Source organism: Ornithinimicrobium sufpigmenti (genome assembly GCF_004322775.1).
Classification (GTDB): Bacteria; Actinomycetota; Actinomycetes; order Actinomycetales; family Dermatophilaceae; genus Ornithinicoccus; species Ornithinicoccus sufpigmenti.
Window position 1 is genome coordinate 2,050,002 of the sequence record NZ_CP036403.1, and the last position, 456,745, is coordinate 2,506,746.

General features: G+C 71.5%; 414 protein-coding genes, 4 tRNA genes, 3 rRNA genes, 4 pseudogenes and 2 riboswitches (1 of these 427 running past the window's edge). Of the genes and pseudogenes, 188 read left to right on the forward strand and 237 right to left on the reverse strand.

Annotated elements, in window-relative coordinates:
- Positions 1–203 carry the start of an FUSC family protein gene (locus ESZ52_RS09310; RefSeq protein ID WP_238154577.1) on the reverse strand. It extends 1,159 nt beyond the left edge of the window, so the window shows 203 of its 1,362 coding nt (coding positions 1–203); the start codon lies at positions 201–203; the stop codon falls past the left edge of the window.
- A 99-nt stretch (positions 204–302) separates the two neighbouring features.
- Here ESZ52_RS09310 and ESZ52_RS09315 point away from each other — a divergent pair, with 99 nt between their 5' ends.
- From ESZ52_RS09315 to ESZ52_RS09350, 8 genes are all read left to right on the forward strand, one after another.
- Positions 303–866 (forward strand): SRPBCC family protein, encoded by a 564-nt coding sequence (locus tag ESZ52_RS09315; RefSeq protein WP_238154576.1) that lies wholly within the window; start codon positions 303–305, stop codon positions 864–866.
- A 292-nt stretch (positions 867–1,158) separates the two neighbouring features.
- On the forward strand, positions 1,159–2,427 hold the full coding sequence (locus ESZ52_RS09320; protein ID WP_131104699.1) for an alpha-hydroxy acid oxidase: 1,269 nt from the start codon (positions 1,159–1,161) through the stop codon (positions 2,425–2,427).
- 5 nt (positions 2,428–2,432) lie between these two features.
- Entirely contained in the window at positions 2,433–3,611 is a 1,179-nt protein-coding gene (locus ESZ52_RS09325) for an ABC transporter substrate-binding protein (RefSeq protein ID WP_131106532.1), read from the forward strand.
- Position 3,612: 1 nt separating this feature from the next.
- The gene (locus ESZ52_RS09330; protein ID WP_131104700.1) at positions 3,613–4,488 is read left to right on the forward strand and encodes a branched-chain amino acid ABC transporter permease; all 876 of its coding nucleotides are present in this window, start codon (positions 3,613–3,615) and stop codon (positions 4,486–4,488) included.
- A gap of 1 nt (position 4,489) precedes the next feature.
- Positions 4,490–6,181: a branched-chain amino acid ABC transporter ATP-binding protein/permease gene (locus tag ESZ52_RS09335; RefSeq protein ID WP_131104701.1), complete on the forward strand. Its 1,692-nt coding sequence runs from the start codon at positions 4,490–4,492 to the stop codon at positions 6,179–6,181.
- Entirely contained in the window at positions 6,178–6,921 is a 744-nt protein-coding gene (locus ESZ52_RS09340) for an ABC transporter ATP-binding protein (RefSeq protein ID WP_131104702.1), read from the forward strand. Before ESZ52_RS09335 ends, ESZ52_RS09340 begins: the two co-directional genes overlap by 4 nt.
- A gap of 99 nt (positions 6,922–7,020) precedes the next feature.
- Positions 7,021–7,443, forward strand: a complete 423-nt coding sequence (locus tag ESZ52_RS09345) for a ChaB family protein (RefSeq protein WP_131104703.1) — start codon at positions 7,021–7,023, stop codon at positions 7,441–7,443.
- A gap of 77 nt (positions 7,444–7,520) precedes the next feature.
- Complete coding sequence (locus tag ESZ52_RS09350) at positions 7,521–8,015, forward strand: hypothetical protein (RefSeq protein ID WP_131104704.1); 495 nt, start codon at positions 7,521–7,523, stop codon at positions 8,013–8,015.
- A 24-nt stretch (positions 8,016–8,039) separates the two neighbouring features.
- Here ESZ52_RS09350 and ESZ52_RS09355 read toward each other — a convergent pair whose 3' ends face one another.
- Positions 8,040–9,071, reverse strand: coding sequence for a TerC/Alx family metal homeostasis membrane protein (locus tag ESZ52_RS09355; protein WP_131104705.1), 1,032 nt, complete (start codon positions 9,069–9,071; stop codon positions 8,040–8,042).
- 232 nt (positions 9,072–9,303) lie between these two features.
- On the opposite strand from ESZ52_RS09355, the gene ESZ52_RS09360 reads away from it, so the two are divergent.
- From ESZ52_RS09360 to ESZ52_RS09380, 5 genes are all read left to right on the forward strand, one after another.
- A complete protein-coding gene (locus ESZ52_RS09360) occupies positions 9,304–10,068 on the forward strand; it encodes an SDR family NAD(P)-dependent oxidoreductase (protein ID WP_131104706.1) in 765 nt (254 codons plus the stop codon).
- On the forward strand, positions 10,069–11,382 hold the full coding sequence (locus ESZ52_RS09365; RefSeq protein WP_131104707.1) for a flavin-containing monooxygenase: 1,314 nt from the start codon (positions 10,069–10,071) through the stop codon (positions 11,380–11,382).
- Positions 11,379–12,323: a bile acid:sodium symporter family protein gene (locus ESZ52_RS09370; protein ID WP_131104708.1), complete on the forward strand. Its 945-nt coding sequence runs from the start codon at positions 11,379–11,381 to the stop codon at positions 12,321–12,323. Before ESZ52_RS09365 ends, ESZ52_RS09370 begins: the two co-directional genes overlap by 4 nt.
- A complete protein-coding gene (locus ESZ52_RS09375) occupies positions 12,320–13,270 on the forward strand; it encodes an NAD-dependent epimerase/dehydratase family protein (protein ID WP_131104709.1) in 951 nt (316 codons plus the stop codon). Before ESZ52_RS09370 ends, ESZ52_RS09375 begins: the two co-directional genes overlap by 4 nt.
- Positions 13,271–13,472: 202 nt before the next feature.
- Complete coding sequence (locus tag ESZ52_RS09380) at positions 13,473–15,125, forward strand: FAD-binding protein (protein WP_131104710.1); 1,653 nt, start codon at positions 13,473–13,475, stop codon at positions 15,123–15,125.
- A gap of 4 nt (positions 15,126–15,129) precedes the next feature.
- Here ESZ52_RS09380 and ESZ52_RS09385 read toward each other — a convergent pair whose 3' ends face one another.
- Positions 15,130–15,759 carry a TetR/AcrR family transcriptional regulator gene (locus tag ESZ52_RS09385; protein ID WP_131104711.1) on the reverse strand — a complete coding sequence of 210 codons (630 nt, stop codon included), beginning with the start codon at positions 15,757–15,759 and terminating at the stop codon, positions 15,130–15,132.
- A gap of 57 nt (positions 15,760–15,816) precedes the next feature.
- Here ESZ52_RS09385 and ESZ52_RS09390 point away from each other — a divergent pair, with 57 nt between their 5' ends.
- The 10 genes from ESZ52_RS09390 (at position 15,817) to ESZ52_RS09435 (ending at position 29,986) form a co-directional block, all read left to right on the forward strand.
- Positions 15,817–17,154: an HNH endonuclease signature motif containing protein gene (locus ESZ52_RS09390; protein ID WP_131104712.1), complete on the forward strand. Its 1,338-nt coding sequence runs from the start codon at positions 15,817–15,819 to the stop codon at positions 17,152–17,154.
- 106 nt (positions 17,155–17,260) lie between these two features.
- Positions 17,261–18,589, forward strand: coding sequence for a M20 family metallopeptidase (locus tag ESZ52_RS09395; RefSeq protein ID WP_131104713.1), 1,329 nt, complete (start codon positions 17,261–17,263; stop codon positions 18,587–18,589).
- Positions 18,590–18,679: 90 nt separating this feature from the next.
- Positions 18,680–20,245 (forward strand): AbgT family transporter, encoded by a 1,566-nt coding sequence (locus ESZ52_RS09400; protein WP_131104714.1) that lies wholly within the window; start codon positions 18,680–18,682, stop codon positions 20,243–20,245.
- A gap of 8 nt (positions 20,246–20,253) precedes the next feature.
- On the forward strand, positions 20,254–21,225 hold the full coding sequence (locus tag ESZ52_RS09405; protein ID WP_131104715.1) for an ATP-grasp domain-containing protein: 972 nt from the start codon (positions 20,254–20,256) through the stop codon (positions 21,223–21,225).
- A 100-nt stretch (positions 21,226–21,325) separates the two neighbouring features.
- Entirely contained in the window at positions 21,326–22,021 is a 696-nt protein-coding gene (locus ESZ52_RS09410) for a maleylpyruvate isomerase family mycothiol-dependent enzyme (RefSeq protein ID WP_181010011.1), read from the forward strand.
- A gap of 254 nt (positions 22,022–22,275) precedes the next feature.
- Positions 22,276–24,144, forward strand: coding sequence for an ABC transporter substrate-binding protein (locus ESZ52_RS09415; protein WP_181010010.1), 1,869 nt, complete (start codon positions 22,276–22,278; stop codon positions 24,142–24,144).
- Positions 24,141–25,808, forward strand: coding sequence for a DUF885 domain-containing protein (locus ESZ52_RS09420; RefSeq protein ID WP_238154575.1), 1,668 nt, complete (start codon positions 24,141–24,143; stop codon positions 25,806–25,808). The genes ESZ52_RS09415 and ESZ52_RS09420 overlap by 4 nt, the downstream gene beginning before the upstream one ends.
- Positions 25,801–27,438 (forward strand): DUF885 domain-containing protein, encoded by a 1,638-nt coding sequence (locus tag ESZ52_RS09425; RefSeq protein WP_131104717.1) that lies wholly within the window; start codon positions 25,801–25,803, stop codon positions 27,436–27,438. Before ESZ52_RS09420 ends, ESZ52_RS09425 begins: the two co-directional genes overlap by 8 nt.
- On the forward strand, positions 27,435–28,685 hold the full coding sequence (locus tag ESZ52_RS09430) for a metal-dependent hydrolase family protein (RefSeq protein ID WP_131104718.1): 1,251 nt from the start codon (positions 27,435–27,437) through the stop codon (positions 28,683–28,685). The genes ESZ52_RS09425 and ESZ52_RS09430 overlap by 4 nt, the downstream gene beginning before the upstream one ends.
- Positions 28,682–29,986 carry a pyridoxal phosphate-dependent aminotransferase gene (locus tag ESZ52_RS09435; RefSeq protein ID WP_202865438.1) on the forward strand — a complete coding sequence of 435 codons (1,305 nt, stop codon included), beginning with the start codon at positions 28,682–28,684 and terminating at the stop codon, positions 29,984–29,986. Before ESZ52_RS09430 ends, ESZ52_RS09435 begins: the two co-directional genes overlap by 4 nt.
- A 5-nt stretch (positions 29,987–29,991) precedes the next feature.
- On the opposite strand, the gene ESZ52_RS09440 is transcribed toward ESZ52_RS09435, so the two are convergent.
- Entirely contained in the window at positions 29,992–30,531 is a 540-nt protein-coding gene (locus tag ESZ52_RS09440) for a helix-turn-helix domain-containing protein (protein ID WP_131104719.1), read from the reverse strand.
- A 339-nt stretch (positions 30,532–30,870) separates the two neighbouring features.
- Between ESZ52_RS09440 and ESZ52_RS09445 the strand changes: the two genes are divergently transcribed.
- The 4 genes from ESZ52_RS09445 (at position 30,871) to ESZ52_RS09460 (ending at position 35,957) form a co-directional block, all read left to right on the forward strand.
- A complete protein-coding gene (locus ESZ52_RS09445; RefSeq protein ID WP_131104720.1) occupies positions 30,871–32,550 on the forward strand; it encodes a ribonuclease J in 1,680 nt (559 codons plus the stop codon).
- A gap of 10 nt (positions 32,551–32,560) precedes the next feature.
- Complete coding sequence (locus tag ESZ52_RS09450; RefSeq protein ID WP_425600045.1) at positions 32,561–32,962, forward strand: 2-polyprenylphenol hydroxylase; 402 nt, start codon at positions 32,561–32,563, stop codon at positions 32,960–32,962.
- Positions 32,963–33,077: 115 nt separating this feature from the next.
- A complete protein-coding gene (locus ESZ52_RS09455; RefSeq protein ID WP_131104721.1) occupies positions 33,078–34,691 on the forward strand; it encodes a LuxR C-terminal-related transcriptional regulator in 1,614 nt (537 codons plus the stop codon).
- A gap of 120 nt (positions 34,692–34,811) precedes the next feature.
- Entirely contained in the window at positions 34,812–35,957 is a 1,146-nt protein-coding gene (locus ESZ52_RS09460; protein WP_131104722.1) for a class I SAM-dependent methyltransferase, read from the forward strand.
- On the opposite strand, the gene ESZ52_RS09465 is transcribed toward ESZ52_RS09460, so the two are convergent.
- Positions 35,939–36,373: a DoxX family protein gene (locus ESZ52_RS09465; protein WP_131104723.1), complete on the reverse strand. Its 435-nt coding sequence runs from the start codon at positions 36,371–36,373 to the stop codon at positions 35,939–35,941. The genes ESZ52_RS09460 and ESZ52_RS09465 overlap by 19 nt on opposite strands.
- Before the next feature lie 64 nt (positions 36,374–36,437).
- Here ESZ52_RS09465 and ESZ52_RS09470 point away from each other — a divergent pair, with 64 nt between their 5' ends.
- From ESZ52_RS09470 to ESZ52_RS09480, 3 genes are read left to right on the forward strand one after another with little or no spacing between them, the layout of a single operon-like run.
- Entirely contained in the window at positions 36,438–36,674 is a 237-nt protein-coding gene (locus ESZ52_RS09470; RefSeq protein ID WP_131104724.1) for a hypothetical protein, read from the forward strand.
- A gap of 14 nt (positions 36,675–36,688) precedes the next feature.
- Entirely contained in the window at positions 36,689–37,171 is a 483-nt protein-coding gene (locus tag ESZ52_RS09475) for a metallophosphoesterase family protein (RefSeq protein ID WP_238154574.1), read from the forward strand.
- Between the two features lie 53 nt (positions 37,172–37,224).
- On the forward strand, positions 37,225–37,896 hold the full coding sequence (locus ESZ52_RS09480) for an SHOCT domain-containing protein (protein WP_131104726.1): 672 nt from the start codon (positions 37,225–37,227) through the stop codon (positions 37,894–37,896).
- Between the two features lie 60 nt (positions 37,897–37,956).
- Here the strand turns inward: ESZ52_RS09480 and ESZ52_RS09485 are convergent, their stop codons facing one another.
- On the reverse strand, positions 37,957–38,403 hold the full coding sequence (locus ESZ52_RS09485) for a hypothetical protein (protein ID WP_131104727.1): 447 nt from the start codon (positions 38,401–38,403) through the stop codon (positions 37,957–37,959).
- Between the two features lie 220 nt (positions 38,404–38,623).
- On the opposite strand from ESZ52_RS09485, the gene ESZ52_RS09490 reads away from it, so the two are divergent.
- The 4 genes from ESZ52_RS09490 to ESZ52_RS09505 all read left to right on the forward strand — a co-directional run bounded on the left by ESZ52_RS09490 (position 38,624) and on the right by ESZ52_RS09505 (position 44,398).
- Positions 38,624–42,484, forward strand: a complete 3,861-nt coding sequence (locus tag ESZ52_RS09490; RefSeq protein WP_131104728.1) for an nSTAND1 domain-containing NTPase — start codon at positions 38,624–38,626, stop codon at positions 42,482–42,484.
- A gap of 127 nt (positions 42,485–42,611) precedes the next feature.
- Entirely contained in the window at positions 42,612–42,815 is a 204-nt protein-coding gene (locus ESZ52_RS09495; protein WP_131104729.1) for a hypothetical protein, read from the forward strand.
- A gap of 357 nt (positions 42,816–43,172) precedes the next feature.
- Positions 43,173–43,514, forward strand: a complete 342-nt coding sequence (locus tag ESZ52_RS09500; RefSeq protein ID WP_131104730.1) for a WhiB family transcriptional regulator — start codon at positions 43,173–43,175, stop codon at positions 43,512–43,514.
- Positions 43,511–44,398 carry a glycosyltransferase family 2 protein gene (locus tag ESZ52_RS09505; RefSeq protein WP_131104731.1) on the forward strand — a complete coding sequence of 296 codons (888 nt, stop codon included), beginning with the start codon at positions 43,511–43,513 and terminating at the stop codon, positions 44,396–44,398. Before ESZ52_RS09500 ends, ESZ52_RS09505 begins: the two co-directional genes overlap by 4 nt.
- A gap of 96 nt (positions 44,399–44,494) precedes the next feature.
- Here ESZ52_RS09505 and ESZ52_RS09510 read toward each other — a convergent pair whose 3' ends face one another.
- The gene (locus tag ESZ52_RS09510) at positions 44,495–44,698 is read right to left on the reverse strand and encodes a hypothetical protein (protein WP_131104732.1); all 204 of its coding nucleotides are present in this window, start codon (positions 44,696–44,698) and stop codon (positions 44,495–44,497) included.
- Positions 44,699–44,799: 101 nt separating this feature from the next.
- Between ESZ52_RS09510 and ESZ52_RS09515 the strand changes: the two genes are divergently transcribed.
- Together ESZ52_RS09515 and galK are read left to right on the forward strand one after the other, a co-directional pair.
- Complete coding sequence (locus ESZ52_RS09515; RefSeq protein WP_131104733.1) at positions 44,800–46,968, forward strand: alpha-galactosidase; 2,169 nt, start codon at positions 44,800–44,802, stop codon at positions 46,966–46,968.
- On the forward strand, positions 46,965–48,263 hold the full coding sequence (gene galK / locus ESZ52_RS09520) for a galactokinase (RefSeq protein WP_131104734.1): 1,299 nt from the start codon (positions 46,965–46,967) through the stop codon (positions 48,261–48,263). Before ESZ52_RS09515 ends, galK begins: the two co-directional genes overlap by 4 nt.
- 307 nt (positions 48,264–48,570) lie before the next feature.
- Here the strand turns inward: galK and ESZ52_RS09525 are convergent, their stop codons facing one another.
- Entirely contained in the window at positions 48,571–49,779 is a 1,209-nt protein-coding gene (locus ESZ52_RS09525) for an acetate/propionate family kinase (RefSeq protein WP_131104735.1), read from the reverse strand.
- A gap of 2 nt (positions 49,780–49,781) precedes the next feature.
- Complete coding sequence (gene pta / locus ESZ52_RS09530; protein ID WP_131104736.1) at positions 49,782–51,896, reverse strand: phosphate acetyltransferase; 2,115 nt, start codon at positions 51,894–51,896, stop codon at positions 49,782–49,784.
- Between the two features lie 34 nt (positions 51,897–51,930).
- On the opposite strand from pta, the gene ESZ52_RS09535 reads away from it, so the two are divergent.
- Complete coding sequence (locus tag ESZ52_RS09535; RefSeq protein WP_131104737.1) at positions 51,931–52,881, forward strand: aminotransferase class IV; 951 nt, start codon at positions 51,931–51,933, stop codon at positions 52,879–52,881.
- A gap of 121 nt (positions 52,882–53,002) precedes the next feature.
- A tRNA-Val gene (locus tag ESZ52_RS09540) sits at positions 53,003–53,076 on the forward strand.
- Here ESZ52_RS09540 and ESZ52_RS09545 read toward each other — a convergent pair.
- Entirely contained in the window at positions 53,036–54,730 is a 1,695-nt protein-coding gene (locus tag ESZ52_RS09545) for a recombinase family protein (RefSeq protein WP_131106537.1), read from the reverse strand. The genes ESZ52_RS09540 and ESZ52_RS09545 overlap by 41 nt on opposite strands.
- A 396-nt stretch (positions 54,731–55,126) precedes the next feature.
- Between ESZ52_RS09545 and ESZ52_RS09550 the strand changes: the two genes are divergently transcribed.
- Positions 55,127–55,828 (forward strand): hypothetical protein, encoded by a 702-nt coding sequence (locus ESZ52_RS09550; protein WP_131104738.1) that lies wholly within the window; start codon positions 55,127–55,129, stop codon positions 55,826–55,828.
- 76 nt (positions 55,829–55,904) lie between these two features.
- Here ESZ52_RS09550 and ESZ52_RS09555 read toward each other — a convergent pair whose 3' ends face one another.
- From ESZ52_RS09555 to ESZ52_RS09565, 3 genes are all read right to left on the reverse strand, one after another.
- Entirely contained in the window at positions 55,905–56,708 is an 804-nt protein-coding gene (locus ESZ52_RS09555; protein ID WP_131104739.1) for an aminoglycoside 6-adenylyltransferase, read from the reverse strand.
- A gap of 123 nt (positions 56,709–56,831) precedes the next feature.
- A complete protein-coding gene (locus ESZ52_RS09560) occupies positions 56,832–57,248 on the reverse strand; it encodes a hypothetical protein (protein WP_131104740.1) in 417 nt (138 codons plus the stop codon).
- A gap of 283 nt (positions 57,249–57,531) precedes the next feature.
- Positions 57,532–58,338: an APH(3'') family aminoglycoside O-phosphotransferase gene (locus tag ESZ52_RS09565; protein ID WP_202865315.1), complete on the reverse strand. Its 807-nt coding sequence runs from the start codon at positions 58,336–58,338 to the stop codon at positions 57,532–57,534.
- 298 nt (positions 58,339–58,636) lie between these two features.
- Between ESZ52_RS09565 and mobF the strand changes: the two genes are divergently transcribed.
- Positions 58,637–62,092 (forward strand): MobF family relaxase, encoded by a 3,456-nt coding sequence (mobF, locus tag ESZ52_RS09570; protein WP_131106539.1) that lies wholly within the window; start codon positions 58,637–58,639, stop codon positions 62,090–62,092.
- Between the two features lie 152 nt (positions 62,093–62,244).
- Here mobF and ESZ52_RS19470 read toward each other — a convergent pair whose 3' ends face one another.
- The 6 genes from ESZ52_RS19470 to ESZ52_RS09600 all read right to left on the reverse strand — a co-directional run bounded on the left by ESZ52_RS19470 (position 62,245) and on the right by ESZ52_RS09600 (position 68,503).
- A complete protein-coding gene (locus ESZ52_RS19470; protein WP_202865316.1) occupies positions 62,245–62,811 on the reverse strand; it encodes a DUF5710 domain-containing protein in 567 nt (188 codons plus the stop codon).
- A 293-nt stretch (positions 62,812–63,104) separates the two neighbouring features.
- On the reverse strand, positions 63,105–64,016 hold the full coding sequence (locus ESZ52_RS09580) for a helix-turn-helix domain-containing protein (protein ID WP_181010009.1): 912 nt from the start codon (positions 64,014–64,016) through the stop codon (positions 63,105–63,107).
- 81 nt (positions 64,017–64,097) lie between these two features.
- A complete protein-coding gene (locus tag ESZ52_RS09585) occupies positions 64,098–65,690 on the reverse strand; it encodes an MFS transporter (RefSeq protein ID WP_131104741.1) in 1,593 nt (530 codons plus the stop codon).
- A gap of 50 nt (positions 65,691–65,740) precedes the next feature.
- Positions 65,741–66,325 carry an NADPH-dependent FMN reductase gene (locus ESZ52_RS09590; RefSeq protein ID WP_337590162.1) on the reverse strand — a complete coding sequence of 195 codons (585 nt, stop codon included), beginning with the start codon at positions 66,323–66,325 and terminating at the stop codon, positions 65,741–65,743.
- Between the two features lie 204 nt (positions 66,326–66,529).
- Entirely contained in the window at positions 66,530–67,231 is a 702-nt protein-coding gene (locus tag ESZ52_RS09595) for a TetR/AcrR family transcriptional regulator (protein WP_131104743.1), read from the reverse strand.
- A 489-nt stretch (positions 67,232–67,720) separates the two neighbouring features.
- A complete protein-coding gene (locus ESZ52_RS09600; RefSeq protein ID WP_131104744.1) occupies positions 67,721–68,503 on the reverse strand; it encodes a hypothetical protein in 783 nt (260 codons plus the stop codon).
- Positions 68,504–68,726: 223 nt separating this feature from the next.
- Here ESZ52_RS09600 and ESZ52_RS09605 point away from each other — a divergent pair, with 223 nt between their 5' ends.
- Positions 68,727–69,074, forward strand: coding sequence for a TraR/DksA family transcriptional regulator (locus ESZ52_RS09605; RefSeq protein WP_238154573.1), 348 nt, complete (start codon positions 68,727–68,729; stop codon positions 69,072–69,074).
- A gap of 126 nt (positions 69,075–69,200) precedes the next feature.
- Positions 69,201–69,725 carry a CarD family transcriptional regulator gene (locus ESZ52_RS09610; RefSeq protein ID WP_181010008.1) on the forward strand — a complete coding sequence of 175 codons (525 nt, stop codon included), beginning with the start codon at positions 69,201–69,203 and terminating at the stop codon, positions 69,723–69,725.
- A 40-nt stretch (positions 69,726–69,765) separates the two neighbouring features.
- Here the strand turns inward: ESZ52_RS09610 and ESZ52_RS09615 are convergent, their stop codons facing one another.
- Positions 69,766–70,377: a hypothetical protein gene (locus ESZ52_RS09615; protein ID WP_131104747.1), complete on the reverse strand. Its 612-nt coding sequence runs from the start codon at positions 70,375–70,377 to the stop codon at positions 69,766–69,768.
- A 293-nt stretch (positions 70,378–70,670) separates the two neighbouring features.
- On the opposite strand from ESZ52_RS09615, the gene ESZ52_RS09620 reads away from it, so the two are divergent.
- Positions 70,671–71,261, forward strand: coding sequence for a hemerythrin domain-containing protein (locus ESZ52_RS09620; protein WP_131104748.1), 591 nt, complete (start codon positions 70,671–70,673; stop codon positions 71,259–71,261).
- 9 nt (positions 71,262–71,270) lie between these two features.
- Here the strand turns inward: ESZ52_RS09620 and glf are convergent, their stop codons facing one another.
- A complete protein-coding gene (gene glf, locus ESZ52_RS09625) occupies positions 71,271–72,458 on the reverse strand; it encodes a UDP-galactopyranose mutase (protein ID WP_238160618.1) in 1,188 nt (395 codons plus the stop codon).
- A gap of 38 nt (positions 72,459–72,496) precedes the next feature.
- On the reverse strand, positions 72,497–75,172 hold the full coding sequence (locus tag ESZ52_RS09630) for a glycosyltransferase (protein WP_181010007.1): 2,676 nt from the start codon (positions 75,170–75,172) through the stop codon (positions 72,497–72,499).
- Between the two features lie 316 nt (positions 75,173–75,488).
- Here ESZ52_RS09630 and ESZ52_RS09635 point away from each other — a divergent pair, with 316 nt between their 5' ends.
- Positions 75,489–76,874, forward strand: a complete 1,386-nt coding sequence (locus ESZ52_RS09635) for an MFS transporter (RefSeq protein WP_131104750.1) — start codon at positions 75,489–75,491, stop codon at positions 76,872–76,874.
- Here the strand turns inward: ESZ52_RS09635 and ESZ52_RS09640 are convergent.
- Positions 76,871–77,422, reverse strand: coding sequence for an NUDIX domain-containing protein (locus ESZ52_RS09640; RefSeq protein WP_131104751.1), 552 nt, complete (start codon positions 77,420–77,422; stop codon positions 76,871–76,873). The genes ESZ52_RS09635 and ESZ52_RS09640 overlap by 4 nt on opposite strands.
- Positions 77,423–77,559: 137 nt before the next feature.
- On the opposite strand from ESZ52_RS09640, the gene thrS reads away from it, so the two are divergent.
- Together thrS and ESZ52_RS09650 are read left to right on the forward strand one after the other, a co-directional pair.
- Positions 77,560–79,500 carry a threonine--tRNA ligase gene (gene thrS, locus ESZ52_RS09645; RefSeq protein ID WP_425600005.1) on the forward strand — a complete coding sequence of 647 codons (1,941 nt, stop codon included), beginning with the start codon at positions 77,560–77,562 and terminating at the stop codon, positions 79,498–79,500.
- Between the two features lie 41 nt (positions 79,501–79,541).
- The gene (locus ESZ52_RS09650; RefSeq protein ID WP_131104753.1) at positions 79,542–80,051 is read left to right on the forward strand and encodes a GNAT family N-acetyltransferase; all 510 of its coding nucleotides are present in this window, start codon (positions 79,542–79,544) and stop codon (positions 80,049–80,051) included.
- A gap of 3 nt (positions 80,052–80,054) precedes the next feature.
- Here ESZ52_RS09650 and ESZ52_RS09655 read toward each other — a convergent pair whose 3' ends face one another.
- Entirely contained in the window at positions 80,055–80,543 is a 489-nt protein-coding gene (locus ESZ52_RS09655) for a nitroreductase family deazaflavin-dependent oxidoreductase (RefSeq protein WP_131104754.1), read from the reverse strand.
- A gap of 150 nt (positions 80,544–80,693) precedes the next feature.
- Between ESZ52_RS09655 and ESZ52_RS09660 the strand changes: the two genes are divergently transcribed.
- Positions 80,694–81,260, forward strand: a complete 567-nt coding sequence (locus ESZ52_RS09660; RefSeq protein WP_131104755.1) for an HIT family protein — start codon at positions 80,694–80,696, stop codon at positions 81,258–81,260.
- Here the strand turns inward: ESZ52_RS09660 and ESZ52_RS09665 are convergent.
- Positions 81,221–81,946: a response regulator transcription factor gene (locus ESZ52_RS09665; protein WP_181010006.1), complete on the reverse strand. Its 726-nt coding sequence runs from the start codon at positions 81,944–81,946 to the stop codon at positions 81,221–81,223. The genes ESZ52_RS09660 and ESZ52_RS09665 overlap by 40 nt on opposite strands.
- Before the next feature lie 255 nt (positions 81,947–82,201).
- Between ESZ52_RS09665 and ESZ52_RS09670 the strand changes: the two genes are divergently transcribed.
- The 12 genes from ESZ52_RS09670 (at position 82,202) to ESZ52_RS09725 (ending at position 95,091) form a co-directional block, all read left to right on the forward strand.
- A complete protein-coding gene (locus ESZ52_RS09670) occupies positions 82,202–82,939 on the forward strand; it encodes an ANTAR domain-containing protein (RefSeq protein ID WP_131104757.1) in 738 nt (245 codons plus the stop codon).
- 189 nt (positions 82,940–83,128) lie between these two features.
- Complete coding sequence (pdxS, locus tag ESZ52_RS09675) at positions 83,129–84,052, forward strand: pyridoxal 5'-phosphate synthase lyase subunit PdxS (protein ID WP_131104758.1); 924 nt, start codon at positions 83,129–83,131, stop codon at positions 84,050–84,052.
- Positions 84,053–84,078: 26 nt separating this feature from the next.
- Positions 84,079–84,705 (forward strand): pyridoxal 5'-phosphate synthase glutaminase subunit PdxT, encoded by a 627-nt coding sequence (pdxT, locus tag ESZ52_RS09680; protein ID WP_131106542.1) that lies wholly within the window; start codon positions 84,079–84,081, stop codon positions 84,703–84,705.
- Between the two features lie 162 nt (positions 84,706–84,867).
- Entirely contained in the window at positions 84,868–85,635 is a 768-nt protein-coding gene (locus ESZ52_RS09685) for a YebC/PmpR family DNA-binding transcriptional regulator (protein WP_131104759.1), read from the forward strand.
- A 149-nt stretch (positions 85,636–85,784) separates the two neighbouring features.
- Positions 85,785–86,459, forward strand: coding sequence for a crossover junction endodeoxyribonuclease RuvC (ruvC, locus tag ESZ52_RS09690; protein ID WP_131104760.1), 675 nt, complete (start codon positions 85,785–85,787; stop codon positions 86,457–86,459).
- Positions 86,456–87,067, forward strand: coding sequence for a Holliday junction branch migration protein RuvA (gene ruvA / locus ESZ52_RS09695; RefSeq protein ID WP_131104761.1), 612 nt, complete (start codon positions 86,456–86,458; stop codon positions 87,065–87,067). The genes ruvC and ruvA overlap by 4 nt, the downstream gene beginning before the upstream one ends.
- Positions 87,064–88,251, forward strand: a complete 1,188-nt coding sequence (gene ruvB / locus ESZ52_RS09700; protein ID WP_425600006.1) for a Holliday junction branch migration DNA helicase RuvB — start codon at positions 87,064–87,066, stop codon at positions 88,249–88,251. The genes ruvA and ruvB overlap by 4 nt, the downstream gene beginning before the upstream one ends.
- 220 nt (positions 88,252–88,471) lie before the next feature.
- Complete coding sequence (locus ESZ52_RS09705) at positions 88,472–88,825, forward strand: preprotein translocase subunit YajC (RefSeq protein ID WP_131104762.1); 354 nt, start codon at positions 88,472–88,474, stop codon at positions 88,823–88,825.
- Positions 88,822–90,879, forward strand: a complete 2,058-nt coding sequence (gene secD / locus ESZ52_RS09710; RefSeq protein WP_131104763.1) for a protein translocase subunit SecD — start codon at positions 88,822–88,824, stop codon at positions 90,877–90,879. Before ESZ52_RS09705 ends, secD begins: the two co-directional genes overlap by 4 nt.
- Positions 90,879–92,078: a protein translocase subunit SecF gene (secF, locus tag ESZ52_RS09715; RefSeq protein WP_131104764.1), complete on the forward strand. Its 1,200-nt coding sequence runs from the start codon at positions 90,879–90,881 to the stop codon at positions 92,076–92,078. Before secD ends, secF begins: the two co-directional genes overlap by 1 nt.
- Positions 92,078–92,638: an adenine phosphoribosyltransferase gene (locus ESZ52_RS09720; RefSeq protein WP_131104765.1), complete on the forward strand. Its 561-nt coding sequence runs from the start codon at positions 92,078–92,080 to the stop codon at positions 92,636–92,638. Before secF ends, ESZ52_RS09720 begins: the two co-directional genes overlap by 1 nt.
- Positions 92,639–92,757: 119 nt before the next feature.
- The gene (locus ESZ52_RS09725; protein ID WP_131104766.1) at positions 92,758–95,091 is read left to right on the forward strand and encodes a RelA/SpoT family protein; all 2,334 of its coding nucleotides are present in this window, start codon (positions 92,758–92,760) and stop codon (positions 95,089–95,091) included.
- 148 nt (positions 95,092–95,239) lie between these two features.
- On the opposite strand, the gene ESZ52_RS09730 is transcribed toward ESZ52_RS09725, so the two are convergent.
- Both ESZ52_RS09730 and ESZ52_RS09735 read right to left on the reverse strand, forming a co-directional pair.
- Positions 95,240–96,610, reverse strand: a complete 1,371-nt coding sequence (locus ESZ52_RS09730) for a M18 family aminopeptidase (protein ID WP_131104767.1) — start codon at positions 96,608–96,610, stop codon at positions 95,240–95,242.
- On the reverse strand, positions 96,610–98,349 hold the full coding sequence (locus ESZ52_RS09735) for a DUF349 domain-containing protein (RefSeq protein ID WP_238154572.1): 1,740 nt from the start codon (positions 98,347–98,349) through the stop codon (positions 96,610–96,612). Before ESZ52_RS09735 ends, ESZ52_RS09730 begins: the two co-directional genes overlap by 1 nt.
- Positions 98,350–98,480: 131 nt before the next feature.
- Between ESZ52_RS09735 and ESZ52_RS09740 the strand changes: the two genes are divergently transcribed.
- The 3 genes from ESZ52_RS09740 to hisS all read left to right on the forward strand — a co-directional run bounded on the left by ESZ52_RS09740 (position 98,481) and on the right by hisS (position 101,823).
- Positions 98,481–99,179 carry an MBL fold metallo-hydrolase gene (locus ESZ52_RS09740; protein WP_131104768.1) on the forward strand — a complete coding sequence of 233 codons (699 nt, stop codon included), beginning with the start codon at positions 98,481–98,483 and terminating at the stop codon, positions 99,177–99,179.
- A 107-nt stretch (positions 99,180–99,286) separates the two neighbouring features.
- The gene (locus ESZ52_RS09745; protein WP_131104769.1) at positions 99,287–100,309 is read left to right on the forward strand and encodes a 1-aminocyclopropane-1-carboxylate deaminase; all 1,023 of its coding nucleotides are present in this window, start codon (positions 99,287–99,289) and stop codon (positions 100,307–100,309) included.
- Positions 100,310–100,392: 83 nt separating this feature from the next.
- Positions 100,393–101,823 (forward strand): histidine--tRNA ligase, encoded by a 1,431-nt coding sequence (hisS, locus tag ESZ52_RS09750; RefSeq protein WP_131104770.1) that lies wholly within the window; start codon positions 100,393–100,395, stop codon positions 101,821–101,823.
- Between the two features lie 13 nt (positions 101,824–101,836).
- On the opposite strand, the gene ESZ52_RS09755 is transcribed toward hisS, so the two are convergent.
- Positions 101,837–102,568: a peptidylprolyl isomerase gene (locus ESZ52_RS09755; RefSeq protein ID WP_238154571.1), complete on the reverse strand. Its 732-nt coding sequence runs from the start codon at positions 102,566–102,568 to the stop codon at positions 101,837–101,839.
- 126 nt (positions 102,569–102,694) lie between these two features.
- Here ESZ52_RS09755 and ESZ52_RS09760 point away from each other — a divergent pair, with 126 nt between their 5' ends.
- From ESZ52_RS09760 to ESZ52_RS09810, 11 genes are all read left to right on the forward strand, one after another.
- Positions 102,695–103,033: a YerC/YecD family TrpR-related protein gene (locus ESZ52_RS09760; RefSeq protein WP_131104771.1), complete on the forward strand. Its 339-nt coding sequence runs from the start codon at positions 102,695–102,697 to the stop codon at positions 103,031–103,033.
- 104 nt (positions 103,034–103,137) lie between these two features.
- The gene (gene hisG, locus ESZ52_RS09765; RefSeq protein WP_131104772.1) at positions 103,138–104,043 is read left to right on the forward strand and encodes an ATP phosphoribosyltransferase; all 906 of its coding nucleotides are present in this window, start codon (positions 103,138–103,140) and stop codon (positions 104,041–104,043) included.
- Positions 104,040–105,380, forward strand: a complete 1,341-nt coding sequence (gene hisD, locus ESZ52_RS09770; protein ID WP_131104773.1) for a histidinol dehydrogenase — start codon at positions 104,040–104,042, stop codon at positions 105,378–105,380. The genes hisG and hisD overlap by 4 nt, the downstream gene beginning before the upstream one ends.
- Positions 105,377–106,552, forward strand: coding sequence for a histidinol-phosphate transaminase (gene hisC / locus ESZ52_RS09775; RefSeq protein ID WP_131104774.1), 1,176 nt, complete (start codon positions 105,377–105,379; stop codon positions 106,550–106,552). The genes hisD and hisC overlap by 4 nt, the downstream gene beginning before the upstream one ends.
- Complete coding sequence (gene hisB / locus ESZ52_RS09780; RefSeq protein WP_131104775.1) at positions 106,549–107,649, forward strand: bifunctional histidinol-phosphatase/imidazoleglycerol-phosphate dehydratase HisB; 1,101 nt, start codon at positions 106,549–106,551, stop codon at positions 107,647–107,649. Before hisC ends, hisB begins: the two co-directional genes overlap by 4 nt.
- Positions 107,646–108,257: an imidazole glycerol phosphate synthase subunit HisH gene (hisH, locus tag ESZ52_RS09785; RefSeq protein WP_131104776.1), complete on the forward strand. Its 612-nt coding sequence runs from the start codon at positions 107,646–107,648 to the stop codon at positions 108,255–108,257. The genes hisB and hisH overlap by 4 nt, the downstream gene beginning before the upstream one ends.
- Positions 108,258–108,289: 32 nt before the next feature.
- On the forward strand, positions 108,290–109,045 hold the full coding sequence (gene hisA / locus ESZ52_RS09790) for a 1-(5-phosphoribosyl)-5-[(5-phosphoribosylamino)methylideneamino]imidazole-4-carboxamide isomerase (protein ID WP_238154570.1): 756 nt from the start codon (positions 108,290–108,292) through the stop codon (positions 109,043–109,045).
- Complete coding sequence (gene hisF / locus ESZ52_RS09795; protein WP_131104778.1) at positions 109,042–109,833, forward strand: imidazole glycerol phosphate synthase subunit HisF; 792 nt, start codon at positions 109,042–109,044, stop codon at positions 109,831–109,833. The genes hisA and hisF overlap by 4 nt, the downstream gene beginning before the upstream one ends.
- Positions 109,830–110,474 carry a bifunctional phosphoribosyl-AMP cyclohydrolase/phosphoribosyl-ATP diphosphatase HisIE gene (gene hisIE, locus ESZ52_RS09800; protein WP_131104779.1) on the forward strand — a complete coding sequence of 215 codons (645 nt, stop codon included), beginning with the start codon at positions 109,830–109,832 and terminating at the stop codon, positions 110,472–110,474. Before hisF ends, hisIE begins: the two co-directional genes overlap by 4 nt.
- A 72-nt stretch (positions 110,475–110,546) precedes the next feature.
- Positions 110,547–110,804, forward strand: a complete 258-nt coding sequence (locus ESZ52_RS09805; RefSeq protein ID WP_131104780.1) for a hypothetical protein — start codon at positions 110,547–110,549, stop codon at positions 110,802–110,804.
- Positions 110,801–111,841 carry a Clp protease N-terminal domain-containing protein gene (locus tag ESZ52_RS09810; protein ID WP_131104781.1) on the forward strand — a complete coding sequence of 347 codons (1,041 nt, stop codon included), beginning with the start codon at positions 110,801–110,803 and terminating at the stop codon, positions 111,839–111,841. The genes ESZ52_RS09805 and ESZ52_RS09810 overlap by 4 nt, the downstream gene beginning before the upstream one ends.
- A 102-nt stretch (positions 111,842–111,943) precedes the next feature.
- Here ESZ52_RS09810 and ESZ52_RS09815 read toward each other — a convergent pair whose 3' ends face one another.
- The 3 genes from ESZ52_RS09815 to ESZ52_RS09820 all read right to left on the reverse strand — a co-directional run bounded on the left by ESZ52_RS09815 (position 111,944) and on the right by ESZ52_RS09820 (position 113,649).
- A complete protein-coding gene (locus ESZ52_RS09815; protein ID WP_131104782.1) occupies positions 111,944–112,771 on the reverse strand; it encodes an MBL fold metallo-hydrolase in 828 nt (275 codons plus the stop codon).
- Between the two features lie 8 nt (positions 112,772–112,779).
- Positions 112,780–112,932 (reverse strand): hypothetical protein, encoded by a 153-nt coding sequence (locus ESZ52_RS19280; protein ID WP_181010005.1) that lies wholly within the window; start codon positions 112,930–112,932, stop codon positions 112,780–112,782.
- 72 nt (positions 112,933–113,004) lie between these two features.
- A complete protein-coding gene (locus ESZ52_RS09820) occupies positions 113,005–113,649 on the reverse strand; it encodes a hypothetical protein (RefSeq protein ID WP_131104783.1) in 645 nt (214 codons plus the stop codon).
- A gap of 100 nt (positions 113,650–113,749) precedes the next feature.
- On the opposite strand from ESZ52_RS09820, the gene xerD reads away from it, so the two are divergent.
- From xerD to ESZ52_RS09950, 26 genes are all read left to right on the forward strand, one after another.
- On the forward strand, positions 113,750–114,697 hold the full coding sequence (gene xerD / locus ESZ52_RS09825) for a site-specific tyrosine recombinase XerD (RefSeq protein WP_131104784.1): 948 nt from the start codon (positions 113,750–113,752) through the stop codon (positions 114,695–114,697).
- A gap of 130 nt (positions 114,698–114,827) precedes the next feature.
- Entirely contained in the window at positions 114,828–115,724 is an 897-nt protein-coding gene (locus ESZ52_RS09830) for a ParA family protein (RefSeq protein ID WP_131104785.1), read from the forward strand.
- A gap of 8 nt (positions 115,725–115,732) precedes the next feature.
- Entirely contained in the window at positions 115,733–116,584 is an 852-nt protein-coding gene (locus ESZ52_RS09835) for a segregation and condensation protein A (protein WP_131104786.1), read from the forward strand.
- Positions 116,585–116,609: 25 nt separating this feature from the next.
- On the forward strand, positions 116,610–117,266 hold the full coding sequence (scpB, locus tag ESZ52_RS09840) for an SMC-Scp complex subunit ScpB (protein WP_425600007.1): 657 nt from the start codon (positions 116,610–116,612) through the stop codon (positions 117,264–117,266).
- A gap of 248 nt (positions 117,267–117,514) precedes the next feature.
- Complete coding sequence (locus ESZ52_RS09845) at positions 117,515–118,249, forward strand: pseudouridine synthase (RefSeq protein ID WP_337590163.1); 735 nt, start codon at positions 117,515–117,517, stop codon at positions 118,247–118,249.
- Between the two features lie 38 nt (positions 118,250–118,287).
- Positions 118,288–119,088: a (d)CMP kinase gene (gene cmk / locus ESZ52_RS09850; RefSeq protein ID WP_131104788.1), complete on the forward strand. Its 801-nt coding sequence runs from the start codon at positions 118,288–118,290 to the stop codon at positions 119,086–119,088.
- Complete coding sequence (locus ESZ52_RS09855; RefSeq protein ID WP_131104789.1) at positions 119,085–119,945, forward strand: sulfurtransferase; 861 nt, start codon at positions 119,085–119,087, stop codon at positions 119,943–119,945. Before cmk ends, ESZ52_RS09855 begins: the two co-directional genes overlap by 4 nt.
- Before the next feature lie 2 nt (positions 119,946–119,947).
- Positions 119,948–120,433 carry a SufE family protein gene (locus tag ESZ52_RS09860; protein ID WP_131104790.1) on the forward strand — a complete coding sequence of 162 codons (486 nt, stop codon included), beginning with the start codon at positions 119,948–119,950 and terminating at the stop codon, positions 120,431–120,433.
- Positions 120,434–120,437: 4 nt separating this feature from the next.
- Complete coding sequence (der, locus tag ESZ52_RS09865) at positions 120,438–122,009, forward strand: ribosome biogenesis GTPase Der (protein WP_131104791.1); 1,572 nt, start codon at positions 120,438–120,440, stop codon at positions 122,007–122,009.
- A 56-nt stretch (positions 122,010–122,065) separates the two neighbouring features.
- Positions 122,066–122,139 (forward strand) — tRNA-Pro (locus ESZ52_RS09870).
- Positions 122,140–122,294: 155 nt separating this feature from the next.
- Positions 122,295–122,927 carry a CDP-alcohol phosphatidyltransferase family protein gene (locus ESZ52_RS09875; RefSeq protein WP_131104792.1) on the forward strand — a complete coding sequence of 211 codons (633 nt, stop codon included), beginning with the start codon at positions 122,295–122,297 and terminating at the stop codon, positions 122,925–122,927.
- The gene (locus tag ESZ52_RS09880; protein ID WP_131104793.1) at positions 122,924–123,934 is read left to right on the forward strand and encodes a DUF881 domain-containing protein; all 1,011 of its coding nucleotides are present in this window, start codon (positions 122,924–122,926) and stop codon (positions 123,932–123,934) included. The genes ESZ52_RS09875 and ESZ52_RS09880 overlap by 4 nt, the downstream gene beginning before the upstream one ends.
- A complete protein-coding gene (locus ESZ52_RS09885; protein WP_131104794.1) occupies positions 123,931–124,263 on the forward strand; it encodes a small basic family protein in 333 nt (110 codons plus the stop codon). The genes ESZ52_RS09880 and ESZ52_RS09885 overlap by 4 nt, the downstream gene beginning before the upstream one ends.
- A complete protein-coding gene (locus ESZ52_RS09890) occupies positions 124,263–125,054 on the forward strand; it encodes a DUF881 domain-containing protein (protein ID WP_131104795.1) in 792 nt (263 codons plus the stop codon). The genes ESZ52_RS09885 and ESZ52_RS09890 overlap by 1 nt, the downstream gene beginning before the upstream one ends.
- 89 nt (positions 125,055–125,143) lie before the next feature.
- Positions 125,144–125,533, forward strand: a complete 390-nt coding sequence (gene gcvH / locus ESZ52_RS09895; RefSeq protein ID WP_131104796.1) for a glycine cleavage system protein GcvH — start codon at positions 125,144–125,146, stop codon at positions 125,531–125,533.
- Between the two features lie 116 nt (positions 125,534–125,649).
- A complete protein-coding gene (locus ESZ52_RS09900) occupies positions 125,650–126,105 on the forward strand; it encodes an FHA domain-containing protein (RefSeq protein WP_131104797.1) in 456 nt (151 codons plus the stop codon).
- Entirely contained in the window at positions 126,102–126,896 is a 795-nt protein-coding gene (gene ftsR, locus ESZ52_RS09905; protein ID WP_131104798.1) for a transcriptional regulator FtsR, read from the forward strand. Before ESZ52_RS09900 ends, ftsR begins: the two co-directional genes overlap by 4 nt.
- A gap of 60 nt (positions 126,897–126,956) precedes the next feature.
- Positions 126,957–127,439 carry a bifunctional nuclease family protein gene (locus ESZ52_RS09910; protein WP_131104799.1) on the forward strand — a complete coding sequence of 161 codons (483 nt, stop codon included), beginning with the start codon at positions 126,957–126,959 and terminating at the stop codon, positions 127,437–127,439.
- Positions 127,440–127,533: 94 nt separating this feature from the next.
- Entirely contained in the window at positions 127,534–128,127 is a 594-nt protein-coding gene (locus ESZ52_RS09915; protein WP_131104800.1) for a MerR family transcriptional regulator, read from the forward strand.
- A 159-nt stretch (positions 128,128–128,286) separates the two neighbouring features.
- Positions 128,287–128,384: riboswitch (glycine riboswitch) on the forward strand.
- Between the two features lie 108 nt (positions 128,385–128,492).
- A complete protein-coding gene (gene gcvP / locus ESZ52_RS09920) occupies positions 128,493–131,444 on the forward strand; it encodes an aminomethyl-transferring glycine dehydrogenase (protein WP_131104801.1) in 2,952 nt (983 codons plus the stop codon).
- A gap of 140 nt (positions 131,445–131,584) precedes the next feature.
- On the forward strand, positions 131,585–133,114 hold the full coding sequence (locus ESZ52_RS09925) for a glutamate-cysteine ligase family protein (RefSeq protein WP_131104802.1): 1,530 nt from the start codon (positions 131,585–131,587) through the stop codon (positions 133,112–133,114).
- Positions 133,095–133,529: an OsmC family protein gene (locus tag ESZ52_RS09930; protein ID WP_238154568.1), complete on the forward strand. Its 435-nt coding sequence runs from the start codon at positions 133,095–133,097 to the stop codon at positions 133,527–133,529. The genes ESZ52_RS09925 and ESZ52_RS09930 overlap by 20 nt, the downstream gene beginning before the upstream one ends.
- Positions 133,530–133,543: 14 nt before the next feature.
- A complete protein-coding gene (locus ESZ52_RS09935) occupies positions 133,544–134,827 on the forward strand; it encodes an APC family permease (protein ID WP_131104803.1) in 1,284 nt (427 codons plus the stop codon).
- Positions 134,824–135,810 (forward strand): GNAT family N-acetyltransferase, encoded by a 987-nt coding sequence (locus ESZ52_RS09940; protein WP_131104804.1) that lies wholly within the window; start codon positions 134,824–134,826, stop codon positions 135,808–135,810. The genes ESZ52_RS09935 and ESZ52_RS09940 overlap by 4 nt, the downstream gene beginning before the upstream one ends.
- Positions 135,807–136,607, forward strand: a complete 801-nt coding sequence (locus tag ESZ52_RS09945; RefSeq protein ID WP_131104805.1) for an alpha/beta fold hydrolase — start codon at positions 135,807–135,809, stop codon at positions 136,605–136,607. Before ESZ52_RS09940 ends, ESZ52_RS09945 begins: the two co-directional genes overlap by 4 nt.
- An 88-nt stretch (positions 136,608–136,695) precedes the next feature.
- A complete protein-coding gene (locus tag ESZ52_RS09950; protein ID WP_131104806.1) occupies positions 136,696–137,316 on the forward strand; it encodes an L-threonylcarbamoyladenylate synthase in 621 nt (206 codons plus the stop codon).
- Between the two features lie 3 nt (positions 137,317–137,319).
- Here ESZ52_RS09950 and ESZ52_RS09955 read toward each other — a convergent pair whose 3' ends face one another.
- The 6 genes from ESZ52_RS09955 to ESZ52_RS19900 form a co-directional block, all read right to left on the reverse strand.
- Positions 137,320–137,658 carry a hypothetical protein gene (locus ESZ52_RS09955; protein WP_131104807.1) on the reverse strand — a complete coding sequence of 113 codons (339 nt, stop codon included), beginning with the start codon at positions 137,656–137,658 and terminating at the stop codon, positions 137,320–137,322.
- Between the two features lie 137 nt (positions 137,659–137,795).
- Positions 137,796–138,932: a methyltransferase domain-containing protein gene (locus ESZ52_RS09960; protein ID WP_131104808.1), complete on the reverse strand. Its 1,137-nt coding sequence runs from the start codon at positions 138,930–138,932 to the stop codon at positions 137,796–137,798.
- Positions 138,933–138,997: 65 nt separating this feature from the next.
- A complete protein-coding gene (locus ESZ52_RS09965; protein WP_131104809.1) occupies positions 138,998–139,576 on the reverse strand; it encodes a DoxX family protein in 579 nt (192 codons plus the stop codon).
- Complete coding sequence (locus ESZ52_RS09970) at positions 139,573–140,001, reverse strand: HIT family protein (RefSeq protein ID WP_131104810.1); 429 nt, start codon at positions 139,999–140,001, stop codon at positions 139,573–139,575. Before ESZ52_RS09970 ends, ESZ52_RS09965 begins: the two co-directional genes overlap by 4 nt.
- A 46-nt stretch (positions 140,002–140,047) precedes the next feature.
- Positions 140,048–140,545, reverse strand: coding sequence for a DUF4342 domain-containing protein (locus ESZ52_RS09975; RefSeq protein ID WP_181010004.1), 498 nt, complete (start codon positions 140,543–140,545; stop codon positions 140,048–140,050).
- A 55-nt stretch (positions 140,546–140,600) separates the two neighbouring features.
- Positions 140,601–142,169, reverse strand: coding sequence for an aspartate:alanine exchanger family transporter (locus ESZ52_RS19900; protein ID WP_131104812.1), 1,569 nt, complete (start codon positions 142,167–142,169; stop codon positions 140,601–140,603).
- Positions 142,170–142,363: 194 nt separating this feature from the next.
- Between ESZ52_RS19900 and ESZ52_RS09985 the strand changes: the two genes are divergently transcribed.
- The 4 genes from ESZ52_RS09985 to ESZ52_RS10000 all read left to right on the forward strand — a co-directional run bounded on the left by ESZ52_RS09985 (position 142,364) and on the right by ESZ52_RS10000 (position 145,574).
- Positions 142,364–143,140, forward strand: a complete 777-nt coding sequence (locus tag ESZ52_RS09985; protein ID WP_131104813.1) for a hypothetical protein — start codon at positions 142,364–142,366, stop codon at positions 143,138–143,140.
- Between the two features lie 147 nt (positions 143,141–143,287).
- The gene (locus ESZ52_RS09990; protein WP_131104814.1) at positions 143,288–144,436 is read left to right on the forward strand and encodes a zinc-dependent alcohol dehydrogenase; all 1,149 of its coding nucleotides are present in this window, start codon (positions 143,288–143,290) and stop codon (positions 144,434–144,436) included.
- Complete coding sequence (locus ESZ52_RS09995) at positions 144,433–145,032, forward strand: hypothetical protein (RefSeq protein ID WP_425600008.1); 600 nt, start codon at positions 144,433–144,435, stop codon at positions 145,030–145,032. The genes ESZ52_RS09990 and ESZ52_RS09995 overlap by 4 nt, the downstream gene beginning before the upstream one ends.
- Positions 145,029–145,574 (forward strand): DUF1360 domain-containing protein, encoded by a 546-nt coding sequence (locus ESZ52_RS10000; protein ID WP_131104815.1) that lies wholly within the window; start codon positions 145,029–145,031, stop codon positions 145,572–145,574. The genes ESZ52_RS09995 and ESZ52_RS10000 overlap by 4 nt, the downstream gene beginning before the upstream one ends.
- On the opposite strand, the gene ESZ52_RS10005 is transcribed toward ESZ52_RS10000, so the two are convergent.
- On the reverse strand, positions 145,535–146,266 hold the full coding sequence (locus ESZ52_RS10005) for an esterase/lipase family protein (protein WP_131104816.1): 732 nt from the start codon (positions 146,264–146,266) through the stop codon (positions 145,535–145,537). The genes ESZ52_RS10000 and ESZ52_RS10005 overlap by 40 nt on opposite strands.
- A gap of 40 nt (positions 146,267–146,306) precedes the next feature.
- The gene (locus ESZ52_RS10010) at positions 146,307–147,077 is read right to left on the reverse strand and encodes an alpha/beta fold hydrolase (protein WP_131104817.1); all 771 of its coding nucleotides are present in this window, start codon (positions 147,075–147,077) and stop codon (positions 146,307–146,309) included.
- Positions 147,078–147,194: 117 nt separating this feature from the next.
- Here ESZ52_RS10010 and ESZ52_RS10015 point away from each other — a divergent pair, with 117 nt between their 5' ends.
- From ESZ52_RS10015 to ESZ52_RS10035, 5 genes are all read left to right on the forward strand, one after another.
- Positions 147,195–149,318 (forward strand): cytidylate kinase family protein, encoded by a 2,124-nt coding sequence (locus tag ESZ52_RS10015; protein ID WP_181010003.1) that lies wholly within the window; start codon positions 147,195–147,197, stop codon positions 149,316–149,318.
- 39 nt (positions 149,319–149,357) lie between these two features.
- The gene (locus ESZ52_RS10020; protein WP_131104818.1) at positions 149,358–150,086 is read left to right on the forward strand and encodes an ankyrin repeat domain-containing protein; all 729 of its coding nucleotides are present in this window, start codon (positions 149,358–149,360) and stop codon (positions 150,084–150,086) included.
- Between the two features lies 1 nt (position 150,087).
- A complete protein-coding gene (locus tag ESZ52_RS10025) occupies positions 150,088–150,849 on the forward strand; it encodes an ankyrin repeat domain-containing protein (RefSeq protein WP_131104819.1) in 762 nt (253 codons plus the stop codon).
- A 122-nt stretch (positions 150,850–150,971) separates the two neighbouring features.
- Complete coding sequence (locus tag ESZ52_RS10030; protein ID WP_131104820.1) at positions 150,972–151,382, forward strand: cupin domain-containing protein; 411 nt, start codon at positions 150,972–150,974, stop codon at positions 151,380–151,382.
- A gap of 57 nt (positions 151,383–151,439) precedes the next feature.
- Complete coding sequence (locus tag ESZ52_RS10035) at positions 151,440–153,041, forward strand: flotillin family protein (RefSeq protein WP_131104821.1); 1,602 nt, start codon at positions 151,440–151,442, stop codon at positions 153,039–153,041.
- A 55-nt stretch (positions 153,042–153,096) separates the two neighbouring features.
- Here ESZ52_RS10035 and ESZ52_RS10040 read toward each other — a convergent pair whose 3' ends face one another.
- From ESZ52_RS10040 to ESZ52_RS10050, 3 genes are read right to left on the reverse strand one after another with little or no spacing between them, the layout of a single operon-like run.
- A complete protein-coding gene (locus ESZ52_RS10040; protein WP_131104822.1) occupies positions 153,097–153,675 on the reverse strand; it encodes a TIGR03086 family metal-binding protein in 579 nt (192 codons plus the stop codon).
- A gap of 2 nt (positions 153,676–153,677) precedes the next feature.
- Positions 153,678–154,184, reverse strand: a complete 507-nt coding sequence (locus tag ESZ52_RS10045; protein ID WP_131104823.1) for an SRPBCC domain-containing protein — start codon at positions 154,182–154,184, stop codon at positions 153,678–153,680.
- On the reverse strand, positions 154,181–154,534 hold the full coding sequence (locus ESZ52_RS10050) for an ArsR/SmtB family transcription factor (protein WP_131104824.1): 354 nt from the start codon (positions 154,532–154,534) through the stop codon (positions 154,181–154,183). The genes ESZ52_RS10045 and ESZ52_RS10050 overlap by 4 nt, the downstream gene beginning before the upstream one ends.
- 213 nt (positions 154,535–154,747) lie before the next feature.
- Here ESZ52_RS10050 and cynS point away from each other — a divergent pair, with 213 nt between their 5' ends.
- Positions 154,748–155,191, forward strand: coding sequence for a cyanase (cynS, locus tag ESZ52_RS10055; protein ID WP_202865317.1), 444 nt, complete (start codon positions 154,748–154,750; stop codon positions 155,189–155,191).
- 64 nt (positions 155,192–155,255) lie between these two features.
- Entirely contained in the window at positions 155,256–156,083 is an 828-nt protein-coding gene (locus ESZ52_RS10060; RefSeq protein WP_131104825.1) for a TrmH family RNA methyltransferase, read from the forward strand.
- A gap of 147 nt (positions 156,084–156,230) precedes the next feature.
- Here ESZ52_RS10060 and ESZ52_RS10065 read toward each other — a convergent pair whose 3' ends face one another.
- Genes ESZ52_RS10065 through ESZ52_RS10075 form a run of 3 tightly spaced genes read right to left on the reverse strand, consistent with a single transcriptional unit; the run spans position 156,231 to position 158,792 of the window.
- Positions 156,231–157,076, reverse strand: a complete 846-nt coding sequence (locus ESZ52_RS10065; RefSeq protein WP_131104826.1) for a MetQ/NlpA family ABC transporter substrate-binding protein — start codon at positions 157,074–157,076, stop codon at positions 156,231–156,233.
- A 25-nt stretch (positions 157,077–157,101) separates the two neighbouring features.
- On the reverse strand, positions 157,102–157,770 hold the full coding sequence (locus ESZ52_RS10070; RefSeq protein WP_131104827.1) for a methionine ABC transporter permease: 669 nt from the start codon (positions 157,768–157,770) through the stop codon (positions 157,102–157,104).
- Positions 157,770–158,792, reverse strand: a complete 1,023-nt coding sequence (locus ESZ52_RS10075) for a methionine ABC transporter ATP-binding protein (RefSeq protein WP_131104828.1) — start codon at positions 158,790–158,792, stop codon at positions 157,770–157,772. Before ESZ52_RS10075 ends, ESZ52_RS10070 begins: the two co-directional genes overlap by 1 nt.
- Positions 158,793–159,472: 680 nt before the next feature.
- On the opposite strand from ESZ52_RS10075, the gene ESZ52_RS10080 reads away from it, so the two are divergent.
- Entirely contained in the window at positions 159,473–159,934 is a 462-nt protein-coding gene (locus tag ESZ52_RS10080; protein WP_337590165.1) for a dihydrofolate reductase family protein, read from the forward strand.
- A 46-nt stretch (positions 159,935–159,980) separates the two neighbouring features.
- Here the strand turns inward: ESZ52_RS10080 and ESZ52_RS10085 are convergent, their stop codons facing one another.
- Positions 159,981–160,466, reverse strand: a complete 486-nt coding sequence (locus ESZ52_RS10085; RefSeq protein WP_238154567.1) for an HIT family protein — start codon at positions 160,464–160,466, stop codon at positions 159,981–159,983.
- Between the two features lie 50 nt (positions 160,467–160,516).
- Between ESZ52_RS10085 and ESZ52_RS10090 the strand changes: the two genes are divergently transcribed.
- The 6 genes from ESZ52_RS10090 (at position 160,517) to ESZ52_RS10115 (ending at position 166,615) form a co-directional block, all read left to right on the forward strand.
- Entirely contained in the window at positions 160,517–161,407 is an 891-nt protein-coding gene (locus ESZ52_RS10090) for an alpha/beta hydrolase (protein WP_181010002.1), read from the forward strand.
- A gap of 37 nt (positions 161,408–161,444) precedes the next feature.
- Positions 161,445–162,269, forward strand: a complete 825-nt coding sequence (locus tag ESZ52_RS10095; protein WP_131104830.1) for an aldo/keto reductase — start codon at positions 161,445–161,447, stop codon at positions 162,267–162,269.
- 96 nt (positions 162,270–162,365) lie between these two features.
- The gene (locus ESZ52_RS10100) at positions 162,366–162,761 is read left to right on the forward strand and encodes a single-stranded DNA-binding protein (protein WP_131104831.1); all 396 of its coding nucleotides are present in this window, start codon (positions 162,366–162,368) and stop codon (positions 162,759–162,761) included.
- Between the two features lie 61 nt (positions 162,762–162,822).
- Complete coding sequence (locus ESZ52_RS10105) at positions 162,823–163,965, forward strand: YihY/virulence factor BrkB family protein (protein WP_131104832.1); 1,143 nt, start codon at positions 162,823–162,825, stop codon at positions 163,963–163,965.
- Complete coding sequence (locus ESZ52_RS10110; RefSeq protein WP_131104833.1) at positions 163,962–164,804, forward strand: D-hexose-6-phosphate mutarotase; 843 nt, start codon at positions 163,962–163,964, stop codon at positions 164,802–164,804. Before ESZ52_RS10105 ends, ESZ52_RS10110 begins: the two co-directional genes overlap by 4 nt.
- Positions 164,805–164,908: 104 nt before the next feature.
- Positions 164,909–166,615, forward strand: a complete 1,707-nt coding sequence (locus ESZ52_RS10115) for an AI-2E family transporter (RefSeq protein WP_238154566.1) — start codon at positions 164,909–164,911, stop codon at positions 166,613–166,615.
- A gap of 98 nt (positions 166,616–166,713) precedes the next feature.
- On the opposite strand, the gene ESZ52_RS10120 is transcribed toward ESZ52_RS10115, so the two are convergent.
- From ESZ52_RS10120 to kdd, 9 genes are all read right to left on the reverse strand, one after another.
- The gene (locus ESZ52_RS10120) at positions 166,714–166,896 is read right to left on the reverse strand and encodes a CsbD family protein (protein WP_131104834.1); all 183 of its coding nucleotides are present in this window, start codon (positions 166,894–166,896) and stop codon (positions 166,714–166,716) included.
- Between the two features lie 140 nt (positions 166,897–167,036).
- Positions 167,037–167,396 (reverse strand): RNA polymerase-binding protein RbpA, encoded by a 360-nt coding sequence (locus tag ESZ52_RS10125; RefSeq protein WP_131104835.1) that lies wholly within the window; start codon positions 167,394–167,396, stop codon positions 167,037–167,039.
- A 251-nt stretch (positions 167,397–167,647) separates the two neighbouring features.
- Entirely contained in the window at positions 167,648–168,199 is a 552-nt protein-coding gene (locus tag ESZ52_RS10130) for an FxsA family protein (protein ID WP_131104836.1), read from the reverse strand.
- On the reverse strand, positions 168,196–169,023 hold the full coding sequence (locus tag ESZ52_RS10135) for a polyprenol monophosphomannose synthase (RefSeq protein WP_131104837.1): 828 nt from the start codon (positions 169,021–169,023) through the stop codon (positions 168,196–168,198). The genes ESZ52_RS10130 and ESZ52_RS10135 overlap by 4 nt, the downstream gene beginning before the upstream one ends.
- A 16-nt stretch (positions 169,024–169,039) precedes the next feature.
- Positions 169,040–170,548 carry an apolipoprotein N-acyltransferase gene (lnt, locus tag ESZ52_RS10140; RefSeq protein WP_131104838.1) on the reverse strand — a complete coding sequence of 503 codons (1,509 nt, stop codon included), beginning with the start codon at positions 170,546–170,548 and terminating at the stop codon, positions 169,040–169,042.
- Between the two features lie 342 nt (positions 170,549–170,890).
- On the reverse strand, positions 170,891–171,307 hold the full coding sequence (gene kal / locus ESZ52_RS10145; protein WP_131104839.1) for a 3-aminobutyryl-CoA ammonia lyase: 417 nt from the start codon (positions 171,305–171,307) through the stop codon (positions 170,891–170,893).
- Entirely contained in the window at positions 171,304–172,134 is an 831-nt protein-coding gene (gene kamE / locus ESZ52_RS10150) for a lysine 5,6-aminomutase subunit beta (protein WP_202865318.1), read from the reverse strand. The genes kal and kamE overlap by 4 nt, the downstream gene beginning before the upstream one ends.
- Positions 172,131–173,786 carry a lysine 5,6-aminomutase subunit alpha gene (kamD, locus tag ESZ52_RS10155; RefSeq protein ID WP_131104840.1) on the reverse strand — a complete coding sequence of 552 codons (1,656 nt, stop codon included), beginning with the start codon at positions 173,784–173,786 and terminating at the stop codon, positions 172,131–172,133. The genes kamE and kamD overlap by 4 nt, the downstream gene beginning before the upstream one ends.
- A gap of 2 nt (positions 173,787–173,788) precedes the next feature.
- Complete coding sequence (kdd, locus tag ESZ52_RS10160) at positions 173,789–174,886, reverse strand: L-erythro-3,5-diaminohexanoate dehydrogenase (protein WP_131104841.1); 1,098 nt, start codon at positions 174,884–174,886, stop codon at positions 173,789–173,791.
- An 82-nt stretch (positions 174,887–174,968) separates the two neighbouring features.
- Between kdd and ESZ52_RS10165 the strand changes: the two genes are divergently transcribed.
- Positions 174,969–176,441: a KamA family radical SAM protein gene (locus tag ESZ52_RS10165; RefSeq protein ID WP_131104842.1), complete on the forward strand. Its 1,473-nt coding sequence runs from the start codon at positions 174,969–174,971 to the stop codon at positions 176,439–176,441.
- Positions 176,442–176,448: 7 nt separating this feature from the next.
- Here the strand turns inward: ESZ52_RS10165 and ybaK are convergent, their stop codons facing one another.
- Complete coding sequence (gene ybaK / locus ESZ52_RS10170) at positions 176,449–176,946, reverse strand: Cys-tRNA(Pro) deacylase (protein WP_131104843.1); 498 nt, start codon at positions 176,944–176,946, stop codon at positions 176,449–176,451.
- Positions 176,947–177,109: 163 nt separating this feature from the next.
- On the opposite strand from ybaK, the gene ESZ52_RS10175 reads away from it, so the two are divergent.
- A complete protein-coding gene (locus ESZ52_RS10175; RefSeq protein ID WP_131104844.1) occupies positions 177,110–178,189 on the forward strand; it encodes a S66 family peptidase in 1,080 nt (359 codons plus the stop codon).
- 107 nt (positions 178,190–178,296) lie between these two features.
- On the opposite strand, the gene ESZ52_RS10180 is transcribed toward ESZ52_RS10175, so the two are convergent.
- Both ESZ52_RS10180 and ESZ52_RS10185 read right to left on the reverse strand, forming a co-directional pair.
- Positions 178,297–178,767, reverse strand: a complete 471-nt coding sequence (locus ESZ52_RS10180) for an Lrp/AsnC family transcriptional regulator (protein ID WP_131104845.1) — start codon at positions 178,765–178,767, stop codon at positions 178,297–178,299.
- 9 nt (positions 178,768–178,776) lie between these two features.
- Entirely contained in the window at positions 178,777–179,181 is a 405-nt protein-coding gene (locus ESZ52_RS10185) for a hypothetical protein (protein ID WP_131104846.1), read from the reverse strand.
- A gap of 37 nt (positions 179,182–179,218) precedes the next feature.
- On the opposite strand from ESZ52_RS10185, the gene ESZ52_RS10190 reads away from it, so the two are divergent.
- Both ESZ52_RS10190 and ESZ52_RS10195 read left to right on the forward strand, forming a co-directional pair.
- On the forward strand, positions 179,219–180,160 hold the full coding sequence (locus ESZ52_RS10190; RefSeq protein WP_131104847.1) for a 5'-3' exonuclease: 942 nt from the start codon (positions 179,219–179,221) through the stop codon (positions 180,158–180,160).
- Between the two features lie 86 nt (positions 180,161–180,246).
- Positions 180,247–180,795, forward strand: a complete 549-nt coding sequence (locus ESZ52_RS10195) for a PH domain-containing protein (RefSeq protein WP_131104848.1) — start codon at positions 180,247–180,249, stop codon at positions 180,793–180,795.
- Here the strand turns inward: ESZ52_RS10195 and ESZ52_RS10200 are convergent.
- From ESZ52_RS10200 to ESZ52_RS10230, 7 genes are all read right to left on the reverse strand, one after another.
- A complete protein-coding gene (locus tag ESZ52_RS10200) occupies positions 180,778–181,422 on the reverse strand; it encodes a phosphatase PAP2 family protein (RefSeq protein ID WP_131104849.1) in 645 nt (214 codons plus the stop codon). The genes ESZ52_RS10195 and ESZ52_RS10200 overlap by 18 nt on opposite strands.
- Before the next feature lie 97 nt (positions 181,423–181,519).
- Positions 181,520–184,546: a DEAD/DEAH box helicase gene (locus ESZ52_RS10205; RefSeq protein ID WP_131104850.1), complete on the reverse strand. Its 3,027-nt coding sequence runs from the start codon at positions 184,544–184,546 to the stop codon at positions 181,520–181,522.
- A 9-nt stretch (positions 184,547–184,555) separates the two neighbouring features.
- Complete coding sequence (locus ESZ52_RS10210) at positions 184,556–185,452, reverse strand: diacylglycerol/lipid kinase family protein (RefSeq protein WP_131104851.1); 897 nt, start codon at positions 185,450–185,452, stop codon at positions 184,556–184,558.
- Complete coding sequence (tatC, locus tag ESZ52_RS10215) at positions 185,449–186,234, reverse strand: twin-arginine translocase subunit TatC (RefSeq protein ID WP_131104852.1); 786 nt, start codon at positions 186,232–186,234, stop codon at positions 185,449–185,451. Before tatC ends, ESZ52_RS10210 begins: the two co-directional genes overlap by 4 nt.
- 96 nt (positions 186,235–186,330) lie before the next feature.
- On the reverse strand, positions 186,331–186,654 hold the full coding sequence (tatA, locus tag ESZ52_RS10220; protein ID WP_131104853.1) for a Sec-independent protein translocase subunit TatA: 324 nt from the start codon (positions 186,652–186,654) through the stop codon (positions 186,331–186,333).
- 76 nt (positions 186,655–186,730) lie between these two features.
- Entirely contained in the window at positions 186,731–187,708 is a 978-nt protein-coding gene (locus tag ESZ52_RS10225) for a helix-turn-helix transcriptional regulator (protein WP_131104854.1), read from the reverse strand.
- Positions 187,708–188,808, reverse strand: coding sequence for a helix-turn-helix transcriptional regulator (locus tag ESZ52_RS10230; protein WP_131104855.1), 1,101 nt, complete (start codon positions 188,806–188,808; stop codon positions 187,708–187,710). Before ESZ52_RS10230 ends, ESZ52_RS10225 begins: the two co-directional genes overlap by 1 nt.
- 33 nt (positions 188,809–188,841) lie before the next feature.
- On the opposite strand from ESZ52_RS10230, the gene ESZ52_RS10235 reads away from it, so the two are divergent.
- Positions 188,842–190,134 (forward strand): DUF3866 family protein, encoded by a 1,293-nt coding sequence (locus tag ESZ52_RS10235; protein ID WP_131104856.1) that lies wholly within the window; start codon positions 188,842–188,844, stop codon positions 190,132–190,134.
- A gap of 104 nt (positions 190,135–190,238) precedes the next feature.
- Positions 190,239–191,177, forward strand: coding sequence for a glutaminase A (gene glsA / locus ESZ52_RS10240; protein WP_131104857.1), 939 nt, complete (start codon positions 190,239–190,241; stop codon positions 191,175–191,177).
- A 110-nt stretch (positions 191,178–191,287) separates the two neighbouring features.
- Here glsA and ESZ52_RS10245 read toward each other — a convergent pair whose 3' ends face one another.
- The 7 genes from ESZ52_RS10245 to ESZ52_RS10275 form a co-directional block, all read right to left on the reverse strand.
- Entirely contained in the window at positions 191,288–191,686 is a 399-nt protein-coding gene (locus ESZ52_RS10245) for an FKBP-type peptidyl-prolyl cis-trans isomerase (protein ID WP_131104858.1), read from the reverse strand.
- Positions 191,687–191,738: 52 nt separating this feature from the next.
- Entirely contained in the window at positions 191,739–192,770 is a 1,032-nt protein-coding gene (locus ESZ52_RS10250; RefSeq protein ID WP_131104859.1) for an FKBP-type peptidyl-prolyl cis-trans isomerase, read from the reverse strand.
- Between the two features lie 130 nt (positions 192,771–192,900).
- Positions 192,901–194,298, reverse strand: coding sequence for a Pup--protein ligase (gene pafA, locus ESZ52_RS10255; protein WP_131104860.1), 1,398 nt, complete (start codon positions 194,296–194,298; stop codon positions 192,901–192,903).
- A gap of 6 nt (positions 194,299–194,304) precedes the next feature.
- Complete coding sequence (locus tag ESZ52_RS10260; RefSeq protein ID WP_131104861.1) at positions 194,305–194,505, reverse strand: ubiquitin-like protein Pup; 201 nt, start codon at positions 194,503–194,505, stop codon at positions 194,305–194,307.
- Between the two features lie 51 nt (positions 194,506–194,556).
- Positions 194,557–196,182, reverse strand: coding sequence for a depupylase/deamidase Dop (gene dop / locus ESZ52_RS10265; protein WP_131104862.1), 1,626 nt, complete (start codon positions 196,180–196,182; stop codon positions 194,557–194,559).
- Positions 196,179–196,718, reverse strand: coding sequence for a TetR/AcrR family transcriptional regulator (locus tag ESZ52_RS10270; RefSeq protein WP_181010000.1), 540 nt, complete (start codon positions 196,716–196,718; stop codon positions 196,179–196,181). Before ESZ52_RS10270 ends, dop begins: the two co-directional genes overlap by 4 nt.
- Positions 196,708–198,837, reverse strand: a complete 2,130-nt coding sequence (locus ESZ52_RS10275) for an MFS transporter (RefSeq protein ID WP_131104864.1) — start codon at positions 198,835–198,837, stop codon at positions 196,708–196,710. Before ESZ52_RS10275 ends, ESZ52_RS10270 begins: the two co-directional genes overlap by 11 nt.
- Before the next feature lie 34 nt (positions 198,838–198,871).
- Here ESZ52_RS10275 and ESZ52_RS10280 point away from each other — a divergent pair, with 34 nt between their 5' ends.
- Positions 198,872–199,276 carry a DUF3054 domain-containing protein gene (locus tag ESZ52_RS10280; RefSeq protein ID WP_238154565.1) on the forward strand — a complete coding sequence of 135 codons (405 nt, stop codon included), beginning with the start codon at positions 198,872–198,874 and terminating at the stop codon, positions 199,274–199,276.
- A complete protein-coding gene (locus ESZ52_RS10285) occupies positions 199,273–199,809 on the forward strand; it encodes a small multi-drug export protein (protein WP_131104866.1) in 537 nt (178 codons plus the stop codon). The genes ESZ52_RS10280 and ESZ52_RS10285 overlap by 4 nt, the downstream gene beginning before the upstream one ends.
- A 140-nt stretch (positions 199,810–199,949) precedes the next feature.
- On the opposite strand, the gene arc is transcribed toward ESZ52_RS10285, so the two are convergent.
- Entirely contained in the window at positions 199,950–201,626 is a 1,677-nt protein-coding gene (gene arc, locus ESZ52_RS10290; protein WP_425600009.1) for a proteasome ATPase, read from the reverse strand.
- A gap of 36 nt (positions 201,627–201,662) precedes the next feature.
- Between arc and ESZ52_RS19285 the strand changes: the two genes are divergently transcribed.
- Positions 201,663–202,211 carry a hypothetical protein gene (locus ESZ52_RS19285; protein ID WP_181010016.1) on the forward strand — a complete coding sequence of 183 codons (549 nt, stop codon included), beginning with the start codon at positions 201,663–201,665 and terminating at the stop codon, positions 202,209–202,211.
- 95 nt (positions 202,212–202,306) lie between these two features.
- Here the strand turns inward: ESZ52_RS19285 and ESZ52_RS10300 are convergent, their stop codons facing one another.
- The 3 genes from ESZ52_RS10300 to ESZ52_RS10310 all read right to left on the reverse strand — a co-directional run bounded on the left by ESZ52_RS10300 (position 202,307) and on the right by ESZ52_RS10310 (position 207,554).
- Positions 202,307–205,126, reverse strand: a complete 2,820-nt coding sequence (locus ESZ52_RS10300; RefSeq protein WP_202865319.1) for a M36 family metallopeptidase — start codon at positions 205,124–205,126, stop codon at positions 202,307–202,309.
- A gap of 187 nt (positions 205,127–205,313) precedes the next feature.
- Positions 205,314–206,411 carry a tRNA (adenine-N1)-methyltransferase gene (locus ESZ52_RS10305; protein ID WP_131104868.1) on the reverse strand — a complete coding sequence of 366 codons (1,098 nt, stop codon included), beginning with the start codon at positions 206,409–206,411 and terminating at the stop codon, positions 205,314–205,316.
- Between the two features lie 9 nt (positions 206,412–206,420).
- Positions 206,421–207,554 carry a site-2 protease family protein gene (locus ESZ52_RS10310; RefSeq protein WP_131104869.1) on the reverse strand — a complete coding sequence of 378 codons (1,134 nt, stop codon included), beginning with the start codon at positions 207,552–207,554 and terminating at the stop codon, positions 206,421–206,423.
- A 68-nt stretch (positions 207,555–207,622) separates the two neighbouring features.
- Here ESZ52_RS10310 and ESZ52_RS10315 point away from each other — a divergent pair, with 68 nt between their 5' ends.
- On the forward strand, positions 207,623–208,516 hold the full coding sequence (locus ESZ52_RS10315) for a RecB family exonuclease (protein ID WP_131104870.1): 894 nt from the start codon (positions 207,623–207,625) through the stop codon (positions 208,514–208,516).
- A 58-nt stretch (positions 208,517–208,574) separates the two neighbouring features.
- Here ESZ52_RS10315 and ESZ52_RS10320 read toward each other — a convergent pair whose 3' ends face one another.
- Positions 208,575–209,429, reverse strand: a complete 855-nt coding sequence (locus tag ESZ52_RS10320) for a PAC2 family protein (protein ID WP_131104871.1) — start codon at positions 209,427–209,429, stop codon at positions 208,575–208,577.
- A gap of 178 nt (positions 209,430–209,607) precedes the next feature.
- On the opposite strand from ESZ52_RS10320, the gene ESZ52_RS10325 reads away from it, so the two are divergent.
- Entirely contained in the window at positions 209,608–210,324 is a 717-nt protein-coding gene (locus ESZ52_RS10325; RefSeq protein WP_238154564.1) for an HAD family hydrolase, read from the forward strand.
- On the opposite strand, the gene mshC is transcribed toward ESZ52_RS10325, so the two are convergent.
- From mshC to ESZ52_RS10365, 7 genes are all read right to left on the reverse strand, one after another.
- Positions 210,314–211,597: a cysteine--1-D-myo-inosityl 2-amino-2-deoxy-alpha-D-glucopyranoside ligase gene (mshC, locus tag ESZ52_RS10330; protein WP_131104872.1), complete on the reverse strand. Its 1,284-nt coding sequence runs from the start codon at positions 211,595–211,597 to the stop codon at positions 210,314–210,316. The genes ESZ52_RS10325 and mshC overlap by 11 nt on opposite strands.
- Positions 211,598–211,644: 47 nt before the next feature.
- A complete protein-coding gene (locus ESZ52_RS10335) occupies positions 211,645–213,714 on the reverse strand; it encodes an HNH endonuclease signature motif containing protein (protein ID WP_131104873.1) in 2,070 nt (689 codons plus the stop codon).
- A 253-nt stretch (positions 213,715–213,967) separates the two neighbouring features.
- The gene (locus ESZ52_RS10340; RefSeq protein ID WP_202865320.1) at positions 213,968–214,831 is read right to left on the reverse strand and encodes an SCO1664 family protein; all 864 of its coding nucleotides are present in this window, start codon (positions 214,829–214,831) and stop codon (positions 213,968–213,970) included.
- Positions 214,832–214,835: 4 nt separating this feature from the next.
- The gene (locus tag ESZ52_RS10345) at positions 214,836–215,393 is read right to left on the reverse strand and encodes a DUF3090 domain-containing protein (protein WP_131104874.1); all 558 of its coding nucleotides are present in this window, start codon (positions 215,391–215,393) and stop codon (positions 214,836–214,838) included.
- 28 nt (positions 215,394–215,421) lie between these two features.
- Positions 215,422–216,222 carry an MSMEG_4193 family putative phosphomutase gene (locus ESZ52_RS10350; RefSeq protein ID WP_131104875.1) on the reverse strand — a complete coding sequence of 267 codons (801 nt, stop codon included), beginning with the start codon at positions 216,220–216,222 and terminating at the stop codon, positions 215,422–215,424.
- On the reverse strand, positions 216,222–217,265 hold the full coding sequence (locus tag ESZ52_RS10355; RefSeq protein WP_131104876.1) for an LLM class F420-dependent oxidoreductase: 1,044 nt from the start codon (positions 217,263–217,265) through the stop codon (positions 216,222–216,224). Before ESZ52_RS10355 ends, ESZ52_RS10350 begins: the two co-directional genes overlap by 1 nt.
- A 3-nt stretch (positions 217,266–217,268) precedes the next feature.
- Entirely contained in the window at positions 217,269–217,700 is a 432-nt protein-coding gene (locus tag ESZ52_RS10365) for a hypothetical protein (RefSeq protein WP_181009999.1), read from the reverse strand.
- 200 nt (positions 217,701–217,900) lie between these two features.
- On the opposite strand from ESZ52_RS10365, the gene ESZ52_RS10370 reads away from it, so the two are divergent.
- Positions 217,901–218,086, forward strand: coding sequence for a DUF5703 family protein (locus ESZ52_RS10370; protein WP_131104877.1), 186 nt, complete (start codon positions 217,901–217,903; stop codon positions 218,084–218,086).
- A gap of 46 nt (positions 218,087–218,132) precedes the next feature.
- On the opposite strand, the gene ESZ52_RS10375 is transcribed toward ESZ52_RS10370, so the two are convergent.
- From ESZ52_RS10375 to ESZ52_RS10425, 11 genes are all read right to left on the reverse strand, one after another.
- A complete protein-coding gene (locus tag ESZ52_RS10375) occupies positions 218,133–219,482 on the reverse strand; it encodes a M20/M25/M40 family metallo-hydrolase (protein ID WP_131104878.1) in 1,350 nt (449 codons plus the stop codon).
- Positions 219,483–219,596: 114 nt separating this feature from the next.
- Complete coding sequence (locus ESZ52_RS10380; RefSeq protein ID WP_131104879.1) at positions 219,597–220,037, reverse strand: SRPBCC family protein; 441 nt, start codon at positions 220,035–220,037, stop codon at positions 219,597–219,599.
- Positions 220,038–220,041: 4 nt separating this feature from the next.
- Positions 220,042–220,902, reverse strand: a complete 861-nt coding sequence (locus ESZ52_RS10385) for an FAD binding domain-containing protein (protein WP_131104880.1) — start codon at positions 220,900–220,902, stop codon at positions 220,042–220,044.
- Entirely contained in the window at positions 220,899–223,418 is a 2,520-nt protein-coding gene (locus ESZ52_RS10390) for a xanthine dehydrogenase family protein molybdopterin-binding subunit (RefSeq protein WP_131106557.1), read from the reverse strand. Before ESZ52_RS10390 ends, ESZ52_RS10385 begins: the two co-directional genes overlap by 4 nt.
- Positions 223,419–223,468: 50 nt before the next feature.
- Positions 223,469–223,966 (reverse strand): (2Fe-2S)-binding protein, encoded by a 498-nt coding sequence (locus ESZ52_RS10395; RefSeq protein ID WP_131104881.1) that lies wholly within the window; start codon positions 223,964–223,966, stop codon positions 223,469–223,471.
- 135 nt (positions 223,967–224,101) lie between these two features.
- Positions 224,102–224,281 carry a hypothetical protein gene (locus ESZ52_RS10400; RefSeq protein ID WP_131104882.1) on the reverse strand — a complete coding sequence of 60 codons (180 nt, stop codon included), beginning with the start codon at positions 224,279–224,281 and terminating at the stop codon, positions 224,102–224,104.
- Positions 224,278–224,709 carry a hypothetical protein gene (locus ESZ52_RS10405; protein ID WP_131104883.1) on the reverse strand — a complete coding sequence of 144 codons (432 nt, stop codon included), beginning with the start codon at positions 224,707–224,709 and terminating at the stop codon, positions 224,278–224,280. Before ESZ52_RS10405 ends, ESZ52_RS10400 begins: the two co-directional genes overlap by 4 nt.
- Positions 224,706–225,041 (reverse strand): hypothetical protein, encoded by a 336-nt coding sequence (locus ESZ52_RS10410; RefSeq protein ID WP_131104884.1) that lies wholly within the window; start codon positions 225,039–225,041, stop codon positions 224,706–224,708. Before ESZ52_RS10410 ends, ESZ52_RS10405 begins: the two co-directional genes overlap by 4 nt.
- Positions 225,038–225,901, reverse strand: coding sequence for a slipin family protein (locus tag ESZ52_RS10415; protein ID WP_131104885.1), 864 nt, complete (start codon positions 225,899–225,901; stop codon positions 225,038–225,040). Before ESZ52_RS10415 ends, ESZ52_RS10410 begins: the two co-directional genes overlap by 4 nt.
- Entirely contained in the window at positions 225,894–226,652 is a 759-nt protein-coding gene (locus ESZ52_RS10420; protein ID WP_238154563.1) for a hypothetical protein, read from the reverse strand. The genes ESZ52_RS10415 and ESZ52_RS10420 overlap by 8 nt, the downstream gene beginning before the upstream one ends.
- Before the next feature lie 8 nt (positions 226,653–226,660).
- Entirely contained in the window at positions 226,661–229,090 is a 2,430-nt protein-coding gene (locus tag ESZ52_RS10425) for a nitric-oxide reductase large subunit (protein ID WP_131104886.1), read from the reverse strand.
- Between the two features lie 262 nt (positions 229,091–229,352).
- Between ESZ52_RS10425 and ESZ52_RS10430 the strand changes: the two genes are divergently transcribed.
- On the forward strand, positions 229,353–229,733 hold the full coding sequence (locus ESZ52_RS10430) for a hypothetical protein (RefSeq protein WP_131104887.1): 381 nt from the start codon (positions 229,353–229,355) through the stop codon (positions 229,731–229,733).
- Positions 229,734–229,781: 48 nt separating this feature from the next.
- On the opposite strand, the gene ESZ52_RS10435 is transcribed toward ESZ52_RS10430, so the two are convergent.
- The 4 genes from ESZ52_RS10435 to ESZ52_RS19290 all read right to left on the reverse strand — a co-directional run bounded on the left by ESZ52_RS10435 (position 229,782) and on the right by ESZ52_RS19290 (position 233,263).
- A complete protein-coding gene (locus ESZ52_RS10435) occupies positions 229,782–230,918 on the reverse strand; it encodes an XdhC family protein (protein WP_131104888.1) in 1,137 nt (378 codons plus the stop codon).
- 5 nt (positions 230,919–230,923) lie between these two features.
- Positions 230,924–232,132: a vWA domain-containing protein gene (locus ESZ52_RS10440; protein WP_131104889.1), complete on the reverse strand. Its 1,209-nt coding sequence runs from the start codon at positions 232,130–232,132 to the stop codon at positions 230,924–230,926.
- A gap of 10 nt (positions 232,133–232,142) precedes the next feature.
- Positions 232,143–233,051 carry an AAA family ATPase gene (locus tag ESZ52_RS10445; protein ID WP_131104890.1) on the reverse strand — a complete coding sequence of 303 codons (909 nt, stop codon included), beginning with the start codon at positions 233,049–233,051 and terminating at the stop codon, positions 232,143–232,145.
- A gap of 68 nt (positions 233,052–233,119) precedes the next feature.
- A complete protein-coding gene (locus ESZ52_RS19290) occupies positions 233,120–233,263 on the reverse strand; it encodes a hypothetical protein (protein ID WP_181009998.1) in 144 nt (47 codons plus the stop codon).
- A 135-nt stretch (positions 233,264–233,398) separates the two neighbouring features.
- Here ESZ52_RS19290 and ESZ52_RS10450 point away from each other — a divergent pair, with 135 nt between their 5' ends.
- Complete coding sequence (locus ESZ52_RS10450) at positions 233,399–233,758, forward strand: GntR family transcriptional regulator (protein WP_238154562.1); 360 nt, start codon at positions 233,399–233,401, stop codon at positions 233,756–233,758.
- Positions 233,759–233,774: 16 nt separating this feature from the next.
- On the opposite strand, the gene ESZ52_RS10455 is transcribed toward ESZ52_RS10450, so the two are convergent.
- Entirely contained in the window at positions 233,775–234,452 is a 678-nt protein-coding gene (locus tag ESZ52_RS10455; protein ID WP_238154561.1) for a nucleotidyltransferase family protein, read from the reverse strand.
- A 42-nt stretch (positions 234,453–234,494) separates the two neighbouring features.
- Here ESZ52_RS10455 and ESZ52_RS10460 point away from each other — a divergent pair, with 42 nt between their 5' ends.
- The 3 genes from ESZ52_RS10460 (at position 234,495) to ESZ52_RS10470 (ending at position 236,477) form a co-directional block, all read left to right on the forward strand.
- Positions 234,495–234,863: a pyridoxamine 5'-phosphate oxidase family protein gene (locus ESZ52_RS10460; protein WP_131104892.1), complete on the forward strand. Its 369-nt coding sequence runs from the start codon at positions 234,495–234,497 to the stop codon at positions 234,861–234,863.
- Complete coding sequence (locus ESZ52_RS10465) at positions 234,860–235,255, forward strand: pentapeptide repeat-containing protein (RefSeq protein WP_131104893.1); 396 nt, start codon at positions 234,860–234,862, stop codon at positions 235,253–235,255. The genes ESZ52_RS10460 and ESZ52_RS10465 overlap by 4 nt, the downstream gene beginning before the upstream one ends.
- Positions 235,256–235,394: 139 nt before the next feature.
- A complete protein-coding gene (locus ESZ52_RS10470; protein ID WP_131104894.1) occupies positions 235,395–236,477 on the forward strand; it encodes an SGNH/GDSL hydrolase family protein in 1,083 nt (360 codons plus the stop codon).
- 9 nt (positions 236,478–236,486) lie between these two features.
- Here ESZ52_RS10470 and ESZ52_RS10475 read toward each other — a convergent pair whose 3' ends face one another.
- Positions 236,487–237,500: a lactonase family protein gene (locus tag ESZ52_RS10475; RefSeq protein ID WP_238154560.1), complete on the reverse strand. Its 1,014-nt coding sequence runs from the start codon at positions 237,498–237,500 to the stop codon at positions 236,487–236,489.
- Between the two features lie 131 nt (positions 237,501–237,631).
- Between ESZ52_RS10475 and ESZ52_RS10480 the strand changes: the two genes are divergently transcribed.
- From ESZ52_RS10480 to ESZ52_RS10510, 8 genes are all read left to right on the forward strand, one after another.
- On the forward strand, positions 237,632–238,828 hold the full coding sequence (locus tag ESZ52_RS10480) for an FUSC family protein (RefSeq protein ID WP_131104895.1): 1,197 nt from the start codon (positions 237,632–237,634) through the stop codon (positions 238,826–238,828).
- Positions 238,829–238,956: 128 nt separating this feature from the next.
- A complete protein-coding gene (locus ESZ52_RS10485; RefSeq protein ID WP_131104896.1) occupies positions 238,957–239,742 on the forward strand; it encodes a hemerythrin domain-containing protein in 786 nt (261 codons plus the stop codon).
- Between the two features lie 10 nt (positions 239,743–239,752).
- Positions 239,753–240,742 (forward strand): glycoside hydrolase family 43 protein, encoded by a 990-nt coding sequence (locus ESZ52_RS10490; RefSeq protein WP_238154559.1) that lies wholly within the window; start codon positions 239,753–239,755, stop codon positions 240,740–240,742.
- A gap of 152 nt (positions 240,743–240,894) precedes the next feature.
- Complete coding sequence (locus ESZ52_RS19295) at positions 240,895–241,068, forward strand: hypothetical protein (protein WP_181009997.1); 174 nt, start codon at positions 240,895–240,897, stop codon at positions 241,066–241,068.
- On the forward strand, positions 241,028–242,251 hold the full coding sequence (locus tag ESZ52_RS10495; protein WP_131104898.1) for an ABC transporter substrate-binding protein: 1,224 nt from the start codon (positions 241,028–241,030) through the stop codon (positions 242,249–242,251). The genes ESZ52_RS19295 and ESZ52_RS10495 overlap by 41 nt, the downstream gene beginning before the upstream one ends.
- Before the next feature lies 1 nt (position 242,252).
- On the forward strand, positions 242,253–243,212 hold the full coding sequence (locus ESZ52_RS10500) for a carbohydrate ABC transporter permease (protein ID WP_131104899.1): 960 nt from the start codon (positions 242,253–242,255) through the stop codon (positions 243,210–243,212).
- A gap of 1 nt (position 243,213) precedes the next feature.
- Positions 243,214–244,137 (forward strand): carbohydrate ABC transporter permease, encoded by a 924-nt coding sequence (locus tag ESZ52_RS10505; protein ID WP_131104900.1) that lies wholly within the window; start codon positions 243,214–243,216, stop codon positions 244,135–244,137.
- Position 244,138: 1 nt separating this feature from the next.
- The gene (locus ESZ52_RS10510; RefSeq protein ID WP_238154558.1) at positions 244,139–245,185 is read left to right on the forward strand and encodes a glycoside hydrolase family 43 protein; all 1,047 of its coding nucleotides are present in this window, start codon (positions 244,139–244,141) and stop codon (positions 245,183–245,185) included.
- A gap of 12 nt (positions 245,186–245,197) precedes the next feature.
- On the opposite strand, the gene ESZ52_RS10515 is transcribed toward ESZ52_RS10510, so the two are convergent.
- From ESZ52_RS10515 to ESZ52_RS10525, 3 genes are read right to left on the reverse strand one after another with little or no spacing between them, the layout of a single operon-like run.
- Positions 245,198–246,580 carry a glucose-6-phosphate dehydrogenase gene (locus tag ESZ52_RS10515; RefSeq protein ID WP_131104901.1) on the reverse strand — a complete coding sequence of 461 codons (1,383 nt, stop codon included), beginning with the start codon at positions 246,578–246,580 and terminating at the stop codon, positions 245,198–245,200.
- Positions 246,577–247,446 carry an LLM class flavin-dependent oxidoreductase gene (locus ESZ52_RS10520; RefSeq protein WP_181009996.1) on the reverse strand — a complete coding sequence of 290 codons (870 nt, stop codon included), beginning with the start codon at positions 247,444–247,446 and terminating at the stop codon, positions 246,577–246,579. The genes ESZ52_RS10515 and ESZ52_RS10520 overlap by 4 nt, the downstream gene beginning before the upstream one ends.
- Positions 247,447–247,504: 58 nt before the next feature.
- Positions 247,505–247,942, reverse strand: a complete 438-nt coding sequence (locus ESZ52_RS10525) for a methyltransferase domain-containing protein (RefSeq protein ID WP_131104903.1) — start codon at positions 247,940–247,942, stop codon at positions 247,505–247,507.
- A 315-nt stretch (positions 247,943–248,257) separates the two neighbouring features.
- On the opposite strand from ESZ52_RS10525, the gene ESZ52_RS10530 reads away from it, so the two are divergent.
- Both ESZ52_RS10530 and ESZ52_RS10535 read left to right on the forward strand, forming a co-directional pair.
- The gene (locus tag ESZ52_RS10530; protein ID WP_131104904.1) at positions 248,258–250,390 is read left to right on the forward strand and encodes a DEAD/DEAH box helicase; all 2,133 of its coding nucleotides are present in this window, start codon (positions 248,258–248,260) and stop codon (positions 250,388–250,390) included.
- A gap of 219 nt (positions 250,391–250,609) precedes the next feature.
- The gene (locus ESZ52_RS10535; protein ID WP_202865321.1) at positions 250,610–252,292 is read left to right on the forward strand and encodes an ABC-F family ATP-binding cassette domain-containing protein; all 1,683 of its coding nucleotides are present in this window, start codon (positions 250,610–250,612) and stop codon (positions 252,290–252,292) included.
- 28 nt (positions 252,293–252,320) lie between these two features.
- Here ESZ52_RS10535 and ESZ52_RS19905 read toward each other — a convergent pair whose 3' ends face one another.
- Positions 252,321–252,443 carry a hypothetical protein gene (locus ESZ52_RS19905; RefSeq protein WP_272948378.1) on the reverse strand — a complete coding sequence of 41 codons (123 nt, stop codon included), beginning with the start codon at positions 252,441–252,443 and terminating at the stop codon, positions 252,321–252,323.
- 384 nt (positions 252,444–252,827) lie between these two features.
- On the opposite strand from ESZ52_RS19905, the gene ESZ52_RS20125 reads away from it, so the two are divergent.
- The gene (locus tag ESZ52_RS20125; protein WP_425600010.1) at positions 252,828–253,172 is read left to right on the forward strand and encodes a CBU_0592 family membrane protein; all 345 of its coding nucleotides are present in this window, start codon (positions 252,828–252,830) and stop codon (positions 253,170–253,172) included.
- A 67-nt stretch (positions 253,173–253,239) separates the two neighbouring features.
- Here the strand turns inward: ESZ52_RS20125 and ESZ52_RS10545 are convergent, their stop codons facing one another.
- On the reverse strand, positions 253,240–254,496 hold the full coding sequence (locus tag ESZ52_RS10545) for a serine hydrolase domain-containing protein (RefSeq protein ID WP_131104905.1): 1,257 nt from the start codon (positions 254,494–254,496) through the stop codon (positions 253,240–253,242).
- A gap of 107 nt (positions 254,497–254,603) precedes the next feature.
- Complete coding sequence (locus tag ESZ52_RS10550; protein ID WP_131104906.1) at positions 254,604–255,566, reverse strand: L-lactate dehydrogenase; 963 nt, start codon at positions 255,564–255,566, stop codon at positions 254,604–254,606.
- Positions 255,567–255,885: 319 nt separating this feature from the next.
- Between ESZ52_RS10550 and ESZ52_RS10555 the strand changes: the two genes are divergently transcribed.
- The gene (locus ESZ52_RS10555; RefSeq protein ID WP_238154556.1) at positions 255,886–261,033 is read left to right on the forward strand and encodes a cell wall-binding repeat-containing protein; all 5,148 of its coding nucleotides are present in this window, start codon (positions 255,886–255,888) and stop codon (positions 261,031–261,033) included.
- Positions 261,034–261,144: 111 nt separating this feature from the next.
- Here ESZ52_RS10555 and ESZ52_RS10560 read toward each other — a convergent pair whose 3' ends face one another.
- The 3 genes and pseudogenes from ESZ52_RS10560 to ESZ52_RS10570 all read right to left on the reverse strand — a co-directional run bounded on the left by ESZ52_RS10560 (position 261,145) and on the right by ESZ52_RS10570 (position 265,231).
- Positions 261,145–261,819, reverse strand: coding sequence for an FMN-dependent NADH-azoreductase (locus tag ESZ52_RS10560; RefSeq protein WP_131104908.1), 675 nt, complete (start codon positions 261,817–261,819; stop codon positions 261,145–261,147).
- 302 nt (positions 261,820–262,121) lie between these two features.
- Positions 262,122–263,203, reverse strand: a pseudogene (locus ESZ52_RS10565) (IS256 family transposase).
- 625 nt (positions 263,204–263,828) lie between these two features.
- Positions 263,829–265,231 (reverse strand): annotated as a pseudogene (locus ESZ52_RS10570) (IS3 family transposase).
- 641 nt (positions 265,232–265,872) lie between these two features.
- Here ESZ52_RS10570 and ESZ52_RS10580 point away from each other — a divergent pair.
- The 4 genes from ESZ52_RS10580 to ESZ52_RS10595 all read left to right on the forward strand — a co-directional run bounded on the left by ESZ52_RS10580 (position 265,873) and on the right by ESZ52_RS10595 (position 267,102).
- A complete protein-coding gene (locus ESZ52_RS10580) occupies positions 265,873–266,112 on the forward strand; it encodes a type II toxin-antitoxin system RelE/ParE family toxin (RefSeq protein ID WP_337590199.1) in 240 nt (79 codons plus the stop codon).
- Positions 266,102–266,398, forward strand: a complete 297-nt coding sequence (locus ESZ52_RS10585) for an addiction module antidote protein (RefSeq protein ID WP_131104910.1) — start codon at positions 266,102–266,104, stop codon at positions 266,396–266,398. The genes ESZ52_RS10580 and ESZ52_RS10585 overlap by 11 nt, the downstream gene beginning before the upstream one ends.
- 66 nt (positions 266,399–266,464) lie before the next feature.
- The gene (locus tag ESZ52_RS10590) at positions 266,465–266,785 is read left to right on the forward strand and encodes a nucleotidyltransferase family protein (RefSeq protein WP_131104911.1); all 321 of its coding nucleotides are present in this window, start codon (positions 266,465–266,467) and stop codon (positions 266,783–266,785) included.
- The gene (locus tag ESZ52_RS10595) at positions 266,782–267,102 is read left to right on the forward strand and encodes a HepT-like ribonuclease domain-containing protein (RefSeq protein ID WP_131104912.1); all 321 of its coding nucleotides are present in this window, start codon (positions 266,782–266,784) and stop codon (positions 267,100–267,102) included. The genes ESZ52_RS10590 and ESZ52_RS10595 overlap by 4 nt, the downstream gene beginning before the upstream one ends.
- A gap of 42 nt (positions 267,103–267,144) precedes the next feature.
- Here ESZ52_RS10595 and ESZ52_RS10600 read toward each other — a convergent pair whose 3' ends face one another.
- From ESZ52_RS10600 to ESZ52_RS10625, 5 genes are all read right to left on the reverse strand, one after another.
- A complete protein-coding gene (locus ESZ52_RS10600) occupies positions 267,145–267,492 on the reverse strand; it encodes a type II toxin-antitoxin system PemK/MazF family toxin (RefSeq protein ID WP_131104913.1) in 348 nt (115 codons plus the stop codon).
- Positions 267,479–267,709 (reverse strand): ribbon-helix-helix domain-containing protein, encoded by a 231-nt coding sequence (locus ESZ52_RS10605; RefSeq protein WP_131104914.1) that lies wholly within the window; start codon positions 267,707–267,709, stop codon positions 267,479–267,481. Before ESZ52_RS10605 ends, ESZ52_RS10600 begins: the two co-directional genes overlap by 14 nt.
- A gap of 224 nt (positions 267,710–267,933) precedes the next feature.
- A complete protein-coding gene (locus ESZ52_RS10615) occupies positions 267,934–269,007 on the reverse strand; it encodes an IS630 family transposase (protein WP_131103283.1) in 1,074 nt (357 codons plus the stop codon).
- Between the two features lie 27 nt (positions 269,008–269,034).
- Entirely contained in the window at positions 269,035–269,307 is a 273-nt protein-coding gene (locus ESZ52_RS10620; RefSeq protein ID WP_238154589.1) for a PIN domain-containing protein, read from the reverse strand.
- On the reverse strand, positions 269,304–269,552 hold the full coding sequence (locus tag ESZ52_RS10625) for a type II toxin-antitoxin system Phd/YefM family antitoxin (protein ID WP_131104915.1): 249 nt from the start codon (positions 269,550–269,552) through the stop codon (positions 269,304–269,306). The genes ESZ52_RS10620 and ESZ52_RS10625 overlap by 4 nt, the downstream gene beginning before the upstream one ends.
- A gap of 296 nt (positions 269,553–269,848) precedes the next feature.
- Here ESZ52_RS10625 and ESZ52_RS10630 point away from each other — a divergent pair, with 296 nt between their 5' ends.
- Positions 269,849–270,862, forward strand: a complete 1,014-nt coding sequence (locus ESZ52_RS10630; protein ID WP_131104916.1) for a DMT family transporter — start codon at positions 269,849–269,851, stop codon at positions 270,860–270,862.
- Between the two features lie 176 nt (positions 270,863–271,038).
- Here ESZ52_RS10630 and ESZ52_RS10635 read toward each other — a convergent pair whose 3' ends face one another.
- The 4 genes from ESZ52_RS10635 to ESZ52_RS10655 all read right to left on the reverse strand — a co-directional run bounded on the left by ESZ52_RS10635 (position 271,039) and on the right by ESZ52_RS10655 (position 273,720).
- A complete protein-coding gene (locus ESZ52_RS10635) occupies positions 271,039–271,971 on the reverse strand; it encodes an NADP-dependent oxidoreductase (protein ID WP_131104917.1) in 933 nt (310 codons plus the stop codon).
- A gap of 584 nt (positions 271,972–272,555) precedes the next feature.
- On the reverse strand, positions 272,556–272,915 hold the full coding sequence (locus tag ESZ52_RS10640; RefSeq protein ID WP_131104918.1) for a type II toxin-antitoxin system death-on-curing family toxin: 360 nt from the start codon (positions 272,913–272,915) through the stop codon (positions 272,556–272,558).
- A 3-nt stretch (positions 272,916–272,918) separates the two neighbouring features.
- A complete protein-coding gene (locus ESZ52_RS19910; protein WP_256842280.1) occupies positions 272,919–273,053 on the reverse strand; it encodes a hypothetical protein in 135 nt (44 codons plus the stop codon).
- A 337-nt stretch (positions 273,054–273,390) separates the two neighbouring features.
- Positions 273,391–273,720: a VOC family protein gene (locus tag ESZ52_RS10655; protein ID WP_131104919.1), complete on the reverse strand. Its 330-nt coding sequence runs from the start codon at positions 273,718–273,720 to the stop codon at positions 273,391–273,393.
- Between the two features lie 1,151 nt (positions 273,721–274,871).
- Between ESZ52_RS10655 and ESZ52_RS10660 the strand changes: the two genes are divergently transcribed.
- Together ESZ52_RS10660 and ESZ52_RS10665 are read left to right on the forward strand one after the other, a co-directional pair.
- Positions 274,872–275,807 (forward strand): glycoside hydrolase family 15, encoded by a 936-nt coding sequence (locus tag ESZ52_RS10660; protein ID WP_131104920.1) that lies wholly within the window; start codon positions 274,872–274,874, stop codon positions 275,805–275,807.
- Between the two features lie 410 nt (positions 275,808–276,217).
- Positions 276,218–277,300 (forward strand): GNAT family N-acetyltransferase, encoded by a 1,083-nt coding sequence (locus ESZ52_RS10665; RefSeq protein ID WP_131104921.1) that lies wholly within the window; start codon positions 276,218–276,220, stop codon positions 277,298–277,300.
- 610 nt (positions 277,301–277,910) lie between these two features.
- Here ESZ52_RS10665 and ESZ52_RS10670 read toward each other — a convergent pair.
- Both ESZ52_RS10670 and ESZ52_RS10675 read right to left on the reverse strand, forming a co-directional pair.
- Positions 277,911–277,997, reverse strand: a tRNA-Leu gene (locus ESZ52_RS10670).
- 56 nt (positions 277,998–278,053) lie between these two features.
- Entirely contained in the window at positions 278,054–279,439 is a 1,386-nt protein-coding gene (locus ESZ52_RS10675) for a DNA polymerase IV (RefSeq protein WP_131104922.1), read from the reverse strand.
- 103 nt (positions 279,440–279,542) lie between these two features.
- Between ESZ52_RS10675 and ESZ52_RS10680 the strand changes: the two genes are divergently transcribed.
- Both ESZ52_RS10680 and ESZ52_RS10685 read left to right on the forward strand, forming a co-directional pair.
- Positions 279,543–280,073: a YbhB/YbcL family Raf kinase inhibitor-like protein gene (locus tag ESZ52_RS10680; RefSeq protein ID WP_131104923.1), complete on the forward strand. Its 531-nt coding sequence runs from the start codon at positions 279,543–279,545 to the stop codon at positions 280,071–280,073.
- Positions 280,070–280,606 (forward strand): YbaK/EbsC family protein, encoded by a 537-nt coding sequence (locus tag ESZ52_RS10685; protein ID WP_238154590.1) that lies wholly within the window; start codon positions 280,070–280,072, stop codon positions 280,604–280,606. The genes ESZ52_RS10680 and ESZ52_RS10685 overlap by 4 nt, the downstream gene beginning before the upstream one ends.
- Positions 280,607–280,612: 6 nt before the next feature.
- Here the strand turns inward: ESZ52_RS10685 and ESZ52_RS10690 are convergent, their stop codons facing one another.
- Genes ESZ52_RS10690 through ESZ52_RS10700 form a run of 3 tightly spaced genes read right to left on the reverse strand, consistent with a single transcriptional unit; the run spans position 280,613 to position 283,034 of the window.
- Complete coding sequence (locus ESZ52_RS10690; protein ID WP_131104924.1) at positions 280,613–281,467, reverse strand: TrmH family RNA methyltransferase; 855 nt, start codon at positions 281,465–281,467, stop codon at positions 280,613–280,615.
- Positions 281,467–282,231 (reverse strand): sulfite exporter TauE/SafE family protein, encoded by a 765-nt coding sequence (locus ESZ52_RS10695; protein ID WP_131104925.1) that lies wholly within the window; start codon positions 282,229–282,231, stop codon positions 281,467–281,469. The genes ESZ52_RS10690 and ESZ52_RS10695 overlap by 1 nt, the downstream gene beginning before the upstream one ends.
- Positions 282,228–283,034, reverse strand: coding sequence for an ABC transporter ATP-binding protein (locus ESZ52_RS10700; protein ID WP_131104926.1), 807 nt, complete (start codon positions 283,032–283,034; stop codon positions 282,228–282,230). The genes ESZ52_RS10695 and ESZ52_RS10700 overlap by 4 nt, the downstream gene beginning before the upstream one ends.
- 83 nt (positions 283,035–283,117) lie before the next feature.
- Here ESZ52_RS10700 and ESZ52_RS10705 point away from each other — a divergent pair, with 83 nt between their 5' ends.
- A complete protein-coding gene (locus ESZ52_RS10705) occupies positions 283,118–283,882 on the forward strand; it encodes a hypothetical protein (RefSeq protein WP_131104927.1) in 765 nt (254 codons plus the stop codon).
- A gap of 27 nt (positions 283,883–283,909) precedes the next feature.
- Here the strand turns inward: ESZ52_RS10705 and ESZ52_RS10710 are convergent, their stop codons facing one another.
- Positions 283,910–285,238 carry a short-chain fatty acid transporter gene (locus tag ESZ52_RS10710; RefSeq protein WP_131106566.1) on the reverse strand — a complete coding sequence of 443 codons (1,329 nt, stop codon included), beginning with the start codon at positions 285,236–285,238 and terminating at the stop codon, positions 283,910–283,912.
- Between the two features lie 150 nt (positions 285,239–285,388).
- Entirely contained in the window at positions 285,389–286,621 is a 1,233-nt protein-coding gene (gene glgA / locus ESZ52_RS10715) for a glycogen synthase (RefSeq protein ID WP_131104928.1), read from the reverse strand.
- A 76-nt stretch (positions 286,622–286,697) separates the two neighbouring features.
- On the opposite strand from glgA, the gene glgC reads away from it, so the two are divergent.
- On the forward strand, positions 286,698–287,954 hold the full coding sequence (glgC, locus tag ESZ52_RS10720) for a glucose-1-phosphate adenylyltransferase (protein ID WP_131104929.1): 1,257 nt from the start codon (positions 286,698–286,700) through the stop codon (positions 287,952–287,954).
- Between the two features lie 51 nt (positions 287,955–288,005).
- Here glgC and fabI read toward each other — a convergent pair whose 3' ends face one another.
- Together fabI and fabG are read right to left on the reverse strand one after the other, a co-directional pair.
- A complete protein-coding gene (gene fabI, locus ESZ52_RS10725) occupies positions 288,006–288,761 on the reverse strand; it encodes an enoyl-ACP reductase FabI (RefSeq protein WP_131104930.1) in 756 nt (251 codons plus the stop codon).
- A gap of 24 nt (positions 288,762–288,785) precedes the next feature.
- Positions 288,786–289,517 (reverse strand): beta-ketoacyl-ACP reductase, encoded by a 732-nt coding sequence (gene fabG / locus ESZ52_RS10730; RefSeq protein ID WP_131104931.1) that lies wholly within the window; start codon positions 289,515–289,517, stop codon positions 288,786–288,788.
- A 28-nt stretch (positions 289,518–289,545) separates the two neighbouring features.
- Here fabG and ESZ52_RS10735 point away from each other — a divergent pair, with 28 nt between their 5' ends.
- The 4 genes from ESZ52_RS10735 (at position 289,546) to ESZ52_RS10750 (ending at position 292,061) form a co-directional block, all read left to right on the forward strand.
- A complete protein-coding gene (locus ESZ52_RS10735) occupies positions 289,546–290,079 on the forward strand; it encodes a DUF3099 domain-containing protein (protein ID WP_131104932.1) in 534 nt (177 codons plus the stop codon).
- The gene (locus ESZ52_RS10740) at positions 290,076–290,300 is read left to right on the forward strand and encodes a hypothetical protein (protein ID WP_131104933.1); all 225 of its coding nucleotides are present in this window, start codon (positions 290,076–290,078) and stop codon (positions 290,298–290,300) included. The genes ESZ52_RS10735 and ESZ52_RS10740 overlap by 4 nt, the downstream gene beginning before the upstream one ends.
- Before the next feature lie 2 nt (positions 290,301–290,302).
- Positions 290,303–291,109 carry an SURF1 family cytochrome oxidase biogenesis protein gene (locus ESZ52_RS10745; protein ID WP_131104934.1) on the forward strand — a complete coding sequence of 269 codons (807 nt, stop codon included), beginning with the start codon at positions 290,303–290,305 and terminating at the stop codon, positions 291,107–291,109.
- 184 nt (positions 291,110–291,293) lie between these two features.
- Positions 291,294–292,061: an SDR family oxidoreductase gene (locus ESZ52_RS10750; RefSeq protein ID WP_131104935.1), complete on the forward strand. Its 768-nt coding sequence runs from the start codon at positions 291,294–291,296 to the stop codon at positions 292,059–292,061.
- A 67-nt stretch (positions 292,062–292,128) separates the two neighbouring features.
- Here ESZ52_RS10750 and ESZ52_RS10755 read toward each other — a convergent pair whose 3' ends face one another.
- A complete protein-coding gene (locus ESZ52_RS10755) occupies positions 292,129–294,012 on the reverse strand; it encodes an ABC transporter ATP-binding protein (RefSeq protein ID WP_131104936.1) in 1,884 nt (627 codons plus the stop codon).
- Between the two features lie 22 nt (positions 294,013–294,034).
- Entirely contained in the window at positions 294,035–295,633 is a 1,599-nt protein-coding gene (locus ESZ52_RS10760) for an ABC-F family ATP-binding cassette domain-containing protein (protein WP_131104937.1), read from the reverse strand.
- A 199-nt stretch (positions 295,634–295,832) separates the two neighbouring features.
- Between ESZ52_RS10760 and ESZ52_RS19720 the strand changes: the two genes are divergently transcribed.
- The 4 genes from ESZ52_RS19720 (at position 295,833) to ESZ52_RS10775 (ending at position 300,327) form a co-directional block, all read left to right on the forward strand.
- A complete protein-coding gene (locus ESZ52_RS19720) occupies positions 295,833–295,976 on the forward strand; it encodes a hypothetical protein (RefSeq protein ID WP_238154591.1) in 144 nt (47 codons plus the stop codon).
- Positions 295,934–296,734 carry a KPN_02809 family neutral zinc metallopeptidase gene (gene ypfJ / locus ESZ52_RS10765; protein WP_238154592.1) on the forward strand — a complete coding sequence of 267 codons (801 nt, stop codon included), beginning with the start codon at positions 295,934–295,936 and terminating at the stop codon, positions 296,732–296,734. Before ESZ52_RS19720 ends, ypfJ begins: the two co-directional genes overlap by 43 nt.
- A 214-nt stretch (positions 296,735–296,948) precedes the next feature.
- Positions 296,949–298,388, forward strand: a complete 1,440-nt coding sequence (locus tag ESZ52_RS10770; protein ID WP_425600011.1) for a dicarboxylate/amino acid:cation symporter — start codon at positions 296,949–296,951, stop codon at positions 298,386–298,388.
- 772 nt (positions 298,389–299,160) lie between these two features.
- Positions 299,161–300,327 carry a hypothetical protein gene (locus tag ESZ52_RS10775; protein WP_131104940.1) on the forward strand — a complete coding sequence of 389 codons (1,167 nt, stop codon included), beginning with the start codon at positions 299,161–299,163 and terminating at the stop codon, positions 300,325–300,327.
- A gap of 34 nt (positions 300,328–300,361) precedes the next feature.
- Here ESZ52_RS10775 and ESZ52_RS10780 read toward each other — a convergent pair whose 3' ends face one another.
- From ESZ52_RS10780 to ESZ52_RS10830, 11 genes are all read right to left on the reverse strand, one after another.
- A complete protein-coding gene (locus tag ESZ52_RS10780; RefSeq protein ID WP_131104941.1) occupies positions 300,362–301,069 on the reverse strand; it encodes an acVLRF1 family peptidyl-tRNA hydrolase in 708 nt (235 codons plus the stop codon).
- 60 nt (positions 301,070–301,129) lie between these two features.
- The gene (locus ESZ52_RS10785) at positions 301,130–301,453 is read right to left on the reverse strand and encodes a metal-sulfur cluster assembly factor (protein WP_131104942.1); all 324 of its coding nucleotides are present in this window, start codon (positions 301,451–301,453) and stop codon (positions 301,130–301,132) included.
- 43 nt (positions 301,454–301,496) lie between these two features.
- Positions 301,497–301,997 (reverse strand): Fe-S cluster assembly sulfur transfer protein SufU, encoded by a 501-nt coding sequence (gene sufU / locus ESZ52_RS10790; protein WP_131104943.1) that lies wholly within the window; start codon positions 301,995–301,997, stop codon positions 301,497–301,499.
- Entirely contained in the window at positions 301,997–303,349 is a 1,353-nt protein-coding gene (locus tag ESZ52_RS10795) for a SufS family cysteine desulfurase (RefSeq protein WP_131104944.1), read from the reverse strand. Before ESZ52_RS10795 ends, sufU begins: the two co-directional genes overlap by 1 nt.
- Before the next feature lie 79 nt (positions 303,350–303,428).
- Complete coding sequence (sufC, locus tag ESZ52_RS10800; protein ID WP_131104945.1) at positions 303,429–304,187, reverse strand: Fe-S cluster assembly ATPase SufC; 759 nt, start codon at positions 304,185–304,187, stop codon at positions 303,429–303,431.
- 48 nt (positions 304,188–304,235) lie between these two features.
- Complete coding sequence (locus ESZ52_RS10805; protein WP_131104946.1) at positions 304,236–304,559, reverse strand: non-heme iron oxygenase ferredoxin subunit; 324 nt, start codon at positions 304,557–304,559, stop codon at positions 304,236–304,238.
- Entirely contained in the window at positions 304,556–305,791 is a 1,236-nt protein-coding gene (gene sufD / locus ESZ52_RS10810) for a Fe-S cluster assembly protein SufD (protein ID WP_131104947.1), read from the reverse strand. Before sufD ends, ESZ52_RS10805 begins: the two co-directional genes overlap by 4 nt.
- Positions 305,791–307,212 (reverse strand): Fe-S cluster assembly protein SufB, encoded by a 1,422-nt coding sequence (gene sufB / locus ESZ52_RS10815; protein ID WP_131104948.1) that lies wholly within the window; start codon positions 307,210–307,212, stop codon positions 305,791–305,793. The genes sufD and sufB overlap by 1 nt, the downstream gene beginning before the upstream one ends.
- Position 307,213: 1 nt before the next feature.
- The gene (locus tag ESZ52_RS10820) at positions 307,214–308,038 is read right to left on the reverse strand and encodes a helix-turn-helix transcriptional regulator (protein ID WP_238154593.1); all 825 of its coding nucleotides are present in this window, start codon (positions 308,036–308,038) and stop codon (positions 307,214–307,216) included.
- Between the two features lie 40 nt (positions 308,039–308,078).
- Positions 308,079–308,840, reverse strand: a complete 762-nt coding sequence (locus ESZ52_RS10825; RefSeq protein ID WP_238154594.1) for an ABC transporter permease — start codon at positions 308,838–308,840, stop codon at positions 308,079–308,081.
- Positions 308,837–309,583: an ABC transporter ATP-binding protein gene (locus ESZ52_RS10830; protein WP_238154608.1), complete on the reverse strand. Its 747-nt coding sequence runs from the start codon at positions 309,581–309,583 to the stop codon at positions 308,837–308,839. The genes ESZ52_RS10825 and ESZ52_RS10830 overlap by 4 nt, the downstream gene beginning before the upstream one ends.
- An 82-nt stretch (positions 309,584–309,665) precedes the next feature.
- On the opposite strand from ESZ52_RS10830, the gene ESZ52_RS10835 reads away from it, so the two are divergent.
- Complete coding sequence (locus ESZ52_RS10835) at positions 309,666–310,550, forward strand: alpha/beta hydrolase (protein WP_131104951.1); 885 nt, start codon at positions 309,666–309,668, stop codon at positions 310,548–310,550.
- A 13-nt stretch (positions 310,551–310,563) separates the two neighbouring features.
- On the opposite strand, the gene ESZ52_RS10840 is transcribed toward ESZ52_RS10835, so the two are convergent.
- The gene (locus ESZ52_RS10840; RefSeq protein WP_238154595.1) at positions 310,564–311,589 is read right to left on the reverse strand and encodes a COX15/CtaA family protein; all 1,026 of its coding nucleotides are present in this window, start codon (positions 311,587–311,589) and stop codon (positions 310,564–310,566) included.
- Between the two features lie 5 nt (positions 311,590–311,594).
- Entirely contained in the window at positions 311,595–312,569 is a 975-nt protein-coding gene (locus ESZ52_RS10845) for a heme o synthase (RefSeq protein ID WP_131104952.1), read from the reverse strand.
- A 224-nt stretch (positions 312,570–312,793) separates the two neighbouring features.
- On the opposite strand from ESZ52_RS10845, the gene ESZ52_RS10850 reads away from it, so the two are divergent.
- From ESZ52_RS10850 to ESZ52_RS10870, 5 genes are all read left to right on the forward strand, one after another.
- Positions 312,794–315,094, forward strand: coding sequence for a transketolase family protein (locus ESZ52_RS10850; RefSeq protein WP_238154596.1), 2,301 nt, complete (start codon positions 312,794–312,796; stop codon positions 315,092–315,094).
- Between the two features lie 89 nt (positions 315,095–315,183).
- Positions 315,184–316,392, forward strand: a complete 1,209-nt coding sequence (gene tal / locus ESZ52_RS10855) for a transaldolase (RefSeq protein ID WP_131104954.1) — start codon at positions 315,184–315,186, stop codon at positions 316,390–316,392.
- Positions 316,389–318,029 (forward strand): glucose-6-phosphate isomerase, encoded by a 1,641-nt coding sequence (locus ESZ52_RS10860; protein ID WP_131104955.1) that lies wholly within the window; start codon positions 316,389–316,391, stop codon positions 318,027–318,029. The genes tal and ESZ52_RS10860 overlap by 4 nt, the downstream gene beginning before the upstream one ends.
- Positions 318,026–319,567, forward strand: a complete 1,542-nt coding sequence (zwf, locus tag ESZ52_RS10865; protein ID WP_238154597.1) for a glucose-6-phosphate dehydrogenase — start codon at positions 318,026–318,028, stop codon at positions 319,565–319,567. The genes ESZ52_RS10860 and zwf overlap by 4 nt, the downstream gene beginning before the upstream one ends.
- Complete coding sequence (locus tag ESZ52_RS10870; protein ID WP_131104957.1) at positions 319,564–320,532, forward strand: glucose-6-phosphate dehydrogenase assembly protein OpcA; 969 nt, start codon at positions 319,564–319,566, stop codon at positions 320,530–320,532. The genes zwf and ESZ52_RS10870 overlap by 4 nt, the downstream gene beginning before the upstream one ends.
- Positions 320,533–320,638: 106 nt before the next feature.
- On the opposite strand, the gene ESZ52_RS10875 is transcribed toward ESZ52_RS10870, so the two are convergent.
- The 12 genes from ESZ52_RS10875 to ESZ52_RS19305 all read right to left on the reverse strand — a co-directional run bounded on the left by ESZ52_RS10875 (position 320,639) and on the right by ESZ52_RS19305 (position 333,465).
- On the reverse strand, positions 320,639–321,001 hold the full coding sequence (locus tag ESZ52_RS10875; RefSeq protein ID WP_131104958.1) for an RNA polymerase-binding protein RbpA: 363 nt from the start codon (positions 320,999–321,001) through the stop codon (positions 320,639–320,641).
- A gap of 162 nt (positions 321,002–321,163) precedes the next feature.
- Positions 321,164–321,406 (reverse strand): preprotein translocase subunit SecG, encoded by a 243-nt coding sequence (secG, locus tag ESZ52_RS10880; RefSeq protein WP_131106569.1) that lies wholly within the window; start codon positions 321,404–321,406, stop codon positions 321,164–321,166.
- A gap of 148 nt (positions 321,407–321,554) precedes the next feature.
- Positions 321,555–322,379 carry a triose-phosphate isomerase gene (gene tpiA, locus ESZ52_RS10885; RefSeq protein WP_131104959.1) on the reverse strand — a complete coding sequence of 275 codons (825 nt, stop codon included), beginning with the start codon at positions 322,377–322,379 and terminating at the stop codon, positions 321,555–321,557.
- On the reverse strand, positions 322,379–323,596 hold the full coding sequence (locus tag ESZ52_RS10890) for a phosphoglycerate kinase (RefSeq protein WP_131104960.1): 1,218 nt from the start codon (positions 323,594–323,596) through the stop codon (positions 322,379–322,381). The genes tpiA and ESZ52_RS10890 overlap by 1 nt, the downstream gene beginning before the upstream one ends.
- 4 nt (positions 323,597–323,600) lie before the next feature.
- Complete coding sequence (gap, locus tag ESZ52_RS10895) at positions 323,601–324,605, reverse strand: type I glyceraldehyde-3-phosphate dehydrogenase (RefSeq protein WP_131104961.1); 1,005 nt, start codon at positions 324,603–324,605, stop codon at positions 323,601–323,603.
- 300 nt (positions 324,606–324,905) lie between these two features.
- Positions 324,906–325,886 carry a DNA-binding protein WhiA gene (gene whiA, locus ESZ52_RS10900; RefSeq protein ID WP_131104962.1) on the reverse strand — a complete coding sequence of 327 codons (981 nt, stop codon included), beginning with the start codon at positions 325,884–325,886 and terminating at the stop codon, positions 324,906–324,908.
- Between the two features lie 92 nt (positions 325,887–325,978).
- Entirely contained in the window at positions 325,979–326,956 is a 978-nt protein-coding gene (locus ESZ52_RS10905) for a gluconeogenesis factor YvcK family protein (RefSeq protein ID WP_181010025.1), read from the reverse strand.
- The gene (gene rapZ / locus ESZ52_RS10910) at positions 326,953–327,885 is read right to left on the reverse strand and encodes an RNase adapter RapZ (protein WP_202865323.1); all 933 of its coding nucleotides are present in this window, start codon (positions 327,883–327,885) and stop codon (positions 326,953–326,955) included. Before rapZ ends, ESZ52_RS10905 begins: the two co-directional genes overlap by 4 nt.
- A 53-nt stretch (positions 327,886–327,938) precedes the next feature.
- The gene (gene uvrC / locus ESZ52_RS10915; RefSeq protein ID WP_131104964.1) at positions 327,939–329,849 is read right to left on the reverse strand and encodes an excinuclease ABC subunit UvrC; all 1,911 of its coding nucleotides are present in this window, start codon (positions 329,847–329,849) and stop codon (positions 327,939–327,941) included.
- Positions 329,842–330,279, reverse strand: a complete 438-nt coding sequence (locus tag ESZ52_RS10920; protein ID WP_131104965.1) for a QcrA and Rieske domain-containing protein — start codon at positions 330,277–330,279, stop codon at positions 329,842–329,844. Before ESZ52_RS10920 ends, uvrC begins: the two co-directional genes overlap by 8 nt.
- A complete protein-coding gene (gene uvrA, locus ESZ52_RS10925; RefSeq protein WP_425600012.1) occupies positions 330,276–333,266 on the reverse strand; it encodes an excinuclease ABC subunit UvrA in 2,991 nt (996 codons plus the stop codon). Before uvrA ends, ESZ52_RS10920 begins: the two co-directional genes overlap by 4 nt.
- 55 nt (positions 333,267–333,321) lie before the next feature.
- Positions 333,322–333,465: a hypothetical protein gene (locus ESZ52_RS19305; RefSeq protein WP_181010017.1), complete on the reverse strand. Its 144-nt coding sequence runs from the start codon at positions 333,463–333,465 to the stop codon at positions 333,322–333,324.
- Between the two features lie 173 nt (positions 333,466–333,638).
- On the opposite strand from ESZ52_RS19305, the gene gltB reads away from it, so the two are divergent.
- Genes gltB through ESZ52_RS10945 form a run of 4 tightly spaced genes read left to right on the forward strand, consistent with a single transcriptional unit; the run spans position 333,639 to position 341,349 of the window.
- A complete protein-coding gene (gene gltB / locus ESZ52_RS10930) occupies positions 333,639–338,243 on the forward strand; it encodes a glutamate synthase large subunit (RefSeq protein ID WP_131104966.1) in 4,605 nt (1,534 codons plus the stop codon).
- Complete coding sequence (locus tag ESZ52_RS10935; RefSeq protein ID WP_131104967.1) at positions 338,236–339,696, forward strand: glutamate synthase subunit beta; 1,461 nt, start codon at positions 338,236–338,238, stop codon at positions 339,694–339,696. The genes gltB and ESZ52_RS10935 overlap by 8 nt, the downstream gene beginning before the upstream one ends.
- 49 nt (positions 339,697–339,745) lie before the next feature.
- Complete coding sequence (locus ESZ52_RS10940; protein ID WP_131104968.1) at positions 339,746–340,429, forward strand: MBL fold metallo-hydrolase; 684 nt, start codon at positions 339,746–339,748, stop codon at positions 340,427–340,429.
- A 38-nt stretch (positions 340,430–340,467) separates the two neighbouring features.
- Positions 340,468–341,349: an EamA family transporter gene (locus tag ESZ52_RS10945; protein ID WP_238154598.1), complete on the forward strand. Its 882-nt coding sequence runs from the start codon at positions 340,468–340,470 to the stop codon at positions 341,347–341,349.
- 61 nt (positions 341,350–341,410) lie between these two features.
- On the opposite strand, the gene uvrB is transcribed toward ESZ52_RS10945, so the two are convergent.
- From uvrB to rpsA, 3 genes are all read right to left on the reverse strand, one after another.
- A complete protein-coding gene (uvrB, locus tag ESZ52_RS10950) occupies positions 341,411–343,516 on the reverse strand; it encodes an excinuclease ABC subunit UvrB (RefSeq protein ID WP_131104969.1) in 2,106 nt (701 codons plus the stop codon).
- Positions 343,517–343,607: 91 nt separating this feature from the next.
- Positions 343,608–346,181 carry an aminopeptidase N gene (gene pepN / locus ESZ52_RS10955; protein WP_181010018.1) on the reverse strand — a complete coding sequence of 858 codons (2,574 nt, stop codon included), beginning with the start codon at positions 346,179–346,181 and terminating at the stop codon, positions 343,608–343,610.
- A gap of 102 nt (positions 346,182–346,283) precedes the next feature.
- Positions 346,284–347,738 carry a 30S ribosomal protein S1 gene (rpsA, locus tag ESZ52_RS10960; protein ID WP_131104971.1) on the reverse strand — a complete coding sequence of 485 codons (1,455 nt, stop codon included), beginning with the start codon at positions 347,736–347,738 and terminating at the stop codon, positions 346,284–346,286.
- 283 nt (positions 347,739–348,021) lie between these two features.
- Between rpsA and ESZ52_RS10965 the strand changes: the two genes are divergently transcribed.
- The 5 genes from ESZ52_RS10965 to ESZ52_RS10985 all read left to right on the forward strand — a co-directional run bounded on the left by ESZ52_RS10965 (position 348,022) and on the right by ESZ52_RS10985 (position 353,149).
- Positions 348,022–348,873, forward strand: coding sequence for a class I SAM-dependent methyltransferase (locus tag ESZ52_RS10965; protein ID WP_238154599.1), 852 nt, complete (start codon positions 348,022–348,024; stop codon positions 348,871–348,873).
- A gap of 222 nt (positions 348,874–349,095) precedes the next feature.
- On the forward strand, positions 349,096–350,355 hold the full coding sequence (locus tag ESZ52_RS10970; RefSeq protein ID WP_181010019.1) for a branched-chain amino acid ABC transporter permease: 1,260 nt from the start codon (positions 349,096–349,098) through the stop codon (positions 350,353–350,355).
- 13 nt (positions 350,356–350,368) lie between these two features.
- A complete protein-coding gene (locus tag ESZ52_RS10975) occupies positions 350,369–351,346 on the forward strand; it encodes a branched-chain amino acid ABC transporter permease (protein ID WP_131104973.1) in 978 nt (325 codons plus the stop codon).
- Positions 351,347–351,497: 151 nt separating this feature from the next.
- Complete coding sequence (locus ESZ52_RS10980) at positions 351,498–352,367, forward strand: ABC transporter ATP-binding protein (protein WP_131106574.1); 870 nt, start codon at positions 351,498–351,500, stop codon at positions 352,365–352,367.
- A 59-nt stretch (positions 352,368–352,426) separates the two neighbouring features.
- Positions 352,427–353,149: an ABC transporter ATP-binding protein gene (locus ESZ52_RS10985; protein WP_238154610.1), complete on the forward strand. Its 723-nt coding sequence runs from the start codon at positions 352,427–352,429 to the stop codon at positions 353,147–353,149.
- A 120-nt stretch (positions 353,150–353,269) separates the two neighbouring features.
- On the opposite strand, the gene ESZ52_RS10990 is transcribed toward ESZ52_RS10985, so the two are convergent.
- Together ESZ52_RS10990 and polA are read right to left on the reverse strand one after the other, a co-directional pair.
- A complete protein-coding gene (locus ESZ52_RS10990; protein WP_238154600.1) occupies positions 353,270–354,538 on the reverse strand; it encodes an ABC transporter substrate-binding protein in 1,269 nt (422 codons plus the stop codon).
- Positions 354,539–354,792: 254 nt separating this feature from the next.
- Positions 354,793–357,509 (reverse strand): annotated as a pseudogene (gene polA / locus ESZ52_RS10995) (DNA polymerase I).
- A 19-nt stretch (positions 357,510–357,528) separates the two neighbouring features.
- Between polA and ESZ52_RS11000 the strand changes: the two are divergent.
- On the forward strand, positions 357,529–357,966 hold the full coding sequence (locus tag ESZ52_RS11000) for a hotdog fold thioesterase (RefSeq protein ID WP_131104976.1): 438 nt from the start codon (positions 357,529–357,531) through the stop codon (positions 357,964–357,966).
- Between the two features lie 59 nt (positions 357,967–358,025).
- On the opposite strand, the gene ESZ52_RS11005 is transcribed toward ESZ52_RS11000, so the two are convergent.
- The 12 genes from ESZ52_RS11005 to ESZ52_RS11060 form a co-directional block, all read right to left on the reverse strand.
- On the reverse strand, positions 358,026–358,799 hold the full coding sequence (locus ESZ52_RS11005; RefSeq protein WP_131104977.1) for a DUF554 domain-containing protein: 774 nt from the start codon (positions 358,797–358,799) through the stop codon (positions 358,026–358,028).
- A gap of 184 nt (positions 358,800–358,983) precedes the next feature.
- A complete protein-coding gene (locus ESZ52_RS11010) occupies positions 358,984–359,640 on the reverse strand; it encodes an ANTAR domain-containing response regulator (protein WP_425600052.1) in 657 nt (218 codons plus the stop codon).
- 164 nt (positions 359,641–359,804) lie between these two features.
- Positions 359,805–359,887: transfer RNA gene (locus ESZ52_RS11015), tRNA-Leu, on the reverse strand.
- Between the two features lie 93 nt (positions 359,888–359,980).
- Positions 359,981–361,444 carry a pyruvate kinase gene (gene pyk / locus ESZ52_RS11020; protein ID WP_131104978.1) on the reverse strand — a complete coding sequence of 488 codons (1,464 nt, stop codon included), beginning with the start codon at positions 361,442–361,444 and terminating at the stop codon, positions 359,981–359,983.
- Positions 361,445–361,518: 74 nt separating this feature from the next.
- The gene (locus tag ESZ52_RS11025; protein WP_131104979.1) at positions 361,519–362,250 is read right to left on the reverse strand and encodes a DsbA family protein; all 732 of its coding nucleotides are present in this window, start codon (positions 362,248–362,250) and stop codon (positions 361,519–361,521) included.
- A gap of 7 nt (positions 362,251–362,257) precedes the next feature.
- A complete protein-coding gene (locus ESZ52_RS11030; protein ID WP_238154601.1) occupies positions 362,258–362,836 on the reverse strand; it encodes a MauE/DoxX family redox-associated membrane protein in 579 nt (192 codons plus the stop codon).
- On the reverse strand, positions 362,833–363,618 hold the full coding sequence (gene trpA / locus ESZ52_RS11035; RefSeq protein ID WP_131104980.1) for a tryptophan synthase subunit alpha: 786 nt from the start codon (positions 363,616–363,618) through the stop codon (positions 362,833–362,835). The genes ESZ52_RS11030 and trpA overlap by 4 nt, the downstream gene beginning before the upstream one ends.
- Positions 363,615–364,892: a tryptophan synthase subunit beta gene (gene trpB, locus ESZ52_RS11040; protein WP_131104981.1), complete on the reverse strand. Its 1,278-nt coding sequence runs from the start codon at positions 364,890–364,892 to the stop codon at positions 363,615–363,617. Before trpB ends, trpA begins: the two co-directional genes overlap by 4 nt.
- Positions 364,889–365,725, reverse strand: a complete 837-nt coding sequence (trpC, locus tag ESZ52_RS11045; protein ID WP_202865324.1) for an indole-3-glycerol phosphate synthase TrpC — start codon at positions 365,723–365,725, stop codon at positions 364,889–364,891. Before trpC ends, trpB begins: the two co-directional genes overlap by 4 nt.
- Before the next feature lie 55 nt (positions 365,726–365,780).
- Complete coding sequence (locus ESZ52_RS11050; RefSeq protein ID WP_131104982.1) at positions 365,781–366,068, reverse strand: HGxxPAAW family protein; 288 nt, start codon at positions 366,066–366,068, stop codon at positions 365,781–365,783.
- Between the two features lie 66 nt (positions 366,069–366,134).
- Entirely contained in the window at positions 366,135–367,937 is a 1,803-nt protein-coding gene (locus ESZ52_RS11055; protein ID WP_131104983.1) for an ABC transporter ATP-binding protein, read from the reverse strand.
- Positions 367,934–369,766 (reverse strand): ABC transporter ATP-binding protein, encoded by a 1,833-nt coding sequence (locus ESZ52_RS11060; RefSeq protein ID WP_181010020.1) that lies wholly within the window; start codon positions 369,764–369,766, stop codon positions 367,934–367,936. The genes ESZ52_RS11055 and ESZ52_RS11060 overlap by 4 nt, the downstream gene beginning before the upstream one ends.
- A gap of 310 nt (positions 369,767–370,076) precedes the next feature.
- Between ESZ52_RS11060 and ESZ52_RS11065 the strand changes: the two genes are divergently transcribed.
- Positions 370,077–370,718 (forward strand): TIGR03085 family metal-binding protein, encoded by a 642-nt coding sequence (locus ESZ52_RS11065; protein WP_131104984.1) that lies wholly within the window; start codon positions 370,077–370,079, stop codon positions 370,716–370,718.
- Between the two features lie 71 nt (positions 370,719–370,789).
- On the opposite strand, the gene ESZ52_RS11070 is transcribed toward ESZ52_RS11065, so the two are convergent.
- The 23 genes and pseudogenes from ESZ52_RS11070 to pyrR form a co-directional block, all read right to left on the reverse strand.
- Positions 370,790–371,323: a PH domain-containing protein gene (locus ESZ52_RS11070; RefSeq protein WP_131104985.1), complete on the reverse strand. Its 534-nt coding sequence runs from the start codon at positions 371,321–371,323 to the stop codon at positions 370,790–370,792.
- A 37-nt stretch (positions 371,324–371,360) separates the two neighbouring features.
- The gene (locus ESZ52_RS11075; RefSeq protein WP_131104986.1) at positions 371,361–372,089 is read right to left on the reverse strand and encodes a nicotinamide mononucleotide transporter family protein; all 729 of its coding nucleotides are present in this window, start codon (positions 372,087–372,089) and stop codon (positions 371,361–371,363) included.
- A 160-nt stretch (positions 372,090–372,249) separates the two neighbouring features.
- A riboswitch (FMN riboswitch) is annotated at positions 372,250–372,378 on the reverse strand.
- Positions 372,379–372,459: 81 nt separating this feature from the next.
- On the reverse strand, positions 372,460–373,131 hold the full coding sequence (gene rpe, locus ESZ52_RS11080) for a ribulose-phosphate 3-epimerase (protein WP_131104987.1): 672 nt from the start codon (positions 373,129–373,131) through the stop codon (positions 372,460–372,462).
- A gap of 78 nt (positions 373,132–373,209) precedes the next feature.
- Complete coding sequence (locus ESZ52_RS11085; RefSeq protein ID WP_131104988.1) at positions 373,210–374,775, reverse strand: RsmB/NOP family class I SAM-dependent RNA methyltransferase; 1,566 nt, start codon at positions 374,773–374,775, stop codon at positions 373,210–373,212.
- The gene (fmt, locus tag ESZ52_RS11090; protein WP_131104989.1) at positions 374,768–375,718 is read right to left on the reverse strand and encodes a methionyl-tRNA formyltransferase; all 951 of its coding nucleotides are present in this window, start codon (positions 375,716–375,718) and stop codon (positions 374,768–374,770) included. Before fmt ends, ESZ52_RS11085 begins: the two co-directional genes overlap by 8 nt.
- Before the next feature lie 160 nt (positions 375,719–375,878).
- Positions 375,879–377,726 (reverse strand): ABC transporter ATP-binding protein, encoded by a 1,848-nt coding sequence (locus tag ESZ52_RS11095; RefSeq protein WP_131104990.1) that lies wholly within the window; start codon positions 377,724–377,726, stop codon positions 375,879–375,881.
- Positions 377,726–378,820: an ABC transporter permease gene (locus ESZ52_RS11100; RefSeq protein ID WP_238154602.1), complete on the reverse strand. Its 1,095-nt coding sequence runs from the start codon at positions 378,818–378,820 to the stop codon at positions 377,726–377,728. The genes ESZ52_RS11095 and ESZ52_RS11100 overlap by 1 nt, the downstream gene beginning before the upstream one ends.
- A 76-nt stretch (positions 378,821–378,896) precedes the next feature.
- A complete protein-coding gene (locus tag ESZ52_RS11105; RefSeq protein ID WP_131104991.1) occupies positions 378,897–380,429 on the reverse strand; it encodes an ABC transporter permease in 1,533 nt (510 codons plus the stop codon).
- Between the two features lie 271 nt (positions 380,430–380,700).
- Positions 380,701–382,596: an ABC transporter substrate-binding protein gene (locus tag ESZ52_RS11110; RefSeq protein WP_131104992.1), complete on the reverse strand. Its 1,896-nt coding sequence runs from the start codon at positions 382,594–382,596 to the stop codon at positions 380,701–380,703.
- Between the two features lie 209 nt (positions 382,597–382,805).
- Positions 382,806–384,965: a primosomal protein N' family DNA-binding protein gene (locus tag ESZ52_RS11115; RefSeq protein ID WP_181010022.1), complete on the reverse strand. Its 2,160-nt coding sequence runs from the start codon at positions 384,963–384,965 to the stop codon at positions 382,806–382,808.
- A gap of 10 nt (positions 384,966–384,975) precedes the next feature.
- Positions 384,976–386,190 (reverse strand): methionine adenosyltransferase, encoded by a 1,215-nt coding sequence (metK, locus tag ESZ52_RS11120; RefSeq protein ID WP_131104993.1) that lies wholly within the window; start codon positions 386,188–386,190, stop codon positions 384,976–384,978.
- Positions 386,191–386,342: 152 nt separating this feature from the next.
- On the reverse strand, positions 386,343–387,617 hold the full coding sequence (gene coaBC / locus ESZ52_RS11125; protein WP_131104994.1) for a bifunctional phosphopantothenoylcysteine decarboxylase/phosphopantothenate--cysteine ligase CoaBC: 1,275 nt from the start codon (positions 387,615–387,617) through the stop codon (positions 386,343–386,345).
- 26 nt (positions 387,618–387,643) lie between these two features.
- A complete protein-coding gene (gene rpoZ, locus ESZ52_RS11130; protein WP_131104995.1) occupies positions 387,644–387,913 on the reverse strand; it encodes a DNA-directed RNA polymerase subunit omega in 270 nt (89 codons plus the stop codon).
- A 12-nt stretch (positions 387,914–387,925) separates the two neighbouring features.
- Positions 387,926–388,510, reverse strand: coding sequence for a guanylate kinase (gmk, locus tag ESZ52_RS11135; protein ID WP_131106581.1), 585 nt, complete (start codon positions 388,508–388,510; stop codon positions 387,926–387,928).
- Positions 388,507–388,824, reverse strand: coding sequence for an integration host factor, actinobacterial type (mihF, locus tag ESZ52_RS11140; RefSeq protein WP_131104996.1), 318 nt, complete (start codon positions 388,822–388,824; stop codon positions 388,507–388,509). Before mihF ends, gmk begins: the two co-directional genes overlap by 4 nt.
- A 129-nt stretch (positions 388,825–388,953) precedes the next feature.
- The gene (gene pyrF, locus ESZ52_RS11145; protein ID WP_131104997.1) at positions 388,954–389,817 is read right to left on the reverse strand and encodes an orotidine-5'-phosphate decarboxylase; all 864 of its coding nucleotides are present in this window, start codon (positions 389,815–389,817) and stop codon (positions 388,954–388,956) included.
- Complete coding sequence (locus ESZ52_RS11150) at positions 389,814–390,605, reverse strand: hypothetical protein (RefSeq protein ID WP_131104998.1); 792 nt, start codon at positions 390,603–390,605, stop codon at positions 389,814–389,816. The genes pyrF and ESZ52_RS11150 overlap by 4 nt, the downstream gene beginning before the upstream one ends.
- The gene (locus ESZ52_RS11155; protein ID WP_131104999.1) at positions 390,592–391,449 is read right to left on the reverse strand and encodes an iron-sulfur cluster-binding protein; all 858 of its coding nucleotides are present in this window, start codon (positions 391,447–391,449) and stop codon (positions 390,592–390,594) included. The genes ESZ52_RS11150 and ESZ52_RS11155 overlap by 14 nt, the downstream gene beginning before the upstream one ends.
- A 13-nt stretch (positions 391,450–391,462) precedes the next feature.
- A complete protein-coding gene (gene carB / locus ESZ52_RS11160) occupies positions 391,463–394,894 on the reverse strand; it encodes a carbamoyl-phosphate synthase large subunit (protein ID WP_131105000.1) in 3,432 nt (1,143 codons plus the stop codon).
- A pseudogene (gene carA, locus ESZ52_RS11165) lies at positions 394,881–396,040 on the reverse strand (glutamine-hydrolyzing carbamoyl-phosphate synthase small subunit). Before carA ends, carB begins: the two are co-directional and overlap by 14 nt.
- Positions 396,041–396,144: 104 nt before the next feature.
- A complete protein-coding gene (locus ESZ52_RS11170) occupies positions 396,145–397,482 on the reverse strand; it encodes a dihydroorotase (protein ID WP_238154603.1) in 1,338 nt (445 codons plus the stop codon).
- On the reverse strand, positions 397,479–398,411 hold the full coding sequence (locus ESZ52_RS11175) for an aspartate carbamoyltransferase catalytic subunit (RefSeq protein ID WP_131106583.1): 933 nt from the start codon (positions 398,409–398,411) through the stop codon (positions 397,479–397,481). Before ESZ52_RS11175 ends, ESZ52_RS11170 begins: the two co-directional genes overlap by 4 nt.
- Positions 398,408–398,959 carry a bifunctional pyr operon transcriptional regulator/uracil phosphoribosyltransferase PyrR gene (pyrR, locus tag ESZ52_RS11180; RefSeq protein ID WP_131105001.1) on the reverse strand — a complete coding sequence of 184 codons (552 nt, stop codon included), beginning with the start codon at positions 398,957–398,959 and terminating at the stop codon, positions 398,408–398,410. The genes ESZ52_RS11175 and pyrR overlap by 4 nt, the downstream gene beginning before the upstream one ends.
- A gap of 122 nt (positions 398,960–399,081) precedes the next feature.
- On the opposite strand from pyrR, the gene ESZ52_RS11185 reads away from it, so the two are divergent.
- Entirely contained in the window at positions 399,082–400,758 is a 1,677-nt protein-coding gene (locus ESZ52_RS11185; RefSeq protein ID WP_181010023.1) for a SulP family inorganic anion transporter, read from the forward strand.
- 42 nt (positions 400,759–400,800) lie between these two features.
- Here the strand turns inward: ESZ52_RS11185 and nusB are convergent, their stop codons facing one another.
- Complete coding sequence (nusB, locus tag ESZ52_RS11190) at positions 400,801–401,214, reverse strand: transcription antitermination factor NusB (RefSeq protein WP_131105003.1); 414 nt, start codon at positions 401,212–401,214, stop codon at positions 400,801–400,803.
- A gap of 1 nt (position 401,215) precedes the next feature.
- On the reverse strand, positions 401,216–401,776 hold the full coding sequence (gene efp / locus ESZ52_RS11195; protein ID WP_131105004.1) for an elongation factor P: 561 nt from the start codon (positions 401,774–401,776) through the stop codon (positions 401,216–401,218).
- A 143-nt stretch (positions 401,777–401,919) separates the two neighbouring features.
- On the opposite strand from efp, the gene ESZ52_RS11200 reads away from it, so the two are divergent.
- Positions 401,920–403,575, forward strand: a complete 1,656-nt coding sequence (locus ESZ52_RS11200) for an FMN-binding glutamate synthase family protein (protein ID WP_131105005.1) — start codon at positions 401,920–401,922, stop codon at positions 403,573–403,575.
- Between the two features lie 100 nt (positions 403,576–403,675).
- Here the strand turns inward: ESZ52_RS11200 and aroB are convergent, their stop codons facing one another.
- The 9 genes from aroB to ESZ52_RS11245 are packed head-to-tail and all read right to left on the reverse strand — an operon-like array spanning position 403,676 to position 413,474.
- Complete coding sequence (gene aroB, locus ESZ52_RS11205; RefSeq protein WP_131105006.1) at positions 403,676–404,764, reverse strand: 3-dehydroquinate synthase; 1,089 nt, start codon at positions 404,762–404,764, stop codon at positions 403,676–403,678.
- Positions 404,761–405,321, reverse strand: coding sequence for a shikimate kinase (locus ESZ52_RS11210; protein WP_131105007.1), 561 nt, complete (start codon positions 405,319–405,321; stop codon positions 404,761–404,763). The genes aroB and ESZ52_RS11210 overlap by 4 nt, the downstream gene beginning before the upstream one ends.
- Positions 405,318–406,580 carry a chorismate synthase gene (gene aroC, locus ESZ52_RS11215; RefSeq protein ID WP_131105008.1) on the reverse strand — a complete coding sequence of 421 codons (1,263 nt, stop codon included), beginning with the start codon at positions 406,578–406,580 and terminating at the stop codon, positions 405,318–405,320. Before aroC ends, ESZ52_RS11210 begins: the two co-directional genes overlap by 4 nt.
- Before the next feature lie 25 nt (positions 406,581–406,605).
- The gene (locus ESZ52_RS11220; protein ID WP_131105009.1) at positions 406,606–407,331 is read right to left on the reverse strand and encodes a prepilin peptidase; all 726 of its coding nucleotides are present in this window, start codon (positions 407,329–407,331) and stop codon (positions 406,606–406,608) included.
- Positions 407,328–408,248 (reverse strand): shikimate dehydrogenase, encoded by a 921-nt coding sequence (locus ESZ52_RS11225; RefSeq protein WP_337590166.1) that lies wholly within the window; start codon positions 408,246–408,248, stop codon positions 407,328–407,330. Before ESZ52_RS11225 ends, ESZ52_RS11220 begins: the two co-directional genes overlap by 4 nt.
- A complete protein-coding gene (gene mltG / locus ESZ52_RS11230) occupies positions 408,209–409,471 on the reverse strand; it encodes an endolytic transglycosylase MltG (RefSeq protein WP_131105010.1) in 1,263 nt (420 codons plus the stop codon). The genes ESZ52_RS11225 and mltG overlap by 40 nt, the downstream gene beginning before the upstream one ends.
- Complete coding sequence (gene ruvX, locus ESZ52_RS11235; protein WP_238154604.1) at positions 409,468–410,007, reverse strand: Holliday junction resolvase RuvX; 540 nt, start codon at positions 410,005–410,007, stop codon at positions 409,468–409,470. Before ruvX ends, mltG begins: the two co-directional genes overlap by 4 nt.
- Entirely contained in the window at positions 410,004–412,727 is a 2,724-nt protein-coding gene (alaS, locus tag ESZ52_RS11240) for an alanine--tRNA ligase (protein ID WP_131105011.1), read from the reverse strand. The genes ruvX and alaS overlap by 4 nt, the downstream gene beginning before the upstream one ends.
- A gap of 36 nt (positions 412,728–412,763) precedes the next feature.
- Complete coding sequence (locus tag ESZ52_RS11245; protein ID WP_131105012.1) at positions 412,764–413,474, reverse strand: DUF305 domain-containing protein; 711 nt, start codon at positions 413,472–413,474, stop codon at positions 412,764–412,766.
- 337 nt (positions 413,475–413,811) lie between these two features.
- On the opposite strand from ESZ52_RS11245, the gene ESZ52_RS11250 reads away from it, so the two are divergent.
- Together ESZ52_RS11250 and ESZ52_RS11255 are read left to right on the forward strand one after the other, a co-directional pair.
- Positions 413,812–415,638, forward strand: a complete 1,827-nt coding sequence (locus tag ESZ52_RS11250; RefSeq protein WP_131105013.1) for an LVIVD repeat-containing protein — start codon at positions 413,812–413,814, stop codon at positions 415,636–415,638.
- Between the two features lie 274 nt (positions 415,639–415,912).
- On the forward strand, positions 415,913–417,760 hold the full coding sequence (locus ESZ52_RS11255; protein ID WP_181010024.1) for an LVIVD repeat-containing protein: 1,848 nt from the start codon (positions 415,913–415,915) through the stop codon (positions 417,758–417,760).
- Between the two features lie 89 nt (positions 417,761–417,849).
- Here the strand turns inward: ESZ52_RS11255 and ESZ52_RS11260 are convergent, their stop codons facing one another.
- The gene (locus tag ESZ52_RS11260; protein ID WP_131105014.1) at positions 417,850–419,220 is read right to left on the reverse strand and encodes a replication-associated recombination protein A; all 1,371 of its coding nucleotides are present in this window, start codon (positions 419,218–419,220) and stop codon (positions 417,850–417,852) included.
- Positions 419,221–419,299: 79 nt separating this feature from the next.
- Between ESZ52_RS11260 and ESZ52_RS11265 the strand changes: the two genes are divergently transcribed.
- A complete protein-coding gene (locus ESZ52_RS11265) occupies positions 419,300–420,139 on the forward strand; it encodes a GNAT family N-acetyltransferase (protein WP_131105015.1) in 840 nt (279 codons plus the stop codon).
- Between the two features lie 130 nt (positions 420,140–420,269).
- Here the strand turns inward: ESZ52_RS11265 and aspS are convergent, their stop codons facing one another.
- From aspS to pheS, 25 genes are all read right to left on the reverse strand, one after another.
- Positions 420,270–422,096, reverse strand: a complete 1,827-nt coding sequence (gene aspS / locus ESZ52_RS11270; protein ID WP_131105016.1) for an aspartate--tRNA ligase — start codon at positions 422,094–422,096, stop codon at positions 420,270–420,272.
- Positions 422,097–422,569: 473 nt separating this feature from the next.
- Positions 422,570–423,190 (reverse strand): NUDIX domain-containing protein, encoded by a 621-nt coding sequence (locus tag ESZ52_RS11275; protein ID WP_131105017.1) that lies wholly within the window; start codon positions 423,188–423,190, stop codon positions 422,570–422,572.
- A gap of 206 nt (positions 423,191–423,396) precedes the next feature.
- Positions 423,397–425,091, reverse strand: coding sequence for a CTP synthase (gene pyrG / locus ESZ52_RS11280; RefSeq protein ID WP_131105018.1), 1,695 nt, complete (start codon positions 425,089–425,091; stop codon positions 423,397–423,399).
- 16 nt (positions 425,092–425,107) lie between these two features.
- The gene (locus ESZ52_RS11285) at positions 425,108–426,379 is read right to left on the reverse strand and encodes a glycosyltransferase family 4 protein (RefSeq protein WP_202865327.1); all 1,272 of its coding nucleotides are present in this window, start codon (positions 426,377–426,379) and stop codon (positions 425,108–425,110) included.
- 11 nt (positions 426,380–426,390) lie between these two features.
- Positions 426,391–428,109, reverse strand: a complete 1,719-nt coding sequence (gene murJ / locus ESZ52_RS19480) for a murein biosynthesis integral membrane protein MurJ (protein WP_131105020.1) — start codon at positions 428,107–428,109, stop codon at positions 426,391–426,393.
- Positions 428,106–428,927 (reverse strand): hypothetical protein, encoded by an 822-nt coding sequence (locus ESZ52_RS11295; RefSeq protein ID WP_131105021.1) that lies wholly within the window; start codon positions 428,925–428,927, stop codon positions 428,106–428,108. The genes murJ and ESZ52_RS11295 overlap by 4 nt, the downstream gene beginning before the upstream one ends.
- Positions 428,924–430,144: a copper transporter gene (locus ESZ52_RS11300; protein ID WP_131105022.1), complete on the reverse strand. Its 1,221-nt coding sequence runs from the start codon at positions 430,142–430,144 to the stop codon at positions 428,924–428,926. The genes ESZ52_RS11295 and ESZ52_RS11300 overlap by 4 nt, the downstream gene beginning before the upstream one ends.
- 4 nt (positions 430,145–430,148) lie before the next feature.
- Positions 430,149–431,324, reverse strand: coding sequence for a putative cytokinetic ring protein SteA (gene steA / locus ESZ52_RS11305; protein ID WP_131105023.1), 1,176 nt, complete (start codon positions 431,322–431,324; stop codon positions 430,149–430,151).
- A complete protein-coding gene (recN, locus tag ESZ52_RS11310; protein ID WP_131105024.1) occupies positions 431,321–433,102 on the reverse strand; it encodes a DNA repair protein RecN in 1,782 nt (593 codons plus the stop codon). The genes steA and recN overlap by 4 nt, the downstream gene beginning before the upstream one ends.
- Positions 433,099–434,064: an NAD kinase gene (locus ESZ52_RS11315; RefSeq protein WP_202865328.1), complete on the reverse strand. Its 966-nt coding sequence runs from the start codon at positions 434,062–434,064 to the stop codon at positions 433,099–433,101. The genes recN and ESZ52_RS11315 overlap by 4 nt, the downstream gene beginning before the upstream one ends.
- Positions 434,061–434,951: a TlyA family RNA methyltransferase gene (locus ESZ52_RS11320; protein ID WP_337590167.1), complete on the reverse strand. Its 891-nt coding sequence runs from the start codon at positions 434,949–434,951 to the stop codon at positions 434,061–434,063. Before ESZ52_RS11320 ends, ESZ52_RS11315 begins: the two co-directional genes overlap by 4 nt.
- Positions 434,948–435,139, reverse strand: coding sequence for a hypothetical protein (locus ESZ52_RS11325; RefSeq protein WP_131105026.1), 192 nt, complete (start codon positions 435,137–435,139; stop codon positions 434,948–434,950). Before ESZ52_RS11325 ends, ESZ52_RS11320 begins: the two co-directional genes overlap by 4 nt.
- A complete protein-coding gene (locus ESZ52_RS11330) occupies positions 435,136–435,972 on the reverse strand; it encodes an HAD-IIA family hydrolase (protein ID WP_272948380.1) in 837 nt (278 codons plus the stop codon). Before ESZ52_RS11330 ends, ESZ52_RS11325 begins: the two co-directional genes overlap by 4 nt.
- On the reverse strand, positions 435,969–437,021 hold the full coding sequence (locus tag ESZ52_RS19725) for a tetratricopeptide repeat protein (RefSeq protein WP_238154607.1): 1,053 nt from the start codon (positions 437,019–437,021) through the stop codon (positions 435,969–435,971). Before ESZ52_RS19725 ends, ESZ52_RS11330 begins: the two co-directional genes overlap by 4 nt.
- A 106-nt stretch (positions 437,022–437,127) precedes the next feature.
- Positions 437,128–437,244, reverse strand: a 5S ribosomal RNA gene (gene rrf, locus ESZ52_RS11340).
- 141 nt (positions 437,245–437,385) lie between these two features.
- Positions 437,386–440,521: ribosomal RNA gene (locus ESZ52_RS11345) — 23S ribosomal RNA — on the reverse strand.
- A 424-nt stretch (positions 440,522–440,945) separates the two neighbouring features.
- Positions 440,946–442,469 (reverse strand): 16S ribosomal RNA (locus ESZ52_RS11350).
- The 16S, 23S and 5S rRNA genes sit together here, the layout of an rRNA operon.
- Positions 442,470–442,889: 420 nt before the next feature.
- Entirely contained in the window at positions 442,890–444,152 is a 1,263-nt protein-coding gene (tyrS, locus tag ESZ52_RS11355) for a tyrosine--tRNA ligase (protein WP_131105027.1), read from the reverse strand.
- Complete coding sequence (locus tag ESZ52_RS11360; RefSeq protein ID WP_131105028.1) at positions 444,149–444,823, reverse strand: DNA-3-methyladenine glycosylase; 675 nt, start codon at positions 444,821–444,823, stop codon at positions 444,149–444,151. The genes tyrS and ESZ52_RS11360 overlap by 4 nt, the downstream gene beginning before the upstream one ends.
- A 1-nt stretch (position 444,824) precedes the next feature.
- Positions 444,825–446,246 (reverse strand): argininosuccinate lyase, encoded by a 1,422-nt coding sequence (argH, locus tag ESZ52_RS11365; RefSeq protein WP_131105029.1) that lies wholly within the window; start codon positions 446,244–446,246, stop codon positions 444,825–444,827.
- Positions 446,247–446,288: 42 nt separating this feature from the next.
- Entirely contained in the window at positions 446,289–446,810 is a 522-nt protein-coding gene (locus ESZ52_RS11370) for an arginine repressor (protein ID WP_238154545.1), read from the reverse strand.
- A gap of 120 nt (positions 446,811–446,930) precedes the next feature.
- Complete coding sequence (locus ESZ52_RS11375) at positions 446,931–447,845, reverse strand: aminoglycoside phosphotransferase family protein (RefSeq protein WP_131105030.1); 915 nt, start codon at positions 447,843–447,845, stop codon at positions 446,931–446,933.
- 5 nt (positions 447,846–447,850) lie between these two features.
- The gene (locus tag ESZ52_RS11380; protein WP_131105031.1) at positions 447,851–448,648 is read right to left on the reverse strand and encodes an SDR family NAD(P)-dependent oxidoreductase; all 798 of its coding nucleotides are present in this window, start codon (positions 448,646–448,648) and stop codon (positions 447,851–447,853) included.
- 43 nt (positions 448,649–448,691) lie between these two features.
- Positions 448,692–451,295, reverse strand: a complete 2,604-nt coding sequence (pheT, locus tag ESZ52_RS11385) for a phenylalanine--tRNA ligase subunit beta (RefSeq protein ID WP_131105032.1) — start codon at positions 451,293–451,295, stop codon at positions 448,692–448,694.
- Entirely contained in the window at positions 451,295–452,395 is a 1,101-nt protein-coding gene (gene pheS / locus ESZ52_RS11390; protein WP_131105033.1) for a phenylalanine--tRNA ligase subunit alpha, read from the reverse strand. The genes pheT and pheS overlap by 1 nt, the downstream gene beginning before the upstream one ends.
- A gap of 72 nt (positions 452,396–452,467) precedes the next feature.
- Here pheS and ESZ52_RS11395 point away from each other — a divergent pair, with 72 nt between their 5' ends.
- Positions 452,468–453,403 carry a DUF368 domain-containing protein gene (locus ESZ52_RS11395; RefSeq protein WP_131105034.1) on the forward strand — a complete coding sequence of 312 codons (936 nt, stop codon included), beginning with the start codon at positions 452,468–452,470 and terminating at the stop codon, positions 453,401–453,403.
- Positions 453,404–453,465: 62 nt separating this feature from the next.
- Here ESZ52_RS11395 and ESZ52_RS11400 read toward each other — a convergent pair whose 3' ends face one another.
- The 5 genes from ESZ52_RS11400 to ESZ52_RS11420 form a co-directional block, all read right to left on the reverse strand.
- The gene (locus ESZ52_RS11400) at positions 453,466–454,278 is read right to left on the reverse strand and encodes a TrmH family RNA methyltransferase (RefSeq protein WP_131105035.1); all 813 of its coding nucleotides are present in this window, start codon (positions 454,276–454,278) and stop codon (positions 453,466–453,468) included.
- A gap of 52 nt (positions 454,279–454,330) precedes the next feature.
- Complete coding sequence (gene rplT / locus ESZ52_RS11405) at positions 454,331–454,720, reverse strand: 50S ribosomal protein L20 (protein ID WP_131105036.1); 390 nt, start codon at positions 454,718–454,720, stop codon at positions 454,331–454,333.
- 67 nt (positions 454,721–454,787) lie between these two features.
- A complete protein-coding gene (gene rpmI / locus ESZ52_RS11410; RefSeq protein WP_131105037.1) occupies positions 454,788–454,982 on the reverse strand; it encodes a 50S ribosomal protein L35 in 195 nt (64 codons plus the stop codon).
- 83 nt (positions 454,983–455,065) lie between these two features.
- The gene (infC, locus tag ESZ52_RS11415) at positions 455,066–455,767 is read right to left on the reverse strand and encodes a translation initiation factor IF-3 (protein WP_131106591.1); all 702 of its coding nucleotides are present in this window, start codon (positions 455,765–455,767) and stop codon (positions 455,066–455,068) included.
- Positions 455,768–456,055: 288 nt separating this feature from the next.
- The gene (locus ESZ52_RS11420; protein WP_181009991.1) at positions 456,056–456,745 is read right to left on the reverse strand and encodes a winged helix-turn-helix domain-containing protein; all 690 of its coding nucleotides are present in this window, start codon (positions 456,743–456,745) and stop codon (positions 456,056–456,058) included.

Sequence of the window (456,745 nt, forward strand, 5' to 3'; positions counted from 1 at the left end):
GCGGTGAGCGCGCCCGTCAGGTCGATCGGTCCGTCGACCAGCCACACCGTCAGCAGGTAGGCCACGACAGCGGCGGTCGTCAGCCGGGCCGCCCACACCAGCAGCGGCCCCACCGGCTGAGGCAGCAACCAGGACGGCGCCACCCGCCTCAGGGCGGGACCGAACCGGCGCAGCGACATGCGCGCACGAGCAGACTCGGGCATAGGACCTCCCGACGCAGGCCGGAGACTGCCAGCGTACAAGCCGGTGTTGATCCGGCGTGGTGACTCGAGGTGCCCCTTTGTCATAGTGAACGTGTGGATGTGCCTGTTCGCATCGCCGACCAGGGCAGAGAAGGCCTGCCGTGGGTGTGGCGGGCCGCGCCTGACGAGGTGAGCGCACGCTACGGGTGCGACGCGGGTATGCAGCCGCGCGACGACCGGCTGGTGCGCGCCATCACCATCCAGGCCGAGCCTGAGGTCGTGTTCGCCTGGCTGGGAAACCTGCGCGTCGCGCCCTACTCCTACGACTGGTTGGACAATCTCGGACGGCGGTCACCTCGGCAGCTCCGCGCCGACCTCGGTCCGCTGCGGCCCGGTCAACGGGTGATGTACATCTTCGAGGTCGAAGGGGTCGAGCAGGGCCGGAGCGTCACGATCCGAGCTCGCCCCGGCCTGGGACGCCGGATCTTCGGGGATGTCCGGGTCACGTATGCGGTGGCTGCAGGGGAGCCCGGCTGTGGAAGTCGTCTCGTGGCGGTGCTGAGGTTCCGGGCGACGGGAGGTACCGCGGACGCCGTGCGTCGTCGGCTGCTGGCGTGGGGTGACCTGCTGATGATGCGCAAGCAGCTGCGGACGCTCCGCGATCTGGCGCAGGCGCACCCCTGAGGCAGGTCACCGCACAAGCGCGCGCCCGGTCGGTGCAGAACGTGCGCCCGGTCGGTGCAGAACGTGCGCCCGGTCGGTGCAGAACGTGTTCCCGGTCGGGGGAGCGGCGGGGCGCTGGGTGAATGCAGGGGCAGGGCGTCCTGATAGGTATGCTCGATCACGCATGGGCATCCGGCGAGCCATGGTGAGAAAGATCTCGTTCGGCGAGCCGCCACGTCTCCGGACGCCCGTGGATTAGCGTCTGACCCGGCCCGCCCGGTGGGGCCACGCCCGAAACCGATGGAGGTGTCTGATGCCGCTGCGTCGCCGTGTCCCGACGTGGACCGAGCTGCGACCGCTGGTGCGGCTGGAGCGACCGTCGCTGTCCGCCGAGGCGCGGCTGGGTCGCGCGTCGACCATCGAGGACCTGCGGACGAAGGCGAAGCGCCGGACCCCGAGGTCCGTCTTCGACTACGTCGACGGCGCCGCCGAGTCCGAGCTGTCGATGCTGCGGGCCCGGGACGCCTTCGACGCGGTCGAGTTCCGGCCCCGCGTCCTGCGCGACGTGGCCCACGTCGACGCCAGCATGGACCTGCTGGGGGTGACGGGCCCCATACCGCTGATCCTGTCGCCCACCGGGTTCACCCGGATGATGCACCACGAGGGGGAGTGGGCGGTCGGTCGCGCCGCGGCGCGGGCCGGGATCCCCTACACCCTCTCCACCATGGGCACCGTCTCGGTCGAAGACCTCGCAGCCGACGTGCCGGGCCTGCAGCGGTGGTTCCAGCTCTACCTGTGGCAGGACCGCGAGGCCTCCACGGCCCTGATCCGCCGCGCCGCCGCGGCCGGCTTCGAGACGCTCGTGCTCACCGTCGACACGGCGGTCGGAGGGCAGCGGCTGCGCGACGTCCGCAACGGGCTGACCGTCCCGCCGGCGCTCACGCCGCGCACCGTGGCCGGCATGGCCCGCCACCCGCGTTGGTGGGCCAATGTGCTGACCAGCGAAGCCATCGAGTTCGCGTCGCTGCGCTCGTCCTCGGGAACGGTCGCGGACCTGGTGGACCGGATGTTCGACCCCACCCTGCAGCTGCAGGACCTCGCCTGGCTGCGGGAGGAGTGGGCCGGACGCATCGTCGTCAAGGGCATCCAGCACCCGCAGGACGCCCGCGAGCTGGTCGACCTCGGCGTCGACGGCATCATCGTCTCCAACCACGGCGGACGTCAGCTGGACCGCGCCGCCGCCCCGCTGGAGCTGCTCCCCGAGGTCGTCGACGAAGTGGGCGGCCAGGTGCCGGTCCTCCTCGACGGCGGCGTGATGAACGGCGCGGACATCGTCGCGGCCGTCGCGCTCGGGGCCGACGCGGTGATGGCCGGCCGCGCCTACCTCTATGGCCTCATGGCCGGAGGAGAGGCCGGCGTCGACCGCGCCCTGGAGATCCTCGTCAGCCAGGTCCACCGCACCCTGCGGCTGCTCGGCGCCCGCCGGCTCGCCGACGTCCGCGGCTCCGGCCAGGTCCGGCTCCGCCACAGCACGACCCCCGCCATCACGGCATACCAGGCACACCAAGGAGAAACCCTGTGAAGACCATGAAGAACGCGACCAAGGCCCTGGCCCTGACCGGCGTGCTCGCCCTGACGCTGACCGCCTGCGGCGACGACAGCGGCTCGGGCAGCGGCGGCGGCGACGGCGACGGTGCCCTCGCCGGCGAGGGCACCGGTGCCGACTGCACCATCGAGCAGCCCGTCCCCGTGGGAGCCGCGCTCTCCCTCACCGGCGCGGCCGCGTCCTACGGCGAGTCCCAGCAGAAGGGCCTGGAGCTGGCGGCCGAGGAGCTCGACGAGGTCGGCGGGGTCACCTACGAGCTGACCATCGAGGACGACCAGACCGACGCCCGCCAGGGCATCTCCGTCTTCGAGACCCTGGCCGAGGACAGCAGCATCATCATCGGCCCCACGCTGTCCAACACCGCCTTCCAGGCCCAGCCGGTCGCCCAGGAGGCCTCCGTGCCGGTCATGGCGATCTCCAACACCGCCGCCGGCATCACCGAGCAGGGCGACTACATCTTCCGCAACGCGCTCACCGAGGAGCAGGTCATCCCGCAGACCGTGCGCGCGGCCGTGGAGGCCTACGACCTGGAGAAGGTCGTGGTCATGTACTCCAACGACGACGCCTTCACCGAGGACGGCTACAAGGTCTTCGCGGCGACCCTGGAGGAGGACGGCATCGAGGTCGCCGAGACGCTGACCTTCTCCAAGGCCGACACCGACTTTCGCGCGCTGCTCACCGAGGCCGCCAACGCCGAGCCGGACGCGATCATGGTCTCCGGCCTCATCGAGGCCGCGATCCCGCTGGTCACCCAGGCGCGCGAGCTCGGCCTGGACGTGCCGATCGTCGGTGGCAACGGCTTCAACAACCCGCAGCTGATGGCCGAGGCCGGCGAGGCCGCGGAGGGCGTCGTCGTGGGTGCGGCGTGGAACTCCGCCTCCGAGGGCGAGCTCAACAACGCCTTCAAGGCCGACTTCGAGGAGAAGTACGGCCACGCCCCCGACCAGTTCGCCGCGCAGGCCCATGCCGCGATGCACATCATCGACGAGGCCGTCCGCGTCAACTGCTCCGGCGAGCGCGACGACATCAAGGACGGGCTGGGCCAGATCAACGAGCTCGACACCGTGCTGGGCACCATCACGATCAACTCCGACCGTGACGCCGAGCACGAGGCCGTGGTCCAGGTGATCGAGGACGGCCAGTTCGCGGTCCTGGACTGACATGCAACAGATCCTCAACGGCGTCTTCCTCGGCTCGATCTACGCCCTCTTCGCCATCGGCTTCACGCTGGTCTTCGGCATCCTGGACCGGCTGAACCTGGCGCACCCCGCCGTCTTCGCCGTGGCGGCCTTCGTGGGCATCGAGCTCGTCGTCTCCGGTGGGCTGTCCATCTGGGCCGCCCTGCCGCTGGCGGCGATCCTGGGCGCGCTGCTGGGGCTGGTCATCGAGCGGGTGGCGTTCCGACCCCTCAAGGGAAGACCCGACGCCCACTTCGGTGGGCTCATCGCCTCGATCGGGTTAGCCGGGATGTTCGGGGCACTCCTGTTGTGGAGATACGGCCCCGACACCCGGCGCTTCCCGCCGGACACCTTCCCGAGCACCTCCTTCGACGTCTTCGGGGCACGGGTGAGCCTGCTGCAGGTGGTGATCCTCGCCGTGGCCATCGTGCTGATGGTCGGGCTGACCTGGCTGGTCGCGAAGTCGCGCCTGGGTCGGGCGATGCGCGCCATCGCGGAGAACCCCGAGGCGGCCACCGTGCTCGGGGTCAACGTCGACCGGATCACCCAGGTCACCTTCGCGCTGTCCTCCGCGCTGGGCGCGGTGGCCGGCGTGATGTTCGCGATGTACGTCAACTCCGCACAGCTGGAGATGGGCACGGCCATCGAGCTCAAGGGTCTGGCGGTCATGATCGTGGGCGGTATGGGGTCTCTCCCGGGCGCCCTGGTCGGTGGCCTGATCCTGGGGCTGAGCGAGGTCTTCGCGATCGCCTACATCGGCGCCAGCTGGCGGGACATGGCGGCGTTCGCGCTGATCTTCCTGCTGCTGGTGGTCCGTCCGCAGGGTCTGTTCGGCAAGAAGCGCGTGAGGGAGGTCTGAGATGTTCACCGAGTCAGTACTGGTCTTCATCGCGCTGAACGCCATCCTGGCCGCATCCTTCTACGCGGTCCTCGTCGCCGGGCAGCTGTCCCTGGGACAGGCCGGGTTCGCGGCGGTCGGCGGGTTCGGTGCGGCATACCTCACGCCGAGCCCCAACGACATCGGCGACCTGCCGGCGCTCCTGCTGGCCATCCTCATCGGCATGTCGTTGGGTGCCGCCGCGGCGCTGATCCTGGGTCTGCCGACGATGCACCTGCGCGGGGTCTTCCTCGCGATCGCCACCCTCGGCTTCGCCGAGGCCGTGCGCATCACGCTCATCAACCTGGAGTGGACCGGCGGCGCCAGCGGCATGACGGTGCCCAAGGTCGTCACCCCGCTCATCGCCTGGGTCTGCTGTGCGCTGGTGCTCTACTGGTTCTGGCGGCAGGGGCCGAGCAGCTACGGCCGGGCGCTGTCCGCCATCCGTGAGGACGAGCTGGCCGCACGGGCCATGGGCATCGACGTCGGCCGGCACCGGCTGAGCGCCTTCATCACCGCCGGTGCGGTCGCCGGGCTGTTCGGCGTGCTCTGGGCCTACTACGTGCGCCTGCTGGCTCCGGAGGACTTTGACTTCAGCGCCGCCATCGACGGCCTGGTCACGGCGGTCGTGGGTGGGTCGACGGTGTGGATCGGACCGCTGCTCGGCAGCGGCTTCCTGACCATCATCCCCGAGCTCCAGCGGGAGATCGGGATGGACGCGAACTGGATCCGTCCGTTCATCGCCAGCCTGATGCTGCTGGTGGTCATCATCTTCCTGCCCGGCGGCCTGGGCTCCCTCCTGCCTCGTTTCAAGGTGAGGTCGAAGGCCCTGGGACAGGCGGACGGCAGCGTGCTCGACAGCAGCGCCGCCGGTCTGCAGACCCGCACCCACCCCGCCCCGGGCGAGCCCGTGGTGCAGGTGAAGGGCGGAGGCAAGGACTACGGCGGTGTGCACGCGGTGCGCGGGGTCGACCTCACCATCAGCTCTGGCGAGATCGTCGGTCTCATCGGCCCCAACGGTGCCGGCAAGACCACGCTGGTCAACATGCTCAGCGGCCTCACCCCCGCGAGCAGCGGCGACTTCACCGTGCTCGGCGTGGACCCCAACAAGGCCCCGGTGCACAAGGTGGCGCAGGCCGGGGTGAGCCGCACCTTCCAGCACTCCAAGCTCTTCCCGCGCCTGTCGGTGCTGGAGAACGTGCTGGTCGGCGCGCACTCGGTGAGCCGGCCCACCTTCCTGCGGCGGCTGGTGTGGCTGCCCGGTGCCCGGCGGGACGAGGCGGCAGCCGTGCAGCACGCGGCGAACTGCCTGGCCCGCGTCGGCCTGGCCGACAAGGCCCAGGACGACGCAGGGTCGCTGTCCTACGGTGATCAGCGTCGCCTGGAGATCGGCCGAGCCCTCGCCGCGGACCCGTCGCTGCTGATCCTGGACGAGCCGGCCGCGGGCATGAACCACGTCGAGGCCGACGCGCTGTCCGACCTGATCGGCTCGCTGGCCCGGCAGGGTCTGACGATCCTGCTGATCGAGCACAACGTCGGCATGGTGCTGAAGACCTGTGACCGGGTCGTCGTGCTGGACTTCGGCCAGGTCATCGCGACCGGGACGCCGGAGGAGATCGCCAACAACGAAGCGGTCATCGAGGTCTACCTGGGCGCCGCGGAGGAGGCCAAGTGAGCGAGCACATCCTGCAGGTCGAGGACCTGACGGTCAGCTACGGCAAGGTACGGGCCGTCCGCGGGGTCAGCTTCACCGTCCCCCGCGGTGGCCTGGTCACGCTCGTCGGTGCCAACGGCGCCGGCAAGAGCTCGATCATCAACGCCGTCAGCGGCGTCGTGAAGCCGGCGCAGGGCAAGATCACCTTCGACGGCGAGGACGTCACGCGGACGCCGGCCCACAAGCTGGTCGGCCGCGGGCTGGTGCAGGTGCCCGAGGGGCGGCAGATCCTGGCCTCCCTCAGCATCGAGGAGAACCTGCAGCTGGCGGCGTGGCACACCAAGGGCGAGCGGATCGACGAGGTGTTCGAGCGCTTCCCGGTGCTGGCCGACCGGCGCGGCCTGCCGGCCGGCAGCCTGTCCGGTGGCGAGCAGCAGATGCTCGCGATCGGCCGCGCCCTGGTCGCCGAGCCGTCGCTGATGCTGCTGGACGAGCCGTCCATGGGCCTGGCGCCCAAGGTCGTCGACGAGGTCTTCCGGGTGATCGCGGAGATCCGCGCCAGCGGCACCAGCGTCCTGCTCGTGGAGCAGAACGCCCGCCGCGCCCTGCGAGCCGCCGACCACGGCTACGTCCTGTCCACCGGTGAGATCGTCCAGTCCGGCCCCGCCAAGGAGCTGCTGGAGGACCAGGGGATCGTCTCGGCGTACCTCGGGATCGAGACGGACCAGCCCGGCGCGGCGAGCGCCGAGAAAGGCCAGTAGCCCCCCGACCGGCGACACGTTCTGCCCCCGACCGGCGACACGGTTCGCCGCGACAGCCCGCCCTGCGTCGGGGGCACACTGGGTGCGGAGGTGGTCACCGTGCCCAAGACGAACAAGGGCGGCGAGCCCAGGCAGGACGAGCTGCCGAGCACCCTGCAGCGGTCTTCCCAGAAGACGCAACGAACGTTCACCAAGACCTACGACTCCGCGATGGAGTCCTACGGCGACGAGGAGCGGGCGCAGCGCACGGCCTACGCCTCGCTGAAGCACTCCTACGAGAGGGTCGGCGACCACTGGGAGCGCAAGGAGGAGCAGGGCCCCTCCGATCCCCAGGCCGAGGGTGGCTACGACACCGACCGGGAGACCGCCGGCGGGGTCGACGCCAACGCCTCGAAGAAGCACCTCTACGAGATCGCCCGACGGCTCGAGGTGCCGGGATGCTCCACGATGGACAAGGACGAGCTCGTCGAGGCGATCCAGAAGGCCAACGACCGCGCGACGCGCCAGGCACGTCAGGACTGACCGCGTCGGCGTGACGCGAGGCGCGCGGACCGGTGTCCTCGTACTGAGGCGGCGCAGCGTCGTGACATCCTGAGCCGGTGACGAATCTCGACGGTACCGACATCTACTTCGGCGAGCGGCTGCTGGCGCAGCGCTCCGTCCTCTGGAAGCTGCTGTGCAGCTCGTGGGTGCTGCTGGTCGGGGTCGGGTTCGTGCTGCTGTCCACGCTGGGCTGGGTGCTGGGTGCTGTGCTCTCGCGGTCGAAGAAGATGTGGGTCTTCACCGTGATGTGGGGCGTCCTCTACGGGTTCGCCACCTACGCCATGGAGTACCTCAACGACGGGACGGACCTCGGCGTCGTCATCTTCCTCGTCATCTGGGTCGGCAGCATCGCGCACGCGGCATACCTGTCCCGCAGCGTGCTGCGGGCCCGCGCCGTCGCCCTGTCCCGGGACCAGGGATGGCGGAACGCGGCGGCTGAGACGGCTGAGACATCCAGGCCGGCGACGCCGCCCGCTCCGCCGCAGCCCGAGATGCCGACCATCCCGTTGCCGGACGGGGTCTCGCCCCAGCGCCGCAACCTGCGCGACTGACCGGGACCACCATCCAGCCCGCCGTTACAGCGGCCGGTTCAGGTCGTCCTGGTCGACCTCGCCCGCCAGCGTCATCCGCTTCGCGTCACGCTTCTCGGCCCACAGGCTGAGCACCGCGGTCATCACCAGGATGACCACGATGACGATGAGCGAGGTCGTGGTCGGGATGCCGGGGACCTCGGGCCACACGGTGTGCGCCCAGTGCAGGACCAGCTTGACGGCGATGAAGGCCAGGATCAGCGCCAGGCCGTAGCCGAGGTAGCGCAGCTTGCTCAGGGCGCCCTGGAGGACGAAGTAGAGCGCACGCAGACCCAGCAGGGCGAAGGCGTTGGTGATGAAGACCAGGTAGGGGTCGCCGGTGATGCCGTAGACCGCCGGGACCGAGTCGATCGCGAAGACGATGTCGGTGCCCAGGATGGCCAGGGCCACCAGGCCGAGCGGGGTGAGGGCACGGCGACCCTGCTGCCTGACGGTGAGCTTGGTGCCCTCGTACTCATCGGTGACCGGCCACAGCTTCTTGGCCCACTTGACCGCCTTGAGCTCCTGGACATCCACCTCGTGGTCGTCACTGAGGGCGTCCTTCAGCACACCCCACGCCGTGATCAGCAGGATGATGCCGAAGATCAGGAAGATGACCGAGAACCGCGCGATCAGGACCGCGCCGACCGCGATGAAGATCGTGCGCAGCACCAGCGCGCCGATGATCCCGATGAGCAGCACCCGCTGCTGCAGGGCACGGGGCACGGCGAAGGCCGACAGGATCAGGATGAACACGAAGAGGTTGTCGACCGACAACGACTTCTCGACCAGGTACCCCGTGTAGTACTGCAGCCCGATCTCCGAGCCGTGCGCGTTCCATACCCACAGACCGAAGGTCAGGGGGAGGGCGATGTAGAAGACCGACCAGCCGATCGCCTCCTTCATCTCCACCGCGTGCGGGCGGCGGGTGATGATGAAGTCGAGGGCGAGGAGCACCAGGATCCCGATCACCGTGATGACCCACAGCTGCAGGTCGGCGATCGTGTGGAGCACCTGGTTCTCAGGGGTGGTGGCCATGGGCGGCATCATGATGAGCGGACCTCGCATCCGTTGCGGCGGTGCGAGGTCTCCTTCACCCCAGGTGGGGCGCGCGCCGAGCGTGACATCTGGACACGCGCATTGACCGGCAGCGACTTGGCGAAGTACTCCCCTCGAAGCCCTGAATATATGGAGGGTTCTCCGACACGTCAATTCAGGTCGGTATGGCGTGCGCCCCGCCCGGTGCGGCGTGGGCTAGCCTGCCGTCACCGTGACGAAGACGACACACCACCCTGCCGGGCTGCGCGACGCCGTCGTGCTGGTGACCGGCGCTGCCGGCAGCATCGGCACCGCCCTGCGCCGCGTCCTCGCCGGCGAGGGCGCGGTGGTCGTCGGGGTGGACCTGTCTGCCGATCCGGGCGCCGGGATCCTTGCCTGTGACATCACCGACGAGGCCCAGGTCCGCGCCGTCGTCGAGCAGGTCGTCGCCGAGCACGGGCGGCTGGACGTGCTGGTCAACAACGCCGGCATCTCCGCCATCGGCACCATCGACGACCACGGCGTCGGCACCCACCGCACCGTGATGGAGGTCAACTACCTCGGCGCTCTGACGTGCATCCTCGCGGCCCTGCCGCACCTGCGCGCCAGCCGGGGGAGCGTGGTCACGCTCGGCTCGGTGGCCGGCTTCGCCCCCGTGGTCGGCCGCCCGGCCTACGTCGCCGCCAAGCACGCCGTCACCGGGCTGATGGAGGCGCTGCGTCCCGAGCTGGCGCCCGATGGCGTCCACGTCGGCATGGTCCATCCCACCTTCGTCACGAGCCGGCTCGTCACCACCGAGGGCAGTCAGGTCCGGTCGGAGACCGGTGCCCAGGTCACGCCCGAGGACGTCGCCGCCGCAGTGGTCGACGTCGTGCGGCACCGGCGCGACCGCGCGCTGGTGGGGCGCACGGCATACCTCGCCTGGCACGCCTCCCGCCTGGCGCCGCGCACCTATGCCCGCCTGATGACCCGCCGCCTGCGACAGGAGACCCCGTAGATGAGCCAGCCGACCTACGCCGTCATCGGCGCCGGCCCCTCCGGGCTGGCGGCGGCGCGCAACCTGCAACGCTACGGGCTGCCGTGGACCGGCTACGAGCTGCACAGCGACGTCGGCGGGCTGTGGGACATCGACGCCCCGCGCAGCACGGTCTACGAGTCGGCGCACCTCATCTCCTCCCGGACGACCACCGAGTTCACCGAGCACCCGATGCCGCCGGGCACCCCGGACTACCCCTCGCACCGGCACCTGCTGGCCTACTTCCGCTCCTTCGCCGACCGCTTCGGGCTGCGGGAGGGCTACCGCTTCGGCGCCGAGGTGACCTCGGTGGAGCCGGTCGGCCAACGGTGGGTGGTGCGCTGGACGGACGCGGAGGGTATGCACCGGGAGACCGAGCACGCCGGTGTCATCGTGGCCAACGGGACCCTGTCCGAGCCGCACGTGCCGCAGCTGCGAGGGCATTTCGACGGCGAGGCCATCCACACGGCCTTCTACAAGCACCCGCGCGTCCTCGCCGGGAAGAGGGTGCTGGTCATCGGGGCCGGCAACTCCGGGTGCGACGTGGTCGTCGACGCCGTGCACCACGCGGAGAGCGTCGACATCTCGGTGCGGCGCGGCTACCACTTCGTCCCGAAGTACGTCTTTGGCCGCCCGGCCGACACCCTCAACCAGGGGCGCCCGCTGCCGGCGCGGGTCAAGCAGGCGATGGACACCCGGTTGCTGCGGATGTTCACCGGCGACCCAACACGGTTCGGCTTCCCCGAGCCCGACCACAAGCTCTACGAGTCGCACCCGATCGTCAACAGCCTCATCCTGCACCACCTGGGCCACGGCGACACCCGCGTGCGACCCGACATCGAGCGGCTCGACGGGGCCGGGGTCGTCTTCCGCGACGGGTCCCGGCACGAGTACGACCTGCTCGTCCTGGCCACCGGCTACCGGCTGCACTACCCCTTCCTCGACCGTTCGCTGCTGTCCTGGCCGGAGGGCGGGGGCGCACCGGATCTCTACCTGCAGATCTTCAGCCCCGCCGCCGAGGGCCTGTATGTCGTGGGCATGGTGGAGGCGGCCGGGATCGGCTGGCAGGGGCGCTACGAGCAGGCCGAGCTGGTGGCGGCATACCTCGCCGCGAGGACGCGCCGGCCCGAGGACGCCGCGGTGCTGCGCGAACGGGTCGCCGACCGTGACCAGTGGCCGGACCTCAGCGGCGGCTTCGACTACCTGCGGCTGGACCGGATGGCCTACTACGTCAACAAGGACGCCTACCGTCGCGCCGTGCGGAGCGCGATCGCCGACCTGGGGGTGCGGGCGTGACCGACGTCGACCAGATCCGGATCGCCTTCGACGAGGGCTCGCTGACCACCCTGCGGATCGTGCTGGCGCTGATCCTGCTCGGGGTGGCGCTGGACACCCGCGTCTCGGACTTCACGCGGGCGCTGCGGCGGCCGTGGGCGATCATCGTGGTCGTCATCGCCCAGTTCCTGGTGCTGCCCGGGATCACCCTGCTGCTGACCCTGGCGCTCGACCTGCGCGGGTCGCTGGCCCTGGGCCTGATCCTGGTCGCCTGCTGCCCACCGGGCAACGTCTCCAACATCCTGACCCACCGGGCGGGCGGGGACGTGGCGATGTCGGTGTCGATGACGGCGGTCGGCAACGTGCTGGCGATCTTCCTGATGCCGCTCAACCTGGCCTTCTGGGGCTCTCTGCACCCGACGGGCAGCGAGCTGCTGCGGGACATCTCGCTGGACCCGGTGGAGATGCTCGGCGAGATCCTGATGGTCATCGGGCTGCCGTTCGTGGTCGGGATCTCTCTGGCGCACCGGTTCCCGACGTTCGCCGAGCGGGCGCGGAAGGTCGTCGGGCCGGTCGCGGTGGTCGGCCTGGGCGGCATCATCGTCGTGGGTGTGGCCAACAACTGGGCCTTGTTCACCGCCTACATCGGGCTGGTCGTCGTTGCCGTCTTCGTCCATGACGCGTTGGCCCTGCTGCTCGGGTATGTCATCGGCCGGACCGCCCGGTTGCCGCAGGCGTCGGTCAAGGCGTCGACCTTCGAGGTGGGCATCCGCAATAGCGGCCTGGGGCTGCTGCTGGTCTTCGCCTTCTTCGACGGGTTGGGCGGGATGGCGCTCGTGGCGGCGTGGTGGGGGATCTGGGACATGATCGCCGGCCTGGCCGTGGCCATGGTCTGGCGGCGCCGGACCGGCGTCAGCCCGCTGGAGGATCCGCGCCCGGTGGCAGTGGGAGAGAACGCGTGAAGATCCTGGTCACCGGCGGGTCCGGCTTCCTCGGCTCCTCCGTCGTTCCCGGTCTGGTGCGGGACGGGCACGAGGTCGTCAGCACCGATGTGCGCGAGCCGGGCGAGCCGGGCGCGGCCACCATCGGAGCGCTGCATGTGCCGATGGACGTGCGCGAACCGCATACGGTCGACCAGGTCGTCGGCGAGTACCGCCCGGAGGTGGTGGTCCACCTGGCCAGCATCGTCACGCCCGGCAAGGGCTCGGACCGAGCGCTGGAGCGGGCCGTCGACGTGGACGGCACGCGGCACGTGCTCGACGCGTGCCGGGCGCACGGGGTGCGGCGGATCGTGGTGTCCTCCAGCGGCGCGGCCTACGGCTACCACGCCGACAACCCCGTGCCGCTGACCGAGTGCGACCCGCTGCGGGGCAACGTCGAGTTCGCCTACGCCGACCACAAACGGCAGGTGGAGGAGATGCTGGCCGCCGAGCGGCTGCGCACGCCGGAGCTGGAGCAGGTGGTGCTGCGCATCGGCACGATCCTGGGGGAGCGGGTCGACAACCAGATCACCCGGCTGTGGGCCGGACGGTTCATCCTCCGGCTGGCGGGGGCGGAGTCGCCGTTCGTGCTGGTGTGGGACAAGGACGTGGTCCGGGTCGTGGTGGCAGCGGTGACCTCGACGGTGACCGGGGTGTTCAACGTCGCGGGGGCAGGAACGGTGACGGTGCCCGAGATCGCGCGGGCACTCGGGAAGCGGACGCTCGTCGTGCCCGAGCCCGTCCTGCGCGCTGCCCTGGCCGTGGGAAAGCGTGCCCGGCTGACCGCCTACAGGCCGGAGCAGACCGTCTTCCTCGCCCACCGGCCTGTGCTCGATGCCTCCCGCCTGCGTGAGCTGGGGGTCGAGGTGCTGCCGACGCGCGAGGTGCTGCGCCGGTATGCCGCGGCCCAGGCCGGGCGCACCCCCTGACCGACCGGGCGCACGGTTGTCACCGACCGGGCGCACCGTTGTCACCGACCGGGCGCACGCTTCGCGCCGGACTCGGGACAGTCCTCGGCGCCTCGCTGCCCAGGAACCCTCGAGCTGCTGCATACCCCGTGCAAAGAAGGGCGCCGAGCGCTACGCTGGGATAACCGGACAATATTGTCCGCAACGAGGAGTGAGGATGCAGATGAGCACGTCAGAGCACACCTACGACGTCGTCGTCGTCGGTTCGGGGTCGGCAGCGTTCGCCGCCGCGATCGGGGCACGCGAACAGGGGTTGACCGCGCTCATGCTGGAGAGCACCGACAAGTGGGGCGGGAGCTCCGCCATGTCCGGCGGCGGTCAGTGGCTGCCGAACAACCCGTTGCTGCAACGGGCCGGCGCCGGCGACTCCCGGGAGGAGGCGCTGACCTACCTCGAGGCCACGGTGGGCGACGAGGGCCGGGCGACGTCGCGTGCCCGCAAGGAGGCGTTCGTCGACGGCGTCGCCGACTGGGTGCAGACCACCGAGCGGTATGGCGTGAAGTGGGCCCGTGGCGCGGACTACCCCGACTACTACCCCGAGCTGCCCGGCGGGAAGATCGGCCGCTCGATCGAGATCGTGCCGCCGGACACCAAGAAGATCGGTGACTGGTGGGCCACCTGCCGCGCGATGATGCCGTTGCCGATCATGACCGACGACGTCTGGCAGATCACCCGCGCCTGGTCCACCCCGGGTGGGGTGCACCGCGGTGCCCGCGTCGTCGGGCGGATCGCCGGCGGCGTCGTGCGGGGCAAGCGTCTGGTCGGCATCGGTGCCGGTCTGATGGCCGCGCTGCTCGACGTGGCGGTGCAGCAGCTGGGCGCCGAGCTGTGGCTGGAGAGCCCGGTCACCGGACTGATCGAGGAGGACGGCCGGATCACCGGCGTGCGGGTGCGCAAGGACGGCCAGGACCTCACGGTCCACGCACGGAGCGGCGTGGTCCTCGCGGCCGGCGGCTTCGACCACAACGTCGAGATGCGCAAGGAGCGCCACGGCATCGAGGGCGACCCGTCCGGCGCGCCCGGCAACCTGGGCCAGGTGCACCGGATGGCCGTTCAGCACGGCGCCGCCCTGGAGCTCATGGACGACGCCTGGTGGGGCGCCTCGATCGCCGGCGTCGGCGACGGGGACCCCGCATTCCTGGTGGGTGAGCGCTCCCTGCCCTACATGATGATCGTGGACGGGCAGGGACGCCGGTTCGCCAACGAGGCCGAGTCCTACGTCGACCTCGGACACCACATGCTCGAGCACGACCCGCACGGCACCTACTGGATGGTCTCCGACGTCCGGCACGCCCGCCGCTACCTTCGCTCCTACGCGATGGACCCGCGCAAGAACAAGGAGATGAAGGAGGCTGGTCTGCTGGTCAAGGCGAACACCCTGGCCGAGCTGGCTGCCGGCACGGGCATGGACCCTGACGTGTTCAGGGCGACCGTCCAGCGGTTCAACGGGTTCGCGCGGGCGGGCGTCGACGGCGACTTCGGCAAGGGCAACTCCGCCTACGACCGCTACTACGGGGACCCGACGGTGCGCCCGAACCCCTGCCTGGGACCCGTGGAGAAGGGCCCCTTCACGGCATACCGCGTCGTCATCGGCGACCTCGGCACCAAGGGTGGCGTGGTGACTGACGAGCACGCGCGGGCGCTGCGGGAGGACGGGTCGGTCATCGAGGGCCTGTATGCCGCAGGCAACGTCAGCGCGTCGGTGATGGGCCGGACGTACCCCGGGCCGGGCTCGACGATCGGCCCGGCCGTCGTGTTCGGCCTGATCGCGGCGCGGCACATGGGTGCGGCGCAGATCCAGAGCAGGGCAGCGTGACTCTTTAGCGGCTCGAGCCGGGCGCGCCGCCCGGCTCGGGCCGTGGCGTCGATGACCGGTCTGCGCTGAGGCCTTGGGTGAGCTCGAGTCCGCCGCCCACCAGCGCCAGGGCCCGGTAAGCCAGTTCCTGCCTGGTCCTCCGGTCCCCGGCGCGGTGTGCGGCGCCGTGCACCATGGCCAGGGTGAGCAGCGCGTCGTCCAGCGTGAGGCCACGGCTGAGGAGGCCGGCTTCCTGGGCGCGGGCGAAGGGCTCGGTGAGCAGCGTGGCCAGCTCCTGCTCGGGCTGACGACCGGCCAGCTCACCGCGAGGGCCGAGCACGGCGTCCAGGAAGCCGACCGACTCCACCAGCGAGTCGACGACGTGCCGCCACAGCACCCCGAAGGCTTCCGGCCCCTGCAGCTCCTCGGTCATCTCGACAAGGGTGTCCATCGTGCTGGCGACGACGGCCTCCGCAAGCGCCTCCCGTGAGGGAAAGTGGCGGTACAGCGTGCCCTGCCCCACCCCGGCATCCTTGGCGACCGCCGAGAGCGGCACCTCGTAGCCCTCGCGGAAGAAGAGCCGGCGGGCCGACTCGATCAGCGCGGCCCGGTTCCCGGCTGCTGCCGCGGGGCCTCGGTTGGGGGCGGGGGTCATCGGCTGATCGTAGTTGGGCAGGAGGGTCTGTCAGACCCTGGTCATACATTCGTTCGTATGGAGCAGGCGTGGGGCGGTGAGGTCCTCCGGACGAGCAGGGAGCAGCTCGTCCGGGAGGGCTACGTGCTGACCGTCGGTGTGCCCGGGGAGCGGGTGGCCAGGACGCTCCGGCAGACCGGGCGGGAGGCGATCGGCGCCGACCTCGCCGCCCAGGACGCGCCCCGCCTGCAGGACACCGAGGTCCGGTCCGGGTTGCGGCTGGTCGCCACAGCATCCGCCGCCCTGGTGCGGGCGCGGGTGCGGCTGGCCTGCGAGGTTCGGCAGCGCGGGTTGCACTCGGCCGAGGGGCTGACCCTCCGCGACTGGCTGGTGCTGGCCTGCCCGGACCTGGACCCGGCCACCGTGGCCAACCTCGTCCGCGTGGCGCAGGCCGCAGCCGAGCCGGTGCACGCGCCGCTGCTTGACGGGGTGCTGGCCGGGGGGATCTCACTGCCGCGGGCGGCGAACATCCACCGGGCACTGGCCCGGATCCGCAAGGCGATCTCGGCGGAGGAGTACGGCCTGGCGGTCGAGCTGCTGACCACGGCGGGCCGCAACCCGCTCTTCGACGAGCAGGACATCGCGCGCATCATCGAGGAGCTGCTGCGGAGGTGCCTGCCGGAGGACGAGCACGAGAAGCGCAACAAGGCCCGCCGTGAACTACGGGACGTGCACGAGTCGTCCCTGGCGGACGGGACTGTGCAGCGCATCATCGTCACCTTCGGCGACGACGCCGACTACCAGGCTGTCCGCGCGATCCTCATGTCTCCGCTGGCCGCACCCGCCACCGCGGACGAGGTCGAAGCCACCGGCGAGGAGGACAGTCGCACGCCCGGCCAGCGCCGCTACGACGCGTTCATGACCGTCCTGCGCCGTGGTGTGGCCGGGACCGAAGGTCAGCCCACGACCGCCAAGGCCAAGCTCATCGTCACGATCGACTTCGAGACGCTGCGCCGGAAGCTGTCCGAGGGCGGTGGACAGTTGCCCGGTGCTGGCGCCATCCTCGACCGGACGACGGTCAGCGCCGGGTCGGTCCGGCGGCTGGCCTGCGACGCCGACATCATCCCCATGGTCCTCGGTGGCCCCTCGGAGATCCTGGACCAAGGCCGGGCCAAGCGCCTCGTCACTCCAGCGCAGCGGATGCGGCTGTCCGTCCGGGACAAGGGCTGCAGCATCCCGGGCTGTACCATCCCCGCGACCTGGTGCGACGCTCATCACGTCATCCCCTGGGCCCGGGGCGGACGGTCCGACCTGTCCAACTACGCCCTGCTGTGCGCCCGGCACCACACCTGGGTCCACGAGCACGAGCACACCGCCACCGTCGACGACCATGGCGTGACCTGGCATCTGCGATGACCCCGTCCCGCACCCGGCCCACGTGGGGTCGGGTCGCTGGCCTGCGTGGCGGCATCGGGAGCGACCGATTTATAAGATCGCGTTGGGATCACTTATGGTGCCCGTGATGGACGATCAGCTGAAGCCAAGCCGTGCGTACCTGGACCACCTCGCGGCGGAGACGACCGCCCGGATGGAGTCGGTGACGCCCCAGACGAGCACGTTCACCGGTGCCGCCCCGGCCCTCTCCGAGCGGCTCGAGCACCTGGTGGAAGGACTGCGCGAGGACCTCGTCGACATCGTGCGCACCCTGCACGCCGACCCGGAGACCGCCTTCGAGGAGCACCGCAGCGTCGAGACCCTCGCCCGGGTCCTACGTCTGCACGGAGCCGAGGTGAGCATCGGCACGGCCGATGTGCCGACGGCCTTCCGGGCCGAGGTGGGCAACCCGGAGGGGCCGACGATCGCGGTCCTGAGCGAGTACGACGCCCTGCCCGAGGTCGGCCACGCCTGCGGCCACAACGTCATCGCGGCCACCGGGGTCGGCGCCTTCCTCGGTCTCGCGGCCCTGCTGCGCGAGCAGCCGGAGGCCTTTCCCGGCAGGGTCGTGCTCCTCGGCACCCCGGCGGAGGAGGGGCACTCCGGCAAGGAGCTGATGGCCCGCGGCGGCGCCTTCGACGACATCGACGCGGCGATCATGGTGCACCCCTACGGCTACGACGTGGCCGACCAGGTGTGGCTCGGGCGACGGCTGCTGACCTGGACCTTCCACGGCGTCCCCGCCCACGCGTCTGCCCAGCCGTTCATGGGCCGCAACGCCCTGGACGCCGCGTCCTTGGCCTACCAGGCCGTGGGGCTGCTCCGCCAGCAGCTCCCGCCAGTCGACCGGGTCCACGCGGTCATCACCAGCGGCGGCACCCGGCCCAGCGTGATCACCGAGCAGGCGGAGGTCCGCCTCTACGCCCGCTCCAAGTACCCCGACACGCTCAAGGACCTCAGCAGGCGCCTGGACGACATCGCCCGCGGTGCCGCGCTGATGACCGGCACCCGTGTCGACGTCGACTGGGACGAGCACGCCCCGTCCCTGCCGGTGCGTACCAACGGCGCACTCACCGAGCGTTGGGTCGAGGCGCAGCGTCGGCGCGGGCGGGACCCGCTGCCCGGCGGCACCGTCTCGGAGACGATCGCGGCCTCGACGGACTTCGGCAACGTCAGCTACCGCATCCCCGGCATCCACCCGCTGATCAAGATCGCGCCGCCCGAGGTGGCCCTGCACACGCGCGGGTTCGCCGAGGCGGCCGCGAGCGAGGCGGCCAGAGACGCCGCGGTCGACGGAGCGGTCGGGCTCGCGCTCACGGCCCTCGACTACCTGTGCGACGCCGAGCTGCGGACGGCCGTCCACGAGAACTTCGAGCGCGCCGGCGGCGCCACCGACGTCGAGCACTACTTCGACTAGGCCCATCCGGCACCACACCGACCCACCTGCTCCACCGGCCCGCGCGGGCCGCATACCCGTCCCTGCCCCACGTGCCGAGAGGCCTGCACCATGACTGCCACCACCGTCAAGACGACGCGGGCCGACCGCATCCTCAACGGGATCGAGCGGGCCGGCAACAAGCTGCCGAACCCGTTCATGCTCTTCCTCTACCTCTTCCTCATCACCGCGGTGGGGTCGAGCATCCTGGCCTGGATGGACGTCAGCGTCCAGATCCCCGGCGCCGACGAGCCCACGCAGATGCGCGGCTTCTTCACCGGCGAGGGACTGGCCTGGTTCACCGAGAACCTCGGCCCCAACTACCTCGGCTTCCCGCCGCTGGTCACCGTGCTGCCGATCATCCTGGCCGTCGGCGTGGCGGAGAAGTCCGGGCTGCTGGCCGCGTTGATCCGCAAGACCTTCGGCTCCTCGCCGCGGTGGGCGCTGCCGTATGCCGTGGGCGTGGTCGGGGTGCTCGGCTCGATCATGTCCGACGCGGCCTTCGTCGTCATCCCGCCGCTGGCCGCGCTGGTCTTCGCCGCGGCGGGTCGGCATCCCGTGGCTGGGCTCCTCGGTGGGTTCGCGGCCGCCGGCGCCGGCTACTCGACCACGATGCTCGTGACCTCCCTCGACGCGCTCTTCGCGGGCATCACCACCGCGGTCACCGCCACCTTGCCCAACCCCGGTGACCCGGTCCACCCGCTGTCGAACTACTTTTTCAACGTCGCCTCGGCCGCCGTCCTGATGTTCCTCGCGGGTCTGCTCATCGACAAGGTCCTCGAGCCCCGGCTGATCCGCCAGAACGTGCCCCGGGAGCAGTTCTCCGAGGACGACGACACCACCTTCTCGCCGGTGCCCGACGCTGACCTGACCTCCGTGGAGCGTCGGGGCCTGGTCCTGGCCGGGATCTCCGCGCTCGTCGTCGCTGCTGTCATCCTGGCGGGGATCTTCTGGCCGGACTCGCCGTGGCGCAACGAGGAGGGCGCGTTCCTGCCGAGGTCGCCGCTGCTGAGCTCGATCGTCTTCATCGTCTTCGCGATGTTCATCGTGCCGGGGCTGGTCTACGGCCGGGTGGTGGGCGTGCTGAAGAACAGCGAGGACATGCCGCGGATGATGGGCGATGCGATCAAGGACATGATGTCCTTCCTCGTCCTGGCCTTCGTGCTCGGCCAGTTCATCGCGCTGTTCAACTGGTCCGGCATCGGGTCCTGGATCGCCGTCGGGGGCGCAGAGACCCTGCAGTCCATCGGCCTGACCGGGTATGGCGCGATCTTCGGCTTCGTGGTGCTGGCCTCACTGCTCAACCTGTTCATCATCTCGGGCTCGTCGCTGTGGACGCTCATGGCGGCGGTCTTCGTGCCGATGTTCGCGCTGATCGGCTACGAGCCCGGCTTCATCCAGGGCGCCTTCCGCGTCGGCGACTCCGCCACGCAGATCCTGACCCCGCTCAACCCCTACATCATCGTGCTGCTCGCCATGCTGCGCCGCTACGAGCCGAACGCCGGCCTCGGGACGATCATCGCCCGGATGCTGCCGTTCTCCATCGTCTTCTGGCTGGCCTGGTTCGCGGTGCTGTCCGCGTTCTTCTTCCTCGACCTGCCCATGGGTCCGGGGAACGGCATCTTCCTGGAAGGGTGATTTTGACCATGACCACCACACCCACGATCTACGCCCTGCACGAGAACCCTGAGTGGTTCCCGCCCTTCGCCAAGGCCTTCGAGGCCGAGGGCGTCCACGTCGAGGAGTGGCTGCTCACCGACGGCGTGCTCGACCTCGACGAGGCCCCGCCGGAGGGCGTCTTCTGGTCGCGGATCAGCGCCTCGGCGCACACCCGTGACCACCACCTGTCCAAGGACTACACCCGCGCGGTCCTGTCCTGGCTGGAGGCCCACGGCCGCCGCACGGTCAACGGCCGGCGGGTGCTGGAGCTGGAGATGAGCAAGGTCGACCAGCTCACCCGGCTGCGGACGGCCGGGATCGAGACCCCTCGCACCGTCGCCGCGATCGGCCGGCAGAACGTGGTCGAGGCGGCCCGCGCCATACCCGCCCCGTTCGTCACCAAGCACAACCAGGGCGGCAAGGGTCTGGGCGTGCGCCGCTTCGACAGCCACGACGAGCTGGCCGAGTATGTCGCTTCCGAGGAGTTCGAGGAGCCCCAGGACGGCATCACGCTGATCCAGGAGTTCATCGTGGCCGCGAGCCCGAGGATCACCAGGGTCGAGATCGTCGGTGGCGAGTTCCTCTACGCCATCGACGCGGACACCGCCCGCGGCGGCTTCCAGCTGTGCCCGGCCGACGCGTGCGAGATCGACCCCACGACCGGCCAGCCGATCATGCCGCCCGGCGCGACCCTGGCACCCGAGATCGGGCAGCAGCTGTTCTCGCTGCGCGAGGGCTTCGACGACCCGATCATCGACAAGTACCTCGCCTTCGCGAAGGCCAACGGCATCGAGGTCTGCGGCATCGAGTTCATCGAGACGCAGGACGGCCGGCTGCTGACCTACGACGTCAACACCAACACCAACTACAACTCCGCTGTCGAGGAGGTCGCCCCGCGGTCGGCTCCCCGCGAGCTGGCCCGCTACCTGCGCTCGATCGCTGAGGGGCTGTCGGCATAACCGATGCACGGGCCCGGCTGGTGTCGCTCGTCCCCCTGTTTCGACGGCATACCTGGTCCACCTGCGCGAGGTATGCCGTCGACCCGACAGAATGCGTGCCATGACCAACCGCGCCGCTGAGAACCTGACCCTGCTCGACGCCGAGACCCAGCGCCTGCTGGAGACCTGCGCCCAGCTGACGCACGCCGACCGCCCGAGCCTGTGCGAGGGCTGGAGCGTCGCGCACGTGCTGACCCACGTGGCCCGCAACGCCGACGGGCTGGTCAACATGGTGCTCACGGCCGTCGACGGCCAGGAGCGGGCCGTGTACGCCTCGAACGAGAGCCGGGACGCCGACATCGAGGAGGGCGCGCGCCGCCCGCTGCCGGAGATCGTCGCCGACGTCGAGGAGAGCGCGGCCCGGTTCCGCGAGCAGGCGCAGGTGCTGACCGGGCCGGCCGGTGACAGTCTCGTGAAGACCCGCACCGGCAACACGGTCGCCGGCCACCAGGTGGTCGCCATGCGGCTGCTGGAGGTGGTCTTCCACCACGTCGACCTCGAGGCCGGCTACACCTTCGACGACGCCGACCCCGGGTGGGTGGCCCGCACGCTGCGGCGCGGGGTGAGCCAGTGGCAGGCGACCGGCGACGCGCCGGCGCTCACGCTCCGCCCGGAGGGTATGCCGTCCCTCGAGCTGGGCGGCGGCGGCCCCGAGGTGCAGGGCACCGCCGGGCAGCTGCTGCTCTGGCTCGCCCGGGGCGACGCCGGGGGCCTGTCCTCCGCCGGGGACCTGCCGCAGCCGCCGCCCTGGGGCTGACGCGCCGGGGGTCGGCAAACGCCACAGCTGGCGACCAGCGGATCCGCTGGCGCGCGGCCATCAGGACGCGCCTCGAATTTCTGTGTCGCCATGGGGATGCTCGGTCTGCGGCTCGGGACAATCGCCGTGCTCCTCAAGCCTGGCTGGACCGGCTGCCACGGATCCGAGGTTGTGCAGTTACACTGCACATCCTCTGTCCTACCCGAGCCGCTGTGCACGTCACCTGCTGCTCGCGATCACCTGAGGAGCACGACATGAAGATCAGACGCGCCACGATGGCCGTGGTTACCGCTGGAGCCCTCGTCCTCACCGGCTGCACGTCGGACGCTGAGCCCGCGGACGACACCGCAGGGAACCAGCCGGCCGGCAGCGGCGACAGCGACGGCGGAGCAAGCGCCTCCGAAGCCCCGGCGGATCCCAGTGGCGACGACAGTGCCGCGACGCCGGAGACCACCGGCAAGGCCGACCTCGGCGAGGTGGTCACCGTCGACGACGTCGTCTCCTTCTCGGCGGGCTCGGAGCAGTACAACGCCTACAACGGCAACATGGCCGGCACCAACTCCACCTACAACGCCGTGGTCAACAACCAGCTCTTCGGTGGCTTCTGGCACTGGGGGACCGACGGGACGGTCTACCCCAACGAGTGGTTCGGCAGCTACGAGGTCGTGTCCGAGGAACCCCTGACGATCGAGTACACCATCTCCGACGAGGCTGTCTGGTCCGACGGGGTCCCGGTCACGGCCAACGACTACCTCTTGGAGTGGGCGACGACCAACCCCGAGAAGCTGGGCGGGGCGGAGGCGCTCGGCTTCGACCCGGTGTCCGACAGCTTCGGACGCTATGTGCCGGAAGGGCCGGAGGCAGAGGTCGACGGCAAGACCTTCTCGGTCGTCTACCCGGAGCCCTACCCGGACTGGGAGCTGGTCGTCTCCACGGCGCTGCCCTCGCACGTCGTCGCGGAGCAGTCGGGTCTGGAGCCGGCGGAGCTGGCTCAGGCCATCCTCGACGGCGACGGGGAGACCGTCGCCGGGGTGGCCGACTTCTGGAACACCGGCTGGGTGTTCGAGAACTACGAGCTCCCCGACGCGGCGCTCGTCCCCTCCAGCGGTCCCTACACCTTGGACGGAGCGAGCTGGATCTCCGGCCAGTCCCTGACCCTGGTGCCGAACGACTCCTTCTACGGTCCTGCGCCTGCGACCCACGACCTGTCCTTCGTGTTCGCTGCGCCCGAGACCCACGTCCAGGCGCTGGCCAACGGGGACATCAACGTCATCGAGCCGCAGGCCACGGTGGACACCATCGCCCAGCTCGAGGGTCTGCCCGACGTCGCCATGCAGACCGGCGACTCGCTGACCTGGGAGCACCTGGACTACAACTTCCAGGAGGGCAGCGTCTTCGCCGACGACGCCGGTGGTCTCGCCGCGCGGGAAGCTTTCGCGCTCTGCGTGCCGCGGCAGCAGATCGTCGAGACACTGATCCAGCCCATCAACCCGGACGCTCAGGTGATGAACCTGCGCGAGGTCTTCCCCTTCCAGCCGCACTACGACGAGGTGCTCTCCGCCGCCTACGACGGACGATACGACCAGGTCGACATCGAGGGCGCGAAGAGCAAGCTGGCCGAGGCGGAACTGGACGCACCGGTCGACATCCGGATCGGCTACTCCGCCCCCAACCAGCGTCGTACCGAGCAGGTGGCCGCGATCAAGGCCTCCTGTGACGAGGCCGGGTTCAACGTGATCGACGCCGGGGATGCCCGTTTCTTCGAGACCGGTGGCCCCCTGGAGGCCGGCGACTGGGAGGTCGCGCTCTTCGCCTGGGCGGGTTCCGGACAGGTCGCCTCCGGCCAGGCCATCTACTCCACCGGCGGTGGTCAGAACATGGGCGGCTACTCCAACGAGATCGTCGACGAGGCGTGGAACACGCTGGCCACCTCGGCGGACCCGGAGGTGCACCGCGAGCAGGTCGAGATCATCGAACGCGAGCTCTGGGACACCCTCTACGGTCTGCCCATCTTCGCCCACCCGGATGTGACCGGCTACGACAGCACCCTGCAGAACGTGCGCACCACCGCCGTCCAGACCGGGGTGTCGTGGAACGCCGAGCAGTGGGTCCGCGCTCAGTGACGGCCACGCCTCACGCCATCCCCAATCTGGGCCGGCCCGGACGGGTTGCAGACTCCTACGTGCACGGGCTGGCCCTGCTGGACCCGGGGGCTGCTCAGGTGACCGGACGCGAAAGCGTCCGGCCCTGGGCGGCCCTCGGGCCGCGGGCCGTGGCGGACCGTGCCGCACTGACCGCAAGCACCCTCGCTGAGGTCGACAGGCCCTCCGAGGAGCCGACGACTCGGGCCGGCGCGGTCCTGCGGCTCGCGCTGAGCGAGCGCCTGCGCAGTGATCTCGCCCTGCACGACAGCGGCTTCACGCCTGGGTTGGTCGCGCCGCTGGCGTCCCCGGCGCACGCGGTGATGATGGGCCTGGAGTCCGCACCGTCGGAGCAGCGCGTCGAGGGCCTGACGCGGGTCCCGGTAGCCCTCCGGGACTACGCGGAGCAGCTGGAGGAGACGGCGGCCCGGGGGTATGTCGTGCCTGCCCGCCAGTCCCGTACGCTCGCCGCCCAGGTCCGGCGGTGGGCCGACCCCGAGGGCGACGACCGCCTCGGGGCACTGTTGAGCGATGCGGGGAGCGGCCCCGACCGGCCGGAGGCCGCCACGGCCCTGGCCGACGCGCGCGCGGCCTGTCGCGCGCTGGCGACCTGGCTGGAGGAGGTCCACGCACCCCGTGGGGCCACGGCCGACGCCGTGGGTCGGGACCTCTACGGGATCACCTCCCGCGCCTTCCTCGGCACGAGCGTCGACCTGGACGAGACCTACGCCTACGGCTGGGACCGGCTGCGAGAGCTCACCGCGCAGGCGCAGACCCTGGCTGCCGAGCTGGGCGCGGACAGCCTCGACGAGGCCGCTGCCCAGCTCGACGCCGACCCCACGGGCCGGGTAGCGGTGGGCCCTGACCTCGTGGACTGGGTCGAGACGCGGATGACCCAGGCAGCGACCCGGCTCCAGGGCAGCGTCTTCGACATCCCGGCCGGTTCACGCTGTGGCGCGGTGCTCGCTGCCCCCGGATCGGGCTCGATCTACTACTCCCCACCGGACCCGGCCGGGACCCGTCCCGGACGTGTGGTCTGGTCTACACCGACCGGCGCCATGGACGTGCCGGTCTGGCGCGAGGTCAGCACCGTCCACCACGAGGGGCTGCCGGGCCACCATCTGCAGCACGTGGTGACGATGAGCACCGAGTCGCTGCATCCGTGGCAGCGCTACCTGTGCCATGTGCACGGGTATGCGGAGGGCTGGGCGCACTACACGGAGGGCCGGGCCGCCGACTGGGGCCTGATCCAGCACCCTGGCGAGCAGCTGGGCGTCGTCCTGGCCCAGCGCTGGCGGGCCGCCCGCATCGTGATCGACATGGGCCTGCATCTGGGTTACCCGATCCCGAGCGGCAATGACTTCACGCAGGCCACCCGGTGGACCCGTGAGGTGGGCGTCGAGGTGCTGATGCAGGCCGCCGGCTGCGATGCGGAGACCGCCCGTTTCGAGGTGGTCCGCTACCTGGGCTGGCCCGGGCAGGCCCTGGCCTTCTCGATGGGCGCACGCCTGTGGGAGCAGGCCCGCGAGGTCGCGATGCGGCGCGGCACCCTCGACGAGCGCTCCTTCCACAGGCAGGCGCTGGCGCTGGGCCCGATGGGTATGGCGCCCCTGCAGACGACCCTGGAGGACCTGGCCCATGCATGAGCTCGCTGCCGCCCTGGTGGCGGCCGACCCCGTCACCGCACGCGAGGTGGGCGCTCTCGACCCCGCCACAGGTGCGCCCTGGCTCTCGCTGCCCACGACGGACCCGGCGCACCACGCCGAGATGGAGCGGCTCCTCACGACCTGGCGAGCACCGGTCTCGGCAGCCGTCGGGAGCCGTGCGTGGCTGGAGGAGCACTGCATCCAGGCCGAGGTTGCGGTCCGCCTGCACGAGGTGCGGGTGGCGCGGCCCTGGGCACGCGCGCCCTACTGGTATGCGGAGGCCCTCGGCGGTGCGCTCACCGCCGTGGACCCCGACCGCCTGGGCCAACCGGAGTACGCGCAGGCATACCTGACCCTCCTCGAGGAGGCCGTCACCTTCCTCGCCGCCGGCCAGGAAGCTCTCGTGGCCGCAGAGGTCCCCCGTCGCTGGGCGGCGATGGCGGTGCCTGCCGTCCAGGGTCTGACCGCCCTGGTCGAGCAGGATCTCGGCCTGCTGTCTGCGTCGCTCCCGGAGCATCTGGTCCCCGACGTCGACCGACGGCGGCAGCAGCTGGCGGCAGAGATCGCGCGTTTCGCCGAACGGTGCCGTGACCTGGCGGAGTCCGGGGAGGGACAGTGGGCCATCGGCGAGGAGAACTTCGACGGGCTGCTCCGCGACTACCACCGCCTGGGTCTGACCGCGGACGAGGTCTGGGAGTACGGCTGGCGCTGCGTCGATGACGCGGAGGAGCGGTTGGTCACCCTGGCCGGCGAGCTCGACCCGGCCCGCACCTGGACCGAGCAGATCGATGAGCTCAAGGACGAACGGACGCCAGCCGCGGAGTTCGTCACGTCGTACCGGCGGGAGACCGTAGAGACCGAGCGGATCACCCGGGAGCACGACCTGCTGACCATCCCGCCCGATCAGGACTGCGTCGTCGCGCCGTTGCCGGAGTTCCGCCGGGCCGGCCTGCCGCTGGGTGAGATGCGGACGGTCCCGCCGTATGCGGAGCAGCTCACCAGTTTCTTCCTCATCACGGAGGCCGACGCACAGGCGTCGCCGGAGCGGCTCCGCGGGCACGAGCGCGACAACTGCCCGACCTTCATCCGTTCGATCGTGGGGCACGAGACCTACCCCGGCCACCACATCCAGTCGGTGCACCACGTACTGGGCACCGCCGAGGACTCCTTCCGGCGGTTCTTCCGCACCCCGCTCTTCGTCGAGGGGTGGGGGTTGTACGTCGAGGACATCCTGGAGGAGACCGTCTTCGGCGCGAGCGCCCAGGCCCTCTTCGCGGGGCGCAACCGGCTCTGGCGCTCGCTGCGGCTCGTCATCGACACGGGCCTGCACACCGGCCGTCTCACGCACGCCGAGGCCGTCACGCTGCTGATGGAGCGCACCGGCATGGACCGGCACATGGCCCAGGGCGAGGTCGACCGCTACACCCGCCATGACAACCCCACCTACCCCTCGACCTACGTCCTGGGGCGTGATGAGCTGCACCGCCTGCGCGCACGACTGGAGGACCGGTTCCCCAGTCTGGGCCGGTTCCACGACGCCGTCCTGGCGCACGGGTCACCACCGGTGACCCTGCTGGAGCCGGTCCTGCTCAACGAACACCGCGCATCGTCGTCCAAGGAGCACCCGTGAACAGCCCGCCTGATCCCCTCCTCCTCAGCGGTGTCACCGTGGTGGACCCGGTCGCTGGGGACCGCGAGGACGCCTCGATCCTCATCGGGACCGATGGTCGGGTCGCTGCTGTCGGCGACCGCGACGAGGTGCTGGCCCGGACGGGAGCCACCGGGTTCCGGGAGGCGCGGACCACGGGGTATGTCGTCCCTGGTCTGGTCAACATGCACGTCCACCTGGGTCTTGCCCTGCCGGGCCCGATGTCCGAAGCGGTCGACGCGGCACGTGATGCGCAGGTCGTGCTGTTGATGGCTGACGCGGCAGCGCGCACCCTGCAGTGCGGGGTGACCACGGTGCGCCTGGTCGGGGAGCGCAACTACCTCGACATGGACCTGCGCGCAGCCATCCAACGCGGCACCGTTCCCGGGCCGCGGATCTTCACGGCCGGCCATGCCCTCTGCTGCACCGGAGGTCACGGCTGGGACGCCGACGGGTTGGAGGCCGACGGTCCCGACGGCTTCGTGCGGGCCACCCGCCTGCAGATCCGGGCAGGGGCGGATGTGATCAAGGTCTGCGTCTCCGGCGGCATCGCCGGGGAGCACGAGGCGATCGACACACCGCAGCTCACCGCGGCTGAGCTGCGGGCCGTGATCGAGACCGCGCACGCCTGGGGCAAGCAGGTGACGGCGCACGCCTCGTCCTCGGCCACGGTGCGGCAGGCGGTGGAGCTGGGCCTGGACGGGGTGGAGCACGGTTACCACCTCGACGAGGAGACGGTTGCGCTGATGGCCGAGCACGGCACCTGGTACGTACCGACCATCACGGTGAGCCGGTGCAAGGAGTTCTTCGAGGCCAGCCAGGTGCCCGACTGGATGATGCAGCGCGCGCTCGCGGCGGGCCCGGACCACTGGGCCACCCTGCAGCGCGCCATCCGGGCCGGTGTGCGCATCGTGATGGGGTCGGACATGCCGCCCTACGCCCCCTTCGACGGGACCAGCGCCACCGTCCGGGAGATGGAGTTCATGCAGGAGGCCGGCATGAGTGCCGGCGAGGTGCTGGCTGCCGCGACGAGCCGGGCGGCGCAGTGGCTGGGGGCCGGGGACCTCGGCACCCTGGGCGCCGGTGCACAGGCGGACCTGCTCCTCCTGCGCGATGACCCCCGTAGGGACATCAGCGCCCTGCGGAGCCTGCGGGCGGTGGTCCAGGGCGGCCTCGTCGTGCGTGATGATCACCACGACCTGGCCCCGTGGGCGAGGGCCATCGCGTGAGCGCGGACCAGGGCCGCGCGTCCGGCGTCGGGAGTGCGGAAGCAGCGGCCGCCACCTCTGACGACGCCCGTGACGGCCTCACCGCCGGCCGCCTTCTGAACGACCGGTTCGCGCCCATGCAGGGAGGCCTGTTCGCCGACGTGACCAAGGCCGATGTCGGGGACGGTGTCGCCCGTCTGCAGGACCAGGGCTACCGGATCCTGTCGTGGGCCGACCCGTGGTTCCCGGACCCAGCACTCGCTCCGGGCGTGCGGAAGGTGCTCCAGGACTCCGTCGACGCCCCCGGCACGGCGCACTACACCCTGCCCATCGGCGGGCTCGCCCTGCGGGAGGCGGTCGCGCAGAAGTGTCTGCGGACCAACGGGCTCGAGCTGGACCCCCGCCGTCACGTCCTGATCACCCCCGGCTCCGACTCCGGCCTCTACTTCGCCATGGCTGCCGTGCTCGACGCCGGCGACGAGGTCCTGGTGCCGGACCCGTCCTATCCGTCGAACGCCGTCAACTGCCGCCTGCTCGGAGCGGTGCCGGTGCTGGTCCCCATGGCGGCCTCCGACGGCTGGCAGCTAGACGTGGAGGCGATGCGGGCGGCGATCACCCCCCGCACCCGCATGGTCGTGCTGACGCATCCGAACAACCCGACGGGGACAGTGCTGCGCCGGGACCGGTTGGAGGCCCTGCGCGACCTCATCGTCGAGCACGACCTCGTGCTCGTCTGTGACCAGGCCTTCGAGGACTTCATCTACGACGACGTGGAGATGGTCACCCCCGCGTCGCTGCCTGGCCTGTGGGAGCGCACGCTCACCGTCTTCTCCCTCTCCAAGGGCCATGGCCTCAGCGGCATGCGGGTCGGGTATGTCGTGGGACCGGACACCATGATGGATGCGCTCTACGGCTCTGCCGTCAACGTGGTCGGCGCGACGAACACGATCGCTCAGGCGGCGGCGGTGGCCGCCCTGTCAGACACTGCCGACCTGGACGCCCGCTGGGCCGATTTCGAGGCGCGTCGGCATGACGTGCAGCGGATCCTGGGGGAGGTCCCCGGCGTGCGGGTGGAGAGGCCGGAGAGCGGGTTCCTGTCCTGGATCGAGGTGCGCGACCTGGGCACGGGGGACGAGGTCGCCGCGCACCTGCTCCGCGATGCCCAGACGTCGGTGAACTCTGGGGCTCCCTATGGCCCGTCGGGGGAAGGGCATCTGCGTCTGGTGCACGGTTGCTACCGCGACCCGGCGCAGATGGCGCAGGCACTGGAGGCCGTTGCGGCCTCCTTGACCCGGTTGGCGGCGCAGAAGGGGGTCAGCTGAACGGGTCAGGGCGTGGGAGGGGTGACCGACAAGATGAACTCGGTCCGCTCCGGGCCAACGTTGAGGTAGCGGTGCGGGGTGAGCGAGTTGATCGTGATCGCCTGCCCGGCGGTCAGCACGTAGCGATCCTCGCCCACCTCGGCCGTCACGTCGCCGGTGAGGACGTAGACGCACTCGACCGCGTCGTGTCCACGCGGCTTCGCGCTGGTGGACTGACCCGGCAGGAGAGTCCCGTGCAGCACCTCGAGGCGACCGTTGCCGTGGGTGACCCGCTCGTAGTGGGTCTGGCCGTGACCGGATCGAAGCCGCATCCGCTCTCCCGGCCGGGTGATGTGGGGGGCATCGACATCGGGGCCGTCCTGGAAGAGCGTGGTGATCGACTGTCCGAAGTAGTCGGCCAGCAGCCTCATGGACTTCAGGCTCGGCTCGGTGACCCCCCTCTCGATCTGGCTGAGGAGCGTGGCCGAGAGGCCGGTGGCCGAGCCGAGCGTCCGCAAGGACACGCCGCGCGAGGTGCGCAGCTCTTTCAGACGTGACCCGATCATGCTGGTCGAGCATACTGACAGCGCCGAGGGCACCAACCGTCGGCAAGGCGGCCTGTCCTCGCGGTCCTGGGTCATGGTCGGCGTGGCCGCGCTGGCCCTCGTGGCGCTGCCTCGACAGGGGGACGCTCGCGTCGCGGTTGGACGGCGTGGAGGCAGCCCGAGGTCGCCGACGGCCCGGCCAGATGGCTTTGCCGTGTGTTGACCGCATACCGTGGTCCTCAACACCCGGACCACGCCCACGCCACCTCGCTGCAGGTCTCAGCCACCAGCGCGCCCGCCGTGGCCCGTCCGGGCACCACAGACGACAACCTGTTTGATCACTTCTACCTGAGGAGTTTCATGAGTCATCCCGAGCTGAAGGCGCCGCCTGCGCTGCCCCGCAACGGTCTGAGGGTCGTCGCCCTCGGCGGCCTGGGGGAGGTCGGCCGCAACATGGCGGTGCTGGAGCACCGCGGCAAGCTGCTCATCATCGACTGCGGGGTGCTCTTCCCCGAGGAGCACCAGCCGGGCGTGGACGTCATCCTGCCCGACTTCTCCTTCCTGCGGGGGCGCTGGCAGGACGTGGTGGGGGTCGTGCTGACGCACGGGCACGAGGACCACATCGGCGCGGTGCCCTACCTGCTCAAGGAGCGCGGCGACATCCCCGTCATCGGCAGCCGGCTGACCCTGGCCTTCATCGAGGCCAAGCTCAAGGAGCACCGGATCAAGCCCAAGACGCGGCAGGTCAAGGAAGGGGACCGGTTGCCGCTGGGGCCGTTCGACTGCGAGTTCGTCGCGGTCAACCACTCGATCCCCGACGGGCTGGCCGTCTTCGTCCGCACCGCGGCCGGCACCGTGCTGCACACCGGCGACTTCAAGATGGACCAGTTCCCGCTGGACGACCGGATCACCGACCTGCGCGCCTTCGCCCGGCTGGGGGAGGAGGGGGTCGACCTGTTCATGACCGACTCCACCAACGCCGAGGTGCCCGGCTTCACGATCGGCGAGAAGGACCTGGCGCCCGCGATCGACACCGTCTTCCGGACGGCGCCGGGGCGCATCGTGGTCTCCAGCTTCGCCAGCCACGTACACCGCATCCAGCAGGTGCTGGACGCCGCCGTCGCGCACAAGCGCAAGGTCGCCTTCGTCGGCCGGTCGATGGTGCGCAACATGGGGATCGCGCAGGAGCTGGGCTACCTCAAGGTGCCCAAGGGCCTCGTCGTCGAGGCGCGCGACCTGGACAGGCTGGCCCCGCATCAGGTCACGCTGGTCTGCACGGGGTCGCAGGGAGAGCCGATGGCGGCCCTGTCCCGGATGGCCAACCGCGACCACCAGATCACCATCGGCGAGGGCGACACCGTCCTGCTGGCCAGCTCGCTGATCCCCGGCAACGAGAACGCCGTCTCCCGCATCATCAACGGCCTGACCAGGTGGGGCGCGAAGGTCGTGCACCAGGGCAACGCGAAGGTGCACGTCTCCGGGCACGCCAGCGCCGGTGAGCTGGTCTACTGCTACAACATCGTCCAGCCGCGCAACGTCATGCCGGTCCACGGGGAGTGGCGCCACCTGCGCGCCAACGCCGACCTGGCGATCGCCACCGGCATCGACCCCGAGCGGGTCGTGGTGGTCGACGACGGCGTGGTGGTCGACCTCGTCGACGGCAAGATCAAGGTCACGGGCAAGGTGCGGGCCGGCTACGTCTACGTCTCCGCCGGCACCGTCGGCGACGTCACCGAGGAGTCGCTGCGCGACCGGGTGACGCTCAGCCAGGAGGGCACGGTCACCGTGGTCGCCCTGGTCGACGCCGACACGGGCAAGCTCACCGAGCAGCCGGACTTCCTGGCCCGTGGGCTGGGCACCGCCGAGACGCTCTTCGACGGCGCCGTCCCGGCGATCGAGAGCGCCCTGGCCGAGGCCGCCGCCCAGGGGGTGAGCGATCCGCAGGAGCTGGAGAAGCGGATCGGGCGGGCGGTCACCCGCTGGGCCGGCCGCAAGCACCGCCGCAACCCGCTGGTCGTGCCGGTCGTGATCGAGGCCTGAGAGGTATGTCGTGACGCCGGCGCCCGACGCGAGGCACTCGGCCGACCTGGCTGGCTCGGCCGACGCGAGCGGCTCGACCGAGCAGGGGGGCTCGGTCGACCCGGTCGACGACGAACGGTGGCTGGTCGTCGACGGGCGGCGCTGGCGTCGCCAGGACCCGGCCCTGCCGGAGGACGTCGCGCGGCGTCTGCTGTCCCACCTGGGACGCGGTCGCTCGGGCGTGCGTGCATTGCGCGCGGCCGGTGAGGACGCAGCACCGGCCCGCCGTCGCGTCGACCTGGCAAAGCACGGGCTCGGCGAGCGCGGGACGCCGTGGTGGGAGCAGTCGCCGGCGGAGCGGCGCGCTCGCTGGGCAGACGCACTGCAGGTGCTGGACGGACTCGACCCGCCGGACGACAAGCCGCGGGACTAGGGGATCCGTCCGCTCTGGCTTCCGCCCTCTGCCGGCGTTCGATCGAGCGGCAAGCGTTCTACCGCAGCCGACCCATCCGACCCATGGCGAGCGTCCCGTCTGGCATGGTGGACAGGTGAGCGAGGTCCCGGAGCTCCGGGCGGCGCACGAGGCGATGGCGCGCCGCGACTGGACGGCTGCCCGCGCGCTCTTCCGTCGGGCGGGGAACCTGTCCGACGTGGACCTGGCTGCCTTGGCGGACGCCTGCTGGTGGCTGGGGGAGATGGACGAGTATGCCGCTGCCAGCGCAGACCTGCACCGGCGGCTGCTCTCAGCCGGCGCCACGGCATACGCGGCAAGCGTGGCCTTCAAGCTGGGCTACACCGAGATGGTGCGAGGGCACGCGGAGGCTGGGTTCGGCTGGGCCGCCCGGGCACGGCGACTGTTCGAGGAGGCCCCGGAGGCCCCGGAACGGGGTTTCGTCCTGGCGGTCGACGCGCAGCTGGCGCTCCAGGCCGGTGATCTCGACACGGCGAGGTCGCTGGCCGACCAGGTCCTCGAGCTGGGCGAGCGGGCTGAGGACGCCACTCTGCAAGCGCTGGGCCGTCTGCTGTGCGGGACCGTCGACGTGCGGCAGGGGCAGACGAAGCAGGGCCTGCGCGAGCTGGACGAGGCGATGCTGTCCGTGCTCGCCGGCGGGGTCGTCCCGGAGTGGGCCGGCGCGGTGCTCTGCAGCGCGATCGACGTGTGCCACATCCTGGTGGACCTGTCGCGGGCGGAGCGGTGGGTGACGCTCACCGAGCGCTGGTGCGAGGGTCACGCCACGGTGCTGTTCACCGGGGTATGCCGTGTCCACCGGGCCGAGCTCCTCCTGCAGCAGGGTGCCTGGGCGCGAGCTGAGCAGGAGGTCCGGGACGCGGTCGCCGCGCTGGCCGGACTGGACGTGAGGGTGGAGGCCGCGGCCCACTACTGTCTGGCCGAGCTGTGCCGGCTGCAGGGCGATCTCGACGGGGCCGAGGGCGCCTACCGCCGCGCCCATCAGCTCGGTCGAGACCCGCTGCCTGGGCTGGCGCTGCTCCAGCTGGACCGCGGACGCGTCAGCGTCGCAGGTTCCGTCCTCGACGCGGCCCTCGCCACCTCGCACGACCCGCTCGCTCGAGCACCGCTGCTCGCGGCCCGGGTCGAGGTGAACCTGGCGGCACAGGACCCAGGCGGTGCCGGGCCCCACCTCCGGGAGCTGACCACGATCGCCGAGAACCACCTGAGCCCAGGGTGGCTGGCCGAGGCCGCCCGGCTGAAGGGTGCGGCGCTGCTCGCCGGCGACCGGCCCGCCGAGGCGGTCGGCCTCCTACGCACGGCACTCGTGCGGTGGCAGGAGATGGCTGTGCCCTATCGCGCGGCGCAGGTGCGGTTCGACCTGGCGCGGGCCTACGAGGCGCTCGGCGACCACGACACCGCGCGCCGCGAGCACGAGGAAGGCGTGACCGTCCTCGGGCGGCTGGGCGCGAGGGCGAACGTGCTGGGGGCCGGGGGCGGCGCCCGGGCCGGTGCCTTGCTCGACGGGCTGACCCCGCGCGAGCTGGAGGTCCTCAGGGAGGTCGCCGGGGGCCGGACGAACCGGGAGGTCGCGCGATCGCTGTACATCAGCGAGCGGACGGTGGCGCGGCACCTGGCGAACATCTACCTCAAGACCGAGGTCTCGACGCGCACCGCCGCCGTGGCCTGGGCCAGGGGGCACGGGCTGGTCTGAGGCCTGACACTCGGGCCGGCACACTGCATACCGACTGCATGATTCGACCGATGTGCGTCCGGGGACCGGTCCCTAGCGTTGATGGTGTCCGCCACGACGCGAGAAGGAAGGACCGGACCGATGAACACCCAGACCACGACGCCACCGAGTAGCGCGACCCCACCGAGCAGCACGAGCCACCCGAGCAGCACCACCCATCAGACCGCCGGGCCGGACCCGGCGCGGGTCCAGGAGTTCGCCGCCGGGTTGCTCGGCACCCTGACGGCCGGCTCGACGGCCCTGATGGTCAGCATCGGCCACCGGACCGGCCTGTTCGACAGCCTGGCCGGGCTCCCGCCGTCGACCAGCGCCCAGCTCGCTGCCGCGGCCGGACTGCACGAGCGCTACGTGCGGGAGTGGCTGGGTGCGATGACGACGGCTCGGGTCGTCGTGCATGACCCGGTCGACGACAGCTACCGGCTGCCGGTCGAGCATGCCGCCGTCCTCACCCGGGCGGCCGGCGCGAACAACCTGGCGTCCGTCATGCGCTTCCTGCCCCTGCTGGCGCAGGTCGAGGACGAGGTCGTGCGCTGCTTCGAGGCGGGCGGCGGCGTGCCGTACGCGAGCTACCGCCAGTTCCACGACGTCATGGCCGAGCAGAGCGCCCAGACCAACGACCAGGCCCTCATCGGCCGCATCCTGCCGCTGGTGCCCGGGCTGCGCGAACGGCTCGAAGCCGGCGCGCGGGTCGCGGACATCGGTTGCGGGCAGGGTCACGCGGTCAACCTCCTCGCCCGGGCGTTCCCGGCGAGCGAGCTCGTGGGCTACGACTTCTCCGCGGACGCCGTCGCGGTCGCCCGCGCCGAGGCACGGGAGTGGGGCCTGACGAACGCCAGGTTCGAGGTCCGCGACGTCACGAGCCTGGACGGGGCCGGGACCTTCGAGCTGATCACGGCCTTCGACGCGATCCACGACCAGGCGCACCCCGCGACCGTCCTGGAGCAGGTCGCCGCGCACCTCGTCGACGACGGGGTCTTCCTCATGGTCGACATGCACGCCGCCAGCAACGTCGACGCCAACCTCGACCTGCCCTGGGCTCCGTACCTCTACACCGTCTCCACGATGCACTGCATGACCGTCTCGTTGTCGCTCGGTGGTGACGGTCTGGGGACCGCCTGGGGCACCGAGCTGGCGCTGCAGATGCTCGCAGAGGCCGGGTTCGGCGACGTGCGGGTCGAGCGGCTGCCGGAGGACTTCATCAACAGCTACTACGTGGCAACGAAGTGAGAAGGGCCCCGGCCTCTGCCTCGGCCGCGACGGCGGCTCAGCCACCCGCCGCCGTAGAGGGCCCACAGCACCAGCAAGGGCTGGAAGAACAACCGGACCAGCCGCTTGCGGTCGGTGTCGAGGCCGAAGGCGTCGGTGCCCTCGACATACTGCGCGATGTTGCCGGGGAAGATCACCACGTAGAACGCCGCGAGCAGGCCACCGACCAGCCGTCGCTGGCGGGGCAGGGCGATGAACGACGCACCGAGGGCGATCTCGGCGACGCCGGACCCCACGACGGTCAGGTCCTCGTCGATCGGGAACCAGTGGGGCACCTGGGCCTGGAACTCCTCCCGTTGGGAGGTCAGGTGCGCGATTCCCGCGCCGACCATGGCGGCTCCGAGGGTGAAGCGGGCGGCGGTGCGCAGCAAGGACATGGTCGGAAGTGTAGGCGTGCAGCTCCGACGGGCGACTGGCTCGGCCGCTCGTTAGCGTGGCCGGATGAGCGAGCAGCAGAGCACCCCCGGGTCCGAGGAAGCCGACGCCCGGCAGGAGGCCGCCGAGTACGTCGTGGACCGGGTCGAGAGCTGGGACGAGGGGTCACAGCCTGACGTCGTGCGCAAGGACCTCGAGGAGGGGATGGCCGAGGCGCAGGTCGACGTGGAGGACAGCGAGCTGGACCGGATGGCGGAGGACATCCACGACGAGGGCAGCACCGAGACCCCGGACGTGGGGTGACGCAGGGACCGCGGTTGCTCCTGCTCGCAGACACGCACGTCCCGAAACGGGCGAAGGACCTCCCCGCGCGCGTCTGGGACGAGATCGAGAGGGCGGACGTCGTCATCCACGCCGGTGACTGGGTCGCACCCGACCTGCTCGACCGGCTCGAGGAGCGCTCGGCGCGCCTCGTGGGGGTATGGGGCAACAACGACGGCCCTGAGCTGCGTCGGCGGCTGCCGGAGGTGGCCCGGGTCGAGCTGGAGGGTATGCAGTGGGGCGTGGTCCACGAGACGGGCGCCAGGACCGGGCGCGAGGAGCGGATGCGAGCGGCATACCCGGACCTTGACGTCCTGGTCTTCGGGCACAGCCACATCCCGTGGGACACCGAGCACGGCGGCCTGAGGCTGCTGAACCCCGGGTCACCAACCGACCGACGCCGTCAGCCGCACTGCACCTACCTGACCTGCAGCGTCTTGGACGGGGCGCTGCACGACGTCGTCCTGCACCAGGTGTAGACGAGGCGACGGCCCGACGGGATGAGCTGGCTGTTAGCGTGCGGCTGCAGATCATGGCACGTCAGCAAGGGGGAGCCACGGTGACCGACGGGCGCACGCCATACGTCGACAAGAAGGTGCCCAAGCGGCTGGGGCCGTTGGCCCGTCAGTCGCTCCGCGTCATCCTGGAGCCAGACGAGGCGGTCTTGGGGATGTTCGCGGTCACCAGGTTTCGGCGCAGCGTCTCCATGCTCGTCATCACCGACCGCCGCCTGCTCACCCTGGGGGACGAGCACGTCGGGATGCCGCTCGTGGACGAGGTGCTGCGCGCCGAGGTGCGCGAGGTCACCATCGAGCGGGAGAAGGTCTGGACCACGGGCCTGGTCACGGCTCGCACGGTGCACGGGGACGACCTGAACCTGGGCACGCTCACCTACGGCAACACGACGTTCCTCAAGCTGGACGAGGTGCTGGCGCGCCCGGCGGGCGGGACGATGCCGACGATCCCCACACCGGGGTTCGGGGCAAGGCCCAGCCTGGAGGACAGGCCGGACGTGCCGGGTCTCCCACGCGCAGAGGGCCCGCCCTCGGGATCGAGCGCGATGAACTCCTCCACGAGCCACCCGCTCATCGCCCATCTCACCGCGCTGGCCGACCTGCATGACCGCGGGGCGCTGACCGACGAGGAGTTTGCGGCGGCCAAGCGCCGGCTCCTGGCCGACCCCGAAGGCTCAACCTCAGGTTGAACCTGAGGTTGAGCCCTCGGTCACGGGGCCAGTGGCGCGCATGACTCGTGAGATCGCGTACTACTGAGGCATCCAGGTGAGACCGGAGATCTCCGGACCGGCAGGGACGTCGGCGTAGTCGGCGGACCAGGCGGCGTAGAGCTCCTGCTCCTGCTCCTCGGTGAGGTCGAAGGCGTCCACGAAGAGGGCCAGGGTGCTGGCCGAGACCAGGCGGCCGTTGAGCGCCCGGGACACCCGGTCCTTGAGGCTGCGCGGGAGGGTGCGCCGGCTCTCGGGGATCTCGCCGCGTTCCCAGAGGGTGAGCGCGAGTACCCAGGCGACGCCGGCCTGGTTCGGCTGGCGTCCGCCCAGGCGTTGGGTATGGCGTAGCCACCTGCGCCGGCACCGCAGGTCACCGAGCAGGATCTCGGTGAGCACGGTGGCGGTGCGCGGACATCCCGGCTCCGTCACGGCGAGCTGGAAGTCACGTGGGGCCACGTAGGGATAGCTGGGGTTGCTGATCGACATTGATCCTCCATCACGGGTTGGAGGTGCCCGGCCCCCTGCGCCGGGCACCGGTCTCATCAGACCTGTCCGGCCCCAGGTCCGCCAGCAACTCGCGAGGGTCCGTACGACTCCGTACGCCACAGGCCTCTGACCTGCGGTGGAGACACATGGGCGACGCGCCGGTGATGCACTGTCGGACCTGATCCGTACGCTTGGCCCAGCAGAAGCGAGGAGGTTTCCTGTGACCGGACCGCACGCCCGTGACACCGTCGCCCGCTTCGCCCACGACCTGACCGAGGCCAGGCGCGAGGCGGGTCGCTCGATCCGCCAGGTGCACCGCATCACCGGCATTCCGACAGCGACCCTGGGTGGCTACTTCGCCGGGCGCCACCTGCCGCCGGCCAACCGGCCCGAGGTGCTGCGTGAGGTCCTGAGCGCGTGCGGGGTCCCGTCGGCCGAGCACCAGGCGTGGCGCGAGCGGCTGCTGAAGCTCTACGCCCAGCGGCGGCAGGTCGAGGTGAGCCGCACGCCATACCCGGGCCTGCGGCCCTTCGAGGTGGCCGACCACGACCTCTTCTTCGGCCGCGAGGAGCTGGTCGAGCGGCTGCTGCAGATGATCGAGGACGTCGTCGCCGAGCCGCACCCTGTGGTGATGGTCGTGGGGCCGTCGGGCTCGGGCAAGTCCTCGCTCCTGCGGGCCGGGCTGCAGGCCGCGCTCACCGGCGTGGCCTGTGCCGTCTGCCGACCCTCGGAGATCGGTCAGGTGCTGGCCGAGATGGCGGGGACCGTCGACGACCGGCCGGCTGGGGTGGGGCAGGTCCTGGTGGTCGACCAGTTCGAGGAGCTGTGGACGGATCCCCGGTTCAAGGTCCGCGTGGACGACCTGCTCGACCAGCTGGAGGCCTGGAGCGTCGGCGCGCCCGGCCGGGTGCTGGTGCTGGGGCTGCGTGCGGACTTCTACGGCGAGGCGATGGCGCGGCCGCAGCTCGCCGCTGCGCTGCAGCACCGGCAGCTGCTGGTCGAGCCGCCTGACCAGGAGGCGATGCGCGCCGCGATCGAGGGGCCGGCGGCCCAGGTGGGGCTCACGCTGGAGCCGGGCCTGGTCGACCTCATCCTGGCCGACGCCCGCCTGGACACCGTCGGGTCGGTGCTGCCGCACCTGGCGCACGTCCTGGACACGATGTGGAGCACCAGCGACCACGTGGGCCTGACTGTCGAGGACTACCGCAGGGCCGGCGGCTTCGCCGGGGCGATCAGGCAGTCGGCCGAGCAGGCGCTCACCACGCTGCCGGCCGAGCAGCAGGGCCTGGCGATGTCCCTGCTGCTGCGGATGGTGACGACCGCCCCGGCGCAGGGCTGGACCCGACGGCTGGCGCCCCTCGTGGAGCTGGCCGACCTGGGCGAGGACGCCTCGGACGTGCTCAGTCATCTGGTGGCCCGTCGGCTGGTGACCGTCCGCGCCGACGATGCGACCCTGAGCCATGAGTCGCTCGTCGGCGCGTGGCCCCGGCTGCGCGACGCGGTCGAGGCGCGGCGGGGCGACATGGCCCGCCGGGAGGCCCTCGACCGTGCGGCCACCGAGTGGGACACGCACGGCCGCGGCGAGGACCACCTGCTGCGCGGCTCCCGGCTGCAGACGGCCGCGGAGTGGGCGGCGAGCGCGGACGAGCCGCTCACCCCGCTGCAGTCGGACTACCTGGCGGCCAGCCACCAGCTGGCCGCGCGCCGGGAGGAGGCCCGCCGCCTGGCGTCGCGCCGCCGGCGGGCGGTGATCGCCGCCATGGCCGTGCTGCTCCTGCTCACGACCGGAGCCAGCCTGACCGCGATCCACTCCTACGACGAGGCCCGCACGGAGCGCAACCAGGCCCAGGGGCGGCAGATGGCGGTGGCCGCCACCAGCATGCGGGAGACCAACCCCGGCGTGTATCAGCAGCTGGCGGTGGCCGCGCACCGGACCGCCGAGACCCGCGAGACGCGGTCTGCGGTGCTGGACGCGACCACGAGCCCGGTCATCACCGCCTGGTCCCCTCCGGAGGCGGTGCTGGAGCGGACCGCCACCATGGCTGACGGGGAGCACGTCCTCTTCTCCGGACCCGAGGGAGGCGTCGTGCTGGCCACGCCTGCCGCGACAGGGCAGAGGTGGGAGGTCGTCGGACAGGCCGCCCTCGACGACGGACCCGGGAGCCCGGTCGTGTCCCGGTTGGCCACCCACCCCCGCCTGCCCTGGGCGGCTGCCTCGGGTGTGTTCACCACCGACGACAACCCCTCCGGGGTGCCGTTGCTCGCGTTCCTCGACCTCACCACACCCGCGTCACCGGTCGTGTCCTGGCTGCAGCTGCCTGCGGCCGACCCGGAGTACGTCGCCGAGCAGGAGGACCCGGCACGACCGCCCACACCGACCGCGCTGGCGTTCGTCGACAGCGGCTCGCTGCTGCTCGTCACGGACTCTCACGGCAGGCTGCACCGGTATGCCGTGACCGGCGGCACGGGCGGGGGCCGAGACGCTGCGGGGACCACCACGGCACCGGACCTCGGCGACGGGGAAGCGCTGGGTTCCCCGCAGCAGGTGGCCGACGACGCCCTGGTGGAGGAGCTGTCGGCAAGTGCCGACGGCGACGTCGTCGGGGCGGCGCTGTCATCGGGGGCCGTGCTCCTGTGGCAGGTGAGCGATGGCGAGCTGACGCTGCTGGGAGAGCACCAGACCCCGCGCGACCTGTTCGCGCTGGACATGGCAGCAGACGGCTCGGCCGTCGCAGCCGTCGGCCGCTCCGGGCGGGTGCACTGGCTGCAGGTCAGCGAGGAGGGCCTGGAGGAGACCCAGACCATCGCCGCCTCGGACACCAACCTGTTCGCCGTGCGCATCGACCCCGCAGGGCAGTTCCTGGTCGTCTCGGGCTGGGACGGCAGGGTCTCGGTCTGGCGCCTCGGCGAGGCCGGCCCGGTGAACGAGACACCCGGCCTGGTGGTTCCCGTACCGAGGCCCGTGCTGGAGCTCGACGTCGTCGCCGGGCTGTGGACCTTCGCCACCCTCGGCGGCACCGTCTACAGCTGGGAGAGTGAGGGTTCGGTCCTGCCCTCGCTCCCCGGCAACGTCTTCATGGTCGGCACCTCCCACGACCCGCCGCTGTTCATGACGTCGACCGGCCCTCCCGAAGGTGCCCTCACCGTCTGGGACGCGGCAGAACCGCACTCGCCCGTGGCGCTGCATACCTTGCTGGCGGTCGGCGACGACGTCTCGACCGGCGCCGGGGCCATCACCACAGATGGCAGGTATGCCGCCATGGGCACCGCTGCGGGGCGGGTGGTCGTGTGGGACGTCGGCGGTGAGGAGGCCGAGCAGGTGGCCGACGTCGAGGTGTCCCCGGACGCGGTGATCACCGTCGCGTTCACCCCGGACGGAGACGGCGTGCTCAGCTTCGGGCGCTCCGGGCTGGTGCGGCTGGTCAGCCTGGAGGACGGTGACCGCGGGCAGGTCCGCGACGAGATGGCGCTCCCGGCGGGAGCGTTCGCGGTGGGCATGGGTCCGTCGGGCGTGATGGCCGCCGCCGACGAGGCAGGGGGAGTCCACCTCGTGCACGTGGACGACCTCACCACCACGCTGGCCACGATCACGCCCGGCGCGAACGCCTACGGCCTGGAGTTCAGCGCGGACGGGCAGACGCTCGCGCTCTCCACGGCGGACAACGAGATCCAGTTCTACGACATCAGCGACCCGACGGCACCGACCGAGGCGGGGGAGCGACTGACCGGGCCGACCTCGATCCCCAACTCGGTGAAGTTTTCACCCGACGGGCAGCGGCTAGCCGTGGCCGCCGTGGCGGGGCAGGCATGGATCTACACCCGTCAGGACGACGGCGGCTGGCAGGCCACCGAGGTGTTGCGGGCCGGGCTGGAGAACCTGCAGGACGTCACCTGGTCCCCGGATGGTTCGGTGCTGCTGGGCGGGGCGTTGTCCGGCCGGACCCGATTGTGGCTCACCGACGTGGACACCGCCGCGGAGTGGGTCTGCGCCGGCGTCGGCGAGGACGTCACCCAGGAGGAGTGGGAGGGCCTGCTGCCGGGGATCGACTACGCGCCACCGTGCACGGCCGGCACCGGGTGAGGTCGCGCACGCTCGTCCCGCTCGGCTGGGTTCTCAGGCGCCGGGCGTGCGGGCGGCGTCCTCCGGGACCGTGCTGCCGGGTCGTTCCATCAGGAAGAGTGGTCGGCGCGCGGCATACCGTGCCGGTATGAGCGAACAGAAGCATGACCAGGAGTCCGCCGAGGAGCAGGGCGGCACCGTCTCCGAAGGTGGGTCGGGCGCCCTCAACGCCGATACCTCCCATGGCGGGGCCGACAGCGTGCCCGACACGCCCGACGTGAACACCGACATCACCGACGACGTCGACCTCAACGAGCAGAGCCAGGAGGACGGTGGGCAGAACCCGCTGTAGCTCGTTCTCTCAGTACGCTTCCGGTCATCCCGGTGGTGACACGCTTCCGGTCATCCTGGTGGTGACCGGAAGCGTGTTGTCTGCCTAGCGATGTGTCGGGTCCGCCTGGGGAGATGAGCGGACAGCGGGTCGAGCAGCTCGGCACGCCAGGCGCCGCGGCCTCTCACCGGGACCCTGGGGGGGGCGATCCGGAGGGCGCCGCAAGGTGATGGGGACACCACCCCCGATGGGGTGGGTGCACAGAAGCGCTGCTCAGGGCTATGGTGGGCATGTCTCCAGCCAGTGGGACGAGACGTCGAGGAAGACGGATCGCCCCCACGTGGGTGGTCCGGTCTCCTTGAGGCAGGGAGATTGACGATGACCGCACCAAGCACCCTCAAGCGCACATCGACGCCCGACCTTTCCGCAGGTTCCCCCCTGCAGGTCGCCGGCTCCTACCCGCAGAGCACCGGGGGCCTTGGAGAGTGGTGGCAGCGGGCCGCCTGCCGAGACCGCAACGCCGAGCTCTTCTTCCACTCCGACCATGAGCGCGGACCGTCCCGAGCGATGCGCACGGCCAAGGCCAAGGCCGTCTGCGCCACCTGTCCGGTGATGGCGCTGTGCCGGGACTACGCACTGGCACAGCCCGAGCCGTACGGCATCTGGGGCGGCCTGGACGAGCAGGAGCGAGCCCAGATCCTTCGTCAGCAGGTGTCGTGACCGCCCTGCCCCAACCTCCCGCCGTGGACCGCCCGGTCGTCGCGGTGATCACTGCTGGCTACCGGCAGCACGACGCCCACCTGGACCAGATCGGTGGCCTGGCCCGCTCGGCGGTGCCCCCCGACCTGCACGTCATCATCTCGATGGGCGACCGCGACCTCACCCGCGGCCGGGTGCCGCTCCACCATGACCGCTGGAAGACCGTCGTGCGGGCGATGCCACCCGGCCCGCAGCGTGCCCGCCGGGTGATGGCTCGCGACACCGGGGCCCGGATGGCGATCGAGGCCGGGGCAGAGCTGCTGATCTTCCTCGACGCCGACGCGCTGCCGTCCCTGCACCTCGTCGAGCGGTATGCCGATGCCCTGGCTCGGCCGTACGGGGACGGTCCCCGGGTGCTCTGCGGGAGCCTGATCGACCCCGGCCCGCGGCCCGCAGCAGGCTTCCAGTGGTCACGCCTTGACCAGCTGGTCGCCGAGGAGCTCGCGACCGTCGGCCTGCCCGCGGGCGAGGTGATCCCCCAGCGGCAGGTGGAACGCTTCCGAGCCGCGTCTTTCGGCATCACCGCCCTGGACCTGGGGGCGATCGGCGGCATGGTCGGGCCGGAGCTGAACAGCAACGACCACGATCTCGACTTCGCGTCCCGGTTGCACGAGGCCGGCGGACACCTCGCCAGGCTGGTCGGGGTCCCGGCGCTGCGGCGTCCCCGGAGCCTGGCCGACGTGACCCCGCTCGAGCTGGACACCCTCGCCAGGGCGGCCAACCGTTTCGAGGAGCGCTGGGGCACGAGGTTGTCTGCGATGCCCGCGCTCATGGCGGCCGAGCGCGCGGGGCTGGTGCATCGCGGCAAGGACGGTCTCTGGGCCCGCGTGGAGGCGGCGGCCTGACCGCTGCCCGGCAAGCGGCTGCCCCCGAGCGAGCACCACCCGGCGCCACCCCACGAGCACCCGCGCGGTTGACCCGGTCCCACGAGAGCTCGTCCTTCAGAGCTCCGGCGGCGGCTCGAAGAGGTCGACGCGCGGCGGACGCAGGATGCTGCGGGCGACGTTCTTGAAGTCGAACCGGTCCAGGACCATCGCGGCCTCCTCGTCGCTCAACCCGTACGCGTGAGCCAGCATCCGCACGTGCTCGGTGTAGAAGGCGTGCAGCTTGTCCACGCCCCGGATGAACTCCAGTTCCTTGGCCACCCCACCACCGTAGACACCGCACGGACACCCGCGCCGACACTGGGACGTGGCGACGTGGTGACGACTGCGTGAACAAGCCGTCGACCTGCCAGAGTGGGGCGGTGAGCACCACCGTCCACGCCGGCCCTCCGCCCACCCTGACCCACCTGCGCTCCGGGGGGGTGTCGGTCCTGCTGGAGCACGCCGACGACCTGCTGCCCGTCGTCCGGCACTGGGGCGCCGACCTCGGCGTCCTCTCGGAGGGGGACCTGCAGGCCGTCGCGCTCGCGGCCCGCGTGGCCCACGGCGACAGCCCGTTCGACGTCGCCGACCAGGTCACCGTGCTGCCCGAGCACGCCCGAGCCTGGATCGGGCGGCCCGGCGTGGAGGGTTCCCGCCGGGGCCGGGACTGGTCGCCCGCCTTCCGCACGACCACCGGCCCCGAGCGCCACGACGGGACACACCACCAGGGGGTGGTGACGCGGGCGGCGGACGGCACGGCATACCTGTCCGTCGTGCACGAGCTGGAGCTGCACGACGGTGGGCTGCTGCGGCAACGGCTCACCCTCAGCAACGACGGGTCGGAGGGGTATGCGGTGGGCCGGGTCCGGCTGACCCTGCCGGTGCCCGAGCGGGCCGGTGAGCTGCTCGACTTCACCGGACGGCACACGATGGAGCGGATCCCGCAGCGCCAGCCGTTCAGCGCGGGCGTGCACAGCCGTGAGGTGCGCACGGGCCGGACGGGCCTGGACGCGGTGCACCTGCTCTGCGCCGGGGATCCCGGGTTCGGCTTCCGGCACGGGCAGGTCTGGGCCGTGCACCTCGGCTGGAGCGGCAACCAGGTGAGCTACGCCGAACGCCACTACAACGGGGCGCGGCTGCTGGGTGCCGGTGAGCTCCTCGAGCACGGCGAGGTCGTGCTGGGTGCGGGGGAGAGCCTCACCACCCCGTGGATGTATGCCGCCCACGGCACCGGGCTGGACGAGGTGGCTGCCCGATTCCACGCCTTCCAGCGCGCCCAGCCGCACCACCCGGCCAGGCCGCGGCCGGTCACCCTGAACAACTGGGAGGCGACCTACTTCGACCATTCGCTGCCGCGGCTGAAGGAGCTGGTCGACCGGGCTGCGAGGGTGGGTGCCGAGCGGTTCGTCCTCGATGACGGCTGGTTCGGGGGGCGACGCGACGACACGAGCAGCCTGGGGGACTGGGTGGTCTCCCCTGACGTGTGGCCGGAGGGCCTGGGACCGCTGGTCGAGCACGTGCACGCGCGCGGGATGGAGTTCGGGCTGTGGGTGGAGCCGGAGATGGTGTCCCTGGACTCCGACCTGGCCCGGGCGCACCCGGAGTGGCTGTTCTCCGCCGGGGGCCGGGTCGGTGTGGAGTCGCGCCAGCAGCACGTGCTGGATCTGGGCCACCCCGGCGCCTATGCGCACGTCCGCGACCAGCTGCTGCGGCTGCTGCGGGACTACGACATCGCCTACCTGAAGTGGGACCACAACCGCTACCTCAACGACGCCGGCCACACGCCGGACGGGACCCCGGGAGTGCGGGAGCACACCCTGGCGGCGTACCGGCTGATGGACGAGCTGCGCTCCGCCGCACCGGGTCTGGAGATCGAGTCGTGCGCGGGCGGCGGAGGGCGGGTCGACCTGGGGGTGCTGGAGCGCACCGTGCGGGTCTGGGCCTCGGACTGCATCGACCCGCTGGAGCGTCAGCAGATCCAGCGCGGCACCTTCCTGCTGGTGCCGCCGGAGCTGGTCGGCACGCACATCGCCTCGGGCCGGTCGCACACGACGGGACGCCGCCACGACCTCGACTTCCGGGCGGCGACCGCGCTGTGGGGCCACATGGGGATCGAGTGGGACCTGACGTCGTGCAGCGAGGAGGAGCTGGAGCAGGTGGCCGCGTGGGTGCGTCTGCACCAGGAGCACCGTCAGCTGCTGCACTCCGGCGTCGTCGTCAACGGTGACCACCACGACGACGCGACCTGGACGCACGGCGTGGTGGCCCAGGACGCCTCCGAGGCACTCTTCCACGTCGTCTCGGTACGCCGATCCAGCACCACCGGTCCGGACCGGGTGCGGCTGCCGGGGCTGGACCCCGCGATGCGCTACTGCGTGGAGCTGCTGCGGCCCGGTCAGGAGCCGCTCGTCGCGGGCCGCGGGGTCGTCCCCTGGGCGGTCGACGGGGTCGTGCTGCCTGGTCGCGTACTGGCCGAGGTGGGGCTGCCGGTCCAGCCGATGCTGCCCGAGCACAGCCAGCTGTGGCGGGTCCGGAGGGTGGACGGATGACTCGGCAGGCGGCCCCGGACCTGGCCTGGCTGCCGCCGGCGGACGATGGGACTGTGGCGGCGCAGCTGGAGGAGGCGGCCCGGGCACTCTTCGGTCACGCGCCCGACGGGGTCTGGATGGCCCCGGGCCGGGTCAACCTCATCGGCGAGCACACCGACTACAACGCCGGCCTCAGCCTGCCGTTCGCCCTGCCGCACCGCACCTATGCCGCCGTCCGTCGACGCACCGACGGGATGCTGCGGATCGCGTCGGTGCAGAAGGGTGGGGTCGGCTGGGAGGGCCGGGTCGACGAGGTCCGGCCGGGGTCCCCTGCGGGCTGGCCGGCGTACGTGGCCGGGGTCTTCGCCGCGCTGGCTGAGGGGCTGGAGGTGACGGGGGACCGGCCGAGCGGGGCGGGAGGCGGTGAGCTGGACGCTGACGTGCTGGGCGCCGTCGAGTGGGGAGCCGACGTGCTCATCGACGGGCGGGTGCCGCTCGGTGCCGGGCTGTCGTCGTCGGCGGCGCTGTCCTGCTCGGTCGCGGTGGCGCTGCGAGATCTGGTCCCTGCGTTGGGCGACCTCGACGACGCCGACCTCGTCGCCGCCTGCATCCGCGCGGAGAACGACTTCGCCGGCGCCGCCACGGGCGGCATGGACCAGACCGTCTCGGTCCGGGCCCGGGACGAGCACCTGCTCCTCATCGACTCCGCCGACGGCTCGCTCACGCCCGTGCCCTGGACGCTGCCGGACCACCGGGTGCTCGTCATCGACACCCGTGCCCACCACTCACTGGCGGACGGGCAGTATGCCGCGCGACGGCATACCTGCGAGGCGGCCGCCGCAGCGCTCGGGCTGGGATCGCTGCGGGAGCTGCAGGCGGCCCGGCTCGACGAGCCCCAGGTGCTCGCCGCCCTGGAGGCGGTCCCGGACGGGCTGTCCCGGGTCAGGCACGTGGTGAGCGAGAACCAGCGGGTGGTGGACCTGCTGGCCGCCCTGGACGCTCGAGACGTCGAGCGGGTGGGAGCGGTGATGACCGCTTCCCACGTCTCGCTGCGGGAGGACTACGAGGTCACCTGCCGCGAGCTGGACGTCGCCGTGGAGGCCGCTCTGGCCGCGGGGGCTGCAGGGGCGCGGATGACCGGCGGCGGCTTCGGCGGCTCGGCGATCGCGCTGGTGCGCAGGACGGAGCTGGACCAGGTCGCCGAGGCGGTGCACTCAGCCTTCGTCGAGGCCCGGCTGAAGCCACCTCGGTTCCTCGTGGCGGACCCGTCCCGCCCGGCCGGTCGAGTGACCGAGACCCGACCGCGGGGGGCCTGACCGGGGGGCAGCTCCTGCATCATCCCGACAGAACACGTGAGAAGACCCCACTGGACACGCGAAAAGGCCCCACCGAGCACGCGAAAAGACCCGACCGGACACGCGGGACGACCTGACCCGGCGCCCCGAAGGGCTCACAGGACACGTGAAAAGGCTCGACCGAACACGGCCGGCGGCCGCACGTGTTCGGTCGAGCCCTATGGCGTGTTCGGTCGAGCCCTATGGCGTGTTCGGTCGAGCGCTTTGCCGTGTTCGGTCGCGCCTTGTGACGTGTTCTGTCGAGCACTTTGCCGGGTTCTGTGGGGGCCTATGACGTGTTCTGTTGGTCTGCGACCACGGCAGCGGCCTGGCGGGCGATCTCCAGCTCCTCGTCGGTCGGCACCACCCAGACCTGGACGCGGCTGTCGGCGGTGGTGATCCGGCCCTCGGCACCGCCCACGGTGGCGTCGTTCGCGGCCGGGTCCAGCTCGGCACCGAGGAAGGTCAGGCGGTCCACGACGGCGGCGCGGAGCGGGGCGACGTTCTCCCCGATGCCGGCGGTGAACACTAGGGCGTCGAGCCCGCCGAGGACGGCGGTGAAGCCGCCGACGTACCGCAGCAGCCGGTGCACGACGACCTCGAAGGCCAGCTCGGCGTCAGGGTCGCCCTCGTCGCGGCGGGCCATCACCTCGCGCATGTCCGCAGAACCGGTCAGGCCGAGCAGACCCGACTCCTTCGACAGCGCCCGGTCGTAGTCCTCCATCGACATGTTCGCCACGCGGGCCAGGTGCCCGGCCAGGCCGGGGTCGAGGTCGCCGCCACGGGTGCCCATGACCAGACCCTCCAGCGGGGTCAGCCCCATCGAGGTGTCGACCGACCGGCCGCCCTCGACGGCGGTGGCGCTCGCGCCGTTGCCGAGGTGCAGCACCACCGTGCGCAGCTCCTCGACGGGACGGCCGAGCAGCTCGGCCACGCGCCGGGAGACGTAGGCGTGCGAGGTGCCGTGGAAGCCGTAGCGGCGCACCCGGTGCTGTGCACGCCATACCTTGGGTACGGCGTAGGTGGCGGCCGCCTCCGGCATGGTCTGGTGGAAGGCGGTGTCGAAGACGGCGACCTGCGGCACGTCGGGGAAGGCCTCCTGCGCCGCGGTGATGCCGTCCAGGTTGCCGGGGTTGTGCAGCGGCGCGAGCGGCACCAGACGCTTGATGGTGGCCAGCACCGCGGGCGTGACCTCGACGGGGTCGGCGAAGTCGGCGCCGCCGTGGACGACGCGGTGGCCGACCGCGACCAGGTCGACCTGCGCGAGGTCGGGACCGTGCTCGGCGAAGGCACCGGTCAGCAGGTGCATGGCGGCCTCGTGGTCGGGCACCGGGAGCTCGCGGTCGTGCCGGACCCCGTCGACCGTATGGTGCAGGGCACCCGTGGATAACCCGATGCGCTCGATCAGGCCCTTGGCGTGCGACGCCCCGGTCTCGGGGTCGAGCAGCTGGTACTTCACCGACGAGGAGCCGGCGTTGATGACGAGGACGGCGCGCACGTTCACCCCTTGGCCTGGATGCCGGTGATGGCCACCGTGTTGATGATGTCGCGGACGGTGGCGCCGCGGGACAGGTCGTTGACCGGGGCGTTGAGTCCCTGCAGGACGGGGCCGATGGCGACGGCGGAAGCGCTGCGCTGGACCGCCTTGTAGGTGTTGTTGCCCGTGTTGAGGTCGGGGAAGATCAGCACGGTGGCGCGGCCGGCGACGGGGGAGTCCTTCAGCTTGGTCGCCGCGACCGCGGGGTCGACGGCCGCGTCGTACTGGATCGGCCCCTCCACCAGGAGGTGAGGCGCACGCTCGCGGACCAGCTCGGTGGCGGCCCGCACCTTCTCCACGTCGGCGCCGGAGCCGGACCCGCCGGTGGAGTAGCTGAGCATCGCCACCCGGGGCTCGACGCCGAACTGGGCGGCCGTGCGGGCGGAGGAGACCGCGATGTCCGCCAGCTGCTCGGCGGTCGGGTCGGGGTTGATGGCGCAGTCGCCGTAGACGAGCACCCGGTCGGCCAGCCCCATGAAGAAGACGCTGCTGACGACCGAGACGCCGGGGGAGGTGCGGATCACCTCCAGCGCCGGCCGGATGGTGTGCGCGGTCGTGGTGATCGAGCCCGAGACCATGCCGTCGGCCTCGCCCGCGCGCACCATGAGGGTGCCGAAGTAGGCAGGGTCGGCCACCACCTCGTAGGCGTGCTCCGGGGTGACCCCCTTGTGCGCGCGCAGCTCGGCGTATGCCGTCGCGAAGTCCTCGCGCAACGGGCTCGACTCGGGGTCGACGACCTGCGCCGCGTCCAGGTGCAGGCCGAGGGTGGTGGCGCGCTCGCGGATCTGCCCCTCGTCGCCGAGCAGGGTCAGTCGGGCGACCTTGCGGGCCAGGAGGGTGTCGGCGGCCCGCAGGATCCGGTCCTCCGCGCCCTCGGGCAGCACGATGTGCGCATCGGCAGAGCGGGCGCGGGCGACCAGCTGGTGCTCGAACATCAGCGGCGTCACGACGCGGTGGCCGTTGCTGGTGGTGGGGGCAGCATTGTCCGCGGCCGCCGGCACGAGGGCGTCCAGGTCGAGGTGGTTGTGCACCAGAGCCCTCGCCCGCTCGATCTTCCGGGTGGAGTGCGGGGTGATCCGGCCGCGCACGGCATACATCGTCATGGCGGCGTTCATGGTGCCCAGCTCACAGGTGATGATCGGCAGCTCGACACTGATGCCCTCCACCAGCCGGGTGACCTGCTGGCTGGGCAGGAAGCCGCCGTTGAGGACGATGCCGGACAGGGAAGGGAAGGTGGAGGCGCTGTGGGCGAGGATCGCGGCGATGAGCACCTCCTCGCGGTCACCGGGGCAGATGAGGACGTTGCCCTCCCGGAGCCGGTCGAGCACGTGCGGCGTGGTCATCCCCGCCACCAGCAGCCCCGACGTCTCGCGATCCAGCAGCGCCTCGTCGCCGGCGAGCAGCGTGCCGCCGGCAGCTGTCATGAGGTCGCGCACGGTCGGGGCGGCGAGGGTGTCGTCGGCCGGCAGGGTGAAGGCCAGCGGCGCCACGACGCCACCGCCCTGCGTCTCGGCGTCCTGGCGCAGCCGGGCCTGGAGCTCCTCCTGCATCGCCTCCACCTGGTCCGCGGGGACCCGGTTGGCGATCACCGCGGCCACCTCGGCGTGCCGCGCCTGCGCCTCGTGCAGGCTGACCAGCGCAGCGGTCACGCTCTCCTCGATCTCCCGTCCCACAGCCGGCACGATGAGGACCATGGCCGCGCCCAGGTGCGCGGCGATGGCGGCGTTGGTGGAGAACTCCGCGGGCGCGGGGACACCGGTGTAGTCGGAGCCGATCACGAGCACGGTGTCGTGCTCGGCGGCGAACGCGTGGAAGCGCTCCACGACCGTGCTGATCGCGGACTCGGTGCGCAGGTTGACCTCGTCGTAGGTGACGCCGACCGCCCGGTCGACCGAGACCTGGGAGGTGGACAGCGGGTGCAGCAGCTCGGCCAGCGTGTCGTGCCCGCCGGCCTGCACGATGGGCCGGAACACCCCCACCCGGCCCCCGCGGGCGCAGAGCTCGGCGAGGAGTCCCACGGCGATGGCGGACTTGCCCGAGACGGACTCGGCGGACGCGACATACAAGGTGCGGGTCACGGTGTCCAGACTATCCAGCCCCTACCCTGGCCTGATGAGCACCGTGCCACCCGCGCCCGTGTCCCTGCCCGAGCTGGAGGGGGTGCGGGTCTGGGTCGACGGCCGGCTGGGTGGTGCGGCCGAGGCGTCGGCCGGCGGCGTCGGGGTGGGCGCCCTCGACCACGGTGTGACGGTCGGCGACGGTGTCTTCGAGACGGCCAAGGTCGTCGACGGCGTGCCGTTCGCCCTGGACCGGCACCATGACCGCATGGACCGCTCGCTCGCCGGGATCGGCCTGGCCCCGCTGGACCGGGACCGCATGAACGAGGGCATCCGGGCGGTGCTGGACATGGGGGGTATGAGGTTCGGCCGGCTGCGCTGCACCGTCACCGCCGGCGTCGGGCCGCTGGGCAGCGACCGGCTCGCCGGCGCCGCCACCTACGTGGTCTCGGCGATGGAGGTCGAGCAGCCCGGCCCGACCACGACCGTGGCGGTGGTGCCCTGGACCCGCAACGAGCGCAGCGCCCTGACCGGGGTGAAGTCGACCTCCTACGCCGACAACGTCGTGGCGCTGGCCGCGGCCAAGGGTCGCGGGCACACCGAGGCGCTGCTGGCCAACACCTCGGGGATGCTCTGCGAGGGCACGGGCAGCAACGTCTTCGTCGTGGTCGACGGCGTGGTGCGCACCCCGTCGCTGGAGTCCGGACCGCTGGCCGGCATCACCCGCGCGCTGACCCTCGAGTGGCTGCGCGAGGACGGGGTCGAGGTCGTCGAGGAGCAGCTGCCGCTGTCGGTCCTAGCCGAGGCCGACGAGGTGTGGATCACCAGCAGCACCCGGGACGTCGCCGCGGTCACCCACGTCGACGTCGTGCCGCCCGTCACCCTGCTCAACGGCGTGCGCCTGGAGGTGCCGGAGCTGCAGCCCCGCGACCTGCCGCACGGGCCGCTCGGGCGCCGCGCGCAGGAGCTGTTCGCGCGCCGCTCCACGCAGGAGCCGAACCCGTGAGCCCCTGGTATGGCGCGGAGCGGGTGCTCGGACGAGTGGCACCGCAGGTGGCGACACGCGCGTCCCCGGATTAGGATCTGCCCCCGGCGCCACGTAAAGTAGTGCCTCGCGCGCAGCGCACGGACGTGTAGCTCAGTTGGTTAGAGCGTTCGCTTCACACGCGAGAGGTCAGGGGTTCGAGTCCCTTCACGTCCACCCAAGTGTTCTTACGGGAACACGCGACATGCGAAGAGTCGTTGTGTTCCCGTAAGGGTTCCTCTCCGTCGTCGTCCGTCTTCGTCTCGCGGATGATGGTGGCGAACGGCTCGGCCAGTCGCGGACGTAGTTGCTCGTCATCGGTGATGTCGAGGCGGGTGTAGAACGCCTGGTTCGCCAAGCGCCGGTCAGCATCTCCTGAACGGGCGTAGGCGCGGTGGGCGTCGGTGAGCAGCCGTAGCGAGTCGTGCAGGAACGCCCGCCCGCCGGTGTGGTGCTCGTCGTGCTCGGCGAGTTTCTGGTTCACGTCGGCCAGGCCCGCCCGGATGCGGTCTTGGTGCCGCTTGAGGGTCGGGAGGTCGATGGCGTCGGCGAAGTGCGCGGCCAGCAGTTTGTCGCTCTCGGCTTCGAGCTTGGCTCGGTTCGCCATGAGGTCGGCGATCTCTTGGTCGCGGCCTGCCATGCGCTTGTCGAACGCCGCATCCACCCGCTTGGCGAGGTCGCGGTAGGTGGCATCGCTGATCGTGATCGAGGCGTAGGAATCCGCGACGAGACGTTCAGCGACCGCGACCGGCACCGCCCGCCTCGTGCAGCCGGTTTTCTTGGCGGCGCGGCCGGAGCAGACGAAGTAGGCGTACGTGGTGCCCCTCGGGTTGGTGGCGAAGTCGAGCAGCATCCGCGACCCGCAGGTGCCGCAGTGCAGCAGGCCTTTCAGGTGATGCGCGTGCTGGACGTGCCGGGTCTGCTTCGCCGTCCGCGCCCGCAAGAGCGACTGCACCTGATCGAACAGGGCCGGTTCCACGATGGATTCGTGCGCACCGGGATACAGAGCACCCTTGTACCGGATCACGCCCGCGTAGTACGGGTTCGTCAGCAGCTTGTAGAGCGTGTTCTTCCCCAACGGCTTCGACGGGCGCTTCGGTGTCGGCACCGTGACCAGTCCGCGTGCGGTGAGGTCGCGCAGCAGCCCGGTCACGGAGGTCTCGCCCTCGGCGTACTGCTCGAACGCCCAGGTGATGAGCGGGGCACGTGCCGGATCGACCTCGACTGTGCGAACCTCGCGGCCGTTGTCGTCCGTCTTGCGGACGTTGAGGTAGCCGATGGGTGCACGCATCGGGGTGCCGCCCTGAGCGATCTTCTGCGACAAGCCCTTGGACACTTCCGTGGCGAGGTTCCGGGAGTAGAACTCCGCAATGGAAGACATGATGCCGTGCACCAGCATCCCCGAGGGCGTCTGGTCGATGGACTCGGTCGCCGACACGAGCGTGACACCGGCGCTGATGAGGGCCTCGTGAATCTTCACATCGTCGGCGCGGTTACGAGCGAGCCGGTCGAGCTTATGCACGATGCAGAACGTGACGCGCGTCGCGGCGATGAACGCCAACATCTCCTGCAACCCATCCCGATCCGCAGACCTGGCCGACTCGCCCGCGTCGACGAACTCGCGCACGATGCGTGCGCCGAGTTCGTCGGCCTTGCGCTGATTGGCCTCGCGCTGGGCGGGGATCGAGAACCCCTCGTCGGTGCCGCCGCGCTCGGCCTGCTCCCTGGTGGAGACGCGCAGGTAGGACACGGCCAGCAGCACCGGCTTATCGCCCGCGTGATTGTCGGTGACGCCTACCGGGGCGAGGGTGGGAGCCGTGGTGGTGCTCATGCGGTGCTCCTTCGTTGGTGCGCGGGTTCTTCCTCTACTCTGCCTCGTACATCTGACACCGGCCCGAGTCCGTCGGGTGCCGGGAGGTCGTAGGGGTCGGGCTCCCCGGCCAGGTGCGTGTCGTAGCGGGCCTGGGTGATGTTCAACACCCACTCCACCAACTTGCCCACGTCCGGCTCCGCCCGCCGCACCGCCTGCAACCGTAACTGCGGCTCATCGTTCCCCGTGCTCGTTCCGCGCGCACGCCTGCCCCGCGCCGCGCGTCGCGGCGACTCGTCGGTTCTGCGTCGGGGCCGGTCACTCATCTCTATCTCACGTCATGGCAGATACGTGAGTTCAAGAGTAGCACACATATGGCGTAGCGGCCATTGCATGAGGTGAGGTAGGATCGGGAACATGGTCGAGGAGTTGGAGAGCGTGCCGCTGCTGGTGCCGGAGGACTTGCCGGCGGGCTGGCAGATGCCCGATGCTTCGCCGATCGACCCCGACCAGGACAGCGCCCAGCTCGACGCGGCGCTCAAGTACGAGCAGTGGGTCGATCCCGCGCCGGGACTGGATCGCAGGCTCCAGTCAGGCCACCACAACAACAATGATTCCGGGCGCTGGTTCCTGATCCAGCACGTCGACTCGTCCACCCGTGTGCTGCTGCGCTTGCAACGGCAGTACGTGATGGGTGAGGAGCCCAAGGGCGAGGTGCGGATCACGGGCATCGTGTATCTGCCCGAGTGGGCGGGCGATCCGGTGGCGAGCCCGATGCTGCGCAACCTGCCCACGTCTCGGATCGAGGCGGCGATCAACCGTCGCCAGTTCGCCGTCACCGGAGCCACCCGTTTTGAGGGCGGCAAGATCACCCTGCCGTCCGGTCGCGTGCTGCGTTCTGAGGATGTGATGAAGCCGCTCGGGAACCCGAAGCGCACCCCGGACTTCTACGAGGTCGTCGCCCTCCAGCACACCCGCCTCGTAGACGACGGCGAACCGAATCCGACCGCACGCATGGCCGAACTCAGCCGCGTGCCGCTGTCGACCGCACAGGGCTGGGTCGCCCGCGCCCGCCGCAAAGGACTCCTCCCACCCGGCAGGAGGGGCCGCGCCGGATAGCCAGGCTGACGAGGGCGCGTTTGGCGCGCCTGTCAGACGGTGGCCCGATCTGTGTCATCGGCGCTTGTGGAGTTGGTCAGGCTGAGCGGAGCACGAGGATCGTCCGCATTTCGGCTTCGACTCGCTCGTGATCGAAGTGTGAGAGGTCGAGCGCGGCAGCAGTGCGCTCGGCGAGGGTGCGGTACAGCGCGGTGGTCGCCAGGAGCGCCCGCGACGAGTCGTCACCGTCGAAGCTGCCCCAGCAGTGTTCGAGCGCGTGCTGGACATCGGTGTCCATCCACTGCCGCATACGCGTGCCCAGGTAGCGGGTATCGAGCCCCGCACCATGCCGGACCAGGTGATCCCATTCGATCATCCGCAGCAGTTCGCCCTTGAGGTCTTGGTCGCGCAGTTTCGCTGACCACGGCTCGTCGCGCACAATGGCCTTGGCCTGCATCAGCGCAGCCGCCCACGCCCAGTTGACCGACTCTTCGAACTCCGCCGCCGAGGGCAGCTCTGCGGAGGACGCAGATAGTGAGGCGGTCGCGGCGGTGCCGTCCTTGTCGAGCAGCACCCGGAACGGACGCGCATAGCCTCGACCGGCTAGGCGCTCGGCGGGCAGTAGGGTGAAGTCGATCTTGCCGCCCGCGTAGTAGATCAAGCGGGTCGGATTACCGTCGCCGTCTTCGAGCCGTTCGACGACAAGCACGTCGCCGAGGTCGCTCCACCACGACTCGTCTGTCAGAAGCGCGTCGATGTCCGTGGTGAATACTTCAATATCTCGGTCGGAGAGCGGATGCGCGGCTTCGGCGGCCGCCGATCCGGTCAGCACGAGCGCCCGAACGTCGGCGCGATCCTGCGCCCACCGGATCAAGGCGTCCAATGCACGCGAGTAATCCATCCCTCGATTCTCTCATCCCGCCTAGGCTCGGCCAGAAGCCCACGCACGTTCAGACCGCGCGGGCATCAGGGACGTGTACGTGAGTCGTCAGTGCTCCGGCGCGGCGTGAGGGGGGCTTGCCGGTCATGTCGGCAGTCGGGCCACCGCGATGGCATCGAACCGATCAGGTGGCAGGATCCGCACGTCCATGTGCGGCCGTTGGAGGAGAAATGCCTTGAGGAGCCGGTGGATGCCGTCGAGGATGACGACCCGGCCGTCTCCGCGTAGGTAGGCGTCGAGCGGGTGGCGGAGGTCTGCGGCGTGGGTGCGGTGCCACTGCTGCGGGTGCTTCGCGGGGTCTGACGCGACCTCGTTGGGCGAAATCTGGAAGGGCGATCCGTCCGCTGACCAGAACGGCAGGTTCAGGTGCCACGTCAGCTCGGAGGTCGCAACGAAGCGCACGGGCAGGTCGAGCGCGTGCAGCGACTCTGCGTCCCAGTGGAAGTCCAGAAGCACATCACGCAGGGCCGGCGGGACTTGGTCCTGGAGCGGGAACGGCACTCGGCGAGGCATGTCCCTATTCTCGCGTCAAAGGACGAGAACGCGAAGTGAGCAGTGTCCAGCGCCGACAGTTCCACGCCACCGAACCACTACCTCGCTGACATCGTGGTCTCGATGCGCGTGCTGGGTGTCGGTGACGGCGTGCTCTACTTCCTACGGTCCGTTGCTGCAACCGAGACCCACCCACACGTCACTACTCGGAGGCTGGAACGTCGTAGCGCAGTACAAGTAGTCGCGTCTTGATCGGCTTGTCCCTGCGAATTCAACGTACGCCGATCGCGGTCTACCAGGTCAGCGGATCGAGTCGGAGGTAGAAGTCCAGACGCTCGGGATCAAGGGCGGTGCCGTAGCTGGAGGCGAAGTCTTGATCGGCTCGGCGAGCGGTGTCTTCGTCGGGCCAGGTCTCGCGGGCGTTTGCAAGCAGGAGAGCGATGTCGGCGTAGGGGTCTGCGTATCCGAGCCGTCCGAGGTCGATAAGCCCAGTCACGAGCGAGGTATCGGGGTCGATGAGGATGTTGGGGAGGCAGAGGTCTCCATGGCAGACCACGGCGTCGGCGTCCTCTTGTTCCTGGCGTGGTGGGAGGTCGTGCTCCAGGCTTTTGAGGATCACCGTGGCCGGGGTGTCGATGAGGTGCTGGGGCAGGAACTCGGGGTGGACGCGGTCCTCGGCGACGGTCGCGCGGGCCAGCGCCATCATCTCGCCCAATGTCCTCGTGTGCGGGCAGGTGCTGGCGGGGATGCTGTGCAGTCGATGCAGGGTATCGGTGATCGACGGCCACGCCTGCGCGAGCTGGGCCGGATCGAGCCGGTCAGCCGAAACGCCCGCGACTGCACTGGTGACAAGGCAGGCTCCGTGTTCGGTGGTGCGCCAGTCGAGCACCCTGGGGCCGGGGATTGCGGTGCCCGAGAGCCAATCGATCCGATCACGCTCAGCCTCTAGCGTGCTCGAATCGGCAACGGAGACCGCCTTGGCAAACCTTTCCCGCGACACATCACGCAACACGATCGCGCCTGACTCCCCGACTGTCACGGGCTTCCACACCGAGTCATCGGAGAGCAATCCGGTCAGCGGGAGCGACGGAGAGGACATGTCTCCATCATCTCGCACCCGGATGTGTGGGTGCGAGCGAACCACGACCCCCGCGCCGTCGAGACTCGCCACCAACGCGCCTGGATCGTCTCTGTCGCATCCTCACTCTCCTGACACCATGCCCTCGCCTCTCGCCGCACTCTCCCGAGCGCACCCGCTCGCCACGCCGCTGCGCTCCTAACCGCTCGCAGCATCCTCCCCGGTTCTCGCCTCTTTCTCAGTGAATGGACGTATCCTAAGTGCCGTAGTTGCTGATACGCTAGATAGCCAGCGATGCAGCGGAAGGACGGTGGTCGAGATGCGCGGCGGGGTGATCCCGTTCCGGGGCACCGGAGCCGACGCGCTGCGCTATGTCGAGGCCGACCGCTCCCGCGCCGACGACTACTACCTGGGGGCCGAGGCGACCGTGGCGCAGTTCGCGGCGCTCGACGGATCGGGCACGGTGACCGCTGAACTGTCCCTTGACCCTGCGGCATACGCCGGATGGGTGGACTGGGAGAACCCGCTCACGGGGGAGTCGATGGGCAGGCCCCGCCGGGCGGGGTCGGATCGGCGGGGGTCGCCGCGGTTCATGGAGATGGTCGTCAACACGCCCAAGTCGCTGTCGATCGCCGCCGCGCTGCACCCGGAGGTCTCCGAAGCCTTGGACGCTGCCCAGCAGGACGCGCTCTCGGAGATTCGGCGGTGGCTCGCCCAGCATTCCGTGACTCGTGTGGGGTCGTTGGGGGCGCAGGAGGTCGTGCCCATCGAGCAGATGCAGGTCGTGGGCATCACGCACCGCACATCGCGGGCGGGTGATCCGCACCGGCACATTCACATGCAGATCGGCACTCGCGTGTTCGCGGCTGGGAAGTGGCGCGGCCTGTTCACCGCCGCCCTGTTCAAACAGCAAGGCACAATCCGAGCACTCGGAACTGCCGTGATCGCCGCCAGCCCCGAGCTGGCCGAAGTGCTCGACCGGCATGGCCTGACCCTCGACCCCGTGACCGGCGAAGTTGCCGAGTTGCAGCCCTACAACGCCGTGATGAGCAAGCGGGGGGAGCAGGTGCGCCGCAACCTCGAAAGCCTTGAAGCCGCCTGGGATCAGGCGCACCCCGGCGAGAGCATGGGGCCGGTCGTCGCCACCCGCCTGAGAGCCGAGGCATGGGCGCATGAACGCCCCGCAAAGAAGCCCACCACCTTGCGAGAGGAAACCGGCTGGGTGACGGAGCTGCGCGAGGCCGGATACGACCCCGACAACCTCCACCGACGCCCTGTGCAACCCCCAGTGTCGCTGGATGATCTGAGTGTGCAGGAGCTCGCCTCCCGCACGCTGGATCGTTGCGCCGCAGGGAGCTCGGCGTGGACGGCGCACACGGTGACCGAGCACGCGACTCGGATCATGGCCGAGTACGGTGTGCGAGCGACACCTGCCGAGGTACGTGACTTCATCGCGGTTGCGGCCCGGTTGGCGGTGGAGGACTGCTTCACGATCATCCCATCCGGCAAGCCTGCACCTGAGCATGTGGCGCATCTGACGAGTCTGCGCGTGATGCAGGCTGAGACCGAGTTGCGCGACCTCCTCACCGCACGAGTGCCGGCGCGGGAGACGGTGTTGCCGGGCGTGCAACACCTGGCGCAGGCCGCCGGTCTCGATGTCGGGCAGGCCGAGGCCGCCGCAGCTCTCGCCTCCACCGATCCCCTCGTGATCGTGGAAGGGGCGGCGGGGTCGGGGAAGACGACCATGCTCGCCACCGCCATCACCGCCGCACAACAGCAGGGTCGGCCTACGCGGGTGGTGGCGCCGACGAAGAAGGCCGCCGCCGTCGCGCAAAAGGCCCTCGGCGTGCCTGCGGATTCGGTGGCCGCGCTCGTCTACGCCCACGGCTATAGGTGGAACGCCGATGGGGTGTGGGCGCGCCTCGCGCGCGGCGACACCGACCCGGAGACGGGCCGCGCCTATACCGGCCCGCCCGAGACGGCACGCCTCCAAGGTGGGGAGCGGGTCGTGGTGGATGAGGCCGGGATGCTCGACCAGGACAGCGCCCTCGCCCTGTTCACCGTCGCCGCCGAGACGGGTGCAACGCTCGCGCTCGTCGGCGACCGCGCGCAACTCCCCGCAATTGGCAGAGGCGGCGTGCTCGACATGACCGCAGCCATTCGGGGGCGCACCATCGACATGGCCGAGGTGCACAGGTTCACCGACCCCACCTACGCCGACCTCACCGTGCGGTTGCGTGACCGGAACGATCCGGGCGTGATCTTCGACCAACTCCACGCGATCGGCCTGATCCGCCTCCACGCGGACGCCGAGCATTTGCATGAGCACATCGCCCAGCATCACGGCGACGGGGAGGCGGTCACGGTCGTCACCAACGACGAGGCCGCCCGCCTGAACGCCCGCATCCGCGACCAGCGCACGCACGCCGGACTCGTAGACGATCAGACGACCGCGACCGGCAGCGACGGCCTCGCTATCGGGCGCGGTGATCTGATCCAAACCCGGAAGAACGACACCGCCCTGGGGGTGGCGAACCGGCAACTGTGGATCGTGCAACACGTCGCCGACGACGGAGCACTATGGGCGGTCGAAGCAGGCAGCGACCGCAAACGCGAGCGCACGGTGCGCCTGCCCGCCGCCTACGTCACCGAGCATGCTCATCTGGCCTACGCTTCGACCGCCTACGGGGTGCAGGGCGTCACCGCCAAGGGGTCGCACACGATCCTCAGCGACGCGATGAGCGGCGCCGCGGTCTATGTCGGGATGACCCGAGGTGAGGACGAGAATCAGTTGCACGTCATCGCCGAGAACCCGGCCGACGCGCGGCAGCAGTTCATCGACGCCATCGAGCGCGACCGCGCCGACCGCGGCCTGCCCGACGCCACCCAGCGCGCAGCGGAGGCGGTGCGTGGGTTGGTCGACGACGGCCCCGTCAAGATCGTCAACACCGAGATCGCTGCCCTCACCCAGCAAGCCGAGTACGCGGAGCAACGGGCGGCGCTGTGGCAGCAGGCCGCCGACGCCCTGGGTGAACTGCACGCCACACAGCGCGAGGAACGTGACCAGGCAGCACGTGCCAGCGAGACGGCGAAGCGGAACCTCGAAGTCGTGCGTGCCGAGGTCGCCGCCCCGCTCACCGAGCAGGCATCGGCGGCGCTGGCCGAGTGGCAGACCGCCAACGCCGCGCACAGGGCCGCGCGCGACCGTCTGCGCACGGTCGGCAGGTTCGGCAAGCGCCGCGCCGCCGCCGAGCACCACACCGCACAGGCTCTCACCCACGACGCGGAGCAGCGCCTGACGAGCGCGTGGGGGAAGCCGCCCCGCTGGAACGAGGACAGCGCAGCGTGGGTCGAGCGCGTCACCCGACCCCGGATCGACACGGACTCGCGCGTAGTCGAAGCGACCGAGCAGCGGGAGACGGCGGCGAAAGCGGTGCGCAAGACGTTGGAACCCGACCCCTGGCCGCACCTGCGCATCTACGCCCGCATCTTCGGAACCGAGACGGTAGCGAAGAACCAAGCCGTCTACCTCCACGCCCGACCCCGCACCAACGCCGAGAACCAAGCCCGCACCGCACAGCAGGCCCGCGCCGAAATCGAAGCACTACGCGCACTCACCCCCGCCGAGGCGGCCGAGCGGATCGAGCAGACTAGCGCAGCCGAGCAGACCGCCCGCGAGGACGCCGAACGCGCCCTCGCAGGACGCCGCGGCCAGCTCTCCGTCAACTCCCGCGACAGCGGCCGGCGCCACGACGGGCCGTCCCTGGGCCGGTGACCGCAAGACCAGGAGGGTAGGTGATCTGCCGCTTGTAGCTCACGTCCATGCACATGTTCACTGCGATGGTCCAGACAGAGGCAGCCGCCCTGTGCATAAGGGGTGTCGGCGACTGTGCGGTGGTCCGGGGAGTACTGGTTCAGGGGGGGCGGTCAGGGGCGCTGCTTCTGCCGGTCGCGGAGGTCGCGCCAGTCGCGGATAGGTCCGGTGATCGTGTCGAGCCGCTGAGTCCTGGGGTTCCAACGGATCGCGGTTCTGGGTGCGAGAGTCTTTTCAAGGACTTGGGTGATGTGGACGAGGAGCCGCCAGTCGACATCCTCACGGCGTTGCAGGTGATGGCGCCACTCGATCGGCTGAGTGATGATCGTTGGTCGGTGCAGCCACCGAGTCTGTATCTTCGCCATCTGGATCTCACCGGCGTTGCACGTGGAGTCGCACATGTGGCAGAACCAGCCGAAGGGCGCCCGGACCGCCCATGGCAGCGGTTCGGTCTGGGTAGCGTCGCGGAGTAACACGACAGGGTCGTTCGACCACGAGGGTCCGGGCTCGGCGACGGGAGCGGACGCGGGTGGTGGGGCTGTTGGCAGCCATCGGTCGAGGGCGCGGATTCCGGGATGCGGGGCGTACCAGCGACGCTCCTGCGGGTCCCAGCGGGCACCAGCAGCCTTGGCTTGGTCCTTCTCGCGATAGGCAACGTCGAGCCAGATTCTCAGTGCCATCGCCTCCTTCCGGCGTGCCGGTGCTTCGTCTGTCCACCGTACGGCCGATCTCCGTGGCGCGGCGAGCCTCCCGGCGTCGTGGGGTTCAAGCTCGCTGAGTGAGCCTGGCTCGCGGGCCGTCGAGGATGTCTGTGAGCCGTAGTCGAGGCTTTCCTGTTCAACGGGCACGAAATCGATGTCGTGTCGAGCCTCGATTCGTGCTTTGAGTCGCGGGAACTCGCCGGCGGTCTGCTCTGCCTGATGCAGAAGATCGGCGGACCTCGCCTCGCCGTCGTCTTTCGCAGGAGCGGCGTTCAGTTCGCGCGCAGGGTCAGTTGCCGGTATCGGGTGGGGGTGAGTCCGATGTACTTGCGGAATTGCTGGGCGGCGTGTCCGCGGCTGTGCCAGCCGACCTGTCGCATCGCGGTCTCGATCGGCAGATCGGTCTCCCGCAGAGACTTGGCAAGGTGCTCGGCGCGCAGCATGGTCAGATACGCGAAGGGCGTCTTGCCGTAGGCGTCGGTGAACACCCGGCTGAGCTGCGAGGGCGACAGATGCACCCTGGTGGCCAGGGCGTCGAGGGTCCACTGCTCCGCGGGTGCCTGATGCAGCAGTTCGGCGGCCCGTCGGGCCTCGGCACGCAACGGCGCGAACTGACGATGCCGTGGCAGGGTGGGCCGGATGTGCGCGCGCTGCGACGCCGATATCCGTACCGGGGAGACCTTGACGAACGGGGCGATCACGTGGGCGATGCTGAACCACACTGCCTGCATCCGGTAGAAGTTCCGGGGGAAGCCTCCGTCGATGCTGTGCTCGACCAGTTCGTCCAGCCATGGCATCAGCATCCCCGCGCGCTCCTCGCCCAGGCGGAGTATCTGTGCCGGCTCGGAGTAGACCGTTTCGGCGAGTCCCTGGGCTTCGAGCCGATCCTGCAACAGTCCGGCGTGCTGCCAGAACACCTGATCGATCACATAGTCGGTGTCCAGGTAGATCGTAGTGACCGTGATATGCCCTTCGGGTTCCGAGCCACACAGCACGTTCGCCCCGAGGATCACCGCATCGCCGACGTTGGCGGGCTTCTGCCCGAACTCGCTGAGCAGGACCGCCGAACCGTGCCGGACGAAGATCAGCTTTACGCAGTCGTAGGCGACGGGGCCGATGGGTCGGTGGATGGTGCGTGAGCGGGCGAGGATGGCCGAGTAGCCGTGCGGACTGGCTGTGGGCATTGCTGCTCATACGTGCTCGTTCGGCATCGCGAGGCTTTCAACGATGAGCAGGACCGGGGAGGCTGAGTGCAGAGCCATGCATTAGGTCCCGTCGACCGCTGGATGTCCTGAGTCGCCGGACGGAGGGCCGCTCTGTCCTTTCCCTCCTCGCGGGGTGTCGTGGCTGCGGAAGATGAGGCGTGCGGCTACGGCGGCTGTGAGCATGAGGGCTGCGCAGACGATGACGACGACGTGTAGGCCGGTGGTGAAGGACTCGCGTGCGGCGAGAATGAGTGGTTCGGCGATGTCTGCCGGTAGTCGTTCGGCGGCGGCGAGGGCGCCGCCGATGGTGCCGGTCGCGGCTTCGGCTTCGGTGGCTGGCACGTCGTCCGGCAGGGAGTCTGTGACTTGCAGTCGGTAGATGAGTGAGCCGAGGCTGCCGAGTAGTGCGATGCCGAGTGCTTGGCCGAGTTCGGATGCGGTCTCGGAGATGGCGGAGGCGGAGCCGGCGCGTTCTGGTGGGGCGGTGCCGACGACGAGATCGGTGCTGACGGTGGCGACTGGTCCCAGGCCCAGGGATGCGACGATGAGCCCGGCGACGACGAACGGAAGACCGGAGGTGCTTCCGGCGAGGGCGATGAGTCCGAATCCGGCGGCGGCGGTGGTCGCGGCTGTGGTCATTACGACTGATCGACGGGCGAACCGCAGGGCATAGGGCGCGCCGAGGGTGCCGATGATGAGAGCGACCGCTGTGGGCAGCATCCACAATCCGGCCTCGAAGGGGCGCATGCCGAGCACGAGCTGGAGGTACTGACCGACGAACAGTTGAGTACCGGCCATGACGATTTGGCCGAGGGTGAGCGCGGTCGCGGCAGCGCCGAAGGCGGGGCGACGGAACAGGGCAAGGTCGAGCAGGGGGTGTTCCAGCTTGTTCTGGCGGCGGATGAACACGGCCCCGACGATCACGCCGATGACGATCATGGTGACTGGTATCGGCGCGAGGCCGGCCTCGGCGAGTTGTTTGAGGCCGTAGATGCCAGCCAGGATCGCGATCACAGACAGCACGACGCTCAGGGGGTCCAGGCGGCCCGCGTTGGGGTCGGCGTACTCGGGCAGCAGGATGGGGCCGGCGATCAGCAACAGTGCCATGACGGGCAGTGCGAGCAGGAACACCGAGCCCCACCAGAAGTGTTCGAGCATCAGCCCGCCCACCATCGGGCCAAGGATCGCGCCGACGGAGAAGCTACTCATCCAGATCGAGATCGCCCGAGTCCGCTGGTCCTCGTTGAGGAACATGTTCCGAATCAGCGACAGGGTCGAGGGCATCAGGGTCGCCCCGGCCACGCCGAGGAGCGCACGGGCCAGGATCAGGGTGGTCGCGTTGGGTGAGAACGCGGCCAGCATTGAGGCTGCGGCGAACGCTATGCCGCCGATCAGGAGCAGGCGTCGGCGTCCGATCCGGTCGCCGAGGCGTCCCATCGTGGTCAGCAGGCCCGCGATCAGGAACGGGTAGATGTCGATGATCCAGAGCAGTTGGGAGCTGCTCGGCGCCAGATCCTCGGTCAACTGCGGGACCGCGAGGTGCAGGACTGTGATGTCCATCGCGAGCAGCAGCGTCGGCAGGGCCAGCACCGCCAGCCCGGCCCACTCCCGACGACCGGCGACAGCGGCAGTGGGGGAAGGTGACGAGGACATGTTGTTCCTTTCTTACGCGCCCGTTGCGGGCACCGATGATCGCTTGGCTGCTAGTTCTGCTCGCGTAGCGGGCGCAGAGCACCGGACCACGCGACGACCTCATCGACCAGTCGGGTGAGGGTTGCCTCTTGGTGGTCACCGGGCTTCAGGACGCCGGGCTCGATCGTGTCGGCCAGCTCGAAGTCACCGAACAACGACAGCAGCACGTGTGAGCGGACGTCGGCCATCTCGAGTTCGGCGACGATCAGGCGCAGGTGCTCGATCGCCCTCACGCCTCCGTTGAGCCCGTACCCGACGAAGCCCACCGCCTTGTTCGACCACTCGGCGTAGAGGTAGTCGATGGCGTTCTTCAACGCTGCGGGCACGGAGTGGTTGTACTCCGGGGTGACGATCACGAAGCCTTCGTAGGAGCGGATGGTCTCGGCCCACCGGCGGGTGTGCTCATGCTCGTAGAGCCCGTGCGCGGCAGCGACCGGCTCATCAAGCAGTGGAAGGTCGACATCGGCGAGGTCGACCAGGTCGACCCTCACCTCCGAGCCCGCTATGTGCCGGCGTGCCACCTCGGTCACCCAGTCCGCGACCATCCGTGCCCGGCGCTTGGGCCGCGTACTGCCTGCGATGACAGCGATCCTCATCATCAACTCCCTCGACTCGCTCTGCTGTGCTCCCTCCCAATCTACACTACAACATGTATTGTACTTCGGGGAAGAGGGCAGCCGTCGAACTGTTGATGAGGAGGTCGCGCGAGCCGGTTCGGCACAGCGAGGAAGCGGGAAACCCGAGCCGGGGTGGCCGGGGCAGGGACCCAGAGTCTCTAGGCGGTGGAGGGAAGGCGCGGGTCAGTCTTCGGCGCGGTAGGCGCGCAGGAACGCCTCGACTCCGGCGTCGGCGATCTGGTCAACCTCGGCCTTGGGCAGCGGGACCGCGCCGTTGAGGCTGTCCTGCGCAACGGCGCTTCCGACCAGCAACATGAAGTGAGCCGCAGCGCGGTGTGGGTCCGGTGCGTGGATCAGCCCAAGCTCGGCCAACCGGGCGAACCGTGTGGACATTTCCTGCTCGACCCGAGATGGACCAGCTTGCTGCCACACCCGGATCGCCTCCGGGGGGATGAAGTGGGCCTCGGCCGAGACGTGGCCCATCAGAGCGAAGTGCTCCTCGGCGTCCTGGGCCGATGCCGCCCATCGTCTGCCGAACCGCACCAGACCGTCCAGGTCTCCGGACTCCACGACGGGGTCCAGATACTCACGGATCAGTCCCTCCTGGGCCTCGGCGACCGCCGTGGCGCTGTCCTCGATCACCGTCGTGAACAGCTCCGCCTTGTCCGAGAAGTGGTTGTAGATCGTGCGAGTAGACACCTCCGCGTCCGCAGCGATCCGTTCGATGCTCGCCCGGGAGTACCCCTCCAGCGCAAACACACGCCGTGCTCCGCGGACGATGGCGCGCCGCTTCTCCGGGCGTCCCGCACGCCCGACCGTGGGGCCTGTCGTTACCGACACCGAGACACCTCCTGACTTCCGTCCTTGCAACACTCCGCGTGCCATCTACTCTACGAAACAACTGCGCGATCAGCCCGACTCCCGCGCTGCGGGGGATCGTCGCCTCGTCTTTGCCCACACGGTGCCCCGGTGAACCTCGAACTGACGCGCCAGCGCGTTCACGCTCATCCCTTGCGCGCGGGATGTTCGCATAGCGTCCACTTCCTCGTCCGTGAGGCGTGTTCGAGGTCGTTTCTTTGGTTCCGCCGACGCATCGATCAACGGATCATCCGGCTCCCCGGCGAGGTCGGCATCCTCGCGGTTCCCTTGATCCCAAGCGGAAACAAGCCTCTCAACCCGAGGTCGCCTGTTCCCGCAACGCTTTATTGCGTCCACCCGACTGTTCCTCAGTCACGAGGCCCCTGGCCTGCGGAAACGCAGGCGAGGGGCCTTCTTCGTGTCACGGCTGCGTGCACCACCAGCGACGTGTCGACCTCGGGTGGGGCATCGTCTTCAGGGAGGCTCGCTGCGGCGGTGGCCCGGCCTCCGGGCTTCTCAGCTCGCAGCCGCCGATCTGGCGCTGTGCTCGGAGGGGGTCAGCGGCCCCGATCCTGCCGCTGTCGGACTGCCTGAGGAGCGGACAGGCAGGATCAGCGGCAGAACGGCCGAGAGCATGAGGGTGATCACGGTGAACAAGCCGGTGAGCGGTGGTACGTCCCAGTTGGCGGCGCTGAAGCCGACCATGAAGACGTACTCGACGACCATGTGGGCAGAGCCGAACGCGCTGGCTCCCCACGCCACGACCACCACCTGGGCGAACCCGCCCTCCTGGACCTCGGGCTGCCAGTGCCAGATCGCGGTCAGCGCCACCAGCGCGGCTGCCTCGGGGGCCACCTCGAGCCAGCCGGAGATCGTGCCATCTGGATGGCGATCCGGGTCTGCAGCAGCCGCCCTTGAGGCGACGGCAAGAGCCAGGGTGGCCAGTCCTGGGAGAACAGCCACGGCCTTGGTCCGCAGCGACCACCGGACCCCGAGCACGAGGACGAGCCACGCCGTCCCGGCCAGAAGCATCGCCAGGACGCCCAGCTCCGCCGCCCAGGCGGTCTGCTCGGACGGGTTGCGCGGATAGGGGAAGGGCAGGCCGCCGGCGTCCATGCGCTGCAGGCACGCATCGGAGAAGCCCGGACCGGGACCGTGCTGGTAACCCTCCAGCAGGCTGCTGGAGAGCAGGGCGCCACGGCAGGGCAACCAGTGCAGGTATGTCGAGCCCGCGGCGGCGACGGCGGCCGCCAGCAACAGGGCCGACGTCACCACCCAGGGCCAGCGTCGTTCGTGCATGCCTGACATTAGCGCTCACCGCCTGCTCGGTGTGCGAAACCGGAAGGTGCATGATCACACCAGACAGCGGCGTGCGAAAGGGCCACCGATGGGCCGGGGAATCGCACCAGGGACAGCGACGTCCCAGACGACAGCGATAGCGAAAGCGTGGAATGGTCGAGGAATTCCCGCCGTTGGAACTCCCATCATGCCGCACGTCCCTTCTGCCCAGGACCCTCATTCCGTGTCCGGAGATCTCGTCACCCGGCTTCGGGAGGAGCATGCTGCGCTCTCCGCCCGCATCCGGCAGCTGACGGAGGACATGAGCTCGTTCTTCGAGGCCTCACGGGACTCCAACGCCGACGACGAGCACGACCCCGAGGGGCAGACGATCGCCTTCGAGCGCGCCCAGCTGTCGGCGGTGACCGACCAGGCGCGCCGGCACCTCGAGGAGATCGAGGCGGCTCTGCAGCGGGTGGCGCAGGGAACCTACGGCACCTGTGACGTGTGTCAGCAGCCCATCGACCCGCTCCGCCTGGACGCCAGGCCGACGGCACGAGCCTGCGTCCAACACGTCGCGGCTCGCGGGTGAAATCGTCGAGATCCGAAGACACTTATCCCTTTTCGGCCCAAGGGCTGGCTTTTTCTTGAATTTCTGCTAGAATTGTCTACATAGTGTGTGGGGCGCGGTCAGCCGGGGGAGACGAAAGGAAAACGGGTGCAGTTCAGCAAGGGTCAGATCCTCATCCATCCTCAGCACGGGCCGGCCACGGTCACGAAGGTCACCAGCCGGACCATCCAGGGCGAGCGCCGGCGCTACCTGATCCTGAACGTCCATACCGACGACATGTCGGTGGCGGTCCCCGTCGAGGCGGCCGAGGAGATCGGGGTCCGTGCCGTGATCGACGCAGCGCGCATCCGTGAGGTCTTCGCGGAGCTGGCCGACGAGGGCGAGCCCTTCGACAAGGTCTGGTCGCGCCGGTTCAAGCACAACACCGAGCGCCTCCGCAGCGGTGACCTGCTCAAGGTCGCCGGTCTCATCCGCGATGTCACCCGACGCGACGACGAGGTCAAGGTCTCCTACGGCGAGGCAAACCTGCTGCGCGAGGCGCTCGACCTGCTCACGGCGGAGCTGGCGATCGCCCTGCGCGTCACCACGGAGCGGGCGGTGGAGCTGGTCGAGTCTGCCGTCCGCGAGCGGGCCGTGCCCGAGCTGGGCGCCGACCTGGCCCTGGCCAGCTGACCGCCGCACTGCGCGGCGCCTGATCTGCGACAGCCGGGTTTCACCGCTGCCGGATGGTGGTCACCACCTGGGTCAGCGAGGGCCGGCGCGGTGTCGAGGAGAAGCCGAAGCTGGCTGGCGGGTCGACCGCGGTGAGCGTACCGAGATCGACGCCATCGAGCCGTCCCGACACTGACGTGACCGCGCGGACGTCCGTGGCGCCGTAGTACTCCCGCCGTCCCTGGCCCGCGGTCCCACGGGTGCGCACACCGCGGAGGATCACCCGCGCCACCGGGTCGGTCGCCGTCGAGAAGAGCGGGTTGGCTGCGACCCGGCGAGGTATGCCGCGCAGGAGCCATCCCATCGCCGTGCGCCGCCCGAGGGCGGCGACGAGGGACAAGGACGACGAGACGACCTCCATGCGCGCGTCGCCAGGGAGCTCGACCTCGACCGGCTCGATCCGCGTCTCGTCGAAGGTGTAGGTCCCCGCGACGAAGTCAGCAACCTCCTGGGAGGGTGCCAGCAAGATTCGGTGTCCCCCTGCCTGCTCGACCATGACGTCGGCGAAGGAGCCTAGGGGCGAGGTGTCCCAGACGCCGACGACCAGCCGGACCCCACTGGTCGTCCCCACACCCAGGATGCGGCCGCTGAAGGTCCACCGGGTGGCCGTCACACCGTCACCGTGCCCGTCAGGACTCGCTGCGTCATCGGTTCGTCACCGGTGCGGTCATCGGTTCGGTCAACGTTGCCCTCCGCATCCCACCAGACCTGCTGCGTCCAGCCAGCCTAGCCACGAGAGAGCCAGGCGCCCCTTGAAGCGAGGGGCACCACAGGAAGCCAGGCCTGGGCCACGGCCAGGGGTGCCTGGGCCACCGGGGTGACCTGGCCCGGTGGGGATGCCGGACCGCCCGTCCGTCACTAGCCTGAACCGGGCAGGCAGACCCCCGATCCGGAAGGACAGGATGCATGACTGACCCCACCACCCACAGCACCGACGACGCCCCCGAGAACCAGGACGTCGTCGACTTCCTCACCGCGGACCACGCGCTGATGCTGGAGCTCATCGACGAGATCCTGCAGAGCGCGGAGGCCTCCGAGCGCCGGGACCTCGCCGACCGGCTGATCGCCGAGGTGATGCGGCACGCGGTGGCCGAGGAGATGCATGTCTACCCCGCCATCGAGAAGCACCTTCCGGACGGCGCCGAGGTCGTCGAGCAGGACAAGAAGGAGCACGACGAGCTCGTCGACGTGATGAAGCGCATCGAGGACCTCGACGCCGGAGAGCCGGAGTTCCTGGTGCAGGTGCGGGAGATGCAGTCGTTGCTGCGGCACCACGCCAGCGACGAGGAGACCGACCAGTTCCCCAAGCTCCGGGCCCACATCTCGCCCGAGGACCTGGTGGAGCTGCGCAGCAAGGTGGAGGGCGCGATGAAGCTGGCCCCCACGCGGCCCCACCCGAGCGCCCCCCACTCCGAGCTGTTCCACAAGACGGTCGGCGCGGGCGTGGGGATGGTGGACCGGCTGCGGGACAAGCTCACCGGGCGCAACACCGACTGACCGGCACGCTCACCCGGCGGCCAACGGAGCGAGGGTCAGCCGGGCGGTCAGGATGTTGTCCACCATGGACAGCGCCGAGGCGATGGCCATGTGCATGTCGAGGTACTGGTAGGTCCCCAGCCGGCCGCCGAAGTAGACGTCCGGCTCCTCCGCCGCCAGCTCCCGGTACTGCGCCAGCAGGGCGCGGTCCCGGGAGGTGGCGACGGGGTAGTAGGGCTCGTCCTCGCCCTCCGCGGCCCGGGAGAACTCCTTGACCACCACGGTGCGGTCGCCGGGGTAGGACCGCTCGGGATGGAAGTGCCGGAACTCGTGGATCCGGGTCCACGGCACGTCGAGGTCGGCGTAGTTCATCACGGGGCAACCCTGGAAGTCGCCGACGGGCAGGACCTCCTGCTCGAAGTCCAGGGTGCGCCACCCGAGCCGCCCGAAGCGGTACCCGTAGAAGCGGTCGAGCGCGCCGGTGTAGACCACCGGGATGCCGGGCGGGACGTCCTCGCGCACAGCCAGGAAGTCCACCCCGGTCTCGACCTCGATCAGCGGGTGGTCGGCCATCCGCTCCAGCCAGGCGGCATACCCGTCGACGGGCAGCCCCTCGTGGGTGTCGCTGAAGTAGCGGTCGTCGAAGGTGTAACGCACCGGCAGCCGGGTGATGACGCTGGCCGGCAGCTCGCTCGGCGGTGTCTGCCACTGCTTCTGGGTGTAGTCGCGGATGAACGCCTCGTAGAGCGAGCGGCCGATGAGGGAGATCGCTTTCTCCTCCAGGTTGCGTGCCGTCTCGCTCGGGCCACCCTCGGCGGCCTCCGCCTTCACGATCGCGCGAGCCTCCTCGGGTCCGAGGTGGCGCTCGTAGAAGGCGCAGATCGTGCCCAGGTTGATCGGCATCGGGTAGACCTTGCCCCGCGAGACCGTGCGGACACGGTGCTGGTAGCCGGTGAACTCGGTGAACCGCCGCACATAGCTCCAGACCCGTTCGTTGGAGGTATGGAACAGGTGAGCGCCGTAGCGGTGCACCTCGATGCCGGTCTCGGGCTCGGTGAAGGAGTAGGCGTTCCCGCCGATGTGGTCCCGACGCTCCAGGACGAGCACCTTGCGGCCCAGCCCGGCGGCGACCCGCTCGGCCACGGTGAGCCCGAAGAATCCCGACCCGACAACGACCAGGTCCAGGCCGTCGAAGCGCTCCGACCCCAGAGGTCTCACGCTTGCCGTGTGCGCCGGGTATGCCGCACGTCCCGCGTTCACGCCAACACCCGCGCGGTCGCGCACGGCACCGGGGTGCCGCAGGTGGGGCAGAGCGTCCCGACGCGCGGATGCAGCCGACCGACGTCCGAGAGCCGACTCAGCAGCGGTGCACGCAGGAACGGCGTCGCGGAGGCGACCGCCGCGTCCGCGAGGTGGTCGACGCCGTCGCCGCTCAGCCTGCGCTCCCCGAGCGCGGCGTCCTGCAGCCCGTTGACCGCCGCACCGACGCCGACCTGGTGCGCCTGCTCCAGGTCGTGGGCGAGCGAGCCGGCCCGGACCGGCACGCGGTCCAGCAGGTCGGCCATCGCCAGCGCGATGGTGTCCCACTCCTGCGCGTGCAGCAGCGGCCCGCACAGGCGGTCCCGCTGCGTGCCGTCGTCGGCCCGCAGCAGGTGCTCCGCTCCAGCCGCGAACCCGTCGGCGTCATCGGCAAGGTGCACGACGTCGCCGTAGACGTTGACCACGTCGGGGACGCGGGTGGAGATGACCGGCAGGCCCGCCGCGAGGTACTCCAGCGTCTTGGTCGGGCTGATCGAGCGGGTCGACTCGTTGAGCGCGAACGGCATGAGCGCGACGTCGAACCCGGCCAGGACGTCGGGCAGGTCGGCGTAGGCGACGAGCCCGGGGTACTCGAGGTTGGGCGCCTGCGGCAGGCAGGCGGGGTCGATCTTCGCGATCGGCCCGACCATCCGCACGGTCCAGTCCGGCAACCGCTCCGCCAGGCGTCCGACGAGGTCGAGGTCGACCCGCTCGTCGATCACGCCCACGTAGCCGGCGACCGGCCGCTCGTGCGTGCCTCGCCGTGACCGCGCCTCCGTGAAGTGCGCCGACTCCACGCCGCTGGGGAACAGGTGCACGTCCTCCGTGCGGTGGCGCAGCACGCCCTCGTGCAGCGACCGCCCGCCGGTGAAGACCACGTCCGCGGTGTCGAGCAGATGCTGCTGGCGCTCGCGCAGCCGAGGGGGCGCGTGCCGGAAGCTGGCCAGGTCGTCCATGACGTCGTAGACCAGACGGTGCGGACGGACCGCAACCAGCAGGTCGATGGCGGTGGGGGTGTAGATCCACACGTCCGGGGAGGCGACCCCGTGCTCTCGCAGGAACCCCTGCAGCAGGTCGCCGTAGCCTGCGGCCTCGGGGGTGTCGAAGTCGACGTGCGGGTGCGGGACGCTGCCGTTCACGCGGCGCGGGACCTCCAGCCACACGCGGGTCACGTCGCCGTGCTGCTCGGTGCGCAGGACCGGGGTGGCGACATCCGCGGGGACCGGCTCCTCGACATACCAGGTATGCCGTCCCCCCTCGGCGCGCCACCCGGCGAGCCGCGACACCAGGTGGTGGGGCCGCTGCCAGACCCAGGTCCACCTCAGGTGGGCCAGGACGACCAGGTCCCGGCCGTTCTGTGTGCTCATGGCTGCTCCTTCATCGTGGGGGGACAGGCGTGGTCGGGCGACAGGTCGGGACGTGACCCTCTCCCCGTGCGGGGGGTCCTGCCACGGCCAGTCGGGCATCAGGGAGGCGAAACCGGCGAGCTGGGTGTCGCACGGCGGCTGCCAGCGGTAGGCGGGCAGGTCAGCGGCGCGGGCACCCGCGGCGACCGCGCGCCAGGCCGCGCTGAAGACGGTGTGCCAGCAGTCCCGGGAGTCCCCGGACCGCGGCCAGCCGTGCACCCCGACGGGGTCCGGGCGGCCGCGGTAGAGGGCGAGCATCGAGTCCCAGTCGTGGGAGTCCACCTGCGGGAACCAGCACATTCCACGCAGGTCGTAGCCCGCGGCGACCGCCTGCTCGCACTGCTCCAGGACGTGCCGCAGCCAGGTGACCCGGTCCGAGGGCAGCCCGCGGATGTTCGTCTCGGTGAGCAGCAGCGGGACCGCATACCGGTCGCCGTAGGCGGAGATGATGCGGGCGAGCCCGACGGGCTCCGGCGAGGGCGCCCGCCCGCCGGCGTCGTCGTAGAACCACTCGCTGTGCGGGTAGTAGTCCAGGCCGAGCAGGTCGATCGCGCCGTGCGGCAGGGTGAGCAGGTCCTCGCCCCCCGCCGCGACCAGGCGTTGCAGGAAGGGGCGCTCGACGTCGAGGTCATGACCCAGGAACAGGTCCAGGGCGACGTGCCGCCGGTCGTTGCACAGCTCGGCGTAACCCGCACCACCGCCGTGACCCGTGTGGTGCTCCGCGGTGTCGACCCAGACGTGGGCGGCCTCGGGCAGGGCCGCACGCCAGATGGCGGCCGCCTCCGCGAGGGGCGGCAGGACCGCGCGCAGCAGCGAGACGAAGCCGTCGAGCCCCCGGCGGTAGGGCGGCCACAGGGCCTCGTGCCCGGCCAGGAAGAGGGTGGCGAACGGCTCGTTGACCAGGGTGTAGGCCGAGAGCCACGGGTAACGCTCCGCCACCGCGGCGCAGAAGCGGACGTAGGCCGGGCCGAAGCGCGGGTCGACGAACCCGTCGACCAGCCAGGCGGGATAGCTGGTGTGGTGCAGCAGGTCCACGATCGGGACCAGCCCGAGCTCGGCCATCGTCGCCAGCACGGCGTCGGTCTCGTCCCAGCTGTAGACTCCGGGCTCCGGCTCGATGCGGTGCCAGCGCACCGGGTAGCGCAGGTGCCGCACCCCGGCGTCCAGCAGGCCCTCCAGGTCCGCCCGCCAGCGACGGGCATGCCCGGTCGCCTCCAGGCCGTCCACGTCGGCCAGCGGCAGGTAGGTGCTCTCGAACCCTGCGAAGACTCGGAGACCGCGCCCCGGCCCGATCGGATGGAGAAAGCTGTGCGGTATACCTGAGACTTCACGAAGGACTTCACGAAGGACTTCACGAGGGACTTCACCGCGCACGTGCTACCCCTGGAGGGCCGTTTCATACGCCCCGCTTCATGAGGCTCGCTCAGTGTCGCAGCACAGTAGGGGCGCCGCGAGGTGGACGGACCGAGAGGTCCGCCGCCCTCGCATGCAGAGCTGGACGATCCGGCAAGAGGTCCGGGAAAGATAGGGATGGGCGGCATGGATGGCTAGGGAGCATCGGCGGCAGGTGCACAACATCGGGCGACGCCGCGCCTGGGTCATCTGGGCGGTGGGCCTGAGCATCTACACGCTGGCGGTCTTCCACCGGACCTCGCTGTCCGTGGCGGGGATCATCGCCGCCGAGCGCTTCGACATCACCGCCTCGCAGCTGTCCACCTTCACGGTGCTGCAGCTGGCCGTCTACGCGGTCATGCAGATCCCGGTCGGCGTCCTCATCGACCGCTACGGCTCCAAACGGCTCATGCTGGTCGGGCTGACCCTGATGACCGTCGGCCAGTTCCTGTTCGCCTTCGCCGGCACCTTCGAGGTCGGCGTCGTCGCGCGCGTCCTCCTCGGCTGCGGCGACGCGATGATCTTCACCAGCCTGCTGCGGCTCATCGCCTTCTGGTTCCGCGTCAAGCAGGCCCCGATGGTCACCCAGCTGACCAGCATGGTCGGTCAGCTCGGGGCCGTCGCCGCCGCGACCCCGCTGGCGGCGGCGCTGTCCCGGTTCGGCTGGACCTGGTCCTACGGCATCGCCGCCGGGGCCGGGGTCGTGCTGGGCATCGCCCTGGTCCTGCTCGTGCGCGACTCGCCCTATGTCGGCGACGTCGTCGAGCGCATCAAGATCCGTGCCCTGGCCAAGACCATGGCTGAGGTATGGGGCAACCCCGGCACCAAGCTCGGGCTCTGGGTCCACTTCTCCTCCCAGTTCGGTCCCACCGTCTTCACCATGCTCTGGGGCTACCCGTTCCTCATCGCGCAGGGCCTGGAGTCGACCACGGCCAGCGGGATGCTCATCCTGATGACCTTCACCGGGATGGTGACCGGACCGGTGATCGGCCTGCTGACGAGCCGGATCCCCTACCACCGCTCGACGCTCGTCCTGGTCCTCGTCAGCGCCATCGCCGCGGTCTGGGCCGTGGTGCTGCTGTGGCCCGGCCCGGCACCGCTCTGGCTGCTGGTCGTGATGGTGATGGTCACGGCGGTCGGTGGACCGGGGTCGATGGTCAGCTTCGACCTGGCCCGCACCTTCCACCCCTCCGAGCGCTACGGCCGGGCCAACGGGATGATCAACGTCGGCGGGTTCGTCGCGTCCCTGCTGACCATCGGCCTCATCGGGCTGGTGCTGGACCTGCGGGCGCCGGGCGGTCCCTCGAGCTACGGGCTGGACGACTTCCGGGTCGCCATGGCCGTGCAGTTCCCCTTCTGGGCACTGGGGACCTGGCAGCTGCTGCGCTACCGCCGTCAGGGGCGCGCCCTGATCGGCCAGCATCCCGGAGCCATGCAGGCGCTGCGCGGCGGGGAGGCGGTGCTGCCCGGCCTCTCCCGGCCCGCAGACCCGCGCCCCGGACCGGAGTCGCCGGACCCCGAGGACCGCACCGACTAGGAGACCAGGGTCCGGCGCGGCACCTCCGCCAGCGCCAGCCGGGCCCACACCCGCACCTCCTCGGTGAGCGGGTGGATGAGCAGGCCCGCCTCGTCGACCCACTGCATACCCACGTCGCCGCCCGCAGCGGCGCCGATCACCGGCAGCTCGCCCGGGGCAAGACCCGCCATGGCGGGCTCGTCGGGCACGGCGAAGTAGATCAGGTCGATGTGCTGGTGCGGCGGGTCGTGGGAGATGTCCTCGACCTGGACGCCCTCGGGGCGCAGCAGCTGCCGGGGCGCACCTGGTTCATCGAGCTCGTCGTGGGTGATGCCGGGGGAGCCGACCAGCCGCACCGCGACCCCGGTCTCCTCCCATGCCTCGCGCCGGGCGGCGTCGTCGGGCAGCTCGTGCATCTCGATATGGCCGCCCGGCGGCAGCCACAGGCCGAGCTTGCGGTGCGGGTGCAGCGCGACGTGGCCGGCGTGCACGACGAAGACGGCCACGGTGAAGTGCCGAGTGACCCCGGCGTCGGCTTGTGATGGCTCGCGGAGCTCGACATGACCCATGCTGCGGACCTTAACCGTGCCGGTATGCCGTGCCCCGCCCGGTAGGGTTGGCGGGCAGCACACCCCCCACCCCGAGGAGCACGCCAGTGTCCAGCCAGAGCACCATCAGTGTCGTTGTCGCAGGAAGCGAACGAACGGTGGAGCAGGGCACTACCGCGGCGGACCTCTTCGCCGGCGACCGCGAGGTCGTCGTCGCCCGGATCGGCGGTGAGCTGCGGGACCTGGCGCACGTGCTGCAGGACGGTGACGAGGTCGAGCCGGTCCTGGTCAGCGAGCCGGACGGGCTGGACGTGCTGCGGCACTCCTGCGCCCACGTGCTCGCCCAGGCGGTGCAGGAGGCCTTCCCCGACGCCAAGCTCGGGATCGGCCCGCCCATCCGGGACGGGTTCTACTACGACTTCGACGTCGAGGAGCCGTTCACCCCTGATGACCTGAAGCGCCTGGAGAAGGCGATGCAGAAGATCATCAACTCCGGCCAGACCTTCGCCCGCCGCGAGGTCAGCGACGACGAGGCCCGCGCCGAGCTGGCGGGGGAGCCCTACAAGCTGGAGCTCATCGGCCTCAAGGGCGGTGCCGCCGACGACGCGGCCGAGGGCGCCTCCGTCGAGGTCGGCGGCTCGCAGCTGACGGTCTACGACAACGTCGACCGCAAGGGCGAGGTCGTCTGGGGTGATCTGTGCAGAGGCCCGCACGTGCCCACGACCAAGCTCATCGCCAACGGCTTCAAGCTCATGCGCAGCGCCGCCGCCTACTGGCGCGGCAGCGAGAAGAACCCCCAGCTGCAGCGGATCTACGGCACCGTCTGGCCGAGCAAGACCGAGCTGACCGCATACCTCGACCGCCTGGCCGAGGCGGAGAAGCGCGACCACCGGCGCCTGGGGGCCGAGATGGACCTGTTCTCCTTCCCGGAGGAGCTGGGTGCGGGTCTGCCGATCTTCCACCCCAAGGGGGGTGTGCTGAAGCGGGTGATGGAGGACTACTCGCGGCAGCGGCACATCGAGGAGGGCTTCGAGTACGTCGGGACCCCGCACGTGTCCAAGGAGGGCCTGTTCCACACCTCCGGGCACCTGCCGTACTACGAGGACACCATGTTTCCCGCCATGGACGAGGACGGGCAGCGCTACTTCCTCAAGGCGATGAACTGCCCGATGCACAACCTCATCTACCGCTCCCGGCAGCGCTCCTACCGGGAGCTGCCACTGCGGCTGTTCGAGCTGGGGCACTGCTACCGCTTCGAGAAGTCCGGCGTCGTCCACGGCCTGACCCGGGTGCGCGGTCTGGAGATGGACGACTCGCACTCCTACGTCACCCGCGAGGGTGCCGCCGCGGAGATCAAGCACCTGCTCGACTTCGTGCTCAGCCTGCTGCGCGACTTCGGCCTGGAGGACTTCTACCTCGAGCTGTCCACCCGCGACGAGACGGGGGACAAGAAGGACAAGTTCATCGGCTCGGACGAGCAGTGGGCCGAGGCGACCGGGGTCCTGGAGCAGTGCGCCCGCGAGACCGGGCTGGAGCTGGTGCCCGACCCGGGCGGTGCCGCCTTCTACGGCCCGAAGATCTCGGTCCAGGCGCGCGACGCCATCGGCCGGACCTGGCAGATGTCGACCGTGCAGCTGGACTTCAACCAGCCCGAGCGCTTCGGGCTGGAGTACCAGGCCGCCGACGGTACCCGGCAGCAGCCGGTGATGATCCACTCGGCCAAGTTCGGCTCGATCGAGCGGTTCATGGGCGTCCTCATCGAGCACTACGCCGGGCAGCTCCCGCCGTGGCTGGCGCCCGTGCAGGTGGTCGGCGTGCCGGTGGCCGAGGACTTCGACGACTACCTCAGGGACGTGGCGGCCCAGCTGCGTGCGCAGGGCGTGCGCGTCGACCTGGACCTGTCCGACGACCGGTTCCCCAAGAAGATCCGCAACGCCAGCAAGTCCAAGGCACCGTTCATCCTGATCGTCGGCGGAGAGGACCGCGACGCGGGCGCCGTGTCCTTCCGCTACCGCGACGGCAGCCAGAAGAACGGCGTCCCGGTCGCCGAGGCGGTCGCCGAGATCACCGCCGCGATCCGGGACCGGGTCCAGGTCTGAGGCCGGCCGTGGCGGCGGACGAGGCAGGCGGTCTGGCGGGTATGCCGTCTCCAGCGTCCGGTGCGGCCTCCGGTGCTGCCTCCCTGGGTAGCGCGGCCGCCCGGGTCCGGGTCCGTCCGGTGACGGAGGACGAGGCCTTCCTCCTCGGGGCCCTGCACCTGCAGGCGCTGCGCCGGGCGGATGTCGACACGTCGTCAGGCCCGCCGCACGTGCAGGAGTTCGCGACGCGGTGGGCAGGGCGTAGCGCCGACCTGCCCGCCTGGGTGGCCGAGTGCGACGGGGAGCACGTCGGCCTGGCGGTCTGCCGGCTGTCCGTGCTGCCCCGGGTCGGTCGCGGCAACCCCGAGCTGGTGCTCCTCGAGCCGCTCGGCGAGCTGCCGCCCGAGGCGGTCGCGCTGGCCATGGTCCGCGCCGTGGTCAGCTCGTTCGGCCGTGAGGGTTTCTCCGCGGTGGACGTGGCGCCCGAGCTGACCGTCCCGGCAGCCGTGCTCGACGCCGCCCGGGCGGACGTCACCCACGGCCGTCAGGTCAGCCTGCCGACCCGCCCCTGAAGCTCAGGTCGTCGGCTCCAGCAGGAACAGCGGGATGGTGCGGTGCGCTGCCCGCTCCTGGTACTCGGCATACGGCGGGAAGGCGGCGACGGCCCGGTCCCACCACTCCTGGCGCTCCGGGCCATCCTCGAGCAGCCGTGCTCGCAACGGGTGCGTCGTGGTGCCGTCCTGGACGAGCACGTCCGGGTGGGCGCTGATGTTGTGGAACCAGGTCGGGTGCGTGGGGTGACCGCCCTTGCTGGCCACCGCGAGGTAGCGGCCCTCGTGCTCGACCCGCATCAGGGGCACCCGGCGGAGCCGCCCGGAGCGGACGCCGCGCATGGTGATGACCACGATCGGACGGCCCTGGATCGACGCCGCGTCGGTGGTGCCGGACCGGTCGATGTCGGCCAGCTGACGCGCCACCCCTTCCGAGGCCAGCGGCAGGTAGGCCTCTGGGTCGTGCACGGAAGGGTCGTCGGCGAGCGCGTGCGGGCGGCTGGGGTGCGTCATACCCTGACCCAACCCGTCCGGGGCACGGCATCTTCCCGAGCACGGCATCTTCCCGAGCACCGCATCTTCCCGGGCTGTTCGCCGCGTCGGGCCGGAGCTGACCCCTGGCCTGCGCCGATCTGGGCGGCCCGCGACCGTAGACTGCCCGCCATGAGCGACGGAGGCGACGCCGGTGTCGAGCAGGCCGCCGACCTGCCGGGGATGCAGGACGGCTTCGAGCGGCTGTGGACGCCGCACCGGATGGCCTACGTCCGGGGCGAGCGACCCAGCAAGGACGCGGGGGACGGCTGCCCCTTCTGCGTAGCGCCGCAGAAGGACGACGAGGCCGGGCTGATCGTGCACCGGGGGGAGCACTGCTACGTCGTGCTCAACCTCTTCCCCTACAACCCGGGGCACCTGCTCGTCTGCCCCTACCGGCACGTGTCGCTCTACATCGACCTGACCGCCGAGGAGACGGCTGAGTTCACCGCTCTGACCCAGGCGGCGATCCGGGCGGTGACGGCGGCGGCCAACCCGGCCGGCTACAACCTCGGCATGAACCAGGGGGAGGTGGCCGGCGCCGGCGTGGCCGCCCACCTGCACCAGCACCTCGTGCCCCGCTGGCTGGGCGATGCCAACTTCCTGCCGATCGTCGCCCAGACCAAGGCGCTGCCGCAGTTGCTGGAGGACGTGCGCCGTCAGCTGGTGGACAGCTGGCCCGGCTCCGAGGGCGCCTGAGTCGACGGGTCGGGTCTGCTCTTCGCCGTGGCGACGGGGAAGGGGCGGGCCGCCTGGCTCGGGACCGTGCTGGGCGAGCCCGGACTGGTCAGGAAGCCGTTCTCCATACCCCAGCGCACTGCCCGGGCGCGGCTGTCCACGCCGATCCGGCCGTAGGCCGCGCGGATGTAGGTCTTCACCGTGTTCTTGGACAGCCCGGTCCGCTCGATGATCTCCTCGTTGGTCAGCCCGGTGGTGATCAGGCCGATGATCTCGGCCTGGCGCCGGGTCAGCCCGTGCGCGGGCTCGGCCCGGTCGACCGTGGTGGTCCGAGGGGCGGGCCCGCCGCAGAGCTCCTCCAGGGCCTGCACCAGCTGGGCGCCGTTCAGCTGCTTGGGCAGCGACAGCCGCGCCGGGCGGCTGGCTGTGAAAGGAGGCAGGGTGGCCGGGTGGGAGGAGGTGTAGAGGACGACCCTGCGGATCCGCGGGTCGCGCGCCGCCTTCCGCAACGCCGCCTGGTCGACGATGTCCGGCGACCACGCGTCGAGGAGGGCGACGTCCCAGGCGGGCGCGGCGGGGCCGGCCGGCTCGACAAGCGTCACCCGGGCGGTATGCGGCGCCAGCAGCGCACGGACGCCATCCCGGACGATCTCGGAGTCGGTGATCAGCCCGACCCGCAGTCTGCGGGTGAAAGAAAGGTCGGGCACGGGTGCTCCTCGAAGGGCGACCAGACCTCGGCTCGATCCGGCAGACGCGCGAGGCGTCTACCGCTGACCGTAGCAGGGTCGCGTTCTCGGCAGGGGATGGTGCCTGGCACCTGGTGGGCGTCTGGCGGGTACACCCCTAGAGGCGGTCTGGGCCTGCCTCTCGCACGCGCACGGGGTAGGGCCGTCGGGTCGGTAGACTGCCCGTTGACGAAGTCCCCCTGGGGTGGGATGGACGTGATGGGAAGGTGACGGGACGTGAACGATCGGCCGCGCGAGGCGGTCACCGAGGTGGCGGCCGATATGTCGGGTCTGCTCAACCTCCTCGCCTCGTCGACGGGGACCGGGTTGGACCTGGCGCGTCTGGTGTTCTTCGCCTGCCGGTCGATGCCCGTGGAGTCCACCTGTGGGCTGACCCTGGTCCGCAAGGGGCGGGCCCCGCGGACGATGGTGGCCACGGACGAGGTCGCCCGGGTGATCGACGCGCTCCAGCACGAGGTGGGCGAGGGGCCCAGCCTGGAGGCCGCCCGCGTGCCCACCCTCGAGCCGGCGGACGACCTGTCCACGGAGTCGCGCTGGCCGGAGTTCGCCCGCCGGTGCGTGGAGGAGACCGGGATCCGCAGCATGCTGGCGGTCCGACTCCCGCTGGCCGGCGGCGACGTGGCCTCGCTCACCTTCAGCTCACGGTTCCCGTCGGCGTTCGGTGAGCTGACCGTCGGGCTGGCGGCGCTCTATGCACCGATCGCCGCCCTGGGCGTGGAGCAGCTGCTGCGTCAGCAGGATGCCGAGGAGCTGGGGACGGCCCTGACCAGCAGCCGGCAGATCGGCACCGCCATCGGCATCATCATGGAGCGCAACCTGGTCACCTCCGAGGAGGCGATGGCGATCCTGAGGCGCAGCAGCCAGCACCTGAACCGCAAGCTGCGTGACATCGCTGCTGAGGTCGCCGAGACGGGGGAGATGCCACCCGAGCCCCCCGCCGACGCCTCCCGCTGAGGTCGCGGTCGTGCCGCCTCGGCCTCGGTGAGCCGCACGGCAGACGGTGTGCTGGCTCGTCGCAGGCGGTTCGGAGCCGAGCCGCCGGACGCGTAGGATCTGGCCTGCCCCTGCCGGCAGCAGCGCCGCCCCCGCAGGCGTTGCGTCGCCCTGCACCACCGAACCGCACCATCAGGGAAGAGAACCCCCATGAGCCAGTCCTCCCAGTCCTCGCAGTCCGCTGAGCCCACCCACGCCACCGGCACCACCCGCGTCAAGCGCGGCATGGCCGACATGCTCAAGGGCGGCGTCATCATGGACGTCGTCACCGCGGAGCAGGCCAAGATCGCCGAGGACGCCGGCGCCGTGGCGGTGATGGCGCTGGAGCGGGTCCCCGCCGACATCCGCGCCCAGGGTGGCGTGTCCAGGATGAGCGACCCGGACATGATCGACAGCATCATCGAGTCGGTCTCCATCCCGGTCATGGCCAAGGCCCGCATCGGTCACTTCGTCGAGGCCCAGGTGCTGCAGAGCCTCGGGGTCGACTACATCGACGAGTCCGAGGTGCTCACCCCGGCCGACTACGCCAACCACATCGACAAGTGGGCCTTCCAGGTCCCCTTCGTCTGCGGCGCCACCAACCTCGGTGAGGCCCTGCGGCGCATCACCGAGGGTGCGGCGATGATCCGGTCCAAGGGCGAGGCCGGCACCGGTGACGTCTCCAACGCGACCACCCACATGCGTACGTTGCGCGCGGAGATCAACCGGCTGCGCTCGATGGCCGAGGACGAGCTCTACGTCGCCGCCAAGGAGCTGCAGGCCCCCTACGACCTCGTCAAGGAGGTGGCCAGCGCCGGCAAGCTGCCCGTCGTGCTGTTCACCGCCGGCGGCATCGCCACCCCCGCCGACGCGGCTATGATGATGCAGCTGGGCGCCGAGGGCGTCTTCGTCGGCTCCGGCATCTTCAAGTCCGGCAACCCGGCCCAGCGCGCCGCCGCGATCGTCAAGGCCACCACCTTCCACGACGACCCCGACACCATCGCCGAGGTCTCCCGCGGCCTGGGTGAGGCGATGGTCGGGATCAACGTCGACGACATCCCGGTCCCGCACCGGCTGGCCGAGCGCGGCTGGTAGCCCCCGACGGACCCGTGGCCACCACCATGCCGGCGCCCACGGTCGGCGTCCTCGCCGTCCAGGGCGACGTCCGAGAGCACCTCGAGGCGCTGCGCGCGGTCGGCGCGGACCCCCGCCCGGTCCGCCGGCCGGCGGAGCTCGACGGGCTGGCCGGGCTCGTCATCCCCGGCGGAGAGTCGACGACCATCGACCGGTTGTCGCGCATCTTCGGGCTGCACGCACCGGTGCAGGAGCTGATCCGGCAAGGGTTGCCGGTCTACGGTTCCTGCGCGGGGATGATCCAGCTGGCCGGGCAGATCCTCGACGGGCACCCGGAGCAGCGGTCGTTCGGCGGGATCGACATGACCGTGCGCCGCAACGCCTTCGGCCGGCAGGTCGACTCCTTCGAGGTCGACCTGCCGGTGGTCGGGATGGACGGCGATCCGTTCAGGGCCGTCTTCATCCGGGCGCCGTGGGTCGAGCGCCTGGGCGAGGAGGTCGAGGTGCTGGCCGAGGTGGACGGGCACCCGGTCGCCGTACGTCAGGGGTCGCTGCTGGCCACCAGCTTCCACCCCGAGGTCACCGGTGACCACCGGGTGCACGCGCTCTTCCTCGACATGTGCCTGACCTCAGGCTGGCATCTGCCTGCTGGCCAGGTCCTGAGCGGGGGCTAACCTAGGAGCGCGGTCCACCGCCGTCCTCCGCGACGGTCGTGGGCCGGTCGCGCCCTGAGGCAGCGGCAGGCCACGCACCCTCGCCCGCGAGGACGGCATACCGTGCCCTGCCCTGACGGTGGCGCCCCGAACGCACGCAGGACGACGAAGGTAGGGACTGGGATGGCTGGGCACTCCAAGTGGGCGACGACCAAGCACAAGAAGGCGGCGCTGGACGCCAAGCGCGGCAAGCTCTTCGCCAAGCTCATCAAGAACATCGAGGTCGCGGCGCGTCTGGGTGGCGGCGACCCGGCCGGTAACCCGACGCTCTACGACGCGATCCAGAAGGCGAAGAAGAGCTCGGTCCCCAACGACAACATCGACCGCGCGGTCAAGCGCGGCTCCGGCGCCGAGGCGGGGGGCGCGGCGTACGAGGCGCTGGTCTACGAGGGCTATGCCCCCGGCGGGGTCGCTCTGTACATCGAGTGCCTCACCGACAACAAGAACCGCGCGGTGATGGAGGTGCGCACGGCACTGTCCCGCAACGGCGGCACCATGGCCGACAGCGGCTCGGTGGCCTACCTGTTCGAACGCAAGGGCCAGGTCGTGGTGCCCAAGGAGCAGGGACCCGGCGAGGCCACCGAGGACGCCCTGCTGGAGATCGTCCTGGACGCCGGTGCCGAGGACGTCCAGGACCTGGGGGAGTCCTTCGAGGTGATCTCCGAGGCCGGCGACGTGGTGGCGGTGCGCTCTGCGCTGCAGGAGGCGGGTCTGGACTACGACTCCGCCGAGGTCACCTTCGTGCCCAGCATGGAGGTGGAGCTGGACGCCGAGGGTGCGCGCAAGGTCATGCGGGTCGTGGACGCGCTGGAGGACTGCGACGACGTGCAGAACGTCTACTCCAACGCCGACATCTCCGACGAGGTGCTGGCCGAGCTGGACGAGGACTGACGACAGGGCGCGCCCTGGCTCGAGTCGGCACGACCGGGGCGCGGCCGCAGGCGTGTCGGAGCGCCAGGGGAGAGGTCCGGCCGCGTAGCGTGGCCTACGAACATCTGTCCACACTCGTCCACACCTGCCGGCCCGGAGGAGGTCCACCCGTGCGCGTCCTCGGCGTCGACCCCGGCCTGACCCGCTGCGGCCTCGGTGTGGTCGAGGGGCTGCCCGGTCGCCGGCTGCGGATGATCGCCGTGGGCGTCGTGCGCACCCCGCCGGAGGACGAACCGCACGAGCGGCTGCTGTCCGTGCAGACCGAGATCGACCAGTGGATCGCCGACTGGGCGCCCGACGCGATCGCCGTGGAGCGCATCTTCGCCAAGGCCAACATCAAGGGCATCATGGGCACCGCCCAGGCCTCGGCCGTGCCCATGCTCGCCGCCGCCCGGCTCGGTCTCCCGCTGGCGATGCACACCCCGTCGGAGATCAAGGCCGCCGTCACCGGCAACGGCCGCGCTGACAAGGCGCAGGTCGGGCACATGGTCACCCGCATCCTCGGGCTCGAGGAGGCACCACGGCCGGCGGACGCGGCCGACGCCCTCGCGCTGGCCATCTGCCACCTGTGGCGGGGCGGGTATGACGCTCGCGTCGACCAGGCCGGCACGCCCGGCGGGCGGACCAACCGGCTGCAGGCGGCCGAGCAGGCCGCGGGCCAGGGCGCACCCAACCGGCTCGCCGAGCTGCACGCCCAGCACCGCACCGCCCAGCGTGCCGCCGCGGCCCGGGCCGGTGGCCGCTCCGGCGTACGACCCGTCACCACCAGGAGGATCGTCCCGTGATCGCTTCCGTCCGCGGCCCCGTCCGGCACGTGGGTCTGGACCATCTGGTCGTCGAGGTGGGGGGCGTGGGCCTGCTGGTCCACACCACGCCCGCCACCGCGGCCGACGGCAGGACGGGTGAGGAGATCACCCTGGAGACCACCCTGGTGGTGCGGGAGGAGTCGTTGACCCTCTACGGCTTCGCCGGCGCGGACGCCAAAGCGCTCTTCGAGCAGGTGCAGACCGTCAGCGGTGTCGGTCCCCGGCTCGCGCTGGCGATGCTCTCGGTGCACGCTCCCGACGCCCTGCGCGCCGCCCTTGCCCGTGGCGACCTGGCCGCGCTGACCAAGGTGCCCGGCATCGGCAAGAAGTCGGCCGAGCGTTTGGTGCTGGAGCTGAAGGACAAGATCCTCGCCGTCGGCGTGGACCCGGCCGAGCTGTCGGTCGCGCCCGCCGGCGCTGCCGGTGCCGAGGACGCTGTCGTGGGACAGGTGCGCGCGGCCCTGGAGGGCTTGGGCTGGAACACCCGCCAGGCGGACGCAGCCCTCGCCACCGTCACCTCAGCGCCCGACGCACCCACCGACGTGGCTGCCGTGCTGCGGGCCGCGCTGCGGGAGCTGGGCCGATGAGCGACCTGGAACCGGATCTGGGCCTGGGCGGCGACGGCTTCGCCGACGGCTCCCGCGAGGTCGGCTACGCGGGGGAGGACCCCGGTGTGGGGCGGATGGTCGATCCCGCCGGCAACGACGAGGAGCGGCGGATCGAGGCCGCCCTCCGTCCGCGCAGGCTTGCCGACTTCCCGGGACAGCAACGGGTGCGGGACCAGCTGGGTCTGGTCCTGGAGGCGGCGCGGCGACGCGGCAGCCCACCGGACCACGTCCTGCTCTCCGGCCCGCCCGGCCTGGGCAAGACCACCCTGGCGATGATCATCGCCGGCGAGCTGGAGCAGCCGATCCGCATCACCTCCGGGCCGGCCATCCAGCACGCCGGCGATCTGGCAGCGGTCCTGTCCTCACTGGTCGAGGGCGAGGTGCTCTTCCTCGACGAGATCCACCGCATGTCCCGCCCTGCGGAGGAGATGCTCTACCTGGCCATGGAGGACTTCCGGGTCGACGTCATCGTCGGCAAGGGTCCGGGCGCGACCGCGATCCCGTTGGAGCTGCCGCCGTTCACCGTCGTGGGAGCCACCACCCGGGCCGGGCTGCTGCCCGCGCCGCTGCGCGACCGGTTCGGCTTCACCGGCCACCTCGACTACTACGCCACCGAGGATCTGGTCACGATCCTGCATCGCAACGCCGACCTGCTCGGCATCGCGGCCGACGAAGCCGGTGTGCAGCAGATCGCCTCCCGATCCCGCGGCACCCCGAGGATCGCCAACCGGCTGCTGCGCCGGGTGCGGGACTGGGCTCAGGTGCACGGGGAGGACCGCGTCGACGAGCCCGCGGCCCGGGCCGCGCTGGAGCTCTTCGACGTCGACGCCCTGGGGCTGGACCGGCTGGACCGCGCCGTCCTGGAGGCGCTGTGCACCCGGTTCGGCGGGGGACCGGTCGGGTTGTCCACGCTCGCGGTCGCCGTCGGCGAGGAGCCGGACACGGTGGAGACCGTGGCCGAGCCCTACCTGGTCCGCGAGGGCTTCATGATCCGCACGCCCCGGGGCCGTGCCGCCAGCAGAGCCGCCTGGGAGCACCTCGGGCTGACCCCGCCGGCCGACGCCGGGCCGCGGGTGGGTGGCTATCCGGGCGCGGCTGGGGAGGCCGGCGCCGGGCGGCTCGGCACCCCGGCCGGTCAGGACCCGCTCCCCCTCGACGACTGACAGGCCCGCAATGGCGTGCCCGGTCCGGGCATAGCGTGTCGCCGGTCGGGGCATAGCGTGTCGCCGGTCGAGACACGGCGGGCGGCCTCTTTGGTGGCGTTGGCTCGCTCACCTAGACTGCCCCGGGTGCCCTGCCGCGGCAGACGTCGCGCAGGTGCCCGGCCTCGACCTCGATGTCGATGTCGACGTCGATGACACTCACAGCTGAAGGGTCTGGTCCATGACACTCGCGACCGGCGCAGCCGCGTCCCCGGGGGGCGGCGGGCTCTCCATCCTCATTCTGGCCCTGCCGATCCTGCTCCTGGTCTGGTTGATGTTCTCCCAGCGGCGCCGCGCCAGGGCCCTGGGTGAGGCGCAGCAGGCGCTCCAGGTCGGCCAGGAGGTCCTGACCACCGCCGGCATCCATGGCGTGGTCGCCGGGCTGGAGAACGACGTCATCCACCTGCGGATCGCCGAGGGCGTCGTGATCCGGATGGACCGGCGCGCGGTCGTGCCGATGACCATCGCCCAGGCCGGCCCCGGGCGTCCCGCCCCGGGCACCGACACGGACGCCGGGGGGACCAACCCGCAATGAGCTTCACCACCCCCAACACCTCCCGTCCCGAGGAGGACCTGCCGGGCAGCGGCCGCACCACCGGCCGCAAGCAGACCACCTCCTCCGGCCGCCCCCCGAAGACGAAGTCCCGCGGTCGCCGCCGGGCCCGCATGCGCGGCCCGATCCGCACGCTGGTCGCCCTCGCCGTCGTGATGGCCGCCCTCTTCGGGGGCATCGGTGCCGCCCACGTGTGGGGCAACCCCCGCGCCGACCTCACGCCCCAGCTGGGCCTGGACCTGGCCGGCGGCCGCCAGATCGTCATCGCGCCGATCACCGAGGAGGGCGCGTCGGTCAGCAGCGAGCAGCTCGACCAGGCGATCGACATCATCCGGCGCCGGGTCGACGGCACGGGTGTCAGCGAGGCCGAGGTCTCCCAGATGGGCAGCAACATCTCCGTGGCCATCCCGGGCAGCCCGACCCGTGAGCAGCTCGAGGCCCTCGGCCGGTCCTCCCAGCTGCAGTTCCGCCCGGTCCTCGCGGCGCAGCTGATCCTGCCGCCCGGTGAGGAACTGCCGGCACCGCGCACGCTGCCACTGCCCCGCAGCGTGCTCGAGGAGCTGAACGCACCGGACCCCGAAGGCGTGCCGGACCCGCTCACCGAGGGCATCGACGGCCAGGACGAGGACGCCGACGTCGACGACGCGGTCCAGACGGAGGAGAACCGCGGCGGCGAGGCCCCCGCCGCCCTGCGCGGCGGCACCAGCGCTGCCGTCTCCGCCCAGGCCGCCGCGGGCACGACGGACGTGCTCGCCGCCCAGGACGCCGAGCAGACCGAAGCCCCCGACTCTCCCGAGCAGACCCAGACGCCGGAGGAGCCTCTCCCGCCGGCCGACCCCTCGGACCTCAACCAGATCACCGCCGAGCTGCAGCAGCAGTTCCTCGCCGAGGACTGCACGGGCGACGTCGCCTCCGACGTGGCCAACGCCCCGGCGGACGAGCCGATCGTCACCTGCAACACGGAGGCCACGGAGAAGTACATCCTCGGCCCCACCGAGCTCTCCGGCGCCAGCGTCACCGACGCCACCTTCGGCCCCGAGCAGCTCCAGGGCGGCGCCCCGACCGGACGCTGGCAGGTCGTGCTGACCTTCGACAACGAGGGCGGCCAGACCTTCGCCGACATCACCCAGCGGCTGTTCAGCTACCGCAGTGCTCCCTCACCCACGGGGCAGGTCGACGCCCGCAACCGGTTCGCGATGGTCCTGGACGGCGAGGTCATCTCCGCCCCGGGCGTGCAGTCGGTGATCTCCGGCGGCACCGCGACCATCACCGGCGACTTCACCGCTGAGGAGTCCGAGACGCTGGCCAACCAGCTGCGCTTCGGTGCCCTGCCGCTGAGCTTCGAGGTCCAGACCGACGAGCAGATCAGCCCGACCCTGGGCGGTGAGCAGCTGCGCTGGGGCATGATCGCCGGCGGCATCGGCCTGCTCCTCGTCTTCGCCTTCATGCTGGTCCAGTACCACGCCCTCGGGTTCGTGGCGATCGCCGCCCTCGTCATCGCCGCCGCGCTGGCCTACGGCGGCGTGACCCTGCTGGGCTGGTCCAGCAACCTGCGCCTGACGATGGCCGGGATCACCGGGCTGATCGTCTCCATCGGCATCACGGCCGACAGCTTCATCGTCTACTTCGAACGCATCCGGGACGAGGTCCGTGCCGGACGACCGCTGCGGTACGCCGTGGACACCGGGTGGGCGCGGGCCCGCCGGACCCTGATCATCTCCGACGTGGTCAACCTCCTCGCGGCCGTCGTGCTCTACATGCTCTCCGAGGCGGGGGTCGCCGCCTTCGCGTTCATGCTGGGCCTGGCCACGGTCATCGACCTCATCGTGGTGTTCATGTTCACCCACCCCATCGTCAGCATCCTGGCCAACACCCGCTACTTCGGCGAGGGCCGCAAGTGGTCGGGTATGGAGCCGGAGCGGCTGGGTGCCAAGCGCTCTGCCTACCTCGGCCGGGGCCAGGTGCGTGAGCCGGACGTGATCCCGGTCGGTTCCAGACGGCATACCCGCGAAGAGCTGGAAGGCGGTGTGGTCTGATGTCGCGCTTCTCGGAGCTGGGCAACGACCTGTTCAGCGGCAAGAAGTCCTACCCGATCGTCCACCGGCGGCGGTTCTGGTACCTCCTCTCCGGCGTGCTCATCGCGCTCTCGCTGGTAGGCCTGCTCGGGCTGGGCCTGAACTTCGGCATCGAGTTCCGCGGCGGCACCGAGCTGCGGGTCAGCCAGGTGCAGGATCTGGACTCCTACGAGCAGCGCGCCAGCGCGGTGATGGACGAGGTGTCCCCGGGCGGGACCACCGGCGTCACCCGTATCGGGGACAGCACGGTCCGGGTCCAGACCGGCGAGCTGTCCAACGAGGACGCCGAGTCGGCCCGGCTGGGCCTGGCCGAGGAGTTCGACGTCCCCGACGAGGACGTGACGAGCAGCTTCGTCGGTCCGTCCTGGGGAGAGACGGTGACCCAGCGCGCCCTGATCGCCCTGGCCGTCTTCCTGGCCCTGGTGACGCTCGTGCTGACCTTCTACTTCCAGACCTGGAAGATGGCCGCCGCGGCCATGGTGGCGCTGCTCCACGACGTGATCTTCACCATCGGCGTCTACGCCCTGGTGGGGATCGAGGTCTCACCGGCGTCGGTGATCGGCTTCCTGACCATCCTGGGTTACTCGATCTACGACACGATCGTCGTCTTCGACAAGGTCCGCGAGAACACCGAGCACGCGATGGAGACCAAGCGGCAGACCTTCGCCGAGGCGGCGAACCTTGCGGTCAACCAGACCCTGGTGCGCTCCATCAACACCTCGGTCGTGGCGCTCCTGCCGGTGGCGGTCATCCTGCTGGTCGGCCTCACGATCATCGGTCCGGGGACCCTGGTCGACCTGTCCTGGGCGCTGTTCATCGGCATCGCGGTGGGCACCTTCTCCTCGATCTTCATCGCGACCCCGCTGCTGGTCACGATGCGCCAGGGTGAGCTGGGGATCCGCAAGCACGACGCCCAGGTCACCAAGCGCCGGGCGCGCCAGGAGGCACGGGGCGCCCGTGCCGCCGAGCCGGACGATGTGGTCGGCGGCGAGCAGCTGGACGGCGAGGAGGGTGACGACACCGAGGCACAGACCGCCGCCGTGGGCGCACCCACCCCGGCGCGGCAGGCCACCGGCGGGCAGCCCTCGCAGGGCCGCCAGCTGCACCCCTACACCCAGCGCGGGCCCCGCAACCAGCCCAAGCGCAAGCGCCGCTCCTGATGACCGAGGCCACGCCCGAGGCCAGGCCCACGGCCGACCCTGAGCTCTCCGCCGCGGTCCTGGAGGGGATGCGGGACATCCCCGACTTCCCTGAGCCGGGGGTGACCTTCAAGGACTTCACCCCGCTGCTGCTGGACCGGCCGCTGCGGGACCGGATCGTGGCCGACACGGTGCGGCGCCGGCAGGGGCAGGTGGACGTGGTCGCGGGGATCGAGGCGCGCGGCTTCATCCTGGGTGCGATGATCGCGCACGAGCTCGGGGTGGGCTTCGTGCCGGTGCGCAAGGCCGGCAAGCTGCCCGCGGCCGTGCACGCCCAGTCCTACACGCTGGAGTACGGCGAGGCGACGCTGGAGATCCACCAGGACGCCGTCAACCACCGGGAGCGGGTGCTGGTCGTCGACGACGTGCTGGCCACCGGCGGCACGCTGGCGGCGACCTGCGAGCTGGTCGAGCGCTGCGGCGCCAGCGTCGCCGGGATCGAGCTGGTCCTGGAGATCGGCGCCCTCGGCGGCCGCTCGCGGCTGAGTGGCTACGACCTGCACAGCCTCGTCACCGTCTAGGGCTGCGCCGACCCGGGCAGCGGCGTGGAGCATCGTCCTTCTGCCTCTCGAAGCCGCGGGGCACGGCTCCACCCGGCCGGCGAATCGGTCCGCGCGGGGGCAGCACCTATGATTTGTCCATGACCGAGCCTGTGCCCAGCGCCTCGACCCCCCGGGTCGGCGGTGGGCTGCGCCCGAGGTGGGCGCGGCTCGGGGGGGCTAGGACCAGCACCAGCCCGGTGCTGGAGCCGTTGCTGCGCTCGGTCCGCGCCACCCACCCGCGGGCCGACGTCTCGTTGATCGAGCGCGCCTACCAGGTTGCCGAGAAGGCGCACAAGGGCCAGACCCGCAAGAGCGGCGACGCCTACATCACCCACCCGCTGGCGGTGGCCTCCATCCTCGCCGAGCTCGGGATGACCCCCTCCACCATCGCGGCGGCACTGCTGCACGACACGGTGGAGGACACCGCATACTCCCTGGAGCAGCTGCGAAAGGACTTCGGCGACGAGATCGCCATGATGGTCGACGGCGTGACCAAGCTCGACAAGGTCACCTACGGCGACGCGGCGCAGGCCGAGACCGTGCGCAAGATGGTCGTGGCCATGGCGCGGGACATCCGGGTGCTGGTGATCAAGCTGGCCGACCGGCTGCACAACGCCCGCACCTGGCGCTACGTGTCGGCCGAGTCCGCCGCGCGCAAGGCGCAGGAGACGCTGGAGATCTACGCCCCGCTGGCGCACCGGCTGGGGATGAACACCATCAAGTGGGAGCTGGAGGACCTGTCCTTCGCCCAGCTCTACCCCAAGGTGTATGACGAGATCGTCCGGATGGTGGCCGAGCGCGCGCCGGCACGGGAGCAGATGCTGTCCCGGATCCGGGCCGAGATCACCGAGGAGCTCAAGACGAGCAAGATCCGGGCGACGGTCACCGGCCGGCCCAAGCACTACTACTCGGTCTACCAGAAGATGATCGTGCGCGGGCACGACTTCGAGCAGATCTACGACCTGGTCGCGGTCCGGGTGCTGGTGGACTCGATCCAGGACTGCTACGCGGTGCTCGGCGCCCTGCACAGCCGGTGGAACCCGGTGCCGGGGCGGTTCAAGGACTACATCGCGATGCCGAAGTTCAACATGTACCAGTCGCTGCACACCACGGTGATGGGCCCGGGCGGCAAGCCGGTCGAGGTGCAGATCCGCACCCACCAGATGCACCGCCGGGCCGAGTATGGCGTGGCGGCCCACTGGAAGTACAAGGAGCAGGGCCCGGACGGCACCAAGGCCAAGGCGGGCACGGACGGCGGCCCGGGGGCGCTGGACGGGATGGGGTGGCTGCGCCAGCTCATCGAGTGGCAGAAGGAGACCTCGGACCCGGGGGAGTTCCTCGACTCGCTGCGGTTCGAGGTCGGCGCCGCCGAGGTCTACGTCTTCACCCCGGACGGCGACGTCATGGCCCTGGCGGCCGGGGCCACGCCCGTCGACTTCGCGTATGCGGTGCACACCGAGGTCGGGCACCGCTGTGTCGGTGGGCGGGTCAACGGCAAGCTGGTGCCGCTGGACTCCGAGCTGGTCAACGGTGACGTCTGCGAGATCATCACCAGCAAGGCCCAGGACGCCGGCCCGAGCCGCGACTGGCTCAACTTCGTCAAGACGGCCCGCGCCCGCAACAAGATCCGGCAGTGGTTCACCCGGGAGCGGCGCGAGGAGATGGTCGACTCCGGTCGCGACCAGATCGCCAAGGTGCTGCGCAAGCAGAACGCCCCGCTGCAACGGCTGATGAGCCACGACACGCTGACCGCGGTCGCGCAGGACCTGAACTACAAGGACATCGAGGGCCTCTACGCCGCCGTCGGCGAGGGGCACGTCAGCTCCCAGCACGTGGTCAACCAGCTGGTGGCCACGCTCGGCGGAGAGGACGGTGCCGAGGAGGACCTGGCCGAGGCGGTCCGCCCGCAGCGCGGCCGGCTCCCGCAGGCCGACCCGGGCGTCACCGTGGTCGGCGCCGACGACGTCTGGGTCAAGCTGGCCCGCTGCTGCACCCCGGTGCCGGGCGACCCCATCCTCGGCTTCGTCACCCACGGCAAGGGCGTCTCGGTGCACCGCACCGACTGCACCAACGCCGAGCAGCTGCAGACGCAGTCGCCCGAGCGGATCCTGGCGGTGGCATGGGCCCCGACCGCCTCCAGCCTGTTCCTGGTCAACATGCAGGTGGAGGCGCTGGACCGGCCCGGCCTGCTCTCCGACGTGACCCGGGTGCTGTCCGAGCAGCACGTCAACATCCTCTCGGCGTCGGTGCAGACCAGCCGCGACAGGGTGGCCCTGTCCAAGTTCACCTTCGAGATGGCCGACCCCTCGCACCTGGAGTCGGTGATCCGCGCCGTGCGCCGCATCCCCGCCGTGCTCGACGCCTACCGCGTCACCGGCACCACCAGCACCGACCCGCACCGCCGCCGCAGCCAGCCCTCCCGCAGCGCGTGACCTGACCCTGGCGAGGCCGACCGGCGACACGCTCTGCCCCCGACCGGGGACACGGTCTGCCCCCGACCGGGGACACGTCCTGCGCGGCGCCGCGTCGCCGGATGGGCACAGCGTGTCGCCGGATGGGGCAGAACGTGTCGCCGGTCCGTCAGGGGGTGGCGGGGGCGAGGAAGGCGGCGAGGGCGGCGGCATACCCGGCCTGGTCGAGCGTGCCGCAGATCTCGCGGGTGGAGTGCATGGAGAGCACCGGCGCGCCGAAGTCGACCGTGGTGGCGCCGGTGAGGGCCGAGGTCATCGGGCCGACCGTCGAGCCGCAGGGCAGGTCGGTGCGGGTGACGAAGGTCTGCATCGGCACGCCCGCCTGCTCGCAGGCCAGCTGGAAGGCCGCGGCGCCGAGGCTGTCGGTGGCGTAGCGCAGGTTGGTGTTGACCTTGAGCACCGGGCCGCCGTTCATCCGGATCTGGTGCTGCGGCTCGTGCCGCTCGGCGTAGTTGGGGTGCGTCGCATGGGCCATGTCGCCGGAGGCGATGACCGTGCCGGCCAGGGCCCGCCAGTAGTCCTCGCGGCTGCCCCCGGCGGCCAGCACGATCCGCTCGAGCCAGGCCGGGAGGAAGGTCGACTGAGCGCCGCGCTCGGAGGTGCTGCCGACCTCCTCGTGGTCGAACAGCGCGATCATCGGGATCCACGGCTGCTCGGCGGGCTGGTCCACCGCGTGCAGGAGGGCGAGGACCGCGGCGTAGGACGTCGCGAGGTTGTCCAGCCGCGCGGAAGCAAGCAGCTCACCGTCGCGCCCGATCCTGCGTGCGGGCGTGAGGTCGTGCGTCATCGCGTCGTAGGCGAGCAGGTCCTCCGGCGCTACCTGCACCTGGTCGGCGAGCCAGTCGCGGAAGGTGCGGTCCACACCGGCGCCCAGCCCCCAGTGCGGGGCGAGGTGCTGCTGGTCGTTGAGCTGCAGCCCCTCGGTCCGGACGGTGCGGTCCAGGTGGATCGCCAGCTGGCTGACCCGCAGGATCGGGTCGTCGCAGCGCCACAGCCGCTGCCCGACGCCGCCCGGCGCCGAGGCGTCCCGGACGGCGACGCGACCGGACAGGCCGAGGTCGCGGTCCAGCCACGAGTTGGTCAGCGCCCCGCCGTAGATCTCCACGCCCAGCATCTGCCAGCCGGCGCGCGCCCAGTCAGGGTGCGGCTTGATCCGCAGGTTGGGGGAGTCGGTGTGGGCACCGACGACCCGGTATGGCGTGTGCGCCGCCGCACCCTCCGGCAGGTGGTCGGTCGACCAGGCGATGAGCGAGCCGCCCCGCCGCACGACATAGCTGCCCGGCGTAGTCGGGGTCGGGTCGGTCTCGACGACCTCGGCGAAGCCCTGACCCGTGAGGAGACGGGCCGCGGAGTCCACGGCGTGGAAGGGGGAGGGCGAGGCGTCGAGGTAGCGGCACAGGCCGTCCGCGACCTCCGTCACGTGGCTGGCGAGCTCCTCGATGCGCCGCACCTCCGGGGGGTCGCCCGGGCTGTCGGTCATCAGGACAGGCCACCCCGCGCCGAGTCCAGCCACAGCTTCTTGGTGGCGATCTCGGACTCCAGGCTGGAGGCCCGCTTGTCGTCACCGGCCGCGCGAGCGGCGGCGAGGTCGGACTCCAGGCCCTGCACCTGACGCTCCAGCTGGTCCACCATCGACTGCGCGCGGGCGGTGAGCTCGGGGTCGGTGCGCTGCCATTTCTTGTCCTCCAGATCGCGGACCTGCTGCTCGACGGCCCTCAGGCGACCCTCGACCCGGCGCACGTCGGCACGGGGGACCTTGCCCGCGGCCTCCCAGCGGTCCTGGATGCGACGCAGCTCGTTCTTGGCGTGCTCGAGGTTGGCCTCGTCGACGGTCAGCGCCTCGGCCTCCGCGAGCAGAGCCTCCTTGACCTTGAGGTTCTCGGTGAACTCGGCCTCCTCGGCGGCCACCACCTCGTCCTTGGCGTTGAAGAAGGCGTCCTGGGCGGACTTGAAGCGCTGCCACAGGGCGTCGTCCTCGGTACGGGAGGCGCGCCCGGCGCGCTTCCAGTCCTGCATGAGCCGCTTGAAGGCGCCGGCCGTTGCACCCCAGTCCTTGCTGGTCGCCAGCTGCTCCGCCTCGGCGACGAGCCGCTCCTTGAGCCGCTTGGCCTCGGCGTGCTGGTCGTCGAGCTGGGCGAACCAGGTCTTGCGGGCCTTGTCGAAGGAGGAGCGAGCGGCGCTGAAGCGCTGCCAGAGCCCGGACTCGACATCCTTGTCCAGGCGGGGTCCGGAGCGCTGGTGGGCCTTCCACTCGTCCAGCAGCTCGCGGACCCGGGCGCTGCTCTGCTTCCACTGGATGCGCGACGGGTCGGTGGCGGCCAGCTGCTCGGCCTGGGCGACGATCGCCTCGCGCTCCTGCGTCGCCTGGGCCTTGGCGGCCGCGCGGGCCTGCTGCTCGGCCCTCGCCTTGTCGGAGATCGCACCCTCCAGGTGCGTGACCGTCGCCTCGAGGGCGGCCAGGTCGCCGACGACGTTGGCCTCGCCGATCTGCTCCTTGAGGTGGTTCAGCGACTGCCGGGCGTCGTGCGAGCTGACGTCGGTGCTGGCCAGGCGAGCCTTGAGGAGGTCCGCCGCTGCCACGAGCTCGTCGTACTTGCGGGCAAAGTAGGCCAGCGCCTCATCGGCGGTGGCCCCCGGGTAGGACCCGACCGCACGCTCGGTGCCGTCGGCGAATTGGACGTAGACGGTGCCGTCCTCGCCCACGCGTCCGTGCCGGACCGACTCGCTGGGCGGCAGCGGCTCAGCCACCGCTGCGCTGGTGTCCGGGCTGGCCGGAGCGGTCGGGACGGACGATGCCGGCCGCGGAGCCGCGGGCTTCCGCGCCGCGAACATGGCCGGCGTGGGAACACCCGGAAGGGGGGCTGCCGGCTGGGCGGGGCTCTCCTCGGCGGGGTCCGCTGCGGCCGGGGTCTCCTCGGCAGGTGCCTCACTGGATGCCTCGTCGGCGGGTTCTTCCTCGGCAGCTGCCTGGGCGGCCTCTTCGACCGGAGTCTCCGCCGCGGCTTCCTCCACAGCCGGGGGTTCTTCAGCGGGTGACTCGGTGGTCTCCTCCGCAGGCGCGGCCTCTTCCGCGGGTGCCTCGGCGAGCTCCGGCGTGTCGGGCTCCGGGGTGGCCTGCGGGGCCTCGGTCGCGGCGGCCTGCTCCGTCACCTGGTCGCGGCTGGCCTCGGACTCGGGCAACTGGTCGGTCTCGGCGGAGCGCTCGGACGGCTGCGGCATCTGGTCGGTCACTGTGGGTGGCTCTTCTCTGGAAGGGACCGCGAGGTCGACCATCGGGGCCGACTCGACGTGGCGTGGTGCACCGACCCTACCTAACGGCTCTCACCGCCTGCGGGACTAGCCTGCACTGCATGTTCGTGCGCAGCATCGTGGCCGACGCCTTCGGGACCAACTGCTACATCGTGGCCCCCGCCGCAGGCGAGGAGTGCCTGATCGTCGACCCCGGCGTGGGCGTGGTGGACCGGGTGCAGGAGGTGCTGCGCGAGCACCGGCTGCGCCCCGCCGCGGTCCTCCTCACCCACGGCCATCTCGACCATGTCTACTCCGTCACGCCCGTGTGCGCGGGGACCACCGGCGCCTACATCCACACCGACGACTGCTACCGGCTGCGCGACCCGCTCGCCACCATGAACCCGCAGCTGCTGCTGGCGCTCGAGCAGCAGTTCGGCCGCGCCGCGACGTGGACGGAGCCCGAGGACGTCGTCGAGGTCACCGACCGGCAGGTGCTGGAGCTGGCCGGGCTGCAGCTCGAGGTGGCGCACGCGCCGGGCCACACCGAGGGCTCGGTCCTGTTCTCGCTGGCCGGCGTGCCGGACGGCATCCCCTCCGACGAGCTGGAGCGGACCATGCTCTCCGGCGACGTCCTGTTCGCCGGCTCGATCGGGCGCACCGACCTGCCCGGCGGCGACCATGCCGCGATGCAACGCTCCCTGCGCGACGTCGTGCTGCCCCAGCCGGACCCCACCCTGGTCCTGCCCGGGCACGGACCGGCCACGACGATGGCGCGGGAGCGCACCACGAACCCCTACCTGCTGGGTCTGGCGGGGTAGGCACGACAGGCGCCCGCGGCACCGCCTCACCCGCACGTGCACGACCTGGCGCAGGACCAGGCGCGCGAGACCCCATACCCCTCCACCCACACGACGACGAGGTCGATATGACGATCAGCGAGTTCCCCCGCTACCCGCTCACCTTCGGGCCGAGCCCGGTGCACCACCTCAAGCGGCTGTCCGCGCACCTGGGCGGGGCTCAGGTGTGGGCCAAACGTGAGGACGTCAACAGCGGGCTGGCCTTCGGCGGTAACAAGACCCGCAAGCTGGAGTACATCGTTCCGGACGTGCTGGCCTCCGGAGCGGACACGCTGGTCTCCATCGGGGGCTACCAGTCCAACCACACCCGCCAGGTCGCGGCGGTCGCTGCCCACCTCGGGCTGAGGTGCCGACTCGTCCAGGAGCGGTGGGTGCCGTGGGAGGACCCCGTCAACGACAAGGTCGGCAACATCCTGCTGTCCCGGATGATGGGCGCCGACTCGCGGCTGGACGACTCCGGCTTCGACATCGGCATCCGTGACTCCTGGAAGCAGGCCCTGCACGAGGTCGAGGAGGCCGGTGGGGTGCCCTACCCGATCCCTGCGGGCGCCTCCGAGCACCACCTCGGTGGTCTGGGCTTCGCCAACTGGGCCTTTGAGCTCGCCGAGCAGGAGAAGGAGCTGGGCGTCTTCTTCGACACGATCGTGGTGTGCACCGTCACCGGCTCGACCCACGCCGGGATGATCGCCGGCTTCGCCGCCCTGGAGGAGCTCACCGGGGTGCGCCGTCGGGTCCTGGGCATCGACGCCTCCGCGACCCTGGAGAAGACCCGGGACCAGGTGGCCCGGATCGCGCGCCACACCGCACAGCTCATCGAGGTCGGCCGCGAGCTGCGCGAGGACGAGATCCAGGTGCTGGAGGGGTGGGCGGGCGAGCTCTACGGGCTCCCGGTCGAGTCCACCATGGAGGCCATGGCGCTCGGCGCCCAGCTGGAGGGGATGATCACCGACCCGGTCTACGAGGGCAAGTCCCTCGCGGGCCTGATCGACCTGGTCAAGGACGGCGAGATCCCTGCAGGCTCCACCGTCCTCTACGCGCACCTGGGCGGCCAACCCGCGGTCAACGCCTACCACTCGCTGTGGTCGTCCTGACCGCACGCACGGGGCGAGCCGGACCGCCCGGTGCGGCTCAGCACCTGACGGGGGCAGCTGTCACGCCTCGATAGACTCGCCCGGTGATCACCCCCCGCACGCCGTCCGGAGTCCTCGAGCTGCTGCCGCAGGAGCAGGTCGCCTTCCAGCGCATGCTGGACGCGATCCGCACCGGCTACGAGCGGTTCGGCTTCCTGCCGATCGAGACGCCGGTCTTCGAGCGCTCCGACGTGCTGCTGACCAAGACCGGCGGCGAGACCGAGCGCCAGGTCTACTTCGTGCAGTCCACGGGGGCGCTGGAGAAGGCCAACGAGGCGACGCGCCAGAGCCGGGAAAGCGGCGAGGGCGCGGCGGGGGAGACGGCATACCCCGAGCTTGCCCTGCGCTTCGACCTCACCGTGCCGCTGGCGCGCTACGTCGCCGAGCACGAGCACCAGCTGACCTTCCCGTTCCGCCGCTACCAGATGCAGCGCGTCTACCGGGGTGAGCGGCCGCAGCGCGGGCGGTTCCGGGAGTTCTACCAGTGCGACGTGGACATCATCGGCAAGGACCAGCTCTCGGTCCGGCACGACGCCGAGTGCCCCGCGATCATCCACGGCATCTTCGCCGACCTGGCGATCGGGCCGTTCACCATCCAGATCAACAACCGCAAGCTGCTGCGGGGGTTCTACGAGGACCTCGGGATCACCGACGGTGAGCAGCAGGCAGCCGTGCTGCGCGAGGTGGACAAGCTCGACAAGCGCGGCGAGGACTACCTGCGGACCACGCTGACCGGTGAGGGCTTCGACCTGTCCCCGGAGGTCGTGGAGCAGATCCTCACCTTCGTGCAGGTGCGCTCGACGGGGCACGAGGACGCCCTGTCGCGGCTCGCCGAGGTGGAGGGCGGCTCCCGCGGCAGTGCGTCGCTGGCGGAGGGCGTCGCCGAGCTGCGCGAGGTGCTCACCCTGGTCCGGGCCATGGGTGTGCCCGAGGCCGACTACCGCCTCAACTTCTCCATCGCCCGCGGCCTCGACTACTACACCGGCACCGTCTACGAGACCGTCCTGGACGACCACCCCGAGATCGGGTCGATCTGCTCCGGCGGCCGCTACGACAACCTCGCCGGCCAGTACACCAAGTCCCGTCTGCCCGGCGTGGGCATCTCGATCGGCCTGTCCCGCCTCTTCTGGCAGCTGCGCGAGGCCGGCCTGCTCGAGGCGTCGACGGGCGAGTCGACCGTGCAGGTGCTGGTGCCGCAGCTGTCCGAAGGGCTGCTCGACGCCCAGCTGGCCCTGGCCGCCCAGCTGCGCGCCGGCGGCATCCGCACCGAGACGGTGCTGGACGGCGGCAAGCTCGGCAAGCAGCTGAGGTATGCCGACCGCGCCGGCATCCGGTTCGTCGCCCTCCTCGGTGAGCAGGAGGTGGCCGACGGGACCGTGACGATCAAGGACCTGCGCCGCCAGGACCAGTTCACCGTGTCGCGGACCGAGGTGGTCTCCGCCCTGCGGGTCGAGCTGGCGCAGCCGCTGGTCTGAGCCGCGCGGGGCGTCAGCCCTCGACGTCGACCGACAGGATGCTGATCGGCTGGGCGGGCGCACCGTCGGGAGCGCCGCCCTGGCCGCCCTGCGCGGCGATCGCCTCGACGATCTCCAGCCCGTCGGTGACCTGCCCGAAGACGCTGTAGCCGCCGCCCTGGGTGGGCAGCATGGTGTCGTCGTAGACGATGAAGAACTGTCCGCCGTTGCTGTTCGGGTCCTGGGTCCGGGCCATCGCCAGGGAGCCGGGCGGGTAGGTGCCGTCGTCGGGGGCGTTCTCGATGCCGTAGCCGTAACCGGGGTTGCCCCGCCCGCTGCCGGTCGGGTCGCCGCACTGCAGCACGAAGATGCCCTGGGTGGTCAGCCGGTGGCACGGGCTGTCGTCCCAGTAGCCCTGCTCGGCCAGGAACGCGAAGGAGGCCACCGTCTGCGGGGCCTCGGCCGCCGCGAGCTCCAGCACGATGTCGCCGCAGGTGGTCTCCAGCGTCGCGGTCACGGTCGCCGGGTCCCCGGGGTGCGGCTCCGGCAGGTCCTCGGGCGTGAAGGCCAGCGGCTCGGCGGGCGGTGCCGGCGGTTCCTCGCAGTCCAGCGCCGCGGCGGGGGCCGTCGCCCCAGCGTCCTCCGTCGCCTCCGTCTCCTGGCTGTCCTCCGTCTCGGTGTCCGAGCCGAACATGGGCGAACCGTCGCCACAGCCGGAGAGCACGAGCGCGACGAGGGCAGAGGCGGGCAGCAGGTGACGGCGCATGGACGGGAAGTCTAGGTCGGTCGCCGGCGAGCTCGGCACGTGGTCCGGACCACCAGGCAGGATGTGTTAGCGTATTAACGCGCTGGCACAGAGCCGGCGCATCGTCACGAGAAGGGCCAGGACCGGATGAAGCAGCGGGAGCGGGACGTCGAGCGGGCACCGCGGGTGCGCGCCGAGCTCGCCGCCACCCTCGCCGGGCTGACCGACCCCGCCGCCGTGGACGCCTTCCTCGACGACCTGTGCTCGCCCGCCGAGATCGAGGCGCTGGCCGACCGGTGGTCGGTCGTCCCCCTGCTCGCGCAGGGTATGCCGTACCGCCGCATCTACGAGGTCACCGGCGTCAGCGTCACGACCGTGGGCCGCATCGCCAAGTGCCTGGACGGCGGCTCCGGGGGCTACCGGGCCGCGCTGGAGCACCATCCCGGCCGCGAGCATGCCCATCCGGCGGGGGCCGCCCCCGCCTGAGCCGGCGCCCGACGGAGTGCGCCGCCGCCCAGGCACCCAGAGCGCCGCGCGCCTGCCGCCCCCCGCTTGACCACTCCCCATACCCCTTCACCCGGAAGGTCGTCATGACCCCTCCTGCCCAGCCGCGCGAGCGCCTGCGCATCGCGCTGCAGAAGTCCGGCCGCCTCGGCGACCCAGCCCGCGAGCTGCTCGCCTCCGGCGGCCTGACCTGGCGCGAGAGCCGCGACCGGCTCTTCCTCTACGGCGAGAGCCTGCCCGTGGACCTGCTGCTGGTCCGCGACGACGACATCCCCGGCCTGATCGCCGACGGCGTCTGCGACCTGGGGGTCGTCGGCCGCAACGTGCTGGTCGAGCACGGCCTGGCGCTGGACGCCCAGGGCCGCCGGCCGCTCGTCGAGTGGCGCCAGCTCGGCTGGGGGCGGTGCAGCCTGGACGTCGCCATCGGCGAGGACGAGGAGTGGACCGGGCCCCAGCAGCTGCAGGGCCTGCGGATCGCCACCTCCTACCCGCAGATCCTCGGGCGCTGGCTCGGGGAGCAGGGCGTCGAGGCGCAGACCGTGGTGCTCAACGGCTCCGTCGAGATCGCGCCGCGGCTGGGGCAGGCCGACGTGGTCTGCGACCTGGTCTCCACGGGCGGCACGCTGCGGGCCAACCAGCTGCGTCCCGTGACCACCATCCTGGAGAGCGAAGCGGTCATCGCGGGGCCCGACCAGCGCCTGGAGGACGGCCGTCAGGAGATCGCCGACCTGCTGCTCAACCGCCTCGACGGTGCCATGCAGCTCAAGGAGTCGCGCCTGCTGATGCTGCGCGCCTCCCGGCCCGTGCTGGACCAGGTGCTGCCGCTGCTGCCCGGCGGTCACGAGCCCACGCTGACCGGTGTCGAGGGCCGCGACGAGGTCGCGATCCAGATGCTGGTCCACGGCCCGGTCTCCTGGGCCAAGCTCGAGGACCTCAAGCGGGCCGGGGCGCACAACCTCATGGTCCTGCCGGTGGAAGGGATGCTGGCATGAACGTGCTGACCTGGTCCCAGCTGTCCACGCAGGACCAGCAGGACGCGCTGCGCCGGGCGACCGCCGCGGCGGGGCCGGAGGTCACCGCCGGCGTCGCCGACATCCTGGCGCAGGTCCGCACCCGCGGGGACGAGGCCCTGCGCGAGCTGACCGCGCGCCTGGACGGAGCCGAGGTGGAGGCGCTCGAGGTCCCTGCAACCGACCGGCAGGCCGCCGTGGCGGCGCTGGACCCGCAGCTGCGGTCCGCGATCACCGAGGCGGCCGGGCGCATCCGGGCCTTCCACGAGGCCGGTATGCAGCAGGACTACGCCGTCGAGACGGCCCCGGGCGTGGTGTGCGAGCGCGTGGTGAGGCCGATCCGCCGGGTCGGTCTGTACGTGCCCGCCGGCTCCGCCCCGCTGCCCTCGACCGCGCTCATGCTCGGCATCCCGGCGCAGCTGGCCGGGTGTCCCGAGGTGGTGCTCTGCACCCCGCCCCGGCCCGACGGCACCGCCGATCCCGCCGTGCTCGCCGCGGCCGCCGAGTGCGGGATCGAGCGGGTCTTCGTCGTCGGCGGCGCCCAGGCGGTGGCCGCGATGGCCTACGGGACCGGCTCCGTCCCGCGCTGCGACAAGATCTTCGGCCCCGGCAACGCCTGGGTCACCGAGGCCAAGCGGCAGGTCTCGACGGCCGAGGGCGGCCCCGGGATCGACCTGCCCGCTGGGCCTTCCGAGGTCGTCGTCGTGGCCGACGCCGGCGCCGACGCCGAGTTCGTCGCCGCAGACCTGCTCTCCCAGGCCGAGCACGGCCCGGACAGCCAGGTGCTGCTCCTCACCGACAGCCGCGAGCTGGCCGAGGCGGTCGGCGAGGAGGTCGAGGAGCAGGTGGCGAGCCTGCCCCGGGCCGACATCGCCCGCAAGGCGCTGGCCGCGTCGCGGATCATCCTGACCCCCGACCTCTCGACGGCCATGGACGTCGTCAACGACTACGCCCCCGAGCACCTGATCCTGGCCCTGCGCGAGCCCCGCGACTGGCTGGGGCAGGTGGAGCGGGCCGGGTCGGTCTTCCTCGGCGACACCACCCCCGAGACCCTGGGCGACTACTCCTCCGGCACCAACCACGTGCTGCCGACCGCCGGCGCCGCCCGGTTCACCGGCGGTGTCAACGTCGGCTCCTTCCAGATCGCGATGACCGTCCAGCAGGCCACCCCGGCCGGGCTGCAGCAGGTCGGGCCGTCCGCCGTGACCCTGTCCGAGGCCGAGTCCCTGCACGCCCACCAGCGGGCGGTCACCCGGCGGCTCGCCCGGATCGGCAGCGACGCCAGCAGCTCCACCACCACCTCGGACGGTGTGCGGTGAGCGCCGCCCGCCCGGCTCCTCCCGGCTTCCCCCAGCACCTGATCCGGGAGGACCTGCGCGACTTCGCGGGCTACTCCTCTGCGCGCACCAGCGGTCCCACCGGGCTCGTCGACGCGTCACCGCGGGTGTGGCTCAACGCCAACGAGTCCGGCGACCCCAGCGCCGTCGACGCGGAGGGCCGCTGCCGCCGCTACCCCGAGCCGCAGCCGCCGGACCTGGTGGAGGCGTTCGCCGACCTCTGGGCCACCTCGCCGGACCGTGTCGTCGTCGGCCGCGGCAGCGACGAGGCGATCGAGCTGCTGGTCCGCGCCCTCTGCCGGCCGGGCGAGGCCCGCGACGGCATCATCGTCACCTCCCCGACCTTCGGCATGTATGCCGTCTCGGCCCGCCTGCACGGCGTGCCGGTGGTCGACGTCCCCCAGCTCGACGAGGACATCCGCTGGCGGGTGGACACCGCCGCCGTGGCCGAGGCGGTGGGCCGCGGCGGCGCGCGGCTCGTCTTCCTCGCCTCGCCCGGCAACCCGACCGGGACGGTGGTGCCGCTGCGGGAGGTCGCCGACCTGGCCGCGGCCGTGGCCGAGCAGGCGGTGGTGGTCGTCGACGAGGCCTACGGCGAGTACACCGCGCAGCGCTCTGCAGTCACCCTGCTGGAGGAGCACCCGAACCTCGTCGTGCTGCGCACCCTGTCCAAGGCGCACGCCCTGGCCGGGGCCCGGGTCGGGATCGCGCTGGCCCACCCCGACCTGGCGGCCGTCCTGCGCCGCGTCCAGGCGCCCTACCCGGTGCCGATCCCCGTCGCCGAGCTCGCGCTGGCCGCGCTCTCGCCGGAGGCGCTGGCGCAGACGCGCAGCCGTGTGGGCCAGACGCTGGTGCGGCGCGACCAGGTCGGGCGCTGGCTGCGCGACCTGCCCGGCGTGCGGGCGGTCTACGCCGGCGAGGCCAACTTCCTGCTGGTGCGCGCCGAGGACCCGGACCGGCTGCTGTCCGCCCTGGACGGGGCCGGTGTCGTCGTGCGCGACCTGCGGCAGCAGCCGTTGCTCCAGGACGCCGTCCGCATCACCATCGGGACCGGCACCGAGATGGAGCAGGTGCGCCAGGCTCTCGCGGGCCTCAGACCCGACCCCACCAGCACCAACCCCCCTCGCCCCACGACCCAGGAGCCCACCCGATGAGCACCCGCCCGATCTGCTTCGTCGACCGCGACGGCACGATCATCCACGAGCCGCAGGACTTCCAGGTGGACCGCCTGGACAAGGTGGCCTTCGTCGACGGGGTCATCCCCGCGCTGCTGCGCATCCAGGACGCCGGGTTCGACCTGGTCATGGTCACCAACCAGGACGGCCTGGGCACCGACTCCTTCCCGCAGGCCGACTTCGACGCCGCCCACGACCTGGTCATGCAGGTGCTGACCAGCCAGGGGGTCCGGTTCCGCGAGGTCATCGTCGACCCGCACCACGAGGGCCCGGACGCGCCGTGGACCCGCAAGCCCGGCATCGGCCGGGTCGTGCACCTGCTCAAGGACCGGGACGTCGACTGGTCCCGCTCGTTCATGGTGGGGGACCGGCTCAGCGACAAGGAGTTCGGGGACAACCTGGGCATCACCACCTATCTCCTGCCGGCCGGCCCCGGCCTGCACCCCGGCCTGCCGACGACCTCCTGGGCGCAGATCGCCCACACCGTGGTCGACCGGCCCCGGGTGGCGCACGTGGAGCGGAACACCGCCGAGACCCGGATCAGCGTCGACGTCGACCTCGACGCTCCCGGCGGCGCGGACGCCCAGACCGGCATCGGGTTCTACGACCACATGCTCGACCAGCTGGCCCGGCACGGCGGCTTCGTTCTCACCGTGCGCTGCGAGGGTGACCTGCACATCGACGACCACCACACGATCGAGGACGTCGCCCTCGCGGTGGGGGAGGCGATCCGCACCGCGCTGGGCGACAAGCGGGGCATCGGCCGCTACGGCTTCACCGCCCCGATGGACGAGGCCCAGGCCAGCGCCGCCATCGACCTGTCCGGCCGCCCCTACTTCCGCTACGAGGGCACCTTCGACCGCCCGACCGTCGGCGACTTCAGCACCGAGATGGTCGAGCACTTCTGGCGCTCGTTCTCCGACGCCCTGCGCGCCACGCTGCACCTGAAGGTGGAGGGCACCAACGCCCACCACCAGATCGAGGTCGGCTTCAAGGCCGTGGCGCGGGCGCTGCGCATGGCGCTGTCCCGCCAGGGTCCGGCCAACGAGCTGCCCTCCACCAAGGGCGTGCTGTGAGCAGCCCGCGGGTCGCCCTCGTCGATGGCGGCGGCACCAACATCGGCTCGGTGAGCTACGCCCTGGAGCGCCTCGGCGCCACGGCCCGGCTCACCTCCGACCGCGGCGACATCCTGGCCGCCGACCGGGTCCTGCTGCCCGGTGTCGGGGCCGCCGGCGCCGGGATGCGCCGGCTGCGCGAGCTCGGCCTGGACGAGGTGCTGCACGAGGTCGAGGCGCCCCTGCTCGGGGTCTGCCTCGGGATGCAGCTGCTGCTGGACCGCACGGAGGAGGACGGAGGCGTCGAGGGCCTCGGGCTCATCCCGGGCGAGGTGCGCGCCATACCCGCCGCGCCCGGCCTGCGGGTGCCGCACATGGGCTGGAACGCGCTGACCGACCTGGCCGACGACCCGATCCTGGCCGGGGTCGAGGAGGGCGAGCGTGCCTACTTCGTGCACTGCTACGCCGCCGAACCCGGGCCGCACACGATCGCCTCGGCGACGCACGGGGCCCCGTTGACGGCGGTGGTGCGCAGCGGCTTACGGTGGGGCGCACAGTTCCACCCAGAGCGGTCGGCTTCTGTCGGAGCCCGACTTCTGCGAAACTTCGTGGTGGAGGTCGCCCGATGACGCGCGTCCCTGATACGACCGGAGAGAACACCGTGGACACCATTCGCCCGTTCACCGTCTACCCCGCGATCGACGTCCGCGGGGGCGCGGTCGTCCGCCTGCACAAGGGGGACTACGACCAGGAGACCCGCTACACCGACAACCCGGTGGCGGTCGCCGAGAACTACGCCCGGTCCGGGGCGACCTGGCTGCACCTGGTCGACCTCGACGCCGCACGGGCCGGGGGCTACACCCTGCTGGAGACCCTGCGCACGATCACCGAGACCACCGGCCTGCAGGTGCAGACCGGCGGCGGGGTGCGCAGTGTCGAGGACGTGGAGCAGCTCCTGGACGCCGGGGCCACCCGCGTGGTCGTGGGCTCGCTCGCGGTCCGCGAGCCGGAGACGGTCGTCGGCTGGATCGACCGCTTCGGTCCCGAGCGCATCACCGTCGCCCTGGACACCCGGATCGGTGAGGACGGCACCTGGGTGCTGCCGGTCGCCGGCTGGACCTCGGTCGACGGCCAGGACCTGATCACCACCCTGCACCGCTACGACGGCTCGGGGCTGCGCCACGTCCTGTGCACCGACATCGGCCGGGACGGCACCCTGTCCGGTCCCAACTTCCACCTCTACACGATGCTCACCCGGTCGGCCCCGGACCTGCAGGTGCAGGCCTCGGGCGGGGCCCGCACGGTCGACGACGTGCGCGCCGCCCGCCGCACCGGCTGCGCGGGGATCATCCTGGGCAAGGCGCTGCTGGAGGGCCGCTTCACGGTGGGAGACGCGGTGCAGGAGGAGGCGGTATGACGCTCGCGCGCCGCATCATCCCCTGCCTGGACGTGCGCGAGGGCCGGGTCGTCAAGGGCACCCGCTTCCGCGACCACCGCGACATGGGCGACATCGTCGAGCTGGCCACCCGCTACGCCGCGGAAGGCGCGGACGAGCTGGTCTTCTACGACATCACGGCCAGCCCTCAGGGCCGCGGCGTGGATGTCGACTGGGTGACCCGGGTCGCGCGGGCCATCGACATCCCGTTCTGCGTCGCCGGGGGCATCCGCAGCGTCAGCCAGGCGCGGGCCGTGCTGCACGCCGGCGCGGACAAGATCTCGGTCAACACGCCCGCCACCCAGCGGCCGGAGCTGATCACCGAGCTGGCCGAGGCGTTCGGGGTGCAGTGCGTCGTCGTCGGGGTGGACTCCCTGCGCGACGAGGACGGTGCCTGGAGGATCCGCCAGCTCACCGGGGACCCGGACGCCACCCGAGCGCTGAGCGTGACCACCCTCGACTGGGTACGCCGGGTGCAGGAGCTCGGGGCCGGTGAGATCGTGCTCAACTGCATGGGCTCCGACGGGGTCCGGCAGGGGTATGACGTCGAACAACTTGCCGCTGTCCGGTCGGTCTGCGGGGTGCCCCTGGTGGCGAGCGGCGGCGCCGGTACGCCGGAGCACTTCGTGGACGTCTTCCGCGAGGCGGACGTGGACGGGGCGCTGGCCGCCACCGTCTTCCACTCCGGCGCGATCCTGATCCCGGAGCTGAAGCGCACGCTCGCGGACGCTGGCGTCGAGGTCAGGCTGACCCCGGGCGTGGCGGCATGAGCGGCGAGGGGGCGCGGTCGGTGGCCCTGCTGCCGCACGGTGTCGCGGTCGAGGACGTCGACTTCACCAAGGCCGGCGGTCTGGTCCCCGGGGTGGTCCAGCACGCCCTGACCAGGCAGGTGCTCATGGTCGGCTTCCTCGACGAGGAGGCCCTGCGCACGACACTGTCGACCGGCTTGGCGACCTTCCACTCCCGCAGCCGGGGCGAGACCTGGACCAAGGGGCAGACCAGCGGTCACACGCTGCAGGTCGAGGCGGTCGAGGTGGACTGCGACCGCGACACCCTGCTGCTGCACGCCGTACCGGCCGGGCCGACCTGCCACACGGGCGACCGAACCTGCTTCGGCCCCGAGGCCCGGCCTGGCTCGTTCGTGCACGAGCTGGCCGAGATCGTCCGCAGCCGGCAGGAGGAGCGACCCGAGGGTTCCTACACCACCACCCTGTTCGACTCCGGCGTCCGCCGCATCGCCCAGAAGGTGGGCGAGGAGGCGGTCGAGGTGGCCCTGGCCGCCGTGGACGAGGACGACCAGGCGCTGCTGGGCGAGTCGGTGGACCTCATCTACCACCTGCTCGTCCTGCTGCGCTCCCGCGGCCTGGGGATCGAAGAGGTGGAGACGGTCCTCCGGCGCCGCCACGGCTGAGCCGCGCGGCCGGACGGAGGTGTGGTGCAACCCAGGTTGACACATCGGTGGTTGTCAACATAGGTTGACGTCATGTCGGAGACCGTCGATCTGAGGGGCGTCAGCCAGGAGGCTGGCGACCTCAGCGACCCCGCGGCCGGACTGCGGGCGGTGGCGCGGCTGCGCCAGGTCACCGAGGCGATCGAGCTCCGACAGGTGGAGGCCGCCCTGGCGACGGGGATGTCCTGGGCCGACATCGCCGTGTGCCTGGGGGTGTCCCGGCAGGCGGTCCACAAGAAGTACCGGTCACGGGTGCGGCCCGAGCTGGTCCGGGGAAGGGGTCAGGGATGAGCAGGTTCGGGACGATCTTGACGCTCTCGCAGGCGGCGTGGCAGGAGTGTGCGCTGCTGGGGCACCGGGAGATCGACGTGGAGCACGTGCTGCTGGCGACGCTGGATGACCGTGTCATCGCCGAGATCATGGGCCGGCACGGTGTCACCCGAGAACGCACCCGGCAGCAGGTGGATGCCGTGGTCCGTGACCAGCTCGCCAGGCTGGGGGTGGACCTGGGGCAGACCGCCTTGGGGGAGCGTCGACCGGTCACGGAGCTGCACCACGCGGCCGTCGGCGAACTCGAGGCCTCCCGCCGTGCCCAGCAGCTGCTGTCGGAGGGCCGCTCGGTGCCCGGTGTCCTGCTGGCCGCGCTGGACCTGCCCGACGGCACGGCCGCGGGCCTGCTGGAACGGCAGGGCGCCGACGTCGCGGCGGTGCGCGCCGACGTCGCAGACCTGCTCGACAGGTCCCGACCGGAGCAGGGGACCGACGGCACCGTGGACATGGCCACGCTGCCGGACAGCCACCTCATCGACGGGCGACCCGGGACGCGCGGTCGGCGTTCCCGGTTCTACGCGGTGCCCTGGCAGCGGGTGTGGGAGCAGGTGTCCACCGCTGAGGGCGCCCGGGCCTGGCTCCTGTCCGACGGGTCGACCGAGGTGGTCGGCCCCGGTGAGCTGACCGGCGAGCTCAGAGGCGCCCGGTCGGGCACGGCGCGCGGCCGGTACCGACGTCGCCTCCTGGCAGCCGAGGCCCCGAACGCCTCGGCGCCCGGCCACGCGCTGTGGCAGGAGCAGTGGGTCAGGACCCGGAAACGCCCGTGGAGCCGTGAGCAGTCGGGGCCGGGGCAGTGGGTGCACCTCACCGTGACCCCTGCGGACGGCGGAACCCGCGTCGACCTCGTCCTGGGCACGGTGGTGTACGGCAGAGCCCACGCGGCGCTGCGCCCCGCCATCCGGGTCGGACAGGCCATCGCCAGCCGTAACGCCCTCTACCAGCTGGGGCTGGTCCTGGAGGAGGCCGGCCCGGTCCCGTCCGGACCGGACTCCGCCTGACCGCAACCCCTGGACGGCGGACCGGACGGCCTCGACGCGCGGGCGCCGTGCTGCGCAGTGCCGGCCTCGCCCCGGTGCATCGCGGTCCAGCCGACCGGCAGATCACGTGAGGTGGTCGTAGTCACCTCGCACCCACGCCGCATACCGCTCCGCCGACCGCAGCACCGCGGCCCGCGCGTCCGAGGGCACCTGTCGGCCGAAGTTGTCGTAGAGCCGGCCGAAGTCGAGCTCGGCGATCGTCCCGGCCACCCGGGTCACCACAGCGGCGGACAGGGGTATGGAGTTGGGGTAGGACCGCATGAAGGTCACCCAGCCCTGGTCGGGGACGGCCCCGCAGGTGTCGCCGGACAGCAGCACGCCCCGGCCTTCCGCCCCGGCTTCCCAGACGGCCACCGTGCTGCCGGGGAAGTGGCCGCCGGGCTGCAGGGCGCGGATGCCGGGCAGGACGTCGAAGGGTGCGGACCAGGTGACGATCTCCCCGGGCTCGCCCCAGCGGCGCACCCAGCTCCGGTCCGCCTCGGCGACGTACACCGGCGCGCCGAACGCCCTCGCCCACTCCAGCTGGCAGCCGTACATGTGTGGGTGGCTGGCCAGGACGGCCGCGACGCCGCCCAGCTCCCGGACCCGGCTCACGGCGTCGTCGTCGATGAACCCCGGCACGTCCCAGAGCAGGTTGCCGGCCTCGGTGCGGACCAGCAGTGCGGTCTGCCCGATGTCGACCTTCGGGTCGGCGTGCAGGGCCCAGCAGCCCGGCTCGCGCTCGGTGATCTCGATCCGGCAACCGTCAGACGCACGGTCGGCCAAGGTGCTCCAGCGTTGGCCCCCCGCCGGGACCCACTGACGCTCGTCGTCGCAGATCGCGCAGACCTGCTCGCCGGTGTCGTTCTCCACCCCGCAGGTCGCGCAGAGGGTCCAGCTGATCTTGGCCATCGGCCGGCCTAGCCCTTGCGAGCGGCGATGAATCCCCAGGCTGCGGTGGCGACGAAGAGCAGGATGCCGATCCAGAGCAGCCACAGCAGTCCCTCGATGAGCAGCCCCACGAGCGAGAACCCCAGCCACAGGACGAGCAGGACGATGATGAGCGTCTTCATCCCTCGATCCTGTCATCCGGGTCGGTGAGCTGCCTGCCGAGGGGATGGACCGGCTGAGGGGGAAGGGTGGGCTCAAGGGGTCGACGGGGGACGGGCGCGCTGGGCCTGACGGGGGGAGCGGGAGCGCAGCCCGTGCTCGGCCAGCTCCAGGTCCGCCAGCGCACGCCATACCTGCGGGTCGCCGCTGCGGTAGGCGGCCACGGGGTCAGGGTAGAGCTGCTGCAGCCGGCGAGGGTGCTGCCGGACCAGGGCCCGCAGCGCGAGCAGCTGCTGAGACTCGGGGTCGTCCACCTCCGCGCCCAGGGAGGCGGCGCGGCGGACCCAGATCCACCGGAGCAGTGCCCATACCGCCACGACGAGCAGGATGGGGGTGCCGGCGGAGAGCAGCGCGACCAGCCAGGCGACCGTGCGCACCGCGCCCTCCAGCGCGTCTCCGGCCCGCACCAGGTCCCCACCGGCCCCGGCCGCGCCGGTGAACGGCCCGTCCAGCTCCTCCCCGACCAGGGGGATGCGCACCACCTGGCCGGCGATGTCGGTCATCCGGTCGCTGACCGAGGTGCCGGCTGAGCGCAACGGGTCGGCGGGGGCGGCCAGGGTCATGACCAGGGCGTGCACCCAGCGGCCGATGGCCACCCAGACCAGGACCCAGGCCAGCACGCCGAGGTCGGCGGTGATCTGCAGGGTCCGGCGCAGCGGGGAGGTGGCGTACAGGCGCATGCCCGACAGTCTGGCCCACGACGACGGCCGGACCGGTCCGGCACGGCGCTGCAGCCCTGGCTGTCTCTGTGCCCTGTCCCGGCCTGGTTAGGGTTCCGGTATGCACCCCCGCAGCCCGATGGCCCGCGCGGTCGCGGGCTGGCTGGACCACCTGCGGGTGGAACGGGGGCGCAGCGAGCACACCCTGCGCGCCTACCGGCGTGACGCGGACCGGTACCTGACCTACCTGTCCGGGCTCGGGGTGACGCAGCCCGAGGACGTCCGCGAGGAGCACGTCACCGGCTTCCTGGCCCATCTGCGCGCCGGCGACGGCGAGCACCCACCGCTGGCCGCGACCTCGGCGGCACGGGCCGTCGTCGCCGTGCGGGGACTGCACCGCTTCCTGGCGATCGAGGGTGAGGCCGCGGCCGATCCCGCCCAGGAGGTCACCCCACCGACACCCCCCAGACGGCTGCCGTCCGTGCTCTCGGTCCACGACGTCGAGCGGCTCCTGCAGGCGGCGGCGCTGGGCGACACCGCGGCCGCGCTGCGGGACCGAGCCCTGCTCGAGCTGCTCTACGGCTCCGGCGCCCGGGTCAGCGAGGCCATCGCCCTCGACCTGGACGACCTGGAGCTGGGCCGCGAGCAGGACGGCACCGGGGGAGTGGTGCGCCTCTTCGGCAAGGGCAGCAAGGAGCGGATCGTGCCGCTCGGCCGATACGCGCGGCAGGCGCTGGACGCATGGGTGGTCCGCGGGCGTCCGGAGATGGCGCGAGCGGGGAGCGGCACCCCGGCGGTCTTCGTCAACGCCCGTGGTGGCCGGCTGTCCCGACAGTCGGCCTGGAACGCGATCAAGGCGGCCGCTGCGCGGGCCGACCTGCGGGCGGAGGTCTCGCCGCACACCCTGCGACACTCCTTCGCCACACATCTGCTCGACGGCGGGGCGGACGTCCGCGTGGTGCAGGAGCTGCTCGGACACGCCTCGGTGACGACGACCCAGATCTACACGCACGTCTCCACCCAGCACCTCTGGGAGGTCTACGCCCAGTCGCACCCCAGGGCCCGATGAGCACTGGCCAACCCTCAACCTTCAACCTCAGGTCGAGGTGCAGGGGCGTGGTGGAGACCGGCCGCACGGGATAGTGTTTCGAAGCGATCGGCGGGACGCCGACCACGACGAGCGAGGCTGGAGAGAACACGTGAGCGAGGCACCTGCCTACGACCGCCTGCCCGGCACCGAGTCCAGCGGGGTGGGCCAGGCCGGCCCCACCGGCCGGCCGCTGCCCGACTTCCCCGTGCCCCGGCCGCTGGCCACGCACGGACCGGCGCGCATCATCGCGATGTGCAACCAGAAGGGCGGCGTCGGCAAGACGACCACGACCATCAACCTGGGCGCGGCGCTGGCCGAGTACGGCCGCAAGGTGCTCATGGTCGACTTCGACCCCCAGGGCGCGCTGTCGGTGGGGATGGGCGTGCGCACCCACGACCTGGACGTCACCGTCTACAACCTGCTCATCGAGCGCGGGCACGACGTGCGCGACGTCATCCAGACCACCCGCACGCCCGGCATCGACGTCCTGCCCACCAACATCGACCTGTCGGCCGCGGAGGTCCAGCTGGTCGGTGAGGTCGCTCGCGAGCAGATCCTGGCCCGCGTGCTCAGGCCCGTCCTGGACGACTACGACGTCATCCTCATCGACTGCCAACCCTCTCTCGGCCTGCTCACCGTCAACGCCCTCACCGCGGCGCACGGCGTGATCATCCCGCTGGAGACCGAGTTCTTCGCGATGCGCGGCGTGGCGCTGCTCATCGAGACGATCGAGAAGATCACCGACCGGCTCAACCCCCGCCTGCACGTCGACGGCATCCTGGCCACCATGTACGACGGCCGCACCCTGCACTCCCGCGAGGTCGTGCGCAGCGTCGTCGACCACTTCCAGGACACCGTCTTCCACACCGTGATCAGCCGCACGGTGAAGTTCCCCGACGCCACCCTGGCGGCCGAGCCGATCACCTCCTACGCCAGCACCCACTCCGGCGCCGAGGCCTACCGGCAGCTCGCCCGCGAGCTGATCTCGCGCGGCGGCGCTCCCTGAGGATGGGTATGCCGTCCGCCCCGGCGGACGAGGCGACCCCGGGCGGTGTCCTCACCGGCCACCGCGGGTCCTTCCAAGTGCACCTCGACGTCTTCTCCGGGCCGTTCGAGCTGCTGCTCGGGCTCATCGCCAAGCACAAGCTCGACGTCACCGAGATCGCCCTGGCCAAGGTCACCGACGAGTTCATCGCCCACCTGCGCGCGGCCCAGCAGGCGGAGCAGGACTGGGACCTGTCCCAGGCCAGCGAGTTCGTCCTCATCGCCGCCACCCTGCTCGACCTCAAGGCCGCCCGGCTGCTGCCCAACGCCCGCGAGGACGACGAGGAGGACCTCGCGCTCATCGAGGCCCGGGACCTGCTCTTCGCCCGGCTGCTGCAGTACCGCGCCTTCAAGCAGGTCGCCGACGAGCTGCGGCTGCGGATGGAGGGGGCCGGGCGCATCTTTGCCCGCGACGTCGGCGTGGAGGAGCGGTTCGCCTCCCTGCTGCCGGAGATCGTGCTGGGCATCACCCCTGAGCAGCTGGCGATGATCGCCGGACGGGCGATGATCCCCAAGCCCCCGCCGACCGTCGGGGTCTCCCACCTGCACGCCCCCCAGGTCTCGGTCCGCGAGCAGGCCGCGATCGTCGTCGCCCGGCTGCGCAGCACCGGGTCGGCGACCTTCCGCGACCTGGTCGCTGACGCCGACTCCACCCTGGTCGTCGTGGCCCGCTTCCTGGCCCTGCTCGAGCTCTTCCGCGACACCGTCGTGGCTCTGGAGCAGACCGAGGCGCTGGGGGAGCTCACCGTGCGCTGGACCGGTCCGCAGTCCGAGGACGTCGTCGTCGAGGTCAGCGACGAGTTCGACGAGTTGGACGCGTGAGAGAATGGCGACGGCATGCCGGAGGATGGGGGACAGGAGGTGGCCGGTGAGCGACAGGACTGAATCGCAGAGCGACGTGGACGAGGTGGGCGACGTGGGCCAGCAGGTCGCGCTCGACGTCACCGACCTGCCCGGCGGGGCGCGCGCCGCCATCGAGGCGGTGCTCATGGTCATCGACGAGCCCGTGACCGAGGAGACCCTGGCCACCGCGCTGGAGCTGCCGCTCGAGGACGTGGGCGCGGCCCTGGACGAGCTGGCCCAGGAGTATGCCGAGCAGCAGCGCGGCTTCATGCTGCGCCGCCTCGGCGGGGGCTGGAGGGTCTACAGCCGACCGGAGTACGCCCCGGTCGTCGAGCGGTTCCTGCTCGGCGGACAGCAGGCCCGGCTGACCCAGGCCGCCCTGGAGACCCTGGCGGTCATCGCCTACCGGCAGCCGATCAGCCGGGCGCGGATCGGGGCCATCCGGGGGGTCAACGTGGACGGTGTCGTGCGCACCCTGCTGGCGCGTGGCATGGTCACCGAGGTCGGGCAGGACCCGACCGCCGGTGCCGTGCTCTACGGCACCACAGATCTGTTCCTCCAGCGCATGGGGCTGGACTCGTTGGACGACCTGCCGGCCCTCGCGCCCTATCTGCCCTCGGCAGAGGTGCTCGAGGAGCTGGCTGCGGAAGGACTGGCATGAGTGAGAGCAAGAGCTCCGGCGGACAGGGACGCGACGACGGTCGCGGGGCCCGTGGAGGCGGCAGCGGACAGAGTCGTGGAGGCAGCAGCGGACAGAGTCGTGGAGGCGGCAGCGGACAGGGCCGCGGCGGTCGCGGAGGCTCTGGTGGCTTCTCCGGGGGTGGCACGGCCGGCCCCCGGCGGGCGGGCACCTCTGCGGCCCGACCCAGCCGCAGCCGGCGCGCGAACCCTCCCCGTCAGGACCACGACGTGCACGACCCGGGCGGCGTGCGGCTGCAGAAGCTGCTGGCCGGGGCCGGGTTCGGCTCCCGCCGGGCCTGCGAGAAGCTCATCGAGGAGGGCCGGGTCGAGGTCGACGAGCAGATCGTGACCGAGCTCGGCGTGCGGGTCGACCCCGCCCGCCAGGTCGTCCGGGTCGACGGCGACCGGGTCGTCGTCGACACCGACAAGATCTACCTGGCCTTCAACAAGCCCGCCGGCGTCGTCTCCAGCATGCAGGACGAGGAGGGACGACCCGACCTGTCCGACTATGTCGGCCACCTCTCCCAGCGGCTCTTCCACGTGGGCCGTCTGGATGTGGACACCGAGGGCCTGCTGCTGCTGACCAACGACGGCGACCTGTCGCACCGGCTGCAGCACCCCGCCTACGGGGTGCCCAAGACCTACGTCGCCCGGGTCCACGGCGTCGTCGGACCCGGCGTCGGCAAGCAGCTGCGCGAGGGCGTGCAGCTCGAGGACGGCCTGGCCCGGGCCGACTCCTTTAAGGTCATCGACGACATCCCCGGTCACTCGATCGTGGAGGTGGTGCTGCACGAGGGCCGGAAGCACATCGTGCGACGCATGCTGGACGAGGTCGGCTACCCGGTGCAGGCGCTGTCCCGGGTGCAGATCGGGCCGGTGCTCCTGGGCGAGATGCGTCCCGGCCGCTACCGGTCGCTCTCGGCCGAGGAGGTCGCCCAGCTCTACCGGGCCGCGGGGATGTGACCGTCGGGGGCACGACGAGCAGCCGTTAGGCTGGCTGGGTGTCTGCGTCCCCCCTCACCGTCGCCATCGACGGGCCCAGCGGCTCCGGCAAGTCGTCGGTGTCCCGGGCCCTGGCCCGTGACCTCGGCCTGGCCTACCTCGACACCGGAGCGATGTACCGCGCTCTGGCCTGGTGGGCACTGGAGCAGGGCCTCGACCTGCAGGACCAGGCTCTGGTTGCGCAAGCTGCCCGGGACCTGCCGCTGCGCATCAGCACCGACCCCGACGAGCAGGCGATCAGCGTCGACGGCACCGACGTGGCCGAGGCGATCCGCCAGACGCGGATCAGCACGCAGGTCTCCGCGGTCGCCACGAACCTGGACGTGCGGGCCGAGCTGCGCCGGCGCCAGCGCCAGATCATCGACGAGGAACGCGCACGGTGCGGCGGCATCGTCGTCGAGGGACGCGACATCACCACCGTCGTTGCGCCGGACGCCGAGCACCGCATCCTCATCACCGCCTCCGAGGAGGCCCGCCTGGCCCGACGGGCGCTGGAGGTGCACGGCTCCGCCGGCGCCGAGCAGCTTGCCGCCACCCGCGACCAGGTGGTCCGCCGCGACGCCGACGACTCCACCGTCAGCACCTTCCTCGAGGCGGCCGACGGCGTCGTCGCCCTCGACACCTCAGCCCTCACCCTCGAGCAGGTGATCGCCGCGGTCCACGCCCTGGTGCGGGGCGAGGCGCAGACGGTCCCTGCCGACCCGAGCACACCCCATACCCCGCACCCTTCGACGCAGCCGAAGCACGCACAGCCTGCAGAGCTGTCCCAGCAGTACGAGCAGTCCCAGGAGGACCGATGACCGAGCAGACCGACAAGATCGCCGCCTACGCCCATCCCGAGCGGCTGGTGACGACCGAGTGGCTCGCCCAGCACCTCGGCGACGCCGGCCTGGTGGTGCTGGAGTGCAACGAGGACGTGCTCCTCTACGAGACCGGCCACCTTCCCGGTGCCCTGAAGCTGGACTGGCACACCGACCTCAACGACCCGCTGACCCGTGACTACGTCGACGGTGAGCGGTTCGCCCAGGTGATGGGGCAGCGTGGGATCGGCCGGGACACCACCGTGGTCATCTACGGCGACAAGTCGAACTGGTGGGCCGCGTACGCCCTGTGGGTGATGACTCTCTTCGGGCACGAGGACGTCCGGCTGCTCGACGGCGGCCGGGCCAAGTGGGTCGCCGAGGGTCGCGAGCTGACCACCGAGGCGCCGCAGGTCACGCCGGTGGAGTACCCGGTCGTGGAGCGTGACGACTCCCAGGTGCGGGCCTTCAAGGACGACGTCCTGGCCCACCTGGGCCGGCCCATGGTCGACGTGCGCAGCCCGGGGGAGTTCTCCGGCGACCTGCTGCACATGCCGGACTACCCCCAGGAGGGCGCGATGCGCGGCGGTCACATCCCCGGCGCCAGGTCGGTCCCCTGGGCCAGGGCGGCCAATGAGGACGGCACCTTCAAGAGCCGTGCGGAGCTGGAGGCCATCTACCTGCAGGAGCAGGGTCTGTCCGCGGACGACGACGTGGTGGCCTACTGCCGCATCGGCGAGCGCTCCAGCCACACCTGGTTCGTGCTGACCCACCTGCTCGGTTTCGAGAAGGTGCGCAACTACGACGGCAGCTGGACCGAGTGGGGCAACGCCGTCGGCACCCCGGTGGAGCGCTGAGTATGCCGTCCCCCGATCGTCTCGACGACCTGCCCCCCAACCTCGCGGAGCTGGCCGAGGACTTCCACGCGGTCACCCAGCAGGAGCGCCTGCAGCTGCTCCTCGAGCTCTCCCGCGAGCTGCCCGCCCCGCCCGAGCGCTACGCCGGCAAGCTGGACAGCATGGAGCGCGTCGATGAGTGCCAGTCGCCGCTGTTCCTCGCGGTCGAGGTCGGCGAGGACCCGCAGCGCACCGTGAACCTGTTCTTCGAGGCCCCGCCGGAGGCGCCGACGACACGGGGCTTCGCGGGGATCCTGCACGAGGGCCTGGACGGCCTGCCCGCTCAGGAGGTGCTCGACGTCCCCGACGACGCCCCCTACCGCTTCGGTCTGGCGGAGGCCGTCTCGCCGCTGCGGATGCGCGGGATGGTCGGCATGCTGGCGCGGATCAAGCGCCAGGTCCGGCTGCGCGTGCAGTCCATCGACCTGGCCGCAGGGCAGGAGAGCTGAGCCGATGAGCAGGACGGACGACAGCGGTCACAGCGACGACCACGAGGGCCTCGACGGGGACGACGGGTTCGAGACCGAGGTGGAGTGGACCGCCGGCCCCGACCCCGAGGGACCGGACGCGCCGGAGCTGACCGACGACGAGCACGGCCTGGAGACCGCGCTGCGAGCCGGCCTGGCGGAGTTCGAGCTCTCCGAGGAGGACCTCGAGCTCGTCGAGCGCGGCGAGCTGGGGCTCGAGGACCTCGAGGAGCGGGAGTTCCGCCCGGTCGTGGCCGTCGTGGGTCGGCCCAACGTCGGCAAGTCCAGCCTGGTCAACCGCATCCTGGGCCGTCGCGAGGCCGTGGTGGAGGATGTGCCGGGCGTGACCCGGGACCGGGTGGCCTACGACGCCGAGTGGTCGGGCCGCCGGTTCACCGTCGTCGACACCGGCGGCTGGGAGGTGGACGCCACCGGCATCCACCTGCGGGTCGCCGAGCAGGCCGAGGTCGCCGTCGAGCTGGCCGACGTGGTGATCTTCGTCGTCGACGCCACCGTCGGGGCGACCGACACCGACGAGCAGGTGGTCCGGTTGCTGCGCCGCTCGGGCAAGCCGGTCGTCCTGGCGGCGAACAAGGTCGACAACCAGGCCCAGGAGGCCGACGCAGCCATGCTGTGGAGCCTCGGGCTCGGGCAGCCGTGGCCGGTCTCGGCGCTGCACGGGCGCGGGTCGGGCGATGTGCTCGACGCCGTGCTCGCGGTGCTGCCGGAGCGGTCCTCGGTCGTGGGGGCCTACCCGCGCGGCGGACCGCGTCGGGTGGCGCTGCTGGGGCGGCCCAACGTGGGCAAGTCCTCACTGCTCAACAAGCTCGCCGGCAGTGAGCGCGTGGTGGTGGACAACGTGGCGGGCACCACCCGGGACCCGGTCGACGAGCTCATCGAGCTGGGCGGGAAGACCTGGCGGTTCGTCGACACCGCCGGCATCCGGCGCCGGGTCCACCAGGCCCGGGGGGCCGACTTCTACGCCTCGCTGCGCACCCAGGCCGCGCTGGAGAAGGCCGAGGTGGCCGTGGTGCTCATCGACGTCTCCGAGCCGATCGCCGAGCAGGACATCCGCGTGATCCAGCAGGTGGTCGACTCCGGTCGCGCCCTGGTCGTGGCCTACAACAAGTGGGACACCATGGACGAGGAGCGGCAGTACTACCTCGAGCGTGAGATCGAGCGCGAGCTGGTGCAGATCACCTGGGCCCCCCGCGTCAACATCTCGGCCACCACCGGACGGGCCGTGCACAAGCTGGTACCGGCCCTGGAGACGGCCCTGGACTCCTGGGACCGGCGGATCCCCACGGGCCGGCTCAACGCCTTCCTGGGCGAGGTCGTCGCCGGGCACCCGCACCCGGTGCGCGGCGGGAAGCAGCCGCGGATCCTCTTCGCCACCCAGGCCTCTACCCGCCCGCCGAAGTTCGTCGTCTTCGCCTCGGGCTTCATCGAGGCGGGGTACCGCCGGTTCCTTGAGCGCCGGCTGCGCGAGCAGTTCGGCTTCGCGGGCAGCCCGATCGAGATCTCGGTCCGGGTCCGCGAGCGTCGCGGGCGCCGGTAGGGGATTCGTTGGCCGGCCACGGCATGGGTTATCTTTGACCCTGCCCAACCGGGCCTCGGGCTGTGGCGCAGTTTGGTAGCGCACTTGACTGGGGGTCAAGGGGTCGCAGGTTCAAATCCTGTCAGCCCGACCGAGAAGAAGAAGTAGCTCAGCAGCAGCAAGGCACAGGCCCTGCCGGAAAGCTCCGGCAGGGCCTGTGCCGTCTGCTGCACCGGCCGTCGCTGTCCCCGGCTCCTGCCGCGTGGCCTGTCCGGGCGGCCCCCGGCGACCTTCTAGACTGCGCCTATGGGTACGGGCGCGGGGGAGGACCAGGCGGAGCAGGGGCAGCAGCGCGTCCTGCCCGTCACCGACCAGATCTGGACGGTGCCCAACCTGTTGTCGTTCTTCCGGCTCATCCTCGTCCCCGTCTTCATCTGGCTCCTGGTCGAGCGCGAGCTGGGCTGGGCCGCGCTGGTGCTGGTGGTCGCCGGTTTCTCCGACTTCGCCGACGGCAAGATCGCCCGCCACTACGGCCTGGTCAGCCGCCTGGGTCAGGTCCTCGACCCGATCGCCGACCGTCTCTACATCGCCGCCACCCTGCTGGGTCTCGCCGCCGTCGGCGCCATCCCGTGGTGGCTGGTGGCGGTGCTCGTCGCCCGGGACGCCTTCATCCTGTCCATGTACCCCGTGGTGCGTCGTCATCAGCTGCCTATCCCCAAGGTCAGCTTTATCGGCAAGGCCGCCACCTTCAACCTGCTCGGGGGATTCCCACTCATCCTGCTGGGCCAGCTCGACGGCTGGTGGACGGTCCTGTGCCTGGCGACCGGGTGGGCCCTCACCTGGTGGGGCACCGTGCTCTACTGGGTCGCCGGTCTGGTCTACGCCTGGCAGGTGCTCGACATGGTCCGCCAGCGCCGGAGGCAGGAGGTGCCGGTATGAAGCTGCCGCGCGCCCGCGTCGAGCAGACAGACGGCGCGCCCGCCCCGGAGCGTGATCCCGCCGCCTCGATGGCACTGCTCGAGGAGGTCCTGGACCCGCCGGTCGGTCCGGGCTACCGCTCGGCCGCGGACCAGCGGGTGGAGCAGGGCCTGCCCGCGTCCTCCGGCACCCGCACATGGCTCATGCTGGCCGTCAGCACCCTGCTCGGGCTGCTCTTCACCGCCGCCGCCACCACCCTGGGCGCCGAGGACGAGGCGGCCGCCGAGACCCGCGCCCAGCTCGTGGAGCGGATCGAGGCAGCCCAGGCGGCCGGCGACGCGCAGCGGGAGACGGTGGAGCAGCTGCGGGCCGACATCAGCGCCCTCGAGCAGCGCGCGGTGGACCCTGAGGCCGCCACCGCCGGTCGAGGCGATCCTGCGGGGGAGTCGCAGTCCTCGGCCGCCCGCCGGATCGCGGCGGCCGGGCTGGAAGCCGGAGCCACGGCCGTCCAGGGGCCGGGTGTCGTCGTGCGGCTGGGTGACGGGACGGCCGTCGAGGGCGCCCCGGGGGAGGTCGTCGAGCCCGAGCGGATCAACTCCCGCGACATCCAGCTCGTGGTCAACGGCCTCTGGTCGGCCGGGGCCGAGGCCCTCTCGGTCAACGGCCACCGGATGACCAGCACCTCGGCCATCCGCTTCGCCGGCAAGGCGATCATCGTCGACTTCCGCGGCCTGACCCCGCCCTACGAGATCCTCGCGATCGGTGACCCCGCCCGGCTCGCCGAGGAGACCAGCACCGGCCTGGTCGGGGCCTACCTCGCCGAGCTGCGCGGCCAGCTCGGACTGCGGGCCGAGGTCGAGCAGGCCGACCAGATCACCATCGGTGCGGCCGAGCGGCTCACCACCCGCGTCAGCTCGGTCGGCACCGACGACCTGCCGCCCGACCCCTCGCCGGAGGAGCCGCCCCCCAACGGCCTACCGGATGCCAGACCGGACGCCACACCAGACCCAGAGGAGGACGAACGATGATCCCCGTGCTCGGACTGGTGGTGGGCATCCTGCTCGGGCTGGTCCTCGGCCCGGAGGTGCCGCTGTGGATGCAGCCCTACCTGCCGATCGCCGTGATCGCCGCCCTCGATGCCGTCTTCGGCGCCACCCGGGCCTCGTTGGAGGGCATCTTCAACGACCGCGTCTTCGTCATCTCGATCCTCTCCAACGTCGTGGTCGCCGCCCTGATCGTCTTCCTCGGCAACCAGCTCGGTGTCGGGGCGCAGCTGTCCACCGGCGTCGTCGTCGTGCTCGGCCTGCGCATCTTCTCCAACGTCGCGGCGATCCGACGGCACCTGCTGGGGGCCTGATGGAGGAGCGAGCCACCCGCCCGCCCCGGTTCCGGCGGCTGCGGCGCACCGGCACACCCACGGTGCAGCAGGCGCGCCAGCGGTTGCTCGCCCTGGGCCGGTTCCGGCTCGGTCGCGGGCCGCTGGTCGCCGCGCTGCTGCTGGCGCTGCTCGGGGTTGGACTGGTCGCCCAGGTGCGGGTCACCGACGAGGCGGGCCTGGACCAGCTGCGTCAGACCGAGCTGGTCGCCCTGCTCGACGACGCCACCAACCGCGTGCTGTCGCTGCAGGAGGAGGTCCGCACCCTGGAGGCCGACCGGGCCCGGCTGCAGGGTAGCCAGGGCGACGAGGCTGCGGCCCGCGCCGCCCAGGAACGCCTGGAGTCCTACCAGATCCTCGCCGGTCTGGTGCCGGTCCGGGGGCCGGGGATCACCATGCACGTCTACGACCCGGGCGCGGTCGTCACCCAGACGATGCTGCTGGACGGGATCCAGGAGCTGCGCGACGCCGGGGCCGAGGCGATCCAGATCGGCGGCGTCCGGGTGGTGGCCTCCAGCTGGGTGGGGACCGACCCCGACGGCCGGCTGACCATCGACGGGCGGCTGATCCTGCCGCCGTACACGATCGTGGCCATCGGCGACTCGCACACCCTGGCGGGCGCGATGGCCATCCCCGGCGGTTTCACCGACAGCCTGCGGGGGGCCGGGGCCTCGGTGACCGTCACCGAGGCGCCGGCCGTCCAGGTCGAGGCATTGCACGAGGCCAGACCACCTCGTTACGCTCAACCTGTCCCCGCGGAGCAGACCCCGTAGGTTAGGGTCGGTCGCGAGAAACGCCAGTTCAGCAGCACCAGTTCCGCAGCACCGCGCAGAGCCGCGCACCGTCCGCACAGAGGAGAGCCATGAGCACCCTGGAATACCCCGACGACCTGCGCTACACCAGCGACCACGAGTGGGTCAAGGACCACGGTGACGGTGTGGTGCGCATCGGCATCACCGCCTACGCCCAGGACGCCCTCGGCGACGTCGTCTACGTCTCCCTGCCGACGGTCGGCGACACCGTGGCGGTGGGCGATTCCGTTGGCGAGGTGGAGTCCACCAAGTCGGTCAGCGACATCTACGCGCCGCTGGCCGGCGAGATCACCGCCGTCAACGACTCCCTGGACGCGACCCCGGAGCTGATCAACAGCGACAGCTACGGCGAGGGCTGGATGTACGAGCTGCGGCTCGAGGACCCGGCTGCGCTGCAGGACCTCCTGGACGCCGAGGGCTACCAGGCCCAGCTGGACTGAGCGGCCCTGCACCACCCCTGATCTACAGTGGGGGACCGGCGACCGCCACAGGTCGCCGGTCCCCGGCGTCTACACCCGACATCTGACCCGGCAAGAACCCCAAGGGAGGCCAGACCGTGAGCGACCGTGACCGCGAGCACCACGATGTTGGCGGTGACCCATCGACGGCCCGGTTGCCGCACGGTGGTGCGCTGCCGGCAGCCGACTACTCCTTCGACGACGAGCTGCCCCGGCTCTCGCCCGAGGACCAGCGCACGGTCGACGCCCTCCGTCCCGGCACCGCCCTGCTCATCGTGCTGCGCGGCCCCAACACCGGCGCCCGGTTCCTCCTCGATGCCGACGAGGTCTCCTCGGGTCGGCACCCGCACAGCGACATCTTCCTCGACGACGTGACCGTGTCCCGGCGGCACGCGGTCTTCGTCAAGCACGAGCAGGGGTATGCCGTGCGCGACGTGGGATCGCTGAACGGCACCTACGTCAACCGGCAGCGGATCGACGAGCAGGTCCTCGCCCAGGGCGACGAGGTCCAGATCGGCAAGTTCCGGCTGGTCTACTACCGCGGCCGGTCGTGAGCTCGGCCGCGCGCGCCGAGCAGCCCGGCCGCAGCACCGACGGCGTCTCCATCGGCGCCGTCCTGCGCGAGCTGCACGAGGACTTCCCTGACCTGACCCAGTCCAAGATCCGTTACCTGGAGACCGAGGGGCTGATCAGCCCGGAGCGGCGGGCCTCCGGCTACCGGCTGTTCACCCGCGCCGACATCGCCCGCCTGCGCTTCATCCTCACCGCCCAGCGCGACCGGTTCTGGCCGCACAAGGTGATCAAGGACGCCCTCGACCGGCTGGACCGGGGCCTCGACGTGCCCGGTCTCACCACGCCCGCCGAGCCCGTCGGCGAGCAGGACGCCAGCCCCGCCCCCGCGCCGCGTGCGGAGGCCGAGCCGGACCAGGGGGCCACCCTGGGCGACCTCAGCGCGGCCGCCCTGCGGCGGCGCCGCTCCATCCGGCTGACCCCGTTGGAGCTGCGCGAGCGCACCGGCCTGGACCAGGGCACCTACGCCCAGCTCAAGGCCTTCGGCCTGCTGCGCACCGACGCCGCCGGCCGGCACCACGCCGACGACCTCGACGTCGCGACCGCGGCCGCGGCCCTGGCCGGGTACGGGCTGGAGGCCCGCCACCTGCGCCTCTTCCGCGTCGCCGCGGACCGTGAGGTCGGCCTGACCCAGCAGATCCTGGAGCCCCTGCGTCGTCGGCACGCCCGGACGGGCCAGGGCGCTGACCCCGCGGACGTCGAGGCCGAGCTGCTGGCCCACTCCCTGGCGCTGCACGTGGCGCTGGTCCGCTCCGGCCTCTCCCAGAGCCGCTGATCCGCGCCGCGGGGCACCGCGGTACTGACGCGCGGCTCCGACAGGGGTAGCCTCGTAGAGGTGAAAGAGCTCGACGTCCTAGGGGTCCGGGTCGAGATGCCGACCAACAGCCCGATCGTGCTGCTGCGCGAGCGCGACGGGCAGCGTTACGTCCCGATCTGGATCGGGGCTCCGGAAGCCACCGCGATCGCCTACGCCCAGCAGGGCGTCGAGCCGCCGCGGCCGCTCACCCACGACCTGATGGTCTCGATGATCGAGGCCCTGGGCCGACGCCTGGAGAAGGTGCACATCACCAAGCTGGAGCGCGACGGCACCGGCTCGGGCGGGATCTTCTACGCCGACCTCTACTTCGACGGTGGCACCGTGCTCTCCGCCCGGCCCTCGGACGCCATCGCCCTGGCGCTGCGCGCCGCCACCCCGATCCTGGCCCCCGAGGAGCTGCTCGACGAGGTCGGCGTCACCATGGCCGTCGAGGAGGAGGACGAGGTCGAGCGCTTCCGCGCCTTCCTGGACAACGTCTCCGCCGAGGACTTCGAGGAATGACCGGCGTGGCGTCGTTGACCCCGGCCCTCCCGCACCTTACGGTCGAGGCTGTGCGCATGGAGCACATGTGTCACCCGATTCACACGAGTCACAGATGCGAGGAGGACCGGTGAGCGCTGGCGTCGATGTACCCGGTGGCACCGAGCGGCAGGTCCCGGCCCAGGGGCTGCTGTTCACCCAGGACACCCCCGCACTGGACGAGAGCATCGGCTACCGCGGGCCCACGGCCTGCGGCGCCGCTGGCGTGACCTACCGCCAGCTGGACTACTGGGCCCGCACCGGCCTGGTCGAGCCCTCCGTGCGCAACCCCTCCGGGTCCGGCACCCAGCGGCTCTACAGCTTCCGCGACATCCTGGTGCTGAAGATCATCAAGCGTCTGCTCGACACCGGGGTCTCGCTGCAGCAGATCCGCGTCGCCGTCACCGCGCTCCGCGAGCGGGGCGTGCAGGACCTGGCCCGGATCACCCTGATGAGCGACGGCGCGAGCGTCTACGAGTGCACCAGCGACGATGAGGTCATCGACCTCGTGCGGGGCGGCCAGGGCGTCTTCGGTATCGCGGTGGGCAGCGTGTGGCGCGAGGTCGAGGGCCAGCTGGCCGAGCTGCCCAGCGAGCGGACCGACCAGGTCCCGGCCGATCACCCCGGTGACGAGCTCTCCGCCCGGCGCCGCGCCCGCAAGACCTCCTGACCGGCCGTCGCGCACCTCACCGCGAACACCGCCGGCCACCGCGCCCCGTCACGCCGCACACACCTGCCGACCCTCTCGTCGGGCCTGCTGACGGCCCCGCTGGCCCGTCGTCGACGACGGGCGTGGCCCCGCCCAGGACTGGTAGATTGGTCGTGCCGTCGACGTCGCGCGGGAGAGTCCCCACCAGGTTCACCGGTGGGGCGCCGAAGGGGCAATCTCCCCGACAAGCTCTCAGGCGCCAGGACCGCGCGACCGAGGCACTCTGGAACGGACCGCTCGCCTCCGCCCGGCCCAGCCGGGCGGCAGGAGCACCCGGACAGAGGGGGATGGTGCATCTGGCCCCGACTGAAGAGGAGCTCCACCCCATGAGTACGCGCACGAGCCATGACCCGACCCTGACCCCCGCCGAGGACGCCGACGTCGTCGTGACCGATGACGCCGCCCCCCTGGACGCCACCACCCTGTCCGACTTCGTCGGCCGCCACGTCGGCCCCCGGGAGGACGACGTCGCCGCGATGCTGCAGACCCTGGGCTACGACAGCCTGGAGGCGCTCATCGACGCGGCCGTCCCGCCCGCCATCCGCTCCACCGAGCCGTTGTCCATCCAGGCTGCGCCCAGTGAGCAGGCGGTCATCGCCGAGCTGCGCGAGCTCGCCTCCCGCAACCGGGTCCTGACCTCGATGATCGGCCTGGGCTACTACGGCACGCAGACACCACCGGTCGTCAAGCGCAACATCCTGGAGAACCCGGCCTGGTACACCGCCTACACGCCCTACCAGCCGGAGATCTCCCAGGGCCGCCTGGAGGCGCTGCTCAACTTCCAGACCATGGTCAGCGACCTCACCGGGTTGGACATCGCGAACGCGTCGCTGCTCGACGAGGGCACCGCCGCCGCAGAGGCGGTGGCCGTCATGCGCCGCACCAGCAAGGTCGCCCAGGACGCCGTGCTCCTCGTCGACCAGCACCTCCTGCCGCAGACCCTCGACGTGGTCACCACCCGTGCGACGCCACTGGGCATCGACGTGGTGGTCGCCGACCTGGAGCAGGTCGGCGACGCCGACGCGCTGCGCTCGGTCGCCGGCGACCGGGACGTCTTCGGTGTCCTGGTCCAGTACCCGGGTTCGGACGGTCAGATCCGTGACTGGCGCGCTCTTGCCGACGCCGCGCACGAGGTCGGCGCGCTGGTCACCGCTGCCGCCGACCTGCTGGCCCTGACCCTGCTGGCCCCTCCCAGCACGTGGGGCGCCGACGTCGCGGTCGGCACCACCCAGCGGTTCGGGGTGCCCATGGGCTACGGCGGCCCCCATGCCGGCTACGTCAGCGTCCGCCAGGGCCTGGAGCGTTCCCTGCCCGGCCGCCTGGTCGGCGTCAGCAAGGACGAGGACGGCAACCCGGCATACCGGCTGTCCCTGCAGACCCGGGAGCAGCACATCCGCCGGGAGAAGGCCACCTCCAACATCACCACCGCCCAGGTGCTGCTGGCCGTCATGGCCGGCATGTATGCCGTGTGGCACGGCCCGGACGGGCTGCGCCGGATCGCCCTGGAGACGCATGCCAAGGCCAGGGCCCTCGCCGAGGCGCTCACCTCGGGCGGCCTGGAGCTGGGCGTCGATCGCTACTTCGACACCCTCACCGTGAAGACGCCCGGGAAGGCCGCCGACGTGCTGGCCGCGGCCCTCGACGCCGGGATCAACCTGTGGCAGGTCGACGGGGACACGGTCCTGCTGTCCACCGACGAGGTCACCACCCTGGCCGACGTGCAGGCGGTCGCCGGCGCCTTCGGTGTGGCGGCCCCCGAGTCGATCGGCACGGTGGAGTCCCCCGAGTGGGGCGGGCTGGCCCGCACCCCCGAGCAGGCCTACCTGACGCACCCGGTGTTCAACACCTACAAGAGCGAGACCGCGATGCTGCGCTACATCCGCAGCCTGTCCGACAAGGACTTCGCCCTCGACCGGGGCATGATCCCGCTGGGCTCGTGCACGATGAAGCTCAACGCGACCACGGAGATGGAGCCCATCACCTGGCCCGAGTTCAGCGCGCTGCACCCCTTCGCGCCGCTGGACCAGACCGAAGGCTCCCGCGAGGTGGTCCGCCAGCTCAGCGCGTGGCTGGAGGAGATCACCGGCTACGACGAGGTCTCGGTGCAGCCCAACGCCGGCTCGCAGGGCGAGTTCGCGGGCCTGCTGGCCATCCGCAAGTACCACCTCGCCAACGGCGACGACCAGCGCACCATCTGCCTCATCCCCTCCAGCGCGCACGGCACGAACGCCGCCAGCGCGGTGATGGCCGGGCTGAAGGTGGTGGTGGTCAAGAGCACCTCCGAGGGTGAGGTCGACCTGGACGACCTGCGGGCCAAGATCGACAAGCACCGCGAGGAGCTGGCCGCGATCATGGTCACCTACCCCTCCACGCACGGCGTCTACGAGGACACCATCACCGAGCTGTGCGAGATGGTGCACGAGGCCGGCGGTCAGGTCTACCTGGACGGCGCGAACCTCAACGCGATGATGGGCATCGCCAGGCCGGGGCAGTTCGGGGCCGACGTGTCCCACCTCAACCTGCACAAGACGTTCACCATCCCGCACGGCGGTGGTGGTCCCGGCGTCGGTCCCATCGGCGTGCGCTCGCACCTGGCGCGCTACCTGCCCAACCACCCGGTGATCACCGACGCCGGCCCGGACAGCGGCGTGGGCGCGATCTCGGCCGCGCCGTACGGCTCGGCGAGCATCCTGCCGATCTCCTGGGCGTACATCCGCCTGACCGGCGGGGCCGGGCTGACCCGCTCCTCCCAGGTCGCGGTGCTCAACGCCAACTACATCGCCCGACGGCTGCACGAGCACTACCCGGTGCTCTACACCGGAGCAGACGACCTGGTCGCCCACGAGTGCATCCTCGACCTGCGCGGGCTGACCAAGGAGACGGGCGTCACCGTCGACGACGTGGCCAAGCGGCTCATCGACTACGGCTTCCACGCCCCGACCATGTCCTTCCCGGTGTCCGGCACGCTCATGGTCGAGCCGACCGAGTCCGAGCCCAAGGCCGAGCTGGACCGGTTCATCGAGGCGATGGTCGCGATCCGCGCCGAGATGGACGAGGCCGCCGCGGACGGGGTCGAGGGCAGCGTGCTGCGCGGCGCCCCGCACACCGCGGTGAGCCTGGCCGGGGAGTGGGAGCACCGCTACGACCGGATGACCGCCGCCTACCCGCAGGGTGTGGACCCGGCGCGGAAGTACTGGCCGCCGGTGCGCCGCATCGACGGGGTCTACGGCGACCGCAACCTGGTCACCGCGTGGCCCGAGGGGCAGCCGGAGGGCTGACCCCCTAGCCGGCCCCGCCGGTCCGGGCGCCGACCCGCCCGTCCGCCGGCCGATCGACCAGCCGGGTCCACCACAGCCGGAGCACGACATACCGCGCTCCGGCTGTGGTGATCCCCGCCACAGTGTGTGAGGATTCCGGCATGGGCCAAGAGGTGAGTCACAGCGAGTTCACACGCGAGCAGCGGCAGAGCTTCCGTGCCAAGGTGCTGGGCGACCTGGACGCCTTCGAGCAGATGCTGGAGGGCAGCCGTTTCGACTTCACCCGCCCGCAGATGGGGCTGGAGATCGAGCTCAACCTCGTGCACGAGTCGGACCTGTCCCCGGCCCTGTGCAACCGCCAGGTGCTGGACGAGCTGGACGAGGGTGACTTCCAGTCCGAGGTGGGCCGCTACAACATCGAGATGAACGTCCCGCCACGACCGATGGCGGGGGACCAGGCGGTACGTCTGGAGCGGTGGCTGTCCCAGTCGATCCGGCGGGCCAGTGACGCCGCCCGGCCCCACCACGCCCGCGTCGCCGCGATCGGGATCGTCCCCACGCTGATGCCGGAGCTCTTCGACCAGCCGTGGATCAGTGACGGCGTGCGCTACCAGGCCCTCAACGACTCCCTCATCCGGGAGCGGGGCGAGGGCCTGGAGCTGGACATCACCGGCCCGAGCGGGGAGTCGATCCGCAGCTACCACGACACCATTGGCCCGCTCTCGGGTTGCACCAGCGTCCAGCTGCACCAGCAGGTCACCCCCCAGGACTTCCCGGTCTACTGGAACGCCGCCTGCGTCATCTCCGGCCTGCAGATCGCGATCGGCGCCAACTCGCCCTACCTGTTCGGCAAGCAGCTGTGGGCCGAGACCCGGATCCCGCTGTTCACCCAGATGACCGACACCCGCTCGGTGGAGCTGAAGTACCAGGGCGTGCGGCCGCGCGCCTACTTCGGCCGCAACTGGATCACCTCGATCTTCGACCTGTTCGAGGAGAACGTCCAGTCCTTCCCGGCGCTGCTGCCGGAGACCTCCGACGAGGACGCGCGGGCAATCCTGGCCGGGGGCGGGGTGCCCTCCCTGACCGACCTCAAGCTGCACAACGGCACGGTATGGCGCTGGAACCGGCCTATCTACGACACGAGCCAGGGGGTGCCCCACCTGCGGGTGGAGAACCGGGTGCTGCCCAGCGGCCCAACGGTGGTCGACATGGTGGCCAACGCCTGCTTCTACTACGGCCTGCTCGAGGCCGCGACCTCCAGCGGGCGGCCGATCTGGACCAAGATGAGCTTCCAGGACGCCGACCGCAACTTCCGCGAGGCGGCCACGCACGGCATTGACGCGATCCAGCGCTGGCCGGGGCTGGGCAAGGTCCGCGCCACCGACCTGATCGAGGAGCACCTGCTCTCGGTGGCCGACGACGGGCTGGCCGCGCTCGGCCTGCGCCGCGAGGTCCGCAGCCACTTCCTCACCGTCATCGAGGGCCGCTGCCGCACCCGGACCAACGGGGCCAGCTGGCAGGTGGAGGTGGTCCGCGCGCACGAGGCGGCCGGCTACACCCGGGAGGAGGCGCTGCGGGAGATGTTCCGCCTCTACCTGGACCACAGCGAGGACAACCTGCCGGTGCACACCTGGGCCGTCCCGGAGGTCGAGCCCAAGGCAGACTTGACCCATGGCTCGACCCATGGCTGACGACGCACTGCGCTCGGTGTCGCTGACCCGCACCGGACCCCTGACCTTCCAGGCGACCAACGACCGGGGCGGCACGGTGACCATGTCCTCCGGCGGCACCGAGGAGTTCACGCCTGTGGAGCTCCTGCTGGCCGCGATGGCCGGCTGCTCCGCGGTCGACATCGACCTGCTCACCACACGGCTCGCCGAGCCGGAGAGCTTCGCCCTGTCCGCCGCGGGGGAGAAGCTGCGCGACGAGGACGGAAACCACATGGGGCCGATCACCATCACCGTCTCGGTCACCTTCCCCGAGGGTGCGGGCGGCGACGCGGCCCGCGAGCGGCTCCCGGACGCCGTGGCCAAGTCCCGCGACCGGCTGTGCACCGTCTCCCGCACCGTCCAGCTCCCGACGCCGGTCACCTACCGGACCGACTAGCGCAGGCCCCGCGGATGAGGGGTCCGCAGGCCCGTTCGCTGCAGCGCTCCCTGAGCCTGGGCGACGCCGTCACGATCGGCCTGGGCGCCATGGTCGGCGCCGGGGTGTTCGCGGTCTGGGGTCCGGCGACCGCCGCCGCCGGTGGGGCCGTGCTCCTGGCGCTGGCCCTGGCCGCGGTCGTGGCCATCTGCAACGCGCTGTCCTCCGCGGCGCTGGCCGCCCGCTACCCGTCGGCGGGCGGCACCTACGTCTACGGCAGGGAGCGGCTCGGGGAGGTCTGGGGCTACCTGGCCGGCTGGTGCTTCGTCGTCGGCAAGACCGCCTCCTGCGCGGCGATGGCGATGACTGTCGGGGCCTACTTGGTGCCCGGGGCCGAGCGGGTCGCGGCCGTGGTGGCGGTGGTGCTGGTGACGGCCCTCAACCTGGCCGGGGTGCACCGCTCGGTGGCCGCCTCGCGGGTCATCGTCTCGGTCGTCGCCTGCGCCCTCCTGGGTGTCGCGGTCGCCGCCGTGTGGCCCCGTCCGTCCGGGCCGCTGCTGGACCCCGCCCGGCTCGTGGCGGCCCCGGAGAGTGGCTGGGGGGTGCTGCAGGCGGCCGGGCTGCTCTTCTTCGCCTTCGCCGGGTATGCCCGCGTCGCCACCCTGGGGGAGGAGGTGCGCGACCCCGCCCGGGTGATCCCCCGAGCCGTGGTCATCGCCCTCGGGGCGGTGCTGGTGCTGTACGCGGTCGTCGGCGTGGTCGTGCTCGGTGTCCTGGGCCCGGCCGGGACGGCCGCCTCGACCGCGCCGGTGGCGGACGCCGCCGCCGTGGTCTGGGGGTCAGGGTGGGCCTGGGTGGTCCGGCTGGCGGCCGGGCTGGCCGCCGTGGGTGCGCTGCTCAACCTGGTCCTCGGTGTGTCCCGCACCACCCTGGCGATGGCCCGCGACGGACACCTTCCGCAGGTCCTGGCCACGGTGGCGGGGCCGCAGGGGGTGCCCCGGGTCGCCGAGCTCGGCGTAGGGCTCGTGGTGCTGGTCCTGGTGGTGGTCGCCGACCTGCGGGGGGTGATCGGCTTCTCCAGCTTCGGGGTGCTGCTGTACTACGCCGTGGCCAACGCGGCCGCGTTCACGCTGCGCCGGGAGTGGTCGGTCGGGGCCTGGGTGCCCGTGCTCGGGCTGGCCGGGTGCCTGGTGCTGGTCGTCGCACTGCCGAGGACATCGGTGCTGGTAGGGCTGGCTGTGGTGGCGGTCGGGGCGGCGGCATACCTCCTCGCGCCGTTTGGGCGTCGGGGACCCGGTGAGGGAAGATCTGGGTCATGACCGACTACCGCTGGGCGCCCATCTCGCACGCCGACCTGGAGCAGTGGGCGGCGCTCGCCAACCACCTGGCGAAGGTCGACGGCACGGAGGAGTTCACCTCGGTCGAGGACCTCGCCGAGGAGCTGGACAGCCCGCACCGCGACCCCGAGCGGGATACCTGGGCGGTCTGGGACGGGGACCGGATGGTCGCCGAGGCACTGGTCTCGGTCCCGACGACCCTGGACTACGAGGGCAGGGCCCGCTGCTACGTGTCCGGCGGGGTGCACCCCGACCACCGGGGCCGGGGCCTCGGCAGCCGGCTGCTCGCCCTGTGCGAGGAGCGCGGCCGCGAGCTGCTCACGCAGCGGCACCCGGGCCGGGAGGCCTACTTCGGCGCCGACGGAGAGCTCGAAGGGTCCTCCGCCCGCGACCTGCTCACCGACCACGGGTATGCCGTGGTGCGGCACTTCAACCACCTGCGTCGCGACCTGGGTGAGGTCACCGATGGCACGGCCCTGCCGCCGGTGCCGGAGTACGACGACGTCGAGCTGCTCACCCCCACCCTCGAGCACGAGGGGGCGGTCCGGGTGGCGCACGAGCAGGCGTTCGCCGACCACTGGGGGTCGGGGCCGGTCGCACCTGGCCCGTGGCACCAGCGCTGGGTCTCCCGGTCGGCCAGGGGAGAGCTGTCCACGATCGCGGTCGCGCGCGGCGGGGAGCACGACGGCCAGGTCGTCGCCTACGTCCTGGTCGGCCAGTGGGTCGACCGGGAGGCCTACGTCAACATCGTCGGCACGGTCGCCGCCTTCCGCGGGCGCGGCCTGGCCGCCGCCTGCCTCAGCCGCACCATCGGGCTCGCGGCCGCCAGCGGGGGCTACGACGTCATCGACCTCGACGTCGACTCCACCAGCCCGACGGGCGCCACCAGGCTCTACGAGCGGCTCGGCTTCCGGCACCTCCGGCAGACCGCGGCGATGCGGCGTCCCGTGGAGGTGTCGCCGTGACCGGCGCACCGCTGGGGGAGACCCGGATCGGTGACTCCGGCCCGTGGGTCGTGTTCTGCCACGGCCTGTTCGGTCGGGGCAAGAACTTCACCAGCGCGGCCAAGGCGCTGCAGCCCGACTTCCGCAGCCTGCTGCTCGACATGCCCGACCACGGCACGTCGCCGTGGACGGAGCGGTTCGACTACGGGCACGCAGCCCAGCTCGTCGCCGACCACCTGCGGGCGGGCGTGGCCGCGGACGGCCCGGTGCACGTCGTGGGCCACTCCATGGGCGGCAAGATCGCCATGACGCTGGCGCTGATCGCCCCTGAGCTCGTCGACCGGCTCGTCGTGGTCGACATCACGCCCACGGGCAGCTCCGGGGTGTCGGAGTTCGCGCACTACCTGGACTCCCTGGCCCGGATCGACCTCGACGCGCTGCGCAGCCACGGCGACGCCGACCGTGCCCTGGCGCACGACGTGCCCCAGCCCAGCCTCCGGGGCTTCCTGCTGCAGAACCTGCGCCGCGACCGGGAGACCAAGGCCTTCGCCTGGCAGCCCAACCTGCACCTGCTGCGGCGCGACCTGGACGCCATCACCGGCGACATCCCCGACGACGGCCGTACCTTCGAGGGGCCGGTGCTGTGGATGGCCGGCGGCCGTTCGGACTACGTCACCGACGAGCACGGCCCGGTGATGCGCCAGCTGTTCCCCAAGGCGGTGCAGGTGACGATCAAGGACGCCGGGCACTGGGTGCACTCCGAGCAGCCGGACGCCTTCGTCGCCACGCTGCGCTACTTCCTGCAGCACGCAGGCTGATCCCGGGCATCCGCGTCACACCGGCACGGCGCAGTCGCGCGAGGCTGGCCCGGACAGCGGCGGGCGGCGCTGGCTAGAGTGTCGGAGCATGGCGCGCTTCGTGGACATCCACCCGGTCGACCCCCAGCCCCGGCTCATCCAGCAGGTGGCGAGCGTCCTGCGAGAGGGTGGACTGGCCGCCTTCCCGACCGACGCCTGCTACACGCTCGGGGCGCGGCTGGGCGACCCCGACGCCAAGCAGCGGATCGTCGACATCCGCCGTCTGGACGACCGGCACCACTTCACCCTCATGTGTGCCGACTTCGCCCAGATGGGGCAGTTCGTGCAGGTCGACAACACCGTGTTCCGCGCGGTGAAGGCCACCACACCCGGCAGCTACACCTTCATCCTGCCGGCCACCAAGGAGGTGCCGCGCCGACTGCTGCACCCCAAGAAGAAGACCGTCGGCGTGCGGATCCCGAACAGCCCCATCGCGCACGCCCTGCTCGCCGAGATGGGTGAGCCGCTGCTCACCAGCACCCTGCTCCTGCCGGGCGAGGACGAGCCGCTGGGCTACGGCTGGGAGGTCAAGGAGCGCCTCGACCATGTGGTCGACGTCGTCGTCGACGGTGACCAGACCGGGTGCGAGCCGACCACGGTGGTCGACTTCTCGGCCGGGGAGGTCGAGGTGGTGCGCCAGGGCGCGGGGGACCCGACGCCGTTCCGGTGAAGGTCAGGTGGGCTGCCAGTCCAGGGTGACGGCGTCGGCGAGCTCGGTCCCGGCCTGCTCGGCGATGATCTGCTCGATGTAGGTGCGCCGCTCCTCGTTGGGCGCCCGGACCTCGAACCGCAGCCCGGACCCGCTGCCCTCACCTGCCTCGACGACGCGGATCCGCACCTGACCTCCCTCGCGGAAGGGGATGGTATAGCCGTCCTGCTCGCGCAGCGACCCCCGGTACAGCTGGGCCTCGTCCATGATGACCTCCAGGCGCTCGGCCGGGGCGTCCATCTCCAGGAAGGCCACGCTGCGGGCGCGTGCTGCCTGGGGGACCGCATCGAAGGTGTTCGGCATGTTCACTCCAACTTCCTTGTCCGGGGGAGAACGCCTTCCATCATGTCAGAGTCGTGCGGGTCGCGACCGGGGTGGTGGGCCTGCCGACGAGGCGGAGTCGAGGTACCTTCCCGCCGGACGTGATCCGGGGGTGCCGCTCAGCGTCGGTGGAGCAGCACGGCCACCTCGTGGTGGTCGGTCTGCGGGAACATGTCGAACAGCCTCGCCTGCTCGACCTGCCAGGACGGCATCCTGGACAGGTCGGCAGCCAGGGTGCGCGCATTGCAGCTGGAGTAGACCAGGTGCTGGACGCGGCTCTCCTCGAGGCGTCCTGCGAGCCGGGCCCCCAGGCCACGGCGCGGCGGGTTGACCACGACCGTGTCCGGGCCGTCCGCCTCGGCCAGCAGGGTCGTGGCGTCCCCCGCCTCGAAGCGCGTGTCCGTCAGCCCCAGCTCCTCCGCCGACCGACGGGCGCTGGCCACCGCGTCCTGCGAGACCTCGACGCCGAGCACCTGCCGCCCCGGCGCCGCGCAGTGCAGGGCGAAGCCGCCCACCCCGCAGTAGAGGTCCCACAGCACCTTCGGCCCCCGGCCCGCGTCCACGCCGTCGACCCACCGCGCTACCTGGGCGTAGAGGGCCGCCGCCACGGCGGTGTTGGTCTGGAAGAAGCTGCGGGTGCCCAGGTGCAGCACCAGCTCGTTGACGCGCATCGGCAGGGTGTCCTGCTCGCTCAGGACCAGTTCCTCCGGACCTTCCAGCACCGCCTTGTGCTCCGGCTGGAGGTTGACCGAGAGCACCCGCAGGCCGGGCAGCGCCTGCTGCAGCGGACCGGCCAGCTCACGCACGCGGGTCAGCTGGCCGGGGGAGCGCAGCACCAGGCGGGCCATGAGCTGGTCGTCCGGCGAGACGGTCACCAGCAGATGCTTCAGCTCGCCCTGCCGGGTCGGCACGTCGTAGGGCGTGAGCCCCGAGCCGGCCACCAGGTCGGCCAGGGCCAGGACCGCGCGGTGCAGCTCGGGCTCGTACAGACCGCAGTGCCGCAGGTCGACACCCTCGCCCCCGGGGTCGAGGATGCCCAGGGTGGGGGATCCCTTGCGGCCGCCGACGGCCAGCTTGGCCTTGTTGCGGAAGGCGGACTCGCTGCTGGGCTGCGGGTCCAGCCAGCGGTCGGGTGTCACGTGCTCCGCCAGGGATGCCGCGACCGTGCGCTGGGTGGAGGCGAGCTGGACGGGATACGGCACCCCCATGAGGGTGCAGGACCGACAGGCGCCGGCGTCGAAGTAGTCGCACTGCACCGGACCAGCGTAGGCGGAGGAACGACCCGGCCAGACCGGCGTCAGCAGGGAGACGGTCCGCCGCGTCAGGGGCGCCCGGCGGTCCGCAGGTTGTCCAGCGACCAGCGCCCGGCCCCGGTGAAGACCAGCGGCAGGACGAGCGCGACGTAGAGGAGGGCGTTCTCGCCGGTCAGCGCACCCTGGGGGCCGAGCACCGCGTAGTCGACGCGGACGGCGAACATCAGCCCCCAGATGGCGGACATCATCGCCGCCAGGAGGAAGGCCGCGGGGCGGGTGAAGAGGCCGACCGCGATGAGGCCCGGCAGGGTGACCTGGCCGAGCATCACCACCCAGGCGATGACCTCCGGTGCCTGGGCGCCGACGAAGGAGCCGCCGACCGCCTCGGTGAAGGCCGGCATGTCGAAGGCCTTGTGCAGGCCGTGCGGGACCAGGACCAGGGAGCCGCACCGGAGCAGGAGAAGACCGAAGTCGACGCCTCGTCCGTGGACCTCGACCTGCCCTGCGAGTGCGTAAGCGTCGTCGTCCCAGGACACGGGGTCGTCCACCTCGCGGTGGTAGCGGGCGCCCCCGTCGTCAAGGACACCGCGCTCGTCCCGGAGGCCACCGTCTCCGCCAGAGGGCGGGGCGGGGCGGTCCGGGCTCATGCCTCGCCGGGAACGTGGGCCCCGTCGCTCTGGGTGCGCAGCGCCGCACGCAAGGCGTCCGCGTCCTGCGCCAGCTGCTCCGGCGTCCGGCTGGAGCGCCGCGACAGCTCGAAGTCGCTGGCCGAGTTCGCCGGAAAGACGTGCAGGTGAGCGTGAGGGACCTCGAAGCCCTGGATGATCATCCCGACCCGGGCCGCGGCGAAGACCTCCTGCTGGGCCCTACCGACACGGGCGGCGACGTCCATCAGGTGGGCGAGCGTCTCCCCGGGCAGGTCCAGCCAGTGGTCGATCTCCGCCCGCGGGACCACCAGGGCGTGACCTGGGGTGAGCGGCTCGATGTCGAGGAGGACGCCGCAGACGGCGTCGGTCCACAGCAGCTGGCCCGGGATCTCGCCGTCGATGATCTTGCTGAAGATGCTCGCCATGCCGGTCAGCGTAGTCCTCAGGCCGCGGCGTCAGCCGGTGCCGCGCTCAGCTGGGTGTGGGAATGGGCGGGGTGCCGTCGTCGTCGCTGTCGAGGTCGGCGTCGCCGCTCGTGCCGCCCTGCGGCTGGGCCTGCGGAGGTGTGCCGTGGGTGTCCGGAGGAGTCCAGTCGGGGTCGTCCTCCACCCACCCGCCCGCGCCCGCCGGACCGGCTGTCTGCTGGGCCGCGCCACCCTGAACCGTCTGCCCCTGGACGGTCGCCCACGGCGAGCCCTGCGGGCTCACCCGCTCCACCTCGAGCCGCACCTTGGCCATCGCCCCGCCCACGGCGGCGACGGCAGCCAGCAGCGGCGAGGCCACGACGGCCAGGGCACCGCCGGCCATGCCCCAGGTCAGCGGCACGCTCATCAGCTCCTTGCCGTCCTGGTCCTTGATCACCACCCGCCGGGTGTCGGCCTCCCTGGCCAGCTCCTTGACCCGCTCGGTCAGCTCGGCGCCGGTGGTCTCGAACCGCTCGGTGAAGGTGCGTCCAGACTGTTGGTCCATGGTCTCGTTCCTCCTGCGTGGTGGTGCACCCCCCGGTGGGTGCATGTGTCCCACGCTAGAGGACGCCGACCACCTGGACCAGGACGATCTTGACGATGATCCCGAGGGCGAAGAGCGCCGCATAACCGGAGTCGATCCGCTCGTCCGTGCACCGGCCGTTCGCGTAGGCCAGGATGGCCGGCTGTCCGACGAACCCGGCCAGCGCCCCGGCGGTGCGCGGCGGGCTGATCCCCACGCCGCGACCGACGAGCACCATGAGCCCTGCGCCCACGCCGACGGTCAGCGCAGCGAGCACCGCCGTGCGCAGGCCGAGCAGGGTGAACGCCTCCGCCGCGAACGCCTGCCCGGCGGACAGACCGGTCGCGCCCAGGAAGATGAGCAGCCCCAGCTGGCGGATGGTGAGGTTGGCCGGCAGCGGCAGTCCCCAGACGAGGGGACCGGTGCGCTCCAGCCGGCCGAGCACCATACCGATGACGAGGGGACCGGCCGCCGAGCCGAGGGCGAGGCTGACGCCGCCCGGCAGCGGCAGGGTGACCAGCCCCACCGCCAGGCCGAGCGCCAGCCCGACGCCCAGGGAAAAGGCGTCGATCTCGCTCACGCTGCGCTCGGAGTCGCCCAGGAGCCTGCTCACGTCCCGCAGCCGGCCCCGGGGGACGACGACCCGGACCCGGTCCCCGAGCTCGAGCGTCAGGTCGTCGTGCGCCAGCAGGTCGAGGTCGCCGCGGCGCACCCGGGTCACCACACCCTCGACGCGGGTGGGCAGGTCGAGTTCGCCGATCGTCCGGCCCGCCGCGTCCTTGCTGGAGACGAGGAAGCGGCGGTAGTCGACCTCCCTGCGGTCGTGCGCGAGGTGCTCGTCGACCCGGTGGCCCAGGTGGTCGGCCGTCGCCCGGACGGCCTGCTCCGGTCCGACGACGACCACCCGGTCACCGGTCCGCATCTGCTCGTGGTCGCCGACGACGCGCGTCTGTCCGTCGCGACGCAGGTAGGAGAAGCGCACCGAACCGTCGGCGGCGCCGGGCACGTCCCGCAGGGGCCCCGGGCGGGTCACCTCGACGCTGATGTCGATCAGACCCTCGCCCGCCGCGGAGGCGCTGTCCCGGGGGGTGGGCCAGGACCGGTTGATGATCGCGGCGACGACGAGGATGGTGACGACCACCCCGACGGGGTAGGAGATCGAGTAGCCGACCGCCGGCTCCTGGGTGCCGGCCTGGGCCGCCGCGGCCGCCAGCGCCGGGGTCGAGGTCAGGGCACCGGCGTAGGACCCGGCGGCGAGGGCCGGCGACAGCCCCAGCAGGCGCGCACCGAGGACAGCCGCGCCGGTGACCACCACGAGCACCACGACGGCCCCGGCCATCAGCGGCAGCTGCCGACGCAGGTCCCGGAAGAAGCCGGCCCCCGCGGCGACACCGACGGTGTAGACGAACAGGGCCAGTCCGAGGGTCTGCACCAGCCCGAGCCCCTCGCCCAGCCGCGGGTCCAGCGCACCGACCGCCAGGCCGACGAAGAGCGCACCGGCGGGCCCGAACCGGATCGGGCCGAAGGGGATCGTCCCCACGACTGTGCCGACCGCCAGCACGAGCATGATTGTCAGCAGCTGGTTCTCGGCCAGGACGTCGAGCATGCAGGCCATGCTCGCACCCACCACGCCGGTCGGGCACGGCACGGCGCTGATGGGCACGCACAGCGCCGCCGCCCTTCGGCACACCGAGGCGGGGCAGGGGGCGGGGCAGGGGGGGGCAGGCGGGGCGGTCGAGCGGCCATGGGCCCCGGCCGTCTCCCCGGGCAGGCGGCGCCCGTCGCCCCTAGCCTGGGGCCATGCCCAGCTCCCGGCCTGCCGCTGTCACGTCGAGCCCAGCGCCACCGCCCGGGACGGCGGCCGTCGCGCACCACCCGCCCCTGGGTGGCTCCGGCGGCCGAGGTCTCAGCCAGCTCCTGGGCCGGGCTGGCGGGGGCCTCCTCGCCGCGGTGTTCGGCGCGACCGCCCGCGTCCGTGGCACCCGGGCGCTGCACCCGGTCGGGGTATGCGGCCACGGTCGCCTCAGCATCGTCCCCGGCCCCGCGAGCGGCGTCGTCCTGCTGGACGATCCAGGTCCGCACGACTGCGCGCTGCGGTGGTCCCGGTCCACGGGACGGCAGCGTGGTCTCGACGTCGAAGGCCTGGCCCTGCGCGTCGACGGCCCCGGGCGCGGTGACGTGCTGCTCAGCTCCACCGGCACCGGGGTGCTCGGACGTCACCTGCTCGTGGTCCGCAGACCTCATCGGCACGGCCCCCTGACCACCCTGCTGCCGCTGCAGAGCGCGCGGGGAGCGCTGCTCCTCGCCCTTGACCCTGAGCCGCCGGAGGGGGAGGACCCGCCCACGGCATACCGGCTGCTGGTCAGCGCCCCCGGTCACCCGTGGCACGAGCGCGGCCGGCTCGAGATCGCCTGGACCGACCGGGACTGTCCGCGGCGGCACGACCCGGTCGGGCACCCGCCGGTGGGCACGTGGACCCACCCGTTCTGGGCGGCGCTGCGCGACCCCTCCTACGTCGCCTCGCAGCAGGTGCAGGCCCGGGTGATCGAGCCCGAGGCGATCACCGGCGCCGGGTGAGGTCACGGCAGAGCACCGGGGGACGCCCTTGGCCGGGCACGCGGCCGGTCGGCGATCTAGGTTGGAGGTCGGTCGGATCGTCACCCACGAGCCCGACCACCAGAGACGAACAGATCCACGAACACATCCCACGAACAGGAGGCGGTCGTGCGCGCCATGGTCTACCGCGGTCCCTACAAGATCCGGGTCGAGGAGAAGCCCAAGCCCCGGGTCGAGCACCCCAACGACGCCATCATCCGGGTGGTCATGGGCGCGGTCTGTGGCTCCGACCTGCACCTCTACCACGGGATGATGCCCGACACCCGGGTCGGCACGACCTTCGGGCACGAGTTCATCGGGGTCGTCGACGAGGTCGGCCCCTCGGTGCAGAACCTCAAGCCCGGGGACCGGGTGATGGTGCCGTTCAACGTCTTCTGCGGCAGCTGCTACTTCTGCGCCCGCGGCCTCTACGGCAACTGCCACAACGTCAACGCCAACGCCACCGCCGCCGGGGGGATGTACGGCTACTCCCACACCGCCGGCGGGTATGACGGTGGCCAGGCGGAGTACGTCCGGGTGCCGTTCGCCGACGTGGGCCCGATGGTCATCCCGGACTGGCTGGACGACGAGGACGCGGTGATGCTCACCGACGCCCTCCCCACCGGCTACTTCGGCGCCCAGCTGGGCAGCATCGCCGAGGGTGACGCGGTGGTCGTGCTCGGCGCCGGGCCGGTCGGGCTCTTCGCCGCCCGCTCCGCCTGGCTCATGGGCGCCGGCCGGGTCATCGTCGTGGACCACCTGGACTACCGGCTGGAGATGGCCCGGACCTTCGCCCACGCCGAGACGGTCAACTTCGCCGAGCACGACGACGTCGTGGTCCACCTGAAGCGAACCACGGACCACCTGGGCGCCGACGTGGTCATCGACGCGGTCGGGGCCGAGGCCGACGGCAACTTCCTCCAGCACGTCACCGCGGCCAAGCTCAAGCTGCAGGGCGGCTCGCCGATCGCGCTGAACTGGGCGATCGACGCGGTCCGCAAGGGCGGGACCGTCTCGGTGATGGGCGCGTACGGGCCGATGTTCAGCGCGGTGAAGTTCGGTGACGCCTTCAACAAGGGGCTCACGCTCCGGATGAACCAGTGCCCCGTGCGCCGGCAGTGGCCGCGGCTGCTCGAGCACATCCAGGCCGGCCACTTCAAGCCCAACGACATCGTGACCCACCGCATACCGCTGGAGCACGTGGGGGAGGCCTACCACCTGTTCTCAGCCAAGCTCGACAACATCGTCAAGCCGCTCATCGTCATGGACCCCGCATGAGGAAGGACTCGGACGTGCCCTACACCGCAGACGCCCCGCAGCGCCCGTCGGCCGAGGAGCTGCGCGCCAGGATCCCCGGGTGGGGAGCCGACCTGGACCCCGCCGACCGACCTTCGGTGCCCCGGGAGCAGTTCCTGCCCACCGGTGCCCACTGGACCCTGCCCGAGGACCAGCGCCCCCAACCGGGCCAGGCCGAGCGCGAGCGCTCCATCGAGCATGGTCGGCTCACCCCCGTGTACGGCACCTCGGTCCCGCTGCGCGGGCTCTCCGGGGTGATCCGTCGTCACGCCTACCGGCGCTACAGCGAGGCCCGCGCCGCCCACTGGCTGCTGTTGCTGGGCGCTGACCGGGTGGACGCGGTGGAGAGCCACCTGGCCTCGCTGCTCACCACCCGGCCCGACAACCCGATCACCCAGACCGGGATCCAGAGCGAGCTGGGCCAGGGACCCCTGCGCTCGCGGTTCGGCCAGCACCGGGCCGACTCCAGCCACCACGTCATCGACCCGGTCCTCATCGCCGGACCGTGGGTGCTGGCCGGTGGCGCGGCCTACGGCGCCCTGAAGCTCCTGCGCCGACGCGCCGCGGACCGCCGATGACCCAGGGGCACGTGGCCCGGGGACGGTTCGAGCGGGCGGTCCGCGCCGTGCTGCGGCAGCCGGCCGACGACGACCGCCCACTCGTCGGGTATGCCGCGCTCGGCGCCGGGTATGCCGTGACGGCTGCCGCTGCCCTGGCCGCGAGCGCGCGCAACGGCACGACCGGCAGGCCGGTGTCCTCCGGTGACCTGGCGCTCATCACCGTGGCCACCCACCGCCTGAGCCGGCTGATCACCAAGGAGACGGTCACCGCGCCCCTGCGGGCGCGGTTCACCACGCCCGTGGGGCCAGGCATGGCGTCGGAGATGCTGGAGGAGGTGAGCACCGACCCCCGGCACGACCCGTTCTCGCACGCCGTGGGGGAGCTGCTCACCTGTCCGTTCTGCATGGCGCAGTGGTGCGCGACGGCGCTGGTGGGCGCCCACCTGGTGGCGCCCCGCCAGGCTCGCCTGGTCACCTCGGTGCTGACCGCGGTGGCCGGGGCCGACGCCCTGCACTACGTCTACGCCTCGCTGGACCGGCTGCCCAAGCCCTCCGACTGACCGCCCGGCGCCGCGGCGGCGCGTCGGACGGCTTCCAGCAGCTCCGGGTCCGCGACGATCCGGAAGTGGCCGGACGTGCGCAGCGGGACATTGGTCGCGCCCTCCAGCCGGCTGCCGCCGGGGATGTGCGGGTCGAAGGCGCCCCAGATCGAGGTGATCCGGGTGTTGACCTCGAGCTGGGCGCCGAGCATGCGGACCGTCCGGTCCTGCGGGGAGAAGGCCCGGATCGACCTGGCCAGGAAGTACTGCGCGTAGCGGGAGCCCGCGAACGGGGTGGCGACCGCGATCATCCGGGCGATCCGCGCCTCCGGGTCGGCGCGCAGCATCGCGTACTTGCCGATCAGGCCGCCCTTGCTGTGTGCCACCACGAGCACCTCGCGCAGGTCGTGCTCCTGCAGGTAGGCGGCCACGTGCTCGGCGCTCGCGGCGACGGGTGCGGTGTTCCAGCGCAACCGGGTCAGGACGTGCACGGGGTGGCCCTTGTCCCGCAGCAGGTCCGCCACCGGACGCAGGAACTGCCACCGCTCGTAGATCCCCGGCAGCAGCAGGACCGGGGGAGCGGTCGCGGCTGGATCCAGGTAGTCAGCCGGATCGGTGCGGTCCAGCAGGCCGCGAGCCTGCCAGTACACGACATACCGGTAGTCGAGCACCCAGGCCCAGGCGTTGCGGGCCAGCTGACTGACAGAAGTCATGGCGAGGTCATGGCGAGGTCACGGCGATGTCATCGCGGTGTCATGGCGAGGGCGGGCGGGCGACGACCCACGCGTGCGCCAGGATCGCCTCGGCCACGTCGCGCGCGTGGGTGTACATGGCCACGTGCGCGGCCCCAGGGACGGTGACCAGCCGGGCGTCCGGGGCCAGCCGTTGCATCTGCTCGGCCCAGGGCTGGGTGGCGATCGGATCACGGGCCCCTCGCAGGAGGAGCAGGGGGACCTGCAGCCGGGGGAGCGCCTCCTCCAGGCGGTAGCCGAGCATGATCGGCACGTTCTTCAGGTACCACCGTGGGCCGGTCCGCGCGTAGTCGCGCAGTACCGCATAGTTGGCCAGCGGCGTCTCGCGCAGCGTGTCCAGCCCGAGTCGCGTCGCCTGACGCAAGGCGGTGCGGGCCGAGGGGTCGACGACGCCGCCGATGCCGACCACGCTGGGGTGGAGCCCAGGCTCCTGCAACGCCGCCTCCACCACGATCTGCACCCCCATCGAGTGACCGACCAGCACCGGCTGGTCCAGTCCGGCCGAGACGACGTAGGCGTTGAGGAGGGCCGCGTGCTCCTCGACGGACAGTGGGCGCTCGGGGCGGGGTGCCCCACCGAAGCCTGCGAGCTCGAGGACGTGCACGCCGCCGGACAGGGCCAGCGCCCGCGCCAGCCGGGTGTAGTAGCGGGACGCGACCCCGATGCCGTGCACCAGCACGAACTGCTGGCCCGTGCCGGAGTCACCCTGCGGACGCTTCACCAGCATGGAGCGGTCCCCGTGGCGGAACTCTTCGACCGTCCTCCAGTGCATACGGGCCACCCTACGGCTCAGCACCGGTCACCCCCTGCCGAAGGCGGGCTTCTCGGGCTAGAGTCGAGGCCACGGACCCGCACGGCGCCGGTCCGTCCCAGGGCGAGTGGGGTGACCATGGCGAAGAAGGCGCGCAAGGATCGCGGGACGCTGAGCAGTGGGCAAGTCGTCTCCTACGCGCTGGGAGACGTCGCGAACAACCTGACGTTCCTGATGACCTCGATGTTCCTCATGGTCTACATGACCGACATCGCCGGTCTGTCGGCCGGCGTGGCCGGCACCATCTACGGCGTCACCAAGATCTGGGCCGGCGTCGCCGACCTCATCGCCGGTCAGACCGTCGACCGGTTCGACACCCGCTGGGGCCGCCTGCGCCCGTGGTTGCTCTTCGGCAGCACCCCGCTGGCCATCGTCTTCGTGCTGCTGTTCAGCGTGCCCGCGGGGCTGAGCCCCACCCTGACGGTCGCCTGGATCTTCCTGCTCGACGCGCTCTTCCAGCTCGCCTACTCCTTCGTCAACATCCCCTACGGCTCGCTGTCGGCCGCGATGACGCAGGACTCGGTGGACCGGTCCAAGCTGTCCGGAGCCCGGTCGATCGCCAGCGCCCTGACCGGTGTGCTCCTCTCGGCGGTCGTCGCCCCGCAGTTCAACGACACCAGCGGCGACAACGTCCGGCTCCAGTTCACCCTGACCACGGCCGCGCTGGGCGTGCTGGCGGTCGTGCTCTACCTCATCTGCTTCAAGAACAGCAAGGAGGTCGTGCCGCGCAGCGCGACCAAGATCTCGTTCAAACGCACCCTGACGATGATCCGGCACAACCGGCCGCTGATCGTGCTGTGCCTGGCCGCCTTCTTCCTGCTCGCCGCGATCTTCACGATGAACGCCGTCGGGCTGTACTACGCCCGGTACGTCCTCGGCAACGCCGGCTACTTCACCTTCCTCGCGCTGGCCCAGACGGTCGGCACGGTGCTGATCGCCTCGCTCGTCCCGGGCATCACCACCCGCTACGGCAAGCGCAACGGGTACATCGGGGCCTCGATGGTCATCATCCTGGCCTTCGTCCTCGTCTACTTCGTGCCCGAGGGCAACCTGGCCATCGGCATCCTGGCCTGGTTCCTCATGGGCATAGGGTCCGGCGGCACCAACGCGCTGATGTTCTCCATGCAGGCCGACACGGTCGACTACGGCGAGTGGAAGACCCGGCTGCGGGCCGAGGGCGGCTCCTACTCGATCCTGTCCTTCATCCGCAAGTGCGGCCAGGGTATCGGCGGCTGGGCGGCTGCCGCCCTCATCGGCGCCTTCGGGTACGTGGGCCAGGCCGAGACCCAGACCGACAGCGCGATCGAAGGGATCCGGCTGGCCACCGGCGTGCTTCCCGCGGGCCTGGCGGTGCTCGCCATGATCATCATGTTCTGGTACAACCTCGACGGCGACGAGCACCGCAGGATCGTGCGCGACCTCAACTCCCGCCGCTCCGCCGGTGCGGTCAGCACCTCGTACGGCGTCGACACGGATCGGGTCAAGATCCCCGCCCTCGGCGACTCCCGCGACCTGCTGCTGAGGCCGCGGGACCGAGGCACCCTGCCGGTGGTGACCATCTTCGAGCGGGAGGGCGCCGGCGCCTCGGACATCGGGCCCGCCGTCGCCAAGGAGCTCGGGGTGAAGTGGGTGGACCAGGCGTTCAGCTCCGACCAGGTCGCCGAGGTGGACACCCGTGCGCTGTTCTCCGACAGCGCCTTCCAGCGCTGGCTGCGCACGCTGTCCTACACCGGCACGCAGGACGCCGACCTAGCCCGTGCGCGGGACGTGGCCGAGGACCACTCGCTGGCCGAACGCAACCGGCTGGACCTGCTCACGCTGGCGCGGGACGGCGCGGTCATCCGCGGCCGCAACGGGGCCTACGTCCTGGGTCGGGCGGTCGGCTCGCTGCACGTCCGGCTGACCGCTCCGATGGAGATGCGGATCGAACGGGTCATGCACAAGACCGGTCTGGAACGGCACGCCGCCGAGTCCCGGATCGCCGTCGAGGACCGGGTGCGGGCCGAGATGTCCAAGAACCTCTACCAGTGGGACCCGCACACGGACGAGTCCTACGACCTGGTCATCAACACCGGGACCGTGACCTACAAGCAGGTCGTCGAGATGATCGTGGCCTACTACCGCAGCAAGTACCCCGAGACCGACCCGGCGGCGGCGAGCCAACCGACGGCGGACGACCCGACGGACGCCTCACCTTCGTGAACGCCCCACGGCTCTTCAGGTTTCGGTAAGGTCCCGGGCATGATGGGGCACGGGACGGTCCGGCACGGGCTGCGCAGCAGGGGAGTGGTGGTCATCGGTGCGGGGCTCATCCTGCCGCTCCTGCTGGCTGCGTGCGGCGACGGGGCAGGCGCCGGCACCGGCGACGACGCCGGCAGTCGCAGTGACGTGGCGACCGCGGTGGACGCGTCGGCGGAGGCCGACGGGGTGCCCGAGCTGCACCAGGCGGTGCTGGCGGACGACCACGACCGGGTGGTGGAGCTGCTCGCCGGCGGTGCCGACCCCGACGAGACCGGGCCGGACGGCGCCACCGCGCTGCACCTGGCGGCCTTCAGCAGCAACCCGGCCCACCTGACCTCCCTGCTGGAGGCCGGTGCCAACCCCGACGAGCCGCATGCGGTGACGGGCGCCAGCGCGCTGGACCAGGCGGTGCTGAACGCCACCGACGAGCCGTTCTACCTGCTGCTGGAGGCCGGGGCGGATCCGGCTGTGACGGACAAGAACGGCGGCACGCCGCTGCACACCGCCGCCCGCACCAACGCGGGGTGGGCCATCCTGGCGCTGCTGGAGGCTGGCGCGGACCCGTCGGCCGAGACCGGCGGCCGGACCTTCCAGGACGACTACTGGGGCTACAACCCGGCGATCCTCAACGACCGGGCGCGCACGGAGCGGGCCCAGCTGATCGAGTGGCTGGAGGCGCACGACATACCTGTCGACCCCCGCGCCGGGCAGTTCCGCGAGGAGGGTTGAGGTGCGCGTCTGGACCATGGCGATGAGTGTCCTGCTGGCGATGACGGTGTCGGCCTGCCAGCTCCTGGGCGGTGGCGGCACCGGCAGGGACGTGACGCAGCACTTCGACGACGCCTCGGCGCAGGAGCTGGCGCGGGCCGTCTCCAGCGGCGACCGTGACGGCATCCGCGACCTGGTCGCGGCCGGCAGCCCGGTCGACGCGGTGGGCAAGGAGGGCGTGACGATGCTGCAGTGGGCGGTCTTCGAGGGTCAGCACGGAGCCCTGTCCACGCTGCTGGACCTGGGGGCCGACGTCGAGCAGCACGGGCTCGGCGGGTCGACCGTGCTGCACACCGCAGCCCAGGCGCCGGACGTGTGGTTCCTGGACACCCTGCTCGAGACCGGGGTCGACCCTGATCTGAGGCACGCCGTGACCGAAGAGACCCCGCTGCAGGCCGCGACGGGGATGGGCACGGACGAGAACTTCAGGCTGTTGCTGAAGCATGACGCCGACGTGCGGCTGGCCGACCGCAACAGGACCACGGCACTGCACCTGGCGGCCATGCTGAACGCCGGCAGCCAGGTCCTGGCGCTCCTGGACCGGGGCGCGGACCCCCTGGCCGTGGACCGGGTGGGCGCCACCTTCCAGGACTACTTCTGGACCACCAACCCCAACATCATGCACGACCGGGCCCTGCGCGAGCGTCGCAAGGTCGCGGACTGGCTCACCGCTCGGGACATCCCGCTGCACGAGGACGCCGCCTGGCAGAAGGACAAGTCCTAGGACATGACACCGCACACAGCACCCTCAGCCCTGACAGCCCCGAGAGCCCCGAGAGCCCTGACAGCTTCGCTTCGCCTGACACCGCTGCGGCAGGCACCGCAGCCTTCCGGTTGGATAGCCCGATGAGCACTGCACCCGACCCCCGGTCCGCCACTCCCGTCCGGGTCATCCCCGACACCGCGCTGCAGCCGGGGGACCCCACACCCGGTATGTCGCGCCGGGTCGCCGGCCACGAGCAGGGGATGTGGACGGGCACGGTGGACACCGAGCCCGGCGCCGTCAGCGGTTGGCACCACCACGGCGAGCACGAGACGACGCTGTACGTGGTCTCGGGCCGGATGCGTCTGGAGTCCGGGCCCGACGGCCAGGACGTGGTCGAGGCCGGCCCGGGCGACTTCATCCGGGTGCCCGCCGGCGCCGTGCACCGGGAGTCGAACCCCTCCGGTGAGCCGGCCCGCGCGGTCATCGTCCGCTGCGGCACCGGTGCCCCGACCATCAACGTCGACGGGCCTGCGGGCCCGACCCCACCCTGACCGAACCCGAACCACACGCCTGACCGCAAACAGACCACATACAGACCTAGGAATCCCATGGAACTCGCCGCCCCCGTCATCATCACCGTCATCGTGGTGGTGGCGCTGCTCGTCCTGGCCCTCATCGCCGCGGTCTACGCCAAGGCCCGGTTCAAGATCGCCACCCCCGACGAGGCCCTCATCATCACCGGGCGCAAGAGCGGCACCCCGGTGATCAACCCCGAGACGGGGGAGGAGAGCACCGACCTGTCCGGCCAGCGGGTGGTCATCGGTGGGGGCACCCTCGTCAAACCCATCTTCGAGCAGGTGGCCCGGCTCTCGCTGGCCTCCCAGAGCTTCTCGGTGACCGCCGAGGACGCCACCACCAAGAGCGGTGTCGGGGTGACCCTGCGCAGTATCGCTGTCGTCAAGGTGGGCGGGACCGAGCGGATGGTGCGGGCCGCTGCCCAGCGCTTCGCCGGCCGCAGCCAGGAGCAGGTCATCGAGCAGCAGACCAGCGAGGTGCTCGTGGGTGTGCTCCGCACCATCGCGGGGACGCTGACCGTGGAGTCGATCCTCTACGAACGCCAGGACTTCTCCAAGGAGGTCAAGGACATCGCGGTCCCGATGCTCGCCGAGCGCGGCCTGGTCCTGGAGAACTTCGAGATCCAGACCGTCGAGGACTCCGGGGACTACATCCGCAACCTGGGCCGGCCCCGGGCGGCCGCGGTGTCCCGCGACGCCGAGATCGCCGAGGCCCAGGCCCGGCAGGCGAGCACCGAGCGCTCCAACGAGGCTGCCGTGCAGATCGCGGAGTCGAACAAGGCGCTGGCCCTGCGCAACGCCCAGATCGCCCGCGAGACCGCCCAGGCCCAGGCCGAGGCCGAAGCCGCGAAGGAGCGGGCCGAGGCGGAGGCCCAGCAGGAGGTGCTGGTGCAGCAGGAGCTGGTCGCCCAGAACCGCGCCGCCCTGCGCGAGCAGGAGCTGCAGACCGAGGTGCGCAAGCCGGCGGAGGCACGCAAGTACGAGGCGGCCCAGGAGGCCGACGCACGCAAGTACGCCGCCGAGCAGGAGGCCGAGGCGGCCAAGACGACCGCCATCCGTCAGGCCGAGGCCGAGGCTCAGCGCACCACCGCCCAGGCCGACGCGGAGGCAGCGGCGCTGCGGGCCCGGGCCGAGGCCGCCCTGGTCGAGCAGCAGCGCCGTGCGGAGGGTGAGCTGGCCCTGGCGCGGGCCGAGGCCGACGGTGTGCGGGCACGTGGTGAGGCGGAGGCCGTGGCCGAGCGGGCCAAGGGTGAGGCGCGCGGTGCGGCCATCAAGGCCGAGGCCGACGCCTACCAGGCCTTCCCCGAGTCGGCCCGCCTGCAGATGGTGCTGGACGCGCTGCCGAAGATGGCCCAGCCCTACGCCGACGCGCTCGGCAGCATCGACGACATCACGGTCATCGACAGGGACGGTGCCTCGCGGCTCAGCGGTCAGGTCTCCACCGGGGTGCAGGAGCTGCGCGCCCTGCTCAAGGCCCAGACGGGCATCGACCTGCTGGATCTGGCGCGTGGGCGCGGGGTCCAGGGGCACCAGGCCGGCGTCTCGGGGCCGTCGTCCTCCGAGGGTGCACAGGACGGGGAGCAGGCCGGCCCGCCGGCCGAGGCCGACGAGGTCGAGGCCGCGCACCCCAGCTGACGCCGAGGCCGGCCAGGAGCGGTGCGGGTATGCCGCTCCTGGCCGGTGCCCATCCTCAGGCAGGCGGCGGGACCCACGAGGGATCCCGGCCGATGAAGCCCACGAGCCGGTCCTGCACGGGCGCGTCGTCGGGCACCGGGACCGCTGGTCCGAACTGACCCGAGCTGCGCATGACCTGCTCCATCGGCCGCATACCGGAGAGGAGCTCGGCGCAGAAGGCCGGGTCGAGCGCGGGATCCTGGCCGGAGGCCTGGCTGAGGTCCCAGGTGTGCAGGAAGACGTCGGCGGTGTAGAAGCGGTCGACCGCGGCACCCAGCGGCAGCTCGGGCAGGCGGGGGTGGGCGAAGCGCCCGGCCACGGCCTCCGGGTCGTCGAGCAGCGCCTGCACCGCCTGGGTCCGACGCTCCCACGCGGCCACGGGGTCCTCGTCGACGTCCGGCACCGGGTCCAGCCGGTGGGCGCTGCCGGTGGCGAGGAAAGCCGGGAACCAGTCCAGCAGGTGGCGGACGACGTCCCGGGCGGTCCACTCGGCCACGGGGCTCGGGGCGTCCCAGTCGCGCACGCCCCGGACCCGTGCGGAGAAGTCGGCAGCCACGGCGCGGTGCCGGCCGGCCGGGTCCGTGGCCGGGCCCACGCTCAGACCAGCCCGTCGGAGATCAGCTGGTCGAGCTTGTCGTAGCCGTCCTGCACGCCGGACTCCATACCGGAGGCGAGCATGGCGTCACGGCCCTCGAAGCTGTCGCCCAGGGAGAAGCAGCGCAGCCGGGTCCAGCCGTCACCGAGGTCCTCGAAGCGCAGGGTCTCCAGGGCGATGGCCTCGGGCATCTCCTCCCAGCAGAAGGTCTGCACGATGCGGTCCTCCGCCACGTGGGGGAAGGTGCCTCGGAAGGCGTACTCCTCCTCACCGCGGACGTTGAGGAAGCGGTAGGACCCCAGCGTGCGGCAGTCCCAGTGGTCGATCCGGGTGGTCATCTCCCGCGGTCCGATCCAGCGGGCGAACAGCTCCGGGTCGGTATGCGCCCGCAGCAGCTGCGCGGGCGTGGCGCGGAAGTCGCGGGTGATGTGGATGGCCACGGTGGGGTCGGGAGTGATCGCGGCCCGCTCGTAGCGGGTGGTGGCGGGGGTGGCGTCGATGGTGCTCATGATGCGGCTTCCTCCTCGGAGGCGGGTGACGGGTCTTGCAGGTCCGCCAGGACGGCGTCGAGACGCTGGTAGCGCTCCTCGACCTGGCGTTGGTAGCGCTCGATCCACTTGCGCATGAGGTCGAAGACCTCCGGCTGCAGGTGGACCGGGCGCCGTTGGGCGTCCCGGCTCCGGGTGACCATCCCGGCGTCCTCGAGGACCTTCAGGTGCTTGGAGACCGCCTGGACGCTGACCTCGTAGGGCGCTGCGAGCTCGCCGACCGTGGCATCACCGGTCGAGAGGCGGGCGACGATGTCCCGGCGGGTGGGGTCGGCCAGAGCGGCGAAGACCTGGGACAGACGATCGGTCACGGGGAGCCCTTTCTTTGTCAACCTTGCGGTTGAATAAGGGTAGCGCGCCCTTCGGGCGGTCGTCAACCATTCGGTTGAATACCCGGCGTCCTAGCGAGCATCCACCTCTCAGCCTGGCGGGCACGAGAAGGCATCGCGATGTGCCATGTTGCGAGGCGCGCGTACCCGTCTGAGATGGTGGGAGCACCGTTCCCGTCCCAGGAGGAGAGCACCATGATGACCAAGCAGCAGGCCGCCGAGATCGTCCGCGAGGCGCAGTTCCGGACCGGCACGCCCTGGCACCGGATCGCCGAGGCCATCGGTCGGCCTGCCGTGTGGACCGTCGCGGCACTGCTCGGACAGCACCCGATGAGCGCGGAGGAGGCGGGCAAGGCCGGAGAGCTGCTCGGGCTGAAGGACGACGTGGTGCAGGCGCTGCAGCGGCAGCCCTACCGCGGGTCGGGCAGGCAGGAGGTCCCGACCGACCCGACGATCTACCGGCTCTACGAGGCCGTGGACGTCTACGGCGCAGCCATCAAGGAGCTGATCCACGAGGAGTTCGGCGACGGCATCATGAGTGCCATCAACTTCAAGGTGGACGTGCAGCGCCGCCCCGACCCCTCCGGCGACCGGGTCGTCATCACCCTGGACGGGAAGTTCCTCGACTACAACTGGTGACTGCCGGTGACGGGCAGGTGTGGGACGCTGAGACGGTCCGACACCCAGACCGTGTAGGGAACCCGTGACCCGCCAGCTGCGCATCACCCGAGCCAACGCCCAGTACCAGCAGTGGCGGGCGCTCCTGGACAACCGGACGAAGCGACAGCGGGCCGGCGAGTTCCTGGTGCAGGGCGTCCGGCCCATCACGCTGGCGGTCCAGCACGGCTGGCCGGTGCGCGCGCTGATCCACGACGCCGGACGCAGCCCGTCCCGTTGGGCTCAGGACCTGATGGCCCGGGCCGGGGGAGCGCGGGTGGCCATGGTCCCTGAGCTTCTGCGTGAGCTGGGCGGCAAGGACGCGGAGGTGCCCGAGGTCGTCGCCGTGGTCGAGCTGCCCGAGGACGACCTGGGTCGAATCCGCGTAGGCCCGCACTTCCTCGGCGCGGTCTTCGACCGCCCGGGGAGCCCCGGCAACATCGGCACCATGTTGCGCTCCCTCGACGCGTTCGGGGGAGCGGGACTGGTGACGACCGGCCATGCCAGCGACCCCTACGATCCGCGCGCCGTGCGCGCCTCGACCGGGTCCCTCTTCGCGGTCCCGGTCGTGCGAGCCAGGTCACACCGTGAGGTTCTCGACTGGGTCGCACGCGTGCGCGAGGGTCAGGTGCCGCTCCAGGTGCTGGGGACGGATGAGGACGGCGCCGTCGAGATCACCGATGCCGACCTCACCGGGCCGACCCTGATGGTGATCGGCAACGAGACCAGCGGACTGAGCGCGGGCTGGCAGGAGGCGTGCGACGTGACCGTGCGGATCCCGATGGCGGGCTCGGCCAGCTCGCTCAACGCCGCCAGTGCGGCGACTGTCGTCCTGTACGAGGCCGCCCGCCAGCGGAGGACCCAGACTCGGTAGGAGGGCGGTATCCGCCTCGAGACAAGAGGCCGGTCGGTGGACGCTGTGGGGGCCACCTCGCTGCGCGCGTCCTCCGGGCGGTGATGGAGGGTCGGGCGGGTGCCGGCATCCGTGCTGCCGCTCACCCGCCCGGAACCGGTGGAACCCTTACTGCAGCTCCTCCGGGATCCACCACAGACCGTCGTTGTTCTCTTCCATGTACGTGGCGAACTCCTCGGAGTGGTAGGCGTTCACGATCGCCTGGGCCCAGGGCTCCTCCGCGTTCTCCTCCTTGACGACAACCTGGAGGACGAGGTGGTCGAGGATGTCCTCGGTCGCCAGTGCCGTGGCCGGGTCGATGCCGGCGTTGTAGACGATCGAGCCGGTGATGACGATGTAGTCGAAGTCGACGCTGGCGGGCGGGATGGTCAGCGACCGCATCTCGGTGATGTCGAGATCGTGCGGGTTGGCCACGATGTCGTTGCCCGTCACCGCCGTGGGGTCGGCCGACTCGTCGAGCTCGATCCAGCCGATCTTCTCCAGAAGCAGGTAGGCGCGCGCCATGTTCGAGGCGTCGTTGGGTACCGCCACCGTGGCGCCCTGGGGCACGTCGTCGAGGCTGTCGTGGCGATCGGAGTAGATGCCCGCCGGGACCGTGGGGATCGGGGTGATCGGGACCAGGTCGCCGTCGTTCTCGGCGTTGAAGGCCTCCAGGTAGGCGGTGTGCTGCTCGACGTTGAAGTCGACGTCGCCGTCGTTCAGGGCGATGTCGGCGGTGAGGAGGTCGGACACGTCCTGGCTCTGCAGCGTGTAGCCCTCCTCCTCGAGGATCGGGGCGACGGCGTCCTCGAAGAGCTCGGTGTAGGGCCCCTGGGACTTGCTGTAGGTGATCGTCGTCTTCTCACCCGACGCGTCGTCATCGCCGGAGTCCAGGGTCCCGGGTGCGGCGCACGCACCGAGGATGAGCGCCAAGGGCAGGGCGCCGGCGAGGGTGACGGTGTGGATCTTCTTCATGCTTGAAGCGTTCCTTTTCTGTTGATCAGCGAGGGTCGCGCAGCCGGCGGGACAGGTAGTTGCCCGCGGCCTGCATCAGCTGGACGAAAATGATCAGGATGATGACGGTGAACACCATGAGTGGTGTGTTGAACCGTTCTCGGCCGTAGGTGAGCGCCAGGTCGCCCACACCGCCGCCTCCGCCGTACCCGGCCATGGCGGTGGCGCCCAGGAGCCCGACGACGCTCGTCGTCAGGGCGAGCACGATGGAGCTGTAGGCCTCAGGCAGGAGGAAGCGGCGCACGATCTGGGCGTTGCTGGCGCCCATCGCCTTGGCCGCCTCCAGCACGCCGGGGGAGACCTCGAGCAGGCTGGCCTCGACCATGCGCGCGATGAACGGCGCGATGTAGACGATGAGGGGGACCAGGGCCGCGCGGCTGCCCACGCTGGTACCGACGATCATCCGGGTGATCGGCATCATCGCGACGAGCAGGATGATGAACGGGATGCTGCGCACGATGTTGATCGTCACGTTGACCGCGGCGTACGTCACGTGGTTCTCCATGAGCCCGCCGCGGCGGCTGAGTACCAGCGTCAGAGCCAGCCCGATCCCGATGACGGTGCCGAAGAGCATCCCCCAGCCGAGCATGTAGACGGTCTGGGCACCGGCCAGCGTCAGCTGGTCGACGGTGACGCCGAAGATCTCCCGCTCCACTAGGCCTCGATCCTCTCTCGCAGGATTCCCGCGTCGTCGATGAGCTGTTCTGCCCGGCGGATGGCGTCGTCATCACCGATGAGCTGGACGAGGAACAGGCAGATGACCGACTCCTGGACCTCTTCGACCGTCGCGCCGAGGATGTTCACCTCGAGCCCCTCGATCCGGCTGAGGGAGGACAGCAGTGGCTGGCGGACGGTGTCGCCGACGAAGCGCAGCCGGAGCAGCTCCTGGGGACGGGCCTCCTCGCGGACCATCTCCAGCATGGGTCCCGGAATCTGGTCGTTGACCACCGTCCGGACGAACTCCTGCGTGATGGGCAGGCGCGGCTGGGTGAACACGTCGATGACGCTGCCGTGCTCGACGATCCGGCCCCCTTCCATGACGGCGACCTTGGTGCAGATCCGCTGGATGACGTGCATCTGGTGCGTGATGAGCACGATGGTCACCCCCATCTCGCGGTTGATCTTCTTCAGCAGCGCAAGGATCGACTCCGTGGTCTTGGGGTCGAGCGCGCTGGTCGCCTCGTCGCACAACAGGATCGAGGGCCGGGTCGCGAGCGCTCGAGCGATGCCGACGCGCTGCTTCTGCCCGCCCGAGAGCTGCCGGATGCTGGCGTTGCGCTTCTCCTCGAGCTCGACGATCCTCAGGACCTCGTCCACCCGGCGGTCGACATCCGCTCTGGACGCACCCTGGATGAGGAGCGGCATCGCGACGTTGTGGTAGACGGTCTTGGTCTCGAGCAGGTTGAACTGCTGGAAGATCATGCCGATGTCGCGCCGCGTGCGGCGCAGCTGCCGGGTGGACATCGCTGTGAGGTCCAGCCCTTTCACGGTGACGGCGCCAGCGTCGGGCTTCTCCAGCTGGTTGACCATCCTGACCAGGGTGGACTTGCCGGCGCCGGAGAAGCCGATGATGCCGTAGATGTCGCCCTGCTCGACCTCGATCGACGCGTCGATGAGGGCGTCAACTGTTCCGTTCGCGGTGACGTAGCGCTTGGAGATGCCGTCGAGCGTGATCACCGCGCAGCCGCCGGGAGCGGTGGGCGTGCCACGCGGCGATCGTTCGGGCAAAGGGTTTCGGTCACTACTGCGTCTTTCGTGGCGGGTCAGGGGCCGGGCACAAAAAACGAGGCACGATACCGTGCCCCGCTCCGTCATGGGTGCGCTAGGTGTGCTTTATGACGGGTGCCCAGACGGATCGAGGCCCTGCGCGCGACTACACGTACACATCGTGGGGATCCGTCCTGATCGGGTCGGCTACTGCAGTCCAAAATAACACGGGATGATGATTGGTCATGCACCGTGCATGGTGAGGGCCCCATGGCCCGTCCGTCTACGGGCCCGGGCGCAGGGGGAGGGTGGCGCACAGTCAGTCAGGCTGGCGTCCCGGCGTCGGGCGCGAGTCCTTTACTTTACATAATGTGGCTTATCGGCGTCGCAACCCGGTCTGTCCGGACCCGGCCGAGAGGGGCTCCGAACCGCTAGCGCGCCCCTAGAGCGTTGAGGAGGCCGACCCATGGCACGCACCCGGATCCACAACCTGTCCGTCTCCCTGGACGGCTTCGCCACCGGGCACGGCCAGAGCCTCGACGCCCCGATGGGACACGCCGGCGGCCGGCTGCACGCGTGGATGTTCGCCACCAGCTTCGGCGCCTCGATCGTGGGCGGCACCAGCGGCGGTCAGGGTGTCGACGACGCCCTTGCCCCAGCGGCACGGTCCCGGGATCGGGGCCGAGATCATGGGCTCGGGCAAGTTCGGCCCGCCGGGCTGGCAGGACGACCCCGACTGGCAGGGCTGGTGGGGTCCGGAGCCGCCCTTCCGCACGCCGACCTTCGTGCTCACCCATCGCCCGCGACCGCCGGTCACGATGGCCGGCGGGACGACGTTCCACTTCCTGGACACCTCGCCCTCCGCCGCGCTCGACCTCGCGCGGCAGGCCGCCGACGGCCAGGACGTGCGCATCGGCGGCGGCCCGAGCCTCGCCCGCGACTTCATCGCGGCCGGGCTGGTCGACCACATCCACCTCGTCCAGGTGCCGATCCTGCTCGGGCGCGGGGTGCGGCTGTGGGACGGGCTGGAGGGTCTCGAGGCGGACTACGAGGTCGAGGCCGTCTCCACGCCCAGCGGGGTCACCCACCTCACGTTCACCCGCAGCGAGTAGGACCACGGCCTGCTGCGTGAGCCTGCTGCGTGGTCTGCTCCCGGCATCAGGTGCCACGACCCACACCGGCCGGCAGCGGGTCACCGGGCTGCAGCGCCGCGGCGAGGACGGCCGCGCGCCGGGCGATGGCCCCGTCGTCCGCCGACCGACCGGGCTCGAAGAGCAGCTCGAGCCGGTCCTTGCCGCGATCGCGGTAGCGCGGTATCACGTGCAGGTGGAAGTGGAAGACGGTCTGCCAGGCGGCCTCACCGCTGCAGTTGAAGAGGTTGACACCCTCGGCGCCGAGCACGGGGAGGATGGCCGTGGCGATCCGTTGGGCCGCGAGCGTGGTGGCCGTCAGGTCGTCGGCGGAGATCTCGAAGAGGTCGGCGCTGTGCCGTTTCGGGACCACGAGCAGGTGCCCGTCCGAGCCGGGGTCGTGGTCCAGGAAGGCGAACGTGGTCTCGTCCTCGGTCACCTTCGCGCACGGGACCGTCCCGGCGACGATCCCGCAGAAGACGCAGTCGTCGGGGGCGGTCACCTGCTCGTGCACACCGGCGATGCTAGTGCGAGGACCTGACCACCCTGTGCGAGCCTGGGTGCGTGGACCTGCGCGACCTGACCCCGCCCGTCGAGGACGGGCCGTTCCCCCCGCTGACCTACCTGCCGCCGATCACCACGGCACAGGTGCGCGGCGCCCGGTCGCTGACCGGGCTCACCTACGGCGTCGTCCGCGGCTACCGGCCGCTGGTGCTGGACCTGCACGTCCCGCAGGACGCCGAGGGACCGGTGCCGGTCGTCGTCTGGATCCACGGCGGTGGCTGGATGGAGGGTGACCGCCGGCAGGTGCCGCTGCAGTGGGGCCAGCAGCTCGTCTTCGACACCATCGTGGCGGCCGGCCTGGCCGTGGCCACGGTCGACTACCGGCTCCTGCTCGAGGCACCGTTTCCGGCGTGCGTGCACGACTGCGTGGCCGCGGTCCGCTACCTGCGCCGCTTCGCCGACGAGCTCGGCCTCGACCCCGACCGGATCGGCCTGTGGGGCGAGTCCGCCGGCGCCCACCTCGCCTCGATGGTCGCCTTCCTCGGCACCCACCCCGAGTCCCGCCCCGGCCTGCTCGGCTCCGTCGGCGTCGCCGACGGCCGCGTCGACAGCCAGGCCGCCGTGCTCTTCTACGGCGCCGAGAGCCTGGACGCCCTCGCCGGCGACCACGACTTCGGTCCCGCACCCTTCGGCGACGACCCCGACCTGATGCGCGCGATGGCGCCGATCGAGCACGTGCACCACGGCATACCGCCGGTCCTGCTCATGCACGGGGACCAGGACGGCATCGTCGACGCCGAGCACAGCCGGCTGCTGCACGCGGCGCTCCGGGACACCGGGGTGGACAGCACCCTGGAGATCACGCCGGGTGCCGACCACTGCTTCCTCGGCACCCCGATCCAGCCGCACCTGGACCGCGCGGTGACCTTCCTGGCCGGGCACCTGCTCTGACCTGACGCCGCCGGGTCCGGCACCTATCGTCAGCACCATGCACACCCTCCGCGACGGCACCCCGCTCCCCCAGGTCGGCTTCGGCACCCATCCCCTGCGCGGCGAGGAGGGCATCGAGGCGATCGCGTCCGCGCTGCAGCTGGGCTACCGCTACCTCGACACGGCCACCAACTACGAGAACGAGCGGGAGGTCGGCGAGGCGCTGCGCCGCAGCGGCGTGGCCCGCTCCGAGGTGCTGATCGCCAGCAAGATCCCGGGCCGTGCGCACGAGCGGGACAAGGCCGTCGCCAGCGTCGAGCAGTCGCTGGAGCTGCTGGGCGTGGACTACCTCGACGTCATCCTCGTGCACTGGCCCAACCCGCGCCGGTTGCGCTACGTCGAGGCGGTGGAGGCACTCCTGGAGTGCCGCGAGCGCGGGCTGGTGCGCCACGTCGGCACCAGCAACTACACCGAGGGTCATCTGCGCGAGGTGATGGCCGCGACCGGGGAGGCGCCCGTCGTCAACCAGATCGAGTGCCACCCGCTCTTCCCGCAGGAGCACCTGGTCCGGGTGCACGACGAGCTCGGCGTCCTCACCCAGGCGTGGAGCCCGCTGGGCAAGCGGCAGGCGCAGTATGACGCGGCAGCCGTCGCGGAGGCGGCCGACCGGCACGGCGTCACCCCCGCCCAGGTGATCCTGCGCTGGCACCTGGAGCGCGGGGTGATGCCGCTGCCGAAGTCGGCCACGCCCGAACGTCAGCAGGCCAACCTGGACCTGGACGGATTCACGCTCGGCGCGGACGAGGTGGCCGCGATCAGCGCCCTCGGGCGGGCCGACGGGCGACTGTGGGGCGGCGACCCCGACACCCACGAGGAGATGTAGCAGGCTCCTGTCCACACCCACCGGCCCGCCGCCGGCTCGTCCACAGATTGGCCGCCGCTACTCCCCCGGGCGCACCCGGCGATGCAGGGTCGGAGGATGGGACGTGAGCAGGTGGCACCGGCCAACGAGGTGCAGCTGGTCGGCAGGGTGAGCGGGGACCCCGCGGAGCGGGAGCTGCCCAGCGGGGACCGGGTGGTGCAGCTGCGGGTGGTGGTCCCCCGGGCCACCCGCAGGGCCCGCACGGGCGCCGGGGCCGTCGCGGAGGCGGGAGCTGACAGACCCCGGGCAGGAGACCGTCCCCGCACGCAGGTCGACACCATCGACGTCGTCTGCTGGACGGCCCGCGCGAGGGCCGCGGCCCTGCGCCTGGCCGACGGCTCCGGGGTGCAGGTCGCCGGGGCGCTGCGCCGCCGCTTCTTCAGCACCGGGTCCGGCAGGGCCTCCCGCTACGAGGTCGAGGCCAGCTCGATCCGGCGCGTCGACCTGGTCTGAGCGGCGGTGCCTGACATGGCTGCCGTCGTGCTCCAGGTTCGGGTGCCTCAGGATGGGTCCCATGGCCACGCCTACTCCCGACCAGCAGCCGCGCGGCACGCGAAGTCGCGGGGTGCAGACCAGGGACCGGATCAGGGACGAGCGCCGGTCCGGTCGGCTGCGGGAGCGCTGGTACGACGTGCTCGACGTCGGCCGGCAGCCCCGGCTCGTGCGTACCGCGCTGCGCTACGTCGTCGCGTGGGGCAGCCTCGGCTCGGGCGGGGTGACCTTCACCGCCCTGCTCTCCCTCACCGCGGCGCTGACCATCGTGGTCAACACCTCCCGGGCCTTCCTCGGGGACCGCCCCGAGCTGGTCGGCGGGGTCATCTCCGTGGTCAACTCCGTCATCCCCGGCATCATCGACGACGGCCGCAACGACGGCCTGATCCCTGCCGAGCACCTCATCCGGGACGGCACCTGGGGGTGGACCACGATCATCTCGGCCGTGGTCATCGTGTGGACGGCACTGACCATGATGACGGGTCTGCGCCGGACCGTGCGGCAGATGTTCGGCCTGGGTGGGGCACCGATCCGCTTCGTGCGCGGGAAGGTGATCGACCTGTGGGGCTTCTTCCTGCTGGCCTTGACCTTCCTGTCCTCCTCGGTGGCCGTCTCGGCGATGACCCTGCTCGGGGAGACGGTGATGGGTTGGCTGGGGCTGCGCAGCGCCGTGGCCGGCTGGCTGCTGGCGGCGGGCACCCTGCTGCTGGTCGCGGTGCTCGACGCGCTGCTGGTCTGGCTGATCATCCGGGTCACCAGCAAGGTCCGGGTGCCGTGGCCGGACATGCGCCAGGGCATGGTCCTGGGCGCGGTCGGCTTCGGCCTGCTGCGCCTCGGCGGCACGTCGCTGGTCGGCGCCATCTCGGCCGGACCGTTGTTCTCCACCTTCGCGGCGGCGGCCACCGTGCTGCTCACGCTCAACCTGGCCCTGCGGTGGCTGCTCTTCGTCGCGGCCTGGACGGCCAACCCGCCGGCCGCCCACGTCCCGGTCCACCCTGACACCGTGCACGCGAAGGAGGTGCCGAACTATGTGACGGTGAGTGCCCCGCATACCTTGGACTGGCCCCACCACCAGGTCACCGGCTCGCTCATCCCCGAACACGACCCGCGGTTCGAGCGTCAGCAGCGCCCCCGCGCACCCCGGCGCAATAAGGTGGCCCGATGAGCCTGACACCGCGCGTGCACGACGACGGTCGTTCCCGGCTGATGGCCTTCGACCACGGCGCCCACCTGGCCTCCTGGGAGCTCGACGGCGAACCGATGGTCTGGCTGAGCGAGGCCGCGGTGCTGGACGGGAGCAGGGCCGTCCGCGGCGGGGTGCCGATCTGCTTCCCGTGGTTCGCCGACGGCCCGGACGGGCAGCACTCCCCCAGCCACGGCGTGGTGCGCACCGCGACGTGGCGGCCGGCGGCGACGCAGGGCGAGGAGCTGTGGGCCTGGGAGCTGTCGCACACCGACGTCGCCGGCGCACCGGGCGCCCACCAGATCCCGGGCCCCTTCGACCTGCGGTATGCGGTGCGCCTCTCCCCCGCCGGCGCCGACCGCGCCCCCGCCCTCGAGCTGGACCTGCAGGTCCACAACCCGGGTCCCACAGCCTACGACGTCGAGGTGGCGCTGCACACCTACGTCGCGGTGGGCGACGTGGAGCAGGTGCGGATCGACGGGCTCGACGGCGCCCACTACCTGGACAAGGTCACGGGGTCACGCCGGCGCCAGCAGGGCCCGGTGTCGCTGACCGGCGAGACCGACCGCGTCTACGAGCGCAGCAGCCTGATCCAGGTCCATGACCACGCCCGGGGCCGCACCGTCGAGGTCAGCCCGCGGGGCGCGGCCCAGACCGTCGTCTGGAACCCGTGGGCGGAGCAGGCGGCGGCCACCTCCGACCTGGGCGAGGACTCCTGGCGCCAGTTCGTCTGCGTGGAGACCGCTGCGACCGGTGGGCAGGCCCTGACGCTGGGCGCAGGACAGACTGACACCTTGGGCTGCTCGTTGAGCATCACGTGAGCACCTTCATGAGCACCCCCATGTGCACCACGGAGAACACCCATGACCATGCCGAGCACCCCGCGAGCCACAGCTGTCGGACCGATGAAAGCCCGAGGACATAGATGAGCGAGAAGAGCACTCCCAGCGCGCAGGAAGGTAGGCGCCTCGACGAGGAGGAGATCGGCGGCCGCGAGGTCGTGCCGGCCCCGGTCGAGGTCAGGGGACCCGGGCCGCACCCCACGTACGACGGCAGCGGCGTGGACCGGGGCTCGCTGATCCTCTCCGGCCTGAAGGGCGCGGCCGCGTGGTCGTGGCGCCTCCTGCTGGTGGTCGCCGCGCTCGCGGTCCTCCTGTGGCTGGTCGGACAGGTGTGGGTCGGCGTCCTGCCGGTGATGATGGCGATCCTCATCTCCACCGTGCTGTGGCCGCTCGCGAACTGGCTCAAGGAGCACGGCTGGCCCGCCGCCCTGGCAGCCGTCACGGTGCTGGTCGGCTCGCTGGCCATCGTCATCGGCGTCTTCGTCGCCATCGCACCCACGGTCATCCAGCAGGGGCAGATCGTCATCGAGCAGGCTGGCGAGGGCATCCAGGTCGTGCTGGACTGGTCCTCGGGGCCACCGCTGAACCTGCAGAACGAGCAGGTCAGCCAGTATGTCGACCAGGCCACCACCTGGTTGCAGGAGCAGGCCAACCTGATCGCCGGCGGCGTGATCAGCGGCGCGATGACCGTCGGCTCGATCCTGGTGTCGATCGTGATGACGCTGGTCTTCACCTTCTTCATCCTCAAGGACGGTCAGCGCTTCGGCCCCTGGGTGCGCCGGGTCGCCGGTCCCACGGCGGGCATGCACCTGACCGAGGCCTTCGCCCGCATCTGGAAGACCGTCGGCGGCTTCTTCAAGGCGCAGGCCGCGGTGTCGGCGGTCGACGCGCTCTTCATCGGCTTGGGGCTGCTGCTCCTCGGGGTGCCGATGGCCTTCGTGCTGGCGGTGATCACCTTCTTCGCCGGCTTCATCCCCATCGTCGGTGCCTTCACCGCAGGGGCACTGGCGGTCCTGGTGGCCCTCGTCTCCGAGGGCTTCACCACCGCCATCTGGGTGCTGGCGATCGTGCTCCTGGTGCAGCAGATCGAGGGCAACGTGCTCCAGCCCCTGCTCCAGAGCAAGGCGATGGACCTGCACCCGGCCCTCATCCTGCTCGTCGTGGCGGCCGGTGCCACCCGGTTCGGGATCGTCGGCGCGTTCCTGGCCGTTCCGGTGACCGCGGCTTTCGTCAGCGTCATCCGCTACGGCAGCGAGCACCTGGACCTGCGCACCGGCACGGTGCGGGCGGACGAGCTGACGATCCTCACCTCCGAGGGCCGCACCGCCGCGGTGATGGCCGAACGCACCGCCCCCGTCTTCCAGCTGCGGGCCAAGCAGGCCTTCGAGCAGGCCGAGGGCGAGCGGGGCGCGGCCAGCGCCTTCGTCGAGCGCGGCACCGAGCTCGCGGTCTCCCTGCGGGACAAGCTGCTGGCACCCATGAGACGGCGGGGGGACAACGACCAAGCGGCCGAGGACACGGTCGTGGAGGGCGAGACGCCGTTCGCCGAGCCGAGTGGCCTCCCCGGGGACCATGGCGGCGCCCACCTGGCCCCGCCCCCGGACGTCCTGGAGCGGCACGAGAACGAGGTGCGTCACTACCGCGAGCAGGCAGCGGGCGGCCAGGAGCCGGGTGCGACATGGGCAGGCGAGCCGCCGGCGTCTGACGACGCCGCCCCACCTGCGCAGGACGGGACCGAGGCTGAGGACACGAGGGACCGGCCCGAGGGCGGGGACGACGACCGGCGATAGACCCCGCCACGACACAGAACGGGCACCCACCTGCTGGTGGGTGCCCGTTCGTGATGATCAGGTCGCCGTCCGCCCTCGGCCGGCACCTGGGCGAAGGATCAGCGGGTGGCGTCCTTGAAGCCATCCTTCACGTTCTCGCCGGCCTGCTTGGCGCTGGACGAAGCCTGGTCCACCTTGCCTTCGGCTTCCATCTGCTCGTTGTCCATCGCCTTGCCGGCGCCCTCCTTGGCCTTGCCCTTGGCGTCCTGGGCGGCGTTGGAGATCTTGTCACCGAGTCCCATGATGTACTCCTTCGAGTGGATGGCTGGAACACCATCACCCTCCCCGGAGCCACCGGACCTCGCAACTCGAAGCGTGTGGTGAGAAGCGTCCGGTCAGAAGCGTGCAGGGGTCGGGCGCGCAGGGATCAGGCGTGCAGGGATCAGGCGCTGCGTCGGCGGGTGGGCTTCTCGCCGCGCATCTCGCGCAGCAGGCCCAGACGCTCCTCGAGCAGCTCCTCCAGCTCGGGGATGGAGCGGCGCTCCAGCAGCATGTCCCAGTGGGTGCGCTGGGGCTTACCGGCCTTCAGCTCGGGCTCGGGACCGCCCTCGAGCTTCGCGTCCAGCCCGCAGCGGCACTCCCACAACGGCGGGACGTCGGCCTCGACGGAGAACGGCAGCTCACTGACATGCCCGTCCGGGCAGATGTAGCGGCTGATGGACCGCTCGCTGAAGGTGACGCCCTCGTCGCTCTCGAAGGACAGCCAGCTCAGGTTGGTGCCGCGCAGGGACCTCTCTGCCATGTGTGTGCACTCCCATTTCGTGTCGTGGACACGGGTGTTCTCGGTGGTCTTGCTCGACGTTCGGAACCCGCGCCCGTGCCGCAGGCGTTCCGGTGTGGTCAACGTCGGCGTGGGTCTCGATGTTCCCCGGCATGGCGCGCACCGTGGCAGCAGGGCACCGCTGCGGTGGGCTGGCTCGGGGAGACAAGCCATGGTAGCGGGGTCGGCACCAGCCGGTCCAACCGAGCCGAGGGGTGTGCCGAGATCGATGGTCAGCGGTCGAGCTGGTGCGGCCCGTCGGACTCGGGCGCGCCGGGCGGCGGCTGCTCGGAGACCACCTCGCCCTCGATCACCTGGCCGCGGCCGGAGCTGCGGCGGACTCCCCCACCTGCCGGTGGCGGGCCGGCGGTGCCGACGACCGCGACGGCCCGGCTGGCGACGAAGGCTTGCAGCAGCTTCCGGGCGAGCGGGCGGGTGAAGGGCAGGACGAGCAGCAGACCCAGGACGTCGCTGACGAAGCCGGGCAGAATCAGCAGGAAGCCACCGATCATCACCAGGATGGCGTCAGTCATCTCGTCGGCCGGCATCTTGCCGGAGTTGAGCGTGTCCTGCAGCGCCCGGTAGGTGCGGGACGTCTCGTGCCGGACCAGGAGGACGCCCACCACGGTCAGCGTTACCAGCAGGCCGAGGGTCCACCAGAAGCCGATCGCCTGTCCGACCGCGACCAGCGCGGCGACCTCGGCGAACGGCAGGAGCACCAGGCCCAGGAGCAGCCATCGCAGCAGGCCACCGCGTCGGCGCGGCGTCGGTCCGGGGGTGCTCATGGGTGCTCGTCTCCTCTGAGGGTCTGCCAGCGGGAACGATCCCAGGCGGCCCGCTGTTCCCCGACCAGCCTGCGCACCTGACGGGCGCGCCGGCGGGCACCCCATACCCCGACGCGCACCACCGCCTCGCGCACGATGGAGTCGCTCATCTTCGACGTGCCTTCCTCGCGCTCGACGAAGGCGATCGGCACCTCCACCACGTGCAGCCCCTCCTCGAGGGCCCGCACGGTGAGGTCGATCTGGAAGCAGTACCCCTGGGAGGCGACGGCGCTGGTGTTCATCCGCCGCAACGCGGCCAGCCGGTAGACCCGGAAGCCGGCCGTCGAGTCCCGCACCGGGATCCCCAGCGCGAGACGGGCGTAGGTGTTGGCTCCCACCGACAGCAGGCGGCGGTGGGCCGGCCAGTTGTGCACCGAGCCGCCCGGGACCCAGCGCGAGCCGATCACCAGGTCGGCCCCGGTGAGCTCTGCGGCCTGGAGCAGGTCCGGCAGCTGCTCGGGCTGGTGCGACCCGTCCGCGTCGATCTCCACCACCGCGTCATACCCCCGCTCCTGCGCCCAGGCGAAGCCGGCCAGGTAGGCCGGGCCCAGGCCCTGCTTGCCGGGCCGGTGCAGGACGTGCACCTGCGGGTCCCGCGCCGCGAGCCCGTCCGCGATCTCGCCGGTGCCGTCCGGGCTGTTGTCGTCCAGCACCAGCACGTCCGCCTCCGGCACGGCGCTGCGGATCCGCGTCACGATCTTCGGCAGCGTGGTCCGCTCGTTGTAGGTCGGCACGCAGATGCAGACGCGGCCCAGGGAGGCACGCGCAGGGTCCGGGGAGGTCATCCGGGCAGCCTAGTCGTCACCGGCGGGCGCCCCGACGAGCGGTGAGGAGCCCGAGCAGGACCAGGATCCCCGCCGCCAGCGGCACCCACGGGCCGACGTGCACCGCGGCGGTGACGTCGGTGCGCAGCGGGACCTCGCCCTCGACCAGGTCGGTGGTGAACAGCTCCGTCTGGTCGTGCACCTGCCCGTCGGGGGTGACGAGCGCCGAGACTCCCACATTGCTGATGTGCACGACCGACCGTCCCAGCTCCACGGCCCGGACCCGGGAGATCCCGAGGTGCTCCACCGACTGGTTGCCGTCGCCGAACCAGGCGTTGCTGGTCGGGACCATGATGATCTCGGCTCCCCCCAGGGCCAGGTCCCGGGCCGCCTGGTCCATGACGTTCTCGAAGCAGATGGCCAGGCCCACGGCGATCTCCCGGCCGTCACGCAGGGTGACCGGGAGCAGCCCCGGCTCGGTGCCCGCGTCCCAGTCGGGGATCCGGTCCACCCAGGGCGAAAGGTGGCGCATCGCCGGCCGCAGCGGCATGAACTCCCCGAACGGCGCCAGGTAGACCTTCTGGTACTCCGCGACGAGCCCCTCGCCCGGGTCGACCTGGTAGACCATGTTCCGCGGCGCGTCGTCAGGGGTGCGCGACGTGGCGCCGAAGAGCAGCGGCGCGTCGACGGCGTCGACGACCTCCTGGACCGCCGCGACGGTCTCCTCGCCGCTCCGGGCCGAGACGGGGTCGAGGTCGCTCGCGCCTTCAGGCCAGATCACCAGGTCGGGGTATGCGGTCTCTCCGGTCGCCACCGCGGCGGCCAGGTCCTGAGTCTGGTCCAGGTAGCGCTCCAGCATCGCCCCGCGGTCGGCGCTCAGCGTGCGGGTGTAGTCGGGCGGCAGCTCGCCCTGGACGGCGGCGACCCGCATCGTCGGACCGTCCGTGGGCCGCGGGACCAGCAGCGGCGCGAAGGCCAGCACGGTGGCCAGCGCGGCGAGCCCCAGCGCGCTCCACGCCCGCCCACGCAGGAGCCGTTGCAGGGCCAGTGCCAGTACGCCGCCGACGAGGGCCACGAGGAAACCCAGCCCGAGCACCGAGACCCAGGCGACCGCGCCGAGCAGCGGGGAGTCGCCCTGGCTGAAGGCGAGCCGCCCCCAGGGGAAGCCGCCGAAGGGGGTGACCGAGCGGGCATACTCCATCAGCACCCATGCCGCTGCCCCGACGACGGGGCGCACCGCTCCCCCGCGCTGCAGCAGGGCCAGGAGCCCACCCAGGGCCGCGGGGTAGAGCGCCGAGGCCACGCTCATCGCCAACCAGGGCCAGGGGCCGGCGTAGGTGCCGGCCCAGGTGAACATCGGGGTGTACCAGGCCAGCCCCAGCACGAAGCCGGCCAGCAGCCCCTGCCACAGCCTCGCCCCTGCAGTCGCCAGCGCCAGGCACAGGCAGCCGACGACGGCCAGCGGCCAGATGTCGTAACCCGGGAAGGCCAGCAGCAGCGCCACTCCACCCACTGCGGCGAGGAGGAGGCGGAGCGGCAGGAGCACCTCTCCAGCGTACGTCGCCCTTCTGGGCGCCCACTGGACCGGCCGGGGTGGTCCAGCCGGGCCGGGACATGGCCGGGCCCCGCCACCTTTGGGGCCGGGTCCGGGACGACTGGTGGCCGTCACGGACCCGTTGTCTACTCGGTGTGCGGGGCCCTGGCTCCTCGGTCGACGCCGAGGCGTCCTTCGGGGGACTCGTCGAACTTAGGCCGGGCGACCCTCGGGTGTCAACAGCCGCCTGACCTGCGCAGACGCGCGTCGGTGCAGGTCAACGCACGGCCTCGCCGGTGAAGGTGACCATGCCCACAGGCAGGTCCCGGCGTGTCGTCGGCCGACACGCCGACCTCACCTCGAGGGTGGCACCACGACCGTGCCGCGGGCCGTGGTCGCCAGCACCGGGGGGTCCAGGACGTCCGCGGCCGAGCCGCCCCGCTCGGGGTTACCCCGGGCCACGACCCGCACCTGGAAGTCCATCTCCCGGGACCGGCTGCCGACCCGGACGAGTGTCGCCGTGACCTCCAGGCAGTCGCCGGCCCGCACCGGGGCCAGGAACTGCACGTCGGAGTAGGAGGCGAACAGCCCCTCGTCGCCGTCGGTGCGGATGCACAGCTCGGTGGCGACGTCGCCGAACAGGCCCAGGCTGTAGGCGCCGTCCACGAGGTTGCCGGCGTAGTGGGCGTGCGCGTAAGGCACGTAGCGGGCGTGCGTGACGCCCATCCCGACGCGCGCGGGGTGGGCGGCAGGGGTCGGCCGGTCGGTCATGACTTCTCCTTGACGGTCGGGGACTGGGGTCGGCACAGGGCGTGCACGAGGTAGGAGGCGACCTCTGCGGGCGTGGTGCCCTTGCCGAAGATCCGGTCCACGCCGAGCGTGCTCGCCGTCCCCTCCTCGAACCGGGGGCCGCCGGCGATGAGCAGGGGGACCTGCCCGGCCGGATAGGCCTCGCGGAAGGCCGCGGACATCTGGGTGGTGTTGTGGATGTGGGCGTCGCGCTGGGTCACGACCTGGGAGACGAGGACCGCGTCAGCCTCCTCGGCGATGGCGCGCTCGACCAGTTCGGGCACCAGGACCTGGGCACCGAGGTTGACCACGCGGATCTCGGAGTAGGACTCCAGCCCCTTCTCCCCCGCGAAGCCCTTGATGTTGAGGATGGCGTCGATGCCGACCGTGTGCGCGTCGGTGCCGATGCAGGCGCCGACGACCACGAGGGGGCGCCGCAGCGTCCGCTTGATCGCGGAGTTGACGTCCTTGGCGGGCAGCAGGGGGAAGTCCCGCTCCACCACCTGCACCTTGTCCAGCTCGACCAGGTGGGTGACCGAGCCGTAGACCACGAAGAAGGTGTGCGCCGGCCCGATCGCCTTGGCGTGCACGAGCAGCGCCGGCGCCAGGCCCATCTTGCCCGCCAGCTGCAGGGCGGCGCCCTCGGCGCGCTTGTCGTGCGGGACGGGCAGGGTGAAGGACACCTGGACCATCCCGTCCCCGGTCATGTCGCCGTACGGGCGCACCACCGACGGCGCGGTCGGCGCGGTAGCCCCCTGGGGAGCGCTCTCGGTGACGGTTGGCTGCATACCCTGGCTCACCTGGCTCATCGGCCCTCCTCCAGCAGCTCGACCGCGGGGTTGTGGTAGTCCTCGGCGTGGGCGGCCACCCCGTCCAGGCCCTTGCCCTGGTCCGCGGGTCGCTTCATGTGCCCGAAGGTGCCGTCGGCGATGGCCTGCAGCAGCGGCACACCTCGAGCGGTGTCCCCGGCCGGGTCGTCCAGGATCTTCTCCAGCAGGTCGACCGCCTCGCCGAGCACCTGGCGCGCCCGGGTCTGGATGAACCCGTCCGGCGGGGGCCGGAAGTCCTCGGTCAGGCCCCCGGCCGCGCGCTGGACGTAGCGCACGTTCTGCAGGGCCAGGTCGCGGTCGGACAGCCACGGCGTGACGACAGCCTCGGTCATCATCCCGACCAGCAGGATCGACTGACCGGTCATCGCGCCGACCAGGTTGAAGAAGCCGTCGAGCAGGTAGCCCATGAAGATGTCGCCGGTCATGTGCTTGGTCGGCGGCATCCACTTCAGCGGCGCGTCCGGGAAGAGCTGGCGGGCCAGCAGCGCGTGCGCCAGCTCCATCCGGAGGCTCTCGGGCACCTCGGGGTTGATCTCGAAGGCGTGACCCAGGCCCATCAGCTCCTCGGGCAGGCCGGCCTCCTGGGCGAAGTACTCGTTCATCAGCTGGCTCACCGTCACCGTGTGCGCCGCCTCGACCGCGTCCGCGGTCGTGAGGTAGTTGTCCTCGCCGGTGTTGATGATGATCCCGGCGCGGGCGTGCACCTGGCGGGAGAAGCGCTGGTCGACGAAGGTGCGGATCGGGTTGATGTCGCGGAAGAGGATGCCGTACATCGAGTCGTTCAGCATCATGTCCAGCCGCTCCAGGCCGGCCAGCGCCGCGATCTCCGGCATGCACAGGCCGGAGGCGTAGTTGGTGAGCCGCACGTACCGGCCCAGCTCCTTGCTCACCTCGTCCAGGGCGCCGCGCATGAGGCGGAAGTTCTCCTGGGTGGCGTAGGTGCCGGCGAACCCCTCCCGGGTCGCGCCCTCGGGCACGTAGTCCAGCAGCGACTGGCCCGTGGAGCGGATGACCGCGATGACGTCCGCGCCGGCCCGGGCCGCGGCCTGCGCCTGCGGCATGTCCTCGTAGATGTCGCCCGTGGCGACGATGAGGTAGATCCACGGCCGGTGGTCCGGGTCGCCGAGCCGGCCGATGAGCCGGTCGCGGGCCGCGCGCTGGCGGTCGATCCTGGCCAGGCCGGGCCGGACGGCGGCGGTGGCCGCACGGCGGGCGCCCGTGCGCTCACCCTTCTTCTCCGGTATGCGGAAGCGCACCGCCCCTGCCGACGCCTTCTGGGCCAGGGTGAGCAGGTCGGGGGCCTCGTCGCGGCGCAGTGCGTCCCACACCGGGGTGGTGACACCGTGCCCCAGGCCGACCTGGTCCCGGACGGCGTCGACGAGGTGGTTGACCCAGGGCACCCGCTCGTGGTCGGCACCGGCCAGCCCGGCCAGGCGCAGGGTGGCGCGCTCGACCGAGACGGTGGTGTGGCTGCTGGCCAGGTCCACGACCGGCCGACCGAGCCGGGCCGCCAGCTTGCGGGCCTTGCGGACCGTCGACGCGTCCAGCTCCAGCCGGGGCGGTGGCACGGGCCGGGGGGTCGCGGTCGTGCCGCTGGTGCCCAGCTCCACGGGGTTCTTGCGGGCAGCCATGCTCAGGCCTCCACGGGTAGGGGGTGCTCGGCGAGCCGGGTCTGGAACAGGGCCCGGACCTGCGGGTCGGCCCGCACCAGGGTGAGGGCGTAGTCGGCGTGGCCCGGCGTGTAGCCGTTGCCGATGAGCATGGTCACGTCGGCGGCCAGCCCCTCGGCGCCGAGCGCCGCCGCGGCGAAGTTGGTGGCCATGGAGAAGTAGATGACCGTGCCGCCCTGGGCGGTGACCAGCAGGGCCGGCTGCTCGCAGCCCGGGACGTCCACACAGACCACGGTGACGTCGACCGGTCCCCCGGCTTCGCGCACCGCGCGCTCCAGGTCCAGCGGGGAGCGTGCGTCGGCGATGACGACCTCGTCCGCCAGGGCTGAGGTGCGCAGCAGCTGCGCCTCGCGCTCGAACGGCACGACCCCGATCGTGCGGGAGGCGCCGGCGTCGCGGGCGGCGGCCAGCGACAGGGAGCCGGACTTCCCCGCCGCACCCAGCACGGCGACGGAGGGGGCGTGGCCGCGCGCCACATACCCCTGCACGACGGTGCGGGTGAGGGCCGGGGCGCCGCAGACGTCCATCACCATCAGCGCCAGCTCGTCGTCGAGGTCGTCGGGCAGCACCGCGGCGATGGAGCGGCCGAAGAGAATGGCGTGGCCGGCGGCCGGGACACGCTCGGAGAGGCCGTCCCAGCGCTCCAGGCCGTCGGAAAGCGCGAGCGGGGTCAGGGAGAGGGAGACGAGCGTGGCCACGTGGTCCCCCACCTGCAGACCCAGCGTGCTCTCCGGGCCGACCTCCGCGACGGTGCCGATGAGCATGCCGCCGGAGCCGGTCACGGGGTTCTGCATCTTGCCGCGTCCGGCCACGATCGAGAGCACCTCGGCGCGGATCCCCGCGCCGTCCACGGTGCCGTCGGCGTCGGTGTGCTTCTCCCGCAGCTGGCGGTAGGAGGCGGCGTCGAGGTTGAGGACCTCGACGTCGACGCGCACCTCGTCCGGGGCCAGGACGGGTGAGGGGTCGAGCCGCCGCGCCGCCTGGGGCAGGGTGACGTCGGGCCCCGAAGGCTCCAGCACACGGTGGAGCCCGAAGGGTGAATGGCCGGGTACGGCCGTCATCTGTCCTCCTGATCGGATCTTTGGCAAGACATCTTCCTGCAGATGTTCCCTTTTTCGGGAAGATGTCCGTAGCATGCCACGTATGCGTCAGACTACCGAGCAGCCCTACGTGTACGCGCGCCGCGAGCTCATCGAGCCCGACTGGACCCGGTTCCCCGGCTGGGCCGACGTCACCGCCGGGCAGTGGGCGGACGTGCAGTGGCAGCGGGTCAACTGCGTCAAGAACCTCAAGCAGCTGCGCGCCCTCATGGGCGAGCTGCTCACCGAGGAGTTCTACGCCGACCTGGAGAAGGACCAGCAGCTACGGGCCACCATGTCGATGCTGGTGCCGCCGCAGATGATGAACACGATGGTCTCGGAGGTGACCTGGGCCGACGGGCGGATGCCCCGTGCGGGCGCGGAGTTCACCGCCGCGTTCTACGCCGACCCGGTGCGCCGCTACATGCTGCCGGTCTTCTCCGACCGGTTCACCGAGTGGGCCTCCCACCCCTACGCCACCCGCGACTCCCTGCACGAGCACGACATGTGGGTCGCGGAGGGTCTGACGCACCGCTACCCCACCAAGGTGCTGGCCGAGATGCTGCCGACCTGCCCGCAGTACTGCGGGCACTGCACCCGGATGGACCTGGTCGGCAACTCCACGCCCCAGTTCACCAAGCTCAAGCTGGCCGGGAAGCCGGTCGACCGGCATACCGCGATCCTGAACTACCTGCAGCAGAACACGGGCGTGCGTGACGTGGTCGTCTCCGGGGGCGACGTGGCCAACATGCCGTGGAAGAACCTGGAGGGCTGGCTGGACAAGCTGCTCGACATCGACAACATCCGCGACATCCGGCTGGCCACCAAGGCGCTGATGGGGATGCCGCAGCACTGGCTGGCCCCCGAGACCGTGGAGGGCGTGGCCCGGGTCGCGGCCAAGGCCCGCGCGCGCGGCGTCGGCCTGGCGATCCACACCCACGTCAACTCCGCCCAGTCGGTGACGCCGCTGGTCGCCCAGGCCAGCCGCGCGATGCTGGACGCGGGCATCCGCGACGTGCGCAACCAGGGTGTGCTCATGCGCGGGGTCAACGACACCTCCACGCAGCTGCTCGACCTGTGCTTCGCGCTGGCCGACGACGCGATGATCACGCCCTACTACTTCTACATGTGCGACATGATCCCGTTCAGCGAGCACTGGCGGGTCTCGCTGTCGCACGCCCAGCACCTGCAGCACTCGATCCTGGGCTACCTGCCCGGCTTCGCCACCCCGCGGATCGTCTGCGACGTGCCGTTCGTCGGCAAGCGCTGGGTGCACCAGGTCGACACCTACGATACCGAGCGCGGCATCTCCTACTGGCGCAAGAACTACCGCACCTCGATCGAGTCCGAGGACGTCGACGTCAGCAGCGCCGAGTACGTCTACTACGACCCGATCGACACCCTGCCCGCCAGCGGCCAGGAGTGGTGGCGCCAGCACGCCGCGGAGCTCGACGGCCAGGACGCCGCCGCACAGGAGGAGAGGGCGGTCGCTGCGGCCGCCGCCTCGCGGCAGGCGTCGGTGGACCAGCTGGCCTGACCGGCGCTCACCCGCGCCGGGCGACCGGTCCTGTCCGGCCGCGGGTGACCGCGAGCAGGTCCTGCGGCGAGAGCTCGAGGTCCAGGCCGCGTTTGCCGCCGCTGACCAGCACCGTGTCATGGCTCAGGGCGGAGTCGTCGAGCACGGTGGGCAGCGCCTTCTTCTGCCCGACCGGGCTGATCCCGCCCACCACGTAGCCGGTGGTGCGCTCGGCGGTCTTCGGGTCCGCCATGGTCGCCTTCTTGGCGCCCACGGCAGCCGCGACCGCCTTGAGGTCCAGGGTGGTGTCCACCGGCACGATCCCCACCGCGAGGCCACGGTCGGTGTCGACCAGCAGCGTCTTGAACACGCGCGCCGGCTCCACCCCCAGTGCCTCCGCGGCCTCCAGCCCGTAGGACGGGGCGGCCGGGTCGTGCTGGTAGGGACGCGCCTGGTAGGCGATCCCTGCCCTGTCCAGGGCCACGGTCGCCGGCGTCCCGCCTCCGCTCCGACTCTTCCTCGCCACCGCCACAGGGTATGCCGTCGCCGCTGCGACCTGCTCGTGGCGGGACGCACCCTTGTTGCGACCTGCTCGTGGCGAGACGCACGCTCGGGCGGGCGACCCGCCGCAGAGCGCCTAGGCCCTGTGCAGACACGCCGGGACCGGGGCGCGGTCATAGGCTGCGGGCATGCAGCTGCGCTCCCCCGCTCCCCTGCGTCCCGGCGACGTCGTCGGGGTGACCAGCCCGTCCAGCGGTGTTGACGATCGCCTCCGGCCGCGGCTCGAGGTCGCGGTGGACGCCGTGCGCCGGCGGGGCTTCGAGGTCGAGGTCGGCGACTGCATGGAGGGCTCCTCGCACGTCAGCGCGCCGGCCGAGGAACGGGCCGCGGAGCTGGAGCGGATGCTGCTGGACCCGCGCATCCGGGCGGTCGTGCCGCCCTGGGGCGGGGAGACCGCGATCGACCTGGTGGGGCGCCTGGGCTGGGACCGCCTGGCCCAGGCCGAGCCGACCTGGATGGTGGGCTTCTCCGACCTGGCCACGCTCATCACGCCGCTGACCCTGCTCACCGGGTGGGCCAGCATCCACGGCAGCAACCTCATGGACACGCCGTACCGGGTCCCCGACGGACTCGTGGGCTGGCTGGACATCGTCAGCCTCGAGCCGGGCACCACCTTGACCCAGACCTCGCCCAGGGCATGGCGGAAGGGCCTCGTGGACTACGTCGCGCACCCCGGGGTGGACCGCTACGAGCTGGACCAGGCGGGGTCGTGGCGTCGGCTCGACGGGGGTCCGGACAGTCTGGGTGGCACGGCCGCCGCCGCGAGAGGCGGTGGGGTCGTCGGTCCGAGCGACAGCGTGGAGGTGAGTGGCCGGTTGATCGGCGGATGTCTGGAGACCCTGGCACCTTTGAGCGGCACGCCGTACCTGGACACCGGCCGGCTCGCCGCGCTCGGGGATCCGCTCATCGTCTACGTCGAGGTCGCCGAGGCCGACGCCTTCCAGGCCTGCCGTCTCCTGCACGGGATGCGGCTCGCCGGGTTCTTCGAGCACGCCGCCGCGGTGCTGGTGGGGCGGACCGCCGCCCCCGACTCACCGACGCTCACCCAGGACGAGGCGGTGCTCGACGCGCTCGGCGAGCTGGGCGTGCCGATCCTGGCCGACGTCGAGTGCGGGCACGTCGCCCCGCACCTGCCGTTGGTCAACGGCGCGCTGGCGACCGTGCGGCATACCCCTGAGGTGTCGAGCGTCACGCAGACCTTGGCGTGAGGCGGCCCTGCTGCCGGGCATGCCGGGCATGCCGGGCATGCCGGTAGGCGGGTCCAGCAGCCAGCTGCGTCGGACGACGTCGTGGGCCTCAGGCCACCAGCCGCACGTCAGATGACGTAGTCCTCCGTGGGCAGCCGGCCCAGGCGGTCCTCCCAGGGCGTGGACAGCACGATCGTGGTGTTCGTGGCGACCGAGGCCTGCTGCCGGATGCGGGCGAAGAGCTCCTCGAGGTCCTGGGGACGGCCCACGCGGATGAGCAGGACGTAGTTCTCGTCCCCCGCGACCGACCAGCAGGCGACGATCTCCTCGATGTCGTTGAGGCGCTCGGGCACGTCGTCCTCGGCCGCCGGGTCGAAGGGGGTGACGGACATCAGCGCCGTCAGCGGCAGGCCGACCTTGGTGTAGTCGACGACCGCACGGTAGCCGGTGATGATCCCCCGCTCCTCCAGACGCTTGACCCGCTGGTGCACGGCCGAGGTGGACAGCCCGACGCGGCGGCCCAGGTCGGCGAAGCTGATTCGCCCCTCCTCGGCCAGCACCTGGACGATGTGACGGTCGAGCGGCTCGAGGACGGACATGGGCCCAGCCTAGTGGCGTCGTCCGGCGGCGACGGCCGGCTCTCGCGCCGCCGACGACTCCTGGCGCCGGAGCCAGAACGCCACCGCCACGGCCGCGACCGTCAGCACCAGCGCAGGCAGGAACCAGACCGGCAGCGGCGCCGGGGCCGCCACGAAGGCAACGGCAAAGACGACCAGCCCCGCCGCGGCGAGCCCCACCCGGCGCGGGAGAGCGAGCGCCACCAGCAGCCCTCCGGCCACCATCACCGTGGGCAGGGAGAGCTGGAGCACCTGCTCCCAGGCGACCCCGCCCGGTCGGTCCAGCGGGTTCTCGTCGCGCGCGTCGTCCCACAGCGGACCGAAGAGCAGGACCGCCGCCGTGAGGACGGTCAGCGCGAGCGCCACCCAGGGCAGGCGACGGAGGAGGACGGGCACCCCGTCAGGCTAACGCCCGGGACTACGCTGGAGCGCCATGAGCCAGACCTCCGCGCCGCGCCTGCTCCTGCTGGACACGGCCAGCCTCTACTTCCGGGCCTTCTTCGGCGTCAAGGATCAGCGCCCCGCGCCGGACGGGACGCCCACCAACGCCATCCGCGGCCTGCTGGACATGATCGCCACGCTCACCACCCGGTTCTCCCCCACCCACCTGGCCTGCTGCTGGGACGACGACTGGCGACCCCAGTTCAGGGTCGACGCGATCCCGTCCTACAAGGCGCACCGTCTGGTCGAGGGGTCGCAGGACAAGGAGGAGGCTCCACCTGAGCTCGAGGTGCAGGTGCCGATCCTGCGCCAGGTCCTGGAGTCGGTGGGTCTGCCGGTCCTGGGCTCCCCCGGGTACGAGGCCGACGACGTCATCGGCACCCTCACCGCGACCCATCATGGTCAGCTGCCGATCGGGGTGGTGACCGGTGACCGGGACCTCTTCCAGCTGGTCGACGACGCCGCGGACGTCAGCGTCATCTACACCGCCAAGGCCGGCGTCCGCGACGCGGAGGTCATCACCGAGGCCGACCTGCAGTCCCGGTACGGCGTCCCGACCGGGGTGGCGTATGCCGAGATGGCCATGCTGCGGGGTGACACCAGCGACGGGCTGCCCGGCGTCAAGGGCATCGGGGAGAAGACGGCCGCGCAGCTGCTCGCCGACTACGGGAGCCTCGCGGCGCTGCGTGCCGCGGTCGACGCCGGCGACCCCCGGCTCAAGGGTGCCCGGCGCGCCAACCTGGAGGCCGGCGCGGCATACCTCGACGTAGCGCCGCGCGTGGTGCTGGTCGCGCCCGACGCGCCGCTGCCCGACGTGCCGCTCACCCTGCCGCGCGAGGTCGCCGACCCGGAGACCCTGCACCGGCTCATCGAGGCCTACGACATCGGCAACCCCGTCTCCCGCCTGCTCACCGCGCTGGGCATCCGCCCCTGAGGGAGCTCCACGGTGCCCACGACGGCGAGGTCCCCGATGTCCCCGATGTCCACAACGGGCGGTGGTCCGGGTGCCATGATGCGGCCATGGCACTGAAGGACCGCAACCTCGCCGACGGCGAGCAGGTCATCCTCAATCTGCGTACGCACGTGAAGGCCATCCTGCGGCCCGTGCTGGTCGCCCTGCTGCTGGTCGTCGTCCTCGTCGCCCTGTGGTGGTTCCTGCGCGGGGAGGACTACTACCCCCTCGTGATGTGGGTCGCCGGCGCCGTGGCGCTCGGGCTCGCGGTCTGGCTGGTCGCGCTGCCGATCCTGGAGTGGAACGCCGAGCGCTACGTCATCACCAACCGGCGGGTCGCCCACCGCACCAGCATCCTCAACCGCAAGGGGCGCGACATCCCCCTGCACCGGGTCAACGACATCTCTATGGAGAAGAGCCTGCTGGACCGGATGTTCGGCTGCGGGACGCTGGTCATCTCCGACGCCACCCAGCAGCAGGGCATGGTGCTGCATGACATCCCCCAGGTCGAGAGCGTCCAGGTGCGGCTGCACAACCTGCTCTACGACGCGGACGACGGCTCGGACGACGGGGAGCACCCGCCCAACGAGCCGCCGCGCTCACGCGGGCGCCGCTGAGCGCAGACCCCTGCCGGCCGGGGCCCCATCCCGCCCCCGACCCTGCACGAGCAGCCCGGCGCCCCACGCGGCCAGCGCCAGGGCGGCCGAGGCCAGCACGTCGCTCGGTCGGTGGTAGCTGAGGACGACGACCATCGCTCCCATGAGGGCGGTGGCACCGGTGCCCACCAGCAGGACCAGCCCGCGCCAGGCCACCGGCAGCACCAGCACCAGGGCCACCGTGAGGGCCGCGACGGCTGCGGTGTGCCCGCTCGGCAGGGAGTTGGGCATCGGCCACGGGTCGGCCAGCTGCGGGCGCGGCAGCGTCGCCTTGAGGACCTGCGGCCCGAGCAGGCACACCGACACCGCGACTGCCGCACCCAGCGCGACGCGCCAGTGCCGCAGCAGACCGGTGAGACACGCCATACCGCACAGCAGCACCATCCGGGTGGGGCCCAGCTCCGCGACGATGACCTCCGCGACGCGTCGGAGTCCGGGCCGGGCGGAGGCCCGGTCCATCACCGCGGTGTCCCAGGCCTGACCGGTCGTGCTGAGCACGAAGACGACGTAGAGGCCGAGCACCCCGAGGGCGCCCACGGTGATGAGGGCCCAGGGCAGCACGGGTGGCGGACGGTCACGGTCGGGCATGGCCGGATCAGGATAGACGCGCGGGCTGGGTCGACGGCTGAGGGCGGCAGGGAGCGGCACAGAGCAGCGGGGGCAGCAGCGGGCAGCGGGTATGCCGTCAGTCGAGCCGGTCGGCCGCCACCACGCCGCGCATGACCGCGTCGGAGGCCCTCCGCGCGGTCCGCGCCAGGTCCCCGTCAGCCGCCTGCGCGATCTGCCCGAGCAGGTCGACGACCTGCTTGGCGCGCCGCACGAAGTCGCCGGCGGACAGGTCGCCGCCGCGGAGCACCTCGTCCAGCCCACGGCCGGAGGCCCACCGGTGCACCATCCAGGTGATCCCGGGGTCGAGCTCCCGGTCGCCGGTGAGGTCGTGCTCGCGCTTGGCGTCCTGGACCTCGCGCCAGATCGCCGCCATCTCGCCGAGCGCCTCGGCCACCTCGACGCTGGGGACCGGGGGCTCGGCGGTCTCGTCGCCGCGGGCCTCGTGGATGATCGCCGAGACGACCGAGGCGAGGTCGGCCGGGGTGAGCCGGTCCCACGCGCCGCGCCGGATGGACTCGGCCACGACGAGGTCGAGCTCGGTGTAGATGCGCCGCAGCCGCCCGCCCTCGGGCGTCACCTGCTGACCGTCCGGCGTCAGGTAGCCCAGGCTGGCCAGCAGGTCACAGATCCGCTCGAAGGTCTTGGCGACGGTGTTGGTGCGGTGCGCCACCCGCCGCTGCAGGTCGTCGGTCTCCTTGCGCAGCTGCCACCAGCGGGCCGCCCAGCGGGCGTGGTCCTCGCGGTCGGGGCAGCTGTGGCAGGGGTGGGCCTTCATCTGGGTCCGCAGCTCCTCGACCTGCGTGGTGATGTTGCTGCGCGCGTGTCCTGATGCGCCTTCCGCCGTGTCCTGTGCGGCGCTTCCACGTGTCCTGTCGGAGCGGGAGCCGGCGGGGCCGGGATAGGGGTCGTCGTGGACGGTGCTGCGCAGGGCCGAGGCGAGGTCCTTGCGGGCCTTGGGGCTGCGCGGGTTGAAGTGGCCGGGGATGCGCAGCGTGCCGATCACCTCGGGCACGTCCCGGAAGCCGGCGATGCCGAGCCGCTGCAGGCTGCCGTTGGAGGTGATGACGCTCAGCTCGGGGGCTGCCGAGCGGCCCTTCGGGCTGCGCAGCACCACGGCCATCGAGCCCTTGCGGCCCCCGTCGAGCTGGATCACCTGGCCCGGCTCCAGCTCCTCCATCGCCTGGGCGATGTCGGAGCGCCGCTCGGCCTGGCGGCGGCGGGCCTGCTTCTTCTCCAGCTCGGACAGCTCGTTGCGCAGGCGGCCGTACTCGCGGAAGTCGCCCCGGTCGCACGCCATCGCCTCGGCATACCCCTCCAGGGCGGTGAGGTTGTCCCGGACCTGGGTGGTCAGCCCGACCACGGACCGGTCGGCCTGGAACTGGGCGAAGGAGGACTGCAGCAGCTCGTGGGCCCGGTCCCGGCCGTACTGCGCGACGAGGTTGACGGCCATGTTGGAGCTGGGCCGGAAGGAGCTGCGCAACGGGTAGGTCCGGGTGGAGGCCAGCCCGGCGACGTCCATGGGGTCCATCCCGCGCCGCCAGAGCACGACGGCGTGACCCTCGATGTCGATGCCGCGGCGGCCGGCGCGGCCGGTCAGCTGGGTGTACTCCGCGGGGGTCACGGGTGCGTGGGTCTCGCCGTTGAACTTCACCAGCTTCTCCAGCACCACGGTGCGGGCCGGCATGTTGATGCCCAGGGCCAGGGTCTCGGTCGCGAAGACGGCCCGGACCCGGCCGGCCGTGAACAGCTCCTCCACGATCTCCCGGAACAGCGGCAGCATCCCGGCGTGGTGCGCGGCATACCCGCGGGAGAGGCCCTCGACGAAGTCGTGGTAGCCCAGCACCCCCAGGTCGCGCGGGTCCACCGCGGCGGCCTGGACCCGGCGGGTGACCAGGTCGCGGACCGCGACGCTCTCCTCGTCGGAGATCAGCCGCATGCCCCGGCCGAGCAGCTGCTGGACGGCAGCGTCGCAGCCGGCGCGGCTGAAGATGAAGGTGATGGCCGGCAGCAGACCCTCGCGCTCCAGCCGCTCGATCACCTGGGTGCGGCTGGCCACCCCGCCCGGGAGCGCCCCGCCAGCAGGGACGGCACCGTTGTCACCCTGGTCAGGACGGTAGCCGCGGGCGTCGGAGTAGCCGCGGGAGCGGTCCGAGCGTCCGCCCCTGCCGACCTCACGCGAGTCGCGTCCTCCCCGCCCACGACCCCCGCCGCCGCGGCCCCCGCGCCCACCACCGGGACCTCCGTCGCGACCCCCACGCTGGCCTCCGCGCGGCTCGCCACGACGACCCCGAGGACCCCCTTCGTCGCCCCGTCGCCAGCCGCCGGACTGGGCGGCCCGCTCGGCCGAGGTGATCCGCTGTAGCAGCTCGGGGTTCACCCGCGTGGTGCCGCCCACGTCCGCGGTGCCGCCTCCGGAGCCGTCCGTGACGAAGAGGTCGAAGAGCTGCTGGCCGACCATCATGTGCTGCCACAGCGGCACGGGCCGGTGCTCGGAGACGATCACCCTGGTGTCGTCCCCCCGGACCGTGCGCAGCCAGTCGCCGAACTCCTCGGCGTTGCTCACCGTGGCCGACAGCGAGATCACCTGCACCGACGGGGGCAGGTGGATGATGACCTCCTCCCACACCGCCCCCCGCCAGCGGTCCGCGAGGTAGTGCACCTCGTCCATGACCACGAAACCCAGGTTGGTCAGGGTCGGCGACGAGGAGTACATCATGTTGCGCAGCACCTCGGTGGTCATCACCACCACCGGTGCCTCGCCGTTGATCGAGGCGTCTCCCGTGAGCAGCCCCACGTTGGCCGGCCCGTGCCGGGCCACCAGGTCGTGGTACTTCTGGTTGGACAGGGCCTTGATCGGGGTGGTGTAGAACGTCTTGCGCCCGGTCTCCAGGCCGAGGGCCACCGCGAACTCCCCCACGACCGTCTTGCCCGCCCCGGTGGGTGCGGCGACGAGGACTCCGTGGCCGCCCTGGACGGCCTTGATCGCGGTCAGCTGGAAGTCGTCCAGCTCGAAGCTCAGGGAGCCGGTGAAGCGGCCGGCCGCGGTGGACTCCCAGGCGGCGCGGGTGCGTGCAGCGGCATAGCGTTCGGCCGGGGAGGACATACCGGAAGGCTACGTCAGCGCGGGCGCGACCACTCGCAGGATCGACGGAACGACCTGCACCGTCAGCGGCAGCGGAGCCAGCGGCTCCCCGTCACCCTGGGCGACGATGTCGGCGGGGCCCTCGATCCGCACCTGCCGCGCCCGGGTGACGCTCACCGCCGGGTGCTCGGCCAGCCGACCGGCCCGCACCGCGCGCAGCAGCTGCACCGCCTGGCTGGGCGGCACAGGGCGGATGACCACCAGGTCCAGGAGTCCGTCGGCCGGGTCTGCCTCCGGGCAGATGTGCAGCCCCCCGCCGACGTAGGGCATGTTGGCCGGCACGACGACCAGGGTCTCCAGGGCCTGTGGCGCCCCGTCCACCGTGAGGACGTAGTGCAGCGGCGGTTGGCGGCGCAGCAGGGCGATCTCCACCAGCGCCGAGAGGGTGTAGGTCATCCCGCCCAGGACCCGCGGCCACCGGTTCGCCCGGTCCGAGATCCGCGCGTCGAGGGCGGAGGTGACCGAGGAGAGCACGTGCCGGTCGAGCTCGGGCAGGTGGAGGGTGTCGACGCGTCGCCGCCCGTCGGCGAGCAGCACCTCCAGGGCATGAGCGCCGCGCCGGATGCCCAGGGAGCGGGCGTTGTCGTTGCCGGTCCCCGCAGGCAGGATCGCGACCGCGGTCGAGGTATCCGCGCAGAGGTCCGCCGCCATGCTGACCACGCCGTCACCCCCGACCGCGACGAGGACGTCGATCCCGTCGGCGACCAGCGAGGCGCAGGCGGCCCGGGCCTGGGCCAGCGAGCCGGCCACGACCTCGGTCACCTCGTGCCCGGCGGCCCGCAGCGCGTCGACGGCCTGCTCCCCCACCCGGGCACCCGACCCGCCCGGTCCCCTCCTGCGCCGTCCGTGGGCGACGGCATACCTCATCGCAGCGGGGTTGCCTGGTCCGGGGTCAGGTCCCGGTACCGGTCGCCGGCGTCGTCGCCGCGGCGGCGCCGCAGCCGCTCCATGGCGAAGGCCATCGCGACCGCGCACCAGTAGAGCAGGAACACCGGCGCGGCCATGGCCAGCATGCTGACCGCACTGGGGTCCGGCGTCATGATCGCGGAGAAGACGAGGATGCCGAAGAGGGTGATCCGCCAACCCTTGAGCATGGTCCGGGCCGGCAGGATACCGATCTGGTTGAGCGCCAACAGCACGACCGGCAGCAGGAAGGCCAGCCCGAAGGCCAGGCAGAAGTAGAGCACCACGTTGAGGTAGTCCGGGGCGCTCATGATGTTGGTGAAGCTGGCCGGCGCGAAGCTCAGCAGGATCGCGTAGAGGCGGGGAAAGGTGAAGGCGGCCATGGCGGCACCGGCGAAGAAGAGCGGGATGGCGAAGAAGAAGTAGCCGAGCGCGATCTTCTTCTCCTTCGGCGTCAGCCCGGGCAGGAGGAAGGCCCACGTCTGCCAGAGCCAGATCGGGCTGGCCGCCAGGATGCCGGTGAAGATCGAGACCCGCAGCTGCAGGGCGAACGCACCGGTGATGCTGTCGAAGTTGAGGGTGACGATGCGCTGGCCGTCGGCGTCGCGGACGTTCTCCACGGGCGCGCTGATGAAGTCGATGATCGGGTCGTACCAGTACCACCCCAGCACCGAGAGCGCCGCGATCGCCAGCACCGAGAGGATGACCCGGTTGCGCAGCTCGCGGAAGTGCTCGGCGAGCGACATCCGTCCCTCAGGATGTCGGCGTCGTCCTCGGGTGGGGGCCACGTCGGGGTATGCGGTGCGGGTCTGCCGGTGGGCTGGGGCGCGTGCGCGAGCCGGTCAGCGGCGGGGGGCGCCGGTGTCGCCGTCGGAGCCGCGCTGCTGGGTGCGGCGGTACTCCTCCTGGGCGCTGTCCTGGTAGCGGTCCTCCACCTGTCCCTGCGCGACCGGCGTGTCGACGCCGACGTTGTCGACGGCGGAGGTCTCGACGACGGCCCGGTCCTTACGTGCGCTGCTGTCGTCCTTCATGTGGTCCACCTCGGTCTTGAAGACCCGCATCGACTCACCCAGGGAGCGGGCGGCGTTGGGCAGGTTCTTCCAGCCGAAGAGGAGCACGAACGCGACGATCAGGACCACGATGTGCCAGAACTGGAGTCCGCCCATGGTCGTTCCTCACTCTCGGTCGGTCTCGCGCGTGTGCCCACGTGGTGCGCACGGACGAAGGGGTGCAGCAGTCAGTCTACCGGCCGCTGTGACGCCTGTGGCCCGCGAGCGCCGCAGCGGCACCGTCACGGACCGCGGCCACGGCAGCGGGAGGGTCGACCACCCGCACAGCTCCCCCCTCGCGCCAGACCAGCCGGTGCAGCCACGCGGGGTCGGCGACCCGCAGGACCATCACCGTGGACCCGTCAGCACGCTCCTCGACCTGCTCGGACGGGATGTTCTCCGCCACCCAGGCCGCCGCGGGCGTCAGCTCGAGGGTGACCAGCAGGTCCTGGGGGTCCCCCTGGTAGATGCCGGGCACCACGTCGCGGGGGCCCAGGTCCTCCGGGGGTGCCGCCGGCTGGTCGAGGACCTCGACCGCCTCGACCCGGTCGAGGCGGAAGGTCCGCACACCCCGGGCCCGGTGGCACCAGGCCTCGAGGTACCAGTACCCGTCGACGGACAGCACCCGGAGCGGGTCGACGTCGCGCTCGGTGGTCTCGTCCCGGCTGGCCGAGGTGTACCTCAGGTGCAGCCGGCGCTGCTCGGTCAGCCCGGTGCGGATGCGGGCGGCGAGGTCGGGGTCGACGGGGGCGTCGAGGTCGACCCGGACCTGGTCGGCGGACGCCGCGGCATCACCGGCCGCCGCCTCGAGCTTGGCCAGGGCCCTGTCGATCGCCTCGTGCTCGGTCAGCCCCGGGGTGGCCGCGAGCGCCCGCAGCGCCACGATGAGGGCCAGGGCCTCGTCGCGGCCGAGGCGCAGCGGCCGGGCGATGGTGTCGGCGTTGCCGACGAAGACCCGTCCGTCCTCCCAGGACGCCTCGATGAGGTCGTCCGGGTAGTGACCGGGCAGCCCGCAGACGAAGAGCAGCTCCAGGTCCTCGACCACCTGGTCCTCGCTGACGCCGAGCTGCGTCGCTGCACTGGCCAGGTCGATCCCCTGCCGGTTGAGCAGCCACGGGACCATGGTGAGCAGCCGGGACACGCGCGAGGTCGCGCTCTCGAAGGTCACCATCAGCCCAGGTCCCTCGTCTGCTCGTCAGGGCCCGCCGAGGCACCGGCGTGCCCGGTGCCGGCGTCGGTGCCGTGCGCCACCAGCACCGCCTCCAGCCGTTGGCTGACCAGCGAACGGAGCTCCTCGGGCGCGATGACCACCACGTCGGGGCCCGCGCCGCAGACCTCCCTGGCCAGGGTCCGCAGCGAGCCGGCCGGCAGCTCCAGCAGGTCCCAGCCCTCGTCGACCGGTCCGGAACCGGAGCCAGCGCCGGAGCGCTGTCCGGGGTCGGCGTCGTGGGTGCCCGTCACCACCCGGCCGCGGCGGCGCAACGAGGCCGCGGTGCCCTCGCGGACCAGCAGCCGCACGGTGGTGGTGCCACCGTCGTCCTCCCCCACGCTGCTGCGGATCATCGCGGCCGCGTCGTGACCGGAGGGCACGTCATACCCGCCCTTGCGCCCCGCCTTGGTGGGCGACCCGGCGATCCGGTCCAGCCGGAACACCCGCGGGGCGTCGCGGTCGAGGTCGTGGGCGGTGAGGTACCAGCGGCCGTGCCAGCTGGTCAGGCCCCACGGCTGCACGTGCCGCTCGGTCAGGTCGCCGCTGCCGCCGCGGTAGTCGAAGCGCAGCGGGGTCCGGGAGAGCACCGCGTCGCGCACCGGCTCGAAGGCCGGCTCGCGGGTGTGCAGCAGCGGCTCGATCCCGGCCACCGAGGTCTCGTCCTTGACCAGCCCGGCCGCCTCCAGCTTGCGCAGCGCCTGGGCGGCCGGTCCGGCCAGGCTGGCCTGGCTCCAGGAGCGGGCGGCCAACCCGAGCACGGCCAGCTCGTCCGGGGCGAAGTCGATCTCGGGCAGGGCGTACTCGCGCTGGTCGATCCGGTAGCCCGGCTCGTCGTCGAAGAACGGGTCGATCGGCTCGGTGCGCAGCGGCACCCCGAGGGCGCGCAGCTCGTCCTTGTCCCGCTCGAACATCCGCTCGAAGGCCTCGTCGCTGCTGCCGGCGTAGTCCGGGACGGCCTCGCGCAGCCGGGCGCGGGACAGCGGCTGCCGGGTGTGCAGCAGCGCGATGACCAGGTTGAGCAGGCGCTCGGTCTTCGCGGCGGCGGGGGACGGACGGGCCATGGTCCCCGAGGCTACCCCGGCTACCATCGCCGGGTGATCCGGTGGCGTCAGGGTGTCGTGCGCGAGGTCCTCCCCGGCTGGCCCGGCGTCGTCCCGGTGTCGGTGGACCTGGCCCCCGGCGACGACATCCCCGACCGGGCGCAGGGTTCTCCCCGACCGAGCGCACGACTCTCCCCGACCGAGCGCACCGTTCTCCCCGCCCTGGCCTACGTGGCGGTCGTCGGCACGCCCGAGGTCGGCGATCGGGTGCTGCTCAACACCACCGCGCTGGACCGGGGCCTCGGCACCGGCGGGTATGCCGTGGTGACGGCGATCCCGGACCGCCCCGCAGCGTGGCCGGCCGGGTGGGCGGTCGACCCCGACGCCCCGGGCCACCTGGTCAAGGCCCGCTACTCGCCCCTGCAGACGATGGTCCTGGGGGTGGACGACCCCGAGGGCGAGCACCACGCTGTGCTGGAGGCCGCCGACTCCATCGACGGGATGCCGGTCGTCGCCGCCGACCTGCACAGCTCGCTGCCGGCCATCGTGGCCGGGGCCCGCCTGGAGGCGGACCGTCAGGGACGAGCTGCCCCGCGGGTGGCCTACGTCATGACCGATGGGGGCGCGCTCCCCCTCGCCTTCTCCCGCTCGGCCTCAGTCCTGCGCGAGGCGGGCTGGCTGACCGCCACGATCACCTGCGGGCAGGCCTACGGCGGTGACCTCGAGGCGGTCACGGTCCACACGGCCCTGCTCGCCGCCCGCCACGTCGTGGAGGCCGACCTCGCCGTCGTCGTGCAGGGACCGGGCAACCTGGGCACAGGGACGCGCTGGGGCTTCTCGGGCGTCGCCGCCGGCGAGGCGCTCAACGCGGCATCCGTGCTCGGTGGGCATCCCGTCGCGGCCCTCCGCGTGTCCCAGGCCGACCCCCGGGAACGGCACCGCGGTCTCTCCCACCACAGCCTCACCGCCTACGGCCGGGTGCTCGCCCACCCGGCCGACCTGGTGGTGCCCGTCCAGGATGGGCCTGCTCCCGATGTCCCAGCGCCCGATGCATCTGCCAGCCGTGCGCCTGCCCACCCGGCCGCCCTCGGTGACGGCTCCGGCCACCCCATACCCGCAGACCTGGAGGAGTGCCTGGATCAGGTGCACCGCCAGGCCGTCGAGCTCGTCATCACCGCCCCCCACCTGAGGCTGGTCGAGGTCTCGACCGACGGCGTGCTGGGTGCACTGTCCCACTCCCCGGTCCGGCTCTCCACCATGGGGCGCGGCCTGGCGGAGGACCCCGCCGCGTTCGTCGCCGCAGCCGTCGCGGGCATCCACGCCCAGCACCGCACGCTCCAGGCCTGACGAGCCGGCCCCGCGCGGCTGGCACCACCCTGACGCCGGGCGTCAGGGCGGTCCCCCGAACCCTGACCGACGGGCACCCCGGGACCAGCACCTAGGCTGACGGCATGCGCAGACCGGAGGACCTCACCCCCTGCCTCGACGAGATCCTGGACCGGGTGCGTGACGACGACTACGGCGAGCCGCACGAGCTGCCCGTGCACGCCGAGGCCGACCTGGACAAGTTCGCGGTCGCCGTCGTCGACATCGACGGGCGCTGGTGGGGCGCCGGCGACGCGGAGTTCCACTTCCCGATCCAGTCGATGAGCAAGGCCGTCGTCTACGGCCTGGCGATCGACTCCGTCGGCCTGGACGAGGTGCTGCGCTACATCGACGTCGAACCCTCCGGCGACGCGTTCAACCGGATCAGCCTGGACGACTCCAACCGGCCGGCGAACCCGATGATCAACGCGGGCGCGCTGACCGCCCACTCCCTGGTCGAGGGCAAGGACGCCGAGCACCGCTTCGCCCGGATCTGCGAGACGCTGTCGGCGATGGCCGGCCGGGAGCTGGAGATGGACGAGGAGTGCTACCGCCAGGAGATGGCCAGCAACCACCGCAACCTGGGCATCGCGCACATGGTGAAGGCGCTCTCCGAGCTGCCCGACGAGCCGCACGACGTCGTCGACGGCTACACCCGCCAGTGCGCCCTGGCCCTGTCGACCGTCGAGCTGGCCCGCATCGGCGCGACCCTGGCCAACGACGGCATCGTCCCCGGCACCGAGGAGCGGGTGCTGTCCGAGGAAGCCACCCGGCACGTGCTGTCGGTGATGCTGACCTGCGGCATGTACGACTCCGCGGGCGACTGGGTTTCCACGGTCGGGATCCCGGCCAAGAGCGGGATCAGCGGCGGGATCATCGGGTCCTCCCCAGGACGCAGCGGCCTGGCGACGTACTCGCCCCGGCTCGACAAGCACGGCAACTCCGCCCGCGGCCAGGCGGCCTTCTACCAGCTCTCCCAGGAGCTCGACCTGCACGCGCTGCGCCCACGCCACCGGGACCAGTGACCCTTACCGCGCTCCATACGCGCCGCACACACCGGCGCCCCCGTCACCTGGTCCGGTGTGACGGGGGCGCAGGTTTGCGCAGCGCCGGGTAGCGCCGGGCGGTCAGCCGGTCAGCGCACGTCCATCAGGTCGACCACGAAGATCAGCGTCTCGCCGCCCTTGATCGCACCGCCTGCGCCGCGGTCGCCGTAGCCCAGGTGCGGCGGGATGGTGATCTTGCGCCGGCCCCCGACCTTCATGCCGAGCAGGCCCTGGTCCCAGCCCTGGATGACCTGGCCGACACCGACGGTGAAAGCCAGCGGCTCGCCGCGGTTCCAGGACGCGTCGAACTCCTCGCCGGTGGACCAGGCCACGCCGACGTAGTGGGCCGAGATCTGCGCACCGGCCGTGGCCTCGGCGCCCTTGCCGACCTCGATGTCCTCGATGACCAGCTCGCTGGGCGGGGTCTCGCCGGGGAAGTCGATCTCGGGCTTGGCCTTCTGCACGCGGCCGAACGGGGAGTCGGTCATGGCTGGGGTTCTCCTGCTCTATGGGTGGGTAGGTGGTGGGGGTGTGGGCCGGTCAGTACGCGGCGATGATGTCGACCACGAAGACGAGGTCCTCGCCGGCGAGCTCGTGGGCCGGCTGCGCGGTGGTGCTGTCGGTCTCCTCGGGCAGCTCGCCGTAGGCCTGCTCGGCCGGGATGACGAGCAGCACCTGGGAGCGGACGTTCTGCCCGATCAGGCCCTGGTCCCACCCCTCGATGACCTGGCCGCTGCCGACCTGGAAGTTGAACGGCTGCCCGCGGTTGTAGGAGGTGTCGAACTGCTCGCCGTCGGACAGCTTCACACCGGTGTAGTGGACGAAGACCATCTGTCCCTCCTCCACCTCGGCACCTTGCCCCTGGACCAGGGGCTGGACGACGAGCTCGTCGGGGGCCTCGACGCCGTCGACGTCGATGACCGCCGGCGTCTCGCCGTCCGACTCGACGGTCGGCAGGCCCTCGACCGGCTCGACCGGCTCGCCGGCGACGGGGTAGGAGTCGAGGATCTCCATGTAGAACAGCAGCGTGTCCTCCGGACCGACCCCGAGCTGCTCGTTGCCGAGCTCGCCGAAGGCGTCCTCCGCCGGCAGCGCCATGAGCACGCTCTCGCCCTCGCTGGTGCCCGGGAGGTTGTCGCGGAACGCGGGGAGCAGGGTCTCGTCGGTCAGGTCGAGGGTGACCGTCTCGTCGGTGCCGAAGGTGCTGACGATCTCCTCACCGGTGGTGCCGTTGACCGCGAGGTAGCGGACCTGCACGTCGTGCTCGGCGCCGACCTCCTCGCCGTCGCCGGCCTGCAGCTGCTCGGACTGCGTCTCGTGGGTGACGAACGGCAGGTCGCCCTCGGCCAGCGGCTCGCCGTGCCAGTTCAGGACGGGCACGCCGTCCTGCTGCTCGACCGCGACGTCGCTCAGGTCGTCCGACGGGCCGGCCGAGGTGGCGGCCGCGTCGTCGGGCGACGAGGTGGTGGAGGGGCCGTCGGCACCGTCGGAGTCCGGGCTGCAGGCAGCCACGGCCAGGAAGGCCAGCGGCGCGGCAGCAGCCGCGAGGAACCGGAGTCGGGGTGAGCGCACGCGCGCGTCCTTTGCTTCTGGGGGACTCAAACCGGACTAGCCTAACCGGTGCGTCTGGGCGTTGTGTGTGAGTGCCCCGCCGGGAGCGGGCGGTCGCCAGTCCCCTGGTATGGGGTGCCGGGCCCCCTGGTCACACGCCGCGCGGCGCGCCGGGCTGGCCGGCGGTGCGGATGTGCTCGAGGAGCTGGTCGACGCGGGCGTCGACGGCAGCGAACGGGTCCTTGCAGACCACGGTGCGCTGGGCGGCGTCGTTGAGCTTCAGGTGCACCCAGTCCACGGAGAAGTCGCGGCGGTGGTCCTGGGCGGCGCGGACGAAGTCACCACGCAGCTTGGCCCGCGTCTGCGGCGGCGTCACCATCGCCTGGGCGATGCGCTCCTGCGACACCACGGTCCGGGCGCGGCCGGAGCGCTCCAGCAGCCGGACCAGTCCGCGCTGCGGGTGCACGTCGTGCCAGACCAGGTCCAGCTGCTGCAGCCGCTCGTCGTGCGGGGCCAGGCCGTGCTTGTCGGCGTACTCAGCCAGCAGCCGCCTTTTCATCACCCACTCGATCTCGGTGTCGACCAGGTGCAGCTGGTCGCTCTCGACTGCGTGCAGGCCGCGCTCCCACAGCTCCAGCACCTCCCGGTGCGGGCTTCGGTCCGCGATCCCTGCTCCCTGCGCGTGGCGCCGCGCCAGCTCCAGGAGGGTGGACTGCATACCCAGCGCGGTGATCGTGCCCCCGGACGCGAGCGGCACGGCCACCCGACCGGTCGGGTCCCGGCTGATGTCCCGGATCGCCTGGACCGGGCTGGCCAGGGCGAAGTCCGGGACGATCGTGCCCGCCTCGAGCATCCGCAGCACCAGGTCGGTGGTGCCCGCGCGCAGGAGCGTGGTGGTCTGGCTCATCGTCGAGTCGCCGACGATGACGTGCAGTCGGCGGTACCGCTCGGGGTCGGCGTGCGGCTCGTCGCGGGTGTTGATGATCGGCCGGGACCGGGTGGTCGCCGAGGACAGCCCCTCCCACATGTGGTCGGCCCGCTGGGAGACCAGGTAGGTGGCCCGCTCCCCCACCACGTGCAGCCGCCCGGCGCCGGTGACCAGCTGGCGGGTGACCAGGAAGGGGACCAGGGTGTCGGTGATCCGCTCCAGCCGCCCGGTCCGCTCGATGAGGTAGTTCTCGTGCGAGCCGTAGGAGTTGCCGCGCGAGTCGACGTTGTTCTTCAGGACGTAGACGCTGGCGTCCATGTCCTCCTCGGCCAGCCGTCGCTCGGCGTCCTCGGCCAGGTCCTGGACGACCAGCTCACCGGCCCGGTCGTGCGCGACCAGGTCCAGCAGGTCGGCGCACTCTGCGGTGGCGTACTCGGGGTGCGACCCGACGTCGAGGTAGAGCCGGGAGCCGTTGGCCAGGAAGACGTTGGAGGAGCGGCCCCAGGCCACCACCTTGCGGAACAGGTAGCGGGCCACCTCCTCGGGGCTGAGCCGGCCGCCGGTGCGGAAGGTGGCGTTGACCCCGAACTCGGTCTCCAGCCCGAAGATGCGCCGGTCCATGGAGGGCTACTGCCCGCCCTTCTGCACGAAGCCGTGCACGAACTCCGAGGCGTTCTTCTCCAGCACCCCGTCGATCTCGTCGAGCAGGGAGTCCAGCGCGGCGTCGCGCTCCTGGGTCTGCGCCGCAGGTGCGGTGGGCGGGGCCTCCGGCTCGGGGGTCTCGCCCCCGGCGTCGTCGCGGCGACGGTCGAACTGCTGCTGTGACATGACCCGATCCTCTCATCCTGCGGCCAGCTCTGCGGAGAGCGATCGGGTGGGTCAGACGTCCTCGCTGGCCAGCTCGTCCAGCAGGGTGGCCGTGCGGGTATGCCGTGCCAGCAGCGGCTCGATCTGGGCCCGGCTGCCGGAGGTGGGCTCGTCGATCCGGACCCGGCGGGCGTGCCGGCGCTCGTCCAGCAGCGTCACCGAGTCCCACGAGGCCCCGCGCATCTCCCCCTGCGGCCCGAAGCGGCGGACGCACTCGCCGCGGAACCAGGCGCGGGTGTCCTCCGGGGGCGAGGTGACCGCGGTGACGATCTCCTCGTCGGTGACCATCCGCTCCAGGTGCCCGGCCGCGCGCAGCTTCTGGGCCAGTCCTCTGGCCGGGTCCACGTCGTGCCACTGGATGTCCATGGCGGCCAGCCTGGGGTCGTCCCAGCCCACGCCGGCACGGTCACGGAAGCGGGTGAGGAGGCTGTGCTTGGCGACCCATTCGACCTGCCCGGCCGCCTCGGCCGGGTCGCGGCGCAGGGCGTCGACCACCTGCCGCCAGCGCACGAGCACGTGGGCGGTGTCCGTCGCAGGATCGCTCTGCGCGTCGGTCCGGCGGTCGCCTGTGCCGCCCGACGTGGCTCCCTCTCCCGGCTCCTCCGCCCATCGCTCGTCACCGGACGCCAGCGCCAGGTCGCGCGCCTGCTCGACCGCCTGCAGGTGCGCCTCGACGAGATCCAGCCCGGTCAGCTCCCGGCCGTCGGCCAGCGGCACCGTGGCCCGCAGGGTGGGGTCGTGCGAGATCACCTGGGCGGACGGGACGGGGCGGACGAGCGCCATACCCTCCAGCAGCTCGGGGTGGGTCTCGATCACCCGCAGCACCAGGGAGAGCGAGCCCATCGCCAGGTAGGTGGTGACGTCGGCCATGGTCGCGTCGCCGACGATGACGTGCAGGCGGCGGTGCAGGTGCGGGGTGGCGTGCGGCTCGTCGCGGGTGTTGACGATCGGCCGGCGCAGGGTCGTCTCCAGGCCGACCTCCGCCTCGAGGTAGTCGGCCCGCTGGGAGAGCTGGAAGCCCGGGGTCTCGCTGGCCTGGCCCAGCCCCACCCTGCCGGCGCCGGCGATGACCGGGCGGGCGACGAGGAAGGGGATGAGCAGACCGGCCAGGCGGTCGAAGGGCACCGAGCGCGGGACGAGGTAGTTCTCGTGGGTGCCGTAGGAGGCGCCCTTGCCGTCGACGTTGTTCTTGTAGAGGCGCACGTCCTGGCCGTCGGCGGCCAGCGTCTCCAGGGCCCGGCGGACGACCAGCTCCCCGGCCCGGTCGAAACGGACGGCCGCCAGCGGTGAGGTGACCTCGGGGGCGGAGTACTCCGGGTGGGCGTGGTCGACGTAGAACCGGGCACCGTTGGCCAGCACGGTGTTGGCGATCGTCGGGTCCTCGATGTCGGTCAGCTGGGACCGGTCCGCCAGCGCACGGGCCATCTCGAAGCCGCGGGCGTCGCGCAACGGGGTCTCGTCGGCGTAGTCCCAGCCGGCCCCCGTCGGGAGCGCGTCGCCCGGCGCGGAGCCGGCGACGTAGGCCCGCACCACCTGCGCGGACAGCAGCATCGGGGACAGGGGCGTCCCCCGCCGGTCCACCTGGGTGCTGGTGATCCCGAACTCGGTCTCGATCCCCATCACCCGGCGCACGCTCATGACCTCGATACTGCCATCCGGTCCAGCAGGCTCTGGATCAGGCCGCCGTACTCCCGCACGACCGCCGCCTGGTCGGCGGTGCCCGGCGCGAGCAGCCCGAAGGAACGCAGCCCGGCCGCCAGGCCGATGAGCATGCAGGCCACCTGGTCGGCGTGGCGCCGGTCCTCCTCCGTTGTTGTCTCGAACCGGCCGAGGAAACGGTGGCGGAAGTCGGCACGGGCCGTCGCCGGGTCCGGGGCGTCCTGGATGAGGAAGAGCGCGCGCAGCCACGGCTCCGCGGCGTCCTCGTCCCGGCGGTCGAGCATGCGGCTGACCAGCTTCTCCCCCAGCCCGTCCAGGGGTACGCCCTCCGGCAGCGGCGCGGGCTCGGAGGGGGTGGCCAGGGCGTAGAGATGCTCCTTGGTGCCGGCGATCTTCATCACCAGCGCCGGTGACACCCCGGCCCGCCGGGCCACCTCACGGATCGTCACCGCGGCATACCCGCGCTCCCCGAAGAGCCGCCGCGCCTCGCGCAGGACCTGCTCCTCACTGCTCACGAGGTCCTCCGGTGGGCACCGGGAGCACGCGGTCCTGGCCGTTCCGTGCGGTCTCGGGGCTCTCGCGACTCTCGGGGCTCGCAGCGATGCCGGCGACCTCCGGGGCCGTCCGCTCGACCGGCCGCGGGATACCGGTCTCGATGTCGATGTCGAGGGACGTCGAGGAGGAGAACACATTGACAGCGCGGGAGCGGGTGCGCCCGGAGGCGTGGTCGACCACCGTGAGCACATAGCGCCCGGGCGGGGGCAGCCCGATCTCGTAGGCACCGGTCCCGTCGGCGTGCGTGGTGGCGACGTACTCCCCCGAGTGACGGATGAGCGAGACCAGCACCCCGCCCAGCGGCCTGCCGTCGTCCAGCACGTGGCCGGAGAGCAGCAGCCGGCGGGTCATCGTGATCGGGTCGGTCTCCCCGGCGTCCAGGTCGCACAGGGTGGACTGGGGCCCCCAGCCGTCCGCCGACACCACGAGCAGGTACCGTCCCGTCTCGGGCAGCGCGAGGACGTACCGGCCGTCGTTGTCGGTGCGGCTCCAGTCCACGTGCCGGCCGTCGGGGTGCAGGACGGTGGCGACGGCCTGCCGCAGCGGGCGGCCCTGAGGACCGACGACCCGGCCGCGCACGAGCACCTCGGGCAGCTCGCCCTCGTGCTTGACCTGCGCGCGCTCGCCGGCCGGCCCCCGCACCTCGCGGGCGCTACCCGGCTCCTCGCGCACCCGCACCGGCCGGCGGATGAAGGCGGCGATGAGACCGCCACCGAGCGCGGCGGCGGCGCCGGCCCAGAAGACCAGCTGGTAGGCGCTGAACGAGGGCGCCATCTGGCCGCTGTTGGTCTGCATCATCGAGGCGGCGAAGACGGCCGCCACCATGGCCGAGGCGGAGGAGGTGCCGATCGAGCGCAGCAGGGTGTTGAGGCCGTTGGCCGAGGCGGTCTCGGTGATCGGGACCGCCCGCATGATGAGCGTCGGCATCGCCGCGAAGGCCAGCGCGGTGCCGAGGGAGGCGACGCCGGAGGTCACCATGACCTCCAGCACCGAGCCGTACAGGAGCGCGCGGCTGATGAAACCGACCGCGATGATCAGCGCACCGGCGATGAGGATCGCCCGCGGGCCGTAGCGGCGGATCAGCGCCGCCGCCACGGGTGACATCGCCACCATGAGGATGCCGGCTGGCAGCAGCGCAAGGCCGGTAGCCGTCACCGACATCCCGAAGCCGTAGCCGGTGTCCACGGGCATCTGCACCTGCTGGGCGGAGGTGAGGAAGTTGACGAACATCGCGAAGCCGACGAGGACCGACGCGGCGTTGGTAAGCAGCACGGTGCGCCGGATCGAGGTGCGGATGTCGACCAGCGGCTGGCCGACCCGCAGCTCCCACGGCACCCAGGCCGCCAGCACCAGCGCGGCGACCGCGAGCAGCGTGAGCGTCAGCGGGGAGAACCAGCCCCAGGTGCCGGCCTTGCTCACCGCGAGCAGGAAGCAGGTCAGCGCGACGGAGAGCAGCAGCGCCCCGGTGTAGTCGAAGCGGCCCCGGGTCTTGACCGTCGACTCCGGCACGACCAGGTGCACCGCGACGAGCATGATCAGCGCGAAGCCGCCCGAGACGTAGAACAGGGTGTGCCAGTCCCAGCTCTCGTAGATGACGCCGGCCAGCGGCATCCCGACCGCTCCCCCGATGCCGAGCGTGGCCGACATCAGCGCGACGCCCGAGCCGACGCGGTCGGCCGGCAGGTGGTCGCGCATGATGCTGATGCCCACCGGGACCAGGCAGGCCCCCAGCCCGGTGAGGCCGCGCCCCAGGATGACGGTGAAGAGGGTGTCGGACAGCGCCGCGACCACCGAGCCGACGATCACCGCCCACATGCACACGATGAGCATCAGCCGCTTGCCGAACATGTCGGCCAGGCGGGAGACGATCGGGGTGCCCACCGCGGCGGTGAGCAGGGTGATGGTGACCAGCCAGGAGGCGTTGTCGCTGGTGGTGTCCAGGATCTCTGGGAAGTCGGGCAGGAGCGGCAGGACGAGGGTCTGCTGCAGGGAGACCAGGGTGCCGCACAGCGCCAGCACGGTGATGACGAGGCCGGTGGAGGGGCTGGGCCGGGCCGCCTCCGCATGGGGTGAACGCATGTTCACCAAGTGTAGGGCGTGCGACCATGCTGGTATGACCAAGCACGCCCTCGGCCTCGACCTGCTCGTCGTCATCGTCTTCGCCGCGCTCGGGCGGGCCAGTCACGATCTCGAGCTCGGCGTGATGGGGGTGCTCGCCACGGCGTGGCCGTTCGTCTTCGGGACGGCCGTGGGCTGGCTCTGCCTGCTCCGGCTCCCCCAGGGCGTTCGACGGTGGTGGCTGGACGGCGTGGTCGTCGCCTTCTGCGCCATCGTCCTCGGTATGGTGCTGCGCTGGCTCACCGGCGAGGGCACCGCGACCGCCTTCGTCCTGGTCGCCACCGGGGTGCTGCTCGGCGGTCTGCTCGGCTGGCGCGCGGTGGAGACGCTGGTCATCCGCCCGCGGGCCGTGACGGCCCAGCCTGCCCGGACGACCCGGTCTGCCCGGACGACCCGGTGACCGCGGGCGACTGGGCCCTGCTGGGCGGCGTCTTCCTCGGCGGGGCGTTCCCCTGGCTGGAGGCCGTGATCGTGATCCCGGCGGGCATCCTGGGCGGCCTGCCGGTGCTGCCGGCCGTGCTCGCGGCCCTGGCCGGCAACCTGCTCACGGTCTGGCTGGCGGCGGTCTACGGGCAGCGGGCGCGGGACTGGTGGGCGCGGAGACGAGCGCGGCGCGAGGGAAACCGGGCGGCCGGCCAGGAACCGCTGACAGGCGACGAGGCCGGCGTGGCCGACGAGTCCCGCGAGGCGGTGCGCCGACGCGACCGCCGCCGCGAGCGCATCGACCGGGTGATGAACCGGTGGGGCATGCCGGGCCTGGCCGTCCTCGGACCGATCGTCCTCGGCACCCAGGTCGCGGCGCTCGCCGCAGTCGCCGTAGGCGTCAGCGCGCGGGCGGCCTTCCTGTGGATCAGCGCCGGGACCGTGGCCTGGGGCGTGGCTGCCGCAGCCCTCACCGTCACCGGCGCGTCCTTCCTCGGCATCGGCGCCTAGCCCGCCAGTATCGCCACCGCAGCCGCAGCCGCAGCAAAGGGGCGGGCGGCTCGACACGAGCGCGCGGCAGCCCGCTCGCCGACACTGCGGTAGCCCGGTGTCGCGATGGCGACACCGGGCTACCGCAGACCCAGGCTTGGCTAGAGGTAGTGGCCGGTGCCCCGGGCGTCGGGGTCCACGGACCGGCCGGGGTGGGTGCCGGAGCTGTCGCCGACGAGGGTCCGGATGTAGGTGATCCGCTCGCCCTTGCGGCCCGAGATCCGCGCCCAGTCGTCGGGGTTGGTGGTGTTGGGCAGGTCCTCGTTCTCCTTGAACTCGTCGAGGTAGGCCCGCTCCAGGTGACTCTCGCGCAGCCCCTCCTCACCGGTGGTGAGCAGGTCCTTGATCGCCAGCTTCTTGGCCCGGTCCACGATGTTGTGGATCATCGCACCGGAGGCGAAGTCCTTGAAGTAGAGGACCTCCCGGTCGCCGCCGGCGTAGGTGACCTCCAGGAAGGCGTTCTCGGGGGTGACGGCATACATCCGTCCCACCACGCCGTCCATCAGCGCGTCCACGGTCGCCTGGCGGTCGCCGGCGTGCCGGGCGAGCTCGGAGGTATGCAGCGGCACGTCCGGCGTGAGGTACTTGCCGAAGATGTCGCGGGCGGCCTCGGCGTCGGGGCGCTCGATCTTGATCTTCACGTCCAGCCGGCCCGGCCGCAGGATCGCCGGGTCGATCATGTCCTCACGGTTGGAGGCGCCGATGACGATGACGTTGTCCAGCCGCTCGACGCCGTCGATCTCGGCCAGCAGCTGCGGCACGATCGTGGTCTCGACGTCGGAGGAGACACCGGAGCCGCGGGTGCGGAAGAGCGACTCCATCTCGTCGAAGAAGACCACCACGGGGTCACCGGCGGCCGACTTCTCCCGCGCGCGCTGGAAGATGAGGCGTATGTGCCGCTCGGTCTCGCCGACGTACTTGTTCAGCAGCTCGGGGCCCTTGATGTTGAGGAAGTAGCTGCGCGGGTTCTCCTCGCCGCGTCGCTGCGCGGCCTGCCTCGCGAGCGAGGCGGCGACGGCCTTGGCGATGAGGGTCTTGCCGCACCCCGGCGGGCCGTAGAGCAGCACGCCCTTGGGCGGCCGCAGCTGGTGGGAGGCGTAGAGCTCGGCGTGCAGGAAGGGCAGCTCGACGGCGTCCTGGATCTGCTCGATCTGGCCGGACAGCCCGCCGATGTCGTCGTAGGAGATGTCCGGCACCTCCTCCAGCACCAGCTCGGCGACCTCGGGGCGCGGGATCCGCTCGGTGACGAACCCGGTGCGCGGGTCCAGCAGAAGCGCGTCCCCCGCCCGCACCGGCTCGTCGCGCAGGGAGCCGGCGCGGCGGCATACCCGCTCGTCCTCGCCGCGGACCAGGACGACCACCCGGTCGGACCCGAGCAGCTCCTTGCAGACGACGACGTCGCCGGCGCGCTCGTAGTCGCCCACCGCGACCACGGACTGGGCCTCGTTGAGCAGGACCTCGCGGCCCGGCCGCAGCTCGTCGGTGTCGACCTCGGAGGAGATGCGGGTGCGGATCCGCCGGCCGGAGACGGTCACGTCGACCGTGCCGTCACCGACCAGCCCGACCACCTGGGCGATGCTGAGCGGCGGGCTGGCGAGTGCGTCCAGGTCCTCCCGCAGGCCGAGGATTTGGTCGCGGGCCGACTGCAGGGTGGTGCCGAGCTGGTCGCTGTGCGCCTTGAGCTCGGTCAGCCGTGCGGTGAGCGTCTGCACCTGCTGCTGCAGGTGGCGCTCGCGGGGGGACGAGCCGGGGCTCGTGGACTGCGACGACAAGGTCACCGTGCTCCTCCAGGTGGGCGGGTAGATTCCCAGGGTATGACGCGCCGCCGCCAGTTCCGTCCTCCGGCCGCCCTCACCGCCGGGATCTTGGCCGGGATCCTCGCCGCCGCGCTGCTGTCCGGGTGCGGCGAGGGACCGGGAGCACCGGGCGGCACCCCCGACGGCACCGCAGGAGGCACCGTGGACCAGAGCCCGGACCCGACGAGCACGGAAGAGACCACGGAAGACACTCCGGAAGACAGCACGGAAGACACCACGGACGGCACCCGCCCGGATGACACCAGCACGCCCGACGACGTGGCCCGCCCGCTGGGCCCGCGTGAGGTGCTGACCCCCGACGACACAGGGGCCGAGCTGCGGCTGGCCCCCGGCGACGAGGCCTCCTTGCACCTGACTCCCCCGTGGCAGGACGCCGTCGCCGAGGTGGCCGACCCGACCGTCCTGGAGCTGGTCCCCGTCGATCACTTCGCCGACCCCGGGTACGCGGAGTACACGCTGCTCGCCCACGCGACCGGCGAGACCACCATCACCGTGGAAGGACCGGACGGCGAGCGGCTCCAGTTCGTCGCGACGGTCGAGGACTGAGCGGCAGCGGTCCCGGCCCGGCCGACAGCACGAGGCCCCGTCCCGCCGGGTGGCGGGACGGGGCCGGGTGACGCCTCAGCGTGACGAGGTGCTGATCACCGGAGACGGAAGTCGGCGCGGTGCTGCGTGCCGTCCTCCAGGGTGATGATCATCTGCTGGCAGCTGCCGCCGAGGGCGGCGGACGGCTTCCAGTTGTACTGGTAGCGGTCCTGGCCCCGGCTGTAGCTCAGCCCGCGGTTGCCGGTCGTCTCGGTAGGCACCGAGATCGCGTACTGCAGCGGCTCGCGCGTGTCGCAGTCGATCTCCTGGATCATCGGCGAGTGGGCGGCCCGCAGCGGGTCCTCGCCCCGGTAGCCGGCGAGGTTGAACCGGACCGGGGTGGTGCTGCCGGCCTTGATGGTGTTCAGCTCCGTGTTGGACAGGGGGCTGACGAAGCCGGTGCCGGGGGCCTCGCACGCCGGGGGCACGTCGAAGGCCTCGACGTTGTCGTTGCGGTTGGCCGAGGTTCCCTGCACCGCGCTGTAGCCCAGACCGCGACGGGCGAAGGTGGACCAGACGTTGCAGGTGTCCTCGCCGTCCAGGGCTTCGGTCGCGGCCAGGATGCCGTTACGGCCGTCGATGAAGCCCGGGAAGCAGCCCTGCATCTTCATGCCGTCCATGACGTACTGCAGCGCGCGGGTGTTGCCCGCGGTGTCCCACTCCGTGTACAGGTTCGGGGTGAAGCCGTGCTTGTCCACCAGGTCCCAGTTGAGGTCCCACAGCGTCGCGGCCCATGCGTGGCCGACGCCGTGGGGCGTGGCCAGGCTGGCGCCCTCGAGCCATCCGCCGGTCTTGATCCGGTCGTAGGTGAACGGCTGGATCTCCATGTTGCGCGAGTAGGGCCGGGGCCGGATGCCGCCGCCGGAGCGGTCGTCCTGGAACAGGGCGTAGGGGCCCATGCCGCGGGCCTCCTCCGGCCGGTCCACGGTCGGGTCCATGAGCATGGTGATGGCCAGGTAGTCGCTCCAGCCCTCACCCATCTGCTCCTGCCCGGACAGGCAGTTGATGTTCGTGCCGCCGGTCAGCCGGTTGGAGACACCGTGGCCGTACTCGTGGATGATGATGCCGTTCTCGTAGTCACCGTCCCGGATGCCGGGGTGGGAGGCCATCTTGTGCACCGACGCCGAGGTGGCGCCGGCGGCGACCTGGGCGCGCAGCGCCTCACCGTCCTCCTGGGTGATCGAGACCGCGGGGATGCCCACCGGCTCGGTCATCGAGCCGGACAGCCGGGGGGCCGTCCCACCCTCGGGGGTGGCGGCGTCGTGGCTGATCACGACGGCCAGCGCTCCGCCTCCCTCCGCGTTGCGGACCTGCGTGTACGGCGCGCACGCGGCGGTGCGCGCGGTCACCACGATGGCACCCGGTGCCTCGAAGGGCAGGCAGGTCTCGTCGACGACGACCGGGCTCCCCGGGAGGCCGGCGTTGGTCGGGGCCGGCGTGAACATGGCGAAGTTCGCGTCGTAGGTCGTCGCGTCACCGCCGGTGCCAACGGTGACACCGTTCGGCATGCCGAACTGGGCGCCGGGCCACAGGTACATCTGCATCCGCGGGCGGCCGCCGTCCTGGGCCGGGGTGGAGAAGTTGGCGTTGTTGACGCCGCCGCCGTCCATCGCCTCGGCCCGTACGTCGTCGCCGCCGACGCCCTCGCCGGTGTAGTTGGTCACCTGGAAGTTGCCGGCCGCCTCGTCGAAGCCGTAGCGGTAGAGGACGTCGTGGATGACGTTGTTGGCGTAGAAGAGGTTGGTGACCGCCGAGTCCGCGTAGTTGATCGCGTGCTCGCCCAGGTCCAGCGGGAAGTCGAAGGAGAGCCCGTCTCCGCCGTCGGGGTCGCTGCCCGGGTCCGGCACACCGTTGTTGTCCCGGTCGGTGTAGGCGTGCACGTTGTTGCCGCGGGTCGTCGTGTGCTCGGGACCGGGCACCCCGTCGGTGTCGTGCCAGCCGAACGGCGAGCCGACGGCGTCGGCCGGGTTGGTCACCACGGAGCGGTCGCCGTCGTTCGGGCTCTCCTTGGGGAAGGCGAAGACGCGGTAGCTGGAGCCGTCCTGGACCGGCGTCGGGGTGCCGTACTCGTCCGGGTCGGTGACGCTCGCGGGCAGTCGGTGCGGGTGCGCAGCGTCGAAGGCCATCGGGTCGCGGGCCAGGCCGTGCAGGTGACCGGCATGGTCGTGGTCGGTCCAGTCCTCGACGACGAGAGGCGTGCCGGTCTGGGCATCGACGGTGACCTGCCATACGTGGGCGGAGTCCTCGTCGTCGATGACGACCTCCCAGGCCAGCCGCAGCCCGTCCTCGGTCGGCTGCCAGACCAGACGGGCGGGGATCTCCTCCTCGGCGATGCCGGCGCCGGACAGCGTGGTCGCCCGCGACGCGTCCCTGCTCTGGGAGACGACCCGGGCGCCGGCCGGTTCCAGGTCGACTTCCTTGGCGGCGGCGTCGAGGGCGGCCGGGGCATCCAGGGACGCCCGGCCCGAGGCCTCCCGCAGGCCGCCCGCGAGGTTCTCGGCCACGTGCAGGACGACGCCGTCCTTCGTGACGCTGACCGTGGCGACACCGCCCAGGACCTCACGGCCCTGGTAGTGCTGCACGACGTTGACGTAGGTCACGCCGTTGTGGTCCGAGGCGTGCTGGGACATGACCTGCAGGTCGGCCAGGTCCGCGGCCGACACGCCGTAGTCGGTCGCCTTGAGCCGCAGGAAGTCGAAGGCGATCTGGTCCGGCGCGTCAGCGCTCGGCTCGGTCTGGAAGAAGGCGCTCGAGGAGGACGCGCGCTCCTCGGGCTGCTCCTGCTGCGGAAGGGCCACCGCGCCGCCTGGGACGAGCATGGCCATCGAGATCGGTATGCCGAGCGCTGCGGCAAGAAGGGGGGTGCGACGTTGCACGGATGCTCCTTTGCGAGAGGGCAGCGCGACGCCGCCCCACCAGGACAGCATGGGAGGGCGCCCGGGGATCGACAGCAGGGACGGCGCGCGGTGCCGGGGTCCCTCGACCGTAGCCTCCGCCCCGGACCCGCAGGTCAAGTTCAGGTCAAGAGTCGGTCAGGGTTTGGTCAGGTCACGGTCAGGTCGTTCAAGACTCGGTCAAGTCGTCCGCACCCGGCTCAGCACCCGGCCCTGTGCCGGGGTCTGGACCGAACCTTGTGCCGCGGTCCGTGCCGTGGTCCGTTCCGGGCTCAAGGCGTTGGGCCGCGGTGGCCTCCGCGTCCCGGCGGGTGCGCCGCAGGCGCTTGGCCGAGACGGGCCGCTCCCCCAGGTCCTCGGCGCTCCACTCCTCGTCCTCCACCGGCGTGTAGTCCTCGCCGTAGGCGCCCGGTGCCGGCCTGCGCTTGCGCAGCGGGGCCTCGGTGTCGGGCGCGAGCCGGCGCAGGGTGATGAGAAAACCGGTGTGTCCGTGCATCCGGTGCTCGGGCCGCACGGACAGGCCCTCGAGGTGCCATCCGCGCACCAGCGACTCCCACGCCTGCGGCTCGGTCCACCCGCCGTTGCGGCGGGCGGTCTCGGCGACGCGGGAGAGCTGGGTCGTGGTGGCGACGTAGCAGATCAGGACGCCGCCGGGCACGAGGGCGTCGCCGACCACGTCCAGGCAGTCCCAGGGGGCGAGCATGTCGAGCACGACCCGGTCGACCGTGCCGGGCTCGACGGCTTCCGGCAGGGCGTCGACCAGGTCACCGACGGTGACCGTCCAGGCCGGGTGGTCCTGCCCGAAGAAGGCGCGGGCGTTGGCCCTGGCGATGTCCGCGAAGTCCTCGCGCCGCTCGAAGGACAGCAGCCGGCCGCCGTCCCCGACCGCGCGCAGCAGGGACAGCGACAGCGCCCCGGACCCGACCCCGGCCTCGACGACCGTGGCCCCGGGGAAGATGTCGGCGTAGGTGACGATCTGCCCGGCGTCCTTGGGGTAGACGACCTGGGCGCCGCGCGGCATCGACAGCACGTAGTCGGACAGCAGGGGACGCAGGGCCAGGTAGTCCGCGCCGGAGGTGTGGCGCACCACCGTGGCGTCGGGGGCGCCGATGAGGTCATCGTGCCGGATGTGCCCGCGGTGGGTGTGGAAGTTCCTGCCCGCCTCGAGGGTGATGGTGTGCAGCCGCCCCTTGGGGTCGGTCAGTTGCACGCGGTCGCCGGGCCGGAAGGGCCCGCGCCGAAGGTCGGCTCCGGTGGGCTGGGTCACCGGGACAGTCTACGAGCGGGACGGCACGAGGTCGTCCGCCACCACGACGCCCCAGGGGTGACCGTGCTCGTCGAGGAGCCCGATGACGCCGCTGCCGGTCGCGCGCATCACCTCGATCACGGCGTCCAGGCGGGTCTCGGGGGCCAGCGGGACCGCCCACCCCTGCGGCAGCCGGATCGCGACCGCCGACGCGGTGGTGTCGGGCCAGGCGGCCCGCGGGACCCGTTGCAGGCTCGGCGGGTCCACCACACCGTCCGGTCTGCCCTGGCCGTCCAGCACCACCCAGAGCCGCTGCTCCTGCCAGGGCACCGACGCGAGCGTGGACCGGGCGCCCACCACGCCGACGGGATGCGCGGCTTCCCCGACGGTGCGTCTGGAGGCCGCCGCGCCGTGCCGGCCGCTGCGGATGGCCTGGCTGGCCCCCTGCCACATGAATCCGCCGATGAGCAGGACCCAGAAGATCCGCAGCAGGTCGACCCGCTCCCCCGCCAGCACCGGGGACAGGCCCCAGATGACCACCAGCACCACCAGCAGGCGCCCGGCCCAGCCCGCGACCAGCGTGCCCAGGTGCCGGTTGCCGGACAACCGCCAGACCAGCGCCTCCAGCAGGAAGCCCCCGTCCAGGGGCAGGCACGGGATGAGGTTGAAGATGGCCACGAAGGTGTTGGCCCACGCGAAGGCATAGGTGAGCAGCACCAGGACTCCCGTGCCCGACCCGGGCAGCAGCAGCTGCGCCCCGGAGCCGCTGGCCAGCGCGGCCACCGCCCACCAGCCGAGCAGGGCCAGGAGGGCGTTGGAGAGCGGACCGACCACCGCGACGGCAGCGCTGCGTCCCGGGGTGCCGCCCGCGCCGTCGTGCGCGGTGTGCCCGCCCCAGAAGTCGGCGACGACACGCGAGACCCCGAAACCCACGCGTTGGGCGACCAGGGCGTGGGCGGCCTCGTGCACCAGCACCGAGATGAGGAGGAGCACCGCGAAGGCCAGTGCCACGGCATACGCCCACCAGCCCAGGTCCGGCAGCAGCCGCTGCACGGTCGGCCCGAAGATGGCGACCAGCAGCAGGGCGACGAGCACCCAGCTGCGACCCAGGTAGACCGGGATGCCGGAGAGGGTGCCGATGCGCCAGCCCGGGGTGGTGTCCATGGGTCGGTAGCCTATGCGCCTGCGCCGACCTGCCCAGCCCTGTCAGACCTCCGGGTTACGCTCGAGGTATGCAGCTGGAGGTGGCCGTGGACGGTGCGGGGGTGACCGTGCCCGAGGTGGGGGATGGGATCGCCCGCGCGCTGTCACCGTCGCGGGCCGCCGACTTCATGCAGTGCCCGCTGCTCTACCGCTTCCGGGTCGTCGACCAGCTGCCTGAGCCGGTCAGCCCCGCTGCGGCGCGGGGGACTCTGGTGCACGCGGTGCTGGAGCGGCTCTTCGAGCTGCCGGCGCCGGAGCGCACCGTGGAGGCCGCGGTCGCGCTCGTCCCGGACGAGTGGGAGCGGCTGCTCGACCAGGCGCCGGAGTGGGCCGACCTGATCAGGAAGGACACGGTCGAGGCCGCGGACAGCCTGGTGCAGGACTGGTTCGAGCTGGAGGACCCGACCCTGCTCGAGCCCGAGGAGACCGAGCTCTACGTGGAGGCCGACCTCGACGGTTTGATCATCCGCGGGGTCGTGGACCGGTTGGACGTGGCTGCCGACGGGCGGCTGCGGGTGGTGGACTACAAGACCGGGAGGGCACCGTCCGAGATGTTCGAGGGCCGGGCGCTGTTCCAACTGAAGTTCTACGCCCTGGCCCTGTGGCGCAGCCGGGGCGTCATGCCGTCCCGGCTGCAGCTGGTCTACCCGCGGGACAAGACCGTGCTGTGGATCGACCCGACCGAGCGCGAGCTGCTCGCGACGGAGCGCAAGGTGCGCGCGCTGTGGGACGCGATCGAGCTGGTCGCGACCACCGGCGACTGGCGGCCACGGACGAGCTGGGCCTGCCGCTGGTGCGCGCACCAGGCTGTGTGCCCGGCCTACGGCGGCACCCCTCCGCCGCTCCCGCCCGACGCGGCGACGCGCGCGCTGGACCCACGCGCAGCCGGGCGGGTCACGGCGTCCGAGGACGGCCCGCAGTAGCGACGGCGCGGTTCACCGCCTTGCCGCGACCTAACTGCGGCGACCTACCTGCGGCGAACTACCCGCCTGCCCCGTCGTCCCGTCGCCGCAGGTACCGCTCGAACTCCCGGGCGATCGCGTCGCCGGACGCCTCCGGCAGGTCGGCGGTGTCCTGGGCCTCTTCGAGCTGCCGGACGTAGTCCGCGACCTCCTCGTCGGAGTCGGCGAGCTCGTCCACGCCGTGCTCCCACGCCTGCGCGGCCTCGCTGATCGCGGCGTCGTCCACCACGCAGTCCAGGATTTCCTCGAGCTGGCCGAGGAGGGCGAGCGAGGCCTTCGGCGACGGGGCGCCGCCGGCGTAGTGCGGCACAGCTGCCCAGCAGGACAGGGTGGGCAGGTGCTGCTGCCGGGCCTCGTCGGAGAGGACGCCGACGATCCCCGTGGGCCCCTCGTAGGAGCTGCGCTCGACGTCGTCGTTGCCCTCGAGCAGTCCTTCGTCCTCGGAGGTCAGCCCGACCGGGATGGGCCGGGTATGCGGTACGTCGGCGAGCAGGCCACCGAGGACGATGAGCAGCTGGGTGCCCTGGTCCAGGATGTAGGACAGCAGGTCGTTGGCGAAGGTCCGCCAGCGCACCGAGGGTTCGATTCCCAGGACGAGCAGGACGTCCCGCCCCACGGGGGTGTTGCGGGCGAGCAGGATGCGGGTGGTGGGCCAGCGGACGATCCGGCGGCCGTCGACGTTGGCCACCTGGGGCCGGTTGACCTGGAAGTCGTAGAAGTCCTCCGGGTCGATCGCTGCGACGACCTCTGCGTCCCAGACCTCGGCGAGATGCTTGACGACGGCGGAGGCGCACTCCCCTGCGTCGTTCCACCCCTCGAAGGCGGCGATCACGATGGGGTCCCGCAGCTCGCCGATCTCCTGCAGCTCGATCATCCGCACCTCCCTCAGGACCGGCCGGTGCCGGTGGGCACCACCCTACGTCCACCATCGGCGGAAGGCAGTGCATCACCGTTCACGGCGTCCACGCAGGTTCGTGCCCGGCGTCTCCGGAGGTGCGCGACCCGATCGCGGCTGCTCCGGAGGGTTGCGCCGCTGCACCTAGAGTGGTCGTGTGACCCGTGCCCGCTCCTCGACTCCTGCCGCTCACCTCCCGCCTGACCGTCTGCCGGCGGCGGTGCTGTGGGACATGGACGGGACCCTGGTCGACACCGAGCCCTACTGGATCGCCGAGGAGTATGCGCTGGTCGAGGCGGCAGGCGGGGTGTGGACGGACGAGGACGCCCACGACCTGGTCGGCCAGGACCTGCGGGTCTCGGCGCGGATGATCCTCGACCGCACGCCGGTGACCGGGACGGTCGACGAGGTCGTCCACGCGCTGCTCGCCGGCGTGGTGCGACGGACCAGGCAGCACATGCCCTGGCGACCAGGGGCGCGGGAGCTGCTGACCGAGCTGAGCGAGGCGGAGGTGCCCTCAGCGCTGGTGACCATGTCGTGGGCGCCTCTGGCGGAGGTGCTCGTCGAGCACCTGCCCGAGGGCACGTTCACCGCTGTCATCACCGGGGACCAGGTGGCGCGGGGCAAGCCGTACCCGGACCCCTACCTCGAGGCCGCCGCCCGTCTCGGCGTGGATCCCGCTGACTGCGTGGCAGTGGAGGACTCGCCCACGGGGGCTGCGTCCGCGACGGCGGCCGGTGTCCCGACGCTCGTCGTCCCGCACACGGTCCAGGTGCCGCAGATGCCGCGAGCACGTCAGCTCGAGAGCCTGGAAGGGGTCCAGGCCCGGGACCTCGTCCGGCTGGCGACCGAGCAGCTCTCCGTCAGAGGCTGACGCCGAGCAGCGCGTCGACCGCCACCTGCACCAGGCCGGTTCCGCGCCCGTCCGCTTCCTGGGCCCAGCGGTCCACCGCCACCAGGGCGCCGGGGGCGTCCAGGTCACCGGCCAGCCGCTCGCGCATCCGCACCACCGTCTCCAGCTCCAGCCCCAGGTCCGGCGGTTCCGAGATGGCAGGTGAGGTCGGATGAGCAGCAGCAGCACGCCATACCCGGAGGCGCTCCTCTGCGCGGGCCAGCAGGTCGTCGGTCCAGTCCCAGGGGGTGCGGTAGTGGCGGTCGAGGAGCGCCAGCCGGATCGCCATGGGGTCGACCCCTTCCCGGCGCAACCTTGAGACGAGCACCAGGTTGCCCTTGGACTTGCTCATCTTCTCGCCGTCCAGGCCGACCATGGCCTGGTGCACGTAGGCCCTGGCGAAGCTACCCCGGCCATGGATCGCGTCCGCCTGCACCGCGCTCATCTCGTGGTGCGGGAAGATCAGGTCGGTCCCGCCGCCCTGGACGTCGAAGTCCCGCCCGAGGTAGCGCAGCGCGATCGTCGAACACTCGATGTGCCATCCGGGACGGCCGCGCCCCAGGCTGCCGCCCTCCCAGTGCGGCTCGCCCTCCCGCCCCGCGCGCCAGAGCAGCGGGTCCAACGGCTGCCGCTTCCCGGCGCGGTCGGGGTCGCCGCCGCGCTCGCCGAAGACCTCCATCATCTCCTCGCGGGTCCAGCCCGAGACGTCGCCGAAGGTGGGTTGGCTGGCCAGGTCGAGGTAGAGGTCGACGCGGGCGGCCCCCTCCACCGTCGCCTCGGTGTCCGGCACGTCGACCGGGTATGCCGCGCCCGCTGCTACCAGCTGCTCCACCGCGCTCACGTCGTCCGGGATGCCCTCGACGGCACCGACGTAGTGGGCCGGCGGCAGGACCCGTAGCGCCTCCATGTCGCGGAAGAACAGCTCGATCTCCTGCTGCGCCAGGTCCTCCCAGTGGACTCCGTCGCGCGCCGCCCGCTCGAGCAGCGGCTCGTCGATGTCGGTGACGTTCTGGACGTAGACGACCTCACGGCCCGTGTCGCGCCAGACCCGCTGGAGCAGGTCGAAGGTGACGTAGGTCGCGGCGTGCCCCATGTGCGTCGCGTCGTACGGGGTGATCCCGCAGACGTACAGCCGCGCCTCGTCGCCCTCCCCGACCGGGACCGTCTCGCCGCGTGCGGTGTCGTGCACCTGGACCGCCGTGCCGGGATGCGCGACGGGGAGCGACGGGACCTCGGTAGACGACCATTTCTTCACAGCCGGGAGCCTAGTTCGTCCCGGTGGGCGCAACCCAACGGGCTGGCCTAGAACGGTGGTGGGTCGTCACGTTCAATGTCCCACGTGGTGTCCGAACGGCGGTCCTGCCGGGCGGGTCGGTCGCGGTCGGCCGAGCCGTCAGCCCTGTCTGCGCTGGGATCGCTGTCAGCCCCGTCAGCGTTGTCAGCGCTTTCACTGGGGGTGAGACCGAGGATCTGCTCGGGGGTGGGGTGGCCAACGGGTGGGCCCGGCCGTTGCTGGGTGCTGTCCTTCCGGGCGTGGGTGACGCAGAACCAGCCGCTCGTGGGGCCACCGTCGGCGGCTTCGGGTAGGTCGTCCTCGTCCTCGAGGAAGGCTCCGGGGCCGCGGTGGACGATGGCGGCGTAGAGCGCTTGAGCTGCCCGGAGCCGGACTGAGTCCTTCAGGTGCTCCTCGTGGCCGGGGAGCCCGGTCGTGGCCGGTGCGGAGTCGAGAGCGGCCTGCCGGTAGATCGCCCGGGCCAGCTCGACGAACTCGGAGCGGCCCCACTGCTCCACCTGCTCCTCCCCCGTCGGTGGAGGCAGGACGGCGCGCACCGAGCCCTCGTGGACGTCTGCGGAAGGCTCACCGGGATCCGGCGAGCCGGGTCTGATCTGGTCCAGGTACTGGCGGTAGTCGTGCTCGCGGGTAGTGATGGTGCTGGCCAGCAGCGTGGTCCAGGTCAGGTCGCGGCGTGCGTTGATCGTGACGGCACAGCGCTGCTTGGTCTTGTGCTGATGCCATTCCTTGACGGCGGCGGCCAAGTTCAGCTCACTGGTGGGGCCACCACCGGGTTCACCGGTCCAGGGGATGACGTGGTCCAGCTCGCAGGCCGAGGCGGGTGCTCGTCCGCTCGGGGTGCGGGAGTACAGGTCGGCCGCGATGACCTGGCGGCGCATGTCCGCATCGGGACGGTAGGCCGCGATCGTGCGCTCCCGCAACCGCCCGTCCGCCGGGTCCATCAACAACCGGGTCAGGGTCGTGCCGGGCCGCAGCACCAGCTCACGGGCATGACCGGGGGTGATGAACGTCCCCAGCCGGCCCAGGATCTCCCCCACCCCACCACTCGACCTGTCACGCGAGCGCGTCCTCCCCGCCGGCCCTCGCTCGTCCGGGTCGGCAGGTTCCGGCGGCGTGCTCTCGCCGGGGTCGGGATCACCGGGCTGGTCCGCGGTCGAGTAGGTGTGGCCGCAGTGGGGACAGGTGGGCGTGGCGGTCAAGGAGTCCCAACCGATGACGACCTGGACCTGGACCTGGGGTTGACCGGTCAGGACCCGGGCCAGGTGTTCCAGGTCGCCCGGGGTGAGGTCATCGACATCCTTGTCCAGAGCAGGGATCGTGCCGTGCACCAGCAGCGCGGCGCACACGTCGGCCCGCAGCTGGTCCAGGGTGCGTTCGTCCCCTCCAGCACGCAGCAGCCGCGCGACTCGTTCGATACGGGTGTGGATCGCGCACATCGCGACCAGATCGGTGTGCAGCACCAACGTGCCGGTGCCGTCATCATGTCCGGTAATGGTGACCTTGCGAGACCGGTAGGCCGCTCGACGCCGGGCCCGTTCGGCCTCTACGTCCTGCCCCTCGGCCCGGGTCGCCTCCCGCTCCAGCGCCGCGCGGTACTGGGTGTGGTCCCAGCCCTCCTCCCGCAGCCCGCCCTCAGGATCCAGCCGCTCGTTGGCCACCTCGTCCGGGTCGGTCCCGAACAACCGGATAGCGACCAGCTGTGCTGCTTCCGGGTCCAGCCGTGCGCAGCGCATCCAGAACAGCCGCACCTGCCACCACGTGGTCCAGGCCCCGTCCAGAGCGTTGATCACCAGAGCCGGGATTATTCCGGGTGCGCACGCGACGCCGACGAGCTGACGAGCCTCCTCCCGGCTGTACCGACCACCGACGACCAGCTCAGCGATCGCCATGGCCTTGGCCTCGGTCCGGAGCTTGGCCCGCTGCGCCGCGGTCAGCTCCTCGACCGACACATACCCCTTCAGGGTCAGCAGCTCGTCGGCCGCCGCGGCGACCGTCACCTTCGCCGCCTCGAGCAGCCGGGCCTCGATCCCGCCCCGGGCCGCGGTCAACGTGCGGACCGCCAACATCACGGGCGCCACCGCAGAGTCATCCTTGACCGGGCCCCCACCGTCCGTGTCGCTCGTCGATACGGCCATCACACACCTCCCCTGGCAGCCACTCGTCGCTGAACCAACTACCCCCAGGGTAGAACGGACGTACGACATACCTCAGAGGGCAAGGCACATCTGTGGATCACCAGGCGGTTCGTTCGCCCCTGTGGAGGCAGGCCGAGAGGCCACGGGGATTCCGACTTACTCACGTGGCACCCGACGCGACAGCGTCAGCGTTACCTCACCACAAGGGCCACGGGAGGGGATAGCGGTCTCCTGGCGGGTCAGGGAAGGCACTGCTCTCCAGGAGGGCCATGCCCCGTGCCCGCAGCGCCTCGACCTCCGGAACTGACAACATCTTTGCCAGATCAGTCCCCAGCTCGCTGTCCAGCGCCTCGAGCAGCGCAGCCACAGCGCGCAGCTCGTCGGGCGCCAGCGGCTTGCCAGCCCACCCCCACAGCACCGTGCGCAGCTTGTCCTCCACGTGCAGGGACAAGCCATGGTCGAAGCCGCGCAACCGGGCCCGCGGGTCCAGCGTCAGGTGAGCGGCCTTGCGGTCGGCGTTGTTGAGCAGGGCGTCCAGGACAGCCATCTGACGAAGTCGCGGGTCATCGGCGTGCGCGACCACCACCTCGTGTCCTTCCTCGTCAGACCCTGAGACCACCGGCAGCCACCCCGGCCCGAGGTCGGCCGGCGCGAGCACCTCCACCAGCCCGGCAGAGGGGTCCGCCAGGCGCTCCGGCTCCTGGTCGACCCACCACTGCAACGAACCCTCCCCCAAGGGCCCGTCCCTCAGCACTGTCGGAGGCACGATCTCGAAGCCGCCCGCGCGCGAGGCGAGGTACGCCGCCACCTCCCGGGCCGCCAGCGTCCCGACCGGGAAGTCCCGCAGGGGTCGCTCTCCCCGAACCGGCTTGTAGACGGCGCGGTGACCGGTTGTGGCACCGGAGGCGTCCGTGAGATCGACGAGGAGGGTCAGGTTCGAGGCCTGGGTGAGCACCCCGACCGGCTCGATCGTCGCCGTGCGGAGGAGGTCCAGGGCCTCCTCGTCCGAGACGTCCTCGATGACCGGCCGGTCCACGGCCGGCTCGTCCTCGACCGGCACGTCGTCAGCGACGGTAGCCGTTGGCGCGCGGGCAGATGTGACCGCGCGGGTCCAGCGGCTGGCCGCAGAAGGGGCAGCTCGGACGCCCGCCCTCGATGGACTTGGCGCACCGCTGAGCAAAGGCGCGCGCGGCGGCGGGAGTGAGGACGACCCGCACCGACTGCGGCGGCAGCACGCCCCAGGGCGGCTCCGTGTCGCCCTCCGCCTCCAGCTCGGCCAGCTCCTCGGGTGCCGGCCGGTCGTGCGCCTCCAGCACCACCCGGCGGACCTCGTCGTCCCAGGCCACGGACAGCCTCTGGACCCGGAAGTCGTCGTCGAACGGGGTGTCCAGCGGCGCATTGTCCAGGAACGGCTCGGCCGCCTCGGGGCTGCCTTCCGGTCCTGCCACCTGGTCCAGCATCTCCACCAGCGATTCACCGAGCAGGCGGACCTGCTCCTTCTCCAGGGAGACGGTCACCACCCGGCCGTCGGCGCTGGCCTGCAGGAAGAAGGTCCGCTCACCGGGCGGTCCGACGCTCCCGGCGACGAAGCGGTCCGGCGGGTCGAAGACGTGCGGGGACATGCCGTCAGCCTACGTCGCCCGCGGACCGCTATACGGACTCCTCGCCGGAGGCTTCGGTCTTCGACCCGCCGTGATCTTCCGCCGGTTCCTCCTCACGACCCGAACCGCTACCGGCCCCGCCGCCCACCTCTGCGTCACCGCTGGCTCCGGCCGCCACGATCCGCGCGACCAGACCTGACAGGTCCACCGGGTCGTGGCCTGTGTCGTTCATCCTCAGCACGAACGGCCGCGCACCCGTCCGGTGCACGATGCTCAGCGACGCTGGGTCGACCACGATGCGCTGGAAGTCGTCCAGGGACGTGGCGAGGGTGTGGGCGAGCAGCGCCTTGATCACGTCGCCGTGGCTCACCGCGACCCAGACCGCGCCGGGCCCGTGCTCGTCCTCCAGCCGGGCGTCCCACTCCTCCAGCGCAGCGATCGCACGGGCCTGCATGTCGGCCATCGCCTCGTGCTCGAACTCCTCGTGCTCGGGGAAGGTCACCCGGGACGGCTCGTCCTGGACCTGCCGCCACAGGGGGTCCTTGGCCAGCTCGGCGAGAGGACGACCGGTCCACGCGCCGTACCTGGCCTCCCCCAGCCGCTCCTCGGTATGCCGTGCCACCACCCGGTCGGCAGGCTGGGCCGCCACGACGGCAGCAGCCGTCTCTGCGCAGCGCTGCAGCGGGCTGGAGACCACCGCGGCCAGGGCGGTCGGGGCGAGCCGCTCGCCCACGCGCCGAGCCTGCTCCAGGCCCGCCTCGTCCAGACCCACGCCCGGGGTCCAGCCGGCCAGCGTGCCGTCGGCGTTGGCCCGGGTCCGGCCGTGCCGGAGCAGGATGCAGATCGCCATCAGTCGTCGAGCCGCCGGTGCGCCTCGACGGCGGCCTCCAGGCCGGCCATCCGCGCGTCCAGGTCGGCGCCCCACGGGGAGACGGTGAGGGTGGTGAGGCCGGCGTCGCGGTAGCGACGCATGCCGGCGGCGATCCGGTCGACGTCGCCGAGCAGGCTGGTGTCGTCGATGAACTGGGGTGGCAGGGCGGCGGCGGCCTCGGCATACCGGCGCTCCAGGTAGAGCTCCTGCACCCGCGTCGCCTCCTCCTCATAGCCCATCCGGCAGGCCAGCTGGTTGTAGAAGTTGTGCTCCCGGCTGCCCATGCCCCCGACGTAGAGGGCCGGGTAGGGGCTCACCGCGCGCGCACAGGCCTCCACGTCCTCGCCGACGGCCAGGGCCACCACCGCATCCCGCTCGAAGGGCCGGGCCGGCGGGGTATGCCGTGCCGCCAGTCCCGCGTCCAGGTGCGCCTTCTGCTCGGGGAAGAAGCCAGGCGCGACGAAGACGCCGAGCCAGCCGTCGGCGATCTCCCCGGCCAGCTCGAGGTTCTTCGGGCCCACCGCGGCCAGGTAGATGGGCACGTCGGCGCGGTGGGTGTGGGTCAGGCGGAGGGCCTTGCCGGGCCCGTCCGGCAGGGGCAGGGTGAAGAACTCACCGTCGTGCGTGAGCGACTTCCGCGCGAGCGCGGTGCGGACGATCTGGGCGTACTCGCGGGTGCGGGCCAGCGGCTTGCCGAACCGGACCCCGTGCCACCCCTCGGACACCTGCGGGCCGCTGACCCCGAGGCCGAGGCGGAAGCGGCCACCGGAGAGGCTGTCCAGGCTGACCGCGGCCATGGCGGTCGCGGCCGGGGAGCGAGCGGGGATCTGCAGCACGCCGGCGCCGATCTCGATGCGCTCGGTCTGCGCGGCGAGGTAGGCCAGGATGCTCACCGCGTCCGGCCCGTACGCCTCCGCGACCCAGACGACGTCGACGCCGAGCTGGTCGGCGCGCCGGACCAGCTCGAGGTTCTCCTCGTCCCTGCCCTGACCCCAGAAACCGCAGCTCAGCCCTAGCCGCACAGGTCAGCCCCGCGCCGAGCCGGCGACGTCGTCGCCGTCATCGGAGTCCTCGTCATCCTCGTCGTAGTCGTCGTCATCGAAATCTTCGTCATCATCGTCGTCTTCGTCTTCGTCGTCTTCGTCGTCATCATCGTCGGTGTCGAACTCGTCCTCGTCATCGTCGAGGTCGTCCTCATCATCCCCGTCGAGGTCGTCCTCGTCGTCGAGCTCGTCGTCGCCTGCGCCTTCCTCGTCCTCCCCGTACACCACGAGGGGGGTGACCTCGCCGTAGGCGTCCATGAGGGCGTCGTCGTAGGCGGAGAACGCCTCGATGATCCGGTCGTAGGCCGCGAGCACCGACGGGTCGTTGTCCCCGCGGCGCACAGCTGCCGTCTCCAGGTGCGTCTCCAGGGCGGCGACGAGAGCGGACAGGGCGGCGCGCGGGTCGTCGGTCATGCTGGAACCGTAGCGCCTCGGGCCGGGCCGCGTGGGGTCATGTCGCGGCTATGTCGCAGTCAGGTGGCACGACGTCCCAGCACCACGGCATACCCGCCTCGGTGCCGGCCCCGTATCGGCCCCGTATCGGCCCCGTGTCGGCCCCTGTTCCGGGCCTGCCTGCTACCGGAACCGGCGCGAGTGCCTATGCTGGCGCCACGATGGTGGAGTACGAGTACCGGGAGCTCACCTTCCACCGCGACCAGAGTCGCGGTGAGGTGCGTCAGGCCCTGACCGAGCACGCAGAGTATGGACGCTGGGAGCTGTTCCGCGTCCGGGTCTTCTGGGGTGGCATGCGCAAGGTGGTCATGCGCCGCAAGATCATCCGCGTCCAGCGCACCGCCTGAGGCTCGCGCCTCAGCCCGTAGCTCTGCAGTCGGGTCGCCAGCTGGCTCAGCAGTCGGCGATCAGCTGTCCCAGCACCCGCGTCCCGAACCGGATCGCGTCGACCGGGACCCGCTCGTCGACCCCGTGGAACATCCCGACGAAGTCCAGCTCCTCCGGCAGCCGCAGCGGGGCGAAGCCGTAGCCGGTGATCCCCAGCCGGGACAGGTGCTTGTTGTCGGTGCCGCCGGAGAGGCAGTAGGGCAGCACGTGCGCGCCGGGGTCCTCCTTGAGCAGCGCCCGCTTCATCGAGTCGACCAGCTCACCGCTGGACGGAGCCTCCAGCGCCACGTCCTTGTGCTCGATCTCCACCTCGACGTGCTCCCCGGCCAGCTCCCGGATCGTGGACAGCAGCTCCTCCTCGTGACCGGGCAGGAAGCGGCAGTCCAGCGAGGCCGAGGCGCTCTGGGGGATGACGTTCATCTTGTAGCCGGAGTCGAGCATGGAGAAGTTCGAGGTGTCTCGCAGCGTGCCCTCGACGAAGCGCCGCGCCCCACCGAGCCTGCCGAGCAGCTGCTCGAGCGTCTCCTCGCTCCACTCCTCGCCGGTGATCCGGGCGACGCCGTCGAAGAGCTCGCGCACGGAGGCGATGTACGTGCGCGGCCACTCGTGGGCGTTGATCCGGGTGATCGCCTCGGCGAGCCGGACGATGGCGTTCTCGGGGTTGGGGACCGAGCCGTGACCGGCGCGGCCGTGCGCGTGCAGCCGCAGCCAGGCGATCCCCTTCTCCGCGGTCTGCAGCAGGTAGGCCCGGGTCGGTGCACCGGTCGCGTGGTCGGGCAGGGTGACCGAGAAGCCACCCACCTCGCTGATCGCCTCGGTGCAGCCCTCGAACCACTCCGGGTGCTCCGCCACGACGTGCCCGGCCCCCTTCATCCCGCCGGCCTCCTCGTCGGCGAAGAAGGCCCAGACGATGTCGCGCGGCGGCTTCTCGCCAGACCGGGCGAGCTGGCGCAGGGTGGCGATGAGCATCGCCACCATGTCCTTCATGTCGACAGCGCCGCGGCCCCAGATCATCCCGTCCTTCTCCTCCGCCGCGAACGGGTCGACCGACCAGTCCTTGGCCTCGGCGGGGACGACGTCGAGGTGACCGTGCAGCACCAGGCCGGGCCGCGAGCGGTCCCGACCCTCGGTGCGCACCACGACGCTGGTCCGACCGGGGTGGTCGGCCGGCTCGGTCAGCAGCGGCTCCAGCCCGACCTCACGCAGCAGCCCGGCGACATACTCCGCGGCCTCCCGCTCCCCCGGCCCGCTGCCGTCACCGTAGTTGCTGGTGTCGATGCGGATGAGCTCCTTGCAGATCCGCACCGCCTCTTCCTCGACGGTGGTGGACATCATCAGGTCGTCGTCGCTGCTCATGCCGCCAGGGTATGCCGTGCTGCCGCCGCCCTGCGGCCCGCCCCGCCGGGTGGCGGGGCAGGGCGACAGGGCACGGAGGGCAGGGCGCGGCACGGGGTCGCCCGGGGACGGGCCCTAGCCGAGCTTGGACTCCAGGCAGGCCACGAACTGGCCGAGCAGCTTGTCCGAGACCGACTGCATGACGCCCCGGCCGAACTGGGCCGGCTTGCCGGTGATGGACAGGTCGGTGATGACGTCGACCCTGGTGCCCTCGCCGTCCCCGCTCAGGTCCAGCGTCGCGACGGCAGTGGCGTTGCCCAGACCGCGCAGCCCGCGGCCGACGCCCTCGATCTTGGCGTGGCGTGCCTCGTCGTCACGCTCCAGGAACCGGCCCTTGCCCTGGTAGGTGACCGCGATGGGACCGAGCTTGACCTTGACCTCACCCTCGAAATTCTCCTCGTCGTAGGAGGTCACCTTCGCGCCCGGGAAGCACCCGCCGACCTCGCCGAGGTCGGTGAGCAGCTCCCAGGTGCGCTCGGGCGAGGCGGCCACGGTGAAGGAGTGGTTGAGCTCCATACCGTCAGCCTGCCGCTGCCGCGAGCACGGCCCGGCGGGTCAGGACCCCGGCGACGTGACGGCGGTAGTCGGCCTGTCCGTTGAGGTCGGAGGGCGGGTCGGTGCCCTCCCCGACCCGGGCGCAGATCCCCGCGATCGCCTCCTCCGTGGCCGGCTGCCCGACCAGCGCCTGCTCCACCGAGCGCGCCCGCAGCGGGGTCGAGCCCATGTTGGTCAGGCCCACCTTGGCCTCGGCGATGGTGCTGCCCTCGGTCCGGACGGTCGCGGCGATGCCGAGGATCGCCCATTGGTGGGAGACCCGGACGAACTTCTCGTAGTGGCTGCCCCAGCCGGTGTGCTTGGGGATGCGGACCTCGGTGAGCAGCTCGTTCTCACCGACGGCCGTCTCGAAGAGGTCGACGAAGAACTCCGAGGCCGGCACCGGTTGGGGGCCGACCACCCCGCGGCTCTGGACCATCATCGTGGCGTCCAGGGCGAGCACGGGCGCGCCCACGTCTCCTGCCGGGTCCGCGTGCGCCAGGGCACCGCAGATCGTGCCGCGGTGGCGGATCTGCGGGTCGGCGATCGTCTCCACCGCCTGGTGCAGCAGCCGCAGGTGCTCCCGGACCAGCCCGGACTCCAGCACGTCCTGGTAGGTCGCGGCGGCGCCGATCCGGATGGCGTCGCCCTCGTCCGTGATGCCCTTGAGCTCCTCGATGTTCGAGATGTCGATGACCAGCTCGGGGGCGTTGAGCCGCATCCGCAGGACGGGGAGCAGCGACTGCCCCCCGGCCATCAGCTTGGCGCCGTCCGGGTTCTCGGAGAGCAGGGTCAGCGCCTCCTGGACGGAGGCGGGTGCGACGTAGTCGAACTGGGCGGGGATCATGACGGGCTCCCGTCGGTCGAGGTGGAGTGGGCACCAGCAGGGCGGTCCTCGCCGCCCGGCGGGTCCTGGTTGGGGGCGCCGGGAGCGAAGTGCGGCTCGGCCGAGTCCTCGGTCGGGGTGCGACCGCCGCCCTGGCTGCCGCCTTCGTGGATGGCCCGCCAGACCCGCTCCGGGGTGCACGGCATGGTGATGTCGTCCACACCCAGGTGCCGCACGGCGTCCAGCACGGCGTTGACGACGGCCGGGGTGGAGGCGATGCACCCGGCCTCGCCGACGCCCTTGGCACCCAGGTCGTTGGACGTGGCCGGCGAGACCGTCCGGTCGGTGACGAAGTTGATCGTGTCGGCGCTGGTCGGCAGGGTGTAGTCCACGAACGAGCCCGAGACGAGCGTGCCCTGGTCGTCGTAGACCGCCTCCTCCCACAGCGCCTGGGCGATGCCCTGGACCAGGCCGCCGTGGACCTGGCCCTCGACGATGAGCGGGTTGACGACGTTGCCGATGTCGTCGACGCAGACGTAGGAGCGCATCGAGGTGGCCCCGGTCTCGGTGTCGACCTCCATCGCGCACAGGTGGGTGCCGTGCGGGAAGGAGAAGTTCACCGGGTCGAAGGTGGCGTCGGCGTCCAGGGTCGGCTCCATCCCGTCGGGCAGGTCGTGCGCGGCGAAGACGTTGAGCGCCAGCTGGGCCAGCCCGATGCCCTCCTGGTCCTCCCCGGCGCCCCGGACGGTGAACGTGCCCTGGCTGAACTCCAGGTCGTCGACGTTGGCCTCGAGCACGTGCGCCGCGAGCGGCTTGGCCTTCTCGATCACCTTCTGGGCGGCGTTGATCACCGCCTGGCCACCGACGACGAGCGAGCGCGAGCCGTAGGTGTCCAGTCCCTTGTGGCTGATCTGGGTGTCGCCGTGCAGCACCTCGACGTCGTCGAAGGGCACGCCGAGCTGGTCGGCGACGATCTGGCTCCAGGCCGTCTCGTGCCCCTGGCCGTGGGCGGAGGAGCCGGTGATGACCTCGACCTTGCCGCTGGGCAGCATCCGGATCGAGGCGGTCTCCCAGCCGCCGGCGCCGTAGTTGAGCGAGCCCAGCACCCGGGAGGGCGCGAGGCCGCACATCTCCGTGAAGGTGGAGATCCCCAGGCCCAGCTGCACCCGGTCGCCGTTCTCCCGGCGACGGGCCTGCTCGGCCCGCAGCTCCTCATACCCGAACAGCTCCATGGCGCGCGCGGTGGCGGCCTCGTAGTTGCCCGAGTCGTACTCCAGCCCGCAGACCGTGGTGAACGGGAACTCCTCGTGGGTGATCCAGTTCTGCTCGCGCACCTCCATCGGGTCCCGGCCCAGCTCGACGGCCAGCTCGTCCATGATCCGCTCGATCGCGAAGGTGGCCTCGGGCCGGCCGGCGCCGCGGTAGGCGTCGGTCCAGGTCTTGTTGGTGAAGACGTTGGTGCAGGTGAAGCGGTAGGCGGGGAACTTGTAGATGGCGTTGAACATGAACGCCCCGAGGATGGGCACACCGGGGGTGACGAGACCCAGGTAGGCGCCCATGTCGGCGAGCAGGTCCACCTTGAGCGCCGTGACCGTGCCGTCCTTGGTCGCGGCCAGGGTCAGCCTCTGCCACTGGTCGCGCCCGTGGTGGGCGGCGAGCAGCGACTCGCTGCGGGTCTCGGTCCACTTGGCCGGCCTGCCGGTATGCCGTGCTACCAGGAAGGTGAGCACCTCCTCGGGGGTGACCTGCAGCTTGCCGCCGAAGCCACCGCCGACGTCCGGGGCGATGACCCGGATCTTGTGCTCGGGCACGCCCAGGGTCAGCGCCAGCATGAGCCGCAGGATGTGCGGGACCTGGGTTGAGGACCACATGACGAACTGCTCGCCGGTGGGGTCGACCACCACGGAACGGGGCTCCATGAAGGAGGGGATGAGCCGCTGCTGGCGGAACTCCCGCTCGATGACGACACCGTCCTGCCGGGCCTGCTCGATGGCGGCGTCGACGTCCTCGCCGGTGCCGGCCTCGGCCGAGTCGAAGACCCAGGTGGCGCTCTTGTTGGTGCCGAGGTCGGGGTGGGCGAGGGTCTCGTCGGCCGCGGCCGCCTTGAGCTCCAGGGCCGCGGGCAGCTCCTCGTAGTCGACCTCGACCAGCTCGGAGGCGTCCCGCGCGGCGGCGGCGGTGCGGGCGGCGACGACCGCGACGACCTCGCCGGAGAAGGCGACCCGGTCCACGGCGACCGCCGGGTGGGGCGGTGCCTTCTGGTCCTCGGTGATCGGCCAGGCGCAGGGCAGCGAGCCCTGCTGGTCCTTGAGGTCCTCGCCGGTGAGGACCGCGACCACGCCCTCGGACTCGCGGGCGGCGGTGGTGTCGATGCCGGTGATCCGGGCGTGGGCGTAGGGGCTGCGGACCATCGCCAGGTGCAGCATCCCGGTCATCTGCAGGTTGTCGGTCCACCGGGTGCGGCCGGTGATCAGGCGCTGGTCCTCCTTCCGACGGCGATCACGGCCGACCTCGCGGGAGGCCTCGGGGCTGCTCATGGACTCGTCGAAGGCCTGCTCGGTGGCCTCGGTGGTCGTGGTGGTCGTCGTCACGACTGCTCACCCCCAGAGGTGCCAACGCTGCTCGAGGCGCCCGAAGCCTGCAGGATCGCCTTGACGATGTTGTGGTAGCCGGTGCACCGGCACAGGTTGCCCTCCATGCCGTGCCGGACCTCGTCCTCGGTGGGCTGGGGGTTCTCGGCCAGCAGGTCGGTGGCCTGCATGATCATCCCCGGCGTGCAGTAGCCGCACTGCAGGGCGTGACAGTCGCGGAAGGCCTCCTGCAGCGGAGTGAGCTGTCCACCGGGGCCGGCCAGGCCCTCGATCGTGATCACCTCTCGCCCGTCGGCCTGCACCGCCAGCACGTTGCAGGACTTCACGCTGCGGCCGTCGAGGTGGACGGTGCAGGCGCCGCAGTTGCTCGTGTCGCAGCCGACCACCGTCCCCGTCTTGCCCAGGTGTTCGCGCAGATAGTGGACGAGCAGGGTGCGGGGTTCGACCTCGTCGGTATAGCTCGTGCCGTCGACCTTCACGGTGATCTTCGTCATGCGGCTCTCCTCGCCGGACCAGGGACTTCGATGTCGCCCCTGATCCTGCCGTGCCGCAGGTCACACCGCAATACCCCACACCGCGCGTCGCAGGCTCGGTCGGTCGACGGCCCGGTCGAGGCCGGCCTACGAACATCAGAACAGGACGAAGCAGCTGATCCCGAAGGCGATGAGGAAGCCGAACAGGACGACGCTCATGAAGTTGTTCTCCGCGGCGCTGGGCGCCCGGTCCTCCGGCACCCACTCATCCGGTGTCGACCGGGCGAGGTGGGCGGCCGGCGCCTTCTCGGCCCTGGGTCGGTCCGTCCCGCTCATGGCGTCACTCCCAGTCTGCTCAGTTCGGTGCTGGTCGAGATGGCGAGGATCGCGAAGACGACCGCGATGAACGCTGTGTAGGTCCACCGGTGCGTGTGGTCGGCCCGCCAGAACCGACGCAGGCTGATCGCACCGGTCACCGCGGCGACCGCACACAGCGCCAGTCCGACCGGAGCCGCGACCCAGCCGCCGAGGCTCAGGATCGGCAGCAGGACCGGGACGACCACGTAGGTCACGACGCAGCGCAGGGCCGAGATGACCACGGAGATCCGGAAGGTGTGGTGTGCACCCTCCCCCGAGCCCAGGTCGACGCGCGTGACGCCCAGCATCCGCCGCATCCACCGGTCCGCGGCCCGCTCGGACCGGAACTCCCGGCGGCTTCCCGCCCTAGGCTCCGCCGGGCGTGCCGGCGCCTGGGAGGTGCTCACGCCCGTTCCTCCTGCTTCCTCGCCCTGGCGTCGAGCCACAGCCGCCGCGCTCCCAGGAGGACGGCGACCATGCCCAGGGCACCGATGATGCAACCGATGGCGAAGCCCCAGTAGATGGGGTCCATCCGGCTGGAGACCTCCTCGCTCCCCCGTGTGCTGCCGATGAGGATCCCGAAGAACGGGGCCAGCACGGCCACGATGGCACCGCCGAGCACTCCCCAGAAGCCCGGCGGGGTGGGCACGAGACGCACCGGGCGGCCGGGCGGTGCGGGTCTGTCGTCATCCACCAGCTGCACGTCGGCATCAGTCCTGGTGGGCTCTGTGTTCGTCATCGTGCTCGCCCTTCCGCGCGGTCGTCGACCACGGCGATGCTGTGCCCGTTGGGCGGGGTACGGGTGGGGGGTGTCTCAGGTGCCGGGTCGGCGCCGGAGGAGAACCGGTTCAGAGCACCCATCAGCGGCCCGACGATGTCCATCGGCAGGGGGAAGACCACCGTGGAGTTCTGGTCGGCGCCCAGCTCCAGCAGCGTCTGCAGATAGCGCAGCTGCAACGCGGCCGGGGCCTCGCTGAGGGTCTTGGCCGCGTCCCGCAGCTCCTCGGATGCCTCGAGCTCGCCGTGGGCGCTGATCACCTTGGCCCTGCGCTCGCGCTCCGCCTCGGCCTGGCGCGCCATCGCACGCTGCATCATCTCGGGGATCTCCACGTCCTTGATCTCCACCACGTCGACGTCCACGCCCCATGGCACGGCCTGATGGGCGATCGACTGGTAGAGGTCCTCGTTCAGGTCCGCCCGGTGGGCCAGGAGGGTGTCCAGATCGGCACGACCGACCACTGAGCGCAGGGTCGTCTGGGCGAACTGGGACGTGGCCACCGCGTGGTTCTCGACGGCCATGATCGAGCGCACGGGGTCGGCGACCTTGAACATCACCACCGCGTTCACCCGGGCCGTCACGTTGTCACGCGTGATGACCTCCTGCGGCGGGATCGTCAGCGTCACCACCCGTAGATCCACCCGGACCGAGCGGTCCAGGAAGGGCAGCATGAAGACCAGGCCGGGCCCGAGCGCTCCCCGTAGCCGGCCGAGCCGGAAGACCACCAGCCGCTCGTACTCGCGCACCACCTTCATCGAGGCGATGAGCAGCGCGAGCAGGACGGCGGCCACCACGATGGCGACGATCACGGTGTTAGGCATGTCGTTGAGCTCCTTCCTGGGCTTCCGCCCCGGCTTCCCTCCGGTCAGAGGCATACCGGGTCCGGCCGAGCACGAGGGGGACGGGCGCCTGCGGTGCCTCGAGGATGGCGCGCCGGTCGGAGGTGTAGGTGGTGCGCCGACGCCGGACGGTCTCGGCCGCCTGCGTCCGCTCCACCAGGTTCTGGTCCAAAGACTTGAACAGCACCCCATCCGGAGCCACGGGGCTGCGTCGCAGGTGCGACCACAGCGGCAGCCCGACGATCGCGACGAGTCCCGCGGTCGAGAGCAGCAGGACCTGGCTCGTCCAGTGCCCGACGGTGAACGCGGTGACCACGGGGAACACCACGGCCAGAACGGTGACCGCGCAGGCGATCCCCCGGTGGAAGCGGGCGGACTCGGAGGCCGGCCACGCATCGACAGCCCGGCCCAGCTCACGGCCGTCGTCGGCGGAGGTGCAGGTGTCCTTGACCGGGCAGGAGTTGCAGACGGTCGGGCTGCCGCGGTACCGCATCACCCGGTTCTCGGGGTCGAACGACTGGGGCCACAGCCATTGGTCCTCCGGGCACAGCCAGGCGTCATGGTCCTCGTGGTAGGTGAAGCCGGGCGCCTGAAGCCTGTCGTGAGCGGTGTGGGCACGTCTGGCGAGCAGGTCGATGGCGTAGGCGACCAGCAGGAGCACGATGCCGTAGCCGCCGGCCAGCCAGGCAGGCACCTCGACGGTGCTCATGGCGGTGCTCATGGCGGTGCTCATGGCGGTGCTCACCTCGCCGCCCCGTCCCCGTCGTCGCGTCGGCGGTCCGAGGCGTACCCCCTCCGCGGTGGTATCTCGGCGGTGGTGACCGTCGCCGTCGCCGAGGCGGTGGAGCGGCCGGTGCGGTCCTCGCGGGCCTCGGGGCTCTCCACGACGAAGAGGGTCTCCGGCTCCATGCTCGTGACCGTCGGCCTGACGCCATACCGCACGCCGAGATAGGTGATGTAGACGAACGGCAGGATGCCGCCGATGAGGAAAATCACGTCCCCGGGCATGCGCATCCACTCCAGCGCCACGTTGCCCGGTTGGGTGAGGTAGGCCAGGGTGCGGGCCTCGTAGTAGCCCTGGTTGACCGAGGCCCAGAGCTGCAGCGTGCCCAGCGGCAGCAGGGTGGCGAACATCATCCAGGCCAAACCGATGTTGAGCGACCAGAAGGAGATGCTGGCCAGACGGTCGGGCCATCTCTGCGGCGGGATGATGTAGCGCAGCGCGAACAGCGCCAGACCGACGGCCAGCATGCCGTACACGCCCATCATGGCGCCGTGGGCATGGTTGGCGGTCAGGGCAGTGCCGATCTGAAAGTAGGACACGATGGGCAGGTTCACCAGGAAGCCGAAGACGCCCGCGCCGAGGAAGTTCCAGAACCCGACTGCGACGAGGAACATGACCGCCCAGCGGTGCGGGAAGGGTGCGCTCGAGCGCGACTCCTGCCTGGCTCCCAGCTGCAGGAACGTCCAGGCCTCGATGGTCAGGAAGGTGAGGGGGATGACCTCCAGGGCGGAGAACACCGCGCCGAGCGCCATGTGCTCGACCGGGGTGCCGGAGAAGTAGAGGTGGTGCATGGTGCCGATCACGCCACCCACCGAGTAGAGGATGACGTCCAGGAAGATGAGCTGGATGGCGATCTTGCGGCGCACCACGCCGAGCATGACGAACAGGTAGGCCACCATGACCGTGGTGAACAGCTCGAGGAAGTCCTCCACCCACAGGTGCACGACCCAGAAGCGCCAGAACTCGGCGACCGTCAGGTGCGTGGTGTTCATCGCCAGCAGCCCCACCGCGTAGAAGGCGGGGATGGCCAGGGCTGCATAGGTGAACAGCCATGGCATGTTGAACTTCGACTCGGTGCACAGCCGCGAACGGATCGCGCGGACGATGATGAGGAACCACAGGAACAGCCCGATCACCAGGAGGATCTGGAAGAACCTGGGGAGGTCAAGATACTCCCACTGCTGGGAGAAGAAGGGGGATCCTTCGGCCCAGTCCGGGCCGTAGATGCTGATGGCGGTGCCGCCCAGCATGCCCACCACCACGAGCGCCAAGGCGCCCAGCAGGCCGTAGGACAGCAGGTGCTGCCCGCGTGGCTCGCGGCCGGAGATGATCGGGGCGAGGAAGATCGCGGCGGCCAGGAAGGCGGCAGCGGTCCACAGCAGGGACAGCTGCACGTGCCAGGTCCGGGCCAGGTTGAAGGGGAAGATCTGCGCCAGGTCGAAGCCGAAGAAGCCCTCGAGCTCGACCCGGTAGTGCTCGACGGACGCGCCCACGGTGGCCTGGATGAGGAACAGGAGAGAGATCACCAGGAAGAACCAGGCTGTGGACTTCTGCGCCTTGGTGATCCCCACCTCCCCGGGCTGGAGAAAGCGCAGGCTGGTGGTGTCGCTGCCCTTCCAGCCCAGGTTCTCGCTCCAGCGACCGTAGGCGGCGAACAGCACGCCGAGGCCCGCGAGCAGGGCGACCAGAGAGATGCCTGACCAGACCAGGATGTCGGCCGTGGGCTGGTTGTTGACGCGAGGCTCGGGAGGCCAGTTGTTGGTGTAGGAGTAGTCGAGCCCCGGGCGTTCGGCCGCGCTCGCCCAGGCCGTCCAGCCGTAGAAGGCCGTCAGGTCGTGGATGTCCTGCGGGTCGGTGATCTTGCTGGGGATGAGCCCGTGCGCGGTGGTCGGTTCGCCGAAGAAGCGTGCGTAGTGCTGCGTGATCTCCTCGAAGGCACTGACCTGCTCCGGAGTGAGGACGAGGGTGCCGCTGGCCTCGTCGTACCGGTTGGTCCTCTGCATCTGCGCCGTCGCGGCCTGCGGGTCCTGCACCCCCTGCTGCACGAGCGAGTCGTAGATGTGCTCGCTGCTCAGGCGGAGGTACTCGGCCGTGTAGTCGGGGCCGAGGTAGGCACCATGGCCCACGATGGAGCCGTACTGCTGCAGCCCTCGGGTGAGGAAGATGTTCTGGCCGCTCGTGATCTCCTCCCCCGTGTAGACCACCTCCCCCGACTCGCTGACCACCTCCTGGGGCAGCGGCATGGATGCGGTGTAGGTCCGGTAGGCCAGAACCCCCATGACGAAGAACCCGAAGAGCAGCACGAGCGCGACACCCTGCACCCAGCCCTTGGATATCGCGATTTCAGACTTCGGGTTCTGCTGCGCGGTTTTGTCTGTCAGGCTCACGAGCGCTTATCCCGTCTATGCGAGGCGGCCCGGCCGGATACCGGTCGACAGCACCAGAGAGTACTCAGGGCTTTCTAAGTCCGTCAATCATCTAAATTCAACCGATCAAGAACGGGTCCGAGACACATGCACCGAGCAGGAAACATACGCTGTTTGTTGAAATAGGCACTAATTCCTAGGGAACTTGTGTCCGCGCGGGCGGCCGCCTGAGGCAGCTACCCAGCGGTGCCGCTCCCCCGGCCCGCGGGCTACGGTGGAAGCCATGCCCGCCGCACCTCAGACTCCTCCCGCGTGGCTGGTCGTGCTCACCGCAGTGGTGGCCGTGGCCCCCTTCATGGTCCTCGGTGACCTGGTCGGAGCCTCAGCCCGGGCGATCGTGACCCTGCGGGTCGGGGTCGTCATCGTCAGCATCATCGCCGTCCTGCTGTGGCGGGCGCTGCACCGCAGCTTCGGGCCGGTGGCCGCCCGCGTGGGCATCGTGGCCATCGCCTTCTTCGGCTTCGTCGCCATCACGCTGGTCTCGCGCATGGCGGCCTTCCCGGACCCGGTCTTCGCGCTGCCCTTCCTCTTCCCGGTCTGGCTGGCCGCGGTGCTCTTCGTCGCCAGTGCCGTGACCGACCGCTCGCGGCACCGCCTCGGCTAGCGGCGCCCTCCTCGATCGGCTCAGCCTCGTGGGCTCAGCCTCGCCGACTCAGTCCTCGTGCCGGTGGATCGGCCCGTCGATGTCGCGCAGCGGGTCCCCGCCACCGCCCCAGCGCAGGGCGATGATCTCCGCCGCGACCGAGACGGCGGTCTCCTCGGGGGTCCGGGCACCCAGGTCGAGCCCGATGGGGCTGCGCAGCCGCGACAGCTCCTCGTCGGTGAGCCCCTCCTCGCGGAGTCGTGCCAGCCGGTTCTCGTGGGTGCGCCGTGAGCCCATGGCGCCGACGTAGGCCAGCGGGGGCCCGTCCGGACCGAGCAGGGTGGTCAGCAGCGGCACGTCGAACTTGGGGTCGTGGGTGAGCACGCACGCCACCGTGCGCTCGTCCAGGGCGTCCAGGGCAACCTGCTCCTCGACGAACCGGTGCGGCCAGGACACGACCACCTCGTCCACGTCCGGGAACCGGCTGTGGGTGGCGAAGACGGGACGGGCGTCGCAGACCGTGACGTGGTAGCCGAGGAAGGAGCCGATCCTGGCGACGGCGGCGGCGAAGTCGATGGCGCCGAAGACCAGCATCCGCGGGCGGGGCGCGTAGGAGGCGACGAACACGCGTAGACCCTCGCCGCGGCGCTCGCCCTGGGGTCCGTACTCCAGGGTCGCGGTGCGGCCCTGGGCGAGCATCCCGCGGGCGTCGTCCAGCACCGAGTGGTCGATCCGTTCGGTGCCCAGCGTGCCGCTGGTCGGCTGGCCCTCCGGGCGGATCACCAGGTGCCTGCCCAGGTATGCGGCGTCCGGGTGGGCCACGACGGTCGCCACCGCGACGGGACGGCCCGCGTCGATGTCCTCGGCCACCTCGCCCAGCTCGGGGAAGTCCTGCGGCGAGACGCGCTCGACGAAGACGTCCAGGATGCCCCCGCAGGTCAGACCCACCCCCATGGCCTCGTCGTCGGACACGCCATACCGTTGCAGCACAGGAGAACCGGAGGCGATGACCTCCTGGCCCAGCTCGTAGACCGCGCCCTCGACGCAGCCCCCGGAGACCGACCCGACGGCCTCGCCGTCGGAGCCGACGAGCATGGACGCCCCGGGCTGCCGCGGCGCGGACTTCCACGTCCCGACCACGGTGCCCATGGCCACCTGCTCCCCGGATCGCCACCAGGTCAGCAGCTTCTCAAGTACGTCACGCATATCCGCTAGGTTCTCACGCCCGCCGCGCCGCCCACCACGGAGAGCACCTCTTCGAAGGCGGCCAGCGAGTGTCCCGCGATGAAGTCGTCGACGTGGGGCAGGACGGCGACGATGCCGGCCTGCACCGGTGCATACCCTTCCTTGCCGCGGTGCGGGTTGACCCACACCACGCGGTGAGCCAGGGAGCGCAGCGCGCGTAGCTGCTCACCGAGCAGCTCCGGCGCGGCGCGCTCCCACCCGTCGCTGAACACCACCACGACCGCACCGCGGGCCATGCCCCGTCGTCCCCACCGGCGCAGGAACACCGCCAGCGACTCCCCCAGCCGAGTCCCGCCCGACCAGTCCGGCACGACCTCGCCGGCGGCGAGCAGCGCCCGGTCCGGGTCCCGCTCGCGCAGGGCGCGCGTCACGTGGGTCAGCCGCGTGCCGACGGTGAACACCTCGGTCGACCGGGGTGCCGCCTGCACCATCGTGTGCGCGAGGCGCAGCAGGGCGTCGGCGTAGGCGCTCATCGAGCCGCTCACGTCGACCAGCAGCACCACCCTGCGCGGGCGGTCGACCCGCCGGCGACGCCGGATCCGGCTGGGCTCGCCCATCTGCCGCAGCAGCGCCCGCACCGTGGCGTGGCCGTCGACCCCGCCGCGGTGGCTCGGGGTATGCCGTCGCCCGCGGCGGATCGGCGGGCGCGGCCTGAGCAGCGCGAACTGCCGGCGCAGGGCGGCCCGGTCCTGGGGCGAGAGGCCGGCCACGTCGCGGTGGCGCAGCACCTCCTGCGCGGAGGCGGCCGCCTTCACCAGGTCCTGGTCGTCGGGCCCGTCCGGTCCGCCGCCTTCGCCGGGGTCGTCGAGGCTGGCCTGGACCGTGCTGGTCCGGGGGGTCTCCTGCGGCGTGACCGCATGCATCGGCTGTCCGCCGAACCACCCGGTGAAGACCCTGTTGTAGGGCGCCAAGTCCGCCGGGGAGGCGGTGAGCGTGGCCCGTCCGGCCCAGTAGACGGATTCCCGCGACCGCAGCCCCACCTCGGCGCAGGCGCGGAGGAAGCCACGCTCCCGGTCGGCCGTGACCGGCAGCCCAGCGGCCCGGCAGGCACGGGCGAATCCGCCCAGCGTCTGCGCGGCGTCCCAGGACGACGTCGTCGTCGCTGGGTCCGTCGCTGCGTCCGTCGTGGCGTCCGCCGCAGCCGGGTGCGTGGTGGCGGGATCGGCGGCGTTCATCCGAGCGGCCTCAACGGGTGAGCATGCGGTCCAGCGCGACCCGGACCCGCTCGGCGTCCTCGCGGTACTTCACCGCAGCGCCCATGGTGGCCGCCGCGACCTCGGGGTCGAGGCGGCTCTGCCCGAGCGCGGCCAGCGCCCGTGCCCAGTCGAGGGTCTCGGCGACGCCGGGGGGCTTGACCAGGCCCTCGTCCGCGCGCAGCCGCTGAACCACCTCGACCACCTCCCGGGCGAGCGTCTCCTCGACCTCCGGCAGCCGGGCCCGCACGATCGCCAGCTCGCGCTCCAGCCCCGGGTGCTCGATCCAGTGGTAGAGGCACCGCCGCTTGAGCGCGTCGTGCAGCTCCCGGGTGCGGTTGGAGGTCAGCACCACCAGCGGTGGTGTCGTCGCCCGCACGGTCCCCAGCTCGGGGATCGTCACCGACCACGTGGACAGCACCTCGAGCAGGAAGGCCTCGAACTCGTCGTCGGCCCGGTCCACCTCGTCGACGAGCAGGACGCAGGGCGCCTCCTGCAACGCGCGCAGCACCGGCCTGGCCTGCAGGAAGCGCTCGTCGAAGAGCTCGGCCTCCAGGTCCGCGCTGGACCCGACCGCCCCGGCGTCGCGGTGCGCGGCGGCCGCGGTCTCCACGGCCCGCAGGTGCAGGATCTGCCGGGGGAAGTCCCAGTCGTAGAGCGCCTGGCTGGCCTCGATCCCCTCGTAGCACTGCAGTCGGATCAGCGGCACGCCCTGCAGCTGCGCCAGCGCCTCGGCGAGCGCGGTCTTGCCCGTGCCGGGCTCGCCCTCGAGCAGCAGCGGCCGCTGCAGCCGGTGCGCCAGCCAGGTCACCGTCGCCAGCCCCTCGTCGGCCAGGTAGGCCGTGCCGGTCAGGGCGTCGGCGAGTGCCTGCGGGCTGTCGAACGCGGCGCTGGGCTCCATGGTCGTGGAGTCTAAGGCGGGGTGCCGGGGGGCGGTCCGGGCGCCCCTCCCCCGGTCCGTCAGGTGCGCTACTCGCCCTCCGGCTCCTCGGTCGCCTCCGGGTCCTCCTCCGGCTCGAAGGTGTTGGGCTCGTCGTCCATGCCCATGCCCGCCCCCTCCTCGTTCAGGGGCTCCTGCTGTCCCTCGTGCTCCGACCCCGACTGCTCACTCATGCTCGTGTCCTCTCGCTCCTCCGTCGCCGCGCCGTTCACCACGGGCGGGTTGTCCTCGCAGTCTGCTCGGCGGCCCCGCGGTCGTCCATGCGAAGCGCGTTGACGGCAGCCGGCCGGTCTGCCTACTGTCCGGGGGTGGCCCGGATCGACGTCTGGAAGGTGGACAGCGGTCTGCCGACCCCTGCCTACGAGCAGATCGTCGACCAGACCGTCGCGGCGATCGGAACGGGCCGGCTGGTCCCCGGCGAGAAGCTGCCCCCGGTGCGGGCGCTGGCCACGCAGCTCGGGGTGGCCGTCAACACGGTCGCGAAGGCCTACCGGCAGCTCGAGGAGGAGGGGCATGTCGAGACCAGGGGCCGTGGTGGCACGTTGGTGCGTGCGGGGCACGGACCGGCCTCGGCCAGCGGGCGCGCGGCGGAGGCGCTGGCCCGCGCTGCGCGCGACGACGGCCTGGAGCTGGACGAAGCTGTCGGGCTGCTCCGGCGCAGCTGGTGACCCGGCCCCGAAGCGCTCACGCCTGCCCCTCGGACCCTGCCTGCTCTGTCCCCGCGGGCCGAACGTCAGGCGTGTCCACGTCCGTCCCCGTCGCAAGGTCTCCGCACTCCACCGGCTCGGGTCTGGCCCTGCGCAGGTAGGCGCGCGCACCGGCGTCACCGCGGGCGACGTCGAGCACCGCCTGCCAGTGGTCCTGACCCAGCAGCACCGGGTGCCCCGGCACGCCCCGGTATGCCGCCCGCACCAGGGCGTCCTGCCCGACGCCCGCGGCACCGGCAGGCTGGGCGGCAAGCAGCCGCGCGATGACGTCGGGGCCGACGTCCGGCAGGTCCACGAGGTGCACGAGGGACTGCGCAGGGATGGTGCGTCCACGGGTCGCCAGCGCCGTCAGCCCCGCCCGCAGGGACTCCCCCATCCCCTGCTCCCAGGTGCCGCACCGGGTGGTGGCAACCCGAGCGTCGCTCATGCCCGCCACCAGCGACTCGACCTCCTCGGCCGCGGCACCGGTCACCACCAGCACGTCTCCGCACCCGCCGTCGAGCAGAGTCCGCACCGCGCGCACCACCCAGGGGCCTGAGCCGTCGTCGACCAGCGCCTTGGGTCCGCCGTACCTGCGTCCCGCACCCGCGGCCAGCAGCAGGCCGGTGACCCTGCCGGAGGGACGGATGGACGGCGGCGCGGACGGCATACCCATGTCGCCAGTCTGCCTGTCCGACGGTTGGGCCAGGATGGGGGCATGAGCATCCTGGTGGACCTGTCGGAGCTGGCCGAGGCGGTGCCCAGGCACCCGACCGCGTACCTGCTGATCGCCGGCGAGGACCGGCCGCACGTCGGCGAGGTGGAGGTCGAGGTGCGGGACGACGTCCTCGTCCTCCCGCGGCCCGGCCGCACGGCCCGCAGGGTCCTGCCCGGGAGCCCGCTGGTGACCCTGCTGCTGCCGCCGTACGAGCCCGAGGGCTACAGCCTGGTGGTCGACGGGTCGGCCGAGCTGGTCGACGATCAGGTGCGGATCACCCCCAGCCACGCCGTGCTGCACCGCCGACCACGCCCGGACTCCCCGTCGTCGGCGACCGGTTGCGAGGGCGACTGCCAGCCGCTGTCATGACGGAGGTCGTGGGTCAGCGTTTCGTCGACGAGGACTGGTATGCCGCAGAGCTGACCTCGCGCACCTACCGCGACTGCGCCTTCGTCGACATCGATCTGACCGAGGCCGAGACCCGCGGTTGCCGGTTCGAGGGGTGCTCCTTCGAGCAGGTCAGGTTCAACGCCTCGGTGCACCGGCAGTCGTCCTTCACCGCCTGCACCTTCAGCACGACCTCCTTCTTCGGCGCCGCGCTGGAGGGCTGCCGCCTGGACGGCAGCAGCTTCGTCCGGTGCACGCTGACGCCGCTCACCGGAGCTGACCTGGCCGGTGCCGCCGTGCGCGGCGCCCGGCTCGACGTGCTCGGCGCCGTCGCCCTGAGCATGTCGCTGGGTGCCGTCGTCGATCCCGACTGACCCGGGTGCGCCTCCGGGGCGGGCGCAGCCCGCCGGGGTCTCGCGACGAGAACTGACGGGTGGGCGCGAGGGTAAAGGTTGGGCAAAATCCCATCTCGACGCCTTGCGGCGCGCCGAGCAGGGAGGGCAGCGTCTGGACATGAGCCTCCGCCCGAGCACCGTACTCACCTCCGTCACCGCAGTCTCGGCGCTCGGCCTGCTGGCCGGGGCCGCCCTGCCCGTCCAGGCCGAGGAGCCATCGCACTACGTCGCCCTGGGCGACTCCTTCTCCGCGGGTACCGGGACCCGGGCCGAGGTCGACGACTGCTACCGCTCGCCGCACGGCTTCCCGGCCCTGCTCGCCGACGCGCACGGGCTGCAGCTGGACTACCAGGCCTGCTCCGGTGCCGAGACCGCAGACGTGCGCCGGGACCAGCTGGGCGCCCTCTCCCCCGCCACGGACTACGTGACGATAACCATCGGCGGCAACGACCTGGGGTACGCGAGCGTGATCACCCAGTGCGCCCTGCCCGGGTGGCTGTCCAACTGCCAGGGCCGGATCAACGACGCACTGGCTCTCCTGCACAGCCAGATGCCGCAGCGCTACGACGCGCTGTTCGCCGAGATCGCCGCGCGCGCTCCGGCCGCAGACGTCGTCATCGGCAACTACCCCCACCTGTTCAACGGACGCGACTGCAACCTGGCCACCTTCTTCAGCGCCGCCGAGATGCGGGCCCTCAACGGCGCGACCGACCAGCTGGCCGACGTCATCGCCGAGCGGACCCAGGCGGCCGGGTTCCGGTCTGTCGACGCCCGCCCGGCCTTCCAGGGGCACGCCGTGTGCGACTCGCCGGAGTGGGTCAACGGCCTGAGCTGGCCGATCCAGGAGTCCTACCACCCCAACCGGGACGGCAACATCGGCTACGCCGACATCTTCTGGCCAGGCACCTCCGACACTGCCCCGACGAGCACCACCGGCTCTGCCACCGACAGCCGCGGCGCCTCGACCGGCGAGGCGACCGTGTCCCGCGCGCAGCAGGTGCGGGCCCAGGCCGACGCAGTGCTGGCGATGGACCTCACCGGCTCGACCAACCTGCGGCTCGCACGCGCGGAGGGTGTGCCCACGGGTGAGCTGACCCGGCTGGTGGCCCAGCTGCGCTCGGACGACCTCGCGACCCTGGAGCAGGCCCTGGCCGGGCTGGCCGCTCTGGACGAGCAGCACGCGACCCGCGCTGGACGCTGACGCCTGACCTCAGACGAAGCGGACCCAGTTCGCCCCGTTGCCGATCCCCGCGACGTCGACCTGGGTCAGCGTGCCGTCCTGCCCGACCTCGAGCAGCACCGCCTCCGTGGCGCGCTCACCGACGGACACCACATACCTCCCGTCGTCGCTGACCCGGAAGCCGCGCGGCTGCGTGGGCACCGGGGTGAACGCCACGGGCTCGCCCAGGCGCCCGTCCGTCAGCGGGACCGAGGTCATCAGGGAGGAGGTGCGCTCCGAGGCGAGCACGACGTCGCCGGCGACCCCGACGTCGGCGCCCCAGATGAGGTGTTCCTCCAGCGGGTCGGCGTCCATCCGGCTGTGCGACAGACCCTGGGACGGGTCGACGAAGCTGACCGTCTCGTGCGGCTGGAGGGTGCCGTCGTCGTCCAGGGTGAGCCGGAACAGCTCGCCGGAGTACTCGGTGACCAGGTAGGCGGTGCTGCTGTCCCGGTCGAGGATGAGGTGTCGTGGCCCGGACCCGTCCGGCATCGGCACGGTGGGCGGGTCGAGCGGGCTGAGCTCTCCCTCGGCGGAGAGAGCGTGCTGGGAGACCAGGTCGTCACCGAGGGAGACGAACCAGGCGTGCCCGGCGTGCGCGACCACGCAGTGCAGGTTTGCGTTCTCGGTCCGCGCGGTCGGCGCCCCGAGCGTCCCGTCCTGCACCGGCCACACCAGGCCGACCCCGCCCCCGTAGGAGGCGCCGAGCAGGAGGGTTGCCTCGCGCGAGAGCTCCAGGTAGGTCATGGAGGCCTCGACCGTGGTGCGGGAGCGCTCGGTGAGCTGCCCGGTCTCCCGGTCCAGGCTCAGGGTGGCGATCCCGGCCTGATCGCCCTTGTATGCCGCGTAGACCAGGTCGCGCCCCCGGTCCACCGCGAAGGTGCCGCACCCCTCCAGGCCCCCGGTGGTGGCCAGCACCTTCAACCGAGGTCGGTCCCCGCGGTGCAGGCGCAGGGTGCTGATGGTGCCGTCTCCGGCATTGGCGATCAGGACGATCTCGGTCATGCCCTCCAGGCTAGGCGCCTCCGCGACCGGTCTCATCCCGGAAGCGGCGCGGTGGGGTGAGATCGGCGGCTGGCACCAGGGTGCGTCGGTCCTCGGGGTGCGTCGGCGCGGAGGAGCCCTACCGTGGAGCCATGTCCCGCGTGCACCGGCTCCTGCGACGACGCGTGCCCATCGTCGCCGTCAAGGCCGCGCTGGCCAGCGGGGTCGCCTACTACCTGGGCTCCCTGCTGCCGGAACCCCTGGACGGCTACAGCTACTACGCCGCCCTCGGCGCCTTCACCGTTGTCGGGCTGGTCCTGGTCGACTCCGTCAAGGAGTCCTTGCAGGTCTTCGGCGCCGTCACCCTGGGCGTGGCCATCGCGGTGGGCGTGGAGGCGCTGACCTTCGCCAACCCCGTCACGGTCGCGGTCACGATCGCTGTAGGGGTGCTGCTGGGCTCCGCTCGGTTGTTCGGGGCACAGCGCACCTGGACCCCGATGGCCGCGCTCTTCGTGCTGGCCACCGGCGGGCCGGAACCTGGGGCGATGGCCCTGGGGTATGTCGTCCAGATCCCGCTCGGAGCTGTCGTCGGCGTCATCGTCAACGTGGTCCTCTTCGCGCCGCTCGGCGAGGACGACCTGCAGACCGCGGTGGCGGACGTGCAGGACCGGCTCGCGGTGCAGATGCGCAGCTACGCCGCGATCCTGCGCGACCAGAACGGCGACGGGACCAGGGAGGGGACCGCGACCCGTGACGCGGGGCAGGCCCTCGGCGCCGTGGGTGAGGACACGGAGGGCGTGGGTGAGGTCACGGAGGAGGCAACGGAGACCGAGGCCGCGGCCCGTCGAGGCGAGGTGGTGCACGCCAACGTGGTGGAGCTGGAGCAGGCGCAGGCCAAGCTCCGGTCGGCGATCATCGAGGCGCGGCGAGCCATGCGCGGCAACCCCCGGGCCAGGCTGCGTCAGTCGCGTGCCACCCGGGAGCTGGACCGCGCCGAGGCGCTCAGCCGGTGTGCCGCCACGCTCATGGCGGTCGGTGTGGTCCTGGGTCAGTCGGCCCCAGCCCTGAGCGAGGAGGGCATCGTGCTGCGCCGGCGTTCGGCCACCGCGCTGGACCAGGCCGCGGACGTCTTCGCCCACCCCGACGCCGCCCGTGCGGAGCCGCAGGTGGTGCAGCGGAGCCGGGAGAGCCTGGAGAGCGTGCTCGAGCACTCCCGGGTCATGCCCTCCCGGGACGGCCTGGACGACGTCCTCTTCGGCGCACTGGCCCTGGCGATCCGCGAATGCCTGCGCACCTTCACCCGGGAGGTCGCCGAGATCGTGGTCACCGAGGCCGACGGCAGCTCCTGACGTGCGACTGACGGGTACCTGACGAGCGCCCGAGGGTCGACTGAGCACGCCGGGGGCGGCTCGTCAGGACAGCCCCGCCCACCGCATACCACTCTGGGGATCTGGCGCCCGTCTCCGAGGAGGACTTCATGACCACGCTGTCGGCGGACCAACCGCCCCTGTCCCTCGCCCAGCAGGACCCGGCTGCCCTCGGGGGACGGCTCAGCGTGCTGTACCGCCAGCGTGCCGACCACATCCGTCTGGAGGAGCTCCTCCGCCAGCTGGACGCGACCCCGCTGGCCGGGCAGCGACCGATCCTGCTCGACCTCTACCGCCTCGTCTTCCCGCACGCCTTCGCCGAGGAGTCCGTCCTGTGGCCGGTGCTGCGCCGCGTCCTGCCCGAGGGGGAAGAGCTGACCCTCCAGGTCGAGCAGGAGCACCAGGAGGTCAACGAGGTCGTCTCGCGGCTGGAGGACCTGGAGATCACGGACCCTCGACGTGAACCGCTGCTGCAGCGGCTGGCCGGCCTGCTGCGCGAGGACGTCCGTGACGAGGAGGACGAGCTGCTGCCCGGGCTGCAGCAGCAGCTCACCCTGGGCCAGCTGCGCCGGCTGGGCCTGCTCTGGGAGGTCGTCCGGCGGGTCTCCCCCACCCGGGCCCATCCCGTCGTGGCCCGCAGACCGCCCGGCAACGTGGTGGCGGCGCTGCCGCTGACCGCCATCGACCGGACGAGGGACCTGCTGGAGCGGGTGGCCCTGCGCAGGGCACCCGCCCTCGCGAGCTGGCTGGCCGCCCTCGACCAGGAGCTCGGACGCGCGGCGCGCAGGGTGGAACGGCTCCCGATCATGCGCGCGGGCGAGCACGCGTCCACGCGGGTCGAGGCGGCGGGCGGTTCCCGGACCGGCGGGCATGCGGTCGGCACGGACCGCGGATGACCGAGAAGCCGTGAACGACATCCCCTCCACGGGGCCCGCCGCGCCGGCCGGGCACTACCGCAACCCGGTCCATCCGGGCTACTTCGCGGACCCGTTCGTGCTGCGCACCTCCGACCCGGGTCTGCCGAGGTATGTGGCCTACGGCACCGGGGGCCGCCACGGTGACCTCGTCTTCGAGGTGCTCACCGCCTCGGACCTCATCTCCTGGACCCTGGCCGGCGGAGCGCTGCAGGCCCTGGCACCCGAGGCAGGGACCGACTACTGGGCCCCCGAGGTGGCGGAGGCCGACGGCCGCTGGTGGATGTACTACTCCGTCGGCACGGGCGACGTGGGCCACTCCATGAGGGTCGCCGTCGCCGACAGCCCCCTGGGTCCCTTCCACGACTGCGGGGTCGACCTCACCCCGGACGAGCGGTTCGCCATCGACGGCCACCCCTTCCGCGACGATGACGGCACCTGGTACCTGTTCTACGCCAGGGACGTCCTGGACGGCACCCGGGTCGGGACCATGCTGGCCGTCGACGTCCTGGAGACGATGACCCGCCTTCGCGGCCGGCCCCGCACGGTCCTGCAGCCCAGCGCCGACTGGCAGATCTTCCAGCGGCAGCGCACCATCCACGGCGGGGTCTACGACTGGCACACGCTCGAGGGGCCGGCGGTCGTGCGCCGGGACGGTCGCTACTACTGCCTGTACTCCGGCGGTTCCTGGGAGGGTGAGGGATACGGCATGGGGTATGCCGTGGCCGACCACCCCCTCGGGCCCTGGCAGGACCCGCCGGGCAAGACGCGGCTGTTGGCGACTGTGCCGGGCAAGGTGCTGGGTCCTGGGCACGCCTCCGTGGTCCGCGGACCCGGTGACCGGGACGTCCTCGTCTACCACGCCTGGGACGTGGAGATGACCATGCGCCGGATGTGCATCGACCCGATCCGTTGGGGCCCGTCGGGACCGTCGGTGGACGGGCCCACGTGGGAGCCGGTGCGCCTGGACCGGGTGCGGTAGCTGCGGCGACAGGACCGCTGACGGACCGGCCGACGACCGCCGACGGGCAAACGTGACGGTTGAGCAGTACAGGACGGAAAAGCAGGAGTACAACTAGCCCATACCACGAGCGCCGTCTGCGCGATGCAGCGGCCCGGTGAAAGGGGCATCCCATGAGGTTCACGCAGTCTTCCCGTCGGGCCGCACCGGCCCGCCGCACCACCCTGACCGTCTGCACCGCCGGCCTCGCGCTGGTCCTCGCGGCCTGCGGAGGCGGGATGACCCCGGAGGAGGCCGCCCAGCAGGGTGACACCCCGCCCGGGGGACGGGGCCGAGTTCACCGGTGACTACACCGGCCCGGCCGTGGAGCTGGCCTACTGGAACGGCTTCACGGGCGGTGACGGCCCGTTCATGCAGGAGCTGGTCGAGCAGTTCATGGCCGAGCACGAGAACATCACCGTGGTCCCCAACACCATCCAGTGGGCGGACTTCTACCAGCGGGTGCCGGCCGCGGTGAACGCCGGCGAGGGCCCGGACGTCGGGGTCATGCACCTGGACCAGCTCGCGACCAACGCCGCCCGCAACGTCATCGTCCCCGTCGACAGCATCGCCGAGGGGCTCGGGCTCAGCGCCGACGACTTCAGCGAGGAGGTCTGGGAGGCCGGCGTCTACGAGGACCAGCGCTACGGCATACCGCTGGACGTCCACTCCCTGGCGATGTACTACAACACCGAGCACTTCGAGGAGGCGGGGATCACCGAGGTCCCGACCGACGAGGAGTCGTTCATGGCGGCGCTCGACGCGCTGCAGGAGGCGGGGTACGAGAACCCGTTCTGGATGCCCAACCAGTGGCCTGGCCACCTCATGTACCTCTCGCTCGCCTGGCAGAACGGTGCGGAGGTCTACGCGGAGGACGGCTCGGCGGCCGACTTCGCCTCCCCTGAGGCGCTGGAGGGCGCAGAGTGGCAGCGGTCGATCATCGAGGAGGGGTACAGCCCCTCCGACGTGGCGATCGATTCCCAGTACGCAGCCTTCAAGAACGGCGAGAACTCCATCACCTGGGACGGGATCTGGCAGATCAACGACCTGGAGGAGTCCGGGGTGCCCTACGAGATCGCCCCCGTCCCGACGATCTTCGACGAGGACGCCATCTGGGCCAACTCGCACAACTTCTTCATCACCAAGCAGGCGACGGAGGACGAGAACAAGTACCAGGCGGCGCAGGTGTTCATCGGCTGGATGAGCGAGCAGTCGGCCGAGTGGGCCGGCTCCGGCATGATCCCCGCGCGTCAGTCCGTGCGCGACAGCGGCGTGCTCGACGACGCTCCCCAGGGCGTCATCGCCGAGCAGATCGAGACGATGCGCTTCCTGCCGCCCGTGCCCGGGCTGGGTGGGGTGCAGGCGGAGGCTCTGGAGCCGGCGCTCAGCGAGGCGATCCTGGGTCGCAGCGAGCCGGCGACGGCCCTGGAGCGGGCGAGCGAGCAGGCGACCGAGCTGATGGAGCAGAACCTCGAGAGCTTCGGAGGCTGAGGTGGCGGCGTCCGCCACCCCGACCGGGGAGGAGGTCCAGACCCCGGCGGCGTACGAGGGCACCACGTCGCGGCGCCCGACCACCCACGGGCGCCTCACGCCCTGGCTGTTCCTCGCCCCCTACCTGACGCTCTTCACCGTCTTCGTCATCGCGCCGATCGTGTATGGGGCATGGATCAGCCTGCACCGGTACGACTACACGCTGCCGGGGAAGCCGTTCGTCGGTCTGGACAACTACCTGACCCTGCTCCGGCCGGGCTCCATCACCTTCGACATCTTCTGGGACTCGATGCAGGCGACGGTGATCTTCACCGTCACGAGCGTCCCGCTGCTGCTGGTGATCCCGTTGCTCGTCGCGTTGGTGATGAACAGGTCCTTCCCGGGACGCAACGTCTTCCGGGCCGTGTTCTTTGCCCCGTACGTGCTCGGCGTGGCGGTGGTGGCCGTGCTGTGGCGCTACCTGCTCGACCGCAACATCGGGCTGGTCAACTACTACCTCGACGCCATCGGCCTCCCCGGGGACATCGCCTGGACCACCTCGGTCCCAGCCGCCTGGGTGGCCCTGGTGGGCGTGACCGTGTGGTGGACGCTCGGCTTCAACGCGGTGATCTACCTCGCCGGGCTGCAGGACATCCCCCGGGAGCTCTACGAGTCGGCCCGCGTGGACGGTGCCAACGGCTGGCAGCAGTTCCGGCACGTGACGCTGCCCGGCCTGCGCCCCGTCCTCTCCTTCGTGACGATGGTCACGATCATCGCGTCGGTCAACATGTTCGGCCAGTCCTACCTGATGACCGAGGGCGGTCCGGGACGGGCCACCCGCACCGCCATCTACCAGATCGCCGAGACCGGGCTGCGCAACTACCAGATGGGCAGCGCCTCCGCCATGAGCTACGTCCTGACCGTCTTCCTCATGCTGCTGAGCCTGGGCGTCTTCTGGCTGTTCCGTGAGAGGAAGGGCTGAGATGAGCCTGGAGACCGACCCAGACCGGCTGGAGGCGGGCCAGATACGCGGGACGACCGACGCACCGCCACCGGCCGAGGACCGCTCGGCCGGCCAGGGCCGAGGTGCGGGCCGCAAGGTGCTGACCTACGCCGTGCTCATCGTGCTGGCGCTGATCTTCATCAGCCCCCTGATCTTCATGGTGGTCACCTCGTTCAAGACCCGCGCCGAAGCCGGGGCCATCCCGCCCTCGTGGATCCCCAACCCCTTCACCACCCAGGCCTACGAGACCATCCTGAACGCCTCGGGAACCCCCGTCCTCCGCTGGTTCGGCAACAGCATGCTCGCCGCGCTGGCCAACGCCGCCATCGTCGTGACGACGTCCGCCCTGGCCGCCTACGCGCTGGCGCGGATGCGCTTCGCCGGCCAACGGATCGTCTTCGGCCTCATCATCGCCACCCTCTTCGTTCCGCCGGTCATCCTCATCATCCCCAACTACCTGATCGTCGGAGAGCTCGGCTGGCTGAACACGCTGCTCGCCGTCATCGTGCCGACGGCGGCCTCGGCCTTCGGCGTGTTCTTCATGCGCCAGTTCTTCCTGGGGATCCCCGTTGAGCTCGAGGAGGCCGCCCGGCTGGACGGGGCCAACCAGTGGCAGACCTTCTGGCGGGTCGTGCTGCCGCTGTCCAGGCCGGCGCTGGCCACGCTCGCGCTGCTGTCCTTCCTGACGAACTGGAACGACTTCCTGTGGCCGATCTACGTGCTGTTCAGTCCGGAGATCCAGACGCTGCCGGCCGGCCTGTCGACGCTGCAGTCGGCCAACGCGGTCCGCTACGACCTGCTCATGGCCGGAGCGGTGGTGGCCAGCGTCCCGGTCCTGGTCCTGTTCGTCTTCCTCCAGCGCTACCTCATCGAGGGCGTGGCCCGCTCCGGACTGAAGGGCTGAGGTGCACAGGCTGAGGCGGGCCTGCGCACTGCTCGCGCTCGGGACGCTCGCGGTGCTCACGGCCTGCTCCGCGTCCTCGACACCCGAAGACTCCCCCGCCGGCACCGCCCAGGACGAGTCCGCAGCCACCACGGGCACGGGCACGCCGGCGGACCAGAACCCGGTCATCAACGACGACTTCCCCGACCCCGACGTGCTCGAGGTGGACGGCGTCTACTACGCGTACGCGACGAACGGCAACAACCAGAACGTCCGGGTGGCCAGGTCGACGGACCTGGTGACGTGGGAGCAGCTCGGGGACGCCTTGCCCGAGCTGCCGTCCTGGGTCATCCCGGGCAAGACCTGGGCGCCCGAGGTGAGCGCGGTCGGGGACGGCTACGTCCTGTACTTCACCGCGACCAACTACCAGCCGACCCTGCAGTGCATCGGCACGGCGGTGTCCACGAGCCCGGAGGGGCCGTTCGAGGTGGTGGGTGAGGGGATGCTGGTCTGCCCCGAGGACGAGGGTGGTGCCATCGACGCGGCGACCTTCCTCGACGAGGACGGCACCCACTACCTGCTCTGGAAGAACGACGGCAACTGCTGCGGCCTGGACACCTGGCTCCACCTGGCCCCGCTCGCGACCGACGGGCTCTCGCTGGACGGGCCCGCGACCCGGCTGGTGAAGCAGGACCAGGAGTGGGAGGGCAACCTGGTCGAGGCGCCGACGCTGGTGGAGCGCGACGGCACCTACGTGCTCCTCTACTCCGCCAACGACTACGGGGGCGCGGGGTATGCCGTGGGGTACGCGACCGCCGACGCGGTCACCGGGCCCTACACCAAGGACCCTGAGCCGCTCCTGGCCAGCATCGGGCCCTCGGCGGAGTATGTCGGGCCGGGCGGCCAGGACATCGTCACCGGGCCGGACGGGCAGGACTACGTCGTCTTCCACTCCTGGCAGGGCGGGACCAGCTACCGCGGCCTGAACGTGCTGCCTCTGTCGTGGGAGGAAGGCTCGGCAGGAGGAGATGACCCAGGGGTCACCCCGGAGGTGGAAGGTTTCGACTGAGGGACGACCGGGTCAGCCGACGCGGCCGCGCGGTGAGCCCGAGCGGGGCAGGGTCGTGCCGGCGGGGTACCCCTCCAGGGGCACTGCGCCGTTGCGCCAGGCCTCCAGCACCGGCTCCACGATCCGCCAGGTCTCGACAGCGTGGTCGCCGCGGACCGACAGCGTGGGGTCGCCGTCGAGCACGCCCGCGAGGACCTGGCCGTAAGGCGGCAGGTGGCTGGTCCCGAAGCTGGCGTTCATCGCCACCCGGTCCACGCCACGGGGGTCTCCGGGGCCGGTCACGTTGAAGTCGATCTGCAGCACCTCCGGGTCAAGCCCGATGTGCACCCGGTCGGGCGACTCGTGGCCGTACAGGCCCCGCGGCACCCAGGCCGGCTGCTTGAAGGTGATGGTGGCTCTCTTGTTGAGCGCGCTGAGAGCCTTACCCGCACGGAGCCGGAACGGCACCCCCGCCCAGCGCCAGTTGTTCACCTCGACCGTGACCTCGGCATACGTCTCGGTCTCCAGCGCCGGGTCGACCCCTGGCTCGTCGACGTAGGAGGGGACCGACCGGCCCTCGACATCACCCGCGGTGTACCTGCCTCGCCGGCTGCTCGCGACCGGATCTCCGTCCCACACGCGGGTGGCCCGGAGCACCGCCGCGGTGCCGTCGCGGATGTCGCGTGCCTCGATGCTGCTGGGTGGCTCCATCGCCAGGAACGAGAGGACGTGCAGGGCGTGGCTCTGGATCATGTCGACCAGGGCCCCGGTGCCGTCGTAGTAGCCGGCCCTGCCCTCCAGGGCGAGGCTCTCCTCGAAGGTGATGTCGACACTCTCGACCTGCGTGTTGTCCAGGACAGACTCCAGCACGCGGTTGGTGAAGCGGAGCCCGAGGATGTTCAGCACGGTGGACATCCCCAGGTAGTGGTCGACCCGGTACACCTGCCCCTCCGGGACGACGCCCGTCACCAGGTCGTTGAGCTTCTCCGCACCCTCGACGTCGGTCCCGAACGGCTTCTCCAGCACCAGCCGGGCGTCGGTCGGCAGGTCGATCCCTGCCAACGCCTGGCAGGCGCGCACCGTGACGGCCGGCGGCAGGGCGAAGTACACGATGAGCCGGTCTGCGCTGCCCGTCAGCGCGCGCTCCAGACTGTCCCGGTCGGTCACGTCCGCCTGGACGTAGCGTGCCGCGCCGACCACCTCGTCCTGGCGGCTCCCCTGCAGCCCGGAGACGGCGAACGACTGGGCGACCCGCGTGCGCCAGCCCTCGTCCCCCCAGTCGGCGCGGTCGACACCGACCAGGTCGAGGTCGAGCTCGCGCTGGTGGAGCACCTCCGCCAGTCCGGGAAGGAGCAGTCGGGCCGTGAGGTCGCCCCCGGCGCCGAGGATGAGCAGGGTATGCCGTGGGAAAGTCATCTGCTGTGCTCGCCCTTCTCGCCGCCGCCGTCGGTGTCGTCGGCGTTGACGCTGCCCGTCGAGGATGGACAGGACGCGGCACCCGGAGACTGACGGACCATCACCTCGGCCTCAGCCTCCCAGTTGTCACTCCCGGCTGGCATGACCGACCGGACCAGCCAGGTCGCGCCGGCCTCGGCGTACTCCTGGGCCGAGAAGCCCGCGGCTGGGTGGACGACGACATCCCACCCCTCGCGGGTGGGGCGGCCGTCAAGAGCGAGGTAGGTGGCCAGATCCTGCGGGGAGAGGTCCTCCTGGCCACCGATCGGGACCACGCCGTCCCAGCGGCGTGCCCGCGCCAGGGGCCGCCGGTGCGGGGTGACGCCGGCGACCCAGATCGGTGGTCGGGGCCGCTGCACGGGGCGCGGGTGCAGGTCGGCCTTGACCCTGTAGTGCTCCCCGGTGTGGTCGGTCGGGCCGCGCAGCAGCTGGTCGATCACCTGCAGCGCCTCGTCCAGCATGGTCGCCCGGACGCGCGGGTCCGCCTCCTCCCCCAGGTCCGCGAAGTCCCGGTCCGGCGGCTCACCCAGGCCCACGCCCAGCACCGCCCGCCCGCCGCTGAGCCGGTCCAGCGTGGCGACCTGCTTGGCGACCGCATACGGACGCCGACGCGACAGCGGCGTGACCAGGGTGCCGAGCCGCATCCGCTCGGTCACCGCCGCGACCGCCCCGAGCATTACCCACGGATCCAACGGCGCGACCCCGGGTCGCCACTGCACGTGGTCCCAGAGGAAGAACCCGTCCCAGCCGGCGCCCTCGGCGGCGCGGGCCCAGCCGAGGACCGTGGCCGGGTCGGTGAACGGCGGCAGGCTGACGGCATACCTCACGATGGCCACGGTAGACCCGCGATCCCGGGCCCGCGACGCGCGAGGACGCAGGTCCGGTCTAGACCCACGTCGAGAGGTCCAGCTCCCGGAGGGGCTGACCACCGTCGATGAAGACCCTGCCGGCCGGAGCGAGCGCCGCCAGGAGGCGCTGCGCCGCGCGCTGCCCGACGTCGGGATGCCGACCGTCCAGCGCGCCGACGCGGACGGCGAGGACGATGTCGAAGGCAAGATCGCCCGGCTCCATGACGAACGACTCGACCGCCACCTGGCGGACGCTCATCCGCCCTGATTCGATCTCGGCGGCTGAGCCTGAGCGGGTCTGCGCGACCGCCGTGGCCGAGCGGTCGATCGCCAGGATGTGGCCGGTGTCCAGCCGACGGGCGATCGCTCGCGCCGCGGCGCCCGTCCCGCACCCGATCTCCAGCACGCGGGACCGCGGGGTCAGCGGGAGGGCGTCCACGATGGCCGCCAGACGTGGGGAGAGGCCCGAGGGCATGCCGGTACGGTAGCGCCAGCCGGGCCGCGCCCACCACCACGACGGGCTGAGGATGACCGCGGCCAGGCCGACCGCCGCTGACCCACGTGGTCGGGGGCGTACCCAGAACTGAGGACTCCCGAGAACGCGGTACGCTAGTGATGCCATCGCGGCTGGACACGTCCGAGCGTCGATCTCCTGCAGATCCGCTGGACCAGCTCGCACCGGGGGACGTCTCCAGCTCAAGGCTGCTGACGCGTCCAGCGCCCCGCCGCGGGCGCGGTGCGGGCTCGCCCCGTCGCTGGTGACCTGACCGATCGCTCCGAGGAGGAGTTCGTGGCTCGCAGAGCCCCGCGCCAGAACGGCGCACGCACGCGCACCCAGCGGCGACCCCGCCCCGACAACGACGGCCTCATCCAGGTGCTGGCCAAGGTCGTCCGCGAGGTCGAGTCCGCGGTCCAGCGCGGCCACGCGTCGCCGTCGACCCGGACCAAGTTCCAGGTCGTGGCGCTGCTCATGCGCGAGGAGCGCGCCCGCGTGAAGGCGGACGAGACCAAGGCGGCGGCCCGACGGACCGAGGACCTGAAACGCCTCGACGGCATCGCCACCATCCTCGCGACCACTGCCGCCCGGGACGCCTCCCTGCTCGGGCTGCTCGCCGACGACGCCGTCATCTCCGACCGCGCGCGGTCGCTGCGCCGTGAGCTCCTCGAGGCGGCCGGCATCGAGGTCCCCCACGAGCCCGCCGAGGCGCCCGAGCCGGCCGAGCCCACCGCCGCCGAGCAGCGCCGCGTGGTGCCTCAGTCGGTGGTGTCCCGGCAGCTCGCCAACCCCTTCCTCCCACCCGACTACTCCGCCGTCGCCGTGCGCACTGCGAAGCCGCGCCGCCTCGCCGGCTGGGAGCTCATCGAGCCGTTGCTGAGGTCGTTCGAGGCCGGGGGCACGTCGTCGTGCATGGACCTGCCGGATCCGACCTCCACCGGGGTGACCGGCGGGCTGCACCTCATGCCGCACCAGGCGCAGGTGGTCGCCGCCGCGGCGGAGGGGCACCGCACGTTCCTGCTGGCCGACGAGCCCGGCCTGGGCAAGACGGCGCAGGCGCTGCTCGCTGCGGAGGCCGCGAACGCATACCCCTTGCTCGTGGTCGTCCCGAACGTCGTGAAGATGAACTGGGCGCGCGAGGCCAGGCTGTGGACGCCCCGCCATCCCGCGACGGTGGTGTACGGCGACGGCGAGACGATCGACGGGTTCGCGGACATCATCATCGTCAACTACGAGGTCCTCGACCGGCACGTGGGCTGGCTCGGCGATCTCGGTCTGCGCGGCATGGTGGTCGACGAGGCGCACTACATCAAGAACCGGAAGTCCCAGCGGTCCCAGAACGTCCTGCACCTCTCCGAGCGCATCCGCGAGCGGACCGCGAACCCCCTCGTGATGGCGCTCACCGGCACGCCGTTGATCAACGACATCGAGGACTTCACGGCGATCTGGCAGCTCCTCGGGTGGATCGACGAGACCAAGCCGGTCGGTGAGCTGATGGCGGCGCTGGAGGAGACCGGGTTGACACCTGCCGACCGCGGCTTCCTGGCCGCGGCGCGCGCGGCCGTCATCGACCGCGGCATCGTCCGGCGGCGCAAGGTCGACGTCGCCGCCGACCTTCCCGCGCGCCGCGTGGCCGACGTCCCCGTCGAGATCGACGGCGAGGCAGGGCGGTCCATCCGGGCCGCCGAGCAGAGCCTCGCCCGCCGCCTGGTCGACCGCTACGAGCGGACCCTGGAGGCACGCCACGGGGGCGAGGTCATCGAGGGCATCGACCACGGCCTGGTGCGTCAGGTCGCCGCGTGGGAGCGGGCGAGCAAGAGCACCAAGAAGTCGGACGAGAACGTGTTCACCATGATGCGGCGCATCGGTCAGGCCAAGGCGGGGCTGGCGGCCGACTACGCCGCCCAGCTCGCCCGCAGCGCCGGCAAGGTGGTCTTCTTCGCCAAGCACATCGATGTCATGGACACCGCCGAGGAGACGTTCGCCAAACGCGGCATCCGCTATGCCTCCATCCGCGGCGACCAGACCGCGGCGGCCCGGCAGAAGCACATCGACGCGTTCACCCACGACCCGGACGTCGCAGTCGTCGTGTGCTCGTTGACGGCTGCGGGCGTCGGCCTCAACCTGCAGATCGCCTCGAACCTGGTGCTCGCCGAGCTGTCCTGGACGGACGCCGAGCAGACCCAGGCCATCGACCGCGTCCACCGGATCGGGCAGGGCGAGCCGGTCACGGCGTGGCGGATCATCGCCGCGCAGACCCTCGACACGAGGATCGCCGAGCTCATCGACAGCAAGGCGGGGCTGGCCGCTCGGGCCCTCGACGGGGCCGACACGGAGATCGTCGACTCCGCCGACGTGCAGCTCGAGGCGCTGGTCGCTCTCCTCGAAGATGCGCTGCGGGAGCGGGAGCACGCGCAGGCATCCTGACGCGGATAGCTGCCTGGTCAGGCCCCGATAACCCCTGGGCGTGGTGGCTCGGGTTCCTCTACCCTCGGGGGCGTGTTCGGTACCGCCCTCGTGAAGCCCTGGACTCGCCGCTGACGGCGGCAGAGTCCAGCGTGACCCGTCCCCTCTGCTCGCCGTCCTGGTCCTGGCCGGGCGGCCCCTCGTGCTGCCCGGCTCCCACGACGAGCCGAGGAGACCACCGTGCAGCACCCCGACCGCAAGCTTCCTCCACGATCCGGCATTCCTGCCGGCGCCGCTGCCCACATCCGCGCCGATGGCGTCCACGTCACCCTGGGTGACCGTCGCGTGCTGAGCGACGTGGATCTCGTCCTCTCCGCGCGGTCCCGCCTGGCCATCGTCGGCGAGAACGGGCGCGGGAAGACGACGCTGCTCCGCGTCCTCGCGGGGCTCACCGCGCCGGACGCCGGGACCGTCTCACGGACCGGCACCCTGGCCGTGGTCGAGCAAACGCTGGCGGTCAGCGGCGACGAGACCGTCGGGTCCATCGTCCAGTCGACCATCGCAGACTCCCTGGAGGCCCTGAGAAGGCTCGAGCGGGCAACCCACGCCCTGGCCCGACAGCGGCCCGGTGCCGACGAGCAGTACGCGGAGGCCCTGGCCGTCGCGACAACCGTGGACGCCTGGGACGCCGAGCGCCGGGTCGACGTCGCACTGGCGGGGCTGGGCGCGTGCACCGACCGCCACCGGCTCCTGTCCTCCCTGTCGGTCGGGCAGCGTTACCGGGTCCGGCTGGCCTGCGTCCTCGGCTCGGCGCCTGACCTGTTGCTCCTGGACGAGCCGACCAACCACCTCGACGCGGCTGCGCTGGCTTTCCTCACCGAGCGGCTGCGCTCGCACCGCGGCGGTCTGGCGCTGGTCACCCACGACCGGGCGCTGCTGCGCGACGTCGCCACCTCCTTCCTCGACCTCGACCCCAGCCAGGACGGTCGCCCTCGCCTCTCTGCGGGCGGGTATGACGCCTGGGTCCAGGGGCGCAAGCGAGACCGCGCGCGCTGGGAGCAGGACCACGCCGACCAGCTCGCGGAACGCGCCCGGCTCGTCCAGGCCGCGGAGGACGCTCGTGGCCGGCTGCACTCCGGGTGGCGCCCGGAGAAGGGCCACGGCAAGCACCAGCGCGCCACCCGTGCCGCAGGCGTCGTCCAGGCCCTCAACCGACGCGAGGAGCTGCTCGAGGCCCACGTCATCACCGTGCCCGAACCACCGCTGACCCTGCACTTGCCTGAGACGGTCACCTCGCCCGGACGGCCGGTGCTCACCTGTGACCGCGTCACCGTCGCGGGTCGCTTCCGCACGCCGACGAGCTTCTCGGTCGTCGGCGGTGATCGCCTGGTGGTCACCGGAGCCAACGGGTCCGGCAAGTCCACGCTGCTCGCGCTCCTCGCCGGCCAGCTGACACCTACCGAGGGCCAGGTGCGGACCCACCCCACGGCACGCATCGCCTTCCTGTCGCAGGAGGTCCCGCCGTGGCCACCAGAGATTCCGGCCTACCTCCTCCTCGAGCAGCGTCGAACTAGGTCGACGAGGCACGGCGACACCGGCGAGGCCGGAGCATCGACGCCGGCAGCCAGCGGGCTCCTCGACTCGCACAGCCTGCGCACGCCGGTCTCCCACCTCTCCCAGGGTCAGCAGCGCCGGCTCCATCTGGCGCTCTGCCTCGCCGAACGCCCCGACCTGCTACTCCTGGACGAACCGACGAACCACCTGTCCGCTGCGCTGGTCGACGACCTCACCGCCGCGCTGCACCAGACCAGGTCGGCGGTCATCGTCGCCACGCACGACCGCCAGCTCCTGGCGGACCTGTCGGCCTGGCCCACCGTCCACCTCGGTGACTCCAGGGCTGCGTCAGGCGACCACCTCCGCTGAGGCTCACTCCCTCGCGATCACCAGGCGATTACCTCGAAATCACCCCGGCGATCTCCTCCGCCAGCTCCCGCGTCGCTGCGACGACCCCCGAGTACCGCAGGGTCAGGTCCGTGGACAGCACGAAGTCGCGGCCGAACGCGTCGACGAGCATCTCCTCGAGGGCAGCTGGAGGAGAGGACCCGGATCCGGCCGGCGCGTCGAGCCAGATCGACCCAGGTGTCCATCGTGTCGCGAGGCTCCTGAGTGCCGAACCGACGCCAGGTCACGGCGCGCGGTTGGAGTTTCTCGATGCCGCCTCTGCTACTATTTAACGTAGTACGTAGATGGTGCGTTGAGTGAGAATCGCCAGACGCCGACGTACCCGAAGACCCGCCAGCGCTTGCAGTCGAAGTCGCTGAGCCGCCGCTACCGCCACACCACGAAGGGACCCCGGGCCACTGGGCTCGGGGGTCTTTCGAGTGCTGTGTGCAGGAAGGGAGAGCCATGACAGAGGATCCGACCTCATCACCCGCCCTGAGGGCAGGTGTCGACTTCCGTGGGACGCCGAACGCGACCGAGAAGGTGCAGGTGCAGGTGCACGTGCCGCCCGGGCGGACCCGGGCACCGTTGCTGCGCTACATCAAGATCAACCTGCCGCGCACCACCCGCCTGCTGCGGGCTGCTGAACTTCGGCGTGTTCACGTCGGGCTCACCGCTCTACCAGACGCTGAACTTCCTCGGGGCGACCGGTTTCACCTACACCGCGATCTCCCCCTTCAACCCGGGCCTGTTCATCACGGAGGCCGTGTGGGCCCTCGTCGCCCTGTACGGGCTGTGGAAGATCTGGTCCAAGCCCAAGCACAACACCCACGACGGGTCCCCTACCCCCACCCCTGCCTAGCCCCGGGTGGCAGTCCCCGGGCCTCACCCGGAGGCGGCGGAGAGCCGCCGCCTCCGGGTGAACGCCCTCAGTCCTCGACCGCCTGGTACACGACCGCCCGGAAGTCGGCTTCGGGCAGGTCGAAGCCGACCATGTGCTGGGTCATGAGCACGCCGACGATCTCCTCGACCGGGTCGACCCAGTAATAGGTCTTCGCCGCGCCGGACCAGCCGAACTCGCCGGGAGAGCCGGCGAGAGCGCTCTGGCCGATGTCCATCGCGACGCGAGAGCCCAGGCCGAACCCGTAACCTGGCGTCGGCGCACCGCCGACGGCGTACGGGAGCAGGGCCGGCTCGAGATGGTTGGTGTGCATCAGCTCGAGCGTCTTGCGGCCGAGGATGCGGGTGCCGTCCTCGGCCTTGCCCGTCAGCAGCATGTTGGCGAAGCGCAGGTAGTCCAGACCGGTGCCGAAGAGGCCGATGCCGCCGCGCTGGAAGACGTCTGCGGCGTCGCTCGGGTAGGTCGACTCCACGTCACGGCGGCCGAAGTCTCCCGCGGCGAAGGCGCCCGCGAGGGTGCTGAAGGCCATGTTCTCGGCGAACAGGTCGGGGAGGCCGTACATGGCGGCGATGCGTCCACGGGCGGACTCCGGCACACCGAACGCCGTGTCGGACATCCCGAGCGGCCCGAAGATGCGCTCCTGGAGGAAGTCTCCGAGCTTCTGGCCCGAGATGACCTCGATCAGGCGAGCGGTGACGTCGGTGCCCAGGCTGTAGTGCCACATCGTCCCCGGGGCGAAGGCCAGCGGGATCGTCGCGAGCTCGTCGATGAGCTCCTCGAGCGTGCGCGTAGGGTCATGCATGAGCTTCTTCGCGCGGTACTGCTCGGCGACCGGGAAGTCCTCGAGGAAGTCATAGGTGAGCCCGCTCGTGTGGCTCATCACGTCGCGGATCTGCATCGGACGCAGCGGCGACTGGTCCTCGAGCGTTCCACCCGTCCCGGCGATCTTCGTGGCTCCGAAGGCCGGGATCCACTTGGCGACGGGGTCGACGAGCTGGAACTTGCCCTCCTCGAAGAGCGTCATCAGCGCGGTGCAGACGATCGGCTTGGTCATCGAGTAGAAGCGGTAGATCGTATCGTCCGCCAGCGGCACGTCGGCCTCGCGGTCCTGCCAGCCGATCCGCCCCGCGTGGACGAGCTGCCCGCGGCGCGACACCAGGGTCGTGAAGCCTGGGTAGTTGCCGTGGTCGACGTACTTCTGCAGTGCGGGCGCGATGCGCTCGAGGCGCTGTGCGCTCATCCCCACCGACTCCGGAGACGTGAGCCGGGATTCGACGTCAGTCATGCACAAGCTCCTTTGCTTGGGAAAGGTCCTGAACCTACAGGTCGGCTGCCCGCTCGGCAATCACGGGATAACGATGTCCCCTGGTCGCAGGTGCCGACCTTGGTTGCTCAGGCACCGACTCTCTCGGCCGTGCGACGGATGGAGTCGGCGCTCTGCCGCAGCAGCTGGCGCTCGGCGTCGGACATCGGGACCTGCAGCCGCTCCAGCGCGCCGCCAGAGCCGACCACGGTCGGGACGGACAGGCATACCCCCTCGATTCCGTAGTCGCCGGTGAGCATGGTGGAGACCGGCAGCACGCGACGTTCGTCGCGCAGCACCGACTCGACGATCTGGCAGCAGGCGAGCGCGACGGCGTAGTTGGTCGCCCCCTTGCCCTGGATGATCTGGTCGGCCGCGTTCACCACGTCCCGGGCGATCGCCTCCCGCGCGTCCTCGTCGAGCACCCCACCGTGGTGGCGCGACCACTCGACCAGAGGCACACCGCCGACGGCGGCCGAGCTCCAGAGCGGGAACTCGGTATCGCCGTGCTCGCCGACGACGTAGGCGTGGACGTTCTGGACCGCGACGCCGATCTTGTCGGCGATGCCGTAGCGCAGGCGCGAGGAGTCGAGGACGGTGCCGGACCCGAAGAGCTGCTCGGACGGCAGCCCCGTCGCCCGCAGCGCCGCGGTCGTCACCACGTCCACCGGGTTGGTGACCATGACGTAGGTGGCGTCCGGCGCGACCTCGAGCAGGCGCGGCAGGAGCTTCTTCGTCAGCGATACCGTGCTCTCGGCCAGCTCCATCCGGCTCTGACCCGGTCGCTGCTTCGCGCCGGCGGTGAGGACGACCACCCGTGCGTCGCGGCAGATCTCCACGTCATCGCTGCCGTCGATCGACCCCATGGGGGTGAACGACAACCCGTGGCTGATGTCCAGCACCTCCGCGTTCAGCTTGGCCGCGTTGATGTCGTGCAGCACCACGCGACGGGCCGTGCCGCGGACGAGGGCGGTGTAGGCGATCGTGGCGCCGACAGAACCGGCCCCGATGACGGCGACAGTGGGTGGTTGCGACGCGGTGCCTGCGTTCATGGGCCCATCCTCTCTGTCACGACGGGGTCGTGCAGACCTTGGGTCGTCAGCCGTCACCACGATTGTCCCAGAACTGCCCCAGAGGAGGCCTTGCTCGTCGGCGTGGCCCGCGCCTAGGTTTCGCTCATCCCGGGTGGACCGGGGCTGGGTCGGGTGAGGAGGGACCATGGGCAGGTTCGCGGTAGGCAAAAGGTGGTTTTCCGTCGTCGCAGGGGCGTCGCTGCTGGCCACCACGGGAGCATCGGGAGCCGTAGGGGCGACCGGTGGGCCGCCCGCCACGGCTCCCCCAGCACCGGATGACCCGTCGGTTCATGCCGAGGTGCTGACCGAGATCGAGGAACAGGGCCGGGCCGACTTCTGGGTCCGCTTCGAGGCCAGGCCGGACCTTTCCGCGATGCACGACATCGCCGACTGGGAGGCACGGGGTCGGGCGGTCCACGATGCGCTGACCCGGACCGCGGAGACCAGCCAGGCCGAGCTGGTCGCCGAGCTGGAAGCCGCCGGGGTGAGCTACACCCCATACTCGATCACCAATGCGGTGCTGGTCCGAGCCGGGGACGCCGCGACGCTCAGCGCCGCAGCGGCGGTGCCCGGGGTGGAGGGCGTCTACCCGACCACCGACTACGAGCCGCCGGACCACCGGCCGGCGGAGCTGACCGACGTCGGCCCGGCCGCCCTGGAGTGGGGCATCACCGACATCGAGGCCGACCAGGTGTGGTCCGGGCTCGGGGTGCTGGGCGAGGACATCGTGGTGGCCAACCTGGACACCGGCGTGCAGTTCGATCACCCCGCCCTGGTCGCGCAGTACCGCGGGAACAACGGCGACGGCACGTTCAGCCACGACCACAACTGGTTCGACGGCACCGGGGGGATGTACCCGGACGAGCCGGGCGACTACGACGGGCACGGCACCCACACGGCCGGCACCATGGTCGGCGACGACGGCGGGGACAACCAGATCGGCGTCGCGCCCGGGGCCCGGTGGATCGCCGCGGGGACGGACTGGAGCGACGAGTCGCTGTTCGCGGCGGGCGAGTGGTTCCTGGCCCCGACCGACCTGTCCGGGAACAACCCGAACCCCGCGCTCAGGCCGCACATCGTCAACAACTCCTGGGGCGTGCCGCTCGAGACCGACCCGTTCATGGAGGACATCCTGCTGGCCTGGGAAGCGTCCGGCATCTTCGGGGTGTGGGCCGCAGGCAACGAGGGCCCCGGCTGCCAGACCCTGCGCACGCCGCCGTTGATGCAGATGACCTACGCCACCGGCGCCTACGGCTCGGACCGGGAGATCGCCGGCTTCTCCAGCCGTGGCCCCGGCGAGGACGGCGAGACCAAGCCCAACATCGCCGCGCCCGGCGACGGTGTGCGGTCAGCGGTGCCGGGCAACGGCTACGACGTGTACAGCGGGACCTCGATGGCAGCCCCCCACGTGGCCGGCGCGATCGCGCTGATGTGGTCCGCCTCGCCGGCGATGGTCGGCGACGTCCAGGGCACCAAGAACCTGCTGGACCAGACCGCGGGCGACGCCCCCGACCTGCAGTGCGGCGGCACCGAGGAGGACAACAACGTCTACGGCGAGGGCCGCCTGGACGCCTACGACCTGGTGCTGGCGGCGCCCATCGGCGACGTGGGGACCCTGGAAGGCACGGTCAGCGACGCCGACAGCGGGGACCCGATCCCTGCAGCGCGGGTCTCGATGGAGGGCCCGCTGAGCCGTACCGTCCTGACCGACGCCGACGGCGAGTACCGGGCCCGGGTGCTGGCGGGCGACTACGACGTCACCGCCGAGAAGTTCGGCTGGATCCCGGAGAGCGCGAGCGCCACCGTTCCCGAGGAAGGGAACGAGGTGCTCGACTTCGAGCTCGAGGCGGCACCCACCGGGACCCTTAGCGGCACGGTCACCGACGGCTCCGGGCACGGCTTCCCGCTCTACGCCCGGGTCAGCGTGAGCGGCACCTCGCTGGCCACCTACACCGACCCGCTGGACGGCAGCTACCAGCTCGACCTGCCGCTGGACACCTACGCCCAGATCGTGGTCGACGTGCAGTACCCCGGCTACCAGCAGGGCTTCCGGGAAGTGCAACTCGGCGGCGACACGGAGGAGAACTTCGCCGTCCCCGTCGACAGCGTCTCCTGCACCGCCTACGGCTACTCGGTGAACACCGACGGGCCGACCGAAACCTTCGACGACGGGCAACCGGCCGGGTGGTCCGTGGTGGACCACGCCGGCACCGGCCAGGTGTGGGTCTTCGACGACCCGGCGGGCCGGGGCAACGAGACCGGCGGCGAGGGCGGCTTCGCCACCGTCGACAGCGACTGGTACGGGCCGGAGGGCCACCAGGACACGTCGCTGGTCACCCCGGTCTACGACCTCACGGGCGTCGGCGACCCGTCGCTGGTGTTCAAGCACCGCTACGAGCCGCTGGGTGAGGTCGCCGAGGTCGACGTCAGCCACGACGGCGGCCAGACCTGGCAGACCCTCCTGACCTTCGGCTCGGAGCCGGGCGGCGAGGAGATCGTTCCGCTGCCCGTCGTCGACGACATGTCGCAGGTCCAGGTCCGCTTCCACTACTACGACGCCTACTGGGCGTGGTACTGGCAGGTGGACGACGTCTTCGTCGGCGAGCGCAGCTGCGATCCCGACGTGGCGGGCGGCTACGTCGTCGGCAACGTCTACTCCAGCACCACCGGCGACCCGGTCCGCGGTGCCGTGGTGACCAGCGTGGACAACCCGGAGGACCGGGCGGTCACGGTGGACACGCCGGCCGACGAGAACCAGGACGACGGCTTCTACTGGCTGTTCAGCCACCTCACCGGCACCACCCCGTTCGAGGCCACCGCCCGCCGGATGGGCACCCAGGTGCAGGACGTCGACGTGGTGGCCGACGGCGCCGTGCGGGCCGACTTCGAGCTCGGCGCCGGCCTGCTGGTCGTCGACCCCGAGGAGATCAGCACCCAGGTGGTGCTGGGCGACTCGGCCACCGAGGAGCTGACCTTCACCAACAACGGTGACGCGGCGGCCGAGGTGGAGCTGCGGGAGGTGCGTGGTGACTTCGAGATGCTCCGCGCCGACGGCAGCCGGATGACGAGCAGCTCGCCGGGCGAGGGTGCGCCGGTGCGCACCACCGACGCCGAGCCGTCCTTCAGCGCCCTGTCCGGGGCGGCCGTGACCGACCGGAGCGCCGCCCAGCGGCAGCCGGCCGGCCCCGCGGAGGAGCCGTGGACCGACCTGACCTCCTACCCCTTCGGGGTGATCGACAACCGGGTCGTCAACCTGGACGGCACCTGGTACACCATCGGCGGCACCGACGGCTTCGAGGGCTTCGCCGACGTCCACCGCTACGACGAGGCCAGCATGGAGTGGACCCCGGTCGCGCCCCTGCCCGAACCCGCCTGGGCCACGGCAGCAGGCGTCGTCGGGGGCCAGATCGTCGTCAGCGGCGGCTGGCGCCTGGACGGCGGCACCAGCGGGGCGACCTACGTCTACGACAGCGGCAACGACAGCTGGGACCAGGTCGCGGACAACCCGTCGAGCGTGTCGGCGGCCGGGCAGGCCGTCGCGGACGGCCTGGTGTACTCGGTCGGCGGCTGCACCACCGGTGACTGCCTCCCGATCAGCTCGTCGGTGACGGCATACGACCCCGGAACCGACCAGTGGCAGGCGCTCGCGGACTACCCGGTCCCGGTCGCGTTCCCCTCGTGCGGGGCCATCGACGGGTCGGTCGTCTGCACCGGTGGCCTCGCCGAGTCGGGTGACCTGTCGGCGAGCTACGCCTACGACGCGGGCACCGACACCTGGTCGGAGGTCGCTGAGGCGCCGGTCACCTGGTGGGCCAGCTCGTATGCCGTCGCCAACGGCATGCTGGTCGTCACCGGTGGCATCGTGGACGGGCAGCCGTCCAACGAGTCCTACGGCTACGACCCCGCCACCGACAGCTGGGAAGACCTGCCGAACCCGAACACCCCGGCCTACCGCGGCGGGGCCGCGTGCGGCTTCGTGCGGGTCGGCGGCGACGCGGGCGGCTGGATCCCGCTGGACACCGTGGAGTACCTGCCCGGCTTCGACGACTGCGGCGAGTCCGGTGCGGACGTCGAGTGGCTGATCCTGTCCGAGACCGAGACGGTGCTGGAGCCGGGTGAGTCCTGGACCGTCGAGGTCACCACGGACGGCGCGGTGCCGCAGCCGGGGACCTTCACGGCGGAGATCGCGGTCATCGGCGGCATGCCAGGGACGGACCCCACCGTGCCGGTGACGATGGAGGTGACCCCGCCCAACTCCTGGGGCAAGATCACGGGCACCGTTCATGGCGAGTCCTGTGAGGCCGAGCTGAGCCCGCTGCCCGGTGCAGCGGTGACGCTGGTCCCGGTGCGTCCGGACACGCCGCAGTGGTACCTGGTCACCGACTCCGACGGGCAGTATGCCCGGTGGATCGACACCCGGGTCGGGACGATGGACATCACCGCCTTCAGGGAGGGCTACTACCCCGACTCGGTGCGCCGGGACATCCCGCGCGGGACCACGACGGAGCAGGACTTCGACCTGCTCGACGCGGCCTGCGAGGCTCCAGGCCCGGTCCACCCGGACGTGGTCCGGCTGGCCGGTGCGGATCGCTACAAGACGGCCGTCCAGGTGTCCTCCCACTTCGAGCCGGGCGTGGACACGGTCTTCCTGGCCACCGGCGCGACCTACCCGGACGCGCTCACCGGCTCGGCCAAGGCCGGCAGCCTGGAGTCCCCGGTTCTGCTCACGAAGTCGGACCGGCTGGTCACGGCTACCGCGGACGAGCTGCGCCGTCTGGCGCCCGAGCGCGTCGTCGTGCTCGGCGGGTCGGCGGCGATCTCGGAGGAGGTGGTGACGTCGGTGCGCTCAGTGACCGGGGCCACGGTGGAGCGCTGGGCCGGCACGGACCGTTACCGCACGGCCGCGGTCGTCTCCGGGACGTACGACGTCGCCGACGTCGTGTACGTCGCGAGCGGGCAGGACTTCCCGGACGCGATGGCCGGTTCGGCGCGGGCCGCCGCGCTGGATGTCCCGGTGCTGCTCGTGCGGCAGGATTCGGTGCCCACCGCCACGGTGCGTGAGCTCGAGCGCCTGCAGCCGGACCAGATCCGGGTGCTGGGCGGAGCCGGAGCCGTCTCCGACGCCGTCGTCACGGCGCTGGGCGCCTACGGCGACGTCGAGCGGGTCGCTGGTGAGGACCGCTTCGGGACGGCGGCGGCGGTCAGCGCCGACCACCCGACCTCGGCGCAGGCCTTCGTGGCCAACGGGCGTGCCTGGCCCGATGCGCTCGCTGCGGCGGCGCTGGCCGGTCGCGAGGACGCACCGCTCCTGCTGGTCAAGCAGGAGAGCATCCCCGGCGTGACCTGGACCGAGCTGGACCGGCTCGACCCCGGCCAGGTGTGGGTGATGGGTGGCTCCGCCGTCGTCAGCGAGGTGGTGGTGGACCAGCTTCGGACCCTGGAGTGAGGTGACGCGGAAGGGGCGGGCACCGGCCGGTGCCCGCCCCTTCGGCTGTCCTGGCACTCACCCACCGAGGTAGTGCGTCACCAGTTCGGCTGACCCGATGTGCTGCGGACGTCAGAACGTCGGCGCGGCGGCCTCTGCCTCATGGAAGGCGGCGGCGAGGCGGGGCTCGCGCACCTCGGTGGGGTACGCCGTGCATTCCAGGATGATCGATCGGACGTCTGTGAGGCCGATGAAGCCCAAGACCGCCCGCAGGTACGACTCCTGGAACTCGTGACCGTCGAACATGCCGCCTGGCGTGTACGCCGTGTTTCCCCGTGAAAGGACCAGCTGTACGGGCCGGTCCGGTGGCACTAGCCCCACGAACCCGGATCTCGGATCGAAGGCCATCGTGATGCCCGGCTGGACGATCACGTCGAGGTAGTGCTTGAGGGTGTAGGGCACGGAGAAGTTCCACATTGGCACCGAGAACAGATAGTGGTCGGCCTCAAGAAAGCGGGTGCAGACGTCGATGACCGGCTGGACGGCTGCGACCTCCTCCTCGGTCGGCATCTGCCCTGCCGTCACCTTCACCTTCCAGGACGAAGCCATGGCGTCGAACGCGGGCAAGGGCTCGGTCCAGACGTTCAGTTCATCGACGCTTGACCCCGGGTGCGCGACGCGCCATGCCTCGACGAACGCGGCCGCAACTCTGCCGGAGAACGATCTGGAACTCATCGGGCTGGCTGAGACGTGCAGCAATCTGGCCATGATGCAGTCCTTCGACGACGGGGGCCTTCCGATCTTCACGAAGGTACTCCTACTCCACGATGTGTGGTGGAATCCGATGGTCAGATCCGTGCCAGCGTCTGTTCCACGTCGCGGCGGCGTGAAGGGCCATGAGCCCTGAACGCCGTCAGCAGGAGAACGTGGTGGCGCCGTCCCCGATCCACTCCCTGAGCTGAACTGTGCCGGCTACCTCAACATCGTTGATCCGTGTCTCGCGCCCGGCATCGGCTGCACCCACCGCGACGAGGAAGGCGACCGGCACCTTCTCTGCGTCCTTGAGCCGTGGTCGGGTCTGTCCGCTGATCGGTGTTTCCGGGTTCGCCTCAGAGGTTCTCCGGGGCCGGCATGCGGTCGGCGAAGGTGACGGCGAAAGCGTTGGGCGCGGGCTTCCACCGCATGGTCCATCGTGCCTGGCCGGGGCCCTTGGGGTCCAGGCCCCTGGTGACCAGGTACAGGCACTTCAGGGCGGCCTGCTCAGTCGGGAAGTGTCCGCGCACGGTGACCGCCCGCCGGTACCTGGCGTGCAGGGACTCGATGGCGTTGGTGGGGAATAGCACGCGGCGGATCTCCACGTCGTAGGCCAGGAAGGGGATGAACTCCTCCCACACCGCTCTCCACATCCTCGGGATGGCCGGGTAGGGCTTGCCCCACTTCTCCTCGAGCTCCTCGAACGCCGCCCATGCCGCCTCGACCGAGGGGGCGGTGTAGATGCGGCGCAGGTCCTTGGCCAGTTGGTCCCGGTACTTCCGCGAGGCGTAGCGCAGGGTGGCGCGGATGGGGTGGATCACGCAGGCCTGCGCGATCGCCTGGGAGAAGACGCCGTTGACGCTGTCGGGCAGTCCCTTGAGGCCGTCGCAGACGATGAAGAGCACCTCCCGCAGGCCACGGTTCTGCAGGTCAGCCAACACGAACATCGCTCAACTTCGCCGACTCACCACCGCCCTGCCCACAGGCCGAGGACGTCTCGCCGGCCGTTCAGGTCGACGCCAATCGCGGTGTAGAAGGGCTGGTTGCCGACTTGCTCGTCGGCGAACAGGCTGATCGCGACAGGGTCCACGTCCGAGAGGCGCCGCTGTCGCTTCTTGACGATGACCGTTCGAACGTGCCGGCCCGGTCCCGGGGGGCGGCGATGGCCACCTCTCCGGCGGCGTCGGTCAGCAGCTCCTTGGGGCGGGGCCGTTGCCGATGTTGCCGTTCTCCGCCGTGGGTACCTGGTGCTTCTCGTGGCCGAGGTGCTCGGTCAGCTCCTCTTCCAGCGCTGTCTCCATGACGTGGGGGTGATCGACTTGAGCAGCCCGTCCGGGCCGGTCAGGTCCTCACCACGGGCCTAGGCGGCCTGGACCGGCTCCCGGACCGCAGGCTGCTCGGTCTCGCTGCGCGAGGTCGTCTTGTCCGCTTCCTCCACATGGCCCGACCATCACCGTCCAACACGGCGCCTTGGCCTACCTGCTAGGCATCAACGCCGTGCGCCTCCGAGGCCACAGCAGTGCGGGGTCTTGGAAGGTTGCTGCGGAGGAGGGTAGTCAACAGGCCGAGCGCCAGGATCCCTCTCACGATCTCCTACACCGTGCGCGAGCACTTCGAGAGGGCAACCCGGATGTCGCCACCACACGAACCAGCACCCCGCTGAGCGGCGGGGGGGGGCTCGCTGAGAAGTGCCCCCCGGTCGCCTGGCCCGTGACTTCCGGGCGCCGGGAGGACTGGCCAGGCCAACCACGGCCAGGGGGTGTCACGGAACACCACCGTGATCACAGCAAGGCGTGCGAGCATCAAACCACGAAACGGGCACACCCTCCTACCAAGTGGGTCTTTTGCTTCCCTTTACCTTCTCTTTACCCTATGCTGCAGTACAACGTCGGCGTTGCGCACAAGGGACGCACAGCTGACCATCCTGCAGGCGAGGTACGGGACTACTGACGCCACAGGAGCTACAACACCCCCGCTCACCGTGACTGAGCGGGGGTGCTGTCGCGCCACCGGAGGTGGCATCCCGCCACCGGAAGGTGTCAAGTCGGGTGAGACAGTTTCCGTCAGGCGGTCTGTATGAGGGACTCCTGTGAGGGCTGGTTGATCCACGCGGCCTGGGGCAGCTTGGGCGCCTGGGGTCGGCGGTGGCCGAACCGCTCGGGGTGGGCGGCGTAGGCAGCGTCCAGGGTGGACTGGCGTTGGGCGCGGACCTGACCGACGGTGCCGTAGTGGACGCTGGCGGGAGTGTGCAGCCCGATGCCGGAGTGGCGGTGCTCGTGGTTGTAGTAGGCGAAGAACTGCTCGGCGAACGCGCCGGCGTCGGCCAGGGACCCGAAACGTTCGGGGAAGACCGGGGCGTACTTCAACGTCTTGAACGCGGCCTCGCTGTACGGGTTGTCGTTCGAGACGTGCGGGCGGGAGTGGGACCGGGCCACGCCCAGGTCCACCAGCAGCTGCGCGACCGGTTTGGAGGTCATCGAGGTGCCCCGGTCGGCGTGCACCGCGTCCGGGACACCGTGCACGCCCATGGCCTGCTCGAGCATGTTCTTGGCGATGTCGGCGTCCTCGCGGGCCGCGATGGTCCAGGCCACGACGAACCGGGAGAAGATGTCGAGCACGACGTACAGGTCGTAGTACACGCCCCGCTCCGGTCCTCGCAGCTTCGTGATGTCCCAGCTCTAAACCTGTCCAGGGCCGGTTGCCACCAGCTCGGGCCTGGTCCTGGCTGGGTGGGTGGCCTGCCGGCGTCGTTCGCCGGCCATGTCGTGCTCGCGCAGGATGCGGTGCATCGTGGACTGCGAGCACAGGTAGGTGCCCTCGTCCAGCAGCGTGGCCCAGGCCTGGGCGACCGACTTGTCCGCGAACTCCTGGCTGGTCAGCACCGCCAGCACGTGCGCCCGTTCAGCCTCGGTGAGCTTGTTCGCCGGGGCCGGGCGCGGTGTCGTCGGGCGTGGCCGGGGCGGGTTCTTGGCCCGGTAGTGACCCGCGCGGGAGCGGCCCAGCAGGGCGCACGCAGCTGCGGTGCCGACCTGCTCAGCCAGGTCGTCGACGGCCGGGTCGATCACCGCCGCGACCGCGGCGGCTTGTCCGCGCTCTCGGAGAGCGTCTCCAAGAGCGCGTGTGCTTTTCCCACCAGATCCAGGGCAGCTTTCGTGCGGGCGAGCTCGGCCTCGGCCTTCTCCGCCCGTGCCCGCAGCGCCTGCAGCTCCCGTTCCTGGCGGTCTCGTCGCTTGCCACCCAACCCGGCCTGCGCACCGGCCTGCGCTGCCTTGCGCCACTCGATGATGTGCGAGCTGTACAACCCTTCCCGGCGCAAGATCGCGCCCCGCTCACCACGTTCCGCGGCGTCGTACTCGGCAAGGATCGCGGCCTTGAACTCGGCGGTGAACCTCCGCCGCTTCGGCTGGTCAGCACGAGGGGACATGACCCCATCATCGGTGCCGACATCAGCAGTCGTCATCGTCATCTCAGTATTGATCCGATCTCGCCCCGTGCAGTGCGAAGGTCAACAGTGCTGGTGTCTCACCCCATCCTGACGCACAGGGCACCGGCGACCCAGAAGGGAACAGAGCCGCCTTACAAGGGTGCGAGCCCACATCCCGCTCTAGGTGCCCCCACCGGGTCCGTCCCTCTGAGCGTGCCCGGGTGAGCGCACCACCAGCCCATTGATGCTGGCCCCCTCTGTGGAAAGGCGATCGAGCGCCGGCGACGTCCATCGGATGGTCCAACGCGTCGCGAAGATCGCACGGATCCCTCAGCACATCAGTTCCCACTCGCTGCGCAGCCGCATTCAGCAACGCCGTGGACGCCGCCCGCCTCTACGCGACACAGAGATCCTCGCCCGGCGTGCCGACCCCAGAACCAATGAGCAGTACGACTCAGCCCGCGGCAACCTCAACCGCCACGGCGTTCACTTCGTCACCGTCCATGTCGCTCTCGTAGGGCCCGGGTACGACGCATCGCTGTATCGCCGAGGGTCGGACGGTTCGGATGGTCCTTGAAGCTGGCCCACCTGTCGACTAGAATCGACATGTGGTCGAGGTCTTCACCACGGACGACTTCGACCGGTGGCTGCGGCTGAAGGACCGCTAGGGCCGGCTGCGGATCCTGTCCAGGATCGACCGGCTGGCTCATGGCAATCCTGGGGACGTCAAGGCTGTGGGCCAAGGCGTCGTGGAACTTCGGCTGTCCTACGGACCTGGCTACCGGGTCTACTACGCACAACGCGGGCACCGCGTGGTGCTCCTGCTCTGCGGTGGCGATAAGTCAACGCAGCAGAGCGACATCAGCAAGGCACAGGAACTGGCCGCACAGTGGCTTGCGACGGAGGATGACCATGACCACTGAGCAGTACACGCGCTTCGACCCGGCTGACTACCTCGGGGACATCGAGGACGTCGCGGCGTACCTGCAGATCGCGTTGGAGGATTCTGGCGAGGATCCCACCGCGGTGCCCCGTGCGCTCGGGGTCATCGCGCGCACGGGAAACATGAGCGAACTGGCCCGACGAGTCGGCATGAGCCGGGACGGGCTCTACAAGGCCCTGTCCGACCAGGGCAACCCCACATGGTCCACCGTGCTGAAGGTGTGTCACGCCCTCGGCCTCAAACTCACCTTCCACGCCGTCGCCTAGACGCTCGACTCTGCCGCTGCGTGCGAGTTCTGTGCGGGAGTCGTGGCGTCCCTCTACCCTTGAGGCATGAGCACCGTCACGTCCGACAGCGTCGCCCTTCGTGCGGCTCTTGCCGCGCACCGTGGCGCCATCGACGAGATCCTCCAGCATTACGGTGCGACGAATCCGAGACTGTTCGGCTCGGTCGCCCGCGGTGACGCCACCGCCGACAGCGACCTCGACATCCTCGTGGACCTGCTGCCCACCGCGGGGAATCCCCTGTTGCGCCTAGCCGGTATCGGTGAGGACCTCAGCGACGTCCTGGAGCGACGGGTCGACGTGGTCACCGCGGCCTTGTTACGGGACGAGGTGTCGGCCACCGCACTAGCAGACGCGGTACCGCTGTGAGTCGATCCGAGCAGGAACGATTCACCGACATCCTGCACGCCATCGAGCGCTGCCAGAACTACACCCAGCATCTTGACTCCGAAGACCTCCGAGCGATGGCCTACGACGCTGTGCTGCGCAACCTTGCCGTCATCGGTGAAGCAGTTCGGGCGCTACCGAGCGAGACGCGCGACCGTGCACCCGAGGTCCCATGGGGAGCGATAGCAGGTCTGCGCAACGTCGTCGTGCACGAGTACTTCCGCATAGATGCCGAACTGATTCTCGACATCGTCGACAACCAGCTCGGGCCTCTGGCTGACCGTCTCCGCCAGTTCTGATGCCTGCCGCCCCAACACGCGACTCTGCCGCGCGTCGGGCGGTCATCGCTGCAGATGGATTCGCAACGCTTCGTCGACCGCAGCCATGAGGCGGGGCGGCACCCGGCCTACTGCAGTACCGACCCTCTCGACTGCGACCGAGCGCACCTGCTCCGCCTGGGCCTTGGAGTCCACCCGCAGTCCTGTCTCGTCAGCCGGCAGCAACGCCTGGAACGGGAAGACCCGCTCCACGTTGCTGGTCACGGGCACGACGGTGACTACTCCACGACCGAGTCGTTGAGCCATGGTGTTCGCCCGATCATTGCTGACGAGCACCGCGGGACGCCGCTTATTGGCCTCGCTACCGCGCACTGGATCCAGATCGACGAGAAGGATCTCACCGCGCAGCATCGGTCAGCCCGTCCGAGGACGCTGACGCCCACGCGTCTTCGTCCCCCGCGACGGCCCACTCCTCCCAGGCGGCGGCATAGGCCGCCTCCAGCTGCGGGTCTTGCAGGCGGCGGATGGCCTGCTGGACGCCAGCGGACCTCGACTCGAGGCCAGCTTCTTCGACGTACCGGTCGAGGGCCGCGAGATCTTCCTCGCTCAGACTTACGCTCACCTTCATGCATCGATACTACCCGGGTAGGATAACGATTGCTACCTCAGTAGCAGCGTCTGGACATGCCGCGGGTCGTTAGACCACGCGCACATCGATCAGGTCCTCAAGTCCGGCGAAATCATCCGGGTTGCGGGTGTAGAGCGCAGCATCATGTGCATGGGCGGTGGCTGCAATCAACAGGTCCATCGTGCGTCGGCGGGGTTGACGTCGGGCTTCTACGACCGCGGCCGCTAGTGGCCCGCGTTTGAAGTTGCTTGACGGTTCGCTTTCTTGAGAATCTCGTCGGCGGTCTTGGTCCACACGAACGGGTGGCACCGGTCGTTCCAGCCGTCTATGAAGGCGCGGATCTTGGCGTTGAGGTCCTTGACGGAGCCGAAGCTGCCGCGGTGGATGGCCTGGCGCTCGATGATGGAGAACCAGACCTCGACCAGGTTGAGCCAGGAGCCAGAGGTTGGGGTGTGGTGGACGTGGATGCGTGGGTTCTTGTCCAGCCAGGTCCGGACCTCGGCCTTCTTGTGGGTGGCGTAGTTGTCCATCACCAGGTGCAGCTCGCCTTCGGGGTAGGCGCGGGCGACCTGCTTGAGGAACGCGAGGAACTCCTGGTGCCGGTGCCGGGGCTTGCAGGCGCCGGTGACCTTGCCGGTGGCGATCTCCAGCGCCGCGAACAGCGTGGTCGTCCCGTGCCGCTTGTAGTCGTGGGTGCGCCGCTGGGGCAGGCCGGGTTGCATCGGCAACATGGGCGCGGTCCGGTCCAGCGCCTGGATCTGGGACTTCTCGTCCACGCAGAGCACGATCGCGTTCTCCGGCGGTTCCAGGTAGAGACCGACCACGTCGGTGACCTTGGCCACCAGCTCGGGGTCGGTGGAGAACTTGAACGTCTCGACCCGCCACGGTTGCACCCCGTACTCGCGCCAGGCCCGCGCCACGGTCGCGTCCCCGATCCCCAGGTGCTTGGCCAGCAACCGGGTCGACCAGTGCGTCACCCCCAACTTCTTGGGCGGCGGCGTCAGCGTGGCCGCGACCACGTCACGGTGATCCACCTGCCGGGGCCGGCCCGACCGTGGTTCGTCGAGCAGCCCGTCCAGTCCCTTGTCCTGGTACCGGGCCCGCCACTTGATCACCGTCGTCCTGCTCGTGCCCAACCGGTCCGCGATCGCCTCGTTCGCCTCACCGGCCGACGCGGCCAGCACGATCCGGGCACGCAACACCAGCCCGGCACGCGTCGCCGTCGACCGGGTCCACCGCACCAATTGATCTCGGTCGTCCTCGCGCAGCATCAGGGCCGGGGCAGGTCGATTCGCCATACTCCATGATCCCAGCCCAACAACCGTTTAGGAACTAACGACGCGCCGCACTAGGCGGCCGTAACTGGCCGCAACTACCTCGTCGAGGGGCAGGGCAGCGAATCGGCGCTGAAGGACGCTGAGTCGTCGCAGGCGTTCGGCGCGCACCCCGGCGGACTTGGCAACGAGGACCCCGAAGTGCAGCTCCGCCAGGGTGACGGTGCTGATGGCCAGGACGCCGGGGATTGGCGTGAGGTCCTCGGCAATCACCACGCTCGTGTCGAGCAGGCCACGCTCGTCCGTTTCTGTTTGCTCGGTCACTGCTCTGCCCAACGGTTGCGGACGGTGTCCTCAACCAGCTCTCGATCAGTCTCCCAGTCCGTATCGGCAGGGCCGGCGAACAGGTCCCTGACCTCATCCCAGCGGTGCCAACGGGTCTGCCGAGCCGGTACGAGTCTGGCGCTGGGCCGACCAGAGACGGTGACGATGATCTCCTCGCCTCGCTCGACGCGTCGCAGAAGTCCAGAGGCGTCCTGCCTCAGCTCACGAAGTCCCACCGTTTCCATAGCCCCATGGTAGCGCTTGTGCTACAGACTCGCTCATGTCGCGTATACACCGGCACTCTCGCGCCGGTATCACCGGTCGAGGTGTGACTACTCATCGGCGAGCGCCTCGCCCGGCGCTCCCCAATCAGTCTGTCGACGCCAGGCTCGAGGCGGTTCGCACTCAGTGTCCCAGCGCATGGGCATGTAGGACCGGCATGCCGGTTCCCCTGGTCCTGGCCACGGGTCGCGAACGAGCGACGGCAGGCGCTTTCAGACGCACCGGACCGTCTGGGCGAAGCCCTGACTAGGCTGGCCCGGTGACGATCGACCAGGTCGCCGCGCCCGGCGCCCGCGCGGCCCGTGCCAACGCCCACTCCGCCCGGTGGCTGCGTGTCCTCGCCGTGCCCGGCATGCTCCTGGTCGGCGTCATCGTCGCGGTGCAGTCGCAGGTCAATGGCCGGTTACGCGAGGAGCTCGGCAGCGGGCTGCAGGCCTCGGTCATCACCGCAATGCTGACCTTCTGCGTCGGGTGCTTCATCACCTCAGCCGTCGTGGCTGCGCTGCCCGAGCAGCGCCGCCGCTTTGGGCACTTCCGCCGCTCGCTCGTCACGCAGGTTCTGCCGGTCCGGCTCATCTGGGGCGGCGCGCTCGGCGTGCTCTTCGTGGTCAGCCAGGCCCTGGCGGTGGGGCCGGTCGGGCTGGCCGTCTTCACGATGGCCATCGTCCTGGGGCAGACGGCCGGCGGTGCCGCGGCGGACCGGTTCGGGCTCGGTCCCGGTGGCCCGCAGCCGCTCTCGGTGCCCCGGCTCGTCGCGTCGGCGACGGCACTGGGCGCGATCGTCTTGGCCGGTGCCGGGCGACCCGGCGGAGCGGGCGGGACGAGCACTACGGTCGTCGTCCTGCTCCTCATGCTCACCGTCGTGGCAGGGGTCGGCACCGCGATCCAGCAGGCGCTCAACGGTCGGGTCGGTGCCGTCGCCGGGCCCTATGTCGCGGCCTGGCTCAACACCGCCATCGGCTCGGGGATCCTCATCCTCGCCCTCGGCGTGGCCGCGCTGCTGCCGCACGAGTTCCACGGCTGGCCCACCCAGTGGTGGCTCTACACCGGCGGTCCGCTCGGCATCTCCTTCATCGCCCTGTCCGCCGCTCTCGTGCGCGTGCACGGAGTACTGGTGCTCATGCTCTGCACGATCGCCGGGCAGATGGCCACCGCCTGGGCGCTGGCCACCCTCGGGGCGGGGGACGTCCCGTGGAGCACCCACGTCGCGACCCTCCTGGTCCTCCTCGGTGCCGGGGTCGCCCTCCTGACCCGCCGCGGCGCCGCACGATGACCGTGCCTGTCACCTCCTCGGCCGACCATGCAGCCGTCCAGGCCCGCACCGTCCTGACCCTCATGGGCAGCCAGACGCTGGACGGCATCAGCGTGGCCGCCGACATCGGGGGTGAGCGGACCTGCGCCGGAAGCAGCGGCGGCTGCCAAGCCCGGTGCAGGGTCCGACGGCCTTACCTAGCTCTGGTCGCCGATGGTGATGGCGATCTTGCCGCGTACGTGACCCTCGATGCTGCTGCGGAAGGCGTCGGCCGCGCGCTCCAGGGGGAAGGTGTCGGCGATGACCGGCTTCACCCTCTCGTCCTCCACGAGCTCGGTGAGCGCAAGCAGGTGGGCAGGGTTGGGACGGACGAAGATGTAACGGCCACCCTTCTGCTTCACTCTGTCATCGACCACGGAGGCAACTCGCTCGGGCGTGTTCAGGTACGGCAGGGATGCCATCCAGTCCTCGCCTCCTACAAAGTCGACGACGGCATCAAGCCCATCGGGCGCCGCCTCGGCGACGCGTTCCCCGAGCCCGTTGCCGTAGCTCAGCGGTTCGGCGCCGAGCGAGCGCAGGAAGTCGTGGTTCTTCTCGGACGCAGTGGCCAGGACGCGGGCTCCCCACGCCGTGGCGATCTGGATGGCGTAGGTACCCACGCCGCCCGCTCCGTTGTGCACCAGGACGGTGTCACCCGCGGTCGCGCCGACCGCCTCGAGTGACTGGTATGCCGTCAGTCCCGCAAGGGGCATGGTGGCTGCTTCGGCCCAGGACACGTTGCGCGGTTTCCGGGCCAGGGCCCGCACCGGAGCGGCGACCCGCTCGGCGAACGTGCCCAACCCCACCGTGTCCATACGGGCGTAGCCGATCACCTCGTCACCGGCCTGGAACTCGGTCACCGACGCTCCCGGCTCCACGACGACGCCAGCCACGTCCCAACCTGGAATCACCGGAAAGTAGGTCGGCAGGGCAGCGTCGAGATAGCCGGCGGTGATCTTCCAGTCGACCGGGTTGACCGACGATGCCCGCACGTCGAGGAGCACGCTGTCCGGCCCCACCTTCGGTTCAGGCTGGTCGCCGTACTGAAGAACGTCGGGATCACCGTACTCGTCGTAGAACACTGCCTTCATCCTGCTCCTTCTCCTAAGAATAGGCCCCGCCGGGGCTCGTCATCTTCCGCCGGCAGCAACCGCCGGTTCCCGGTCCGCATTCCCGGCGACGGCGCGATCGCCACCATCCACAAGCGCCGCCCCGGACCACACCGGCTCGTCCATTGGCTCCCGACCCTCACCCTCCGGGCCATGCTCGGCAGGCGGACGTCCCGGCCGCGATCTGGTCCGGCCAGGCGGTGCTGCCGCCCTGACCGAGGCCGCACGCTACTGCCGCGCCCTGACCCCAACGGCGTCGTGGCAGTTCGAAGGCTAGCTCCGGTTCACCGGTGACGGGTCGTCCGCTGTCCGTCAATTCCGCAGTAGGCCGATGGATCCGCGTGTGCCCCGTCGTCGGCGGATCGCGCCACTCGTCGTCTCCCACAGTCAGCACTAGGCGGGCCGTGTGCAGTGCTAGATCGATGCTGATGTGAAACCCACGGTCGCAGACCTGGAAGAGACCATCCGCTCCCCATCCCCCACCATGGTCGGCCTGCTCGCCGTCCAGCGCGTGAAGACCGGCGACGTCTCAGCCGCACGGTCATACCGCGATCCGGTAGCCGGAACTAGTGCCATCTGGCCAAGTGGCGGGTTGCTACCCGGTGGTCGGTCTTGCCGCTGGCGATGGCGATGACCAGGTCGTACGCGTCGTCGTCGGGTGCCTGGAGATCGACGCCGTTGAGGCCGTAGAACACGACCACGGCGAGCCACCCCAGCCGCTTGTTGCCATCGACGAGCGGGTGGTTGACGACGATGGACTCCAGCAGCGCGCCCGCTTTGGCGTCGATGCCGGGGTAGGCGTCACGTCCGAAGACGTTCGCGCTGGGGCGGTGAGCCGCCGAGTCCAGCAGGCCAAGGTCCTGGATCGGACCCACGCCGAGGTCCGCTGCCAGGGCGAGCAGATCCTCGGTGGTGAGGTACTCCAAGGGTCAGCGTCCGAGACGCTCGAGCAGGTCGGCGTACCGCTCTCGCCCCCGCGCAGACAGCTCGCGTACGCGCTCCTCGTGCCCACGCCGCGCGGCCGCCTCCCGGATCGCCCGCACCGTCGCCTCCTGCTTGCTCACACCCTCAGCTTCGGCCAGAGCCGCCAATGCTCGCTCATCCTCAGGAGACAGTCGCAGAGTCATCGCCATGTGGTCATGGTATCGCTGTGGTATCTAACGCTCATGCCGCGGTCGTTAGACATCGAACCGGCGCTGAAGGATGCTGAGTCGTCGCAGGCGTTCGGCGCGCACCCGGCGGACTTGGCAACGAGGACCCCGAAGTGCAGCTCCGCCAGGGTGACGGTGCTGATGGCCAGGACGCCGGCCGCACTGAGGACGCCGTGGCGTCCGTTCCTCCGGTGGAGAGGTCCTTGACCTCAGGGACATACCCGCGTGATACGTGCCCGGCCGTGAGTGGCTACCGGCCGGTGTTGATCACACAGAACAGGCTGCCCGTCGGGTCGGCCAGGACAATGAAGTCAGCGTCCTCGGGGTAGTCCCAATCAACTCGAGTAGCACCAAGCGAGATCATGCGCTCGACCTCGGCGTGCTGCTCCGCTTCGCTGTCCGTCCATAGGTCCAGGTGTGTGCGGTCCTTACTGTCGAGGTGGAGGTGACAGGCGCCGCCCTTGCGTGGAACCAAGAATTCTGGATTGGCCCCTCGGTCGTATCCGAGCGCCTGGCTCCAGAAGGAGCCAGCGCGCTCCGTGTCTGCGGTGCTCATGACGATCGCTCCGATGCGAACCATGAGATTGACGCTATCGCCAGCGCCGAGATCCTATCCGCTCTTGCCGCATGGAGCGTGGGCCGCACGCTAGGGCCGCTTCACGTGCACGCCTGACGACGCCCGCACCGACGGAGTCCCTAGCCGTGCGGCGGGGCGTCTCAGAATCTGTCGCCGACGTCTCAGAGTCCGCCGCTGAAGTGCCCGGTCTGTCGCACGTGTCGCGAACGCTCCAGTACATCGCAGAATGCGTCCTCGTTGACACACTGTCAGGCCTCCAGGGAAGAGCACGATCGTGACGGACATCGGATCGGCCAAGATGAGTGAGTCCTGCTCACGCCTGTACCCGTGTGTCATCTCGACTTGACTGTTCCGCGCCCCGCTACCGTTCGGTGGTGCCCTCCTCGAACTGCTGATCCGCGCCCATCCGGCGGTGGTGTGGTGGACGGGGCTGTGCATCGTGGGGGTGGTCGTGCTCGCACTACGCCGTCCTTCGTTCGGCCCTGGCCGCTGCGTGGCGATCGGTGCCATGGGCATGATGACCCTGTTGGCTGTTGCGCCGCCGCGACGCGGACCGGTAGATGGGGTCGCCCGTACCTGTGATCTAGGTCCGGAGCATCTGCTGTGGCCGTGGGACTGGTTCAAGCAGGACCCTCGGATGGGTCTGGTGGGGCTGATGATCGTGACCGGTGTGGCTCTGTCGAGGCGTCCGCGCTGGCTCCCGGCGGCTCTTGCGCTGCCGCTGCTGCTAGAGGGGGTTCAGTACGTCTTTCCCGGACTGGCGCGCGCCTGCTCTGCTCCTGACGTGCTGCATGCGTGGATGGGGCTGGTCGTCGGGTTCGTGGCGGGCGCGGTGCTGCTACAGGTCGGTCGTGTCCTTCAGGGCATCCGCGTGCGGGTGTTGGCAGGTTCTGTGGTGCTCGGGGTGGCCGTGACAGCGGTGGCGGGCTGGAGCGGGGACCCGGGTGTGGTGGACCCGAACACGCGGGTAGGGCTGCGCGGGGAGGGGGTGCACTTCCCTGATCTCGACGTGCCGGGCGACGCGGACCAGGCCTGGGTCGACGCCGGGACCCTGCCAGGTGCCGGGACGCCATACGAAGAGATGGCGCGGACAGCGTTGTGGGACCTGAAGCACCTCTCCGAGAACCTGACGACCGAGGTGGCTGTCCTTCCGCATGCCGGGCCGGCGGAGGATTTGGGGGTACTTCTGGCCCCGGGACGGTGCCTTCCTGGCGGTGGCTCTGGCCCGCACGGGTCACGCCGACCGGTCCGTGGTGCTGCTGTCGCGGACCAGCGAGCTGTACCTGGACCCGATGTACGGGTTCGATGCCCGGTACCTCCTCTCCGGCGGCCGGATCTACCTCGACCCTCGCCGTGCGCAGGTCGACGGCTGCGGATGGGTCCTGTGGGCGATCCACGAGACGGGCATGCTCGCGGCGCTGCCCCCAGACGTGCACGACCTGCGGGACCGGTGCACCGACCAGTTGTTGCGGGCCACCGGTGGCGGCAGCCACCTGCCGGCACCGGGGCAGGACTACTGGGAACAGACCACCTATGACCACCTGCTCGGCGCCAGCGCCCCCGTCGCCGCCGGGTTGAGGTTCGCCTCGGCTGACTACCGGGCCCTGGGACAGGAGCAGCGTGCCGACGTCGTGGACCAGGCAGCAGGAGGCGTGCGTTCCGAGATCGAGAGATTCTTCGGACCCACCTATCTGCGAGCCGGCACCCACGGAGGCCTGGACGCCGCGACCGCGATGCTGATGCCGCCGTTCGACCCGGATCCTCTGCCCGGCGTGCAAGAGGCATGGTTCGGTTACCAGCAGGAAGCGGTCCGGCCCGGCGGAGGCCTGGCGCCAGGGTCGGAGTGGAAGAACGACGGCATCTCCTGGACCCCCGAGGTCGCACTGGTCGCCTACACAGCCGTAGCGTCCGGACAGGACGAGATTGCGCGCCACTGGATCCACTGGCTCGACCAGCACCGCGCCCCCTGGGGGTCGCTCCCGGAGAAGGTCGACTCCCAAGGCCGTGCAGGTGGCCCCGCCCCACTGGGATGGACCAGCGCCCTCGTCCTTCTCACTCTCGACGAGCTCACGGAGCCTCCCCAGGGCTGAGGAAACCGCGCGGCACGTGCGCGTCGATGCAAACCGTCGCTCACCCACGTCCGGTGATGCCGCGGGCCGTCCGCCGGGGAGCACAGTGGTACGCGGACCAGGGGTGCGACCTGATGCAGCCGCCAGGGCAAGACCGTCGCGTCACAGTCACCGGACAGGGTGGCGACTCCTGCTCGTGCTGTGACCGTCGACCGCCAGGCGCTGCCAAGATCCCGTCCTTGGGCGACGGATACACCACGTGTGGACGGGCGCGCCGCGGCGGCGGTCTTCTCCGCCGTGCAGAGGCAGAGCGGCGACCGGTAACGCTGTGGAGGACCGGAACCGGGCGGCGGGAGGAGCGATCCCCCGGCCGCGGGACGTGCGGAGCAAAAGCCGTTGTGCCGTGCGTGGCACGTGCCGACACTGGGCTCATGACGATCGAGGTCTCCACCCTGCGGTTCGACCCCGGAGCCACCGCTCCTGACGCGGAGGAAGGCGCTTTCCTGAAGGCCTACGCCGACCTGCTCCGGCGGGAGCTGGTCAGCACCTACGGCGACGACGACCTGGCCGACTCGGCCGAGGTGCTCCAGACGGTCTTCCGCGAGCAGCGCTACCGCCGCAAGGCAGTGCTGCTCGCCCGGGACGGCGACACGGTGGTGGGCGGGGCGTGGCTGGCGATGCCGCTGACGGACAACACCTCAGTGGCTTCCTGCGCACCCTCGGTCGACCCGGCCTGCGACCCGGCGCCCGTCCTGGCTGCGCTGTGGGAGCACGTTCTGTCGCAGGTCCGGGAAGCGGGGCGCAGCACCGTGCAGGTCTGGACCGGCCACGTCGTCGACCCGTCGGCTCCGCAGGTTGTCCCCCGCACCGGCGTGGGGAGCCTTCCACGGGATGCGACAACCCGTGCGCTGGAAGAGCTGGGCCTGGCGCTGGAGCAGGTGGAGCGGCACAGCGTGCTCCAGGTGACGGCCGGCCTGCAGGCCGCGGCCCGCGAGCTGCCCGCGGCGCGCGAGGCGGCGGGCACGGCATACCGGACGCTCGGGTGGGTCGGGCCGACCCCGCAGGACCGCCTCGAGGCCCTGGCGCGGCTGATGGCGCGGATGAGCACCGACGCCCCGTCGGGAGGGCTGGAACAGGAGGAGGAGGCCTGGGACGCCGAGCGGGTGGCGGAGCTGGAGCGTGTGTGCGTCGCGGCCGGCCGCACCCGCGTCATGACCGTGGCCGAACACGTCGGGACGGGTGACCTGGTGGCCTACACCGTGGTCGAGCTGCCCAAGGACAAGCCGGCCGCGGGCTACCAGGAGGACACGCTGGTCCACGGCGACCACCGCGGCCACCGGCTAGGCATGCTGGTCAAGGCGCAGAACCTACGGCTGGTCGCCGATCACGCGCCGGACGTCCAGCGCCTGCACACGTGGAACGCCGGCGAGAACGAACACATGCTGGCCATCAACGTCGCACTGGGCTTCCGGTCCGTGACCGTCGAGGGCGGCTGGCAGCTCACCGGCGTCTGACGGCCGGCGCCTCAGCGGCCGCCTCCAGCGCCTCCTCGTCATCTGGGGTGGGCGCGGGAGCGATCGTGGGCGCAGCCTCAGTGGTCGAAGGGGGGAAGCCTTCCGTCGAATCCTCACATCCGGCTTGACAGCGGGTGGCACGGAGGCGGCACGATGCACGTCGAGCTGTACGTGGAGGTGCGTTGTGCTCCTAGGCCGGCCCCGCGGATGTCCCGAGATGCCGCGTCCTGGGGGCTGACATCTGCCGTCCTCGCCGGGGTCTCGGACAAGGATGAGATGACCGAGACGTTAGCTGGTGAGGCGGATACGGTGGTGATGTGGCACCGGGTGGCCTGCGCGGCCGCCCCACGACGAGGACGATGAGGGACGATCATGGGATTGTTCAGCGGACTGGCCAAGGCAGGCTTGGCGAAGAGGGCAGTCGATGAGGCTCGCAAGCCCGAGAACCAGCGAAAGCTGAAGAATGTCGTGGCGAAGGTGCGCAACCGGAAGGGCAGGGGCCAGGTCCACTAGGCCTCTGTAGCCCTGGGTCTGGCGGGGACTCCGTCCATACGAGTCACCCGATCGACCTGGTGGGCCGCATGATCGGCAGGTCAGCAGAGCCTGACGGTGGTGTCCGGAGGGGGACTTGAACCCCCACGCCCGTTAAGGGCACTAGCACCTCAAGCTAGCGCGTCTGCCATTCCGCCACCCGGACAGGTGGTGTCTTCCCGCCTGTGGGCGGCGGGGCAACGACGCACAAGACTAGCACGCTCAGATCGGTGTCCCGCGCCAGTCCGGGGGGTCCGACGGGTGCAGCTGAGGGTCGTCGTGGCGCAACGAGCGGACCGGTCCGGGCCCGGTCGACGGTCCCTCGAAGCGGACCGTCACCACACCCCGGCCGGCGCCCCAGACCCACCCGGGGCCGTGCACCTCGTGCACGACGTCGTCGCCGGGCCGCCAGCCGGGCGCGTCCCGGCCCCTCGCGACGGGCGGCACCTCGACCTCCGACACGGTCTCCACAGCCCCGAGGGCGTCCGGCAGCTCCACGGGCAGCTCGGCCGCGTAGAGCGGACCCTCGAGGGTGAGCTCGTCCTGCGCGTGTGCGGTCAGGCCCGCCACACCCAGACCCAGCAGCCGCAGACCCGGGCTCACGTCGAGCGAGCCGAGCAGCCGCCGACCCTCGCGCAGGATCACGGCGGCGTCACCGGTGGCGAACGGCAGCGTCCCCGACCGCGTGTGCGTCGTGAAGTCCCCCTCCCGCGCCTTGACGGTGATCGTCCGGGCGAAGACCGCGGCCTTCGCCAGCCGGCCCGCCAGTCCGGCCGCCATCTGCCGCAGCTCGCCCTCCAGCACGGCCCGGTCGGTGATGTCGGTCTCGAAGGTCTGCTCCACCGAGATCGACTTCGCCTCGCGCTCGACCACCACCGGTCGGTCGTCCTCGGCGCGCGCCAGTCGGTGCAGGCCAGCGCCGTGGGCCTGGCCGAAGATCGCGACCAGGTCGGCCTCGCTGACCCGGGCCAGGTCGGCGACGGTGTCCACCCCGAAGCTGTGCAGCCGGGACGCGGTCGCCGGCCCGATCCCCGGGATCGCCCGGGTGGCCAGCGGGTACAGCGCCGTCAGCTCCTCCCCCGGCCGGATGACGGTCACGCCGGCCGGCTTGTCCATCTCGCTGGCCAGCTTGGCCATCATCTTGCTCGTCGCGACCCCGATGGAGGCAGTCAGACCGCCGGTCTCCTCCGCGATCCGGGCGAGCAGACCGGCGCACCACCGCTCCATCTCCTCCCCCGCCCAACCGGGCGCCTCGGGTGAGGCCGCCAGGTCCACATACGCCTCGTCCACCGAGACCTGCTCCACCAGGGGTGAGCGCTCCCGCAGCAGATCCATCACCACGCCGGAGCTCTTGCGGTAGGCCGCGAACCGCCCCGACAGGTATGCCGTGCCCGGGGGGCAGCGGCGCCGCGCCTCGTGCATCGGCATCGCCGAGCGGGCGCCGTAGACCCGTGCCTCGTAGGAGGCGGTGGACACCACGCCGCGAGCTCCGAGTCCTCCGACGACGACCGGACGCCCCCGCAGCGAAGGCTTGTCCCGCTGCTCGACGGCGGCGAAGAAGGCGTCCAGATCCAGGTGCAGGATCCGACGCTGCTCGTCGGAGGGCATGAGGCCACTGTGCCACGGCGCCGCCGTGCCCCGGTCCGCCGGTGGGGACGGCGTCGGCGGTGCTCGGCATGAGCGCCGGTCCGGCCCTGGCTAGGCTGCCGACATGGATCTTTCGCGCACCCTGCCCCCGCACCCGATCGAGCACCTGCCGGCTGCCCCGGCGCAGCTGGAGGTGCGCAGCGAGGACTTCGAGGACAACGGTCCGCTGCCCAGGAGCGCCGGTTTCGGCTTCGGCAACACCTCGCCGCAGCTGTCCTGGTCCGGCGCCCCCGACGGCACCAGGTCCTACCTGCTGGTCTGCCACGACCCCGATGCCCCCGTCCTCGGCGGCTTCATCCACTGGGCCGTCCTGGGCCTGCCCGCCGACGTGACCTCGATCCCGGCCGGTGCCGGGGAGTTCGGCAACCAGTTCGGCGAGGGCGCCGTCACCCTGCAGAACGACTACGGCACCAAGGACTTCGGCGGCGCCGCGCCCCCGGAGGGCGACGGCCCCCACCGCTACGTCTTCACCGTGTGGGCCCTGGACACGGACCGGACCGGCCTGGACGGCTCGGCCTCGGTCGCCAAGGCGCAGTTCGCCACCCTGGGCAACGTCCTGGCCCGCGGCCACCTCACCGGCACCTACGAGCTGTGAGTCTGCGCTGGGTCCCTGCCCTGGAGCGTCCCGACCTACTCGCGGCACCCGTTCTGGCAGCCGTGCACGGTATGCCGTCCGACCTCGCCACCCAGCTGCAGGTCGCCGAGATCGACCCCGACCACGCCGACACCGCGGTGCTCGTCGAGCAGACCGGCATGGCGATGGAGGACATGGCCAACTGCATCGTCGTCTCCGGCACCCGGGCGGGCGAGGAGCGCGTCTGCGCCGCGCTGGTGCTGGGCCACACGCGCGCCGACGTCAACAAGGCGATCCGCAAGCTGCTCGACGTCCGCAAGGCCTCGTTCATGGCGATGGACGAGGCGGTCCAGCGCACCGGGATGGAGTACGGCGGGATCACGCCGTTCGGCCTGCCCGACGCCTGGCCCGTGCTCGTCGACTCCCGGGTCGGTGACCGCGAGTCGATCGTCATCGGGTCGGGCCTGCGCCGCAGCAAGCTGCGACTGCCGGGCTCGCTGGCGGCGCAGCTGCCCGGTGCCCGAGCGGTGGAGGGCCTGGCGCTGGGGGCCTGACCGTCCTCAGGAGCGAGGGCGGACCGCCCAGAAGGCAACCGCAGAGGCGGCCGCGACGTTGAGGGAGTCCACTCCCCCACCCATGGGGATCCGCACGACGACGTCGGCCGCCTGGACGGTGCTGCGCGAGAGCCCGTCCCCCTCGGTCCCGAGCACCAGCGCCAGGCGCTCCGGTGGCTCCCGCTCGAGGTCCTCGAGGGTCACTGCATCGTCGGCCAGGGCGAGGGCCGCGACGGTGAACCCCATACCCCGCAGGGTCGCGACGCCGGCGGGCCACGGGTCGATCCGCGTCCACGGCACCTGGAAGACCGTGCCCATGGAGACGCGGACCGCCCGGCGGTAGAGCGGGTCGGCGCAGCGCGGCGTCACCAGGACAGCGTCGACCCCGAGGGCCGCGGCCGAGCGGAAGGCCGCCCCGACGTTGGTGTGGTCGACGATGTCCTCCAGAACGGCCACCCGCCGGGCGCCGGCGAGGACCCGCTCCAGGGGCAGGGGCGCGGGGCGCTGCATCGCCGCCAGCACCCCGCGGTGCAGGTGGAAGCCGGTCATCGCCTCGGCGACCTGAGGAGCCGCGACGTAGACGGGCGCTCCCTGCTCGTGGGCCCTCGCCAGCAGGTCCGGCCACTCCTCCACCCAGCGGGGTGTCATCAGCAACGAGCGCAACCGGTGCCCTGCCGCGAGAGCCCGGCGGATCACCTTGTCCGACTCGGCCATGAACAGGCCACGCTCCGGCTCGACGACCCGGCGCAGCGCCACGTCGGTGAGCGAGAAGTAGTCGCGCAGGTGCTCTGCGTGAGGGTCCTCCACCCAGGTGCAGCCCGGGGGCAGCGCACCAGGGGCGGGCCTCGGCTCCTGCACCATCAGTCGACCAGGAGGTTGATGATCGCCACGGTGCCGATGAGCACGATCACCGCGCGCAGCAGGTTGGGGTGCATCGCGCGGCCGACCCGGGCGCCGATGACGCCGCCCATGAGCGAGCCGATGGAGATCAGCAGCACGATCGTCCAGTTGATGACACCAGGGGCCACGATGAGGAAGACCACCGCCGCGACCAGGTTGACGATCATCCCCAGCACGTTCTTGATCCCGTTGATCTGCTGGATGCCCAGCGGCAGCAGGATGCTCATGATGCCCAGCAGCAGCACGCCCTGGGCGGCACCGAAGTAGCCGCCGTACATGCCGGCGACGAGGATGCCGAGGATCAGCACGACCCATCGGCCGGGGGTGAGGTGGTCGGCGTGCTGGTTGGCCGCCCACTTCGACAGGCGAGGGCCGAAGACGACGAGCAGCAGGGCGATGAGGATCAGGATGGGCACGATCGCCTCGAACGCCGCCGGCGGCAGCACGAGCAGCAGCACCGCGCCCAGGACCGACCCGGCGAAGGAGGCCGGCGCCAGCCTGCGCACCATGGGTCCCAGGGTGCGCAGCTCGTGCCGGTAACCCCAGGCACCGGCCATCCCGCCCGGCACCAGCCCGAGGCTGTTGGAGACGTTGGCAGACACGGGCGGGTAGCCGAAGAACAGCAGGGTCGGGAAGGTCACCAGGGTCCCGCTGCCGACGATCGTGTTGATCGTGCCGGCGGCCAGACCGGCCAGGATGATCGCGACGACCTCGAAGACGCTCACCGGGTCGGTGCGTCGCCGGGCTCGGCGGCGCGGGCCGACCACCGGTGCCCGTGGCGGTCCACCACGAGCGGTATGTCGAAGGCCCGGCTGAGGTTCTCGGCCGTCAGCGTGAGCTCGAGAGGGCCGGCGGCCACAACCTCACCGTCGCGCAGCAGCAGGATGTCGGTGAAGCCGGGCGGGATCTCCTCCACGTGGTGGGTCACCAGGACCATGGCGGGTGCCTCGATGTCCTGGGCCAGGGCACTCAGCCGCCCGACGAGGTCTTCTCTTCCACGCAGGTCGAGCCCGGCGGCGGGCTCGTCGAGGAGCATCAGCTCCGGGTCGGTCATCAGCGCCCGGGCGATCTGGACCCGCTTGCGCTCCCCCTCGGAGAGGGTGCCGAACCGCCGCTGCGCCAGGTGGGCCACCCCGAGCGCCTCGAGCAGCTCGGCGGCACGCTGCTCGTCGGACTCCTCATACTCCTCCCGCCAGCGGCCGAGCACGCCGTAGGCGGCGGTGACGACGACGTCGCTGACCCGCTCCTCCTCGGGGATCCGTTCGGCGACGGCGGCGCTGGAGACCCCGATCCGGGGTCGCAGCTCGAAGACGTCCACGGTGCCGAGCACCTCACCCAGCACGCCGGCGACCCCGGTCGTCGGGTGCATGCGGGCAGCGGCCAGCTGCAGCAAGGTCGTCTTGCCGGCACCGTTGGGCCCGAGGACGACCCAGCGCTCCCCCTCCTCCACGGACCAGTCGACGTCCTTGAGCAGGTCCGTGGTGCCACGGCGCACACCGACGCCGGCGAATTCGAGGACATCGCTCATGGCTGGTCACTCTAGTCTTTGCCGGTCGGCCGGCTGCGCAGGGGACGCACGCACCGCGCGAGACGGTCTTCTACCATCGGCGCATGTCCGAGCACGCCCTGCCCGCCAGCGTCCGGGTCGCCCTGTGGGCGACCGAGTCGTTCGCCGACGGCTCCTCGCTGCTCAACCTGCCGCCGAAGGCCCTCCCAGGGATCGACCTCGTCCAGGGGCTCATCGCCCCGCTGACGGCCTGGCGCGACCTGGGCGAGCCGGCCGTCCTGGTCGCGCTGCCCCGTCCGGGTGCCCTGGGCGGCCTGCCCTCGGGCACGCCCGAGCTGCTGGCGGCCGCGACCGCCGCGCAGGAGTGCGTGCTGGCTCCGGGTCTGGGCTCGGTGCTCGTCCCCCGCCTGGAGACCTACGGGCCGGAGGGTGACCAGGGCTGGTCAGCCCGGTGGGAGTCGTTCGACGCGCAGCCCATCCCCGTGCACCGCGTCGAGGCACTCGACCTCGGCCAGACCGAGCTCGTGCTGCGTCAGGAGCTGGCCGTGCTCACCGAGGAGCTGCTCCGGGTCGGGGCGCCTCCGCTCGCGGCCGAGGAGGGGATGCGCGGGCTGCGCCGGCGCATGTCCTCGGGGCACGGACCGTGGGGCCTGCCGGGCGGTCTGCCGCCCCGGGTGCTGCGCGTCATCGACCTGGCCGGCACGGTCCTGGCCCTGGCCGACGCCGGGCTGGAACCCGGGCAGGAATCGGTCGACGTCAGCTCCACGGGCCGCCGCGCCGTCCTGCTCTCGCGGCTGCGGGACCTTGCTACCGCCGCGCTGGCGGACGCGGCCAACGTCGGCGCGCTGCACCTGTCCCGCCGGCCCTGAGCAGCCCGCGCCGGCGGGGTCAGCTGCTCAGCCGAAGAAGCCCACGTAGAGCATCGCGCCGACGAAGACGGCACCGAGCGCGAAGAGCAGCACCGTCGTGTAGCCGAGGATCTCCCGCAGCTTCAGCCCCGCGATGGCCAGCAGCGGGATGGCCCAGAAGGGCTGGATCATGTTGGTCCACTGGTCGCCGTAGGCGATCGCCATGATCGCGATGTCCGGCGCCACGCCGAGGGACTCCCCGGCCTCCAGCAGGATCGGGCCCTGGACCGCGACCTGCCCACCACCGCTGGGGACGAAGAAGTTGACCACGCCGGCAGAGAGGAAGGCCAGCAGCGGGAAGGTCTGCGCGGTGGAGATGCTGACGAACCACTCCGAGAGCACCGCGATCAGCCCGGTGCCGCCCATGATCCCCATGATCCCGGCATACAGGGGGAACTGCAGCAGGATCTCCCCGACGTTCGAGGCCGCGGCCTTGGTCAGGGCGATGAGCTCGAACGGGTGGCGCACCAGCAGCAGGATGAGGGTGAGGAAGGACCAGTTGACGATGTCGAGGGTCAGGCCGCCGCCGTCACGGAAGTGCAGGAACAGGTACCACACGAGCAGCAGCCCGGGCAGCAGCGTCAGCAGGCGGCTGGCGTCCAGCCGGTCGGCCGGGGTCTCGACCGGGTAGGTGGCGGGCGCGCCGTCCTCCTCGTCGCTCACCGGCATGGCCGTGACCTGCTCACCCTTCTTCGGCGCCATCAGCGCCATCGTCAGGCCGATGACGACCACGGAGATGATGACTGTGACGATGTTCCACGTCGCGAAGGTGGTCTGCGTGATGGGGACCACCTCGCCGCCCAGGTACGGCTCCAGGAAGCTCCCGGGGGTGGCCGCCGTCAGCGGACCGGACCCGGAGTAGCCCATGTGCCAGATCGCCATCCCGGTGTAGCCACCGGCGATGAGCAGGGGAAAGTGCACCTGCTCCCCGCGGGCGGTGTACTGCCGGGCCACCTCCTTGGACAGCAGCGCGCCGACGACCAGGCTCAGACCCCAGGTGATGAGGCCCGAAAGCGCGGTGATGACGGCGACGAAGACATAGGGGGCGACCCGGCCCTTGGGGATGCCGCCCAGCCGGCGCAGCAGCTTCTGCATCGGCGTGGTGTTGGCCAGGATGTAGCCGAGCAGCAGGATCAGCGCCATCTGGGTCATGAACGCAAGCAGGCCGGCCAGACCGTCCCCCCACGACTTGACCACCTCGGTCGGCCCGGCGTCGGTCAGGAGCAGGGCGCCGATCATCACCACGAAGGTGAGCACCAGGGCGAAGACCAGCGCCGAGGGGATGAAGCGCTCGACCACGGCGTTGATCGGACGCATGAGGCGGGAGGAGGACCCACCGTTCCGGTCGCGTGGTGGCGACGGCGACGGCGGAAGGGTGCTGCTCATCGGAACTCCTGGGCTCAGACTGGCTCGGGCAGGACGATCACCAGGTGATCGGGACGCCCAGCAGTATGGCGCACACCCGCGTCAGGAGGAGGCGCGCCCTGCGAGGACCTCTCGGTAGACCTCCACGGTCCGCTCGGCGATCGTGCTCCAGGCGAAGCTCTCGACCGCGCGCCTGCGCCCGGCAGCACCCCGGCGGGCCGCCTCCTGCGGGTCCGAGACCGCCTCCACGACGGCAGCGCCCAGGTCCTCGACGAAGGCGTCCTCGTCGACCGGTGTCCCGGTGCCGTCCGTGACCTGCTCGATCGGCACCAGCCAGCCGGTCTCCCCGTCCACGACCACCTCGGGGATCCCGCCGGTCGCCGTGGCCACCACCGCCGCTCCGCAGGCCATGGCCTCCAGGTTGACGATGCCCAGCGGCTCGTAGACGGACGGGCACAGGAAGACGGTCGCGTGCGACAGCACGGCGATGACCTTGTCCCGGGGCAGCATCTCCCCGATCCACACCACCGGCGCAGCGCCCTCGCCGCGGTCGGTCCGCAGCTGGTCGACCAGGCCCACGACCTCCCGCTCGATCTCCGGGGTGTCCGGGGCACCGGCCAGCAGCACGACCTGCACGTCGTCGTCCAGCTGGCGCAGGGCCCGCAGCAGGTAGGGCAGGCCCTTCTGGCGGGTGATGCGGCCGAGGAAGGCCACGGTCCGCGCGTGCGGGTCCAGGCCCCTGGAGCGGACGAAGTCCGCCGCCTGCTCCGAGCGGTCCTGCTGCCACAGCTCGGAGTCGATCCCGTTGTGCACCACGTGCACCTTCCCGGGGTCCACGGAGGGGTATGACGCGAGGATGTCCTTGCGCATCCCGGCCGACACCGCGATGATCCCGGCCGCGCCCTCGTAGGCGACCTTCTCGGCCATGGAGGAGACGGCATACCCGCCGCCGAGCTGCTCGGCCTTCCAGGGACGCAACGGCTCCAGGCTGTGCGCGCTGACGACGTGCGGGATCCCCGCCAGCGCCCCACCGAGGTGGCCTCCGAGGTTGGCGTACCAGGTGTGCGAGTGCACCAGGTCGGCCCCGCCGTCAGCGACGTCGCGCGCCATGAGCAGGTCCACCCCGAGCGTGCGCAGCGCCGCGTTGGCGTCCTCCAGACCGGGCGGCACGGCATACCCGGTCGTCAGGTCCTCCTCGACCGGGTTGTCGAACGCCATCACCTGCACCTGCACCCCGTCGAGGGCACGCAGCGCGCGGGTGAGCTCGGCCACGTGCACACCGGCCCCGCCGTAGATGTGGGGCGGGTACTCACGGGTCAGGATGTCGATGCGCACGCCACCAACCTAGTCCGCACCGGCCTTGCGGCACTAGCCCTCGCGCACGGCGGCGGAATGAGTCTAGGTTGGGCTCATGGCACTCCATGGCGGCTCGCGGCTCAAGGTCCTGGCGATCGTCCTGGCAGGTGGTGAGGGCAAGCGGCTGATGCCCCTGACCGCCGACCGCGCCAAGCCGGCGGTCCCCTTCGGCGGCATCTACCGGCTCATCGACTTCGCGCTGTCCAACATCGTCAACAGCGGCTACCTCAAGATCGTCGTGCTGACCCAGTACAAGTCGCACAGCCTGGACGCCCACATCACCAAGACCTGGCGGATGTCGACGCTGCTGGGTAACTACGTCGCCCCGGTCCCGGCGCAGCAGCGGCTGGGCAAGAGCTGGTTCGCCGGGTCCGCCGACGCCATCTACCAGAGCCTGAACCTCGTGCACGACGAGCGGCCGGACATCGTGGTCGTGGTGGGGGCCGACCACGTCTACCGGATGGACTTCTCCCAGATGGTCCAGCAGCACGTGGAGACCGGTGCGCCGTGCACGGTGGCCGCCATCCGGCAGCCGATCGGGCTGGCGGACCAGTTCGGGGTGATCGACGTGGACCCGGAGGACCCGCGCCGGATCCGCGAGTTCCTGGAGAAGCCGACGAACCCGGTCGGGCTGCCGGACTCCCCCGACGAGGTGCTCGCCTCCATGGGCAACTACGTCTTCACCGCGGACGCGCTGGAGCAGGCGGTGCGCGAGGACGCGCTCAACGAGGGCTCGGACCACGACATGGGCGGCGACCTCGTGCCGAACTTCGTGGCCCAGGGCGAGGGCTGGGTCTACGACTTCAAGGACAACGACATCCCCGGCGCGGTCGAGCGCGACCGCGGCTACTGGCGCGACGTGGGGACGATCGACTCCTACTACGACGCCCACATGGACCTCATCTCGATCCACCCCGTGTTCAACCTCTACAACGAGGCCTGGCCGATCTACACCACCTACGGTCCGCACCCGCCGGCGAAGTTCGTCCACGGCTCCGGGGACCGGGTCGGGCACGCCGTCAACTCGGCCGTCTCCCCCGGATGCGTCGTCTCCGGCGCCACCATCAGCGACTCCGTGCTCTCCCCCCGCGTCAAGGTGCACAGCTTCAGCCACGTCACCGGCTCGGTGCTGATGGACCGGGTCGAGGTCGGCCGGTCCTGCCAGATCCACCGGGCCATCATCGACAAGGGCGTCTTCGTCCCGGCCGGGGTCCACATCGGCATCGACCACGACCACGACCGCGAGCGGGGCTTCACCGTGACCGACTCCGGCCTGGTGGTCGTCGGCAAGGGGACCGTGATCGAGGGCTGAGCGGCGCAGGTCTACCCGCGGTGGGCCGTCCCTCCGGCGAGGGTCGCCGGGCTAGAACCCGGTCGCGTGGTAGCCGCCGTCGACGTGCACGATCTCGCCGGTGGTGGCGGGGAACCAGTCCGACAGCAGCGCCACGCAGGCCTGCGCGGCCGGCACCGGGTCCTTGACGTCCCAGCCCAGCGGAGAGTGCTCGCCCCACTTGGCGAACTGCTCGAAGTCCGGGATCGACTTAGCCGCGGTGGTCGCGATCGGGCCGGCCGAGACCAGGTTCGAGCGGATACCCCGGGGCCCGAGATCGCGGGCCAGGTAGCGGCTGGTCGCCTCGAAGGCGGCCTTGGACACGCCCATCCAGTCATAGACCGGCCAGGCGTACTGCGCGTCGAAGGTCAGCCCCACGATCGAGCCGCCCTCCCCCATCCGCGGCAGCGCGGCGGCGGCCAGCGACTTCAGCGAGTACGCGCTCACCTGCACGGCCGTCGCGACGTCCGGCCAGGTGGCGTTCATAAAGTCGAACGCACCTTTGGGGGCGAACCCGATCGAGTGCAGCACACCGTCCAGGTGGTCCACGTGCTCGCCGAGCCGGTCGGCGAGGGTGGCCAGGTGCTCGTCGTCGGTGACGTCGAGCTCGATGACCGGGGCCGGCTGCGGCAGACGCTTGGCGATGGTCTGGGTGATCCGGAAGGTACGCCCGAAGGAGGTGAGCACCACCTGGGCACCCTGCTCCTGGGCCAGCCGGGCCACGTGGAAGGCGATGGAGCTGTCCATCAGGACGCCGGTGACCAGGATCTTCTTGCCGTCGAGGAGCATGAGCACAGACTCTAGTGGCTCAGGTCAGTGGCCCATGCCCAACCCGCCGTCGACCGGGATCACCGCGCCGGAGATGTAGCCCGCGTCCGGGCCGGCGAGGAAGCGCACCACCCCCGCCACCTCCTCGGGGGTCGCGAACCGACCGGCCGGGATGGCGCCGAGGTAGGTCTTGCGGCGGTCCTCCGGCAGCTGCGAGGTCATCTCGGTCTCGATGTAGCCGGGGGCGACCACGTTGGCGGTGATGTTGCGGCTGCCCAGCTCGCGGGTGATGGACCGGGCCAGGCCGACCAGCGCCGCCTTGGACGAGGCGTAGTTCGCCTGCCCCGGCGAGCCGTAGAGCCCGACGACGGAGGAGATGAGGATGATCCGTCCCTTGCGCGCCCGGATCATCCCCTTGGAGGCGCGGCGGGCGCAGCGGAAGGCACCGGTGAGGTTGGTGTCCAGCACGCTGTCGAACTCCTCGTCGCTCATCCGCATCAGCAGGGTGTCCTTGGTGATGCCGGCGTTGGCGACGAGCACCTCGACGGGTCGCCCGAGGAGCTCCTCGGCCTGGGTGAACGCCTGGTCCACGCTCTCGGTGTCGGTGACGTCGCACCGGACCGCTCGCAGCCCTTCAGGAGCCTCGCCGCTGCGGGAGGTGACGATGACCTCATGGCCGTGCTCGGACAGGTCCCGGGCGATGGCCAGGCCGATGCCGCGGTTGCCCCCGGTCACCAGGACGGCGAGGGGCTGGGGGTTGGAGTCTGCGTCGCTCATCGGATCACCGTAGCCGTATCGTGGATGGGTGCCCAGAACCTCCTCACACCGCCACGCGCGGGACCGCGCGCAGGCGGTGACGACCGCCCGCCGGTCCCAGGAGGAGGACCGCAGCCGGCGGATGCGCCAGTACCTGCTGGCCATGGCCGTCCGCACGGCCTGCTTCCCGCTGGCGGTGTGGGCCTTTGCCACCGAACGGTATGTCGTGGCCACGGTCGCGGCGCTGGGTGCGGCCATCATCCCCAGCTTCGCGGTGATGCTGGCCAACGCGACCGACCGGCGGAACCTGCCCAGCGAGGATGTCGTCGCCTCCCCCGTCCAGGGGCTCGGTCCCGGGCGCACCGCCGCGCCGAGGCCCGCGCCGGAAGGCCCGCACGACGGTGGGCACGCTGCCGCCGGAGGGCCGGTAGGGGACGACACCCCGATCCAGGGCACGGTCCTCTCGAGCCGGGACACGGCCTACCCAGCGGCAGACCCGGCGGCAGACCCGACGTCCGATCCTGGATCGGAGCCGGTGCCCGACCCCGGTCCCGCCGGTGCGGACGAGAGACGCGACCCGTGACGGCCAGGGCGGAGGAGCACCTGGTCTGCAGCGCGAAGGGGTGCCGGGCCACCGCCACGCGGGGCGTGGTCTGGCGCAACCCCAGGCTGCACACCCCCGAACGGCGCAAGGTGTGGCTGGCCTGCCCGGACCACGAGCGGCACCTGGCCGAGTTCGTCCAGCTGCGGGGCTTCCTGCTCGAGGTGGTCGACGTCGACGAGCTCGGGGCGGGTGACGGCTGAGCGTGTGGACCGTCCTGCGGCAGCCGCGCTGGCTGCTCTATCTCGTGCTGGCCGTGGTCTTCGGGGTGATCACGGCCATGCTGGGTGCCTGGCAGTGGGACCGGCACCAGTCCCGGGTCGAGCGTCGCGATGTCATCGAGGCCAACTACTTCGGTGAGCCTCAACCCCTGGTCGAGGTCCTTCCCCGCGGGCAACAGCTGCCGGCTGGGGACGAGTGGAGCCGGGTGACGGTGAGCGGCACCTACGACGCCGACGGCCAGCACCTGGTGCGCAACCGCCCCCACCAGCGGGTGTACGGCTACGAGGTCCTCGTGCCCCTGGTGCTGGATGATGGCCAGGTCCTGGTCGTGGACCGGGGCTGGGTCCAGAACGCCCCGACGGCCAGCGAGCTGCCGGACGTCCCGGCGCCCCCTCGAGGTCAGGTCCAGGTCCAGGGTTGGCTGCGGCCGAGCGAACCCGACCTCGGCCGCGATCTGCCGGCCGGCCAGCTGGCCTCCATCGACCTCCCCCGCATGTCCGAGATGGTGAACGCCCCCGTGGTGGGTGCCTACCTCGTGCTGGAGTCCGAGTCGCCTGCCCCGCCGGCACGCCCTGCCCCCCTGGACCCGCCCGACACGGGGTTGCGCTCCCACTTCGCCTACGCCCTGCAGTGGTGGCTGACCGTCCCCGTCGGCCTCATCCTCGTCCTGGTCATGGCTCGCCGCGAGGCCGAGGAGCAGTCCGGCGAGGCCCCCGCCCGCTCCGCCCCGGCACGTCCCAAGAAGGTCCGCATCTGGGACGAGGAAGACTACGACGAGGAAGACGACTAAGTCCTCCAAGCCCTCGCCGGACCCACAGAGCACGCCAAAGGGCCCAACAGAACACGTCACAAGGCCCCACAGGACACGTCAGAAGGCCTCACCGAGCACGCCAGAAGGCCCGACGGGACACGCCACAAGGCCGCACCGAGCACGCCGCGACCGGCGCCACCGGCCGATATGGGAACGTGACCACATGGATCTCGGACTCGCAGGACGCGCCTACCTCGTCACCGGAGCCTCCCGCGGGCTCGGTCATGCCACCGCCCGGGCGCTCGTGCGGGACGGAGCGCACGTCGTCATCACCGGCCGGGACCAGGCGTCGGTCACCGAGGCCGCGCGCGCTCTGAGCGAGCTCGGCCCGGGCCGAGCTCTGGGTGTCGCGGCGGACCAGGCCGACCCCGACGCGGCGGCGGAGCTGCTCGCACGGACCCGGGCGGAGTTCGGCCGGGTCGACGGCGTCGTCATCAGCGTCGGCGGGCCGCCTGCCGGGTCGGCCACGACGGTCACCGACGACCAGTGGCGCGCCGCCTTCGAGAGCGTCTTCCTGGGGGCGGTCCGTCTGGCACGCACCGCCCTGGTGGAGGCCACTGACCCGATCGCGGTGACCCTCGTCCTGTCCTCGTCCGTGCGCTCGCCGCTGTCCGGCCTGGCGATCAGCAACGGCCTGCGGCCGGGACTGGCGATGACCGCCAAGACGCTCGCCGACGAGCACGGCCCGGACGGCCACCGGGTCAACGTCGTCCTGCCGGGGCGCATCGAGACCGACCGGCTCCGTGCGCTGGACGCCACGGCGGATGACCCCCAGGAGGCGCGCCGCCGCTCCGAGGCGACGATCCCGCTGCGCCGCTACGGCCGCCCGGACGAGTTCGGCGCCGTGACCGCGTTCGTCACCAGTCCGGCCGCGTCCTACATGACCGGTTCGGTCCTCACCGTCGACGGGGGCGCGGTCCGCTCCCTCTGAGCCGGGCTCCGACACGGACCAGGTGGCAGCCGGTCCGGCGGCGGCCCGCCCCGTCCGACCGACGCCGCTACCCGCCGTCGACCGCCGGTGCCACGCCGAACTGGGTGCGGTGCAGGGCGGCATACAGCCCGCCGAGGGCCAGCAGCTCGGGGTGCGTGCCCTGCTCGACGATGCGGCCGCGCTCGAGCACCAGGATCAGGTCGGCGTCGCGGACCGTGGAGAGCCGGTGGGCGATCACCAGGGACGTGCGCCCGTGGAGGGCCTCGTCGAGAGCGAGCTGAACCGCCGCCTCCGACTCGCTGTCCAGATGGGCGGTGGCCTCGTCCAGGACGACCACCGCAGGTGACTTCAGCAGCAGCCGCGCGATCGCCAGGCGCTGCTTCTCGCCCCCGGAGAGCCGGTGGCCCCGGTCGCCGACCACGGTGTCCAGCCCGTCGGGCAGGCGCCGGACCAGGTCGGCAATCTGGGCGCCCTCCAGGGCGGCCCACACCTCCTCCTCGGTGGCCTCGGGCCGGGCATAGAGCAGGTTGGCCCGCACGCTGTCGTTGAACATGTGCGCCTCCTGCGTCACCACCCCGACGGTCTCCCGCAGTGAGGAGAAGGAAGCGGTCCGCAGGTCCACGTCACCGATGCGCACCGTCCCCGAGGTCGGGTCGTAGAGCCGGGAGACCAGCGCGGTCAGCGTGGTCTTGCCCGCCCCCGACGGCCCCACCAGCGCCACCATCGACCCGGCCGGGACCTGGGCCGTGATGCCGGTGAGCACGGGGCCACCGTCGGCGGTCTCCCCACCCTCCGGGCGGTGCTCCAGCGAGGCCAGCGAGACCTCGTCGGAGGCCGGGTAGGCGAAGTCGACGTCCTCGAGGGTCACCCCCACCGGCCCGGACGGGATGTCGACGGGCTCGTCGGCCTCGCGGACGAGCGGCTGGAGGTCGAGCACCTCGAAGATCCGCTCGAAGCTGACGATCGCCGTCATGATGTCGACGCGCACATTCGACAGGGCGGTGAGCGGGGCGTAGAGCTGGGCCAGCAGCGCCGCCATCGCCACCAGGGTGCCGGTGGTCAGCTCCCCCGCGATCGCCATCAGCCCGCCCATCCCGTAGACCAGCGCGGTGGCCAAGGACGCGACCAGCCCCAGGCCGGCCAGGAAGATCACCCGGTTGACCGCGATGGCCACCCCGGCGTCGCGCACCCCGCGGGCGCGCTCGGCATACTCCTGCTCCTCCTGGCGCGGACGGCCGAAGAGCCGCACCAGCAGCGCCCCCGCGACGTTGAACCGCTCGGTCATCCGGGTCTGCATGTCGGCGTTGAGGACCATCTGGCGCCGGGTCAGCGCCGACAGCCGGGCGCCCATGAGCCGGGCCGGCACCAGGAACAGCGGCAGCAGCAGCAGCGCCAGCACGGTGATCTGCCAGCTCATCGACAGCAGCGCCACGACGATGAAGACCATCGTGACCACGTTGCCCAGGAGCCCGGAGAGCACCGAGGTGAACGCCGCCTGGGCCCCGATGACGTCGGAGTTCAGGCGGGAGACCAGCGCACCGGTCTGGGCCCGGGTGAAGAACGCCACCGGTTGGCGCAGCACGTGCGCGAAGACCTCGCGCCGCAGGTCGAGGATCAGCCCTTCCCCGATGCGCGAGCTGACCCATCGGGTCACGACCGTGGTCACCGCCCCGACGAAGGCCAGCCCGGCCACCACCAGGCCCCAGCGGATGACGACGCCCCGCTCCCCCAGCTCCACACCGTCGTCGATGATCCGCTGCAGCAGCAGGGGCACCGCCACCGCGACCACCCCGCCCAGCACGGCGAGGAACAGGTAGGCCACCACCTCGGGCACGAACGGCCGACCGTATGCGGCCACCCGCCGGGCGGTCTCCCGGCCCACCTTGTGCGAGCGCACGCTGGGGTCCTTGGTGAAGCTGTGGATCCCGCCCCGGACACCGGGCATCGTCATGTCAGCTCCTCACTGCGGCGGCTCAGGCGAGCGCGATCAGGTCCTCGTAGTCCCGTCCCCAGAGGTCCTCCACACCGTCCGGCAGCAGCAGGACACGCTCGGGCTCCAGGGCCTGCACGGCACCCTCGTCGTGGCTGACGAGGACGACCGCACCCTCGTAGGAGCGCAGGGCGGCCAGGACTTCTTCCCGGGAGGCCGGGTCCAGGTTGTTCGTCGGCTCGTCGAGCAGCAGCACATTGGCCGCGGAGACGACCAGGATGGCCAGCGCCAGCCGCGTCTTCTCCCCGCCCGAGAGCACCCCGGCGGGCTTGTCGACGTCGTCGCCGGAGAAGAGGAAGGAGCCCAGCACCTTGCGGGTGTCGGTCTCGTCCAGGTCAGGCGCGGCGGACTTCATGTTCTCCAGCACCGAGCGGGTGACGTCGAGGGTCTCGTGCTCCTGGGCGTAGTAGCCGAGCTTGAGACCGTGCCCCGGCAGAACCGCCCCGGTGTCGGGCTGGTCGATGCCGGCCAGCAGCCGCAGCAGCGTGGTCTTGCCGGCACCGTTGAGGCCGAGCACGACCACCTTGGAGCCACGGTCGATGGCCAGGTCGACGTCGGTGAAGATCTCCAGGGAGCCGTAGGAGCGGGAGAGCCCCTCCGCCATGAGCGGCGTCTTCCCGCAGGGGGCCGGGGTCGGGAAGCGGAGCTTGGCCACCTTGTCGCTCTGCCGCTCCCCCTCCAGCCCGGCCAGCATCCGCTCGGCCCGGCGGGCCATGTTCTGCGCAGCCACGGCCTTGGTCGCCTTGGCGCGCATCTTGTCGGCCTGCACCATCAGCGCGGCGGCCTTCTTCTCGGTGTTGGCCCGCTCGCGGTGCCGTCGCCGCTCGTCCGCCTCGCGCTGGGCCAGGTAGTTCTTCCAGCCCATGTTGTAGACGTCCATCACCTGACGGTTGGCGTCGAGGTAGAAGACCTTGTTCACCACCTGGTCGATCAGGGCCACGTCGTGGGAGATGACCATCAGGCCGCCGCTGTAGGTCTTCAGGTGGTCCCGCAGCCAGACGACCGAGTCGGCGTCCAGGTGGTTGGTCGGCTCGTCGAGCAGCAGCGTCTCCGCGCCGGAGAACAGGATGCGGGCCAGCTCGATCCGCCGACGCTGACCGCCGGAGAGGGTGTTGAGCGGCTGGCCCAGCACCCGGTCCGGCAGCCCCAGGCTGGAGGCGATGGAGGCGGCCTCGCTCTCCGCGGCATACCCGCCGCGGCTGGTGAACTCCGCCTCCAGGCGCGAGTACCGCCGCATCGCCTTCTCCCGCGCCTCGCCGTCGGCCTGCCCCATCGCCTCCTCGGCGGCACGCATCCCGCGGATCACCTCGTCCAGCCCCCGGGCGGACAGGATTCGGTCGCGTCCCAGCACCTCCAGGTCGCCGGTGCGCGGGTCCTGCGGCAGGTAACCGATCTCCCCGGTCCGGCTGATCGTGCCGGCGGCGGGCTGGCCGTCCCCGGCGAGGATCTTGGTCAACGTCGTCTTGCCGGCACCGTTGCGCCCGACCAGGCCCACCCGGTCGCCCGGGCCCACCCGGAAGGTCACGTCCTCCATGAGCAGGCGGGAGCCCACGCGGATCTCGACGCCGGCGGCGGTGATCACGAGCGGTCTCCTTCGGGGGCAGCTTCTTGGGGCAGCGGGCAGCCTGGTGCGGCGGCGAGGGGGGTATGTGGTGCGCCCGGCTCGACACGGCGGCCGGGCAGGCAGATGACTAGTCTACGCGCTAGACGTCTGGTCTCCCGACCGGCACCGACCAGCGGAGGACCCTCGATGACCTTCCGGGAGAACGCCAACATCAGCGGTGGCCGGGCCCGCCGTGGGGGCGGCGGCCGTGGTGGTCGGGGTGGTCGGGGTGGTCCTGTTCGTCGTGGCGGCGGCCGAGCTGGCGGTCGTGGGGGTGGGGTGGCCGTCGGCGGCGGCGTCGGCGCGCTGCTCCTGGCCGTGATCGTGCTCCTCTTCGGCGGTGACCCTGGGGACGTGCTGGGCGGCGGTGGTCAGCAGCAGGTGTCCACCAACGCCCAGGAGGTCGACCTCGCGCAGTGCCGGACCGGCGCGGACGCGAACGAGTTCGTCGACTGCCGGATGAAGGGCGGGATGGCCTCCCTGGAGAACTACTGGACCCGCGCGTCCCCGGACACCCCGCCGGCGACGGCGATCCTGTTCACCGGGCAGGTCGATACCCAGTGCGGGGCGGCCAGCAGTGCCGTCGGGCCGTTCTACTGCCCGCTGGACCGGCAGATCTACCTCGACACCAGCTTCTTCAACCAGCTGCAGGGACAGCTGGGTGCCCGGGGCGGCTCGCTCGGTGAGCTCTACGTCCTGGGGCACGAGTACGGCCACCACATCCAGAACTACACCGGTGCCCTCCAGGCCTCGCAGCAGTCGCGGTCGGGGCCGGAGTCCGGCGCAGTCCGGGTCGAGCTGCAGGCCGACTGCTTCGCCGGTGCCTGGCTGGGTGAGGTCTCCCGCGGCCAGGACGCCCTGCTGGAGCCGCCCACGGAGGAGCAGATCCGTTCAGCCCTGTCGGCCGCCGCAGCTGTCGGGGACGACTCGATCCAGGAGCGGGTGCAGGGGCAGGTCACCCCGCACACGTGGACCCACGGCTCCTCCGAGCAGCGGACGGGCTGGTTCATGCGCGGCTACCAGAGCGCCGACCCGAACCAGTGCGACGTGCTCAACGCGGGCAGCGTCGAGGACTACTGAGGCGACGACCCCAGCACGACCGGAGCGACGACCGAAGCGACTGCTGCCGAGTGTGACGCACCTCATACCAAACGTGGGGAATGGGGATCCATAAGCACAGGTTGCTCACAGTCGTGCCGTCCCCGCGGCACCCGGGGGCACCCACCATCACGCAGGATCCCCGGTCGTCCCTGTTCGCGAAAGGCTCGTCCTCGTGCTTGCTCGTCTTCCTCGGGTGTCCTTCGGCACCCAGGTCCTGATCGGCCTGGTGCTCGGCATCGTGCTGGGCCTGGTCGCCCGGGCCAGCGGCGCCAGCGCCGACAACCCGACCTGGCTCTCGGAGACCATGCGGATCATCGGGTCCTCGTTCGTCACCCTGCTGCGCACCATCGTGCCCCCGCTGGTCTTCCTGGCCATCGTCTCCTCGATCGCCAACCTGCAGCAGGTCGCCAACGCCGCCCGGCTCGCCTGGCAGACCCTGGTCTGGTTCGCGATCACCGCCCTGGCCTCGGTCGTCATCGGCATCACCGTCGGCCTGCTCCTGGACCCGGCCCGCGGCGCAGGTGTCACCGCGGCCGACGCGGCCGAGCCCGGCCGCACCGGCGGCTGGCTGGACTTCCTCACCGGCATCATCCCGGCCAACATGCTCGGGCTGGGCGCCAGCGCCGGCCAGGACGACTCGATCTCGCTGTCCTTCAACGTCCTGCAGATCCTCGTCGTGGCGATCGCCGTCGGCGTCGCTGTGGTGAAGGTCGGCAAGGAGGCCGAGCCCTTCCTCAACTTCACCCGGTCCGCGCTCGCCGTGGTCCAGAAGGTCCTGTGGTGGATCATCCGGCTCGCGCCGCTGGCCACCGTCGGTCTGCTCGGCAACGCGATCGTCGCCTACGGCTGGGACACCATCGGCTCGCTCGGCCGGTTCACCCTGGCCGTCTACGTCGGCCTGCTGCTGGTCATCGGCGTGCTCTACCCGCTGGTGCTGCGCTTCAACGGCCTGTCGGTGCGGCAGTTCTTCTCCGGCGCCTGGCCGGCCATCCAGCTCGGCTTCGTCTCCCGCTCCTCGATCGGCACCATGCCGGTCACCCAGGCGGTCACCGAGCGCAATCTCGGCGTGCCCCGCGCCTACTCCTCCTTCGCCGTGCCGCTGGGCGCCACGACGAAGATGGACGGCTGCGCGGCTATCTACCCGGCGATCGCCGCGATCTTCGTGGCCGAGTTCTTCGGGATGCAGCTGGGCCTGACCGAGTACCTGCTCATCGCCTTCGTCGCGGTGATCGGCTCGGCCGCCACCGCCGGTGTGACCGGCGCGACAGTCATGCTCACCCTGACCCTGTCGACCCTCGGGCTGCCTCTGGAGGGCGTGGGTCTGCTGCTCGCCGTCGACCCGATCCTGGACATGGGCCGCACCGCCACCAACGTGGCCGGCCAGTCCCTGGTCGCCGCGGTCGTGGCCAAGCGGGAGGGCATCCTCGACCAGGACGCGTATGACGCGCCTCGCCGCGGTCTGCCCTGGGCCACCGAGGCTCCCGCGGAGGACCAGGCCGACCACCACCTCGAGCCGGTCACCGTGGGCGCCACCCAGGGCCAGGTGGCGGAAGCGTCCGACGAGGCCCCTCACCCCCAGGACGGCCGCTCCGGCGCGCGCACCTCGGCGGAGACGGACACCACGCAGCGCTGACACTGCTGCCGGTCGGACGTCGTCAGGACCGCTGTCCGTCCGGCAACTGCGAGAAGGGCCCGGCACCACCAGGTGCCGGGCCCTTCTGCTGCGCCTCGCCTCGATCCGGACCGGCCGGTCGCGCTGCAGTACGACGAACCGCGCCGACCCTTGCCGCAGGACCTACGCCCGAGGAGGATTGGCTCGCTAGCCACGCGCCGATGCCCCGGGAGCCCGAGATGCCAAAACCTACCAACCCAGCGTCCCGGACGGCCGAAAGCGCCCTGCGAGGACTTGAGCTCTCGGCCAGGATCGGTGCCGCGCCGGCCGACCCGATCGCGACCGAGATCACACGGCTCGAGAACGAGACCAAGCTGCTCAAGGCCACGCAGGCGCGGGCGGAGGCCGGCGGTGCGGCCGCAGCTGGTGTGGTGGGCGGCACCCCGGGAGCGCCCGAAGGGACGTTGACCCTGGACGACACGGCCGGGGCCCTCGCCCCCTGGGTAGCTCGGCGGGAGCTTGGCAACGCCGTTGCCGTCATCGCCACCCAGGTCAAGAACGCGTTGATGGCAGCTGTGGCGTCGCCGACTGCCGGTGACGCGGCGGTCTCGGGACCGCGCCGGGTAGAAAGACCTCCAGGCTCTGCCAGGGTTCTGGTGACGGACGACCCGGCCCTGTTCAACGGCGACTGGGAGGCGCAGAGTTGCTGGGGCGACGTCTTGAGGCCCAGTGCCAAGACCTCAGGACACTCAAGGAGGGTGTGGCAGCGGCGACCAGGGACGTGGGAGGTGTGGTGCGTACCTGGGTAGACGCCGACGAGACCACCCAGGACAAGCGCAGGCCGCTGAGCCACCGTGCGTTCGGCCTGCGCAACCTGCTGACCGCCACAGCGGCGCCGGAGCCCGGAGTCGCTGCCCACGACGACGCCTCCAAGAGCGAGGTCGGAGCAGGCCCGGCCGCGGCGGGCAGCGCCGAGTCACCCCTGGCCCTCGCCCTGCAGCTGGTGGCCCTGACCAGGACCGACACCACGGTCACCGGGCGGACCGTGACCGCCGGTGACCGGGAGCTGGTCATGGGCGTCGCGGCCGCACTCGCCGGCGCGCTGGGTGATTCCTGCACCGTGGTTGCCGACGGGATGACCACAGTCCCGCCGGACTCGCCCCTCTTGGGGGCGATGGACCGACGCGCCGAGCTGCGCGCCGCACTGGCACACGAGCTGGCGCAGCTGGGCGGCCGTCTGGCTGTGGCCCAGGCAGCTGCGGCGCTCCTCGAGGGCACGCCGGCCCAGGAGGAGGAAGAGGAGACGCACGAGGATGACGGCCAGGGCGAGGCCGAGGACGACACCGGCGGTCCGCGTGACGACCATGATGACCATCACCCACAGAGCGAGGCGCTCAGCCCAGCCGATGCCGAGCTCCTGCGTGCGGTGACCGAGGCTTCCCTCAAGCACCTCCCCCTGTTGACCCAGGTGTCAGAGCGGGTCCTTGCGCTCGACGCAGAGATGGCTGGATGGCTCTCCGCGCCCGCCTCCGGGGGTCCGTCCCCGATGCTGGCCGCCGCTGCCCGAGAGCGACTCCACCGCTCGGCAGACGGCTACACGCACGTCCTGGTGGTGCAGAGCAACCCCCTGGCTACCGACGTGGTGACCCGCACGTCCCTGGCGGGGTCGTCAGGGAGGTTGACGCACCTAGGGTCGGCCAGCGTGTCGTGGCTCCTGGTGGAGACCGCCCACGGCGCTACCGTGGTCGGTGGCCAGTCCAGCTCAGCCGGGCGTCTCGTCCTGGACGTGGCCTCCGGCAAGACCGCGGGGAGCAGCATCGATCTGCAGGCAGCCCAGAATCTGCCAAGAGATCCTTACGCCAACTTCGAGTTGGCCGTGAAGGTCTTCCTCATCGTGGGCGCACTCGCCCTGGTGATCTTCGCCGTGACCGCACTGCTGAATCTCATCGGGGTGGGCTGAACCGGGCGGCCCGGCGTCGTCGCGTCCAGGGACCTCAGCGGGCGTTGTGCACCGTGACGCGCACCGCCAGCGCCCGACGCACGGCGTCGTCCAGGACGGCACGGCGAGGGTCCGCAAGGTCCGGCAGCGTGCGTCGAGGTATGCCGTGCAGCCGCTTCTGCGGTCCCACCGCCAGCAGGTGCAGCGCCTGGTCGCCCAGCGCTGGGTCACCGCCGAGCACCACGGCACCGACGGGGGCACCGGCCTTGTCTTCCCCCTCCCCCAGGATCCGTCGGGCGTGCCCGACGGCGGCCTCGACCAGCTCGTCGGCCTGGTGGCCACGGCGTCGGGCGAAGCGCTGCTGGCTCCAACCGCCGGCGGCAGTGCGGCCCTGCACCCGGCGGGTGCCGACCTTGTGCGCGACCAGCTCGCCCTCGGCCGTGGCGACTGCCACGGCATACCCGCCTCGGCGGACGAGCAGGAGCAGCAGCGGTCCGGGAGCCGCCCACCAGGACCGGGCACCTGCGGCCAGGGGGCCATCCGCGGCCTGCCCCGGGTGGGCGTCGGTCCAGCCCTCGAGCCGTGCCCAGGAGCCGTCCGCGGCCTGACCGCACCAGACGGCCGGCCGGCCGTGCCGGTCCAGCGGCTCGTCCGGGTCGCCGGACGCCACCGACCACGCGACCTCCCCGTGCGAGGCGGCGAACCGCTCGACCCAGCCGGGCAACCGCTCCGGGGACACCTCGACCCTGCGGGTCTGGCTCATGGGCAGATCCGCAGGGTCGGCGTCGGCGGCCGTACCGGCCCGGTCGGGCCGGGGCTCATCTCAGACGTTGAAGCCGAGGGCGCGCAGCTGCTCGCGGCCGTCCTCGGTGATCTTGTCCGGGCCCCACGGCGGCATCCAGACCCAGTTGATCCGGTGGCTGGCCACCAGACCCTCCAGGGACTCGGCGATCTGGTCCTCGATGACGTCGGTCAGCGGGCAGGCCGCCGAGGTGAGCGTCATGTCGATGACGGCGTGGTTGGCGGCGTCCACGGTCACGCCGTAGACGAGCCCCAGGTCGACGACGTTGATGCCGAGCTCGGGGTCGACGACGTCGCGCAGGGCCTCTTCGATGTCCGCGACATTGGGCGGGGTGCTGATGGTCATGGTTCCTCCAACGATAGTCGGTCGGTCAGTCAGTCGGTCAAGGTCAGGGGGCGGGATCGGTGGCGGAGCTGGCCGCCGAGATGTCGACGCCGGCGCGGGCCAGGGCGTCCAGGAGTGCGGTCCAGGGCAGCAGCGCGCACTTGACCCGGGTCGGGTAGCGGGCCACCCCGGCGAAGGCGACGCCGTCACCGATCTGCTCGGGGTCGCCGGCGTCCTTGCCCCTGCTGGTGAGCATCGCGCGCAGGTGGCCGTAGACCTCCAGCGCCTCCGGCACCGGGCGGCCGATGGTCTCCTCGGCGAGCACCGAGGCGGAGGCGACGGAGATGGAGCAGCCCAGCGCGTCGTAGGAGACGTCCCGGAGCACGACGCCCTCGGCACCGTCGGCCGCGGCGGCGCCGCTGGTGCCGGCCACGTGCACCCGCAGGCTGATCTCGTCGCCGCACGTGGGGTTGACGTGGTTGACCTCCACGTCGTAGGGCTCGCGCAGCCCGGCGTGCTGGGGCCGCTTGGCGTGGTCGAGGATGAGCTCGCCGTAGAGGTCCATCAGGCGCTCGCCTCCATCCCGAAGATCTGCGGCACCCGGTCCAGGGCCAGGGCGAACTGGTCGATCTCCTCGGTGGTCGTGTAGACCCCGAAGCTGGCGCGGGTCGACGCCGGCACCCGCAGGCGCCGGTGCAGGGGCCAGGCGCAGTGGTGCCCGGTCCGGACGGCGACCCCGGAGTCGTCCAGGACCTGCCCGACGTCGTGGGGGTGCACCCCGTCGACGACGAAGCTCACGGCCCCGACCCGGTCGGCCGGATCGGCGGGGCCGAGGACCCGCACCCACGGGCGCTCCCCCAGCACCTTGAGGGTATGCCGCACCAGGGCCTGGTCGTGGGCGTGCACCCGGTCGAGCCCCAGATCGGTCAGGTAGTCGAGGGCCGCGGCCAGGCCCACTGCCTGCGCGGCCATCGGCACCCCGGCCTCGAACTTGGCCGGCGGCGGGGCCCAGGTGGAGCCCTCCATCCGGACGATCTCGATCATCGAACCCCCGGTGAGGAAGGGCGGCATGGCCTCCAGCAGCCCGCGGCGGGCCCAGAGGACCCCGATCCCGGAGGGGCCGAGCGTCTTGTGCCCGGTGAAGACCAGCGCGTCCACGCCCGAGCCGGCGTCGGTGAGGGACCGGATGTCCAGGTGCGGCGCAGACTGGCAGGCGTCGACGAAGACGAGCGCTCCCACGGCCTGCGCGGCCCGGATCACCGGCGAGTCCGGACCCAGGTCGTTGAGGGTGCCGAGCACGTTGGAGACGTGCGTCAGCGCCACCACCCGGGTCGCCTCGCCGATGACGTCGGAGGGGTCCTGCAGGTAGCCGTCGTCCGTGACGCCGATCCAGCGCAGGGTGGCGCCGGTGCGGCGGCAGACCTCCTGCCAGGGGACCAGGTTGGCGTGGTGCTCCATCTCGGTGACGACGACCTCGTCTCCGGGCCCGAGACGCAGCCGATCGGCCCACACAGGGTCCGCCCCGTCCAGCGCTCCGGGCGCGGCGGCGTTGGAGAAGGCGTAGGCCAGCAGGTTCAGCCCCTCGGTGCCGTTCTTGGTGAAGACCACCTCGTCGGCGGAGGCCCCGAGGAACGACGCGACGGTCGCCCGGGCGCCCTCGAACGCCTCGGTAGCCTCCTCGGCGAGCTGGTGCGCGCCCCGGTGCACCGCAGCGTTGTGCTGCTCGTAGTACTCCCGCTCGGCGTCCAGCACCACCCGCGGCTTCTGGCTGGTGGCACCGCTGTCGAGGTAGACGAGCGGCCGGTCGTCCCGCACCCTGCGGGTGAGCAGCGGGAAGTCGGCGCGCACCGCGGCGAGCTCCTCCGCGCTGAACCCCAGGCCCGCTGCGCGGTGCGTGGTCGACCGGTCCGTCGTCATACCTCGTCCTGCTTCCGTGCTGTGTGCCGTGCTGACTGTCCTGCCTGCTCGGGCAGAGCAGTGGTCCTGCGGGTCGGGCTCAGACCGCGGCCGTGAGGTAGCGGTCGTAGCCCTCGGCCTCGAGGCGGTCGGCCAGGTCCTTGCCGCCGGACTCGGCGACGCGGCCGTCCACGAAGACGTGCACGTGGTCGGGCTCGATGTAGCGCAGGATCCGGGTGTAGTGGGTGATCAGCATGACGCCGAGCCCGGTGGTCTCCTTGACGCGGTTGACGCCCTCGGAGACGACCTTGAGCGCGTCGATGTCCAGGCCGGAGTCGGTCTCGTCCAGGATCGCCATCTTGGGCTGCAGGAGTTCCATCTGCAGGATCTCGTGGCGCTTCTTCTCACCGCCGGAGAAGCCCTCGTTGACGTTGCGCTCGGCGAAGGAGGAGTCCATGCGCAGCGCGTCCATCGCGACCTTGACGTCCTTGACCCAGGTGCGCAGCTTGGGGGCCTCGCCGTCGATCGCGGTCTTGGCGGTGCGCAGGAAGTTGGACACGGTCACGCCGGACACCTCGACGGGGTACTGCATGGCCAGGAACAGGCCGGCCTGGGCGCGCTCGTCGACCTCCATCTCCAGCACGTCCTCGCCGTCGAGCAGGATCTGCCCCTCGGTGACGGTGTACTTCGGATGGCCGGCGACGGCATAGGCCAGCGTGGACTTGCCGGAGCCGTTCGGGCCCATGATCGCGTGGGTCTCGCCGGAGTTGATGGTCAGGTCGACACCGCGGAGGATCTCCTTGGGGCCGTCCTCGGTCTCCACGCTGACGTGGAGGTTCTTGATCTCAAGAGTGGTCATGGCGCTCCTTCGGGAAGCAGTTCTTCGGTATGGGGTACGTGAGGGGTGTCAGGCGGCGAGGGTCACGAAGACGGACCCGTCGTCGCCGACGGTGACGGTGTGCACCGCGATCGGCTGGGTGGCGGGCAGCTGCCTGGGCTCGCCGGTGGCCATGTCGAACTGGGAGCCGTGCAGCCAGCACTCGATGAGCCCGCCCTCGATCTCGCCCTCGGCGAGCGAGACGTTGGCGTGGGTGCAGGTGTCGTCGAAGGCGTGGATCTGCCCGGCAGAGTCGCGGGCGATGGTCACCCGGCGACCCTCGATCTCGGCGACGGCCGCACCGACTCCTGCGGGCAGCTCGTCGACCGAGCAGACACGGACCGGTTCGCTCATGCCTGGGCGGACTCCTGGCCGGCCTCGATGGATGAGGTCAGCTCCAGCTCGGCCTCGATCGCGGCCATGATCTTGTCCACGACCTCCGGGACCCGGATCTTGGCGACGATGTCGGCGAAGAAGCCCAGGACCACCAGGCGGCGGGCGTCGTCCTTGCCGATGCCTCGGGACATCAGGTAGAAGAGCTGCTCGTCGTCGAAGCGACCCGTGGAGCTCGCGTGCCCCGCACCGGCGATCTCACCGGTCTCGATCTCCAGGTTGGGGATGGAGTCGGCGCGGGCGCCGTCGGTGAGCACCAGGTTGCGGTTGAGCTCGTAGGTGTCGATGCCCTCGGCCTCCTTGCGGATCAGCACGTCGCCGACCCAGACCGTCCGCGCACCGTCACCCTGCAGCGCACCCTTGTAGGTGACCAGGGAGGTGGTGTGCGGGGCGTTGTGGTCGACGAAGGAGCGGTGCTCCAGGTGCTGGCCGGCGTCGGCGAAGTAGACGCCCAGCAGGGTGGCGTCACCGCCGGGGCCGTCGTAGCGCACGTTGGAGTTCACCCGCACGATGCCGCCGCCGAGGCTGACCGCGATGTGCTTGTAGGTCCCGTCCCGGTTCACGAGGGCCTCGTGCTGCCCGAGGTGGATCGCGTCGTCCTCCCAGCGCTGCAGGGTGACGACGGTCAGCTCGGCGCCGTCACCGACGATGACCTCAAGGTTGCCGGTGTGGTCGGCGCTGCCGGTGTGGTCCAGGATGACCAGGGCCTTGCTGTGCCGCTCGGCCTGGAGCACGTAGTGGGCGTTGCTGCGCCGGCCCACGCCGTTGCCGTGCACCTTGACGCGCACCGGCTCGGTGACCTCAGCGTTCGCGCCGATAGTCAGGTGCAGCGCCTCGGGGGTGTTCGCGCTGGCCACCACGGCGCCGCGGTCCTCGGGCACCAGGACGGTCCCGCGCGGGGCCTGCCCGGGGGCCAGGGTGCCGACGGTGACGCCCTCGGGCGTCTCGACGGTGAACGTGGCGGCGTGGTCGTCACCGCGGTCGTCGGTCGGGGCGTCGGTGAAGACGTTGCCGAGCCGGTCGACCGGGCTGAAGCGCCACTCCTCCTCGCGGCCCGTGGGGACCGGGACGGCCTCCACGTCGAAGGAACGGAACCGGGAGGCCCGGCTCTCGTCGGGGATGCGCTCACCGCTCACCTGGGCGGCGGGGTCCACATGGGTCTTCTCGTCGTGCTCGCCAATCAGAAGCGACATCAGCCGACGGCTCCTTCCATCTGCAGTTCGATCAGGCGGTTGAGCTCGAGGGCGTACTCCATCGGCAGCTCGCGCGCGATGGGCTCCACGAACCCGCGCACGATCATCGCCATGGCCTCGGTCTCGCTCAGACCGCGGGACATCAGGTAGAACAGCTGGTTCTCCGACACCTTGGAGACGGTGGCCTCGTGGGCCATCTGCACGTCGTCCTCGCGGATGTCGTTGTAGGGGTAGGTGTCCGAGCGCGAGATCTGGTCGACCAGCAGCGCGTCGCAGACGACGCTGGAGCGGCTGTTCGTGGCGCCCTCCAGCACCTGGATCAGCCCGCGGTAGGAGCTGCGTCCACCGCCTCGGGCCACCGACTTGGAGACGATGGTGGAGGAGGTGTTCGGGGCGGCGTGCACCATCTTGGAGCCGGCGTCCTGGTGCTGGCCCTCGCCGGCGAAGGCGACCGAGAGCGTCTCGCCCTTGGAGTGCTCGCCGAGCAGGTAGACGGCCGGGTACTTCATCGTGACCTTGGACCCGATGTTGCCGTCGATCCACTCCATGGTCGCGCCCTCCTCGCAGGTGGCGCGCTTGGTGACCAGGTTGTAGACGTTGTTCGACCAGTTCTGGATGGTCGTGTAGCGCACGCGGGCATTCTTCTTGACGATGATCTCCACGACGGCGCTGTGCAGGCTGTCGGTCTTGTAGATCGGCGCGGTGCAGCCCTCGACGTAGTGCACCGAGGAGCCCTCGTCGGCGATGATCAGGGTCCGCTCGAACTGGCCCATGTTCTCGGTGTTGATCCGGAAGTAGGCCTGCAGCGGGATCTCGACATGCACGCCCTTGGGGACGTAGACGAAGGAGCCACCGGACCAGACGGCCGTGTTCAGCGCGGCGAACTTGTTGTCGCCGACCGGGATGACCGAGCCGAAGTACTCCTCGAAGATCTCCGGGTGCTCGCGCAGCGCGGTGTCGGTGTCGAGGAAGAGGACGCCCTGCTCCTCCAGGTCCTCGCGGATCTGGTGGTAGACGACCTCGGACTCGTACTGCGCGGCGACGCCGGCGACCAGGCGCTGCTTCTCCGCCTCCGGGATGCCCAGACGGTCGTAGGTGTTCTTGATGTCCTCGGGCAGGTCCTCCCAGCTGGTGGCCTGCTTCTCCGTGGACCGCACGAAGTACTTGATGTTGTCGAAGTCGATGTCCGAGAGGTCGGCGCCCCAGTGCGGCATCGGCTTCTTGCCGAACAGGCGAAGGCCCTTGAGCCGGGTCTGCAGCATCCAGTCGGGCTCGTTCTTCATCCCGGAGATGTCGCGGACGACATCCTCGGACAGGCCTCGGCGCGCGGAGGCGCCGGCCTCGTCGCTGTCGGCCCAGCCGTACTCGTACTTGCCCAGGTCCTTCAAACCCGGGTTGAGCTCCTCGATGTTGGTGCTCATCTCACGTCCTCTCGTCGGCGGGGATTGCGGGGGTGTGCTCAGTCGTGTGCTCAGTCGTGTGCTGGCGTGTGTGCTCGGGTATGGCGTACGGCCGGGGCGGCGCGTTGGCCGCCTGCTCCGGCGTGGGGGGCCCGGTGCCGAAGGCTCCGGTGGGCACGTAGGTGGTGCAGACGTGCTCGCCACCGGCCAGCGTAGCCAGCCGTTGCACGTGGACTCCGAGCACCCTCGAGATCACCTCGGTCTCGGCGTCGCAGAACTGGCGGAACTCGCTGGCGATCGAGCGCACCGGACAGTGGCCCTGGCACAGCTGGATGCCGGCCAGCCCGGTGCCGACCCCGACGGGGCGGGTGGAGGCGGCGAAGCCTTCCTCGGACAGGGCCCGGGCCAGCGCACTGGCCCGGGTGTCGAGGTCGTCGCGTCCCTCCTCCTCGACGGCTCGCTCCACGGCGACGTCGAGCTTCTGCTCCAGCTCCGCCATCCGCTCCTCGGCGAAGGCCTCGACGGCCTCGGGGCCGGCGGTGTCGGCGAGGTAGTGCAGCGCCGCGGTGGCCACGCCGCTGTAGTTGGTGCGGAACTGGTCCTGGCCCAGCGGGGTCAGCACGTAGGAGCGGGCGGGTCGACCCCGGCCGCGCTTGCCGGCGACGGGGCCGTCGTACTCGGTGATCAGCCCGGCTTCGCGCAGTGCGTCCAGGTGGCGGCGCACGGCCGCCGGCGTCAGACCCAGCTGACCGGCCAGAGCCGAGGCGCTCACCGGCCCGCTCTCCCCCACGGCGCGGCGCACCCGGTCGCGGGTCCGCGACTCGTCATGCACCTCTGCCAAATTCACTATGCCATTGTGACCTATTTCGATCCAGGACTCCAATCCGCTAGTCCGACCAGCGCAGGAGGCGGCGCGCCAGCAGGGTGGCGACCACCGCCCAGACCAGCAGAATGAGCAGCGGGGCCCAGGCCAGTGCACCGTGCACCAGCGCCGTGCGCAGCAGGTCCCCCAGGGCCGCCGAGGGCAGCAGGGAGACCACGGTGGCCAGTGCGCCGGGCAGTGCACCCGCCGGGATCAGCACCCCGCCAGCGGCGGCCAGCAGCACCCAGACCAGGTTGGCGAGTGCGAGCACGGCCTCGGCGCGCAGCGAGCCGCCCAGGCAGGCGGCGAGGGCGGCGAACGCCGCGGTGCCCAGCAGCACGGCGAGCAGGGCGGGCGCCAGCCCGACGAGCGACGGGCGCCAGCCCAGCGCCACGGCTGTGCCGCCGAGCACGACGAGCTGGATGGCGAGGACCACCAGCACCGACAGCGCCTTGGCGGTGAGCAGGCCGCCGCGACCCAGCGGGGTCGTGCCCAGCAGGCGCAGCACCCCCCACCGACGCTCGAAGCCCATGAGGATGGCCTGACCGGTGAAGGCGGTGGACATGACGGCGAGCGCCACCACCCCGGGTGCGACCACGTCGATGCGCTTCACGCCCTCGAAGGCGCCGACCGACAGGTCCGGGTAGGGCACCAGGGTGAGTCCGACCAGGGCCATCAGCGGCAGGACGACGGAGATGAGCAGCTGCTCCCCGTGCCGCAGGAGGCCGGCTGCCTCGAACCGGGCCTGGGCCAGGACCCGGGTGGGGGCGGGGGCGGGGGCGCTCACCGGTCGGTCTCCTGAGGGCTCGGGGGCACGGTCGGTCGACTGGTCGGGGATCCGCCGCGCTGGGCGTCGGTGAGGGCGAAGTAGGTCTCCTCCAGCCCTCGCTCGCCGGCCACCTCTCCCACGGTGCCGTGGGCGACGGCCCGGCCGCCGACGATGACGACGATCCGGTCGGCCAGCCGCTCGGCCTCGTCGAAGGAGTGCGTGGTGACGACCATGGACGTCCCTGCGTCGGCCTGCTCCCGGATCAGCGCGTGCACCTCGCGCCGCGCGTGCGGGTCCAGACCCGCTGCGGGCTCGTCGAGGAAGGCCACCTCGGGGCGCCCCACCAGTGCGGCCGCCAGCGCGACTCGTTGCCGCTGCCCGCCGGAGAGCCGGCGGACGGTGGTCTGCCGGAAGTCATGGATGCCCAGCCGTGCGGCCAGGAGGTCGACATCGGCCGGCTCGGCCCAGAACCGGGCGAGGTGCTGCAGCAGGGCGAGGGGCCGCACCGACTGGGGCAGGCCGCCGTCCTGCAGCATGACGCCCACCCGGGCCCGGTGCTCGGGGCTGGCCTGCCACGGGTCGGTGCCCAGCACGCGCACGGTGCCGCCGTCGGGGCGCTGCAGGCCGGTGGCGATCTCCATGGCGGTCGTCTTGCCGGCGCCGTTGGGCCCCAGCACGCAGGTGACCTCTCCGGCGGCTGCCTCCCAGGTCAGCCCCTGCAGGGCCGTGACCGCGCCGAACCGACGCTGGACGGAGTCCATGAGCAGTGCGGTGGTCGGGGCAGGGGTCACGATGGGACAGTCTAGATCGGCGTGCTGGGTGGGCCGCGTGCAGGATGGGCCCATGCAGCAGCACCGACGCCGGGCCGCACGGCCCGGCAGGTCGACGTGGAGGTGGCTCGTCGCTGCGGTCGTGGTGCTGGGCCTGCTGGGAGGAGCGGTGTTCGTGGGACAACGTCAGCTGATCTACTTCCCCAACCGGTCCGCGCCGCCCCCGGCCGCCGAAGTCATCCCCGGTGCCCGGGACGTCACCCTTGCCACCCACGACGGGCTGGAGCTCACCGCCTGGCTCGTCCCGGCGCGGGCGGACGCAGCCACGGGCGCCACAGGGGACACCGGCGACACCGGCATGGCGGTGCTCTTCCTGCCCGGCAACGGGGGCAACCGCACCGGCCGGATCCAGATCGCCGAGCACCTGTCAGCGAGGGGCCTGACGGTGCTGCTGATGGACTACCGCGGCTACGGCGGCAACCCGGGCCGGCCCACCGAGGACGGGTTGGCCGCCGACGCCCTCGCGGCACAGGAGCGGCTGGTGGCGGAGGGCTTCCCGCCGGACCGCCAGGTGTACCTCGGTGAGTCGCTCGGCACCGGCGTCGCGTCCGCGCTGGCAGCGGCCCGCCCGCCCGCCGCACTCCTGCTGCGTTCGCCCTTCACCGAGCTGGCTGACGTCGGTCGCACCCACTACCCCTGGCTGCCGGTCGGCCTGCTGCTGCGCGACCGCTACGCGGTCCTGGCGCACGTCCGGGAGCTCGACGTGCCGGTGACCGTGGTCCGGGGCACGGTGGACAGGGTGGTGCCCACCAGGCTCAGCGAGCAGGTCGCGCGGGCCGCCCCGTATCTGGTGGAGGAGCTGGTGTTCGAGGGTGCCGGACACAACGACCCGGTGATGGTCGGGCCCGAGGTGGCCGATGCCGTGCTGCGCCTGATCGACGCGGCTGCCGGACGGTAACGGGCGGTCAGGGTCAGGCGCTCGCCGGGGCCCGGTCCGGTGTCGTGCCCGGCGCGACGGGTGCGTCCTGCGCGCGGGCGGAGACCGCATACAGCTTCTCCGTGGTCATGGTCACGACGGCAGCGAGCGCCGCGGCCCCCGCCATGTGCAGCCCGACCGCCAGCTCGGGGACACCGTTGAAGAACTGGTAGTAGCCGATCCCGGCCTGGGCGGCCACGATCACGGTCAGCACCACGAAGACCCGTCGGACCGGCGCGGGCCACCGCAGCCAGAAGGAGGCCGCGAGCCCCACCACCGTGGCGGCGGTCAGGAGGTACACCGGGACCACGTGCACGCGGGTGATGACGTAGGGGTCGAACATGAGCCGCACCACCTCGCCGGCGTCCCCGGAGTGCGGGCCGGTGCCGGTGACCAGCGTCCCCAGGTAGATGGCCAGGAAGCCGCTGGCGGCCAGGACCAGGCCCAGGACGCGGGCCGAGCCACGCTGTCCGTCGGTCAGCTGACCCTTGCGCTCGGCGACGGCGACGTGCTCCAGGGAGGCCCGTCGGGTCCGGTTGACCAGGACGCTGGCGATTGCGACGAGGACCGCGGACACCACGAAGTGGATCCCCACCACCCAGGGGTTGAGGCCGGTCCGCACGGTGATGCCACCGATGACCGCCTGCAGGATGATGCCTACCCCGATCGCCAGGGCCAGCTTCCAGAACAGCGGGTGCCGTGACCGCACCCGCCACACGGACAGGAAGGTGAGCAGCGCGATGACGACCAGCACGAAGGTCAGCGTGCGGTTGCCGAACTCGATGATCCCGTGGATCCCCATCTCGGGGGTGTTCGTCCAGGACTCGTCGGTGCACCGGGGCCAGGTCGGGCACCCCAACCCGCTGCCGGTGAGCCGGACCGCTCCCCCGGTGACGATGAGCAGCGCGTTGGCCAGCAGGGAGGCCCAGGCCAGCACCCGGACCCAGGGAGTGACGTGCCCCGGCATGAGGAAGGCCAGGACGGACGAGCGGGCGGGTTCGGGGGTTCGGGAGGTGCTCACGACGTTCACAGTGGCAGCGGGTAGTACAGCAGCGGGTCGACCGCGACCCCCAGGAAGAGCAGGGTCAGGTAGCTGATCGAGTAGTGGAACAGGCGCATGGCCCCCAGCCGCTTGCCGGTTACGCCGGCCTTGGCCCGGGAGTGCAGGCGGTGGGACTCCACGACGAACAGCGCCCCGGAGACCACCGCGACCACGGCATACACCCAGCCCATCGGCGCGACCGGGATGAGCACCAGGGAGGCCAGCACGGTCGCCCAGGCGTAGAGCACCACCTGCCGGCCGACCGCGGTGTCCTCGGCGACGACGGGCAGCATCGGCACGCCGGCGTTGGCGTAGTCCTCGCGGAAGCGCATCGACAGCGGCCAGTAGTGCGGCGGCGTCCAGAAGAAGACGACCAGGAAGAGGATGACGGCCGACCACGACAGCGAGTTGGTGACCGCCGACCAGCCGATGAGGACCGGCATGCACCCGGCGACCCCGCCCCAGACGATGTTCTGGCTGGTGCGGCGCTTGAGCACCATGGTGTAGAAGACGACGTAGAGCAGGATCGCGCCCAGCGCGAGCCAGGCCGAGAACCAGTTGACGACGAGCCCGAGCCACAGCACCGAGGCCACGCCCAGCACCGCGCCGAAGACGACCGCGTTGCGCACCGGGATGGTCCCGGTCACCAGCGGCCGGTTGGCCGTGCGCTGCATCTGCGCGTCGATGTCGCGGTCCAGCACGCAGTTGAGGGTGTTGGCCGAGGCGGCCGCGAGCGAGCCACCGATCAGGGTGGCGACGATGAGCCAGACGGAGGGCACCCCACGCTCGGCGAGGAACATCACCGGGAAGGTGGTGACCAGCAGCAGCTCGATGATCCGCGGCTTGGTCAGCGACACGTAGTCCTTGACGACGGCGCCCACCGCGCCGGCCCCCCGGCGGTCCGGCCGACCCTCGTGTCCCTGGACCGGGGGCGCGGAACGTGGGTCGAGCGAGGTCACGGTGTCCTTCAGGGTCGGGAGCCGGGGGAAGGCCGCGCCCTCGGCACGGCCTTCCGTCGATGGTACTCGCTGGGCGGCCCCGGGCTCGCCCCAGCCCGCCCGTCCACCGGCCCTCGGCCCCGCCCTCGACCAGCGTCCCGGGGCCGGGGAGGGCTAAGGTCAGGTATGGCGTGACCGCCCGCGGACACGCCCGCGTCCGGCCCCCTACGTCAGGAGAGATCTTCGTGAGCGCATCCGAGCAGACCTTCACCTCCGGCCGGGACCAGAGCCTGTCCCGACCGGTCGCCGAACAGGTCGGGTGGACCGACGCGGACGTCCGGGCGGTGGACACGGTCCGGGTGCTGGCGATGGACGCGGTCGAGAACGTCGGCAGCGGGCACCCCGGCACGGCGATGAGCCTGGCGCCCCTGGCCTACCTGCTCTACCAGAACGTCATGGTGCACGACCCTTCCGAGCCGCACTGGCTGGGCCGAGACCGGTTCGTGCTGTCCGCCGGCCACTCCAGCCTCACCCAGTACGTCCAGCTCTACCTGCACGGCTACGGCCTGGAGCTGTCGGACCTGCAGGCACTGCGCACCTGGGGCAGCGCGACCCCCGGCCACCCCGAGGTCCACCACACCACGGGGGTGGAGATCACCACGGGCCCGCTCGGGTCCGGGCTGGCCTCGGCGGTCGGGATGGCGATGGCCCAACGCCGCCAGCGCGGGCTGCTCGACCCTGACGCCGCCCCCGGCGAGTCCCCCTTCGACCACCACATCTGGGTCATCGCCTCCGACGGCGACATCATGGAGGGCGTCAGCTCCGAGGCGTCGTCGCTGGCGGGGCACCAGGAGCTGTCCAACCTCACCGTCGTCTACGACCAGAATTACATCTCGATCGAGGACGACACCGACATCTCCTTCAGCGAGGACGTGGCCAAGCGCTACGAGGCCTACGGCTGGCACGTGGAGACCGTGGACTGGCGCGGCAGCGCCGGGAGCACCGGCGGGTCCGCCGAGGAGGGTGTCGACCAGCGTGAGGGCGACTACGTCGAGGACGTCGACGCCCTGTACGCCGCCCTGCAGGCCTCCCGTGAGCGCACCGACAAGCCGACCCTGGTCCTGCTGCGCACCATCATCGCCTGGCCTGCTCCGGAGGCCCAGGACACCGGCGCCTCGCACGGGTCCGCCCTGGGCGCGGAGGAGGTTGCGGCCACCAAGAAGCTGCTGGGCTTCGACCCCGAGCAGTCCTTCCCGAAGGAGCCGGAGGTGCTCGAGCACGTCCGCGCGGTGATCGACCGCGGCCAGCAGGCCCGGTCCGCCTGGCAGGAGCGCTACGACGCCTGGCGCCAGAGCAACCCCGAGGGCGCGGCCCTCCTCGACCGGCTGCAGGACAAGACCCTGCCCGAGGGCCTGGCCGACGCGATCCCCACCTTCGACGCCGACGAGAAGGGCATGGCGACACGCAAGGCCTCCGGCGAGGTGCTGAGCGCGTTGGCCCCGGTGATGCCCGAGCTGTGGGGCGGCTCCGCCGACCTCGCCGGCTCCAACAACACCACGATGAAGGGTGAGACCAGCTTCGTCCCGTCGGGCAAGGCCACGAAGATGTTCCCCGGCCACGAGTACGGCCGCACCCTGCACTTCGGCATCCGCGAGCACGCGATGGGCATGATCCTCAACGGGATCGCGCTCGAGGGGCTGACCCGCCCCTACGGCGGCACCTTCCTGGTCTTCTCCGACTACATGCGCCCGGCGGTCCGGCTGGCGTCCATCCAGCAGGCCCCGGTCATCTACGTCTGGACCCACGACAGCATCGGGCTGGGCGAGGACGGGCCGACCCACCAGCCGATCGAGCACCTGGCAGCGCTGCGCGCCATCCCGGGCCTCGACGTGGTGCGCCCGGCCGACGCCAACGAGACGGCGGTGGCCTGGCGGACCATCCTGCAGACCGTCGACCACCCCTCCGCCCTGGCCCTGACCCGCCAGAACGTGCCGACCTTCGACCGGGGCGAGGGCGGTATGGCGTCCGCCGAGGGCGTCGCCCGGGGCGCCTACGTCCTGGCCGAGGCCGAGGGCGGCACGCCCGAGGTCATCCTCATCGGCACCGGCTCCGAGGTGCAGCTGGCCGTCGCCGCCCGGGAGACCCTGCAGGCGCAGGGCGTCCCGACCCGCGTGGTCTCGATGCCGTGCCGCGAGTGGTTCGACGAGCAGGACACCGCCTACCGCGAGGAGGTCCTGCCGGCGGCCGTGCGGGCACGGGTCTCGGTCGAGGCCGGCATCTCCCTGGGCTGGCGGGAGCTGGTCGGCGACGCCGGCCGCAGCGTGAGCATCGAGCACTTCGGGGCCTCGGCTAACTACGAGCGGCTCTACCAGGAGTTCGGCATCACCGCCGAGGCCGTGGTCGACGCGGCCCGTGAGTCGCTGCAGGCCGCCCAGGGTGACCCCGCGCCCGGGCAGGGCCTCCCGCGGGAGCCGCAGGGCGAGGACAGCACCCTGGGTGACGCCGGAGAGGGCGGCACCCGGTCCACCGACGAGACCCAGCGCTGAGGCCAGGCCCTTCCCGGCAGTCTCAGCGGGAGCCCCCAACAGCGCGATCCCAGCACCAGTTCCAGCAGCGAGTCGAAGGAGAGACCAGGATGAGCGACCAGAAGCCGACCTCCGAGCCCACCGAGGGCGCCACCGGTGACCGGGAGGCCGCCCGGACCACCTTGCACGAGCTCGCCGAGTCGGGTGTCTCGGTGTGGCTGGACGACCTCAACCGTCCGATGATCACCGACGGCGACCTGCAGCAGTACATCGACCGCGGGGTGCTCGGGGTCACCACCAACCCGACGATCTTCGCCACCGCGCTGTCCGAGGGCGAGGCCTACAGCGACCAGGTGCGCGAGCTCGCCGCGTCAGGCGCCGACGTGGACGCCGCGGTGCACGCGCTGACCACGCAGGACGTGCGCAACGCCTGCGACATCTTCCTGCCGACGTTCGAGGCCACCGGTGGGCAGGACGGCCGGGTCTCGATCGAGGTCGACCCCCGGCTGGCCAAGGACACCGCCGGCACCGTGCAGATGGCCGAGCAGCTGTGGAGCGAGATCGACCGGCCCAACCTGCTGGTGAAGATCCCCGCCACCGTCGAAGGGCTGCCGGCGATCAGCCAGGCCCTCACGGCGGGCATCAGCGTCAACGTCACCCTGATCTTCAGCCTGGACCGTTACCGCGGGGTGATGAACGCCTACCTGACGGGTCTCGAGCAGGCCCTGGAGCAGGGCCGCGACCTGTCCACCATCCGCTCGGTCGCCAGCTTCTTCGTCTCCCGCGTGGACGCCGAGATCGACAAGCGCCTGGAGGCGATCGGCACCGACGAGGCGCTGGCGCTGCGCGGCAAGGCCGGCCTGGCCAACGCACGCCTCGCCTACCAGGCCTTCGAGGAGGTCTTCTCCACCCCGCGCTGGGCCAATCTGCGGGACCACGGCGCCCACCTGCAGCGTCCCCTGTGGGCCTCGACCGGCGTCAAGAACCCGGACTACCCGGACACTCTCTACGTCACCGAGCTGGTGGCGGCGGACACCGTCAACACCATGCCCAGCAAGACGCTGGAGGCCACCGTCGACCACGGCGAGCTGCACGGCGACACCATCACCGGCGGCTACGCCGAGGCGCAGCAGATGCTCGACGACCTGGAGCGGGTGGGCGTCTCCTACCCCGAGGTCGTCGACCTGCTCGAGGTCGAGGGCGTGGACAAGTTCGAGAAGTCCTGGGCGGAGCTGCTGGAGTCCGTGCAGGATGAGCTGGACAAGGCCGGCTCCGCCGGGTCTGGCGGGTCGGACGGGTCCTCGGGGTCCTCGTCATGACAGCCCTCACCGTGGAGGCGCTCGGTGCTGCCGCCGACGCCGTCGAGCGTCACCTGCCCGACCTGGTCCAGGAGCGCTTCGCCTCGCGCCTGTTCGCCCAGGACGCGCAGCTGTGGGGCCCCGAGGCCCAGGAGGAGGCCGCCAAGCGGCTCGCCTGGGTGGGGCTTCCCCGCACCTCCCGGCCCCTCGTCGGAGAGATCGCGGCCCTGCGGGAGGAGCTGCGCGAGCGCGGCGTCGACCGGGTGGTGCTGTGCGGCATGGGCGGGTCCTCGCTCGCCCCGGAGGTCATCTGCGCGACTGCGGGGCGGCCGCTCGTCGTGCTGGACAGCTCTGACCCGGACATGGTGCGTGCCGCGGTGCAGGAGGACCTGGAGCGGACCGTCGTCGTGGTGTCCTCCAAGTCGGGCTCCACGCTGGAGACCGACAGCCAGCGACGCGCCTTCGTCCAGGCGTTCACCGACGCGGGCATCGACCCGACCGAGCGCGTGGTCATCGTCACCGACCCCGGCAGCCCTCTGGACACGCAGTCCCGGGAGGGCGGCTACCGGGTGGTCAACGCCGACCCCGACGTCGGCGGCCGCTACTCGGCGCTGACCGCCTTCGGGCTGGTTCCCTCCGGCCTGGCCGGGGTGGACGTGGGCGCCCTGCTGGACGAGGCCGAGGAGGTCGCCGACCTGCTCGCCGAGGACGACTCCGGGAACCCGGGGCTGCGGCTCGCCGCCGCCCTGGCCGGCACCGAGCCGCTGCGCGACAAGCTGCTCTTCACCGACGTCGGGTCCGGCATCGTCGGTCTGGCCGACTGGGCCGAGCAGCTCATCGCGGAGTCGACCGGCAAGTCCGGCACCGGCGTGCTGCCGGTCGTGACGCCTGCCGGTGCAGGACCGACCGAAGGCCTCACCGACACCAGCGACTGCACGGTCGTGGTGCTGGCCCCCGACGTCGAGGAGAGCGACGACGGTGAGCGCCTGCCGAACGGCGGTGCGGAGTCCCAGGTCAACGTCACGGGATCCCTGGGGGCCCAGCTCCTGCTCTGGGAGGTCGCCACCGCCGCGGCCGGCCGGCTGCTCGGGATCAACCCTTTCGACCAGCCGGACGTGGAGAGCGCCAAGGAGGCCGCCCGCCAGATCATGGCCGAGGGCGCCGGCTCCGGCGAGGCTGCCGCGCTCGCGGACGGTGTCGTCGAGGTCCGGGCCCTGGGCGGGTGGCTGCCTGACGATGTGACCGACCTGGCCGGTGCGGTGCAGGCCCTGCTGGGCCAGCTCGACCCGCAGCGCGGCTACCTGGCGGTCATGGCCTACCTGGATCGGCTCCACCTGGCTGACCTGACCGGGATGCAACCCGGCCTGGTCGGACGGACGGGGCGGCCGGTGACCTTCGGCTGGGGACCCCGCTTCCTGCACTCCACCGGTCAGTACCACAAGGGTGGCCCCGCCCAGGGCGTCTACCTGCAGGTGACCGCGGCCCCGGTCCAGGACCTGCCGGTGCCCGGAAAGGATTACACCTTCGGGGAGTTCATCGCGGCCCAGGCGGCCGGCGATGCTCGGGTGCTGGCCGAGCACGAGCGTCCGGTGCTACGCCTGCACCTGACCGAGCGCGACGCGGGCCTCGAGCAGCTGCGGCAGGTGCTGCCCTGGTGAGGGGCACTCCGCCCAACCCGCTGCGGGACCCGGACGACAAGCGGCTGCCCCGCATCGCGGGTCCGTGCAGCATGGTGATGTTCGGGGTGACGGGTGACCTGGCGCGCAAGAAGCTCATGCCGGCCATCTACGACCTGGCCAACCGCGGGCTGCTGCCCCCCGGATTCTCGCTCGTCGGCTTCGCCCGTCGGGACTGGGCGGACCAGGACTTCGCGGAGGTGGTGCGGGAGGCCGTGCGCGAGAACGCCCGCACCCCGTTCCGCGACGAGGTATGGCGATCGCTGGCCGAGGGCTTCCGGTTCGTCTCCGGCGCCTTCGACGACGACGAGGCCTTCGCCGAGCTGGCGCGGACCGTCGCCGAGCTGGACGAGGAGCGGGGCACGGGCGGCAACCACGCCTTCTACCTGTCCATCCCGCCGTCCTGGTTCGGGACCGTCTGCGAGCAGCTGCAGCGCAGCGGGCTGTCCGACCCGAGCGAGGGGACCTGGCGGCGGGTGGTCATCGAGAAGCCGTTCGGCCACGACCTGGCCAGCGCCCAGGAGCTCAACCAGATCGTCGAGGCGGTCTTCCCGCCGGACTCGGTCTTCCGGATCGACCACTACCTGGGCAAGGAGACGGTGCAGAACATCCTCGCCTTCCGGTTCGCCAACCAGGTCTTCGAACCGGTCTGGAACCGTCACTACGTCGACCATGTGCAGATCACCATGGCCGAGGACATCGGCATCGGCGGCCGGGCCGGCTACTACGACACCGTCGGCGCGGCCCGCGACGTCATCCAGAACCACCTGCTCCAGCTGCTCGCCCTCACCGCGATGGAGGAGCCGCTGTCGTTCACTGCGGACGCGGTCCGCTCCGAGAAGGAGAAGGTGCTGGCGGCCGTGACCCTGGGCGAGGACCTGGACGCGACGACCGCGCGCGGCCGGTACGGCCCGGGCTGGCAGGGCTCGACCAAGGTGGCCGGCTACGTCGAGGAGGAGGGCGTCGAGGCCGACCGGGGCACCGAGACGTATGCCGCGCTCCGGCTGGACGTGCAGACCCGCCGGTGGGCCGGCGTGCCCTTCTACCTGCGCACCGGCAAGCGGCTCGGCAAGCGGGTCACCGAGATCGCGGTGATCTTCCGTCGGGCACCCCGCCAGCCGTTCAGCAGCACGGCGACCGAGGAGCTGGGCGCCAACGCCTTCGTCATCCGGGTCCAGCCCGACGAGGGCGTCACGGTCCGCTTCGGCTCCAAGGTGCCCGGCAGCCAGATGGAGGTGCGGGACGTGTCGATGGACTTCGGCTACGGCGCCTCGTTCACCGAGTCCAGCCCCGAGGCCTACGAACGGCTCATCCTCGACGTGCTGCTCGGCGAGCCGCCGCTGTTCCCCCGCCACGAGGAGGTCGAGCAGTCCTGGCGCATCCTGGACCCGGTGATCGAGCACTGGGCAGCCGCCCAGGCCGACGGCGAGCCTCCGCAGGACTACCCGGCAGGCTCCTGGGGCCCGGCGACCGCCGAGGAGCTGCTCCGTCGGGACGGCCGGGAGTGGAGGTTGCCGTGATCGTCGACCTGCCCGACGCCTCGACCCGGGACGTCGCCCAGCGCCTGGTCCAGCTCCGACAGGAGGTCGGGGCGATGGCGATGGGCCGGGTGCTCACCCTGCTGGTCTCGGTCGACGAGGACGGCCTGGACCGCGCCGTCAGCGCCGCCAACGAGGCCACCCGCCAGCACCCGGCGCGCATCCTGGTGGTGGTACCGGTGAACACGCCCGTCGATCAGCGCGATGACGAGCCGAGTGACGAGCACGTCGAGCAGGGATCTCCGGACCGGCTGGACGCGGAGATCCGCGTCGGCGGGGACGCGGGCGCCTCCGAGGTCGTGGTGCTCCGGCTGCACGGGGAGCTGACCCGGCACGGCAGCGCCGTCGTCATCCCACTCCTGCTGCCTGACTCCCCCGTCGTGGCCTGGTGGCCCGGTGACAGCGAGGAGGACGTGGCCGGCACGCCGCTGGGCAGCATGGCGCTGCGCCGGGTGACCGATGCCGACCGGTGCACCGACCCGGCCGCGCAGCTGCGGCGCCGGGCGCGGTACTACCGACCCGGCGACACCGACCTGGCGTGGACCCGCCTCACCCGGTGGCGGGCGCTGCTGGCCTCCTCCCTGGACGGAAGGCCCTACGAACCGGTCACCTCGGTCGAGGTGCTCGGCGAGCCGGGGCGACCCAGCGGTGACCTGCTCGCCGGGTGGCTGGCCGAGTCGCTGCGGTGCCCCGTCACGCAGCTCGGCACGCCGGAGGGCAGTGGCCTGGTCGGGGTACGTCTGGTGCGCGGCTCCGGCCCGATCGAGCTGATCCGCAGCGAGGACGGCTCGGACACCGCCACCCTCACCAGGCCGGGGACCCCGCCCCGCCTGGTGGCACTGCATACCCCGTCGTTGCCCGAGGCGCTGGCCGAGGAGCTGCGCCGCCTGGACCCCGACGAGGTCTACGCCCGCGCCCTGTGCGAGGGGCTGCCCCTCGTCACCTGAGCGGGACGCCCGTCCGCTGCTGGGACTGCTCCTGTGATGTGGACGCGGGCGGCTGCTCGCGGCCTTGCTCGCGTTCTCCTACGCGCGTTCTCCTACTCGCGTTCTCCTACTCGCTGGACCCTGCGCCCACCCCGCGCTCCCGCAGGGTGCGCAGCGCCTCCTCCAGCAGCGACTCGCCCTCCTGGTCGCTGCGGCGCTCCTTGACGTAGGCCAGGTGGGTCTTGTACGGCTCGGTACGGGGCGGTTCTGGTGGCGCGTCCCGGTCCCGCCCCGCGGGGAGCCCGCACCGGGGGCAGTCCCACACCTGGGGGATCTCCACCTCAGTGCCCTGGGCGAAGCTGGGGGTCGTCTCGTGGCCGTTGCCACACCAGTAGCTCACGAAGATCCTGGGGGCAGCCTCCCCCCGCTCGCTCTCGCCCATGGGCCCAGAACCGACCCGGCTTCCCCGGATCGCGTTGGCGCCAGCCATCTTGCCTCCTTGCACAGACTGTCGACGGGCACACCCGCACGGGTGAGGTATGCCGTCCCTGGTCTCAGCGTAACCCCGGCACCCGTCCCGTGGCGAGCACCTGGCCGGTGCAGCGTGTGTTCGGCGGAGATCTGGTGCCGGTCCGAAAGAGGACGGGCGCTCTCAGGAGAAGCGGACGAGGACACCGATGGCGACGATGACACCGGCCCAGACGAGGGCCATACCGACGGTGATCCGGTTCAGGTTGCGTTCGGCGATGGAGGAGCCACCGAGGCTGCTGCTCATGCCGCCGCCGAACATGTCGGACATGCCGCCGCCCTTGCCCTTGTGCATCAGGATGAGCAGGACGAGGAAGCAGCTGGTGATGACCAGCAGCCCATCGAGGAACCAGCGCACGTACTCCACGCGGGACACACCTTGTCGTCGGACCGGTCAAGAAGATTGTCGCCCCGGACCCGTGAGGGATCCGGGGCGACAGACAGCCTAACCCAGCAGGGGCCAGTCACCGAACGTGCGCGCCCGAGAAGCGGTGAACGCGCCCGGACACTCGGTCTCAGCCAGCCCCGTGGTGGTGCTGGTAGCGCACGATGGCGGCGAAGTCGTCCACGGACAGGGCGGCGCCCCCGACCAGGGCCCCGTCCACGTCCTCGCGGGACATGATCTCCGCGACGTTGCCCGGCTTGACCGAGCCGCCGTAGAGCACCCGCAGCCCGGCGGCGACATCGTCACCGACGAGCTCGCCCACGGTGCTGCGGATGGCGGCGCACACCTCCTGGGCGTCGTCGGGGGTGGCGACCTCCCCGGTGCCGATCGCCCACACGGGCTCGTAGGCGACCACCACCTGGCCCACCTGCTCGGCCTCCAGGCCGTCCAGCGCGGCGCGGAGCTGGGTCACGACATGCTCGACGTGCTGCCCTGCCTGGCGGACCTCCAGGGGCTCCCCCACGCACAGGATCGGCGTGAGTCCGTGCCGCAGGGCGGCGCGCACCTTGGCGGCGACCAGCTCGTCGGTCTCTCGGTGGTACTCGCGGCGCTCGCTGTGGCCGACCACCACGTAGGTGCAGCCCAGCTTGGCCAGGAAGGCCCCGGAGATCTCCCCGGTGTAGGCCCCCTCGTCGTGCTGGGAGAGGTCCTGCCCGCCGAAGCCGAGCCGGAGCTTGTCGCCCTGGACCAGCGTCTGCACCGAGCGCAGGTCGGTGAAGGGGGGCAGGACGACGACCTCGACCTGGTCGTAGTCGTGCCGCGCGTCCCGCAGCGTCCAGTCCAGCTTCTGCACCATGTGGGTGGCCTGGAGGTGGTCCAGGTTCATCTTCCAGTTGCCCGCCATCAACGGCGTGCGTCCGGTCCTCGGGGTGCCCTTGCTCGTCGTGGTCGCCATCAGTCCTCCAGTACCTGTAGGCCGGGCAGCTCCTTGCCCTCGAGGAACTCCAGGCTGGCCCCACCACCGGTGGAGATGTGCCCGAAGTCGTCGTCGGCGTGGCCGAAGGCGCGCACGGCCGCGGCGGAGTCGCCCCCGCCGACGACGGTGAGCGCGCCGGCCCTGGTGCGCTTGACCAGGGCCTCGGCGACCGCCTTGGTGCCCGAGGCGAACGCGTCCATCTCGAAGGCCCCCATGGGGCCGTTCCAGAAGACGGTCTGGGTGTCGTCGAGCTTCTCGGCGAACAGCTTCTCCGAGGCCGGACCGATGTCCAGACCCATCATGTGCGCGGGGATGGCGTCCGCCGCCACCACCTCGTGCTCCGCGTCGGCGGAGAAGGAGGCGGCCACGACGATGTCGACCGGGAGCACGATCTCCACGCCCCGGGCGGTCGCGGTCTCCAGATAGCCGCGGACCGTGTCGACCTGGTCCTCCTCCAGCAGGCTGGTCCCGACCTCATGGCCGAGGGCCTTGAGGAAGGTGAAGACCATCCCGCCGCCGACGAGGAGCCGGTCCGCCACGGTGATGAGGGACTCGATGACCCCCAGCTTGTCGCTGACCTTGGCGCCGCCGAGGATGACGGCGTAGGGGCGGCGTGGTTGCTCACGCAGCGCCCGCATCACCTCGACCTCGGCGTGCACCAGCATCCCCGCCGCGTGCGGCAGCTCCTGGGCCACGTCGTAGACCGAGGCCTGGGCCCGGTGCACGACCCCGAAGCCGTCGGAGACGTAGCCGTCGGCCAGGGCGGCGAGCTGCCGGGCGAAGTCCCCGCGCTCGTCGTCGTCCTTGGCGGTCTCCCCCGGGTTGAACCGGAGGTTCTCCAGCACCACGACGTCGCCGTCCGACATGGCCTTGACCGCCTCGGTGGCCCGCTCGCCGACGGTCTCCTCCACGAAGGTGACCGGGGTGATGTGGCCGAGCAGCTCGCGCAGCCGGTCCGCGACCGGGGCCAGCGAGTAGCGGGGCTCCGGTGCGCCCTTGGGCCGGCCGAGGTGGGCGACGACGACGACCCGGGCGCCGGCGTCGGTCAGGTGGCGGATCGTGGGGACCGAGGCCCGCACGCGTCCATCGTCGGTGATGGTGGTGCCGTCGAGCGGCACGTTGAGGTCCGAGCGGACCAGGATCGTCTTGCCAGCCAGCCCGCCGAGCTGCTCGGCGAGGTCGGAGAGGGTGCGCATCGGCTCAGAGCTTGGCGCCGACCAGGGCGACGAGGTCGACCAGGCGGCAGGAGTAGCCCCACTCGTTGTCGTACCAGCCGACGACCTTGACCTGGTTGCCGATGACCTTGGTCAGGCCGGCGTCGAAGATGCACGAGTGGGGGTCGGTCTCGATGTCCTTGGACACGATCGGGTCCTCGGTGTACTTCAGGATCCCCTTCAGCGGGCCGTCGGCCGCCTTCTTCACGGCGGCGTTGACCTCCTCGACGGTCACCTCGCGGCCCGCCTCGAAGGTCAGGTCGGTGGCCGAGCCGGTCGGGACGGGGACGCGGAGGGCGTAGCCGTCGAACTTGCCCTTCAGCTCGGGCAGCACCAGCGACACCGCCTGCGCGGCGCCCGTCTTGGTCGGCACGATGTTGAGGGCGGCGGCCCGGGCGCGACGCAGGTCCTTGTGCGGCCCGTCCTGCAGGTTCTGGTCGGCGGTGTAGGCGTGGATCGTGGTCATCAGACCCTTGACGATCTCGAACTCCTCGTGCAGCACCTTGGCCATCGGGGCCAGGCAGTTGGTGGTGCAGGAGGCGTTGGAGACGATGTGGTGCGAGGCGGGGTCGTAGTCACCCTCGTTGACGCCCATCACCAGGGTGATGTCCTCGTTCTTGGCGGGCGCGGAGATGATGACCTTCTTGGCCCCCGCGTCGATGTGCTTCTGGGCCGCGGTCGCGTCGGTGAAGATGCCGGTGGACTCCACGACCACGTCGACGCCCAGGTCCCCCCAGGGCAGCGCGCTCGGGTCCTTCTCGGCGAAGGCCTTGATGGCCTTGCCGTCGACGGAGATCTCCTCCTCGGTGGAGCTCACCTCGCCCTCCAGCCGGCCCAGGATCGAGTCGTACTTCAGCAGGTGCGCGAGCGTGGCGTTGTCGGTGAGGTCGTTCACCGCCACGATCTCGATGTCGGCGTCGGAGCCCAGCACGGCGCGCGTGAAGTTGCGGCCGATGCGCCCGAAGCCGTTGATGCCAACACGAACGGTCATGATCAGACAACCTTCCCTCGAGGGTCGGCGGCGCACCGGGTGTGCACCGCTTTCGAAGAGCCCGCGGAGATGCTGCGAGGATTCCTTCCCGGACTCCTCGCGACCTCTCGCGGACTTCCCGTCTCCCGCCCAACCTATCGGTTGCCGGTAGGCGGCGCGTGCCCGGGGGACCGCTCGTCCCAGGCCTCGGCAGACCCTCGCAATCCCTGCACACGCCAGGCTCATGACCCGCCTGCACGGACCGTCCCGCCCTGACGTGGGTCCCTGCGGTGGCCGCCGGTGACGGCGAGCGGGGTGCGCTCAGTCGTCGAACATGTCGGGGGTGAGGTTGGCCTCAGTCCCCTCCATCCCCAGCTCCTCGGCCCGCTTGTCCGCCATCGCGAGCAGCCGCCGGATCCGACCGGCCACGGCGTCCTTGGTCATCGGCGGGTCGGCGAGCTGGCCGAGCTCCTCCAGGGAGGCCTGCTTGTGCTCCAGGCGCAGCTGGCCGGCCACGCGCAGGTGCTCCGGGACCTCCTCGCCGAGGATCTCCAGGGCGCGCTCCACGCGGGCCCCGGCGGCGACGGCCGCGCGGGCGGAGCGCCGCAGGTTCGCGTCGTCGAAGTTGGCCAGCCGGTTGGCGGTCGCCCGCACCTCGCGGCGCATCCGCCGCTCCTCCCAGGCCAGCACCGCGTCATGTGCACCGAGCCGGGTGAGCATGGCCCCGATCGCGTCGCCGTCCCGGATGACCACCCTGTCCACGCCGCGCACCTCCCGGGCCTTGGCCTGGATCCCCAGCCGTCGCGCGGCCCCGACCAGGGCCAGGGCGGCCTCGGGCCCGGGGCAGGTGATCTCCAGGGCGGAGGACCGACCGGGCTCGGTGATCGACCCGTGCGCCAGGAAGGCACCCCGCCAGGCCGCCTCGGCGTCGCACACGGAGGCGCCGACGACCCGCGGGGGCAGACCGCGGACGGGACGACCGCGGTGGTCGATCAGCCCGGTCTGGCGGGCCAGGGACTCACCGTCAGAGGTGGCCCGCACCACATACTTGGTGTGCTTGCGCAGGCCGCCGGGGCTCATCACCACGACCTCGCTGCTGGAGCCGTAGACCTCGGCCATGAAGGCGCGCAGGCGGCGCGCGCTCTGGGCGGTGTCCAGCTCGGCCTCGATGACGATGCGGCCACCGACGATGTGCAGGCCGCCGGCGAACCGCAGCATGGTGGAGACCTCAGCCTTGCGGCAACAGGTCTTGGTCACCGGGAGCCTGGCCAGCTCGTCCTTGACCTTCGCGGTCATCGCCACTGCGCTGATCCTTCTCGTCCGTGGTGCGTCGTTCACGCCGGTCTGCCCCCGCCCGGCCTCCGGAAGACTACTATCCCGCCCTGTGCCGGCGGTCACGAGACCACCCCGCTCATCACGTCGCGGTATGCCGCGGCGAGCCGCAGGGTGTCGTGCAGGCCGGGGCGGCCCAGCTTGGCGACCGCGGTCAGCACCAGCTCGCCCCCCACCCGCTCGACCGCCTCGGCGAGGGCCTGGTGCTCGGCCTCGGACCGGACGACGCCAGGGTCGGCGATGACGTGGTCGAAGCTCAGCCCGGGCGCGTGCGCGGCGACGGCGTTCACGTGGTCGGCGACGGTGTAGCCGGAGTCCTCGTCGTCGGTGAGGCTCACGTTCAGGGTGAGCACGCGCTGGGCCGGGGTGTCCCGCAGCGCCTGCAGCAGGTCGGGCACGAGCAGGTGCGGCATGACCGAGGTGAACCACGAGCCCGGCCCCAGCACGACGACGTCCGCCAGCTTGATCGACTCCACCGCCTCGGGGCACGCGGGCGGCGACTCAGGCAGCAGGCGCACCGAGGTGACCTGGCCCGGGTGCTTGGCGACCTGGGACTGCCCACGGACGGTGATCGTGCCGCCGGCACCCTCCCCGCCCGGCGCGGCGAGGCCGTCCATCGTCACGGTGGCCTCGATGTCCAGCGGCACCTGTGACATCGGCAGCACCCGGCCGCGGGTGTTGAGCAGCCGACCGACCATGTCCAGGCCCCGCACCTCCTGCCCGGGCAGCAGGTCCCACAGGGCGACGATCAGCAGGTTGCCCAGGGCGTGGCCCGCCAGGTGGCCGTCGCCGCCGAACCGGTGCTGCAGCACGCCCGACCACTGGTGTCCCCAGACGGTGTCCTCGCAGAGCGCGGCGAGTGCCATCCGCAGGTCGCCCGGCGGCAGGATGTCGAAGTCCTGACGCAGCCGCCCGCTGGAGCCGCCGTCGTCGGCGACGGTGACCACGGCGGTGATCGCCTCGGTGATGTGCCGCAGCGCCTGCAGCGAGGCCGACAACCCGTGGCCGCCACCGAGGGCGACCACCCGCGGCGCGCTCACTCGCGCCCCAGGTCCCGGTGGAAGGTGGTCAGCTGCACGCCGACCTCGTCCAGGTCCATCAACCGCCTGGTCAGCTCCTCGGCGGTCGCGACCGATCGATGCTTGCCGCCGGTGCATCCCACGGCGACGGTGAGGTACCTCCGGCCCTCCGCCAGGTAGCCGCGCACGGCGGTCCGCAGCATCGCCTCGGCGTGGTCGAGGAAGTCACCGGCGTTGTCCTGCCCGAGGACGAAGTCTCGGACCGGGCCGTCCTGCCCGGTGAAGGGGCGCAGCTCGGGGATCCAGTAGGGGTTGGGCAGGAAGCGCAGGTCGAGGACCACGTCGGCGTCCAGGGGGATGCCGTACTTGAAGCCGAAGGAGACGACGGCGAAGCGCAGGCGCACCTCGTCGTTCGTGCTCAGCAGGTCGTCGATCTTGGCGCTGAGCTGGTGGACGTTGTAGTTGCTGGTGTCGACGACGATGTCGGCGTTGGAGCGCAGGTCGCCGAGCATCCGACGCTCGCGCCGGATGCCGTCGAGCAGCAGCCCCTCCCCCTGCAGCGGGTGCGGCCGCCGGACCGCCTCGAAGCGCCGCACCAGCGACTCGTCGGAGGAGTCGACGAAGATGATCCGCGGCTGCCAGCCCGCAGCACCGAGGTCCTCGAGGGCGCGGCTGAGCTCGGTGGTGAAGTCGCGGGAGCGCACGTCGACGATGACCGCGACCTTCTGCCGGTGCGGGTCGTCGGCGGTGAGCTCCATCAGCCGGGGCACCATGGCGGGCGGCAGGTTGTCGACGACATACCACCCGCGGTCCTCGAGCACGTCGCCGGCGGTGGTGCGGCCCGCCCCGGACATGCCGGTGAGGATGACCACGTCGTGGCGTGCCGGGGTCGAGGTGGGCGGTGTGGGCGAGGACAGGCCCTCGCGCGTTCCGGTGGCGGGTGTCGTCACAGTGGGCTCCGTCCCGTCGGCGGGCGGGTGCTGCCCGTGGCGGGACCAGCGGGTCAGTCGAGCACCTCGCCCGTGCTCAGGTTAACCGCCGGACCGGGTTGCTCGTCGCGCAGCCTGGCCAGCACGGTCTGCGCGAGCGCCGGGCCGACCCCGGGCACCTCCTGCAGCTCGTCCAGGTCGGCCGCCCGCAGCGCCTTGACCGAGCCGAAGTGGCGCAGCAGCGCCTTCTGCCGGGCCGGGCCGAGGCCCGGTATGCCGTCCAGGGCGCTGACCGTCATGCTGCGCGAGCGGCGCTGGCGGTGGAAGGCGTTGGCGAACCGGTGCGCCTCGTCACGGACCCGCTGGAGCAGGTAGAGCGCCTCGCTGGAGCGGGGCAGGACGACGGGGTACTCCTGGTCGGGCAGCCACACCTCCTCCAGCCGCTTGGCCAGGCCGACGACGGCCACGTCGGTGATCCCCAGGTCGGACAGCGCCTGCTGCGCGGCGCGCACCTGCGGCAGGCCGCCGTCGACGACGACCAGGTTGGGCGGGTAGGCGAACTTCGCCGGCCGCCCGTCGTCCTCGGCGGGCGCGGGCGCCTGGACCAGGTGGCGGAAGCGGCGGGTGAGGACCTCGTGCATCGCGGCCGTGTCGTCACCGGTGCCCTGCCGGACGATGAACCGCCGGTACTCGCTCTTGCGCGCCAGGCCGTCCTCGAAGACGACCATCGAGCCGACGACGTCGCTGCCCTGCACGTGGCTGATGTCGAAGGACTCGATGCGCAGCGGGGCGTCGTCCAGCTCCAGGGTCTCCTGGAGCTCCTGCAGGGCCTGGGAGCGCAGGGTCAGGTCGCCCGAGCGGGTGACCTTGTGCCGTGCCAGCGCCTGCTCCGCGTTGCGCCCGACCGTCTGCATGAGGGTCTTCTTGTCACCGCGCTGGGGCACCCGTACCCGCACCCGGGACCCGCGCAGCTCGGACAGCCAGATCTCGAGCTCCTCGTGACCCTCGGGCAGCACCGGGACCAGCACCTCGCGGGGCACGTCCTCGCCGCGCTCGGGGCCGTAGACCTGCTGAAGCAGGTGTTCGACGATCGAGCCCATGTCCTCGGCGCCCTTCTCGCTGACCCAGCCGCGCTGGCCCCTGACCCGCCCGCCGCGGACGTGGAAGACCTGCACCGCGACCTCCAGCTCGTCGTCGGCCAGGGCGAAGACGTCGGCGTCGGTGCTGTCGGGCAGGACGACCGCCGAGCGTTCCAGCGCCCGGGTCAGGGCACCCACGTCGTCGCGCAGCCGGGCGGCGGTCTCGAAGTCGAGCTCGGCCGCCGCCTGCCGCATCTGGGCCTCCAGCCGCCGCACGAAGCGAGCGGTGTCGCCAGCCATGAAGGCGCAGAAGTCCTCGGCGATCTCCCGGTGCTCCTCGGCACTGACCCGGCCCACGCAGGGGGCCGAGCACTTGTCGATGTAGCCGAGCAGGCACGGTCGTCCCACCTGCTCAGCCCGGCGGAAGACACCGGCCGAGCAGGTCCGCAGCGGGAAGACCCGCAGCAGGGTGTCCAGGGTCTCCCGGATGGCCCATGCGTGGGTGTAGGGGCCGAAGTAGCGGGTGCCGGGGCGCTTCTTGCCGCGCATCACCTGGGCCCGGGGATACTCCTCCCCCATCGTGACGGCGAGGTAGGGGTAGGACTTGTCGTCGCGGTACTTGACGTTGAACCGGGGGTCGAACTCCTTGATCCAGGAGTACTCCAGCTGCAGCGCCTCGACCTCGTTGCGGACGACGGTCCATTCGACCCGGGCCCCGGTGGTGACCATCTGCCGGGTCCGCGGGTGCAGGGCCGACAGGTCCTGGAAGTAGGAGGACAGCCGGGAGCGCAGGTTGCTCGCCTTGCCGACGTAGATGACCCGGTCGTGCTGGTCGCGGAAGCGGTAGACCCCGGGCTCGGTGGGGATCTCACCGGTGCGGGGACGGTAGGACGCGGGGCTAGCCACGGATCAGCAGGTCCTCCCCGTCCACCTCGACGGTCAGGGCGACCAACGGCTCCTGCGCCGGGCCGGAGACCGGGGCGCCGCTGGCCGGGTCGAAGACGCTGCCGTGGCACGGGCAGACCAGGTTGCCGTCGTCGTCGGTGCTGGAGGTCATGCAGCCCTCATGGGTGCAGGTGGCGTCGTAGGCGAGCCACCGGCCCTCGCTGGGCTGGGTGACGATGACCCGTGCCGAGGCCTGCGGGTAGTAGGTCGAGCCGCCCACCGGGGTGTCGGCCAGCGGCACCCGCAGCGCACCGTCCGCGTCCACGGTCGGCGTGGACCCGCCACCGCTGTCACCGCCGCAGGCGGAGAGCAGGGCTGCGGCGCCGGCCGCGCACCCGCCGCCGAGGACGGCACGACGGGTCGGCAGCACGGACCTGGTGGGGGTGCTCACGCCGTGGACCTCCGGTTGACCTCGAGGATCGGGGCCAGGAACCGGCCGGTGTGGCTGCCGGCGTGCCGGGCCACCTGCTCCGGGGTGCCCTCGACGACGACGGTGCCGCCGCCACGGCCGCCCTCCGGGCCCATGTCGACGATCCAGTCGGCCGACTTGATCACGTCCAGGTTGTGCTCGATGACCAGGACCGTGTTGCCCTTGTCCACCAGGCCCTGCAGGACGCCGAGCAGCCGCCGGATGTCCTCGAAGTGCAGCCCGGTCGTCGGCTCGTCCAGGACGTAGATCGTCCGTCCGGTCGAGCGCTTCTGCAGCTCGGCGGCCAGCTTGACCCGCTGCGCCTCGCCGCCGGAGAGGGTGGTCGCCGGCTGGCCCAGGCGGACATACCCCAGGCCGACCTGGTTGAGCGTGCTCAGGTGCCGGCTGATCACCGGGACGGCGGCGAAGAACTCGGCCGCCTCCTCGATCGGCATGTCCAGGACGTCGGCGATGGTCCGGCCCTTGTAGTGCACCTCGAGCGTCTCGCGGTTGTAGCGGCGACCGTGGCAGACCTCGCAGGGGACGTAGACGTCCGGCAGGAAGTTCATCTCGATCTTCAGCGTGCCGTCGCCGGAGCAGGCCTCGCAGCGCCCGCCCTTGACGTTGAAGCTGAACCGTCCGGGCAGGTAGCCACGGACCTTGGCCTCGGTCGTGGTGGCGAACAGCTTGCGGATGTGGTCGAACAGACCGGTGTAGGTCGCCGGGTTGCTGCGGGGCGTACGGCCGATGGGGCTCTGGTCGACGTGCACCACCTTGTCGAGCTCGTCCAGCCCGTCCACCCTGCGGTGCCGCCCCGGGACGTGCCGGGCGCCGTTGAGCTGGTTGGCGAGCACCTTGTAGAGGATGTCGTTGACCAGCGTGGACTTGCCCGAGCCGCTGACGCCGGTGATGGCCACCAGGTTGCTCAGCGGGAAGCTCACGTCGATGTCCTGCAGGTTGTTCTCCCGCGCACCCCGGACCGCCACCGCGCGGCCGTCCTGCAGGCGCCGCGTCTCCGGCAGCGGGATCGCCTTGCGGCCGGAGAGGTACTGGCCCGTCATCGACGTGGGGTGGGAGAGCAGGTCCTTCACGGAGCCGCTGTGCACGACGTGCCCGCCGTGCTCACCGGCGCCGGGGCCGATGTCGACGACCCAGTCGGCGGTGGCGATCGTGTCCTCGTCGTGCTCCACGACGATGAGGGTGTTGCCGAGGTCGCGCAGCCGGGTCAGGGTCTCGATGAGCCGGTGGTTGTCCCGCTGGTGCAGGCCGATGCTCGGCTCGTCGAGCACGTAGAGCACGCCGACCAGGCCGGAGCCGATCTGGGTGGCCAGCCGGATCCGCTGGGCCTCGCCGCCGGAGAGGGTGCCGGCCGGCCGGTCCAGGGACAGGTAGTCCAGGCCGACATCGAGCAGGAAGCCCAGCCGGGCCGCGATCTCCCGGCTCACCTGGGCGGCGATCGCCGCCTCGCGCGGGGTGTACTGCACCTGGGCGAGGAACTCGGCGCACTCGTCGATCGACATCGCGCTGACCTCGGCGATGCTCCGGCCGCCGACGAGGATCGCCAGGATCTCCGGCTTGAGCCGGGCACCCTTGCACGCCGGGCACGGCACCTCACGCATGTAGCCCTCGTAGCGCTCCCGGCTGCTGTCGGACTCGGTCTCCCCGTGCTTGCGCTTGATGTAGGGGATGACGCCCTCGAAGCCGGTCGAGTAGCTGCGCTCCCGGCCGAACCGGTTGCGGTAGCGCACATGCACCTTGTGCTTGTAGCCGTGCAGGATCGCGTCCTTGGCCCGCCCGGGCAGGGCACCCCAGGGCACGTCCAGGCGGAAGTCGAGGTCGTCGGCGAGCCCGCCCAGCACCCGCAGGAAGTAGTCGCTGAGGCCACCGCTGGCGGTGGACCAGGCGACGATCGCCCCGGCGAGGATGCTCTGGTCCTCACGCACCACGAGCTCGGGGTCCACCTCCAGCTCCACGCCGATGCCGGTGCACTCCGGGCAGGCGCCGAAGGGGCTGTTGAAGGAGAACGAGCGTGGCTCGATCTCGTCGATCGACAGGGGGTGCTCGTTCGGGCAGGCCATCCGCTCGGAGAACCGGCGCTCCCGCGGCAGCTCGGCCCCGGCGGCGTCCGCGGGCAGGCCCCGGCTGCCCGGCTCCTCCCCCTCGGCCGGCACGTCGACGAACTCGGCGACGACGATGCCCCCGGCCAGGGAGAGCGCCGTCTCGACGGAGTCGGTGAGGCGCCGGGCGTACGCGCGGTCGACGGTCGGTTCCCCGTCACCGTCGGCCGGCTCCCCCGCCTTGGCGACGAGCCGGTCGACGACCACCTCGATGCTGTGCTTGCGCTGCTTCTCCAGGGTGGGCGGGTCGGTCAGCTGCACCAGCTCGCCGTCCACCCGGGCCCGGGCGAAACCCTTGGCCTGCAGCTCGGAGAAGAGATCGACGAACTCGCCCTTGCGGCCTCTGACGACCGGCGCCAGCAGCTGGAAACGGGTGCCGGAGGGCAGCTCCAGCAGCCGGTCGACGATCTGCTGCGGGGTCTGCCGCTCGACCGGCTCGCCGCAGACGTGGCAGTGGGGGCGACCGACACGGGCGTAGAGCAGACGCAGGTAGTCATGGACCTCGGTGATCGTGCCGACGGTCGAGCGCGGGTTGCGGTTGGTCGACTTCTGGTCGATCGACACCGCGGGCGACAGGCCCTCGATGAAGTCGACGTCGGGCTTGTCCATCTGGCCCAGGAACATCCGGGCGTAGGCGGACAAAGACTCGACGTAGCGGCGCTGCCCCTCGGCGAAGATGGTGTCGAAGGCGAGCGAGGACTTGCCCGAGCCGGACAGCCCGGTGAACACCACGAGGGCGTCGCGGGGGATGTCGACGGAGACGTCCTTGAGGTTGTGCTCACGGGCTCCCTGCACGACAAGACGGTCGTGACGGGGTCCGGGCACAGGGGTGGGGATGGACGAAGACTGCACCCATCCACTGTAAGTCCCCCCACTGACAGGCCTGACTTTCCGCAGGCAGGGCGAGCTACTGGGAGTCGTCCCCCGGGACGGTGCCACCGGTGTCGGGCCGGTCCGCGGTGGCCTCGTCCTCCTTGCGCACCGATTCTTCCGGTGACTCGGCGGCCACGTCGGAGATGTTCGCCGGCTTCTTGTCCGTCGACTCAGTCATGAGGGCTCCTTCCGTTGAGTCCCTCAGGCTAGGGCGCCACCGCGCCGCGCGCGCGGCAGCCTTTCCACCAGCCCGATGCATATGTATTCTGTCCCCCGCATAACTTCCTGCGGGTCACCGTCGTCCCGCGCGCCCACCCCGCGCCCCACGGTGCCTGTCAGAACGGTGCTCCCATGCCCGAGACTCCCGCTGCGCTCCGCCCTGTGCCCGGCGCGCCCCCGCAGGGCCTGTATGACGGCCGGCACGAGCACGACGCGTGCGGCGTCGCCTTCGTCGCCCGGCTCGACGGGGTGCCGCGGCACGAGGTCGTGCGCCAGGCGCTGACCGCGCTGCACAACCTGGACCACCGTGGCGCCGTCGGGTCGGAGGTCGACACCGGGGACGGGGCCGGGATCCTCACCCAGGTGCCGGACGCCTTCCTGCGCGCCGTGCTGCCCTTCGAGCTGCCCTCCGAGGGCCGGTATGCCGTCGGCATCGTCTTCCTGCCCGCGGACGGTACCGCGGACGAGGTGGCCGCCCAGATCGAGGACCTCGTCGTCCACAGCGGTCTGCGCACCCTCGGCTGGCGTGACGTGCCGACGGACAGCCGTCTGGTCGGGCCGACCGCGCTGTCGGTCATGCCGGTCATGCGCCAGCTCGTGGTGGCCGGCCAACCCTCACCCGACGGCCGGGTCGAGGAGGGCCTGGAGCTGGAGCGCCGGGTCTGGCTGTGCCGCAAGCGGATCGAGCGGCGGACCACGGCATACCCCGTCTCGCTGTCCACCCGCACCCTCACCTACAAGGGGATGCTCACCACCGAGCAGCTGCCCGCCTACTTCCCCGACCTGGGCGACGAGCGCTACGCGAGCGCGCTGGCCGTGGTGCACTCCCGGTTCTCCACCAACACCTTCCCCTCGTGGCCGCTGGCCCACCCCTACCGGGTGGTCGCCCACAACGGCGAGATCAACACGGTGCGCGGCAACCGCAACTGGATGACCGCCCGGCAGTCACAGCTGGCGAGCGAGCTGTTCCCCGGTGGCGACGAGGCCCTCACGGACGTGCTGCCGATCTGCACACCCGACGCCTCCGACTCGGCGACCTTCGACGAGGTGCTGGAGCTGCTGGCCCTGTCCGGGCGCTCCCTGCCGCACGCGGTCCGGATGATGATCCCCGAGGCGTGGGAGAACGCCGCCGGGATGGACCCGGCGCTGCGGGCCTTCTACGAGTACCACTCGATGCTCATGGAGCCGTGGGACGGGCCGGCCAACCTCGTCTTCACCGACGGCACCCAGGTGGGCGCGGTCCTGGACCGCAACGGCCTGCGCCCGTCGCGCTACTGGGTCACCACCGACGGGCTGGTGGTGCTGGGCTCGGAGACGGGGCTGCTGGACCTTCCCGAGGAGCGGGTCGCCCGCAAGGGTCGGGTCGCCCCGGGCCGGATGTTCCTCGTCGACCTCGCCGAGGGCCGCATCGTGCCCGACGAGGAGGTCAAGGAGCAGCTGGCCAGCCGCGCGCCCTACCGCGAGTGGCTGGACGAGCACGTGGTGCACCTGGGCGACCTGCCGGACCGGGTGCACGTGCGGCATACCCATGCCTCCGTCGCCCGGCGCCAGCAGATCTTCGGCTACACCGAGGAGGAGCTGCGCATCCTGCTGGCGCCGATGGCCCAGAAGGGCCAGGAACCCCTCGGCGCCATGGGCACCGACACCCCCATCGCCGTGCTGTCGGAGCGTCCGAGGCTGCTCTTCGACTACTTCGTCGAGGCCTTCGCACAGGTGACGAACCCGCCCCTGGACGCGATCCGGGAGGAGGTTGTCACCTCGCTGGTCACCTCGACCGGCCCCGAGCCGAACCTGCTCAGCGAGACCGCCCAGCACGCCCGCCAGGTCGTGCTGCCGTTCCCGGTCATCGACAACGACCAGCTGGCGAAGCTGCGGCGCATCGACGCCGAGGTCGGGCACGCCGACCTCGGCGCCACGGTGGTCCGCGGCCTCTACCGCGTGGACGGTGGCGCCGCGGCCCTGGCGGAACGGCTGGTGGAGATCTGCGCCGAGGTGGACGAGGCGGTCGCGGCCGGCGCCTTCTTCGTCGTCCTCTCCGACCGGCACGCGGACCGCGAGCTGGCGCCCATCCCGTCCCTGCTGCTCACCAGCGCCGTCCACCACCACCTGGTCGCGAACAACACCCGGACCCAGGTCGGGCTGCTCGTCGAGGCCGGTGACGTGCGCGAGGTGCACCACGTCGCCACCCTGGTGGCCTACGGCGCCGCAGCGGTCAACCCCTACCTGGCCATGGAGACGGTGGAGAACCTGTGCTCGGCCGGTCAGGTCCTGGACGGGCTGGACCCCGACGTGGCGATCCGCAACCTCATCACTGCCCTGGGCAAGGGCGTGCTCAAGGTGATGTCCAAGATGGGCATCTCCACCATCGCCTCCTACCGCGGTGCCCAGACCTTCGAGGCCGTCGGCCTGTCCCGCGAGCTGGTCGCGCGGTGGTTCCCCGGCACCACGAGCCAGATCGACGGCGTGGGCCTGGACGTCGTCGCCGAGGAGGTCGCCCGGCGGCACGAGCGTGCCTACCCGCGGTCGGGCATCCCGCCCTACCACCGCACCCTGGAGATCGGGGGCGAGTACCAGTGGCGCCGGGAGGGTCCACCCCACCTGTTCAGCCCGGAAGCCGTCTTCCGGCTCCAGCACGCGACCCGTGAGCGCCGCGAGGACATCTTCCGGCAGTACACCGACCTGGTGGACGAGCAGGCCGACCAGCTGATGACGCTGCGTGGCCTGTTCACCCTGCGCCCGGACCGCGAGCCGATCAGCCTCGACGAGGTCGAGCCGGTCAGCTCGATCGTCCGGCGGTTCGCGACCGGCGCGATGTCCTACGGCTCGATCTCGCAGGAGGCGCACGAGACCCTCGCGATCGCGATGAACCGGCTGGGCGGCAAGTCCAACACCGGGGAGGGCGGGGAGGACGTCGAGCGGCTGCTGGACACCGAGCGCCGGTCGGCCATCAAGCAGGTGGCCTCCGGCCGGTTCGGGGTCACCTCCGCCTACCTGGTGCACGCCGACGACATCCAGATCAAGATGGCCCAGGGCGCCAAGCCGGGCGAGGGCGGTCAGCTGCCGCCGGGCAAGGTCTACCCGTGGGTGGCGCGGACCCGGCACTCGACCCCGGGCGTCGGGTTGATCTCACCGCCGCCGCACCACGACATCTACTCCATCGAGGACATCAAGCAGCTCATCCACGACCTGAAGAACGCCAACCCACAGGCCCGGATCCACGTCAAGCTGGTCAGCCAGGTCGGCGTGGGCACGGTCGCGGCCGGCGTGGCCAAGGCCAAGGCGGACGTCGTCCTCGTCTCGGGGCACGACGGGGGCACCGGGGCCAGCCCGTTGACCTCGCTCAAGCACGCCGGCACGCCCTGGGAGCTCGGGCTGGCCGAGACGCAGCAGACCCTGCTCGTCAACGGTCTGCGCGACCGCATCGTGGTCCAGTGCGACGGCCAGCTGAAGACCGGCCGGGACGTGCTGGTCGCCGCGCTGCTCGGCGCGGAGGAGTTCGGCTTCGCCACCGCACCCCTCGTCGTGTCCGGCTGCGTGATGATGCGGGTCTGCCACCTCGACACCTGCCCGGTGGGGGTGGCCACCCAGAACCCCGAGCTGCGCCAGCGCTACACCGGGCGGGCGGAGTACATCGTGACCTTCTTCGAGTTCCTCGCCCAGCAGGTGCGCGAGTACCTCGCCGAGCTCGGCTACCGCAGCCTGGACGAGGTCATCGGCCGCGTCGACCTGCTGGACACCGAGGCGGCCGTCGAGCACTGGAAGGCGGCAGGGCTGGACCTCTCCCCCGTCCTGCACCGCGTCGAGGCACCGGCCGGCACGGCCCTGCGCTGCACGACGAGCCAGGACCACGGGCTCGAGGCGGCGCTGGACCACCGCCTGGTGGAGCTGGCCGCCCCGGCCCTGGCGGACGGTACCCCTGTCCGCGGCACGGTCCCGGTGAGCAACGTCAACCGCACGGTGGGCACCCTGCTGGGCCACCACGTGACCCGGGCCGCGGGCCCCGAGGGGCTCCCGGACGGCACGATCGACCTGACGCTGGTCGGCTCCGCCGGACAGTCGCTGGGGGCCTTCCTGCCCCGGGGCGTCACGCTCCGGCTGGTCGGCGACGCCAACGACTTCGTCGGCAAGGGCCTGTCGGGCGGACGGATCGTGGTGCGGCCGCCGGACGACGCCCCGTACGTGAACGCCGGTCCCGGTGACCACGTCATCGCCGGCAACGTCATCTGCTACGGCGCGACGTCGGGGCAGGTCAACGTCCGCGGCACCGTCGGCGAGCGCTTCTGCGTGCGCAACTCCGGCGCGACCGCGGTCGTCGAGGGCGTGGGGGACCACGCCCTGGAGTACATGACCGGCGGCACCGTGCTGGTGCTGGGGCCGACCGGCCGCAACCTGGGCGCAGGGATGTCCGGCGGCACGGCCTACGTGCTCGACCTGGACCCGGACCTGCTCAACCCGCTGGCCCGGTCCGGCGGTGACCTGGTGCTGACCCGGCTGTCCGCCTCGGCACAGGCCGACCTCGACCTGGTGCGCCTGCTCCTGCTCGAGCACCGCGACCTCACCGGCAGCAGCGTCGCCGAGGCGCTGCTGGCCGACGACGGCTGGGCCGACCGGTTCACCGTCATCACCCCTGCGCAGTACGCCAGCGTGCTGCGCATCCGGCACGAGGCCGAGCAGCGGGGCGACGACCCCAACGGCCCGCACGCCTGGCAACGGATCCTGGAGGACTCCCATGGCTGACCCGCACGGCTTCCTGACCCACCGCCAGCGCGAGGACCGGCCCAGCCGTCCCGTCCCGGTCCGTATCCAGGACTGGAAGGAGGTGCACAGCGAGCAGGGCACGGACGTGCTGCGGCGGCAGGCCGGCCGCTGCATGGACTGCGGCATACCGTTCTGCCACCAGGGCTGCCCGCTGGGCAACCTCATCCCGGAGTGGAACGACCACACCCGCCGCGCCAACTTCGCCGACGCCATCGAGCGCCTGCACGCCACCAACAACTTCCCGGAGTTCACCGGCCGGCTCTGCCCCGCCCCGTGCGAGACGGCCTGCGTGCTGGGCATCAACCAGCCTCCGGTGACGATCAAGCAGATCGAGGTCTCGATCATCGACCGCGCCTTCGCCAACGGGCGCGTCACCCCGCAGGAGCCGGAGTGGCTCAGCGGCCGGACGGTCGCCGTCGTCGGCTCGGGACCGGCCGGGCTGGCCGCCGCCCAGCAGCTGGGCCGGGCCGGCCACACCGTCGTGGTCTACGAGCGCTCCGACGCCGTCGGCGGGCTGCTGCGCTACGGCATCCCGGAGTTCAAGCTCGAGAAGTCGGTGGTGGACCGGCGACTGGTGCAGCTGCGCGGGGAGGGCATCCGCTTCGTCACCGGCGTGACCGTCGGCGGTGACGGGCCGGACGACCCGTCCTTGGCGGACCTGCGCGAGCGGTTCGACGCGGTGGTCCTGGCGACCGGTTCGACCGTGCCGCGCACCCTGCAGGTGCCCGGCGCCGACCTGGAGGGCGTGCACCCTGCGATGGACTACCTGGTACCGGCGAACAGGGAGGCGCTGGGCGCGTCCCGCGGGATCGACGCCGAGGGCAAGGACGTGGTCATCATCGGCGGGGGTGACACCGGCGCCGACTGCCTGGGCACCGCACACCGGCAGGGCGCCCGCTCGGTGCTGCAGCTGGAGATCATGCCGACGCCCCCGGCCGAGCGACCGGCGCACCAGCCCTGGCCGACCTACCCGCTCCTCTACAAGGTGACCGAGGCGCACGAGGAGGGCGGTCAGCGCTCCTACGGCGTCTCCACCGTCGAGGTGCTCGACGACGGGCAGGGGCGGGTCCGCGGGCTGACGATGGTCGACGGTGCCTTCGTGGACGGCCGGTTCGTGCCGACCGAGGGGACCGAGCGGGAGATCCCCGCCCAGCTGGTGCTGCTGGCGATGGGCTTCGTCGGTCCCGACGACACCGCCGCCCCCGCCGGGCTGCTCCCCCGCACCCGAGCCAACACCTACGAGCGGGACGCCTCCTTCGCCACGCCCCTGGACGGGGTGTTCGCGGCGGGTGACTGCGGCCGTGGGCAGTCGCTCATCGTGTGGGCGATCGCCGAGGGACGCGCCTGCGCCGCCGCGGTCGACCGGCACCTGTCCGGCCGCACCTCGCTGCCCGCCCCGATCCGGCCCACCGACCGGCCGCTCACCGTGTGAGGACGGCGTCAGGGCACCCGGGCCCGGCCGCCCTCGTAGACTCGCGCACATGAGCACCCCCGAGCAGACCACCGGCCACGTCGAGCCCGGGAGGCCCGGCTGGTCCCTGGACCTCGGCCCCGCCCGCGTCCGCAAGATCTCCGTCTCGGAGATGGACAACAACGTCTACCTCATCACCTGCACCACGACCGGGGAGCGCCTGCTGGTCGACGCTGCCGACGACGCGGACCGCATCCTGGACCTGCTCCGCGAGGACGACGGCACGACGCAGCTGGCGCAGGTGCTCACCACGCACAGCCACTGGGACCACCACCGGGCGTTGGCGCGCGTGGTGGAGGCGACCGGCGCGCGGACGCTCGCCGGGGAGGCCGACGCCGACGACCTCCCGGTGCCGGTGGACGTCCGGCTGGGCGACGGTGGTCTGCTCCGGGTCGGCAACCTCGTGCTCGACATCATCAGCCTGCGGGGGCACACCCCGGGGTCCGTCGCCCTGGCCCTGTCCACCGCGGCGGACCAGGAGAGCACCCTGCTGTTCACCGGGGACTCCCTGTTCCCCGGCGGCCCGGGCAAGACCCAGACCCCGGCCGACTTCACCAGCCTCATGGACGACCTGGAGGACCGGGTGTTCGCGATGTATGCCGACCACGCCCTGGTCCTGCCGGGGCACGGTGACAACACCACCCTCGGTGCCGAGCGGCCGCAGCTGTCGCAGTGGCGGGCCCGCGGTTGGTAGCACCCCTGACCCGGCCCGGTGGGGCTGTCCGGCCTCCGGTGCACCCGGTCGTCCTGGTCCTGCTGGCGGTCGTCTCCGTCCAGTTCGGCGGCGCGCTGGCGGTGACCCTCCTGCCCCTGGTCGGCGTGCTGGGGTCGGTGACGCTGCGGCTCACCCTCGCCGCCGCGGTGCTGTGCGTCTTCGTCCGGCCGCGCCTGCGCGGACGCAGCCGGGCGGACTGGCTGGTCGTCTCGCTCTTCGCCGCCGCCCTGACCCTGATGAACCTCAGCTTCTACGCCAGCCTGACCCGGCTCCCGATCGGGGTCGCGGTGACCATCGAGTTCCTCGGCCCGCTCGCCCTGGCCGCCGCCACCTCGAAACGTGCCCGGGACCTCGCCGCGGTCGCGGCCGCCCTCGTCGGTGTCTTCCTCATCTCCGAGGCGCTGACCACACCCTGGGCGGAGGTGGACGTGGTCGGGATCGGGCTGGCCGCCGCCGCGGGCGTCTGCTGGGCCGCCTACATCGTGCTCAGCCGGCGCACCGGAGCCCGGTTCGGCGGGCTGGACGGCATCGCGATCTGCATGGCCATCGGCGCGGTGGCGACCCTCCCGCTCGGGCTGGCCACGGCCGGCAGCGCCCTGTTCGCCCCCGACGCCCTGGTGCGCGGACTCGGCATCGCGCTGCTGTCCTCCGCCATCCCCTACAGCCTGGAGCTGATGGCCCTGCGGCACCTGACGTCCGGCACCTTCGGGGTCCTGCTCAGCCTCGAGCCGGCCGCCGCGGCGCTGGCCGGACTGCTGGTGCTCGGTCAGGTCCTGCAGCCCCTCCAGCTGGTCGGGATGGCGCTCGTGGTGGTCGCCAGCATCCTCGTCCTGGGCCGCGGCCGAAGACGGTCGGGGGCCGACATCCCCGACACCCCCGACGCGGCCGAGGTGGCCTGACGAGCGGTGGTCTCACGTGACGTGGCCTGGCGCGACGTGACCTGACGAGGTGCGTCCGGCGTCAGCCGGTCGCCTCGCGCATCTGCCGCAGCTCCTTCTTCAGCTCGGAGATCTCGTCCCGGAGACGGGCCGCCAGCTCGAAGTGCAGGTCGGTCGCGGCCTGGTGCATCTGGTCGGACAGCTCGTGGATGAGCGTGGCCAGCTCGGTCGCCGGCATGTCGTCGGTGGCCCGGCGCTCCAGGACCGTGGTGCCGACGGCGACCGCAGCTCCCCGCCCGCGGCCACGGCCTCGGGACTGCGAGCGTCCGCTGCCCAGGAGGGCCTCGGTGTCGGCGTCCTCGCGCTCCAGCAGGTCGGTGATGTCCGCGATCCGCTTGCGCAGCGGGGTCGGGTCGATGCCGTGCTCGAGGTTGTGGGCCACCTGCCGCTCGCGGCGACGGTTCGTCTCGTCGATCGCCTCCTGCATCGAGGGGGTGACCGTGTCGGCATACATGTGCACCTGCCCCGAGACGTTGCGCGCCGCGCGGCCGATGGTCTGGATGAGCGAGCGGGCGGAACGCAGGAAGCCCTCCTTGTCGGCGTCGAGGATGCTGACCAAGGAGACCTCGGGCAGGTCCAGGCCCTCACGGAGCAGGTTGATCCCGACCAACACGTCGTACTCCCCCAGCCGCAGCTCGCGCAGCAGCTCCACGCGGCGCAGGGTGTCGACCTCGGAGTGCAGGTAGCGCACCCGGACGCCCTTGTCGAGCAGGTAGTCGGTCAGGTCCTCGGCCATCTTCTTGGTCAGCGTGGTCACCAGCACCCGCTCGTCGCGGGCCGCGCGCTCGCTGATCTCGTGCAGCAGGTCGTCGATCTGGCCCTTGGTCGGCTTGAGCACGACCTCGGGGTCGACCAGACCGGTGGGCCGGATGATCTGCTCCACCACGCCGTCGGCCTTGGCCATCTCGTAGTCGCCGGGCGTGGCCGAGAGGTAGACGGTCTGGCCGATCCGCTCCAGGAACTCCTCCCACTTCAGCGGCCGGTTGTCCATCGCACTGGGCAGGCGGAAGCCGTGCTCGACGAGCGTGCGCTTGCGGGACATGTCACCCTCGTACATGGCGCCGATCTGGGGCACGGTGACGTGCGACTCGTCGATGACGAGGAGGAAGTCCTCCGGGAAGTAGTCGAGGAGACAGTTGGGGGCCGAGCCCGGCCCGCGGCCGTCGATGTGCCGCGAGTAGTTCTCAATGCCGGAACAGGACCCGACCTGGCGCATCATCTCGATGTCGTAGGTGGTCCGCATCCGTAGCCGCTGGGCCTCCAGCAGCTTCCCCTGGCGCTCGAAGCTCTCCAGCTGCTCGGCGAGCTCTGTCTCGATGCCGGCGATCGCCCGCTCCATCCGCTCCGGGCCGGCGACGTAGTGGGAGGCGGGGAAGACGTACATCTCCTGCTCCTCGCGCACCACCTCACCGGTGAGCGGGTGCAGGGTGTAGAGCCGGTCGACCTCGTCGCCGAAGAACTCGACCCGCACCGCGAGCTCTTCGTACTGCGGGATGATCTCGACGGTGTCGCCGCGCACCCGGAAGGTGCCGCGGGTGAACGCGGCGTCGTTGCGGGCGTACTGCATGGTGACGAACTGGCGCAGCAGCCCGTCCCGCTCGATCGTGTCGCCGACCCGGAGACGGACCATGCGGTCGACGTACTCCTGCGGCGTGCCCAGGCCGTAGATGCAGGACACGGAGGCGACCACGACCACATCGCGTCGGGTGAGCAGGCTGTTGGTCGCCGAGTGCCGCAGCCGCTCCACCTCGTCGTTGACCGAGGAGTCCTTCTCGATGTAGGTGTCGCTCTGCGGGACGTAGGCCTCGGGCTGGTAGTAGTCGTAGTAGCTCACGAAGTACTCGACCGCGTTGTGCGGGAGCAGCTCGCGGAACTCGTTGGCCAGCTGGGCGGCCAGCGTCTTGTTGGGCGCCATCACCAGGGTCGGGCGCTGCACCTGCTCGACCAGCCAGGCGGTGGTGGCGGACTTGCCGGTGCCGGTGGCACCGAGCAGGACGACGTCCTGCTCGCCGGCGTTGATGCGGGTGGCGAGGTCGGCGATCGCCCTCGGCTGGTCGCCGCCCGGGGAGAAGTCGGACTCGACCCGGAAGGGGTGGACCGCGCGCTGCAGATCGGTGACGGGTCTCATAGCACTCACGCTAACGCCGAGGACTGACAGACCCTTCCCGCGGCGTCGACCCGGGCCCGCGGGGGCGCCTTCCGCAACGGCGGCCGCGGACTCAGGCGGGCAGGCGCCGCTGGTCGTGCAGGACGTCGGCCCAGGTGCGGGCCAGCACCGGTGGCAGGGTGTCGTCGTCCAGGGCCCGTTGCAGGTGCTCCAGCTGGCCAGGGGTCCAGCGGAAGCCGGGAGCAGCGCGACCCACGACGAGCCCGAGCGCCTGACCCCGCCGGGCGACGGGCACCATCGTGCGCAGGTACTCCGCCACCAGGGGGTCGACCAGCTCGCGTTGCTCCGCGGACCACAGCCCCCGGGCCAGCGCGCCGATCTCCCTGTTGGTCGTCCCCTCGTCAGCCATCCGCGCCAGTGCCTGGGCCTTCGCCGACGGCTCGGGCCGGGCCGCCGCGACCGCCAGCGCGGCCAGCTGACCTGCGGCCGACGGGTCCCGCTCCTGCTCCGCGCGCACCAGGTCACCGGTGCTGTGCTCGGTGTCGGCACCGAGCTCGGCGAGCCGGCGGAGCACCTCCCAGCGCTCCTCCTGGGACAGCGGGCCGTGGCCGGCACCCGCCCTGAGCCAGCCGGCGAGCAGGTCGGCGTCGTGCAGCGCCCCCGCGCCGACCGAGACCGCGGTCTGCACCACAGCGGTCGCGACCTGCGATGCACCCAGGAGGCGGAGCGCTACCCGGCCCAGCCGTTCCAGCAGCTCCCCCACCTCGCCCGCGGGGACGACCTGCCGCACGACCGCGGCAGACCGGCTCAGCACGTGGGCCACGACGAAGTCGGTCTCTTCCCCCGGCAGGTGCTGCTCGACCGCCTTCACCAGCAGCGCCGGTGCGGTCTCGCCCCGGGTCGCCAGCTCCAGCAGCGTCGCCCACAGCATCACTCGCGGGTGCCCGTCCGGCACCCGCCCGAGCACCTGCAGAGCCCGGTCCAGGGTGACCTCGTCGAGGGCGACCCGGGCGAAGGTCTCGCCGGTGCTGTTGGGCACGACCAGGTCTGCGGGCGCCAGCAGCACGGTGGGATCCTCGGGCGTGAGGCCCACGACCTGCTCCCACGCCTGTTCCACCCGGTCAGCCACGTCGTCGTCCCTGCTCACGGCATACCCACTCACCCGCACGCGATGCGGACGCCGCGCCCGGGCTGCGGAACCGGAGCGCTCGTCGACGCCCGGGACCAGCCGCAGCGTCAGCCCCTGCCGCCCCTCCGCGGCGGCGTCACTGTCCTCCAGGGCCCCGGCCGTGACCGCCCCAGGCTCCCGTGCTGGTCGCTCGAGCTCGAGCACGTCGGTGCCCGGCACCCGGAGCCAGGCCTCCACCCACCCGGTGACGTCCTTGTCGGTGACCGACTGCAGCGAGCCCACGAAGTCGTCCAGGGAGGCCGTGCCGAACCGGGCGCCGGTCAGGTGCCGGTTCACCCCGGCGAAGAAGGTGTCCTCCCCCAGCCAGAAGGCCAGCTGGCGCAGGGTCGAGTTGCCCTTGGCGTAGGAGATGGGGTCGAAGTTGTTGAAGGCGGAGTCGACGTCCGGCACGTCCTCGGGCCGGGGCGCGACCGGGTGCGTGGACGGCCGGGCGTCCGCGGCGTACCCGCCCGCCTTGCGGCCCAGGTCGAACTCCGCCAGGGCCCCCGGCGCGGCGCCGGTGGCGCCGGCGACCAGAAAGCCCAGGTAGTCGGCGAACGACTCGTTCAGCCAGGTGTCCTCCCACCAGCGGAAGGTCACCAGGTCGCCGAACCACATGTGCGCCATCTCGTGCGCGATCGTCATCGCCCGCTGGCGGGCCAGCACCGCCGGCGTGGTGCCCTGCGGCAGCAGCTCGTCGCGGTAGCTGACGCAGCCCGGGTTCTCCATCGCGCCCCAGTTGTGGCCCGGGACGAAGATCTGGTCGTAGGAGTCGAAGGCGTAGGGCTCCTCGAAGCGTTCCGCGTACCAGTCGTAGGCGGTGACGGTCTGCTCGCGCAGCATCGGCAGGTCCCGGTCCAGGTCGGCGGCCAGCGATGCGCGGGCGTGCCAGCCGAACGGCCGGCCGTCGTGCTCCCAGGTACGGCTCGCCCAGGGGCCGGCACAGACCGTGACGAGGTAGGTGGACAGCGGCGGTGTGGTGGCGAAGGTCCACCGGGTGGGGTCGTGGCCCGCCACCTCCCTCGCGTCCGGCGCCTGCTCCGGTATGCCGTTCGACAGCACCGTGGCACCGGGGCGGGCAGTGACCGAGACCGTGAACGGCGCCTTCAGGTCCGGCTGGTCGAAGCAGGCGAAGACGCGGCGGTTGACGTCCATCCCGCCGTAGCAGCCCAGGTAGACGGCACCGTCGGCGGGGTCGACGAAACGGTGCATCCCGTCACCGTCGGTGACGTAGGGCATCCGCGCGGTGATGACCGCGATGTTCTGCTCCGCCAGGTCGGACAGGTGCACCTGGTCGTCGCGGTAGCAGCCGGGGGCGAGCGGGCGGCCGTTGAGCTGCACCCTGACCTCGACGGACCGCTGCAGGTTCAGGAAGGTGGACGCGCCGGGCGGGGCGGCGAAGCTCACCGTGGTGGTGGCGACGAAGTGCTCGTCGCCGGTCAGGTCGAGGTGGACCTGGTATGCGGCGTCGGAGACGACCTGGGAGCGGGCTCGGGCGTCGGTCAGGGTGAGGGACACCCTGCAGACCCTATCGACCCACATCTTCGGGAGACGGCGAAGGCCCGCCCACCCTGAGGGTGGACGGGCCTTCGGCGTCAGGCGTACCGACGATCGACGCGATCAGCCGCCGGTCAGCTTCTCCCGCAGCGCGGCGAGGGCCTCGTCGGAGGCCAGCGTGCCGCCGGCGTCCTCCGGGGTCTCGCTGGAGTAGGTCGACGCCGTGGGCGCGACCTCGACACCGTCGGTGGAGTCGGCCTCGGCGGCCGCCTCGACCTGGGCCTTGTGGGCCTCCCAGCGGGCGTGGGCGTCGGCGTACTCCTTCTCCCACTTCTCGCGCTGGGCCTCGAAGCCCTCGAGCCACTCGTTGGTCTCCGGGTCGAAGCCCTCGGGGTACTTGTAGTTCCCCTCCTCGTCGTACTCGGCAGCCATGCCGTAGAGGGTCGGGTCGAACTCCTGGGCCACGGCGTCGTTGGCCTGCTTGAGCGACAGCGAGATGCGGCGGCGCTCCAGGTCGATGTCGATGACCTTGACGAAGACCTCGCCACCGACAGTGACGATCTGCTCCGGCAGCTCCACGTGGCGCTCGGCCAGCTCGGAGATGTGGACCAGGCCCTCGATGCCGTCCTCGACGCGCACGAACGCACCGAAGGGCACCAGCTTGGTGACCTTGCCCGGCACGACCTGGCCGATGGCGTGGGTGCGGGCGAAGGTCTGCCACGGGTCCTCGAGCGTCGCCTTCAGCGACAGCGAGACACGCTCGCGGTCCATGTCGACGTCGAGCACCTCGACGGTGACCTCGTCACCGACCTCGACGACCTCACCCGGGTGGTCGATGTGCTTCCAGGACAGCTCGGAGACGTGCACGAGGCCGTCCACGCCGCCACCGAGGTCGACGAAGGCACCGAAGTTGACGATGCTGGAGACGACGCCGGACCGGACCTGGCCCTTCTGCAGCTCCTTGAGGAAGGTGGTGCGGACCTCGGACTGGGTCTGCTCCAGCCAGGCGCGGCGGGACAGGACCACGTTGTTGCGGTTCTTGTCCAGCTCGATGATCTTGGCCTCGATCTCGCGGCCCACGTAGGGCTGCAGGTCGCGGACGCGACGCATCTCGACCAGGGAGGCGGGCAGGAAGCCGCGCAGGCCGATGTCCAGGATGAGGCCGCCCTTGACGACCTCGATGACGGTGCCGGTGACGACGCCGTCCTCTTCCTTGATCTGCTCGATGGAACCCCAGGCGCGCTCGTACTGGGCGCGCTTCTTCGACAGGATCAGCCGGCCCTCCTTGTCCTCCTTCTGGAGGACCAGGGCCTCGACCTCGTCGCCGACGCTGACGACCTCGGAGGGGTCGACGTCGTGCTTGATGGCCAGCTCGCGCGAGGGGATGACACCCTCGGTCTTGTAGCCGATGTCGAGCAGGACCTCGTCCCGGTCGACCTTGACGATGACCCCCTCGACGATGTCTCCGTCGTTGAAGTTCTTGATCGTGGCGTCGATCGCCGCGAGCAGTTCCTCCTCAGATCCGATGTCGTTGACAGCGATCTGGGAGATGGGCCTTTCGGCCGTGGTTGCAGTCATGTAGTAGGGGCTCCGATTGTGGACACGGTGGATGGACGATGTGGATGATGCTGGTGCGAGGCGCGCCGCGCCGACGGCCCCGGAACGGGGCAGCAGGCAGCGCACGAAACGCGCCCTGACAGACTAACGGGCGGCCGCCACCGAGGTCAAAGCGGGTGCGCAGGGGATGACCGGGCCAGACGGACCGAGACGACGCGCCGCCCGGACGGGACGCGGACCAGGTCCGGGTCCAGGACCAGGACCAGGACCGCGGCCAGGACAGGACGGGGCCCAGACTAGGACCGTGAGCTCTCCCACCACTCCCCCGACCCCTGACCGCGTGACCCGCCGCCCCGTGGACCACGAGGAGACGGTGCGTGCCGACCGCGCCTGGTGGGACGCCGAGGCCGAGGACTACTACGCCCAGCACGGCGGCTTCCTCGGTGACGCCGAGCTGGTGTGGGGGCCGGAGGGCTGGACCGAGGCCGACCTCGGCCTGCTCGGACCGCTCGCCGGGGCCGACGTGCTCGAGGTGGGCGCCGGGGCCGCCCAGGGCGGGCGCTGGTGCGCGCGACAGGGCGCGCGGGTCCTGGCCACCGACCTGTCCGCCGGCATGCTGCGGGTGGCGCGTCGGGTCGACGCCCGCGACCAGGCCGCGGGCACAGCGTCCGGCACCGCCCCGGCCGGCCCCACCGCATACCTGCAGTGCGACGGCGCACGCCTGCCGCTGGCGGACTCCTCGTTCGACATCGTGATGACCGCCCACGGCGTGCTGGCCTTCGTCCCTGACGCCGAGCAGGCGCTGCGGGAGTGGGCCCGGGTCCTACGTCCGGGCGGGCGGTGCGTCTTCTCCCTGCCCCACCCGTTCCGCTGGGCGCTGCCGGACGTGCCCGGACCCGAGGGGCTGGTCGTGCGGCACTCCTACTTCGACCGACGGGCCTACGTCGAGGAGACCGACGAGGGGCGTGCGACGTATGCCGAGTACCACCGCACCATCGGCGACCTGATCCGCGCGGTGGTCGCCTCGGGCCTGGTCCTGGAGGACCTGGTCGAGCCACCGTGGCCGGCCGGACGCGACCACGTCTGGGGTGGCTGGAGCCGCACGCGCGGCGAGCTGGTGCCGGGGACGGCGATCGTGGTCGCCCGACGGCCCTGACCCGCCGTCTCGCCCCCGCGCCGAAACATCACGATCCGGACACACTCCGGCGACATGCTGTTTGACTCGCCGCACGTTCCCCTATGCTCACCCCAGCCATGCGCCAGTTCGGGGCATGGAGTCCGACCCGTGAACCAGGCTGGAGGAGCAGTGCCGCCCACCACCCCCTACCGGGAGCGTCCTCGCGCCCGGAGACCCCTGCATGCCTTGGGGCTCCTGTTGATGACGCTGTTCGTCTTCAACATCCTCTCCCCGTCCCCCGCGCTGGCCCAGACGCCGGACGACCCCTCGCAGGTCAACCTCGAGGAGCACGACCAGAGCATCACGGTGAACCTCCGCAACGACAACGAACCGGTGGAGGGGGCCCGAGTGGTCGTCTCCGGCGGTGGGTACGAGGCGGAGGCCACGACGAACGACCGCGGCCAGGCCCGGATCGGCGTGCCGACCACCGACCCCTACGAGGTCCTGGTCGACGAGGAGACGCTGCCCGAGGGCATCGCGGTCACCGGGGAGAACCCGCTGACCGTCAACTACGGCTCCCAGTTCTTCCAGCCGGGCAACTTCTTCCTCGGCGAGGGCGAGCGGGAGACGGCGAGCTTCGCCTCCCAGTTCACCGAACGGCTGATGAACGGGGTCAACTTCGGCCTCATGCTGGCGCTGGCCTCCATCGGACTGTCGTTGATCTTCGGCACCACCGGGCTCACCAACTTCGCCCACGCGGAGATGGTCACCTTCGGCGCGGTGATGGCCTACTTCGTCGGCGTGACGATCGCGCTCCCCATCTGGGTGGCCATCCCGCTGGCGGTGCTGCTCAGCGGGGCGCTGGGGTGGGCCGTCGACGCCTCCATCTGGCGACCCCTCCGCCGTCGCGGCATCGGGTTGGTCCAGCTGATGATCCTCACCATCGGCCTGTCCCTGGCCGGTCGCTATGTCTTCCAGATGTTCATCGGCGGCGGGACCCTCCAGCTTCCTGGCGCCGGCGGCATCCGGCACCAGATCATCGGGCCGATCCGGTTGAGCACCATCGACATGGTGAGCATGGGGATCAGCCTGACCGTGCTGATCCTGGTCGCGCTGTGGTTGCTGCGCACCCGCACCGGCAAGGCCACCCGGGCCGTCGCGGACAACCGGTCCCTGGCCTCCGCCAGCGGCATCGACGTCGAGGCCGTCACCCGGCTGGTGTGGGTCGCCGGCGGCGCGCTCGCGGGCCTGTCCGGCATCCTGTGGGCCTACTTCCGCCCCGGGATCAAGTGGGACATGGGTGTGCAGATCCTGCTGCTGATCTTCGCCGCCGTCGTCCTGGGCGGGCTGGGCACGGCCTTCGGCGCCCTCATCGGCGCCCTGGCGATCGGCATCCTCGTCGAGGTCTCCACCCTGTGGATCCCCTCGGACATCAAGTACGTCGGTGCGCTGGGCGTGCTGATCCTCATCCTCCTCGTCCGGCCGCAGGGACTCCTGGGTCGACGAGCACGCATCGGATAACGGAGGGATTGCGATGGACTGGGGCCAGATCCTCAACAACACCGCGAGCTTCATCCTGTCGCCGGAGACCATCGGCTTCATGCTCGCCGCCATCGGCCTGTCGATCCACTTCGGCTACGCCGGCCTGCTCAACTTCGGCATGGCCGGGTTCATGGCGATCGGCGCCTACTCGTACGCCATCTCCATCCTCAGCTTCGGCCTGCCCTGGTATGTGGCCATGATGGTGAGCATCGTCGGGGCGGTCGTCTTCGCCGTCCTCCTGGGCATCCCCACGCTGCGGCTGCGCGGCGACTACCTGGCGATCGTCACGATCGCCGCGGCCGAGATCGTCCGCCTGCTCTTCCAGTCGCAGATCTTCGACGAGTGGACCAACTCCGCCGACGGCCTGGGCGGCTACCACGCGGGGTTCCGGGCGGCGAACCCCCTGCCCGCCGGCAGCTACGGGATCGGCCCGTGGACCTACACCGAGACCGGCTGGTGGGTGCGCATCTTCGGGCTCCTCCTGGTGGTGCTGGCCGTGCTGGTGACCTGGATGCTCATGCGCAGCCCGTGGGGCCGGGTCCTGAAGGGGATCCGCGAGGACGAGGACGCCGTGCGCTCCCTGGGTAAGAACGTCTTCCTCTACAAGATGCAGGCGTTGATCATCGGCGGCGTGTTCGGCGCCCTGGGCGGCGTGGTGATCGCCCTCCCCGCGGCGGTGATCCCGCAGTACTACCTGCCCAGCCTCACCTTCTTCGTGTGGACAGCCCTGCTGCTCGGCGGTGCGGCGACGATCTTCGGCCCCGTCCTGGGCGCCGTCCTGTACTGGGCCCTGATGGCCTTCCTGGCGGGAGTGCTGCCCCAGATGGCGACGGAGGGATGGCTGCCACTGACCCCCACCAACGCCGGCAACCTGCGCTTCATCGTCGTCGGTGTGGCGCTGATGCTGCTCGTCGCCTTCCGACCACAAGGCATCCTGGGCAAGAAGAAGGAGATGACCTTTGTCAAGTAACCAGCAGCCCGGATCGTCGCCCTCCGAGGACGACCGCCTCCCGGACGAGGGCGCCAACGAGGTGACCGACCACGCCGGTGACTTCGGCGTCGTCGTCCTCGACGAGGCCGGTGACCCCGTGGAGACGCTCGAGGTCCAGCCCACCCACCAGGTGCAGGCCGACCACGACCTGGCGACCGGGCCCTCGGCGCCCGGCGTGGGCAAGAAGGACCCGATCCTCGTCGCCGACAACATCACCCGCAGCTTCGGTGGCATCAAGGCCGTCGAGGTGGAGCACCTGGAGATCCCCCGCAACGCGATCACCGCGTTGATCGGCCCGAACGGTGCCGGTAAGACGACCCTGTTCAACCTGCTCTCCGGCTTCGACAAGCCGGACAGCGGCGAGTGGTCCTTCAACGGGCGCTCGCTGGCCGGCATCCCGGCCTGGAAGGCGGCCCGTCGCGGGCAGGTCCGCACCTTCCAGCTGACCAAGGTGCTGCAGCGGCTGACCGTGCTCGAGAGCATGAAGCTCGGTGCGTCGAAGCAGACCGGGGAGCGGATGCTCGCCAGCGTCCTGCCCTTCCTCTGGCGCTCGCAGGAGAAGGAGAACGAGGCGCGCGCCCTGGAGCTGCTGAAGAAGTTCAAGCTCTACGACAAGCGCGACGACTACTCCGCGGCACTGTCCGGCGGGCAGCGCAAGCTGCTGGAGATGGCTCGCGCCCTGATGACCGACCCCGAGTTCATCCTGCTGGACGAGCCGATGGCCGGGGTCAACCCAGCTCTCGTGCAGTCCTTGCTCGACCACGTCATCGACCTCAAGAAGGAGGGCATGACGGTCCTCTTCGTCGAGCACGACATGCACATGGTCCGGCACATCGCCGACTGGGTCGTGGTGATGGCGGAGGGCCGCATCGTGGCCGAGGGACCGCCCGACGAGGTGATGAGAGACCCGGCCGTCGTGGATGCCTACCTGGGCAGCCACCTGGACGACGACCTCGGCCAGATCACCGGCCGCTACGACGCGGAGGGAAACCGACTGTGACCACGACAGGCACCGCCCCCCGGCCGGCGGACCAGCCCGCCCCGGACCCGAACCCGGACCTGGTGGTCGACGTGCAGAGCGTCACCGCCGGCTACCTGCCCGGTATCAACATCCTCACCGACACCAACCTGCAGGCCTACGACGGCGAGCTGATCGGCATCATCGGGCCCAACGGGGCCGGCAAGTCGACGCTGCTGAAGGCGATCTTCGGCCTGGTCAACGTGCGCTCGGGCGCCATCCTGCTGCGCGGTGACGAGATCACCAACCTCAAGGCCAACAAGCTGGTCAGCAAGGGGGTCGGCCTGGTCCCCCAGACCGAGAACGTCTTCCCCACCCTGACCATCCGGGAGAACCTGGAGATGGGCGCCTACCAGCGCCCCTCCCGGACCAGGGAGAGCATCGACTTCGTCGTCGACATCTTCCCGGCCCTGAAGGACCGGATGAACCAGGTGGCCGGCTCGCTCAGCGGCGGCGAGCGGCAGATGGTGGCGATGTCGCGGGCGCTGATGATGCGCCCGGACGTCCTGCTCCTGGACGAGCCGTCGGCCGGCCTGTCGCCGGTGCGCCAGGACGACGCCTTCATGCGGGTCTCCTCGATCAACCAGGCCGGTGTGACCGTGATCATGGTCGAGCAGAACGCCCGGCGCTGCCTGCAGATCTGCGACCGCGCCTACGTGCTCGACCAGGGCCGGGACGCCCATACCGGGACGGGTCGGGAGCTGCTCAACGACGAGAAGGTCATCGGGCTCTACCTCGGCACCCTGGGGCAGGACAGCGCCTAGCCGGAGCAGGGCGTCCGTCGGCTCTGCCTTCGCGCTCCGCACCGACTCCGCACACACGAAGGAGGGCCCCGGGACCATCGTCCCGGGGCCCTCGCTCGTCCTGCGTGGTGGGCGTGCGCCTCAGTTCATGCGGACGAGGCTGTTCTCACCGTCGTACTCGAAGATGCCGATGGTGGCCTCGGTCGGGTCACCGTTCTCGTCGAAGGTGATCGGACCGGAGGGGCCGTCGTAGTCCACGACCTCACCGTCGATGATGGCCTGCGCGGCGTCAGCGAAGGTGTCGTACTTGGTGCCGCCGCCAGCACCGCCGGAGACCTCCTGCATCTTGGCGGCCATGTCCGGCCCGTCCACCGAGTTGGCGGCGAGCGCGGCCAGCGCGGCCAGGATCACGGCGTCGTAGGACTCCGCCGCGTAGTTCCAGTTCTCCAGCTCGGGGTTGCCCTCAGCGGTCCAGACCTCGTTCAGCTGGTTGCGGAAGTCGTCGCCCAGGTCCGGGCCGGGCTGGGTGCCTTTGGAGCCCTCGAGCATGCCCGGGTTGAAGTCCTCGCTGTAGTCGGCGATGTTGCCGTCGACGAAGTAGAGGTTGCCGGTGTCGAAGCCGGCGGCCTCGATGGCCGGCAGGATGGTCTTGATCTCCTCGAAGGTGATCATCGCGATCGCGTCGGGGTTCTCGGCCAGCACCGAGCTGATCTGCGCGTCGAAGGTGGTGTCGCCGGCGTTGTAGGACTCGCTGGCCACGACCGTGCCGGCGGCGGCCTCGAAGGTCTCGGTGAGCGTCGCCTCCAGACCGGTGCCGTAGGCGTCGTTCAGGTAGATGATGCCCAGGTTGGCCACACCGTCCTGGGCGATGAGGTTGCCCAGCACCTCACCCTGCAACAGGTCGGAGGGCGCGGTGCGCCAGTAGAGGTTGTTGTCGTCCCAGTCGGTGAACTCCGCGGCCGTGTTCGCCGGGGAGATCATCAACCGCTCCGCCGCCACGACCTCGTCGATGAACAGCTTGGACACGCCCGAGGACGCCGCACCCACGATGACGTGGTTGCCGGCGTTCAGCAGCTGCGGGACGGTCGTGGCGTAGGCCCTGTTGTCCGGGTCACCGGAGTCGCCGAGGGTGACCTCGACGGTGATGCCGAGGTCGGCCTCGTTGATGTGCTTCTCGGCGAGCAGGACGCCCGCCTCCTCGGGCGGGCCCAGGAAGGCCAGGGCGCCGGTCTGCGGCAGCACGGTGCCGACCTGCAGGGTCAGGTCGCGCTCACCGGCCTGGCCGGTGGCCTCACCGGCCTCGGTGTCGGTGTCGGTGTCGGTCTCGGCTCCCGTGCTGGCGGGCTCGCCGTTGTCGGTGTCGTCTCCTCCGTTGCCGCAGGCCGCCAACATCAGGGTGGCGGCGGCCACTGCAGCAATCCCGCGGGTGGTCACGGACGCGCGTGAGCGAAGAGAGGTTGTGCGCATGGTGCTCCTCGTGTCGATGTGGCGGCAGCGGTGCCGTCACGGTGTGCCCTGAACCTAGGTTGCTGGTCAAGGGTTGACAAGGGTGCCGCGGGCCAACCGGTCCGATTGTGCCCACATCGTTACCTAGGCCCGCGACCCGCATCTCATCGGCCGCGCCGGCTGCGGTCCTGCCGCGTCCCGGGAGGGTCCCGGAGGGGTCAGTGAGCAGCCTGGTGCCAGGTGCGGCCCATGCCCACGCTGACGTCCAGCGGCACCGAGAGGTGGGCGGCCGCGCCCATCTGCTCGCGCACCAGCGCCTCGACCTGCTGCTCCTCGCCCGGGGCGACCTCCAGCACCAGCTCGTCGTGCACCTGGAGCAGCATCCGCGAGGCGAGGCCCTGGTCGCGCAGCGCCTGCTCGGTGCGGAGCATGGCGATCTTGATGAGGTCGGCGGCCGAGCCCTGGATGGGCGCGTTGAGGGCCATCCGCTCGGCCATCTCCCGCCGCTGCCGGTTGTCGCTCAGCAGGTCCGGCAGGTGCCGGCGACGGCCCAGGATGGTCTCGGTGAAGCCGCTGCGCCGGGCCTCGGCGACGATGTCGCGCAGGTAGTCACGGACGCCGCCGAAGCGCTCGAAGTACTCTTCCATCAGGCCCTTGGCCTCGCTGGTGGAGATGCCCAGCTGCTTGGACAGCCCGAACGCGGACAGGCCGTAGGCCAGGCCGTAGCTCATCGCCTTGACCTTGGCCCGCATCTCGGAGGTGACCTCCTGGGGCTCGACGCCGAAGACGCGGGAGCCGACGAAGCGGTGCAGGTCCTCACCGGTGCGGAAGGCCTCGATGAGCCCCTCGTCACCGGAGAGGTGGGCCATGATCCGCATCTCGATCTGGCTGTAGTCGGCGGACATGAGCGAGGCGTAGTCCACCCCGGCCCCGGCGTCGCGGCCGACGACGAAGACCTCCCGCAACCGCCGCCCCTCCTCGGTGCGGATCGGGATGTTCTGCAGGTTGGGCTCGGTCGAGCTGAGCCGGCCGGTGGCCGCGATCGTCTGCTGGTAGGTGGTGTGGATGCGCCCGTCGTCGGCGACCGACTTGATCAGGCCCTCGGCGGTCACCCGCAGCCGGGACACGTCGCGGTGGCGCAGCAGGGCCTCCAGGAACGGATGCTCGGTCTGGGCGAACAGCCCCGCCAACGCGTCGGCGTCGGTGGTGTAACCGGTCTTGGTGCGCCGGGTCTTGGGCAGCCCCAGGGTCTCGAAGAGCACCACCTGCAGCTGCTTGGGCGAGCCCAGGTTGACGGTGTCGTCGCCGATGGCGTCCCAGGCGTCCTGCTGCGCCTGCGCCATCCCGGCCGCGAACTCGCTCTCCAGGGCCTGCAGGGCGTCCAGGTCGACGGCGATCCCGGCCTGCTCCATCCGCCGCAGCACCCCGACCAGCGGCAGCTCCACCTCCCGCAGCAGCCGCTGCTCCTGCTCGTCGGCCAGCTCCTCGTCGAGCGCGACCGACAGGTCGTGCACCGCCCGGGCGTGCACCATCCCCGAGCGGGCCGCCGCGCGCTCCTGGGCGTCGTCCTCCGCGTCACCGAAGCTGAGGTCCAGCTGGCCCTGCGCCTCCTCCTGGCCGTCCTCCAGACGCAGCTCGCGCCGCAGGTGGCGCAGCGACAGGTCGGTCAGGTCGTAGGAGCGCTGGTCGGGCCGGATGAGGTAGGCCGCCAGGCCGGTGTCGCTGACCACGCCCTCCATCGGCATACCGATGGTCTCCAGCGAGGCGATCTGTCCCTTGGCGTCGTGCAGGACCTTGGGGTGCGCCGGGTCGGCCAGCCAGGCGGCCAGCGCCCGCTCGTCCTCCGGCGCCGCGTCGGCCAGCTCGAGGTATGCGGCGTGGCTGGCCCCCGCCAGCGCGACCCCCGTCGCCTCCCCGGGGCCCGCGGCGGTGCGGGGAGCCGCGTGCACGACGACGGCGACCCGCTCCCCCGCTGGGGCGTGCTCGGCCAGCCAGGGCGCCAGCTCGCCCCCGCGCAGCAGAGTGCCCTCGAGGTCGATGCCCTCCTCGGCCTCGGTCTCGGCCGAGTCCAGCGTGGTGAACAGCCGCTCGCGCAGCACCCGGAACTCCAGGCCGTCGAAGACCCGGTGCACCTCCTCGCGGTCCCAGCCGCGGGCGGCCAGGTCCGCCACGGTGACCTCGAGGGGCACGTCGCCGACGAGCTGGTTGAGCCGGCGGTTGCGCAGCACCTGGTCCAGGTGGTCGCGCAGCGCCTGGCCGGCCTTGCCGGTGAGCTGGTCGGCGGCGGCGACGATGCCGGGGAGGTCGCGGTGCTGGGTGAGCCACTTGGCCGCGGTCTTGGGGCCGACGCCGGGCACCCCCGGCAGGTTGTCCGAGCTTTCCCCCACCATGGCGGCCAGGTCGCTGTACAGGTGCGGGGGACGAGGTACTTCTCCCGGACCGCCTCGGGGGTCAGCCGCCAGGTCTCCGAGACACCGCGGACCGGGTAGAGCAGCAGGGTGCGCTCGTCCACCAGCTGCAGGGCGTCCCGGTCGCCGGAGAGGATGACGACCTCCATCCCCTCCTCGCGCGCCTGGCCGGTGAGGGTGGCGATGATGTCGTCCGCCTCATACCCCTCCACCTCCAGGTGCTGGATGCGCAGGGCGTCGAGCACCTCCTTGATGAGGTCGACCTGGCCCCTGAACTCGTCCGGCGTGCTGGCGCGGCCCGCCTTGTACTCGGCGTACTCCTGGGTGCGGAAGGTCTGCCTGGACTTGTCGAAGGCGACCGCGATGTGCGTCGGCGCCTCGTCGCGCAGGACGTTGATGAGCATCGAGGTGAAGCCGTAGACCGCGTTGGTGCTCTGGCCCGTGGTGGTGGAGAAGTTCTCCACCGGGAGGGCGTAGAAGGCACGGTAGGCCACGGAGTGTCCGTCCAACAGCAGCAGTCGACTCACGCATGGCAGCCTATGTCCCATGGCCGACAATGCTCACCCCACGTCCGCGCTGCGCCCCGACGAGGTCCCGTTCGCGATGATCGGCACCCTGGCCGAGCGGATGGGGATGGAGCTGCTGGAGGCCGACGTGCAGCGCACCGTGGCCCGGATGCCGGTCGCGGGCAACACCCAGCCCTACGGTCTCCTGCACGGGGGTGCCTCGGCGGCGCTCGCCGAGACCGTGGGGTCCATCGGGGCGGCGCTGCACGCCGGCGCCGACCGCATCGCCGTGGGGGTGGACCTCAACGCTACCCACCACCGGGCCGTCCGCGACGGGCACGTGACAGCAGTCGCCACGCCGCTCTCGCTCGGCCGCTCCGTCGCTGCCTACGAGATCGTGGTGACCGACGACGAGGGGCGTCGCGTGTGCACCGCCCGTCTCACCTGCGCGCTGCGCGAGCGCCCGCCCGGGGCCTGAGGCGTCAGCCACGACGGCCGGCCGCCGGGGTGGCCCAGGAGTCGCCGAAGGCGCGAAGCTCAGGTGACGGCAGCGGCGATGCTGACCAGCACGGGCGCGAAGACGAGCGCCGGGAGCAGGTCACCGACCGGGACCTGCTTGATGTCGAGCAGCCGGAAGGCGATTCCGACCAGCAGCAGCCCGCCGGTGGCGGTCAGCGCCGCGATGTGCGCCTCCGGCACCACCGAACCCAGGGTGAGACCCACGAGGGTCAGCATGCCCTGGATGAGCGCCACCGACACCACGGAGAAGAGCACGCCGACCCCGAACGTGGAGGCGAACGCCATCGCGGCGAAGAAGTCCAGCGCCGACTTCAGGACCAGCTGGTCGATCCCCCGCCCGAGCCCGTCGGACAAGGAGCCGAGGATCGTCAGCGGGCCCACGCAGAAGAGCAGGGAGGCGGTCAGCCAGCCCTCGATGAACCGCTCCCGGGCGCCGGCACCGGTGCCCTCGGTCGGGCGCCCGAAGCGCTGGACCCAGTGCTGCACCAGGCCGGCGAGCGACTCCAGCCGTTGCTCGATCCGCAGCACCGCCCCGGTGATGCCGCCCAGGAGGAGGCTGCCGAGGACGATGAGGATGGGCACCCCACGCCCGACGGTCTCCTCCAGGGCCGGAGAGGTCACGTCGAGGGCGGACAGGATCGCCATCAGCAGCGTCACCAGGCCCAGGCAGCTGGTGACGACCGAGCGCACGTGCGCCGAGAGCCGGTGGCCGGCGAGCATCCCCAGGGAGGCGCCGCCGAGGACCGCGACGATGTTGATGACGGTCCCCAGCCCGGGGAAGGCTCCATCCATGGCCGAAGGCTACGGCCCCGCCCTCTCCGACCTGCGGCAGGGTCGCGGGGTCTGGGGTCTCGGGGTATGGGCGTGCCGCTGGGGCGAGCGGCGCGTGCGCCTGGCTACCGGGCCGACCTGGCGAGTGGGCCTACCGCGTGGGCCTACCGCGTGGGCCGGGCGAGGACGGTCTGCCTGACGCGGCCTACTTCTTCGCGGGCATGCCAGCGATGACGGCGTCGGCGACCTCGCGCATCGACAGGCGGCGGTCCATCGCCGCCTTCTGGATCCACCGGAAGGCGTCGGCCTCGGTGAGCTTGAGCTGGGTCATGAGCAGACCCTTGGCGCGGTCGACCCGCTTGCGGGTCTCGAACCGCTCCCCCAGGTCGGCGACCTCGGCCTCCAGCGCCTGGCGCTCGGCCCAGCGGGCGCGGGCGATGTCGATGGCCGGCAGCACGTCGGCGGCGCTGAACGGCTTGACGACGTAGGACATGACACCGGCGTCGCGGGCGCGCTCGACCAGGTTCTTGTCGCTGAACGCGGTGAGCATCACGACCGGGGCCACGCCGTCGCGGCCGATCTGCTCGGCGGCAGAGATCCCGTCCATGCCGGGCATCTTGATGTCCATGACGACCATGTCGGGCTTGGTCTCCTGCGCCAGGGACACGGCCTGCTCGCCGTCGCTGGCCTGCCCGACGATGTGGTGGCCGGCCTCGGTCAGCATCTCGGCCAGGTCCATCCGGATGAGCGCCTCGTCCTCGGCGAGGAGGATGCGCAGACCCTGCGTCTCCGGCTCCTCAGCGTCTCCGCCGCCCCCGTCGACGGCTGGCTCGGGGGCCCCGGCCTCGGTGCCCCCCTGCAGGGTGACGTCCGACGTCTCGTCCTGGGTGGTGTCCGCCCCCGTCGCTCCGGTCGGGTCCGACGACTCCGTCGGATCGGTGCTGGGCGTCTTTGCTGCCGTCACGCGTCTACCTTATCTTTCGCCGTGCTCTGCCGTCACGATCATCTGTCGCGAACCTGTATGGGTGCCGGGAGCGGGACTTGAACCCGCACGCCCTTGCGGGCAGAGCATTTTGAGTGCCCCGTGTCTGCCGTTCCACCACCCCGGCGGGGGGTGACGGGCCCCGTGGGGCCCGCCTGTTCGATCCGGTACAGCATACCCGCCGGTCCGTGGCGACCGACGCGCGCTGAAGGCCCGCCTGCTAGACGACGGGCTCGTCGGAGTAGCTCGGGGCGTTGCCGAAGATCGTGTCGCCGACGCGGTGCAGGCGCAGGGCGTTGGTGGTGCCGGAGACACCGGGGGGCGAGCCGGCGACGATGATCACCAGGTCCCCGTGCTGGCAGCGGCCCTCGCGCAGCAGCGCGTCCTCGACCTGCAGCACCATCTGGTCGGTGTGCCAGACGAAGGGGACGAGGAAGGTCTCCACCCCCCAGGTGAGCGCCAGCTGGGACCGGGTGTCCTGCTCGGTGGTGAACGCGAGCATCGGGGTGCGGGGCCGGACGCGAGCCATCCGGCGCGCGGTGTCACCGCTCTGGGTGAAGGTCACCAGGTACTTGACGCCGTGGTTGTCCAGGGCGTCGGCGAGGGTGATCGCGGCCCGGGTGACCGCACCGCCGGGGGTGCGCGGCACGGTCCGGATGGGGGCGATGCGGTGCAGCCCGTGGTCCTCGGTGGACGCGATGATGTCCGCCATCGTGCTCACCGCCCGGATGGGGTAGGCGCCGACCGAGGTCTCGCCGGAGAGCATGATCGCGTCGGCGCCGTCGAGCACCGCGTTCGCGCAGTCGGAGGCCTCGGCCCGGGTGGGCCGCGGGTTCTCGATCATCGACTCCAGCACCTGGGTCGCCACGATCACCGGCTTGGCCCGCTCGCGGCTGAGCTGGATGGCGTCCTTCTGCACCAGCGGCACCTGCTCCAGCGGCAGCTCGACGCCGAGGTCACCGCGGGCGACCATGATGCCGTCGAAGGCGTCGACGATCTCCTCGAGGTTCTGCACCGCCTGCGGCTTCTCGATCTTGGCGATGACCGGGACGCGTCGGCCCTCCTCGTCCATGATCCGGTGCACGTCCTCGATGTCCTCGGCGGAGCGGACGAACGACAGGGCGATGATGTCGACGCCGGTGCGCAGGGCCCAGCGCAGGTCCTCGATGTCCTTCTCCGACATGGCCGGGACGCTGACCAGGGCACCGGGCAGGTTGATGCCCTTGTTGTTGGAGACGACGCCTCCGGTGACGACCTCGCTGACGACGTCGGTCTCGGTCACCTCCACCGCCCGCAGCATCACCTTGCCGTCGTCGATGAGCAGGGGGTCGCCGACGGCGACGTCGCCGGGCAGGCCGCCGTAGGTGGTGCCGACGCTGCCCTGGTCGCCGGTCACCGCACGCGTGGTGATGGTGAAGGCGTCACCGGTCGCGAGGGTGACCGGTCCGCTGGCGAAGGTGCCGGTGCGGATCTTGGGGCCCTGCAGGTCGGCCAGCACCGCGACCGCGTGCCCCTCGGCGTCGCTGGCCTGCCGCACCCTGAGGTAGCGCTCGTGGTGCTCCTCGTGGCTGCCGTGCGAGAGGTTGAGCCGGGCCACATCCATCCCGGCGTGGACGAGCGCTTCGATCTGCTCGTAGGAGTCGGTGGCTGGTCCCAGGGTGCAGACGATCTTGGCTCGACGCATGGTCCCAGCCTAGTCCTGCGGACCGCCTGAGGTTGACCGGCTCGCGGCGACCCGTCAGGGTCTCCCCGCCCGGGTCAGGAGTGTGCGGCGATGACCTCGTCGAGGGTGAGGCTGTTCTCCATCAGTCCCTGCATCTGCTCGTCGGTGATCTGGGTACCGTCGACGAACAGGCGGGGGGTCCCGCTGACCCCGTCCTGGTTGGCCCGCTCCTGCATGGCGTGCACATAGTCCTCGTACGTCAGGTCCTGCACGCAGCTGGTGAAGGTCTCCAGGTCGTCGTCGCCGATGCCGGCCGCCCCGGCGAAGGAGACCAGCTGCTCGTCGCTCCACCCGGCCCCCTGCTCGGCGGGACGGTTGAGGTAGACCTGCCGGTAGTAGGGCAGGAAGGCGTCCTGGTCGTCGGCGCACAGCGCGGCGTTGGCTGCGCGCACGGAGTTCTCACCGGGAAGGCGCCCGTCCAGGAAGGACATCAGCGTGATGGTGAGATGGGCGTCGCCGGCGTCCACCTTCTCCTGGACCGACTCACCGATCGCGTCCTCCAGCACCCCGCACCACGGGCACTGGAAGTCACCGTAGATGTGCAGCTGCGGCACGTCCGCGTCCGGTCCGGGGCCCAGGCTGACCCCGCCACCCTCCGCCAGCGCGTGGGCCGAGCCCTCCGCCGACAGGTCGGCCCCGTCGCGGGTCACGGCCCACACCAGGCCGGCGATGAGCGCGAGCACCAGCACCACGACGGCGCCGATGAGAACGCCGGAGGGCCCCTTGGTGGGGACCGGCTTGACCTGGGGTGCGGGCGGACGGGGCATGCGAGTCTCAGCGACCTTTCGTGATCAGGGTGTCGAGGGCGAGCGGGGTGCGCGGGCGGACCACCAGCCAGGCCGCCATGGCCAGGAAGAGCAGGTCGCGCAGGATGTCCAGCAGGTAGGTGGTCTCCCCCGGCTCCACCGGTCCGCCGCTGCCGAAGCAGCCGCAGTCGATGGTCAGGCCCCGGGCCCAAGCCGAGGCGATCCCGGCGATGAAGACGATCATGAGCAGACCACCCGCGGCGGCTGCCGCGCGGGTGAACAGGCCCAGCACCAGCAGCACGCCGAGCACGATCTCCACGACCGGCAGCATGGTGCCGATGAAGCGGGCCGTCCCGTAGTCGAACAGCTCGTAGGCCATGACGTTCTGGACGGAGCCGGTGACGTCCATCAGCTTGGGCAGGCCGGCGGCGATCAGCACCACCCCGAGGCCGACGCGGGCCAGCAGGCCGGCCATGGTGACCCAACCGACCTTGCCCAGCTTGCCGACCATGCCGGAGCGGCTCCGGTATGCAGCCTCCCCGCCACCCCTGACCGGCTCGGCTCCGGCGTCCGCCGGGTCGGTGCGCAGGTCGGCGTCGTGGGTCACCGGCCGCGCACCCCTTCGGCGAGCTCCTGGGTGAGGGTCCGGAGGGCGTCGAGGCGCGGGTCCTGCCCGATCGCCCGGACGAGGGCGGAGCCGACGATGACGCCGTCGGCATAGGCAGCGATCTGCGCCGCCTGGGCCCCCGTGCTCACGCCGAGGCCGACGCACAGCGGCAGGTCGGTGACGGCGCGGGTGCGTTCCACCAGCCGGACGGCGCCCTCGCCGACCTCGTCCCGGGCGCCGGTGACGCCCATCGTGGAGGCGACGTAGACGAAGCCGCGGCAGGCCTGGACGGTCATCGCCAGCCGTTCGTCGGTGGAGCTGGGGGCGACCAGGAAGATCGGGGCAAGGTCGTGCTGCGTGGCGGCGTCCCGCCACGCCGAGGCCTCGTCCGGGATGAGGTCGGGCGTGATGAGGCCTGCGCCACCGGCCTCGGCCAGGTCGGCGGCGAACCGTGCGGGGCCGTGACGCAGGACCGGGTTCCAGTAGGACATGACGACGGGCACCGCACCGGCTTCGTGCACGGCTCGCACCACGTCGAGCACCTGGTGGAAGCGGAAGCCGCCGGCCAGGGCCTGCGCGGCGGCCTGCTCGATGACGGGTCCGTCCATGAGGGGGTCGGTGTAGGGGACGCCGACCTCGACGATGTCGGCGCCGCTCTCGGCGACCGCCCGGACCGCAGCGAGGGAGCCGTCGAGGTCGGGGTAGCCGGCCGGGAGGTAGGCGACCAGCGCGGCGCGGTCCTCCTCGCGGCACCGGGCGAAGACTGCGTCCAGGGCGTTCACCAGCCGCTCCCTTCCGCCTCGGCGACCGGCTCGGAGGCCTTGAGCTGCTCGGCCTCGACCAGCTCCTGGCCGTCGACGAGCCCGAACCAGCGGGCCGCCGTGTCCACGTCCTTGTCGCCGCGCCCGGACAGGTTGACCAGGACCACCGGCTCGGGTCCGTCCTCCCCCGCGGCCGCGGTCAGCTCGTGCCCCACGCGCAGGGCCCCGGCGAGGGCGTGGGCGCTCTCGATGGCCGGGATGATGCCCTCGGTGCGGCAGAGCAGAGCGAAGGCGTCCATCGCGTCGGCGTCGGTCACGGGCTCGTAGGAGGCGCGCCCGGTGTCGTGCAGGAAGGCGTGCTCGGGACCGACGCTGGGGTAGTCCAGCCCGGCCGAGACCGAGTGGGTCTCCAGGGTCTGGCCGTCCTCGTCCTGCAGCACGTATGTCGCGGCGCCGTGCAGCACCCCCGGGAGCCCCCCGGAGAAGCGGGAGGCGTGCCGGCCCTGCTCGGGGCCCTCACCCCCGGCCTCGAAGCCCCGCAGCGCCACCTCGGCGTCGTCGCGGAAGGCGTGGAAGATCCCCATCGCGTTGGAGCCACCGCCGACGCACGCGCACACGGCGTCCGGCAGGCGGCCGGCCGCGGTCTGCACCTGCTCGCGGGCCTCCTGACCGATGACCGCGTGGAAGTCGCGCACCATGGTCGGGAAGGGGTGGGGCCCGGTCACGGTGCCCAGCAGGTAGTGGGTGTGCCCGACGTTGGTGACCCAGTCGCGCATCGCCTCGTTGATGGCGTCCTTGAGCGTGGCGCTGCCGGTGGCGACGGGCACCACGGTGGCGCCGAGCAGCCGCATCCGGGCCACGTTGAGCGCCTGGCGGCGGGTGTCGACCTCACCCATGTAGACCGTGCACTCCAGGCCCATCAGGGCGGCCGCGGTCGCGGTCGCGACGCCGTGCTGGCCCGCGCCGGTCTCGGCGATGACCCGGCGCTTGCCCATCCGCACGGCGAGCAGCGCCTGCCCGAGCACGTTGTTGATCTTGTGCGAGCCGGTGTGGTTGAGGTCCTCCCGCTTGAGGAAGACCCGCGCGCGACCGGCGTGCCGGGCGAACCGGGGCACCTCGGTCAGCGGGCTGGGTCGTCCCGTGTAGGTCTGGTGCAGCAGGTCGAGCTCGGCCCGGAAGTCTGGGTCGGCCATCGCCGCGGTGCGGGCGGCGTCCAGCTCCTCCAGCGCCGCGACCAGTGCCTCGGGCACGAAGCGTCCGCCGAACTCGCCGAACCGGCCGGTCGCCGTGCTCACCGCTCACCCCCGCGGGTCCCGGCGTGCTGGCCGCGGACCGCCGGGTGGGCGCCGGCCGCCACCAGCTCGGCCACCGCGTCGCGGGGTGAGCTGCCGGTGACCAGGGCCTCGCCGACGAGGACCGCCCCAGCGCCGGCCTCGGCTGCCGCCATGACGTCCAGAGGGCCGCGGATGCCGGACTCGGCGACCGCGACCCGACCGGCCGGGATGCCGGGCGCCAGCCGCCCGAAGGTGTCCCGGTCCACCTCCAGCGTGCGCAGGTCGCGGTTGTTCACGCCGACGATGCGGGCGCCGGCGTCGAGGGCGCGACCCAGCTCCTCCTCGTCGTGCACCTCGACCAGGGCGTGCATGCCCAGCGACTCCACCCGCTCCAGCAGGCCCTGGAGGACCTCTTGGGGCAGGGCCGCGACGATGAGCAGGACCAGGTCTGCCCCGTGCGCCCGGGCCTCCCACACCTGGTAGGGGTCGACGACGAAGTCCTTGCGCAGGACGGGGACGTCCACCCGCGCCCGAACCGCATCGAGGTCGGCGAGGGAGCCGCCGAACCGACGCTGCTCGGTGAGGACGCTGATGACGCTGGCCCCTCCGGCGGCATAGTCGGCCGCCAGGGCCGCGGGGTCGGCGATGGCCGCGAGAGCGCCCTTGGAGGGGCTGCTGCGCTTCACCTCGGCGATGATGTGGACCCCCCGGCGCTCGGTGAGCGCTGCGAGGGCGTCCCGGGGGGAGGGCGCGGCGGCCGCGCTCTCCTGCACCTGGGTCAGGGGGCGGTCGGCACGGCGTACGGCAAGGTCCTCGCGGACTCCGTCGATGATCTGATCCAGCACGGTGGGCACCCCACCAGCCTAAGCCGTCGCGGGGCCGACCCGTGCCGGCCCCACCGGTGGTGGGTCAGCCGTCGTGCTGCGCGACCCTCGACGCGCCGCCGAACCCGGCCCGCTCCATGCCGTACCAGGCCAGCGCACCGACGACGCCCAGACCGAGACCGACGTAGAGCAGCACGTCGGGGCCGGCGAAGACGCCCCAGCAGCCGACGACCGCGCCGATCAGCATGATCGTGACGCCGACCCAGGCTGCGGTGCTGTGGCCGTGGTTGTCTTCGTGCATGGGGTGGTGCTCCTTGGTGCAGGTCCCGGCTGCCGGTCGGCTCGTCGCCGACGGGTCCAGGTCGATGGTCATGGACGATGCGGCCTCATTCTGCCAGCCCCGGGGCCGGATCGCCCCGACCGGCCGTCGCCGCGCCGGTCAGCCGGTCCGCTGGGCCGCCCAGGAGGCGTGCATCCGTGCGTAGACACCGCCCTGCCCGACCAGGTCGCGGTGGTGCCCGACCTCGACGATCCGGCCCTGGTCGACCACGACCACCACGTCGGCCGCCTCCGCGGTCGAGAGCCGGTGGGCGATGGCGACCGAGGTGCGCCCGGTCGTCAGGCCTTCCAGCGCACGCTGGACCCTGACCTCGGTCGAGGGGTCCACGGCGCTGGTCGCCTCGTCGAGGACGAGCAGGTCGGGGTCGGCAAGGTAGGCCCGGGCGATCGCGACGAGCTGCCGTTCCCCCGCCGACAGGGACTCCCCACGCTGACCCACCCGGGTGTCCAGGCCGTGCGGGAGCCCGGCCACCCAGGCGTCCAGACCCAGCTCGGTCACGGCGAGGTCGATGTCCTCGTCGCTGGCCTCGGGCTTGCCGAAGCGGATGTTCTCGCGCAGGTTCTGGTCGAAGAGGAACCCCTCCTGCGGGACGAGGACGACCCGCCGGCGGAGCGTGGAGAACGGGATCCGTCGCAGGTCGGTGCCGTCCAGCAGCACGCGGCCGCCCGCGGGGTCCATCAGGCGGGTCAGCAGCTTGGCCATCGTGGTCTTGCCCGACCCGGTCTCCCCCACGATCGCCACCCTGGTATGCGGCTCGATGCGCAGGTTGACGTCGCGCAGCACCGGCTCCCCGCCGGGGTAGGCGTACCAGACGTCCTCGAAGTCCACGGTGATCGGACCCCGCTCCTGCACGACCCCGTCCTCGCCAGGGTCGGAGACGTCGGCCGCGGTGTCGACGACACCGATGACGCGGCGCCAGCCGGCGACCGCGTTCTGCAGCTCGTTGAGGATCTCGGTCGCCATCAGCACCGGCTGGGTGAACAGGTTCACCAGGAAGAGGAAGGCCAGCAGCTGCCCGAGGGTCAGGTGTCCGCGGGCGGCGAGCACGGTCCCGACCACGAGCACGACGGCGGTGGTGATCCCGGCGAAGGTCTGGCCGGAGACGAAGGCGAGGACCGAGCGGATCTGGGCCCGGATCGCGGACTGCCGGTGGGCCTCGATGGACCGGTCGATGCGCTCGGCGGTGCGCTCCTCGACCCCGTAGGCGCGGATGGTGGTGGCGCCGACGATGGACTCGCTGACCGCACCCAGCATGTCGCCGACCCGGGTCCGGACCAGGCCGTAGGCCCGGCCCAGCACCGGCTGGAGGTAGCGGACCAGGACGATGAGCGGCAGCAGGCACAGGTAGGCCACGAGCGCCAGGGCCGGGCTGTAGATGAGCATGAGGATGGTCGCCAGGACGATCTGCGCGGTGCTGATGAGCAGCATCAGCCCGCCGAACTGCACGAACATCGAGATCGTGTCCACGTCGCTGGTGACGCGGGAGACCAGGGCGCCGCGCCGCTCGGTGCTCTGGGTCAGCACCGACAGGTCGTGGATGTGCCGGAACGCCTTGAGCCGCAGGGTGGCCAGGCCCGACTCGGCCGCGGTGAAGAGCCGGACGTTCACGGCATACTGCGCCACCGAGGTGATCGCGACCACCCCGGCCGCCAGGAAGATCGCGCGCAGGACGTAGCCGACGTCGACGCCGCCCTCGGCCAGGATGCCGTTGTCGGTCGTCTGCTGGACGACGAACGGGATGACCACGCGGCCCAGGGTGGCCACGACCGCGATCAGCGCGGTGACCAGCAGCCCCTTGCGGAGCTCCGGCGAGAGCTGCAGGCCCCGCTTGAGGGTGTCCAGGGTGCCGAGGTCGCTCTGCGCCTCGATCCGGCTGCCGCCGGAGCTCGCCGGGGTGCTCATGCGGTCTCCTCCTGCTCGGCCACGGCGGCGCGCTCGGCGGCCTCCCGGGCGTAGGCGTGCACCAGGTCGGCATACCCCTGGCACCGCGCGAGCAGCTCCGGGTGGGGTCCGCGGTCGACGACGCGGCCGTGCTCGACGTAGACGACCTGGTCGGCGAGGGTGATGGTGGCCATCCGGTAGGCGACGACCAGGACGGTCATGCCCGCGCGGGCCTCCCGCAGACCCGCCAGGATGGCCTGCTCGACGGAGGGGTCGACCGCGCTGGTGGCGTCGTCCAGGACGAGCAGGCGGGGGCGGCGCCACACGGCTCGGGCCAGCGCGATCCGCTGCCGCTGACCACCGGACAGGCTGCCGCCCCGCTCGCCGATGACCGTGTCCAGGCCGTCCGGCAGCTCGCGGACGAAGCCCTCGGCCTGGGCGATGCGCAGCGCCTCCCACACCGACTCGTCGCTCGCGTCCTCCCCCAGGGTGACGTTGCCGCGGACGCTGTCGTCGAACATGAACGTCTGCTGCGCGACCAGGGTGGCCACCGCCGGGATCTCGCCCAGCTGCAGCCGGCGGGCGTCGAGGCCGTCGATCTCCACCCGCCCGGTGTCCGGGTCGACCAGGCGCAGGGCCAGGTTGGTCAGGGTGGTCTTGCCCGACCCGGTCGGGCCGACGAGGGCGGTGGTGCTGCCCTCGGGGATCTCCAGCGTGACGCCGGTGATCGTCGGCTGGTCCTCGCCCGGGTGGGCGTAGACCACGTCCTCCAGCTCCGAGCTGGCCGGGCCGCCCCGGTCCGCGAACGTGTCCGGGCCGTAGCGCATGCTCCCCTCGGCCTGCAGGACGTGCTGCACCCGGTCGTAGCCCACGACCGAGCGCGGGAGCTCCGCCAGCACCCAGCCCAGGGAGCGCACCGGGAAGGCGAGGATCGAGAACAGGTAGGCCATCTGCACCACGTCGGCCGCGCCCAGCTCGCTGCGGGAGACCTGCCAGGTCCCCACGCCGAGCACGGCCAGGGTCCCCAGCGTCGGGATGGCCTCGATGACCGGTTCGAAGACCCCCCGGGTACGACCCACCTGGATCAGCGCGTCACGCAGCTCGTGGGTCTGGGTCCGGAAGCGCTCGGTCTCCTCCTCCTCGCGGCCCATCGACTTCACGACCAGGCCGGCCTCGAAGGACTCGTGGGCGACCTCGGCCACCTCGGCGCGCAGCTGCTGGGCACGGGTGATCCGGGGCGACATGAAGCGCTGGAAGACGACGTTGGCCGCGAACAGTCCGGGGAAGACCAGCAGGCCGATGAAGGCCAGGAACGGGTCGACCAGCACCATCATCGTGCCGGCGATGAAGAGCATGAACACCACACCGATGGCCATGGGCAGCGGGTTGAAGACCTGCCAGGTGGCCTCGACGTCGGCGTGCGCGTTCGACAGCAGCTGGCCCGAGGGGTGGGCGTGGTGCCAGGACAGGGGCAGCCGCAGGTACTGCCGGGTGACGTCCCTGCGGTACCGGGCCTGCAGGTTGAAGCCGGCGACGGTGGCGAAGACGCGCCGCAGGATGACGCCGATGACGTTGACCACGAGCACGGCGACCAGCACGCCGAAGACCGTCCACATCGCGGCGGCCTCGACCCGGCGCTGGAGCACGGCGGGCTCGATGTACTGGTCCGTCACGTAGCCGATGGCCCACGCCGTGCCCACCGTCGCCGAGGCCCACAGCACCGACCCGATCACCGCCACGATGGTGGGGCGCGGCTCGGTCTTCATGCCGCCCCAGATCACCCGCAGCCCCCGCCGGAGCACCGCACGAGTCGCGACGGGGCGGGGCACCGGTTGGCTGGCGGTGGACATCGTGAGGAGACCTCCGGGGGGCTGGGGGCATGCGAGAGCCCCACAACCGTCGGCACGCTCCGAAGGCGGGGGCGTCGCTCATTGTCGCACGTCATCCGGGTTGCGGACGCCGGGGGCGACCGGCAGTGCCTGCCGACGACGGCCCGGTGCGCTCGTCGAGATCATCCGGTCGGTCACGTCGTCCCGTTCGGGCCTGTTGATCGACTGGGATCGGCTGGGATCGGCTGGGGTCGGGTGGGATCGGCCAGGATCCGCCGGGATCGGCCGGGATCGGCGCGCCGGGGCGAGACACCCCGTGGTGAGATGGGGTATGCCGTCCTCCTCGCTGCGCAGGCTGATCGCCTCGACCGCCACCGACCTGGGGCCCGACGCCCCCACCCTGTGCGACCCCTGGTCCGTCCGGGATCTGCTGGCCCACCTCGTGGTGCGCGAGTCCCGCCCCGACGCGCTGCCCGGTGTCGCCGCGCCGGTGAAGGCGCTGCAGCGGCACACGCAGTCGGTGCAGGACCGCGTCGCCTCCCGGGAGTTCGAGGACCTGGTGGGGCAGGTCGTCGGTGGTCCCGCTCCCTGGTGGCCGACCCGGCTGCCGGTCCTGGACCGGATGGTCAACACGGCCGAGCTGGCGATCCACCACGAGGACATGGTCCGCGCGCAGCCGGGCTGGGAGCCGACCGACCTGCCCCAGGAGGTCCAGGCGCAGCTGTGGCGGACCCTGCCGATGGCGGGGCGGATGACCTACCGCGGGGCGCCAACCGGGGTGGTCGCGGTCGCGCCGGGGCACGGCCGGGTCGCGCTGCGCAAGCCCCCGGCAGACGCCGGCACGGTCGTGCTGAGGGGGACGCCGCTGGAGCTGGTCCTGCACGCCTTCGGTCGGGGGGACCACTCCCGGGCGGTCGTCGAGGGCTCGGACGCGGACGTCGCGGCGCTGGCCGGGCACCGCCGCAGTCTCTGAGGCGGCTCTGAGGCGCTCCGAGGCTGCTCTGAGGCCGGTCTCAGGCCGCTGGGTCCTCCGCGATCCTGAGGTCAGGAGTCGGCGGGAGGGTCCTCCGGGGGGCGGGGCCGCCCCTCGACGGCGAGGTTCTGGTGGTGCTGGATCAGGGCCGCCAGACGGGAGGCCTCCTGGCGCGCCCGGTCACCGTCGGCGCGCTGGATTGCCATCACCGCCAGCTCCTCGGTGTCGGAGAGCTCCAGGATCGCCCACGCCGTCCCGCCGGAGAAGCCGACGTTGAGGATCTGGGCCCACTCCAGCTCGTAGGTCCGGAACAGGTTGACCACGGTCAGGCCGTGCGGGGTGGGCACCGCGCGGATCACGGCATACCGCCACAGGAAGCCGGCCATGACCACGCCGACCCCGACCAGCGCGATCCGGTTGAGCACGGTGATCGCGGGGCTGACGCCCTCGTAGGTGGGCGCGAAGATCGCGACCACCACGAAGACGATGATCGACAGCACGGCCATGACGCCGCCGACCCACGCCCCCCGCACCGGGCGGAAGGTGTCGTAGGCGTCGCGCCGCGGGCTGGGGGCGCCGTCCGGTGTTCCTGGGCTGGCACTCACCCGGCCAGCGTAGCCCGCCCGCCCACCGCGAACCGCCCTACCGGGCGTCGGCAGTCACCGGTCCGGCACCGGTGACCGCCGGCTCGGGCGTCTCGTCCCGGGCGGCCCTGCGCCAGACCACGAAGCCCCAGAGGACGAGGCCGCCGTAGACGGCATACATGACCGCCGAGGGGTAGTAGCCGGAGTGCCACAGCAGCGGCACCCCCACCAGGTCCACCGCAATCCAGGCCAGCCAGAAGTCGACCCATCCGCGGGCCATGGCATAGGTGGCCAGGATCGAGCCGACGAAGATCCAGGCGTCGGTCCAGTAGTACCAGGAGGGGGCGTCCCAGCCGAGTCCGACCGACCGGAAGACCCACTGGACCACGACCACCAGGCCTGCGGCCGCGATGAGGTAGCTGAGCCGCTCCGTGCGGGTGGCCCACCGCGGGGTGATGGCCGGAGCGCCCTTGACGCGGATCTTGCGCGACTGCTGCCAGCGCCACCAGCCGTAGACGCTGGTCGCGATGAAGAAGACCTGGCGGGCGGCCTGCCCGAACAAGCTGTGCTCCTGGGGGTTGGCGAACCAGACCCCCATGAAGACGGTGAAGAGCAGGGCGTTGCCGATGATGCCGATCGGCCACGCCCAGACCGTGCGGCGCATGCCGAGGATCGCCGAACCGAAGCCGAAGACGTTGCCGACGACCTCCCGCCAGGCGATCGGGTGGCCGAAGACGGTCAGCTCTGCGTAGAAGATGTCACTGAAGATGTCGTTCCAGACGTCCACGTCTGTCCTCTCGGATCAGGGCGAGAGAGGACCGAACCCCCGCTCGCCGGGTGTGGGCGCCGGGGGTTGCGTGAAGCGACGCGTCGCTCTGTGCGGCTCTGTGCGGCTCGGTGCCGGTATGCCGTCGCCGGCATCTCGGGCACCGTCGCCTGGGGCGACGCGCGTGCTGCCTCCCATCCGGACTTTCACCGTCGGTCCCGGAGTTTCACCAGGTCAACCGGCCGCTGGCTGCGGTCGGGTCGCGGACTGTCACCGCCGGTTCGGAATTACACCGACCCCGGAGCACGTGTGCGGGGACATTCTATACACGATCGGGGCCTCCACCCCCGGCCACGCGCCACCCACCCGTGACTCCCCGCACGGTCGCCGGTCAGCCGCAGCGATGCCGGGCGGCGGTCTCGCGCAGCTGGGCGATCCCGGCCGGGACGTCGTCCGCGCCGTACACCGCGGACCCGGCGACGAAGACGTCGGCACCGGCCTCCACGCACTGGCCGATGGTGTCGGCGGAGACCCCGCCGTCGACCTGGACCCAGATCTCCCCCCCGCGCCGGCGCACCGCCTCGCGCACCGCCCGCACCTTCGGCATCTGGTCGGTCATGAAGGACTGCCCGCCGAACCCCGGCTCGACGGTCATCACCAGCACCATGTCGACCTCGTCGAGCAGTTCCTCGTACGGCTCGAACGGCGTCCCGGGCTTGAGGGCGAACGCTGCCCGCGCCCCTTCGGCTCGGATGGCCCTCGCCACCGCGACGGGGTCAGCGGCCGCCTCGACGTGGAAGGTGACCGACCCGGCCCCGGCCTCGGCATACCCCGGCGCCCAGCGGTCCGGGTCCTCGATCATCAGGTGCGCGTCCAGCGGCACCGGGCTCACCCGGGCCAGCGCCTCGACGACCGGTCGCCCGAGCGTGAGGTTGGGGACGAAGTGGTTGTCCATGACGTCGACATGCGCCCAGTCGGCCGTGGAGATGGCCCGGAGCTCGGCCTCGAGGTTGGCGAAGTCGGAGGACAGGATCGAGGGGCTGATCTGCAGCTGGCCGGTCATGATCCGACCCTACTGGGAGGCCGACGCTGGGAAGCCACGCCCATGGGGGGTCGGGGACGGATCCCTGGCCGGTCCTGCCTAGCGGCGACGGAGCAGCGCGACGAACATCCCGTCGGTGCCGTGCCGGTGGGGCCAGAACTGCGCCCACGGCTCGGACCCGGCGCCGGTGTCCTCGAGCACGGCCCCGGAGCGGTCGCGCAGCAGTCCTCGGACGTCGATCAGCTCGACGTCGCCGCGCCGCTTCAGCACATCGCGCACGACCAGCTGGGTCTCGGCCAGGTGGGGGGAGCAGGTCGCGTAGGCGACGACTCCTCCCGGCCGGGTGGCGTCGAGGGCGGAGGCGAGCAGCTCGCGCTGCAGAGGGCCAAGGGTGGTGAGGTCCTGCGGTGAGCGGCGCCACCGGGCCTCGGGGCGCCGGCGCAGGGCGCCGAGCCCGGTGCAGGGCGCGTCCACCAGGACCCGGTCGTAGGTGCCCGGCTCGTGCGAGCCCACCTCCCGGCCGTCCTCGACGGTCACGGTCACCTCCGCGCCGGCGCGCACCGGACCGACGAGGGTATGCCGCACCAGCTCGGCCCGGTGAGGGCTGACCTCGTTGGCCCGCAGGGTGGCGCCGCGGCCGGCCGCGAGGGCGGCGAGCAGACCCGCCTTGCCGCCCGGGCCGGCGCACAGGTCGAGCCAGCGCTCGTCCCGTCCCTCCAGCGGGGCATCCGCCAGCGCGAGGGTGAGCAGCTGCGAGCCGGCGTCCTGGACGGCGGCTCGACCGTCACGCACCGCGGGCAGGTCACCGGGGTCGCCCCCCGCGAGTGTCCACGCCGTCGGCGCGACCGGGGCCGGGCTGGCTCCGGCCTCGTGCAGCTCGGCGTCCTCCACGAGCCCGGGGCGAGCCACCAGGGTCACCGGGGCCGGGACGTTGTGGGCCGCCAGCAGCTCGGCGAGCTCGGCCTCGACCGCGGCCGGGGCGACTCCAGCACCGAGCAGTCCCGCGCGCAGGGCCCGGGCCACCCACTCCGGGTGGGAGTGCTCGGCCGCGGCCCGCAGCACGGGGTCGTCCAGTCCGTCGAGGACGGTCTCGACCCAGGCCTCCCGGTCGCGCTCGCCGACCCGGCGCAGCACGGCGTTGACGAAGCCGCTGGCGCCCTGGCCGACCTCCTGCCGGGCCAGGCCCACGGTGGCACTGACGGCCGCGTGGTCGGGCACCCGCATGCCGAGCAGCTGGTGCGCCCCGAGGCGCAGGACGTCCAGCACCGGCGGGTCGATGCTGCTGGCGGCTCGGTCGGCGGCCACCGAGACGACCCGGTCGTAGAGGCCCTGCAGGCGCAGGGTGCCGTAGGTGAGCTCGGTGGCGAAGGCGGCGTCGCGGCCGGTGAGCCTCGCCCGGCGCAGGACCTGAGGCAGCTCAAGGTTGGCGTAGGCCTGTCCCTCGTCCACGGCGCGGAGCACCTGGTAGGCCGCCTGACGGGCCGGGTCGGCAGCGCGGGCGCGTTCCGCTGGACGCTGGGCAGACCGCTGCCGCGGGCCGCGACGGCCCATGGTGCGGTCTGCGTCGCGCCGGCTCCCCCCTCGCCGTCCCGGGTCGCCACCGCCCTGACGGCGACCACCTTGGCGGTCGCCGCCGCCCCTGCCCCCGGAGGTCGCGTCAGCCATCGAACCGCTCCCCCGTCTCGGGCCGGACCCCACGGGCCCAGGCGTCCGCGTCCATGAGCCTCTTCCCGTGCGGCTGGACCTGGCCCAGCTCCACCGGGCCGTTGCCGGTGCCGACCAGGACCCGGCGGCGTCCGGCACGGACCTCGCCGGGTGCCAGCTCGACGTCGACCTCGTCGACCATGTGCTCCGGGTGGACCGCCTTGAGGGGCCCGATCTTGAGCCGCTCGCCCCGCCAGGTCGTCCAGGCACCCGGGGCCGGTGTGCAGGCCCGCACGGTCCGGTCCACGGCATACGCCGGCCGGGTCCACTCGAGCCGGGCGTCGTCGACGGTGATCTTCGGCGCGTGGCTCACCCCGTCGGCCGGCTGGGGCTCCGGGACGACCGTGCCGTCCTCGAGGGCATCGAGCGTGGCGACCAGCAGGTGGGCGCCGGACTCCGCGAGGCGGGCCAGCAGGTCCCCGCTGGTGTCGCGCGGCCGGACCGTCTCGGTGAGCCGCCCCAGCACGGGCCCGGTGTCCAGGCCATCCTCCAGGCGGAAGGTCACCGCTCCCGTCACCTCGTCGCCGGCTCGGATGGCGTGCTGCACCGGCGCCGCGCCACGCCAGGCCGGCAGCAACGAGAAGTGCAGGTTGACCCAGCCGTGCCGCGGCAGCTCCAGGAGGGCGGGCGGGACCAGCAGGCCGTAGGCGACGACCGGGCAGGCGTCCGGGGCCCAGGACGCGATCTGCTCCTGGACCTCGGGGGTCCGCAGCGTCGTCGGTGTCAGCACCGGCAGCCCCGCCCCCTCGGCGACCTCGCGCACCGGCGAAGGGCGCAGGGTGCGACCACGCCCGGCCGGCGCGTCTGCCCGGGTCAGGACACCGACGACCTCGTGCCGCGAGCCCAGCAGGGCCTGCAGGCTCGGGACCGCGGCCTCGGGGGTTCCCGCGAAGACGACTCTCACGACATACCTCGCTGCCTCACCGGATGATCCTCACACACGGGCCCGGTGCACGTTCGGTCGCCGCAGACCATGTCCCCGGTCGGAGCAGACCGTGTTGCCGGTCGGAGCAGACCGTGTCCCCGGTCGGAGCAGACCGTGTCCCCGGTCGGAGCGGGGCGGGTCAGGGGCGGCGGTAGGGGTCGTCGCCCGAGGTGTCCGTGTCGACGGCGTCGCGCTCCTCGGAGATCGACTGGCGGAAGAGACCGGCGTCGCCCTGCAGCTCGGCGACCTCCTCGCCCTGCGCGCGCAGCAGCTGGTGCCGGGCGCGGCGGCGACGGTTCTGCTCGATCGGGTCCGGGACGGGAGCGGCGGCGATCAGTCGCTGGGTGTACTCCTGGGTCGGGTGCTCCATGATCTGTGCCCGGGGACCGGCCTCCACCACCTTGCCGTTCTGCAGGACGACCACCTTGTGGGCCAGCAGGTCGATCACCGCCAGGTCGTGGCTGATGAACAGGCAGGCGAAGCCGAACTGCTCCTGGAGCTCGGCGAAGATCTTCAGCACCCGCGCCTGGACCGACACGTCCAGGGCCGAGGTCGGCTCGTCGGCCACCAGCAGCTCGGGGTCCAGGGTCAACGCCCTGGCGACCGAGATGCGCTGGCGCTGGCCGCCGGAGACCTCGTGGGGATAGCGGTTGTAGACCTCCCGCGGCAGCTGCACCGCGTCGAGCAGGTCGTAGACCTTCTGCCGCCGCGACTTCTTGTCGCCCACCTTGTGCACCTCGAGCGGCTCGGCGATGCAGTCACCGATCGGCAGGCGCGGGTTCAGGGAGGCGGCCGGGTCCTGGAAGACCACGCCGATGCGGCGGCGCAGGGCCTTGAGCTGCCGGCGGTTCATCCGGGTGATGTCCTCACCCAGGAGGCGGAACTCGCCACCGGAGGCGGGGATGAGACCCAGGGCGCAGCGGCCGATCGTGGACTTGCCCGAGCCGGACTCCCCCACCAGGCCGACGATCTCGCCCTTGCGGACCTCGAAGCTGACCTCGTCGACGGCGCGGAACGGCGGCTTGCCGAGGCGCTGGTACTCGATGATGAGGTTCTTCAGCTCGATGGCCAGCGGTGCCTCCGGGTCGACCTCCTCGCGGACGTTGATGCCCATCTGACCGCGCCCGGCACCCATCCGCGGGACCGAGCCCAGCAGCATCTTGGTGTACTCGTGCCGTGGGTGGAGCAGGACCTCCTCGACCGTGCCCCGCTCGACGATCTCGCCCTTGAACATCACGGCCACGCGGTCGGCCATGTCGGCGACCACGCCCATGTTGTGCGTGATGAGCAGGATGCCGGTGTTGAGCTTGTCCTTCAGCGAACGCAGCAGGTCGAGGATGTCGGCCTGGACGGTGACGTCGAGGGCCGTGGTGGGCTCGTCGGCGATGATGACCTTGGGGTCGCAGCTGATCGCGATGGCGATGACCACGCGCTGGCGCTGGCCACCGGAGAGCTCGTGCGGGTACTTCTTCATCTGCCGCTCGGGCTCGGGGATGCCGACCATCCCGAGCAGCTCGACCGCACGGTCCCACGCGGCCTGCCCGCGGGCCACCCCGTGCAGCTCCATCGACTCGATCATCTGGGTGGCGATGGTGAGCACGGGGTTCAGCGCGGTCATCGGCTCCTGGAAGACCATGGCCACGTCGTTGCCGCGCAGGCGCCGCATGTTGGCCTCGGAGAGCCGGCCCACGTCCTTGCCGGCCACGTTGACCTGGCCACCGATGGTGGCGTTGCGGGGCAGCAGGCGCATGGCGGTCATCGAGGTGACCGACTTGCCGGACCCGGACTCCCCCACCAGGGCGACGACCTCGCCGGGCCGGATCGCCAGGTCGACGCCCTTGACGGCATGCACCGAGCCGAACTCGGTGCGGAAGCGGACGTCGACGTCGTCGAAGGTGAGCACGACCTCCTCGCCGTCGGTCGGGGTGCCCGAGCCGGTGTAGGGACCGACGGGGGTGGCGCCGTGGTTGTCGGTGGTCGCGGTCATCAGTCAGCGGTCCTGTTCTGGCGGGGGTCGAAGGCATCGCGCAGGCCGTCGCCCAGGAAGTTCACGGACAGGGCGATGGCCAGGATCAGCATGCCGGGCCACCAGAACAGCCAGGGCCGGGTCAGGAAGGCGTTCTGGTAGGTGGAGATGAGCAGCCCGAGCGAGGTGTCCGGCGGCTGCACGCCCCAGCCCAGGAAGGACAGGGACGACTCCAGGAGGATGGTCGAGGCGATCGCCAGCGTGGCGCTGACGATGATGGTGCCGATCGTGTTGGGCAGGATGTGGCGGAAGATGATCCGTCCCGAGCCGGTCCCGATGGCCTCGGCGGCGGTGACGAACTCCCGCTCGCGCAGCGAGAGCACCTCACCGCGCACCAGGCGGGCCAGGCCGGTCCAGGTCAGCAGGCCCAGCAGGAGAGCCAGGGCCCAGATGTCGCCGGCGTACTGCGCGAAGACGGCCGCGAGGACCAGCAGCGGGATGACGATGAACAGGTCGGTGATCCGCATGAGGACCGCCTCGACCCAGCCCCGGTAGAAGCCGGCGATGGCCCCGATGGCGGTGCCGACGAAGGTGGAGAGCAGCCCGACGGTGAAGGCGATGATGAGGGAGCGCTGGGTGCCGCGCATGGTCAGCGCGAAGTAGTCCTTGCCGATGGTGTCCTGGCCGAAAGGGTGCTCCCCCATGCTCGGTGGCCACAGGTCCAGGGTCGGCCGTCCCCCGTTGACCTGGGCGCTGGTCAGCACATAGCCCTTGTCCCACCAGCCGGGGAGGATCCCGTAGCCGATCGAGGTGAAGGCCACAAGGGTGACGATGACCAGCGCGGAGAGGGAGACGATGGCGCCCTTGTGGCGCACGAAGCGGCGTCGGACCAGCTGTCCCTGGGAGTAGGACTTCTGGGACAGGTCCAGCTTCTTCTCGACGGAGTAGCGCTCCAGGACGTCGATCGAGGAGTCGGCCAGCTCGCTCTCCGCGTGCTGGGGGCTCCCCGGATCCGCCGGGGTCACCATCGGGGAGAGCCCCTCGCGCCCGGACCCGGGGAGCCGGGGCTGGTCGGGCTCGGGACGCAGACCGTCCGGGCGGTTGTTGTCAGTCATCGGGTCGTCCTCACGTGGGCGAGACGGGCAGCAGTGGCTGAAGGGGCGGCGTGGTGGAGCCGTGGTCCGATGTCGCTCACCGCCGGATCCGCGGGTCGAGGAAGGCGTAGGCGATGTCGGCAAGCATGTTCATGATCACCGCGGCACCGCCGGCCACGAGGAAGTAGGCCATGACGGGGTTGGGGTCGACGGTGTTGAGACCGGCGGAGAACATCGCGCCCAGCCCGCGCCAGCCGAAGATCGTCTCGGTGATGACCGCCCCACCCAGCAGCCCGGCGAAGTCGAAGGCCACGATCGTGGTGATCGGGATCAGCGCGTTGCGCAGCGCGTGCTTGGTGTAGACCACCCGGTCCGAGAGCCCCTTGGAGCGAGCGGTGCGGATGTAGTCCTGGTTGATCGTCTCCAGCATCGAGGCGCGCGTGTAGCGGCTGTAGGAGGCGATCGAGATGACCGTCAGCACGATCGTCGGCAGGATCAGCTGGATGCCCCAGTTGTAGATGTTCTCGTAGAACGGCAGGTCCACCCGGTTAGGGTCGAGGCGACGCTCGCCGATGGTGGCGATCTGCCGGCCCGGTGTCCGGGCGAGGAAGCCGCTCCAGGCGGAGAGCAGCTGGTCCATGAAGATCAGGAACCCCATGCCCAGGGCGGTGCCCGCGCCGACGATCATGCCGACCCGGCGTTCGTAGCCGCCCATGAACCAGCCGACCGCGGCCCCCACGGCCCCGGCGAGCAGCGCGAGCCCGATGAGGACGAACCAGTTCGCCGGCTCGTCCATGATGGGCTGGGTGGCGAAGTAGGAGACCACGCCGAGGCCGACGACCACCAGACCGGCATACATGATCCGACGGTTGGCCAGGCCCACCGTCATCACCAGCATGAACGCCAGCGCGGCGAGCCCTCCGACGATGACCAGCGGCAGGCCCAGTGCGGGGCGGTGCCACCAGTTGACCGCGTCGAAGTAGCCGACGATGCCGCCGACCACAAGGGTGGTGACCAGGAAGGTGATCACCTGGCGCCGCAGGCCACCGCCCAGCACGGCCGCCAGGATGATGCCGAAGACGATCGCGATGACGATGATGGTCACCAACGACATCGTCGGGTCCCCCATCCACCGGTTGAACCGGATCGCGCCGTACTCCTTGAGCAGGACCGCGGCCCAGAAGACCGGCAGGGAGAAGAAGAGGAAGGCGGTGAAGGTCACCGCGTAGTCGAAGCCGGAGTACTGCCGGATCGCGGACAGGATGCCCAGCGTGATGCCGATGACGATGGCCAGCACGGTAGCGATGGTGACCAGCCGGAGGCTGGCGCCCGCCGCGTCCAGCAGCATGGTGTTGACGTTGGCGCCGTCCCTCGTCATGCCGAGGTCGCAGTCGAGGACCAGGCACCGCCCCGCACCGGCGACCCAGGTCATGTAGCGCTGCCACCAGGGCATGTCCAGGTTCATGTTCTCGACACGCGCGTCGATGAGCTGCTGACGGTTGTCCGCGTTGCTCTCGCGCAGGTCCTCCAGCGGGTCACCGGAGTTGATCGTGGCGAAGTACAGCACGGCCGAGGCGACGAGCATCACCAGCGCCGAGATGCCGATCCTGCGAAGGATGAACTGGAGCACGGGGGGCCTTCCTGGGAAGAGGGGCACGCCTGACGGCGACCGAGGCTGGTGACGAACTCTAACCCGCGCAGGGATGGTTAGCCACGACCGTGTGGGGGGGTCCGCCGGCCGGGGCAGGACAGGAACGACGGGCCGGCGAGAGGGGGTCCGGAGGTTGACGTCGGGTGAGCGTACCGGACGTACCTCCGGGGCGGGAGGGGAGGTTCCCTCCCGCCCCGGAGGCGGGTGCCGGGGGCGGCGAAGCTACCCCGGCGGTGTCGCTGTCAGCGTGTCAGTTGGCGCGGACCCACTGCTCGGCGTTCCACGACACACCGGTCTGGACCGCGGTGTTGCGGACGTTCTCCAGGCTGGCGTCGTAGCCGACCACGCTCGGGTGGGCGAAGATCGGGATGCCGTACAGCTCGTCCCAGAGCGCCTTCTCGATGACCTTCAGCTGCTCCATGTGGACCTCCGGGTCCACCGACGAGGAGAGGGTGTCCCACGCCTCGTCGACGGTCTCGCTGGAGAAGCCGCCGTAGTTCTGCAGGCCGGAGCTGCCCGTGTTGGTCTGGTAGATGTTCGCGCCGGAGGCGATCTGACCGGAGCCGGCCCAGGCGAACAGCGCAACCTCGTAGTCGCCGGAGTCGAGGGCGCCACCATCCTGGAAGAACTCGGCGGAGCCGGAGTCCTCGATGGTGAAGCCGACCTGGTCGCAGGAGGCCTTGATGGCCGCGACCTCGTCCGTGCGGCGCGGGTTGGGGGCGGAGTACCCGAGGCGGATCGTCACACCCTCCTCCAGGCCGGACTCGGCGAACTTCTCGCGCGCTGCGTCGAGGTCGACCTCGTCGTAGCGGCCGTCGTAGGACTCGGAGACGAGCTCGTTGTACTCCTCCTCCTGGAACGGGAACTTCTCGCGGGCGTTCATGACCACGGCGTCCGGGTTGAGCGGCGCGATCAGGCTGTCCACGATCTGCTGGCGCGGCACGCAGTGGGCGAACGCCTCACGCGCGGCCAGGCCACCGTTCTCGTCCGCGAAAGCGCTGCTCTCGGCGAAGTTGAAGTCGAGGTGCTCCCAGGTCATCGAGTCGGCGGTGTCGTAGGTGACGGCGTCGCCCGCACCCTCCAGCTGGGAGATGGTGTCGACGGTCGCCTGGGGCTCGATGACGTTGATGTCACCGTTGATGAGCGCCTGGACGTGGGTGTCGGGCGCCGCGAAGACGAACTCCAGGGTGCCGGTCGCCGGCGGGGTGCCCCAGTAGGTCTCGTTCGGCACCAGCGCCAGGCTGGAGCCGGTCTGCCAGGACGCACCCTGCAGGGTGTAGGGCCCGGACGACGGCACGAGGGCCTCGTCCTCGATCTGGTAGTTCGGGAAGTTCCAGCCGGTGTTCCAGAACTCGGCGACCTGGTTCACGGTCTCGGCGTCACCGTCGAGGATGGCCTGGGCCAGCTCGTCGGGGGACAGACCGGCCTGCTCGGCAGCGACGTGCGAGGGCAGCGCGCCGCCGACGGCGATCTCCCAGTCCGGGTAGGCCTCGGGGTAGGTGACCGTGAAGGTCTTGCTGCCGACCTCGGTGTCCAGGACGTCCGGGGCGTAGACGGACCAGTTGCTCACCGGGTCGAACTCGCCGGAGTTGTCCTCGCCCTCGCCGAACATCGAGGCCGGGTTGGTGGAGGCCCAGGTCAGCAGGTAGTCGTTGGAGGTGATGTCGGTGCCGTCGGACCACACCGCCTCGTCGGAGATGGTGTACTCGATGGTGAGGGGGTCCTCGGAGACCATCTCGTAGGTGCCGTAGTTCTCGTCCGGGTAGATGGTGCCGTCGGTGCCCCAGTACCAGAAGCTCGAGATCACCTGGGCGTTGACCACCGAGTTGTAGGTCGAGTTGGTGGCGCTGGTGGTGTCGTTGTACGAGTTGTACTGCTCGGCACCGGTCGAGATGCTCACGGTGTCGTCGTTGGTGGTGACATCGCCCAGGTCGGCCTTGGCCGTGTCGCCCTCGGCAGCCTCCGGGTCCTCCCCGCCGTCCGTGGCGGTCTCGGTGTCGGTGTCGGCCGTCTCGTCCTCGGTGTCCGCGTCCGCGTCGGCGTCGGTGCCGGCGTCAGCCGCGGTCTCCTCGGGCGTGGTGGTCTCGTCGCCGCTGTCCGACGTGCAGCCGGCCAGCACCAGGGCCCCAGCAGCCACAACGGCCATTGTTGCGCGCCTGATCTTCAATGTTCCTCCTAGTGATAGGTCGCCGCCCGGCCGGCCACATCAGATCGAGGCTTGGTCACGCGTACGGCGAACCCGTGGGGTTGCGTAGATGAACATAGACAGGTCGGGAGCCCATTTACCACTGCCGTGTCCGCACGGTGACCTGATCGTTACGGATTTGAGACTTCCCACGTCGACGCCCTGACCTGCTATCCCGGCGCCTCCGTGGCGTCGAGCATGATCCGTACGGGGTCCTCCGCCTTGCGGGCGCTGCGGGCCGCGCGCACCGCGTGGACCGCCTGGGGCAGGGCGTCCCCCGGCCCGCCCGGCTCGCGCACGGTGGCCACGGCGCGCGGACGGTGGCCCGTGCCACCGGCGCTGCGCCCCTGCGCGGCATCCCTCTCCGGCGCCACCTCCACGACGCCGACCAGCTCCACGGTCCCGTCCTGGGAGATGGCCGTGACCGCCTCCTGGACCGCGGCCGGTGGGCCGACGACAGTGGCGTGGCGCCGCACCGGCGGCAGCCCGAGCTCGCGGCGCTCGGTCAGCTCCCGGGCCGCCAGCCACGCCGGGTCCCACCGCACCAGGGCCTCCACGGCGGGCACGCTGCCGTGCGGGGGCACCCCGCACAGCACGACCTGAGCCGACCCACCACCGGCCAGCGGATGGCCGCCGGCCGCAGGGGCCGCACCCGCGGCGGCCGTGGACCAGCGCCTCAGGGCCTCGGGCGCGGCATCCAGCGAGGGACGTTCCAGGAGCCGCCAGCCGTCGAGGAGGACGACCGCGGCGTACCCCGTCGGGCACCATGGTTCCGCCCCGGGCGTGGCCACGACGAGTGCCGGCTCGGCGTCGACCTCGGGCACCACGTGCTGACCCCCGGAGCTGACCACCCGGGTGCCGGGGAAGGCCCGGCCCAGCTCCTCCGCGGTGCGCCGCTCCCCCAGCGCCGTGGCTCGGCGACGCGGGGATCCGCACTGGCGGCACCGGCCCCCCGCGGCGCCGGTGCCGCACCAGCGGCACACCGCGGCGGGCGGCTGGCCGGTCACGCCGACCGGTCCCTGGCAGACGGCGCACCGGACCGGGGCGCGGCAGTCCTGACAGGCGAGGGCCACGACATACCCCTGCCGTGGGACCTGCACGAGGACCGGTCCCACCTCCAGCCCCTTCTTGAGGGTCCGCCAGGCCAGGCTCGGGATGCGTGCGGTCCGGGCGGCGGCGTCGCGCTCCTCCGCGAGGCCCTCCCCCGCCACGACCACCCGCGGCGCGGCCGAGCGCACCTGCGTCGGGGCGGCCACCACGGTGGCGACCGCGCCGGCCTCCACCCAGGACTGGACCGTGACGCTGCGCGTCAACCCGCCGACGAGGAGAGCCGCTCCCTCCTGCCCGGCCCGCAGTCGCAGCACCTCGCGGACGTGCGGGTAGGGAGCGCGCGGCTCCTGGTGCAGGTCGTCACCCTCGTCCCAGCAGACGAGCAGGCCCAGGTCCCGCACGGGCGCGAACGCGGCGGCCCGGGTCCCGACCACCACCTGGACATGGCCGCGCAGCACCTTCAGGAAGGCGCGGTAGCGGGCCTCCGGCCCGAGGTCGGCGGTCAGGCGCACCACGGTCTCCGAGCCCAGCGCCTGCGTCAGGACCGGCAGCACCCGGTCCACGTCGCGACGGTCGGGGACGACCACCAGGCTGCCCCGGCCCGAGGCCGCGGTGGCGCGGACCGCGGCGGCGATGGCAGCCGGCCAGTCGGTCTCCGGGGGCTGGCGCGGCAGCGCGAGCCACGCGGCGGCGGGTGCCTCGCCCGCCGCCAGGCGACGCAGGAGCGCAGGACCGGCCGGGTAGGCCGCCCATGGGCCGGCCGCGTCCTGCCGGTCTGCCGGGACGCGACTCCGCTCGACCGGTGCCTCCTGACCGCCCGACACCTCGTCCGACGCCTCCGGTGGCACCGTGCGCTCGGCGCGGGCGTGCCGCGGCGGGACGGCCAGCCGCAGGACGTCCGCGGCGGTGCCGCCGTAGTGGTCGGCCACGAGGCGCAGCTCGGCCGCGACAGCCGTGGTCAGGACGGGCTCAGGGCTGACCACGGTCCGCAGCGGCGCCAGCCGGCCCTCGTGCTCGGCGGTCGCTGTGCGGGCGAGGAGGATCCCGTCGTGGTCGCGCCCGGAGAAGCGCACCCGGACCCGGCAGCCCGGGCGCGCGTCCTCGTCGAGGGGCGCGGGGACGGCGTACTCGAACGGCCGGTCCAGATGGGCCAGCGGGGTGTCGATCAGGACCTGCGCCACGGGGTCACGCTCGGCCAGCGGCGCGTCCGAGGCCGGCGCGGGCCTGCGCCGGCGCGGCGCCGCGGGGGGCGCGGGCACCAGCGAGAGCTGCTCCGGCACGGCGCCTCCGTCAGACTGCCGCGCGCAGCTCGTCGACGCGGTCCAGCCGCTCCCAGGTGAAGGCGCCGTCGACCCCGTCGGCGTCGGTGCGCCCGAAGTGGCCGTAGGCCGCGGTCGGCCGGTAGATCGGCCGGAGCAGGTCCAGGCCGTCCACGATGGCCGCGGGTCGCAGGTCGAAGACGGTGGTGATGGCCTGCTGGATGCGCTCGACCGGGACGGTCTCGGTGCCGAAGGTCTCCACGTAGAGCCCGACCGGCCGGGCGGTGCCGATCGCGTAGGCGACCTGGATCTCGCACCGCCTGGCCAGCCCGGCGGCCACGACGTGCTTGGCCACCCACCGGACGGCGTAGGCGGCGGAGCGGTCGACCTTGGAGGGGTCCTTGCCGGAGAACGCCCCGCCACCGTGGCGGGCCATGCCGCCGTACGTGTCGACGATGATCTTGCGACCGGTCAGCCCGGCATCGCCCATGGGCCCGCCGATGGTGAAGATGCCGGTCGGGTTGACCAGCAGCCGGTAGCCGTCGGTCTCCAGCTCCAGACCGGCCTCGTGCGCGGCGTCCAGCACGGGGGTGATGATGCGTTCGCGGACGTCCGGCGCCAGCTGCTTCTCCAGGGAGATGCCGGTGGCGTGCTGGGTGGAGAGGACGACCGTGTCCAGCCGGACGGGGCGGTCGCCGTCGTACTCGACCGTGACCTGGGTCTTGCCGTCTGGGCGCAGGTAGTCCAGCTCACCGTTCTTGCGCACGGTCGTCAGCCGCTCCGCCAGCCGGTGCGCGAGGGACACGGGCAGGGGCATCAGCTCGGGGGTGTCGTTGCAGGCGTAGCCGAACATTAGGCCCTGGTCGCCGGCCCCCTGCTGGTCGTAGCGGTCGGCATCGGTCAGCCCGCGGCTGGCGACGGCGTCGTCGACCCCGGTCGCGATGTCCGCGGACTGGTCGCCGATGGAGACCTGCACCCCGCAGGTGCGTCCGTCGAAGCCCTTGTGCGAGTTGTCGTAGCCGATCTCCAGGATGGTGTGCCGCACCAGCTGGGGGATGTTGGCGTAGCCCTCCGTGCGGACCTCGCCGGCCACGTGGACCAGGCCGGTGGTCACCATCGTCTCCACCGCGACCCGCGACTGCGGGTCCTGCCGGAGCAGGTCGTCGAGGATGGCGTCGCTGATCTGGTCGCAGATCTTGTCGGGGTGCCCCTCGGTGACGGACTCGGACGTGAACAGGCGGGACATGCGCTCTCCTCGAGTGAGCTCGTACGAGCAGGTGTGCAGCGGCTGCTGACTTCTCGGCGCTCGGCAGTCTATGCGGGTGCCCCGACAGACCGTCGGGCGCAGACCGTGCCCTCGGTCGGCGGGGCTGAGCCAGGGCGCTCAGCGCGAAGGCCTCAGCGCGGGGCGAGCTCCGGCGCGACCGTGTCCCAGATCGCCTCGGCGATGCGGTCCTTGCCGGCAGGCCCGACGGTGGGGACCTCGTCGGTACCCGGCCGCAGCAGGTGCACGGTGCTCTCGTCCTGGCCGAACGTCTTGCCCACCCCCACCTCGTTGGCCACGAGCAGGTCGCAGCCCTTGCGGGCCAGCTTGGCGCGGGCCAGCTCGACCACGTCGCCGCTGTCGTCGCCGGTCTCGGCGGCGAAGCCCACGATGTAGGGGGTGCTGGCGTCCCCGCGCCCCTGGACCAGCCCGGCCAGGATGTCGGGGTTGCGGACCAGCTCGATCGTGGGCGCGCTCTCGCCGCCCTCCCCGTGGGTCTTCTTGATCTTGCGCTCCACGTAGTGCGCGGGGCGGAAGTCGGCCACGGCCGAGGTCATCACCACGGCGTCCACCCCACCCGCGACCGCGGTCTCCATCGCCTGCTGCAGCTGCAGGGCGGTCTCGACCTCGACGACCTCGCACCCCGGCGGGACCGGGAGCGCGACGTTGGCGCTGACCAGGGTGACCCGCGCGCCCCGACCCGCCGCGGCGGCGGCCACGGCATACCCCTGCTTGCCGGAGGACCGGTTGCCCAGGAACCGGACCGGGTCCAACGGTTCCCGGGTGCCGCCGGCGGAGACCACGACATGCCGACCCTCCAGGTCACCCCTGTCCGCCTCAGGGCCCGTCCCTGCCGGCGCGGCACCGGCCCGGGTGGGGCCCCCGGCCTCGACCGCGGCCAGCGCGGCCGCCACGATCTCCTCCGGCTCGGGCAGGCGCCCAGGACCGGTGTCCTTCCCGGTGAGCCGGCCCGAGGCCGGCTCCACGACGACGACGCCCCGCTCGCGCAGCAGCGCCACGTTGGCGGCGGTCGCGGGGTGGGTCCACATCTCGGTGTGCATCGCGGGCGCGAGCACCACCGGGCAGCGGGCGGTCAGCAGGGTGTTGGTCAGCAGGTCGTCGGCCAGGCCGTGGGCGGCCCGCGCCAGCAGGTCCGCGGTGGCGGGCGCGACGAGCACGAGGTCGGCCTGCTGGCCGAGGCGCACGTGCGGCACCGAGGGGACGTCGGACCACACGTCCGCCGCCACGGGCCGGCCGCTGAGCGCCTCCCAGGTCGGGGCGCCGACGAAGCGCAGCGCCGCCTGGGTCGGCACGACCTTCACCTCGTGGCCGGCCTCCGTGAGCAGGCGCAGCACGAGGGCGGCCTTGTATGCGGCGATCCCTCCGGACACGCCCAGGACGACGCGCATACGGCCAGCTCCTCGCGCAGGGGTGCTCAGCTCTCGGGGGAGCTGGTGTGCAGCTTGCCCTGGTTGATCTCGTGCAGGGCGATGGACAGCGGCTTGTCGGTGGCGTCGGCCTCCACGAGCGGGCCGACGTACTCCAGCAGCCCCTCCGACAGCTGGGCGTAGTAGGCGTTGATCTGACGGGCCCGCTTGGCCGCGTAGATCACCAGGGCGTACTTGCTGTCCGCACGCTCCAGCAGGCTGTCGATCGGCGGGTTGGTGATGCCGTCGGGGTGGGCGATGGTGCCGGTACCAATCACGAAAGGGTGCTCTCAGTCTTCAGCGGGTGGGGGGTCAACCATCAATGATACGAGTTCTTCGGCCGCTCGCGCGACATCGTCGTTGACGATGGTCACGTCGAACTCGTCCATGGCGGCCAGCTCGGTGCGTGCGGTCTGGAGCCGGACCGCCCGTTCCTCCGCGGTCTCGGTGCCCCGGCCGACGAGCCGGTCGACGAGCTCGTCCCAGGACGGTGGTGCCAGGAAGACGAACAGCGCCTCCGGCATCCTGTCCCGCACCTGGCGCGCCCCCTGCAGGTCGATCTCGAGCAGTGCGGGACGTCCCTCGGCGAGAATCTCCTCCACCGCGCGACGGGGGGTGCCGTAGCGGGCCCGCCCGTGCACGGTGGCCGACTCCAGCAGCTCGCCGGCCTGGTCGAGCCGGGAGAACTCCTCGTCGTCGAGGAAGAAGTAGTGCCGGCCGTCCTCCTCCCCCGGTCGGGGCGGCCGGGTCGTCGCCGACACGGACAGCCATACCTCGGGGTGATGCTGACGGACGTAGGCGGCGACGGTGCCCTTGCCGACGGCCGTGGGACCGGCGAGCACGACGAGGCGACGAGGGTGAGGCACCCCGGTCAGCGGTCGCCGAAGCGCTCGAGCAGCTGGTGCACCTGGTTGGCGCCCAGCCCCCGCACCCGCCTGCTCTCGGAGATCCCGATCTCCTCCATCACCTGCTTGGCCCGGACGCGCCCCACCCCCGGCAGCGACTCCAGCAGCGCCGAGACCTTCATCTTGCCGACCACGTCGTTCTCCTTGCCGGCGGCGATGACCTCCTTGAGGGAGCCTTGGGAGTTCTTCAGGCGGTTCTTGACCTCTGCTCGCTCGCGGCGGGCCGCCGCGGCCTTGGCGAGCGCGTCGGCTCGTTGCTCGGGCGTCAGCTCGGGAAGTGCCACTGTCCTTCTCCTCGTCGCGTCGGCGCAGCCGGTCTGCGTCCTCGCAGCGAACATAGCGATCCGGGGAGGAAGGTGCCAACCGGTCGCCGTCCCCCCGTCGGGACAGGAGTCGGGCGGCGTCGCGGCTCGTCATGCCGCCAGGGCGGTGCGCAGCCGGTCGGTCCAGCGCTGGATGGCGGACTCCAGGGCCGCGGCGTCCGGACCGGCACCCAGCACGCCCCGGCTGATCGGCACCAGGACGCGCTCGGTGAGCCCGGCGAAGGTGCGGGCGACGTCGTGCTCGTCGGCCCCCTGAGCGCCCACCCCCGGGCTCAGGACCGGGGCCCGCGAGGCGGCCAGGTCCAGGCCCAGCTCGGTCGGGGTCCGGGGCAGTGTCGCCCCCACGACCAGCCCCACGTGCCCGCAATTTGTCGCTGCCGCGTTGTCGCGCGCCACCTGTTCGACGATGCGGGCCGCGACGGTGGGCTCGCCGGCGAACTGCACCTCGGCACCCTCGGGGTTGGAGGTCAGCCCCAGCACCCACACGCCACGGCCAGTCTCCGCGGCCAGGTCCAGCGCGGGGCGCAGCGAGCCGTAACCCAGGTAGGGGCTGAGGGTGACGGAGTCTGCCGCCAGCGGCGCGCCGTCCTGCAGGTAGGCCTGCGCGTAGCCGCCCATCGTGGAGCCGATGTCACCCCGCTTGGCGTCCAGCACCGACAGCAGGCCGCGCTCGCGGCTGCCGGCCAGGACCTCCTCCAGGACCGCGACGCCCGCGGAACCGTGCCGCTCGTAGAACGCGGACTGCGGCTTGACGGCGGCGCAGCGGTCGTGGGCTGCGTCGAGGACGCCGAGGCTGAAGGTGCGCAGCCCCTCCGGCGTGTCCGGCAGGCCCCAGTCGGCGAGCAGGTGCGGGTGCGGGTCCAGCCCGACGCAGAGCGGACCCCACTGCTGGATCTGGTCGACCAGACGCTCGCCGAAGGGCTGGCGTCCGGGCCTTGGCTCGGGTGTGGTCATGCGGACCTCCTCAGGTCGTCGGTGATGCGCCACAGCAGGGTCGGGTCCGCCCACAGCGCGGTGCCGAGCTGGACGGCGTCCGCGCCGGCGCTGAGCGCTGCGCGCGCGGAGGGTATGTCGTGCACGCCCCCCGCGGCCACGAGCGGGGCCCCCGGCCACCGCTGCTCCCCCGCCGCCTCCGCCAGCTCCCGCACGCCGGCCCGGCAGGCTGCTGCCGTGGACGGCCCGGACCACCACCGGTCGGGACCGAGCCGCACGGAGCCGCAGACGACCACGGCGCCGGCCCCGCCGGCCACCGCGGCGCGGGCCGCCGGCACCAGCTCCGGGTCGAGCGCGCTGAGCCGCGCGAGCAGCAGCAGGTCCCGTGGTGCGGCCTCGCGGACCCGGGCCATCGCCTTGAGCACCGCCTGGTCCCCGGCTCCCCGCAGGTCCACCTCGACGGCCGCCACCGCATCGGCGTCCAGGCTGAGCCGGACCCGTTGCACCACCTCGGCCAGGTCGCCGGTGGACCGCCCGCGCACCGACAGCACGCAGGACAGTCCGCGGGAGGCGCACCAGCGGACCAGCTCGAGGGCGGCGGGCACGGCATACCCCGGGCTGGACGCGTGCTCCACCCCACCCACGCCGGTCCCGTGCACCCCCGCCGCGACCGGGCCGGGCTCGCCGGTGCGGACCGGACCGACGGGCAGCAGCACCTGGGCCAGGTCCCCGAACCGGGCCAGGGCGCGCGGATCGCTGACGGCGCCCGGGGCGAGCAGGACCGGCGGCAGCGGGTCACCGCGACGCACGGGCCACCCCCGTCGACGCGGCCAGCAGCCACTCCCCCGGCACGACCGGTCCCTCCACGCACGGTCGGACCCGGCGGGCCGCGGGGTCGTCGGCGACCTCGAGGTCGCAGGCCCCGCAGATCCCGGTGCCGCACACGACCGGTGCACCCGGGTCGACCGCCGTCACCCGGACCACCCGGCCCCGCGACTGCTCGGCGACCGTGCGCACGACGGGCGCGGGGCCGAGCGTGAGCACCAGCGAGGGGTCGACGGCGCCGAGCATCGAGCCCAGCGCCGCCGGGAGGTTCTCGCCGCTGGTGAGGGCGACGCCGGTGGCGAGTCGTCGCAGCGGACCGGGGTCCGGGCGGCGGTCCGCGTCGTCGGCGGGGAGCAGGACGTGCACCGTGCACCCGCGCTCGCGCAGGAGCGAGACCAGCCAGGGCACCGGCACGGCCGACTCCTCGTGGGCGACGATCACCACGTCGACCGGCTGCGCCGGCAGGGCGAACCCGCGACCGAGCGGACCGAGCAGGCGGACCGTGCTGCCCACCGGCCACCCGCGCGCCTCGTCCTCGGGCAGGACCACCTGGATGGTCGTGCCGTGCAGCGGGTCCACCTGCACCCCGGCCAGCCAGAGCACCCGGGGCAGGACGGCACCACGGGCGGGGTCACCAGGGACGACGAGCAGCTGCCCGGGGCGGGCACGTCCCCAGGACCGACCGGCGGGGACGGCCAGGGTCAGGACGTCGTAGCCGCCCTCAGGGCGCACCGCGCTGACCAGGGCCGCCAGCTCCGCGCCGGGCGTCGCGGCTGCTGCGGCCCCGCTCCCGCCCGGGACGCCCCGGCGTTCACCCTCCGCTCCCACGCCGTCGGCCGCCTCAGGTGTGCGCCGGGGGACGGCCGAAGAGGTCCAGGCTGGCGGCGTGCTCCTGCAGGGAGCGCACCTGCAGCGTGCCCTCGCGCATGGCCTCGATGCCCAGGACGGCCGCCGAGAGCTGCTGGACGGTGGTGATGATGGGCCGGTCCAGGGAGGTCGTCGCTGCCCGGATGGCGTAGCCGTCGACCCGGGCGTCCCGGCCGGAGGGGGTGTTGATGACCATGTCCACCTCGCCGGCGCTGATCCGGTCGACCACGGTCGGCTCGGCCGGTCGTCCGTCCGCACCGGCTCCCCGGCCCTGGCTGTGCTTGCGCACCACCTGGGCGGCGATGCCGTTGCGCCGCAGGACGTCCGCGGTGCCCTCGGTGGCCATGACCCGGAAGCCCAGGTCGACCAGGCGCTTGACCGGGAAGATCATCGAGCGCTTGTCGCGGTTGGCGACCGACACGAAGACGGTGCCCTCGGTCGGCAGGCTGGAGCCCGCGCGCAGCTGGCTCTTGGCGAACGCGGCACCGAAGGCCGGGTCGATGCCCATCACCTCCCCGGTGGAGCGCATCTCCGGGCCGAGGACGGAGTCGATCGCCTGCCCGGTCTGGGTCCGGAACCGCCGGAAGGGCAGGATCGCCTCCTTGACCGAGAAGGGGGCGTCCACGGGCATCCGCCCGCCGTCGGTGTGCGCCGGCAGCACGCCCTCCTCCCGGAGGCGGGCGATGCTGGTGCCCATCATCACCCTGGCCGCCGCGGCAGCGAGGGGCACGCCGGTGGCCTTGGCCACGAACGGCACGGTGCGGCTGGCCCGTGGGTTGGCCTCGAGAACGTAGAGCACGTCCTGGGCCAGGGCGAACTGGACGTTGATCAGGCCCCGGACGCCGATCGCGTGGGCCAGCCTGCGGGTGGCCTCGCGCACCTGCTCCAGCTCGCTGGTGCCCAGGGTGAACGGCGGCAGCACGCACGCCGAGTCGCCGGAGTGGATGCCGGCCTCCTCGATGTGCTCCATGATCCCGCCGAGGTAGAGGTCGGTGCCGTCGTAGAGGGCGTCCACGTCGATCTCCACCGCGGTGTCCAGGAACCGGTCGACCAGCACCGGAGCGGTCGGACGACCGCCGGCCCCTGCCGTGGCCCGACCGACGTAGCCGGCGAGCGAGTCGTCGTCGTAGACGATCTCCATACCCCGGCCGCCCAGCACGTAGGAGGGTCGGACCAGCACCGGGTAGCCGATCTCCCGGGCCACCGTCAGCGCCTCCTCCACCGTGTATGCCGTGCCGTGCCGGGGTGCGACCAGGCCGCTCTCGGCCAGGACCCGGCCGAAGGCACCGCGGTCCTCGGCCAGGTCGATCGCCTCCGGGGAGGTGCCGACGACCGGGACCCCCTCCGCCGTGAGCGCGGCCGCGAGACCCAGTGGGGTCTGCCCGCCGAGCTGGACGATGACGCCGGCCACGGGACCAGCCGCCCGCTCGGCGTGCACCACTTCAAGCACGTCCTCCAGGGTCAGGGGCTCGAAGTAGAGGCGGCTGGAGGTGTCGTAGTCGGTGGAGACGGTCTCGGGGTTGCAGTTGACCATCACCGTGTCGAAGCCGTGCTCGCGCAGGGTGAGCGAGGCGTGCACGCAGGAGTAGTCGAACTCGATGCCCTGCCCGATCCGGTTGGGCCCCGAGCCGAGGATGATCACCGCCGGCCGCTCCCGTGGGGCGACCTCGGTCTCCTCGTCGTAGGAGGAGTAGTGGTAGGGCGTCAGCGCCTCGAACTCCCCCGCGCAGGTGTCGACCGTCTTGTAGACGGGACGGACCCCCAGTGCGTGGCGCACCCCGCGCAGGACGTCCTCGCGCAGCCCGGTGAGCTGGGCGAGCTGGGCGTCGGAGAAGCCGTGCCGCTTGGCCAGCCGCAGCAGCTCCGGGGTGAGCCGGCCGCCGCGGGCGGCGCGGGCGGTGTCCCGGACCCGTGCGGCGATGTCGTTGATCAGCTCGATCTGGTCCAGGAACCACGGGTCGATCCCGGTGGCCGCGTGCACCTCCTCGACGGTGCACCCGCCGCGCATCGCCTGCTGCACCAGCACCAGCCGGCCGTCGGTGGGGGTGCGCGCCTGGTCGAGCAGCGCCTGCGCCATCTCCCGGGACGGTGCCTCGTCCTCGCGCCAGTGGAAGCTGGTGTGCCCGGCCTCGGTGGACCGCAGCGCCTTCTGCAGCGCCTCGGTGAAGTTGCGGCCCAGCGCCATCGCCTCCCCGACGGACTTCATCGTGGTGGTCAGCGTGGCGTCCGCGGCCGGGAACTTCTCGAAGGCGAACCGCGGCACCTTCACGACCACGTAGTCCAGCGTGGGCTCGAAGGCTGCGGAGTAAAAACGCCCGGAGGACACCTGGTCGGCCCTCTCGCCGGAGGCGTGTCGGGTGGGATCCGGGGGGCGGAGCCCCCCGGATGTGATGTCGTTGGGCACCTCGTCCATGGTGTAGCCGAGGGCCATCTTGGCGGCGATCTTGGCGATCGGGAAGCCGGTGGCCTTCGAGGCCAGCGCGGAGGAGCGGGAGACGCGCGGGTTCATCTCGATGACGATGACGCGGCCGTCCTCGGGGTTGACCGCGAACTGGATGTTGCAGCCGCCGGTGTCGACGCCGACCTCGCGGATCACCGCGATGCCGATGTCCCGGAGCCGCTGGTACTCCCGGTCGGTGAGCGTCAGGGCCGGCGCGACCGTGATCGAGTCGCCGGTGTGCACGCCCATGGGGTCGAGGTTCTCGATCGAGCAGACCACCACGACGTTGTCGGCCCTGTCGCGCATGACCTCCAGCTCGTACTCCTTCCAGCCCAGGATCGACTCCTCCAGGAGCACCTCGGTGGTCGGGCTGTCCTGCAGGCCGGCGCCGGCGATCCGGCGCAGGCTCTCCTCGTCGTGCGCGAAGCCGGAGCCGAGGCCGCCCATGGTGAAGCTGGGCCGGACGACGACGGGGTAGCCGAGGTCCTCGGCCGCCGCGAGCACCTCCTCCATGGTGTGGCAGACCGCCGAGCGGGCCGACTCTGCGCCGCACCGCTCGACGACGCCCTTGAACAGCTGCCGGTCCTCGCCGAGCTGGATCGCCTCGACGTCGGCCCCGATGAGGGGGCAGCCATACCTCTCCAGCACACCGCTCTCGTGCAGGGCGATCGCGGTGTTGAGGGCGGTCTGGCCGCCCAGGGTCGCCAGCACGGCGTCCGGGCGCTCCTTGGCGATGATCGCCTCGACGATCTCGGGCGTGATCGGCTCGATGTAGGTGGCGTCCGCGACGCCGGGGTCGGTCATGATCGTGGCCGGGTTGGAGTTGACCAGGACGACCCGGACCCCCTCCTCGCGCAGCACGCGGCAGGCCTGGGTCCCGGAGTAGTCGAACTCAGCGGCCTGGCCGATGACGATCGGGCCGGAGCCGATGACCAGGACGCTGGTGATGTCCTCACGCTTGGGCACGCGGGGCCTCCTTGTCGGTGCTGCTGGTGAGGAGCCCGACGAACCGGTCGAAGAGGTGCTCGGCGTCGTGCGGGCCGGCGGCCGCCTCGGGGTGGTACTGCACGCTGAACGCGGGCAGGTCCTGGCAGGAGATCCCCTCGACGACGTCGTCGTTGAGGGCGATGTGCGAGCAGCGGACGGGACCGTAGTCGGTGTCTGCGGGCTGGTCGGTGGGCACGCCCTCGGGCCAGGCGACGGCGAAGCCGTGGTTGTGGCTGGTCACCTCGACCTTGCCGGTCGTCCGGTCGAGCACCGGCTGGTTGATCCCGCGGTGCCCGAAGGGCAGCTTGTAGGTGCCCAGGCCGAGCGCGCGACCGAGCAGCTGGTTGCCGAAGCAGATGCCGAAGAAGGGTATGCGGCGCTCCAGCACCTCCCGCAGCAGCCCGACCTCGTGGTCGGCGGTGGCCGGGTCCCCGGGGCCGTTGGAGAAGAACACCCCGTCCGGCTCCAGGGCCAGCAGCTCGTCGACACCGGTGCGGCTGGGCAGCACGTGCACCTCGATGCCCCGCTCGGACAGCAGAGCCGGGGTCTTGCCCTTGATGCCCAGGTCCAGGGCGGCCACGCGGAACCGGGTCGGGGTCCCCTCCGGCGGCGAGACGACGTAGGGCTCGGGCGTGGACACCTCCGCGGCGAGGGCCGACCCGGCCATCCGGGGTGCCTCCTGGACGGCGCGCAGGAGCTCCTCGTCAGCGGTGGTCGCGTGCGGCCCGGAGAAGATCCCGACCCGCATCGCCCCCCGGTCGCGCAGGTGACGGGTCAGGGCGCGGGTGTCGACCCCGCTGATCCCCACCACGCCGGCCTCGCGCAGCGCGTCCTCCAGGTTGCCCTGCGAGCGCCAGCTGGAGGGCCGCAGCGCGGGGTCGCGCACGACCAGCCCGGCCGCCCAGATCCGACCGCTCTCCATGTCCTCGCGGTTGACGCCGGTGTTGCCGATGTGCGGTGCGGTCATCACGACGACCTGGCGGTGGTACGAGGGGTCGGTGAGGGTCTCCTGGTAGCCGGTCATCCCGGTCACGAAGACGGCCTCGCCGACGGTGCTCCCCGCGCGCCGTACGCCTCCCCGCGGAAGGTGCGCCCGTCCTCGAGGACGAGCACGGCGGGCTGCATACCAGTCGCTGCTCCTCTTCTCTGGTCGCGTTCCTCGGCGCTCCGGGGCTCGCTCGTTCCGCCCACGCAGGGCGTGGGACCCAGCTCGTGTCCTCGCGCTGTCGTCACCGCTCCTCCCCCCAGACCAGACCCTCGCGGGCCGTGACCCGCCCGCGCAGCATCGTCAGGTGGACCGCTCCGGTGAGCTCGCGGCCGTGCCAGGGGTTGTTGCGCGAGAGCGACCTCGACCTGGCCCGGTCCACGGTGACCCTGCGGTCCGGGTCGACGAGGGTGAGGTTGGCCGGGGCGCCGGGGCGGACCCCCTGGCCCTGGTCGGTCAGCCGGGCGATCCGGGCAGGGGCGGTGGACATCACCCGGGCCACGTCGGCCCACGACATCCGCCCCTCCTGCACCATCGTCGTGGCGACGACCGGGAGTGCGGTCTCCAGGCCGAGCATGCCGAAGGCCGCGTCGACGAAGGCGTGCTCCTTGTCCTGGCGGGCGTGGGGGGCGTGGTCGGTGGCGACCGCGTCGATCGTGCCGTCGGCCAGCCCCTCCCGCAGGGCCTGCGCGTCCTCGGCGGGCCGCAGGGGCGGGTTGACCTTGAAGGTGGGGTCGTAGCCGGTGAGCAGGTCCTGGGTGAGCATCAGGTGGTGCGGGGTCACCTCGGCGGTGACGTCGATGCCCTGCGCCTTGGCCCAGCGCAGGACCTCCACGGACCCGGCCGTGGAGACGTGGGCGACGTGCACCCGGGAGCCGGTGTGCCTGGCCAGCATGACGTCGCGGGCGACGATCGTCTCCTCGGCGACCGCCGGCCAGCCGGGCAGGCCCAGGCGGCCGGACAGCTCACCCTCGTGGCAGCAGGCCACGCCGTCGGCCAGCCGTGGGTCCTGGGAGTGCTGGGAGATCACGCCGTCGAAGGCGCGGACGTACTCCAGGGCCCTGCGCATGAGGCGGGGGTCGTGCACGCACCGTCCGTCGTCGGAGAAGACCCGGACCCGGGCGCGGGAGCGGGCCATCAGCCCCAGCTCGGCCAGCTCCTCGCCGGCCAGCCCCTTGGTCACGGCCCCGACGGGATGGACGTCGACGTAGCCGGCTCGGCGACCGAGGTCCCACACGGTCTCGGCGACCTCGGCGGTGTCGGTGACCGGCGTGGTGTTGGCCATCGCCAGGACGGCGGTGAAGCCGCCGAGCGCGGCGGCCTGCGAGCCGCTCTCGACCGTCTCGGCGTCCTCCCGGCCGGGCTCGCGCAGGTGCGTGTGCAGGTCGACCAGGCCGGGCAGGAGGACGAGTCCGTCCGCATGCAGGCGCTGGGTGCCGCTGGGTGCCTCGTCGGCGGCGTCGGGACCGACGGCGGCGATCTTCTGGTCGACGACCAGGACGTCCTGGACGCCCTGGCCGAGCACGTCACCGCCGCGGACGAGCAGGGGCGGGCTGGTGGGCTGGTGGGCGGTCGGGGTCACTGGGCGCTCCCTTCCCCGGCGAGCAGGTGGTAGAGGATCGACATGCGGACGGCCACCCCGGCGCTGACCTGGTCCAGGACCAGGGACCGTGCCGCGTCGGCGGCGTCGGCGGAGATCTCCAGCCCCCGGTTCATCGGCCCGGGGTGGGCGATGACGGCGTGGTCCGGCAGGAGGGCCAGGCGACGGGCGGTGAGGCCGTAGGTGACGGCATACTCCTTGGCCGTGGGGAAGTAGCCGCCGCTCATCCGCTCGCGCTGCACGCGCAGCATCATCACGGCGTCCACGGTGGGCAGGACCTCGTCGAGGTCGTAGGAGACGGTGAAGCCGTCGGCGCGGGCCCAGGCCTCGACCCCGGCCGGCATCAGCGTGGGCGGGGCGACGAGCGTGACCGAGGCGCCGAGCTTGCGCAGGCACAGCAGGTTGGAGCGCAGCACCCGGGAGTGGGCCAGGTCCCCGACGATCGCGACGTGCCGGCCCTCCAGCGCGCCCAGGCTGCGGCGCAGCGTGTAGGCGTCCAGCAGCGCCTGGCTGGGGTGCTCGTGGGTGCCGTCGCCGGCGTTGACGATCGAGCAGTCGACCCAGTCGGCGATCTGCCGGGGTGCGCCGCTGGCGGGGTGGCGGATCACCATCATGTCCACGCCCATGGCGTCGATGGTCAGCACCGTGTCGCGCAGGGACTCGCCCTTGGAGACCGACGTGCCCTTGCCGGTGAGGTTGATGGTGTCGGCGCTCATCCACTTGCCGGCGATCTCGAAGGAGGCGCGGGTGCGGGTGGAGTCCTCGAAGAAGAAGTTGATGATGGTGCGGCCGCGCAGCGTCGGCAGCTTCTTGACGTCGCGGTCCTGCACCTCGTGCATGGAGACGGCCGTGTCGAGGATGTCCAGGATCTCCTCGCGGTCGAGGTCGGCGATCGAGAGCAGGTGCTTCACTGGATCCACACCCCCTCGACGCCGTCGAGGTCCGCCAGCCGGACCAGCACGCGCTCGGTGCGCGCGGTCGGCAGGTTCTTGCCCACGTGGTCGGCGCGGATCGGCAGGTCCCGGTGGCCCCGGTCGACCAGGACGGCCAGCCGGACCGCGCGGGGACGCCCCAGGTCGGTCAGCGCGTCGAGGGCGGCGCGGATGGTGCGGCCGGAGTAGAGGACGTCGTCGACGAGGATGACGACCTTGTCGTCGATCCCCTGCGAGGGCAGCTCCATGCGCTCCACCGGCCGGGTGGGCTGGCTGCGCAGGTCGTCGCGGTACATGGTGATGTCCAGCGAGCCGGTGGGCACGTCCGCGCCCTCGACCTCCTGGATCACCTCGGCCAGCCGCCTGGCCAGGGGCACGCCGCGGGTCGGGATCCCCAGCAGCACCAGGTCCGCAGGCCCCTTGTTGCCCTCGAGGATCTCGTGCGCGATCCGCTTGAGCCCCCGTCGGACGTCGTCGCTGGTGAGGACCTCTCGACCCTCGGGTGGACCGGTCTGGGCATCATCCATGCCCGTCTCCTTCCCCGCCTCACAGGACGGTGGTTAAAGGATGGGTAGTCGGTGCGGTCACTGTACTTTACCGACGGTGGGCCGCCGTCCGGACCCCCGCCGGGGTGGTCTACGTTCGCAGGGTGGATCTCGTGCCCGGTCTGGCGGTCCTGCGCGACTACGACCGCGCCTGGTGGCGCTCCGACGTGGTCGCGGGCGCGACCGTCGGTGCGATGCTCATCCCGCAGTCGATGGCGTACGCCGAGCTGGCTGGGCTGCCCCCGGAGGTCGGTTTCTACGCGGTGATCGGGCCTCTGTTGCTCTACGCCCTGGTCGGCACCAGCCGCCATCTGGGGGTGGGCCCCGAGCCGGGGACGGCCATCTTGGCGGCGACCGGCGTGGGGGTGATCGCGGCCGGCGACCCGGGGCGCTACCTGGTGCTCATGGCCGGGCTGGCACTCGTCGTGGGCGCGATGGCCGTGCTCGGGTCCCTGGCCCGGCTGGGGTTCATCGCCTCGCTGCTGTCCAAGCCGGTGCTCGTGGGCTACATCACCGGGGTGGGGCTGACCCTGCTGACCAGCCAGATCACCGCCTTCACCGGGGTGCCCGTCGAGGCTGACCGCTTCTTCCCCCGCGTGGCCGAGCTGGCGGTCTCGCTGCCCGAGGTGCACCTGCCCACCCTGACCGTCGCCGCCGGCTCCCTCGCGCTGGTGCTCGCGCTGCGCCGTCGGCTCCCGCGGGTGCCGGGGGCCCTCATCGCGGTGGGCCTGGCCACCCTGGTCGTGTCGGTGCTGCCCGGCACGTCGCCGGCGGTGCCGCTGGTCGGCTCCGTGCCCCAGGGGTTGCCCACGCCGGCCTGGCCCGCCCTCTCCCTGGCCGACCTGTCCGCGCTGGCCCTGGTGGCCGGGGGCGTCCTGATCGTCGGGTTCACCGACAACGTCCTCACCGCCCGGTCCATCGCGGCCCGGCACGGCTACCGGATCGACCCCAACCAGGAGCTCTTCGCCCTGGGGGTGACCAACCTCTCGGCCGGTCTGCTGCAGGGCTTCCCGGTCTCCTCCAGCGCGAGCCGGACGGCCGTCGCCGCCGCGCTGGGCAGCCGGACACAGGTGGTGTCCCTGGTGGCGGCGGTCCTGGTGGTCGCCACCTTGCTGTTCCTGGGTCCGGTGCTGGCGGTCGTCCCGCGCGCGGCCCTGGCCGCGGTGATCGTCTCCGCGGCGATCGCGATCATCGACGTGCCCGGGTACCGCGCACTCTGGCGGGTCAGCAGGTCCGAGGCGCTGCTGGCGGTCGTGGCGGCGCTGGGGGTCGTCGTCGTGGACATCCTGGCCGGTGTCCTGATCGCCGTGGCGCTCTCGGTCGTGGTCGCGCTCGGCCGCACCGCCCGTCCGCACGACGCCGTGCTCGGTGACCACCCGGCGCTCGACGGGTGGGTGGAGATGGACACCCACCCCGACGCACGGGTCGAGCCCGGCCTGCTCGTCTACCGCTTCGACGCCCCGCTGTTCTTCCTCAACACCGAGCGCTTCCGCAGCAGGGTCCTGGACACCCTGGAGCGCAACCCCGGGGAGGAGGACTGGCTGGTGCTGGACTTCGAGGGGGTCGGCGGCCTGGATGCGACGGCGCTGGACGGCCTGGCCGAGCTGTCGGAGTCCCTGGCGGACCTGGGGCTGAGCCGGATCGCCGTGGCCCGGGCCAACTCCCAGGTGGTCGGCAAGCTGCGGCGGATGCGGCTCTTGGCCCCGGAGGGTCCCCTGCACAACTACCCGACGATCAACGGCGCCGTCCGCGACTTCCGCGCGTCGCGCGCGAGCGGCTGAGCCGACCGGGCTCGTCCAGCCCCCGGGGTGGCCCAGGTAGCCCTAGAGCAGGGTCGCCTTGACCTCGGAGACCCGGGCGAGCAGGCCGTTGACGAAGCTCGGGGAGTCGTCGGTCGACATCGAGGCCACCAGCTCCACCGCCTCCGAGACGGCCACCATGTCGGGCACCTCGTCGTTCCAGACGATCTCCCAGACCCCGATGCGCAGGGCTGCGCGGTCGACGGCAGCCATCCGCTCCAGCGTCCAGCCCTGAGACCAGGTGGTGAGGATCTCCTCAATCTCCCGCCAGTGCTCCAGCACGCCCCGCACGACCTGCACCGCATACTCCGGCAGCGGGTGCTGCGTGGTCGGCGCGGCGATCCGCTGCTCGAGCAGGTCCCCCACGTTCATCCCACGCTGCTCGGCCTCGAAGAGCAGCTCCAGGGCACGCTTGCGCGCGCGCCGGCGTGCTGCCACGTCAGTTCACGCGGCCGAGGTAGGACCCGTCACGGGTGTCCACCTTGACCCGGGTACCGGTCTCCAGGAAAAGCGGCACCTGGATCTCGGCACCGGTCTGCACGGTCGCCGGCTTGGTCCCGCCGGTGGAGCGGTCGCCCTGCAGGCCGGGGTCGGTGTGGGTGATCTCCAGCTCGACCGACGGCGGCAGCTCGACGTAGAGCACCTGGCCCTCGTGCTGGGCGATCATCGCGCGGCCGTTCTCCAGCAGCCACTTCGCGGAGTCGCCCATCGCCTCGGGGCTGACCGGCACCTGCTCGTAGGTCTTCTCGTCCATGAAGATGTAGTCGGTGCCGTCGTGGTAGAGGTACTGGTAGTCCGAGCGGTCGACGGTCGCGGTCTCTACCTTGGTGCCGGCGTTGAAGGTCTTGTCGATGATCTTGTTGCTGGTGACGTTCTTGAGCTTGGTGCGCACGAACGCCGGGCCCTTGCCGGGCTTGACGTGCTGGAACTCCAGCACCTGCCACAGGCCGTTGTCCATGGACAGGACCATGCCGTTCTTCAGGTCGTTCGTGGTCGCCACAGGCTGCTTCCTTCGGTATGCGGTGTCAGACGGTCGGGCGGGTAGGCGGACCGCGGCAGGCGCGGCCGGTCCCCAAACCCGACCCAGTCTACCGGGACGCTCCAGCCCTCCCCTGGCGCACGGCATACGGCACAGTGGGCCCCATGAGGTGGACGAGAGCCCTGGCACTTCCGGCTGCGGGCCTGGCCGCGCTCGCCGTGCGCGACCTGACGCAGAAGAAGCACGCGATCCGGCACAACTTTCCCGTGCTGGGCCACGCCCGTTACCTGCTGGAGGAGGTCGGTCCCGAGATCCGGCAGTACATCGTCACCGACAACAACTCCGAGCGACCCTTCAGCCGCGACCAGCGCCGCTGGATCTACGCCTCCGCGAAGCGGGAGAACCCCTACTTCGGTTTCGGCACCGACAACGACCTCGAGCGGGACGAGGGGTATGCCGTCATCCGGCACCGCACCTTCGCGCCGGTCCAGCCCGCCGTGCACCCGCACGCGGGTGAGGAGACCCCCGTGCCGTGCGCCAAGGTGCTGGGCCAGGCGCGTGGACGCACCAGGGCGTTCCGTCCCGGGTCGGTGATCAACGTCTCGGCGATGAGCTACGGCGCGCTCTCGGGCCGGGCCGTGGAGTCCCTCAACCGCGGCTGCGCCGAGGCCGGTGCCCTGCACAACACGGGCGAGGGTGGGATCTCGGTCCACCACCGCCACGGCGCCGACCTCATCTTCCAGATCGGCACCGCCTACTTCGGCTGCCGGGACGAGCGCGGGCGCTTCGACCTGCAGCGGCTGAAGGACCTGGTCGCCGCCAACCCGGTGCGGGCCCTGGAGATCAAGCTTTCCCAGGGGGCCAAACCCGGGCTCGGAGGGCTCCTGCCCAAGGCCAAGATCACCGAGGAGATCGCCCAGATCCGCGGCATACCCGTGGGTCAGGACTGCCACTCCCCCAGCCGGCACGCCGAGTTCTCCGACGTCGACAGCATGCTGGACTTCGTCGAGCTGCTCGCGGCCGAGACCGGGCTGCCGGTCGGGATCAAGTCCGCCGTCGGCCTCGTCGACATGTGGGACGAGCTGGCCGAGCTGATGGCCCGCGGGGACCGGGGCGTGGACTTCATCGCGATCGACGGAGGGGAGGGCGGCACCGGGGCCGCCCCGCTGGCCTTCTCCGACTCGGTCTCGCTGCCGTTCCGGATCGCCTTCCCGGAGGTCTACTCTCGGTTTGCCCGCGCCGGGATCGCCGACCGGGTGGTGTGGATGGGCGGCGGCAAGCTCGGGCTGCCGGACAACGCCGCCGTGGCGTTCGCGCTGGGGGTCGACCTGGTCTACGTCGCCCGCGAGGCGATGATGTCGATCGGCTGCATCCAGGCGCAGCGGTGCCACAACGACCTGTGCCCGACCGGGGTCGCCACCCAGAACCCGTGGCTGGTCCGAGGCCTGGACCCGGACGACAAGAGCGCCCGCGCGACCAACTACCTCGTCTCCTGGCGGCGGGAGATGCTCAAGCTTGCGGGAGCCTGCGGCGTCGAGCACCCGGGCTTGATCTCCGGCGACATGGTCGACATTCTGCTCGGCACCCGGCAGGCGACACCGTTGTGGCGGGCGGCCGGCTACGACGACCCGTCCTGGGGTCTGCCCTCTGCCGAGCAGCAGCAGGAGATCCGGGACCTCATGACGGGCGCGCCCGAGGGCGGCTCGGTGCCACCGTCAGCGACCGCCACCGGGGACGCCTCGACGCACCCGACGGCGAGCACGCCGGAGCGGCTCGGGCGTCGCGGGTCGGACGTCATCCAGGACTCGAACACGGAGTGAGCCGGGCCGTGTCGCCGGTCGCGGGCAAACCGTGTCGCCGGTCGGGGGCAAAACCGTGTCGCCGGTCGCGGGCAAGACCGTGTCGCCGGTCGGGGAACGGTCAGGTGCTGGTGACGGCTGCGTGGGCGGCCTGCAGCAGTTCCTCCGGCGGGTCGACCAGGCGGGTGGGGCGGGCCAGGCCCTCGAGCGCGACGAACCGCAGGGTGGTGCCGCGGGACTTCTTGTCCCGCGCCATCGCCTCCCGCAGCTGCTCCCAGCGACCCGCCCCAGCTGGGTACCGGGTCGGCAGCCCTACCGCAGACAGCACGCGCTCGTGCCGGTCCAGCAGGGCCTGGTTTATCAGGCCCGACCGGTGGGCCAGCTGCGCGACGAAGACCATGCCGACGGCCACGGCGTCCCCGTGCCGCCACGTGTAGTCCTCGACCAGCTCCACCGCGTGGCCGTAGGTGTGGCCGTAGTTGAGGACCTCCCGCAGCGAGGACTCCCTGAGGTCGGCCGCGACGACGTCCGCCTTGACCTGCACGGCCCGGGCCATCAGCTCCACGGCCAGCTCGGGGTCGCCGGCCGGGTCCCTGGCCTCCTCCGGCCTGGCCTCGACGAGGTCCAGGATCCCCGGGTCGGCGACGAAGCCACACTTGAGCACCTCGGCCAGCCCGGAGACGTAGTCCGCCGGGGGCATCGTGCGCAGCCACACCGGGTCGCAGAGCACGGCCGCCGGCGGATGGAAGGCGCCCACGAGGTTCTTTCCCTCGGCGGTGTTGATCCCGGTCTTGCCGCCCACGGCGGCATCGACGACGCCGAGCAGCGAGGAAGGCAGGTGCACGACCTCGACCCCGCGCAACCAGCTCGCGGCGACGAACCCGGCCAGGTCGGTCACCGCTCCCCCGCCGATACCGACGACCAGGTCGTCCCGGGTGAAGCCCTCCTGACCGAGCCGGGCCCAGAGCCGGACCAGGACGTCGGCCCGTTTGGCGGCCTCAGCGTCGGGGACCAGCGCACGCACGACCTGGGCACCGGCTGACCCCAGCACCTCGGTGGCCTGGTCGACCACGTCCTCCCGCCCCGGCTGGTGGACCACCAGCACCCGGCGGCCGGGCCGGGCGTGCTCGGCGAGCCGGGACACCGCCCCCGCCTCGATGTGGACGGGATAGGGCCGGTCCTCGCCCACCTGCACCGTCCGGGCGGTCATGCCGAACCTGTCAGGCCGAGGGCGGCCAGGACCTCGTCGGCGACCTGCTCGGGATCCTTGCCGCCGGTGCTGACCTGGGCGGTCGAGAGCTGCTCGTAGGTCGGCCGCCGGCTGTTCATCATCCGGGTCCACGAGGCGCGGGGGTTGACGAGCAGCAGAGGCCTGGACGCGTCGAACCCGATCCGGCGCGAGGCGTCGGCGATGCTCACGTCGAGGAAGACCACCGGACGTCCGCTCGCCCGCAGCGCCTGCGCGATCTCCTCCTGCATGACCGCTCCGCCGCCGAGAGCCAGCACCCCGCTCTCCTCCTCCAGCGCCCGGACCACCTCGGTGCGCTCCAGCTCCCGGAAGAACGCCTCCCCGTCGTCGACGAAGATGTCGCTGATCGCCCGGCCCTGCGCGCGCTCGATGGTCCGGTCGGTGTCGTGCACCGGGACCCCGAGGCGCGACGCGAGGACCTGCCCCACGGTGGTCTTGCCCGCTCCGGGAGGCCCGATGAGCACCAGGACCGGGCCCGGGTCGCCGTCGGTCGCCTTCTGCAGCCCCTCGCCGCTCATGCCTGCCCCTCCGTCACCGGCGTGCGCTGGTGCTCGGCGACCGATGCGAGGTATGCCGCGTGGTTGCGCGCCACCTCGGCGACCGAGTCGCCGCCGAACTTCTCCAGCACCGCGTCCGCGAGCACGAGCGCGACCATCGCCTCGGCGACCACACCGGCCGCAGGGACGGCGCACACGTCGGAGCGCTGGTGGATGGCGGTCGTCGGCTCACCGGTGGTGGTGTCCACGGTCCGCAGGGCTCGCGGCACGGTCGAGATGGGCTTCATCGCGGCCCGCACCCGCAGCACCTCCCCCGTGCTCATCCCGCCCTCGGTGCCACCGCTGCGGAGGGTGGCCCGGCGGACCAGACCGTCCGGCCCGCGGTCCAGCTCGTCGTGGGCCTGGCTTCCCCGCCGGGCCGCGGTCCGGAAGCCCTCACCGACCTCGACGCCCTTGATGGCCTGGATGCCCATGAGCGCTCCGGCCAGCCTGGAGTCCAGGCGCCGGTCCCAGTGCACGTGCGAGCCCAGACCAGGCGGCAGGCCGTAGGCCAGCACCTCGACCACGCCACCGAGGGTGTCACCGTCCTTGCGGGCCGCGTCCACCTCGGCGACCATGGCCGCGGAGAGCTCGGGGTCCAGGGTGCGGACGGGGTCGGCGTCGAGCCGGTCCGCGTCGTCGGGACCGGGGAGCTGGTCACTGGTGGGTGCGTCGTCGTCGAGGCCGGGCACGCCGGCCCGCCCGATGCTCACGGTGTGTGAGACCAGGCGCACGCCGATCGACTGCTCCAGGAAGGCGGCGGCGACCGCACCTAGCGCGACCCTGGCTGCGGTCTCGCGCGCCGACGCGCGTTCCAGCACGGGGCGGGCCTCGTCGAAGCCGTACTTGGTCATCCCCACCAGGTCCGCGTGCCCGGGCCGGGGACGCGTGAGCGGTCGGTTGCGGGCCAGCTCCTGGGGTGCGCCGACGTCGTCGGCCCGCTGCAGCGCCTCCTGCTCGACCGGCTCGGGCGACATGACGGCCGACCACTTGGCCCACTCGGAGTTCTCGATCTGCAGGGCCAGTGGCGAGCCTAGGCTGAGGCCGTGCCGCAGTCCGCCCAGGAAGTGCAGCCGGTCGGCCTCGAACGACATCCGTGCGCCGCGGCCGTAGCCCAGCCGGCGACGGGCCAGGGCGGCCTCCACGGGCGCACGCTCCACGCGCACCCCGGCCGGCAGTCCTTCGAGCACCGCGGAGAGGGCGGGTCCGTGGGACTCGCCGGCGGTCAACCATCGCAGCATGGTCCCCGATCCTGCCACGCCGTCCCTACAGCGAGAGCATCGTGGTGGTCAGCTGCGGTGCCGCCATCAGCCCCAGCAGGGCACCCACCATCATCGCCGGGCCGTAGGCGAAGTCACCGGTCCAGCTGACGCGGCGCAGCGCGAGCAGCGCCAGCGCCCAGATACCCCCGACCACGAAACCCCCGTAGATGCCGAGGATCACCTCGGGCCACCCGAACCAGCCCAGCCCGCCGCCGAGCAGCACCGCCAGCTTGACGTCCCCCAGCCCCACCGCCAGGGACCCCCTCGCCAGGGAGAGCAGCGCGATGAGGAGGTACAGCCCGCCACCGCCCAGCGCGCCCAGCAGTGCCCGCACCAGCGGCTCCAGACCGCCCCCGACGACCGTGGCGACCAGCATCCCGACACCCAGCGTCGTCATCGACGGCCACATGATCCGGTCCGGCAGCCGGTGGACGTCCAGGTCCATCGCCGCCAGGCAGGTGCAGGCGAGGACGACGACCACGAAGGTGAGGCTGAGCACCAGCGCGACCGGCCAGCCGGGCACCGCGGTGTCCTGCACCTGCCAGATGCGGTGCAGGACGAGCGCGGCCGACACCCCCAGCGTGGGCGGCACCCACCAGCGCCGGCCCGGCGAGGGCTCGTCGAGCTCGTCCGGTTTGCGGTAGGTCGTCCGCGCCAGCCACCGGGCGACCGGGATCCCCAGCACGGTGCCGACGGTGCCGGCCACGAGCGGAAGGACCAGGTCGTTCACCGGGCGGCCCCGAGGTGCTGGTCCAGGGCCTCCGCCATCTCCGCGAGCGGTGCGGTCCGACCGGTCATCAGCTCGACCTGCCCGACGGCCTGGTGCAGGAGCATGGCGGTGCCCCTGACGACGGCGACCCTACCGGCGGTCCGGTCGGCCACGGCCCGGGCCAGAGGGCTCGGCCAGGGCGCGTAGGTCGCGTCGAGGAGCACCGGCGCGGGGGCGTCCACCGTCGGCAGGTGCAGGTCGGGGGCAGGCGCGTCGGCCGGCAGGGTGCCCACCACCACGTGGGCGGTGACGCCGTCCAGGGGTATGCCGTCCGCCAGCCGCCCCGTACGCACCTGCGGCGAGATGGGTCCCGGGTGCTGCTCCAGCCGCTCCAGCATGGCTGCCGTCTCCGGCCGCAGCCGGTCGCGCACCAGCAGGGTGATCTCCTCGGCGCCGAGCCGCCGCAGCGCCAGCACCGCCGACCTGGCGGTGGCCCCACCGCCGAGGACGAGCGCCCGTCGCGGCGGGCCGGCGCCACCGCGCTCCAGCTCACGCTGCAGCGCGGTGGCCAGCCCCAGGATGTCCGTGTTGTCGGCATACCAGCCGTCGTCCCTGCGCACGAGGGTGTTGGCGGCGCCGGCGAGGACGGCGTCCGGACTCGCCTCGTCGGCCAGCGCGAGCGCCTCCTCCTTGCCCGGCATGGTGACGGACAGGCCGACCCACTCCGGCCCCAGCGACCGCACGTGGGCGGCCAGCCCACCCGCAGCCACCTGGACCCGGTCATAGGTCCAGCCGGCCAGGCCGAGGGCCGTGTAGGCGGCGCGGTGCAGCACCGGGGAGAGGGAGTGCTCCACCGGGGAGCCGACCACTGCGGCCCGACGCGGCCCGAGGTGCCCGCTCAGCACTGGCCCGAGTCGTCCTGGTTCTCCCGGCACCACTGCTGGAACTCCTCGACGTTGGCGAGGTGCTCCTCGTAGGTGGTGGCGAACTTCGTCTCGCCCGAGGAGGGGTCGACCGTGACGAAGTAGACCCAGTCGCCGGGCTCGGGGTTCATCGCGGCCTGGATGGAGGCCTCGCCGGGGCTGTTGATCGGGCCCGGCGGCAGACCCGGGTGGTAGTAGGTGTTGTAGGGGCTGTCGTTGGCGCGCTGTTCCTCGGTGGTGCCCGCCAGGCCCCGCTCCTGGTAGATGAAGTGGACCGTGGAGTCCATCTGCAGGTAGCCGTTGGTCTCGGAGTTGCCCTCGAGGCGGTTCTCCATCACCCGGGCGATCTTGGGCAGGTCCTCGGCGAACATGCCCTCGCCCTGGACGATGCTGGCCTTGGTGATGACCTCGCGCAGCTCCTCGCCCTCCAGCCCGAGCTGGGCGTGGACCGCCTTGCCCTGGTCGATCATGGTCTGCAGCTGCTCCTGCGGCCCGGCATCGGCCGGGAACTCGTAGGTGCTGGGGAACAGGAAGCCCTCCAGCTCCCCGTCGGCCGCCCCGGGCAGGTCCAGGTCGGCGGGGTCGATCGCCTCGTACTCGGCGACCTCGTGCCCGGTCTGCTCGGCGAGGATCTCGAACGTCTCGGCCACCCAGAGCCCTTCGCGGATCGTGACGCCGTTGACCTCGCGAAAGCCGCCGTCGAGGAGGCGGGACAGCGCGGCCTGGGAGCTCATCTGCTCGGCCATCCGGTAGGTGCCCGGCTGGATCGAGCTGCTACGGGCGTCGGCGGCCAGGGCCGCGGTGAACGCCGAGGCCGAGGCGACGACGTCGCTCTGCACCAGGATCTCGCCGATCTCACCGCCCGAGGCTCCCTGCGGGATCTCCACCATCACCTCGCCGGTGCCCGATCCCTCGTAGTCCTCGGCGGTGGTCTCACCGCCGAGGGAGATCTGCGGCAGCAGCCCGGAGACCGCGTTGAAGGAGTAGACGCCCGCGACGACCACCAGACCCAGCGCGACGAGCAGTGCCACGCCCCGCAGGACGGGGTTGCGCTTCCGGCGTCGACGCGGGGCGTAGGCCGCTTCCTCGTCCGGCGCGAGCATCTCGTCGGCCAGCGTCGCGTCGTGCACGTCCTCCTCACCGGCCCCCAGGCCGAGCAGACCGTCGTCGTGGCGGCGGCCGCCGCTACGGTCGTGCTCGTCCACGTCGTCCCAGTCATCACGGGGTGGCTGGCTCATGGCTGGTCCTTTGCGTCACGGGCCACGGACGAACGCGAACGCGGCTTTCTCTGCTTGGTGGGGGCACCGACGGGACGACCGGCGCGCCGTGCTTCGAGCGCTGACTGGAGGATAAGCACTGCGGCCGCCTGGTCGACGACGCCACGCTGGGACCGGCCAGGCACGCCACTGTCCCGCAGCACCCTGTGCGCGTCCACCGTGGTGAGCCGCTCGTCCCACAGCCGCACCGGCACCTCGAGCCGCCGTTGCAGTGCCTCAGCGTAGCGGCGGGCTGCGCGGGCGGCCAGGCCTTCCTCCCCCGAGAGGGTGCGCGGCAGCCCGACCACGACGGCCACAGCTCCCCGCTCCTGCACCTCGAGCGCGATCTGGTCCAGGTCCGTGCCGCCGGCCTCGTCGCGGGCCAGCGTCGCCACGGGGTGCGCGAGGATCCCGGCGCCGTCGCTGACGGCCAGGCCCACCCGGGCCGCTCCGACATCGACCCCCAGCAGCACGCCGTCCTGCGCTCCTGACGGCGAGGACGGCACGTCGGCGCTCACCCGGTCAGGCCCGCCTCGATCCGGGCCAGGGCCTCCGGGGCCTTGGCCGGGTCCTGCCCGCCGCCCTGGGCCAGGTCGTCCTTGCCGCCGCCTCCGCCGCCGAGCACCTGGGCCGCGACCTTGACCAGCGCGCCGGCCTTGAGGCCCTGCTGCCGGGCCGTCTCGTTGGTGGCGACGACGACCGCGGGGCGGCCGTTCTGGGCACCGGTGAGCGCGACGACGACGGGCCGGTCGGTGCCGAGCCGGCCACGCAGGTCGGCGGCGAGCCGGCGCAGGTCGTCACCGCCCGCGCCGTCGCCGAGGTCGTGCCCCAGCCAGGTGATGCCGCGCACGTCCCGCGCCTGCTCGACCAGGCTCGAGGCCGAGGACAGCACCTGGGCCGCCTTGGCCTGCGCGATCTCCTTCTCCGCCTCCTTGAGCCGGGCCACGAGCGAGGCGATCCGGTCCGGCAGCTCCTCGGGCCGCACCTTGAGGGCGTCGGTCAGCTGCCCGACGATGACGTTCTCCCGCGCCAGGTGACCGTAGGCGTCGGCGCCGACGAGCGCCTCGACCCGCCGTACCCCGGAGCCGATCGAGGCCTCGCCGAGGATCTTCACCAGGGACAGCTGGGCGGAGTTGACCACGTGGGTGCCTCCGCACAGCTCCAGGCTCCACGGGCCACCGACGGAGACCACCCGGACCAGGTCGGGGTAGCGCTCGCCGAAGAGCGCCATCGCCCCCATCTCCCGCGCCTCCGCCAGCGGCATCTCGGCGGCGCTGACCTGCAGGTCGGCCATCAGCCGGTCGTTGATCCGGGCCTCGACGCCGGCCAGCTCGTCGGGCGACAGCCCTCGGGTGGCGCGGAAGTCGAAGCGCAGCCGGCCGGGGGCGTTCTCGGAGCCGGCCTGGGTCGCGGTGTCGCCCAGGGCCTCGCGGATCACCTTGTGGACGATGTGGGTGGCCGTGTGGGCGCGGGACACGGCCGCGCGGCGGTGCACGTCGATCTGGGAGTGCGCGGTGTCACCGACCGCGGCCTCCCCCTCCAGCAGCCGGCCACGGTGCACGACCAGGCCGGGCAGCGGTCGCTGGACGTCGGCGACCTCGAAGACGCCGCCGCCGGCCAGCCGGATGGTGCCGTGGTCGGCCAGCTGCCCGCCGGCCTCCGCGTAGAACGGGGTGCTGGCCAGCACCAGCTCCAGCTCGGTGCCGCGCTCGGCGTCGGCGCCCTCGACGCGGACGCGGTCCACCTGCGCCCCGCCGGAGAGGAGGGCGACCACGGGCGCCTCGCCGGCCATCGCCTCATACCCGGTGAACTCCGTGCTGGTCCCCAGCCGGTCGGACAGCTCGCGGTATGCGGTGCCCCCGCCGTGGCCGTGCTTCTTGGCCTTGGCGTCGGCCTTGGCGCGCTGGCGCTGCTCGGTCATCAGCGTGCGGAAGGCGTCCTCGTCCACGGACAGCCCCTGCTCGGCAGCCATCTCCAGGGTGAGGTCGATCGGGAAGCCGTAGGTGTCGTGCAGCGCGAAGGCCTCCGCGCCGCCGAGGGTGCTCGCGCCGGCCTGCTTGGCCTTGGCCACGGCGGTGTCCAGGATGGTGGTGCCGCTGGCGAGGGTCCGTCGGAAGGCGTCCTCCTCGGTGTAGGCCACCTCGCTGATCCGGGGCCAGTCCCGCTCCAGCTCGGGGTAGGAGCTCTTCATCACCTCCTTGCTGACCGGCAGCAGCTCTGGCAGCGCGGCGACCGAGGGGTCGACGCCGAGCAGGCGCATGGAGCGGACCGCGCGGCGCAGCAGCCGGCGCAGGACGTAGCCGCGTCCCTCGTTGCCGGGGACGACGCCGTCACCCATGAGCATCAGGCCGGAGCGGACGTGGTCGGCGACGACGCGGAAGCGCACGTCGTCGTCATGGTTGGCGCCGTAGGCCCGGCCCGAGAGGTCCTCGGCCCGCTCGATGACGGGGTAGACCTCGTCGATCTCGTAGAGGTTGTCCACCCCCTGCAGCAGGTAGGCCACCCGCTCCAGGCCCATGCCGGTGTCGATGTTCTTGCTCGGGAGGGCACCCTCGACGTCGAAGTCGGTCTTGGTGCGGACCTCGCCGAGCATCTCCTGCATGAAGACGAGGTTCCAGATCTCCAGGAAGCGGTCCTCGTCGACGACGGGGCCGCCGTCCTGGCCGTGCTCGGGACCGCGGTCGATGTAGATCTCGCTGCACGGGCCGGCCGGGCCGGGAACCCCCATGTGCCAGTAGTTGTCCGCCAGGCCGCGGCGCTGGATCCGCTCCTCGGGCAGGCCCGCCACCTCGCGCCACAGGGTGGCCGCCTCCTCGTCCCCCTCGGGCAGGCTCGGGTGCACGCCCGGTCCGAGCACGGTGACCCAGACGGACTCCGGGTCGAAGCCGAAGCCGCCTTCGTTCTGGGAGCTGGTGATCAGCTCCCAGGCGTGCCGGATGGCGCCCTCCTTGAAGTAGTCACCGAAGGAGAAGTTGCCGTTCATCTGGAAGAACGTGCCGTGCCGGGTGGTCTTGCCGACCTCCTCGATGTCCAGCGTCCGGACGCACTTCTGCACGCTGGTCGCCCGGGGCCACGGCGGGGTCTGCTCGCCGAGCAGGTAGGGCTTGAACGGCACCATCCCGGCGTTGACGAAGAGCAGGTTGGGGTCGTCGTAGACCAGCGGGGCGCTGGGCACCACCGCGTGACCCTTGCCCTCGAAGAACGACAGCCAGCGGCGGCGGATCTCGGCGGTTTCCATGCTCAACTTTCGGCGGGGGCCACGGACCGGTCCATGCTAGTCGCTCCCCGAGCCGCCCCCCGAACCCTCCGTCGCCCCACGGTCCCCAGTGCCCATCTGCTCCTGCATCTGCAGGATCCGGTCCATCTCGATCCGCTGGTCGGAGTCGATGTCCACGACCAGGTTCCACAGCACGGGGTCGGTGCCCTGGTCGCCCTGCTGCAGGTCCTCGACCATGGTGACCGCCCCGTCGTGGTGGGCGTACATCAGCCGCAGGAAGAGCCGGTCGAAGTCCTCACCGTCAGCGGCCGCCAGCTCGGCCAGCTGCTCCTCCGAGATCATGCCCGGCATCTCCCCCACCACGTGGGCGCCGTGGCCACCGCCGGCCTCGTCGATCCGCAGGACCGCCAGCCGGTGCGTCTGCAGCCATTCCTCCATGAGCCGGATCTCGTCCTCCTGGCTGAGGCGGATGCGCTCGGCGAACAGGGGCACGTCCTCGCGACCTGAGCGCTCGTCGACCAGCTCCGTCATCTGCAGGGCCTGGCCGTGGTGCACGATCATGTGCCGCACGAAGGCCACGTCCTCCGCCGTGATCTCCGGGTCGGGGATCGTGGGCACCTGGGTGAGCACCTCGCCCGGCTCACCGGGGGCGCCACCCTGGATGACCCGGTGGGTCACCGCAGGAGGGTCCTCGGCCCCGGAGCAGGCGCTCAGCCCCAGGCAGATCAGCACGGCGCCGACCGGCACCAGATATGCGGGACGCGGCACGTCCTGGCCTCTCTCTCGTCGTCGAGGGTCGCTGCCCGGGAGGCCTTCTCAGCATCACCCCCGTGGGCCGACAAACCATACCCGCCACCGTCCCGGCATGGTGAAGGAAGAGGTCAAGGAATCGTCAAGAAATCGCCCAGTTGGTCTGGCGGAGGTAAAAGTTTTCGGGGGCGGGTAAAGGTTTCGCCAAGTTCCTCGGTGTCGATGACGCGGGTGGCTAGGTTGCAGGTGCAGCACCAGAGTCGATGCGTGACTGAGGCACCCGACGGCGGTTGCCCAGCCCCTCGGCCGGTGCGCGTCCCTTGTAGCGATCACCGGCACGAAAGGCGCCACCGCCATGGCAGCAAGAGCACGTTCCGTCCGTCGACTTCGAGGCCCTCTGGCGTTGGTCAGCGCCGCGCTGCTCGGCCTCAGCCTGGCCCCCGGCGCCGCCCAGGCGGCCGCCGACCCCAACCTCCCGGACACCGAGGACCCCCGGTTCCAGCTGTCGCAGAACGAGCAGCTCGGCCACAACATGGAACTGCTGTCGAACATGCCCAAGACCGCCCCGCTGACGGCCACCAACTCGGACATGGCCTTCACCGGTGACTACGCCATCCAAGGCAACTACTCCGGGTTCAACATCATCGACCTCTCCGACCCGGCCAACCCGACCATCCGGACCACGGTCGTGTGCCCGGGCGGGCAGTTCGACGCCAACGTCTACGGCGACCTGTTGTTCACCTCCGTCGAGCAGGCCAACGGCCGGCTCGACTGCGGCACCGAAGGCGCCGGGCCAGCCGACCAGCCCAACCCGGAGCGGATGCGCGGCGTGCGCATCTGGGACATCTCGGACCTGGACAACCCGGTCCAGGTGGCGGCGATCCAGACCTGCCGCGGCTCGCACACCAACCGCATGGTCGAGGACCCCAACGACCCCGACCACGTGTACATCTACAACAACGGCACCGCCGGCCAGCGCCACCAGGCCGAGGCGGTGCACACGCCCGAGGGCCTCGTCGACGGCCGCTGCGGACGCGGCCTGGACGACCCCAACCCCTCGACCCACATGATCGAGATCATCAAGGTCCCGGTCGCCGACCCGGCGGCGGCCGAGGTCGTCAAGGAGTGGCGCCTGTTCGCCGACGAGGAGTCCGGCGCGGTCGACGGCCTGCAGAACGGGCCGACCCGCGAGGGGCACCCCTGCAGCACGACCCCTCGTCCGGACGGCTCGGGGCTCGACAGCTGCGCCCCTGCCGGCACGGGCTACAGCCCGAACCCCAACACCAACACCTGCCACGACATCACGGTCTACCCCGAGGTCGGTCTCGCGGCCGGCGCCTGCCAGGGCAACGGCATCCTCATCGACATCACCGACCCGGCCGCCCCGACGCGCCTCGACTACGTCGCGGACGAGAACTTCTCGTACTGGCACTCGGCCAACTTCAGCAACGACGGCGAGACCGTGATGTTCACCGACGAGTGGGGTGGTGGCGGCGGCGCCCGGTGCGCACCCCACCACCGCATGGAGTGGGGCGCCAACGCCTTCTTCACCATCGACCGCAGCGGTGGCACCCCGAAGCTGAACTTCGAGAGCTACTACAAGCTCCCCGCGGCACAGGCTGCCAACGAGACCTGCGTCGCGCACCAGGCGAACATCCTGCCTGTGCCTGGTCGGGACGTGATGGTGCAGGCCTGGTACTCAGGCGGTGCGTCGCTGTTCGACTTCACCGACCCCTCGGACGTCAAGGAGATCGGCTACTTCGACCGCGGCGCCGGCGGCTCCGGCTACTGGTCCTCGTACTGGTACAACGGCAACGTCTACGCCAACGAGATCTCCCGGGGCTTCGACAGCCTGACCGTGCTCCCGTCGGAGCACCTGAGCGCTCACGAGATCGCCGCGGCGAAGACCGTGCAGCTGGACGAGCACAACGCGATGTCGATGCGCATGTACCAGTGGGAGCCGAGCATCGTCGTGGCCCGGGCTCACCTGGACCAGCTGGTGCGCAACGGTGACATCGCCGACAACAAGGCCGACAACATCACCCAGTCCCTGGACCGGGCGGAGAACCCGCGGAACGCCAAGGGCTACTACCGGGCCCAGCTGCAGGCCGCGCTGAACCAGACGGACGCCGGCAACCCCGCGCACGCGGCCCTGCGCCAGGCCATCCAGGACCTGATGTGAGACACGTCTGCCGCTGACATCCTGCCGAGGCGGCCGGTCACCCGACCGGCCGCCTCGGACCGTGTCAGGGAGCGTGCCGCGCCGTGCCTCGCTATGAGGTAAATACTTGGTCAGTTTCTGCCTCGTTCCTTGTCCTGCTCGTTCCCCCTCCTCTAACGTGACCGGCGTCACGGCGGGTTACAGGCCCGGTGAGGGAACCGGTCGCGACTCCTGACCATCATGGTGCCGCCCGGAGGCCTGGCGCAGGCACCGGCACGAAGGGCAACGACGCCACATGCCACTGACGAAGAAGAAGGCGCGATCCGGGCCGATGGCCCGCAGATGGCGCGCACCCCTGTCCATGGTCAGCGCCGTCCTGCTGGGCCTGACCATGCTCCCGGCCGCCTCCGGCGCCGACGAGCTCCCGACCACCGACGACCCCCGCTACGGCCTGGGGGTGGACGAGGTCGCCAGCCACGGGATCAACCACCTGGCCCAGGTGACCAAGGTCGACACCGGGCTGACCGGGTTCAACTCGGACATGGCCTTCACCGGTGACTACGTCCTGCAGGGCAACTATCACGGCTTCAACGTCGTCGACGCCTCCGACCCGGCGAACCCCACGGTCCGCACCTCGGTGCTCTGCCCCGGCGGTCAGGGGGACCTCAACGTCTACGGCCACCTCGTCTTCCAGTCGGTCGAGGAAAACAGTGGTCGGGTCGACTGCGGCACCCAGAGCAACCCGGGCGGTGCGCAGCCGGACCGCTTCCGTGGCGTGCGTATCTGGGACATCTCCGACCTGGACAACCCGGTCCAGGTCGCGGGCATCCAGACCTGCCGCGGCTCGCACACCAACCGCTTGGTCGAGGACCCGAACGACCCCCACCACGTCTACATCTACAACAACGGCACCGCTGGGCAGCGGTCCCCTGGCGAGAAGGTGCACACGCCGGACGGCTTCGTGGACGGGCGCTGCGGCCGTGGCGTGACCGACCCCAACCCCTCCTCGCACATGATCGAGATCATCAAGGTCCCGGTCGCCGACCCCGCGTCGGCCGAGGTCGTCAAGGAGTGGCGCCTGTTCGCCGACGAGGAGACCGGTGCGGTCAACGGCCTGCAGAACGGGCCGACCCGCGCGGGCCACCCGTGCAGCACCACCCCCCGCCCTGACGGCTCGGGGCTCAACAGCTGCGCCCCGGCCGGTACCAACTACAGCCCGAGCCCCAACACCAACACCTGTCACGACATCACCGTCTACCCCGAGGTGGGTCTCGCGGCGGGCGCCTGCCAGGGCAACGGCATCCTCATCGACATCTCCGACCCGGCCGACCCGGTCCGCCTGGACGTCGTCGCCGACGAGAACTTCGCCTACTGGCACTCGGCCAACTTCAGCAACGACGGCGAGACCGTGATGTTCACCGACGAGTGGGGTGGCGGCAGCGGCCCGCGCTGCGCCCCGCACCACCGCACCTCCTGGGGCGCGAACGCCTTCTTCACCATCGACCGCAGCGGCGGCACGCCACAGCTGGAGTTCCAGAGCTACTACAAGCTGCCCGTCGCCCAGTCCACCACGGAGAACTGCGTCGCGCACCAGGCCAACATCCTGCCCGTGCCCGGGCGGGACGTGATGATCCAGGCGTGGTACCAGGGCGGCGCGTCGCTCCTCGACTTCACCGACCCGGCCCACCCTGTCGAGATCGGCTACTTCGACCGCGGTCCGATCAGCGCGACCCAGTCCGTCCTCGGTGGCTTCTGGTCGTCGTACTGGTACAACGGCAACGTCTTCGGCAGCGAGATCCACCGCGGCCTGGACATCATGGAGCTGACGCCGACCGCCCAGCTCAGTGCCCACGAGATCGCCGCGGCGAAGACCGTGCAGCTCGACGAGCACAACGCGATGTCGATGCGCATGTACGAGTGGGAGCCGAGCATCGTCCTGGCCCGGGCCTACCTGGACCAGGTCGTGCGGGCCGGTGAGATACCCGACAACAAGGCGGCCAACATCACGCGGTCGCTGGACCGTGCGGAGAACCCCAAGAACCCCAACCAGCGTCGGGCCCAGCTGCAGGCCGCGCTGAACCAGACCGACGCCGGCAACCCCGCGCACGCGTCCCTGCGCCAGGCCCTACAGGACCTGATGTAGGCGCCGTACGCGGCTGACCGCGACGCAGCGGCCGAGGCGGTCCGACCCCAGGGTCGGGCCGCCTCGTCGCGTGCCGTCCCGCCGACGACCTACCGCCCGCGGATGATCTTGCGCAGCTCCTTCCACCGCGACCCGAGCCGCTCCTCCCAGCCGCGGCCCGTGGGGTGGTAGTAGTCGGCGTCCTCGGCGGCCAGGTCGTCGGGCAAGAACTGCTGCGGCCCGACGCCGTTGGGCTCGTCGTGGCTGTAGCGGTAGCCCTCACCGTGGCCGAGGCGTGCTGCCCCGGCATACCCGGAGCCGCGCAGGTGCGCCGGGACGGCCCCGCCCTTGCCCGCCCGCACGTCGGCGATCGCGGCGTTGATCGCGGCGTAGGCGGCATTGGACTTGGGCGCGAGCGCGTTGTGGACCACGGCCTGCGCGAGGATGATCCGCGCCTCGGGCATGCCGATCTGGGCGACCGCGTGCAGCGCCGCGACGGCAGTCTGCAGGGCGGTGGGGTCGCCCATGCCGACGTCCTCGGAGGCGGCGATGACGATGCGGCGGGCGATGAAGCGCGGGTCCTCCCCCGCCTCCAGCTGCCGGGCCAGGTAGTGCAGCGCAGCGTCCACGTCGGAGCCGCGCATCGACTTGATGAACGCGCTGGCGACGTCGTAGTGCTGGTCGCCAGCGCGGTCGTAGCGGACGGCGGCGTGGGCGACGGCCTGCTCCACGTGCGAGAGCGAGATCGGTATGACGCCCCCCTCGCGTCCCGCAGGCACGTCGTCGGTGGCCACCCCGGCCGCGGCCTCCAGCGTCGTCAGGGCCCGGCGGGCGTCGCCCCCCGCCATGCGCACGATGTGCGCCATACCCTCCTCGGCCAGGGTGAACCCGGCGGCCAGGCCGCGCTCGTCCGCGATCGCCCGCTCCACCACCCCGCGCACGTCGTCGTCGTCGAGCGAGCTGAGCGTGACCAGCACCGAACGGGAGAGCAGCGGCGCGATGATCGAGAAGGAGGGGTTCTCGGTCGTGGCGGCGACCAGGATGACCAGGCGGTTCTCGACACCGGGGAGCAGCGCGTCCTGCTGGGCCTTGGTGAAGCGGTGGATCTCGTCCAGGAAGAGGACGGTCTGCCGGCCGTAGAGGCTGCGGTCCCGCGTGGCCTGGTCCATCACCGCCCGGACGTCCTTGACACCGGCGGTGACGGCGGAGAGCTCGACGAAGCGCCGTTCTGCCGCGGTCGCGACCAGGTGCGCCAGGGTCGTCTTGCCCGTCCCCGGCGGACCCCAGAGGATCGCGGACAGCGGACCAGCCGCGCCGCCCTGACCCTCGATGAGCCGGCGCAGCGGCGAGCCGGGCCGCAGGGCGTCGCGCTGGCCGGCGACCTCCTCCAGGGTGCGCGGACGCATCCGCACCGCCAGCGGTGCCATCAGGGCGCCGGTCGCGTCGGCCGGGCCGCTGCTGAAGAGGTCGTCGTCAGCCATTGCCCCAGCGTAGGCCGCGCCCTGGGGGGGCGCAGGCTGCGCCCAGGGGCGGGCCGGAGCGCGTGCCAGAATTCTCGCCATGCCCTCCCGACCCTCGCTGCACCCGTCCGCGCTCGGGTGCGCCACGGACGTGACCTACGCCGACCTGCGTGCGCTCTCCCATGACGACCCGTGGCTGCGGTGGGGACTGCCGGACCCGCTCTCCGGTCACGCGCTGGTGCGCGACGGTGTCGCGGTGGTGCAGCGGCTCGGGCACCGGCCCGGGCTGTGGGTGGCTCCCCTCCGCCCGTCGCAGGAGCCAGGGGCGGTCCCGCAGGGCGGGGGGCTGGCGGAGGAGGCCGGGCGGGTCCGGTCGGCGCTGCAGCACGTGATGGACGAGGACCTGCTGGCGCGGTGGGCGGCGCGGTCGGTATCGGTGCCGCAGGAGCATGCCGAGGTCGGTCACGAGGTCCTGCCGCTCTCGGACCAGGGCGGTGACTGGGAGTGGATGTGGGCCACGACCGTGCCGGACCCGCTGCCCGGTGAGGAGTCGCTGGTGCTGCTGGACGACCTCTCGGACGCCGAGGAGCTGCTGGCCTTCGCGCACCAGCACAACCCTCGGGTGTGGACCCGGATCGGCGAGGGGGTGATGACCCGGTGGGTGGGTCTGCGAGGACCTGACGGTGAGCTGCTGGCCGTCGGCGGCGCCGAGACCGAGCGCTCCGGCGTGCCGCACCTGGCCGGCATCCTCACCGCCACGCACGCCCGCGGGCGGGGGCTGGGCGAGATGGTCTCCGCGGCGCTGACCCGGTGGGCCCTGGAGCACCACGGCGTGTCCACCCTCGGGATGTACTCGGACAACGAGGTGGCCCGACGTCTCTACCGGCGCCTCGGCTACCGCACCGCCCGAGCCTGGCACTCGCGGCAGCTGGACCTCTGAAGGCCCGCCCGTCGCCGCGCCCTCTCGCCCTGGTCGCCGAACGACGCGGCCATGCACGCAGATCGGACGATCTGCGTGCATGGCCGCGTCAGTGGACGGGTCGCCCGCCGTGGCTCCGGTCGGAGCCTGGTCAGCTTTGGTGCGGGCTCACCTGCTCCGCACCCTGCGGCGCGGGGGTGTCCTTCGCCGGCTTGGCGTCGATGCCGGCCTCCTTGCGCTGCTCCGGGGTGATCGGGGCGGGTGCCTCGGTCAGCGGGTCGAAGCCGCCACCGGTCTTGGGGAAGGCGATGACGTCCCGGATCGAGTCGGTGCCGGCCAGCAGGGCGACGATCCGGTCCCAGCCGAAGGCGATGCCGCCGTGCGGCGGAGCGCCATACTTGAACGCCTCGAGCAGGAAGCCGAACTTCTCCTGCGCCTGCTCCGCCGACAGCCCCATGATCGCGAAGACGCGCTCCTGCAGGTCGCGGCGGTGGATCCGGATCGATCCGCCGCCGATCTCGTTGCCGTTGCAGACCAGGTCGTAGGCGTAGGCCAGCGCCGCGCCAGGGTCGGACTCCAGGGAGTCGACGAACTCGGCCTTGGGCGAGGTGAAGGCGTGGTGGACCGCGGTCCAGGCACCCGTGCCCACCGCCACGTCACCGGCGGCGACGGCCTCCCCTGCGGGCTCGAAGAGCGGCGCGTCGACGACCCAGAGGAAGCTCCACGCCGACTCGTCGATCAGCCCGACGCGATGGCCGATCTCCAGCCGCGCCGCACCCAGCAGGGCACGGGACGCCCTGACCGGCCCGGCGGCGAAGAAGACGCAGTCTCCCGGCTGGGCGCCCACGTGCGCGGCGAGCCCGGCCCGCTCCTGGTCGGAGATGTTCTTGGCGACGGGACCGCCGAGCTCGCCGTCCTCGGAGACCGTGACGTAGGCCAGGCCCTTGGCTCCACGCTGCTTGGCCCACTCCTGCCAGGCGTCGAACTGGCGCCGCGGCTGGGAGCCACCGCCGGGCATGACGACCGCGCCGACGTACTCGGCCTGGAAGACGCGGAACGGCGTGCCGGAGAAGAACTCCGTGCAGTCGGTCAGCTCCAGGTCGAAGCGCAGGTCGGGCTTGTCCGTGCCGTAGCGCGCCATCGCCTCGGCGTAGGACATCCGCGGGAACGGCGTGGGCAGGTCGACACCGATGACGCCCCAGACCGCCCTGGCGATCGCCTCGCCGAGCTCGATGACGTCGTCCTGCTCGACGAAGCTCATCTCCACGTCCAGCTGGGTGAACTCCGGCTGCCGGTCGGCCCGGAAGTCCTCGTCCCGGTAGCAGCGCGCGATCTGGTAGTAGCGCTCCATACCCGCCACCATGAGCAGCTGCTTGAACAGCTGCGGGCTCTGCGGCAGGGCGTACCAGCTGCCCGGCTGCAGCCGCGCCGGGACCAGGAAGTCGCGGGCGCCCTCGGGGGTGGACCGGGTCAAGGTCGGGGTCTCGATCTCGACGAAGTCGCGCTCGGCGAGCAGGTTGCGGGCCGCTGCGTTGACCTTGGAGCGCAGCCGCAGGTTGGCGCCCGCCGCGTTGGCGCCGGGGCGGCGCAGGTCGAGGTAGCGGTGGCGCAGGCGCGCCTCCTCCCCCACGCTGACCCGCTCGTCGATCTGGAAGGGCAGCGGCTCGGACTCGCTGAGCACCTCGATGTCGGCGGCGACCACGTCGACCGCGCCGGTGGGCAGCTCGGGGTTCACGTCCTTGTCCGCGCGGGCGACCACCTCGCCGACGACCTTGACGACGTACTCGCTGCGCAGGTCGTGCGCGGTGCCGGTGAGCACCTCGTCGCGGGCGACGACCTGGACGACGCCGCTGGCGTCCCGCAGGTCGATGAAGGCCACCCCGCCGTGGTCGCGGCGACGTCCGACCCACCCGGTCAGGGTGACGGTGGTGCCGACCTGCTCGGGGCGCAGGGTGCCGGCCTCATGGGTGCGTAGCATTCTTGTCTCCTCTCAGCGTCTGATATGCCGGACCGCCTCGCAGCAGTTCTCGGCACAGCCCTGGAGGTGTGGGCGGGGGCCAGGTCGCGGTGCCACCACACCTTTGCCGAGGGATCCTCGACCTCTCGTCGGTGACGCCGGACGCACGGTGCGCGGTGGCGACAGGCACCGCATACCGGAGGGTATGCGGTGCGGTCGCCGGCGGGTCGTCACTCCGCCCCGCGCACGTGGGCCAGTCTACGTGCCGGCAACGCCGGACCTGCACAGCTTTCAGGGTGATGCGCGGTGTGCCTCGACGTTTCGACTGAACACGTCGAAGGGCCCGACAGAACACGTGAGGTGTCGCCGGTCTTCCGGTCCTGCGCTCTCGGTCCTGCGGAAACTGCGGTGGAACACCAAGTTCGCAGGACCGTCACCGCAGGACCGTCACCGCAGGACCGTGCGGTGACGAGTCGGCGGGAATCTCGAGGCCGTCAGCGTCGGGTCCTGCGGCGCAGCCGCTCCGCGACCGTCAGGACGCCGACCATCAGCGGACCGTTGCGCACCTGCCCGTTCAGCACCGCGGAGACCGCGTCGTCGAGGGCGACCCAACCGGTCGGCATCCCCGCCTCCTCGTGCTCCCGCTCGTGCCGCTCGTCCCCCGGCACGTCGGACAGGCCGGTGGCCAGGAAGATGGTGATGACCTCGTCCAGGCCGCCCGGAGAGGGCGTGAGGGTGACCAGCTCCTCCCAGGCCGCCGCCTGCAGGTCGGCCTCCTCGACCAGCTCACGCTGGGCGGTGAGCACGGGCTCCTCTCCCTCGACGTCGAGCAGACCGGCCGGCAGCTCCCAGTCCTCGGCGCCGATCGGGTGGCGGTACTGCCGGATCACCAGGACCTCCGGCGTGCCGCGGTCCTCGCGCAGGGCCAGGATCGCGACGGCGCCGGTGTGGGCGACGTACTCCCGACGCACCGGCTCCGGGCCGCCCAGGTCGACGTCGTCGGCGACGACGTCCCAGACCCGCCCCTCGAAGACCACGTCACTGGCGGCCACGGGCCGTCGCCCGGGCAGGTCGTGCAGCTCATCCAGGCTCAGGCGCGGGGCATCGAGGGTCATGGCCGCCACGCTATGCGACAGAACACGTCAGACGGCGCAACAGGACACGTCATAGGTCTCGACCGAACACGCGACATGGCCGGACAGAACACGCAATACGGCATGCTGACGTGTCCTGATGAGCCCTCCGACGTGCTCGGTCGGGCCTTTCCACGTGTCCTGATGAGCCCTTCGACGTGCTCGGTCGGGCCCTTCGACGTGCTCGGTCAGCCCGGGAGCTCGTGCTGGTGCTGGCGGGCCTCGACCTCGACCAGGCGCTGCGCGCGCTGGCCGTCGAGGGCCGCGGCGACCAGCCCGGCGAAGAGCGGGTGGGCGTGGTCGGGGCGGGACTTGAACTCGGGGTGGGCCTGGGTGGAGACGTAGTAGGGGTGCACCTCACGGGGCAGCTCGACATACTCCACCAGGGTGCCCTCCGGCGACGTCCCGCTGACGACCAGACCGGCCTCGGCCAGCCGGTCGCGGTAGGCGTTGTTGACCTCGTAACGGTGCCGGTGCCGCTCGCTCACCTCGGTGGTGCCGTAGGCCTCGACGACCACGGAGCCCTCGGCCAGCACCGCGGGGTAGGCGCCCAGGCGCATCGTCCCCCCGAGGTCGCCCGCCCCCTCGACGAAGGCCTTCTGCTCCTCCATCGTGGCGATGACCGGGTCCGGGGTCTGGGGGTCGAACTCGGTCGAGCTCGCGCCCTCGATGCCGGCGACGTTCCGCGCGTGCTCGATGACCATCGCCTGCAGGCCCAGACAGATGCCCAGCGTCGGCACCCGGCGTTCGCGGGCCCAGCGCAAGGCACCGATCTTGCCCTCGATGCCGCGCACCCCGAAGCCACCGGGGATCAGGACGGCGTCGACCCCGCCGAGGGCGCGGGTGGCGCCGATCTCGGTCTGGCACTCGTCGGAGGGCACCCAGCGGATGTCCACCTTGGCGTCGTGGCGGAAGCCGCCGGCCCGCAGCGCCTCGGTGACGGACAGGTAGGCGTCCGGCAGGTCGACGTACTTGCCGACCAGGGCGATCTCCACGCGGTGCTCGGGCTCGTGGACCCGCTCCAGCAGCGCGTCCCAGGCCGACCAGTCGACGTCCCGGAAGGGCAGGTCCAGGTGCCGCACCACATACGCGTCCAGCATCTCCCGGTGCAGCACCTTGGGGATGTCGTAGATCGAGGGGGCGTCCACCGCGGCCGCGACGGCCTCGGCCTCCACGTCGCACATCATCGAGATCTTGCGCTTGATGCCGTCCGGGATCTCGCGGTCCGCGCGCAGCACCAGCGCGTCGGGCTGCACGCCGACCTGGCGGAGCGCGGCGACCGAGTGCTGGGTCGGCTTGGTCTTCAGCTCGCCGCTGGGCGCGAGGTAGGGCACGAGGGAGACGTGCACGAAGAAGCTGTTGGCGCGGCCGATCGCGTGCCGCACCTGCCGGGCGGCCTCGAGGAACGGCAGGCTCTCGATGTCACCGACCGTGCCCCCCACCTCGGTGATGATGATATCCGGCCGCTCCGCGTCCGGCAGCGCGGCGTCGGCCCGCATCCGCGCCATGATCTCGTTGGTGATGTGCGGGATGACCTGCACGGTGTCGCCGAGGTACTCCCCCCGTCGCTCCTTGGAGATGACCTCGTCGTAGACCTGCCCGGTGGTCACGTTGGCGCGGCCGGAGAGGTTGCGGTTGAGGAAACGCTCGTAGTGGCCGATGTCCAGGTCGCACTCGGCGCCGTCCTCGGTCACGAAGACCTCACCGTGCTGGAAGGGGTTCATCGTGCCGGGGTCGACGTTGATGTAGGGATCCAGCTTCTGCATGGTCACCCGCAGTCCCCGACTGCGGAGGAGGAAGCCGAGGCTGGACGCCGTCAGACCCTTCCCGAGGGAGGAGGCGACGCCTCCGGTCACAAAGATGTGCTTCGTCGTCTGGGCCACGGGCTGCCAGTCTAGTTCAGGTGCCGGTCGGTCCGACAACCCGGTCCGGGTATGCCGTGCCGCGCACCCGCGCGTAGGCGGTCTCGGCCGCCTCGACGGCCTCCGCCGCAGTGGGCAGCTCGCGGGCTCGGCGCAGCGCACGGTCGGCCAGCGTCGACCTCAGCTGCGCGTCGACCAGCACGGCACGCAGGGCTTCCCGCAGGGCTCTGACGCGGGCGTGGCTGGCCATGCCGCCGCCGTCCTCGCCCACCGGCACCAGCACCGCGGCGTCCCCCACCACGACCCTGGTGCCGCCGACGTCGGTCGCCACGACGGGCACGCCGGCGCCCAGAGCCTCCTGGAGCCACAGCGGCTGCCCCTCCCACTGTGCGCCGGAGACCACGACGTCCGCGGCGGCGAGCAGCTCGGGCACGTCGTCCCGGCGCCCGAGCAGGTGCACCCGGCCAGGACCAGAGGCAGCCTGCGCGGCCACGTCGACACGGTCCGGTCCGTCTCCGGCGACAGCCAGCACGACCTGCGGGCACACTTCCGCCGGCCAGGCGGAGCCAGCGCTCGTGCCGCCTGCCTCGCGCTCGACGTAGGACTGGTAGGCAGCCACGACCTCGACCGTGCGCTTCTGCGCCCCGAGCCGGCCCACCGTGAGCAGCAGCAGCTGGCCGTCGACGAGGCCCAGCTCAGCACGGACGGCAGCACGCACCTCACCGCGCCGGTGCGCGGGCACGAGTCGGGACGGCTCGGCCGGGACGACGGCCAGGCCGGCCTGGCCAGCACCGCGCGCCCGGGCCCTGTCGACGAGGTCAGGAGAGACACCCAGCACCAGATCGGCACGAGCGTGGACCAGCCGCTCGAGGACGCCGTAGACGAGGGCGGAGCGGCGGTCGGTCGGCGGCGCGTTGTGCATCGTCACCACCAGCGGTGCTCGTCGCAACGCATGGTCCGCGCCTCTCGGTGGGCCAGCAACCGGGGAGGCATCAGTCCGCCCCAGGTCGGCGCGGCGCGCGGCGAGGAGTGCGAGGGCGGACAGCGCCCCGGCCCGCACCCCGTGCGCGTGCACGACGTCAGCGCCCGCAGCGAGCCGTCGCAGATGCCGCACCGCCTTCGGGTCCCGGGCCGGGTGCAGCCCGCTGCCCACCTCGACGGGGACCACCGTGGCGCCGGTCCGCTCCAGCTCGAAGGCCTGGGCCACCTCCTGCGGGCAGGCCACCAGCACCTGGTGCCCGGCCGCCACCAGACCCCGGGCGAGCATCCGGACGTGACCGCCGACTCCCCCCGCGACCAGCGCGGTCACCAGCAGCACCCTCACTGCGCACCTCCCGGCCCGACCCGCTCCCGGCTGCGCTCCCGTCGCGCGGCAACCCGCGCCCGCACCAGGTCGAAGGACTCCGGCGCCAGCACCCGCAGAGCCCCGGCCACCAGCAGCAGGACCGCTGCTCCGCTCAGCGTGCCCGCGAGCAGCGCGCCTGGCCACTGCGTCTGCTGCGTGGGCAGGAGCTCCCGGGCGAGCACCACCACGGCCGCACCGGCCAGGGCGGCGAGTCCGGCCCGGCCGACGCCCTCGAGGGCGGCGGCACCCCATACCCGGCGGGTGCGGGCCAGGAGGACGACAGCCGCGACGACCATGCCCACCGACGAGGCCGCCGCGAGCGTGGCCAGCACCTCGCGGATGGTGCCGTCCCGCGCCAGGAGGGGCGGCACGACGGCGAGCGGCAGCAGCCCTGCGACCGCCCAGCCCAGCACCGTGCCGGCAGCTGCGTCCCAGGGCCGCTGGGCCGCGTAGAGGGCGCGGGTCAGGACCGCGAGCAGGGCGAACCCCACGAGCCCCGGGGCGAGCAGGGCCAGGGTGGGCGGCAGCGCCTCCAGGGAGGCGCGGCCGGTGCCCCCTGACCCCGCGTCGAGCGCGAGGAAGACCGTCCCCACGTCCGCACGCGTGGCGACCAGCACGGCCGCACCGGCCACCGCGGCAACGACCGAGGCCGTGAGCGCGCGGCGCAAGGTGGCGACGGCGCGGGCGGGCTCGTCGGTGAGGCGCGGGAAGGCCGCGGTGGCCAGCGGCACGACGAGGACGGCGTAGGGCAGCAGGTAGACGGTCTGGGCGTAGTTCCACACGGCGATGCCCGCGACCCCGGAGCGGTTGGTGAGCAGGATGACCACGACGACGAACAGCTGCTGCGCGCCGACGCCGAGCACGCCGGCACCCGCGAGCGCTCCGGCCAGGCGACCGGAGCCGGCCGGGAAGCGCAGCGTCGGCCGCCACCGGATCCCGAGCCGGGCCGCCGGGACCAGCAGCGGCAGGCTCAGGGCGACCACCCCCAGCGTGGTGCCGCCGGCGAGCAGCACCAGCGCCGAGGTGGGCAGGCCAGCGAGGTGCTGGGTCGGCTCGTAGAGGGCGCCGAAGGCCAGGTAGACCAGAATCACCACCAGGCTGGAGAGCAACGGGGCCAGCGCCGCGGCGAGGAAGCGGCGGTGCGCCTGCAGGACCCCGGCGAGCACGATGCCGATGCCGTAGAGCGCCACCTGTGGCGCGAAGAGCAGCAGCATCATCCGCCCCGCGTCCTGGGCCGCTACCGGCTCGCACCCGTGGTCGAGCTCCCCGCCGCCGAGCAGCAGGGCCGTGATCGGGCCGGCGGCGAGGGCGACGACGAGGGTCAGCGGCAGCAGGATCAGCAGGGCCCAGCTCAGCAGGGCCGAGGCGGTGCGGTCGGCCAGCTCCTCGTCCCCGCGGTGCAGGTGCCGGGCCACGAGGGGGACCGCGACGGCCGCGAGGGCACCGCCTGCCGCGACCTCGAAGATGACGTTGGGCACGGTGTTGGCGGTCGCGTACACATGCCCCACGCAGGTCGCGCCGACGGCGTGCGAGAAGGCGACCCACCGGGCCAGGCCCACCGCCCGGGACACCAGGGTGACCGCCGCGACGACCCCGGCCGCGGCGAGCAGCCCCTGGCCGCCCAGCCGGGGGCTGGGTGCCGTTCCCGGGTCGGGCCCTGGTCCCGGGTCAGGCCCTGGCCGCGAGCTGGTCATCCCCTGCCCCAGGCGTCCAGGCTGCGCAGCACCGGCGTCGCCTCGATGACCCGGGTGAAGCTCACCCGCTCGCTCATCAGGGTCAGCGCCGTCACCACCGCCAGGGCAGCCCACCGTCCGCGGTCCGGGAGCCGCTGTGCCGCGGCGATCCCGGTGGCCGCCCCGAGGGGGTTGGCTCCGGTGTCACCCAGCATGGACCGCGCAGCGAGGTCGTCGGGGAGGACGGCCAGGCTCGCACCTACCGCCGCGGCGGCGGCCGGGCGTCCTGCCAGCACGAGGGGTATGCCGCACACCAGCCCGACCTTGAGGGCCCGTCCGGGCCGCAGGTCGAAGAGGTTGGCCAGGTTGGCTCCCCCCGCGACGAGGCCTGCTGCTGCCATGGTGTGCAGACCCACGCCTCGACCGTGGCGGTGGTCGGACCAGGCTGCGCTCAGCAGGCCGGTCGCGCCGATCGCGCCCACCTTGACCGCACCGGTGGTCACCCGGCCCGCACGCAGGGCAGACAGGTGGCCGCGCAAGCCCTTGGCCTGGGTGCTCTCCCCCAGGTCGTCTGCGGCACCGGCGAGGGCGGCGCCCGTCACCGCCAGCACGGCCGGCGGGTCGGCGAGGACCAGCGGCAGGCCGGTCCCGGCGGCGAGCGCGACCCCTTCGGTCAGGGTGATCGGGTCGCCGGCGTGGTTGAGCCGGTCCCAGCGGGCCGAGCCCCCCGGGAAGCGCCCGGTGAGGTGCGCGGCCCGGGCCGCGCGCGCCACGGCATACCCGGTGGTGGCGAGCAGAAGGGTGCTCCACACTCCGGCGGACCGCGCTGGACCCGTCATGGTGCGGTGGTGGCCGCGTCGTCCTCGACCGGGGGGACGGCGTCGCCGTCGGCAGCGTCGTCGCCGGCGCCCGTGTCTCCCGTCTCCCTGGGGTCTCCGTCCCCCGCACCACTCGTGACACCCGTGTCACCCGTCTGTCCGGGACCGCTGGGGTCCTCGGGGTCGTCGGGCACCGGCTCGGTCGCCTGCTCCTGGTCGTCGGGCACCAGACCGGTGACCAACCGCACCGGGGGCGGCTGGGGCATGGGTGCCTCGGACTGCGGCCCGATGCCGTAGTGCCCGGACCGTCCGGCCACCTCCCAGCCCAGGGCGAGGATCGTGGACAGTCGACCGGCGGCGCCCTCCGCGTCGTCCACGGTGGAGGTCTGCGCCCGAAGGGCCCGGTCCTGACGGATCCCCACCACGAGCGGGTCCGCCCCGCCCTCTGGCTGCGCAGTTCCGCCGACGGTGCCGGTGCCGCTGACGGTGAGTGGGGTGTCCAGCCGGACGATCGTGCGGACCAGGCCGGTGCGGGTGTCCAGGGCCAGGGTGCCGGCCTCGTCGAGGTCCCCTTCCTCGGGCAGGCTGAGACCTCCGGCGACCACGAGCACGGCGTCGGGCGGCCTGCGGTCCTCGAGGGTGGCATCGGTCTCCTCGCTCCAGGCCAGCCTGAGGTAGCCCTCGGAGTTCAGCTGATCCAGCGCCTCCAGCCAGGCTCCGGTCCGGCCCGGTCCGTCGGCACCGACGAGGGCTGCCCCCACGACGGCGGGCAGGGACGGGCCTTCTCCCTCCGGAAGGGTCGGCAGCTGCAGGTCCCCGGCGAGCTCGTCCAGGAGGGGCACCGCCTCCTCCTGTCCCTGCTCGGTCTGCCACGAGGGCTGCAGCGTAACTGTGAGCGGAACAGAGCCGCCCGCCTCGTCGACGGCCTGGGTCAGCTGCTCACCGAGGTTACGGTCGGCGCCCGGCAGCACGACCACCGCGACGCGCACCCCGGTCAGGGTGGCCGACGCGGTGCGGGGGGCGATCACGCCCATCGCCTCGTCCAGGGCGTCGGCACGGGCCACGGCCTCCGCGGCCTGGGCACGCACCTCGGCGCGCTCGGCGCGGAGGTCGGAGACCTCGCCCTCGAGGGTGTCGGAGATGCCCTCGCGCAGCGGTCCGGCGCCCAGCACGATCCCGACCGCGAGGGCGATGAAGACGGCGACCAGGGAGACCAGGTGGTAACGGAAGTCGATCACGTGTCTAGAACAGCCCCTCGATCCAGGCCCAGATGTCGTCCCATCGTACGGCCACGACGCCGAAGAAGGCCCGGCCCGCCGGGGTGGTGGCCAGGGCGACGACCAGCGCCAGGAGGCCCGCCAGCACCAGCCAGACCAGGGACATGGTCGAGATGCCGGAGCGGTAGAGCAGGCTGACGCCCTTGGCGTCGACCAGCTTGCTGCCGACCCGCAACCGGGTCAGGAAGGTGCTGGCCATCCCCTGGCGACCCTTGTCGAGGAACTCGACCAGGGTCGCGTGGGTGCCGACGGCCACGATGAGCTCGGCACCCAGCTCGTCCGCGAGCAGCATGGCGATGTCCTCGCTGGTGCCGGTCGCCGGCAGGACGACCGCGTCGGTGACCCCCAGCTGCTCGACCCGCTCCAGCCCTGGCGCCCGGCCGTCCCGGTAGGCGTGGACGACCAGCTCGGCTCCACAGGTCAGGGCCTTGTCGGAGACGGAGTCCATGTCGCCGACGATCACGTCGGGGGTCAGCCCCATCTCCAGCAGCGCGTCCGCGCCACCGTCGACCCCGATGAGCACGGGCCGGGCGTCCCGCAGGAAGGGCCGCAAGGTCTGCAGGTCCTCCTTGTAGTGGTAGCCGCGGACCACGACCAAGGCGTAGCGGCCCGCAAAGTCGGTGCGCAGCTCGGGCACCCCGATGCCGTCGAGGAGCAGCTCACGCTCGGCGCGGACATACTCCATCGTGTTGTGGGAGAAGGCCTCGATCTGGTCCGACAGGTTGGCTCGGGCCCGCTCCATCTGGTCGCTGACCTGCTCGGGGGTCAGCCGGTCGGCGTGGGCCACCAGGGCACCGCCGACCCAGATCTCGCCGCCCTTGACCGTGGCGGTGGAGCCCTCCACCATCCCCATCGCCTCGGGGCCGGCTCGGTCCAGCAGCGGGACGCCGGCGTCCAGGAGGATCTGCGGGCCCATGTTGGGATAGGCACCGGTGGTGCTGGGCGCGGCGTTGACCACCGCGGCAGGTGAGCAGGCGACCAGGGCGTGGGCGCTGACCTGGTCGAGGTCCTCGTGGTCGATGACCGCGATCTCTCCCGGCTGCAGCCGGGTGGTGAGGCGTTTGGTGCGCTCATCGACGCGGACCGTCCCGGTGAGCGGGACCGTCGGATCGGCGGGGCGCGCACGCCTCGTGCTGCTCATGGTCGACCCATGGTCCCACGCCGGGACAGCAGCTCCCGGGCGTGCTGCAGCGCCGCGTCGGACTCGGCGACACCGCCGAGCATGCGCGCCAGCTCGGCCTCGCGGTCCGGCCCCTCGACGACCGTCACCCCGCTGCGCGTGACCTGGCCGTCGGTGCTCTTGCGCACCACCAGGTGACGGTCGGCGTAGGCAGCGACCTGCCCCAGGTGGGTCACCACGACGACCTGGGCGTGCTCGGCCAGGCGGGCCAGGCGGGCACCGAGGTCGAGGGCGGCAGCGCCGCCGACCCCGGCGTCGACCTCGTCGAAGACGTAGGTGGGTACGGTGTCGCCGCCGGAGCCCAGCCCGCAGACCAGCTCCAGCGCGAGCATGACCCGGGACAGCTCGCCGCCGGAGGCAGCGCGCGTGACCGAGCGCGCCGGTGCCCCGGGGTTGGCGGCCAGCCGGATCTCGACCGTGTCCACGCCGTGCGCCGCCGGGTGCACCTCCTCGCCGGTCGGCAGGGGCACCGTCGTCGGAGGGTCGGTGGCGTCGGAGGCAGCCGAACCCACCACCCGCTGCTCGACGGCGACGCTCACCGTCGCCGAGCCCATCGCGAGGTGGGCCAGCTCCTCGGTGACGGCCGCGCCGATGCGGCCGGCCAGCGCCTGCCGCGCCGCGGTCAGCTCAGCCCCCAGGCGGCCGGTGTCCCGGCGGAGCCGCTCGACCTCCTCCTGCAGCTGCGTCAGGGCTTCGTCGGAGACGTCGATCCGCTCCAGCTCCTCGGCCGCCTCGCGGGCGAAGCTGAGCACCTCGCGCGTGCCGGGCCCGTACCGCCGCAGCAGGCCCGTCAGCTCGGCCCGCCGGGCGTGCACCGCCTCCAGCCGGGCGGGGTCGACGTCGATCGTGGCGGCATACCCGGCGAGGTCGGACGCCAGGTCGGCCGCCAGGTAGGACAGCTCCTGGACCCGTCCGCGCAGCTGGGCCAGCTCCGGGTCGTGCTCGCCAGCCGGCCCGAGCACCGCGAGGGCCGAGGAGAGCAGACCCGCGACGCTGGGCTGGTCGGGGTCGTCCAGCTCGGCGCCGGCCAGCGCGTCATGGCTCTGCTGCGCCGCGTGGCGCAGCTCCTCGGAGTGGCTGAGCCGCTCGCTCTCGGTGCGGAGCTCGTCCTCCTCACCCTCCTGGGGGTCGACGGCCTCGATCTCCTCCAGCCCGGCACGCAGCACCGAGACCCGCACCGAGCGCTGCGCGGCCGAGCTGGTCAGGCGGAGGAGCCGCGCACGCTCCTGCTGCCAGCGCTCCCAGGCCTCCTGGTAGCGGGCGTGCACCTCCCGCAGCTCCTGGCCGCCGGCGGCGTCGACGAGGATGCGGTGCTGGTCGGCGTCGCGCAACCGCCACTGGTCGGCCTGGCCGTGCACGGCGACGAGGTGCTGGCCCACCTCGGCCAGCACGGACACCGGTGCGGAGCGGCCGCCGACGCTGGCCCGGGAGCGTCCCTCGGCGGCGACGGTGCGGACCAGGACCAGCCCGTCCTCCACGTCCCCGCCAGCCTCCTCCGCCCGCTGCGCGGCCGGGTGGCCCGGCGCGACCTCGACCTCCCCCTCGACGACGGCGCGCCGGCTGCCGGAGCGGACCAGCCCGCTGTCGGCCCGCTCCCCCAGCAGCAGTCCCAGGCCGCTGACCACCATCGTCTTGCCGGCCCCGGTCTCGCCGGTGATCACGTTGAGCCCGTCGACAAGGTCGAGCTCGGCGTCCTCGATCACACCCAGCTCCTGGATCCGGATGCGTCGCAGGCTCACCCGGCACCCTCGGCGGCACCCGGGTCTGCGTCGGCATCGGCACGAGGCCGGGCCGGGCTGGCGGGGCCGCGCCAGCCCGTCACCGGCAGCGCGAACTTCTGCACCAGCCGGTCGGTGAAGGGGTCGTTGCTCAGTCGGGCCAGCCGTACCGGAACCTGCGAGCGACGCACCTCGATCCGGGCACCGGGTGGCACCTCCACGGCGCGCCGCCCGTCGCACCACATCACCCCGGCCACGTGCGAGTGCGGGACGACCTCCACCGCCAGGCGCGTGTCCGGGCCGAGCACCAGCGGACGGGCGAAGAGCGCGTGGGCGGAGATCGGCACCAACAGCAGCGCCTCGACGTCGGGCCACACGATCGGGCCACCCCCTGAGAAGGCGTAGGCCGTGGAGCCGGTCGGGGTCGACATGACCACTCCGTCGCACCCCCAGGTCGACAGGGGACGTCCGTCGACCTCGACCGCCACCTCGAGCATCCGCTCGCGGGCCGCCTTCTCCACGCTGGCCTCGTTGAGCGCCCAGTTGTGGCAGATGACCTCCCCCTCGTGCAGGACGTCGACCTCCAGGGTCATCCGCTCCTCGACGCGGTAGTCGGCGTTGACGATGCGCATGAGGATCGCCTCGATGTCGTCGCGTTCCGCCTCCGCCAGGAACCCGACCCTGCCCAGGTTCACGCCGAGCAGCGGTGCACCGGCAGGTCGGGCGATCTCGGCACCGCGCAGGATCGTGCCGTCACCGCCGAAGACCACCACCAGCTCGCAACCCGTGGCGTCCACGTGCGGCGGGACCGGGCTCTTGCGGGCGGTGACGGACTCGGTGCCCACCTGGTCCCGGGTGGGGTCACCCTCCGGCACGATCTCGGCGTCGATGCCGAGCTCGGCCAACCCCTGGGCGAAAGCCTGCGCGAGCTCCGGGACCTCCGGCCGGGTCGGGTGGGTGACGAGCATGATCCGTCGGCTCACGCGTCCTCCTCCAGTCTCAGCACCCCTCTGCGGGCCGCGAGCTCGGCCGGCCCGCGCCCACAGTCCATCATGCCGTCCGGCCATCGGCGCAGCCACCAGAGGTACTCGACGTTGCCGGTGCCGCCGGCGACAGGCGAGCGGTGCAGGTCCACGGGTGTCAGGCCGACCGCGCGGGCCTGTTCGTCCAGCCGCTCCAGGACCTCATACCGGTCCTGGACCCGTCGCACGAGCCCGTCCTTGCCGAGCCGTTCCTTGCCCACCTCGAACTGCGGTTTCACCAGCAGCACCAGGTCCGCGCCGGGGCGGGCGAGGGTATGCAGCACGGGCAGCACCAGAGCGAGGGAGATGAAGGACAGGTCGGCGACGATGACGTCGAACGGGCCGTCGATCTGTTCTGGTTCGACCTGGCGGACGTTGGTGCCGGAGCGTTCGGTGACCCGCGGGTCGACGGAGACGCGAGGGTCGAGCTGCCCGTGACCGACGTCGAGGGCCACCACGTGCGAGGCCCCGCGCTCCAGGAGGACCTGGGTGAACCCGCCGGTGGAGGCACCGACGTCGAGGCAGCGACGGCCTCGGACGCTCAGGCCGTCGGGCTCCCACACGGTGAGGGCGTGGTCGAGCTTGAGGGACCCGCGACCCACCCACCCCCGCACGATCCAGGACGTCTCGTCGTGCGCGGTCGGGCGGAGGGACACCGGCTGCCCGGGGGCGACAGGGGCACCGGCCCGGGTCACCACCTGGCCGTCGACCAGCACCCGCCCGGCCCGGATGAGCTGAGCGCCCTGGCTGCGGGTCGTCGCGAGGCCGCGTCGGACCATCTCACGGTCCAGACGCTGCGGAGGCTGCCCCACCTCCCCCGTCCCCCCGACTCCGGCCGCGGGACTCACCGCGGTGGGGTCGGCCCAGGGTCGGACAGCCGCGCCTGGAGCCGACGGTGGGCCTCGGTCAGCGCGGTGACCACCTGTTCGGGGTCATCCCCGATGGCCTGCTGCAGATCGGCGAGCACGCGGTCGACCGCGGGGTCCCCCGTCACCGGTCGTTCGACCTCGGTCCCGCCCTGCGACTCACGGCTCATGCCGACACCCACAGGTGGGCCAGCTCGGTCAGGGAGTCCACGACCAGGTCCGGACGCATTGACTCCGGCGCCGACAGAGCGTCCTCCCGGGTCGACACGCCGGTCAGGACCAGGGCGCTGGGCAGGCCCAGCGCACGGGCTCCGGCGATGTCGGTGTCGAGGCGGTCCCCGATCATCAGGCACTCCGCGGCGGCCACGCCCAGGCGGCGCAGGCCCTCCTGGTACGCGTGCCCGTGCGGCTTGCCTACGACCCGCGGCTCTGCACCGGTGGCGTGCCGCACGGCGGCGAGCAGGCTGCCGTTCCCGGGCGCCAGGCCACGTTCAGTGGGCAGGGTGGGGTCGTCGTTGGTGGCGACCCAGGCCGCTCCGGCTGCCACGGCGTAGGCCGCCTCGGTCAGCTCCGTGACCGCGACGTCGGGGCCGTACCCCTGCACGACCACGTCGATCTGTACCGGGCTGGAGGTCAGGGCTGCCCGGACGGCCGGGGCATCGACCCAGCGCAGCCCGTGCTCCGCCAACGCCGCACCCACGCCGGGACCGCCGACCGCCAGGACCGCGCCCCCACCTCCGGCCGCGACCGCGGGGTACTCGGCCGCGACCAGTGCCGCCGCGACCTGGGAGGCGGTGAGCACCTCCTCCGGTGCGGTGGGGAGCCCCAGCCCGGTCAGCTGGCTCGCCACCTCGCCGGGAGTGCGGGAAGCGTTGTTGGTCATGAACAGCACCGGCACCCCCCGGTCACGGGCGGCCGTGATGCCGTCCACGGCGCCGGGACACGGCTCGTGGGCCCGGTACACCACGCCGTCCAGGTCACACAGGATGCCCCGGATCCTCACTGGGCATCGTCCCGGCCGGTGGGCTTCCCCCCGGGGGCACCCTGGCCGCCCTGGTCACCCTCGGCGTTCTCCTCGCCATCGTGCTCGTCATCGTCCCCGACGAGGTCGAGCACGAGCGGTTCGTCCTCGAGCCCGATGACCTCTGCCGCATCAGTCTCGCCCGTCTCGTCCACGTCGGCGGCACGCTGGAACCAGAGCGCGGCCTCGTCCGGGCGTCCGACGGCCTCGAGCGCCGCAGCGTAGGCGTAGCGGACCCGCGCTGCCCACGGCTCACGACCGGTGCCGCGGGTGGCGAGGTCCTTCAGCTCCAGGACGGCCGCCGCGTGCTGACCGAGGTCACCTCGTGCACCGGCCACCACGATGGCCAGCTCGACCTGCTCGGCTGCCCCCAGCGTCCGTGCCTCACGGGTGACCGCCAGCTCCAGGGCGCGCTCCGGGCGACCCAGACCGCGTTCGCAGTCGGCCATCAGCGGCAGCAGGTGGTGCGTGCCCGACATGCGACGGGCGGTGCGGAACTCGGTGAGGGCCTTGGCCCATTCACCCCGCCGGTAGTGCACCAGGCCGAGCGCTTCCCGGACCACGGGGACCCGGCCCGCTCGGCGCGACGCGGCCTCGGCGTGGGCCAGGGCCTGGTCGAAGTCCTCGGCGTCGAGAAAGCGACCCACCATCACTAGGTGGCCGCCGACACCCTCGGCGTTCTCCTTGCTCAGCGTGCGCAGCTCCGCGCGCAGGGTCCGGTCCAGGACGCCGGCGTGGGCGTCCTCAGGGAGTTCTGGGTCCTTGGGCCGGGGCGGGCGGCGTTCGCGGTCGTCCCGCTCCGGACGGCCCTGATAACCGCTCCGTCCGCGGTCATCCCGGTCCGACCGGGATGGACCACCTGCCCGTCCCCGGTCGTCACGCCGCCGCTCCTCACGACGCTCGGGGCGGCGCTGCGAGCCGCCTTGGCGCGGGCCTCCGCCCTGACGCGAACCTCCACCGTGACGCGGGCCGCCGCGACGCTCGTCCCGCCCCTCGCGGTCGCCGTCGGGCCGGTCTCGCTTGTCGTTCACGTGGAGTGTCCTCTCGTCCTGGTCCGTCCAGCTCAACGTAGATGCCCAAATAACAGTAGGCCCTGGCCGGCACGCGAGGTGCTGGCCAGGGCCTACTGTAGAAGAGGTCCGGCGGTGTCCTACTCTCCCACACCGTCTCCAGTGCAGTACCATCGGCGCTGTCAGGCTTAGCTTCCGGGTTCGGAATGTGACCGGGCGTTTCCCTGACGCTATGACCGCCGTAACACGATCAACCCTTGTTCAACTCTGTCCTTGTGCCACGGCTGGGCGTGGACACGAGGCGTGTGGTTGTGGGTCGGGAACCGTACAGTGGACGCAGATCTTGTCTTGTCTTTGCGGGGTACACGGGGCGGAGCCCCGTGGGATTGTTAAGTTGTCGGCTTATTAGTACCGGTCAGCTTCACACATTACTGTGCTTCCACGTCCGGCCTATCAACCCAGTAGTCTAGCTGGGAGCCTCTCACACCAAAGGTGCATGGAAACCTCATCTTGAAGTGTGCTTCCCGCTTAGATGCTTTCAGCGGTTATCACGTCCGAACGTAGCTAATCAGCGGTGCCCTTGGCAGGACAACTGACACACCAGAGGTTCGTCCATCCCGGTCCTCTCGTACTAGGGACAGCTCTTCTCAAGTTTCCTCCGCGCGCAGCGGATAGGGACCGAACTGTCTCACGACGTTCTAAACCCAGCTCGCGTACCGCTTTAATGGGCGAACAGCCCAACCCTTGGGACCGACTCCAGCCCCAGGATGCGACGAGCCGACATCGAGGTGCCAAACCATGCCGTCGATATGAGCTCTTGGGCAGGATCAGCCTGTTATCCCCGGGGTACCTTTTATCCGTTGAGCGACGGCGCTTCCACAAGCCACCGTCGGGTCACTAGTCCCGACTTTCGTCTCTGCTCGACATGTCTGTCTCACAGTCAAGCTCCCTTGTGCACTTACACTCGACACCTGATTACCAACCAGGCTGAGGGAACCTTTGGGCGCCTCCGTTACCCTTTAGGAGGCAACCGCCCCAGTTAAACTACCCACCAGACACTGTCCCTGATCCGGATCACGGACCGAGGTTAGACATTCAGAACGACCAGAGTGGTATTTCAACGATGACTCCACAACCACTGGCGTGGCTGCTTCACAGTCTCCCACCTATCCTACACAAGCCGTACCGAACACCAATATCAAGCTATAGTAAAGGTCCCGGGGTCTTTCCGTCCTGCTGCGCGTAACGAGCATCTTTACTCGTAGTGCAATTTCGCCGAGTTCGCGGTTGAGACAGTGGAGAAGTCGTTACGCCATTCGTGCAGGTCGGAACTTACCCGACAAGGAATTTCGCTACCTTAGGATGGTTATAGTTACCACCGCCGTTTACTGGCGCTTAAGTTCAGAGCTTCGCCTTGCGGCTAACCCGTCCCCTTAACGTTCCAGCACCGGGCAGGCGTCAGTCCGTATACATCGTCTTGCGACTTCGCACGGACCTGTGTTTTTAGTAAACAGTCGCTTCTCCCTGGTCTCTGCGGCCATCAGCGCTAACCCGCAAAGGGGTTTCACGCGTCCGGCCCCCCTTCTCCCGAAGTTACGGGGGCATTTTGCCGAGTTCCTTAACCACGATTCACTCGATCGCCTTGGTATTCTCTACCTAACCACCTGAGTCGGTTTGGGGTACGGGCGGCTAGAACCTCGCTAGGAACTTTTCTTGGCAGCATAGGATCACCCTACTTCCCACATACGTGGTCACTATCAAGCCTGAGGCACTGATGGGGCGGATTTACCACTCCCCGGCCCTGCGCTCTTAGACGTGGACAACCATCGCCACGCGGAGGCTACCTTCCTGCGTCCTTCCATCGCTTACCTACTACCGGCTCGGGTCACGCGCTCCCCGCCCAAAGCCACACACCCGAAGGTGCGTGACCGGCTGGACGGCTCGGGCGCTTAGCATCACCGGACTCGGTATTGGGCGGTCCTTCGCCGGTTCCGGAATATCAACCGGATGTCCATCGACTACGCCTGTCGGCCTCGCCTTAGGTCCCGACTTACCCAGGGCAGATTAGCTTGACCCTGGAACCCTTGGTTATTCGGCGGAAGAGTTTCTCACTCTTCATTCGCTACTCATGCCTGCATTCTCACTCGTGCCGGATCCACACCTCGATCACTCGGATGCTTCACTCCCGGCACGACGCTCCCCTACCCACCAACACGCCTGGACCCACCCCCACAAGGAGGACAGGCCGAGCAAAAATGTTGGTGCCACAGCTTCGGTGGTGTGCTTGAGCCCCGCTACATTGTCGGCGCGGAATCACTTGACCAGTGAGCTATTACGCACTCTTTCAAGGGTGGCTGCTTCTAAGCCAACCTCCTGGTTGTCTTCGCAACTCCACATCCTTTCCCACTTAGCACACGCTTAGGGACCTTAGCTGGTGATCTGGGCTGTTTCCCTCTCGACTACGAAGCTTATCCCCCGCAGTCTCACTGCCATGCTCTCACTTACCGGCATTCGGAGTTTGGCTGACGTCAGTAACCCGGTAAGGCCCATCAGCCATCCAGTAGCTCTACCTCCGGCAAGAAACACATGACGCTGCACCTAAATGCATTTCGGGGAGAACCAGCTATCACGGAGTTTGATTGGCCTTTCACCCCTACCCACAGCTCATCCCCTCAGTTTTCAACCTAAGTGGGTTCGGGCCTCCACGCGGTCTTACCCGCGCTTCACCCTGGCCATGGGTAGATCACTCCGCTTCGGGTCTAGACCCAGCGACTCAAACGCCCTATTCGGACTCGCTTTCGCTACGGCTACCCCACACGGGTTAACCTCGCCACTGAGCACTAACTCGCAGGCTCATTCTTCAAAAGGCACGCCGTCACCCACACAAGGCAGGCTCCGACGGATTGTAAGCGCACGGTTTCAGGAACTATTTCACTCCCCTCCCGGGGTACTTTTCACCTTTCCCTCACGGTACTTGTCCGCTATCGGTCACCAAGTAATATTTAGGCTTAGCAGGTGGTCCTGCCAGATTCGTACGGGATTTCTCGGGCCCCGTACTACTCGGGTGGCATCACACACAGTCCCACATGTTTCGGCTACCGGGGTCTCACCGTCTTCGCCAGGCCGTTCCAGACCTTTCACCTACACGCAGAATTTCTTACTGTGCACCGGGCTGGTAGACCCGGAACGTGACACTCCCACAACCCCGACACTGCAACCCCTACCAGGTATCACACAGTGCTCGGTTTAGCCTCATCCGCTTTCGCTCGCCACTACTCACGGAATCACATGTTGTTTTCTCTTCCTGTGGGTACTGAGATGTTTCACTTCCCCACGTTCCCTCCACACACCCTATATATTCAGGTGCGGGTGACCAGCGATGAAGCTGGCCGGGTTTCCCCATTCGGACACCCTCGGATCACAGTCTGGTTATCGACTCCCCGAGGCTTATCGCAGATTCCTACGTCCTTCTTCGGTTCTTGGTGCCAAGGCATCCACCGTGCGCTCTTAAAAACTTAACAAAAGTCACACAAAGACTTAAGATGCTCGCGTCCACTGTACAGTTCTCAACCAACAACCAGGCCAACCACCAACCCACACCAGCACAACCGGCGTACGTCAACGGCCCCAGCAACCAAAGGACACCCGACCCACCCCCCGAACACCCACGCACACAGTGCGCGCATGTCCAGGAAGACAAGGGCCCGATCCTTCAGGACCCAACAGCGTGCCAAGCACCACACCCCCACCACCACACCCCACTTTCCACACCCACCCCCCACCAACAGCAGAGGACGAGCCGTACTCGCGACATGCAGCACCAGTAGGCGCAGCAACTGACCTATCGATGTTCCACCCAGAGCAACCACGGGCACCACACTCGGGTGCACCACGCGGCCACCAACCCCACCCACCGGCAGCGGGCGAGGCCGTTGAGCTCCTTAGAAAGGAGGTGATCCAGCCGCACCTTCCGGTACGGCTACCTTGTTACGACTTAGTCCCAATCACCAGTCCCACCTTCGACAGCTCCCTCCCACAAGGGGTTGGGCCACCGGCTTCGGGTGTTACCGACTTTCGTGACTTGACGGGCGGTGTGTACAAGGCCCGGGAACGTATTCACCGCAGCGTTGCTGATCTGCGATTACTAGCGACTCCGACTTCATGGGGTCGAGTTGCAGACCCCAATCCGAACTGAGACCGGCTTTCTGGGATTCGCTCCCCCTCACGGGATCGCAGCCCTTTGTACCGGCCATTGTAGCATGCGTGAAGCCCAAGACGTAAGGGGCATGATGATTTGACGTCATCCCCACCTTCCTCCGAGTTGACCCCGGCAGTCTCCTATGAGTCCCCGGCCGAACCGCTGGCAACATAGAACGAGGGTTGCGCTCGTTGCGGGACTTAACCCAACATCTCACGACACGAGCTGACGACAACCATGCACCACCTGTGCACCAGCCACAAAGGGAAACCACATCTCTGCAGTCGTCCGGTGCATGTCAAGCCTTGGTAAGGTTCTTCGCGTTGCATCGAATTAATCCGCATGCTCCGCCGCTTGTGCGGGCCCCCGTCAATTCCTTTGAGTTTTAGCCTTGCGGCCGTACTCCCCAGGCGGGGCGCTTAATGCGTTAGCTGCGGCACGGACCCCGTGGAATGGGACCCACACCTAGCGCCCAACGTTTACGGCGTGGACTACCAGGGTATCTAATCCTGTTCGCTCCCCACGCTTTCGCTTCTCAGCGTCAGTAATGGCCCAGAGACCTGCCTTCGCCATCGGTGTTCCTCCTGATATCTGCGCATTCCACCGCTACACCAGGAATTCCAGTCTCCCCTACCACACTCTAGCCTGCCCGTACCCACTGCAGACCCGGGGTTAAGCCCCGGGCTTTCACAGCAGACGCGACAAGCCGCCTACAAGCTCTTTACGCCCAATAATTCCGGACAACGCTCGCACCCTACGTATTACCGCGGCTGCTGGCACGTAGTTAGCCGGTGCTTCTTCTGCTCCTACCGTCACAAAAAGCTTCGTCAGAGCTGAAAGCGGTTTACAACCCGAAGGCCGTCATCCCGCACGCGGCGTCGCTGCATCAGGCTTTCGCCCATTGTGCAATATTCCCCACTGCTGCCTCCCGTAGGAGTCTGGGCCGTGTCTCAGTCCCAGTGTGGCCGGTCACCCTCTTAGGCCGGCTACCCGTCGTCGCCTTGGTAGGCCATTACCCCACCAACAAGCTGATAGGCCGCGAGTCCATCCACCACCGATAAATCTTTCCACCACCACCCATGCGAGTGACAGTCATATCCAGTATTAGCACCGGTTTCCCGGAGTTATCCCAGAGTGGAGGGCAGGTTACTCACGTGTTACTCACCCGTTCGCCACTAATCCACGCAGCAAGCTGCGCTTCATCGTTCGACTTGCATGTGTTAAGCACGCCGCCAGCGTTCGTCCTGAGCCAGGATCAAACTCTCCGATAAAAACCTAAACCCTTATCAAGAGCCAGATCACAAGCAAAACCACCACACCCCAACGGGGGGTCAAGACATGGCAGTCAAAAAACGCCGCACCCAACCCAGCCAAAACCAGACCAGGCACGACAAACAAACAATTGGCATCAATAAATCTGACACGCTGTTGAGTTCTCAAGAATCGGACACACAAGACGTTCCTGCGCTTTCGGCGCTATCTCGTCGGGGTGCTTTCCCACTTTACTCTGCCGGCCGCTGGGCGGTCAAATCCGCCTCGGCCAGGCTTCCGGGGGCATCACTAGCGTAACGCCTTGCTCGGAGGGAGTATTCCGCACCCGGGACCGGCCACCTTCCGGTGTCCGTGCCTCCCTGTCAGTGCGGCGAGGTGAAACTCTAGGTCACGTCCGACCCGGAACACAAATCCGCAGGTCAGCGGGTGTTTCGAGCCGCCGCGAGGCTCTTGCGCCCGCGCCGCAGCAGGGCTACCTGGCCGTGCAGGAAGTCCTCCGGCTGCAGGGTGCGCTCGGCATCCTGCACCTTTGCGTTGTTCACGCTGACGCCCCCGTCGCCGAGGAGACGACGCGCTGCCCCTCTGCTCTCGGCCAGGCCGACGAGCACCATCGCCTCGACCAGCGGGGTCCCCGGTGCGATCTCTGCCCCGGGGAGCTCCCCCGTCGCGTCGCGCAAGGTGCCGGCGTCGAGCTGAGCCGGGTCCCCCTTGCCGAAGAGCACCTGACTGGCCGTCTCCACCTGCGCGGTCGCGCCGGAGCCGTGGACGAGGGAGGTCACGTCGGCCGCGAGGGTCCGTTGCGCCTCCCGCAGGTGCGGGCGTTCGACCGCGGACCGCTCGAGCTCGGCGATCTCCTCCCGGCTTCGGTCGGTGAAGATGCGTAGCAGCTTGCCCGTCTCGGAGTCCGCCACGTTGATCCAGTACTGGTAGAACGCGTAGGGGCTCGTCATGTCGGCAGCCAGCCAGACGGCGTTGCCGGCGGACTTGCCGTACTTCTCGCCGTTCTCGTCGGTGACCAGCGGGGTGGTCAGCACGTGTGCCGTGCAGCCCTCCGTCCGGTGGATCAGGTCCACGCCGGCGGTGAGGTTGCCCCACTGGTCCTGCCCGCCGGTCTGCAGGGTGCAGCCGTGCTCGCGGTAGAGGTGGAGGAAGTCCATGCCCTGCAGCAGCTGGTAGCTGAACTCGGTGTACGAGATGCCCTCCTGGCTCTCCAGCCGGGCCGCGATGGCCTCCTTCTTGATCATCTGGTTCACCCGGAAGTGCTTGCCGATGTCGCGCAGGAAGTCCAACGCGCTCATCGGGGCGGTCCAGTCCAGGTTGTTGACCATGCGGGCGGGGTTCTCCCCCTCGAAGTCGAGGAAGGGCGCGACCTGCCGCTGGATCCGCTCCACGTACTCGGCCGTGAGCTCCGGTGTCTTGAGCACCCGTTCCGACGTGGGCCTGGGGTCGCCGATCAAGCCGGTCGAGCCCCCCACAAGCGCCAGCACCCGGTGCCCGGCCCGCTGGAAGTGGCGCAGCACGATCAGCTGCACCAGGTTGCCGAAGTGCAGCGACGGGGCCGTCGGGTCGAAACCGCAGTACAGGGTGATCGGTCCCTCGTTGAGCGCCGCGCGCAGGGCGTCCAGGTCGGTGGTCTGGGCCACCAGTCCGCGCCACTGCAGCTCGTCCAGGATGTTGCTCACCGAGGGTCCTTCCCAGGGTCCGAGGTATGCCGTCCGGTCCGGGCGGCCCGGCCCAGCCTACGGGTCCCTGGGCGGTAGACCGAGACCGTGGGCTCATCCTCCAGCCAGAAGCGCCAGGGGAAACGCGTGCCGTCGCCGCCCTCACCGCTCACCCCGACGCGGGGTCCCGTCCGGACCGCACCGACCGGGCCGGGCCCCGGGCGCAGGCGCACCTCCGCGCCCGGACCGAACAGGTCGAGCCCGTCGTGCGCGGCGTCCAGGCCCAACGCCTTGGTGAGCCGTCCCGGTCCGCGAGCCAGATCGCGGTCCACGACCTCGGTAGCCACCCCGACCTGCCGACGTTCGCGCGCCAGGTCCAGCCCCTCCACCACCTCGGCCGCCCGCAGCAGCACCGCGGACGCCGTGCCGTCCTCCCCGGTGACGACGTTCACGCACCAGTGGACGCCATAGGAGCGGTAGACGTAGAGGTGGCCGGGAGGGCCGAACATGACCTGGGTCCGCGGGGTCGGCCCGCGGTAGGCGTGCGAACCCGGGTCCAGCGGCCCGGCATAGGCCTCCACCTCGGTCAGCCGCAGCGTGACGCCGTCGTGGGACAGCAACGCACCGAGCAGGTCGGGTGCGACCTCGAGAACAGGACGGGCGAGGAGGGCGCGGTCGATCGGCATACCCATCTCAGTCGCGCACCAGGGGCATCTCCTGCACCCAGTGCCGGGCGCGGGCGACCTGCTTCAGCAGGTGGGCGCGCTGCTCACCGACCCGGGCGGGCGCGGTGCCGCCGTGGGCGTTGCGGGAGACGAGGGAGCCGCGGACGGTGAGCACCGAGCGGACGTCCGGGGTCAGGTGGTCGCTGATCCGGGCCAGGTCCTCGTCGGTGAGGTCCTCCAGACCGATCCCCTGCCCCTCGCAGTGCCGCACGCAGGCACCGGCGATCTCGTGGGCGTCGCGGAAGGCCACGCCCTCGCGCACCAGCCACTCGGCGACGTCGGTGGCCAGGGAGAAGCCCTGCGGCGCCAGCGACTCCATCCGTTCCCGGTGGAAGGTGAGGGTAGCCACCATCCCGGAGACGGCCGGGAGCAGCACCTCCAGGGTGTCGATCGCGTCGAAGACCGGCTCCTTGTCCTCCTGCAGGTCGCGGTTGTAGGCGAGCGGCAGGCCCTTGAGCGTGGCCAGCAGGCCGGTCAGGTCCCCGATGAGCCGGCCAGCCTTGCCACGGGCGAGCTCAGCGACATCGGGGTTCTTCTTCTGCGGCATGATGCTGGAGCCGGTGGAGTAGGCGTCGTCGAGGGTGACGAAGGCGAACTCGGCGGTGGCCCAGAGGATGACCTCCTCGGCCAGCCGGGAGATGTCCACCGCGGTCATCGCCGCGACGAACGCGAACTCGGCGGCGAAATCCCGCGAGGCGGTGCCGTCGATGGAGTTCTCGACCGAGCGGGGCATGCCCAGGTCGTGGGCCACGGACTCGGGGTCCAGCCCGAGGGACGACCCTGCCAGGGCACCGGAGCCGTAGGGGCTGACCGCGGCGCGCCGGTCCCAGTCGATCAGCCGCTCCACGTCTCGCAGCAGCGCCCAGCCATGGGCCTGCAGGTGGTGGGCCAGCAGCACCGGCTGGGCATGCTGCAGGTGGGTCCGCCCCGGCATCGCGACCTCGGCGTGCTCGGCAGCCTGGTCGACCAGGGCGTGGACGACGTCGAGGACCTTGGCCCCGAGGAGCCGGGCCTGGTCGCGCAGGTACATCCGGAACTGCGCGGCGATCTGGTCGTTGCGCGAACGCCCGGCCCGCAGCCGGCCACCCACCTCGGGTCCGACGCGCTCGATGAGGCCCCGCTCCAGGGCGGTGTGCACGTCCTCGTCGTCCTCGGCCGGGGCGAAGGCACCGGAGGTGACGTCCTCGGCCAGCTCACGCAGGCCGCGCAGCATCGTCTCCAGGTCGTCGTCGGAGAGCAGCCCGGCCTTGTGCAGCACCCGCGCGTGCGCCCGCGACCCCGCCAGGTCGTAGTGCGCCAGGCGCCAGTCGAAGTGCGTGCTCTTGCTCAGGGCCGCCAGGGCGTCGCTCGGACCGCCGGCGAACCGGCCGCCCCACAGGCTTACAGTCATGACCTCATCCTCCCCCATCGCCGTGGATGGTTCCGTCGCCCGTCAGCTCGGGTCGCGCTCACCCGTGCCGTCGTCGGCCAGGTCGAGCAGCCGTTGGGCCGTCCCCGGGCCGCCGGCCGGGTCGGTGGTGATCACCAGGATCGTGTCGTCGCCGGCGATGGTGCCCAGGATGTCCGGGGCGTCGCTGCGGTCGATGGCCGAGGCGAGGAACTGGGCTGCGCCCGGCGGCGTGCGCAGCACGACCTGGTTGCCCACGGCCCGCGCGCTGACGAGCAGCTCCTGGCACAGCCGGGCGAGCCGGGCGCTGATCTCTCCCGAGTCCTGCGCCGGTCGCGGCGTGAGGTCGCCCCCCTGTCCGGGCACGGCATACACGAGCTGTCGGCCGCGCCGGACCTTGACGGCCTCCAGGTCCACCAGGTCGCGGGACAGCGTGGCCTGGGTGACGATGATCCCGTCCTCGGCCAGCAGGTCGAGCAGCTGCCCCTGGGAGCCCACCGCGTGGCGCTCGAGCAGGTCAGCGATCCGCTGGTGCCGGGCTCCGCGCGTCATCGGGATGGAACTCATGCTGCAGGACTATACCTAGGACTGCATGAGTATGCGGCCCGCCCCCGGGATGCGCCGGGCCGCCTCGCTCCGGGCGGCGGGTGCTCGCCCCGCTCCGGGCGGCGTCCGACCCGGTGCCCGTCAGATACCGAGCTCCCGCAGCAGCTGGACCGCCGCGCTGGCCTGGGCAGCCTGGAAGGCACGGAGGGTCGGCAGGCCGGGGGCCGGCGGTCTGCGGCTGGCCTGCAGGAAGAAACCGCCGAGCCCGGCGAGGACCCCGAGCACGTCCTCCTCGCCTGCGCCGAGGGCGCGCACAGCCGGCAGGTGGGGCCGGACGTCCAGGTCGCCGGACCACCGCACGTTGATCAGGAGGGCGGCGGCGTCGTACCAGGCGGCCCCCCTGCTGGCCCAGGGCCAGTCGACGATGCGCACGTCACCGCCCGGGTCGACCAGGACGTTGTCCGCCCGCAGGTCCGTGTGGGAGACCCGGTCCCCAGCCAGCCGGGGCAAGGTCCGTCGGGCCAGTGCGTCCAGCCGGTCCAGACGCCCCGCCACCCAGGGATCCAGGCCGTGCGGCGGGCCGTCCATCAGGGCGCGCCAGCCACCGAACTCGCCAGCGACCTCCACCTCCAGCGCCGGCCAGGTGGCGGGCGCCGGCATCGTGGCCAGGTCGGCCCAGGCCTGCAGGGTGCGGTCCAGCTCCTCGGCCGTCCAGGGCAGGCGCGGGTGCGTGCCCTCCACGTCCTCGACGACGAGCACCACCCAGTCACCGTCGTCGTAGGCGTCCAGCAGGCGTGGCACCGCGCTCACCTCAGCCAGGGTCCCCAGCACGCCGATCTCGCGGCGGTGCAGGCCGGGGCTGTCCGGGTTCTGTGCCGAGCTCACGGCCTTGACGAAGGCCCGGGTGCCGTCGGCGGTGCGGACCCGGTCGGCCGAGCCGGGCGAGAAGCCGCCCGGCTGGGAGACGGCCTCCACCACCTCGGCGCCCAGGACCTGCCCGACCCAGCCGCGCACGTCGCTGGGCAGGTCCGCCCAGGCGAGGCGGACGCCATACATGCCGGTCAGCCCACCGGGTCGTCGTCGCCCCAGGGCCGCAGGCGCAGCATCCGCTCGCCCTCGCCCAGACCGGAACGGGAGCGGCGGCGCAGCTCGTCGAGGTCATCGGTCCCGGCGCGGACGAAGCGGCCGTTGAACCCGTCGAGCTCCCCGTCGGCGAGGGCGAGCGCCAGGGCCTTGAGGTCCTCGGGGTCGGTCCACTCGGTGCGGCCGCGGTGCAGCTCCATGGAGTGGGTCATGTCGGACTCGATGACGCCGGGCGCCAGGTCGAAGGCGAGCACCCCGTGCTCGGCGCCGGCCAGCGCGACACCACCGGTCAGTCGGGCCAGGGCGGACTTGGAGGCGTGGTAGGAGGTGAGCAGGGCGCTCTCGCGGGTGCCGGAACCGGAGTTGAGGTTGATGACCCGGCCACCGCCGGCGGCGATCATGTGCGGCACCACGGCCCGGGTCAGCAGGAACGGGCCCCGCACGTTGACCACCATGACCTGCCACCAGGCGTCGGCGTCCGCCTCCCACAGCGGCACCTCGGGCTCGACGGCACCGGCGTTGTTGACGAGCAGGTCGATGCGCCCGTACCGCTCCATGACGTCGGCCACGGTGCCGTCGACCGCCTGCTCGTCGGTGACGTCGCAGCTGAACGCCTCGAACGGCATACCCTCCACGCCCTCCGGGGTCCCGCCCGAGCGGGAGAACCCGGCGACCCGCCAGCCGGCGCCGAGCAGCGCGCGGGTGAGGTGGGCACCGATGCCGCGGGAGGCTCCGGTGACAACGGCGACGCGGTCAGAGGCTGTCTCGGAAGTCATGGCTGCAGCCTACTGAGGCGGGCCGGGGGCTCACGACGGCTCCTCAGCGCTGGACCGCGCCGTGCTCCCGCGCCGCCCGGGCGACGGCCGCGTCGCGAGCGGCGTTGACCTCCTCGGTGGTCAGCGTCCGGTCCGGTGCCCGGAAGTGCATCCGGAAGGCCAACGACTGCTGGTCGTCCTCGATCTGGTCCCCGACGTAGACGTCGAAGAGCGCGATGCTCTCCAGCAAGTCACCCGCGCCCGCACGCAGCGACGCCTGGACGTCGGCGTAGGAGACCGTGCGGGGCACCACCAGCGCGACGTCCGACCCGGCGACCGGGTGCGAGGACAGCGGACCCGCCTGTCCGGGCCGCTCGCTGGCGGTGATGAGCACCTCCAGGTCGAGCTCGGCCGCACAGGTCCGCTCCGGCAGGCCGAGGCGCTGCAGCACCTTCGGGTGCAGCTCGCCCGCCCACCCGACGGAGGTGCCGTCGGCCAGGGTCAGCTGCACGCACCGTCCCGGGTGGAAGGGCGCGCGCTCGGTCTGCACCCGCTGCACGGGGACGCCGAGGGTGTCGGCGACCGCGTGCGCCCAGCCCACGACGTCGGTGACGTCCAGGGCTCGGCCCGGGCCCCACCAGCCGCCGCGCTCGGCCTGGCCCGCCGCGACGACCGCGACGTGCAGCGGCTGCGCCGGGACCGCGTCCCGGATGGCCTCGAGCACCTCGTCGGAGGGGCGGGCGCCGACGTCCGGCACCGGGGCCTGGGCCGTGTGGTCGGGCAGGGTGACCGTGTCGATCTCGAACAGGGCGACGTCCCGGGAGCCGCGGGAGATGTTGCGTCGCAAGGTGTCCGGCAGGGTCTGCAGCAGCTCGGTGCGCATCAGCGGCGCCTCGTCGGACAGCGGGTTGGCCAGCCGCAGCGCCGCCCGCCGGGGGTCCTCCGTCGGGAGGCCCAGCGCGTCGAACCGCTCCCGGCTGACGAACGGGTAGGTGAGCACCTCGTGCAGGCCCTGGCCGGCCAGCGCCTGCGCCACCGCACGTCGGGATCGCTGGGCGTGGGTCAGGCCCCGCCCGCCGACCGCGCGGGGCACGACCGACGGGATCTTGTCGTAGCCGTCGATGCGGGCGACCTCCTCTACCAGGGAGGGGGCGTCGGTGAGGTCGGAGCGCCAGGTCGGCGGCACCACGGTGACCCGTCCTGCCTCGTCGGGCCCGCTCACCTCGCAGCCGATCGTCTCCAGGAGGTGCACGACCCGCTCCTGGGGGTAGTCCACCCCGACGTAGGCGGTGGGCATCGTGAGGTCCAGGTCGATCGGCGGCATCGTGGTCTGCAGCCGCTCGTCCCGCATGTCGGTGATCGCGGGGTCGGCGCTGCCGCCCCCGTGCTCGACGAGCAGGTCGACCGCCAGCTGGGCGGCCGCGGCCGCCACCGCCGGGTCCACCCCGCGCTCGAAGCGCTTGGCCGCCTCGCTGGACAGCTTGTGCCGCCGCGAGGTCCGGGCCACGGTGCGGTGGTCGAAGTGCGCGGACTCGATGAGGACCTCGGTCGTCTGCCCCGGGGTGACCTCGCCGTCCTCACCGCCCATGACGCCGGCCAGGGCCAGGATGCGCTCCCCGTCGGGGCCGCAGGTGATGAGCAGGTCCTCCGGGTCGAGGGTGCGGTCCACGTCGTCGAGGGTCTTCAGCCGCTCCCCTGCCCGGGCCCGGCGCACGACGATCGGTCCGTCCAGGGTAGCCAGGTCGAAGGCGTGCAGCGGCTGGCCGAGCGCCAGCATGACGTAGTTGGTCACGTCCACGGCGAGCCCGAGAGGGCGCATGCCGGCCTCGGTCAGCCGACGGGCCATCCACTCGGGCGTCGTCCGGGTCAGGTCGATCCCACGCACGACCCGCGCGACGTAGCGGTCGCACCCGGGGACGCCGTCCAGCGGCGCCTCGTCCCGCAGGTGGACGGCATACCCGGCAGGCCCGGCAGGCCCCTCCTGGGTCGCGGGGTCCACGGGCAGCTGAACCGCGTCGGCCGGGTCGGCAGGATCCCTGAATGCCGCGCCGGTCGCGTGGGAGTACTCGCGGGCGATGCCCCGCATCGAGAAGCAGTAGCCGCGGTCGGGGGTGACGTTGACCTCGACGACCTCGCGGTCCAGACCGAGGACCGGGATGAGGTCGTCACCGGGCTGCAGGTCCAGCTCGGCGACCCGGTCCTCGCCGAGCAGCCGGGGCAGCACGATGATCCCGTCGTGGTCGTCACCCAGGCCCAGCTCGCGCGCCGAGCAGATCATCCCGGCGGACACGTGCCCGTAGGTCTTGCGCGCCGAGATGGTCATCGGGCCCTGCGGGGTCGGTAGCACGCCGCCGGGCAGGATGACCGCGACCAGGTCGCCGACCTCGAAGTTGTCGGCGCCGCAGACGATGCCCTGCGGGGTGCCGTCCTCCAGGCGCTGGCCGTGCTCGCCGACGTCGACCTGGCACCAGTTGATCAGCTTGCCGTTCTTCTGCCGCTCACCGTGCTTCTCCAGCACGCGGCCCACCACGAGGGGGCCGCCCACGCCGCTGGTGTGCAGACCCTCCTCCTCCAGGCCCATCGCGACGAGGTCGGCGGCGATCTGCGCGCCGCTCACGTCCTGGGGCAGCTCGACGTACTCGCCCAGCCAGTCGACCGGAACCCGCATCAGATCTCCATCCCGAACTGCGCGTTGAAGCGCACGTCTCCCTCGATCAGCTCACGCATGTCGGTGATGCCGTGGCGGAACATCGCGGTCCGCTCCACGCCCATCCCGAAGGCGAAGCCCTGGTAGCGCTCCGGGTCGATGCCGCAGGCGCGCAGGACGTTGTGGTGGACCATGCCGCACCCGCCCCACTCGATCCAGCCGGTGCCGCCGCACGTGCGGCAGGGCGGGGTGGTGGCCTCGCCGCGGCAGACGAAGCACTGGAAGTCCATCTCCGCGCTCGGCTCGGTGAAGGGGAAGAAGGCGGGCCGCAGCCGGCTGACGATCCCCGGGCCGAACATCGCCTCGGCGAGCCGGTCCAGGGTCCCCTTGAGGTGGGCCATGGTGAGGCCCTCGTCGATCGCCAGCCCCTCCATCTGGTGGAAGACCGGCGTGTGGGTGGCGTCCAGCTCGTCGGTGCGGAAGGTCTTGCCGGGCACGGCGACGTAGAGCGGCGCGCCGCGCTCGAGCAGGCTGCGGGCCTGGACCGGGGAGGTATGGGTGCGCAGCACCAGCCCGGCGTCGGCCGGGTCGACGAAGAAGGTGTCCTGCATCTGCCGGGCCGGGTGGTCCTTGTCGAAGTTGAGGGCGTCGAAGTTGAACCACTCGGCCTCCACCCCCGGGCCCTCGGCGATCTCCCAGCCCATGCCGACCATCGCGTCGGCCATCCGCTCGGCGGTGACGGTCAGCACGTGGCGGCGGCCCAGGGGCCGGCGCGCCGGTGCCAGGGTGAGGTCCATGGCCTCCTCGACGAGGATCCGCTCGTCCCGCTCCGCCTCCAGCTGCGCCTGCCGGGCGGCCAGGGCGTGGTTCACCCGTCCGCGGGCCTGGCCCACGCGCTTGCCGGCGTCGGCCTTGGCGCTGGGCGGCAGGGCACCGATCTCGCGGTTGGCCAGGGCCAGCGGTGAGCGTTCGCCGGCGTGCGCCAGGCGGGCGGCCTTGAGCTCCTCCAGGGAGCTGGAGGCGGCGATGGCGCGCAGGGCGTCGGCGACGTTGGCCTCGATCGCCTCCGGCGCGAGGGCAGCGACCTCGACGGGGTCGTAGTTGGTGTTGGGACCGGACACCTGCGCAAGTCTATGTATGCCGCTCCCGTGTCCACGAGGGGGTTTGGGCGGGCCAGACCGTAGCCTTGGCGCATGCCCTCCCCCCTGACCTCGTTGCTGCACGCTGCCCGCGGGGCGGCGATCGGCCTGTCCGAGGTGGTCCCCGGCATCAGCGGCGGCACGGTCGCCCTCATCGTCGGGGTCTACGAACGGCTGATCACCTCCGCCGGGCACTTCGTCGGGTCGGCCCGCCTGCTGCTCAGCGACCGCGAGGCGGCACGCCGGGAGTTCGCGCAGGTCCGCTGGGACGTCGTCATCCCCGTCCTGCTCGGCATGATCCCCGCGGTGATCATCGGGGCCAGGGTCCTCGGCCCGCTGGTGGAGAACCATCCGGTCCCGACCTTCGCCCTCTTCCTGGGCATGAGCCTGGCCGCCATCACCGTGCCGGCGGGAATGGTCGGGCCGGCGTGGACCTGGCCGCGCGTGGGCCTGGCCGCCGTGGTCGCGGCGGTGGTCTTCCTCCTCGTCGGCGTCCCGCCCCAGCAGGTGCCCACCCACCTCGTGCTGGTCTTTCTCGCGGCCGCTGTCGCGGTGTGCGCGCTCGCCCTGCCCGGGCTCTCCGGGTCCTTCCTGTTGCTGACCCTCGGCCTGTACACGCCCACCATCACCGCGCTCAACGAGCGGCAGTGGGTCTACATCGCGGTGTTCGGCGCGGGGATGGTGGTGGGGCTCTCCCTCTTCGTCCGGGTCCTGCAGCACCTGCTGGAGAAGCACCACGTGCTCACCCTGGTGGTGGTGACCGGCATCATCGCCGGCGCGGTGCGTGCCCTGTGGCCCTGGCAGGACGACGACCGGACGCTGCTGGCCCCCAGCGGCGACCTCGGCCTACCTGTGGGGCTGTTCTTCGTGGGGGTCGGCGTGGTGCTCGGCCTGGCCTGGCTGGGCCGCCGGGGCGAGGAGCACCAGCAGGCGGTGGAGGACGCTGAGGAGGTCGCGGAGGCCGAGCACGCCGGCGAGTCACGGCACTAGCAGGCTGGAGCCTCTCGCCGGCCCAGCACCTCCGGGGGCGCGCGCACATCGACGGCCCGACGTCAGTTGGTCCGCACGCTCCCCGAGGCGTGCAGGCACACGGTGGCCGCCATCGCCAGGTTGAGCGACTCCGCGCGCTGGATGGGGATGGAGACCGCCGCGTCGCACAGGGCGAGCACGTCCGGCTCCAGGCCCCAGGCCTCGTTGCCCATCACCCAGGCGTGCGGCCCGGTCAGGTCGACGTCGGGCAGGGCGGTCTCCCCAGAACCGTCGGCGGCCAGCAGCCGGATCCCCCGCTCCCGGCACGCCCCGAGCAGCTCGGGCACGGGCGCCCCCACGGACACGGGCAGGTGGAACAGGGAGCCGACCGTGGCGCGGACGACCTTGGGGTTGTAGACATCGACCGACGCGTCGCTGACCAGCACCGCGGCGGCACCGAAGGCGTCGGCTCCCCGCAGCACGGTGCCGGCGTTGCCGGGGTCACGGACGTGGGTGAGGACGACGACGAAGCCGGAGTCCCCCACCGCGTCCAGCGCCTGTGTCAGCGGCACGTCGACCTTCTGCGCGACCGCCACCACGCCCTGCGGGGTGCCGGTGTCGGCCATCGCCGCGAGGACGGCCTCGGTGCACCACCACAGCGGCACCTCCGCCGATGCGGCCTCGGACACCAGCTCGGGATGCCGCTCCCCCGCCGCCTCGGTGAGGTACAGCGCCTGGGCGTGCATCGCGGCATACCGCAACAGCTCGCGCACCGCCTGCGGTCCCTCCACCAGGAACCGGCCCGTGCGCTCCCGGGCAGCACGACGCCCCAGCGCGGCGACCTGCCGGACCCGCTCGCTGCGAGCGTTGCTCAGCAACGTGGGTCGGTCGGTCATGCGCCGGGGCGTCGGGCGGAAAGGGCCGGGATGGCTCTGGCGGCGGCGCGGCTCAGGCCGCGGAGCCGGCCTGGGCGTCCTCGGTGGCCGGGACGTTCTCGCGGGCCAGCTCGACCAGCGCGGCGAAGGCGGCCTCGTCGTGCACCGCGAGCTCGGCGAGCATGCGGCGGTCGACCTCGACACCGGCGGCCTTCAGGCCCTGGATGAACCGGTTGTAGGTCATGCCGTTGGCGCGGGCGCCGGCGTTGATCCGCTGGATCCAGAGGCGACGGAAGTCACCCTTGCGCTTGCGGCGGTCGTTGTAGCTGTAGACCAGCGAGTGGGTGACCTGCTCCTTGGCCTTGCGGTAGAGCCGGCTGCGCTGGCCGCGGTAACCGCTGGCGCGCTCCAGGACGACCCGGCGCTTCTTGTGGGCGTTGACCGCCCTCTTCACGCGTGCCACGTGAGTACTCCTTGACTAGGTTCTTCGGGGAAAGAAGGAAAAAACGGGGTGTGGTGAGCCGGGCCTCTCAGAGGCCGAGCATCTTCTTCACCCGGCGGACATCGCTGGGCGCGATCTCCTTGTCGTTGACCAGGCGGCGGGCCTGCGAGGCGCGGCGCTCCTGGAACTTGTGCACGTGGCGCGCACGCTGGTGCATGATCTTGCCCTTGCCCGTCACGCGGAAGCGCTTCTTGGCACCGCTGTGGGTCTTCATCTTCGGCATGAGCCGGTCTCCTTCGTCGTTGCGCCGCGGACGTGCGGGCGTGAACAGGGGTATGGGGTGAGGCTGGGGCGGTGCCCGCGGCCTCAGGCGTCCGTGGTCTCCGGGGCCTGCGCGCTGGTATCGGCGCTGGTATCGGCAGCGGCGTCGGAAGCGGTGTCGGAAGCGTTCTGCGCGGCGGCGTCGGACGAGTTCCCCGAGCCCTCCTGCGCGTCGCCCTCGGCGTCCCGCTTCTTCTCCTGGTTCTTCTCCTGGATCTTTTCCTGGCGGACCGCGGTCTTCTTCTTGCTCGGCCCCAGGACCATCACCATGTTGCGCCCGTCCTGCTTGGGCTGGCTCTCCACGAAGCCCAGCTCGGCGACATCCTCGGCCAGGCGCTGCAGCAGCCGGAAGCCCAGCTCGGGACGCGACTGCTCGCGGCCGCGGAACATGATCGTCACCTTGACCTTGTCGCCACCCTTGAGGAACCGCACGACGTGACCCTTCTTGGTCTCGTAGTCGTGCTTGTCGATCTTCGGGCGGAGCTTGATCTCCTTGATGATCGTGTTGATCTGGTTCTTCCGGGACTCCCGGGCCTTCATGGCGGCTTCGTACTTGAACTTGCCGAAGTCCATGAGCTTGGCGACCGGCGGACGCGCCTGAGGGGCAACCTCGACCAGGTCGAGGTCGGCCTCGGCCGCCAGTCGCAGCGCGTCCTCGACGCGCACGATGCCGACCTGTTCCCCGTTGGGGCCCACCAACCGCACTTCCGGCACCCGGATGCGGTCGTTGATGCGAGGTTCGCTGATGTGCGTGCTCCTTCGTCGTGTCGAACAGGACCCCGGACACCAGGAAGGCCTCCTGGCACAGGGTGCGCAAGAGGCCTCGACGGTCCACGAGCTCGGGTGGTCGTGGAGTGCACGACGGCCTGCTCGCCGCGGGCCCGTCCGCACAGGGCGGTCAGGTCCGGACCGTGAACCCGGCGACCCTGAGGTCGTCGCGGGTGGGGGCGTGGCCCCTCTTGCACGTCGGGTGCGCTGAGCACCCAACTGGTCGATCCACCATCCTAGCAGACGCCGGTAGGACCTGCGGCACGCTCAGGGCGCGACGACGGCCTCGAGCCGGGGCCGGTCGCCCGCTGCGGCGGGCTCGCCGGGCGGCCCGGTGACGGGCTCGTTCCGTGCCCTGGTCCGCGAACCGGCCGATGCCTCCATGGACTCCCTGCGCGGGTCGTCGACGACGGCCACCCCGCTGAGCCGGAACCCCACTCCCCGGACTGCCACCAGCTCGACCGGGGCCCGCACTCCTCCGAGCTTGCGCCGCAGCCGGCGCACCACCGCGTGCAGGTGTCCCGAGTCCCCCGTGAAGGCGGTGCCCCACACCAGCCGGGTCAGCTCGGCGAAGCGCTGGACCTGACCAGCGCGCTGCATGAGCACCTCGAGCACCCCGAACTCCAACGGGGTGAGGGTGCGCTCGCGCCCGTCGTGCACCACCCGGCGCCGGTCAGGGTCGAGGAGCAGCCCGCTCGGGCGGGCGGGCGGGTCGGGTGCGGGCGAGAGCTGGGCCTTGGGCGGCCCAGGCGGCGGGTATGCCGTGTGCGAGGCCTCTTCGTGCGCGGCGGCCCCGGAGGAGTGTCGCGTAGGGGGTGGCGCACCGCGCGGTGCCGCGGGCCGTGCGCTGGGCTGTGCGCTGTCGAGCAGGGCCCGGGCCTCCTCGACCGAGCCGACAGCGAGCACCGGACCGTCCCACCCCGCCTGGGCGAGCTGGCCGACGTGCGCGACCGTCAT

What these genes read in the sequence shown, in the direction of transcription:
- ESZ52_RS10200 (WP_131104849.1), bottom strand. Translation starts at nt 181,422, where the DNA reads ATGCCCGACCGTGACCGTCCGCCACCCGTGCTGCCCTGGGCCCTCATC.
- ESZ52_RS09620 (WP_131104748.1), top strand. Translation starts at nt 70,671, where the DNA reads ATGACTGACCCCACCACCCACAGCACCGACGACGCCCCCGAGAACCAG.
- pdxT (WP_131106542.1), top strand. Translation starts at nt 84,079, where the DNA reads ATGCCGGCGCCCACGGTCGGCGTCCTCGCCGTCCAGGGCGACGTCCGA.
- ESZ52_RS11250 (WP_131105013.1), top strand. Translation starts at nt 413,812, where the DNA reads ATGGCAGCAAGAGCACGTTCCGTCCGTCGACTTCGAGGCCCTCTGGCG.
- ESZ52_RS09650 (WP_131104753.1), top strand. Translation starts at nt 79,542, where the DNA reads ATGCCGTCTCCAGCGTCCGGTGCGGCCTCCGGTGCTGCCTCCCTGGGT.
- ESZ52_RS19470 (WP_202865316.1), bottom strand. Translation starts at nt 62,811, where the DNA reads ATGGCACTGAGAATCTGGCTCGACGTTGCCTATCGCGAGAAGGACCAA.
- ESZ52_RS11255 (WP_181010024.1), top strand. Translation starts at nt 415,913, where the DNA reads ATGCCACTGACGAAGAAGAAGGCGCGATCCGGGCCGATGGCCCGCAGA.
- ESZ52_RS10445 (WP_131104890.1), bottom strand. Translation starts at nt 233,051, where the DNA reads ATGGAGCCCAGCGCCGCGTTCGACAGCCCGCAGGCACTCGCCGACGCC.
- ESZ52_RS09365 (WP_131104707.1), top strand. Translation starts at nt 10,069, where the DNA reads ATGAGCCAGCCGACCTACGCCGTCATCGGCGCCGGCCCCTCCGGGCTG.
- ESZ52_RS10750 (WP_131104935.1), top strand. Translation starts at nt 291,294, where the DNA reads ATGGATCTCGGACTCGCAGGACGCGCCTACCTCGTCACCGGAGCCTCC.
- ESZ52_RS19295 (WP_181009997.1), top strand. Translation starts at nt 240,895, where the DNA reads ATGAGGTTCACGCAGTCTTCCCGTCGGGCCGCACCGGCCCGCCGCACC.
- ESZ52_RS10105 (WP_131104832.1), top strand. Translation starts at nt 162,823, where the DNA reads ATGGCCACGCCTACTCCCGACCAGCAGCCGCGCGGCACGCGAAGTCGC.
- ESZ52_RS09915 (WP_131104800.1), top strand. Translation starts at nt 127,534, where the DNA reads ATGCGAGGAGGACCGGTGAGCGCTGGCGTCGATGTACCCGGTGGCACC.
- tatA (WP_131104853.1), bottom strand. Translation starts at nt 186,654, where the DNA reads ATGGGCGGACTCCAGTTCTGGCACATCGTGGTCCTGATCGTCGCGTTC.
- sufC (WP_131104945.1), bottom strand. Translation starts at nt 304,187, where the DNA reads ATGACCACTCTTGAGATCAAGAACCTCCACGTCAGCGTGGAGACCGAG.
- mltG (WP_131105010.1), bottom strand. Translation starts at nt 409,471, where the DNA reads ATGAGCCAGCCACCCCGTGATGACTGGGACGACGTGGACGAGCACGAC.
- ESZ52_RS11210 (WP_131105007.1), bottom strand. Translation starts at nt 405,321, where the DNA reads ATGAGCGGCGAGGGGCTGCAGAAGGCGACCGACGGCGACCCGGGCCCG.
- glgC (WP_131104929.1), top strand. Translation starts at nt 286,698, where the DNA reads ATGGCACTCCATGGCGGCTCGCGGCTCAAGGTCCTGGCGATCGTCCTG.
- coaBC (WP_131104994.1), bottom strand. Translation starts at nt 387,617, where the DNA reads ATGCGCGTCGTCCTGGGCGTGTCCGGAGGGATCGCCGCATACAAGGCC.
- kamD (WP_131104840.1), bottom strand. Translation starts at nt 173,786, where the DNA reads ATGGCTGCCCGCAAGAACCCCGTGGAGCTGGGCACCAGCGGCACGACC.
- ESZ52_RS10830 (WP_238154608.1), bottom strand. Translation starts at nt 309,583, where the DNA reads ATGGACTCCGTCCAGCGTCGGTTCGGCGCGGTCACGGCCCTGCAGGGG.
- ESZ52_RS09590 (WP_337590162.1), bottom strand. Translation starts at nt 66,325, where the DNA reads ATGAGGATCGCTGTCATCGCAGGCAGTACGCGGCCCAAGCGCCGGGCA.
- ESZ52_RS09320 (WP_131104699.1), top strand. Translation starts at nt 1,159, where the DNA reads ATGCCGCTGCGTCGCCGTGTCCCGACGTGGACCGAGCTGCGACCGCTG.
- gltB (WP_131104966.1), top strand. Translation starts at nt 333,639, where the DNA reads ATGCCCGAGACTCCCGCTGCGCTCCGCCCTGTGCCCGGCGCGCCCCCG.
- ESZ52_RS10395 (WP_131104881.1), bottom strand. Translation starts at nt 223,966, where the DNA reads ATGACGAAGATCACCGTGAAGGTCGACGGCACGAGCTATACCGACGAG.
- ESZ52_RS09855 (WP_131104789.1), top strand. Translation starts at nt 119,085, where the DNA reads ATGACCGAGCAGACCGACAAGATCGCCGCCTACGCCCATCCCGAGCGG.
- ESZ52_RS09440 (WP_131104719.1), bottom strand. Translation starts at nt 30,531, where the DNA reads ATGATCGGGTCACGTCTGAAAGAGCTGCGCACCTCGCGCGGCGTGTCC.
- ESZ52_RS09565 (WP_202865315.1), bottom strand. Translation starts at nt 58,338, where the DNA reads ATGTCCTCTCCGTCGCTCCCGCTGACCGGATTGCTCTCCGATGACTCG.
- ESZ52_RS11380 (WP_131105031.1), bottom strand. Translation starts at nt 448,648, where the DNA reads ATGACTTCCGAGACAGCCTCTGACCGCGTCGCCGTTGTCACCGGAGCC.
- ESZ52_RS10545 (WP_131104905.1), bottom strand. Translation starts at nt 254,496, where the DNA reads ATGACTGACGTCGAATCCCGGCTCACGTCTCCGGAGTCGGTGGGGATG.
- glsA (WP_131104857.1), top strand. Translation starts at nt 190,239, where the DNA reads ATGCGCAGACCGGAGGACCTCACCCCCTGCCTCGACGAGATCCTGGAC.
- ESZ52_RS10390 (WP_131106557.1), bottom strand. Translation starts at nt 223,418, where the DNA reads ATGAGCAGCCCCGAGGCCTCCCGCGAGGTCGGCCGTGATCGCCGTCGG.
- ESZ52_RS11295 (WP_131105021.1), bottom strand. Translation starts at nt 428,927, where the DNA reads ATGACGGGTCCAGCGCGGTCCGCCGGAGTGTGGAGCACCCTTCTGCTC.
- ESZ52_RS10470 (WP_131104894.1), top strand. Translation starts at nt 235,395, where the DNA reads ATGAGCCTCCGCCCGAGCACCGTACTCACCTCCGTCACCGCAGTCTCG.
- ESZ52_RS09395 (WP_131104713.1), top strand. Translation starts at nt 17,261, where the DNA reads ATGGACGATCAGCTGAAGCCAAGCCGTGCGTACCTGGACCACCTCGCG.
- ESZ52_RS10440 (WP_131104889.1), bottom strand. Translation starts at nt 232,132, where the DNA reads ATGAACGCCGCCGATCCCGCCACCACGCACCCGGCTGCGGCGGACGCC.
- ESZ52_RS10480 (WP_131104895.1), top strand. Translation starts at nt 237,632, where the DNA reads ATGTCCCGCGTGCACCGGCTCCTGCGACGACGCGTGCCCATCGTCGCC.
- ESZ52_RS10875 (WP_131104958.1), bottom strand. Translation starts at nt 321,001, where the DNA reads ATGGCTGGCGCCAACGCGATCCGGGGAAGCCGGGTCGGTTCTGGGCCC.
- hisIE (WP_131104779.1), top strand. Translation starts at nt 109,830, where the DNA reads ATGAGCGGCGAGGGGGCGCGGTCGGTGGCCCTGCTGCCGCACGGTGTC.
- ESZ52_RS10135 (WP_131104837.1), bottom strand. Translation starts at nt 169,023, where the DNA reads ATGACCTCCCCGGACCCTGCGCGTGCCTCCCTGGGCCGCGTCTGCATC.
- aroC (WP_131105008.1), bottom strand. Translation starts at nt 406,580, where the DNA reads ATGCTGCGATGGTTGACCGCCGGCGAGTCCCACGGACCCGCCCTCTCC.
- ESZ52_RS09585 (WP_131104741.1), bottom strand. Translation starts at nt 65,690, where the DNA reads ATGTCCTCGTCACCTTCCCCCACTGCCGCTGTCGCCGGTCGTCGGGAG.
- ESZ52_RS10705 (WP_131104927.1), top strand. Translation starts at nt 283,118, where the DNA reads ATGTCCGAGCACGCCCTGCCCGCCAGCGTCCGGGTCGCCCTGTGGGCG.
- ESZ52_RS10035 (WP_131104821.1), top strand. Translation starts at nt 151,440, where the DNA reads ATGGAACTCGCCGCCCCCGTCATCATCACCGTCATCGTGGTGGTGGCG.
- ESZ52_RS10890 (WP_131104960.1), bottom strand. Translation starts at nt 323,596, where the DNA reads ATGCGCACCCTCTCCGACCTCGCCGAGCAGCTCGGCGGGCTGGCTGGC.
- ESZ52_RS09835 (WP_131104786.1), top strand. Translation starts at nt 115,733, where the DNA reads ATGCCGTCCGCCCCGGCGGACGAGGCGACCCCGGGCGGTGTCCTCACC.
- ESZ52_RS10935 (WP_131104967.1), top strand. Translation starts at nt 338,236, where the DNA reads ATGGCTGACCCGCACGGCTTCCTGACCCACCGCCAGCGCGAGGACCGG.
- ESZ52_RS10205 (WP_131104850.1), bottom strand. Translation starts at nt 184,546, where the DNA reads ATGTCCTCCCCGGCCGAACGCTATGCCGCTGCACGCACCCGCGCCGCC.
- aspS (WP_131105016.1), bottom strand. Translation starts at nt 422,096, where the DNA reads ATGCTACGCACCCATGAGGCCGGCACCCTGCGCCCCGAGCAGGTCGGC.
- ESZ52_RS10675 (WP_131104922.1), bottom strand. Translation starts at nt 279,439, where the DNA reads ATGCCCTCCGACGAGCAGCGTCGGATCCTGCACCTGGATCTGGACGCC.
- mobF (WP_131106539.1), top strand. Translation starts at nt 58,637, where the DNA reads ATGCGCGGCGGGGTGATCCCGTTCCGGGGCACCGGAGCCGACGCGCTG.
- ESZ52_RS10320 (WP_131104871.1), bottom strand. Translation starts at nt 209,429, where the DNA reads ATGATCGAGCTGCAGGAGATCGGCGAGCTGCGGGACCCCATCGTGATC.
- ESZ52_RS11060 (WP_181010020.1), bottom strand. Translation starts at nt 369,766, where the DNA reads ATGTCCACCGCCAGCCAACCGGTGCCCCGCCCCGTCGCGACTCGTGCG.
- pyrR (WP_131105001.1), bottom strand. Translation starts at nt 398,959, where the DNA reads ATGGATGATGCCCAGACCGGTCCACCCGAGGGTCGAGAGGTCCTCACC.
- kdd (WP_131104841.1), bottom strand. Translation starts at nt 174,886, where the DNA reads ATGACGGCCGTACCCGGCCATTCACCCTTCGGGCTCCACCGTGTGCTG.
- ESZ52_RS09925 (WP_131104802.1), top strand. Translation starts at nt 131,585, where the DNA reads ATGGGCCAAGAGGTGAGTCACAGCGAGTTCACACGCGAGCAGCGGCAG.
- ESZ52_RS09380 (WP_131104710.1), top strand. Translation starts at nt 13,473, where the DNA reads ATGAGCACGTCAGAGCACACCTACGACGTCGTCGTCGTCGGTTCGGGG.
- ESZ52_RS10585 (WP_131104910.1), top strand. Translation starts at nt 266,102, where the DNA reads ATGACCACTGAGCAGTACACGCGCTTCGACCCGGCTGACTACCTCGGG.
- ESZ52_RS10350 (WP_131104875.1), bottom strand. Translation starts at nt 216,222, where the DNA reads ATGGCGATCTGCATCCTGCTCCGGCACGGCCGGACCCGGGCCAACGCC.
- hisB (WP_131104775.1), top strand. Translation starts at nt 106,549, where the DNA reads ATGAGCACCCGCCCGATCTGCTTCGTCGACCGCGACGGCACGATCATC.
- ESZ52_RS11375 (WP_131105030.1), bottom strand. Translation starts at nt 447,845, where the DNA reads ATGTATGGCGTCCGCCTCGCCTGGGCGGACCTGCCCAGCGACGTGCGC.
- ESZ52_RS09390 (WP_131104712.1), top strand. Translation starts at nt 15,817, where the DNA reads ATGGAGCAGGCGTGGGGCGGTGAGGTCCTCCGGACGAGCAGGGAGCAG.
- cynS (WP_202865317.1), top strand. Translation starts at nt 154,748, where the DNA reads ATGATGACCAAGCAGCAGGCCGCCGAGATCGTCCGCGAGGCGCAGTTC.
- secD (WP_131104763.1), top strand. Translation starts at nt 88,822, where the DNA reads ATGAGCTTCACCACCCCCAACACCTCCCGTCCCGAGGAGGACCTGCCG.
- ESZ52_RS10485 (WP_131104896.1), top strand. Translation starts at nt 238,957, where the DNA reads ATGACCACGCTGTCGGCGGACCAACCGCCCCTGTCCCTCGCCCAGCAG.
- ESZ52_RS09480 (WP_131104726.1), top strand. Translation starts at nt 37,225, where the DNA reads ATGGCACGTCAGCAAGGGGGAGCCACGGTGACCGACGGGCGCACGCCA.
- ESZ52_RS10465 (WP_131104893.1), top strand. Translation starts at nt 234,860, where the DNA reads ATGACGGAGGTCGTGGGTCAGCGTTTCGTCGACGAGGACTGGTATGCC.
- ESZ52_RS09810 (WP_131104781.1), top strand. Translation starts at nt 110,801, where the DNA reads ATGAGCAGGTTCGGGACGATCTTGACGCTCTCGCAGGCGGCGTGGCAG.
- ESZ52_RS10245 (WP_131104858.1), bottom strand. Translation starts at nt 191,686, where the DNA reads ATGACCGACTCCCCGTTCGGCCGCGTGCAGAAGGCCAAGCCCGAGATC.
- ESZ52_RS11395 (WP_131105034.1), top strand. Translation starts at nt 452,468, where the DNA reads ATGCCCTCCCCCCTGACCTCGTTGCTGCACGCTGCCCGCGGGGCGGCG.
- hisD (WP_131104773.1), top strand. Translation starts at nt 104,040, where the DNA reads ATGAACGTGCTGACCTGGTCCCAGCTGTCCACGCAGGACCAGCAGGAC.
- ESZ52_RS10210 (WP_131104851.1), bottom strand. Translation starts at nt 185,452, where the DNA reads ATGAGGTATGCCGTCGCCCACGGACGGCGCAGGAGGGGACCGGGCGGG.
- ESZ52_RS10275 (WP_131104864.1), bottom strand. Translation starts at nt 198,837, where the DNA reads ATGCGTTCACCCCATGCGGAGGCGGCCCGGCCCAGCCCCTCCACCGGC.
- ESZ52_RS11400 (WP_131105035.1), bottom strand. Translation starts at nt 454,278, where the DNA reads ATGACCGACCGACCCACGTTGCTGAGCAACGCTCGCAGCGAGCGGGTC.
- ESZ52_RS10625 (WP_131104915.1), bottom strand. Translation starts at nt 269,552, where the DNA reads ATGGAAACGGTGGGACTTCGTGAGCTGAGGCAGGACGCCTCTGGACTT.
- ruvB (WP_425600006.1), top strand. Translation starts at nt 87,064, where the DNA reads ATGAGCGACCTGGAACCGGATCTGGGCCTGGGCGGCGACGGCTTCGCC.
- ESZ52_RS09535 (WP_131104737.1), top strand. Translation starts at nt 51,931, where the DNA reads ATGAGCACCGTGCCACCCGCGCCCGTGTCCCTGCCCGAGCTGGAGGGG.
- ESZ52_RS10065 (WP_131104826.1), bottom strand. Translation starts at nt 157,076, where the DNA reads ATGAAGAAGATCCACACCGTCACCCTCGCCGGCGCCCTGCCCTTGGCG.
- ESZ52_RS10175 (WP_131104844.1), top strand. Translation starts at nt 177,110, where the DNA reads ATGCAGCTGCGCTCCCCCGCTCCCCTGCGTCCCGGCGACGTCGTCGGG.
- ESZ52_RS09410 (WP_181010011.1), top strand. Translation starts at nt 21,326, where the DNA reads ATGACCAACCGCGCCGCTGAGAACCTGACCCTGCTCGACGCCGAGACC.
- ESZ52_RS11265 (WP_131105015.1), top strand. Translation starts at nt 419,300, where the DNA reads ATGCCCTCCCGACCCTCGCTGCACCCGTCCGCGCTCGGGTGCGCCACG.
- ESZ52_RS10280 (WP_238154565.1), top strand. Translation starts at nt 198,872, where the DNA reads ATGACCAAGCACGCCCTCGGCCTCGACCTGCTCGTCGTCATCGTCTTC.
- ESZ52_RS09985 (WP_131104813.1), top strand. Translation starts at nt 142,364, where the DNA reads ATGCCCAGCTCCCGGCCTGCCGCTGTCACGTCGAGCCCAGCGCCACCG.
- rpmI (WP_131105037.1), bottom strand. Translation starts at nt 454,982, where the DNA reads ATGCCGAAGATGAAGACCCACAGCGGTGCCAAGAAGCGCTTCCGCGTG.
- ESZ52_RS09890 (WP_131104795.1), top strand. Translation starts at nt 124,263, where the DNA reads ATGGAGGAGCGAGCCACCCGCCCGCCCCGGTTCCGGCGGCTGCGGCGC.
- ESZ52_RS10095 (WP_131104830.1), top strand. Translation starts at nt 161,445, where the DNA reads ATGCACACCCTCCGCGACGGCACCCCGCTCCCCCAGGTCGGCTTCGGC.
- ESZ52_RS10410 (WP_131104884.1), bottom strand. Translation starts at nt 225,041, where the DNA reads ATGACGAACACAGAGCCCACCAGGACTGATGCCGACGTGCAGCTGGTG.
- ESZ52_RS09580 (WP_181010009.1), bottom strand. Translation starts at nt 64,016, where the DNA reads ATGCCCACAGCCAGTCCGCACGGCTACTCGGCCATCCTCGCCCGCTCA.
- ESZ52_RS11055 (WP_131104983.1), bottom strand. Translation starts at nt 367,937, where the DNA reads ATGAGCACCCCGGCGAGCTCCGGCGGCAGCCGGATCGAGGCGCAGAGC.
- argH (WP_131105029.1), bottom strand. Translation starts at nt 446,246, where the DNA reads ATGACTGTAAGCCTGTGGGGCGGCCGGTTCGCCGGCGGTCCGAGCGAC.
- ESZ52_RS09595 (WP_131104743.1), bottom strand. Translation starts at nt 67,231, where the DNA reads ATGGCACGCGGAGTGTTGCAAGGACGGAAGTCAGGAGGTGTCTCGGTG.
- der (WP_131104791.1), top strand. Translation starts at nt 120,438, where the DNA reads ATGAGCAGGACGGACGACAGCGGTCACAGCGACGACCACGAGGGCCTC.
- ESZ52_RS19290 (WP_181009998.1), bottom strand. Translation starts at nt 233,263, where the DNA reads ATGAGTGAGCAGTCGGGGTCGGAGCACGAGGGACAGCAGGAGCCCCTG.
- ESZ52_RS10435 (WP_131104888.1), bottom strand. Translation starts at nt 230,918, where the DNA reads ATGCGTGACGTACTTGAGAAGCTGCTGACCTGGTGGCGATCCGGGGAG.
- ESZ52_RS10600 (WP_131104913.1), bottom strand. Translation starts at nt 267,492, where the DNA reads ATGCTGCGCGGTGAGATCCTTCTCGTCGATCTGGATCCAGTGCGCGGT.
- ESZ52_RS09385 (WP_131104711.1), bottom strand. Translation starts at nt 15,759, where the DNA reads ATGACCCCCGCCCCCAACCGAGGCCCCGCGGCAGCAGCCGGGAACCGG.
- ESZ52_RS09740 (WP_131104768.1), top strand. Translation starts at nt 98,481, where the DNA reads ATGTTCGTGCGCAGCATCGTGGCCGACGCCTTCGGGACCAACTGCTAC.
- ESZ52_RS10020 (WP_131104818.1), top strand. Translation starts at nt 149,358, where the DNA reads ATGATGGGGCACGGGACGGTCCGGCACGGGCTGCGCAGCAGGGGAGTG.
- ESZ52_RS10260 (WP_131104861.1), bottom strand. Translation starts at nt 194,505, where the DNA reads ATGTCACAGCAGCAGTTCGACCGTCGCCGCGACGACGCCGGGGGCGAG.
- ESZ52_RS09730 (WP_131104767.1), bottom strand. Translation starts at nt 96,610, where the DNA reads ATGACCGACAGCCCGGGCGACCCCCCGGAGGTGCGGCGCATCGAGGAG.
- ESZ52_RS10125 (WP_131104835.1), bottom strand. Translation starts at nt 167,396, where the DNA reads ATGGCAGAGAGGTCCCTGCGCGGCACCAACCTGAGCTGGCTGTCCTTC.
- aroB (WP_131105006.1), bottom strand. Translation starts at nt 404,764, where the DNA reads ATGACCGCCCGGACGGTGCAGGTGGGCGAGGACCGGCCCTATCCCGTC.
- ESZ52_RS19285 (WP_181010016.1), top strand. Translation starts at nt 201,663, where the DNA reads ATGACGCGCCGCCGCCAGTTCCGTCCTCCGGCCGCCCTCACCGCCGGG.
- metK (WP_131104993.1), bottom strand. Translation starts at nt 386,190, where the DNA reads ATGTCCCGCCTGTTCACGTCCGAGTCCGTCACCGAGGGGCACCCCGAC.
- ESZ52_RS09930 (WP_238154568.1), top strand. Translation starts at nt 133,095, where the DNA reads ATGGCTCGACCCATGGCTGACGACGCACTGCGCTCGGTGTCGCTGACC.
- gcvP (WP_131104801.1), top strand. Translation starts at nt 128,493, where the DNA reads ATGAGTACGCGCACGAGCCATGACCCGACCCTGACCCCCGCCGAGGAC.
- ESZ52_RS10115 (WP_238154566.1), top strand. Translation starts at nt 164,909, where the DNA reads ATGAGCGAGAAGAGCACTCCCAGCGCGCAGGAAGGTAGGCGCCTCGAC.
- ESZ52_RS11200 (WP_131105005.1), top strand. Translation starts at nt 401,920, where the DNA reads ATGAGGTGGACGAGAGCCCTGGCACTTCCGGCTGCGGGCCTGGCCGCG.
- ESZ52_RS10315 (WP_131104870.1), top strand. Translation starts at nt 207,623, where the DNA reads ATGCAGCTGGAGGTGGCCGTGGACGGTGCGGGGGTGACCGTGCCCGAG.
- ESZ52_RS10680 (WP_131104923.1), top strand. Translation starts at nt 279,543, where the DNA reads ATGGATCTTTCGCGCACCCTGCCCCCGCACCCGATCGAGCACCTGCCG.
- ESZ52_RS10130 (WP_131104836.1), bottom strand. Translation starts at nt 168,199, where the DNA reads ATGAGCACCCCCGGACCGACGCCGCGCCGACGCGGTGGCCTGCTGCGA.
- tal (WP_131104954.1), top strand. Translation starts at nt 315,184, where the DNA reads ATGAGCGACCAGAAGCCGACCTCCGAGCCCACCGAGGGCGCCACCGGT.
- ESZ52_RS11260 (WP_131105014.1), bottom strand. Translation starts at nt 419,220, where the DNA reads ATGGCTGACGACGACCTCTTCAGCAGCGGCCCGGCCGACGCGACCGGC.
- gap (WP_131104961.1), bottom strand. Translation starts at nt 324,605, where the DNA reads ATGACCGTTCGTGTTGGCATCAACGGCTTCGGGCGCATCGGCCGCAAC.
- sufD (WP_131104947.1), bottom strand. Translation starts at nt 305,791, where the DNA reads ATGTCGCTTCTGATTGGCGAGCACGACGAGAAGACCCATGTGGACCCC.
- ESZ52_RS11370 (WP_238154545.1), bottom strand. Translation starts at nt 446,810, where the DNA reads ATGAGTTCCATCCCGATGACGCGCGGAGCCCGGCACCAGCGGATCGCT.
- ESZ52_RS09885 (WP_131104794.1), top strand. Translation starts at nt 123,931, where the DNA reads ATGATCCCCGTGCTCGGACTGGTGGTGGGCATCCTGCTCGGGCTGGTC.
- pdxS (WP_131104758.1), top strand. Translation starts at nt 83,129, where the DNA reads ATGAGCCAGTCCTCCCAGTCCTCGCAGTCCGCTGAGCCCACCCACGCC.
- ESZ52_RS09485 (WP_131104727.1), bottom strand. Translation starts at nt 38,403, where the DNA reads ATGTCGATCAGCAACCCCAGCTATCCCTACGTGGCCCCACGTGACTTC.
- ESZ52_RS19905 (WP_272948378.1), bottom strand. Translation starts at nt 252,443, where the DNA reads ATGCTCGTCGACGCGTTCGGCCGCGACTTCGTGCTGTCCACGGACCTG.
- ESZ52_RS10710 (WP_131106566.1), bottom strand. Translation starts at nt 285,238, where the DNA reads ATGCGTCCGATCAACGCCGTGGTCGAGCGCTTCATCCCCTCGGCGCTG.
- ESZ52_RS09735 (WP_238154572.1), bottom strand. Translation starts at nt 98,349, where the DNA reads ATGCCGCAGCCGTCCGAGCGCTCCGCCGAGACCGACCAGTTGCCCGAG.
- ESZ52_RS10165 (WP_131104842.1), top strand. Translation starts at nt 174,969, where the DNA reads ATGCGTCAGACTACCGAGCAGCCCTACGTGTACGCGCGCCGCGAGCTC.
- ESZ52_RS10475 (WP_238154560.1), bottom strand. Translation starts at nt 237,500, where the DNA reads ATGACCGAGATCGTCCTGATCGCCAATGCCGGAGACGGCACCATCAGC.
- ESZ52_RS09415 (WP_181010010.1), top strand. Translation starts at nt 22,276, where the DNA reads ATGAAGATCAGACGCGCCACGATGGCCGTGGTTACCGCTGGAGCCCTC.
- ESZ52_RS09995 (WP_425600008.1), top strand. Translation starts at nt 144,433, where the DNA reads ATGAGGAAGGACTCGGACGTGCCCTACACCGCAGACGCCCCGCAGCGC.
- sufU (WP_131104943.1), bottom strand. Translation starts at nt 301,997, where the DNA reads ATGGACCTCTACGGCGAGCTCATCCTCGACCACGCCAAGCGGCCCCAG.
- ESZ52_RS10690 (WP_131104924.1), bottom strand. Translation starts at nt 281,467, where the DNA reads ATGGTGCAGGAGCCGAGGCCCGCCCCTGGTGCGCTGCCCCCGGGCTGC.
- uvrB (WP_131104969.1), bottom strand. Translation starts at nt 343,516, where the DNA reads ATGAGACCCGTCACCGATCTGCAGCGCGCGGTCCACCCCTTCCGGGTC.
- ESZ52_RS09705 (WP_131104762.1), top strand. Translation starts at nt 88,472, where the DNA reads ATGACACTCGCGACCGGCGCAGCCGCGTCCCCGGGGGGCGGCGGGCTC.
- pheT (WP_131105032.1), bottom strand. Translation starts at nt 451,295, where the DNA reads ATGCGGGTTCCGGTCGACTGGCTGGGCGAGTACGTCGAGCTGCCCCAG.
- ESZ52_RS10970 (WP_181010019.1), top strand. Translation starts at nt 349,096, where the DNA reads ATGACGCTGTTCGTCTTCAACATCCTCTCCCCGTCCCCCGCGCTGGCC.
- ESZ52_RS10430 (WP_131104887.1), top strand. Translation starts at nt 229,353, where the DNA reads ATGCCCGCCGCACCTCAGACTCCTCCCGCGTGGCTGGTCGTGCTCACC.
- ESZ52_RS11000 (WP_131104976.1), top strand. Translation starts at nt 357,529, where the DNA reads ATGGCCGACAATGCTCACCCCACGTCCGCGCTGCGCCCCGACGAGGTC.
- ESZ52_RS10655 (WP_131104919.1), bottom strand. Translation starts at nt 273,720, where the DNA reads ATGGTTCGCATCGGAGCGATCGTCATGAGCACCGCAGACACGGAGCGC.
- ESZ52_RS10120 (WP_131104834.1), bottom strand. Translation starts at nt 166,896, where the DNA reads ATGGGACTCGGTGACAAGATCTCCAACGCCGCCCAGGACGCCAAGGGC.
- ESZ52_RS10635 (WP_131104917.1), bottom strand. Translation starts at nt 271,971, where the DNA reads ATGAAGGCAGTGTTCTACGACGAGTACGGTGATCCCGACGTTCTTCAG.
- ESZ52_RS11275 (WP_131105017.1), bottom strand. Translation starts at nt 423,190, where the DNA reads ATGACCCTCGATGCCCCGCGCCTGAGCCTGGATGAGCTGCACGACCTG.
- ESZ52_RS11025 (WP_131104979.1), bottom strand. Translation starts at nt 362,250, where the DNA reads ATGCCCCGTCCGCCCGCACCCCAGGTCAAGCCGGTCCCCACCAAGGGG.
- ESZ52_RS11065 (WP_131104984.1), top strand. Translation starts at nt 370,077, where the DNA reads ATGCCGTCCTCCTCGCTGCGCAGGCTGATCGCCTCGACCGCCACCGAC.
- ESZ52_RS09755 (WP_238154571.1), bottom strand. Translation starts at nt 102,568, where the DNA reads ATGCGCCGTCACCTGCTGCCCGCCTCTGCCCTCGTCGCGCTCGTGCTC.
- ESZ52_RS10660 (WP_131104920.1), top strand. Translation starts at nt 274,872, where the DNA reads ATGCCGGGCCGGCGGAGGATTTGGGGGTACTTCTGGCCCCGGGACGGT.
- ESZ52_RS10420 (WP_238154563.1), bottom strand. Translation starts at nt 226,652, where the DNA reads ATGAGCACCGCCATGAGCACCGCCATGAGCACCGTCGAGGTGCCTGCC.
- ESZ52_RS10805 (WP_131104946.1), bottom strand. Translation starts at nt 304,559, where the DNA reads ATGAGCGAACCGGTCCGTGTCTGCTCGGTCGACGAGCTGCCCGCAGGA.
- ESZ52_RS09640 (WP_131104751.1), bottom strand. Translation starts at nt 77,422, where the DNA reads ATGGGTCATGTCGAGCTCCGCGAGCCATCACAAGCCGACGCCGGGGTC.
- ESZ52_RS09875 (WP_131104792.1), top strand. Translation starts at nt 122,295, where the DNA reads ATGGGTACGGGCGCGGGGGAGGACCAGGCGGAGCAGGGGCAGCAGCGC.
- ESZ52_RS09950 (WP_131104806.1), top strand. Translation starts at nt 136,696, where the DNA reads ATGGCGCGCTTCGTGGACATCCACCCGGTCGACCCCCAGCCCCGGCTC.
- ESZ52_RS09465 (WP_131104723.1), bottom strand. Translation starts at nt 36,373, where the DNA reads ATGTCCTTGCTGCGCACCGCCGCCCGCTTCACCCTCGGAGCCGCCATG.
- ESZ52_RS09655 (WP_131104754.1), bottom strand. Translation starts at nt 80,543, where the DNA reads ATGACGCACCCCAGCCGCCCGCACGCGCTCGCCGACGACCCTTCCGTG.
- ESZ52_RS10225 (WP_131104854.1), bottom strand. Translation starts at nt 187,708, where the DNA reads ATGGTGACCTTCGAGAGCGCGACCTCGCGCGTGTCCCGGCTGCTCACC.
- ESZ52_RS11095 (WP_131104990.1), bottom strand. Translation starts at nt 377,726, where the DNA reads ATGACCGCGACCACCGACAACCACGGCGCCACCCCCGTCGGTCCCTAC.
- ESZ52_RS09940 (WP_131104804.1), top strand. Translation starts at nt 134,824, where the DNA reads ATGACCGACTACCGCTGGGCGCCCATCTCGCACGCCGACCTGGAGCAG.
- ESZ52_RS11325 (WP_131105026.1), bottom strand. Translation starts at nt 435,139, where the DNA reads ATGAGCCGTGAGTCGCAGGGCGGGACCGAGGTCGAACGACCGGTGACG.
- ESZ52_RS11085 (WP_131104988.1), bottom strand. Translation starts at nt 374,775, where the DNA reads ATGGCTGACGCGACCTCCGGGGGCAGGGGCGGCGGCGACCGCCAAGGT.
- rpsA (WP_131104971.1), bottom strand. Translation starts at nt 347,738, where the DNA reads ATGACTGCAACCACGGCCGAAAGGCCCATCTCCCAGATCGCTGTCAAC.
- tatC (WP_131104852.1), bottom strand. Translation starts at nt 186,234, where the DNA reads ATGTCGCTCGCCGAGCACTTCCGCGAGCTGCGCAACCGGGTCATCCTC.
- ESZ52_RS09820 (WP_131104783.1), bottom strand. Translation starts at nt 113,649, where the DNA reads ATGCGCCTGTACGCCACCTCCCCGCTGCGCCGGACCCTGCAGATCACC.
- sufB (WP_131104948.1), bottom strand. Translation starts at nt 307,212, where the DNA reads ATGAGCACCAACATCGAGGAGCTCAACCCGGGTTTGAAGGACCTGGGC.
- kamE (WP_202865318.1), bottom strand. Translation starts at nt 172,134, where the DNA reads ATGAGCCAGGTGAGCCAGGGTATGCAGCCAACCGTCACCGAGAGCGCT.
- ESZ52_RS09445 (WP_131104720.1), top strand. Translation starts at nt 30,871, where the DNA reads ATGAGTCATCCCGAGCTGAAGGCGCCGCCTGCGCTGCCCCGCAACGGT.
- ESZ52_RS10780 (WP_131104941.1), bottom strand. Translation starts at nt 301,069, where the DNA reads ATGAGCCAGACCCGCAGGGTCGAGGTGTCCCCGGAGCGGTTGCCCGGC.
- fabG (WP_131104931.1), bottom strand. Translation starts at nt 289,517, where the DNA reads ATGAGCGACGCAGACTCCAACCCCCAGCCCCTCGCCGTCCTGGTGACC.
- ESZ52_RS10975 (WP_131104973.1), top strand. Translation starts at nt 350,369, where the DNA reads ATGGACTGGGGCCAGATCCTCAACAACACCGCGAGCTTCATCCTGTCG.
- ESZ52_RS10505 (WP_131104900.1), top strand. Translation starts at nt 243,214, where the DNA reads ATGAGCCTGGAGACCGACCCAGACCGGCTGGAGGCGGGCCAGATACGC.
- ESZ52_RS10110 (WP_131104833.1), top strand. Translation starts at nt 163,962, where the DNA reads ATGAGCCTGACACCGCGCGTGCACGACGACGGTCGTTCCCGGCTGATG.
- ESZ52_RS10345 (WP_131104874.1), bottom strand. Translation starts at nt 215,393, where the DNA reads ATGTCCCCGCACGTCTTCGACCCGCCGGACCGCTTCGTCGCCGGGAGC.
- ESZ52_RS10860 (WP_131104955.1), top strand. Translation starts at nt 316,389, where the DNA reads ATGACAGCCCTCACCGTGGAGGCGCTCGGTGCTGCCGCCGACGCCGTC.
- ESZ52_RS11050 (WP_131104982.1), bottom strand. Translation starts at nt 366,068, where the DNA reads ATGACCATCGACCTGGACCCGTCGGCGACGAGCCGACCGGCAGCCGGG.
- ESZ52_RS10375 (WP_131104878.1), bottom strand. Translation starts at nt 219,482, where the DNA reads ATGAGCAGCGACGACGACCTGATGATGTCCACCACCGTCGAGGAAGAG.
- ESZ52_RS09405 (WP_131104715.1), top strand. Translation starts at nt 20,254, where the DNA reads ATGACCACCACACCCACGATCTACGCCCTGCACGAGAACCCTGAGTGG.
- ESZ52_RS19305 (WP_181010017.1), bottom strand. Translation starts at nt 333,465, where the DNA reads ATGACTGAGTCGACGGACAAGAAGCCGGCGAACATCTCCGACGTGGCC.
- ESZ52_RS10455 (WP_238154561.1), bottom strand. Translation starts at nt 234,452, where the DNA reads ATGGGTATGCCGTCCGCGCCGCCGTCCATCCGTCCCTCCGGCAGGGTC.
- ESZ52_RS09400 (WP_131104714.1), top strand. Translation starts at nt 18,680, where the DNA reads ATGACTGCCACCACCGTCAAGACGACGCGGGCCGACCGCATCCTCAAC.
- ESZ52_RS10000 (WP_131104815.1), top strand. Translation starts at nt 145,029, where the DNA reads ATGACCCAGGGGCACGTGGCCCGGGGACGGTTCGAGCGGGCGGTCCGC.
- ESZ52_RS10230 (WP_131104855.1), bottom strand. Translation starts at nt 188,808, where the DNA reads ATGGCCCGTCCGTCCCCCGCCGCCGCGAAGACCGAGCGCCTGCTCAAC.
- ESZ52_RS10940 (WP_131104968.1), top strand. Translation starts at nt 339,746, where the DNA reads ATGAGCACCCCCGAGCAGACCACCGGCCACGTCGAGCCCGGGAGGCCC.
- ESZ52_RS10005 (WP_131104816.1), bottom strand. Translation starts at nt 146,266, where the DNA reads ATGACTTCTGTCAGTCAGCTGGCCCGCAACGCCTGGGCCTGGGTGCTC.
- hisF (WP_131104778.1), top strand. Translation starts at nt 109,042, where the DNA reads ATGACGCTCGCGCGCCGCATCATCCCCTGCCTGGACGTGCGCGAGGGC.
- ESZ52_RS10385 (WP_131104880.1), bottom strand. Translation starts at nt 220,902, where the DNA reads ATGATCCCCGCCCAGTTCGACTACGTCGCACCCGCCTCCGTCCAGGAG.
- ESZ52_RS10100 (WP_131104831.1), top strand. Translation starts at nt 162,366, where the DNA reads ATGGGACGTGAGCAGGTGGCACCGGCCAACGAGGTGCAGCTGGTCGGC.
- ESZ52_RS09545 (WP_131106537.1), bottom strand. Translation starts at nt 54,730, where the DNA reads ATGAGCACCACCACGGCTCCCACCCTCGCCCCGGTAGGCGTCACCGAC.
- ESZ52_RS10525 (WP_131104903.1), bottom strand. Translation starts at nt 247,942, where the DNA reads ATGCCCTCGGGCCTCTCCCCACGTCTGGCGGCCATCGTGGACGCCCTC.
- ESZ52_RS10460 (WP_131104892.1), top strand. Translation starts at nt 234,495, where the DNA reads ATGAGCATCCTGGTGGACCTGTCGGAGCTGGCCGAGGCGGTGCCCAGG.
- ESZ52_RS11005 (WP_131104977.1), bottom strand. Translation starts at nt 358,799, where the DNA reads ATGGATGGAGCCTTCCCCGGGCTGGGGACCGTCATCAACATCGTCGCG.
- ESZ52_RS11100 (WP_238154602.1), bottom strand. Translation starts at nt 378,820, where the DNA reads ATGACTGACAACAACCGCCCGGACGGTCTGCGTCCCGAGCCCGACCAG.
- ESZ52_RS09970 (WP_131104810.1), bottom strand. Translation starts at nt 140,001, where the DNA reads ATGGCGAGCATCTTCAGCAAGATCATCGACGGCGAGATCCCGGGCCAG.
- ESZ52_RS09805 (WP_131104780.1), top strand. Translation starts at nt 110,547, where the DNA reads ATGTCGGAGACCGTCGATCTGAGGGGCGTCAGCCAGGAGGCTGGCGAC.
- secF (WP_131104764.1), top strand. Translation starts at nt 90,879, where the DNA reads ATGTCGCGCTTCTCGGAGCTGGGCAACGACCTGTTCAGCGGCAAGAAG.
- ESZ52_RS11110 (WP_131104992.1), bottom strand. Translation starts at nt 382,596, where the DNA reads ATGGCCGTTGTGGCTGCTGGGGCCCTGGTGCTGGCCGGCTGCACGTCG.
- ESZ52_RS10190 (WP_131104847.1), top strand. Translation starts at nt 179,219, where the DNA reads ATGAGCCAGACCTCCGCGCCGCGCCTGCTCCTGCTGGACACGGCCAGC.
- ESZ52_RS09975 (WP_181010004.1), bottom strand. Translation starts at nt 140,545, where the DNA reads ATGGACCAACAGTCTGGACGCACCTTCACCGAGCGGTTCGAGACCACC.
- ESZ52_RS10415 (WP_131104885.1), bottom strand. Translation starts at nt 225,901, where the DNA reads ATGCCTAACACCGTGATCGTCGCCATCGTGGTGGCCGCCGTCCTGCTC.
- ESZ52_RS09935 (WP_131104803.1), top strand. Translation starts at nt 133,544, where the DNA reads ATGAGGGGTCCGCAGGCCCGTTCGCTGCAGCGCTCCCTGAGCCTGGGC.
- ESZ52_RS19280 (WP_181010005.1), bottom strand. Translation starts at nt 112,932, where the DNA reads ATGAAGACGCTCATCATCGTCCTGCTCGTCCTGTGGCTGGGGTTCTCG.
- ESZ52_RS10045 (WP_131104823.1), bottom strand. Translation starts at nt 154,184, where the DNA reads ATGAGCACCATCGACGCCACCCCCGCCACCACCCGCTACGAGCGGGCC.
- ESZ52_RS10010 (WP_131104817.1), bottom strand. Translation starts at nt 147,077, where the DNA reads ATGCACTGGAGGACGGTCGAAGAGTTCCGCCACGGGGACCGCTCCATG.
- ESZ52_RS10310 (WP_131104869.1), bottom strand. Translation starts at nt 207,554, where the DNA reads ATGGACACCACCCCGGGCTGGCGCATCGGCACCCTCTCCGGCATCCCG.
- ESZ52_RS09325 (WP_131106532.1), top strand. Translation starts at nt 2,433, where the DNA reads ATGAAGAACGCGACCAAGGCCCTGGCCCTGACCGGCGTGCTCGCCCTG.
- ESZ52_RS09460 (WP_131104722.1), top strand. Translation starts at nt 34,812, where the DNA reads ATGAACACCCAGACCACGACGCCACCGAGTAGCGCGACCCCACCGAGC.
- ESZ52_RS09495 (WP_131104729.1), top strand. Translation starts at nt 42,612, where the DNA reads ATGAGCGAACAGAAGCATGACCAGGAGTCCGCCGAGGAGCAGGGCGGC.
- pyk (WP_131104978.1), bottom strand. Translation starts at nt 361,444, where the DNA reads ATGCGTCGAGCCAAGATCGTCTGCACCCTGGGACCAGCCACCGACTCC.
- ESZ52_RS10195 (WP_131104848.1), top strand. Translation starts at nt 180,247, where the DNA reads ATGGCACTGAAGGACCGCAACCTCGCCGACGGCGAGCAGGTCATCCTC.
- ESZ52_RS10370 (WP_131104877.1), top strand. Translation starts at nt 217,901, where the DNA reads ATGGTGGAGTACGAGTACCGGGAGCTCACCTTCCACCGCGACCAGAGT.
- gcvH (WP_131104796.1), top strand. Translation starts at nt 125,144, where the DNA reads ATGAGCACCCTGGAATACCCCGACGACCTGCGCTACACCAGCGACCAC.
- pafA (WP_131104860.1), bottom strand. Translation starts at nt 194,298, where the DNA reads ATGGACCGGCGCATCTTCGGGCTGGAGACCGAGTTCGGGGTCAACGCC.
- ESZ52_RS09470 (WP_131104724.1), top strand. Translation starts at nt 36,438, where the DNA reads ATGAGCGAGCAGCAGAGCACCCCCGGGTCCGAGGAAGCCGACGCCCGG.
- scpB (WP_425600007.1), top strand. Translation starts at nt 116,610, where the DNA reads ATGGGGGACAGGAGGTGGCCGGTGAGCGACAGGACTGAATCGCAGAGC.
- dop (WP_131104862.1), bottom strand. Translation starts at nt 196,182, where the DNA reads ATGAGCGTGCGCCGGGTGATGGGGATCGAGACCGAGTTCGGGATCACC.
- ESZ52_RS10180 (WP_131104845.1), bottom strand. Translation starts at nt 178,767, where the DNA reads ATGTCCGTCCTCGAGCCGCTCGACCGTCACATCGTCCAGGTGCTGGCC.
- ESZ52_RS09720 (WP_131104765.1), top strand. Translation starts at nt 92,078, where the DNA reads ATGACCGAGGCCACGCCCGAGGCCAGGCCCACGGCCGACCCTGAGCTC.
- ESZ52_RS10700 (WP_131104926.1), bottom strand. Translation starts at nt 283,034, where the DNA reads ATGAGCGATGTCCTCGAATTCGCCGGCGTCGGTGTGCGCCGTGGCACC.
- ESZ52_RS09965 (WP_131104809.1), bottom strand. Translation starts at nt 139,576, where the DNA reads ATGAGCCCGGACCGCCCCGCCCCGCCCTCTGGCGGAGACGGTGGCCTC.
- fabI (WP_131104930.1), bottom strand. Translation starts at nt 288,761, where the DNA reads ATGCTCCTCGACGGCAAGAAGATCCTGGTCACCGGCGTCCTGATGGAC.
- ESZ52_RS10380 (WP_131104879.1), bottom strand. Translation starts at nt 220,037, where the DNA reads ATGGAGCTCAACCACTCCTTCACCGTGGCCGCCTCGCCCGAGCGCACC.
- ESZ52_RS09555 (WP_131104739.1), bottom strand. Translation starts at nt 56,708, where the DNA reads ATGGATTACTCGCGTGCATTGGACGCCTTGATCCGGTGGGCGCAGGAT.
- ESZ52_RS09355 (WP_131104705.1), bottom strand. Translation starts at nt 9,071, where the DNA reads ATGGCCACCACCCCTGAGAACCAGGTGCTCCACACGATCGCCGACCTG.
- ESZ52_RS11360 (WP_131105028.1), bottom strand. Translation starts at nt 444,823, where the DNA reads ATGGGTATGCCGATCGACCGCGCCCTCCTCGCCCGTCCTGTTCTCGAG.
- ESZ52_RS10755 (WP_131104936.1), bottom strand. Translation starts at nt 294,012, where the DNA reads ATGACGATGCCCGGTGTCCGGGGCGGGATCCACAGCTTCACCAAGGAC.
- rpe (WP_131104987.1), bottom strand. Translation starts at nt 373,131, where the DNA reads ATGACCGGCCAGCTGCAGATCAGCCCCTCGATCCTGTCCTCCGACTTC.
- galK (WP_131104734.1), top strand. Translation starts at nt 46,965, where the DNA reads ATGACTCGGCAGGCGGCCCCGGACCTGGCCTGGCTGCCGCCGGCGGAC.
- ESZ52_RS09330 (WP_131104700.1), top strand. Translation starts at nt 3,613, where the DNA reads ATGCAACAGATCCTCAACGGCGTCTTCCTCGGCTCGATCTACGCCCTC.
- ESZ52_RS09600 (WP_131104744.1), bottom strand. Translation starts at nt 68,503, where the DNA reads ATGCACGAACGACGCTGGCCCTGGGTGGTGACGTCGGCCCTGTTGCTG.
- ESZ52_RS10030 (WP_131104820.1), top strand. Translation starts at nt 150,972, where the DNA reads ATGAGCACTGCACCCGACCCCCGGTCCGCCACTCCCGTCCGGGTCATC.
- steA (WP_131105023.1), bottom strand. Translation starts at nt 431,324, where the DNA reads ATGAGCAGCACGAGGCGTGCGCGCCCCGCCGATCCGACGGTCCCGCTC.
- ESZ52_RS19900 (WP_131104812.1), bottom strand. Translation starts at nt 142,169, where the DNA reads ATGCTCGACGTCCTGGCCGAGAACCAGCTGCTGACAATCATGCTCGTG.
- ESZ52_RS09685 (WP_131104759.1), top strand. Translation starts at nt 84,868, where the DNA reads ATGGCTGGGCACTCCAAGTGGGCGACGACCAAGCACAAGAAGGCGGCG.
- ESZ52_RS09500 (WP_131104730.1), top strand. Translation starts at nt 43,173, where the DNA reads ATGACCGCACCAAGCACCCTCAAGCGCACATCGACGCCCGACCTTTCC.
- ESZ52_RS11420 (WP_181009991.1), bottom strand. Translation starts at nt 456,745, where the DNA reads ATGACGGTCGCGCACGTCGGCCAGCTCGCCCAGGCGGGGTGGGACGGT.
- ESZ52_RS10400 (WP_131104882.1), bottom strand. Translation starts at nt 224,281, where the DNA reads ATGAGCGGGACGGACCGACCCAGGGCCGAGAAGGCGCCGGCCGCCCAC.
- ESZ52_RS10515 (WP_131104901.1), bottom strand. Translation starts at nt 246,580, where the DNA reads ATGACTTTCCCACGGCATACCCTGCTCATCCTCGGCGCCGGGGGCGAC.
- kal (WP_131104839.1), bottom strand. Translation starts at nt 171,307, where the DNA reads ATGACCGACCGGCCGACCCCTGCCGCCCACCCCGCGCGCGTCGGGATG.
- ESZ52_RS09660 (WP_131104755.1), top strand. Translation starts at nt 80,694, where the DNA reads ATGAGCGACGGAGGCGACGCCGGTGTCGAGCAGGCCGCCGACCTGCCG.
- ESZ52_RS10590 (WP_131104911.1), top strand. Translation starts at nt 266,465, where the DNA reads ATGAGCACCGTCACGTCCGACAGCGTCGCCCTTCGTGCGGCTCTTGCC.
- tpiA (WP_131104959.1), bottom strand. Translation starts at nt 322,379, where the DNA reads ATGGCGACCACGACGAGCAAGGGCACCCCGAGGACCGGACGCACGCCG.
- ESZ52_RS09425 (WP_131104717.1), top strand. Translation starts at nt 25,801, where the DNA reads ATGCATGAGCTCGCTGCCGCCCTGGTGGCGGCCGACCCCGTCACCGCA.
- ESZ52_RS09725 (WP_131104766.1), top strand. Translation starts at nt 92,758, where the DNA reads ATGACCGAGCCTGTGCCCAGCGCCTCGACCCCCCGGGTCGGCGGTGGG.
- ESZ52_RS10365 (WP_181009999.1), bottom strand. Translation starts at nt 217,700, where the DNA reads ATGACCGACGACCCGCGCGCCGCCCTGTCCGCTCTCGTCGCCGCCCTG.
- ESZ52_RS10550 (WP_131104906.1), bottom strand. Translation starts at nt 255,566, where the DNA reads ATGAACGCAGGCACCGCGTCGCAACCACCCACTGTCGCCGTCATCGGG.
- ESZ52_RS09635 (WP_131104750.1), top strand. Translation starts at nt 75,489, where the DNA reads ATGGCTAGGGAGCATCGGCGGCAGGTGCACAACATCGGGCGACGCCGC.
- hisG (WP_131104772.1), top strand. Translation starts at nt 103,138, where the DNA reads ATGACCCCTCCTGCCCAGCCGCGCGAGCGCCTGCGCATCGCGCTGCAG.
- ESZ52_RS10785 (WP_131104942.1), bottom strand. Translation starts at nt 301,453, where the DNA reads ATGACCATCAGCACCCCGCCCAATGTCGCGGACATCGAAGAGGCCCTG.
- ESZ52_RS10665 (WP_131104921.1), top strand. Translation starts at nt 276,218, where the DNA reads ATGACGATCGAGGTCTCCACCCTGCGGTTCGACCCCGGAGCCACCGCT.
- ESZ52_RS10015 (WP_181010003.1), top strand. Translation starts at nt 147,195, where the DNA reads ATGGCGAAGAAGGCGCGCAAGGATCGCGGGACGCTGAGCAGTGGGCAA.
- ESZ52_RS10835 (WP_131104951.1), top strand. Translation starts at nt 309,666, where the DNA reads ATGCAGCAGCACCGACGCCGGGCCGCACGGCCCGGCAGGTCGACGTGG.
- ESZ52_RS09550 (WP_131104738.1), top strand. Translation starts at nt 55,127, where the DNA reads ATGGTCGAGGAGTTGGAGAGCGTGCCGCTGCTGGTGCCGGAGGACTTG.
- ESZ52_RS09860 (WP_131104790.1), top strand. Translation starts at nt 119,948, where the DNA reads ATGCCGTCCCCCGATCGTCTCGACGACCTGCCCCCCAACCTCGCGGAG.
- murJ (WP_131105020.1), bottom strand. Translation starts at nt 428,109, where the DNA reads ATGACCAGCTCGCGGCCAGGGCCTGACCCGGGACCAGGGCCCGACCCG.
- ESZ52_RS09880 (WP_131104793.1), top strand. Translation starts at nt 122,924, where the DNA reads ATGAAGCTGCCGCGCGCCCGCGTCGAGCAGACAGACGGCGCGCCCGCC.
- xerD (WP_131104784.1), top strand. Translation starts at nt 113,750, where the DNA reads ATGCACCCCCGCAGCCCGATGGCCCGCGCGGTCGCGGGCTGGCTGGAC.
- alaS (WP_131105011.1), bottom strand. Translation starts at nt 412,727, where the DNA reads ATGGAAACCGCCGAGATCCGCCGCCGCTGGCTGTCGTTCTTCGAGGGC.
- ESZ52_RS10795 (WP_131104944.1), bottom strand. Translation starts at nt 303,349, where the DNA reads ATGACGACGGACCGGTCGACCACGCACCGCGCAGCGGGCCTGGGGTTC.
- ESZ52_RS09335 (WP_131104701.1), top strand. Translation starts at nt 4,490, where the DNA reads ATGTTCACCGAGTCAGTACTGGTCTTCATCGCGCTGAACGCCATCCTG.
- ESZ52_RS10605 (WP_131104914.1), bottom strand. Translation starts at nt 267,709, where the DNA reads ATGAAGGTGAGCGTAAGTCTGAGCGAGGAAGATCTCGCGGCCCTCGAC.
- ESZ52_RS10615 (WP_131103283.1), bottom strand. Translation starts at nt 269,007, where the DNA reads ATGGCGAATCGACCTGCCCCGGCCCTGATGCTGCGCGAGGACGACCGA.
- ESZ52_RS09815 (WP_131104782.1), bottom strand. Translation starts at nt 112,771, where the DNA reads ATGGCCAAGATCAGCTGGACCCTCTGCGCGACCTGCGGGGTGGAGAAC.
- ESZ52_RS09760 (WP_131104771.1), top strand. Translation starts at nt 102,695, where the DNA reads ATGAAGCAGCGGGAGCGGGACGTCGAGCGGGCACCGCGGGTGCGCGCC.
- ESZ52_RS09955 (WP_131104807.1), bottom strand. Translation starts at nt 137,658, where the DNA reads ATGCCGAACACCTTCGATGCGGTCCCCCAGGCAGCACGCGCCCGCAGC.
- pyrF (WP_131104997.1), bottom strand. Translation starts at nt 389,817, where the DNA reads ATGACCACACCCGAGCCAAGGCCCGGACGCCAGCCCTTCGGCGAGCGT.
- ESZ52_RS09745 (WP_131104769.1), top strand. Translation starts at nt 99,287, where the DNA reads ATGACGATCAGCGAGTTCCCCCGCTACCCGCTCACCTTCGGGCCGAGC.